General features: G+C 60.4%; 366 protein-coding genes, 2 tRNA genes and 1 pseudogene (2 of these 369 running past the window's edge). 209 read left to right on the forward strand and 160 right to left on the reverse strand.

All coding sequences use genetic code 11. The features are described from left to right. The 4 genes from MOP44_RS05890 to MOP44_RS05905 form a co-directional block, all read right to left on the reverse strand. Positions 1-305, reverse strand: partial view of an HD domain-containing phosphohydrolase gene (locus MOP44_RS05890; protein WP_260795004.1) — the beginning only. The gene continues 1270 nt to the left of window position 1, outside the view; only the first 305 of its 1575 coding nucleotides appear in the window; its start codon is at positions 303-305; the stop codon falls past the left edge of the window. A gap of 209 nt (positions 306-514) precedes the next feature. Further along, positions 515-1162, reverse strand: coding sequence for a TonB family protein (locus MOP44_RS05895; protein WP_260795005.1), 648 nt, complete (start codon positions 1160-1162; stop codon positions 515-517). Positions 1163-1366: 204 nt separating this feature from the next. Then, entirely contained in the window at positions 1367-2272 is a 906-nt protein-coding gene (locus MOP44_RS05900; RefSeq protein ID WP_260795006.1) for a pirin family protein, read from the reverse strand. 60 nt (positions 2273-2332) lie between these two features. Next, entirely contained in the window at positions 2333-3154 is an 822-nt protein-coding gene (locus MOP44_RS05905; RefSeq protein WP_260795007.1) for a DoxX family protein, read from the reverse strand. 145 nt (positions 3155-3299) lie between these two features. Between MOP44_RS05905 and MOP44_RS05910 the strand changes: the two genes are divergently transcribed. From MOP44_RS05910 to MOP44_RS05925, 4 genes are all read left to right on the forward strand, one after another. After that, on the forward strand, positions 3300-3836 hold the full coding sequence (locus MOP44_RS05910) for a DinB family protein (protein WP_260795009.1): 537 nt from the start codon (positions 3300-3302) through the stop codon (positions 3834-3836). 72 nt (positions 3837-3908) lie between these two features. Next, a complete protein-coding gene (locus MOP44_RS05915) occupies positions 3909-4031 on the forward strand; it encodes a hypothetical protein (protein ID WP_260795011.1) in 123 nt (40 codons plus the stop codon). Between the two features lie 197 nt (positions 4032-4228). Then, positions 4229-4663, forward strand: coding sequence for a DUF1801 domain-containing protein (locus MOP44_RS05920; RefSeq protein ID WP_260795012.1), 435 nt, complete (start codon positions 4229-4231; stop codon positions 4661-4663). A gap of 385 nt (positions 4664-5048) precedes the next feature. Beyond that, positions 5049-6488: an alkaline phosphatase family protein gene (locus MOP44_RS05925; protein ID WP_260795013.1), complete on the forward strand. Its 1440-nt coding sequence runs from the start codon at positions 5049-5051 to the stop codon at positions 6486-6488. A 123-nt stretch (positions 6489-6611) separates the two neighbouring features. Here the strand turns inward: MOP44_RS05925 and MOP44_RS05930 are convergent, their stop codons facing one another. The 3 genes from MOP44_RS05930 to MOP44_RS05940 form a co-directional block, all read right to left on the reverse strand. Then, positions 6612-7469 carry a PDZ domain-containing protein gene (locus MOP44_RS05930; RefSeq protein WP_260795014.1) on the reverse strand — a complete coding sequence of 286 codons (858 nt, stop codon included), beginning with the start codon at positions 7467-7469 and terminating at the stop codon, positions 6612-6614. 289 nt (positions 7470-7758) lie between these two features. Then, positions 7759-8739, reverse strand: a complete 981-nt coding sequence (locus MOP44_RS05935) for a HEAT repeat domain-containing protein (RefSeq protein WP_260795015.1) — start codon at positions 8737-8739, stop codon at positions 7759-7761. A gap of 83 nt (positions 8740-8822) precedes the next feature. Continuing rightward, on the reverse strand, positions 8823-9455 hold the full coding sequence (locus MOP44_RS05940) for an RNA polymerase sigma factor (protein ID WP_260795016.1): 633 nt from the start codon (positions 9453-9455) through the stop codon (positions 8823-8825). 368 nt (positions 9456-9823) lie between these two features. Between MOP44_RS05940 and MOP44_RS05945 the strand changes: the two genes are divergently transcribed. The 3 genes from MOP44_RS05945 to MOP44_RS05955 all read left to right on the forward strand — a co-directional run bounded on the left by MOP44_RS05945 (position 9824) and on the right by MOP44_RS05955 (position 12667). Further along, complete coding sequence (locus MOP44_RS05945; protein ID WP_260795017.1) at positions 9824-10528, forward strand: ribonuclease HI family protein; 705 nt, start codon at positions 9824-9826, stop codon at positions 10526-10528. Positions 10529-10743: 215 nt separating this feature from the next. After that, positions 10744-12177 carry a DUF4382 domain-containing protein gene (locus tag MOP44_RS05950; protein WP_260795018.1) on the forward strand — a complete coding sequence of 478 codons (1434 nt, stop codon included), beginning with the start codon at positions 10744-10746 and terminating at the stop codon, positions 12175-12177. 130 nt (positions 12178-12307) lie between these two features. Next, positions 12308-12667 (forward strand): hypothetical protein, encoded by a 360-nt coding sequence (locus tag MOP44_RS05955; RefSeq protein WP_260795019.1) that lies wholly within the window; start codon positions 12308-12310, stop codon positions 12665-12667. Positions 12668-12829: 162 nt separating this feature from the next. On the opposite strand, the gene MOP44_RS05960 is transcribed toward MOP44_RS05955, so the two are convergent. Beyond that, entirely contained in the window at positions 12830-13444 is a 615-nt protein-coding gene (locus MOP44_RS05960; protein ID WP_260795020.1) for a superoxide dismutase, read from the reverse strand. A 174-nt stretch (positions 13445-13618) separates the two neighbouring features. Further along, positions 13619-14575 (reverse strand): tetratricopeptide repeat protein, encoded by a 957-nt coding sequence (locus MOP44_RS05965; RefSeq protein WP_260795022.1) that lies wholly within the window; start codon positions 14573-14575, stop codon positions 13619-13621. 236 nt (positions 14576-14811) lie between these two features. Between MOP44_RS05965 and MOP44_RS05970 the strand changes: the two genes are divergently transcribed. The 7 genes from MOP44_RS05970 (at position 14812) to MOP44_RS06000 (ending at position 24151) form a co-directional block, all read left to right on the forward strand. After that, positions 14812-17316 (forward strand): glycoside hydrolase family 15 protein, encoded by a 2505-nt coding sequence (locus MOP44_RS05970; RefSeq protein WP_260795023.1) that lies wholly within the window; start codon positions 14812-14814, stop codon positions 17314-17316. Positions 17317-17363: 47 nt separating this feature from the next. After that, positions 17364-19373, forward strand: coding sequence for a transketolase (gene tkt / locus MOP44_RS05975; RefSeq protein WP_260795025.1), 2010 nt, complete (start codon positions 17364-17366; stop codon positions 19371-19373). Between the two features lie 93 nt (positions 19374-19466). Beyond that, positions 19467-19949, forward strand: a complete 483-nt coding sequence (gene rpiB / locus MOP44_RS05980; protein WP_260795027.1) for a ribose 5-phosphate isomerase B — start codon at positions 19467-19469, stop codon at positions 19947-19949. 104 nt (positions 19950-20053) lie between these two features. Further along, complete coding sequence (locus MOP44_RS05985; protein WP_260795028.1) at positions 20054-20665, forward strand: HAD family hydrolase; 612 nt, start codon at positions 20054-20056, stop codon at positions 20663-20665. Between the two features lie 21 nt (positions 20666-20686). Further along, complete coding sequence (gnd, locus tag MOP44_RS05990; protein ID WP_260795030.1) at positions 20687-21592, forward strand: phosphogluconate dehydrogenase (NAD(+)-dependent, decarboxylating); 906 nt, start codon at positions 20687-20689, stop codon at positions 21590-21592. Between the two features lie 108 nt (positions 21593-21700). Further along, positions 21701-23263, forward strand: a complete 1563-nt coding sequence (gene zwf, locus MOP44_RS05995) for a glucose-6-phosphate dehydrogenase (RefSeq protein WP_260795032.1) — start codon at positions 21701-21703, stop codon at positions 23261-23263. Between the two features lie 153 nt (positions 23264-23416). Beyond that, a complete protein-coding gene (locus tag MOP44_RS06000; RefSeq protein ID WP_260795034.1) occupies positions 23417-24151 on the forward strand; it encodes a hypothetical protein in 735 nt (244 codons plus the stop codon). Between the two features lie 7 nt (positions 24152-24158). On the opposite strand, the gene MOP44_RS06005 is transcribed toward MOP44_RS06000, so the two are convergent. Both MOP44_RS06005 and MOP44_RS06010 read right to left on the reverse strand, forming a co-directional pair. Next, a complete protein-coding gene (locus tag MOP44_RS06005) occupies positions 24159-25367 on the reverse strand; it encodes a BaiN/RdsA family NAD(P)/FAD-dependent oxidoreductase (RefSeq protein ID WP_260795036.1) in 1209 nt (402 codons plus the stop codon). A 201-nt stretch (positions 25368-25568) separates the two neighbouring features. Continuing rightward, complete coding sequence (locus tag MOP44_RS06010) at positions 25569-26294, reverse strand: tetratricopeptide repeat protein (RefSeq protein WP_260795037.1); 726 nt, start codon at positions 26292-26294, stop codon at positions 25569-25571. Positions 26295-26673: 379 nt separating this feature from the next. On the opposite strand from MOP44_RS06010, the gene MOP44_RS06015 reads away from it, so the two are divergent. Continuing rightward, the gene (locus MOP44_RS06015; protein ID WP_260795038.1) at positions 26674-28206 is read left to right on the forward strand and encodes a malectin; all 1533 of its coding nucleotides are present in this window, start codon (positions 26674-26676) and stop codon (positions 28204-28206) included. A gap of 91 nt (positions 28207-28297) precedes the next feature. On the opposite strand, the gene MOP44_RS06020 is transcribed toward MOP44_RS06015, so the two are convergent. From MOP44_RS06020 to MOP44_RS06035, 4 genes are all read right to left on the reverse strand, one after another. Beyond that, entirely contained in the window at positions 28298-28915 is a 618-nt protein-coding gene (locus tag MOP44_RS06020; RefSeq protein ID WP_260795039.1) for a hypothetical protein, read from the reverse strand. 17 nt (positions 28916-28932) lie between these two features. After that, entirely contained in the window at positions 28933-29478 is a 546-nt protein-coding gene (locus tag MOP44_RS06025) for a DUF4337 domain-containing protein (protein WP_260795040.1), read from the reverse strand. 171 nt (positions 29479-29649) lie between these two features. Then, positions 29650-31128 (reverse strand): cysteine--tRNA ligase, encoded by a 1479-nt coding sequence (gene cysS, locus MOP44_RS06030; protein ID WP_260795041.1) that lies wholly within the window; start codon positions 31126-31128, stop codon positions 29650-29652. A 92-nt stretch (positions 31129-31220) separates the two neighbouring features. Further along, positions 31221-32411: a tRNA (adenosine(37)-N6)-threonylcarbamoyltransferase complex transferase subunit TsaD gene (locus tag MOP44_RS06035; protein WP_260795042.1), complete on the reverse strand. Its 1191-nt coding sequence runs from the start codon at positions 32409-32411 to the stop codon at positions 31221-31223. Positions 32412-32469: 58 nt separating this feature from the next. Between MOP44_RS06035 and MOP44_RS06040 the strand changes: the two genes are divergently transcribed. The 4 genes from MOP44_RS06040 to MOP44_RS06055 all read left to right on the forward strand — a co-directional run bounded on the left by MOP44_RS06040 (position 32470) and on the right by MOP44_RS06055 (position 36746). Then, the gene (locus MOP44_RS06040) at positions 32470-33915 is read left to right on the forward strand and encodes a CCA tRNA nucleotidyltransferase (protein WP_260795043.1); all 1446 of its coding nucleotides are present in this window, start codon (positions 32470-32472) and stop codon (positions 33913-33915) included. Next, a complete protein-coding gene (locus MOP44_RS06045) occupies positions 33912-34445 on the forward strand; it encodes an SRPBCC family protein (protein WP_260795044.1) in 534 nt (177 codons plus the stop codon). The genes MOP44_RS06040 and MOP44_RS06045 overlap by 4 nt, the downstream gene beginning before the upstream one ends. A 346-nt stretch (positions 34446-34791) precedes the next feature. Next, the gene (locus MOP44_RS06050) at positions 34792-36186 is read left to right on the forward strand and encodes an acetyl ornithine aminotransferase family protein (protein ID WP_260795046.1); all 1395 of its coding nucleotides are present in this window, start codon (positions 34792-34794) and stop codon (positions 36184-36186) included. 98 nt (positions 36187-36284) lie between these two features. Further along, a complete protein-coding gene (locus tag MOP44_RS06055; RefSeq protein ID WP_260795047.1) occupies positions 36285-36746 on the forward strand; it encodes a YraN family protein in 462 nt (153 codons plus the stop codon). 7 nt (positions 36747-36753) lie between these two features. Here MOP44_RS06055 and iscX read toward each other — a convergent pair whose 3' ends face one another. The 9 genes from iscX to MOP44_RS06100 form a co-directional block, all read right to left on the reverse strand. Next, on the reverse strand, positions 36754-36972 hold the full coding sequence (gene iscX / locus MOP44_RS06060; RefSeq protein ID WP_260795049.1) for a Fe-S cluster assembly protein IscX: 219 nt from the start codon (positions 36970-36972) through the stop codon (positions 36754-36756). Positions 36973-36981: 9 nt separating this feature from the next. Further along, positions 36982-37395 carry a 2Fe-2S iron-sulfur cluster-binding protein gene (locus MOP44_RS06065; protein WP_260795050.1) on the reverse strand — a complete coding sequence of 138 codons (414 nt, stop codon included), beginning with the start codon at positions 37393-37395 and terminating at the stop codon, positions 36982-36984. A gap of 73 nt (positions 37396-37468) precedes the next feature. Then, complete coding sequence (hscA, locus tag MOP44_RS06070) at positions 37469-39409, reverse strand: Fe-S protein assembly chaperone HscA (protein ID WP_260795051.1); 1941 nt, start codon at positions 39407-39409, stop codon at positions 37469-37471. Between the two features lie 114 nt (positions 39410-39523). Then, positions 39524-40228 carry a Fe-S protein assembly co-chaperone HscB gene (gene hscB / locus MOP44_RS06075; RefSeq protein ID WP_260795052.1) on the reverse strand — a complete coding sequence of 235 codons (705 nt, stop codon included), beginning with the start codon at positions 40226-40228 and terminating at the stop codon, positions 39524-39526. 25 nt (positions 40229-40253) lie between these two features. Beyond that, positions 40254-40610, reverse strand: a complete 357-nt coding sequence (locus MOP44_RS06080) for a HesB/IscA family protein (protein WP_260796617.1) — start codon at positions 40608-40610, stop codon at positions 40254-40256. A 104-nt stretch (positions 40611-40714) separates the two neighbouring features. Continuing rightward, entirely contained in the window at positions 40715-41095 is a 381-nt protein-coding gene (locus MOP44_RS06085) for a carboxypeptidase-like regulatory domain-containing protein (protein WP_260795053.1), read from the reverse strand. A 33-nt stretch (positions 41096-41128) separates the two neighbouring features. Further along, positions 41129-41551 (reverse strand): Fe-S cluster assembly scaffold IscU, encoded by a 423-nt coding sequence (gene iscU, locus MOP44_RS06090; protein ID WP_260795054.1) that lies wholly within the window; start codon positions 41549-41551, stop codon positions 41129-41131. Positions 41552-41692: 141 nt separating this feature from the next. After that, complete coding sequence (locus MOP44_RS06095; protein ID WP_313901052.1) at positions 41693-42946, reverse strand: IscS subfamily cysteine desulfurase; 1254 nt, start codon at positions 42944-42946, stop codon at positions 41693-41695. Between the two features lie 73 nt (positions 42947-43019). Continuing rightward, on the reverse strand, positions 43020-43487 hold the full coding sequence (locus MOP44_RS06100) for an RrF2 family transcriptional regulator (protein WP_260795055.1): 468 nt from the start codon (positions 43485-43487) through the stop codon (positions 43020-43022). A gap of 254 nt (positions 43488-43741) precedes the next feature. On the opposite strand from MOP44_RS06100, the gene MOP44_RS06105 reads away from it, so the two are divergent. Further along, positions 43742-43906 (forward strand): hypothetical protein, encoded by a 165-nt coding sequence (locus MOP44_RS06105; RefSeq protein WP_260795056.1) that lies wholly within the window; start codon positions 43742-43744, stop codon positions 43904-43906. Positions 43907-43919: 13 nt separating this feature from the next. On the opposite strand, the gene MOP44_RS06110 is transcribed toward MOP44_RS06105, so the two are convergent. After that, positions 43920-44486 (reverse strand): CDP-alcohol phosphatidyltransferase family protein, encoded by a 567-nt coding sequence (locus MOP44_RS06110; RefSeq protein WP_260795057.1) that lies wholly within the window; start codon positions 44484-44486, stop codon positions 43920-43922. Between the two features lie 298 nt (positions 44487-44784). Between MOP44_RS06110 and MOP44_RS06115 the strand changes: the two genes are divergently transcribed. After that, positions 44785-44861: transfer RNA gene (locus MOP44_RS06115), tRNA-Val, on the forward strand. 7 nt (positions 44862-44868) lie between these two features. Here MOP44_RS06115 and MOP44_RS06120 read toward each other — a convergent pair. Next, positions 44869-45402 (reverse strand): hypothetical protein, encoded by a 534-nt coding sequence (locus tag MOP44_RS06120; RefSeq protein WP_260795058.1) that lies wholly within the window; start codon positions 45400-45402, stop codon positions 44869-44871. A 233-nt stretch (positions 45403-45635) separates the two neighbouring features. On the opposite strand from MOP44_RS06120, the gene MOP44_RS06125 reads away from it, so the two are divergent. After that, positions 45636-48356: a carboxylesterase family protein gene (locus tag MOP44_RS06125; protein ID WP_260795059.1), complete on the forward strand. Its 2721-nt coding sequence runs from the start codon at positions 45636-45638 to the stop codon at positions 48354-48356. Between the two features lie 129 nt (positions 48357-48485). Beyond that, positions 48486-52691 carry an MBG domain-containing protein gene (locus MOP44_RS06130; RefSeq protein WP_260795061.1) on the forward strand — a complete coding sequence of 1402 codons (4206 nt, stop codon included), beginning with the start codon at positions 48486-48488 and terminating at the stop codon, positions 52689-52691. 155 nt (positions 52692-52846) lie between these two features. Here the strand turns inward: MOP44_RS06130 and MOP44_RS06135 are convergent, their stop codons facing one another. The 4 genes from MOP44_RS06135 to MOP44_RS06150 form a co-directional block, all read right to left on the reverse strand. Then, positions 52847-55933 carry a serine/threonine-protein kinase gene (locus MOP44_RS06135; protein WP_260795062.1) on the reverse strand — a complete coding sequence of 1029 codons (3087 nt, stop codon included), beginning with the start codon at positions 55931-55933 and terminating at the stop codon, positions 52847-52849. Between the two features lie 485 nt (positions 55934-56418). After that, a complete protein-coding gene (locus MOP44_RS06140; protein WP_260795063.1) occupies positions 56419-57414 on the reverse strand; it encodes an NAD-dependent epimerase/dehydratase family protein in 996 nt (331 codons plus the stop codon). Then, positions 57411-58715 (reverse strand): flavin-containing monooxygenase, encoded by a 1305-nt coding sequence (locus tag MOP44_RS06145; protein WP_260795064.1) that lies wholly within the window; start codon positions 58713-58715, stop codon positions 57411-57413. The genes MOP44_RS06140 and MOP44_RS06145 overlap by 4 nt, the downstream gene beginning before the upstream one ends. Before the next feature lie 7 nt (positions 58716-58722). Further along, complete coding sequence (locus tag MOP44_RS06150; RefSeq protein WP_260795065.1) at positions 58723-59229, reverse strand: 3-hydroxyacyl-ACP dehydratase FabZ family protein; 507 nt, start codon at positions 59227-59229, stop codon at positions 58723-58725. 92 nt (positions 59230-59321) lie between these two features. Between MOP44_RS06150 and MOP44_RS06155 the strand changes: the two genes are divergently transcribed. After that, complete coding sequence (locus MOP44_RS06155) at positions 59322-60341, forward strand: DUF4185 domain-containing protein (protein WP_260795066.1); 1020 nt, start codon at positions 59322-59324, stop codon at positions 60339-60341. On the opposite strand, the gene MOP44_RS06160 is transcribed toward MOP44_RS06155, so the two are convergent. From MOP44_RS06160 to MOP44_RS06175, 4 genes are read right to left on the reverse strand one after another with little or no spacing between them, the layout of a single operon-like run. After that, on the reverse strand, positions 60338-61570 hold the full coding sequence (locus tag MOP44_RS06160) for a glycosyltransferase family 4 protein (protein WP_260795069.1): 1233 nt from the start codon (positions 61568-61570) through the stop codon (positions 60338-60340). The genes MOP44_RS06155 and MOP44_RS06160 overlap by 4 nt on opposite strands. A 13-nt stretch (positions 61571-61583) precedes the next feature. Next, the gene (locus MOP44_RS06165) at positions 61584-62501 is read right to left on the reverse strand and encodes a hypothetical protein (protein WP_260795071.1); all 918 of its coding nucleotides are present in this window, start codon (positions 62499-62501) and stop codon (positions 61584-61586) included. A 48-nt stretch (positions 62502-62549) separates the two neighbouring features. After that, a complete protein-coding gene (locus MOP44_RS06170) occupies positions 62550-65285 on the reverse strand; it encodes a hypothetical protein (RefSeq protein WP_260795072.1) in 2736 nt (911 codons plus the stop codon). Positions 65286-65325: 40 nt separating this feature from the next. Further along, on the reverse strand, positions 65326-66651 hold the full coding sequence (locus MOP44_RS06175; protein WP_260795073.1) for a hypothetical protein: 1326 nt from the start codon (positions 66649-66651) through the stop codon (positions 65326-65328). 316 nt (positions 66652-66967) lie between these two features. Here MOP44_RS06175 and MOP44_RS06180 point away from each other — a divergent pair, with 316 nt between their 5' ends. Continuing rightward, positions 66968-67984 (forward strand): polyprenyl synthetase family protein, encoded by a 1017-nt coding sequence (locus tag MOP44_RS06180; RefSeq protein ID WP_260795074.1) that lies wholly within the window; start codon positions 66968-66970, stop codon positions 67982-67984. Here MOP44_RS06180 and MOP44_RS06185 read toward each other — a convergent pair. From MOP44_RS06185 to MOP44_RS06200, 4 genes are all read right to left on the reverse strand, one after another. Further along, on the reverse strand, positions 67968-69851 hold the full coding sequence (locus MOP44_RS06185; RefSeq protein ID WP_260795075.1) for a class I SAM-dependent methyltransferase: 1884 nt from the start codon (positions 69849-69851) through the stop codon (positions 67968-67970). The genes MOP44_RS06180 and MOP44_RS06185 overlap by 17 nt on opposite strands. Then, positions 69845-70603 carry a prenyltransferase/squalene oxidase repeat-containing protein gene (locus MOP44_RS06190; RefSeq protein WP_260795076.1) on the reverse strand — a complete coding sequence of 253 codons (759 nt, stop codon included), beginning with the start codon at positions 70601-70603 and terminating at the stop codon, positions 69845-69847. The genes MOP44_RS06185 and MOP44_RS06190 overlap by 7 nt, the downstream gene beginning before the upstream one ends. A 173-nt stretch (positions 70604-70776) precedes the next feature. Then, positions 70777-72453: a glycosyltransferase family 9 protein gene (locus MOP44_RS06195; RefSeq protein WP_260795077.1), complete on the reverse strand. Its 1677-nt coding sequence runs from the start codon at positions 72451-72453 to the stop codon at positions 70777-70779. A gap of 132 nt (positions 72454-72585) precedes the next feature. Beyond that, a complete protein-coding gene (locus tag MOP44_RS06200; protein WP_260795078.1) occupies positions 72586-73245 on the reverse strand; it encodes a hypothetical protein in 660 nt (219 codons plus the stop codon). A 213-nt stretch (positions 73246-73458) separates the two neighbouring features. Here MOP44_RS06200 and MOP44_RS06205 point away from each other — a divergent pair, with 213 nt between their 5' ends. The 8 genes from MOP44_RS06205 to MOP44_RS28035 all read left to right on the forward strand — a co-directional run bounded on the left by MOP44_RS06205 (position 73459) and on the right by MOP44_RS28035 (position 83686). Continuing rightward, positions 73459-74550 carry a glycosyltransferase family 4 protein gene (locus tag MOP44_RS06205; RefSeq protein ID WP_260795080.1) on the forward strand — a complete coding sequence of 364 codons (1092 nt, stop codon included), beginning with the start codon at positions 73459-73461 and terminating at the stop codon, positions 74548-74550. Then, positions 74540-75292, forward strand: a complete 753-nt coding sequence (locus MOP44_RS06210) for an SDR family NAD(P)-dependent oxidoreductase (RefSeq protein WP_260795081.1) — start codon at positions 74540-74542, stop codon at positions 75290-75292. Before MOP44_RS06205 ends, MOP44_RS06210 begins: the two co-directional genes overlap by 11 nt. A 4-nt stretch (positions 75293-75296) precedes the next feature. Further along, positions 75297-76046: an SDR family oxidoreductase gene (locus tag MOP44_RS06215; RefSeq protein ID WP_260795082.1), complete on the forward strand. Its 750-nt coding sequence runs from the start codon at positions 75297-75299 to the stop codon at positions 76044-76046. A gap of 20 nt (positions 76047-76066) precedes the next feature. After that, positions 76067-76723, forward strand: coding sequence for an acyl carrier protein (locus MOP44_RS06220; protein ID WP_260795083.1), 657 nt, complete (start codon positions 76067-76069; stop codon positions 76721-76723). Beyond that, complete coding sequence (locus tag MOP44_RS06225) at positions 76713-79190, forward strand: beta-ketoacyl-[acyl-carrier-protein] synthase family protein (protein WP_260795084.1); 2478 nt, start codon at positions 76713-76715, stop codon at positions 79188-79190. Before MOP44_RS06220 ends, MOP44_RS06225 begins: the two co-directional genes overlap by 11 nt. Beyond that, on the forward strand, positions 79187-81028 hold the full coding sequence (locus MOP44_RS06230; RefSeq protein ID WP_260795085.1) for a long-chain fatty acid--CoA ligase: 1842 nt from the start codon (positions 79187-79189) through the stop codon (positions 81026-81028). Before MOP44_RS06225 ends, MOP44_RS06230 begins: the two co-directional genes overlap by 4 nt. Beyond that, a complete protein-coding gene (locus tag MOP44_RS06235) occupies positions 81025-82881 on the forward strand; it encodes a carbamoyltransferase family protein (protein ID WP_260795086.1) in 1857 nt (618 codons plus the stop codon). The genes MOP44_RS06230 and MOP44_RS06235 overlap by 4 nt, the downstream gene beginning before the upstream one ends. Before the next feature lie 400 nt (positions 82882-83281). After that, positions 83282-83686: a 4'-phosphopantetheinyl transferase family protein gene (locus MOP44_RS28035; protein WP_390905482.1), complete on the forward strand. Its 405-nt coding sequence runs from the start codon at positions 83282-83284 to the stop codon at positions 83684-83686. Here MOP44_RS28035 and MOP44_RS06245 read toward each other — a convergent pair. Further along, positions 83620-85014 carry a glycosyltransferase gene (locus tag MOP44_RS06245; protein ID WP_260796619.1) on the reverse strand — a complete coding sequence of 465 codons (1395 nt, stop codon included), beginning with the start codon at positions 85012-85014 and terminating at the stop codon, positions 83620-83622. The two genes, MOP44_RS28035 and MOP44_RS06245, sit on opposite strands and share 67 nt — an antisense overlap. Positions 85015-85115: 101 nt before the next feature. Then, complete coding sequence (gene rfaE1, locus MOP44_RS06250; RefSeq protein WP_260795089.1) at positions 85116-86606, reverse strand: D-glycero-beta-D-manno-heptose-7-phosphate kinase; 1491 nt, start codon at positions 86604-86606, stop codon at positions 85116-85118. Positions 86607-86690: 84 nt separating this feature from the next. Between rfaE1 and MOP44_RS06255 the strand changes: the two genes are divergently transcribed. Next, positions 86691-87278: a D-glycero-alpha-D-manno-heptose-1,7-bisphosphate 7-phosphatase gene (locus tag MOP44_RS06255; RefSeq protein WP_260795090.1), complete on the forward strand. Its 588-nt coding sequence runs from the start codon at positions 86691-86693 to the stop codon at positions 87276-87278. 7 nt (positions 87279-87285) lie between these two features. Here MOP44_RS06255 and rfaD read toward each other — a convergent pair whose 3' ends face one another. Both rfaD and MOP44_RS06265 read right to left on the reverse strand, forming a co-directional pair. Next, positions 87286-88428, reverse strand: coding sequence for an ADP-glyceromanno-heptose 6-epimerase (gene rfaD / locus MOP44_RS06260; protein ID WP_260795091.1), 1143 nt, complete (start codon positions 88426-88428; stop codon positions 87286-87288). Positions 88429-88533: 105 nt separating this feature from the next. Continuing rightward, a complete protein-coding gene (locus MOP44_RS06265) occupies positions 88534-89454 on the reverse strand; it encodes a class I SAM-dependent RNA methyltransferase (RefSeq protein ID WP_260795093.1) in 921 nt (306 codons plus the stop codon). Positions 89455-89518: 64 nt separating this feature from the next. On the opposite strand from MOP44_RS06265, the gene MOP44_RS06270 reads away from it, so the two are divergent. Next, complete coding sequence (locus MOP44_RS06270; protein WP_260795094.1) at positions 89519-89956, forward strand: MarR family winged helix-turn-helix transcriptional regulator; 438 nt, start codon at positions 89519-89521, stop codon at positions 89954-89956. Positions 89957-90031: 75 nt separating this feature from the next. Here MOP44_RS06270 and MOP44_RS06275 read toward each other — a convergent pair whose 3' ends face one another. Continuing rightward, on the reverse strand, positions 90032-90619 hold the full coding sequence (locus MOP44_RS06275; RefSeq protein ID WP_260795096.1) for a peroxiredoxin-like family protein: 588 nt from the start codon (positions 90617-90619) through the stop codon (positions 90032-90034). 127 nt (positions 90620-90746) lie between these two features. Here MOP44_RS06275 and MOP44_RS06280 point away from each other — a divergent pair, with 127 nt between their 5' ends. The 5 genes from MOP44_RS06280 (at position 90747) to MOP44_RS06300 (ending at position 95168) form a co-directional block, all read left to right on the forward strand. Further along, positions 90747-91403, forward strand: a complete 657-nt coding sequence (locus MOP44_RS06280; protein ID WP_260795097.1) for a TetR/AcrR family transcriptional regulator — start codon at positions 90747-90749, stop codon at positions 91401-91403. Between the two features lie 46 nt (positions 91404-91449). Continuing rightward, positions 91450-92250 carry a class I SAM-dependent methyltransferase gene (locus MOP44_RS06285; RefSeq protein WP_260795098.1) on the forward strand — a complete coding sequence of 267 codons (801 nt, stop codon included), beginning with the start codon at positions 91450-91452 and terminating at the stop codon, positions 92248-92250. A 203-nt stretch (positions 92251-92453) separates the two neighbouring features. Then, entirely contained in the window at positions 92454-93659 is a 1206-nt protein-coding gene (locus tag MOP44_RS06290) for a DUF1624 domain-containing protein (protein ID WP_260795099.1), read from the forward strand. 308 nt (positions 93660-93967) lie between these two features. Continuing rightward, entirely contained in the window at positions 93968-94396 is a 429-nt protein-coding gene (locus MOP44_RS06295) for a nuclear transport factor 2 family protein (protein ID WP_260795100.1), read from the forward strand. Between the two features lie 124 nt (positions 94397-94520). Next, positions 94521-95168 carry a dihydrofolate reductase family protein gene (locus MOP44_RS06300; protein WP_260795101.1) on the forward strand — a complete coding sequence of 216 codons (648 nt, stop codon included), beginning with the start codon at positions 94521-94523 and terminating at the stop codon, positions 95166-95168. 111 nt (positions 95169-95279) lie between these two features. Here the strand turns inward: MOP44_RS06300 and MOP44_RS06305 are convergent, their stop codons facing one another. Together MOP44_RS06305 and MOP44_RS06310 are read right to left on the reverse strand one after the other, a co-directional pair. Continuing rightward, a complete protein-coding gene (locus MOP44_RS06305) occupies positions 95280-95975 on the reverse strand; it encodes a DUF1109 domain-containing protein (RefSeq protein ID WP_260795102.1) in 696 nt (231 codons plus the stop codon). Next, entirely contained in the window at positions 95972-96526 is a 555-nt protein-coding gene (locus tag MOP44_RS06310) for an RNA polymerase sigma factor (RefSeq protein ID WP_260795103.1), read from the reverse strand. The genes MOP44_RS06305 and MOP44_RS06310 overlap by 4 nt, the downstream gene beginning before the upstream one ends. 284 nt (positions 96527-96810) lie before the next feature. Here MOP44_RS06310 and MOP44_RS06315 point away from each other — a divergent pair, with 284 nt between their 5' ends. From MOP44_RS06315 to MOP44_RS06340, 6 genes are all read left to right on the forward strand, one after another. Continuing rightward, a complete protein-coding gene (locus MOP44_RS06315; RefSeq protein WP_260795104.1) occupies positions 96811-97893 on the forward strand; it encodes a YncE family protein in 1083 nt (360 codons plus the stop codon). 67 nt (positions 97894-97960) lie between these two features. After that, positions 97961-98446, forward strand: a complete 486-nt coding sequence (locus MOP44_RS06320; RefSeq protein WP_260795105.1) for a DoxX family protein — start codon at positions 97961-97963, stop codon at positions 98444-98446. Positions 98447-98800: 354 nt separating this feature from the next. Continuing rightward, complete coding sequence (locus MOP44_RS06325; RefSeq protein ID WP_260795106.1) at positions 98801-101464, forward strand: ABC transporter permease; 2664 nt, start codon at positions 98801-98803, stop codon at positions 101462-101464. A 120-nt stretch (positions 101465-101584) separates the two neighbouring features. Continuing rightward, the gene (locus MOP44_RS06330; RefSeq protein ID WP_260795107.1) at positions 101585-102316 is read left to right on the forward strand and encodes an ABC transporter ATP-binding protein; all 732 of its coding nucleotides are present in this window, start codon (positions 101585-101587) and stop codon (positions 102314-102316) included. Continuing rightward, positions 102301-103341, forward strand: a complete 1041-nt coding sequence (locus MOP44_RS06335; RefSeq protein WP_260795109.1) for a hypothetical protein — start codon at positions 102301-102303, stop codon at positions 103339-103341. The genes MOP44_RS06330 and MOP44_RS06335 overlap by 16 nt, the downstream gene beginning before the upstream one ends. Positions 103342-104051: 710 nt before the next feature. After that, positions 104052-105860, forward strand: coding sequence for an AAA family ATPase (locus tag MOP44_RS06340; protein WP_260795110.1), 1809 nt, complete (start codon positions 104052-104054; stop codon positions 105858-105860). Here the strand turns inward: MOP44_RS06340 and MOP44_RS06345 are convergent, their stop codons facing one another. The 3 genes from MOP44_RS06345 to MOP44_RS06355 form a co-directional block, all read right to left on the reverse strand. Then, positions 105861-106652, reverse strand: coding sequence for a DeoR/GlpR family DNA-binding transcription regulator (locus MOP44_RS06345; protein WP_260795112.1), 792 nt, complete (start codon positions 106650-106652; stop codon positions 105861-105863). Positions 106653-106717: 65 nt separating this feature from the next. Further along, positions 106718-107455 (reverse strand): copper homeostasis protein CutC, encoded by a 738-nt coding sequence (locus MOP44_RS06350; RefSeq protein WP_260795114.1) that lies wholly within the window; start codon positions 107453-107455, stop codon positions 106718-106720. Positions 107456-107518: 63 nt separating this feature from the next. Beyond that, on the reverse strand, positions 107519-110917 hold the full coding sequence (locus MOP44_RS06355; RefSeq protein ID WP_260795115.1) for a TonB-dependent receptor: 3399 nt from the start codon (positions 110915-110917) through the stop codon (positions 107519-107521). 411 nt (positions 110918-111328) lie between these two features. Here MOP44_RS06355 and MOP44_RS06360 point away from each other — a divergent pair, with 411 nt between their 5' ends. The 5 genes from MOP44_RS06360 to MOP44_RS06380 all read left to right on the forward strand — a co-directional run bounded on the left by MOP44_RS06360 (position 111329) and on the right by MOP44_RS06380 (position 119024). Beyond that, complete coding sequence (locus tag MOP44_RS06360; RefSeq protein WP_260795117.1) at positions 111329-113047, forward strand: peptide-N4-asparagine amidase; 1719 nt, start codon at positions 111329-111331, stop codon at positions 113045-113047. Positions 113048-113666: 619 nt separating this feature from the next. Further along, positions 113667-114929, forward strand: coding sequence for a GumC family protein (locus tag MOP44_RS06365; protein WP_260795119.1), 1263 nt, complete (start codon positions 113667-113669; stop codon positions 114927-114929). 114 nt (positions 114930-115043) lie between these two features. Continuing rightward, positions 115044-116525 carry a lipopolysaccharide biosynthesis protein gene (locus tag MOP44_RS06370; protein ID WP_260795120.1) on the forward strand — a complete coding sequence of 494 codons (1482 nt, stop codon included), beginning with the start codon at positions 115044-115046 and terminating at the stop codon, positions 116523-116525. Then, complete coding sequence (gene wzy, locus MOP44_RS06375; protein ID WP_260795121.1) at positions 116522-117916, forward strand: O-antigen polysaccharide polymerase Wzy family protein; 1395 nt, start codon at positions 116522-116524, stop codon at positions 117914-117916. The genes MOP44_RS06370 and wzy overlap by 4 nt, the downstream gene beginning before the upstream one ends. After that, complete coding sequence (locus MOP44_RS06380; RefSeq protein WP_260795122.1) at positions 117909-119024, forward strand: glycosyltransferase family 4 protein; 1116 nt, start codon at positions 117909-117911, stop codon at positions 119022-119024. Before wzy ends, MOP44_RS06380 begins: the two co-directional genes overlap by 8 nt. A 32-nt stretch (positions 119025-119056) precedes the next feature. On the opposite strand, the gene MOP44_RS06385 is transcribed toward MOP44_RS06380, so the two are convergent. After that, on the reverse strand, positions 119057-119848 hold the full coding sequence (locus tag MOP44_RS06385; protein WP_260795123.1) for an FkbM family methyltransferase: 792 nt from the start codon (positions 119846-119848) through the stop codon (positions 119057-119059). Between the two features lie 184 nt (positions 119849-120032). Between MOP44_RS06385 and MOP44_RS06390 the strand changes: the two genes are divergently transcribed. The 5 genes from MOP44_RS06390 to MOP44_RS06410 all read left to right on the forward strand — a co-directional run bounded on the left by MOP44_RS06390 (position 120033) and on the right by MOP44_RS06410 (position 128616). After that, positions 120033-121145, forward strand: coding sequence for a glycosyltransferase family 4 protein (locus tag MOP44_RS06390; RefSeq protein ID WP_260795125.1), 1113 nt, complete (start codon positions 120033-120035; stop codon positions 121143-121145). Beyond that, the gene (locus tag MOP44_RS06395; protein WP_260795126.1) at positions 121132-122262 is read left to right on the forward strand and encodes a glycosyltransferase family 4 protein; all 1131 of its coding nucleotides are present in this window, start codon (positions 121132-121134) and stop codon (positions 122260-122262) included. Before MOP44_RS06390 ends, MOP44_RS06395 begins: the two co-directional genes overlap by 14 nt. Before the next feature lie 444 nt (positions 122263-122706). Then, positions 122707-123540: a glycosyltransferase family 4 protein gene (locus MOP44_RS06400; protein ID WP_260795127.1), complete on the forward strand. Its 834-nt coding sequence runs from the start codon at positions 122707-122709 to the stop codon at positions 123538-123540. Between the two features lie 384 nt (positions 123541-123924). Continuing rightward, positions 123925-127251, forward strand: a complete 3327-nt coding sequence (locus MOP44_RS06405; RefSeq protein ID WP_260795128.1) for a carboxypeptidase regulatory-like domain-containing protein — start codon at positions 123925-123927, stop codon at positions 127249-127251. 87 nt (positions 127252-127338) lie between these two features. Then, entirely contained in the window at positions 127339-128616 is a 1278-nt protein-coding gene (locus MOP44_RS06410; RefSeq protein ID WP_260795129.1) for an MFS transporter, read from the forward strand. Between the two features lie 47 nt (positions 128617-128663). Here MOP44_RS06410 and MOP44_RS06415 read toward each other — a convergent pair whose 3' ends face one another. Together MOP44_RS06415 and MOP44_RS06420 are read right to left on the reverse strand one after the other, a co-directional pair. Continuing rightward, entirely contained in the window at positions 128664-129761 is a 1098-nt protein-coding gene (locus MOP44_RS06415) for a cobalamin-independent methionine synthase II family protein (RefSeq protein ID WP_260795130.1), read from the reverse strand. 47 nt (positions 129762-129808) lie between these two features. Further along, on the reverse strand, positions 129809-130645 hold the full coding sequence (locus MOP44_RS06420; RefSeq protein WP_260795131.1) for an IclR family transcriptional regulator domain-containing protein: 837 nt from the start codon (positions 130643-130645) through the stop codon (positions 129809-129811). Between the two features lie 71 nt (positions 130646-130716). On the opposite strand from MOP44_RS06420, the gene MOP44_RS06425 reads away from it, so the two are divergent. The 21 genes from MOP44_RS06425 (at position 130717) to MOP44_RS06525 (ending at position 152346) form a co-directional block, all read left to right on the forward strand. Then, complete coding sequence (locus MOP44_RS06425) at positions 130717-131583, forward strand: CoA transferase subunit A (RefSeq protein WP_260795132.1); 867 nt, start codon at positions 130717-130719, stop codon at positions 131581-131583. Continuing rightward, complete coding sequence (locus MOP44_RS06430) at positions 131580-132365, forward strand: CoA-transferase subunit beta (protein ID WP_260795133.1); 786 nt, start codon at positions 131580-131582, stop codon at positions 132363-132365. Before MOP44_RS06425 ends, MOP44_RS06430 begins: the two co-directional genes overlap by 4 nt. Continuing rightward, a complete protein-coding gene (pcaF, locus tag MOP44_RS06435; protein WP_260795134.1) occupies positions 132362-133561 on the forward strand; it encodes a 3-oxoadipyl-CoA thiolase in 1200 nt (399 codons plus the stop codon). The genes MOP44_RS06430 and pcaF overlap by 4 nt, the downstream gene beginning before the upstream one ends. 9 nt (positions 133562-133570) lie before the next feature. Beyond that, positions 133571-134284, forward strand: coding sequence for a protocatechuate 3,4-dioxygenase subunit beta (gene pcaH, locus MOP44_RS06440; protein WP_260795135.1), 714 nt, complete (start codon positions 133571-133573; stop codon positions 134282-134284). Then, on the forward strand, positions 134281-134817 hold the full coding sequence (pcaG, locus tag MOP44_RS06445; RefSeq protein ID WP_260795136.1) for a protocatechuate 3,4-dioxygenase subunit alpha: 537 nt from the start codon (positions 134281-134283) through the stop codon (positions 134815-134817). Before pcaH ends, pcaG begins: the two co-directional genes overlap by 4 nt. Positions 134818-134828: 11 nt before the next feature. Next, positions 134829-136178 (forward strand): lyase family protein, encoded by a 1350-nt coding sequence (locus MOP44_RS06450; RefSeq protein WP_260795137.1) that lies wholly within the window; start codon positions 134829-134831, stop codon positions 136176-136178. Continuing rightward, positions 136165-136959 (forward strand): 3-oxoadipate enol-lactonase, encoded by a 795-nt coding sequence (gene pcaD / locus MOP44_RS06455; RefSeq protein ID WP_260795138.1) that lies wholly within the window; start codon positions 136165-136167, stop codon positions 136957-136959. Before MOP44_RS06450 ends, pcaD begins: the two co-directional genes overlap by 14 nt. After that, positions 136952-137341 (forward strand): 4-carboxymuconolactone decarboxylase, encoded by a 390-nt coding sequence (pcaC, locus tag MOP44_RS06460; protein WP_260795139.1) that lies wholly within the window; start codon positions 136952-136954, stop codon positions 137339-137341. Before pcaD ends, pcaC begins: the two co-directional genes overlap by 8 nt. A gap of 3 nt (positions 137342-137344) precedes the next feature. Continuing rightward, on the forward strand, positions 137345-138529 hold the full coding sequence (locus MOP44_RS06465) for a 4-hydroxybenzoate 3-monooxygenase (protein ID WP_260795140.1): 1185 nt from the start codon (positions 137345-137347) through the stop codon (positions 138527-138529). A 30-nt stretch (positions 138530-138559) separates the two neighbouring features. Further along, on the forward strand, positions 138560-139390 hold the full coding sequence (locus tag MOP44_RS06470; protein ID WP_260795142.1) for a p-hydroxycinnamoyl CoA hydratase/lyase: 831 nt from the start codon (positions 138560-138562) through the stop codon (positions 139388-139390). Then, positions 139387-141570, forward strand: coding sequence for an acetate--CoA ligase family protein (locus MOP44_RS06475; protein ID WP_260795143.1), 2184 nt, complete (start codon positions 139387-139389; stop codon positions 141568-141570). Before MOP44_RS06470 ends, MOP44_RS06475 begins: the two co-directional genes overlap by 4 nt. Beyond that, positions 141567-143018: an aldehyde dehydrogenase gene (locus tag MOP44_RS06480; protein ID WP_260795144.1), complete on the forward strand. Its 1452-nt coding sequence runs from the start codon at positions 141567-141569 to the stop codon at positions 143016-143018. Before MOP44_RS06475 ends, MOP44_RS06480 begins: the two co-directional genes overlap by 4 nt. 269 nt (positions 143019-143287) lie before the next feature. After that, positions 143288-143920: a L,D-transpeptidase gene (locus tag MOP44_RS06485; RefSeq protein ID WP_260795145.1), complete on the forward strand. Its 633-nt coding sequence runs from the start codon at positions 143288-143290 to the stop codon at positions 143918-143920. 11 nt (positions 143921-143931) lie between these two features. Next, positions 143932-144102, forward strand: a complete 171-nt coding sequence (locus MOP44_RS06490; protein WP_260795146.1) for a hypothetical protein — start codon at positions 143932-143934, stop codon at positions 144100-144102. Beyond that, positions 144090-145418 carry an SPFH domain-containing protein gene (locus MOP44_RS06495; protein ID WP_260795148.1) on the forward strand — a complete coding sequence of 443 codons (1329 nt, stop codon included), beginning with the start codon at positions 144090-144092 and terminating at the stop codon, positions 145416-145418. The genes MOP44_RS06490 and MOP44_RS06495 overlap by 13 nt, the downstream gene beginning before the upstream one ends. A 101-nt stretch (positions 145419-145519) precedes the next feature. Next, entirely contained in the window at positions 145520-146824 is a 1305-nt protein-coding gene (locus MOP44_RS06500; RefSeq protein ID WP_260795150.1) for a hypothetical protein, read from the forward strand. Next, positions 146802-148133 (forward strand): ABC transporter substrate-binding protein, encoded by a 1332-nt coding sequence (locus MOP44_RS06505; protein ID WP_260795152.1) that lies wholly within the window; start codon positions 146802-146804, stop codon positions 148131-148133. Before MOP44_RS06500 ends, MOP44_RS06505 begins: the two co-directional genes overlap by 23 nt. After that, positions 148130-149971: a sensor histidine kinase gene (locus MOP44_RS06510; protein ID WP_260795153.1), complete on the forward strand. Its 1842-nt coding sequence runs from the start codon at positions 148130-148132 to the stop codon at positions 149969-149971. The genes MOP44_RS06505 and MOP44_RS06510 overlap by 4 nt, the downstream gene beginning before the upstream one ends. 19 nt (positions 149972-149990) lie before the next feature. Beyond that, a complete protein-coding gene (locus tag MOP44_RS06515) occupies positions 149991-151379 on the forward strand; it encodes a sigma-54-dependent transcriptional regulator (RefSeq protein WP_260795154.1) in 1389 nt (462 codons plus the stop codon). An 89-nt stretch (positions 151380-151468) separates the two neighbouring features. Then, entirely contained in the window at positions 151469-151822 is a 354-nt protein-coding gene (locus MOP44_RS06520) for a hypothetical protein (protein WP_260795155.1), read from the forward strand. Positions 151823-151959: 137 nt separating this feature from the next. Next, entirely contained in the window at positions 151960-152346 is a 387-nt protein-coding gene (locus tag MOP44_RS06525) for a hypothetical protein (RefSeq protein WP_260795156.1), read from the forward strand. 74 nt (positions 152347-152420) lie between these two features. On the opposite strand, the gene MOP44_RS06530 is transcribed toward MOP44_RS06525, so the two are convergent. Next, complete coding sequence (locus MOP44_RS06530) at positions 152421-153578, reverse strand: SDR family NAD(P)-dependent oxidoreductase (RefSeq protein ID WP_260795157.1); 1158 nt, start codon at positions 153576-153578, stop codon at positions 152421-152423. A 187-nt stretch (positions 153579-153765) separates the two neighbouring features. On the opposite strand from MOP44_RS06530, the gene MOP44_RS06535 reads away from it, so the two are divergent. Further along, the gene (locus MOP44_RS06535) at positions 153766-155664 is read left to right on the forward strand and encodes a VWA domain-containing protein (protein WP_260795158.1); all 1899 of its coding nucleotides are present in this window, start codon (positions 153766-153768) and stop codon (positions 155662-155664) included. Positions 155665-155833: 169 nt separating this feature from the next. Here the strand turns inward: MOP44_RS06535 and MOP44_RS06540 are convergent, their stop codons facing one another. Together MOP44_RS06540 and MOP44_RS06545 are read right to left on the reverse strand one after the other, a co-directional pair. Further along, complete coding sequence (locus tag MOP44_RS06540; RefSeq protein WP_260795159.1) at positions 155834-156955, reverse strand: cytochrome c family protein; 1122 nt, start codon at positions 156953-156955, stop codon at positions 155834-155836. Then, positions 156921-158075 (reverse strand): tetratricopeptide repeat protein, encoded by a 1155-nt coding sequence (locus MOP44_RS06545; protein WP_260795160.1) that lies wholly within the window; start codon positions 158073-158075, stop codon positions 156921-156923. The genes MOP44_RS06540 and MOP44_RS06545 overlap by 35 nt, the downstream gene beginning before the upstream one ends. Positions 158076-158308: 233 nt before the next feature. Between MOP44_RS06545 and MOP44_RS06550 the strand changes: the two genes are divergently transcribed. The 3 genes from MOP44_RS06550 (at position 158309) to MOP44_RS06560 (ending at position 163908) form a co-directional block, all read left to right on the forward strand. After that, complete coding sequence (locus MOP44_RS06550; RefSeq protein ID WP_260795161.1) at positions 158309-161464, forward strand: VWA domain-containing protein; 3156 nt, start codon at positions 158309-158311, stop codon at positions 161462-161464. Positions 161465-161623: 159 nt separating this feature from the next. Beyond that, complete coding sequence (locus tag MOP44_RS06555) at positions 161624-162748, forward strand: tetratricopeptide repeat protein (protein WP_260795163.1); 1125 nt, start codon at positions 161624-161626, stop codon at positions 162746-162748. After that, positions 162748-163908, forward strand: a complete 1161-nt coding sequence (locus tag MOP44_RS06560) for a tetratricopeptide repeat protein (RefSeq protein ID WP_260795165.1) — start codon at positions 162748-162750, stop codon at positions 163906-163908. Before MOP44_RS06555 ends, MOP44_RS06560 begins: the two co-directional genes overlap by 1 nt. A 340-nt stretch (positions 163909-164248) precedes the next feature. Here the strand turns inward: MOP44_RS06560 and MOP44_RS06565 are convergent, their stop codons facing one another. The 3 genes from MOP44_RS06565 to MOP44_RS06575 all read right to left on the reverse strand — a co-directional run bounded on the left by MOP44_RS06565 (position 164249) and on the right by MOP44_RS06575 (position 172125). Continuing rightward, positions 164249-168028 carry a carboxypeptidase regulatory-like domain-containing protein gene (locus MOP44_RS06565; protein ID WP_260795166.1) on the reverse strand — a complete coding sequence of 1260 codons (3780 nt, stop codon included), beginning with the start codon at positions 168026-168028 and terminating at the stop codon, positions 164249-164251. A 454-nt stretch (positions 168029-168482) separates the two neighbouring features. Further along, the gene (locus MOP44_RS06570) at positions 168483-170273 is read right to left on the reverse strand and encodes a CRTAC1 family protein (RefSeq protein WP_260795168.1); all 1791 of its coding nucleotides are present in this window, start codon (positions 170271-170273) and stop codon (positions 168483-168485) included. Positions 170274-170511: 238 nt separating this feature from the next. Next, the gene (locus MOP44_RS06575) at positions 170512-172125 is read right to left on the reverse strand and encodes a tetratricopeptide repeat protein (RefSeq protein WP_260795170.1); all 1614 of its coding nucleotides are present in this window, start codon (positions 172123-172125) and stop codon (positions 170512-170514) included. A 418-nt stretch (positions 172126-172543) separates the two neighbouring features. Here MOP44_RS06575 and MOP44_RS06580 point away from each other — a divergent pair, with 418 nt between their 5' ends. Then, the gene (locus tag MOP44_RS06580) at positions 172544-174676 is read left to right on the forward strand and encodes a DUF3857 and transglutaminase domain-containing protein (protein ID WP_260795172.1); all 2133 of its coding nucleotides are present in this window, start codon (positions 172544-172546) and stop codon (positions 174674-174676) included. Positions 174677-175080: 404 nt separating this feature from the next. Continuing rightward, positions 175081-175737 carry a hypothetical protein gene (locus tag MOP44_RS06585; protein ID WP_260795174.1) on the forward strand — a complete coding sequence of 219 codons (657 nt, stop codon included), beginning with the start codon at positions 175081-175083 and terminating at the stop codon, positions 175735-175737. Between the two features lie 286 nt (positions 175738-176023). Here the strand turns inward: MOP44_RS06585 and MOP44_RS06590 are convergent, their stop codons facing one another. From MOP44_RS06590 to MOP44_RS06600, 3 genes are all read right to left on the reverse strand, one after another. Then, complete coding sequence (locus MOP44_RS06590; protein ID WP_260795175.1) at positions 176024-177706, reverse strand: CRTAC1 family protein; 1683 nt, start codon at positions 177704-177706, stop codon at positions 176024-176026. A gap of 155 nt (positions 177707-177861) precedes the next feature. Continuing rightward, a complete protein-coding gene (locus MOP44_RS06595; protein WP_260795176.1) occupies positions 177862-178674 on the reverse strand; it encodes an ankyrin repeat domain-containing protein in 813 nt (270 codons plus the stop codon). Between the two features lie 61 nt (positions 178675-178735). After that, complete coding sequence (locus MOP44_RS06600; RefSeq protein WP_260795177.1) at positions 178736-180271, reverse strand: glucuronyl esterase domain-containing protein; 1536 nt, start codon at positions 180269-180271, stop codon at positions 178736-178738. Between the two features lie 77 nt (positions 180272-180348). On the opposite strand from MOP44_RS06600, the gene MOP44_RS06605 reads away from it, so the two are divergent. Both MOP44_RS06605 and MOP44_RS06610 read left to right on the forward strand, forming a co-directional pair. Further along, complete coding sequence (locus MOP44_RS06605) at positions 180349-181602, forward strand: SGNH/GDSL hydrolase family protein (protein ID WP_260795178.1); 1254 nt, start codon at positions 180349-180351, stop codon at positions 181600-181602. A gap of 42 nt (positions 181603-181644) precedes the next feature. Beyond that, a complete protein-coding gene (locus tag MOP44_RS06610; protein WP_260795179.1) occupies positions 181645-182163 on the forward strand; it encodes a hypothetical protein in 519 nt (172 codons plus the stop codon). A gap of 77 nt (positions 182164-182240) precedes the next feature. Here MOP44_RS06610 and MOP44_RS06615 read toward each other — a convergent pair. Both MOP44_RS06615 and MOP44_RS06620 read right to left on the reverse strand, forming a co-directional pair. Beyond that, positions 182241-182327: transfer RNA gene (locus MOP44_RS06615), tRNA-Leu, on the reverse strand. 189 nt (positions 182328-182516) lie between these two features. Then, the gene (locus tag MOP44_RS06620) at positions 182517-182948 is read right to left on the reverse strand and encodes an OsmC family protein (protein ID WP_260795180.1); all 432 of its coding nucleotides are present in this window, start codon (positions 182946-182948) and stop codon (positions 182517-182519) included. 166 nt (positions 182949-183114) lie between these two features. Between MOP44_RS06620 and MOP44_RS06625 the strand changes: the two genes are divergently transcribed. Beyond that, positions 183115-183315, forward strand: a complete 201-nt coding sequence (locus MOP44_RS06625; RefSeq protein WP_260795181.1) for a hypothetical protein — start codon at positions 183115-183117, stop codon at positions 183313-183315. A 108-nt stretch (positions 183316-183423) separates the two neighbouring features. Then, positions 183424-184260 carry an SDR family NAD(P)-dependent oxidoreductase gene (locus MOP44_RS06630; protein ID WP_260795182.1) on the forward strand — a complete coding sequence of 279 codons (837 nt, stop codon included), beginning with the start codon at positions 183424-183426 and terminating at the stop codon, positions 184258-184260. Between the two features lie 55 nt (positions 184261-184315). Here MOP44_RS06630 and MOP44_RS06635 read toward each other — a convergent pair whose 3' ends face one another. Then, on the reverse strand, positions 184316-186001 hold the full coding sequence (locus MOP44_RS06635; RefSeq protein ID WP_260795184.1) for a M28 family peptidase: 1686 nt from the start codon (positions 185999-186001) through the stop codon (positions 184316-184318). A 55-nt stretch (positions 186002-186056) separates the two neighbouring features. After that, complete coding sequence (gene mutY, locus MOP44_RS06640; RefSeq protein ID WP_260795185.1) at positions 186057-187133, reverse strand: A/G-specific adenine glycosylase; 1077 nt, start codon at positions 187131-187133, stop codon at positions 186057-186059. 137 nt (positions 187134-187270) lie between these two features. On the opposite strand from mutY, the gene MOP44_RS06645 reads away from it, so the two are divergent. Next, positions 187271-188152, forward strand: coding sequence for a hypothetical protein (locus MOP44_RS06645; protein WP_260795186.1), 882 nt, complete (start codon positions 187271-187273; stop codon positions 188150-188152). A gap of 96 nt (positions 188153-188248) precedes the next feature. Here MOP44_RS06645 and alaS read toward each other — a convergent pair whose 3' ends face one another. From alaS to folP, 7 genes are all read right to left on the reverse strand, one after another. Next, on the reverse strand, positions 188249-191002 hold the full coding sequence (gene alaS, locus MOP44_RS06650; RefSeq protein WP_260795187.1) for an alanine--tRNA ligase: 2754 nt from the start codon (positions 191000-191002) through the stop codon (positions 188249-188251). A 54-nt stretch (positions 191003-191056) separates the two neighbouring features. Next, positions 191057-191623 (reverse strand): regulatory protein RecX, encoded by a 567-nt coding sequence (locus tag MOP44_RS06655; protein ID WP_260795188.1) that lies wholly within the window; start codon positions 191621-191623, stop codon positions 191057-191059. Positions 191624-191638: 15 nt separating this feature from the next. After that, positions 191639-192073: a hypothetical protein gene (locus MOP44_RS06660; protein ID WP_260795189.1), complete on the reverse strand. Its 435-nt coding sequence runs from the start codon at positions 192071-192073 to the stop codon at positions 191639-191641. Positions 192074-192147: 74 nt separating this feature from the next. After that, the gene (locus MOP44_RS06665; RefSeq protein WP_260795190.1) at positions 192148-194214 is read right to left on the reverse strand and encodes a S9 family peptidase; all 2067 of its coding nucleotides are present in this window, start codon (positions 194212-194214) and stop codon (positions 192148-192150) included. Positions 194215-194449: 235 nt separating this feature from the next. Further along, entirely contained in the window at positions 194450-195754 is a 1305-nt protein-coding gene (locus tag MOP44_RS06670; RefSeq protein WP_260795191.1) for an amidohydrolase family protein, read from the reverse strand. After that, positions 195751-197121 (reverse strand): amidohydrolase, encoded by a 1371-nt coding sequence (locus tag MOP44_RS06675; protein WP_260795192.1) that lies wholly within the window; start codon positions 197119-197121, stop codon positions 195751-195753. The genes MOP44_RS06670 and MOP44_RS06675 overlap by 4 nt, the downstream gene beginning before the upstream one ends. Positions 197122-197251: 130 nt before the next feature. Beyond that, positions 197252-198157: a dihydropteroate synthase gene (gene folP, locus MOP44_RS06680; RefSeq protein WP_260795194.1), complete on the reverse strand. Its 906-nt coding sequence runs from the start codon at positions 198155-198157 to the stop codon at positions 197252-197254. A 90-nt stretch (positions 198158-198247) separates the two neighbouring features. On the opposite strand from folP, the gene dacB reads away from it, so the two are divergent. The 6 genes from dacB to MOP44_RS06710 all read left to right on the forward strand — a co-directional run bounded on the left by dacB (position 198248) and on the right by MOP44_RS06710 (position 204168). After that, positions 198248-199885, forward strand: coding sequence for a D-alanyl-D-alanine carboxypeptidase/D-alanyl-D-alanine endopeptidase (dacB, locus tag MOP44_RS06685; RefSeq protein WP_260795195.1), 1638 nt, complete (start codon positions 198248-198250; stop codon positions 199883-199885). Positions 199886-199981: 96 nt separating this feature from the next. Continuing rightward, a complete protein-coding gene (locus tag MOP44_RS06690) occupies positions 199982-200278 on the forward strand; it encodes a hypothetical protein (RefSeq protein ID WP_260795196.1) in 297 nt (98 codons plus the stop codon). A gap of 498 nt (positions 200279-200776) precedes the next feature. After that, positions 200777-201136: a c-type cytochrome gene (locus MOP44_RS06695; protein ID WP_260795198.1), complete on the forward strand. Its 360-nt coding sequence runs from the start codon at positions 200777-200779 to the stop codon at positions 201134-201136. Further along, positions 201133-201504 carry a hypothetical protein gene (locus MOP44_RS06700; protein ID WP_260795200.1) on the forward strand — a complete coding sequence of 124 codons (372 nt, stop codon included), beginning with the start codon at positions 201133-201135 and terminating at the stop codon, positions 201502-201504. Before MOP44_RS06695 ends, MOP44_RS06700 begins: the two co-directional genes overlap by 4 nt. A gap of 46 nt (positions 201505-201550) precedes the next feature. Then, positions 201551-203590 (forward strand): S9 family peptidase, encoded by a 2040-nt coding sequence (locus tag MOP44_RS06705; RefSeq protein WP_260795201.1) that lies wholly within the window; start codon positions 201551-201553, stop codon positions 203588-203590. Between the two features lie 23 nt (positions 203591-203613). Next, positions 203614-204168 (forward strand): AAA family ATPase, encoded by a 555-nt coding sequence (locus MOP44_RS06710; protein ID WP_260795203.1) that lies wholly within the window; start codon positions 203614-203616, stop codon positions 204166-204168. Here MOP44_RS06710 and MOP44_RS06715 read toward each other — a convergent pair. Continuing rightward, on the reverse strand, positions 204158-204454 hold the full coding sequence (locus MOP44_RS06715; protein WP_260795205.1) for a hypothetical protein: 297 nt from the start codon (positions 204452-204454) through the stop codon (positions 204158-204160). The two genes, MOP44_RS06710 and MOP44_RS06715, sit on opposite strands and share 11 nt — an antisense overlap. A gap of 119 nt (positions 204455-204573) precedes the next feature. Here MOP44_RS06715 and MOP44_RS06720 point away from each other — a divergent pair, with 119 nt between their 5' ends. Next, positions 204574-207465 carry a glycoside hydrolase family 31 protein gene (locus MOP44_RS06720; protein ID WP_260795206.1) on the forward strand — a complete coding sequence of 964 codons (2892 nt, stop codon included), beginning with the start codon at positions 204574-204576 and terminating at the stop codon, positions 207463-207465. Between the two features lie 86 nt (positions 207466-207551). Here MOP44_RS06720 and MOP44_RS06725 read toward each other — a convergent pair whose 3' ends face one another. Next, a complete protein-coding gene (locus tag MOP44_RS06725; protein WP_260795207.1) occupies positions 207552-208811 on the reverse strand; it encodes a Glu/Leu/Phe/Val family dehydrogenase in 1260 nt (419 codons plus the stop codon). 120 nt (positions 208812-208931) lie between these two features. Continuing rightward, a complete protein-coding gene (locus MOP44_RS06730; RefSeq protein WP_260795208.1) occupies positions 208932-209915 on the reverse strand; it encodes a branched-chain amino acid transaminase in 984 nt (327 codons plus the stop codon). A gap of 245 nt (positions 209916-210160) precedes the next feature. Between MOP44_RS06730 and MOP44_RS06735 the strand changes: the two genes are divergently transcribed. From MOP44_RS06735 to MOP44_RS06780, 10 genes are all read left to right on the forward strand, one after another. Then, a complete protein-coding gene (locus MOP44_RS06735) occupies positions 210161-210418 on the forward strand; it encodes a hypothetical protein (protein ID WP_260795209.1) in 258 nt (85 codons plus the stop codon). Positions 210419-210594: 176 nt separating this feature from the next. Further along, positions 210595-211473 (forward strand): ATP-dependent sacrificial sulfur transferase LarE, encoded by an 879-nt coding sequence (gene larE / locus MOP44_RS06740; RefSeq protein WP_260795210.1) that lies wholly within the window; start codon positions 210595-210597, stop codon positions 211471-211473. A 51-nt stretch (positions 211474-211524) separates the two neighbouring features. Beyond that, positions 211525-212853 (forward strand): nickel pincer cofactor biosynthesis protein LarC, encoded by a 1329-nt coding sequence (gene larC, locus MOP44_RS06745; RefSeq protein WP_260795211.1) that lies wholly within the window; start codon positions 211525-211527, stop codon positions 212851-212853. Positions 212854-212855: 2 nt separating this feature from the next. Next, positions 212856-213215 carry a hypothetical protein gene (locus MOP44_RS06750; RefSeq protein WP_260795213.1) on the forward strand — a complete coding sequence of 120 codons (360 nt, stop codon included), beginning with the start codon at positions 212856-212858 and terminating at the stop codon, positions 213213-213215. A gap of 40 nt (positions 213216-213255) precedes the next feature. Further along, a complete protein-coding gene (larB, locus tag MOP44_RS06755; protein ID WP_260795214.1) occupies positions 213256-214002 on the forward strand; it encodes a nickel pincer cofactor biosynthesis protein LarB in 747 nt (248 codons plus the stop codon). A gap of 272 nt (positions 214003-214274) precedes the next feature. Beyond that, the gene (locus MOP44_RS06760) at positions 214275-214991 is read left to right on the forward strand and encodes a VTT domain-containing protein (RefSeq protein WP_260795216.1); all 717 of its coding nucleotides are present in this window, start codon (positions 214275-214277) and stop codon (positions 214989-214991) included. Continuing rightward, on the forward strand, positions 214988-215473 hold the full coding sequence (locus tag MOP44_RS06765; RefSeq protein WP_260795217.1) for a DUF4262 domain-containing protein: 486 nt from the start codon (positions 214988-214990) through the stop codon (positions 215471-215473). Before MOP44_RS06760 ends, MOP44_RS06765 begins: the two co-directional genes overlap by 4 nt. 218 nt (positions 215474-215691) lie before the next feature. After that, positions 215692-217308 (forward strand): DHA2 family efflux MFS transporter permease subunit, encoded by a 1617-nt coding sequence (locus MOP44_RS06770; RefSeq protein WP_260795218.1) that lies wholly within the window; start codon positions 215692-215694, stop codon positions 217306-217308. Positions 217309-217861: 553 nt separating this feature from the next. Next, positions 217862-218452 (forward strand): cysteine hydrolase family protein, encoded by a 591-nt coding sequence (locus MOP44_RS06775; protein ID WP_260795219.1) that lies wholly within the window; start codon positions 217862-217864, stop codon positions 218450-218452. A 1046-nt stretch (positions 218453-219498) separates the two neighbouring features. Beyond that, positions 219499-219984, forward strand: a complete 486-nt coding sequence (locus MOP44_RS06780) for a DinB family protein (RefSeq protein WP_260795220.1) — start codon at positions 219499-219501, stop codon at positions 219982-219984. Positions 219985-220014: 30 nt separating this feature from the next. On the opposite strand, the gene MOP44_RS06785 is transcribed toward MOP44_RS06780, so the two are convergent. Further along, a complete protein-coding gene (locus tag MOP44_RS06785) occupies positions 220015-221865 on the reverse strand; it encodes a glycoside hydrolase family 127 protein (protein WP_260795221.1) in 1851 nt (616 codons plus the stop codon). Positions 221866-222041: 176 nt separating this feature from the next. On the opposite strand from MOP44_RS06785, the gene MOP44_RS06790 reads away from it, so the two are divergent. The 5 genes from MOP44_RS06790 to MOP44_RS06810 all read left to right on the forward strand — a co-directional run bounded on the left by MOP44_RS06790 (position 222042) and on the right by MOP44_RS06810 (position 226721). Then, entirely contained in the window at positions 222042-222290 is a 249-nt protein-coding gene (locus MOP44_RS06790; RefSeq protein WP_260795222.1) for an FmdB family zinc ribbon protein, read from the forward strand. 99 nt (positions 222291-222389) lie between these two features. Continuing rightward, positions 222390-223637 (forward strand): aminopeptidase, encoded by a 1248-nt coding sequence (locus MOP44_RS06795; RefSeq protein ID WP_260796620.1) that lies wholly within the window; start codon positions 222390-222392, stop codon positions 223635-223637. 103 nt (positions 223638-223740) lie between these two features. After that, entirely contained in the window at positions 223741-224502 is a 762-nt protein-coding gene (locus tag MOP44_RS06800) for a hypothetical protein (RefSeq protein WP_260795223.1), read from the forward strand. 35 nt (positions 224503-224537) lie between these two features. Next, positions 224538-225887, forward strand: coding sequence for an MFS transporter (locus tag MOP44_RS06805; RefSeq protein ID WP_260795224.1), 1350 nt, complete (start codon positions 224538-224540; stop codon positions 225885-225887). A 114-nt stretch (positions 225888-226001) separates the two neighbouring features. Continuing rightward, positions 226002-226721, forward strand: coding sequence for a hypothetical protein (locus tag MOP44_RS06810; protein WP_260795226.1), 720 nt, complete (start codon positions 226002-226004; stop codon positions 226719-226721). A 52-nt stretch (positions 226722-226773) separates the two neighbouring features. Here MOP44_RS06810 and MOP44_RS06815 read toward each other — a convergent pair whose 3' ends face one another. Both MOP44_RS06815 and MOP44_RS06820 read right to left on the reverse strand, forming a co-directional pair. Then, positions 226774-227214: an REP-associated tyrosine transposase gene (locus tag MOP44_RS06815; RefSeq protein ID WP_260795228.1), complete on the reverse strand. Its 441-nt coding sequence runs from the start codon at positions 227212-227214 to the stop codon at positions 226774-226776. Positions 227215-227397: 183 nt separating this feature from the next. Beyond that, on the reverse strand, positions 227398-228975 hold the full coding sequence (locus MOP44_RS06820) for an FAD-dependent thymidylate synthase (RefSeq protein WP_260795229.1): 1578 nt from the start codon (positions 228973-228975) through the stop codon (positions 227398-227400). 186 nt (positions 228976-229161) lie between these two features. Here MOP44_RS06820 and MOP44_RS06825 point away from each other — a divergent pair, with 186 nt between their 5' ends. Then, complete coding sequence (locus tag MOP44_RS06825; RefSeq protein ID WP_260795230.1) at positions 229162-229908, forward strand: YqjF family protein; 747 nt, start codon at positions 229162-229164, stop codon at positions 229906-229908. A gap of 38 nt (positions 229909-229946) precedes the next feature. Here the strand turns inward: MOP44_RS06825 and MOP44_RS06830 are convergent, their stop codons facing one another. Further along, positions 229947-230855 carry a hypothetical protein gene (locus MOP44_RS06830; RefSeq protein WP_260795231.1) on the reverse strand — a complete coding sequence of 303 codons (909 nt, stop codon included), beginning with the start codon at positions 230853-230855 and terminating at the stop codon, positions 229947-229949. Positions 230856-231048: 193 nt separating this feature from the next. Here MOP44_RS06830 and MOP44_RS06835 point away from each other — a divergent pair, with 193 nt between their 5' ends. After that, complete coding sequence (locus tag MOP44_RS06835; RefSeq protein ID WP_260795233.1) at positions 231049-231234, forward strand: hypothetical protein; 186 nt, start codon at positions 231049-231051, stop codon at positions 231232-231234. 93 nt (positions 231235-231327) lie between these two features. Here the strand turns inward: MOP44_RS06835 and MOP44_RS06840 are convergent, their stop codons facing one another. After that, positions 231328-231567: a hypothetical protein gene (locus MOP44_RS06840; RefSeq protein WP_260795234.1), complete on the reverse strand. Its 240-nt coding sequence runs from the start codon at positions 231565-231567 to the stop codon at positions 231328-231330. A 437-nt stretch (positions 231568-232004) separates the two neighbouring features. Between MOP44_RS06840 and MOP44_RS06845 the strand changes: the two genes are divergently transcribed. Next, positions 232005-233996, forward strand: a complete 1992-nt coding sequence (locus tag MOP44_RS06845) for an ATP-binding protein (protein ID WP_260795235.1) — start codon at positions 232005-232007, stop codon at positions 233994-233996. A gap of 46 nt (positions 233997-234042) precedes the next feature. Here MOP44_RS06845 and MOP44_RS06850 read toward each other — a convergent pair whose 3' ends face one another. Together MOP44_RS06850 and MOP44_RS06855 are read right to left on the reverse strand one after the other, a co-directional pair. Beyond that, positions 234043-235380, reverse strand: a complete 1338-nt coding sequence (locus tag MOP44_RS06850) for an acetyl-CoA hydrolase/transferase family protein (RefSeq protein ID WP_260795236.1) — start codon at positions 235378-235380, stop codon at positions 234043-234045. A gap of 125 nt (positions 235381-235505) precedes the next feature. Continuing rightward, positions 235506-236300: a glycosyltransferase family 2 protein gene (locus MOP44_RS06855; protein ID WP_260795237.1), complete on the reverse strand. Its 795-nt coding sequence runs from the start codon at positions 236298-236300 to the stop codon at positions 235506-235508. A 69-nt stretch (positions 236301-236369) separates the two neighbouring features. Between MOP44_RS06855 and MOP44_RS06860 the strand changes: the two genes are divergently transcribed. The 12 genes and pseudogenes from MOP44_RS06860 to MOP44_RS06915 all read left to right on the forward strand — a co-directional run bounded on the left by MOP44_RS06860 (position 236370) and on the right by MOP44_RS06915 (position 244457). Beyond that, positions 236370-237542 carry a glycosyltransferase family 87 protein gene (locus tag MOP44_RS06860; protein ID WP_260795238.1) on the forward strand — a complete coding sequence of 391 codons (1173 nt, stop codon included), beginning with the start codon at positions 236370-236372 and terminating at the stop codon, positions 237540-237542. Between the two features lie 103 nt (positions 237543-237645). Then, the gene (locus MOP44_RS06865; RefSeq protein WP_260795239.1) at positions 237646-237909 is read left to right on the forward strand and encodes a carboxymuconolactone decarboxylase family protein; all 264 of its coding nucleotides are present in this window, start codon (positions 237646-237648) and stop codon (positions 237907-237909) included. A gap of 123 nt (positions 237910-238032) precedes the next feature. Then, positions 238033-238227 (forward strand): carboxymuconolactone decarboxylase family protein, encoded by a 195-nt coding sequence (locus MOP44_RS06870; protein ID WP_260795240.1) that lies wholly within the window; start codon positions 238033-238035, stop codon positions 238225-238227. 86 nt (positions 238228-238313) lie between these two features. Next, positions 238314-238676: a thioredoxin domain-containing protein gene (locus MOP44_RS06875; protein ID WP_260795241.1), complete on the forward strand. Its 363-nt coding sequence runs from the start codon at positions 238314-238316 to the stop codon at positions 238674-238676. Positions 238677-238688: 12 nt separating this feature from the next. Next, positions 238689-239066 (forward strand): annotated as a pseudogene (locus MOP44_RS06880) (deiodinase-like protein); the annotation flags it as partial. Positions 239067-239198: 132 nt separating this feature from the next. Continuing rightward, positions 239199-240362: a PP2C family protein-serine/threonine phosphatase gene (locus tag MOP44_RS06885; RefSeq protein WP_260795242.1), complete on the forward strand. Its 1164-nt coding sequence runs from the start codon at positions 239199-239201 to the stop codon at positions 240360-240362. Next, positions 240359-240811, forward strand: coding sequence for an ATP-binding protein (locus MOP44_RS06890; protein ID WP_260795243.1), 453 nt, complete (start codon positions 240359-240361; stop codon positions 240809-240811). Before MOP44_RS06885 ends, MOP44_RS06890 begins: the two co-directional genes overlap by 4 nt. Before the next feature lie 23 nt (positions 240812-240834). After that, complete coding sequence (locus MOP44_RS06895; protein ID WP_260795245.1) at positions 240835-241194, forward strand: STAS domain-containing protein; 360 nt, start codon at positions 240835-240837, stop codon at positions 241192-241194. Between the two features lie 105 nt (positions 241195-241299). Beyond that, positions 241300-242274, forward strand: a complete 975-nt coding sequence (locus tag MOP44_RS06900) for an NAD(P)-dependent alcohol dehydrogenase (RefSeq protein WP_260795246.1) — start codon at positions 241300-241302, stop codon at positions 242272-242274. 41 nt (positions 242275-242315) lie between these two features. Then, positions 242316-243497, forward strand: a complete 1182-nt coding sequence (locus tag MOP44_RS06905) for a M24 family metallopeptidase (protein ID WP_260795248.1) — start codon at positions 242316-242318, stop codon at positions 243495-243497. Positions 243498-243506: 9 nt separating this feature from the next. Then, the gene (locus MOP44_RS06910) at positions 243507-244046 is read left to right on the forward strand and encodes a hypothetical protein (protein ID WP_260795250.1); all 540 of its coding nucleotides are present in this window, start codon (positions 243507-243509) and stop codon (positions 244044-244046) included. A gap of 36 nt (positions 244047-244082) precedes the next feature. Then, on the forward strand, positions 244083-244457 hold the full coding sequence (locus tag MOP44_RS06915) for a cupin domain-containing protein (RefSeq protein ID WP_260795251.1): 375 nt from the start codon (positions 244083-244085) through the stop codon (positions 244455-244457). A gap of 69 nt (positions 244458-244526) precedes the next feature. Here MOP44_RS06915 and glgP read toward each other — a convergent pair whose 3' ends face one another. From glgP to MOP44_RS06935, 4 genes are all read right to left on the reverse strand, one after another. After that, the gene (glgP, locus tag MOP44_RS06920) at positions 244527-246296 is read right to left on the reverse strand and encodes an alpha-glucan family phosphorylase (RefSeq protein WP_260795252.1); all 1770 of its coding nucleotides are present in this window, start codon (positions 246294-246296) and stop codon (positions 244527-244529) included. 263 nt (positions 246297-246559) lie between these two features. Continuing rightward, positions 246560-247735 (reverse strand): galactokinase, encoded by a 1176-nt coding sequence (gene galK / locus MOP44_RS06925; protein WP_260795253.1) that lies wholly within the window; start codon positions 247733-247735, stop codon positions 246560-246562. Between the two features lie 14 nt (positions 247736-247749). Next, entirely contained in the window at positions 247750-248706 is a 957-nt protein-coding gene (locus MOP44_RS06930) for an aldose epimerase family protein (RefSeq protein ID WP_260795254.1), read from the reverse strand. 10 nt (positions 248707-248716) lie between these two features. Then, a complete protein-coding gene (locus MOP44_RS06935) occupies positions 248717-250108 on the reverse strand; it encodes a pyridoxal phosphate-dependent decarboxylase family protein (protein ID WP_260795255.1) in 1392 nt (463 codons plus the stop codon). A 245-nt stretch (positions 250109-250353) separates the two neighbouring features. Between MOP44_RS06935 and MOP44_RS06940 the strand changes: the two genes are divergently transcribed. Together MOP44_RS06940 and MOP44_RS06945 are read left to right on the forward strand one after the other, a co-directional pair. Then, positions 250354-250554: a cold-shock protein gene (locus tag MOP44_RS06940; protein ID WP_260795256.1), complete on the forward strand. Its 201-nt coding sequence runs from the start codon at positions 250354-250356 to the stop codon at positions 250552-250554. Between the two features lie 122 nt (positions 250555-250676). Beyond that, positions 250677-251747 (forward strand): isoaspartyl peptidase/L-asparaginase family protein, encoded by a 1071-nt coding sequence (locus MOP44_RS06945; protein ID WP_260795257.1) that lies wholly within the window; start codon positions 250677-250679, stop codon positions 251745-251747. 115 nt (positions 251748-251862) lie between these two features. On the opposite strand, the gene MOP44_RS06950 is transcribed toward MOP44_RS06945, so the two are convergent. Genes MOP44_RS06950 through MOP44_RS06980 form a run of 7 tightly spaced genes read right to left on the reverse strand, consistent with a single transcriptional unit; the run spans position 251863 to position 258867 of the window. Next, a complete protein-coding gene (locus tag MOP44_RS06950; protein WP_260795258.1) occupies positions 251863-252438 on the reverse strand; it encodes a YceI family protein in 576 nt (191 codons plus the stop codon). Beyond that, positions 252435-254330 carry a cbb3-type cytochrome c oxidase subunit II gene (locus tag MOP44_RS06955; protein ID WP_260795259.1) on the reverse strand — a complete coding sequence of 632 codons (1896 nt, stop codon included), beginning with the start codon at positions 254328-254330 and terminating at the stop codon, positions 252435-252437. The genes MOP44_RS06950 and MOP44_RS06955 overlap by 4 nt, the downstream gene beginning before the upstream one ends. Next, positions 254320-254727 (reverse strand): hypothetical protein, encoded by a 408-nt coding sequence (locus MOP44_RS06960; RefSeq protein WP_260795260.1) that lies wholly within the window; start codon positions 254725-254727, stop codon positions 254320-254322. The genes MOP44_RS06955 and MOP44_RS06960 overlap by 11 nt, the downstream gene beginning before the upstream one ends. Next, positions 254724-256049 (reverse strand): heme-copper oxidase family protein, encoded by a 1326-nt coding sequence (locus MOP44_RS06965; protein WP_260795261.1) that lies wholly within the window; start codon positions 256047-256049, stop codon positions 254724-254726. The genes MOP44_RS06960 and MOP44_RS06965 overlap by 4 nt, the downstream gene beginning before the upstream one ends. Further along, positions 256024-256734, reverse strand: coding sequence for an ABC transporter ATP-binding protein (locus MOP44_RS06970; protein ID WP_260795262.1), 711 nt, complete (start codon positions 256732-256734; stop codon positions 256024-256026). Before MOP44_RS06970 ends, MOP44_RS06965 begins: the two co-directional genes overlap by 26 nt. Further along, on the reverse strand, positions 256731-257837 hold the full coding sequence (locus tag MOP44_RS06975) for an ABC transporter permease (protein WP_260795263.1): 1107 nt from the start codon (positions 257835-257837) through the stop codon (positions 256731-256733). Before MOP44_RS06975 ends, MOP44_RS06970 begins: the two co-directional genes overlap by 4 nt. Before the next feature lie 7 nt (positions 257838-257844). After that, complete coding sequence (locus tag MOP44_RS06980) at positions 257845-258867, reverse strand: polyprenyl synthetase family protein (RefSeq protein ID WP_260795264.1); 1023 nt, start codon at positions 258865-258867, stop codon at positions 257845-257847. Positions 258868-259184: 317 nt separating this feature from the next. On the opposite strand from MOP44_RS06980, the gene MOP44_RS06985 reads away from it, so the two are divergent. The 3 genes from MOP44_RS06985 to MOP44_RS06995 are packed head-to-tail and all read left to right on the forward strand — an operon-like array spanning position 259185 to position 261788. Next, positions 259185-259862 (forward strand): response regulator transcription factor, encoded by a 678-nt coding sequence (locus MOP44_RS06985; RefSeq protein WP_260795266.1) that lies wholly within the window; start codon positions 259185-259187, stop codon positions 259860-259862. Next, a complete protein-coding gene (locus MOP44_RS06990; RefSeq protein ID WP_260795268.1) occupies positions 259843-261330 on the forward strand; it encodes a HAMP domain-containing histidine kinase in 1488 nt (495 codons plus the stop codon). The genes MOP44_RS06985 and MOP44_RS06990 overlap by 20 nt, the downstream gene beginning before the upstream one ends. Positions 261331-261359: 29 nt before the next feature. After that, positions 261360-261788 (forward strand): hypothetical protein, encoded by a 429-nt coding sequence (locus tag MOP44_RS06995; protein WP_260795269.1) that lies wholly within the window; start codon positions 261360-261362, stop codon positions 261786-261788. A 47-nt stretch (positions 261789-261835) separates the two neighbouring features. Here MOP44_RS06995 and MOP44_RS07000 read toward each other — a convergent pair whose 3' ends face one another. The 5 genes from MOP44_RS07000 to MOP44_RS07020 all read right to left on the reverse strand — a co-directional run bounded on the left by MOP44_RS07000 (position 261836) and on the right by MOP44_RS07020 (position 267290). Then, positions 261836-262132, reverse strand: a complete 297-nt coding sequence (locus tag MOP44_RS07000) for a DUF503 domain-containing protein (RefSeq protein ID WP_260795270.1) — start codon at positions 262130-262132, stop codon at positions 261836-261838. Positions 262133-262219: 87 nt separating this feature from the next. Then, entirely contained in the window at positions 262220-262705 is a 486-nt protein-coding gene (coaD, locus tag MOP44_RS07005) for a pantetheine-phosphate adenylyltransferase (RefSeq protein WP_260795271.1), read from the reverse strand. Positions 262706-262756: 51 nt separating this feature from the next. Further along, on the reverse strand, positions 262757-264811 hold the full coding sequence (locus tag MOP44_RS07010; protein WP_260795272.1) for a PP2C family protein-serine/threonine phosphatase: 2055 nt from the start codon (positions 264809-264811) through the stop codon (positions 262757-262759). 167 nt (positions 264812-264978) lie between these two features. After that, the gene (gene recA / locus MOP44_RS07015; protein ID WP_313901070.1) at positions 264979-266052 is read right to left on the reverse strand and encodes a recombinase RecA; all 1074 of its coding nucleotides are present in this window, start codon (positions 266050-266052) and stop codon (positions 264979-264981) included. 293 nt (positions 266053-266345) lie between these two features. Beyond that, positions 266346-267290, reverse strand: coding sequence for a glycosyltransferase family 87 protein (locus tag MOP44_RS07020; protein WP_260795274.1), 945 nt, complete (start codon positions 267288-267290; stop codon positions 266346-266348). 624 nt (positions 267291-267914) lie between these two features. On the opposite strand from MOP44_RS07020, the gene MOP44_RS07025 reads away from it, so the two are divergent. The 6 genes from MOP44_RS07025 (at position 267915) to MOP44_RS07050 (ending at position 275266) form a co-directional block, all read left to right on the forward strand. Further along, positions 267915-269114, forward strand: a complete 1200-nt coding sequence (locus MOP44_RS07025) for a pyridoxal phosphate-dependent aminotransferase (RefSeq protein WP_260795275.1) — start codon at positions 267915-267917, stop codon at positions 269112-269114. Positions 269115-269250: 136 nt separating this feature from the next. Continuing rightward, the gene (locus MOP44_RS07030) at positions 269251-270369 is read left to right on the forward strand and encodes a mannose-1-phosphate guanylyltransferase (protein WP_260795276.1); all 1119 of its coding nucleotides are present in this window, start codon (positions 269251-269253) and stop codon (positions 270367-270369) included. 279 nt (positions 270370-270648) lie between these two features. Further along, positions 270649-270969, forward strand: a complete 321-nt coding sequence (locus tag MOP44_RS07035) for an ASCH domain-containing protein (RefSeq protein WP_260795277.1) — start codon at positions 270649-270651, stop codon at positions 270967-270969. A 381-nt stretch (positions 270970-271350) separates the two neighbouring features. Next, positions 271351-272808 carry a phosphoglucomutase/phosphomannomutase family protein gene (locus MOP44_RS07040; protein WP_260795278.1) on the forward strand — a complete coding sequence of 486 codons (1458 nt, stop codon included), beginning with the start codon at positions 271351-271353 and terminating at the stop codon, positions 272806-272808. Positions 272809-272812: 4 nt separating this feature from the next. Beyond that, positions 272813-273100 carry a Dabb family protein gene (locus MOP44_RS07045; protein WP_260795279.1) on the forward strand — a complete coding sequence of 96 codons (288 nt, stop codon included), beginning with the start codon at positions 272813-272815 and terminating at the stop codon, positions 273098-273100. 78 nt (positions 273101-273178) lie between these two features. Beyond that, positions 273179-275266 carry a PP2C family protein-serine/threonine phosphatase gene (locus MOP44_RS07050; RefSeq protein WP_260795280.1) on the forward strand — a complete coding sequence of 696 codons (2088 nt, stop codon included), beginning with the start codon at positions 273179-273181 and terminating at the stop codon, positions 275264-275266. 16 nt (positions 275267-275282) lie between these two features. Here the strand turns inward: MOP44_RS07050 and MOP44_RS07055 are convergent, their stop codons facing one another. Continuing rightward, positions 275283-275837 carry a hypothetical protein gene (locus MOP44_RS07055; protein WP_260795281.1) on the reverse strand — a complete coding sequence of 185 codons (555 nt, stop codon included), beginning with the start codon at positions 275835-275837 and terminating at the stop codon, positions 275283-275285. 336 nt (positions 275838-276173) lie between these two features. On the opposite strand from MOP44_RS07055, the gene MOP44_RS07060 reads away from it, so the two are divergent. From MOP44_RS07060 to MOP44_RS07070, 3 genes are all read left to right on the forward strand, one after another. Continuing rightward, a complete protein-coding gene (locus MOP44_RS07060; RefSeq protein WP_260795282.1) occupies positions 276174-276626 on the forward strand; it encodes a CBS domain-containing protein in 453 nt (150 codons plus the stop codon). 140 nt (positions 276627-276766) lie between these two features. Next, on the forward strand, positions 276767-277534 hold the full coding sequence (locus tag MOP44_RS07065; RefSeq protein WP_260795283.1) for a VOC family protein: 768 nt from the start codon (positions 276767-276769) through the stop codon (positions 277532-277534). Positions 277535-278204: 670 nt separating this feature from the next. Next, positions 278205-281660, forward strand: coding sequence for a Plug and carboxypeptidase regulatory-like domain-containing protein (locus tag MOP44_RS07070; RefSeq protein ID WP_260795284.1), 3456 nt, complete (start codon positions 278205-278207; stop codon positions 281658-281660). A 67-nt stretch (positions 281661-281727) separates the two neighbouring features. Here the strand turns inward: MOP44_RS07070 and tyrS are convergent, their stop codons facing one another. Together tyrS and MOP44_RS07080 are read right to left on the reverse strand one after the other, a co-directional pair. Beyond that, positions 281728-282996 carry a tyrosine--tRNA ligase gene (tyrS, locus tag MOP44_RS07075; protein ID WP_260795285.1) on the reverse strand — a complete coding sequence of 423 codons (1269 nt, stop codon included), beginning with the start codon at positions 282994-282996 and terminating at the stop codon, positions 281728-281730. Between the two features lie 44 nt (positions 282997-283040). Beyond that, positions 283041-283661 (reverse strand): hypothetical protein, encoded by a 621-nt coding sequence (locus tag MOP44_RS07080; protein WP_260795286.1) that lies wholly within the window; start codon positions 283659-283661, stop codon positions 283041-283043. A 143-nt stretch (positions 283662-283804) separates the two neighbouring features. On the opposite strand from MOP44_RS07080, the gene MOP44_RS07085 reads away from it, so the two are divergent. Then, on the forward strand, positions 283805-284830 hold the full coding sequence (locus MOP44_RS07085; protein ID WP_260795287.1) for an alcohol dehydrogenase: 1026 nt from the start codon (positions 283805-283807) through the stop codon (positions 284828-284830). Between the two features lie 72 nt (positions 284831-284902). Here the strand turns inward: MOP44_RS07085 and MOP44_RS07090 are convergent, their stop codons facing one another. Further along, positions 284903-287782 (reverse strand): TonB-dependent receptor, encoded by a 2880-nt coding sequence (locus MOP44_RS07090; protein ID WP_260795288.1) that lies wholly within the window; start codon positions 287780-287782, stop codon positions 284903-284905. 178 nt (positions 287783-287960) lie between these two features. Then, positions 287961-290951 (reverse strand): TonB-dependent receptor, encoded by a 2991-nt coding sequence (locus MOP44_RS07095; protein ID WP_260795289.1) that lies wholly within the window; start codon positions 290949-290951, stop codon positions 287961-287963. 138 nt (positions 290952-291089) lie between these two features. Between MOP44_RS07095 and MOP44_RS07100 the strand changes: the two genes are divergently transcribed. Then, complete coding sequence (locus MOP44_RS07100; protein ID WP_260795291.1) at positions 291090-293246, forward strand: CocE/NonD family hydrolase; 2157 nt, start codon at positions 291090-291092, stop codon at positions 293244-293246. A 94-nt stretch (positions 293247-293340) separates the two neighbouring features. On the opposite strand, the gene MOP44_RS07105 is transcribed toward MOP44_RS07100, so the two are convergent. After that, positions 293341-295371, reverse strand: coding sequence for a M13 family metallopeptidase (locus MOP44_RS07105; RefSeq protein ID WP_260795292.1), 2031 nt, complete (start codon positions 295369-295371; stop codon positions 293341-293343). A 268-nt stretch (positions 295372-295639) separates the two neighbouring features. Between MOP44_RS07105 and prfA the strand changes: the two genes are divergently transcribed. From prfA to MOP44_RS07130, 5 genes are read left to right on the forward strand one after another with little or no spacing between them, the layout of a single operon-like run. Then, entirely contained in the window at positions 295640-296713 is a 1074-nt protein-coding gene (gene prfA / locus MOP44_RS07110; protein WP_260795293.1) for a peptide chain release factor 1, read from the forward strand. Continuing rightward, a complete protein-coding gene (gene prmC / locus MOP44_RS07115; RefSeq protein WP_260795294.1) occupies positions 296713-297561 on the forward strand; it encodes a peptide chain release factor N(5)-glutamine methyltransferase in 849 nt (282 codons plus the stop codon). The genes prfA and prmC overlap by 1 nt, the downstream gene beginning before the upstream one ends. A 59-nt stretch (positions 297562-297620) precedes the next feature. Continuing rightward, positions 297621-297725, forward strand: coding sequence for a translocated intimin receptor Tir (locus MOP44_RS07120; RefSeq protein WP_260795295.1), 105 nt, complete (start codon positions 297621-297623; stop codon positions 297723-297725). A gap of 40 nt (positions 297726-297765) precedes the next feature. Continuing rightward, positions 297766-299091 (forward strand): GRP family sugar transporter, encoded by a 1326-nt coding sequence (locus MOP44_RS07125; protein WP_260795296.1) that lies wholly within the window; start codon positions 297766-297768, stop codon positions 299089-299091. A gap of 10 nt (positions 299092-299101) precedes the next feature. Continuing rightward, entirely contained in the window at positions 299102-300037 is a 936-nt protein-coding gene (locus MOP44_RS07130; RefSeq protein WP_260795297.1) for a carbohydrate kinase family protein, read from the forward strand. Between the two features lie 9 nt (positions 300038-300046). Here MOP44_RS07130 and MOP44_RS07135 read toward each other — a convergent pair whose 3' ends face one another. Beyond that, a complete protein-coding gene (locus MOP44_RS07135; protein ID WP_260795298.1) occupies positions 300047-301903 on the reverse strand; it encodes an amidase in 1857 nt (618 codons plus the stop codon). 150 nt (positions 301904-302053) lie between these two features. On the opposite strand from MOP44_RS07135, the gene MOP44_RS07140 reads away from it, so the two are divergent. Both MOP44_RS07140 and MOP44_RS07145 read left to right on the forward strand, forming a co-directional pair. Further along, a complete protein-coding gene (locus tag MOP44_RS07140) occupies positions 302054-303292 on the forward strand; it encodes a glycoside hydrolase family 27 protein (protein WP_313901053.1) in 1239 nt (412 codons plus the stop codon). A 153-nt stretch (positions 303293-303445) separates the two neighbouring features. Next, positions 303446-303979: a superoxide dismutase family protein gene (locus tag MOP44_RS07145; RefSeq protein ID WP_260795300.1), complete on the forward strand. Its 534-nt coding sequence runs from the start codon at positions 303446-303448 to the stop codon at positions 303977-303979. 63 nt (positions 303980-304042) lie between these two features. Here MOP44_RS07145 and egtD read toward each other — a convergent pair whose 3' ends face one another. Both egtD and egtB read right to left on the reverse strand, forming a co-directional pair. Next, the gene (gene egtD, locus MOP44_RS07150) at positions 304043-305023 is read right to left on the reverse strand and encodes an L-histidine N(alpha)-methyltransferase (RefSeq protein WP_260795301.1); all 981 of its coding nucleotides are present in this window, start codon (positions 305021-305023) and stop codon (positions 304043-304045) included. A gap of 36 nt (positions 305024-305059) precedes the next feature. Continuing rightward, positions 305060-306391: an ergothioneine biosynthesis protein EgtB gene (egtB, locus tag MOP44_RS07155; RefSeq protein ID WP_260795303.1), complete on the reverse strand. Its 1332-nt coding sequence runs from the start codon at positions 306389-306391 to the stop codon at positions 305060-305062. Between the two features lie 316 nt (positions 306392-306707). Here egtB and MOP44_RS07160 point away from each other — a divergent pair, with 316 nt between their 5' ends. Both MOP44_RS07160 and MOP44_RS07165 read left to right on the forward strand, forming a co-directional pair. Further along, the gene (locus MOP44_RS07160; protein ID WP_260795304.1) at positions 306708-307544 is read left to right on the forward strand and encodes a tetratricopeptide repeat protein; all 837 of its coding nucleotides are present in this window, start codon (positions 306708-306710) and stop codon (positions 307542-307544) included. A gap of 99 nt (positions 307545-307643) precedes the next feature. After that, positions 307644-308447, forward strand: coding sequence for a DUF5666 domain-containing protein (locus MOP44_RS07165; RefSeq protein ID WP_260795305.1), 804 nt, complete (start codon positions 307644-307646; stop codon positions 308445-308447). A gap of 75 nt (positions 308448-308522) precedes the next feature. Here the strand turns inward: MOP44_RS07165 and fabG are convergent, their stop codons facing one another. Further along, the gene (gene fabG / locus MOP44_RS07170) at positions 308523-309269 is read right to left on the reverse strand and encodes a 3-oxoacyl-[acyl-carrier-protein] reductase (protein WP_260795306.1); all 747 of its coding nucleotides are present in this window, start codon (positions 309267-309269) and stop codon (positions 308523-308525) included. A 573-nt stretch (positions 309270-309842) separates the two neighbouring features. Between fabG and MOP44_RS07175 the strand changes: the two genes are divergently transcribed. Both MOP44_RS07175 and MOP44_RS07180 read left to right on the forward strand, forming a co-directional pair. Further along, complete coding sequence (locus MOP44_RS07175) at positions 309843-310490, forward strand: PadR family transcriptional regulator (protein ID WP_260795307.1); 648 nt, start codon at positions 309843-309845, stop codon at positions 310488-310490. After that, complete coding sequence (locus MOP44_RS07180) at positions 310487-311515, forward strand: hypothetical protein (protein WP_260795308.1); 1029 nt, start codon at positions 310487-310489, stop codon at positions 311513-311515. Before MOP44_RS07175 ends, MOP44_RS07180 begins: the two co-directional genes overlap by 4 nt. Positions 311516-311716: 201 nt before the next feature. Here the strand turns inward: MOP44_RS07180 and MOP44_RS07185 are convergent, their stop codons facing one another. The 7 genes from MOP44_RS07185 to MOP44_RS07215 all read right to left on the reverse strand — a co-directional run bounded on the left by MOP44_RS07185 (position 311717) and on the right by MOP44_RS07215 (position 317734). Next, positions 311717-314152 carry an ABC transporter permease gene (locus MOP44_RS07185; RefSeq protein ID WP_260795309.1) on the reverse strand — a complete coding sequence of 812 codons (2436 nt, stop codon included), beginning with the start codon at positions 314150-314152 and terminating at the stop codon, positions 311717-311719. 224 nt (positions 314153-314376) lie between these two features. Beyond that, positions 314377-314985 carry an HD domain-containing protein gene (locus MOP44_RS07190; RefSeq protein WP_260795310.1) on the reverse strand — a complete coding sequence of 203 codons (609 nt, stop codon included), beginning with the start codon at positions 314983-314985 and terminating at the stop codon, positions 314377-314379. A gap of 109 nt (positions 314986-315094) precedes the next feature. Further along, positions 315095-315712, reverse strand: a complete 618-nt coding sequence (locus MOP44_RS07195) for an HNH endonuclease (protein ID WP_260795312.1) — start codon at positions 315710-315712, stop codon at positions 315095-315097. A gap of 13 nt (positions 315713-315725) precedes the next feature. After that, positions 315726-316715: a ComF family protein gene (locus tag MOP44_RS07200; protein ID WP_260795313.1), complete on the reverse strand. Its 990-nt coding sequence runs from the start codon at positions 316713-316715 to the stop codon at positions 315726-315728. Between the two features lie 223 nt (positions 316716-316938). Continuing rightward, positions 316939-317148, reverse strand: coding sequence for a DUF3185 domain-containing protein (locus MOP44_RS07205; protein ID WP_260795314.1), 210 nt, complete (start codon positions 317146-317148; stop codon positions 316939-316941). Between the two features lie 110 nt (positions 317149-317258). Continuing rightward, a complete protein-coding gene (locus MOP44_RS07210; RefSeq protein WP_260795315.1) occupies positions 317259-317498 on the reverse strand; it encodes a CsbD family protein in 240 nt (79 codons plus the stop codon). An 83-nt stretch (positions 317499-317581) separates the two neighbouring features. Continuing rightward, on the reverse strand, positions 317582-317734 hold the full coding sequence (locus MOP44_RS07215) for a lmo0937 family membrane protein (protein WP_260795316.1): 153 nt from the start codon (positions 317732-317734) through the stop codon (positions 317582-317584). A 251-nt stretch (positions 317735-317985) separates the two neighbouring features. Between MOP44_RS07215 and MOP44_RS07220 the strand changes: the two genes are divergently transcribed. Beyond that, positions 317986-318135 carry a DUF3309 family protein gene (locus tag MOP44_RS07220; RefSeq protein ID WP_390905475.1) on the forward strand — a complete coding sequence of 50 codons (150 nt, stop codon included), beginning with the start codon at positions 317986-317988 and terminating at the stop codon, positions 318133-318135. 88 nt (positions 318136-318223) lie between these two features. Here the strand turns inward: MOP44_RS07220 and MOP44_RS07225 are convergent, their stop codons facing one another. Then, a complete protein-coding gene (locus tag MOP44_RS07225; protein WP_260795317.1) occupies positions 318224-318655 on the reverse strand; it encodes a low affinity iron permease family protein in 432 nt (143 codons plus the stop codon). A gap of 75 nt (positions 318656-318730) precedes the next feature. Here MOP44_RS07225 and MOP44_RS07230 point away from each other — a divergent pair, with 75 nt between their 5' ends. After that, positions 318731-320728, forward strand: a complete 1998-nt coding sequence (locus tag MOP44_RS07230) for a CRTAC1 family protein (protein WP_313901054.1) — start codon at positions 318731-318733, stop codon at positions 320726-320728. Between the two features lie 7 nt (positions 320729-320735). On the opposite strand, the gene MOP44_RS07235 is transcribed toward MOP44_RS07230, so the two are convergent. Then, positions 320736-321317 (reverse strand): Pycsar system effector family protein, encoded by a 582-nt coding sequence (locus MOP44_RS07235; protein ID WP_260795318.1) that lies wholly within the window; start codon positions 321315-321317, stop codon positions 320736-320738. A gap of 163 nt (positions 321318-321480) precedes the next feature. Beyond that, positions 321481-322503, reverse strand: a complete 1023-nt coding sequence (locus tag MOP44_RS07240; RefSeq protein ID WP_260795319.1) for an AI-2E family transporter — start codon at positions 322501-322503, stop codon at positions 321481-321483. Between the two features lie 124 nt (positions 322504-322627). Here MOP44_RS07240 and MOP44_RS07245 point away from each other — a divergent pair, with 124 nt between their 5' ends. Further along, entirely contained in the window at positions 322628-323683 is a 1056-nt protein-coding gene (locus MOP44_RS07245) for a PLP-dependent cysteine synthase family protein (RefSeq protein WP_260795320.1), read from the forward strand. Positions 323684-324162: 479 nt separating this feature from the next. Continuing rightward, the gene (locus tag MOP44_RS07250; RefSeq protein ID WP_260796624.1) at positions 324163-326022 is read left to right on the forward strand and encodes a CRTAC1 family protein; all 1860 of its coding nucleotides are present in this window, start codon (positions 324163-324165) and stop codon (positions 326020-326022) included. A gap of 114 nt (positions 326023-326136) precedes the next feature. Here the strand turns inward: MOP44_RS07250 and MOP44_RS07255 are convergent, their stop codons facing one another. Continuing rightward, the gene (locus tag MOP44_RS07255) at positions 326137-327096 is read right to left on the reverse strand and encodes a universal stress protein (protein ID WP_260795321.1); all 960 of its coding nucleotides are present in this window, start codon (positions 327094-327096) and stop codon (positions 326137-326139) included. Between the two features lie 386 nt (positions 327097-327482). On the opposite strand from MOP44_RS07255, the gene MOP44_RS07260 reads away from it, so the two are divergent. From MOP44_RS07260 to MOP44_RS07270, 3 genes are all read left to right on the forward strand, one after another. Next, entirely contained in the window at positions 327483-328694 is a 1212-nt protein-coding gene (locus MOP44_RS07260; protein ID WP_260795322.1) for a TIGR04053 family radical SAM/SPASM domain-containing protein, read from the forward strand. 144 nt (positions 328695-328838) lie between these two features. Next, positions 328839-329960 carry a VWA domain-containing protein gene (locus tag MOP44_RS07265; RefSeq protein ID WP_260795323.1) on the forward strand — a complete coding sequence of 374 codons (1122 nt, stop codon included), beginning with the start codon at positions 328839-328841 and terminating at the stop codon, positions 329958-329960. Positions 329961-330048: 88 nt separating this feature from the next. After that, entirely contained in the window at positions 330049-330495 is a 447-nt protein-coding gene (locus MOP44_RS07270) for a YybH family protein (RefSeq protein WP_260795324.1), read from the forward strand. Between the two features lie 56 nt (positions 330496-330551). On the opposite strand, the gene MOP44_RS07275 is transcribed toward MOP44_RS07270, so the two are convergent. Continuing rightward, a complete protein-coding gene (locus MOP44_RS07275; protein WP_260795325.1) occupies positions 330552-333980 on the reverse strand; it encodes a S41 family peptidase in 3429 nt (1142 codons plus the stop codon). Positions 333981-334441: 461 nt separating this feature from the next. On the opposite strand from MOP44_RS07275, the gene MOP44_RS07280 reads away from it, so the two are divergent. The 4 genes from MOP44_RS07280 (at position 334442) to MOP44_RS07295 (ending at position 339576) form a co-directional block, all read left to right on the forward strand. Next, the gene (locus MOP44_RS07280; RefSeq protein ID WP_260795326.1) at positions 334442-335668 is read left to right on the forward strand and encodes an ABC transporter permease; all 1227 of its coding nucleotides are present in this window, start codon (positions 334442-334444) and stop codon (positions 335666-335668) included. A 7-nt stretch (positions 335669-335675) separates the two neighbouring features. Continuing rightward, entirely contained in the window at positions 335676-336929 is a 1254-nt protein-coding gene (locus MOP44_RS07285; protein ID WP_260795327.1) for an ABC transporter permease, read from the forward strand. 161 nt (positions 336930-337090) lie between these two features. Further along, the gene (locus MOP44_RS07290) at positions 337091-338317 is read left to right on the forward strand and encodes an ABC transporter permease (protein WP_260795328.1); all 1227 of its coding nucleotides are present in this window, start codon (positions 337091-337093) and stop codon (positions 338315-338317) included. A 2-nt stretch (positions 338318-338319) separates the two neighbouring features. Next, a complete protein-coding gene (locus tag MOP44_RS07295; RefSeq protein WP_260795329.1) occupies positions 338320-339576 on the forward strand; it encodes an ABC transporter permease in 1257 nt (418 codons plus the stop codon). Positions 339577-339650: 74 nt separating this feature from the next. Here MOP44_RS07295 and MOP44_RS07300 read toward each other — a convergent pair whose 3' ends face one another. From MOP44_RS07300 to MOP44_RS07310, 3 genes are read right to left on the reverse strand one after another with little or no spacing between them, the layout of a single operon-like run. Further along, positions 339651-340157, reverse strand: coding sequence for a hypothetical protein (locus MOP44_RS07300; protein ID WP_260795330.1), 507 nt, complete (start codon positions 340155-340157; stop codon positions 339651-339653). 50 nt (positions 340158-340207) lie between these two features. Continuing rightward, positions 340208-340858, reverse strand: a complete 651-nt coding sequence (locus MOP44_RS07305; protein ID WP_260795331.1) for a response regulator — start codon at positions 340856-340858, stop codon at positions 340208-340210. After that, positions 340855-343893 (reverse strand): sensor histidine kinase, encoded by a 3039-nt coding sequence (locus MOP44_RS07310; protein ID WP_260795332.1) that lies wholly within the window; start codon positions 343891-343893, stop codon positions 340855-340857. The genes MOP44_RS07305 and MOP44_RS07310 overlap by 4 nt, the downstream gene beginning before the upstream one ends. Positions 343894-344220: 327 nt before the next feature. On the opposite strand from MOP44_RS07310, the gene MOP44_RS07315 reads away from it, so the two are divergent. Then, entirely contained in the window at positions 344221-345006 is a 786-nt protein-coding gene (locus MOP44_RS07315; RefSeq protein WP_260795333.1) for an enoyl-CoA hydratase/isomerase family protein, read from the forward strand. Positions 345007-345746: 740 nt separating this feature from the next. Further along, entirely contained in the window at positions 345747-349307 is a 3561-nt protein-coding gene (locus tag MOP44_RS07320) for a TonB-dependent receptor (protein ID WP_260795334.1), read from the forward strand. Between the two features lie 141 nt (positions 349308-349448). Here the strand turns inward: MOP44_RS07320 and MOP44_RS07325 are convergent, their stop codons facing one another. The 10 genes from MOP44_RS07325 to MOP44_RS07370 all read right to left on the reverse strand — a co-directional run bounded on the left by MOP44_RS07325 (position 349449) and on the right by MOP44_RS07370 (position 360049). Then, positions 349449-349880 carry a thioredoxin family protein gene (locus MOP44_RS07325; RefSeq protein WP_260795335.1) on the reverse strand — a complete coding sequence of 144 codons (432 nt, stop codon included), beginning with the start codon at positions 349878-349880 and terminating at the stop codon, positions 349449-349451. A 77-nt stretch (positions 349881-349957) separates the two neighbouring features. Beyond that, positions 349958-351856 (reverse strand): CRTAC1 family protein, encoded by a 1899-nt coding sequence (locus tag MOP44_RS07330; RefSeq protein ID WP_260795336.1) that lies wholly within the window; start codon positions 351854-351856, stop codon positions 349958-349960. A gap of 77 nt (positions 351857-351933) precedes the next feature. Further along, on the reverse strand, positions 351934-352758 hold the full coding sequence (locus MOP44_RS07335) for a VOC family protein (protein ID WP_260795338.1): 825 nt from the start codon (positions 352756-352758) through the stop codon (positions 351934-351936). Continuing rightward, positions 352755-353861: a glycoside hydrolase family 88/105 protein gene (locus tag MOP44_RS07340; RefSeq protein ID WP_260795339.1), complete on the reverse strand. Its 1107-nt coding sequence runs from the start codon at positions 353859-353861 to the stop codon at positions 352755-352757. The genes MOP44_RS07335 and MOP44_RS07340 overlap by 4 nt, the downstream gene beginning before the upstream one ends. 415 nt (positions 353862-354276) lie before the next feature. Beyond that, positions 354277-355191: a ParB/RepB/Spo0J family partition protein gene (locus tag MOP44_RS07345; protein ID WP_260795340.1), complete on the reverse strand. Its 915-nt coding sequence runs from the start codon at positions 355189-355191 to the stop codon at positions 354277-354279. Positions 355192-355270: 79 nt separating this feature from the next. Then, positions 355271-356116 (reverse strand): ParA family protein, encoded by an 846-nt coding sequence (locus MOP44_RS07350; protein WP_260795341.1) that lies wholly within the window; start codon positions 356114-356116, stop codon positions 355271-355273. A gap of 335 nt (positions 356117-356451) precedes the next feature. After that, on the reverse strand, positions 356452-357099 hold the full coding sequence (rsmG, locus tag MOP44_RS07355; RefSeq protein ID WP_260795342.1) for a 16S rRNA (guanine(527)-N(7))-methyltransferase RsmG: 648 nt from the start codon (positions 357097-357099) through the stop codon (positions 356452-356454). After that, complete coding sequence (locus MOP44_RS07360) at positions 357096-357851, reverse strand: gamma-glutamyl-gamma-aminobutyrate hydrolase family protein (RefSeq protein ID WP_260795343.1); 756 nt, start codon at positions 357849-357851, stop codon at positions 357096-357098. The genes rsmG and MOP44_RS07360 overlap by 4 nt, the downstream gene beginning before the upstream one ends. Before the next feature lie 72 nt (positions 357852-357923). Further along, entirely contained in the window at positions 357924-358700 is a 777-nt protein-coding gene (locus tag MOP44_RS07365) for a lysophospholipid acyltransferase family protein (protein WP_260795344.1), read from the reverse strand. After that, on the reverse strand, positions 358697-360049 hold the full coding sequence (locus MOP44_RS07370; protein ID WP_260795345.1) for a bifunctional folylpolyglutamate synthase/dihydrofolate synthase: 1353 nt from the start codon (positions 360047-360049) through the stop codon (positions 358697-358699). The genes MOP44_RS07365 and MOP44_RS07370 overlap by 4 nt, the downstream gene beginning before the upstream one ends. Positions 360050-360797: 748 nt before the next feature. Here MOP44_RS07370 and dnaN point away from each other — a divergent pair. Then, positions 360798-361970, forward strand: a complete 1173-nt coding sequence (gene dnaN, locus MOP44_RS07375) for a DNA polymerase III subunit beta (RefSeq protein ID WP_260795346.1) — start codon at positions 360798-360800, stop codon at positions 361968-361970. An 89-nt stretch (positions 361971-362059) separates the two neighbouring features. On the opposite strand, the gene MOP44_RS07380 is transcribed toward dnaN, so the two are convergent. Further along, on the reverse strand, positions 362060-362332 hold the full coding sequence (locus MOP44_RS07380; RefSeq protein WP_260795347.1) for a hypothetical protein: 273 nt from the start codon (positions 362330-362332) through the stop codon (positions 362060-362062). 219 nt (positions 362333-362551) lie between these two features. Then, entirely contained in the window at positions 362552-362902 is a 351-nt protein-coding gene (locus tag MOP44_RS07385; protein ID WP_260795349.1) for a DoxX family protein, read from the reverse strand. Positions 362903-362980: 78 nt separating this feature from the next. On the opposite strand from MOP44_RS07385, the gene MOP44_RS07390 reads away from it, so the two are divergent. Together MOP44_RS07390 and MOP44_RS07395 are read left to right on the forward strand one after the other, a co-directional pair. Beyond that, positions 362981-363865: a sigma-70 family RNA polymerase sigma factor gene (locus MOP44_RS07390; RefSeq protein ID WP_260795350.1), complete on the forward strand. Its 885-nt coding sequence runs from the start codon at positions 362981-362983 to the stop codon at positions 363863-363865. Positions 363866-364119: 254 nt separating this feature from the next. Further along, positions 364120-366156, forward strand: coding sequence for an autotransporter outer membrane beta-barrel domain-containing protein (locus MOP44_RS07395; RefSeq protein WP_260795352.1), 2037 nt, complete (start codon positions 364120-364122; stop codon positions 366154-366156). 84 nt (positions 366157-366240) lie between these two features. On the opposite strand, the gene MOP44_RS07400 is transcribed toward MOP44_RS07395, so the two are convergent. From MOP44_RS07400 to MOP44_RS07420, 5 genes are all read right to left on the reverse strand, one after another. Further along, positions 366241-367458 (reverse strand): ATP-binding cassette domain-containing protein, encoded by a 1218-nt coding sequence (locus tag MOP44_RS07400; RefSeq protein WP_260795354.1) that lies wholly within the window; start codon positions 367456-367458, stop codon positions 366241-366243. Next, positions 367415-367999: a hypothetical protein gene (locus MOP44_RS07405; protein ID WP_260795355.1), complete on the reverse strand. Its 585-nt coding sequence runs from the start codon at positions 367997-367999 to the stop codon at positions 367415-367417. Before MOP44_RS07405 ends, MOP44_RS07400 begins: the two co-directional genes overlap by 44 nt. Positions 368000-368372: 373 nt before the next feature. After that, on the reverse strand, positions 368373-371081 hold the full coding sequence (locus MOP44_RS07410) for an amylo-alpha-1,6-glucosidase (protein WP_260795357.1): 2709 nt from the start codon (positions 371079-371081) through the stop codon (positions 368373-368375). Between the two features lie 212 nt (positions 371082-371293). Continuing rightward, positions 371294-371818, reverse strand: a complete 525-nt coding sequence (locus tag MOP44_RS07415; protein ID WP_260795358.1) for a methylated-DNA--[protein]-cysteine S-methyltransferase — start codon at positions 371816-371818, stop codon at positions 371294-371296. A 10-nt stretch (positions 371819-371828) separates the two neighbouring features. Next, a complete protein-coding gene (locus tag MOP44_RS07420; RefSeq protein ID WP_260795359.1) occupies positions 371829-373148 on the reverse strand; it encodes a hypothetical protein in 1320 nt (439 codons plus the stop codon). A 180-nt stretch (positions 373149-373328) separates the two neighbouring features. Between MOP44_RS07420 and MOP44_RS07425 the strand changes: the two genes are divergently transcribed. From MOP44_RS07425 to MOP44_RS07460, 8 genes are all read left to right on the forward strand, one after another. Then, positions 373329-373676, forward strand: coding sequence for a hypothetical protein (locus tag MOP44_RS07425; RefSeq protein WP_260795360.1), 348 nt, complete (start codon positions 373329-373331; stop codon positions 373674-373676). A 458-nt stretch (positions 373677-374134) separates the two neighbouring features. Beyond that, positions 374135-377803, forward strand: coding sequence for a TonB-dependent receptor (locus MOP44_RS07430; protein WP_260795361.1), 3669 nt, complete (start codon positions 374135-374137; stop codon positions 377801-377803). Positions 377804-377934: 131 nt separating this feature from the next. Then, on the forward strand, positions 377935-378981 hold the full coding sequence (locus MOP44_RS07435) for a tetratricopeptide repeat protein (RefSeq protein WP_260795362.1): 1047 nt from the start codon (positions 377935-377937) through the stop codon (positions 378979-378981). Further along, positions 378982-380829: a tetratricopeptide repeat protein gene (locus tag MOP44_RS07440; RefSeq protein WP_260795363.1), complete on the forward strand. Its 1848-nt coding sequence runs from the start codon at positions 378982-378984 to the stop codon at positions 380827-380829. 209 nt (positions 380830-381038) lie between these two features. Then, positions 381039-381320, forward strand: coding sequence for a hypothetical protein (locus MOP44_RS07445; RefSeq protein WP_260795365.1), 282 nt, complete (start codon positions 381039-381041; stop codon positions 381318-381320). A 272-nt stretch (positions 381321-381592) separates the two neighbouring features. Further along, entirely contained in the window at positions 381593-383452 is a 1860-nt protein-coding gene (locus MOP44_RS07450; RefSeq protein ID WP_390905484.1) for a CRTAC1 family protein, read from the forward strand. Between the two features lie 70 nt (positions 383453-383522). Next, entirely contained in the window at positions 383523-383996 is a 474-nt protein-coding gene (locus MOP44_RS07455; RefSeq protein WP_260795367.1) for a (2Fe-2S)-binding protein, read from the forward strand. Beyond that, positions 383993-386098 carry a xanthine dehydrogenase family protein molybdopterin-binding subunit gene (locus MOP44_RS07460; RefSeq protein WP_260795368.1) on the forward strand — a complete coding sequence of 702 codons (2106 nt, stop codon included), beginning with the start codon at positions 383993-383995 and terminating at the stop codon, positions 386096-386098. The genes MOP44_RS07455 and MOP44_RS07460 overlap by 4 nt, the downstream gene beginning before the upstream one ends. On the opposite strand, the gene MOP44_RS07465 is transcribed toward MOP44_RS07460, so the two are convergent. Beyond that, positions 386095-387096, reverse strand: coding sequence for an SDR family oxidoreductase (locus tag MOP44_RS07465; protein ID WP_260795369.1), 1002 nt, complete (start codon positions 387094-387096; stop codon positions 386095-386097). The two genes, MOP44_RS07460 and MOP44_RS07465, sit on opposite strands and share 4 nt — an antisense overlap. Before the next feature lie 187 nt (positions 387097-387283). On the opposite strand from MOP44_RS07465, the gene MOP44_RS07470 reads away from it, so the two are divergent. From MOP44_RS07470 to MOP44_RS07500, 8 genes are all read left to right on the forward strand, one after another. Beyond that, complete coding sequence (locus tag MOP44_RS07470) at positions 387284-388807, forward strand: sensor histidine kinase (RefSeq protein ID WP_260795370.1); 1524 nt, start codon at positions 387284-387286, stop codon at positions 388805-388807. Further along, on the forward strand, positions 388804-389496 hold the full coding sequence (locus tag MOP44_RS07475; protein WP_260795371.1) for a response regulator transcription factor: 693 nt from the start codon (positions 388804-388806) through the stop codon (positions 389494-389496). Before MOP44_RS07470 ends, MOP44_RS07475 begins: the two co-directional genes overlap by 4 nt. A 301-nt stretch (positions 389497-389797) precedes the next feature. Further along, positions 389798-389881 carry a K(+)-transporting ATPase subunit F gene (kdpF, locus tag MOP44_RS28040; protein ID WP_390905485.1) on the forward strand — a complete coding sequence of 28 codons (84 nt, stop codon included), beginning with the start codon at positions 389798-389800 and terminating at the stop codon, positions 389879-389881. A gap of 9 nt (positions 389882-389890) precedes the next feature. Continuing rightward, positions 389891-391681, forward strand: coding sequence for a potassium-transporting ATPase subunit KdpA (gene kdpA, locus MOP44_RS07480; protein ID WP_260795372.1), 1791 nt, complete (start codon positions 389891-389893; stop codon positions 391679-391681). Between the two features lie 28 nt (positions 391682-391709). Beyond that, positions 391710-393839, forward strand: coding sequence for a potassium-transporting ATPase subunit KdpB (kdpB, locus tag MOP44_RS07485; RefSeq protein ID WP_260795374.1), 2130 nt, complete (start codon positions 391710-391712; stop codon positions 393837-393839). 24 nt (positions 393840-393863) lie between these two features. Then, entirely contained in the window at positions 393864-394604 is a 741-nt protein-coding gene (locus MOP44_RS07490; protein WP_260795375.1) for a potassium-transporting ATPase subunit C, read from the forward strand. Between the two features lie 81 nt (positions 394605-394685). Further along, on the forward strand, positions 394686-395786 hold the full coding sequence (locus MOP44_RS07495) for a histidine kinase (RefSeq protein WP_260795376.1): 1101 nt from the start codon (positions 394686-394688) through the stop codon (positions 395784-395786). Then, the gene (locus MOP44_RS07500) at positions 395761-396912 is read left to right on the forward strand and encodes a histidine kinase (protein ID WP_260795377.1); all 1152 of its coding nucleotides are present in this window, start codon (positions 395761-395763) and stop codon (positions 396910-396912) included. The genes MOP44_RS07495 and MOP44_RS07500 overlap by 26 nt, the downstream gene beginning before the upstream one ends. Positions 396913-396931: 19 nt before the next feature. Here MOP44_RS07500 and cydB read toward each other — a convergent pair whose 3' ends face one another. The 3 genes from cydB to MOP44_RS07515 all read right to left on the reverse strand — a co-directional run bounded on the left by cydB (position 396932) and on the right by MOP44_RS07515 (position 401757). Then, positions 396932-397972, reverse strand: coding sequence for a cytochrome d ubiquinol oxidase subunit II (cydB, locus tag MOP44_RS07505; RefSeq protein WP_260795378.1), 1041 nt, complete (start codon positions 397970-397972; stop codon positions 396932-396934). Between the two features lie 24 nt (positions 397973-397996). Then, positions 397997-399346, reverse strand: a complete 1350-nt coding sequence (locus MOP44_RS07510) for a cytochrome ubiquinol oxidase subunit I (RefSeq protein ID WP_260795379.1) — start codon at positions 399344-399346, stop codon at positions 397997-397999. A gap of 152 nt (positions 399347-399498) precedes the next feature. Beyond that, the gene (locus tag MOP44_RS07515; protein WP_260795380.1) at positions 399499-401757 is read right to left on the reverse strand and encodes a GH92 family glycosyl hydrolase; all 2259 of its coding nucleotides are present in this window, start codon (positions 401755-401757) and stop codon (positions 399499-399501) included. 63 nt (positions 401758-401820) lie between these two features. Between MOP44_RS07515 and MOP44_RS07520 the strand changes: the two genes are divergently transcribed. Next, the gene (locus MOP44_RS07520) at positions 401821-403161 is read left to right on the forward strand and encodes an alanyl-tRNA editing protein (protein ID WP_260795381.1); all 1341 of its coding nucleotides are present in this window, start codon (positions 401821-401823) and stop codon (positions 403159-403161) included. A 9-nt stretch (positions 403162-403170) separates the two neighbouring features. Here MOP44_RS07520 and MOP44_RS07525 read toward each other — a convergent pair whose 3' ends face one another. Further along, positions 403171-404286, reverse strand: coding sequence for an SIS domain-containing protein (locus MOP44_RS07525; protein WP_260795383.1), 1116 nt, complete (start codon positions 404284-404286; stop codon positions 403171-403173). Positions 404287-404419: 133 nt separating this feature from the next. On the opposite strand from MOP44_RS07525, the gene MOP44_RS07530 reads away from it, so the two are divergent. After that, positions 404420-405493, forward strand: coding sequence for a metallophosphoesterase family protein (locus tag MOP44_RS07530; RefSeq protein ID WP_260795384.1), 1074 nt, complete (start codon positions 404420-404422; stop codon positions 405491-405493). A gap of 634 nt (positions 405494-406127) precedes the next feature. Here MOP44_RS07530 and MOP44_RS07535 read toward each other — a convergent pair. The 3 genes from MOP44_RS07535 to treS all read right to left on the reverse strand — a co-directional run bounded on the left by MOP44_RS07535 (position 406128) and on the right by treS (position 412062). Next, positions 406128-406943: a hypothetical protein gene (locus MOP44_RS07535; RefSeq protein WP_260795385.1), complete on the reverse strand. Its 816-nt coding sequence runs from the start codon at positions 406941-406943 to the stop codon at positions 406128-406130. A 75-nt stretch (positions 406944-407018) separates the two neighbouring features. Beyond that, on the reverse strand, positions 407019-408212 hold the full coding sequence (locus MOP44_RS07540) for a hypothetical protein (RefSeq protein ID WP_260795386.1): 1194 nt from the start codon (positions 408210-408212) through the stop codon (positions 407019-407021). Between the two features lie 28 nt (positions 408213-408240). After that, positions 408241-412062, reverse strand: coding sequence for a maltose alpha-D-glucosyltransferase (treS, locus tag MOP44_RS07545; RefSeq protein ID WP_260795387.1), 3822 nt, complete (start codon positions 412060-412062; stop codon positions 408241-408243). Between the two features lie 394 nt (positions 412063-412456). On the opposite strand from treS, the gene MOP44_RS07550 reads away from it, so the two are divergent. Further along, on the forward strand, positions 412457-413500 hold the full coding sequence (locus MOP44_RS07550; RefSeq protein ID WP_260795388.1) for a glycosyltransferase family 4 protein: 1044 nt from the start codon (positions 412457-412459) through the stop codon (positions 413498-413500). A 92-nt stretch (positions 413501-413592) separates the two neighbouring features. Next, complete coding sequence (locus MOP44_RS07555; RefSeq protein WP_260795389.1) at positions 413593-415782, forward strand: amylo-alpha-1,6-glucosidase; 2190 nt, start codon at positions 413593-413595, stop codon at positions 415780-415782. On the opposite strand, the gene thpR is transcribed toward MOP44_RS07555, so the two are convergent. From thpR to MOP44_RS07570, 3 genes are all read right to left on the reverse strand, one after another. After that, positions 415766-416311, reverse strand: a complete 546-nt coding sequence (thpR, locus tag MOP44_RS07560; RefSeq protein WP_260795390.1) for an RNA 2',3'-cyclic phosphodiesterase — start codon at positions 416309-416311, stop codon at positions 415766-415768. The two genes, MOP44_RS07555 and thpR, sit on opposite strands and share 17 nt — an antisense overlap. Positions 416312-416315: 4 nt before the next feature. Next, complete coding sequence (locus MOP44_RS07565) at positions 416316-416786, reverse strand: NUDIX domain-containing protein (protein WP_260795392.1); 471 nt, start codon at positions 416784-416786, stop codon at positions 416316-416318. Positions 416787-416978: 192 nt separating this feature from the next. Further along, a complete protein-coding gene (locus MOP44_RS07570) occupies positions 416979-417500 on the reverse strand; it encodes a hypothetical protein (protein ID WP_260795393.1) in 522 nt (173 codons plus the stop codon). 236 nt (positions 417501-417736) lie between these two features. Here MOP44_RS07570 and MOP44_RS07575 point away from each other — a divergent pair, with 236 nt between their 5' ends. Beyond that, positions 417737-418009: a hypothetical protein gene (locus MOP44_RS07575; protein WP_260795394.1), complete on the forward strand. Its 273-nt coding sequence runs from the start codon at positions 417737-417739 to the stop codon at positions 418007-418009. 167 nt (positions 418010-418176) lie between these two features. Here MOP44_RS07575 and MOP44_RS07580 read toward each other — a convergent pair whose 3' ends face one another. Next, positions 418177-420273, reverse strand: coding sequence for a beta-N-acetylhexosaminidase (locus MOP44_RS07580; RefSeq protein WP_260795395.1), 2097 nt, complete (start codon positions 420271-420273; stop codon positions 418177-418179). 779 nt (positions 420274-421052) lie between these two features. Between MOP44_RS07580 and MOP44_RS07585 the strand changes: the two genes are divergently transcribed. Next, entirely contained in the window at positions 421053-424397 is a 3345-nt protein-coding gene (locus MOP44_RS07585) for a TonB-dependent receptor (RefSeq protein WP_260795396.1), read from the forward strand. 219 nt (positions 424398-424616) lie between these two features. On the opposite strand, the gene MOP44_RS07590 is transcribed toward MOP44_RS07585, so the two are convergent. Continuing rightward, positions 424617-425165, reverse strand: a complete 549-nt coding sequence (locus tag MOP44_RS07590; RefSeq protein WP_260795397.1) for a hypothetical protein — start codon at positions 425163-425165, stop codon at positions 424617-424619. 330 nt (positions 425166-425495) lie between these two features. Between MOP44_RS07590 and MOP44_RS07595 the strand changes: the two genes are divergently transcribed. The 3 genes from MOP44_RS07595 to MOP44_RS07605 all read left to right on the forward strand — a co-directional run bounded on the left by MOP44_RS07595 (position 425496) and on the right by MOP44_RS07605 (position 428280). Continuing rightward, the gene (locus tag MOP44_RS07595) at positions 425496-426713 is read left to right on the forward strand and encodes a beta-galactosidase (RefSeq protein WP_260795398.1); all 1218 of its coding nucleotides are present in this window, start codon (positions 425496-425498) and stop codon (positions 426711-426713) included. Then, the gene (locus MOP44_RS07600) at positions 426650-427024 is read left to right on the forward strand and encodes a DUF5597 domain-containing protein (protein WP_260795399.1); all 375 of its coding nucleotides are present in this window, start codon (positions 426650-426652) and stop codon (positions 427022-427024) included. Before MOP44_RS07595 ends, MOP44_RS07600 begins: the two co-directional genes overlap by 64 nt. Positions 427025-427320: 296 nt before the next feature. Continuing rightward, on the forward strand, positions 427321-428280 hold the full coding sequence (locus MOP44_RS07605) for an IS110 family RNA-guided transposase (protein ID WP_260794022.1): 960 nt from the start codon (positions 427321-427323) through the stop codon (positions 428278-428280). Between the two features lie 680 nt (positions 428281-428960). On the opposite strand, the gene MOP44_RS07610 is transcribed toward MOP44_RS07605, so the two are convergent. Further along, positions 428961-430136 (reverse strand): tetratricopeptide repeat protein, encoded by a 1176-nt coding sequence (locus MOP44_RS07610; protein WP_260795400.1) that lies wholly within the window; start codon positions 430134-430136, stop codon positions 428961-428963. 514 nt (positions 430137-430650) lie between these two features. On the opposite strand from MOP44_RS07610, the gene MOP44_RS07615 reads away from it, so the two are divergent. Both MOP44_RS07615 and MOP44_RS07620 read left to right on the forward strand, forming a co-directional pair. Then, positions 430651-432165 carry a sodium:solute symporter gene (locus MOP44_RS07615; RefSeq protein WP_260795401.1) on the forward strand — a complete coding sequence of 505 codons (1515 nt, stop codon included), beginning with the start codon at positions 430651-430653 and terminating at the stop codon, positions 432163-432165. Between the two features lie 66 nt (positions 432166-432231). Then, positions 432232-434580 (forward strand): exo-beta-N-acetylmuramidase NamZ domain-containing protein, encoded by a 2349-nt coding sequence (locus MOP44_RS07620; protein WP_260795402.1) that lies wholly within the window; start codon positions 432232-432234, stop codon positions 434578-434580. A 153-nt stretch (positions 434581-434733) separates the two neighbouring features. On the opposite strand, the gene MOP44_RS07625 is transcribed toward MOP44_RS07620, so the two are convergent. Beyond that, positions 434734-436011: an amino acid deaminase gene (locus tag MOP44_RS07625; protein ID WP_260795404.1), complete on the reverse strand. Its 1278-nt coding sequence runs from the start codon at positions 436009-436011 to the stop codon at positions 434734-434736. Positions 436012-436286: 275 nt separating this feature from the next. Here MOP44_RS07625 and MOP44_RS07630 point away from each other — a divergent pair, with 275 nt between their 5' ends. The 12 genes from MOP44_RS07630 to MOP44_RS07685 all read left to right on the forward strand — a co-directional run bounded on the left by MOP44_RS07630 (position 436287) and on the right by MOP44_RS07685 (position 453396). Then, positions 436287-437741, forward strand: coding sequence for an N-acyl-D-amino-acid deacylase family protein (locus MOP44_RS07630; protein WP_260795405.1), 1455 nt, complete (start codon positions 436287-436289; stop codon positions 437739-437741). Between the two features lie 24 nt (positions 437742-437765). Beyond that, entirely contained in the window at positions 437766-439115 is a 1350-nt protein-coding gene (locus MOP44_RS07635; protein WP_260795407.1) for a GntP family permease, read from the forward strand. Positions 439116-439687: 572 nt separating this feature from the next. After that, the gene (locus MOP44_RS07640) at positions 439688-441262 is read left to right on the forward strand and encodes an acyl-CoA carboxylase subunit beta (protein ID WP_260795408.1); all 1575 of its coding nucleotides are present in this window, start codon (positions 439688-439690) and stop codon (positions 441260-441262) included. Between the two features lie 14 nt (positions 441263-441276). Further along, the gene (locus tag MOP44_RS07645) at positions 441277-441723 is read left to right on the forward strand and encodes a hypothetical protein (protein ID WP_260795410.1); all 447 of its coding nucleotides are present in this window, start codon (positions 441277-441279) and stop codon (positions 441721-441723) included. Between the two features lie 59 nt (positions 441724-441782). After that, the gene (locus MOP44_RS07650) at positions 441783-442181 is read left to right on the forward strand and encodes an acetyl-CoA carboxylase biotin carboxyl carrier protein subunit (RefSeq protein WP_260795411.1); all 399 of its coding nucleotides are present in this window, start codon (positions 441783-441785) and stop codon (positions 442179-442181) included. Positions 442182-442210: 29 nt separating this feature from the next. After that, positions 442211-442726: a VOC family protein gene (locus tag MOP44_RS07655; RefSeq protein WP_260795413.1), complete on the forward strand. Its 516-nt coding sequence runs from the start codon at positions 442211-442213 to the stop codon at positions 442724-442726. Between the two features lie 6 nt (positions 442727-442732). Further along, positions 442733-445987 carry a methylmalonyl-CoA mutase gene (scpA, locus tag MOP44_RS07660; protein ID WP_260795414.1) on the forward strand — a complete coding sequence of 1085 codons (3255 nt, stop codon included), beginning with the start codon at positions 442733-442735 and terminating at the stop codon, positions 445985-445987. Positions 445988-446055: 68 nt separating this feature from the next. Beyond that, on the forward strand, positions 446056-447066 hold the full coding sequence (meaB, locus tag MOP44_RS07665) for a methylmalonyl Co-A mutase-associated GTPase MeaB (protein ID WP_260795415.1): 1011 nt from the start codon (positions 446056-446058) through the stop codon (positions 447064-447066). A gap of 54 nt (positions 447067-447120) precedes the next feature. Continuing rightward, positions 447121-449382 (forward strand): Tex family protein, encoded by a 2262-nt coding sequence (locus tag MOP44_RS07670; RefSeq protein WP_260795416.1) that lies wholly within the window; start codon positions 447121-447123, stop codon positions 449380-449382. A gap of 178 nt (positions 449383-449560) precedes the next feature. Next, on the forward strand, positions 449561-451303 hold the full coding sequence (locus MOP44_RS07675; RefSeq protein WP_260795417.1) for a GMC family oxidoreductase: 1743 nt from the start codon (positions 449561-449563) through the stop codon (positions 451301-451303). Next, positions 451303-451893, forward strand: a complete 591-nt coding sequence (locus MOP44_RS07680; RefSeq protein WP_260795418.1) for a gluconate 2-dehydrogenase subunit 3 family protein — start codon at positions 451303-451305, stop codon at positions 451891-451893. The genes MOP44_RS07675 and MOP44_RS07680 overlap by 1 nt, the downstream gene beginning before the upstream one ends. Positions 451894-452151: 258 nt before the next feature. Further along, positions 452152-453396: an alkaline phosphatase family protein gene (locus tag MOP44_RS07685; RefSeq protein WP_260795419.1), complete on the forward strand. Its 1245-nt coding sequence runs from the start codon at positions 452152-452154 to the stop codon at positions 453394-453396. A 422-nt stretch (positions 453397-453818) separates the two neighbouring features. On the opposite strand, the gene MOP44_RS07690 is transcribed toward MOP44_RS07685, so the two are convergent. Both MOP44_RS07690 and MOP44_RS07695 read right to left on the reverse strand, forming a co-directional pair. Beyond that, the gene (locus MOP44_RS07690) at positions 453819-454079 is read right to left on the reverse strand and encodes a hypothetical protein (protein ID WP_260795420.1); all 261 of its coding nucleotides are present in this window, start codon (positions 454077-454079) and stop codon (positions 453819-453821) included. Positions 454080-454281: 202 nt separating this feature from the next. Beyond that, positions 454282-454749 (reverse strand): TspO/MBR family protein, encoded by a 468-nt coding sequence (locus MOP44_RS07695; RefSeq protein WP_260795421.1) that lies wholly within the window; start codon positions 454747-454749, stop codon positions 454282-454284. 122 nt (positions 454750-454871) lie between these two features. On the opposite strand from MOP44_RS07695, the gene thrS reads away from it, so the two are divergent. Next, positions 454872-456926 (forward strand): threonine--tRNA ligase, encoded by a 2055-nt coding sequence (gene thrS / locus MOP44_RS07700; RefSeq protein WP_260795422.1) that lies wholly within the window; start codon positions 454872-454874, stop codon positions 456924-456926. 75 nt (positions 456927-457001) lie between these two features. Here the strand turns inward: thrS and ggt are convergent, their stop codons facing one another. Next, on the reverse strand, positions 457002-458768 hold the full coding sequence (gene ggt / locus MOP44_RS07705) for a gamma-glutamyltransferase (protein WP_260795423.1): 1767 nt from the start codon (positions 458766-458768) through the stop codon (positions 457002-457004). 84 nt (positions 458769-458852) lie between these two features. Between ggt and MOP44_RS07710 the strand changes: the two genes are divergently transcribed. Further along, positions 458853-459311, forward strand: coding sequence for a cupin domain-containing protein (locus MOP44_RS07710; RefSeq protein WP_260795424.1), 459 nt, complete (start codon positions 458853-458855; stop codon positions 459309-459311). Positions 459312-459579: 268 nt separating this feature from the next. Here MOP44_RS07710 and MOP44_RS07715 read toward each other — a convergent pair whose 3' ends face one another. The 3 genes in view from MOP44_RS07715 to MOP44_RS07725 are tightly spaced (at most 53 nt apart) and all read right to left on the reverse strand, a layout consistent with a single transcriptional unit that may run on beyond the window. Then, positions 459580-460665 carry a Nif3-like dinuclear metal center hexameric protein gene (locus MOP44_RS07715; RefSeq protein WP_260795425.1) on the reverse strand — a complete coding sequence of 362 codons (1086 nt, stop codon included), beginning with the start codon at positions 460663-460665 and terminating at the stop codon, positions 459580-459582. A 53-nt stretch (positions 460666-460718) separates the two neighbouring features. Beyond that, positions 460719-461141: a VOC family protein gene (locus MOP44_RS07720; RefSeq protein ID WP_260795426.1), complete on the reverse strand. Its 423-nt coding sequence runs from the start codon at positions 461139-461141 to the stop codon at positions 460719-460721. 50 nt (positions 461142-461191) lie between these two features. After that, positions 461192-461373 carry the end of a sodium:solute symporter family protein gene (locus MOP44_RS07725; protein ID WP_260795427.1) on the reverse strand. The gene runs 1291 nt beyond the window's last position, so the window shows 182 of its 1473 coding nt (coding positions 1292-1473); its start codon lies off the right edge, out of view; its stop codon occupies positions 461192-461194.

Below are 461373 nucleotides of genomic sequence, written 5' to 3' on the forward strand. Positions count from 1 at the left end.
TTCGGTCGCACCAGGCGGAAATCCCTGAGCCTCTCCGGCAGAGGAGACATCTCCCCCAGCAGTTCCAACACCCGCGGCTCATCTTCTGGCGATAACAGCTCTTCCACGCGTCGGCCCACGATCGCCGCACGCGGCAATCCTGCCATTCGTTCAGCTGCGGGATTACAGTCGAGAATGCGGCCGGAAGGAAGCTCGATGATCACCTTGCCATCAAGCGCAATCTTCCACGAGAGCTCATAGAGCCTCAAATTCGTCTCTGTCGGGTCGCGAGGGAAATCGGTCAACTCGCCTGCGGTCTCGGTCACGGGCCCTCCGCCGAATCCCAGCCAATCCAACCAGGCAAGAGGAGGAGTTGCACAGGCCAGTTAATCGATTCGTGCGTCCAATCATATCTAGATATCGGCTCCGCAGGCCATCAACTTTATTGCGGGCGCGGAATAGTGCCACAAGGCAGTCCCAACTCGAACCCAGAGATCCCGCTGAAGCGGCCCGTCAAAACTCCCAGCCCGCCCTCTCAAGCGACCGGATATTTCTGATTAAACGGGAAGATCAGTTCCGCCTCGCTGGCCACCGGATTCCCATTCACCGTCGCCGGACGGAACCGCCACGTCTTCACTGTATCCAGCACAATCTGGTCGAGCGCATTCCCCATCCCCTTCACCAGCGTTTCGCCCGTCACCTCGCCTGCCTCGCTCACATTCACGTCGACGACGATGTGCTGCTCGGCCGCCGGAAGCAGCGCACGATCGGCGACCGGGGGCTTTGGGCTGAACACCGGAAACGCCGGAGTTGCGTTCTGCGCATCGGCTCCGTCACCTGCCGCAGCCGTGCCGGTCCCTTTGCCGGTGCTCTCCTGCGGCAGCGCTGACGGAGTCTCCTTCTCCTTGTGCGCCGCTCGTGTCGGGTCCATCAGCTTCGGCTGCGGATCCTTCACGTGCTCCGCCTTCTCGGCCTTGCTCGTATTCGGCAATTCGAACGACGGAATGGAAACCCGATGCGCCCCGCCCGCAACCTGCAGCATCGCCAGGTAGTCGGCCTTCGCCGGCGGCACCGTCCGCACCCGCAGACGCGCTCCTCCCACCAGCAGCAGAGAAAGCGCCGCTGCGTGCAGACCCGCGGAAACAATCACGCCCGGCCGGCTTCGTAAGGTGCGGATTTCCATTCGGCATCCTCCCTGATGTGCCCGAATCGTAGCATGTATTACCATCTGCAAAACTCGGATGCATTGGCCTTGTATCAGGACATGACTTCAGCTAAAGCCATGCACTTTACATTGGCCGTCCCGCGAGTTTCGTGAGTAGTCTGAAAGGGCGGGTTTCCGGTGTCGGAAACCCGCCCTTTGGTATTCGTGCTTCAGCTCCGCGCCTCAGCGATGCTTGATGAACTTGCCGCTTTGGAGTTCGCTCATAGCTGTGTGCAGTTCGGCCTGTGTATTCATCACGATGGGACCGTACCAAGCCACTGGCTCCTCCAGCGGCTTGCCCGACACGAGGAGGAAGCGGATGCCGTCGGGCCCGGCCTGGACGACGATCTCGTCGCCGCGGTCGAACAGGACAAGCGAGTGGTTCTTCGCGTCGTAGACAGGTGCGGCGTTCGGGTCTGCGCCTGACTCGGTGAGGACCGCCTGCGGCTGGCTGGCGTCGCGGAAGACTCCTTCGCCGGCGAAGACGTAGGCGAAGGCATTGCGGGCGACGTCAACCTTGATCCGCTTCTTCTTGAAGGGCGGAACGGAGATGTCGACGTAGCTGGGGTCTGCAGCGACGCCTTCGACTGGGCCGCGCTGGCCCCAGAACTCGCCGCAGATGATGCGTGCCCTGGTGCCGTCATCCTCGGTGACTTCCGGGATCGCGGCAGACGGGATGTCCTGGTACCGCGGGTCGGTCATCTTCAAGGAAGCAGGCAGGTTAGCCCACAACTGGAAGCCGTGCATGCGACCCTTCTCGTCGCCTTTGGGCATCTCCTGGTGGAGGATGCCGCTGCCGGCCGTCATCCACTGGACGTCGCCGGCAGTCATGCTGCCCTTGTTGCCGAGGCTGTCGCCATGCTGGACTTCGCCCGCGAGAACGTAAGTGATGGTCTCGATGCCGCGGTGCGGGTGCCAGGGGAATCCGGCGAGATAGTCGCTCGGGTTCTCGTTCCGGAAATCGTCGAGCAAGAGGAACGGATCGAACTCCTTGGTCTTGCCGAAGCCGAAGGCGCGCTGGAGTTTGACGCCGGCACCCTCGAGGGTGGGCTTGGTGGAGAGGATTTCTTTGACGGGGCGAAGAGACATGGTGACCTCCAAATCAACGTACAGTAGATAGATTCACGAGGTCGATATTCGTTGCAACGACTATCTGGCGACCACCCTCACCTTCTGCCGGAGGTGGGTGGCTTCGGTTTCGGGGGTTTGGGCGGGCGTGGGCACGTTCTGGGCGACGGCCCAAGCGGCGGCTGCGATGATCCAGGAGATCAGGAGGCCGGTCCATTTCAAGCGAACGCTGGGCGCGATGATGACCGAGGGAACCCAGATGAGGAGGGTGTAGAGGCTGATCTGGATGGCTTCAGCCCAGGCGGATATGCGCGGGAATACACCGAAGAGGATGCCGAGACCGGAGGCCATCTGGCCGAGTCCGGTGAGGTAGGCCCAGAAGGTGCGGAAGGGGAGCCATGCGGGGACGAAGTCGTGGGTGGGCTGGATGTAGACGATGTGCGAGAGGCCGATGGGCAACAGGGAGAGGGCGAAGAGGATGCGGGCGGCTGTCAGAGATCGCTCACTGGTGAGCGGAGCCAGAGGGGAGGATTCGGGCAGGTCGGCGAGGCGGACGAAGAGGGTCCAGGCTCCGGAGAGGAGGACGGTGATTTCGCCGAAGCCGAGCCAGACGGCTTCCATGGAGGGGGCGACGATGAGGGCAGGGACTTTGAGCAGGGCCCAGAGAATGCAGTACGGAAAGAGAATGCGGGCGGACCAAGCGGCGGTGGGGCGGAACAGGAGGCCGGCGCCGCAGACGAACATCAGGAGGCCGGCGGCGTAGGCGAGTGCGGTGCGGGCCGGGAACCACGGGGCGACGGGCTGCCACTGCATGGCGAAGTCGCCGACGATGAGGGCGAGCGCGCCGAGGCCGATCATTCCTAGGGCGAAGAGTGTGATGGCGGGCTGCTGGGAACGAGACATGCGTGTGCCGGCCTCCTGAGCCATGTTGGCTGCGTGAGCGGCTGTTGGCGCGGCCAAAGTTCCGAACCGGCTCAATTGCGGAGTGTTACGGATTGCATGCGCGGGTATACTTCGGCAAGTCGATTCTGAATGCGAGGTCTGCTGCATGAAAAAGCTTGCGGTTGCATTGCTGCTGGTAGTTCCCTTCACCGCTTTTGGGCAAGACAAGAAGGCGCCGACGGATTTGCGCGGCGTTCTGCTGGAACAGTTGCGCACGACGAACAGTGCCGAGGACTGGTTTGTGCCGGTGTCGATCGCGGTGGACGGGATGACGGCCGAACAGGCGCAGTGGAAGCCGGCGGGGAAGGACGCGCATTCGGTGGGGCAGCTTGCGTATCACATCTGGTATTGGGATTCGCGTTCCCTGCAGAAGTTCAAGGGTGAGAAGACGGAGCCGTTCGACGGGAACAACAACGAGACTTTCGACAAGTTCACGGCCGCGCAGTGGGATGACCTGGTGAAGAAACTCCACCAGGAGATGGCCGACTGGGAAGCTGCGGTGCAGGGGGCGGACGACGCCAAGCTGGCCGCCAATGCATCGTTGATTGCGCATATCGGGGCGCATCGGGCGTATCATGTTGGACAGATCCTGTATGTGCGGAAGCTGCAGGGATCGTGGAATCCGGACAAAGGCGTGAAGTAGGCTCTGCTGTGCGCGGCGCAGGCTGCTCAAATCAAGTTGGGGCTGGCCGTGGGTCCGGAGGGTGGAGGTCATATGAGTCTTTTGGCGATACGGGCAGTAGAGACGCTGTTCTTTATCGGGCTGGGCGGGTGCGCAATCGTAGTCATGATCAGCTGGGTGTCGGTAGTGAAGGGCTGCATTACGGACGAGAAGTGAGCTGGAGCTTCAGCTGAGTTCTATTCGACTCTAGTTAAACGTTGATTGATGAAAAGGCGGAGATGCCGGTTGGCGTTTTCGCCTTTTCTTCTGTTCACCAACTCGGACAAGACATCAGTGGGTGGGAATTGGGAAGGTGGATGCACGCTGGTTGACCGAGCAGGCGACGAGTCGGGACGTACCGCGAAGGAGAGCGCATGAAAGTGCAGGAGGAAATCAGCGGGTACATTGCTGCTCAACCGGAACCTAAGCGCCACGAAATGCAGCAATTGCACCACATGGTTCTGGCGCTGATGCCAAGATGCAGGTTGTGGTTCCTCGACGGAAAAGACGAGAAAGGAAAGATCATTTCCAACCCAAATATCGGATACGGATCCCGGATCATCACATATGCCGATGGGAAGACAAAGGAGTTCTATCAAATTGGTCTAAGTGCGAATACGACAGGCATTTCCATCTACATTATGGGAATCGATGACAAGAAGTACATGGCCGAGACATTTGGGAAGAAACTAGGCAAGGCAAGCGTCACGGGGTATTGCATTAAATTCAAAACGCTCGCAGATATAAACATCGACGTGCTAAGCGAAGCAATACGACTCGGGATTGAGCGGAAAAGTGTTTCCCATTGATTCTCCGGTTGAGACCGAGCCAGGCTGCGGCAGTTAAGGATTTGGGGGGAGACGCCGCAACTTCTTCCTTCGCGGCGCAAGGGCTGTGGATGAATGTGGCCTGATCCCAGTTTTCCCCACCTCATGGCTACGAGGGGCGGCCAAACCCCTGAGACAAAGGCCGACGCTCCTCCGGTACAATGATCCGGAGCAGCTCACGGGCACTCCAGACGAGCTCGGTTGCCTGGTGCCTGCTCAGTTAAGGCCGGCAACGGTCAGTCCTCTGCTGACAACATGCGCCGAGATTCCCTGGAACTTAATTTAGATAGACAAGCTTGAACGCGCATCGCAGTTGCCCGGATCTGTAGCTCCAAAAACCTAAAACTTAATGGATGGCCTTCCCCCTATGCCTTCTAAGAGTCTTTGTATCTTCGCGTCGCTGCTCTTTGCCAGTGTCGCAAGCGCCCAGAGCGTGCCTCGCTCGTCGCACGTCTGGATGATTACGGAAGAAAACCACAGCTATGAGGAGGTGGTTGGCAATCCACAAATGCCCTACTACAACCAGCTCATTCAACAATATGGACTGGCTACGCAGTTCTATGCCGAGCAGCACAGCTCGCTTCCCGCGCTCATGTGGCTTGTGGCCGGTGCGCCCGTGGAGCGGAACAACGACACCAAATCCTGCCATCACCACGAGGACAACATTGTCCGCGAAGTGCTTCAGCAGGGCTACACATGGCGCGCCTATCAAGAGAACATGCCCTACGCTGGGTTTGATGGGCTGTTCAGCACGGATTACCTGTACTACCGCCGCCACAATCCGCTGATCGACTTCTCGGATGTGTGTCCCGGCTCGGGGCAGGAGATGAACAGCGTGCCTTTCTGGCAGATGGCCGCTGACTTCGCCGACAACAACACCCCGAACTACGCCTATATCACTCCCGGTCCGGACACGGACGCGCACAACGGCACCCTCCCCGCCGCCGACCAGTGGCTTCAGGACAATGTCCCAGCGATCCTCGCGCGTCCGGAGTTCAGCCCGGGCGGGGACGGCATCCTGTTCATCGTCTGGGATGAAGGCAATCTGTATACGGACGACCGCTGCTCCGCCACCAAGAAGAAGGGATGCGGCGGACGGACTGCCACGCTCGTCCTAGGGCCGCGCGTGAAGCCTGGCTACCAGTCCACCGTCACCTATCAAAATGCAAACGTGCTCAGTACGGTCTGCGCGGCGATGGGACTGGCGCACTGTCCGGGGGCAGCGAAGGATGCTGACCCGATGTCGGATTTCTTCACCACTGGCAGCGGGTCCGGCGATGCATCGAATAGCGTCGTGATCTCCAGCCCCGGCAACGGAGCCACGATCGACGGCTCTGTGCGCCTGCTGGCCACAGCTTCGGAGAGCGAGACTGTGAGCCAGACGCAGGTCTGGGACAATGGCGTGAAGCTCGGCGTTTACGGCACAAACATTGACACGATCTACAACCTCGCGCCGGGCCAGCACTCAACCACAGTGCTCGACCTCGACGCGTCCGGCAGCGTTCTTCATCAGGCGTCGGTCGCTTACACCGTGAGGGCGCAAGCGGATGGTGTGCAGGTGGTCTCGCCTGCGCCGGGCGAAACGGTCAACATGGCGACGGTTCACGTGGTCGGCCACGCCAGTGAATCCCAACCGGTCACCCAGGTGCAGGTGTGGGACAACGGAGTCAAACTCGGCTGGTACGCGGGTGCGGACGTTAACCAGTACTACAGTCTTTCCCCTGGCTCCCACGTCGTCACCGTTCTGGATCTCGACAGCAACTACAACATCATCCACCTGAGCAACGTTCCCTACTCAGTTCAGTAGTCCAATCAGCCGGATCGTGGCGCATGTTCGCAACGTGTCGCGGTCCGGAGACCACAATCCCAGACAGACGAAAGCCCGGCAGTACTGCCGGGCTTTTTCTTGATGACTCGGTCCGATCCCGATCTATTGGCTGCGGCGGCGCTTGGAGTCGACCTGGAGGGTGATGACCTGCTGGTGGCGTTCGCGGAGGAGAGTGATCTGGACGGATTTGCCCTCGTTGGAGCGGACGGCGCGGTCCCAGTCGGCGGACGTGGTGATGCTGTCGGCGCCGACTTTGATTATGACGTCGTAGCGCTTGAGGCCGGCGAATTCGGCTTCACTCTTGCGTGCAACCTGTTTGATCATGATGCCGGCGGGCACGCCCAAGTAATCGGCCATTTGTGCGGTGAGGGGCTCAACCATGGCGCCGACGTTCAGGGTGGAGGTGAAGAGCGGCATGTGCCCTGAGGTGGGATCGTTGCCGGCGCCCGCAAGGATGGCGTGACCCGGGGCCTCCTGGGGCAGGGTCCCGGTGGAAGAGTTGACCTTCTTCCAGACCTCCTGCTCCATCTCCTTGTGGTCGACGAGCTGGACGGTGAGGGACTGCGGCGCGCCGTCGCGCATGATGGCCAGGGTGATCTTCTTGCCGGCGGGTATTTCCTTGAGCATGCGGCTGAACTGCTCGGCGTTGTCGAGGTTTTCGCCGTTGATGGAGAGGATTACGTCGTTGTAGCGGAGAACGGCTCCGGCCGGGGCATCGTGGTCGATGACGGTGACGATGGCGCCCTTGTTGTCTTTAAGCCTGAGTTTCTGAACGGAATCGTTGTCGATGTTGTTGACCAGGACGCCGAGATAACCTGGCGCAGAGTGGCCGAGGAGCGGTTTGAGTTCCTGGATGAGATGTGTGATACCGGACTGCGCGGCGCCTGGAATGGGGGCGACCGCGGCAATGGTCAGCAGCCCGACTCCTGCGACGAGATATGGCCGTGAAAGGGACTTCATACTGGTCTCCGAAAAGCTGTGACGGCACCCGCTCTGGCGGCGAATTGGCCGGCTCTAATGTACGAGATTTTCAGGGAGTTTTCCACCGATTTCTAATTCCTCCCTCTGAATGCTTGGACGCAGCTGGAAATGTTTTGCCGAAAGAAATGTTGAAAAAACAGTCGTCAGTGACTAGTGGTCAGTGATCGGGGCCCTTAAGCGATCAGGTGATCGGGTGGACAGGTGATCAGGTGGTTGGGTGGACAGGTGTTCACCTGACCACCTGGTCACTTGACCACTCGTTATCGGGCTATTGGATTTCGCCGACGTGGCTGAGGACCTGGCGCGAGGCCAGGCGGATATGCGGGTTCTGGTCGGTGTTGGCGACCGAACGCAGGACCTGGCGGACACTGGTATCTGCGTCGACCGGCTCGAGCATATTGATGGCGGCAGTGCGAATGCGCGGCTCGGGGTCGTTCAGGAGAGCCTCGAGCACGGCATCACGAACGCCGAAATCTTCTGCGATATAGGGCTGGAGGCCTTCGAGAGCCTTCTGGCGCACGGCAGCGCTGCGGTCGTAGCGAAGGGCGACCAAGAGGGCATCGCGGATATTGGTGCACTGGTGGCCGGCGCGGCACTCGGCGGCGAGCAGGCCGATGGAGTCGTCGCGGATGCCGGGGTTAGCGGCATTGGCCGAGGCCAGCATGAGGAGCTGGCGAATGCGCTGATCGTCGAGGGTGCCGCGGATCTTCTGCGGGACGATCTGGTTGTAGTGAACCTCGACGAATTCGCTGTTGGGCTCGTGAACAATGCTGGCGATATTGGCGACTTCGCCGGGCACCTGCGGCCCCTGCAGTGCGGCCAACTGGCCTTCGGCCGCCGGCTGCACGGTGGCCTGGGTTGCATTCTCGGCGATTCTGACGGCGCGGACCTGGGCGATGTGGAATCCGGCGAGGGAGCCGGCGCCTCCGCCGATGATGAGAAGCAGGCAGGCGGCGATGGGAGCGGCCTGAAGACTGGCGGCGTTGTTGCGCAGACGCTGGAGCAGCCGCTCAAACCAGCGTTTGGGAGGGATAGCGTCGAGCGCCTCTTCAAGGCGCATGCGGGAGCGGGCGACGAGGTTGGGGTCGGGGTCGCAGACCGGGTAGGCCTCGGACAGCAGCTTCAGGGCCTGAAGCTGATCCTTCTCCTGGGCGCAGCCCTGGCAGGTGGCCAGGTGGCGATCGAGTTCGTGGGCGGCATCGTCGGCGAGTTCGCCGTAGGCAGCCATCACGATTCGTTCATGTGCCAATTCGCAATTCATTTTCTAACGTCCTCTTAGCCTCAAAAAAGTGTTTCGATGCCGCGGTGCAATCAGCGCTGACGCGCTTCTTGCTACCGCAGGCCCGCCAGTTGCGATCTCAATTTTTTGGTCGCGCGAAAGAGCGTATTTTTGGCGGTTTCCTCTGTGGTGTTCAACATCTCTCCGATGGTGCGCAGGCGGAGTCCCTGGTAGTGCTTGAGTTCGAAAACCATGCGCTCGCGGGGGGTGAGCTTCCCGAGCGCTTCCTGAATGCGGCCGGCGAGGACCTTGCGGTCGAGTTCTTTGGCCGGGTTGGAGAAGGCGCGGTCGTCGGAGACGGAAGCGAGGATGTCGATCTCGTCGCCGGAGTGATCGGTGATGACGGCCTGATCTTCGCGGCGAGTCTTGCGGCGGCGGAGCTGATCGAGGCAGAGGTTGGTGACGATGCGGTAGATCCAGGTGTAGAAAGAGCACTCAAAGCGGAAGTTGCCGATGTAGCGGTAGGCCTTGAGGAAGGCTTCCTGGTAGATGTCTTCCGCGTCCTGCTCGGAGCCGGTGAGGTGGAGAGCGAGGCGAAGGACCTGCTGCTCGTACTGCTTGACGAGGGCGTCAAAAGCGGCGCGGTTGCCGGCCTGAGCTTCGCGGATGAGCTCGGTTTCGGGCGCACGGGACTCAAGGCGGCTCTGCGCGCGATTGGGATTGTCGATAGCCCGGCTGGCGGTCAAACCATTCCCCGTCCTTGGGGTGGATTGTACCGCTCCTGCGGGTGCCATAGGCAGAGATGCAGCGGGAGCGAGGGGGTGAACCGGGTAAGTTACCGCATCAGAAGCCATCGGGTCTCCGTTTGGAGAGGTGGAAATCGTTCTTGGTGCGAAGGATTGGACGGGCGGGGTGGGGATTTGTGAGCGGTGAAGGGGCGGCGGGCGTCTGTACTCACTCCGGTAGTAGGTTATTTGTCGGTGTCAGCTGAAGGCCAGATGAGCTTCGGTGGTTTCCCACCCCTGTCGCCAGCAAAAAGGCGACAGGATGGGGCACGGGAGTACCCTGCCCCGTTGTGGAAACCGGTATGACCGCCGCGGCTACACTTGGAGCAATGACGGGAAATCTGTTTGAGAGCGGAGCGGCTGCGGCCGGTATGGGTGGCGCTGCAAAGGCGGGCGCGAGCGAGTGGTTGACGGCGCATTGCGACGGCGGGTCGAGGGGGAATCCCGGGCCGGCGGGGTACGGCGCGGTGATCACCGACGGGGGCGGCCAGGTGGTGGCGCGGCTGAGCGAGTTTCTGGGGATCCAGACGAATAACTATGCGGAGTACTCGGGGCTATTGGCGGTGCTGAAGTGGGCGCTGGAGCATGGGCGGCGGAAGGTTCGCGTCGTGTCGGATTCAGAGCTGATGGTGAAGCAGATGAAGGGGCAGTACAAGGTGGCGAGCCCCGGTCTGCGGCCGCTTTGGGAAGAGGCAAAGGGTCTGGCGCGGAAGCTGGACGGGTTCGAGATGAGCCATACGCTGCGCGGAGGGAATAAAGAAGCCGACCGGCTGGCGAATGAGGCCATGGACCGGGGGATGGGGAAGACGATGGAACAGGGACCAGGGAACAGGGCACAGAAAGGCAGCGGGGTTAGCGGAGCTGGCGAAGCCAGGGCCAATGCTTACGAGAGGCCACCGAGGGCGCCGCAGGCATCGCAAAATGCGCCGAAGCAGGCTCGGCAGGTGATCGAAGGGTATGTGAAAGATGGGGTGGTGCATCTGCTGGAGGGCGAACTGCCGGATGGGATTTTCGTGAAGGTGGTAAGGGAGTAGCTCCGGTTCGCAGTTCTTAGTTCGTAGTTCACAGTTCTCGCAGCTCACAGTCTTCGCAGTTCGCCTTGGCAATAGGGGGAGGTCCGTCAGTCGCCGGAATGATTCTTCCGCGAGCAGCAACTTATCTTTGGTCGAAGTGTTTGTGGAAGCGTAGTGTACGTGTGTATTGCCCTGGTTCTCCTCCTGTGAACGAGAGGCTCACCGGAGGAAAATAGATGAAAACAAGGAAGAACCTGAGGTACTTTTTCGGTTTTTGGCAAGCGGGAATTGCTCTTTTCTGCTTGCTCGTGGCTGCGCTGGTAATGGCGGCCTGTAGTAGCGGCAACTCCAGTTCAGGCGGCCCCACGTCGCAGATGGCGACGGTGAATACGCACCTGAGCGACCCGGCAACATGCGAGGCTCCAACCGGGCCGTTTTCGCATGTCTATGTGACGATTACGGATGTCAAGGCGCATACGAGCGCATCCGCCGGCGCGAATGACAGCGGATGGGCGGATCTGACGCCGAACATGAAGCCGACGCAGATCGATCTGCTGGGGCAAGCGAATAACAAGTGCTTCCTGGCGACGCTGGGCGATTCGCAGCAGTTGCAGGCGGGGAATTATCAGCAGATCCGATTGATTCTGGCGGGGGACGGAACGAGCGTTTCCGGGAACGTGTGCGGAAGCGCAGCGAACTGCGTGCAGCTGGGGTCGGATTCGAGCTTTCACCCGCTGCTGCTGTCGAGCGAGTCCAAGACGGGGCTCAAAATTTCTTCAGGACAGATTGGCGGCGGAGGGTTCAACATCGCCGCGGGCCAGACGAAGGATCTGGACATCGACTTCAGTACGTGCGAGTCGATTGTGAAGGAAGGAAACGGGCAGTATCGGCTGAAGCCGGTGTTGCATGCGGGCGAGGTCAGCACGACTTCGACATCGATTAACGGCAAGGTGCTGGACAAGGCGACCGGAAATCCTGTGGGCGGCACCGTGATGGTTGCGGTGGAGCAGAAGGATTCGACGGGCGTGGATCGGATCTTCCAGTCGACGCTGACGGGGGCGGATGGCGGATTCGTGTTCTGTCCGCTGCCGGCGGGGACCTACGACGTGGTGATTGTGGGAACGCGCACGGATGGCGTGCTGTATGCGCCTGCGATCATTACGGGGGTTTCGGTGGGCAGCACGGTGGGTTCGGTGGACCTTTATCTGCCGAGCGTGGTGACGTCCAGCTCCCTGACGCTGGCCGGGCTGGTGACATCACAGAACACAACCAATGCCGCGACGGTTGCGGATGTCTCGCTGAGCACGACGGAACAGGTGAACGCGACGACGTATACGATTCCGTTACCGCCTACGTCGACGCAGAGCTCGGTGACGATGTCTGTGGAGACGGCTGCATCGACTTCGGCGTTGACCTGCCCCGCGAATACGGACTGCGCGGCTTACTCGATCACGGTTCCGTCGAGCGCGGCGTATATCGCGGCGTGGTCCGCGAGCGGGGTCACGCTGGCGCTGAGCACTTCGCCGGCGAGCTACGTGGTGGATGGGATGGCGTTCGTGCCAGGATCGGGCGGATCGCCGAGCTGCAATCCGAGCGAGCTGCAGGCAGCGGCGTATGGTGCGACATCGATCGGGCCGGTGCAGACGCTGGCGTTTGTGCAGTGCCAGTGAGGGCAGTGGTCAGTGATCAGTGGCTAGTGGTCAGTAAGAAAGGCCGGGACTCTTGCGAGTCCCGGCTTCAATGGGCACGTTTGATTCCGGCTACCATGTCAGGCGAAGGCAATTAGCGGAGAGATGTGCAGTGAGAATAATCGCCATTGTGCTGCTTCTACTGACGGCGAACTGCAGGTGCCTTGCGGCGGAACCGTGCACCACCCTTCACGGCCGGGCGCATTACTACGGAGGGGATGGCCAATTGCGGATCTGGCACATCGGCACGCATCACGAGTTCACGCCGGGCCAGTCCTCATGGGATCGGGTCATGGGCTGGTTGCTGCAAGGTGTGCCGTTCGCTGAACGGAAAAATTACGCTTCACCTGAGTCTTCTGTTTACCTGTTCGGAGATTTTGAGGTTTGCCCGACCGAGCCTCTTCGTAAGGGAGCGGTGCAGGAGGCGAGGGTGATGTCAGTTGCGCATCGCGTTTACACCAAGAGCGACTAACTGTCCGCTATCCAGCACAAAAGGCCGGGACTCTTGCGAGTCCCGGCCTTTTGCTTTTGATCGGCAGGCGGATTTGGGTTCGTGCTTTCCCACCCTGTCGGCAGGAAAAAGCCGACAGGATGGGGCACGGGAAGTTAATGCCGACAACAGAAAACTGTCGTGCTACTTCTTCGCTTTTTCGAAGCGCTTGGCGACTTCTTGCCAGTTGACTACGTTCCACCAGGCGGCGAGGTACTCGGGGCGGCGGTTCTGGTACTTGAGGTAGTAGGCGTGCTCCCAGACGTCGTTGCCGAGGATGGGGTAGAGGCCCTGAGAGAGGGGCGAGTCCTGGTTGGGCGTGGTGATGATGGCGAGCTTGCCGCCCTTCCAGACGAGCCAGCCCCAGCCGGAGCCGAACTGCTTGGCGGTGGTTTCGTTGAAGGTCTTTTTGAAGGTCTCGAAGTCGCCGAAGTCGGCCTTGATCTGGTCGGCGAGGGCGCCGGTGGGGGCGTTATTCTGGCCGGCAGGTCCCATGATGGTCCAGAACATGGAGTGATTGGAGTGGCCGCCGGCGTTGTTGCGCAGCACGGTGCGGACATCCTCGGGGATCGCGTTCAGGTCGGCGAGCAGCTCATCCACGGATTTGGAAGCGAGCTCGGGGTGCTTCTCGAGGGCGCCGTTGGCGTTGGTGACGTAAGCCTGGTGATGCTTGTCGTGGTGGAGCTTCATGGTTTCGGCATCGATGGTGGGCTCGAGCGCCGCGTAGTCGTAAGGGAGCGGTGGAAGTTCGTATGCCATTGTGGGGAATCTCCTCCAAGAAGAAATTGTAGCGGGTTGAGGTAGGGCCGCGCGAGATGCGGGTCAGGCGGGAGGCTTATGAATCCAAGGACTTACAGTGCCGGTGGATTGGATGCCGGGGAGTGCGGCGAGGATGCGGCCGAATTGGGCTAGCTGGAAAAGGCGAAAAGCGAATTACGGTTGTTTCTCCTCGGGCCAGGGTTGGACCCTTGGGGGAACGCACTGCGCCGGGGCCATCAGATTGCGAAAGACCACGCACTCGCGCAGATTCTGAATGGCCGGACGCTTTGCGTTCGCCAGCTTGCGGCTGTTCGCGTTCCGAACCTCCATGGCCTTGCCGACCCACTGCTTGTAACCGGCGAGATCATTGTCGCGGAGTTCGCTCTCGTTCCGAGAACCGTATTCCAGATCGGCCTTGCGCCGATCGACGAGGGCCAGGTATCGCATGGCGTCCTCAAAGTTCTCGCGATTTTCAACTGCGATCTTCAGATACCGCTCTGCTTCGTCCAAAACGTCCGCATTTCTCACTCGGATTTCTTCAAGGATGTCGACCCGAACGTCTTCATTGCCTTTGCCGTCGTCGTAAGTTCCCGCACTACGAAGAACATCCAGCGCATTGTCTCTTGCCTTCATCCAGTCAACGACACCGATGATGTACGCCGCATCAGGATTGAGGGCGTCCAAGTCGAGCGTGTTCAGAGACCACTCCCTGGCTTCTTCCAGTTCGTTGATATCGAAGTATGCCCTCGCCAGCGCTTCCCGACAAATCAGATTGTCCGGCTCGATGGCCAGAACCTGTTGCAGGAGCCTGATCGCCCGCTTCCCTACCCGCAGATTGTCAGGAGTTTCCAGCGCTGGTGTGATTGTGCGTCCGACCGCAATGCCGAGGTATGCTCTGGCGGTAGTCATTCGCGGATCCAGACGCAGAGCTGCTTGAAAATGCTCGACGGCCATGTCGTAGTCCGCCTTGTTGTAGGCAGCAACGCCCAGATTCATCTCGCGCTGAATCTGCACAGTTGCAGAGGGGGTCTGGCTTGTGTTGTTCGCTGCGGTTTGTGCAGAAGCCACAAGGCTGGTCAGCAGGAGGCATGCTGCTCCCAAACTGGCCCGATGGAAGCGAATACGATTCATGATGGCTCCCGCGGTATGCGAGTCGTCCGCCTGACAAAAGATCATAGACCAATTCAGGGGGTGTGCTTGAACCGGAGCCATGAATGCAGTCGCGGGATGAAATCGGAGGTAACTTTCTTGCCTCCGGTTCATCAAGAGACATTAGGATCACGAGTGCAGGCTTCCCCCGGCGCGGGTGCGGACACCCACGCGACAGCCGGTCTGGAGACCGGCGCTACACCAGGTATGCAAACTGAATGAACGGACATTCTCTTTATCGCTGGCTGACGCAGGAGGGCGAGGCTTTTGGTGCGCCCGGGGTGGAACCACGCTGGACATCGGCTGTGAAAGATGCGGTGGGCACGGCCTACTCCGCTTCGAGCCGGGTGTGGTTCACGTGCTCGCACGGCATTGTGAACGAGGTGTATCACCCGACGATCGATCATCCGCAGGTGCGGGACATGGAGTTCCTGATTACGGATGGGGAGACGTTCGCGCACGAGGAGAAGCGCGATCTGGATTCGGAGTTTGAGTACATTCACGCGGAGACGCTGGGTGTGCGCTATGTGAATCGCGATCGCGAGGGTCGGTATGCACTGATCAAGGAGATCATTTGCGATCCGCACCACTCGGTGCTGCTGACGCGTGTACGGCTGGAGGGCGCGCCCGAGCTGGTGGACCGGCTAAAGGTATATGCGCTGCTGGCTCCGCACCTGGATGGCGGGGGCGAGGGGAACTCAGCACGCGCGGTGGATGTGGCGGGCTACAAGGTGCTGGCGGCGTGGAAGGATCCGTGGACGCTGGCGATGGGGGCGAGCTGCGGGTTCTCGCGGGTGAGCTGCGGGTTTGTGGGCGAGAGCGATGGCTGGCGCGACGTGATGGACGGCTACCGGATGGACTGGGAGTTCGGGTCGGCGACGAACGGCAACATTGCGCTGTTTGGGGAGCTGAACCTGGACTGCGCGCGCAACTGCGGAAAGGCCGAAGGGGCGCGGGAGTTCACGGTGGCGGTGGGGATTGGCGATACGCTGCACACCTCGCTGCAAAAGACGGTGAGCGCGCTGGTGATGCCGTTTGAGCAACACAAGTCACGGTTCATCGACCAGTGGCAGAGGGCAGCGAACCCGGAGTGGCTGGCGGAGAAGGCGCAAGACGGCGGGATGCTGATGCGGGCAAGCCACAACGTCCTGCTGGCGCATGAGGACAAGACGTACTCGGGCGCGTTTGTGGCGTCCGCGTCGATTCCGTGGGGACAAGCGAAGAGCGACGATGACCTGGGCGGCTATCACCTGGTGTGGACGCGCGACATGGTGCAGACGGCGACGGCGATGCTGGCGTGCGGACGGGTGGAGACGGCGCGAAGAGCGCTGGTTTATCTCGCGTGTACGCAGCAGCCAGATGGGGGATTCGCCCAGAACTTCTGGGTGGATGGAAGGCCTTACTGGAGCGGCGTGCAGCTGGACGAGGTGGCGTTTCCGATCATTCTGGCGTGGCGGCTTTGGAAGCAGAATGGGCTGGGCGAGATGGACGTGTTTCCGTTTGTGGAGCGCGCGGCGGGGTTCCTGGTGAAGAAGGCGCCGATTACGCACCAGGAACGCTGGGAAGAGAATGCGGGGTATTCGCCGTCGACGCTGGCGGCGGTGATTGCTGCGCTGATTTGCGCGGCGGAGATGGCACGGGCGCGCGGGGGCATGGAGCTGGCGGAGTTTCTGGAGGAGTTTGCCGACTGGATCGAGGGGCATCTCGAAGACTGGACGGTTACCAATGATGGCGTTCTGCTGCCGGAGGTGAGGCGGCACTATATGCGAGTGCGGCCGCCGGAGACGGGCGAGGCCTACTGGTGCGAGAGCTGCGGGACGGAGATGATCCGGCTGAATAACAGGCCGCCGAAGACGCGGTTCGAGTTTGAGGCGCGAGAGATCATCGACGGAGGGTTTCTGGAGCTGGTGCGGTATGGCGTGCGCAGAGCGGACGATCCTCTGGTGGTGGATACGCTGAAGGTGGTGGATGCGGTGTTGAAGCGCGAGCTGCCGCAAGGACCGGCGTGGCTGCGCTACAACTGGGACGGCTACGGAGACACTGCGGACGGCGGCGCGTTTCATGGATGGGGCCAAGGGCGGCCGTGGCCTCTGCTGACGGGCGAGAGGGCGCACTATGAGCTGGCAGCGGGAAAGGATATTTCGAACCTGATTGCGAGCTATGAGCGGTATGCAACGCCGGGGCAGATGTTGCCGGAGCAGGTCTGGGACGATGGGGATATTCCCGAGCGCGAGTTGTATGCGGGGATGCCGGCGGGATCGGCGACTCCGCTGGTGTGGGCGCATGCGGAGTATCTGAAGCTGCTGCGATCGGCGCTGGATGGGAAGGTGTTTGATCGCGTGGACCCGGTGTATGAGCGCTACTGCACCGAGAATGGGCGGCAGGCGGTGCGGAGAGGCATCGAGATCTACAGCCGGCGGAGGCCGGTGCAGAGAATCAACGCAGGCGAGACGCTGCGCATCCTAGACCCGGAGCACTTTGAACTGGTGTGGTCGACGGACGGCTGGAAGACCACCCAGAGCGCGTCGAGCCGCGGAATTGGAAGCACAGGATTCATGGTGGATGTACAGACAGACGCGGAGGGCGGGCGGCTATCATGGACTTTGCATTGGCCGGAAATGCACCCGGATTCCCACCCCGGCGACAAGGGCCCTCCGCTGGGATCATCCACCCCCGGGCGCTGGCTTGGATACAATGTAGAGGTCGAGATTGTATCCGGATAAATTGATTTACTAACGGCAAATCCGTGTCACAGCGAAAGGACGATGGAATGACCACGAGCCCTGCGACCCTCTCCCTTGATCAACTGTCAATTGATACTCTGCGGCTGCTTGCCGTAGATACCGTGCAGAAGGCCAACAGCGGCCATCCGGGCGCGCCGCTGGGTTGCGCTCCCATCGCATACCTGCTTTATCACAAGCTCATGAAGCACAATCCGACGCACTGGAAGTGGTCGGACCGCGACCGGTTTGTGCTGTCGAATGGGCATGCTTCGGCGCTGCTGTATTCGACGTTGTTCCTCACGGGATACCCGGACATGACGCTCGACCAACTCAAGTCCTTCCGCCAATGGCATTCCAAGACGCCAGGGCATCCGGAGAGCGGCGAGGCCACCGGCGTCGAAGTGACGACCGGACCTCTGGGACAGGGCTTTGGAATGGCAGTGGGCATGGCGATCGCCGAGAAGCACATGGCCGCCGTGTACAACAAGCCCGGTTTCAATATTGTCGATCACCACACGTATGTGCTGTGCGGCGACGGCGATTTGATGGAAGGGATTTCGCACGAAGCTGCATCGCTGGCCGGAACGCTGCAGCTGGGCAAGCTGATTGTGCTTTACGACGACAACTTGATCTCGCTGGATGGGCCGACGGAGTGGAGCTACACGGAAGATGTGCTGAAGCGCTTCGATGCGTATCACTGGCACACGTCGCGCGTGGCGGACGGCAACGATCTGGCGGGCATTGAGAAGGCGATTGAAGAAGCGAAGGCTGTGACGGACAAGCCGTCGCTGATCGCGGTGCGCACGATCATCGGTTACGGAAGCCCAAAGGCCGGCACGAATGCTGTGCATGGCGAGGCGCTGGGCGCGGCGAACGTGGCGGCGACGAAGAAGTTCTTCGGGTTCCCCGAGGACCAGAGCTTCTATGTTCCGGATGAGGCGTTGAAGAACTGGCGGCAGGCGGTGGATCGCGGCAAGCAGGCCGAGGCTGACTGGAACAAGCTGTTCGACGCGTATGCGAAGGAGAATCCCGAGCTGGCGGAGCAGTTCAAGCGCTCGGTGGTGAACAAGCGTAAGGCGGGCTGGGAGAAGGCTCTGCCGACATTCGGAACCGAGAAGAAGATTGCAACGCGCAATGCCGGCAACCAGGTGATGAACGCGATTGCGAACGAGGTGCCGGAGCTGTTTGGCGGCGCGGCGGACCTTACTGCTTCGACGAAGACGATTTTCAAGAACAGCCCGCATTTCGCGGCGGACCCGGCGGGACGAAATGTGTTCTTCGGCGTGCGCGAGTTTGGGATGTGCGCGGCGGTGAACGGCATGGCGGCGCATGAGGGTCTGGTGCCTTACGGGTCGACGTTCTTCTGCTTCAGCGACTACTGCAAGCCGGCGATCAGGCTGGCAGCGCTGTCGCGGGCGCACTCGATCTTTGTGTTCACGCACGACTCGATTGCGTTGGGCGAAGACGGGCCGACGCATCAGCCGATCGAGCACCTGATGATGCTGCGCGCGGTTCCGGATTTGACGGATTATCGGCCGGCGGATGCGAATGAGACGGCTGCATGCTGGCGGCTGGTTCTGGAGCGCAACGGAGCGGCCTTCATGGCGCTGAGCCGGCAGGATCTGCCGGTGATTGACGCGGCGAAGGTGGATGTCTACGGCGGCGTGAGCAAGGGCGCTTATGTGCTGGAGGATGCTGCGAATCCGCAGGTGATCCTGATTGGAACGGGCGCGGAAGTATGGCCATGCGTGGAAGCGAAGAAGCTGCTGGAACAGGAAGGCATTGCAGCGCGCGTGGTGAGCATGCCGAGCTGGGAGATTTACGACGAGCAGAGCGCCGAGTATAAGAGCAGCGTGCTGACGCGTGGGGTTCCGAAGCTGGCCGTGGAAGCGGGATCGCCGCTGGGCTGGTGGAAGTATGTCGGCGAGACCGGCGGCGTGGTGGGGCTGGATCGCTTTGGGGCTTCGGCTCCGGGGCCAATTGCGCTGGAGAAGCTTGGATTCAGCGCGGCGAATGTGGCTGAGCAGGCGAAGAAGGTGGTTAAAGGCAGGGGTTAGGGATTAGGGAGTAGAAAACTGCAGGCTGCGAGGCGCAGCGATTTTCTACTCCCGATTCCCTTCCCACTCTCCCTCCACTCTGAAGGAGTGCACGTGAAGTTAGTTATCAGTGCGGACCATGCGGGCTTTCCTCTCAAGGAGGATGTGCGCGCGTACCTGACCAAGGCTGGGCACGAGATTGTCGATCTGGGCGCTTTCAACGGGAATAATCCGGATGATTATCCCGATTTCGCGGAGCTGGTCGGCAATGCGATCAATGAAGGCGTTGCGAAGCGCGGCATCCTGATCTGCGGGTCGGGTGTGGGCGTGTGTGTTGCGGCGAATAAGATTCCGGGGATTCGAGCGGGCATGTGCCACGACACCTATTCGGCGCACCAGGGCGTGGAGCACGATGACATGAACGTCGTGGTGTTGGGCGCGCGCATCATCGGCGCGGCGCTGGCGTATGAAGTTGTGGACGCATTTATTGGGGCGAAATTCCAGGCAACGGAAGAGCGGTTCAAACGGCGCTTCAATAAGGTCATGGCGATTGAAGCGAAGTACCGCTGCGGCGACGGTTCAACGAGCAAAGCATAAGACGCGCGAGACGATGGGGAGGTCCATCGTTTCGCGATCCCAACTATGTCGTACTTCCGGCCCGCTCGCGCGGGGCCGCATCGCGTGGGCTGAAAGAGGCGCCGATGTTCCCCTTCGACGTGATCTTGTTTGACGTAGGCGGTGTGCTGCTTACGAATGGGTGGGATCATTGCGAGCGCAACGTGGTGCTGGACCAGTTTGGGCTGGACCGCGCGGAGTTTGAGGCGCGGCATCCTGAAGCCAATGACGCGTGGGAACGCGATGCCATCACCGCGAAGGAATACCTGGATGCGACCGTGTTCTACGAGCCGCGTGATTTCACCGCGGACGATTTCATGCAGGCGCTGTTTGCGCAGTCGGTGCCGTTGCCGCAGGGCGCATTAAGCATCCTTCAGGAATTGGCGGCATCTGGTAGGTGGATGCTTGGCTGCTTGAATAATGAGGCACGCGAGCCGAACGAGTACCGGTTTCAGAAATACAATTTGCGCGATGCGTTCGATGTGGCTCTAAGCTCTTGCTATGTGGGGCTGAGGAAGCCGCATAAGGAAATGTACAAGCGGGCTCTCGATATTCTAGGCAAGCCGGCGGAACGGATCCTGTTCATTGATGACCGCGCGGAGAATGCGAAGGGTGCGCGGGACGCGGGGATGAAGGCTATTCGATTTGAAGGCGCCGAGCAGTTGCGGCGTGATCTGGAGACTCTAGGCGTTTATTGACGTTGTTGAGAGGAGAACGAGATGCAACTCGGTTTGATCGGCCTGGGCAAGATGGGTGGCAACATGGCGGAGCGTCTGCGGCTCGGCGGACACCAGGTGATTGGTTTCGATTTCAACGCGGAAGCCGTGCAAAAGCTGACGGAATCAGGCAACGTGGGCGTGTCGTCGCTTGAGGACATGGCGAAGAAGTTCGACGGGCGGAAGGCGATCTGGATCATGGTGCCGCAGGGCAAGCCTGTGGACGACACGATCGCCAAGTTAGAGCCGCTACTGAACAAGGGCGACATACTTATCGATGGCGGTAACTCGAATTACAAGGATTCGCAGCGGCGCCATGCGGAAGTTACTGCGAAGGGCTTCCACTTCGTGGATGTCGGCACATCGGGCGGCGTGTGGGGATTGAAGGAAGGCTACTCGATGATGATCGGCGGCGATAAGGAGCCGGTCGGGTATCTGTCGCCTATCTTCGAAACGCTTGCTCCGGCGAAGGACAAGGGCTGGGGACACGTGGGACCAGCGGGCTCCGGGCATTTTGTGAAGATGGTGCACAACGGCATTGAGTACGGCATGATGCAGGCCTTCGCCGAAGGCTTCACCATCATGGAGAAGAAGGAAGAGCTGGATCTCAATCTCGCGCAGATTTCGGAGATATGGCGCTATGGCAGCGTGGTGCGGAGCTGGCTGCTGGATCTAACGGCAGATGCGCTCAGCAAGAATCCGACGCTAGATGGGCTGTCTGCGTATGTTGCGGATTCGGGTGAAGGACGCTGGACGGTGTTCGAGGCGATTGACCTGAATGTTTCGGCGCCGGTGATTACGGAGTCGCTGATACGACGTATTCGTTCGCGCGAAGAGAATAACTTCACCGATCGCATGCTGGCGATTATGCGCAATGCGTTCGGCGGACATGCGGTGAAGAAGGACTAATTACAGGGAATAGGGAGTAGGGAGTAGGAAGGCCGGCGCCGAGGTTGGCTTTGTGGTGTATTCGCAATTCCCTGCTGTCTATTCCCTATTTCGATCGGAGATCGAGTTATGGCTACCGTGCAGATGAGAGTTCGTCCCGAGGATCTATCGAATGTGCCCGCGGCGAGCGAGCGGATTCCCAATTCCACTATCCTGGTGATCTTCGGCGCGTCCGGTGACCTGACGAAGCGCAAGCTGCTGCCTTCGCTGTTTCACCTGCGGCAATCGGGACTGCTGCCGAAGCAGTTTGCGATTGTGGGCGTGGCACGGCGGCCATTGGGCAATGAATTTGCCGAGGATATGAAGGCGGGCATCCTTGAATTCGGTGGCGTGGATGCGAGCGACCCGAAGATCGATGAGTTCGTCCAGCACGTGAGCTACTATGCGCTGAGCTTTGATGATGCCGCCGGCTATGCGGGTCTCAAGGACGAGTTAGACAAGATTGCCAAAGAGAAAGGCATTGGCAACGATCGGCTGTTCTATCTCGCGACGGCGCCGGAGTATTTTGCTCCAATCATCGAGAACCTCGGCGCCCAGGGGATGAACCAGACGGAGAACGGGCGCGTCGGCGTGGTGATCGAGAAGCCGTTCGGGCACGATCTGGAAAGCGCGCGCGAGCTGAACCACCAGGTGAATGCCGTGTTTTCAGAAAGCCAGGTGTTCCGCATCGACCACTACCTGGGCAAGGAGACGGTGCAGAACATATTGGTGTTCCGGTTTGCGAACGGGATCTTTGAGCCGATTTGGAACCGGAACTTCATCGATCACGTGCAGATTACGGCGGCGGAATCGATTGGGATCGAGGGGCGCGGGCCGTTCTACGAAAAGGCCGGAGCGCTGCGCGATGTGCTGCAGAACCATGTGATGGAGTTGCTGAGCTTTGTGGGCATGGAGCCGCCTTCGAGCTTCGATGCGGACGCTGTGCGGCGCGAGAAGGTGAAGCTGTGGCAGTCAATTCCGAATATTCCGATTTTGAATGCGGTGCGAGGGCAGTATGGACCGGGCATTGTGGACGGCAAGCGGGTACTGGGATACCGCGAAGAAGATCGCGTGAGTCCGGAGTCGGGGACTGAGACCTACGCTGCGGTGCACCTTCAGATTGAGAACTGGCGGTGGGCGGGCGTTCCGTTTTATCTGCGGGCCGGCAAGCGGTTAAAGAAACGGGCGACAGAGATCACGATCCAGTTCAAGCAGCCTCCGCTGCTGATCTTTAACCGCATGCAGGCGGCGGGGCCGTGCACGGAGATTCAGCCGAACCTGTTGAGCATTCGCATTCAGCCGGACGAAGGTATCGCGCTGCGGTTTGGGGCGAAGGTACCGAGCGCGCCGGGAATGGCGGTGTGCCCGGTGAACATGGATTTCGATTATGCGCAGGCGTTTGGGAAATCGACGGCTACGGGGTACGAACGGCTGCTTATGGACGCGATGATGGGCGACCAGACGCTGTTTTCGCACCGCGATGGGGTGGAGATCAACTGGTCGCTGTATACGCCGATTTTGCAGGCGTGGGCGGCGAAGGATCCGGAGGTGTTTCCGAATTACTTTGCGGGATCTTGGGGTCCGGACTGCGCCGACCGGCTGCTGGAGCGCGGTGGGCATGCCTGGCGGAATAAGCTGGGCAAGCCGGAATAGGACAGGGAGTAGGAAATAGGGAACAGGGAGTAGAAAGACAGGCATTAGAAACCTTGGGCTCGCGCTTTTTGCGCGGGCCTTTGTGTTTAGTGGGGCTTGGTTGGCGTGGGTTGGGCACAACGGTTGGAGGGAGATGGTGTCTAACTAGACGAGATGAAGCAGTTGCGTGGGATCGGTGTGCTTGGGTGCGGGGTGACGCTGGGTCTGGTGGTGCTGGCAGTGGGCGTTGGGGCTGCGGCGGGGCAGGTGGGCACCTTTGTGGTGAGCCAGAATGGGCATGCGGTGGGGACTGCTTCGTATCAAATTGCGGCGCGGGAGGGCGGGTTTGCATCGAGCTCGACGGTGAAGGTGTCGATGCAGGGGCTGGAGTATTCGCTCTCGAAGACAGAGGAGCAGGATGCGAGTCACCACCTGCAGCACGTGGTGTTGAGCGGAATTGTGAACGGCTCGGTGGTGAGCGTGGTTGGGAAGCCGGATGGGGCGAATTTCCTGCTGAACATTTCGGCGAACGGGCGGAGTTCGACGGCGCGGCTGGCGGGGCATGCGAGGGCGGTGTTTCTGCCGGATTTTGATGCGGGGGCCCTGCAGACGCTGCTGACCTTGGCAGCGGCGCAGAAGGGGCGCGATCTGTGGGCGGTGATTCCCAAGCAGGCGGGGTCAGTGCAGGCGATTCAGTTGGCGACGTACGCGGACGAGCAAGGCACGCTGGACGGCAAGGCGATCACGGTGCATCACCTGGCGGCGACAATTGCGGGCGAGGAGACAGATTTGTTCGCGGGGTCGGACGATCAATTGCTGCAGGCGGAGCTGCCGCAGCCTGGGTTTGCGCTGGTGCGGAGGGGGTTTGTGTTGACGCCGCCGAAGAGAGCTCCGGCGCCGCAGCAGTGAGCGGCGATTAGAGTGCATTGCCGGCGGCGACGGCGGAGGCCCAGGCCCATTGGAAGTTGAATCCGCCGAGGTGGCCGGTAACGTCGACGGCTTCGCCGATGACGAAGATGCCGGGGACGGAGCGGGCCTCCATGGTGCGAGTATTGAGGTCGTCGGTGTTGATGCCGCCGGCGGTGACTTCGGCCTTCTCAAATCCTTCGGTGCCCACGGGATGGAACTGCCAGTCGCGCAGGTTGCACTCGGCGGTGTCGAGGGCGGCATTCGACCAGCCGGCGGGCGCGGCGATGTCGGCCAGGTGATTGGCGAGACGCTGGGGGAGTGCGGCGCGCAGTGCCTGTCGGAAGGACGTTTCGTCGCGGCGGGCGCGTGGACGGAGCAGGGGCTGGATCAGCTTTGTGCCTGGGGCGAGGGCGGGGGCGAGATCGACGTGGACGGGTTCGTCGGGACGCCAATAAGAGGATGCCTGGAGGATGGCAGGGCCGCTGAGGCCGCGGTGGGTGAGCAGCATCTTCTCGCGAAAGCGGGGAGCGGGACGACGGCCTTGAGCAGGGCCTGACCAAGCAACGACCTCCGTGGAGACGCCGGTGAGTTCGGTCCAGCGGGCTTCGTCGCCGCCGAGGACGAGCGGAACGAGCGCGGGGCGGGGTTCGATGATGCGCAGGCCGAACTGGCGGGCGAGATCATAGGCCAGGCCGGTGGCTCCGAGCTTGGGGATGGAAAGGCCGCCGGTGGCGATGACCAGGGCGTGAGCGGCAAAGTCGCCGGCTAACGAGGAGACGTGGTAACCGTCGGAAGAGCGGTCGACCTGGATGTTGCGGGCATTCAGGACGATGTCAGTGCGGCCTCGTTCGCATTCGGCGAGGAGCATGTCGAGGATGGCGCGCGAGGAGTGATCGCAGAAGAGCTGGCCGAGGGTCTTCTCATGCCAGGGGATGCGATAGCGGTTGACCAGTTCGAGGAAGTGCTGAGGGGTATAGAGAGCGAGCGCGGACTTGGCGAAGTGGGGGTTCGCGGAGAGAAATCGGTCTGGCGTGCAGTGGATGTTGGTGAAGTTGCAGCGGCCTCCGCCGGAGATGAGGATTTTGCGGCCCGGCTGGGCATTGTGGTCGAGGAGGACGACGCGACGGCCGCGCTGGGCGGCGACGGCTGCGCACATGAGCCCGGCTGCGCCCGCGCCGAGGATGACGACATCATAGACGCGAGGCGGTGAGGGCATGGGTCTATTGTCGCTGGTGTTAGCCAGTAGCTTCTAGCTGCTAGCTTCTAGCTCCTCGTGCGCTTTAGAGAAGCGAGTTCTTCGTCGCTGCGCTCCTCAGAATGGCGAAGTTGTCGGGGCTTCGGTGTAGAAACGGAAAGCGCTTCGTGGACCCCCATCCACGAAGCGCTTTCCGTTGCGTCCGGACTGCTCTGGAGGCAGTTACCGCTTGACGATCTTTTCGAGGCGCGGATCACCCCAGAGAGGAGCGAAGAGCTTTTCCTCGTAGACCTTGCTCAGGCCCGAGAAGTGCTCGGCGCGGGCCCGGCTGAGGTATTCGAGCGAGCCGTCGAAGTTACCGCGGCGGGCATAGGCCAGGGCAATCAGGTAATCGACGCGGCCGCGCTGCTCAGGAGTGCTGACGCGAACCTGCACGCCGTCAAGGCTGCCGCTGAGGATGTCCGCATCGAGTTCGAGAGCCCGAGCGTACTCGGTCATGGCGCGGTCCATCTGGCCCAGGCCGGCCCAGGCCTCGGCCATGTTGAGGTGGGCGGGCGCTCTGGTTTCGTCGAGTTCAAGGGCCCGCTTCAGGTGCTGGATCGCCGCTTTGTATCTCTTGTCGAGGACCTCGGTTGCACCCAGGTTGTTGTAGGCGTTGACGAAGCGCGGATCGTACTTCACGGACTGCGAGAAGGCCTTGCGGGCCGGTCCAAACTGATGCAGTTGCAGGTAGGAGATTCCCAACTTGTTGTAGAGCTTGGCCTCACCTGGTGTCGCGCGAATCGCCTGCTTGTAGAATGCCGCGGCGTCGCCGAAGTTCTCATGTATGCGGGCGAGGTCCCCTTTCAGTTCCGCTGTCTGGGCGATCTTTATCTTGTCGGCCCTGGCCACGTCAGCGGCGAACGGGTCGGCCTTCGCGAAAGCAGCGGTACTGAACGCCATTGCCATCCATCCGATCATCCACATAAGTCCCTTCATAGTTGCCCCCGTCGTTCCCCGGCGGGCTATCCAGTCCTTCCGTTGCCATCCGGATGCCTGCCGGCCTTTCTACGAGTCCAAGTAAACGGCGGGGGAAGCGCGGGCACAACGCTAGACCTGCTACCGCGGGGCTTCGCGGGCGTTACATCGGGGAGTATCGGACCTATGTGCTCTGAAATGAGATGGATCCGAATCGGGATAAATTGCGTAACAAGTATGCAGGAGGGCAGAAGTGCGGGGGCTACAGTTCCGTTACAGGAGGTTGCGCGCCGATCTGTATACCGTTAAAACCGCCTGAGCGCATGGAACTGGCGTTAACATGACTGCGGCTCGATGATGGAAGGTTGAGATGGCCTCTGGGAGCACCATTCCGGTGATGCATGTGGAAGAGCGGGAGGAACTTGCGGCCGTTCTGCGGTCGAAGGAGTTTGCCCGCGCGCCGCGGCTTGCCCAGTTCCTGGAATATCTGTGCGAAAAGCTGTTTGCCGGAGAGACGGGACAGATCAAGGAGTATTCGATCGGGGTGGAGCTGTTCGGCCGGGGGGTTGAGTTCGACCAGGAGTCCGACTCGATTGTGCGAGTGGAGGCGAACCGGTTGCGCAAACGGCTGGCGGAATATTACGCGACGGAGGGCGCGGATCACGCGATGCAGATTGCGATCCCGCTGGGGCAGTATGTGCCGGAGTTCGTGACGAAAGCGGGTCCGGTACCGGTTGTTGCTGAAGTGCATGTGCCGCCGGCGGAGACGCGGGCCGGCATTCGATGGATATGGATAGCGGGCATCGCAGGTGTGGTGGTTCTGGCGGCAGTCGTCTTCGCAGCCATCTGGTGGGGGCGACCGCGACAGCCGCGGGAGGCAGCAGCGCCGGTTGCGGCTGGGGAGAAGCCGGCGGCATTTCCGCCGGAGCTGGGAACCGGGCTTCCGTCGGGCGACGAGATCAGGATCTTGTGCGGAGGGCCGCGGAGTCTTGTGGATCACGCGGGCAAGCTGTGGGCGAGCGATGAGCGGTTCACCGGTGGTACAGCCATCAAGGGCACGGTGCAGCACATCTGGCGGACGCAGGATCCGGCGTTTTACCGGACCAGCCGGCAGGGAAATTTTCGCTACGATCTGCCGCTGCGGCCGGGCGTATATGAGCTGCGGCTGCATTTTGCGGAGACGGAATTCGGGCCGGAGTCGACGGGGACGGGCGGCGAAGGCGACCGCATCATGACGGTGCGGGCGAATGGGAAGACGCTGCTGTCGGACTTCGACGTGGCGGCGGACGCGGGGGCGAGCCGGACGGCGGATGTGAAGGTGTTTCCGGATATTTCGCCGGCGAAGGATGGGCAGTTGCACCTGGAGTTCAGTGGTGAGGCGGGCAAGCAGGCGGCGATTTCGGCGATCGAGATTGTGCCGGGGCAGAAGGGGCACATGCGGCCGGTGCGGATTCTGGCGCGGCAGACGCCTTACTACTCAAACGACAGCCAGTGGTGGAGCCCCGATGCCTACTTTGAAGGTGGACAACTGGCGGCGTATGCAACGCCGGTGAGCGGCACGGATGACCAGGAACTGTACGACTCAGAGCGGTGGGGGAATTTCTCGTATGCGGTGCCGGTGGCACCGGGAAGATACACCGTAACGCTGCATTTTGCGGCGCGGCACGGGGAGTGGCCTCCCTTCTCGACAGGCGGGAGCAAAGCGGAACACGTCTTCGATGTGTACTGCAACGGCAAGGTGCTGCTGAAGGATTTCGACCTGTCCCGTGAGGCGAGGCAGAGTGATGTGGTGGTTCGGCGCGCGGCGGGGCTGGAGCCGAATGCGCAGGGCAAGCTGATGCTGACGTTTGTGCCGGTGCAGGGGTATGCGACTGTGACTGGGATTGAGGTTGTCGCGCAGTAGGCGGTGCCCTGAAATGCGGGTCCTTTGTTTGGGCCAAAGCCGGCCACACTCCGCTCAGGATGAGGCTGATCTAATTTCTGAGACAGAAAGATCAGGAAGGCTTCTTCTCGAAAGCGTTCTGCGGAACCAGGGCAGCGGGTGCGTCTCCGTCGATGGAGACGGGCATCTGCTCAAAGGATGCGAGCGAGCTGTCATTTGCAGCCATGACCATCCAGCAGACGGCGGCTTTCTTCGACACGCTGCAGGCGATCTCGATGGTGTATGCGATGGCGCCCTGGCCCTTTACGGTGGCGTTGACGCGCTCGATCCAAAACTGGTGGGTACCGAGCTGGTAGAGGCCGTATACAGGCTGCCCAAGGTCGAAGTTTTGAGCGAGGCCTGCTGAGGCGCTGGAGGCGAATCCAGGCAGATCGGCTTCGGTCATCTGCTGTCCGTAGCACGCGAAGGGTAGAGCCACCTCAGTCATCACAGAGGGCGGGTTACCGTGGCGGGCGGTGAAGCCGATGTCAACGCAGCCAAGCCCTTTTTTGTCTTCCTCGCTGTTGGCGTTCTGGCGGGCCTGCTCTTTGGCGAAGGCGCTGGTGTCCATCACTTCCCAGTCAGCGGGCGCGGTGAAGCTGAAGCCGAGTTCATTGGAAGTGCGGGTTACGGCTTGCGCGCGTGCTGCGACGGTGGAGAGAACCAGAAGAAGACAGAGGAGGGCTTTCATCGCGGCCAGTCTACCACTCAGTGCACGAGGAACGCGGTGATCGCGGAGAGGATGCCGGCGGCGGCAAAGCCCATGCCGAAGTACCAGTAGAGGCGCGTGCGCGTAAGCAGCGTGACGGAGGTGACGACCAAGCCGATTTCAAGGAGAGCTTCCCCGAGATCGAAGCGGTCTGCGCGGCGTTCGGCGAGAGCGACTTCCTTTTCAAGGTCAGTGGCCTTTTCCTGCTCTTCCTTCAGATCATCATTCCATTTGGCCTGATGATCGGCGTAGGACTTGGCGAGCTTCGCGGCCTTGTCCTTGTCGGCGAGGTTGACTACTCCGAGGAGATCGGCCTCGAGACTGGTGTTGTAGGAGCGAATCTTCTTGGCCTGGTACTCGTTCCACTGGTCGGTGGCTTTGTTCTGCAGGAGGACGGCCTCGGTGTGTGTGCGGTGGCCAAGCACCGTCGCGATGGCTACGAGGACCGCGAGCACGCTCATGGTGAAGGCGACAGGGCGGAGGGAGGTGTCGTGGGCGCCGTGTTCGGCGTGTTCCTGTAATTCGTGCGCTTCGTTGGCTTCCATCTGGGGAATGAACCTCTGGCAATCGATGTTAATGGGTGACCGAGAGAGTAGGACAGGATGGGCTAAAAGCCCCGCTCAAAATTTAAGTAAGCATATCGGCGCGACTGAAGTCGTGCCCTTTCACATTGCATACAGCCATGCGCAAGGTTCTTGCCTGCCTCTGGATGGTGACTACTTCCGTTTCCAGCGAACGCCGTCTTTGGAGTCTTCGATGATGACGCCTTTTTCGGCGAGCTCGTTGCGGATCTGGTCGGCGCGAGCGAAGTTGCGCATCTTCTTGGCCTTGGTGCGCTCGGCTACGAGGTTGTCTATCTCCGCGTCGCTGAGGGCGAACCCGGCGAGCAGTTCAGGAGCGACGTCGGCGGTGCGGCCGGTTTGCTCGGCCCAGGCGAGGGCGCGCTTGGTGGCTTCGGTGTCGCGATCTTCGAGGACATCGAATACGGCGTCGAAATCGGCGAGAACCTTGAGCACGGCGTCATGATCGGCGGCGAAGAACTTGCCCTGGTCGATGGCGGTGTTGGACGCGCGCACGAGGTCGAAGATGGGGGCGCGGGCCTCGGCGGTGTTGAGGTCGTTGGCGAGGGCAGCGTAATACTCATCGCTTGCCTTTTTCGCTGCGGCCTGGATGTCGGGATTGTCGCCGGGGGCGAAGGTGCCCTGGGTCAGGCGCTGATGGAAGGTGCGGAGGCGGTCGATGGCGGCGGTGGCATCCGCGAGGCTCTCGAAGGTGAAGTTGAGCTGGTGGCGGTAGGGCACCGAGATGAGCGCGAGGCGGATGGCCGAAGCTTTGTAGCCCTTCAGCAACAGGTCGCGGAGGGTGTAGAAATTGCCTTCGCTCTTCGACATCTTGCGGCCGTCGACGAGCAGGAAGCGGACGTGCATCCAGTGGCGGGCCAGCGGTTTCTTCGTGACGGTTTCGCTCTGCGCGATTTCGTTCTCGTGGTGCGGAAACATGAGGTCTTCGCCGCCAGCGTGGAGGTCAAAGCTGTCGCCGAGGAACTCCATGGACATGGCGGAGCACTCGATGTGCCAGCCGGGGCGGCCGCGGCCGATGGGTGTGTCCCAGCTTGTTTCGCCGGGCTTGGTGGCCTTCCAGAGGGCGAAGTCGCGGGCTGAATCCTTCTCGTATTCGTCAACGTCGACGCGCGCGCCGTCTTCCATGCCGCTGAGATCTTTTTTGCTCAGCTTGCCGTATTCAGGGAACGAGCGGAGGCGGAAGTACCAGCTTCCATCATCGGTTTTGTAGGCGGCGCCGACAGATTCAAGCTGCTGGATCAGGCTGACCATCCGCGGTATGTGCTCAGTGGCGCGAGCGATGATTTCGGGGCGCTCAACGCGGAGCGAGTCGAGGTCTTCGAAGAAGGCGTCGACATACTTTGGGGTGTACTCGCCGATGGGGATGCCGGCGGCGGCCGCGTTGCGGATGATCTTGTCATCGACGTCGGTAATGTTCATGACGTGACGCAGGCGCGTGCCGGTGAGCTTGAGGGAGCGGCGCAGAACATCGACCTGGAGGAAGGTGCGGAAGTTGCCGATGTGGCCGTAGTCATAGACGGTGGGCCCGCAGGCGTACATGCGCAACTCGGTGCCGTCGGCCGGAACGAGCTCGTCGATTTGTCCGGAAAGAGTGTTGAACAGGCGCAGAGTCATTCGATCTAAAGGGTGCCCATCCGCTGGAAATAGGCCGTATTTCAAGCCTTTTTGATTGTAGCAGTGAGAAATAGAGGGCTGGGCGGCCGGGCTCACACGCCGAGGGCGAGTGAGGGTTCGGCGCTGAGGGCGCTGGCGGCGAACTCGCCGGAGACAAAGCGCGGCCAGGCGGCGGCGGCGATCATAGCGGCGTTGTCTGTGGAGAGGGCCGGCGTGGGGAACGAGACGCGCATGTGGCGGCGCGGGGCTTCTGCGGCGAAGCGCTCGCGGAGTTCGCGGTTGGCAGCGACGCCTCCGGTGACGAGGATGCGAGTGGCGCCGAGGGATTCGGCGGCGGCGAAGGTCTTCTTCATGAGGTCGCCGACGACCGCGTGCTGAAAGCTGGCGATCATGTCGAGGATGGGTTGGGGGGCGAGGGCGAGGGCTTCCTCTTTGGTTTTGGGAGGGCGATCGCCAGCGAGGATTTTGGCGATGCGCTCGTCGCCCCCGGCGCGCATGCCCTGGAGCTCAACGTGGCGCAGGACGGCTGTTTTGATCCCTGAGAACGAGAAGAGAAAGTGCGGGTCGAGATCGGCGATGGGAGCGGTTTTCGCGGCTTTGGTGCGCGGGGCTTTGCCGTGCAGATGCGCCTTGGCCTTGATCTGCGCGAAGGCGAATGGGACTGCTTTGGGATCGCCGAAGCGGGCAATGGCGTCGATCCAGGGACCTCCGGGGTAGCCCAGGCCGAGCAGCTTGGCGACTTTGTCATAGGCTTCGCCGGCGGCGTCATCGAGGGTGCGGCCGATGAGCTTGTAGTGCCACGCTTCGTGCGCGGGTTCGGCCAGATAGAGATGCGTGTGTCCACCGGAGACGACCAGGGCAAGGGCGGGCTCGTCCTGTTGCGTGGAGGCGGGGGCGTTCTGGCGCTCTTCGAGGAGAACCGCGTGGATGTGGCCCTCGAGGTGATTGATGGCGATGACGGGGAGATTGCGCGCGAAGGCAAGGGCCTTGGCGTAGCTGATTCCGACTAGCAGCGCGCCGGCGAGGCCAGGGCCGGAGGTGACGGCGATGGCATCGAGATCGTCGAAGCCCACGCCTGCCTCAGCGAGTGCCGCGCGGACCACGGGAACGATGGCACGGAGATGCTCGCGGCTAGCGAGCTCGGGGACCACGCCGCCGAAGCGGGCGTGGGTGGCGATCTGCGAGGCTACGACGGACGAGAGCGTGCGGGAGCCGCGCTCGACCACGGAGGCGGCTGTTTCGTCGCAGGAGCTTTCGATTCCGAGGATGAGGCCACGGGACATAACCTTCCAGTTTATCGGGCCTTGCATCAGAGCACTCCGGGAGAGTGACAATAGAGCGATGCCTGCGCTATCACGACAACTCGAAGCGGCCCTGCGGATTGTGGAGGCGCTGCGGACGGAAGGACACCAGGCCTACCTGGCGGGCGGATGCGTGCGCGATCTGCTGCTGGGGCGCGATCCGGTGGATTATGACGTGGCTACGTCTGCTACTCCGGATATCGTGATGGGAATGTTTCCGCGGACGTTTGCGGTGGGCGCGCATTTCGGCGTGGTGCTGGTTGCGGATGAGGCGCCGGATGAGATTCCACCGCTGGAAGATGCGGGCGACGCGGGGCCGCGCTATGCGACGACGGAGGTGGCGACGTTCCGCTGCGACGACTCCTACTCCGATGGCAGGCATCCGGACGCGGTGCGCTATACGACGAGTGCCGAAGAAGATGTGCAGCGGCGGGATTTCACGATCAATGGGCTACTGCTGGACCCACTGCGTGGGGGCGAAGCTTTGGAGGAGTTCCTTGGCGATGGGAGCGCGCTTCGAGCCGCGGTCCTCGATTATGTGGGTGGGCTGGCGGATCTGGATGCGGGGGTGATTCGGGCGATCGGCGATCCGCGGCGGCGTTTTGAAGAGGATCAACTACGGCTGTTGCGGGCGGTGCGGTTTGCGGCGCGGTTTGGGTACGCGATCGAGGCGGCGACGCATTCGGCGATTTGCTCGCTGGCAGCGCGCATTCACTCGGTGAGCCAAGAACGCGTGCGCGACGAGTTGACCAAGATGTTGACGGAGGGCAAAGCGCGGAGGGCGTTCGAGCTGCTGGATGAGACGGGGCTGCTGCAGCAGGTTCTGCCTGAGATCCCGAAGATGAAGGGCGTGGAGCAGCCGCCGCAGTACCATCCCGAGGGCGATGTCTTCATTCACACGCTCATGCTGCTGGAGCAGCTCGAGCCAGGTGTGCCGTGCACGCTGGCGTGGGGCGCGCTGCTGCATGACGTGGGCAAGCCGCCGACATTCCGGGTCGCGCCGGACCGCATCCGCTTCGATCGACATGTTGAAGTGGGCGTGGCAATGGGCGCGGAGATTTGCCGGCGGTTTCGGTTTTCTAACGAGGATACGCGGCAGATTCTTGCGCTAATTGAGCACCACATGCGCTTTGCAGATGCGCCGCATATGAAGGCATCGACGCTGAAACGGTTCTTCCGGCTGCCATGCTTCGAGGAGCACCTTGCGCTGCACAAGATGGACTGCATGGCGGCGCATCGCAACCTTGACACATACCGCTTCGTCGAGGAGCGTTACGAAGAGATGCCGCAGGAGGACGTCCGTCCAAGACCGCTGCTCACGGGCCGCGAGCTGATTGCGGCGGGCTATGCCCCGGGGCCGCGCTTCAAGGAGATGCTGCGGGCGGCAGAGGATGCGCAGCTCGAAGGCTCAATCGCGACGACGGAGCAGGCGGTGGCGCTGGTTCGGGAGCGATTCGGGAATGCGCAGCAGGATACCCCAGCATGAGCAGAGAGTTCGTTCTGCGGGATCAGGTCACGATTCACGCGCCGCTTGAGCGGTGCTTCCTTCTTTCGACAAGCGTGGAGATCGTGGAGCGCGAACTACGCATGCATCCTGAGCGGGGGCGCATGTCAGGGTTTGTGGAGGATGGCGATACGGTCCTGTGGAAGGGTTGGAAGTTCGGACTGCCGCAGTTTCACGAGAGCATCATTGAGGAGTTCCGGCCGTGCAGCTTCTTTCGCGACCGCATGATCTCAGGGCGCTTCAAGACGTTCGAGCACGACCACAGTTTCGATCTGCTAGCGGATGGATCCGTGCGACTGCGCGATGAGATCCGGTTCTCGATGCGCTGGGGATGGTTGGGCAAAATGCTGGGCGTGTTGCTGCTCAGGCCGCATATTCGCCGGCTGTTGCGGCGCAGGTTCGGGCTTCTGAAGAGAATCGCCGAATCAGAGGAGTGGCGGGATTATATTCCGGCGCGTGACGCGTCCGAAGCGTTACTGACGGGCAGAGGAAGATGGAAAGTCGGCAGTTGACGTGCTATGCTCCCGAAAAGCGGGGTATGCATGCACAAGCACGTGATGAATGGAGCCAATCTGCCGGCGAAATGGCGCTGGTCGGGCTCGCGTGCGCGCTGCATTTGCCCGCGGAAGCACCTGCGCGTGCTGCCCACCCGCACACGACCTAGTCTCTTCGGCGGCGACTAAAGAACAGACAACCGAAGTTCCTCGCCTGCAACGCGGGTCCGTCTGGGCCCGGAACGTTGAACGACCCCAAATCCCACGGGGTCCGTGGCCGCCCCCAGGGCAGGTGGCTGCCCGCCGGGCAGATGGCTGCTCTACTCCCACGGCCTGGCCACACAACCTATCGAGGAGGACGATCATGACCGACAAGTCTTTGCACGAACAGTACGGGCCCAAGCTGGTAACGGAACTTCCGGGGCCGAAGGCCAAGGCCGCCGTTGAGGCCGATGACCGCCTGATTTCGCCGAGCTATACGCGCTCGTATCCGCTGGTGGCGAAGAGCGGTAAAGGTGTCCGCGTCACGGATGTGGATGGGAATGAGTTCCTGGACTTTTCCGCAGGGATTGCCGTGACGTCAACCGGCCATTGCCATCCTGAAGTTGTGGCGGCGATCCAGAAACAGGCCGCGGAGTTGATTCACATTTCGGGTACGGACTTTTATAACGAGCCGCTGACGGATCTGGCTGCGAAGCTTTCTGCAGTCGCGCCGATGAAGGGACCGCATCGTTTCTTCTATGGCAATTCCGGCGCCGAAGCGGTGGAGTGCGCGATGAAGCTGGCGCGTTATCACACGGAGCGGCAGAACATCATTGCGTTCCTGGGCGCGTTTCACGGGCGCACGATGGGCGCGTTGTCGCTGACCGCGTCGAAGCCGCAGCAGAAGAGGCGCTTCGCTCCGCTTGTTCCAGGTGTAACGCATGTGCGCTATCCCTACGCGTATCGCGGGTGTACGGGCGGGCCGCAGGAAGAAGAGGCGTTCGCACTGGGTTGTGCGCGGTATATCGAGGAGAAGCTGTTCAAGACGATTCTACCTCCGGAGGAAGTGGCTGCGATCTTCGTCGAACCGATCCAGGGCGAGGGCGGATACGTGGTTGCGCCGGCCAACTTTATGCGCGAGCTGCGCGCGATCTGCGACAAGTACGGGATTCTGCTCGTAGTGGATGAGGTGCAGAGCGGCGCGGGACGCACGGGCAAGTGGTGGGCGGTGGAGCACACCGGCGTGGAGCCCGACATTGTCTGCATGGCCAAGGGCATCGCGAGCGGCATGCCGCTGGGCATCTGCATGAGCCGTGCCGAGATCATGGACTGGGTGCCGGGCTCGCATGCGTCGACGTTCGGCGGCAATCCGGTATCGCTGGCGGCGGCACTGGCAACCATCGACGTGCTGCAGCGCGAGGGTATCGCGAATGCTGCGCGCGTGGGCAGGTTGATGCTGGAACGTCTGAACGGGTGGAAGGAGACGCATCCGCTGGTGGGCGATGTGCGCGGACGCGGCCTGATGATCGGCATTGAACTGGTGAAGGACAGGGCGACGCGCGTGCCCGCGACTGCTTTGCGCAATCGGGTGGAGACGCTGGCGTTCGAACGCGGTCTGATGATCCTCGGCTGCGGTGAAACATCGATTCGGCTGTGCCCGCCGCTGATTGTGAGCGAAGAAGAGGCGACCGTGGCACTCGACATTCTGGAAGAGGCGCTGACGATTGTCGAGAAGGAACACTCGCGCGAAGCCGAGATGGAGATGGCGGGAGCTTGATTTGCGGGCAACGGAACAGGAAGGGCCGGGCAAGCGCTCGGCCCTTTCATTTTGGGTGCATTTGCAACTATGCGCTCGCAGCGTAACAATGGTCAGCCATGGGGACAAGGCAGCTTACTGGTGCGCTGCTGGAGCGTAGCCTGGCGGCGCTGGACAGGATTGCCCGATGGCGCAAGGCGCCGGAATTGCCTCTGCATCTGCAGACAGGATTAGCGGGCGAAGATGCTGCGTTTTTCGAACTGCGGCGAAAGGGCTACACGGTGGTGGCGCGGCGGTGGTCGGCGGGAAACATCTCCGGCGACATGGACCTGATTGCGTGGCAGGGGCCAATGCTAGTCTTCATCGAAGTGAAGACGCGAACCGCGCATGACATGTCACCGGCGGAGTCGGCCGTGGACCGGCACAAGCAGTATGTGCTGCGCAGGCTGGCGCGCGCTTACGTGCGGCAATTGCCGCAGGCAGAGGCGCCGCCCGTGCGGTTCGATGTAATGAGCGTGTACCTAGTGCCGGGCGAGAAGCGCGAGATCGTGCACTTCGAGAATGCGTTCGGGTGGAGCTAAGCGCCGCTTAGGCCTTGGCGTCTTCGTACTCTTCATGCCAGGCCATCTGGATGGCTTCGAGACGCGACTCGTTCGACTTGGCGGGATCGTCTGCGAAACCTTCGAGTTCGGTGACGTAGCGGTGCAGATCAGTGAATCGAACCGTAAGGGGATCGATGTCGGGGTGCTTCTCCTGAAGCTGAATGCCGATTTCTTCGGCGTCGGTCCAATGAATTTCGCGGGGCATCGGAGTCCTCTACTTATTCTCGGCCATCGTCAGCGGCTTGCCTTCGGACGTGTAGTTGCGGTTCCACTTGGGGATCTCGACGACGTAGTTGCCGGGCTTGGTGATGACGGCCTGGCAGCCGAGACGCGAATTGAGTTGCTGGTCGGCAGCCATGTCAAGGCGATCCAGTTCATCGTCGTCGGCTTCAGTGATACCGGTCTGATCCTTGATCCAGAGGTGACAGGTGGTGCAGGCGCAGACACCGCCACAGGCGTGGTCGAGGAAGATGCCGAAGTTCTCGGCGACATCGAGGAACGACATCGGCTTGCCGTGGTGATCGTAGGGCAGGGTGCCGTATTCGAATTCAACGGTCTTCCCTTCCGGCTCGAAGGTGACGCGCACGAGCTTCTCAGGAGGGATGTTGGTTGTATTTGCTCCACTCATAAACTTGCCTCTCGGGATCTTGCTTCAGGTCTTGGTTCGGGATGGCCGGCACGGCTCAAGCCGAGCCCTAGCCTTATTTGAATTCTGCCGGCGCCATGGGATGAGGCGCCGTGACGTTGTCGTCGAGCTCTTCGCCGGCGGCGTCCATGGTTTTGCCGCGAATGGCCGTGGTCACGGCGGATTCCATCATCAGTTCTGCGAAATGCCGCGTGGCCTGGTCGAGAGCGACTGTGGCTTCACGAATAGCGGCCATATCATCGCCCAGCTTCACGGATGCGAGATGATCGCGGGCGGCGGCGATGCGCGCCTGCTCTTCGCCGGTGAGTTGCTTCCAGACTGAATGCTCCGGAGCTCGCTCGACGGCGGAGAGAATTGTTTCGGCTTCGTTGCGCGCTTCGATCAGGAGGCGCTTGGCAAAGTCTTCTTCGGCGTGATCGAACGAGTCGAGGATCATGCTCTCGACCTGCTCGTCTGTGAGGCCGTATGTGGGTTTGACTTCGATCTGCGCTTCTTTGCCGCTGCGCTGCTCGCGTGCGGAGACGTGCAGAATGCCGTCGGCATCAATGAGGAACTTGACTTCGATGCGGGGCAGGCCGGCGCTCATGGGCGGAATGCCCTTGAGGTCGAAGCGCGCCAGCGAACGGCAATCGGATGCGAGTTCGCGCTCGCCCTGCACCACGTGAATGGCGACGTTGGTCTGGCCGTCGACACCGGTGGTGAAGTGCTCGGTGGCGGAAGCCGGAATGGTCGAGTTGCGTTGAATGATCTTGGCGACAGTGCCGCCGAGCGCTTCGATGCCGAGCGAGAGTGGCGTGACGTCGAGCAGCAGCAGTTCTTCGGTGGCCTTCGATGCGCCGGCGAGGATGTCCGCCTGGACGGCGGCTCCGAGAGCTACGACTTCATCGGGATTGAGCTCGGTGTGGGCCTTCTTGCCGCGCGCGCTGAGTTGGAAGAGTTCGTCCACCAGCTTGCGAACGGCGGGGATGCGCGTGGAGCCGCCGACTAGAACGACTTCGTCAATCTGATCGGACGTGAGGCCGGCGTCGAGTATGGCCTGCTTGCAGGGGCCGGCGGTGCGCTCGAGGATCGGCTCGATGAGCTGCTCATAAACTTCGCGAGGGATCTCACGCTGATAGCGGTCGCCGTTGGGGAGTTCGATCTCGAACTGCGCAATGAGATCGTGCGAGAGGCGGATCTTGGCATCGATTGCGGCTTTACGGATGGCCTGCACCGCGCCGGGTTGCGAACGGAGGTCAACGCCGTGCTCAGAGTAGACTTCATCGAGCGCGATGGAGACGAGGAGGTTGTCGATGTCGTCGCCGCCGAGGTGCGTGTCACCGTTGGTGGACTGCACTTCGAAGATGCCGTCGCGCAGCTTGAGGATCGAAATATCGAACGTGCCACCACCCAAGTCGTAGACGGCGATGGTGCCTTCCTTGGCACGATCAAGTCCGTAGGCAAGCGCGGCGGCTGTGGGCTCGTTTACGAGGCGCAGCACTTCGAGGCCGGCCATCCGACCTGCGTCTTTCGTGGCCTGTCGCTGGGCATCATTGAAGTATGCAGGCACGGTGATGACGGCCTGAGTGACAGGTGTGCCGAAGAAGCGCTCCGCATTGCGCTTGAGCTGGCGCAGCACGTAGGCGGAGATTTCGGGTGGCGTGAACTTCAGCTCGCCAAGCTGGATGCGTGGGACTTCGCCCTCTTCTGCATCTTCAGCGAGGCGGAAGGGGAAGAACCTCAGCTCCTTCTGGACTTCGCTTAGGCCGCGGCCCATGAGGCGCTTCACTGAGTAGATGACGCGCTCCGGCGTTTCAATGAGCGACTTGCGCGCACTATTGCCGACGGTGACCGTGGGGCGGCCGCCCTCCTTCGGCATGGGATCCAATGCAACCACAGACGGTACGAGATTCGAGCCGTCTACGCCGGGAATGACCACCGGCTTCTCGCCTTCCATGTATGCGACCAGGGAGTTAGTAGTTCCCAAGTCAATGCCGACTACGCGTCCTTCAGCCATTGTTATCCTCGAGGGCGCTGACCGCTCCGGGCGCTTCCCTCAGGGGCTAAAGCCCCATCGAATTTGAAACCGCGTTTGCGGCACGACTGAAGTCGTGCCCTTTCACAAAACTCTCTAACTCCCAAGGGTCTCGTTGACTTCGCGGACCAGGTTGCTGAGGTAGCGCCTGCGATCAAGCAGAGCCACCATCTTGTTTTGTGCGGTGTGCCGAGCCTCGTCGTCGCCGTTGTCCCAGGCAGTCCACTCGCCGCGCAGATCGTCGTCGACCGCGTTGAGCAGGCCTTCGAACTTCGTCTTAGCCTCGGTGAGGCTTTGCTTGAGGGCGGGATCCTCTTCGCCTGACGCCTTGGCCATGCGCATCTCTTCAAGCTGCATGTTGAGATCGAAGACCTCTTCGAGCAAGTCGGCGGGCGCGCGCGATGCGCCCATTTCATTGGGGCGGCGATTCTTGCCGGCGTGCTCTTCGCCGATCTCGGCGCCGTGCAACTTGAGCAGATACTCGGTGCGGCGGACGGAATCCTTCAACGTGCGATAGGCGTCGTTGAGCAATGCCGTATCGGCCAGGCTCCACTCCTTCTCGGGGTCCGTGGCCCGCGCGAAGCGGTCGGGGTGCAGGCGCCTGCTGAGGCGGTGGAAGCTGTCTTCGAGTGCGGTGAGATCGAGATTGAGGTGGGGCGCTACGCCGAAGATGGAGAAATAGGTGCCCTGCTGCGGCGGCTGGATCTTGCGGCAGTTGGGACAGAACAGTGTTACTTCGTTGTGCGCGACCGAACAGGACCAACACTCAACCGGAACTGCAGAATCGATAACCTTCAACATGTCTGAGCCTTGCTTGCACGGATTGCTACGACGAGAAGGACGAACCGCAGCCGCAAGAACGCGAGGAGTTCGGGTTGACGAAGTTGAACCCTTGCCGCATGAGTGTCTCTTCGTAGTCGAGCGTCATGCCGTGCAGATAGAGAAACGATTTGGGATCGACGAAAACACGCACTCCGTCGAACTCGTAGACGCGGTCGCGCTCGCGGGGGCGAGTGTCGAACTTGATCGAATACGAAAGCCCCGAGCAGCCACCGCCAAGCACGCCGAGGCGCAGGCCGCCTTCTTCCGGCGAAATGCCCTCCTTGGCCATGGCCGCGCGGATCTTCTTCACTGCCCGTTCCGTGACCTGGATGCCGGTAGCCGGACCGGTTGGCGCGGCCATCTTCGGCGGTGCAGCGGACGCGCCTTCGGCGGGCTTGCTTTCGATGCTTACGAAGTTCGACATAATGTTCTTCTTTCCCTGGTACAGTTCAGCCTATTGCACGGTCATTCGACCGACCTTAGCTTTGGGTCTACTTTCATCTTGATGGTGCGCATCGTCACTCCCTCTGTCTTGATCTCAATTCTGCTGCAAGAGGGCAAGAATATTGAGAACATCACGCAGACATCGTAGACCCCGGGGGCAAGTTGTGCTTCAAAGCTCCCCGCCCCATCCGTATCCACCCATTGGTTGGTTGCTATCGTGCGTTTATAAGAACCAGGACGCTCGGAATGAATCAGAACGTGTGCCTGTCCAACGACAGCTTCCGACGGATCGAGGACCTTGCCCCTGAGAATGCCCGGAGTTTGAGCCGCCATCGCCCCGGCACTAATCATCCATGCACAAATCCACAACGCGCCGATCCGCATGGACGTTACTGCCGGCATCTCTCTCCTCGATCCGTACGCCTGTCGCGCAGCCTACTGCGCCGCAGGAACCGTTGCGTGTTCGCCTTCCGGCACGCCGTTCTTCTTCTTCCAGTCGCCGATGGCGGCGCGGATAGCGTCTTCAGCGAGCACCGAGCAGTGAATCTTCACCGGAGGAAGCGAAAGCTCCTTCACGATGTCAGTGTTCTTGATGGCCAGGGCGTCTTCCACCGTGCGGCCCTTGATCCATTCGGTGGCGAGCGAAGAGCTGGCAATTGCCGAGCCGCAGCCGAAGGTCTTGAACTTGGCTTCTTCGATGACTTGCGTTTCGGGGTTCACCTTGATCTGCAGGCGCATGACATCGCCGCACTCAGGGGCGCCGACGAGGCCGGTGCCGACTTCCTGCGAGGCTTTGTCGAGCGTACCCACGTTGCGCGGATTGTTGTAGTGGTCGACCACCTTGTCGCTGTATGCCATTGGTCCCAATCTCCTTCTGCGGGGGAAGCCGCATGTCTTAAGTGATCAGTGAACAGTGTTCAGTGATCAGGGCCTTCTGTTGGATGCCCATGTTCAGCCCGGCGACGCAGGAACTGATCCACTGACAACTGATCACCTGGTTTAGTGCGCCTGCCACTCGATCTTGGTCAGGTCGATGCCGTCCTTCACCATCTCGTAGAGCGGTGAGAGTTCGCGAAGATGCTTCACGATATCGATCACCTTGGCCGCGACGTAGTCGACTTCTGCTTCTGTGTTGAAGCGGCCCAGGCCGAAACGGATGGAACTGTGCGCTACGTCGTCGCCAAGGCCAAGGGCCTTCAACACATAGCTGGGTTCGAGCGTCGCCGAGGTGCAGGCCGAGCCGCTCGAAACAGCCACGTCGTTGATGCCCATCAGCAGCGACTCGCCTTCCACATAGACGAAGCTCATGTTGAGGTTGCCGGGCAAGCGATGCTCCCACGAGCCGTTGATGTGGATGTAGTCAAGTTCTGACTCCAGCTTGTCCTTCAGGCGATCGCGCAGCTTTGTGAGATAGGCCGCTTCTGTTGCCATGTCCTCGCGCGCAATCTCGCAAGCCTTGCCGAGACCGACGATGCCGGGGACGTTGAGAGTGCCGGAGCGCATGCCACGCTCGTGGCCGCCACCGTCGATCTGGGCGGCAATCTGCACGCGGGGGTTGCGCCGGCGAACATAGAGGGCACCTACGCCCTTGGGCCCGTATACCTTGTGCGCCGAGATGGAGGCGACGTCGACGTTGTCCTCAATGACGTTGAAGGGGACCTTGCCGATGATCTGCACCGCGTCAGTATGGAAGATGATGCCCTTTTCATGGCAGATCTTGCCGATCTCGCGAATGGGCTGCAGGACGCCGATTTCGTTGTTGGCAGCCATGATGGTGACGAGGATGGTCTTGTCGTCGATGGCGCGCTTCAGATCTTCAAGGTCGATGAGGCCGTCTGCCTTCACCGGCAGGTAGGTGACGCGATAGCCGTACTTTTCGAGGCGCTTGCAGGTGTCCAGAACGGCTTTGTGCTCAGTGACCTGCGTGATGATGTGGTTGCCGCGCTCGCGGTACATCTCCGCGATGCCCTTGATGGCCAGGTTATTGCTCTCGGTGGCGCCGGAAGTAAAAATGATTTCCTTCGGCGTGGCTCCGATGAGCTTGGCGATCTGCTCGCGTGCGATTTCGACAGCCTGCTCGGCCTCCCATCCGAAGGAGTGGTTGCGGCTGGCGGCGTTGCCGAACTTGCTGGTGAAAAAGGGCATCATCGCTTCCAGCACCCGCGGATCGAGAGGGCTGGTGGCGTGGTTATCCATGTAGATGGGCAGGGTCACTCCCGCCGGCACTTCCACTTGGCTTGAAACTGTACTCATCGCGTGTCCGTCCTTCGTTGCTGCTGCCGTCTGCTGCGGCAGGGGAAGCTTCCTGTTGAACTACTTCAAGTCGCTAGGTAGTGATGGTGACCAGCGCCTGAGCCGGTGGACCGGCATGGGCCGGGGGAGTATTGGGCTCATGCTCCGCCAGGTCGTAAATGCTAATGCTCTTCAGCACGCCCGCAATGGTCTCGTTCACACGCGCGAGCGGTTCTTTGATGGTGCAACTGGGGGTGAGGTCGCAGCCGTGAGCCCCTTTGGTACACGAAGTAATAAAAAACGGTCCGTCGATAGCGTGAATCACTTCAAATGCTGAGATCTGGCGAGCATCTCGCGAAAGCGCATAGCCACCGTTCATGCCGGCATGGGACCGGAGCAGGCCTGTCTTGGTGAGCCGCTGCAGGATCTTCGCGAGCAGCTGCGCCGGAATCCCGTACGCATCGGCGATATCCTTGGCGCTCTGGGCAGGGGCCTCCGGGTGCTCGGCGAGATACTTCAGCGCCATCAGCCCGTAGTCCGCTTTTTTTGTGAGCTTCAGCATGAGAATATCCGACTGGAACGGTCCGTGTTTAGTATACGACCAAATCTGTCCGGCTTTCAACTCAGGCTGAGGTGGAATCTGTGAAATCGCCTGCTGCAAGCAGAATTCAACAAAAAGCCGTTTCCAAATCCGGCCGCAGATGGGTAAAATCTGGCCCAAAGAGCCGGAGGTTCGCGGTAGACGGAGGGATATTCCACTCACGACACCGCGTGTGCCCGGCCGCGGCAGCGCAAATTCAAACAGAACCTGGAACCATGGCGACCGTCTGCAAACACCCGCGAGTGCGCATTGTCTCCCGGCACGACGATATTGAATTCGTCGAATGCCTGGAGTGCGGCGAAATCTTTGATTCCGAAGAGTTTCGCGATATGGAGATCGAGGAAAACGTGGAACCCGAGCAGGCGGAAAGCGAACCCTGAGACTCTCGATCGTTTATGAGGTCGGGCCGTTGTTCGTGGTGTTGATGGCCCCATGCGGACTGATGCGCCGAGTGACCAGCCATGCGTAGTGGAGCCCCGAAGCAATCGTAAGGACTATTGTTGCATCGAGGGCGATGGTGCGGAGCCATCTGACCCAGGCGGAATGGTCCGTTTGAAAGAGCAGGACGGCGGCCACGGCTGTAATCTGGGCCAGAGTGTTGGCTTTTCCGAAGCCGCTGGGCTTGAAGTCGCGCCGGCCGACCGCCGTGTATAGGATGGCTGCGACCACCAGTATGCCGAGATCTCGGCCGAAGACCAGAACCGTGATCCGCACCGGCATCAGATTCATATGCGTCAGCACCAGAAACAGAGTACTAATCAGCAGCTTGTCCGCGACGGGATCGAGGTATTGGCCAAGCACTGTCCGCTGCTTCAAGATTCTGGCCAGGGCGCCGTCCAGTGCATCTGTAATGCCAGCCACCACAAACAACACGAAGCCGAACAGAAATTTGCCTTCGAGGACTGCCGAAACAAGAAACGGGGCAAGGCAAATGCGCCCGATGGTAAGCAGATTCGGCATTGTGCGGAGCGGGTTTCGAGGTGGGCTGGTTTCGTTCATTCGCAATTGACGGTGAATTCTGGAAACGAGCGAACCGCCACCGCATGACGCTCGATTAATAGGCATGCGTCAGCCGCGGTTCGGTTTTGTCAAAGGAATGGTACAGCACGAGGGGCTTACGTTTCAGGGCGGCTTCCCGCACACCTCTAAGTGCTGTTAGACTGGGTGAAGACCGAGAACTGCCCAGCCGAGTTGTATCCGGCGCGGTGCCGCACCAGACTCAGAGGCCCAGGCCGGGATAAAGCGGTTCCTCACCTATAGGCGCGTAGCTCAGTTGGTTAGAGCGCTTCCTTGACACGGAAGAGGTCGTTGGTTCGAATCCAATCGTGCCTACCATTGTTCTTCAAGAACTTAGAGCAGGAACCGTACCGCATGGCATGCTGGGTACAAGAGGTCCAAGACACCCTTTATCTTGGTCTTGACTGCATTGGATTTTCGCAATTCTTTCAGCCACGACTCGATGCGGAACGCCTTGAGATTTGCAATGCGTTCGTCGCCCCCATCTGGGCAAGATGTAGCTGTCCAAGTTGTTCGCGTAGACTTCGCGGGTGAGCTTTGTCTCTCCGCATCCCTCGCCCAGTTCCTTCTCCCGATAATGCTCGGCACGTTCGCTGAGCGTCATGGAAGACGGACTGATGGACTCGGCATTGATGTCCAGCCTCAAAGCATCGACAGCTTTTCGTGCTGCGGTTTCGGTCCTGTACTGCTGCACACTGCCGATGATCTTCTTGCGCTGAATGCTCTTTCCCCCGCCGATCGGTTCACGCCAGCGGTAGACCCATATGTCGGGTACGATGCTTCTCTTCTCCGCTGTCAAAGAACCTTGCTGATAGCGTTCACGCCTGAGCGTAAATTTAGGTGCGCTGTTATTGTGCATGTCGCCTTCCTGAAATGTCGCAGAGTCTCTAGGCCTGGCAGTGGCTCCGAGCCAAACACGCCCTTCGGAAAGCACTCCGAATAACTGTTCTCCCAGCGAGACCGGTCTCCCCCGTATCCCCTTCACTACCTCCTCACGCATTCCACGCTAAGTACGTGCAGCAGCGCACCGCTGCTAATCGCAGGAAGGCGCCATAGGACCTCGCTTTGAACCAGCTCAATTAAATCGATTTTTTGACCTTGCTGGGCGTTCAGCCGGGCATGTATGGTCAGGAGTTCCGTTCATCGAAAGGGACCTCCGACGTGAAAATGCTGCTTTCCGCAATTGTCCTCATGGCTGTTTCTTCGATGGGTGCGGCTGCTTCGACCACAACGAAAGTCGAACAGGGCCAATTGCAGGGCACGCACGAAGACTCGCTCACAGTGTTCAGAGGTGTCCCGTTCGCCGCGCCCCCTGTCGGCGATCTGCGCTGGCGCGCTCCGCAGCTGGCGGCCAAGTGGCAGGGCGTTCGCCCGGCGGACAAGTTCGCGCCGCAGTGTGTGCAGAACCTCGGCAACGGCCCGGACAAGCCTTCGGCTACGAGCGAAGACTGCCTTTATCTCAATGTGTGGACGCCGGCAAAGTCGGCTCATGAGCGCATTCCCGTGCTGGTCTGGATCTACGGCGGCGGTTTCAATGGCGGCGCGACGTGGATTCCGACGTATAGCGGCGAGGTCTTGGCGCGCAAAGGCGTCGTGCTGGTCAGTATTGCGTACCGCGTGGGACCGCTCGGCTTCCTCGCGCATCCGGAGCTGAGTGCGGAGTCGCCGCAGCATGTCTCCGGCAACTACGGATTGCTCGACATGATCGCAGCTCTCCAGTGGATCAAAACGAACATCGCCGCATTCGGGGGCGATCCCAAAAAGGTCACCATCTTCGGTGAATCTGCAGGTGGGATTGCTGTTAGCCAACTTTGCGCATCTCCGCTGGCCAAAGGATTATTCGAGGGCGCGATCTCGGAAAGCGGCGGCTCGTTCGGTCCTCCGCGCCGGGCTGGTGGCCCCGGCGAGAACATGCGTCTTCTTGCGGATGCAGAACGTGACGGGGCATCGCTAGCGCGGGATGCAGGCGCCCATTCGATCGCAGAGCTGCGCAGCCTGCCGCCGCAAAAAATCATGGCTGCCCAGCGCGGCCTCGCGTGGCCCATCGTCGACGGCTGGGTCATTCCGGCCGACCAGTACACGCTCTACCAGAAGAAGCAGTTCAACGATATTCCGGTGCTGATAGGTTACAACTCGGATGAAGGTGCATCGTTCTCTCGTGATCGCACCCCGCGCGAATACGTCGAAGGCGTGCATCAGCGTTACGACAGCTTCGCTGAGAGGCTACTGAAGGCGTACCCGGCAAGCGGGACGACTGTTCCCAAAACGGCGCGCGACCTCAGCCGCGATGCAGCCTTCGGATGGCATACGTGGATCTGGGCGCGCCTGCAATCGCAGTTGGGCTCCGGCAAGGTTTACTACTACTACTTCGACCAGCATCCGCAGGCACCGGCCGATTCGCCACGGCCTGATCTCGGCGCGCCGCATGGCCGCGAGGTCGCTTACGTGTTCGGCCATCTGAACGATCTTCAGCACGAGCAGCCTACGGCCGCCGACCACATCATCTCCGACGCCATGGCCACCTACTGGACGAACTTCGCCAAGTACGGCAATCCCAACGGAAAGGGCATGCCGCAGTGGCCCGCATTCAGCGATCAGAATCCCCATCTCATGTACTTTGCCGGCACGCCGCACACCGGTCCGGTACCCACGCCTGACGGCCTGAACGCGCTCGACGCATACTTCGCATGGCGCCGCTCACCGGAGGGCGTGCGCGATTCGGCAATCGAGGATGCAAAACCCGCCGCTACAAACGTGATGGGCGCGAAGTATCCGCGTGTTCTGCCGGACCACAGTGTTGTGTTCCAACTTAAAGCGCCGTCAGCGGCGTCTGTGGATGTAGACATCACGGGCAAGAAGTTCCCGATGACCAAGGACAGCGACGGCGTCTGGAGTGTGACCACAGAACCGTTGGTAGAAGGCTTCCATTACTACGCTCTCGACGTGGATGGCATCCGCGTCAACGATCCCGGCAGCCATGCGTTCTTCGGCACCGGCAAAGACGCGAGCGGAATCGAAGTGCCCGAAGATGGCGTGGATTACTACCTGTCCCAGCAAGTGCCGCACGGCGATGTCCGCATCCGCATGTACCACTCCAGCATCACCGGCCAGTGGCGCCGCTGCTTCATCTACACGCCACCGGATTATGACTCCAACGCCACGGCGCGTTACCCGGTTCTCTATCTCCAGCACGGGATGGGCGAGGACGAGACCGGATGGATCTTCCAAGGTCACGCTAACCTGATTCTCGATAACCTGATCGCCGCGAAAGAAGCCGTACCCATGATCATCGTCATGGACAACGGGTATGCATCGCGGCCGGCCGGTCCCTTCGCTCCTCCCAGCGCGAGACCGGACGTCACCAGCTTCCAGGACGTGATGATCAAGGAAGTCATTCCCATGATCGATTCCACCTTTCGGACCATTGCGGATCGCGATCACCGGGCGATGGCCGGACTTTCCATGGGCGCCAACCAGGCCCTCCACATTGCCACACAGAACCTCGACACATTCGCCTACATGGCCGGATTCAGCGGCACCATGAACGGACTCAGCACCGATGCGCTCGATCCTGAAACAGCATTTAGCGGCGTATTTAAAGACGGCGCCGCATTCAATCAGAAGGTGAAGCTACTCTGGATCGGCATGGGCACACAGGAGCCCAACCCATTCCCCGGAGCCATCGGCTCGTTCCGCGCGATGCTCGACAAAGCCGGGGTGAAATACGTGTACTTCTCCTCGCCCGGTACTGCGCACGAATGGGTCACCTGGCGGCGCGATCTCAACGATTTCGCGCCAAGGCTATTCCGCTGATCGACCCTCGATTCCGATATCGGGGAGATGCCACCCGACAAATCTCTCTTGTATTCAGTTTGCCCTTGACATGTGAGAAACGTATGTTGTTGGCTTGAGTAAGTTTTCTCCCCCGGGACCGGTCAAAACATGAAAATCAAGACTGTGTTGTCGCACTCAGCCCCCGTGCTGCGTTGGGCGGAGCTTTCCCTGATAGCGTTGGGCTTGTCACTATTCGCCGCTTCGCCGCTACCCGTGTGGGGACAAACCGGATCAAACGCGCTGACCTTGTTCCAGAACTACTTCGTGACTGGCGATTACGTGGTCGCTGGCTGGGTCAAGGGCTCTCCCGATGGGACTGGGTATGCCCCCGGAGCCATCAGCGTTCCCGATACTTTGCAGCCGGGTCAGAATGGTGTGCCCGCCAGTATTCCCAAAGGGGCAGATATCGTCGCCTCGTATCTCTATTGGGCGACGGTGGAAGGCAACCAGTCTACCTTTGCCGGCAAGGCCGCCTACTTCAATGGCTACCCTATCTCGGGAACGGTGCTCGGGAATCCCAACGCCCCGACATCCTGGAGTGCGGGAGGCTGTTCCGGATCTTCCAAAGGGTCAAAGACGATGCGGACCTACCGCGCCGACGTTCACCCGTTTCTTCCGGTAGATACAAATACGACGTCCCCAACTTTTGGCGCGACGATTGCCAGCGGCACTATTCCGGTACGGCTTGCGGATAGCGGAAGCAACGGCAACACCGCGCCGATCGCGCTTGGGGCGACCCTCGTGATCATTTATCGCGTTCTTTCACCAGCTGTTCCTTTGAATTCCATCGTGCTCTACGACGGAGCGTACGCTCCCAGCAATGCAGGCACGAGCATGAGCCAATCGTTGGTGGGCTTTTACGAGCCCGCAAGCAGCCCGGTTGCGAAGATCACGCATATCGTGGCCAACGGGCAGACCAATAAAGGCGAACTGGTGTATCTGAATACCGCTTCCCAGCCGTTGCCGTCGCTGTATGGAGGCACGTCGCCTTTTCCAGGCATATATGGATCGTGGGATAACCCAACCTGGACTCTCAACGGCTACGTGAAACCGACGGATACCTCTGAGACAACTTCAGTAGTTCCGACCGCGAGCAACAGCGGTTGCGTCTCGTGGGGAGCCATCGTCATGAGCACTTCCGTTCAGGATACGGATAGTGATGGCCTGCTGGACGTGTGGGAGACCAACCAGGGATATACGGATGCGACGAGCGGGCAGTGGGTGCCGCTGCCGGGAGCCGACCCGAATGCAAAGGACATCTTTATCGAGCTTGACTACCTGAACAATATGGGTGGTTCGGGCGGCCCTTACCTGCATTCTCACTTGCCCAAGAAGGCGGCTCTCGATGCCGTGGGAAATGCTTTCGCGAATCAAAATATCCAAGTACATTTCGATCTCGGCCCTGGCATCTACCAGGGGGATCCTTACGTGATCTCCTATCCAGTCTCCATCCCCAGTCCCCTTCCTGCTGGAACACTGGCGCCTCAGACCGGCGCAGGCGGCAACTCGATTCCAGAGGGGCAGGTTTTGTGCAACGATGGCGCAACGCTTTGCGCCTATCCGGGACAGCCGGCGATTGGTTGGAAGGGAGGGTTCGAGTACACCAAGAACTCGACCAACCTCGGCAACTTTCAGTCGGGCCGCGCACAGAGCTACCGCTACGTTCTGTTCGGCCACTCCCTGGGACAGCCGCGCGCCTATTGGAGCACAACAGCTTCAGCCCTCAAAATTCCGGTCCTTCCTCAGTTGATCTCAATTGTTAATTCAGGCAACACGGCGACTGTAACCATCCAGTCCCCGCCAGGCTTGATCAAGCCCGGTGATTGTCCGAACGCCGCCTTAGTTGCTTGCGGAGATGCGAGCAGCGCTCGTGTGAGCGTAATCGGAGCCTTGAATCAGACAGTGCTCAACGGCACTTACAGCTTTAGCAATGCTATTTCGACCCTCGCCAATAACGTATACAAAACGACGTTTACGATTCCGACGACGGGCGTCGCGAATGGAACCTACAATTTCGCGTCCGAGCCACAGCTTGCGGTCACCTATCTGGGACCGACGAGTTCGTCGGGGCAAGCCGAACTTGGCGGTGGCGGCGACTCCGCGGTGACTCTGGGGCTCTGGGGGGCCGACGATCCATCCGGCTGTGAGCCCGATCCATCGCAACCGCTTGCATCGGGTCAGGATTACTGCAGCAACGAAGAAGGGACTGTAGCTGAGCAGACCGGAACGCTGCTCCACGAACTGGGTCACTCTCTGGCGCTCACCCACGGAGGAAAGTATTTTCTCGATCCCAATAACCCCAGCTTGCCGACTTATGAATTGAACTGCAAGCCCAACTTCCTGAGCGTGATGAACTACATGTTCCAGGTTCGCGGCTTCGTCGATGGAGGGTTTGACTACTCCTCTCAGACGTTGCCGCCGCTCAATGAACTGTCTCCTTACCTGAGCGAGAGTAGCGGTCTTGGTAACGACATGATCACCGGGCAGCCCGCGGCTCACTTGACCCGCTGGTACGCACCTCCCAATTCGCTCGATATCCAATTGGGAAATCGAGTCGCCCGGAGCCACTGCGATGGCACGCCGCTCGGTCCCAATGACATTCAGGAGATTCGAGTGGATGGGTTCGAAGCATCCGGTGGCACCGACTCCGCACCGCTGGACTTCAACCATGACTTACTTGCGCCGGACGGGATTCTCCCTCCGGGTATCGATCTCAACTACAACGGCGTCACCGGTGATGCGTCATTCTCTGGCTTCAACGACTGGGAAGCTCTCAACCTGCAGCAGATCGGCGCGCGTGAAAATGCCTTTGGCTATTCCGGTAGCGGCGTGAAGTTCGAGGGCGGCGGTGTCAAGTTCGAAGGCGGTGGCGTGAAATTCGAGGGGGGCGGTGTCGACAACGACGGCGGAGGTGTCAAGTTTGAAGGCGGCGGCGTCAAGTTCGAAGGTGGTGGCGTGAAGTTCGAGGGCGGCGGCGTTAACTTCGAGGGGCTCGGCGAACAATCCGAGGATGTCGCCACCACAACAGCCGATCCGCCGACTGCGCTCACGTGCTCCGTTCAAGTTAACGGGGTCGCCGGTTGCACAGGTTCGTCGGCACCCTTCACACAGACTGGAACCAAGGTTCCTCTCTCCTGGACTGCACCGAGCTTCGGCCAGACTCGAAGCTATACGATCGCTCGCGCAATCGGATCGTATACCCCATCCCAACTCGCGACACTGAATCCGAGCCCATTCACAGTCATCGCAACCCTGACGGGCGCACCGCCGGCCCCGAGTTACATTGACACGGCTGTCACAACCAACACAACCTACACATATGCTGTGACGGATGCGAACAAGCAGGGGGCCACCAGCGGTCCATCCAATCTGCTGGTAGTCACCGTCACGAAAGCGATCGCTACCGTTACGCTGGGCGGGCTTAACCAGACCTATACCGGCTCGCCTCTTTCGGTTACGGCAACCACCGTCCCCGGCGGTCTCACTGTCAACGTCACTTACAACGGTAGCGCGACGCCACCGACGGCTCCCGGGACCTACGCTGTTGTGGGTACCGTAAATGATCCCAATTATCAGGGAACCACAACCGGGACTTTGACTATCGTCAAGGCGACGCCGATCGTCTCGACATGGCCGACGGCCAGCGCCATCATCTATGGACAGACGCTCGCTTCGTCGAAGTTGACGGGCGGGATAGCCTCTGTTGCAGGCAGCTTTGCTTTCACCTCGCCTACGACTGCGCCAAACGTGGGAACCGCGCCGCAGAGCGTCACGTTCACGCCAACGGATGCAACCGATTACGTCAGTGTGACGGGCACTGCAAACGTGACCGTCAACAAGGCAACGGCGAGTGTGACGCTGGGAAGTCTCAACCAGACCTACACCGGCTCACCTCTTTCGGCGACAGCAACGACCAGCCCCGCCGGCCTGATCGTGAGCTTCACCTACAACGGAAACGGGGCGTCGCCGACGGCAGCTGGGACGTACACCGTCGTCGGCACGATTAACGATTCCAACTATCAGGGCTCGGCAACCGGAACCTTGACGATTGCTAAGGCAACTCCGACGGTTTCTGCCTGGCCGAAGGCAAGCAACCTCATTTACGGACAGACGCTGAGCAAGTCGACCCTCACCGGCGGCACCGCATCTGTTCCAGGCAAGTTCGCCTGGACTACTCCTGGGCGGGTCCCTCGAATGGGGATTACGGCGCAGAGTGTCACGTTTACTCCCACGGATTCGATCGACTACAAATCTGTCGTCGGAACCGTGAACATCACCGTAACGGACCGTGATGGCGATTTCGATGACGATTAGATAAGCCAGCGTCCGATAGTCCCGACCTTCCCTAGGACTATCGAATAGGTTACCGCCGCAATGCAGACCGGATCAGTTCGCCGCTTTCGATCGACAATGCAACTCGGGATAGGGCGTTGCGTTTCCGGATTCTCTGCTGGTTTGTTTGCGCAAATCTAATGGGCTGCTTTGGACTTGACTTCTGACACGAGCGGGTCTTCAGTGCTCTGGCCGCGGATGCGCAGGTAGGCACGATACGAATCGGCGAAGTCCGGACTTTTGAGTCCTTCGCGCTCGCGTCCTTGAAGATAATAGACGGGCGGCAGGTAGCTATACGTGGGCGCGTCGTCCATAAAGAGTTCCAGCGCTTCCCCGCGCCGCTTGATGCACCGGTCGAAATCCGAATCGGCCTCAGTGAAAGCTCCCGCCTGTAAATACGCCTGTCCCAAATCGAACCGACCGATCCAGGTGTCGCTCAGATTCTTCGCTTCAGTGAAAGCCTGGATCGCCTGGTTTGCATTCTTCTGCTGCAAGGCGATTTCCCCAAGAATCAATTTGGCGTAGGCCTGATGCGATGCCTGGATATCGCCTCCAAGGCCATCCGCCAGTTTCTGGGCCTTCGCGATCTGCCCCGTTGCAATGTAGGTTCGTGCCGCCACGAACCGAACTTTGGCACTTTGACTGCTTGCCACCGCGCGATCCGCGGCCACCGCGGCGGCCGCATTCTTTCCGCTTGAAAGCTCCGCGTAGCCGAGCATCAGCAACTTGCTGGCCGCTGCGCCGGCATTCTTTCCGGCCAAGTCCTGAGCAGCGCCTTTTTCCAGAATCTGTTCGGCCTCGCTGAATTTGCCTTGATAAATCGAGAGGTCTCCAAGTCCGGCCATGCCAAGGGACGCTCCGTCAGCGCTAAGCTCTTCCAGCCTTTGATAGGTTTCAGCGGCCTCAGCCAATCGATTCTGGCCAAGCTGCGAATAGGCGAGTATTAGAAAAGCCTCTTCGTCCGAAGAATTGATTTGGAGAACGTTCTTCGCCCCCTGCTCGCAACTCTCGAAGTATGACGCGTAACAGGCATACAAAGCGAAATTCATTCGAGCGGTGAGGTCGTTGGGAGTAATCTGCAGGCCCTCGCGCGCCGCCTCCATTGCTTTCGGCATATCCAACAGGCGTGCGTAGCAGCCGGCAAGATTGGCGTGCCCGATATTATCGGCTGGGTATTGGCCAAGCAGCGTGCTGTATTCCTCAACGCACTTCTGCCAATTCTGCGACCATACGTAGTACATGCCCCGTATGCGATAGCGTTCGCGCTCGGTCATCCGGTCCACATGCTGCATCGCCTGCTTGGCGTAATTCTCCGCATCCTGCAGTTTCCCGAGGTTCCCAGAAGCTGCGGCCATCCCGGAGTATGCACGGGCAAAGTTGGGGTCGAGCTGGGCCGCTTTCGAGAAGGCCTGAAGCGCCGCATCCGGCTTGCCCTGAAATTGCAATTCCATACCTTGGCCGTACTGGTGCAGGGCCTCAAGGCTGCTGGTTGAGAGTGTGCCCTCTTCTTGCTGCAGCTGTGCGGATTTCGGCGTCTCGTCACCTAGCGCCTTGCGAATCGGTACCGCCAGCTTTGGCACCTGGAGCAAGAGATCATCTTTGCTTGCGGCATTCACGTTCGCACGGGCGAGGGTCTTCCCAGTCACAGCATCGATTGCTTGGACCGAGAGTGCGTAGCCGCTGCCTTCCTTGTTCAGAGTTCCGGTAACAATCGCGGAGATCCCTTGTTTGACCGCCACCAGCCGTGCAGTCTGTTCATCGAGTGTTTGGGATGGCTTGGGGAGTCCTGCCGCGGCTTCGCGCGCACTGCCGCGGTTGTAGGCGCTGATGAATCTTGCGCCTTCCAAGGCGACGTTAAACATGGGCTCGAGAGTGTTCTCGAAAAGGGTATCCCCGGTGTTGTTCTGGAAATCGCCTACCAGAACGGTGATCGGGTTGTGCGGCGCTTTGGCCGCTCGCTGCCGAGCGATGACATACCACGCAACTCCGGCGGCCGTGAGTACGATCAGGAGGCCTGTACCTGCGACTCGCGTCCATGGCAGTTCGCGAATTCGATTCATCCAGAAGGCCGCTGACGAAGCGGAAACTTTAGCGGCGCCGCTCTTCCCCTGCCAGACGCGAAGATCCGCAAGGAGTTCCTCCGCAGTTTGGTAACGGCGCGAAGGATCCTTCTCGAGACACTTGGAAACGATATTGCTCAGAACGCCCGGAATGCTCTTGTCAATTTCCGACAGGGGGATGGCGCGTTCGCGAGTACGCTTCAGGAGACTGGCAATCACGCTTTCGGCGTGGAAAGGCGTCTTTCCCGACAACAGTTCATAAAGGATCAAGCCGGTCGTGAAAATATCTGAGCTGGCCTTTAGTTCAGTGCTCTGTGCCTGCTCTGGAGACATGTATTCGATCGTCCCCAGCATGGCGCCGGTCTGCGTCAATCCATCGCCGCTCAATGTACGAGCCAATCCGAAGTCCATGACTACGACCCTGCCGTTTCGGTCGCGCATGATGTTGCCGGGTTTCAGATCGCGGTGGATGATCCCTTCACGATGGGCAACGGCGAGACCGCTGGCCACCTGCTCCATGACGTCTACGGCTTCCGCGACTTCAAGTTTGCCTCGCTGTCGCAGAATCTGGTGGAGGCTCTCGCCGTCCACATATTCCATCGTAATGAACTTGATCTTGCCCGCTTCCCCTAGATCGAAAATCCGGATCACGTTCCGGTCGGTGACCTGCCGCGCAAGGATCAATTCCTGCTTGAAACGATGCAGAATCTCGGGGTTGTTGGCCAACTCAGGGCGAATGACCTTGAGTGCGATTTCTCGTTCCAACTCCATGTCTCGCGCTTTGTAGACAGCGCCCATGCCGCCTTCGCCGAGGACCTTGATGATTTCGTAACGGTTCGCGAGAACGGTTCCCGGCTGCAGCAGCATTCCGTTCGGTAAACCGCTTCGAGGCTCGTGGTCGTTTGAAACCGTGGCGGTGAGCGCCGCAGGGGACACGAGATAGTCGAGAGTGGCCGGACCTGCGGGTGTTTTGGGCCACGGCGGCGCTGCAATTTCTAGAACGGTTTGAGCTTCGGAACCCCCACCGGAGTCCTTCGCCGTGGCCGGCACGGGGGTTTGTACACCGGCAGCAGTCTGTTCCGTTGGACGGCCACTCGGAACATGAGTATCCGGTATGGGCGTCAGGACTTCGTGCTCGCTGTTTCGGTGATTTGGATCTTTCATGCCGTAATCCACCCCAGGCTGAGGCCCGGGTCTGTGATTCGGTTGTGATGGCCCTTAAGCTACTCTCACCGAAATCTAGGGAAACGAGGGGGATAGTGTGAATATCCCCTATATAGTACATACGGCTGCATTCTGTGCATAGGAATTCGTGCGCAGCGAAGGGAAGCCACGTCGATTGGTTCCGCGAATGAGGCTCGCCTGCTCGACCAGTTCGTGGAGAGTCGAGGGGATCCGATTCAGTCGAGAACTGCTGCGCGGTCGTACTCGATTAGGGTGCTGAGGCTTCAAAATGACGCACTTTGTACGCTTTCCAGCGTCAGGCCGCAATTGAATCAATAAGTTACCCGATTCGATCAATTCAGCGAGACAAGGTCGTCTGTTCCAATTCAATCGTTTCCAAGAAGTCGAAGAGACTACGGAACCCCTTGAAAGAAACGGCGGCTTTTCATCTGTTCCGCTCGGCAGTGCCCTTCGTTGTGTGGGGCTCATTCGAGGGCGCCGAAGCGCCTATGGTAGCGAAGGCGCACACGCTCGCGAACCCAGGAATCGAAGGCCTTCTCGGTGTCGTATCGAAAGCTCAGACTCATTTGCCTCTCGAGCTTTTCACTACTGACCCACCAATATCCTTCCAGAGAGCTGATTGCGCTCGACGGCCAATTTGTAAGCCATCGTGCTCGCAAGGCCCAGCCGACATCGTTGCAAGCATGGAGGAGACGCTGCGGCAAGAGGATTGCCCTGCCATGGAGACGTTGAACCATCTGCAACGGACTCAAGGCACCAGGTGCTCCCAGGTTGTAATTCTCGTTCGGCCGGCGCTCAAGGACCCGAAGCACAGCGGCGCATAAATCGTCGATATGTGTGAGCTGCAGCGACGACATACGGGAGGGGAGAAATACAAACCGCCGTGACAGATGCTCATAAAGAGGATTGTCGCTTTCGCCTCCGATGATGAACGATGGCCGAAAGACGGTAATGGTCTCAATCGAGCTCTGGTTCCGCGTTTCCTGAACAAGACGGTCCCCCTCGGCCTTGTGCTCGGCGTAGGTGAAACCTGGCTCAGGATTCAGCGAATCGGTTTCTACAAAGGGCATAGTCTGGTGCGGGAGGAAACCGTAAACCGACGCTGAGCTGAGGTGAAGCAGATGCGATACACCGCAGGCCGAACATGCGCGCAGGATCTGACGCGTACCCTCGACGTTTGTGCGCCGCATGCGGCGCAGATCGTGCGACGGACGGAGCACAAAGGCCGCGTGAAGCACGGTATCGATCTTGTATTCCCGGAGCAGATGATCGATAGGGTCAGCAACATCTGCAACGATCAAGCGCAGCCGGGGATCGCCGAGTTGCGTAAGCGCGGCGGACGAACGAATGTCAACCCCGATAAGGACTTCCAAATCCGCCTGCGTGAGCAGCGTGCGAATGATCGCGCGGCCGAGATATCCAGATGAGCCTGTTATTAAAATGCGGCGGCCGCTTGTCACTGGAGGGCTCCGCCGCGTGCAGATACGAGCGCGAGCAATGCGCGCTCATAATCTTCCCCGTTGACTTCCAGGATGTGGCGCGGCGATGGAACAAAGCGATCGCGGCAGTCGCTCGCCGCCGGTTCAATCGTGGGCGGTTGCACCTCTCCGGTCAGGTGTGCGGCGACGAACTTCGCCTGAGCGTCTGCTACGGGCCAGAGAGATCCGGAGGGCTGAAGCAGCCCAACGAAATAGAGCCCTTTCATCGTCTTGTGCACCAGGCGCAGGTGCAGTCGCTCGACAAGGGCATCGGTGCTGCCTCCGGTGATGGAATCTTCAAGGAAGGGATGCGACACTTCGTACCCGGTGCAAGCGATGATCGTGTCAAATTCACTTTGAGCTGCACCGCACCGCCTTCGTTGATTCGGAAACGAGCCAAAGCAGATCTCGGCACCGCGAACGTTCCCGATAGGGCCGACAACCTGAACGCCAGCTTTCCGGATGCACGGCAGCAGCTCAGAGTTGACGAGCGGGTGTGTGGCAAAAAGAGGATGGTTTGGTTCGGGCAGTTTGTCTCCGACGACATAGTGGCGATACGCCGTCAAAAGGAGTTCGGCGAGCGGGCGAAGAACACGATCGGGAAGCACACGCCGCAGTCGCGAATAGAGCACATCGGAGGGCATACCGAAGAGGAATCTCGGCACAATGTGATAGCCACGCCGAAGGCTGAGGAATACCTGGCAGCCGTGACGAGCGAGGTCGACTGCAATATCTGCGCCTGAGTTTCCGCAGCCGATGACCAGAACACGCTGCCCAGCAAAGCGTGAACAATCTCTATATTCATGCGCATGGACGATGTTGCCGGAGAATTTGCCGGGAAGATCAGGATAGAGAGGCTTCCAGTGATGACCGCTGCAGATGCAAACGGCGTCGAAGTACTCTGGCGGGTTGCCTTCGGTTTCCACACGCCACCCCTTCTCAGGTGAAGGAACAATGGAGACGACGTGGGTGTTGAATCGGATCAGCCGTTCCAGATCAAAACGTGCGGGAAACCGCTGCAGGTAGAGCAGCATGTCGGTTCGCGTGGGATAAATACCGACCGTCGACGAGAATGGAACGCCCTCAAACGCGGTCATGTCGCGCGAACTGATCGATCGCACGGTGTCATAGATGCTGCTATGCCCGGAAGCATCTGCCCAGGTCCAGTTACCGCCGACAGTCGACTGGCGCTCGAGAATCACGACATCGCGAATGCCCGCCTCGAGCAGACGCCGTGCTGTCGCGAGGCCGGAGGGGCCAGCACCGATGATGCAGACTTTCACTGCCGCTCTACTTTGCGGCGACACGAACGTCTCCAGGAGGAAACCCTATGAGGCCGAGGCGCAAAAACTCCGCTTGCTCGTGAGCCACCAAAAGCGTCCGATCATACTGAGCGGCTTCTTCTTCCGGAAGGAATGTCATCATCAGAGTCATCGAGGCAACACGATCTTCCTCACTGAGAACGCGCGTTCGGCAGATCGCGGAGAATGCCTCGAGTTCTTCGATCTCGGTTTCAATGCGAAGCTGGACATTCGGACCGACGAACTTGCGAAATTTTGCTTCTCGCACCATAGATAGAAAGGGGAGACGCAAGATCTGATCCCGTTGCGAGGCTGTAACCGCAATCAGGCAGCCCGTGAGTTGGGCAGCCATCTCGATCAATAGAACACCCGGTGTGACTGGAATACCGGGAAAGTGGTCATTAAACAAAGCATCGGGGAAATTCGTGGACGCGAGAGCGATCGCATTCGTGCCGGGGTTCAACTCGACAATCTGATCCAGGAGCAGCCAGCGCATGGTGACACCTAGGTTAAACTATGTGCGAGTCAGCGCATAGAAACAACCGAAGGTGCGACTTCGATTCATAACATCGCTGATGGAGAGAGATATTGCAAGCCAGAGTCGCAGCCATTCGTTCCGTCCGCAGCCTCGGATATGCGGCGACAGGTAGGGGCAACGACTGGCGCCTGATAGGACAGGATGGCGGCCAGAGTATCGCTCTCAATGATGGCCGTTCGCTCTTCCTCTTCTCCGACACCTTGCTTGCGCCGCTCTCTCCTACAGGTGCTGAGTCAAAGGGATTCTTCCTTTCAAACTGTGCCGCATTCAGTCCGGCCTCAAGCGCCCCATTGAGGAACGCGATGGCATCGTTGAGCTATATCGTGGACGATTGGAACAAACCGCGCGAGCTTTTATGCGGTTCGAATGCGGAACAAGCCTTGAGCGTGCGCTTCTGGCCGGAGCATGGAATCCAAGTGGAGAACGAGGTCATCTTCTTCTATTTGGGGATACAGCAGGCAGAGCGGGGTACGTGGGGATTTGTCGAAACCGGCAATGGCCTCGCGAAGCTCGACCTACGGACGGGTGTTTGTTCACGATGGTCGCGTGATGGAGACTGGCGGCCATGGCCGCAACTGCCTGTAGATTGCCATTGCGGGGTTCAGTTGCTGTCAAAGGACGGTTACGTCTTCGTCTTTTCCACCCGTCCGGCGGGCTTGGAATACGAAGCCTTCCTGGCCAGGGTAACGCCGGAAGCTATCGAAGAACCGGAGAGCTACTCTTTCTTCACGGGGGAGCGAGGCTGGTCAGCAGTTATGACCTCTGCAGCGCCGATAGCGAGATGTGGCTCGGAATTCTCCGTGGCTTACAACGAATATCTCGGCTGCTTTGTGATGACCTACATCGAACCCCACGCTAAGCAGCTATGCCTGCGCACTGCACCTGAACCCTGGGGACCGTACAGCGATGCGATACGCGCCGGGATCGTCCCCCATCATCCCGAGGCGACCCTCGTCTCTCTTGGGTTTCAGCACCCGCAATTCGACGTGGATGGCGGTCGAACCATCTATATCTCCTACTCGCAACCACACTTCGCGCAGAATGCAATGATCGAGTTGTGTTTTCGCTAGCTTTCCAGCAGGGTGCAGAGCAGATTCGACCAGGTCTCCCCGATCGATTTCCATTGGAAGCGCTCGTCCGTAGCAAGCCTGTAGGCTGACAGGGACATTTCATATCGAGCAGATTTATTCTGATAGAGCATTTCCAGTGCTTCACTTACAGAGTCGATGCGTACATCACCCTCGAATTGCGGATCTTCCTTAGATTTATGCTGCTCCGTATCGAGCATCAGCGCGCTGCCAGGCCACAACTCGGCTCCAGCGGAGTGATTGGGAACCATCTGCGGCGCCCCTGTGGCAGCGTGCTCAAAGCTGACCAATCCCCAGCCTTCCCGCTGAGAGGTGTTCATTCCGATATCACACGCGTTATAGAGAAGGTTGAGCCAGCGGTCATCAGCATGTGGATGCTTTTCAGGGAGTTCTTTTGGCAAGATGCGGTCGCGGAGGCCCAATCGATCAACGAGTGTAACCTCGTCCGGTAGCGCAGGCCTTGTGGCCAGGTGCAGATACATCCGCACGTTCGGTGGCTTTCCCTGCGCGAAGCGAGCGAATCCCTCAAGTGCGAGATCGATCCTTTTGAACGGTTGGTTACGGTTGGCATTCAACACGATCAAGCCATCAGCAAGTTCGGGGCGATCCGCGAACAGGAGTTGGCGAGCGTGACGGACGCGGTCGGGCGACGGGTCGCCGTTCTGCCTTCTGATGAGGGGATAAAAGGCCTGCGTGTCGACGCCATGAGGGATTGTGGCGAATTGCGGGCTCTCGCCTCCGGCTTCCAGCGCGTCACGAAGCAATCGCTCTGCTTGAGGGGTGAAAGCGACAAGGCGGTCCGCTGCACCGAGTTGTGTGGCAATAGCCGGAGGGAGCGAATCTCGGCCGTGAATCGCAACGTATAGAACGGTGCGTATCTCCGGATGGAGGGTGAACGCAGTCATGAGCCGGGCGCACGCCCATGGCTCGTCCATCATTAGAACGACATCAGGATGAAGTGATTCGATAATTGCCGCTAATTCCGCGGCATTATGGAGGTCGCCGGGGGCCGGGTTGCAGATAACCGGGCAAGGCCAGTCAGGAATTGGCGAGTCAGGCACAAGATTGATAGCGAAGTGATGCAGCTCGAACCCGGCATCGCGCAGCGCTATAACGATCTGGCGCAAAACACGGCTGAAACCAGTTGGAATGCCGCAGTGGCCGACGACAACGATGACGGGCCGGATGCGATCCTCCCACTGGTTCAACAAGACTCAGGCAACGCTAAGCAATGGCCAGGTATGAACCGTCAAAAGGATACTGATGCGTAGACTTCAGATAGCCATCGATCACATTCGTCAGCGCGGTGCCCATAAAATTGAGCTGCGATGGATCGTTCAAGACCACGTTGATCTGCTGAACCAACTGTTTCAAACCATCCGCGCTGTTGAATGCCGCCATGGCCAGGTTATTGTAGGCGTCCTTCTTACTTCCTTTGGGGATGCTCTGGATGTCGATCGCAATGTCGATTTGGGCATCATTTGGCCAGGTTGAGCTAGGAACAAAGTTGATGCTGCTAACTGCGATGTTTAGCACGCCAGGGCTAAGAGCGGTGATGTTGAAACCGATCGTAATCGTAGGCGTCGAGTTGAAAGTGGCGGTAAATGTGCCTGTTCCCACCTCAGGAACGGGAGGCCCCGCACAAACCGTGTTGTCAGCGCTGCAACAGCAGTATTGAGTGAAGGTGAAATTACCGGTGACGATGAGATTCTTCTGGTAGTTGGGCAGTGTGGAAAGCAGCATGACGGCTTGCAACTTGAGCGCGTTATCCTGATTGGATGTCATCGACTGCATGTAAGCGTTCCGAGCTCCGGAAACCACCAGCCCGCCTGGTGTAGGGCTGCCCAAAGTGAGGCTTGGATAGGCATTCGGTACGCCAATGAACGATTGAATTCCAGGGCACGGTGAGCTCTGAATGTCGATAGTGGGGCAAATGGCGTTGGCCTGATTCACAATCGTCGGATCAGTTATCGAAAGGTTCCATTGCAATACCTGGCTCTGACCATAGGGGTCGTAGCCGTTCGCCTGGATCCAATCCGGGAAGTAATACGGGTTCGGGTTCCCCTGACCTCCCGGCGTATTAATCATGCCCATCACCTGCTGGAGCATCTTCTGGATGATTGGAGCTAAAGGATCCGCCATGAGCCTCCTGCTTTCCGGGAAACTGGATTGCTTACCGCGTTGTACTCGTTACTTAGCGTGGATAATCTCGAGCAGTTCATCGTAGGTCTTGTCCCGGTATGGTTCCAGTCCTTCGATGACTTCTTTGGCGGACGCCTGGAAGTCTGGACTGGCAGCCGCCGCGGTTGTCCGAATGATGTCTATCGCCAGGGGGAGATATTTACCTGCTGCAAACTCGGGTGTCCCCCTGTACATGCGAAGAATGTCATCGGATACAAGCCGCACATTGGTGTTGTAGCGAAGAATCCGCTCGGCCTCTTCGCGATGCGAATAGTAGTGGAACAGAAGCGCATCGCCCTTCGGAGTATTCATCAAATCGGAGAGTACCGCGGGGACGGTGTGCACAGCCGGATGTATGCCGGATGGGACAGCCGCCATGGCAGTCATGTGGCCGGTAGCCGTTACCATCGAAGACGAAGCACCCATTGCATCGTTGCCGGTGACCACTGCGCAAGCTTCCTGAAGACCATCCCAGATTTCGCCGGCTAGCTTGTATGCGTCTTCGAAGAGGATGCCCAGTTGCTGCGCCACCAGACCGGCGACGTAGGAAACCAGGTCGACAATGCCCTCGATGATCTGCAGCAGGAGCTTGGTCAGAAGCTCGGCGCTTTGCAGAATGAAATCGAGCACGAGCTTGGCATTGTTTGCCAGCCAATTAACGATGAATGATCCAAAGTCGCTTAGCGCATTCGTCACCTGGTTAACATCGAGCGAAACCGTAAGGTCGAAGTCGATTCCCACGAAGCTGAAATGCAGGTCGAAGTGGAAATACGGAGCCGACGTCGGCATGTACTGATCCTGGCAGATCGGCGACGATGGAACGATGGTGCCGAGGCCGAGGCAGACAGAGAGTTTTGGAGTCGGAATGGTGAACTGTGGGATAACACCCCAGGGTCCCAGTGTGATATCCGGCGGCGAGAAGTCCGCGTCGAGCGAGCCGGCAAAGCCGCCCGAACTGGGCTGGAAGAGGACGTGTATCTGCTCGGAGAAAATGCCGCCTGCGCCAAGGTCCATGTCGAACTCGAAGACATCCTTGGTGGCGAGAGCAACGATTGAGACGCCAACCAAGCCGAGGAGAGTCACCTTTGCGTTGATGGCGAAGTATGCGCCCGGCTGCGAGGCGATGGAGTTGCAGTATCCACTGCCGCTGGTATCAATGCAGGCCGAGGCTCCGGAAGTTCCATCCGCGCTTGAGATTGTGAGCCACGTGATGCCGCCGCCGCTGATGACAATGGGCCCGCCGTTATAGCTGATGATGCCCATGGCTTGGACGGCGGTTGTCGGACTGGTGATGAGATTAAATCCAAAGTCCAGCGTGTAGCCGAAGAAAGAAATCTCACCGGAACACCCGATGCCCGGATTGTATGTTTTCCCGAGAATCTTGACGGTATTGGCAATCGCCCAGAATTGAAGGTCCTTGAACGTGATGTCTTTGAGCAGCGGGAAGCTGTTAAAGTCCAGGACCGGCAGGAAGTCAGTGATGAGTTGTCCCAGGGTAACTGACTGGTCCTTCTGCTCGGCTGAGAGTTCTGCCGCAACGTAATCCGGCACCTCGAAATCCAGGAATCCCGCTCCGGCGGTGAGCAGGACCGGGTTCGTCTGCCCGGTGCCTATCTCGATGGTCCCAGCCATTGCAATCCCGATGCCCTCTTCATTCAGGGTGAAAGCAAAAGCAACGGTCTGGATGGTTAGGTTCGGTATTCCGAAGGGATGAAGCCAGCCGCCTTCGGCTGTGAGCTGGAGGGAAAGCTCGAGACTGGGCGTTGTTCCATAGATAAAGGTACCTGCCCCGGTGATAACGAAGCTTTCCTTGCTCGAAATGTTGACCGTACATGTCACGCTGAGCGAAATCGATCCGGAATCGGCAGAGGTCGATTGCCACTCGAGCGAGAAGTCATTGAACGCGAACGCGTTGGTCGAAGCACCCTCAGACAGGTCCGCTTTGACGCTGGCCTTGGACAGTCCGCCGTCCTTGGGGACGATAGCCGTAAGTTCGAGCTTCGTGTCGGGTAGGAAGTCCTTGATCGGCGATAGTGCGCCGTCCAATTCGAGCAGTCCGATTACGGTCAGGCCGGCGGAAACTTCCTCTGGCGGGAAAGGGAAGCCCGAGAAGGCGCTAAGATCAGTGGCATCGACGCTTGCGAAGAAGGCGCCAAACTCACCGGAAATCGTAAGGCCGCTAAGAACCGGAAAATCGGAGAACGGAGTCCACGACCCCGTAACCATGAACCCGCCGACAAAGCCGAGCGTCGCACCGTCGTAGCTGACTTCAAGCAGGCCGGTGCCGAGAGGGTTGTTTTCAAAGCTGATCGTCGGGGTGACGACCATGTCGATGGTTGTGGCGCCCGGATCAACATCGAGTTTGAGACCGCCACCGGTGAGCGCGAGCTGGTTGAACGGGAAGAAATTCAGTTGGGACGGCCATGCATCTGAGAGCAGGACCGTCGATTGAAGCGTCCCGGTAAAGTTCAGCGTCACATCGTTTTCGGTCGCAGTGAAGACGGCAACCACTTTGACTGACTGCACCAACGGGGCCTTGGATCCCTCGCCCGAGATCGTGGCCACTGCAGAGTCGCCGGTAAGACTGAAATTCGCCCCGTTGACATTAATCCCGCCGCTAAAGAGCTGCGTGACCGCATTCCCAATCGCTGGTCCGAAGACAGAGGAAATGTCCGGAGTGATACTGATCGATTTGCCATCACTGGCCAGGTACTTCTTGACTATCGCGAGGACATCCACAGCCATCGAAACGCCTCCTGCACTGCTCCGGGATAAGCGAAAGAGCCTAAACCTTCTTTGTACCGGCGTGCTCAGCCAGCGCCAGAGTCATGAGCCTGCTCATCAAAGTCAGCAGCCCCGAAGATTGGACAGTAGAGGCTACGCGCTTGCCCAGGAACGACTTCAGGAAGCGAGCCTTGTCGACCGCCGCAGTGAGTTCACCATGAAGCTTGCCCGGAAATGCGCCTAGCCGAACGGACACTTCGGGGAAAGTGCATTGCGCGGACGTAAACGTCACGGTGTGCGCGGATCCATCCGCCGACCGTGTAACCTTTCCGTGCAACGTGAGGGATGGCACTGCAAAGTAGGAGTTGAACTGTCCGTCGATCGGCGCCCCGGTCTCTTCCTTCAAAAGGATGCCGCGGGCCATATCATCCTTTGCCTTCTCAATTTCCTGGACATGGTCAGCAAGTTCGTTACGGAGCTGGGTCCGCCACAAGGGCTCAGCATGAACGAACTTAGCTGCGGACAAGGCCGAAGCCTGAGGAGGGGGCGACGTCTTAACAATATTCATGACGCTGTCGACAGTCTGCGAGTCCTGGGCAGGCCCCTTGGTCACGCCATCAAACTGAGTTGCCGCTGTGGCAGCCTCCACGTCGGTCACTGCGGCAACCAGAAACATCTGCATCGTGAGAGCGTGGCGGTTATACGCCGACGCTCCGCCGCCGCTGTTTACTGATACGCTCCCAGTATTTCCGGGCGTAGCTGCCGTGTGGGTCTGCTGTGCGTAATAGGAGGTTGTCTGACCATCGGTTGGGTAAGAAGCCCAGCGCTGAGCGAACTTAGGATTGTCGAACGCGTCGCTATAGGCGCTGTTATGGCGATAGTACGTGTTGAGCATCAAGTTGCCATTCGGCCCCGTGTCTGTAGCTAGCTGGTCTTGGTAACTCTTCGCGAGAGAAAGCGAATCGTTCGGGTCGGCAGCAGCAGCAAGCGGGCTGCCGCTCTTCATTTGCTTGCTCGCAACCTTGAGAGCCGATCCCGTCGCACGGGTACGGCGAGCCTCGTAATTCCCCGCGTACTTTAGCTCGTGAAACTTGACAGTGGCAGTAATATCGCCCGTGGCCGCATTGTGAGTGAAGCTGACAGGATGGATCGTGTCCAACTGCGAGACGGCTGCACCCTTTAGATTCAGGGTTACAGCGCCCCATGGCTCGCTATTTAAAACCACAACTGGACCTGTGTCCGGCAAAGTAAGTTTGCTCGGAGGACGTAGCCAGGCTAGGCCGATGCGGCGCCGGCCCTTGAGTGCGCGCTTCAACTCATATGTCCCGTAGGGTTTCCAAAGCTCGTGCCACGACGCATCTACTGCAGAACCGTTATGTTCAGACATAGCACCCTTCGACGGAGCGCGGTACCGCGCTCTCGGCTGGAAATCGAATAGCTGGGCAAGGCTTTTGACGAGCCGCTGTGGGCAGAAGCGGTCTAGTTAGTTGTCTGATGGAAATTCAGAGCAGTCGGGGATGGTTTTGTTCAGCGCCCGAATCATAGCACGGCTTCCACCTGAGATTGCAAATGGAAAAAGTGATTTTCACGTTTCTTTGTTATCCAGGAGAGACGTTGACTTTGCCGGGGCGGGAACGACACACTAAGTTCGTCCCCATGCAATCTCACAAAACTCATCCTCCTGCGCTAAAGGTCGTCTCCCTTTGAAAGATCCGATAAGTCGTGCCAGAGAGCTGATCCATGCCGACGTCATTCGTTTTCAAAACACTTTAGAGGAAACTCTCAAGCCGCAAGCCGATTACCTGACCGAGACCGAGTACGAGACGTATCGCCGCGGCAAAAAGCTACGCCCCATCATGCTTATGCTGGCGGCGAGAATGGTCCTGCCCGAAGGAGAGACAGATCTGCCCCAGAAAGTCATCCAGGCTGCTGTCTCGCTGGAGATGCTGCACGTAGCAACGCTCATCCACGATGACATCGTCGACTTTGCTCCCACGCGGCGCGGTCTGAAGACTGTGTACTCCGAACGGGGTACCGAAATGGCAGTCCTTGTCGGCGACATGCAGTTCATCCAGGCGATTCGATGCTTCGTTGAAGGCATCAACGTGCAGCAGGATATGTACCTGGTGAAGATGGTCCTGGATGTGGGCTTCGACATTTGCCGTGGCGAGATGGATGAAATCATGACAGATGCCCATTCCGACCCCGTGCATTTGCGCGAGCGCTACTACCGCACCATCGACCGAAAAACGGCAACACTCTTCGCGCTCGCCTGCGAATCTGGCTGCATGTTGGCGGGGGGCACCAGGCGCCAGGCCTTTTATCTGAGCCGGTACGGAAGGCGCTTTGGGATGGCCTTTCAGATCATGGACGATATCTTCGACCTCGTTCGCCCCGAACATCTCGCTGGCAAATCCCCCGGAATCGATATCGAACAGGGCCGGCTTTCGCTGCCGATCCTCTACGCGCTCGAAGAAGCTGGTGAAGATGACATGCTGCGGAAGATCCTCAGGAAAGAACCGCACACGGCCGAAGATCTGTCCCAAGCGATTGAGAGTGTCGGTCTTTCCTCGGCGACCATGAAGGCCTACTCGCAGGCACGGCAGTGTGCACTTGAGGCGGTGGACTTTCTTATGGAGTTCCCTGTCTCTGTTTACAGAGATGCCCTGCAGGAGATTGCGAGTTACGTTGTAGATCGCGATTTCATGGAGCCGGACTGAGTTCGCTTGCGCCTTTGCGGCGGGCCAGAATGGCTAATTCGCCCGATTCGTCGCCTCCAAGCGATCGGAACATTCGCATCCACCGTTCCACCCCCGGTCCCGTCAAAGTCGGAGATGGGATCCGCGCGACGAACTCCAGCCCGCAGCCCTCGATGAGATGGCGAAGCGAACGCTCGTTGAAGAATTGCGGATGCAGAATGGGGTGCACCGCATCCCAAAGCCGCCCGAAGATCCTGAACTGCAGCGCCTCGCTGTCCGGTACTGCTACGTACAGGAACGCACCCGGTTGTAGCGCCTCCGCAACTGCGGATATAGATACGGCCGGCTCCGCGAGATGCTCAAGTACATGGCTCATCACAATGTGATCGAAGCTTCCCCAAGGAAGACGGCGCGCCGGCAATCGGAGTTGCTGCACATGATCTCCAAACACCGGGCGAAGAGAGGCGCAATTGTTTTCATCGCTATCGATGCCGTGCACCTGAAAGCCATACGCGCGGGCAGCAAGCATAAGGTGTCCGCGGCCGTGGCCGATATCGAGCAGCCGCCGTCCGATACTCCTGGCGCTGAGCAGCCGGCAGATGTGGTCGACGTAGATGCTCTGGGACTCAAGAAAGGGATCGGGAGCCTCGCCGGATTGTTCCTGATTCATTTGCTGGATGATGTCATCGCGCAGACGCGGGCTGACAAATATGTGAGTGCAACCGCTACACCGGTTGTACTGGAAGCCCTGTTTGCGAAAGATTGCGGCTGAAGCATTGAGATGGCAGACAGGACAGCTAGTGGTTTCGATCGCGTCAATGCCGTATCGCTGGACAAATTCGTCCACAGTGGCGTGCCACGCCAGGCCACCCCGATGAACCCCCACCGCCAGATGCTCCGGCTGTTCTGGACCGAAAACGCCGAGCTTTTCCATCTCGCTTCGTGAGTGGCCGAGAAGTTTGAGGGCTGCCAACTTCTCCAACTCGGACAACTGACGCGCTTCGCCATACAACTGCAGAAGGTCCGCAGTCACTGAAGCAGCAACACTGGGAAGCACACGTGCAAGCGACCGCCCGGAATCCGCTTGGGACCGGAAAACTGAAACGATGTTGGGGCGGCCTTGTGACTCGTCGCGAGCCGCATCCTCCAGATCATTCAACTTTTGAGCTAGCGCGTAATAGCCGCAGAGTAATTGGTACAGTTTTGACGAACGCTTTGGATCCAACGCGTCGTACAGGATGCGCCAGTAATCGACGTTCTTAAGCTCAATGAGGTGCTCGTAGAATTCCTCGGACCAGTGTTGAGGTTCGCTGCAGTCCATCAGAATTCCGGTCACCAGACGACGAAGCGAAGTGATGACCTGTCTCATCACATCGTCCGCTCCACGTGGCAATTGCTCCAGGCCCTCCAGGGTAAGAAGCAACGCAAGGAGCACGGTGAGCGCTTCACTCTCCGCTCCTGTACCTCGCCGCTGGGCGAGCGAGCCCAGCAGAGTGACCCTGCGCCCCCGATAAAGATGATGGCGGTCAAGAAAATCGTCAAGAACACGGCCCGCAAAATAGACGAGGGCACAGGGACCAATGCGTTGTGAAACTAACTCCGGATTTGCCTCAATGGCGATGGCAAAAATCGGTATGTCACCGAGGGCCCACTGCATCCACTCGACATAGTCCGCGGTCAACTCAGCTAGGAGCTGACAAAGTGCGTTGCCGCGCGAGGTGCGGGAGACATTAGCCTGAAATTGTTCGATAGAGCGATGAAATGAATCCTGCACCACCGATTGCCACAACCGAAGCGCGGCAACATGGTCGTGATCGAGTTGCGCTGCCGCGTCTGCGGCGTCAAGCCGGAGGGCGTCGATTCCCTGGAACTGCTCGGCCGTCAACATGAAAATGCGCCTCCCTCGAGGCTCTTGGCGATGGCACTTACCAGAAGCACAACGTTGAACGAAGGACAACAGACATCGTCATGGAATGGCTCTAACTTCCATTCCCAGGGAGCGATCGGATCGAGAAGCAGTGGTGCGAAGAGGTCTTCGATTTCTTCACCACGGTAGTGCAGCGTGAGGAGTGTCTGGAGAGCAAGTGTTCGATCCAGCGGAGCGCAAGCCCAAGGTTCGGCAACCAGCTTCAGCACCTCCGCGATGAGGGCCTGGCGGACCTCCGCAGAGGCCGGACTGGCTATATGCTCATGGCAGAGCGAGAGCATCCAGCAGGCCGCAAGTCGTGCCACTGTTGGTTGTCCGCTTCGGTTCAGGATCTGCTGTACACGGTCTAGGACATCGATTCCTGAACATGCCCACAAATAGCAGACAGCGGCTTCGGATACCGGACCCGAACCAGGCAGTGCGTCAAGATGTGCCGCCATCGCCCGGGCAGCGTCGATACGCGCTCCTCGATCATCGAAGAGAGCGGCCGTGGCAAATGCTGTTGTTACTGAGTCGGTGGGACTGTCCCCCTCTCTTCCGTAAAGGCGCCATGTACCGTCGCTCGCCTGTTGCGAAACAATGTAGTTCCTGAGTCGCCAGCGCATTGTCAAAACAGTAGCCGTAAGATACTTGCGCTCGCCTGCCGGGATAGCGTCGTAAAGCTGCCGTGAGAAACCGCTCGTCTGCGGAGCCGCGCATCCCAGCAATTCCATTGCAAGAACGGAATACAAGGGGCACGGCCAGCACTGGCCTATTTCTTGAACTCTCTTGTACGCTGCAAGCTCCCCCGTGGGCAGCTGTTGGCTCGCAATCCAGCGCAATGCTGAGACCACAAGTCGGCTGGCATATAGGCGCACGCCGGTCGGAGCGATCAAGGCAGATCGAGTCATCCTGTCGTCTCAAAGCCTGGCCAACAGGCATATTTCAACAAATTGCTGTTTCGCCACTCTGCGGCTCGGCAGCGTAAGTGGAGGAGCGAAGCGGCCGACGCCAGATCTCCCGCAGGCAGTACCGGCAACAGGTTGAGATAGTCGTTATCGGCCAGCAAGACGGCATAACATCCCGGCCAATCTTTTGCTTGCATCACGACCTCCAACGTGGCCTCGCGACAATCTGTCCAACGTGTTCTCAGGGTCTGGCTATCGATTTCTGCATCAGCCCGGTTAAGAGCGCAATGAAGACTGTGGGCAGAACGCCGCAACGCTTGCATGGAAGGCGCGTAGGCAACGCTGGCTTCGACGACACACGTCTCTCCAAGGTCGCCGAGAAGCACACGGGTCTGGGCAATCAGTTCTGCGATGGGTGCACCGGCCCGCAGGTAGAAGTTCCCCGGCGCCGGAGCCCTCCAATTTTCAACTCCTTCGCGCGCCAGCACCAGTGTGAGTTTTCCATAGAGCTGACCGGCATGTGCCGGAAATGAGTCGGAGGTCACCACGATATCGGTCTTCGCGATGCGCTGCATGGCATCGGCAAGACTCAGCAGGCTTCCGGCAACTCCGATCGTTGACGCTGCTCGCGCACTCACGCCGGCGCGGCCTGCCTTGTCGATAGACTCGGCAAGCTCGCGGGAGAAGGCGCGCGTTGCATAGTTAGCGCCGGAGTCAATTGCAAATTGAACAGTCACGCCCGGCGGCAGTTCTTCAGGAAGCATTGACAGGAGCAACTCCGACCAGAACTGCTGCGAGGGATCCTCTTTTGAGGTGAACGGGCTGACATAGATAGCAATCTCCCGGCCAGCGGGGGTCTTTGGGGCCACTGCCTCCGGAAGATGACTCGGGCGTTCCTCTCCATCCCCAAGCCATTCCTTCATTCGATCCATGTGGTGATAAAAGTTGGCGTAGTAAGGATCGGGGTGTTCCAGCTTCCACACGCGGCCCCCGGTCTTGTCCAAAGCGGAGAGTTCGCGCAAACCCATGGCAAGCTCGATATAGCGAGTCACTCCCGGCTCTCTGCAGAGGGTACTCAGCAGTCCAGGTCGTTCAAAATCGACCATAGCCACGAGGTCGTAATCACCGCAGCGAATCCTCTCGACTAGCTCGCCGAGGCCGTCGTAGAGTCCCTGCGAGTCAACACCCTCAACGTCGCGCCACAGGTCCCGGTAGCTCGATAGAACGAATAGCGAGGCGCCGGCCGGCATGCGGCGGCGCAGCGAGCCCGCAAGCGGGAAGGTCAGAATCTCGTCTCCGATTCCGATTCCTTGCCCCAGAATGATCACCGCGCGCTTCACCCCGCTGAAAAATTCTGGCGGAGGCGGGCTATTGCAGACAACGATATTGCGAGGAAGTTCAGGCTCTTTATAGCGGTGAAGCCCGCGAAGAATCTGCGGCGCAAAGCGGGCCAGATTCGTCGTAGTCAAGGCGCGCAACATCCCCACGCAGTCCTCAATGGACTCGACTCCGCTTGACGAAAGAAACGGCGCGAGCGTCTGCAGGCTGGCGATGCGGCCCGTTTTGAAATGAAGATTGCTGCCGCTGATTGGTCGGCGGGAAAGGAAATGCAGATAGTTCTTGAGCAGCAGAATCGGAAGAAGTGGTGTCGGCTGCAACGATTCGGACTGGGTCATCTGTGCCTGTCGATACCACCTTGCGGATGGTGCTGAAAAACATTGTCGTGCCGGGGAAGAGATACTAGCACGGCGCCCCCGAGCTTGTGGAAAGACCACACTGAACTTGCCTAACTCATGCGGGCCGATAACTTAGTCCACCACGGAAAGAGAGCGAATCAGCCAGAGATTCTCCCGGTCTTCCGTGAACCATACAACGTAACTCAGGAGGCTCGTAAGGAGAGAACTACTGTTTTTGTCTCGATGATCCACCTGCAGTACAGCTCTGATGAGAATGCCGTTGAGATGAAATACAGGATCGGGAATCTCCGTGAGGGCGATGCGCAACTCTGGCCCGCGCCAGGAGTCTATCATGGCATCGAGTCGCAGACGGAGTGCGTCTCGGTCCACATCGATATCGTTCAGCATGGTGTGATAGTTCGCGGAGACGCATTCCATAGCCAGATCGACATCCATCGACTCGATCGCGCGGATAAAACGAAACAGCGTGTCGACCGCAATGGATGCCGCCGCAGTGCTCCATGGCTCCTTCGCGGGGGTCGCATGCTGCGAAGGAGTCGCAGCCCGTTGCACGGGCACACCTGCATGCTGGAAATACCGGTTCCAATCCGCGCTCTGTGGCGCGCCTACTGGGATGGCTACTTCGGGATGCCAGGCGATCAAGAGGTCTGTGGCGCTGGCCAGCCAAGGCTGCTCGGTGATATCGCCTTCCGCCTCATACCAGGGCTTGGGAGCCAGAGTTGGTGAGGTGTCTTCGGTAAGAACTGGCTGCTCGATTTCTTCCCTGCGCATTCCGAGTCTGCTCCGTAGTTTCTGACTTCGCTCTTCAGCACCGAGTTACATTCTGTTCAATTTCCGCGCGTAACGCCAGCATAATCGCTAAACAGTCTTTCTTGACTTGGGAGAGACCCGACTCTAGGATGGTTAAACCGAAACACCGGATTCCCCATGAAGGCTCCACTCAGCAGCCCACTGCATTACTCGTCCTCCGGGTTCGGCCACAGCTTGCGGCTTGCAGTATTTGTCTCCCGTCTTCCTCCTATCTCGCGTTCCGGCATTGGTGTGAGCGTCTCTGCAGAATGCCATTCGTTGGCAAAGGCGGGGTGCTCGGTTCATGTCTTTACGGCTTCAGAAGCTGCTTTGAGCGTCCCAGAGGTGGTTCTCAAACCGCTCGCGCGCGATGTTTTTCCCAAGGAGTTGCCTGATTGCGACATTCTTCATTTGCATTCGCTCGGGATGGCAACCGTAGCGCTCGAAGCAGCGCAACGGCTGCAATTACCACTGGTTTACACGGCTCACTCTTTAATTGAGCGCGAACTCCCGCAGGCACAGGAATGGATCCGGGTTCAACATCGTGTTATGGCAGCGGCGCACCACGTTTTCTTCTTGAACAGAATGGAACAAGCGTACTCTCAAATGCACATCGCTTCCCTGAGAGGGAAGAGTTCGGTGAGATCTCACGGCAGCGTGTCAGCCGCCTCTGAACCTGGCGCCCGTCAGCGCAAGCCTCTGATCGTCATAGCTGGACGACTGTGCAAAAACAAAGGAACGGATCTTGCGGTGGCGGCATTGAGGCTCGTGATGCGAGCCGAACCGTCTGTCTCCGCGCTCTTCGCGGGTCCCCAGGGTGACGAGGATTGCGAGGCCGCGGTCGCCGATCTCATCGCCGAATTTCCCCGACGTGTTGAGCGCAGCGGTTGGCTCGAGCGAGGCGATCTGATGAAGACGCTCCGCCACGCGCGAATGGCTCTTTGCCCATCGCGCTATGAGCCATTCGGTCTACTGCCGATCGAGGCGTTGCAACTTGGAACGCCGGTTCTCGCCGCTGCTTCCGAAGGCGCCTGCGAGACCCTGCCCGGCGCACCTGGAGTCGCCCTCCTTCAGTCCGACGATGCTCCTGCCTGGTCCAGGGCAATTCTTCACGAATGGCGGTCGGGCGCCCTCCTCGCGGACGCGCAACGATCGGGAGCCGCATGGATTGCTGAGCGATTTGATCCAGAGCGGCAAACGAACCTGCTCATTCGCACGCTGCAAAACGTCCAAAGCGGCTTCCACGTTGGGGCGCGCAAAGCGCAGGTGCCCTGTCATGTGGCTTGAAGGACGCGTCGCATTCGTCACAGGAGGATCTCGCGGAATCGGTCGCGCAACCGCGCTCCGGCTGGCCGCTCACCGGCCTGCGCACATCGCCGTCGGCTATGTGCTGGATCACGAGGCCGCTCGGAATACCGTAGCCGAAATTGAACAACTCGGCGTTCCGGCCTCGGCACACTGCGCCGATGTGAGCGACGAGTCCGCATTTCGCAATGTCTTTTCCAAGATTGAAAGCCGCCACGGCCGACTCGATCTCCTGGTATCAGCTGCGGCTCGCGCCTCCTTTGGTCCGCTTCTGGATGCCTCGCCGCGCAGTTGGCAGCGTGTTATGGACCTGAACGCGCGCGCCTTTCTGCTTGGCGCTCAACTCGCCGCGCCCCTAATGGTTGAAGGTGGGCGGATATTGGGCATCAGCAGCCTGGGAGGGCGCGCCTTTCTTCGGAATTATGGTTTGCTGGGTGCTGCAAAGGCGGCGATCGAGAACCTCACGCGATATCTTGCGGTTGAGCTCGCCGGGCGGTCTATCCGCGTGAATTCTGTTTGTGGTGGCTTCGTCGACACCGACAGCACGCGCATGTTGCCGGAGTTCGAGCAGGCCGCAAGTGCTGTTGCAAGCAAGACCCCGTTGGCTCGCGTTGGCAAGCCGGAGGACATTGCGGCCGTACTCGCATTCCTTTGCAGTTCAGATTCAGATTGGATCACCGGCCAGACAATCGTGGCCGACGGAGGGCTGTCGCTAGGACTCTGAGCCAATGAGCGAGCTTCTTAAAGGACAAATCGCCGTCGTAACCGGCGGATCGCGCGGCATTGGAGCGGCCATCGCAGCTCTGTTTGCTGCTGAGGGCGCCATCGTGGCGGTGAACTTTCGCGCCGACCAGGAAAGTGCCGGCAAGGTAGTCGAAGCGATCGTCGGGGCCGGCGGAACCGCAACAGCCCACCAGGCCAACATTGCGGATGAAGCAGAGGTTCACCGCATGGTCGATGAAGTCCTGCAAAAACACGGCAGGATCGATACAGTGGTTTGCAATGCCGGCATCGTGCGCGACAATCTCGCCGCATCAATGCCTCTCGAAGACTACGACCAGGTGCTGCAAGTGAATCTGCGCGGGCCTTTTCTGGTGATTCGAGAGGCCCTGCCCTCAATGATCCGCGCGCGCTCGGGCTCCATCGTGAATTTGAGTTCAGTGCGGGCAGACACGGGCGGACGCGGGCAATGTAATTATGCCGTCGCCAAGGCGGGCTTACAGGCCTTGACTCGTTCTCTCGCCCTCGAACTCGCGCCCAGAAATATTCGCGTGAATGCCATCGCTCCCGGCCTCATTGAGACTGATATGACTCGGGCCATTCGCGAGATGGGGTCGGAAGAACTGACTCGTGAAATTCCCATGCGGCGCTACGGTCAACCAATCGATGTGGCTCACGCAGCTGCATTCCTTTGCTCTCCGCGCGCAGCGTACATTACCGGTGCGGTTCTGAGCGTGGCTGGTGGACTTGGACTTTAGTACTCGACAGGAGAAGTGGCATGGAGATACCCCAACAGGAGTTGGCTTCCGCGTCGGACCCATTTCGCGCAGCGCTTGCCATGGACCTGTCGCAAGTGCAGGAGCGCGCAATTTCAGTCGTCGCCCGATGCCTGGATCGGAAGCCAGGCGAAGTAAAGCTTAAATCGACCCTGTGGGGAGACCTTGATGCTGAATCGCTCGACATGCTTGACATCGTCTACAGCCTGGAGCGCACATTCATCATTCGCATGCCTCGGCTGAATATTCTGCAGAGAGCGACAGACTTGTTTGGCGAGAGCGCCATCGTGCAGGGTGCAATCATCACTCCCACTGGCCTTGCGATTCTCAAGGCGTCGATGCCCGAGGTCCCTGCGTCCTTCTTTCAGCCGAACATGCGGCTTAATGAGTTTCGCAGGGGAATCTCAGTTGAATCGCTTGTGCGCGTGGTGCTCCGTTGTCTGGGCGCCAATGCGGCTTTGCGTTGCGCTGCTTGCCAGGGCGAGCCGCAGCAGGTGCCGAATTCTCCGATGGAGATTCGTTGCTCACAGTGCGGCGCGGAAATGGTGCTGCCCTCGGGCGACGAGTTGGTGATCGAGGATCTCTTGCGTGTGGGAGCCGAACTCGGAATTCCTAAAGTCGCAGATCCCACACCAGAGAATCGCGACCATGAGTCATAATGGCGCGCATCGTCGCGTTGTCGTAACAGGAATGGGCGCGGTAACCCCCTTGGGCCCCACGCTCGATTCAACGTGGACGGCTATCCTGCAAGGCATGAGCGGAATTCGTCTGATTCGCCAGTATGGCGAATTGACTCCGCCAACGCACATCGCCGGACAGGTCTCGATTGATGATCTGCCGCTGCTTGAGCCGCGCTTTAGCCATCGAGAGAACGAGATGGACTCTCTGCCTTTGGGCCGCGCCGCGATCTTCGCGCTCCACGCGGCCGAACAGGCATGGCGCGATGCGCGACTCGACGAACTCCCAGCCTTAGGCAGAAGCGCAGGCGTTTGCATTGGTGCCTCCACGTTTCCCATCATCGAAGACCGCCTGCCTTATATCGCCGAACTGATCGATGGCAACCGATGGAACCCCGTCCGATATGCGGACCTATGCAACAGGCAGCGCTGGTTGTTGACTCAAAGTGACGCGGCGAAGATCGCCTCTGACCTGTCGATTCGCTGCGGGTTCTCCGGACCTTCGATTACCGCGCAGGCAGCGTGCACCTCCGCCACACAGGCCCTCGGCCACGCCTTCCAAAGTATCCGAACCGGCGAAACGCAACTGATGCTCACCGGCGGAACAGACAGCATGGTATCCATGATGTGCGTTACGGGCTTCTCGCTTCTGGGCAGCCTCTCGCAGCGATGGACCGAACCTGAACGCGCTTCCAGACCCTTCGATCGCACCCGAGATGGCTTCGTCTTGTCCGAAGGTTCGGCCATGCTCATTCTTGAGGAACTGGACCATGCGCTCAACCGGGGTGCCACTATCTACGCGGAGTTGGTGGGATATGGATCATCGTGCGACGCCTATCGATTCACTGACATGATCCCGGAGGGCGCAGGCGGCACCATGGCCATGCGCTCTGCGCTCCACGATGCAGGCATCGCAATGGAGCGCGTTGGATACATCAATGCCCACGGCACTTCCACGCCGCTCAACGACAGCACCGAAACCACCGCCATTCGGCGCGCGTTCGGCCCCCATGCGGACAAGCTTGCGGTCAGTTCCACCAAGTCCCAGCTAGGACACCTGCTTTGCGCCGCTGGCGCTATTGAACTCGCCATCACAGCGTTGGCCTTGCAGAATGGCATCATGCCGCCGACCATCAATCTCGACTATCCCGACCCAGCGTGCGATCTCGACTACGTTCCATGGAAGCCGCGTCCGGCGGATCTCTCCGTGGCAATCTCTAACTCCTTCGGCTTCGGAGGCCAGAACGGATGCCTCGTGTTGCGGAGGTGGGATTCAGAATCCGCTGCAGATCGAACCACCGTTTACTTTCCGGAGGCGCCGCGGCGGGTAGTGATTACTGGCATCGGTGTTGTCTCTCCGCTTGGCCTGGATGCAGACAGTCATTTCGCCAACGCCCACGCCTCTGCGTATTCGCGAACCGCGTCGGAAGCTATGGCCGACCTCGGCATTCCCTACGCATGCCCAGTGACGGGATTCGATGCCCCCGGTCAGATTCGCAATCGAATGTTGCGCAAGATACTCACTCGCGCTGCAAGCTTTGCCGTCTCTGCAGCTGGACAGGCGCTTGATTTTGCCGCATTGGACCCAGAAGAAGTCGAGAGCGCCTCTGTATTTGTCGGCTCGCTCGGAGTCGATCAGGATCTCGATCTTTTCGTCGAAGCCTTGAAGGCATCGTGCGACTCCAGCATCAATTTTTCCTATGAACGATACAGCCGTTGCGGCACGGCCTTGATTGATCCCTTGTTCCTGGTCAGGTCGTTGCCGAACGCCGGACTGTGCGGCGCGGCAATTGAACATCAGATCAAGGGACCGAATCTGAACATCATGAGCGGCCCAGCTTCCGGCCTGCTGGCGTTAATCGCTGCTTGCCGGCACATTCAGTGCGGAGCGGCCCCTGTGGCGCTCGTCGGGGGATACGATTCGACGCTGCAATTGGAATCGGTGGTTGTTCACCTGTTGGAAGGGCGCGCCGCTAGAGAAACAGGAGCGGGCGCCGGCTACGTGCTCGGCGAAGGCGCGGCCTTCTTCGTCATTGAGGACGCGGCACATGCCGAAGCGCGAAAGGCGAAGGTTTACGCGGAAATTGTCGGCCTGGCTCATGTCCACTCCGCGCCCGAGGATGCAGCCAAGGGTCTTTATCAGGTCGCAATGGAGGCATCAGCCAGCGGCGCCACTGATGTAGTCTTTGGCGATGGTCTCAACCTGCCCGAAGAGGATGCGATCGAACAGCAAACGCTCCAGCGGCTTGGGCCGGAACTGACCCTCCGCACACAAACTCAGAGGACTGGCTTCTGCGGCGTTGCATCTCCCCTTTTTTCACTGCTCGAGGCAACGCGCGCGACCGCAGCGCGTGAGGTCGCACGCCCCTTGGTTTGGACCAGCGATCATGGACGCCATCACGTGGCGGTTGCGCTACAAGCCGCGTCATGCGGGGATCGCGCCGGATGACCGAATCACCCACCTTGCAGGATTGGCTTTCCTCCCTCACTCGCTTCGGAAACAAGCGTGCCGTTGGGCTCCGTTCGAATTTCGGGACACGATGGTGGGACTTCAGCCGGCTCTACCGCGGAATGCTCTACGCGGCCCACCTGCTCGCGGAATGCAAGTTGAAAGCAGGCGATCGCGTTCTGCTTTACGCGCCTCCCTCTCCGGAGTGGCTCGCGCTCCTGCTCGGTTGCACGTGGCGTGGCCTGGTTCCCGTCACGCTCGACTCCACTGCATCCCTCGAAGGGTTGGCGGACATGGTGCGCGGCCTATCCGTCAGACTCGTCGTCTTCACCGCAGGGCAGCCAATCGAAGCCGTGAATTGTCCCTTGCTGCGCATTCAGAATCTGGACCCTTCCGCAGATTGGAATCCAGACGCGGCGCAACTGCGCGTTCCTGCCAGCATAGACGATACAGGCATCGAGTTCGCTGAAGACAGCGCACCGCGGCCGGCTGCGACTTCGTCGCACAAAGATCTCCTGAAGCAGATCCTCACGTTGGAACGATCCACAGGAAGCACTTCCGCACTCACGTTCGTACCACCTTCCCCGCATCCAACGCCCTTCTGGGTTGCAGCTTTGCTGTGTTCACTGCAGGCCGGCGCGCCGGTGCTGTTTATTCGGTCAGACGCCCCGTATCATCTGCTGCGCGTCGCAAGGTCCGCGGCGAAATCGAAGCTACTTGCGTCAAACGCCCAGTTGCACTCGCTCGAACAATTCATAGTGAAACAAGCGTCAGGTTCGAGCCATGCAGTACGCAGACTTCCCGGATCGCTGCAAATGCTCCTCGTCTGTGGCCGCCCTCTTTCGGAATCGTCGATCCAATTCTGGGAACGCCTCGGTATGCGAATTGTGCAATGCGGAGATTTCTCCGCTCTCGTGGGGAAGGAGGTCGATACCAGACCTCCTTCACTCGACGAAATCCTTCAAAGCGGGGACTCCCCCGTCAAGGCAACGCAACTCGCTGCGTATATCGAATGCAATCTTTCTTTTGCTCCACTTGCAGATGTGCGTCAGTTCTTGCGATCGTTGCCGCTCGACTCCATCGAACAGGCAGAAGTCATGGCCCTGTTCCTCTCGTCGCCCGCGATTGATGCCGAAGCGGCCTTAAACGCGGAAGATGGCTTCGAAAGCCGCTCCCGATGGAAGCACAGGGCCCCCGCATGGCAAAGGTTACATGCAGCGGCCGTTCTGCGCGGAATCGTCTCTCCCATATTTCGCCGACTGATTCTCGGAGTGGTTGCTCGCGTGCGTGTCACCGGCCTCGATCGCCTCGATGGCCTGAAGGGGCCGATCTTCTTCGCATCGCGCCGCAGCGACCGACGCCATCCCGTGGAGTTCCTGGGAGTCGTCAGAGCTTTGCCGCCACGCTTAGCCCGCCGAGTCATGGTCGGGGTGAGCGACCGCCCCTTCCTTGAGAGTCACTTCTATCGGCGCCCCGGAGACTCCCTGCCTTATCGGCTTTTGATCAGTTGGGTGGCAATCTTCGGACTGCCCAGTGTGATGCCCTACGCGCTGCTTGAATCCGCTCTCTCCCATGGCTTCGCGGAGATATGCGACTGGGCCGCCCGCGGATATCATCCGCTCGTCACATGGTCGCCGGCGATGGCCCTCCTCGCTACCGAAGTCCAGGCCACAGTAATTCCGGTGCGCCTGCGCGGCCGCTCGCGAGGATGGTGGAACACCGAGGTATTCGTTCAGTTCGGCATTCCACGCCAGATTCTTCCTTTTGCCGATCCTGGATTCACTTACCTCGATGTTGAGACTGGACTGCGAGCGCCATTGCAGGAGGTGGCCTTATGACAACCTCAAGGTCGTGGGGATCGCTTCTCCTCCGCGGAGCCGGGATGTTCCAGCCGGATCGCAAGTTGCATAACTTCCTCCGACGGGTTCGCCACCGCCGCCGGCCCGATGGCTCTTACAACATCCTGGGAATCTGTTCGACCGGTCATGGCGCGAGCTTCGCTCTCATCTCGTCGCGTTACGGAGTTCGCGCTCTCAACTTTGAGCGATTCGTCGCCAAAAAGTATGCCCTGCTGATGGCGCGCGAAGAACTCCGCGAACTCCACGAATGCGATCGGGGCATCCCGGCTAACATCCGTTTTCTGCTCACCAACCGCGATGGTTCCCTTCCACCGATCTCTGTCTTTGAGGATTTCTGGGAGCCCTTTCTGGCCCACCTGTTGCGGGGCCTTCCACTTAGCGCCAGAGACATCGATGTCGTTGCAGGTAGCGAATCACATTTCGCGATTAATCGCGCATGGCTGGGGCGAGCCCTAGGGTCGTTCTTCCCCAACGCGGAAGTCCATACCGATCTTGAGCACCATCTCGTCCATCGAGCGCAGGCTTTCTACTCCAGCAGCTTCAATGACGCGGCCATCCTCACCGCCGACGCCTGCGGTGAGCCCCTCGCGCGCCTCGGAGGGAAATCGCTCGCCATGACGCTCGCGCACGGCAACGGCGATTCGATTCAAGTCTTCACCGAACATGCCGCGCCCGAGTCCAGCACCGGCGAACTCTACAGCTTCATCAACGACTACCTGGGCTTCGAGCACGGCGAGGAGGGCAAAACCATGGGTTTGTCTTCGTTCGGCAGAGATACGTGCTATCGAGCCCTGCGGCCTCATCTCTCTCTCCTTGGAGATGGCTCGTTTCGCTTTCTCGATCGGGGCGCTCTCACCACCGCAGTCCAGGCGCTCGAAATTCAGCGTCGAGAACCCAAAGAGCCCATCACTCCGGCGCATGAGGACCTCGCGTGCGCCATCCAGATGCTGCTCAACGAGATCATGGTGAACGCCGTCCATGTGCTCGCACGCAACTCTGCTTCCACCAACTTGTGCATCGCGGGAGGCACGGCCCTCAACAGTATCGCCAATGAGACTGCCTTTCGAGCCTCCCGCTTCAACGCCGTCCACATCATGCCCAACGCCGGCGACTGCGGTCACGCACTCGGATGCGCGCTGCACGCCGAACGAAACCTGCGCCCGCGGCGAACTTCGCCCCCCGCATCGCCGGGTCTGCACCTCACTGATGCGCTGGGTCCGCTCTACACCGATGACGAAATCGAGTTTGCACTCACGCGCTCCGGCCTGCCCTTTCGTCGAGTCGAAGCCATCCACGAATACGCAGCGGCCAGCATTGAGAAGGGACGAATCGTCGGCTGGTTCCAGGGCGGTTCGGAGTACGGACCGCGTTCCCTGGGGCAGCGCAGCATTCTCGCCGATCCGCGTTCGCCCACAATGAAGGATCATCTCAACCATCGCGTGAAGCATCGCGAGCCCTTTCGCCCCTTCGCTCCGGCAGTATTGGAAGAACGCGCCTCGGAATTCTTCGACCTCACCGGCCCCAGCCCCTTCATGCTGCGCGTCGTCAACGTGCTGCCCGACAAGAGATCGCTCATATCGGCCGTCACACATGTGGATGGAACCGCACGCGTGCAGACCGTTTCCGCTGCTACTCATCCGCGCTTCCATGCCCTCATTGAAGCCTTTGCACAGCGTACCGGTGTGCCCGTCATCCTCAACACTTCTTTCAACGTTGCCGGCAAACCGATCGTTGAGACTCCAGACGATGCTATAGACTGCTTCCGTTCCACCCACATCGATGTTGTGGTGCTGCACGACTACGTCCTGGAGAAAGAAGGCCTGGATGGCTAGCGACGACCGGTCACAGCCGCGTGCCTTCTCCGACCACATTCAGGTGATTCCTGTCCGGCTGCTGCCGGCTGGCGCAAATGAACTTGAAGACTGGCTGGCGAAGCTCCCATCTGATGAGATCTCGGATGCCCAGCGCATGCGCAACGCGGAGGCGAGACACCGCTTCATTCAATGCCGGTTGATACTCCGCTTGCTTCTCGGAAAACTTATGGGCGATAACTGGTACGCCCCTCCGTTTGAATATGGGGCAGGCGGCAAACCCACCCTCTCCGCGCCGAGCCCGGTTCAGTTCAACATCGCGCACTCCGGTGACCTCGCTCTATTCGCAGTTTCGCACTCCGCCGGTCTTCCAATCCAAATTGGCGTCGACATCGAATGTATCCGTTCGAGACCCAACAGCATGAAGCTCGCGCGACGCTTCTTTCATCCCAATGAAATCGCACACCTGGAATCCTTGCCCGATGATCGCCGAGGTCCGGAGTTCCTGCGAATATGGGTTTGCAAGGAAGCCTGCCTCAAGGCCATCGGCTCTGGAATTGCCGGAAACCTGGCAAGCTTCTCTGCAATCGGAGCCTCCGGCCATGTGATCCTCCCGAATAGCCAACCCGCTTGCTACCAGGAACTCAGTATCGCGATCCGCGGATACGCCGCCGTGGCCTCGACCAGGCCCCTGCCCCCGATATTCATAGACCCCCTGCGAAATGCACGGGACTTTTTTGACCGTCTCCGCGATCCGGATCATGGCTCAGGCGCATGCAATTCGTCTGGCTCCTCTTCCAGCCATAGCGTCGCATCCTGCGACTGAAACCATATGCTTCGCGACGGGTCTGCAACTGCCTTGGCTCGCTGCCCCGCCTCGGGGTTTGCAAAGCGTATACCCTGCAGAGCCACAATCTGCCTGCGAGCACCGCTGCGACAACCTGCGATCACCATGTCGATCTTCGCGTCTCTTGAGTCCCACATGGGAGACACCCGCACCCACTCCACCTCAGGGCGATGCTTTGGATGCCTCGCCTGCAGTGCATGCTGCAAACGCTCCGTTGTATAACCGAGTCCAGCTGAGTCCTCGGTGACTCCGTCGCGCAGTCTGCCGGCCGTCTTCTCAAGGAACTCACAGACCGTTACCAATCCATCGAAACTGGCGCTGTGCACGGGCTGCATGACGCGCTTTCCGATGTAAAGCAGGCGTATCAGTCTCAAGCAGACGGAAAGGGTGGCCTTCGTAGAGGACGTCTGCCCCACGTACCGAAGCGTATGGAAGGGAAGCGCCCAGACTGGACAACAGCCACGGTAGTAGATCCCCAGGAACGGAACCTGCAGGCATATGGATTCGCTTATCTGCATGAATCCCATTTTCCCCATCACCAGGTTTGAGCGGCGCATGGCTTCAAACAGGCTCTCTTCGTCGGGCAACGCCGTCACGATGAACTTCGCCCGAATCCTCTTTGGAAGTGTCTCCAGCCGCGCTTGCGTAGCGGGAATATTGTTGGAGATGACAACCACCCGGCATGGCACGAATGGCACGGCGCGCATAAGGGCGATCGCGAGTTCCTGTGCCTTCTGTTCATACCCGAGGACGGTGATCACTCGCCGTGATCGTGGCCACCAGTCGCCGAGCCTCTGCGCCACGCCCTCGCTCGCGCGCTTGATGAAAGGGGGAATGCCGCAATAGTGCGGGGGCGGGTCCTTCATTTGGAACGAGCTCGGCCCCATCAGCGCAATCCCATCCGCAATCGCCCCATGATCGTTCAAGAATTTGGCTGCAAGGCTGGGCTTGCTGGCGTTGTCAAGAATGACAGTCGGAATTCGTAACTCCACGGCCGACACGGCTGCATCCAGAAGAATCCCGCGCATGGGGACTTCGCCTACCACCACAACATCAGGAGCGAACGCGCGGACCGCCTTGCGTACGCAGCGCCGCTTGTAACGAGCCGACGAGTGAAAATACGCTCGAAGAGGCAGTTCGATAAATCGGATCCGCCCCTGGGCAGCACTCACCGTTTCGTCTCGCAATTCGCCGCGGCCCGGACAGATGATTGCAACCTCATGTCCCCGTCGGTGAAGCTCCAGACCGATCCGAAGACAGCGTTTATAGACTCCGATCAGCGAATCCCCACGCGCGTTGTTCACCATGCAATATGCCGCTAGAAGGAATCTCACCCTAGGTCCCCAATAAGCCGAATCATCTCGCACGCACTATCATTTAACCGCAACAGCCAGTGACCTCAAGCAACTTAATCAGTCGCAGCAAACAGCCTCTCGATCACTCCCGTGGTCGAATGTCCCTCGACAATAGGCACAATCACGACTTTTCCGCCCCACATTTCTGCCTCTCCCGCCCCCACCACGGAGCTCTCGTCGTAGTCGCCGCCCTTCACGATTACATCAGGCCGCGTAGCGAGGATCAGCTCCAGTGGCGTCGCATCATCAAAAACAATTACGGCATCCACAGACGTAAGAGCGGCTAGTATCCGTGCACGGCTTCTTTCGTCCACAACTGGCCGATTCGATCCCTTAAGCGCTGCGACGGAAGCATCGCTGTTGACCGCTACGATCAATCTTTCCCCGTGGTCGCGCGCTTCCTCCAGCAGGACGATATGTCCGACATGCAAAAGGTCGAAGCATCCGTTTGTGAATACGATTCGCTCTGCATTAGCCCGCCACCTATCGACGCGTCTAACCAGTTCGTCAAGCGCGGGCACCAGTTTGCTTTCCGCGTTCAACGCAACTGCAGGACCCAGCGAGTTCAGAAGTTCCTGCTTCTCGATCGGTGCTGTTCCCACCTTGCCGACTACAACTCCTGCTGCTGAATTGGCCAGTTGCATCGACTCTTCCGTTCCTACGTTGGAAGCCATGCACAATGCCAGCACAGAAATGACAGTGTCCCCTGCCCCGGAAACGTCGAATACCTGCTTCGCATTGGCCGCGGCGAATAGCTTCGCCCCGCGCTTCACCACAGCGATCCCTCGTTCGCCGAGAGTCACCGTCAGATGCGACAGTTCGAGTTCCTCGGCCATCCGTTCCGCGGCATCCAGTAGCGTGTCCAAATCACGAGACTCCTCGTGCAAGGCAGCAGCCAGCTCATTCAAATTGGGGCAGATCGTTGTCGCCCCCTTGTACCGCGCGAAGTCATCTGCCTTGGGATCCACCAGCACTGGAATGCTGAGCCGCTTCGCCTCCTGAATCACCGCCTGGCAGATGTTCGGTACCAGCACGCCTTTGGCATAGTCAGACAGCACCACCACGTCAACCGTCGGCAGCATTCCGATCGCCAACTCCAACAATCGCTCATAGTCACCTTCGGTCCTGCATGCCAGATTCTCTCGATCGAATCGGATCATCTGCTGTCGTCCACACACGACGCGCGTTTTGCTGATCGTCGGGAACCCGTAGCAGGAAACCAAATGAGGTTCGATATCGTTGGCTCGGAGAGACTGAAGCAACAACTCTTTGTCTTCATCGGTGCCCGTGAAGCCAACCAGTGTTACTGCAGCGCCCAGCTTGGCAATATTCATGGCCACATTGGCCGCGCCACCCGGCTGCACGGTCTCCTGCGTTGTCTGGACAACCGGAATCGGCGCCTCGGGCGAGATCCGGCTTACTTCACCCCAGATGTACCTGTCGAGCATCACATCGCCGACAACCAGGACTCGCTTCCTCGGCCAATCGTGCTCTATCTTTGCTGCAATCTCGCGCAGAGACGCGCGGCTCACGCTGATCGTCACACATCCTCCGCAGGGAGGGCTAAGTCGCCCGTTGCCACCGCATATTCAGAAGAGGGGAAGGAAGGCAGTTGTTACCATGATCGAGTGAGTCGACACATCTCTTCCGTGCTTGCCGTATTTATCGACCGCGACGGGGTGATCAATCGTAAGATGCCGGAGGGGCAGTACGTCAAGAGTTGGAGTGATTTTCATCTGCTGCCTGGAGCGGCTGAAGCCATCGTAAGACTCAAGCGTGCCGGCCTGTTTGTCATTGTGGTGACTAACCAGCGGGGAATTGCTCTGGGGCGTTATAACTCCGTGGATGTCGATCGGATACACGCCCAGTTACAAAGTGAGCTTGCAGCCCAAAACGCACAGGTCGACGGATTCTACATCTGCCCGCACGACCGCGACACTTGCAATTGCCGCAAACCGCTGACGGGGCTTTTCGACCAAGCTAAAGCCGCATTCCCGATTCTCCAACCCGGAACGAGCGTGCTGGTCGGCGATTCGCTCTCCGATATCGAATTCGGCCGCAGACTGGGCATGGCCACCATCTTTATCGAGGGCGATCTGATAGATGGCGAAGAAAGGATTCTCGATAATGAGAACGCGGCTCAACTCGCCGACTTTCGCTTTCCTTCCCTGGCGGAAGCGGTCGATGCTGTGCTGGATACCGGGACCGCTCGATGAAAACGCCTCAACTTGCTGCGGAGTTACATGTCTCGTGCATGTCTGCGAGTCCCTCTTCCAGAGTCATCATGGTTCCGTGATAACCGAGTTCGCGCAATGACGATAGGTCTGCTTCGGTGAAATGTTGGTATCTTCCCTCCAGATCCGGCGGGAAAGGCAGGTAGTCCACTGGGCAGTCACCATGCAGGTTCATCAGGGCGCGCGCAACATCGTTGAAGCTACGGCTGACCCCAGAGCCCGCATTGGCCAGACCGTGGTAGACCTTGGCTGGCTCATTTCTGCCTGGAGCATAAGGCCCTATCTGCGCGAAAAACATGTTCAGCCTGGCAAGATCGCGAACATAGACGAAATCACGCCGCTGTTGGCCGTCCCCATAGCCCCCAGATCCTTTGAAGATGCGGATGCGCCCATGCTCCGCCATCTGTTTGCGAAACTGGTGGACAACCGACGCCATTCTGCCCTTATGTCCCTCACGCGCGCCGTAAACATTGAAATAGCGCAGCCCCACGGCCGTGCACTGTAGTGCCCCCGATGCCAATAGGCCGCGAAAGTAATTGTCAAACATGAGCTTTGAGTGCCCATACATGTTCAGGGGATGCTCATTTTCCGCGCGGAGCGCGAACCGGCCCGGGCCGCCTGCTCCATAGACGGCGGCGGTTGAGGCAAACACGAATGGAGCACCCAAATCTGCTGCAAATCGGAGCACATCTTTGCTGTACTCGCAGTTGTTGTCCATCAGGTAGGCGTCGTCATCTTCGAGCGTATTGCTGCATGCGCCCTGGTGCAGAATAGCTTCTACGCGATCGGTACCCAGGGACCTTTCGCGGATCGCCCGACGAAACGCGCTCTTATCCATCAGTTCGACATACTGTGCGCCTTCAAGGTTCTCGAGCTTCCTCCGGTCGGCGACGCTGTCAACGATGAGAATGTCTCGCGTGCCATGCGAGTTGAGTTCATGCACCAGATTGCTGCCGATGAACCCCGCACCGCCAGTAACGATGTACAAGAGCCTCACTCCTCGATGGACTATTCTGCAGACCTTATCTGCTTCTGCCAGCTTCACGATATTAGCCGAAAATGATGCTCGCTCCATGCCGTTCAATACGATCACAAAACGCGCTTGGCTGATGATGCCCTGGTGGATCAGCACAGTAGGCCCTGCCTGCGGGCTCGCCCATAGTCGAGCTAACTCGACGCTTTCGCGAGTGGGATCACTCCTCACCGGGCGGCGACGCAACGCGAAAGCCCAAGAGCCTCAAAGCGATTCAAATACCGTCACTCGTTCAGAATGCACCGACGTGATCGCCCTGAGCCAAGTCCGATTTTGCAGAATGTGGGTACAGGGCCCGAGAGAGCAGATCCGAATGTGCCTATCTTTGCTCTCGGTGAGTAGCCGGTTCAATACATGGCTCAAGATGGAGCCATTGAACGGTGAAAACAGGTAGAACACAGTGCCAGTCGATATATCCGCCTGCCTGGCATCTCCGGCTGCAAATTGGACGTGCTCCAGATTGAGGAATTTGGCACATTCCTGCGCACTCGCAACATAGCCCAGCTGGACCTCGATCCCAAGAGCGCGACTCCCCGTCAGTATCGATGCCAGCAGCGGCACATGGCCTAAGCCCGATCCTAAATCGACTAGAGTGTCGTCGCCAGACAACCCGCTCCATGCGATGAGGTCGAGGATATGGCGCGTCGGTGTGGGCTGATAAGCAATCATCTCCGGAGAGTGCTGCGGGCCCACCCCGTCTGGCTCGTGGAGTTGGAGGACACCATTGACGATTTCATCGAGAGCATCGAAACCGAAACCTGCCCGTGACCATTTGTGATCGTTATCAACGAACGAATCTGTGAGAAGGCTTCGAAGCGCAAGTGCGTTGCCTCGGAGGACAATCTCGGAGCGAACAGCTGCATAGAGTTTCGCGTTGGCCGCTTCTAGCTCGGCCATGAGGTCCTGCACACGTTCCATGATCCGGGAATCTGAGCAGGTTCCGAGTTCCTCCGGAGTGAGACCCCCAAAGAGCAAATCGAGTTCATCCAACACAGCCAGACGCTGTGCCAGTTGCCTTGGCCGAAGCAAATGCGACAGATCGCCTAGACCATCGAATAGTCGCCACAGGTGAGCGCAGGAATTGGCCGAGGATACTGGAGCGAAACCGGAGGAAATAGTTGACACATCAACCACAGTAGAACGTCACGGTTGTCATGTCAACCCGAGGCCTGCTAGGCTCTACTCTAACATGATTCCAAAGCTGCTGTCCCCACGCGAACTTCGTATCTGGCATGCCTTCATGCTTATGAACCAGGATGTGCTGGGGCGGGTTGACCGCGATATCGCGCAAGCAACGGGTCTTTCAGGACCGGAATTTGGCGTGCTCTCGCGGCTCGCCGGATGTGGCAAAGGTGAAATGCGGCAGCAGGGTCTTGCCAGCCTGATGGGCTGGGAAAAAAGCCGCCTTTCTCATCAACTGACTCGTATGCAGGAACGTGGGCTCATCCAACGCAAGGTAGTTGAGCGCGCCACTCACGTGGTACTTACCCAGACAGGGCGCGAGAAGCTGGAATCCGCTCGTCCAATCCACGCTGAATCCGTCAGACGCAATCTCCTATCGCGACTCTCAGCAGAGCAAATCGATACGCTCGTGCGAGTGAGCAACATTCTTGGTGATGAGGAGTAGGCGGGTCGATTCCCTCTCGGGTGCTTCATAAGGCCATGCGATCGCGGGGGATGGGGTAATGATTCATCAGATTACTCACACCAGAGCAGAACGAGCCGTCTCACTCCGAGCCAAACGAGCGAGATCGAGAACCTCGTCCAGCGACCATTGGTCGTAGGCGTGTGAGCCATACTTGCATGCGAGGATCATGCCGCTCGGTGCAATCAGAAAATCAGCGGGTAATCCGAAGCGCCCTCCGCCTGGATTGAGACTTGGCATAGGCATTTGCTTGCGCAGGACTTGACCAAAGCTGCGGATCACTCCTTGAAGGATTCGAACCCAGACACCAGGATGGAACAGTGCGCGCAATTCTGATTGCACATCAAATTGAGCGTACAGCCGCTTCTCGGGGTCCGCGATTACCTCGAATGGCAACCCTGCACAAAACTTGAGAAGTTCGTCTTTGGAGGAGTGAAACACAATTACTTCCCGAACAGAGGCTGCTGCGAGTTCGCGGTGCCTCGCGGCAAAGGAATGCAAGTGCAGGTCGCAGATTGGGCAACCTGCAAATCTTCTGAACTGGAGATGGACGAGTGCTTCCGAATCCGGGATCGCGACTTCCGCGGAACGGATGGAATTCAATCGCCGCTCCTTGACGACGGAACCCGCTTCTAACCGAGTCATTGCACAGCCTCCGAATATCTACCGAACACGGTGTCCAGTTCTGGACATCTGTCCGGGCACTTCATAAGATCAATTCGGGAGCAAGATGCTTTAGACAAATGCGGGTAAGCTGTGCGCTATTGAACAAATGAAGGCAAATCGTCCAGGACTCGGTCGCAATGGCAGAAACGCGGATCGGCGCGTCGCGCGAACCCGCGAGCTTCTGGAACAAGCTCTTCTTTCCCTGATCAAAGAAAAGCCTTTCGAATCCATCTCGGTGCAGGACATCATCCAACGCGCAAATGTCGGCCGAGCTACGTTTTACCTTCATTACGACAATAAGGAAGACCTGTTGGGCAGCGGCTTTTCTGGCCTGCAGGCGGAGCTACGGGAACGCCAGAAAGCACTAAGAGAGCGCGGGGGCGAATTCGACGAAAGACTCTTCGCATTCAGCTACCATCTTCTCGAACACGCTCACAAGCATCGCGAAGTGATCCCCGCAATGGTCGGTAAGCGAGGAGGTGCGGCAATTCAGCACGTCCTGCGGAAACTCCTCGCCGACTTGATGCGCGAAGAAGTAAAGGCAATGATCCACGAAAAGGGACCCGGATCCGTACCTGCGGAAGCAACTGTTGAGTTTCTATCGAGCGGCCTGTTTGGACTTCTCGTCTGGTGGCTGAACGGCAGAATGCGTCTTTCTGTGGAGGAGATGAACGAGGCTTTTCGAAAACTCGCCATTCCCGCGTTGAAGGCGTCTGCCGATCGACGCAGCAGAATTGACCGGCAAGGAAATGCACGGCCATAATTCCGATTCAACCTGCAACCAGTTGCATCTTTTAAAGGACTGACAAATGGAAGAAGGGCTCAAGCAACGTCAGTTCGGGCGGCAGGCCTTCGGCCTCGATCCCGCTGGCTACGATACAGCGCGGCCTGCATATCCGGCTTGGGTATTCGATTTCCTGTGCGAGCATTGTGGCCTTGCGCCGCAGACGGCAACATTCGAAATCGGCGCGGGCACAGGGACGGCAACCCGCCAATTGTTGAAATTGGGCGCAAGCCCTCTAATCGCAATTGAGCCAGACATTCGTCTGGCGACTTTCCTGCGGCGCACAAATCCGGACGCAGGGCTGAGTATCGTCAACATGCCGTTTGAAGATGCGCCGCTGCCGGAGTGCAGCTTCGATCTCGGGCTGAGTGCCACGGCCTTCCATTGGCTCGACGAAGATCTCTCCCTTGCAAAGGTCGCAAGGCTGCTCCGTCCGACCGCCTGGTGGGCGATGCTTTGGAATGTATTTGGCGATCACGATTATCCCGATCCCTTTCACGAAGCAACGAAATCACTTCTGGGGCCGCCATTGGGCCCCTCCGGCGGCACAAACGGAATGCCATTCGCACTCGATGTTGAAGCGAGGCTGACCGCCATGAAGCGAATTGACGCGTTTGACAGTATCGAACATCGGACGAGCAAATGGACCCTTGATCTTGATACCGAGCAGACATTAGAGCTCTACGCCACATACTCCAACATCAATATCCGCCCTGACCGGAACGAAGTACTCGATCATTTGCGTCGTATTGTGGTCGACGAATTCCAGGGCCGCGTCACCAGACATATGATCACCAGTTTGTACGTCGCTCGGCGAAGCAGATAGAACCCGCAATCGGACGGATCTCCGATTTGAATGAGCGCCGCTGCCCCAGCATTCCCAAATGGTCCAAAGAAGACTCTACAAAATGGCTCTACAAAGCATGCCAATTGCGAAGGTACTCTGTCCCCTAATAAACTTCGGCGGAATCGGCATCGCCCAATTCCTGTGCCCGCCCTACAAACTGCAAAGGAAACCCTGGAAGGCTGATGGAATCGATCGCTTCGAAAAAGACGCAGAATGTCCGTCTGACTAGCATCGATATGCTGCGGGGTCTGGTTATGGTGGTCATGGCCCTGGACCACACACGAGACTTCTTTCACCGTGAAGCCGCGCTGTTCTCGCCCACAGACCTCACCAGAACCTCGCCCGGACTGTTCCTCACCCGGTGGGTAACACACTTCTGCCTGCCGGTTTTCATGTTCTGTGCCGGAATAGGAGTGTTCTTATGGAAGCAGCGTGGACATACCAGCGGTGAGCTCTCCCGATACCTTTGTACCCGTGGCGTCTGGTTCGTGCTGCTTGAGCTCACCGTCATGCAGTTCGCCTACGACTTCAACTTCTCGATTCCGCCTCTGATCCTCTTGCTGATTTTGTGGATTTTTGGCATTTGCATGCTCGCCATGGCCGCGCTGGTTCATCTCCCGCTTCGACCGCTGCTCATCTTGAGTCTTGCCATCATCTGCCTGCACAATCTGCTCGACTCGGTTAACCCTTCGAGATTCGCCTCCGCCGTCTGGATCTGGAATCTTCTCCACAGGCCGGGCGTGATCCCCTTCGCAGGGCATCAGGCACTAATCACATACACGGTTTTGCCATGGATCGGCGTCATGGCAGCAGGGTTCTGCTTCGGCCAGCTCTACACGCTTGAACCAGCAATGAGGCAGAAGATCATGACGAGGATCGGTCTTGGAGCCTCGGTTGCATTCTTGGTGCTCCGGATGTTCAATCACTACGGTGATCCAGCGCCGTGGTCGGCCCAAAAGACGATCGGGCTGACGATTCTCTCTTTCCTGAATTGCACAAAGTACCCAGCCTCACTCGATTTCGTGCTGATGACCCTGGGCCCTGCCATCATGCTCCTCGCGTGTCTTGAACGATTCACCCCATCCGCTGTGAGCCCACTCGTCATTTTCGGGCGCGTTCCCCTTTTCTACTTCGTTTTGCATTTCTACCTGATTCATGGTTTGCTGGCTCTGATGTCGTTTGTTCGTTATGGTTCGGCGGCATCCCGATTTGTATTCAATCGACCGCCGTCGATGGGTGGCCCGGCGGTGTTCCCCACCGGCTTCGGTTACAGCCTGTTGGTTGTCTATTCCGTCTGGCTGGGCTTGTTGCTCGTGCTGTATCCGCTGTGCCGATGGTTTGCAGGAGTACGGTCGCGACGGCAAGTGTGGTGGATGAGTTACCTCTAGATGCGGGCCAATGGGCTGCGGCCTGGCGCGAATCGGCAACATGGATATCCGCTTCAACGGCTGGAAATCCGGTTCACCACAGGATTGACGGAAGGTTCTGCCACTACGAAACAATCACGAATAGGATGGGTTTGTGAAGACTTGAATCGGAGGGAATGATTGAAAGCAGGTTGTCTCATGTGTTGATGGTTCGAGATCTCTGCACTGACGCATCCTGAGAAGAGATAAAGAATATGAATGAACTTCCAGCGGTCGCGACTCTTTTCATAGCGCTGGTCCTGGGCTTGCAGCTACCTGCTCAAAGCAACGTGAAGCTCAATCATCAGCAGGCTGAGGATGCGATTGCACAACTGCGGGCAGCCTATGCAGCGTTCAACAGAGGTGATATCGATTCGGCGGTGCGGTTCCTTGACCCCCGTATTGAATGGATAGAACCGGCCGAATTTCCAGGCGGCGGAACCTATCTCGGTTTGGAGGGCGCCAAGCAATATCTCACGCAATCAAGAGCAGGCGCCGCGCAAGTGATCAGCGAGCCAGAACAGTTCATCACCTCGAAAGATCGCATCGTTGTCTTTGTGCATGCCAGAGTGTTGCCGAAAGGGAGCTCTACCTGGAGCGAGGCACGGCTTGCCGATGTCTACACATTTCGCGACGGACGCGCAACAAATATGCGCGCGTTCGCAAAAAGAGAGGATGCCCTCCGCTGGGCCGGCGTGACAGCATCGTCGAAACCGTAGCTCCTCTGGCGAAACCTAAAGTCACCGCGAAAGAGCAGCACTCTGACGCGACAGAAGAGTCGCAACATAACCGCTGAGGAACAAAACTCGCCCCACAATACAACTCATCACCAGGGAGATAAGAATGTCGAAGGTTCGTGTCGCAGGGTTTGGCGTTACTTTGGATGGCTTCAGTGCGGGAGTTGACCAGAGCTTGGAGGATCCGTTGGGCAAGCGCGGACCCGAGATTTTCCAATGGTTCTTCCATACGAATACCTTCCGTTCTATGCATGGCGGAGATGGTGGATCAGTTGGCGACATCGATGATCAATTTGCCCATGCGGCGATGGACAATTTCGGAGCGTTCATCCTCGGCCGGAACATGTTTGGTCCGGTACGTGGTCAATGGCCCGACGAATCCTGGAGAGGATGGTGGGGTGATAATCCGCCATACCACGCACCAACTTTCGTTCTCACTCATCACGAGCGAGCCCCGTTGGTAATGGAGGGCGGAACGACATTCTATTTTGTGACTGGAGGAATCGAAGAAGCATTGCAGCGCGCGAAGGAAGCCGCAGGCAGCAAAGACGTGAAGATCGGTGGTGGCGTTTCTACCGTGCGTCAGTATCTTAAGGCTGGTTTGATCGATTCCCTGCACCTTGCGTCAGTTCCGGTTCTACTCGGCCAGGGCGAAGCCTTGTTCCAGGGCTTGGATCTGTGTGCGCTCGGATTCCGGGTTACCGCCTCCAAGGCTTCGGAGTACGCGACTCACCTCACGCTCGAGAAGGTTTGAGAATTCTACGTGGGCCGACGTCTTTTGCGGATCTCAAGAACTGAATGAGAACCTGTGAGAGCGTCGGCCGACTGGTCCCTGATCGCGCGACATTTCATCCGAGGCGCCTGCTCATTGTGTTGCATCGCTCTGAGAACGCCACCCAATCATGGCTCCCAGGCCAGAACTCAGCAGCAGCACTCCGACATGCCACACCAGCAGATGCGCAGTTTGAAAGTTCGGGCAATGCAATTCCAGCATGGTCACGCCAGCGAGCCCTGCTAGCGTGCCGCTGACCAGGCCCGTAGTGCGCGCGTCCGTTGCAAAACCACGCCGGAGTGCAACCCGGGCCAGTAACGCGGCGAAAATTCCAGTGCCGGTTCCAAGTGCGAGGCACACTATACCCGCACGCCAGAAATGGGTCGTATGAAAGTCGCGGAAAAACAGAAACAGCACCGCCGCAATTGCGACCGCCGCTATTCCCAGCAGCGTGCCGGACGAGAAACGCCGCCGGGCCCCCGGGATGATCGTGCGCACCAGTTCCGGAGCCGCAACCAGCACGAGGATCGCCAGCACGGAGAACACTCCTGCGCGCGCCGCAGTATCCATGTGCCTCACACCAGGGAAGCCCAGCGAAGCCGCTGCTGCCACCGCCACTACCGCGTAGACAAAAACCAGTCGCGCAGCGAGTAGCCACATAGGAGGCAGCGGGCGCACCGGCCGCATCGATCCAGCCACCGAGTGGGCAATCCGCGAGAGTGTCTCCGCTCCCGGACCTTCCGGGACCTTGGCGTCGTGCAGTAATCGATCGAGTTCGCGGTCGTTCAACGTGACGCCTCCGTTTTATTCCCACTGAAGCCGAATGCCTGCCTCAGCTTCTTGTAAGCCCGATGCGCCTTCTGTTTCACCGACCCGACCGTCGCGGATGTCGCTCTGGCCACTTCTTCCAGCGAGAGGCCTTCCACCTTTAACATCTGCACAACTTCGCGTTCACCCGTGGAGAGCGGCGCAAGAAGCGCCTCAAGCCCGAACTCCTCCACCCGTCCCCCTGAGGTGTTCGTCATTTCTACGCTCTCTTCCAACACATCCTCTTTGGCCGTTGTCCGTATCGCCTTCCTGTAATGATCTACCCGCACGTGGCGTGCAATCGCATAGAACCACGCGAGCGCGGGCTCACCCTGCCGATACGTGTGCCTCACCCGATGAATGCGCAGCCATGTCTCCTGCAAAAGATCATCGGCCTCAGCGCGACTGACCTCCTGCACAGCAAAGAACCGGTGAAGCCTCGGGCTGACTGCATGAATCAGCGTCGTTGCCGCACTCGTGTCGCCCTGCTGATAAAGGGCCATAAGCGTTTCGATGTTCTCTTGCGCGTCCATCTGCGGTGCCTTTGCAATCTCTACCAGTACCGGCGCCGCTGCCGCAAGGTGATACGCGTTTGATCCCTTCTATTGGGATTCGTTCCGGAGCGCGAAAAAGTTACGGTTACCACCTCCAGCCTCTCTCCGTGCGACTACCCGGAATCTTTTTGGCGACCCACCGTAACTTTTCTCCCGCAGCAATCGAATCCTCATGCAGCAGACGTGCTCCGGGTCTCTGGCGACCTCATCAGGCGCCGCTCGGAGCGTCCCCACCTCACCTGCACCCTCGGAAGGAGATCCTCATGTTTTCTGAAACACCCCGCAAGTTCCCGTGCTCTCGCAGCCGGAACGGCATCGTTGTCGCTGCGCTGGCGTTTGGCGCCGTTTCAATGGCTATGAGCCAGGAACGCAGTCCCCTGATCCTCACCAGCACAAACGATCCTGCAAACAACGCCGTCGTCGTCTTCAAACTCGACACGCACGGAACCCCTTCCCTCTCCGCATCGCAAATCGTTCCGACGGGCGCGAAGGGCGGCGCATCCGGCAACGCCGGAATTCTGCAGTTCCAGGGCGAGTTCGGCGCCGTGGCCAACTTCGGCTCCAATTCCGTCACCCAACTCGTGCGTCGCGGCGATTGGGTCGCCCCCGCCCGAACCATCCAACTCGCCTCCGACTGCACCGGACCCGATTCCGTTGCGCTCAACCACGACGAAATGTATGTGGTGGGCGCCACTTGCGCCGAGAGCCATTCCTGGCCATCCGGACATCTGGACGGCGCCGTCGTGCCCCTCACCGACAACTCCGCCGGGCAGATCGTCGCGGGTAAAACCTGGGCGGCCGTCACCATGAAATCAGGAACCGTTCTGCAACTCGGATTGTCCGGCCATGAGCGCGAACTCAACGGATCCAGCAATGCCATCGATCTGCCCGCCGACGCAAACGACACGCCCCTGGGCGCGGCGTTCTGGGGTGACGTGCTCGGCTTCACCCCGGCCCACAGCCCGGACAGCTTTGCCATCGTCGATCCGGACCGCAATGTGTATCCGATTGCGGGCCCCTCGCCCGCGTTTCCCACCAACGCTCCCTGCTGGGTGGCCAAAGGCCCGAAGAGCCTCTGGTACACCGCGAACTCGCCGGGACATGCCATTTCCATCTTCTTCAGCGACAACAAAGGCGGCGCGTTCTACAAGTCCGTGCCAGTGCCGGGTGTTCCTACCGATATCACAGTCTCTCCTGACCAGAACTGGCTTGCTGTCATCTACACGGCATCAGGAGCAGCGCACGTGGCCGTATTCTCCATCGACAATTACGGCAACCTTGATCTCGCAGCCATTTCGCCGGCCGTCGGCGCAGCGCAGTTCAACGGTGTCGCCTTCAGCCAATAGGAAGCGTGGCCGGTTTGCACGGTCTCAAGCAAACCGGCCCGCCCCTCGACTCCCACGAATGGATGGAATGGATCTGAACATCGCTCATCGCGCCACACTTCGCAATGGACTCTCCCGCTATGCCGTACTGCCGCTTCGATTGATGGTCGGTTACGGCTTTGTCGCCCACGGGCTGGCAAAACTGAACAAGGGCCCCGCGGGCTTCGCTGCTATTCTGCACGCCGCCGGCGTACCCGCTGCGCACCTGATGGCCTGGGTCACAATCGCGGTTGAAGTTATCGGCGGATTTGCTTTTTTGCTTGGAGCGTTTGTCCCGCTCGTAAGCATTCCGGCCATCATCCTGCTCGTGGTAGCCATCGGCACCGTTCACTGGCCCTACGGATTCAGCTCCATCAAGTTGCTCGGCTACACCTCGGGGAGAGCTCAGTTCGGTCCGCCGGGATACGAATGCGACCTGCTGTACATCGTCTGCATCCTCACGCTCGCGCTCAAAGGGCCTGGCCCGTTCTCAGTGGATCGGCTGCTTCATCGCAGGCAATCAGCACGTGCGTGAAGGCGGTGCGGAAGCGTAGGGGTTCTGGCCTGCCTGACACTGAAGCTGAGAACCCGACTCCGTTTTGAGACTCCGAAACAAACAACGCCGGAATATGTCACCGAGTGGCGAATGCAGAAGGCGATGCAGTTACTGGGAGACTCGGCTGGAGGCATCAGTTAGACCTGGCACGCTTCCGACTTGGGGAAGATTCGATCTCCCTCGCGCACTAAGCACTCTCAGTGTGACGCTTGCCCTGTCCAAATATGGACACATCGACTCGAAACCGGACGCAAGAAGCTGGCGCACCTCTGTTCTGGCAAGGAAAAATGCAGCTCCTAGTGGACCCTGATTTGCATGCTACTCGGGGTGGTCTTGTCTCGAAGCCTTCCCCGAATCGGCAGGTCAGCGCGAGCCCTTGCTCGGGCGCCGGGACTGTCGTTCGCCCTTCTCCTCACCATTGCCCTTGGTGTGGGCAGCAATGCCGCCGTCTACGGATTTCTGCAGGGACTCACTCACCCCGATTCTCCGGTTCGCGGGGACCGGATCGTGTCGATCTTCACGCAAGATCGTTTCCGTGCAGCCGGCCCCCTCTCCTCTGAGGAGTACCGGAATCTTCAGAGCACAAAGGGGCTGTTTGATTGGGTTGGCGCGGCGCGAATCGAGCCAGCCAGAGCTACAATCGATCACCGCTCGGGGATAAGGACTGTCGCCGCAGTTACCCCGAGTTTGGCCGCTGTGTTGGCCTTCCCGCTGAACAGCGGTGTGGTGATCAGTCACCGTATCTGGGAAAACGAGTTAGGCCGCAGACAAGATGCGGTTGGCTCAAGCATTCGTATCGACGATGCCGATCTCAGAATTGATGGAGTCGCTCCGGAACGCCTGGATGGTTTCTATAACGACGAGCGTGTCGACCTCTGGATCGAATCAAGATCAGAGGACCCGCGGAGCGTCGGTGTTGGGCGGCACGATTTATGGGTTGTTGCGCGTCTTCGCCCCGGCGTTTCCGTGGCTAAGGCACAAGCCTCGCTTCGGTCAGGTTCTACCGGCCTTGGTAACGTGAGCGTCACTCTCTTCACGGGTATCGCGCCTGGCATGGCCCTCGGATTGGCGCGCGTCGGCATGTTTCTGAACTTCTCTGCGGCCGCAGTGTTCTTCATCGCTTGTATCAACGTTGCTTCGTTCCTCCTGGGCCGAGCGCTGAAACGAACCCATGAGACTTCTCTTCGCATTGCACTGGGCGCCACTCGATCAGAGCTGTTGGGGGACTTGTTCGCGGATAGCGCCATCCTCTCCATTGCTGGCGGCGCGATAGGTTTATGGTTGGGAATTCTGACCACCCACGCTCTTCCCGCTCTTCTCTTCAAAGAGGACGCAGAACAGCTCACCTTCGCCACCCATCTGCTCCCGATCTTCGCAGCCTCGTTGGCTTGCATCGGCATCACGATGGTCTGCGGAATGCTACCGGTCGTGGGTACCGTAACCGATCGCCCCTGGACTGTGCTTCAGCGCGAAGCCGGTTCGCCCTCGAAAGCAATCCAGCGCTTGCGCTCGGCTCTGGTGGTTGGACAAATGACGGCCTGTTGCACGCTCGTCATCTGCACGGCGCTTCTTCTGGCCGGACTGCATGAAGCGTTCGAGACGAGCGCCGGACATCGCCTGGGCGATCCGATTCTCCTCACCGTGCAGGCGCCGACGCGGCCTGACGGCCCGGAGATTGACTTCGGCTATTTCGGCCGAGTTGAGCAGGGCGCAAAGTCTGTTCCTGGTTTGTCGCCACTGGCATGGGCTGCACGGGTTCCCGGCAATCGACCAACGTGGCGGACCTTCAGAATTCAGAAGTTCTCTCAAAAAGATCGCCATGTTGCGATGGATATTTCCTGGCTTACACCGAGCTCTCTCCAATTGCTGACTAGCCCGCCGGCAGCCGGAAGGATGTTTGACCCAGCCGATCAGCGCGGCAGGGTTGCGATCGTAAACGAGGAGGCAGCCACTGAACTGTTCGGGCGGCAATCGGTTGGCGTAGCGATACGAGATTCCTCCGGATCGCAGATCGAGATCATCGGTGTGGTCAAGAGAAAGTCAACGGAGACGAGACAGCAAAGACGCCCCACGATCTACTACGGATTCATCAATCAAACTGAGGAACCGAGCACGATCAGGAACGCGGATTTTCTCGTTGCGCTTGCGCCTCCTGTAACGGGTATCGAGCTAAGCGCGAATGTCGCTTCGGCCAATTATTTCCGTGCTCTGGACATGACCACGATCGCTGGGCGGATCTTCAGTGACGATCGGATTGCCGGGCAGCCACGCGTGGCTGTGGTCAATCAGGAAGCAGCCGATCTCTACTTCGACCACAAGCCACTCGGCGCCGGAGTCATCGATGAGAGTGGAGTGAGAACTGAAATCATCGGAGTTGTCCGTTCACAAGCGGTGGGAACTTTTGAGCGGCACGGGGAACCCGCAATCTACTTTCCCATGTGGCAAGACTATCCTCCGCGAATGACGCTGATGCTCAAACATTCGAAGTGGAACGACAGCATGGCGGCGGGTCTTCGCAGCAGGGTTGAAAATGTGCCCGGTAACACTTTCGCTCCCACCATCAAAACACTGGCCACGCAGTTGGCTCAATCTGGCCTGGCAGGGTTGCGCGTTGCCACTCTGATCGGAGGCGTATCGGCGGTGACAGGTCTGGTGCTCAGTCTGCTTGGTTTGCTGAGCGCCCAAAGCGATGCGGAACGTCAGCGACAACGCGACCGAGCGCTGTGCATGGCCCTTGGAGCTCAACGCTGGCGCATCGTTTTGATGGTTCTAAGCACTGCGGTCCGGCTCGCCATTTTCGGCACCGTGATCGGTACCGCACTGTCTTTCGCACTCTTGAAATTCTTGATTGCTGGGATCACCGGAGTCGCGTCGCCGCCTGTCCAGGTTTGGCTGATCGCTCCGCTGTTGCCTGCAGCGGCGACAATGATAGCGAGCATGCTTCCCGCGCGACGCGCTTCCGTCCTCTCTCCTTCGGTGATCTTACGCGACAGTTGACGACCGCCTCGGTAGCCCCACGCTCGCATTCCACTCGGTTCGCGAGTCCGGCGTCCAACCGCTCCAGATAGCCGAATGTGATGTTTTCGTATGGTTAACTGAGTAGTGGGGAGCAAGACAGTGATCGACTGCAGAGCCGCGTCGAAGAGTTATGCCTCTCAGCCTGTTCTCCGAGGCATAGACCTGGTCGTAGAACCTGGCATTTGCGCCTTGTTAGGGGCTAACGGTGCTGGCAAATCCACGCTGCTGCGCTTGCTCTCCGGGCTAGAAGAGCCAGACGACGGTTCCGTGTTCATCGATGGACTGGGTTTCCGAGATCATCCAGTTGAAATCCGGCGGAATTTAGGTGTATTGCCCGAGGGGCTCGGGCTGTTCGAGTCTTTAACCATCATCGAAAACCTGATGGCAATCGGACCTATTTATGGGCTCACGAAAAGCGAAACGGCAGCACGGGCAACGAACCTATTAGGACTATTCGAGCTTACCCAAGGACGCCACACGGTTGCGCGAAATTGTTCGTTCGGCATGCGGAAGAAGACCGCCTTGGCTATGGCCCTCCTGCACAGACCGAAGGTCCTTCTGCTTGACGAGCCGTTTGAAGGCATTGATCCCTCATCCTCCGCGGTCATTGAAATGCTGCTTGGCCAACTCTCCAGCGATGGCGCTACGATCTTGCTCACCTCTCACATTCTGTCAATCGTGCAAAAGATAGCCACCCGCGTAGTCATTCTTCGCCATGGTCGCATTGAATCGGATTTCAACCCACCCACGATAAACGAGGAAGTTGAGGAGGTATATTTCAACATCGTTGGCAAGCCGCAGCCGGAGGTCTTGGATTGGCTCGGTTCCTAGCCCTCGGGGTTCTGTTGAAAAAACTGATGTTGAAGGAGCTGAGCAGCTTCTCCTCAGTACGCTTCAACAATCTTCTGTTCTGCATCGTTTTCATTATGTTCGCGAAAGGCGGAACTCCGAAAGTAGCATTCTGGAGCACGCTTTTCTTTCAAATCGTCCTTCTTGCGCCTTTGCTTGTTACTTTTTCCGTAGACACACAGCATAGGTTGCCCCCGGAGCGAGTCGCTACTTGGCCGCTGACCGGTACACAAACGCTCCTGCTCAGCTCAGTAAGTTTTGCATTCAATCCATTATTTATCGTGCTGTTTCTTGGCTACTTGTTCTGGATGGGCTTAGCCGCGGGTCTCTTTTTTCTTCTACTGGGACTCATCGTTCATGGGGCGGTATACGCCGTTGGCCGTCTCCCATTCAAAATAAGGACCCCTGCACACCTCAGCATTTCAAGGACGCCCTTGAAGGTCAGCGGAATCGCGCAAGCGACATGGCGGGAGATGCTGGGGACCCTCGACTTCTGGGCCGCGCTGTTGATAGCGGTTAGTGGAACTTTGTATCGACTGTTTGGGAGTGCACCAGAGCCCGAAGCATTTCCGATGCTCTCGTTATTCGTCGGTATTGCAATGAGCACGATCGGGCAACGCATGCTCCGCCTGGATGAAGGGCGCGCGTTGTTGCGCTATCGTCTCCTGCCGATAGCAGGTTGGAAGCTGCTCGTTACGCAGGACATGACTTTCCTGATCCCGCTTGCCATCATGGTTTCACTCCTGAGTCTACGAACAGGCGTTGCATTTGGCTTGGTCGCGATCGCAGTCGGACGATATCCATCGCTGAGACAGCGGTCCGGCCAACGTAGATGGCGTTTCGTTGGAGGAGATCCACGTTTCGGCGTAGCACAGGTTTTCCTGGGCGGATTAGCTGGAATCGGAGCAGCAAGGGCGGGACTCTGGGTCGTGCTCGTCGCCTTCGCCATCTATGTGATTTCCATCTTCTGCGGCGAGCTGCTTTGGAAACGTACCCTGTCTCTATAGCCGAATAACACAATTCTGATAGAGCTGTTCCAGCAGCGCCGATGCGAGTGGAGCCCAAGGGGAGTATCTGTTCCCGGAGTGGCAGGCCAGGGCCCGGAACAAGCTCAAGAATTATCGAGCCCTTCAACCGAGTCCGTCCGCAGGTCCGCGCAGCGAGTGCCCACCACCCGTGATCACCATCACAGACTCAGCCCTCAAATTCGCTTAGCCTGCTTAGTGAGTCGTGGTGTGCCTGGCAGAAACGGGGAACCGAAGTGGAGTAACTAGTAAGTAAATGGGGTTACTAGAAAATTAGCTACCCCTCCCCCTGTTTTTACTTCTCCATATATTCGCCAATTTTGCCGCAAGATCCTATTAACAATAAGCTTAAGCAAATACAAGAAAGCATATCCTCAAAATCGCATGCTCCCTGAATATCACAGGGAGATTACGCATAAATAAACAGTCAACCCAGCCCGGAACCGGAACCCGGCCCGCTGAAGAGCAGTCTCGATGAATCGCCGGTCAGCCTTCGCTCGACTAAAACGAGCTTGCAAGTTGGCCGTCGAAGTGATGTGATATAAGTCACTCTGCAAACACCTTGAAAGACCTATAGTTTCACCCTGTGGGGGTCTGCACGCCTGCCCCGCAACAGCAACTTCAAACCCCGCTCAGGCAGCCGGGCCCTGGATTTCATCCGATATCCGCGTCCCCTCCCCTACGGAGACCAGATGGAAAAGCTCAATAGAAACAGGTATTTTGCTGGAATTATTCTCGCTTTCTTCTTGCTTGCTTCAGGCACATCGCTCTACCTCCGCAATCAGCTTGCCGCTTCCCAGGCCGCGCCCACCGTCGGCAAGGCCATCCAGCAAATGCGAGAGCATCCCTCGGACTGGAAGACCGAAAAGGACATCTCCGGCATGATGTCCGACCTCAAGACGGACAAGGTCGCTGCAATCGGTATCTCCTCGTCCGCAGTGCTGGTCACAACCCGCACCGGCGAGCGCTACTTCGTTCTGGATGAAGGCGGAAGGGTCTCCGGCCCGATTCTGTCTGCCTATGAGAACTCTGCCCACGCGAGCTTCCCGCTTGCCCTGCTCGCTTCCCAGTCGAAGTCGTTCGAGCCGAGCGCTCTCGAGGTCGCCGTGGACGCCGCGGCTGTTGGCCTCGGCCTGGCTCTGGTGTTCGGCACGTTCTTCAGGTTGCGACGGAAGAAGCGGCCCAATCTGACGTTCAACGACGTCATCGGCGCCGAAGAGGCGAAGCAGGCCTTTGATGATGTCGTCGATTACCTTCGCAATCCCCGACGGTATGCCGACTTCGGCGCCAAGCCTCCCAAAGGGATCCTTCTGGTCGGGCCTCCGGGAGTAGGCAAGACTCGCCTCGCGCAAGCTCTGGCCGGCGAATGCAACGCTTCCTTCATCGACATCACCGGCAGCGCGTTTTCATCGCCTCTCTACGGCATGGGCATCCGGCAGGTGAAAAGTGTCTTCCGGCAGGCAAGACGGAAGGCGCCCTGCATCCTGTTCATCGACGAAATCGACGGCATCGGCAAGCGCACCGCCGTCGAGCGAGCCAGCGATGCTGAGCCCAATCGGATCATCAATCAGCTGCTGACAGAGATGGATGGGTTCCACGCTGCCAACGGCGTCATCGTGATCGGCGCGACCAACAAACCCGACGCTCTCGATGAAGCCATGCTGCGCGAAGGACGCTTCGATCGCAAAATCCACGTCGATCTTCCCGATCTCGAAGATCGTAAGGCGCTGTTCGAGCATTACACCGGAAAGATCGCGGCCACCGATTACCTGGACGTGGAGCAGCTTGCCAGGCTGACCACGGGACTTAGTCCGGCTGCGATCGCGGCATCCGTCAACTCCGCCGCACTCGTCGCAGCCCGCACGGGATGCTCGTCGTTGGGCATGAAGCACCTCTGTGAAGCGATCGAGATCCAGAGCATGGGTGAAGCCTCTGGGAAGGTTCTTACCGAGGCGGAACGCCGGCGCATCGCCATTCACGAGGCGGGCCACGCCATTGTTTCCGCCCATACGAATACAGGTACTCTCGAAAAGGTCACGATCCTGCCACGGGGTCCGGCGCTCGGCGTCACCCTGGTCACTCCTAATAAGGAGACGGAACTCTATCTGCGTTCCGAGCTCGAAAACCGCATTCAGATGTACTTGGGCGGCCGCATCGCCGAGAGGCTTGTCCTCGGTGACGTCTCATCGGGAGCAGCAAGCGACCTGACCGAGGCTTCGATCCTGGCCTTCAGGATGGTGGCCGAGATGGGCATGAGCAAGGACGGGAAGTTGTTCAGCCTCGGTGCATGCCAGAAACTCGGCCTGCACACTGATCATCTGTTCTACCTCGATCAGACGCAGGAGCTTCTGAACGAGATGGAATCGCGGTGCACGCAGATGCTCGAAGAGCTCAGGCCCGCGCTCGACGAACTGGTAGAGATGCTTCTCGAACGCGAGACGGTTCCTGGCGAAGAGGTGAAGGCTCTCGTGCTTAACCTCAGTGAACCTGTTCTGGTTTGACTAAACTGCCAGGATCTTCACTCCACTGGCTGCAAACGTTCGTGCTGTCTCTTCACTGATGCCGTTATCGGTGATCAGCAGGTCGATCTCCACCGGAGCACACACCACCGCGGGGCTGACCAGGCCCATTTTGCTTGAGTCAGCCACTACGATCAGCTGTCGCGCCTGACGGGCCATGACCCGAAAGACCGCTGCCTCGTCCGGCTGGATGAGAGTAGCCCCGCGTTCAGCATCGACACCTGTTGCGCTGAGGAATAAGCGATCCATAACCACATGCGCAAGTGACTCGATGGCCGTTGGGCCTACGAGCGAGAATGCACCGGCCCAGCGCAGCGTTCCGCCTGTCAGGGTAGTGTGAAGCTTGTTGCTGGAACTCAGTTCCATGCCAATGTTCACGGCATTTGTAATGACGTTGATGTTCTTCCGGTGCAACAGCTGACGGGCTACCAATGTTGTGGTGGTTCCTGCGGAGAAGCCAATGGTTTCGTTTTCCTGCACCAGCGCCGCGGCCGCGCGCGCAATCCGCTGCTTCTCGGATGCAAACCGGTCTTCGCGCACTTGGAAGGAAGCATCGAAGCGGAACGGCTCATACACGGGATTTCCATTGCCGGCCAGCATCGCACCGCCAAGCGTGCGGTGCACCAGCCCCCGCGCCTCTAGGCGAACGAGGTCCCGGCGAATACTAGCCGGAGACGTACCAAGTGCGGATGTCAGTTCCTCGACTGAGGCTCTTCCGTGGCTCAGCAGCAGCCGCAGAATCTCCTTGGCGCGTTTGTCCGTATTGATAGACATAACCCTGAATGGCGCTCTCTATTTCGGGCTGTTTTTCAGAACATCCTACTATACGGCGCGCATGCTCAGCTTCGCACCGAGATTTCGCGGAGTGCAGATCGAAACGCTTCCACGTCACTCTGCTTCACCACGTAGTATCCGGCGTCGCGCACGGTATCGGGGCCGCCGCCGCCATCGAATCCCGAGTCCTGGCCCTTCGAATTAAGCGACGTATGCATCTCGGCAATCCCGGTTCGCAAAGCGATTTCGCGCACGTTTCCAATGCGAATACCGCCGCCCGCCATGATCCGAATGCGGCCGGCCGCCTGAGCTTGCAGCGCAGCGAGAGAATCCAGATTGTTCATCGCATCTGAGGGGCCGCCCGCGGTGAGCAGCCGATCGGCCCCGCATGCGATCACATCTTCAAGCGCGTCGGAGAGGTTTTGCGAGGCGTCGAATGCGCGATGAAATGTCACTTCCATCGGACGCGCCAGTTCGATGAGTTCGGTGGTATGCGGCCGGTCGATCGTGCCGTCTTCATTCAACAGCCCAAGAACCACGCCATTCACGCCCCGAGTCTTCGCTGCGGAGATATCGCTGCGCATGACTTCCAGTTCAGGTTCGGAATAGACGAACGAGCCGCCGCGAGGGCGAATGATTACGAAGACGTCGATATCCACGCATCTTCTTACGATGTCGATGAGACCTACACTCGGCGTGATCCCATCTTCACTCAATGCGCTGCAGAGTTCGATCCGCTCCGCGCCTCCTTTGGCAGCAGCGATCGATGACTCGACGGAATCCACACATACTTCGAGTTTCATGACCGCTGCGCCTCGGGGGTCTTGGATGACGACAGAGCGGACGAGCCACTCTGTCGATTCGGTTCAGAACGTGTAATGCGCCGAGAACTGCAGATGGCGTTCGTTAGAACGAATCGAATTCTGCTGCACGATCTGTCCAAAGGTCTTGTCGTCGATGCCGGTGGCAGGATTGCCGTAGCTCACGATGTTGAATGCGTTGAAAGCATCAAACCGGAAACCCAGATAGTGCTCATGCACAATGCGGAAGTCCTTCATCATCGACATGTCCACGTTGTGGAAGCCCGGGCCTCGCACCGACCCGTTGCGGGATGTACCGAAGGTGTTCTGCGCCGGGGCACCGAAGGCGCACACGCCGTTGTCAGAACCGGCGGTCCTGCAGGGCTGCGCCGAAGGATCGTCGCCGAACCAGTTACTCAGCGTGCGGTGGCGAATGTGCAGCGGACGATACTGATTCGCGCGCTCTTGACCGTAGCTCAGGGTGTTGTTGCTGATCCCGGTCGTGACGGTCTGCGGGAAGCCGCTGTAGGACATGACGGCCGTGGCGATTCTCCATCCTCCCGCAATCTCATCGATTACGCGGTTGGTGTTGGCGAGATAGCGTTTGCCGTGGCCGACCGGCAGGGCATATACAGCCGTGGCCGTGAGGTTATGCGTGAGGTCGTAGCCGGCCGGGCCGTAGTCCGCGCCGCTGTCGTAGTAATTCTGGAATGCACCGCTGTAGCCGTTGACGTTTAGCGCATAGTTGCCAAGGCTGTTCGTCATTGCCTTGCTGTAGGTGTAGTTGACCGTGTACTCAAGGCCGGTATCGGAGACGCGCTGGCGCAGGATGGCCTGGAGCGCGTTGTAGTTCATCATGGCGCGCGACTCAGTCACCAACAGAGGATTGGAGCAGATCTGCGTGGCAGCTGCCGTCTGGCATCCGATGTAGGCGTTGTTATAGTAGGGCGCCGAGGTCGCATCGCCCGGAATCCTGTACTGGTTAATGTTGCCGTAGTCTTCAATGTGCTGCCCGCTCTCACCCACATAGCCGGCCTGCAGCGACAGCAGATGCGTCAGTGCATATTCCAGCGTCAGGTTGTAGTTGTGGATGTAGGCCGGCTGCATGTTCTGCGGGTACACGTTGTAGGTACCGCCTGACTGTGCTGACTGCGCAAAGGCGTTCTGCGTGTTGAGCGGTTGCGTAATCGAGTCAGAAGTCGGCTGTATGATGCTCACGTTCATGGCCTGGATGAAGGGCGTGATCGACGTGAGGCGTTGGTTCGACGAGTTGCCTTCAAAGAAGCTGGTGGCGTTGTATCCGCCGCGCAAAACAGCTCGCGGATTAAATTGATACGCGAAGCCAAATCGCGGCATGAACTGATGGAAGTTCCAGTCGTAACAGCCGGGGTTCTTGCAGACTCCGGATCCTGCCGGCGCCCCCGCTGGAACTGCGTGCGCGTAGATGACCTGTCCGGTCGCCTCGTCTATGTTCCCGGTCTTGTTGTTCATTTCCACCCACGGCTGATCAAGTTCGTACCGGAAGCCGTAGTTAATGGTGAGCTCGGGAGTCAGCTTGAAGTCGTCGTTGAAGTAGATGCCGGTGCGCCACTGGCGCTGGCCTACGTTGACACTGGCGAAGGTAACGGCAGCTGCGCTGATGCGGTCGAGCACAAAATCGGCTCCGCCGTATCCGGACTCGGTGTTGGCGCCTGTCACGTCCTTGGTGAAGTTGCCGTTATAGGTGAGCTGCCCCAGGTAGCCGTTATTGTTGGCCGTCGGGTAGTTGTTCTGATAGCGAAGCATCGAGAGGCCGAAGGTGAAGTAGTGGCGGCTCTTCTGCCAGCTCAGTGCATCGATGTAGCTGTAGGTGTTGTCGATGAGGCCACCGCCATACACCGGATTGCCGCCGGCAAAGATACCGCCCGAGATGTTCTGGCCTGAGTAGCCAGGCAGCGTCTGATTCGGGAAGTTGATGCCGACCTTCTGATTGCCGCTGGTGCCAAACTGCCCCGTTGAATCGACTGAGAAGTTCTGCGCCCATTCCGTCCGCGTGAAGCCGATACGTAGCGAGTTGAGAAGATTGGGCGAGAAGGTGTGCACCCAGTTGGCGCCGCCGAGCTTCGTGGGATAGAGGTTCGGCCCACTGAAGCTGATGGGCAGCACGGGCGTCGTTCCGTCATAGGCGGTAGAAATGGCAAAGAAGCTCGACAGCTTATCGCGCTGGCTGATCTGGTAATCGACCTTGATGTCCCCCTGGTTGTTGGCCTTGAAGCTGCGGGTGTGCGCCTGGTAGTTGTTCGCCGCGATCCCATCAGTGGGAGTCGCGTTCGGCTCAGGATAGAGATCCTGGTGGGCAATCAGGTATTGCGCCACTGGGTTGACAATCGGAACACCCATGTTGCCGGCATACGGCTGGTTGTTGTTCAACGGGTCATAGAGCTGAATGGGCTTGGTCCCGGTGAGGAGCTCAGAAAAATCTCCACTGCGCATTCTCTGCGTCAACACGCTTACCGTGCCGATGCCACCCGTGTGATAGCGGGAGCCAAGATAATCCACGAAGAAGAAGAGCTTGTTGCGGAAGATGGGACCGCCGAAAGTGCCGCCAAACTGGTCCTGCGAGTAAGGATTGATAGGAACCACCGGCGTCTGGTTCCCGTTCTGCCAGCTGTTCGCATTCAATCGGTAGTCCTGCACATATCCATACGCCGAACCATGAAACTGGTTGGTGCCGCTCTTCAGTACGCTCACCACGCCCGCGCCATTCACGTTGCCAAACTCGGCCGGCGTGTTAGCTGTCAGCACTTTCACTTCGCCCAGAGCCGCTGGCGCCGGGCTATACGAGATCAGGTTGTTGAAGGTCTCGTTCATGTCGATGCCTTCAAGCGTGTAGTTATTGGCCTGCGCGCGGTTTCCGTTCATGTTCACGGAGTCGCTGTAATACGTGCTGCGCTCGATGGAGTTTGTGCCCGTGTTGCCAAAGGTGCTGGCGGCACCGGGCACGTAGAGCGTGAGTGCGCTGAAGTCCAGGCTCTTGAGCGGGAAATTCGAGATCGTGTTCTCAGTGAAAGTGCCGCTCAACGTGTAGTCGCTGGTGTTCAGGATCGGGGTCGCAGCCGTGACCTCCATGGTGGTCGATTCAGCTCCGACGGACAACTTGACGTTGAAGGTGGCCGTCTGCAGGGCCTCGAGCGTGAATGCCGGAATCGATGACTTGGCAAATCCCTGAGCCGTTATCGTCTCCACGTATTGCCCTATCGGGAGATACTCGATTCGATAGGAGCCCGCATCGTTGGTGGTGGCCGATGTTTCGACGCCGGTGCTGAGGTTACGCGCGACGACATGAGCCCCATTGATCACGGCGCCGCTGGGGTCGGTGACGGTGCCGGTGATCGAGGCAGTCACGGACTGCGCCATTGCAGCAGACAGGCTGAACAGAAGCGCCATGGCGGCTCCGATCATCCTGAGAAGTTGACCTGCCTTCATTCGTCTCATTTGCGTTTGCCTCACTGAAATTGGTTTGACATTGGGGTCCGGCTCTGGGAACAGCCGTTAAGGTCTACGCGAGGCAGATTACGCTGCCAAGATCTGAATAGTCCATGAAAAAGTGATCAAGATAATCAATTTTGTGAACAGAACAAACAATGAAACCACCCTCCTTGGGGCAATGTAAGCCTCAGGACCTGCATGCGTTTGCGCCCACAGATTGGATCGAAGTAGCCGCGCTGACAATGACTGGAGCCAATTCTTCGATCACGGTCAAGTGCGTTTAACTGCTAAGAATTTCGCGCACGGAATTCCAAAAACTGATTGAAATAATCATTTTTCTCGATACATCGAGCCTGCAAGTCATGTATATTGGGCGGCATCTTTGGAAGGCCCCGAAAGGAAATCGCCATGACAGCAACGTCTTCCCCCAGGACATGGCTGGCCGGATTGGCCACCCTGCTCTCGTTTGCGTGCGCAACAGCGGCCCTCGCTCAAGTGGTAGTAGTGCCGCCAACCCCGCAGATCGGCTCGTCAAACCCCATCACCGCCGAACCGCCGGTTTCCCGTCCGCACACCACTCCGTGCGTCGTGCCGCTGTTCAACAATCTCGCCTTTGCCGATTTCACGCTGAAAACGTTCAGCTACGCGCCGCCGTCCGCATGTCCCGGCCCCTGGGCCAAGGTCGTCTTCACGGCCGATTTCACCGTAACCGCAGGCCGTCAGTTCGATCGCACCGCCGCCTTCTATCTGGGCCACGCCAACATCTACTACGGCACCACCGCTGAACCGCGCAAAACCCTCAGCCCCTCATGGCATGTGGAAAGCGATGTGACCGACCTGTCCGCCATCTTCGCGTCTCCGCAGACCGGCGAAGCCAACATCGGCAACTTCGTAGGCGTTTCCGGTGGCGTGACCTACAACGGCATCATCTACGCCAACGCTGCGCTCGAGTTCTACCCGGCCGGCGGCGGTGCTGGGGCTCCCGTCACGCCCGACATCGTCGTCCCCGTCAATGGAGGCGGTGGAGATGCAGGCACGCTCAACACCACCTCCGATACCATCTCGCAGACGCTGAACCTGCCCACGAATGTGGAGCGCGTCTATCTCGACGTAATCGCACAGAGCCAGTCCAACGATGAGTTCTGGTATTTCTGCGTGCCCAACGACCAGACCTCCAACCTGGAGAGCTGCGGCAACACCGCATTCCGCGAGACAGAAATCTGGATCGATGGACAGCCCGCCGGCGTTGCGCCTGTTTACCCGTGGATCTACACCGGCGGCATCGATCCCTATCTATGGGAACCTATTCCCGGTGTGCAGACGCTTAACTTTAAGCCCTATCGAGTCGACCTTACGCCGTTCGCAGGTGTTCTCTCCGACGGCGGCACCCACACCGTCGCGGTCAGCGTGTATAACGCGAACAGCTACTTCCTCGCTACCGCCAACCTTCTCGCCTATTTGGATCACGGCATTGCGAAGGTCTCCGGCGGCTTGCTCAAGAACACTTTGAGCATGGCTCCTACGCCGACTGTAGATGAAGAGATCTCCACCGGCGCAGGCCCCACTTACACGGGCACCGTCACCGTCGGCTCAAAACGAAACTTCGAGATCAGTGGCTACATCAACACCTCGCACGGCCGCGTCGAAACCACAATCAACCAGACCGTCGGCTTCCTGAGCAAGCAGCAGTTCGACGTCAACGCGAACACCGACATCCAGAACGCGCAACAACTCACGACCGTAGACTCGCGAACCAACGTACGCGGCGGTATCAACTCGGGCGTTGTGGAGCAACATTTCTCCTATCCGCTCGCCATCAACTACTCATTCCTCGTCAACGCAGACGGCAGCTTCAGCCAGACCACAACCAGCGACCAGCAGGACCTCATTCGTGAGGTCAACAACACTGGCTGGGGTCCGGCATCCGTAAGGAACCTGAGCAACGAGGTTCACGCCACCGACACGCTCAAATGGGACTCAAGCGGGAGCTTCCTCGGACCGACAGGCAGCAAGACCACGCAGACCTACCGCCTTCAGACCTCGAAAGGCCAGTGCTGGGATCGCACAATCACTGCGGCTGCTCAGGTGCTGACCTCCGTCACCGACGGCCCCGGCTGCAAACACTAGAACGAAAGCTAAGACAAATCGAGCTGCTCGGTGCGGGACGCCTTGGCATAATGCCACGGACCGCACCGCGGCACGACCAGCCCGGAAAAGGATGCCAAGTTGTGCGAGAACGATGCGGGCGGTAAAACTCGCCCTTCTGTTTTGCCGCCTATCGCGAAGCCGGGCAACTGAGCGCTTACACGCCGATCAGGTGCTTAGAGGGTAAAGCGAGCTGTTAAATACCTGATAATAATGACCCCATGCAGAGGTTGGACATAGGAGAGGTCGTTGGTTCTAATCCAATCGGGCCCACCATTATTCAGAAGATGATTTGAGGGGCTAGGGTACCATTCGCTGCTCCCTAACCGTGAGAACCCCTCTATCTGATATCGACTCAACGGGGAGACCCACCAAACTCCTTGGCTGTCAGCGGGCTCATTCCTGGATTTGCTTACGAGGACTTTTCACCGTAACCTAAGGAAACTAAGACGCAGATTTTCGAATTTTGCGGCTACTCCAGGGCGCGTGTGCTTAGCCTTATGAATGTGGGCGCCTCGAACATGGCTAGGCGAGCAGAATCGGCCGGTAGGTCTTTATACTTAATCTGCACCACCCGGGTGCACAGCAGGTTTTTCAATCGATGGCAATTGACACATCTCGGTCTGACTTTGAAGCAAGTGTCAGCTATCCTCCTGCTGAGACCGTACTACAAAGCGAAAAGACTGATGGGCGGTTACTCGACCTGCTGGCGATTATCCTGGAGCGAAAGCGGATCATTCTGTGGATCATGGCAGGGTTCGCAATCGCGTCGATTGTCGTCTCTCTTCTCTTGCCCGCTCGGTACAGCGCTGAGGTCACGCTTCTTCCCCCTCAGCAGAATTCGTCCCTGGCTTCCCTACCCGCCGGATTGGCGAACCTGAGCGGCGTTGCCGCTATGGCAGGAAGCAGTCTGGGGTTAAAGAATCCGAACGATACATTCGTTGCGATGCTGAAGAGCCGTACCGTCGAAGATGGGATGGTGCAGCATTTCCGGCTGATGGACGAGTATCACGCCCGTTATGCATCCGACGCCCGAAAGAAGTTTGAAAAATACGCATCCGTAGACGGCAGCCGCAAGGATGGGCTGATCCACATCGTTGTGGAGGACCACGATCCGAAGCGCGCTGCGGAATTGGCTAATGGCTACGTTGAGCAGTTCCGCGGTCTTTCCAGCCATCTGGCCATCACCGAAGCGGCCCATCGGCGTGCGTTCTTCGAGCAGCAACTGGAGCAGGCCAAGAACAACCTTGCGAATGCCGAAGAAGCGATGAAGGTAACCGAACAGAAGACAGGCCTCATCGAGCTAAACAGCCAGGCCCGCGCCTTGATCGAGTCCGCAGCGGCGCTCCGAGCCCAAATCGCGGCGAAGGAAGTGCAAATTCGCGCATTGAGCACATTTGCCACCTCTGAAAATGCTCAGCTGAAACAGGCTCAGGAAGAACTGGCTGCTCTTCAGGCTCAGATGGCGCAGTTGGGCGGTTCAGCTGATGGAACGGATGGGGGCTTGCTGGTGCCGAAGGGAAAGGTGCCTGGGTCGAGCCTCGAATATGTTCGTAAACTGCGTGACGTCAAGTATTACGAGACTATCTTCGACATTCTGGCGCGTCAGTTCGAGATGGCGAAGCTGGATGAGGCGAAGGAAGGGCCACTGGTCCAGGTGGTCGATTCGGCCGTGCCGCCTGACAAGCGATCCTTCCCGCAGCGCAGCCTGATTGTAATTTCCGCTACCCTGGCAGGCTTGCTCATCGGCATATTGTTTGCGTTCTTCTCAGCGCTCTATCAGCACACTCAACTGGATCCGGTACTGTCGTCAAAGATGCGGAGAATCCGAGAATTGCTGTGGCTGCGGAAACTAGCGACGTAGCGCCGCTGAGATTCTTTTCGTTGGTCATGAGGGCATTTCGCGTTTCCGGACGCGAAGCAATCGCGCCCCAAATTTTGAGCGTAAGATCCTGCCGAATTGCCATAAGGACATTGAATGTTGCCGCACCTGGAAGCTGAACCGACTCCGAACGATCGCGCGGATGCGGGTCAGCTCGTTCCTGGTCGACCGCCGACCAAATCGCCGTTGCGGCGGCTGATTCATCTGATCGGCTTGGACCGCTCCATCGCCTATACAGTGCTCGCGCGGGTGATTCAGATTTTGGGGAGCACCGGTACAGTCCTGCTGATCGTCCGCTTCCTCACTCCGACGGAGCAAGGTTATTACTACACGCTTTACAGCCTCGTCAATTTAAACATCGTCTTCGAGCTTGGATTTTCATTCGTCATTCTGCAACTGGCCGCACATGAGACCGCATACCTCAAAATTCTCCCCAGCGGGCGAATTCGGGGGGGGCTGACTGCTTCCCGGCGTCTCGCCTCGATTCTGCAGAAAGTTCGCAGATGGTACAGCATCGCAGCAGTTTTGATGTTCTTCACCCTGACGCCAGTGGGCTGGCTGTTCTTCCAGCACCGGCATGCTGCGGGGGATTCGGTTCACTGGATGTTGCCATGCGTGTTGCTTGTCTTTATGGCCGCGCTCATGTTCCAGATTGATCCCTTCTTTTCCTTCCTGGAAGGATGCGGTGAAGTAGCGAACGTTGCTCGCCTGCGTGTTCGCCAGACCGGGACGGGCGTTATCCTCAGCTGGATTGCCCTCGTTTCAGGCCATGGACTGTATGCCCCCGCGGCTATGCTGACCGGCAATTTCCTCATGGGTGTGCTTTTCCTTTACCCGCGGCGCCGGTTCCTTCTTCTCCTGTTGCGCATGGATGCGTCAGGAGAGCGAATCCGCTGGCGCAGCGAGGTGTTGCCGTTTCAATCGAAGATCGCGGTTAGCTGGCTATGCAATTACTTCACCGCTCAGCAAATCCTCACACCCATTCTGTTCGCTTACTGTGGCGCCGTTGCTGCCGGCCAGATGGGAATGTCGATGAGCATTGTGGGGGCCCTCAGTCCGGTCGCTCTGGCATGGATGAGCACCAAATCCGCGCCATTCGGGGCAATGATCCAAAGAAGAGAATCGCAACAGCTCGACCGCGTATTCTTCAGGACGTTGTGGCAATCCACAATCCTTATTGCCGGTGGCGCCGCAGCACTGGTCGTTGGATTGAGCGTTCTGGGCATGGTCGCTCCAAGGCTCAGTACCAGGATGATCAGCCTCCCGTTATTTGCGCTTTTGGCGATCACTGCGATCTGTTCACACGTGGTGCAGAGCGAGGCCTTGTATCTGCGCGCGCATAAGAAGGAGCCGTTCCTCATTCAGTCCGTTATGCTCGCATTGCTGGTGACTGGCGGAGCCTTCCTTCTGGCGCCTCATTTCGGAATAGCGGGAGTGACTTGGACGTACTTTGTGTCCATGGGCCTCATTTCTCTCGCTTCGGGAACGTTGATTTTCCGCAGCAAGCGCCGTGAATGGTATGGTGAGCGCGAACTTGTGGACGCATCCAGCCTGCAGGAGACGCAAAATAATCCGTGAGCGGGAAAACTGAAATTTCGGTCGGTGAGAAACTGAGGCCGATCTCGGCAGCGATGGAGTGCTCGGCATGGTTGCTGCTGTTGGCCATTGGCTGCTTGCTGGTCGAGCTCGACATTCTCTCGCTGGTCTCAGCCTCGCTCGTCAGCATCGCTTTCATCGTCGGCCTGATTGCGGCCGCGTGGAAGAACTTCGATGGAGGACGGCACCCCTGCTTCCTGTTCCTTCTAATGCTGTTTGTATTTCAATGTGGCCGGCTGGTCGGTCTCTTCACTGGCTTTCCCACTGAACCCTTCGCCATCCAGGTGCAGACCGTCATCCCACTCTCTGTTCACCAGGAAACCGCGCAGATAACTCTGTTGCTGATCTGCTTTTCCGCCGCCTGCGTCTACATTCCTTGCCGCCTGGCCTACCGGCCGATCATCTTCACCGCTGGCAAAGAAAGAAACTGGCTCAGGGACCTTTACGGCGTTCTCGCCCTCTGCATCCCTTTTGCTGTGTACAAGAATCTCGTGTATTTCAGCTACATCCGCAGCCACGGCGGATACATGGCTGTTTACGTGGACAACGGCGAGATTCTTCAAAGTGCAGGCACCTTGGTGCGGCTCATGGCATTGGTCGGAACTACCGCTTGCCTTCTTCTGTATTTATTTGAACGAAGACGTCGTTATGTCCGTTTCATTTTGGTTGTCTATCTCTCGGTGTCGATCATGGATCTGATGATTGGTTTCCGGGGAAAATTCTTTGTTCAACTCATCGTGCTCTGGTTCATCCACAACCTGAAGAACGGCAAAAGGTTCAACTTCGCGCCACTGTTTATTACTGCCGCCATCATCATGCTTGTTGCTGCGCCGCTGGCCGGATTCCGCGAGGAACGAGACATTGCCGTAACAGGGCCCTTGGCCGTTCTCGCCACCCAGGGCATTTCAATGAACGTGACAGAAGTGGCGGTTGAGAACCGGCCCTTGTTCGAAAAGAATAAGGCGAGGTACCTGTGGGGCGATCTGCGAGGGATGGTGTCTTCCAATGATGACAATCTCGCCTCCGACATCAGCATCTACCTCAGTCCTGAAGCGTTCCGGGAGGGGTTTGCAACGGGCTCGACATACCTCGCCGAGGCTTACATACTCGGCGGCTTCGCACTTGTGATGATCGCTTCGCTTGCGATTGGCTGGGCGCTGTCGATGCTCCATCTTCACAGCCACTCATGGCCCGGCGCAGTACTGCTGCTGGCGTCCATTGGGCCTTTCATCTACATGCCTCGGGGCAGCCTGATGGACCCCCTCACGGGAACGTTCAAGTTCCTGACCGGAGCAGGGGTGGCGGCCTTGTTCGCCTTACTGGTCCGAGTCGCGCGCGGTTGCATCAGACTCGCATCGAGGACGCATGCGTAATCGGATCCTCCTCGTTAGCATCACTCCGTTTTTTGGTGGAGGCGAAGCCTACTATCTGAAGTTGGCTAAACTCCTCGGAGATCGCTATGAACTGGGGGCTGCCGTATCGAATGACCGTCTTCGCGAAGCGCTTTCTTCTATTGGAATCAGAACATGGCGGCTTGCATCCGAAGCTGGAACCATCTCTGGTTTACGGTACGCTAAGCTCTCTCTTCAGATAAGCCATGCTATTCGCAGCTTCAGCCCTGAGCTCGTTCACCTGAACGGTCAAGGCGAAAGCTATCTCGCCTCCGTGCCGCAGTGGTTCGGATTAAAGATCGTGAGCACCCGCCACACAGTCTTCGAGCCGAAAACCGCCTCCTTTCTGAAGCGGACCCTTGTCGCAAGGAACCTGGGGATCATCCACAAGACGGTCTGCGTATCTGATTATGTGAGGCAACAACTGTCGGAAGTGGTAGACGGCGGCCGTCTGGTCGTCATTCCAAACTGGCTCGAGTCCGTGCCCACTGCACCCATATCCCTTCCTCGTCAGATCCAAGGGCCCTTCCGGCTGCTCTATGTCGGCCGGCTTGTGCGAGACAAGGGAATACTCGATCTGATCCAGGCTGTGCGCCTGCTGCACAATGTATCTCTCACCGTTGTCGGAGAAGGAGAAGATGCAAACCGGGCTCGAGGACTGGCGCAAGGCCTTCCCGTTGAATTCTGCGGATTTCAATCGGATCCTCAGCGGTTCTATCGGCAAGCGGATTTGCTGGTTTTCCCCAGCCATCACGAGGGGCAAGGGTTCGTCCCCGTCGAAGCGATGGCCCACGGTCTGCCTTGCTTGCTGAGCGACATTCCCGCAAACCGCGAAACAGCAGATGATCGCAGAGCCGCCGAGTTGTTCCGCTGCGGAGCGCCCGAGGACCTCGCAGCCAAGGTCTCTGAACTCATGGATAGCACACAGCGCTTGTCCGGTCTTTCCGCATATGCGCGGGATTATGTACTTCGAAATTACACGCGATCCAGCGTCGAACAAGCCTATTTCAAATTGTTTGAAGACCCGCTTGCTGCCTCTTCCGACGCCCCAGCAGACCGGGTGAGCAACGACAAGTTGAAAGTCCGCTGAACCGAGCCTAGCGCTTTTCAGCGTCACTGGAATCAGCTTCGCGCCGGCCATAGCCGCTTCAACGAACTGACTATGTCCTCCCGCCCATTCGGAACAAAGATGAAGTTGTTCACATACGACGCTCTATCTTTCCGCAGATTCTCCACCTCAACATCTTCACGACGGATCAAGCTCAAGTCCGTCAGTACCCCATGCTTCACAAAGAAGCCGCAATAGCCAAATTCCGCAAGAACCTTCGCCAGACGGGCGGGCGCGCCCTGATTATGCCTATCTTCAGATTCTATGAGGAGAACTGGCATGTTACGCCGAAGCGTCTGGAGACCGCCGGCGACAACTGACTCTTCGTGACCTTCCACATCGATTTTGATGAAGGATATGTTGTTGAGGTCATAGCTATCCAGAGTACGTTTTTGAATGGTGCGCGAAGACACGTCTTGTCCGTTTTCTACCCATCCAAGTGGATTCTTCTCTTCAATGGTAGCCCCGCCGCTGTCGTGCGATTCGATCCTCAAACTGGCAGTTCCGCTTCCAGATGACAGAGCGATCGTTTCAATGCGGCAGTTCGAGCTCAGCAAGCGCTGCAGGTAGGGCTTGAGATCTGCATTGGGCTCAAAGGCAATTACCTGCCGCGCCGTTTTGGACATCAGGAACGAAAACTCGCCCATGTTCGCGCCAATGTCGATTGCGTCTTGCCGATTGGTGCAGACGAGGGGAATCATCCAGAACTCGGGTTCAAACCCGCTCCTTTCGAACCGCAGCTTGGTTTCCATCCACAATCGGGGGAATCGATGCTTGAGCGTTGAAAGGGCTTTGGAACCGATCATTCTGTAAAGATACTCCACTAGGTTTGAGCCGGAATCTTCCGCTAATGAGGACCATGAGGCCGTCGAGCTTGCGTTGCCCGAACCATCCGCCAAATGCAAGAATAAAATACGTTGCGGCCATGGCGGTTTCAGAGCAGGAGCGCGGTTCAATCACTCCATCGGATGCTGTGCCGGCGAGATAAGTATGAGGCGCAGAATTGCCATCGACGCACGATTGACGCTGCACCCAAGGACAGGCTTCGGAACGATCTGCCACAATGTCTTGCGGCACATAGCGTCGGTGGATAAAGCCAACGATTACTTCTTCTATTTCGATAGCGATCCTGGCTCAATCAAATCGCAATACCCCGCCGCTGGATATGCTTTCGGGGGATCAAAGGAGAAGACCCTTTGGTGCAACACCTTCTTGCCTCGCCAAATGCGGGGTGATCGAATCGACGTGTATGTGACGTTCCACGATAAAGAAATTCCTATCATTCCGTTTTCTGCCAAAGTCATCTCGATGGTTCACGATCTGAGCCTGATCAACTATCCAGTCAACGAATTCCGAAACATCTTTCATAAGGCTTATTACCACACGATGATCCGTGTCTCCGTTCGACGTTCCAACCTCATCCTGACGAACTCGGACTACTCGCGCGAAGAGATCATCCGTACCCTTTCGGTACCGGCTCGCAAGCTGCGAAAGATTACTCTGGGCGTAGAACCTGGACCGTTGGCGGACGAGACCCAGATGCGCACCACGCTGGAGAAGTACAACATCCGCCGCCCCTACGTATTCGGAATCGGCTCCTCTGCACCGAATCAGAACAACATCGCCTTGCTTAAGGCGTTCCGCGCGATCGAGAGCAGGTTTCCAGAGTTGAATCTTGTGATCGGGGGCGGCCGCGGCGGTGCGCCGTCGTTCCCGCCGGAACTCCTCGATGAGAAAGTGATTCAGACTGGTTTCATAGAAAACGACGACCTCCCACTGGTCTATCGTGCCGCGGATCTGTTCGTGTTCCCCTCTCTGCATGAGGGCTTCGGTCTCCCGGTCATCGAGGCAATGGCAGAAGGCGTGCCAGTGATTACATCGAATGTGACTGCGCTGCCGGAAATAGCCGCTGATGCGGCCCTCCTCGTCTGGCCGGAATCCGTCCAGGAAATCATCTCTGCCATGACACAGTTGCTGTCTGACCCGGTTTTGGCCGAGGAGATGAAGCAGAAGGGGCTGACTCGCGCTCGACACTTCAACTGGGACACGGCCTGTCGGGAAATCGCTTCAGCGTGCATGGAGTTGTGCGATGCACGAAGGTGACGCGCAACGGGCAGCTTTTCCATTCCGCGTTGCGTACGATGCGCGCCTGAGCCTCGGCAAGTTCCGCGGAATGGGCCGGTTCCTGCGACAGCTCATCGCTGGACGAGAACGGGAATTCCTGGGATTCTGCGCACCCGGTGACAGAGACGATGGCTTGAACCTGGCTTCCCTCGGGCCGCGTCCATATCCCGCCTGGGAACAGATCGCGGTCCCGCGGTTGCTGCGGCAGAACGATATCGACGTCTTCATCGCACCTTACAACACGTCTCCGCTCAGTATTCCGGACAAGACGCAGCTGATTCTCGTCGTGCATGACCTCATCTTTATGGAGGCGCTGCCATGGTCTCGGTCTGCGTATCAAAACCTCGGCAGGATCTATCGCAGGCTGGTAGCTCCGCACGCGGTGAAGCGCGCAGATCTGGTCGTCACCGTCTCGGAGTTTACCGCGCGTCAGCTCGTCGAGAAGTTCGCGGTTCAGCCAAACCGCCTTCGCGTGATTCCCAACACCATCTCGGCGGAGTGGTACGCTACAGACCGCACTGAGCAAATGGAAAGCCGCTACATTCTGGTTGTCGCGGGCGAGGCGCCGAGCAAGAATTTAGGGCGCGCGCTGATTGCGTTCGCAGCGTGCTCCGGGCTCCGAATTGACCAGAGGATTCGTATGAAGATCGCGGGTGTGAGTCAAACTGGACAGGCGGCCTTCCGTGCACAGGCAAGGCAGCTGGGCATCTCCGATAGAGTGGATTTCCTCCCTTATCTCACGGAAGATGGGATGCGCGAAACCTATCGGCAGTCCGAAATCTTACTGATGCCTTCCCTTTGCGAAGGCTTCGGCATCCCCGTACTGGAGGCAATGGCATCTGGGACACCCGTTGTCTGCAGTTCTTCAACCTGCCTTCCGGAGATTGGAGCCGACGCTCCTCGGTACTTCAATCCCTACAGCACTTCTTCAATGGCAGAAGCGATTCAGCAGGTACTTTCCAACGCACAAATAAGAGAGGAGATGTCTCAGCGAGGGCTCAAGCGCGCCCATGCTTTTCATCCGGACATCGTTCACCAGCGCATCCACTCTTTTTGGGAAGAAGTGCGAAATCTCCAGGAGAATCGACGCGCTTAAGGCCAGTTCGACAGAAATTTCCGTGCAGGAACCCTCAGATCGGTTCGACGAATGAAACCAAAGCTCCTTGTCCTTACACCCCGCCTGCCATTTCCGCCAATCGGTGGCGATCGGTTGCGGATCTATCAGTTATGCAAATACCTTTCCTCTGATTTCCATATCTCATTGCTGAGTCTTTGCGAATCCAGGGGAGAGATGTCGCTTGAAATTCCTCCGGACAGCCCCTTCTCCTCTGTGGAAAGAGTCTTCCACCCTTTCTCGAGGAAATTGTCAGGGCTCCTTAAAGCACTCCCATCGAACATCCCACTTCAGGTAGGTTTTTTCAGAAACTCGCAATTCGCCCGACGGGTGAAAGAGCTGGCTTCAAGTCACGACGCGGTTCTCGCGCATTTGGTCCGCACCGCCTCGTATCTTGAGGAGTGCAACCTGCCTCGAGTGCTGGAAATGACAGACGCAATTTCGCTGTCGTACGAGCGCACCGCCGCACACCTGGGATTACTTCGGGGAGCTTTGTACGGCATCGAGGCGCGACGACTCATTCGCTTCGAGCGCGAACTCATCGATCGATGCGATCTGACTGTCTTGGTCTCTGCCGTGGACCGCGATTTCCTCGTCCAGGGCGAGAAATCTAACAAGTCGATGGTCTGTTCAAACGGGGTCGATTCCGACAGGTTCAGATTCGACTACGCACCGGATGGGCAGACCCTCGTGTTCATCGGAAAGAATTTTGCCTTCTACAACGTAGATGCCATCTTGTACTTCGCGGAGGTAGTTCTTCCGCTGGTTCGATCGCAGTTCCCCAAAACCAAATTCAAGGTCATTGGCCAGATAGGCAACGGGCTTCGCCGGCGACTCGAAAAGCAGGATGTAGCAGTGACGGGTGCGGTGGACGATATCGGCTTTACGGCGCATGGAGCCACCATTGGCGTGTGTCCGCTAAGGGTTGGGGCTGGCGTACAGAACAAGATTTTGGAGTACATGTCGCTCGGCATCCCCGTAGTCACTTCGAAAGTTGGTCTTGAGGGTCTAGACGCTATCCCTGACAAGCACCTGCTGGTTGCGGAGCAACCAGCCGAATGGGCCGTTCAGATTTCCAGGCTCCTTAGTTCCCCTGAACTGCGGTCGGATCTGGCACATCATGGCCGCTCCTTCGTGGAAGAGAAGCATGCGTGGGCGGCCCTTGTTGCGCCATTGAGTGATCGCATCTTCAAACTCGTCGAAGCTAAGCGACGGGATCAGGCGGATGCGTCTGCGAATCAGGGCAGTTCATTGCCCTAATCACCTTCGGCAAATCTCACGTGAGGACGCGGAAGGAGCACTGCATCTTCACACCCAGCCATAACATGCATGAATAGGCTTCGCCGCCAAGCTTGAAGGGCTCCATCGAAGGATTGAGCAAGTCCCCCATCTACTGATGCAGGACAGCGCAAATGCACAACGTTTAATGTTCGTTGGAACACCCGCCACTTGATCGCTTTCCCCTGACGTGAGCGGATGCCTGTTTCTGCTATTCCGCGCCGGGCCCCCAAGACCGCGGAGCCCTGATGAACTGTGGCACTTCCTCTGGCGCACTCGTCGCAGCGATCCAGAAAACGAAGATGCCAAGCCATTACCCAGCCTCACTCTGTTTGGAGAGCCAAGTCTTCTGGGAGAGTCAAAAAGATGAAGTTCCTTCGCAATTTGCTTGCCCTTCTGGTGCTCACTTCCCTCAGTCTGTCTGCACAGCAGATCACTGGAATCATCCGCGGAACCGTTACCGACCCGAGCGGCGCTGTCGTTCAGGGCGCCTCGGTTACTGCTCGTCAGACGGAGACGGGCCTGTCGCGCACTACCACCACCGATCGCAATGGCAATTACGTCCTTCTGGAACTGCCGGTCGGGCACTACAGCCTGAAGGTCGCATCGGCAGGTTTTCAGGAATACGTGCAGGATGGCGTCACGCTCAACGTGAACGAGACGGCGTCGGTCTCGCCGCGTCTCGTGGTTGGATCAGAAAAGCAGCAGGTGCTGGTTAGCTCCGATGCTCCCTTGATTGAGCCAACCGTCACCAGTCTGGGCAAGGTAGTGGAACAGCAGGAGCTCGAAGATCTACCTCTGAACGGACGCAACTTCTCGCAACTCGGATTGCTGCAGCCCGGTGTCGTTCCTTTGACGCCTGGAGTGGCCGAAGCGGGCGGCTCGTTGCGCAATGGACAGGCCTACGCAGTCAATGGACAGCGTCCTGAATCAAACAACTTCCTCATCGACGGCGCGAACAACTTCAACGGTGTGGACGGAGGGTTCGTCCTTAAGCCGCCTGTGGACGCCATCAGCGAGTTCCGCATCATCACGCATGGTGCTAATGCCGAATTTGGAGGCGCGCTGGGATCGACGACGAACATCATCACCCGGTCGGGCACGAATCGTGTCCACGGAACAGTATGGGAGTTCCTGCGCAACGACGCAGTCGACGCCAACAACTATTTCGCGCAACAGAAAGAGCCGCTGAAGCAAAACCAGTTTGGCGCCGCCATCGGTGCCCCCATCAAAAAGGATAGGACCTTCGTCTTCGGCTTCTACGAGGGCTTCCGCAATCGGCAGGGCGAGTCAGAGCTGACCACGGTGCCGTCGGTTGCTCAACGCGGTGGCGACTTCTCCGAACTCTGCCCGGGTGGTAAAGACAGCGGCTTTACCCCCGAGGGCTTCTGCAAAGACCCGTCTGGCCAGCTTTTCAATGTATTCGCCCGCAAACCATACCCTTACAACCAGGTGCCGCCGGAGCAATTCAACTCCGTTTCGAAGAACCTGCTGAACTTCTTCCCGCTTCCGAACGCCGGCACAAACCTGCTCTCCACAACGCAAACCCTGAAAAACGACAGCGATCAGTTCGGCATCAAAGTTGACCACTATCTCGGTCAGCGCGACAACCTGAGCTTCCGTTACATGTTCTACCAGCTCTCTCAAATCGACCCCCTCTCGCCCGGCGGCGCAAGCGTGCCAGGCTTCCCCGTAGGCGAAGACCAGCGCGCGCAGAACTTCGTCGCACAGGAAACACACACCTTCTCGCCGGCCCTCATCGGAGTGTTTCGATTCTCGTTCCTCCGCAACAAGTTCCTATTCGGGGAGCGCGAAGACCATCAGCCGCCCTCGGATTTTGGCTTCCAATACGAACCGAGTCTTGACGTCGCAGCTGGACCGCCGTTCATCCAGGTGAACGGTTATGCCACGGTCGGCGATCCCATCACCGGCCCACGCAACACCTACGAAAATGTCTTCGATTACTCCGGATCGCTGACCTGGGTGCACGGCAAGCACGAGCTCAAGTTCGGCGGCGGATACCAGCATCAGCAGATCAACGTGCTGCAGGGCATCGCCACCAACGGTTTCTTCGTATTCGTGCCATTCCCCGTCACCGATGCATTCGCCAGCTTCCTTACTGGACAGCCGGTCGTCTTCCTGCAGGGCATTGGCGATTTCGCGCGCGGCATTCGCGGCAACAATGGCAATGCCTACGTGCAGGACACGTATAAGATCTCAAGACGGTTCACAATCAACGCGGGCGTGCGTTACGAGCTCCCCGCGCCGTATACCGAAATTCACAACAGGCTTTCGCTGTTCGAGCCAGGCAAGCAGTCCAAAATCCTGCCCGATGCCCCAGCGGGATTGTTGTATCCCGGCGACTCAGGCGTACCCGCAGGCCTGATACAAACAGAAAAGACGGCGTTTGCTCCGCGCGTTGGCATCGCGTGGGATCCCGCCGGCGACGGCAAGCTGCTGGTAACCTCGTCGTATGCGATGTTCTATGAACCGTACTACACCGGACAGGGCGGACCTCTGCAGTCGCCGATCAGCGCTCCTCCTTATCTCGGAACACCGCAGGTGAGCCTGCCGAATTTTGCGGATCCGTTCAATGGCCATCCTCCGGCTCCGGGGACTTTCTCCACCCCACTGACGAATCTGACTCTGGCGCCGAACCTGAAGCTTCCTTACACCCAGGATTGGGACCTGAACGTGGAGCGCTCGTTCGCGTCCGATTGGCTGGTCGAGCTTGGCTACGTCGGAACCAAGGGCACGCGTCTGCCGCGCTTTATCGAAGCCAACCCAGCAGTATTTGTGCCCGGATACGTGAACGGCCAGCCGATCTCGAATTCCAGCAACGCCGATCAGCGGCGGCTCTATTCCGGTTGCACGCTCGAAGACTCACCAAGTAGCTGCCAATTCTCATCCACGGGCGAGATCGCCGGAATCGCCGGCTCGTCCTACCACGCTCTGGAAGCGTCGCTGCGCAAGCGGTTCAGCCACGGTCTCTCCTTCCTCGCGTCGTACACGTGGTCGAAAGCGATCGACGATGTGTCGTCGTTCAACATCACCGGATCGGCCGCCAAGCCAGTCGCCGGTGAAAACGATCTGGCCCAGAATCCTTTCGATCTCGCCGCAGAGCGCGGGCTCTCGCTCTTCGACGCGCGCAACCGCTTCGTTGGCAGTTACGAATGGGCTCTCCCGTTCTGGAACCATCCGCAGAACTGGTATCAGTGGGCGCTCGGCGGATGGCAGTTGAATGGCATCGCCACGTTGATGAGCGGTACGCCCTTCACAGTTTTCGATTCGAACGACGTTTCGGCGCAGGGTAGCGCGCCGGAGATTACCGGCTTCTCGGCGCAGCGCCCCAACATCGTCGGAAATCCCAACAGCGGACCGCGCAAGGTTGGCTCGTGGCTCAATGCCGGCGCTTTCCAGCGGCTCGACACCGTAACCAACGCCGGTCAATTTGGCACGGAAGGCCGCAACGTGAACGTCGGCCCCGGCTACGCTGACTGGGACTTCGGCACTCTCAAGAACTTCAGAGTGACAGAATCCACACATGTGCAGTTCCGTGCGGAGTTGTTCAACATCCTCAACCGCACCAATTTCCGGTTGCCCGACTCCGACATCAGTTCGCCCACCTTCAACCATATCCTTGCGGCGCAGTCCCCGCGCCAGGTGCAGTTCGCATTGAAATTCATGTACTAACACAGCGGAAGTACACTCTGCGACATTCTTTGGCCGCGCCTACGGGCGCGGCCAAACTTCCTCAGACGATGCCTGACCAGGTAAATAATGACAACGAATCCCAGCCGCATAGACGAAGAGAAATCAAGTCACTATCCAGGGTGGGGTGTACTCGCCGCCGCTGCCACCGGGGTCATGGTTAGCTTTTCGCCCATCGTTCCCTATACCTTCAGCCTCTTCCTGGATCCTCTGCATGCGGCTTTCGGCTGGAAGCGCGAAGCAATGGGTGCCGCGTTCGCTCTCGCGGCCATTACTGTTGCGCTTGTCTCACCGCTCATCGGCGTTCTGCTCGATCGCTTTCCTCCCCGCCGCACCATCTTGCCTGCAATTCTGATCTTCGCGGTTGCGCTTGCTTCACTCTGTTGGTTGACACCGCATATTGTTCAGTACTATTTCACGTATTTCATCCTCGGACTCGTCGCCAACGCCACCGCGCAATTTGCGTACACACGCACCGTTCTTACTTGGTTCACAACTCACAGGGGAATGGCGATCGCACTGTTGCTCACCGGAAGCGGCATAGGATCCATTCTGATTCCGCCCCTAACGGAGTGGATGATCGAACATCACGGATGGCGCAGCGGGTACCTGCTGTTGGGGGGCATCGCGCTTCTCGGATTCCCTCTCACCGCAATGCTGGTGCGCAATCGTCCTGAGGCCGCCGTCGTTCGCGCTGAGCACCACGCAGATATAGGCATGACCGTCCCAGCTGCATTGAGGATGGCTGCATTCTGGATCATCGCCGTCATCACCATCCTCTCCGCATTCAGCGAGAACGCCCTCGTGACCAATCTCGCTTCCATCCTTACTCAACATGGCGTGCTTGCTGCCACGGCGGCTCTCGCTCTATCGATCCGCGGAGGAGCAGGAATCCTCGGCCGGCTCGGTGTTGGATTTGCCCTCGATCGCGTCTCGCCGGAACGTATTCAGAGCTTCGTTCTAGCACTCTCCGCCGCGGGCACGCTCATTCTCGCTTTCGCCGGCAGTTCATGGACAGTTCTTCTGGGCGCAACCGTCCTTGGCGTGGGGCTCGGCAGCGAAGCCGACGTGACACCCTATCTGCTCGCCCGCTACTTCGGCCGTCGTCATTTCTCAGCGCTCTACGGGCTGTCTTGGACCGCCTATGCCATTGGCGGCGCAACCGGCCCTCTCTGGATCGGGCATTTGTACGATGGCGCGGGAGCCTATCTGCCTCGATTCATCGTCTATCTCGCGGCAGTGGCATTTGCAGCAGTGATACTCAGCCTCTTCCTGCAATCCAACCCGAAGAGAGTCGCGTCCGAGCGAGAATTACCTTCAGACGCAGGCGTCTCGTTCGAAGCGTAAGCACGTCCAGCAGACGGCAACGTCTATCAGTGGCTCACGAAAATGTCTTAACCCCAGACTTCGCGCGCCACATCGGCCACTAGCTGCAACTTCGCCCACTGCTGATCCTCCGTCAGCAGGTTGCCTTCCATCGTCGACGCAAATCCGCATTGAGGACTGACAGCCAGTTGCTCCAGAGGAAGGTGCTTCGCAGCTTCGTCGATCCGCCGAAGAAGATCTCCCTTCCGCTCCAGCTCCGGCCGCTTCGAGCTCACAAGTCCAAGCACGACCGTCTTTCCCTGCGGCATCAGGCGCAATGGCTCGAAGTTACCGGATCGCTCATCGTCATATTCCAGCAGGAAGCGATCGACCGCAAGTTCATGAAAGAAGCGCTCGGCGATCGCATCATAGCCGCCTTCGGCATACCAGTGGCTGCGGTTGTTGCCGCGGCACAGGTGGATAGCCAACGTCACGTCCGGATGCCGCGCAGCCGCAAAGCATGCGTTGTCCGCCTTCAAGGACGCGGCAAGCATCTCCGCCGGATCGACACGCAGCTCCTTCTCCATCCATGCCGTCCACTTGGGATCGAGATAATAGCTGTAACGAGGCGCGTCGATCTGCAGATACGAGATGCCGCTCGTGGCGAGCCCTCGAATATCCTCCGCCATGATCGCTGTTACGGCCTCCAGCATCGCATAAGGATCGCGGTACACCTTGTCAGTGATACCGTACTTGAACGAGATAGCAGGAAACTGCGTCGCACTGGGCAGCGTGATTTTGATTGGGCCCGGCGCATGCTCGCGCATGAACGGAACTTCGCGGCCCGTCAACGGCTGTCGCTGCTTCAGAGCAGATGTCACGATCCCATTGATGCTGCTGACCGCCGCTCCGGCGCCCTCCTTCTTCTCCTCGTTCCACTTGCGCTGCACCGCGTCGCCAAAGTCAAAACCCTCCACCGCATCGGTGAAGTCGCTCATGAAGTTCGTGCGTCGGAACTCACCGTCAGTGAATGCGTCGAGCCCAATTTCCTTTTGCCGGTTGAGTACGCGCAGGATATGCCGATCCTCGATTTCACGGACATTCCCGGCTCCAGCTTTCCGCGTTTCCAGCAATTCAGTTGGCCGAAGAAAGCTCCCCACGTGATCGGCACGATAAACAGAACTCATTTGTGACTCCTTCTCCTCAGCGGTGAATCCGCTCCACTCGTGAATCCTCAGATCAAAACCTTGCGAAGCGCCCGCGCGCCGGCCTGGAGCGCCGGTAGGCAGCGCCGGATGAGAGCGGTTCGATCGACACGCGACACGTGAGTCCCCACATTGATCGCCGCCACAACTTGGTTGGTGCGGGTGTAAACCGGGACAGCTATGGATCGTAGCCCAGCCTCCAGCTCTTCGTCTACGATCGCGTAGCCGTCGTTACGGACCTGTAGAATCGCTTTCCTGATTTGCGGAACCCGCGTAATGGTCTTCGGCGTGTAAGACCGCGGGTCTAGCCTGCGCAGGTAGCCATCCAACTTGTCATCGGGCAGCGCAGCAAGCAGAACGCGCCCCATCGATGTGCAATACGCCGGCAGACGGCTCCCCACTGAAAGGCCAGCGGCCAAAATGCGGCTCGCAGCCGACCGGGCGACATACACAATTTCATCGCCCTCCAGCATGCTCATTGAAGACGACTCGTGCAGCTGCTCGGTGATGTGCTCCAGAACAGGGCGCGCAGCCTCGACTGCCGACGACGATGACAAAAACGAGAATCCCAGTCGCAGAATCTGCGTTCTGAGCCGGTATACCTGCCGCGACCGCTCCACGTAACCCAGCAACTCCAATGTCAGCAGAATCCTTCGGATGGCAGCCCGAGAGAGTCCTGCGCTGTGGCCGATCTCAACGATGCTGCGGCCCTCTGGATGGGCCTCGAAGCTTTCGATCACGCGCAGTCCGCGCGCCAGCGACAGCATGAAATCAGGATTTCCAGCCTGCCCGGATAAATCTTCCGGCACATCCGCCGAGGGCACCCCCTTTTTGCTCACCGCACGAGACTTGAGCAAAACGGGCATGGGCGATTATCGCACAGCTTGTACAAAACTGCTCGATCGCGTAATAATGCCGTTCATTCGATGGAGGTCGGATGGCAGAGTGGGTCAGCCTGGCGGAAGCCATTGCTGCCGGTGTCCGCGACGGCGACACCGTAGCCATGGAAGGGTTCACACACCTCATCCCCTTCGCTGCGGGCCACGAGATCATCCGTCAGAAACGCCGTGACCTCTCGCTGATTCGTATGACGCCCGACCTCATCTACGACCAGTTGATCGGTGCCGGCTGCGCCAAGAAACTAACCTTCTCCTGGGGCGGAAATCCGGGTGTGGGTTCGCTCCACCGCTTTCGCGACGCAGTGGAGAACGACTGGCCTGCTCCACTGGAAATCGAAGAGCGTAGTCACAGCGATCTCGCCAACGCATACGTGACCGGAGCGGCCAACCTGCCCTTCGCAGTATTGCGCGGCTACACTGGCTCTGACTTTGCGCGCGTCAACGATCGCATCCGGAGCATCACCTGTCCCTTCACAGGCGAAGTGCTCGCTGCCACCCCGTCTGTACGTCCCGACGTCGCCATCATTCACGCCCAGAAAGCAGACTGGAAAGGCAACGTCCTTCTTTGGGGCATCATTGGAGTGCAAAAGGAAGCGGTACTTGCTGCGAAAACAGCCATCATCACGGTGGAAGAACGTGTCCGCTCACTCGACGCGGCGCCGAACGCCTGCGTCCTGCCCAGTTGGGTCGTCACCGCCGTCTGCGAGGTGCCCAGAGGTGCCTCCCCCTCCTACGCGCACGGCTACTACGAGCGAGACAATCTCTTCTATCGCACATGGGACCAGATCTCGCGCGAACGTGATCGTTTTATGTGCTGGCTCAACCAGCACGTTCTCGAAACACGCGACTTCTCTGAATACCTCAAGCTGCAAGGCGATCCTCATGTGCAGGCGGTGTATCAATGAGCTCCAGCTTCACGGCCGACGAGATCATGACGATCGCAGCCTCGCGCATGCTGCGCAATGGCGCGGTGTGCTTCGTCGGCATCGGCCTGCCCTCGACAGCTGCGAATCTTGCGCGACTCACCCATGCGCCCGATGCCGTTCTCGTCTACGAGTCGGGCCCCATCGGCGCTAAGCCGCCTGTTCTGCCGCTTTCCATTGGCGATGGAAATCTCGCAGAGACCGCGGACACCGTCGTATCGACTCCGGAAATCTTTCGCTATTGGCTGCAGGGCGGCCGCATTGATGTCGGATTTCTCGGAGCCGCGCAACTCGATCGATTCGCGAATATCAACACCACCGTCGTCGGCACCTATGACAAACCAAAGGTGAGGCTGCCGGGAGCAGGCGGGGCTCCCGAAATAAGCTCTTCTGCCAAAGAAGTTGTGATCATCGTGAAGCAATCAAAGCGCACCTTCGTGGAGAAGCTCGATTTCGTCACGTCCGTCGGCTTCCTTCATGGAGGAGACTCGCGCGAATGCGCCGGCCTCACCGGCAAAGGCCCCGTCGCGATCATCACTGACCTGTGCATTCTTCACCCCGATCCCGTCACGCGCGAGATGAAAGTCGCCAGCATTCATCCACGTGTGAGCCGCGATACGATTTCCACCAATACTGGCTGGAGCATCCAATTTGCTGACAGCTGCACCGAAACCGAACCTCCAAGCCCCCAAGAACTGCAGGTCCTTCGCGATCTAAAAGCCCGCACAGCGGCCGCGCACGGCGCGCAAGGAGAAGCGGCGTGAGGCCGGTCTTCATCTGCGACGCGATGCGCACACCCATCGGCCGCTACGGAGGCGCGTTAGCATCCGTGCGTGCCGACGATCTCGCCGCCATTCCCCTCCGCTATCTCATGCGACGCAACCCGCAAGCCGACTGGGCCGCGGTCGATGACGTGATGCTCGGCTGCGCCAATCAGGCCGGTGAAGACAATCGCAACGTAGCGCGGATGGCGCTGCTGCTTGCAGGTCTGCCTGAAGCGGTCCCCGGCGTCACCATCAATCGTCTTTGCGGGTCCGGAATGGATGCCGTAGGAACAGCCGCACGCGCCATCGCCTGCGGTGAAGCCGACTTCATCATCGCCGGTGGAGTGGAGTCCATGTCTCGCGCCCCGTTTGTGATGGGCAAGGCCGAGTCCGCATACCAACGCTCGGCGGAAATCCATGACACGACATTGGGCTGGCGCTTCATCAATCCGCGCTTTCGCGACCTCTACGGGACTGACTCGATGCCCGAGACCGGCGAGAACGTCGCACGCGATTGCGCTGTCGAGCGGTCCGCACAGGATGCCTTCGCCTGGCGAAGCCAGATGCGCGCAGCCCGCGCCCAGCACGACGGATTCTTCGCTGAGGAGATCGTTCCGGTACAAATTGCAGGCAAGAAAGAAGTCACAACTGTCGCGCAAGACGAGCATCCTCGACCCGACACCACACCCGGGAAGCTCGCCGCTCTCAAGCCCCTCTTCGCCGACGGCACCGTGACCGCCGGCAACGCTTCGGGCATCAATGACGGAGCAGCCGCAATGGTCGTCGCGTCGGAAGATGCGATCTCGCGTCACGGATTGCGTCCGCGCGCTCGCGTGCTGGGCATGGCCACAGCCGGCGTGCCGCCTCGTGTCATGGGGATCGGCCCAGTGCCCGCGACGCGAAAGCTCCTGTCACTACTCAAAAAGCGTATCGCGGACTTCGACTGGATCCAACTCAACGAAGCATTCGCCAGCCAAGCGCTCGCCTGCCTCCGGCAACTGGGTTTGCCGGAAGATGCCGGCCACGTGAACGCCACGGGCGGAGCCATCGCGCTTGGTCATCCTCTCGGAATGAGCGGCGCGCGGCTGGTAATGACCGCGGCTCATCAAATAGAGAAATTCGGCGGGAAGCTTGCCCTCGCGACAATGTGCATCGGCGTCGGCCAGGGCATCGCACTCGCAGTCGAGCGGGTCTAGGAGATTCGTGTGATCGAAACGCCGAACGTAGAACTCGCTGCGCCGGGAACACAGCCCGACTACTACTACCCGCCCTACGTCTCATCGATGTCACGAGCCCCACTCATGCCGCTCGTGTCTCTGCCATCCACGACCACAGAGAACACCGGCCCTGTATTCGGCCACGAGTTGATTCGCAGAGGTGACAACGATCTCACCGCACAGCATGCAGGTGAACCCATCGGCGAGCGCATCTTCGTGCATGGCCGCATACGCGATGAAGACGGTCGTCCAGTTCGCAACGCTTTAGCCGAGATCTGGCAGGCCAACGCGGCCGGCCGCTATCGTCACAAAGTCGACACGTGGGACGCGCCGATCGACCCCAACTTCTCCGGCGCGGGCAAAACCCTCACAGACGAGCAAGGCCGCTACTCTTTCAAAACAATCAAGCCCGGGCCGTACCCCTGGAGGAATCACCACAATGCCTGGCGCCCATCGCACATCCATTTCTCCCTGTTCGGCGCCGGAATCCTGTCGCGGCTGGTAACCCAGATGTATTTCCCCGGCGACCCGCTGCAGCCTCTCGACCCCATCTTCAACAGCATCCCTGATGAAGCAGCGCGCATGCGTCTCGTCTCTTCGCTCGATATGCAGCGAGCCGAGCCAAACTACGCGCTCGCATACCAGTTCGACATTGTGCTGCGCGGCCGCAGCGAAACACCTTTCGAGGAGCGTCCCCGATGAGCGCGGAACCACAGTTGATTCCCGCCAGCTCGCAGACAGTTGGTCCGTACTTCCGGATCGGCCTCGAATACATGACCGATCCAACTGAAGCGGCCGAGAAGGACACAATCACGATCCGCGGCCGGGTGCTGGATCGCGATCGCGCCCCAGTGGCCGACGCCATGCTCGAATTCTGGAATCCCTCGGCCACGTTTGCCGAACCGACTGCGATCCCAACGGGCTTTGCAAGAGCCGCAACCGATGACGACGGCAACTTCTGCGTGCGCATGGCGAAGCCTGCTCAGATCACAGCGAATGATGGATTGATGCAGGCGCCGCACATGCTCGTGCTCGTCTTTGCGCGAGGCCTTTTGCGGCACCTCATCTCCCGTGTCTATTTCGACGGCGAATCAAGCAACAGCACTGACGCCGTTTTGAGCACGATCCCTGCCGATCGACGCCACACCCTCGTTGCCCACCGCGATGGCCAGAATTCCTTTTGCTGGAACGTCGTCCTTCAAGGTAAAGATGAAACAGTATTCTTCGCCTGGTGAGAGTCACTGAGATGACTGACAGCCTGAACTCGTTCCTCTTCACCACGCCTGCGATGGCACACGCCTTTTCGCCCGAAGCGCAATTGCGAGCCATGGCAAGGTTCGAGTGGGCGCTCACATGCGCGCTTGAGAAGGCCGGGCTTGCCGAGACAGGATCCTCGTCCATTCTGGAATCGCTCCTCGACATCGAATTCGTCAATTTCGAATCTCTGCAGCGCGAAGCCAGAGATGTCGGAAATATTGCGATTCCATTCGTGCGCCAGCTTACCTCTGCTGTGAAGCAGCGCGACGAGGCCGCATCAAGGGCGATACACCTCGGCGCTACCAGCCAGGATCTTCTTGATACCGCACTGATGCTGCAGATTCGTGTCGCGGGGTCACTGCTCAATTCTTCCCTGGACCGGCTCGAGATCGCGCTGACGAAGCAAATCAGAGATCATGCGCACACGATCCTGACCGGCAGAACGTGGCTGCAACCTGGACCACCCACCACATTGGGACTCAAACTAGCTGGAACACTTACCGCGTTGCGTCGCAGTTGCGAGCGCCTGCACGCAGCCCTCCACCAGGCAACTGTGCTACAGCTCGGGGGCGCAGTTGGCACGCTGTCGGTATTGCGCGAAGCTGGCCAGGAGGTCTCGGCGGAACTTGCGCGAATCCTGAACCTCCGTGAACCTGAACTTCCCTGGCACACCCAGCGCGATCGCATCGTCGAAATAGTTCAGGTGCTGGCGCTCCTCACAGGCTCACTCGCAAAGTTCGCACGCGATATCGCCTTACTGATGCAATCTGAAGTCGGCGAGGCTGGGGAAGCCACTGGGAGCGGACTCGGCGGTTCTTCAACCATGCCGCACAAGCACAACCCAGTCGCATGCGCGGCAGTTCTGGCCGCGCATGCAAGAATGCCCGCTCTCGTCTCGACGATGCTCTACGTGATGCCTCAGGAGCACGAGCGCGGAGTGGGCCTGTGGCAGGCAGAATGGGACACAGTCCCCGAAGCATTCCGCCTCACCGCTGCCGCACTTGAGTACTCCGTCCAGATCGCCGAAACAATGCAGGTCAACACCGCGCGTATGCAAGCGAACTTCGACGACCTTCTCGGGATCACGATGTCCGAAGCGGTGAGCGCAGCGCTCGCTCCAAAGATCGGCCGGTCCGCCGCACACGCACTCCTGCGTCGTGCAGCCGATCGCGCACTTCGTGAGAAGCGTCACCTTGGCGATATTCTGAAGGAGACTCCGGACCTGCTTCATCATCTATCGCCAGAGGACATCGACCGCCTGCTCGATCCACGCGCCTACCTCGGCAGTGCTCAGCGCTTCATCGACAACGTCAGTGGAGACCCTGATGCCCGCAGCTAAAAGGGATCAGGTGCAGCTGCACTACAAGCTGAGCGGCAGAGCCAGCGGCGATCTCCTGGTCCTGAGCAATTCGATCGGCTCCAGCACGCGCATGTGGGACAAAGTACTCCCTGCGTTTGAAGAACAATATCGCGTTCTTCGCTATGACACCCGCGGTCACGGCGCAAGCAGCGTCCCTGTCCCTCCTTACACGCTCGATCAGCTCGGGCACGACATCCTCTTTCTGCTCGATCAGGTCGGAGCAGCCCGTGCGCACTTCTGCGGCCTCTCTCTTGGCGGAATGGTTGGCCAGTGGCTCGCGATCAACGCTCCCGAACGACTGGGCCGAATGATCCTCGCCAACACTGCGGCGCGTATCGGCACACAGCAGCTTTGGGAACAAAGAATTGCAACCGTTCGAGAGTCAGGAATGGGCCCTCTTGCTGAGGCCACGCTCACACGATGGTTCACTGCGGAGTACCGTGCCCATCATCCCGATGAGATGGCAATCATGCGACAGATGATCGCGTCCACCGATCCAACTGGATACGCCGCCTGCTGCGGCGTGCTGCGCGACACCGACTTGGGTGATGCGATCGCCGCCTTCAACGAGCCTTGTCTCGTGATCGCTGGCAAGCATGATCCGGCGACTCCTCCGTGTGATGGACAAGCTCTTGCCGCTGCATTAACTCGTGCAGAATACCTCGAACTCGATGCCTCCCACATGTCTGCATGGGAGCAGGCCGATGCCTTTGCTCAAGCAACTCTTTCATTTCTCTCCGGAGGCCCGACCCATGGATGACCGCGAACGCTACGACTCCGGCATGCAGGTGCGAAGAGCTGTGCTCGGTCATGAACACGTCGATCGCGCCGAGCAGAACAAAAGCGGTTTTGACGCAGAATTTCAGGACTTGATCACTCGCTATGCCTGGGGCGAGATATGGACGCGTCCCGGCCTCCCGCGGCATACGCGTAGCCTGTTGACTATCGGATTGATGGTCGCTCTCAACCGCGGCGAAGAGCTCCGCCTCCATCTCAGGGCTGCCCGGAACAACGGTGTAACCGTAGATGAAATCCGCGAGGTACTTCTCCACTGCGCCATCTATTGCGGAGTCCCAGCGGCGAACGCTGCATTCCATGCTGCGCGCGAAATCTTCTCGCTCGATCAGGAGGCGCAGCCGTAACGCATGGCTCGTTCCGAGACACAGGTCGGAATTGTGGGAGCGGGTCCTGCGGGACTCATGCTCTCTCACCTGCTGCATCTCCACGGCATCAGCTCCATCGTCCTCGAAGCGCGATCTCGTGCCTACTGCGAAGAGCGCGTGCGCGCCGGGGTGCTGGAACATACGAGCGTTGAACTGCTCCGAAACGCAGGATTGAGCGAACGCCTGAATCGTGAAGGACTGCAACATCACGGCATCGATATCGGCGTTGACGGCATACGCCACAACATCTCTTTCTTGGAACTCACCGGCAAGTGTGTCACCGTTTACGGTCAGCAGGAAGTCGTCAATGATCTCATAGCCCGCCGCTTTGCCGACAATGGCGACCTGCGCTTCGAATGCGGAGACGTAACTCTGCACGACATCGAAGGGCCGCAGCCGCTCATCCGCACCAATAAGAACGGCAACTTCGACGAGATCCGTTGCGACTACATCGCGGGATGCGACGGCTTCCATGGCATTTCGCGGTTCGCGGTTCCTGCCGGCGCGCTTACCGTCTATGAACGCAACTATCCCTTCGCGTGGCTCGGCATTCTGGCAGAAGCCTCCCCTTCGCGCGACGAGTTGCTGTACATGCATCACGACCGTGGCTTCGCCCTTTACAGCATGCGTTCCACGCGCATCACGCGCCTCTACCTGCAATGCGCCCCCAACGAAAACATCGACAGCTGGAGCGACGATCGCATCTGGAATGAGCTGCGCATCCGCCTCGGCTGCACAGACGGATGGCTGCCCGCCGAAGGTCCGATCCTGCAAAAGAGCGTCACCGGCATGCGCAGCTTCGTGGTTGAACCGCTGCAGTACGGCTGCCTGTTTCTCGCCGGAGATGCAGCCCACATCGTCCCGCCCACCGGCGCCAAAGGTATGAACCTCGCTTTCGCCGATGTTTACTACCTCAGCGAAGCGCTTGACGCACACTATCGCCAAAATAGTGATGAACAGCTCCGGCAATATTCAAGCAAATGTCTGGCTCGCATCTGGAAGGCGCAGCGTTTCTCCTGGTGGATGACCTCGATGCTGCACCGATTTCACGATGAATCCGGATTCGACCACAAGAGGCAGCTCGCCGAGCTGTCTTACGTCACTACATCGCGGGCAGCCGCAACCAGCCTCGCCGAGAATTACGTCGGCCTTCCGCTGTACACATAATCGAATGCACCGCAAATCCGAGAGGAACTAATGTCGCAATACGAAGGAAAGTGGACCACCGTCCGGATCGAAATCGAAGAGAGCATCGCATTCGTCATCTTCAACCGGCCCGAGAAGCGTAACGCGATGAGCCCCACTCTCAACCGCGAAATGCGCGACGTGCTCGAGGCTCTCGAAATCGATGAGCAAGTTAAGGTGCTCGTCCTTACCGGCGCAGGCGAATCGTGGACCGCGGGTATGGACCTCAAAGAATATTTCCGCGAGGTAGACCAATCGCCTGAAATCGTCCAGGAGAAGATCCGTCGCGACGCTTCCACCTGGCAATGGAAGCTTCTGCGTATGTACGCAAAGCCGACGATTGCCATGGTCAACGGCTGGTGCTTCGGAGGCGGCTTTTCGCCGCTGGTCGCGTGCGATCTGGCCATCGCATCAGAGACCGCAGTATTCGGCCTCTCGGAAATCAATTGGGGCATCCCCCCCGGCAATCTCGTGAGCAAGGCGCTCGCCGATACCGTGGGCCACCGCAAGGCACTCGAGTACATCATGACCGGCGAAACCTTCACCGGGTTGCAAGCCGCCGAGATGGGCCTCGTCAACCGTGCCGTGCCGCTAGATAAGCTGCGCGAAGAGACCATCGCCCTCGCGCACAAGCTCGCAGCCAAGAACCCCGTAGTTCTCCGTGCCGCCAAGCACGGCTTCAAACGCTGCCGTGAACTCACCTGGGAGCAAAGCGAGGACTATCTCTACGCCAAGCTCGATCAGGCAACGCTTCGCGATCCCGAGCACGGCCGCGAGAAGGGCCTCAAGCAATTTCTCGATGAGAAGAGCATCAAGCCGGGACTCGAAAGCTATCGCCGATGAAAACCGACCTCATGGATGCGGAGACAAACCCCCTCACTGAACGCCGCAATCTCGATCGCCTGCTGCGGCCGCGGTCCGTCGCGCTCGTAGGCATCTCTGCCACTGCGGGGTCTCTCGGAGAGTGTGTTCTCACCAATCTGGAAAGTTCCGGTTATACCGGCGACATCTGCATCGTGAATCCCAAACGTCCGGTGATTCACGGCCGCCAGAGCATAGCATCCATCGATGAGTTGCCCGATGGTATCGACTGCGCGGTATTGGCCGTGCCCGGGACAGCCGCTCTTCCCTCCGTCCGCGCCTGCGCCGCCAAGCGGTTCGGAAGCGTGATCGTCTTCTCTGCCGGCTTTGGCGAAGCGGGTGACGACGGCCGTGCTGCACAGGAAGAACTCGCGCGCATCGCACGCGACCACAACATGATTATCGAGGGCCCGAACTGCCTTGGGATGGTCAACTATCTCGACGGCATCCCGCTCACCTTCGTAATGACGCCTCCGCAGCCATCGCCTGAAATAGCCGGCGCAGCAATTCTCTCGCAAAGCGGCGCGCTTGCTGCGGTCATCGCTGTCAACATGCGGCATCACCGGATCCCTCTCACATACTCCGTATCCACCGGCAATGAAGCCGCCAATGGAGTCGAAGACTTCCTGGAGCACCTCATCGGCGACGAGCGCACGCGCGTGTTTGCCCTTATAGTCGAGCAGTTCAGGCAGCCACAACGCTTCCTCGCACTCGCACGCCGCGCGCGTCGGTCCGGGCAGCTTATCGCCCTCCTCCATCCAGGACACAGCAAAGAGGCGCGTGCATCCGCAGCCACGCACACCGGCGCCATCGCCGGTGACTACCAGGTGATGCACACGCTCGTCACGCGCGCCGGCGTCATTCACGTCGAGAGCATGGAAGAGCTCGTAGACGTAACTCAGATCTTGGTCCGATGCCGTGAACTCCCCGCTGGCGGCACTGCTGTCTTCACCGAATCCGGCGCATTCAAAGCACTCACGCTCGACCTCTGCAATCGGATCGGCTTACACCTTCCCGCTCTTTCGCCGCGCGCTGAACAGGCGCTACGGCAAGCCCTGCCGCCGTTCATTCCTCCGTCGAACCCTCTGGACCTTACGGCACAAGGCCTCGTCGATCCCGACCTCTACCGTCGCACACTGCCTCCCGTACTGGATGACGATGGCTTCGGCAGTGTGATGCTGGGCATCATCCTCACTGATGCCGGAACCACCCGCCTCAAGCTTCCACCCATCGTCGATGCGCTCACTACGTTGAGGCCGGATAAGCCCGTAATCTTCGCGGCACTCGATGAGGGTGCGCCCTTCGACTTCCCTGAACTAGAACAATTGCGAGCTCTCGGCGTTCCGTGTTTCCCTTCGCCAGAGCGCGCTCTGCGCGCGATTGGCCGAATCTCAGCACGCAGAATCAGCATCGAGCAGAACCACGCTGAGGCCCTCGCGAACGCCCCAATTCACGCTGATCACGCTGGCGTTCTGTCCGAGTTCGAAAGCAAAAGGCTCCTCTCGCAACTCGGCATCCCTGTTCCCGCTGGCGATCTCGCGCGCACAGTTGATGACGCGCTTAGCATCGCCGCTGACACCGGCTATCCCATCGCTCTCAAGGCGCAATCACCCCACCTGCCGCACAAAAGCGACGCAGGCGGAGTGCTGCTCAACATTAATTCCGACGACGCTCTGCGTACAGCCTGGGACAAGCTGCACAACAACGTGCGAAGCGCAAATCCCGGCTTGGAGCTCGACGGCATACTCGTGGAACACATGGGCGACCAAGGCGTGGAACTCATCGTCGGCGCCCGCAATGATCCGCAGTGGGGACCGGTCCTGCTCGTCGGCTTCGGCGGAGTGCTCGCGGAAGCCGTGGACGATGTACGCCTACTCGCCCCCGATCTCTCCGTTGAGGAGATCGAATGCGAATTGCACAGGCTGCGTTGTAGCGCACTGCTTCGAGGCTTCCGCGGCGCGCCCGCGCTCGACGTCTCCGCGCTAGCAAACATCATTGCCACTCTCGGCCGATGGATGCGTTCCGAACCGCGCCTGCTCGAGATCGACATCAATCCAGTCGTTGTATACGCGCAAGGCAAAGGCGCTTCGGCCCTCGATGCGCTGATATCGCTTGCACCCGAGTCCGATTCAAGAATGGGAAAGGAAGGTCAAGCCCAGTGAACGAAGTCGCTCTGCTCATCAATGGAAAATCTACGTCTGCCAAGGACGGCCGCTCGTTCGATCGCATCGATCCCGTCAAGGGCACTCCCGCATCAAGCGCCGCAGCCGCTGGCATTGCCGATGTTCACGCGGCTGCAGAAGCCGCAGCCGCCGCCTTCTCGACCTGGTCCGCAACGGGCCCGGGACAGCGCCGCGAGCTCCTCCTCAAATCGGCCGAAGCACTATTGGCCCATCAGAGTGACTTCATCGATGCCATGATTCGCGAGACCGGCGCCACCGCAGCCTGGGCTGGATTCAACGTTGCGTTTGCCGCATCGATTCTCCGTGAAGCCGCCTCCATCACGACCCAAATCGCAGGCGAAGTCATCCCCAGCGACGTGCCCGGCAACGTGGCCATGGCTATCCGTCAGCCCATCGGTGTGTGCGCCGCCATCGCGCCCTGGAATGCCCCTGTCATCCTCGGAGTTCGGGCGATCGCAACGCCGCTGGCCTGCGGCAACACCGTCGTCTTCAAAGCTTCAGAGGCGTGCCCCGCGGTTCATCGCCTCATTGGAAGCGCGTTGCACGAGGCCGGCATTCCCGATGGCGTGCTCAACATAATCACCAACGCACCTGAAGATGCAGCCGACATCGTCGGTGCCCTCATCGATCACCCCGCCGTCCGCCACATCAACTTCACAGGATCCACGCGCGTCGGTCGCGTCATCGCCGAGCGCGCCGCGCGCCATCTCAAGCCCGTGCTGCTCGAACTCGGCGGCAAGGCCCCGCTCATCGTGCTCGACGATGCAGACCTCGACGCAGCTGTCGACGCCTCGATCTTCGGCGCCTTCATGAACCAGGGACAGATCTGCATGTCCACTGAGCGCATCGTCGTCGATCAGAGGATTGCCGACGATTTCGTTGAACGCCTCGCGCGGAGAGCGGCAAAGCTGCCCCTGCAGGATCCATCTCTCGGTCCCACGGTCCTCGGCTCCATGGTCGACGCCAAATCCGCCGCGCGCGTCGCCACCTTAATAGAAGATGCCGTTCAGAAAGGCGCACGCATCGCCGCCGGGGGCGCCGCCAACGGCACGCTCATGCCCGCCACCGTCATCGACGGCATCACCTCCTCGATGCGCATCTACGCCGAAGAATCGTTCGGCCCCGTGGTCACCATCGTTCGCGTCAGCGGAGAAGACGAGGCCCTTCGCATCGCGAACGACACCGAGTACGGCCTCTCTGCCGCCATCTTCAGCCGCGACATCGCGCGTGCCTGGAATCTCGCCCGCCAGGTCCAGACCGGCATCTGCCACATCAACGGCCCCACCGTGCACGACGAACCGCAGATGCCCTTCGGCGGAGTCAGGGCCTCCGGCTACGGCCGCTTCGGCGGCAAGCGCGGCATCGATGAATTCACCACGCTTCGCTGGATCACGATGCAAACCGCCCCGCGCCATTACCCCTTCTAGCCCTCCGTAGCCGCCGACCGTTCCAGCTCAAACGAGGGTGTCCCAGGTCCCCGTTTCTGGGACCTGGGAAAGCACGAACCCAGACCCCACCCTCCGTCTTCCTTTCCTGTCGAGTCCGCGCGTGTCTGCCCTTCCCCTCTGTGTCAGCACTGACACGCCTCAGCCCGCACCCACCCGTACATAAGTCCTTTCTTTCCAGCCAATCTACGCTGGCACACCCATTGCATTCCCTGATGACGCAGGCAGTTGAGCAACAGCGGAGGGAAGCAATGAAGCTTACGAGGTTGGCAGCGGCAGCAGTTCTGGTGATGGGAATGGCGGCAGCGGCAGCGCAGGACGCAACCAAGCGTGTGATCGTGGTCAGCCTCGAAGATCGCAAGCTGGCTCTGGTAGAAGACGGCAAGGTCACCAAGGTCTACCCCGTCGCGGTCGGCAAGCCCTCCACTCCCAGCCCGGTAGGCACCTTCACCATCGAGCGCCGCGTTGCCAATCCCGTTTACCAGCACGACGGCAAGACGGTTCAGCCCGGCCCGGGCAATCCGGTCGGCACGCGGTGGATGGGGCTCAGCGTTCGCGGCTACGGCATCCATGGAACCAACGCTCCCAAGTCCATCGGCAAGGCCGCCTCTCACGGATGCATCCGCATGGCGAAGGCCAACCTCGAAGAGCTCTTCGCTCTCGTCCAGGTGGGCGACACGGTTGAGCTGATCGGCGAACGCAACGACGAGACCGCGCAGCTCTTCGGTACCGATGAAGGTCCCTCACCTGCCCAGCAGCCCGTCCTGACTGCCCAAGCTCCGGTGGCTGCTCCCGCTATCGCTGCAACCACCGCGCCGGCCAGCGCTGACACCACGGTTCAGATCGCCAAGGCTATGACGGCCACGGCCGGCGGAACCCGGTAACGGAGGTCGCCATGCTGTCGGGCATTCACTTCAGTTCAGTTCTCCTCCCCATCGTAACGGCGCTGTTGTTCGAAGAGTTGACGTTCGGCGGGCTGGTCCGGCTGCTGCTTGCTCCGTGGCCGGGGCACAGGAAACAGGAAGAGCACACCAACCGAAAGAGAGGCGGAAAATGCTCGCGTTGAAGCTGTTGCTGATCGTGGCCGGGGCGCTGTTGTTCGCTGCCGCACTGGCAATCCCACTGTATTCGTTGTTCAAGCGCCTGCAAACGATGCGAAAGAACAACGCCAACCCTGAGTCGGCCGTCGCTCCCGAACCAATCGAATGGCGCCGATCGATTCCACTCGCATTGATCGGAATCGCTCCGCTGCTGCTCGCCATAAGCATCGTCGTTGTGCCCAGCGGAATGGGCGGCGTCCGTGTGAGCCAGCTGAGCGGAACTCTGCCCGGCACCCTCTACCCCGGCGCGCACTTCATCACGCCGCTCGTCGACAGCGTGCAAATGTTTGACCTCCGCGACCACATGTTCGCCGCAGGACTCGGCGCGCAACCTGCCGGAAAGGCTCCAGCCGAAAAGCCCGGCCTGGATGTGCAATCCCGCGAAGGCTTGAAGATCGGCCTGGGCGTCACGGTGCGATACCGTCTCGACCCCGCCAAGCTATCCAGCGTGCAGGCGCACCTTCCTCAGCCGGCTGACCAGCAACTTGTTCCGCCCATCGTTGCCAGCGCGTGGCGGGAATTAGCCCCGCAGTACACCGTGCGCGAAATCTTCTCGACCAAGCGCGAGGATATCCGCACGAAAGCAAGCGCGATCATCACCCGCAAACTCGCTTCCGACGGAATCGTCGTCGAGGAGGTCATGCTCTCTGAAATCCAGCTTCCCGATGAATACGCGAAAGGCCTCGAAGGTCTACTGCTGAAGGAGCAGGAGGACGACCAGCTCGGAATCCAAACCGAGATCCAGCAGAAGCAGGTTCGCATCGCCGAACTCCAGGCGGAAGCCGAAGCAAAGCAGAAGGTGAAGCAGGCCGAGGGCGACGCCCAATCCAAGGTAGTTGAAGCCAAAGGTGAAGCCGATGCCATGCAGTACACGCTGCCTCTGAAGGAGAAGCAGATTCAGCAAAGCAAGCTTGAGGCTGAGGCTCGTAAGGAAGCCACGATCCAGAACGCCCAGGCCGATGCCGAGGCCAAGGTCATCGACAGCAAAGCCGAGCTGCAGCGCCGCAATCTGCTTTCCGACGCGGAGGCGAGCCGGATCAAGCTGCTGGCCGCGGCCAACGCAGAACGCATGAAGAGCGAAGCGGATCTACTGAACCGCTCCCCGCTCCTCATCAACAAGATCATCGCTGAGCGCCTGTCCGACAAGATCCAGGTCGTGATGGTCCCGTCTGACGGCAAGTTCTTCTTCGCGAATGACGTCTTCAAGAACATGGCCACCAACCCGGCTATCCAAAAAGAGATGGACAACGACTCCACTCCCGACAAGAAGCCCGGACAGTGATGCAGCGAACCGGAAGCCCCATCCCTGAAGCCATCGGATGGGGCTTTCCCTCGAAACGATATAATCCGCCCAAACGAAATTTCATCAGAAAGACAGGGTCCATGAGGCTGCTCGATCGGTTGGTGGTGCGTGCAAAATCGGGCATAGTCGTGCTGGCAGGCGCTTTCATCTTTCTGTTTGCGATGACCGCCATCGCAGAAGACGCCGGGCGGTGGAACGGTCCCGCAACTGAGCTGGCCCACAAAATCGCCGACGTGCTCGGCCCCGCCTCAGCCCACCTCACCATTCAGAATCTCTCCAGCATTCCCAATGAGTCGCTCCCCGCAATTCGCCGGCTGCTTGAAGATGGTCTGAAAGCGGATGGCGTTGCCATTACCAGCGGCGACAGCGCAAACACTCTGCGCGTAACCCTCAGCGAAAATGCGCGCGGAGCGGTGTGGGTCGCCGAAATCGTTCAGGGCAACCAGACACGCGTGGTGATGGTCACGGCGAATGAACCCGCGCCGCCGAACTCGCCCCCAAAGCAGAAGATCACGCTGCATATCCAGCCAATCGCCAAAGCCTCAGAGCTGCAATCGAAGGCCGGCCAGCATGATCCTGCCACTTCCGCAATTCTCGCCGCAGCACAACTGAACAACGCGTTGGTGGTCCTCACATCCGCACGCGTCGAAATCTTCCAGCCGACGCCAACCGGATGGTCCCAACTAACGCACGCAGATTTCCCCACTACCCACATGGCCTCTCGCGACCCGCGTGGCATCGTGATTCCCGCAACAGACGGAAACGGATTCGAAGCCTATGCGCCAAACGTGGCCTGCATCGGAATATTCGAAGCGGCAGCCGGCCCCCCCACCGCAAGTTGGACCACTCACTGCCGCGCAAGCGATGATCCATGGCCTCTGCTTTCGTCTGCCGCGACCACAGGCACAAAGGCCTTCTACAATTCAGCGCGTAACTACTTCACAGGAGTCATCGCGCCCCCACTCGGCGTGGACCTGCCGCCGTTTTACACTGCGGCCCTAGTGCCCAACCGTGCCGCAGGCCCGGCTCTGTTAATCGGCGCAATCGACGGCAGAGTCCTCCTGCTTGAGAACAGCCAGCTCAAACCAGTGACAGGCACACGCGACTGGGGCAGCGATGTCGCCGCGGTCAATTCAACTTGCAGCGGAGGTGAGCAGGTCATCGTGTCCTCCTCGGGCGAAGGATCCGCCGACAGCCTGCGCTCCTACGAACTGCCCGCCCAGGATGCCGTGCCCATCAGCGAACCCCTCATGCTCGGCGGAACAGCAATGGCCTTGTGGCCCGCGCCGGATCAAAAATCTGTAATCGCCATCGTGCGCAAGCCTCTCGAACAGGGCCGCGGCTTCGACTACGAGGTGGACCGTGTTTCCCAAAGCTGCAATTAGCGCGCTGCTTGTCCTAGCCGCGCTCCCACTGGCGGCGCGAACCCGCCCGCATTACGGAGAAACGCTCCGCGTCGAAATCGCCGGCGATCCGTGGCAGCGTCCCAACGGAATCGCGCGCCGCCTCGTCCTCGACGGCCTCACGCAGATCGGCGATGACGGAGACATCCGCCCCGCCCTCGCAACTTCCTGGACATCGGAGAACGCGGATCATCGCTGGCAATTCCGCCTTCGTCCCGGTGTTCATTTTCACGACGGCTCGGCGCTCGCATCGACCACAATCGCCGCGTCCCTGATGGCCTCATGCATGGCGAGCTGTCCGTGGCAAGCAGTGCGCGCGCTCGGCACTTCCATCGTGTTCACAAGCGATACTCCGATGCCGCACCTTCCGCAGCTTCTGGCCGGAGACGAGTTCCTTGTTTCGAAGCCGCAGACGGCGGAGTCCGATGGCGGAACCGGACCCTTCCAGGTTTCCGGATTCACCAACGGCATCCTCACCCTGGCCGCGAGCGATTCCTACTGGGAGGGTCGCCCGTTCGTCGATGCAATCGAGATTCACACGCGCCGCCCAACCAGTGATCAGTGGCTCGATCTCAGCGGCGGCCGCGCCGACCTGGTGGAGGTCCCAGCCGAGAACATCCGTCAGGCACAGCAGCAACACTTCAACGTGCTTGCCTCGGCACCTGTTGAGGTTCTAGCGCTCGAGTTGAGCAACACAGGCGCGCTCGCAAACCCAAACCTCAGGGCCGCCATGGCTTACGCCGTCGACCGCAATGCCCTTGCCAACGTGATCTTCCAGAAGCAAGGCAAAGCCAGCGCAGCGCTCCTGCCGCAGAACATCTCAGGATTCGCCTTCCTGTTTCCAGCCGAGCGCGATCTGAATAAAGCGCACGAACTGCGCGGAGGCATTACCGCACCACTATTAACACTGCAGGCCGACAGCAGCGGAACCTTTCAACTCGCGGCCCAGCGCATTGCGCTTAACCTGCGTGAAGCCGGATTCAACGTGCAGGTTGTTGGACCCGGTACCAAAACCCCCGACATGCGCCTGCGCATCTTCCGCGTCGGAGGCGCAGATGCCGCAGCAGACCTTTCGCAGATTGCGTTCGCAACCGGGCAGCCCATCCAAGCCGGCGGCGCCGATCTGAGCGCAGCCTACGGCGCCGAGCGCGAACTCCTCGATCGCAAGACTCTGATCCCGCTCGTCCACCTGCCCTGTGCCTATGCCCTTAGCTCCCGCGTCCGCGATCTGCAACTGCACTACGATGGAACGCTCGCCCTCGACGGAGCTTCGGTGGAGGCTGCGAAGTGATTCTGCGCCAGAAGCTGCTCCTGCTCTTCGCCGCTACCATCACTGCCGCGGTAGCAGTGGTTGCGTGGACAGTGCTCCTGCGCATAAAGAACGTCTTCGAGCTGCGCGACCAGGAAGAGACCGCCCTGTTCGTCGCGCAGTTTCAGCGCGAATTCCAGAGCCGCTCCACCGAAGTAGCCTCAGCCATCGATCGATTAGCCGCCAGCGAGCGCGCCCGCTCCATTGCCGTCGAGATCGCACAGACCGGCGACTCCGCGCTCTACGTTACAGAAGCGCAGCACCTAGCCTCCGAGGCGCATCTCGATTTCCTCGAAATCGTCAGCCCAACAGGCGAGATCATCAGCTCAGCGCAATGGCCCGCACGCTTCGGCTACACCGATGCTGCCGCGGCGACGCAGAACTCCTCAGCCTTCCTCAAACGTGAAAGCCTCCCTGATGGAACCTCGCAGCTCGGCCTCTTCGCCGTGAGACCCGTTCTCGGCAGCGGGCCAACCATTCGCATCATCGGTGGACAAAAGCTGGATCAGGCATTTCTCGCAGATCTCCCCGTCGCCCCCGGCATGACCATAGCGCTCTACGCTGACGACGCCGCTCAAGCTCCAGATGCAGCCAGTGCCGTCAATCCCAAGCACCTCATCACATCCGACGGCGCACCCGCCAGCGTCCAGCCCTATCAAAGCATCATCATCGCCGCCCTGAAAACCGGCCAGCAGGTCAGTTCCATCGTCTACCTCACGAGACACCGTGAAGACAGCGCGAACGTCACGGCGATCCCGCTCAAGAACGACCAGGGCCAGACCCTCGCAGTCGTCACAGTCGCCATCTCGCGTAAAGGCATGGTTGAGGCCCAGCAGCACATTCGTGCCATTTCTTACGGCGTCGCCAGCGGCGGAATCCTCCTGGCGATCGTCTTCAGTCTCTGGATCGCCGCGCGCGTCTCACGTCCGATTGAAGAACTCGCGCGCGCCTCTGAAGGAGTTGCCGCCGGCAACTGGGACGTGTCTGTCCCTGAGAGAGGACGCGATGAGCTCAGCGTCTTGGCGCGCAGCTTCAATCACATGACCGCACAGCTCACCGCGCAGCGCGACAAGCTGGTGCAGACCGAGCGTGTAGCGGCGTGGCGCGAACTGGCGCGGCGCCTCGCGCACGAGCTTAAGAATCCGCTCTTCCCCCTGCAACTCACCGTCGAAAACCTCGCCCGCTCCCGCCACCTTCCCCCGGAAGAGTTCGACGAAGTCTTCGAGGAGAGCACCCGCACTCTCAGCATGGAGATCGCGAATCTCAAAGCCATCATTGGCCGCTTCGGGGACTTCAGCAAGATGCCGAAACCTGAGGTAGAGCGCATCGAAACCGCAGACGTGATCTGGAGAGTGGCGCTTCTGTACTTTCCATCCCTAGTTCGCGGAATGACTGTTGAAGATGCCGATGCCGCCGCGGAAATGGATAAGATCCGTTGCAGCGTCGAACTCGCTCTGGATCCGATGCCCCTCGACGCCGATCCCGAACTCCTGCACCGAGCCCTCTCCAACCTGGTCCTCAACGCCCGCGATGCTATGCCGGAAGGCGGAACTCTGCGCCTCGGCGCTCGCCCCTTGCCGGACTCCATCGAGATCACCGTCGCTGACTCCGGCCGGGGCCTCACCCCCGAAGAGTGCGACCGCCTCTTCACCCCCTACTACACCACCAAGGAGCACGGCACCGGCCTCGGACTGGCCATTGTCCAGTCCATCGTCGCCGATCACAACGGAACGATCCGAGTCGAAAGCCCTTCGGGCGGCGGCGCAACATTTATCATCACTCTGCCACGCGCGGTCGAATCACTGACAACCGACAACTGACCCACTGGCAACTGATCGCATGAGCATGAAGGCCAACATTCTTATAGTGGATGACGAGGCGAACACCCTGGCCTCTCTGTCGCGCGCCTTCCGGCTCGCCGGTCACGAAGCCACCGTTTGCGACAACGCCGCCCGCGCGCTCGAGCTCGCACGCACCCAGACATTCGACATGATTCTCAGCGACGTCGTCATGCCGCGCCGTGACGGCCTCGCTCTGCTTGCCGACTTGAAAGCCGCGGGCGTCACGGCTCCCGTCGTCATGATGAGCGGCCAGGCTCACATCGACATGGCCGTCCGCGCCACCCGGCTCGGCGCTCTCGATTTCCTCGAGAAGCCGCTCTCAACCGAAAAACTGCTCGTCACCCTCGAGAACGCGCTGAAGCTCACGCGGCTCGAATCGGAAAACCGCGAACTGCGCACGCGCGTCGGCAAGCACGAGCTGGTCTGGACCGGCGACACCATGCGCCGCATCATGGCTCAAATTGAGCGCGTAGCAGCCAGCGAGTCGCGCGTCTGCATCTACGGCGAGACCGGCACCGGCAAAGAGCTCGTAGCCCGCACGCTGCACGAAAAGAGCCATCGATCTGCCGGACCCTTCGTCACACTAAACTGCGCCGCGGTTCCCGCCGAACTCATCGAAAGCGAATTGTTCGGCCACGAAAAAGGCTCCTTCACTGGTGCCGCGCAGCGGCATATCGGCAAATTCGAGCAGGCACACCGCGGCACGCTGTTCCTCGACGAAATCGGCGACATGCCCGCCACCATGCAAGCCAAGATGTTGCGCGTCCTCGAGGAGAGCGTCGTAGAGCGCATCGGCAGCGACAAGCCAGTTCACGTAGATGTCCGCGTCATCGTCGCCACCCATCGCAATCTCGACCAGCAGGTGCAGACCGGTGCCTTCCGCCGCGACCTCTATCATCGCGTCATCGTATTTCCCATCGAGCTTCCTCCGTTGCGAAGCCGGTCGGAAGACATCCCTCTCCTGGTGGAACACTTCGCGCAACAGGTGTTTGCGCAGAACGGCTGGAAGCCAATCCCCTTCACTACCGACGCCATCGCGGCCCTTCAGAAGTACACATGGCCGGGAAACATTCGCGAGCTGCGCAATATGGTCGAACGCCTCCTGCTTCTCTCAGGCACTGAGGTCGATGCCGAAACCGTGCGCCTTGCGCTGCCTAGCATCAACGCGCACTCCGCAGCACCCGGCAACATCAACATGCCTGCACTAGACCAAGGCCCTCTTGCCGAGCGCGTAGCCTCATTCGAAAAAGCCACAGTCCTTGCGGAAATCCGACGCCAGCATCGCAACATTACTAAGGCCGCCGCAGCGCTCGGCCTCGAGCGTAGCCACCTCTACAAGAAATGCCAGCAGCTTGGCATCGACCTCCGCGATGTCCCCGCCGAATGAATTCACTCGCCACAATCCCGCAAAACTGACGGCAAAGCAACAGCGCTCCTGCGGCCCACCATCCCACGGGTGGAGGAGAACCGCCGCACATGCGCAGATCCCGCACCGCAGCAGCTTCCACCCTTGCACTCCTGATGATTCTCCTGGTGCTTCCAGCAACCACCTGGTCGCAGCCTCTGTTTGGCCAGGACGGAATCACCTCGCTCCCCTGGATGCAGCCGCCCCCCGAGTTCAAGGAGATGCAGAGGAAAGGCTTTCACGCCGGCGTCCAGGCAGCCATGAAGGACTACGACAAGCACCGCGACCCCGACCTCGAGCGGCACAAGGAATACGTGCATCCCAAGGTCGACCGCGGCTTCGTTCCCGACTATCGCGACGGCTACAAGCGAGGCTACAACGATGCCTACAAACACCTTGTAAAATCCCACGGGCAGGCGTCCTGAGCCAGACTTAAGCGCATTGTCTTCAGCGCCATCAACCGACTCCAGCATCAGCTTCGCGCACAGTCAAACATGACGGCAAAGCAACGCAATTTGATAGTCCGCCCATCTTTTGCGTCTGGAGCGCAAGGAGGACCTGAATGAACATGAAATGGTTTTCGATCGCCGCACTCACTGTTTCGCTGGCAGCACCCGCAGGCATGATTACGGCGAAGGCACATGCAGCGCCGGCGCCTGCTCAGTCCGGCTACTATCAGGATCGTCCCTGGGATCAGCCGCCCGAGGATTATCGCGATGTCCAACGGCAGGGATTCCACGACGGCATTGAAGCAGCACGCAATGACTGGGCACGCCATTCCCACAAGGACGCGGACGACCACGAGCGGTTCCGTCATCCACCCGTTGATCGACAGTACACCAGCGACTATCGTGAATCGTTCAAGCACGGCTACTCAGAAGCGATGCATCACATGCAAAACGAACGCCACGACATGGACCGCGACCACGATCACGACCGGCCCTACTAGCCCCTAACCGCAAGCACGCAAAAAAAGAAAACCCGGCGCAACTCGCCGGGCTTTCTTTTTACGCTCACAACTATTCACCGCGCCGGCGATTCTCCCATCTCGTTGTAACGCCGCGCTGCTCCTGATCCGAACACACGCACAGACGCCACTTCGCGCTGGCGAACCTCGGCCCCTCGCTTGGGCCGCTGCGCCCCCGGAGCCGGCAAGATCCTGTTGATTAGGCTCAACCCCGCCGCAGTAAACTCCGGCGCCACTTGCGCGAGCCGTCCCGCCACAGCAGCTTGCGGCGTGATAAACAGCTCGGTTTCGCGATCCAGCACACCACGCACAATCCTCCGCGCCGCGTGCCGCGCACTCGCAGCCACGCCCGGAGTCGTCGCGCCCACGCTGAACCACTGGTACTCCGCCTCGGAGTTCCCTGCAAACAGCGCATGCAGGTGCGACCCCGTGCGCATCAGCCCGGGACAAACCGTCATCACGTGCACTCCCTTGCTCCGCACCTCCGCATGCAGACCCTCTGAGAATCCCACCTCGGCAAACTTGCTGGCAGAGTAGGGAAGCAGGTGCGGTACTGAAACCTTTCCGCCGATCGACGTGATATTCACCACTGTGCCCGATCCGCGTTGCAGCATGGCGGGCAGCGCGGCCAGCGTGCAATGCACCGCGGAAAAGAAGTTCGTCTCCATCACCGTGCGGAAGTCTTCCACCGTCTGATTCTCGATCGGACCCACCGTGATAATTCCGGCATTGTTCACCAGCACATCGATCCGGCCCCACGTCTCCAGCGCGCGATGTACCAGGTACTCTGCCTCCTCGTGCTTGCTCACGTCCGCAGGCACCGCGAGTACGTCAGCCGATCCCACCCCTGCTCGTTCCAGCAGCATGTAGCGGGCACGTTCCAGCTCCTCGGCATCGCGGGCTGTAAGAACGATCCTGGCGCCAAGCCGGGCGAACTCCTCTGCCATGGCCAGCCCAAGCCCCCGCGACGATCCCGTGATGAGCACTGTCTTGCCGCGCATCTCTTTCCGACGGGTCTTGCGCCGGCCGGCCAGCACGGCAATGGCCGCCACTGCCCCAAGCACTGCCGCGCCCGCCATGGCAGCTCCGCCTATCACGGTTCCTTGGGCCAGAAGACGAGGTGCACGTGAAAGGAAGCGCGGCAGCGCCTGCCGGGTTTCGCGCGCGTGCGGATTATCCATTGGGCAATCAACGAATTGGGAATTTGCGCTCATATAGTCACTCTGAGACGGCCGAACTCCGGATGGTTGTCCATGGTATCGCTTCGCTCCCTCGCGTGCCACGTCCCCTCGGGCCAACCTCATCCCGGACCGGCCTGAACCCCCTCCCTCCGCCTCGTAACCCCCTGTGGCAGATCGCATTGCACGGTGGTAAGCTCTTGAGCACGTGGGAGGTGTACCCGTGAAAGGCCCCTTCATTACCCCAGCGCTCACCCTTGCCTTTGGACTCGCCTTGGTCGCCCCTGCATTTGCTCAAGAGGCACCCGCCGATTCCGGTACCACCCTCCGCCTCAATAGCCGTGCAGTCCTGGTAGACGTCATCGTCACTGACCGCGAAGGAAAGCCGGTCCACGGCCTCAGCAAAGATTCCTTCAAACTCACCGAGCAAGGGACGGCACAAAACATCTCCTACTTCGAGGAGCATCGCGGCCTCACCGCAGAGAAGCGTAAGAACGTCTCCATGCCCCAGCTGCCTGAAGACGTCTTCAGCAACTACTCCCCCATCGCCACACCTCCGGCCGTCAACATTCTCCTGATTGACGCGCTGAATACCCCCATGGGGGATCAAATGTATCTACGCCAGGCAGCCGAGCGCTACCTCAAATCCCTCAAGCCCGGCACCCGGCTGGCCATCGTAACGCTCTCCCTCAATCTCCGTTTCGTCTCAGGATTCTCCGATGATCCCGCCGTTCTGGCTACCGCCCTCGGCTACCACAAGAACGACAAGCCTGAGCCTTCCGTGCTGCTTCAGTCCAAGGAAGAGACCAACGCGCAGGACCTCACAGTCGGCCTGATGAACCAACTGGTCGGCGCGGGTCCCGGCGCTATGACCCCGGGCGCCGCAGCAGCCATGATTCAGTCTTTCCAGCAATTCATGGCTGAGACCAAGTACGCGCAGACCGCCGACCGCGAATACCGGACCACCCAGGCCCTTCAGCAACTCGCCATCTACCTCTCCGCGTTCCCCGGCCGCAAGAACCTCATCTGGATGTCCGGCGCATTCCCCCTCGACATCTTCGGCCTCACTGACATGCGCTTCGACGACACCGTGCCAAAAACCGTGAATCTGCTGGCCGCATCACGCGTCGCCGTCTACCCGGTTGACGTACGCGGCGCATGGACCCCCACCGTCCATACTGCTGAGTCGTCGCTGAATAGGACTGTTCAGAATCCGCAGCAGGTGATCGGACCCCCAGGCGGTTTCCCACCGGGGACAACGGATCCCTCGAGCATCAACAGCGGGCACGACGATGTCACCACCGCCAGTGGCTTGCTGGCGCACAATCTCCAGACCGAAAGTTCGGCGAACAATTCAAGCAATGCCACCATGGACATGGTCGCCGAGCAAACCGGCGGCAAAGCCTTCTACAACGGCAACGATCTCTCCGGAATCATCGACAAGGTCACCTCTTCCAGCTCGGATTTCTATACCCTCTCCTATACCCCCTCTGACACCAACATGAACGGTGCACTCCGCAAGATCAGCGTCAACGTGTCGGGCGGCAAGTACAGCCTGTCCTATCGCCATGGCTACTACGCCCGCGAAGACAGCGCTCCCGGCTCCGCACAGGGAGCACAGCAGCAAGCCGCGCAGCGTGCCGTGCAGACGGGCGACCCCCTCGCCCCGTTCATGGACTTCGGCTTGCCACTGACTGACCAGATCCTCTATACCGAGCGCATCGTTCCCGCCGCCCCCTCAACTCCCTCCGAAACCAGCGGCAAGAGTGACAAATACGCCGTCGACTTCGTAGTGCCTCTGACGGATCTCGACCTGAAGCTCAACCAGGACGGAAATCGCACCGGCACGATCAACCTGGGCCTCATCGTCTATGACAAATACGGACAGATCGTCAGTCGGCGCGAACACCTCGTTGCCCTGAACATCAAGCCGGATGCGTGGGAAATCTACCAGAAGAATGGCGGACTTCAACTGCACGCCGACGTCGAAGTACCCAAGGGCCAGTTCTGGCTCCGCACTGGAGTCTACGACGCCAGCACCCGCAAGGTTGGCACCATGGAGGTCCCCTTCAGCTCGGTGCACCCGCTCGAAGCGTCCACTGCAACAACGCAGAAACCATAAACTGCGCCAGACGAATGCGCGTCGTCGTTCTTCAAAAGGGTCCGCTGACTTGCTGAATGATGATTCGGTCGGCCTCGGCATTGGAGGCTGACCCGCTGACTTGCTAGGTCGCGAAGCGACGCTGACTTGCTGAAAGGGAAACCATTCCCAACCCAGCACGCATCACCCGCTAATTCGGATACGCATCCCCCGCATGCACCACGCGAATCTGGTGATCCGTGAACAGCGCATGCCCGCCCGGCAATTCAACCTTAGGCATGTGGCATGTCGAGCACTTGTCCTTCGCCACAGGACACGTCTTCGCCCCCGGCGCAGCCGCTGCACTCGCGACATGCGTCTCAGCGTGGCACGCCAGGCACTTCTTGTCATAGAACGCCTGGTCATGGTTCACCTGCTGATGCGGATTATGGCAAGCCAGGCAGCTGATGCGCGGATCGTCCGCCGCAAAACACTTGCTGTTCTGCAACCGGTACGGCTGGAATCGCACAAACGCCGGCCCCTTCCAGTGGTTCCGCACCACCGTCTCCCAACTCCGATGGCATTGCCCGCAGAAGTTCGAAATCTCCCCTGTGCTCATGCGCTTCAACGACTTCGGCACTGTCTTGAAGTTGTCGTTCTGCGCATCCAGCATGTGCTGTTGCGCGCCGGCATGGCAGCGCTCGCACTCCAATCCTGGCGTCAGCGTCTTCAGCGTCAGTTGGGTTCCCTTCGTCGCACCCGATGCATGGCAGTTGAAGCACGACAAGCTCTCCCACTGCGATAGCTCGCGCCCCATCGCCTCCGTCAGGTTCTTCGGCTTCAGAGACTCATCGCCCGGCGTAGTCCCCAATCCCTGCTCGCGCGGAAAATAGCTCACCAGGCTCTCATAAAGCTTGCCGTCTTTTTCGAGCACGAACGTCTGCGAGTGCTGCCCGAACACCCAGTGAATCGGCAAACTCAGCGTGCCCGTCGCGTCCGACACCGCATACGTGCTCACGCCGCCCTTCGTCTGCACGCTGTACGAATACCCATTCTGCTGCACCGCAAGATCCGGATGCGCCATCAGCGTGGGATTCGTCTCCGCCGGCTCCATCGCATGACGCATCGGTGCATTCGCATACGAGCTCACCACGCCGGCATGGCAGGTGCCGCACGTCACCGCCTGCTTCGTATCGGGCTTTGCCGCAGTCTGCGTCGACGCAAAGGCGCACAACACAACCACGCAAACCGCCAGCGCGCTCGCCGCCGCGATCCTGCGCACGCCCGCGCGCATCACCCTATTGCGCCAGCTTGAGGCAGACCATGCGCTCACGGTATGCGTCCCCTCGTTTTCCGGCGCGGGCAAACAGTGAAGCCAATCCCAGGTGCGCCTCCAGATTGTTAGGATCCTGCTCAAGCACTTTCTTCAGCAGCGCCGTCCCTTGCTCGATATCGCCAGTCTCTCCCAGCGAGCGCCCCAGCGCCAGTTGCGCCATCTGCAACCCAGGCTCGGCTGCGTACACCTTCTGCGCCTCCGGCAGTGCCTCTGCATACTTGCCTGACAACACCAGCGTGAATGCCAGCAGCGCCCGCGCATCCAGATTCGCCGGAGCTACCGCAACCTCGCTCGAAAACTGCTCTGCCGCTAGCTGTGGATCATGCGAATACAGCAGCATCCCGTAGAACTGGTGCAGATTCTGCGTTGTTGGATACTTCGCAAACATCTGCCGGAACAGTTCGTCTGCCTGGTTGCTCTCGCCCGTCAGAAACGCGTACCCCGCCCGTCCCGCAGCCGTATAGAGTTCCTGATCTTCCGCCCTTACCTCCGACGGAAACGACGTCACACGCATGCCCGCCAGTCCAATCCCCACCAGGATCTCCGGCGCATCGATCTGCTTCGCCGCCAATGCCCGGTACTGTTCCAGCGCATCCTGAAATCGGCCGGCGCGCGTCAGGTCGAGCGCTAGATGATAGCGCACAATCTGCTCGTTGTGCGGATCGTTCGCCGCTCCATGCTGCACAGCCATATCCAGATCGCGCAGCGAACCCTTATAGTCCGCAACCTCAAACTCTGAGAGCCCCCTCAACGCGATCGCCGGCACCGCATGCGGCTCAAGCTGTAGCAGATGGCTTGCCGCATCAATCGCTCCCGGATATTGATTCGTCGTGTATTGCAGCAACGTCAGATACCACCAGCCCTCCTGCCAGTCGGGCCTTGCCTCAACGGCTCGCTTGTAGAGATCGATAGCAGCGGGAATGTTCTGCTGATCGCGCGCAGCTGCCGCCTGCGCAGCCAGATCCTCGAACTGCTGCTGCGCCTGCATATGCGGCGTCAGCAACGCGGCCAGAACCATCAGCGCTGCGCAGCCGGCGGCCTTGCAGCCGGAGATCCTACCGCGATCCCTCTGCCAATTAGGACCGGAGATGTCCGTTGTGATCAATTCGAGATACACGCAAAAAATATCGCCGGCTGACCAGGTTCGGGAAAGCGCCAGTCCGACGTAAGGGAAGTTAGTTCTGTTCTTAATCGTAGCATCGAATGATTTCGCTTTAATGCGCCACACACTTCCATTAGCGATAGAATTCCGGCGTGTGATAATCCGCTTGGAATTCGTGCTGTAATTCGCTTTATCTCTGCTTCTCTAAGCTGATATTGCAGATAACTAAGGAAATCAGGGCCTTAAGCATGTTCGGAAAGACGAGCACGATTCTGTGCCGCCTGCATTCTGCTGGCGTCAAATCCCTTGTTGCACTCCTGTTGTTGACCTTGGGTGTTCGTTCCGCCGCCTCCCAGGCGCCTCCCCAACCCGCCACCCAGCCAACTCCGGCGTCCACCCCCGCGCCGAAGACCGGCGAGCAAGTCCCCGCCCAGCAGGACCTCACGCTGCACACCAACGTCGACGAAGTCTCGCTCGATATGGTCGTGCACGACAAGGGCAAGAAGCTCATCCTCGACCTGAAGCCCGAAGAGCTCACCGTCACTGACAACGGCACTCCCGTGACCCTCACCGGCCTTCGCCTCGTCCGCGGAGACTCGGTCCGTCACCATCTGATTTCTTTCGTCTTCGATCCCTTCGTCGGGCCCACCGCAAAGAACGCCCGCAACGCTGCCGAAAAGATCCTGAAAGTTCTTCCCAGCAAGAACACCTCCATTGCCGTGCTCGACGTGCGCGGCCGCCTGCGTGCCATCCAGCCGTTTACTGAAAATCGTCAGGCCGTGAGCGAGGCGATCTCCCTGGCTACGGAAAGCAATGCCCAGCACCTGGAAACCACCGGCAACCACGACGTCAACGTAACCATCGACCACGCCGAAGAAGCCCGCAAGAAGCACATCATCGATGAGGAAAAGGAACTCATCGCCATGGCGCGCAATGGCGCCGATTCGACTGGAAAGCATCTCAGCGCATCCGAACGCCTGTATGCACACACCCTTTTCGCCGCATTGCAGGAATCCCAGAAGAGTCTCCAGGACAAGACTGGATATCTCAACCTTGATGCTCTGCTCGCGCTGGTCCACGCGCAGCAGAAGCTCGGCGAGCGCAAGGCCATCATCTACTTCACGCACAACGTCGTCATGGATTCAGCCGCCAAGCAGCGCCTCAAGACCATCACCGCGGATTCAACCCGCGCCGGCGTCACCATCTACACCGTCGATCTCGACGCACTCAATCAGGCCGGTCAGTATCAGCTCGCCAACGCAACGCTCAACGCCGGCCCTGCGTTCAATCCCGCCCCCCGCACCGTGGACCCGCATGGCACCCAGGCCGTCCCCATGCAGCAGGCCAGCGGCTTCGGAATTCAGGGAGATCCTGGGCCAAACGGCCCGGTGTGGGGCCCCAAGCAAGACATCCAGATGATGATTGACTTCCATCGTCAGGGCCCTGCCTTCTCGCCATTCGGAGACACCAGAAGCCCCATGGCCCAGCTCTCCACGGAAACAGGCGGCATCTACATCGACGCCTCCGGCAATCTGAAGAAAGCCCTCGCTCAGTTGGAGGAAGACCTCTCCACTTACTACGAAGCCACCTACATTCCGCCCATCAAGGAATACGACGGCAGCTTCCGCACTATCTCTGTGAAACCGCTGCGCACAGGACTGCGCGTACAGTCGAAGACCGGATACTTCGCGGTCGCGCCCGGGACGGACGAGGGCATCCGCCCCTTCGAAGTGCCTCTGATCAAGTCTCTCTCTGAAGCCACTCTGCCTTCCGACGTAGCCTTCCACACCACCGTGCTCCGTTTCGGCGAGATGCCCGACGGCAACACCAGCTCGCTTGTCGTCGAGGTCCCCTACTCCGCATTGCAGGTGAAAGAAGACGCGCACACAAACCTCTTCTCGGCCCAGGTAGCGCTCTTTGCCCAGATCAAGGACGAGGCCGGCACAGTCATCGATCACTTCGGCGACGACATCACCCGGCGCGGCGCACTTGAAACGCTCGATCGCAATCCCTCTTCCTCATTCTCTTTCGAGCGCCACTTCGTCGCGGCCCCCGGCAAGTACACGCTTGAAGTAGCCATAACCGACCGCCTCAGCGGCAAGACGGGCGCGAAGCGCTCCACATTCGAAATCGCTGACCAGAGCAAGTCCCTCGCCGTAAGCGACATGGTCCTGGTCCGAAAGCTTAACAACGTTCCCGATATCGAAGAGGACGCAATCAACCCACTGCGCTATGAGCACAGCATCGTCACGCCAAACGTCACGGGCGAACTTCCCGAGGGCGCCAAGGGCATCTCCATGTTCTTCATGGTTCACCCTGACCCGGCATCGAGCGAATCCGGCACGCTCGAGATGCAGGTCATCCACGATGGCCGCGCAGGCCGCCGCATTCCGTTGCCGCTCAATATGAATGCGGGACAAATCGCCGTACCGTACCTGGCCAGCTTCGGCTCGGGCGCAGTCGCTCCCGGCCATTACGAGGTAAGGGCCTACTTCTCGCAGTCAGGTAAAACCGCCGAGCAGACCCTCGCTTTCTCTGTAGCAGGCACGGACTCCCCCGTCGCCGCGAAATCTAGCGAGTCTGAAGTAACCGCGATCGCCGCTCCGCCCGAGGTCAACATCCCGGGTCAACTCACCATTACCGCCACTAAGAATCCCGTCACGCCGCTCTCTCCGCATGATTCCGCGCTTCTCATTGAGGACGCTCGCGAGCGCGCTCTCAGCTACAACGAGTCGCTGCCCAACTTCATGTGTATCGAAGTCACCAACCGCTCGGTCGATGCAAGTGGCGTGGGCAACTGGAAATTAAAAGACTCCATCGTTGAGCTTCTGCGTTACCGCGACAAGCAGGAGTCCCGCACCACCATCGAAGTCAACGGCGAGACCAGCAACGTCAGCCACAACGCCATGAAGGGCTCGCTCTCCTCCGGTGAGTTCGGAGGCGTGCTCAAATCCGTATTCGCGCCCACCTCGAAGACCCGCTTCGAGTGGAAGGAGACCGACGAGTTGAAGGGCGCACCCGTACAGGTCTTCAACTACACCGTCGATCGCTCCAACTCAAAGTTCGGCGTAGTCGGCACCAACGGCCTCGAAGTCATCGCGGGTTTCCACGGCCAGGTGTTCATCGACAGTGCTACGCGCAGTGTCCGCCGCATCACCCTCATCGCCGACCTGCCGAAGGAACTGCCCAAAGGCTTCTACACCAGCGCCTCCAGCCTGCGTGTGGACTACGATTACGCCGTCATCAATGAGCACGATTACCTGCTGCCCGTCACCGCCGAAATGCGCATCACCAAGGGCAAGCACTCCATGGCCCTGAATACAATCGAGTTCCGCGACTACAAACGCTTCGGCTCCAACATGCGGATGGTCGACTTCAAGGAAATCGAACCCCAGAAGAACTAGCCTCGGGTGCCCCGTCCTAGCTTGCTAGGGCGGGGAGAATGCCTCGATCGCCAATAAAAGCTCCGTGCCCCATCCTTGCGGCGTCTTTCTGCCGCAAGGGTAGGAAAGCACAAACCCAACCCAGCCCGCCTTTGTCTCTTTTGCTTTAATCTGGAGTAAATGCTTTCCAGGTCTTCGCTGTCGTTGTCGCTGTGCCTTGTGGCCGCCGCCGGGGCTCCCCTGGCTCCATGTCAGGCCGCTGCAACTGCCGATGACCTCCTCCGCAAAGCGATCGCCGAGCAGCAGCGCGGCGACCTCAAATCCGCCATCGAAGACTATCGCAAAGCCCTCGCCATCAAGCCCGACATGGGCGAGGCCCGCGCTAACCTCGGCGCTGCCCTTTCTGCCGCAGGCGACCTTGACGGAGCCATCCGCGAAGACTCCCGCGCCCTCGAGAACGCGCCCGACAAAACCGGCGTGCGCATGAACCTTGGCCTCGCCTATTACAAAAAGGGCGACTGGCAGCACGCACAGCAGGAGTTCGCCAAGGTCGTCGCAGCACGCCCCAGCGACGTTAACGCCGCCATGCTGCTCGGCTACTCCAACGTCAAGCTTGGCCGCGCCGCCGAGGCCGTCGCCCTCCTGCTTCCTCTTGAGCCCGGGCAGGAAAGCAACATGGATTTCGAGTATGTCCTCGGCTACGCCCTCGTCGAAGCAGGGAAACCCGAAGGGCTCCCCCGCCTCGAGAAATCCGCTGCCGCAACCCACTCAGTCGATGCCTACGTAATCGCCGGCGCGGCCCGCTTGCATCGCCGCGAGTTTAAAGAAGCGCGCGCCGATCTGGACGAAGCCCTCAACATCGATCCCAACTTCCCCGGTGCCCAAACCCTCGCCGGACAAGCCCGCGATGCCCTGGGCGATACCGCCGCGGCCCTGCCCGCCTTCGAAGCCGCTCTGCGCCAGGATCCGCGCGATCTGATGGCCAACCTCTACCTCGGCACTATGCGCCTCAAGGATCGCGATCTCGACGGCGCGCGCCCGCTCCTTCAAACAGCGTATGAGCTCGCTCCGCAGTTGCCCCAGGCCCGCCTCCAGTGGGCCAAGCTCAACAGCATGACCGGCAAGTACGCCGAGGCTGCCGCCATGCTCGAGGAACTTGAGAAGGCCGACCCCAACTGGATCGACCCCCACATCGAGCTTGCCGCCCTCTACTACAAGCTCCACCGCCCCGACGACGGCAAGCGCGAGCGCGACATCGTGCAGCAGCTCGAAGCCAAGGAACAGAACCAGGGGCCGTCGCGCTGATGAAGCCCTCCGCCCTCCTCTGGGTCCTCACCCCCGTGTTCTGCGCCACCGCCGCCCAGAACGGCTCAGCACAGAACGCCTCCGCGCAAGCTTCACCGTCCCCAAAGGATTTGTTGCAGGCCGCAACCGCAGCCCAGCAGAAGGGCGACCTGAAGATCGCCATTCAGGATTTCCGTAGAGCTCTCGCCCTTCAGCCCGACCTCGTCGAAGCGCAGATCGGGCTAGGAACCGCGCTCACCGCCGCTGGCGATTTCGACGGCGCGATCGATGTCGATCGGCACGCCCTGCAATCGGCACCCAACAATCCCGAACTACGCACCGGCCTCGGCGTTGCCTATTACCGCAAGGGCGACCTCCCGCAGGCCCGGCGGGAGTTCGAAGCCGTTCACGCAGCACATCCAGACGACGTGAATGCCGCCGTCTTGCTCGCCTTCACCTTCAACAAACTCCACCGTGAAACTGACACTGTTGCGCTTCTCACTCCTCTGGAGAAGGGCCATGAAAGCAACCTCGACATTCAATACGCCCTCGGATACGCACTCATGATGTCTGGTCGCCCCGCCGATGGGCTGGCCCGCGTCGAGAAGGTTGCAGCCGCTCGCCACGCCGCCGACGTGTGGATGCTGGCCGCCTCCGCGCGCTTCGAACTAAAACAATTCAAGGAATCCCTTACCGATGCCCGTCACGCACTGGAGGCCAATCCGTCCTTTCCGGGTGTCCATACCCTGGTCGGACAGTCGTTCTATGCCAACGGCAATATCGAGGAGGCGGTCCGCGAATTCCAGGTAGCCCTGCGTCAGGACCCCTCCGACTTCACCGCTAACTTATATCTCGGCATCATTCGCTTCGACGATCACGACCTCGACAGCGCCCGTCCCTTGCTTGAACTCGCCCTCAGCATTCAGCCGCAGCACCCCCTCGCCCGCCTCGAAGTCGCGCGCCTTCGCAACATGCAGGGCGACACGACCCAGGCACTCTCCATCCTTGAGGACCTTGTAAAATCCGATCCCGATTGGCTTGACCCCCACGTCGATCTCGCGGCCCTGTACTACAAACTCCATCGCCCCGACGACGGTCAGCGCGAGCGCGACGTGGTTAAAAGGCTGCAGCAGGTCCAGCAGAGCCACGGCCCCCGCACCGCTCAGCCCCCTTCGCAATAGCTCAAGCACCGCGCTCCATCACCGCGCCAACATTAGATGAACGCAGCTCTCGCACCTCCTCATCCTGACCGCCTGAACTCACTCGCGATCAACAGACACCGTGGATCAATGACCCTGCGTGGGCCTCTGCTAGCGAAGTTCGGGAGCGTTAGAGTGTGATCCGCGCGACTCAGTGTAGACGCGTTCATGAAGAGAATCGGCCACGAAGACACCATTCGTCCCGTGAACCGGTCAACTCGCAGCGGCCCGCAATCGCGAATCATGCTCCGGCCCATGCCCCCGCACAAAGAAAAAGGGGATGGCCGAAGCCATCCCCTCGAAACGTACTTCTTCTCGTTGATTAGAAGTAGTACTTGGCTGCGAACTGCATCCAGCGGTAGCCCTGCTTGGCAGACGGGATACCAGTAGTGTCAGTGTTGTGGTTGTGTACCAGGCCGGACCCGCTGCTGACGCCCGTGAACTGGAGCTGGTTGTCAGCGCTTCCGTTGATACCGAAGGCCGCGTTCGGGTGGTTAAGCCAGTTGGTCGCCGAAATGCGGATTTCGATTCGCTGGGTGTCCGTCATGCGGAAAGCCTTGAACACAGCCAGGTCGCTGTTGAAGTAGTGCGGCGTCCGGATGTAAGGCCAGATAATCTGACCCATCTGTCCGGTTGTGTCTGCCGTCGGAGGCAGAGGCGCCACAAAGCAGTTCGGGTTGAAGTACTGGCCACTCTTGAGACCCTTGCGGGGGTCGCAAACCAGGACCGGCTGAACGCCCTGGACAGTCTGGTCAGTACCGAACCAGGTAGCCCAGCTCACGCTCTGCGTGGTGGCCGGGGCCGGGACCGGGTTATTGTTCGAGTCCTTACCCATGATCTTCGCGCCGGCCGGGAAGGGCAGCGTGTAATACTCGCCGGCCTTGGGCTGGTACTGAACGTTCATGTTCTGATTGGTCGCCTGGTAGGGCGAGCCATCCTGGTAAGAGGTGTAGGTGGTCAGCTGCCAACCGTTCACAACCATGCCGAGAAGCGCGTTATTGTGGACCGGCTTCGGCAGCTTGTAGCTGGCAGAGAAGTTGAAGATCTTCGTGTGGTCGTACTGCAGCGGGCCGTAGTTGCTGTCAATGTCGAATGGATTGACCACCGGTCCGTTGCCGTTTCCGTTGCTGGTGGAGCCGTCGCGGGTACCCAGCACCTTACCGAACGTGAAGTTCGTGAAGAGGTACAGGTTGCCCGACTGCTTCTGGGCCGAAACTTGCAGCGAGTTGTAGTTCGCATACCCGCCGTGAGTCTGGATCCAGATGTGGCCGTAGTTTGCCAGAGGCTGGTAATGCCGCGCATGCAGGTCGCCGCTGACGCCGGTCACGCCGGGAGCCGCGGGGCTCGGATTGTAGTAGAGGCCGTTGGTTGGATCCGGCCCGTAGTAGGAACCAAGGGCGATGGGGTTGGCATCAGAGATGTGTCCGTTGCCGCCGTTGAGAAGCTGATTACGGCTGGCGCTGCCAACGTACGAAACTTCCATCACCGTGTGCGAAGGCAGGGCCTGCGCGACACCGAAGCTATAGGTGTTCGCGAAGGGTTCCTTGTCGTCGCCCATCTTGAAGGCGCTGAGGCCGTCCACGCCGACCTGGTTCAGGCCCTGCGGAATGGTCAGCTGTTTCGTGGTCGCCGCAGATCCATGAGCCCAGCTATGCGGATCCTGCGTGTACACAAGACCACCCTGGATGTCATAGCTGTAAAGGCCGCCCACACCTGTGCTGCCGGTGGAGAAGCCGAACGAACCCATGGGTCCATTCATCGGGCCCGTGGCATCGTTGCTGGATACCTGGTAACGGTAGGTGCCGAAGCCGCCGCGGATAACCGTCTTGCCGGTTCCGAAGAAGTCATAGGCAAAGCCGAGACGCGGGTTGTAGAAGAACAACGGGCTCTTCCAGCCGGAACTCGGAATGCTGGAGAGGTTGGCGTGCCACGAGAGGCCGGTGTTCGGAGCCGGATTCGCGCCGTTATCATACGTGGCCGGATTCCAGACCTGAGCATCACCCAGCGTGTTGTACCACTGACCCATGTGATCGGCACGAAGTCCCAGGTTCAGCGTCAGCTTGCTGTTGAGCTTCCAGGAATCCTGTCCCCAAATTGACCACTGGTGGAACTTGAAGTCAGGAATCTTGTCGTTGTTCTGTTCGGTGTAGTCGCTGATGCGGCCCAGCAGGCGGTCCATCGTCTCGTTGCTCGTGGAGCTTCCGCCCCAGCGATCGACCGAGAATGTGCCCTGCGTGGGCGAGCCGTTTGCCTGAAGGTTCTCTTCCGTATCCCAGTAGAAGCCGGCCTTCAGCGAGTGGGTCTTCACGATCTTGGTGAAGGTGTCCGAGATAGCAGGAGCCTTCGCAGTCTTTCCGAACGTGCCCTTGCCATAGATGCCGCTGTTAAAGTCCTGCAGGTCGATCCACGGCGTACCTACATCCCAGCCGCCATGGAAGTTCGGTAGCTGATCGTTCTTCGGATCGCCGAACACGCTCTGCAGGGGGAATCCAGCGGTCGTACGGCTGGCGCCCTTCGGATTCTTGAAGGAGTTGTTGTTCACGAACTTCGAGTACGAGAAGACAACTTCGTTCGTGGTGGTCGGGCTGAACACGTGCGTGTAGTTGACCAGGTAGACGTCCGCCGTTTCCTTACCCGTCGGCTGGCCGGGGTACGGAACTGTCCAGGTGGGTGCCCACCAGATCGACAGCGGGTGATCGTCAGTTTCCTTCTGCAGAGCGTAGGAGCCCCACAGCTTGTTGTTGTCGTTGAACGCGTAGGTCACCTTGCCCGTCACTTCCCAGCGATTCTGAGGAGTGGCCGGAGAGAAGGCGTAGTTGTTCCAGCCGTTAGCCGAGTTCGGCGTCTGGTTCGCATGCGGAAGCAGATTCGTGATCGACGCGCCGCGCGGATCGAAGTACTTGTCGAGGTGCTGGAACGTCGCGGTGTCGCCGCCGACCCAGGGCGAGTTGCTCTTGTTGCAGCCTTGCCAGCCGTTGTCTGAGCCGCAGGGCAGCTCGTATTGGAACGGATAGCGGCCCGAACCGTCAGCCGCGTTGTACACGCCGGCCGGAATGCCCGGGTTGGTGAAGTCGCCAGCGCGCTGAGCATCCGTGGGCACGTTCATCTGTACCGCGTTGCTCCAGGGGTGCTGGATCATGTACTCGTAGCCGGCCCAGAAGAACAGCTTGTCCTTGTTCTTGTTGAAACCCAGGAACGAGATCGGACCACCGACGTTGCCGCCGATGTAGTAGAAGTCCTGCGGGTTGAGCTTGGGCTTGTTGCCGCCAGAGATGGCCTGGAACTTTGCGTTCCAGTCATTGGCATATCCGGCAGAGGTGTTGCGGGCATACAGATAGGCTTCGCCGTGATACTTCTGGCCGCCACTCTTCGAGAAGGCCTGCAGAACTGCAGGACCCTTCGCGTATTCCGCGCCATAGGAGGCCGACAGATACTTTACGCTGTCGGTCATGTCCTGGTTGATGTTCGCGATCTGCGTGCCGGCATTACCCGGATCGATCAGGTTCGCGCCGTCCAGAATCACAGCCGTCGAGCCATAAGGCTGCGTGCCGTTAGCGGAGAAGCTTCCCGCCGGTCCGTTGTTCGTGCCCGTGACCTGGGCGTTGTAACCGCCGACGCCGCCGCCGTTGCTGAATGCCACGCCGGGCATCATCTTGATCAGCTCGGCTGCATTGCGGCCCGTCAGGACGGCGGAATCCACCAGCTCGTTATTCAGAGTGGCGCTGACTTCCGCGGTATCTACCGGAACTTCCGCATCGGATCCGGAGATGACCGTCACTTCCGCGGTCTCCGAACCCACCTTCATGTGGATTTGAGGAACCGTACGGCTATCGCCCTGGTTCAGCGTGATCCCGTTCATCTCCCAGGAAGTGAATCCCTTGGCAGAGACCGTAACGGTGTAGGTGCCAGGAATCAGAGCCGTGACAGACCAGAATCCTGAGCTGTCTGCTTTCGTGGTACGAGTGTCGCCGGTGGCATCGTTCTTCACCACAACGGTTGCGCCCGGAACACGGGCATCCGTCTGATCGGCTGCGATACCGGTTAACGTACCGGTGAGTTGTTGCGCGTTAAGCAAGGTAAACGACGAAAGAACAACTGCCATAAGCAGCCATACGCTTCGCCGCAACCAGTTGGACATCGTGGATCTTGGTGATCCAACTGTGTCGGTTTGGTACATCTGGTAAGCCTCCTGAATGTCTCCGGTTACTGTGACAGGTCCTGCTAGCGGCAAACACAATCGTTCCGGGATTTTTGTTTTCACTACACCCGGAAGCCTTATTTTTGATCTCCGGTACCGATATCACGTTCCATACATCACCGGCAAGTTGTTTTTTCGCATTTCACCGTAACTAAAACGGTTTCGTGGCATTTCGGCACACGTCAGGAACCGACTCTGGTTACCTGTCAGCCAAACACTCCTGTAAGTTGCTGAAAAGGCAACGCAATTTTAGTTACCTTTATTTAGGACTAAACTGGTCTAATATGCACAAAAGAAAACGTTTGCGGGCACTCTCCGCAGCGTTTTTCAGCAATCACAAATCGATCTTTTGTGCAAGTTACGAAACGGTGAATGCCCGCCCCGGCACTATACCCTTCCCCTCGACGATCGTCACCAGCCGGTTTGCCCCCTGTTTCGGGTACTTCTCCACCGCCCCTGAAGGCCATTGAATCTCTATATCCGCCGCGGTTTCCGGTCCCAGTCCGAAATGCAACCGCGGGTCGTTGCTCGATGCGTAACTCGCCTGGCTCAGCACAGCCTGCGCCTGTACCTTGTTCCCATACCGCACCAGCACCCGCGCGCCAATCGCGCTCCGATTACTCTTTGTGCCTTCCAGCCGCACCTTGATCCAGTGATTCTCCTTGGGGCAGTCGTTGCGCAGCAGCGTCGGAGCCTCGTGCTGGTTCATGATCACCATGTCGACATCGCCATCGTTGTCGAAATCCCCGAACGCGCACCCGCGGCTTACATGCCGCGCGTTCACATCCTCCCCCGCTCCACTCGTGATCTGCTCGAACGTACCGTCGCCCCGGTTGCGGAATAGTATCCGTGGCCCGGCGTAGGCGAACTTCGGATTCATCCTCTCCACCTCTGCATACACGTTGCCCGTCACCCAGAACAGGTCCGGATATCCGTCATTGTCCAGGTCCTGCATCGCCACGCCCCAGCTCACATAACGGCGTTCGCCCGCGATCCCCGCCTCGTTGGCGGTCTCCTCCCATTCGCCCTTGCCAATATTGTGATAAAGCCCCGTCGCCTGCAGTTGGAAATGCGTCTTCACAATGTCGAGCCGGCCGTCCAAGTCGTAATCGCCGAGCGCGATGCCCATCCCCGCCTGCGCCGTCCCCTGCGGACTCACCGCAACCCCACGCAGCAAGCCATCCTCGCGGAATGTGCCATCGTGATTGTTCAGCAGCAGCAGGCTCGGCGTCGTGTCGCACGCTACGAAGATGTCCGGCCAACCATCGTCGTCCGCGTCGAACGTCACCGCCGTCAGACCGTACGAGCCGCGCAGCGACGCAATCCCCGACTCCTTCGACACATCCGTAAACGTCCCGTCCCCATTGTTCCTATACAACGCATGCAGCGGCGGCTTCAGCCCCTTCGGCCCGCACGCCACCGGAACCCCCTCGTAGTTGCAGTTGGGAACCTCGAGCGACGGCTTCGCCAGGTGCGCCAGATCCACATCAACGTAGTTCGAGACGAACAGGTCCAGCAGCCCGTCCTTGTTGTAATCCAGCCACGTGCAGCCGGTCCCGAAGCGCACTCCCTCGTGCTTCAGCCCCGCCTTCTCCGTGATGTCGGTGAACGTCCCGTTGCCGTTGTTCTTATACAGCTTGTTCTGCCCGTAATACGTGATGAACAGGTCTTCGTAGCCGTCGTTGTTGAAGTCGCCCACGCATACGCCCACGCCCCAGCCCGCGTCCCACAATCCCGCTTCCTTCGTAACGTCCTTAAACGTGCCGTCCCGATTGTTCTTCCAGAGCCGGTTCGATGCGCCCTCGGGAATCCCATCCAGCGTCCTCCCGCCCACCATGAAGATGTCCATCCACCCATCGTTGTCGTAGTCGAAGAACGCGCACCCGCCGCCCATCTCCTCCACGATGTAGGTCACGGCCTCGGGCACGCCGTAGTACATCGTGGCCGTCAGCCCCGCCTGCTTCGCAACATCGGTGAACGTGGAAAACGGCTTCGCCTTTGCCTTTGCCTCAGCGGCCGCTGCCGCAGGATGCTCCGGCGGCTTCGCTTGCTCCGCCAGCACCCGCCCAAAAGCCGCCGACCCGCACAATGCGGGTATGCTGCGGAGCACCTTACGACGAGACCAGGGAAGAACGGACGACTTCATCATGACGGCTTGGAATTGCGTTCAATTCTCCCATCCAAAACACAAAACCCGCAATCAAGCACGAAAATGGTGCCCCAGGTCCCCGCTGTTGGGACCTGGGAGACCACGAACCCAACCAGCAGCACGATTGGCAATCTTCCTCGGCACCTACCCTTCGCGACTTTTCCTGTCGTGAAGTAAAGCCCAAGCGCCAACCCGGCCGAGAATGGCGGCGAAGCCGCAGTGGCCCCACCGCAGGCGGCTACTGCGCCGCCGGATCCCGCGCCAGCTGGTCGCTCAGTTCCCGCGCCTGCTGGTTCTTCGGATCCAGTTCCAGAGCCTTAGCCACCGCCTGCTTCGCCTCGCGGAAACGCCGCGTTACCGCCAGCTCCGCCGCCAGGTTGATCCACGCCTCCGGCCAACCCGGAGCCCCCTGCACGGCCTGCTGGAAATGCTTCACAGCCTCGTCCGCATCCCCGGTCTGGCTCAATAGAACTCCTAGCGCATTCTGTGCCCCCGGCAGCCTCGCATCCAGAGCAATCGCCTTCTCCAGCTCCTGCCTCTCCCCGGCACCCTCTCCCGACTGGCTCAGCGCGATCGCCAGCTTGTAGTGGTAATTGGCATTGTCGGGCTGCTGCTCCAGCGCCTCTTTGTAGTGCGCAACGGCCTCGCTGGCCTTGCCGGCATCGAGCGCCGTATCTCCCTGCGCAACCGATTCCGCCGCCTCCAGCTGCGTCTCCTGGTCCTTCTTGATCTGCTGGAACTTCTTCGTCTCCTCCGTCGCGCGGTCCGTCTCCCCGACCCCGCGCAGCGCCTTCGCCAATGCGAAATGCACCTCCGGGTCCGACGCGCCCATCGCAATCGCCTTCTCCAGCTCCGTCTTGGCCTCCGCCCACTCCCTCAGAAGCACCAGCGTGTTTCCCAGCTCATAATGCGATTTCATCGAGTCCGGCTGCAGCGCCACCGCCTGCTCCAGATACGTCTTCGACTGCGCGTTGTCACCCGCGGCCCGACGCGCCAGCCCGTTCAGGAACAGCACCTCCGGGTCCTTCGGCCGCGCTGCCAACAGCTTCGGACCCAGCGCAACCGCCTCGTCCACGTGGTTCTGCAACACCAGCAACCGGAAGTATTCCAGCTCCGCGTCCACATCTTCCGGATGGCTGTCGCTCATTTGCTTCGCCAGCCGAATCGCTCCCTCATAGTTCCGCTGTCTCACCAGCACCACCAGCATTGCCTTCTGCAACGACAGCGACCCCGGATGCTCCTTCAGTGCCTCGTTCAGCACCTTCTCCGCCTGATCTGGATAGTTCAGCAGCCCAAACGCCCGCGCCAATGCAATCGACAGGTTCTCCGTCCGCGGCGCGCCCTGCAGCACCTGGATCACGCCCGCATAATCCTGCCGCTGCATCAGGATCCCCGTGATCCCCTCCAGCGCTTCCTCCGACTTCGGATCGATCGCAATGGCCTTCCGCCACTCACGCTCTGCATCTTCCGGCTTGCCAGCATCCTCATACAGCGACGCAAGCAGCAGATGCGGCTTCAACTGAGCCGGCGCAAGCTCCGCCGACTTCTCGAGCTCCGGCAGCGCCTGCCCCGGCTGCTTCGACGCCACCAGCGCGAGCCCCAGCAGATAATGCAACTGCCCAGAGCCCGCATCCGTCTTCAGGCCCGCTCGAAAGGTCTCGATTGCACAGGGAAACTGCTCATGGCTGGCATACCAGTTGCCCAGCGCGGCGGCGTTTGCAACATTCGGCTGCGCCCGCATCTTCGCCACCATCGCCTGGGGACCGTTACACACCGCGTGCGCCGTTCCCGCGAATCCCAGGCAGGCAGCCAATAGCAGGCATTTCATGCCGGGACTACACAGGCTACTCATGTACTTGAATCTCCGCCTGAAGAATACACGACCCCAACATCACTTTCTTTAGCCCAGCCGAGATGCCGGGTGCCCCATCCATGCGACGTCTTTGTTTTTGTCGCATGGGTGGGAGACCACACTCCTCACCCAGCCGGCCGCACGTTCCAGCACACCTCCCTCGCGACTTCTTTCTGTCGCGAGGCCCCATCCGCAGCCCCACCCCAGCGGAGACTGGCGCCGAAGGCGCAGTTGGCCCCACCGCCGAAGGCGCAGTTGGCCCCACCGCAGGTGGCGCAGTTGGCCCCACCGCAGGTGCCCGCAGGTGGCCGCACCGCAGGTGCCCGCAGGTGGAGGTAAAATTGCGTGAAACTCCTCCAGGCTGTTCCTACGTACCTATAACTAGAGCCTGCTCAGGATTACCTCGGGAGACTGCCTTATGCGCTTTCATCCAGCCGCATGTTTTTCGCTCGCCTTGTTGGGAACTTCGCTTACAGTTGCCGCCCACGCCCAGTTCGCGCCCCCCACCCCGGAAGAGCTGAAGATGACCTCCGATCCCAAAGCTCCCGGAGCCGACGCCGTCTACCTCGACCGCGTCGAAGTCACCGACGACCCGCACCACTTCTCTACCGTCTATGCCCGCATCAAGGTCCTCACGGAAAAAGGCACGGAAGCGGCCACCGTCCACATCCCCTATCTCAAGAACTTCGTCTTCCACGCATCTGGCGATAACTCCAGCCGCATGGGTTCCGGCACCGCCAATCACTGGGACGCCCCCAACGTGAACCACTCCGGCGAAGACCGCCCCAATGACATCGACTCCTTTGATGTCAAAACCGACATCGCCGCCATCGAAGGCCGCACCATCCACCCCGACGGCACCATCGTCCCCCTCACCGGAACCCCCTCCGACCTGCTCAAAATCAAGCGCGGCAAAAACCAGGTCAACGAAGTCACCTTCACCCTCCCCTCCGTCGAAGTCGGCAGCATCATCGAGTACCGCTACCAGGTCCGCTACGACCGCTTCGAAGGCGCCGTTGACTGGCAGATCCAGAAGCCCTTCTTCACCCATCACGCGCGCTTCACCTTCACCCCCGACGAGCAGTTCTCGCCCTTCCGCAACAAGCTCGGCGCCGCCGGCGTCCAGAACAGCAGCCTCCTCGACTACCACAGCGAGATCATGACCGATCTCGAAAACGCTGCCATTCTCCCCGCTCACGCTACCGTCAAATCCGAGGCTTCCGGCCTCTACTCGCTCGACCTCACTGACATCCCCGCCGCGCCCCTCGAGCCCTTTAGCCCTCCGCTTGAAGGACGCGCCTACCGCGTCGCCTTCTACTACGTCGCCACACCCGACGAGAAGGAGTTCTGGCGCAAAGACATGAGCTACTGGAACAAGAAGCTCAACCAGTACATCGAGCCCACCAACCTCCTCAAAAGCACCGTCAAAGAAGCCGTAACCGGCGTTGACAATGACCTCGACAAGGCCAAAAAGCTCTACGACATCACCGCCAAAATCGAAAACACAGACTTCAGCACCACCGGAGAGCCAGGCCTCGGCAGCGGCTGGATCCCCGCCGGCAGTGTCGAACGGGTCCTCATCGACAAGAAGGGCGCCAGCAACCAGATCGCCTACCTTTACCTCGCCCTCGCCCGCATCGCCGGCCTGAACCCCCGTCCCGAGCGCATCGCCAGCCGCAGCCAGCGCATCTTCTCGCCGCAGTTCCGCGATCCCAGCCAGCTCGACTCCGTCGTGATCACCATGAACCTGGGCGACAAAGAGGTCACCGTCGACCCCGGCGCCAAAATGGCCCCCTTCGCCACCCTCCACTGGGCCCACTCGGCCGCCGGTGGACTGGTCATGAACGGTTCCAAGATCGAAACCGTCATCACCCCCGAGCAGAGCATCACTGAAAACGCCGTGATCCACATCGGAAATCTCGCCGTTACCGCGCAGGGCTCCGTCTCCGGCTCGCTCAAGACCGCTTACATCGGCCAGCAGGCCCTCTACCTCCGCCAGATCGCTGTCAGCAACGGCCCTGATGCCGCCCGCGACGAAATCAACCGCCGCCTCGCCACCCAGGTCCCCGAGGGCGTTCAGGCCAAAGTCGACCACCTCGTCAACGTCGACGACCCCAACAAGCAGCTTCTCGCCATTGTCTCCGTCTCGGGCAAACCTGCCTCCCAGGCCGGCAGCCGCCTCGTCCTGCCGCGCAACTTCTTCCGTGCCCGCGAAGCCAACCCCTACCCCGCTGACGACTCCCGCATCAGCCCCGTCGACGTCCACTACCCCGAGCAGGAGCAGGACCAGATCACCTACGTCCTTCCCGCCGGATTCAGCCTTGAAGGCAAGCCCGAGGACGCCTCCGCCAAGCTCGAGCAGGACGCCGCCTATCAGTCCAAGGCCAAAATCGAAGGAAACTCCGTCACCAGCACCCGCGTCCTCGCCCGCGGCTTCACCTGGCTCGCCCCCGTTCAGTACACCCCCCTCCGCGACTTCTATCAGAAGGTAGTCACCGCCGACCGCCAGGACCTAGTCCTGGCCCCAGGCACCCAGGCCACCAACCAGTAACGCGCCACCCGCGCATTCCCGCTCGGAAATGGGTGCCCCATCCTAGCTCTGCTAGGGTGGGAGACCACCCAACCCTACCGAGCCCTGGCCTTTGCACTAGCCTTTCTTTCTGTCATTCCCGGAGGGAATCTGCTGTTGAGAGGTTCTTTGTCATTCTGAATGGGTTGAAGAAGCCGCTTTTGCTCCCCGGCAGAACCCGTCCCGAAATCGTTGTCAAGCCCCGCGCATGTGGAAAACATACCTAACCCCATGAATCCACTCACTCCAAAATGTGGAAAACTAATTGCCGATTACTCTTCCAATTTGCTAGCCTATTAATAGGAGCAAAAACAGTGCCCGCCGGACACCAATCCGGCGGGCATTTTATTTTGCCCAAAAAATTGTCATCTTAAAGGAATACTCCTGTGCCTCAGCCTGACGAAATTACCATCAATTCCGCCGTTCAACGCTGCGTCAATGCCTGGCGCGAAGCCCTCGCCCGCAAAAACTGCAAGGATCCCATCGATCCCGGCGTCTGGGAGCGCGACTACGCCGGAAAAGCCTACCGCAAGGCCCTCCCCTGGCTCTCCACCCCTGACAACGTCGACGCCTTCATCGCCTGTGTCGCCCAGGGACTCGCCATCGGCGCCATCGATCCCTCTCACGCCACCAAACTGCTGTATGCCGCCCAGATCGCCATCACCTCCCGCCGCGCCCGCCTCCACGCCGAAAAAGAAGCCCGCACTCAAAAACAGGACCGCGCGAAGAAGGAGGAAAGCACCCCCACCCCCTCCCCCCTGACCACGAATGGCGTCCTAGGCACGAAGGGCGGCGAAGCCGCAGTGGCCGCACCGCAGGTGCCCGCGCCGCAGGCACCCCCCTCCCCTGCGCCCTCTAGCGCACTCAACAACTTACAACCGCAAAAACCCAAACCAGCACCGAAGGCGCCCTCCCCAAAGGATGATTTGACGGAACACGTCCAGGTCATGCTCGAACGGATCCTCGCCGGCAAACCCATCGACCAGGTGCCCCTGACTCCCTGGAAGAAGACACCCCCTCCCCCCCAGGCACACACCCGCTGACTCGCTCGCGCGCAGCGCGCTGACTTGCTGCTTTTGTGAGAAAAGGTAGTACCCCACCCCTGGCAACGATGGCGCAAAGGCGCAGTGGCCGCACCGCAGGTGCCGGCAACTCGCGAAATGAGGACCACAACCAAGCAGATCGATCGCCGCTTCACCCCACGCCCAAACGCCACACAGGATATCCCTGCCCAAAACGCCCTTAGTCATATCTACATCTATTTACTAAGTAGTAAATAAAAGGGGCACACCTTCAGTCCCTCTGCCACTTTGCAACTATGCCACTCTGTCACTTCGTAGCCGGAACCGCCTCAACCACCTTCAGCGTCTGATCCGCCGGCACATTCTCCAGCTTCTGCGTGATCCCGCTCGGCCACGTGATCTCCACTGACGTCGCCTTCGCATCCGACCCCAGCCCGAAGTGCACCGGCCCCAGGCTCGACGACGCGTAGCACACGCTCGACGTCTGGTGGTTGTACTGCGTCACGCTTGGCGACACCACCTTGATCCGCGCCCCGATCCCATCGCGATTGCTCTTCACGCCTTGCAGAGCGATATCAAGCCAGTGCCCCGCGTTCGCGCTTCGGTTCATCCACAGCTCCGCCGGCAGATCCATCGAGGTCGCCACAAAGTCCATCTTCCCGTCGCCGTCGAAATCCCCCATCCCGCACCCGCGATGCCGCGACGCCGTCGCCTCCGTGAAACCCGCCTCTTCCGTCAGCGGCACCCACGTATTGCCCTTCACGTTGCGGAACACCGTATTTGGCTGCTTCACCTGCGCCCCCGGCGGCCGCGTCGCCGACACGTGCCCGCGAGTCACCAGCAAATCCTTCCAGCCGTCGTTGTCGAAGTCATACAGCGCCGGCCCAAAGCCCGCCATGCCCATGCTGATCTTGCCCATCCCGCTCGGCGACGTCACTTCCCTGAACTCACCCTTGCCCGTGTTCTGCAAGATCGGAAATGTCTGCCGGTTCAGCGCCACGTAAACAATGTCGGGATACTCATCGTTGTTGAAGTCGCGGAAATCCAGGCCCATCCCCGAAATGAACGCGCCCTCTTCCGGCAGCGCCGTATTGGTCTGGAACGAAACCTCGTCGAACTTGTTCCCCAGGTTGTGGAACAGGAAGTCGTACTCGCCGTCATTGGTCACGAACACGTCCGGCTTGCCGTCCAGGTCATAATCGGCAATGCCCACGCCCATGCCCTTGCCCACGTGCTCCCGCAGGCCCCACTCCTTCGACACATCCTTGAACGTGCCGTTCCCCTGGTTCAGGAAAAGCTGATCCGGCAAGCCCTTATAAAAGCGCGGATGGCAATACTCCGGCCCGCTGTCCACCACGCACAGCGGTTTCTTGTCGAACTTCCATTGCAGGTAGTTGGCGACGAACAAGTCCAGCTTGCCGTCGTTATTCATGTCCACCCACGCCGCGGCCACGGCCCACAGCGGCCCAAACTCCGGATCGTTGAACTGATCGAGCCCCGCTTGCTTCGTCACGTCCGAAAACGTTCCATTGCCGTTGTTGTGATACAGATGACTGCCGCGCACGCCCGTCACAAACAGGTCAGGATGCCCATCGTTGTCGTAGTCGCCCACCGCCGCGCCCACGTCGAACCCTGTTCCCGCCAGCCCCGCCTGCTCCGTCACATCGGTGAACGTCCCGTCGCCGTTGTTCCGGAACAGCCGGTCGGAATACTTCGCCGACGTCTTCTTCATCGTCTCCAGATCGGCGCCATTGGCGAAGAAAATGTCCGGCTTGCCATCGCCGTTATAGTCGAAAACCGCAACACCGCCGCCCATCGTCTCCGGCGCATTGCGTGATTGGCTCTCGTCCGTCTCCAGCTTGAACGGCAGCGGCTTCAACTCAAACTTGATAGGAGACGCGGTCTGCTTCTGCCCGCAAACGAGCGGCGCGAAGCTTGTAAGGATAACGAAGGCCAGGGCGATTGGATATTGACGGGTTCTACTCTGCATGGCACCACAGGTGGGAATGTCTCAATTGTACGGGCCGGGACGCGAACCAAGATAGCCCGGCGGCCCTCCCAGGAGTACTCAGTCCTAGAGACCCCGGCCAAAAGCAAAAGGCGAGCACCGCGGCTCGCCCTTCACTTTGACTCTGTTCGGCAACCTTACTGGTGCGCCCCGTGCTTCTTCAGATAATCCACGATCGAATCATCCTCCGGCTTTGACATGGCGTAACCCAGCGCACGCATCTGGCTCTGGTTCTGCGCATTCACATCGGCGCCCTTGTCCACCAGCGACGGCACCAGGCTCAGGTAGCCCAGTTGGATAGCGCAGATCAACGGCGTGTCCCCAAAGGCGTTGGGAATGTTCGGATCCGCACCGTGGTCCAGAAGCGTCTTCATGTCGTCCTTCTGGCCACGCATCACGGCCCAGAACAACGGCGTGGTCCCAGTGATGCCGCGCATGTTCACGTCGCCCCCGTGCGCGATCAGCAGTTGAATGATCTTGTTGTGATCTCTGCCGAACACGGCCAGCGCCATCGGCGTGTAGCCGTTATTCGCAAGGTCCTGCGACGAGACCTGGTGCGTGTTCACTGCGTCGGACCGCGACGGCTGCGTGTGCAGCAGTCTCACTGGATCCTGATGGTTGCTGCTCGAGAAGAACTGCCCCAGGTCTTCCGGCGTGATGTTGGGATAGCTGTTCTTCACATTCACTTCGGCCCCGGCGGCAATCAGCGCTTCGGCCACCTTGAGTTCCCCGTGAAGGGCGGCAACGTGAAGCGGCGTGTCGCCGTTACTGTCTTTCGCCTTCACCGCATTGGGATCGGAAGCCAGGATCGCCTGGACCTTCTTCAGGTCTCCCTTGCGGGCTGCATCGTGAATCGGATCGGCAAACGCCGAACCGGTAAAGGAAACAACGAGGGCCGCAACAAACAGGGCCCGATGAAAACGTCCACCTTCAAGCATGAAATTCATCATCTTCTCCGCGTGTCAGACAGTTTAATCCATCACTGGCCGGCCATCCGCCGACCGGCGTCACTCATTGTGGCGGTGCGTGTCCAATGAACTTATCTGCCCACTGGAGGAACCATTTCATGTTCGGCGCGTCCGTGTGCCCGCCATCATGCTGCCGCCAGGCAAGCTGCCCGTCCAGCAGCCCCTGATTCATCGGCGGCATCGGCGTCGTATGCGGATCGCCTTCAATCCCCGCCGCCGGCTTCGCGCCCAGCAGCGTCCATACCCGGCTCGCATCCACGGTGGCCATCCAGCTACCCTGGTGGTCGAGCCACTTCGCATCGCCCTTCGCTGGAATCCCGTAGCTGATGAACGTCAGCCGCGGCGCGCACAGCGCAATCAATTCATTCGAATCCACCGGCAGCTCTCCCGGCGTATGCGGTCCCGTTGTCGACTCAGACGCGCCGTACTTGATGAAGTTTCCGGCCATCCAGTAGTACTCGCCGCCCGTCAGGCTCTCCACCGCCTCGCCAAAATTCCGCCGCAGCAGCGTCGCTCCGCCCTTGCCCGACGAGCCAACCAGCACCATCGCAAACCGCTGATCGAACGCCATCGTTACCAGCGCCGCTTTGCCGTAGCGCGACACACCTTCAATCGCAACATGCTTGGCATCCACGCCCGGCTCTGTCTCGAGATAGTCGAGCCCGCGTCCAGCGCCCCATGCCCACGCCCGCAACGCACCCCAGTCCTCCGGCTTGCGCGGCTGCCCCTTGTTCACCAACCCGATGATTCCGCGCGTGATCCCCGCGCCATCGTCAGCCTGCACGCTTGCGGGATCGAACCGCACGAAGCCCCAACCCGCAGCAATGAGCTGCCACTCATTCGGCGGATCGCCGTCCTCGTTCATCTGCGGAAAAGCAAACGGCGTTGCCTTGATCGGCTGCCACGCCGGATACTTCGCAAACACATCCTTCAGCGATGGATCCTGCTGCGTCAGCATCGCCTTATACGCAGCATTGATCCGTTCGAACTCATCCGGCGAAGGTTCATGCGGATTCGGAAACCCCGCACGCGTGAACTCCATCATCACCGGCACCGGCCCCTTCGCCATCGCCGGTGTCACCAGCGTCATGTGGATCTTCACTGTGATCGACGGGCAATCCGCGTTGTCCACCTCGCCGATAAGATCTTTCGCCACAACCGGCGTAAACCCGATGAATTCGTGATCGACGGCGTTCACCTTCCACGTCACCTTCGGCGTGTGTTCCGGCACGCGCCCATAGACGTACTTTGACAGCATCTCCACCAGCTCAGGCCGGCGCTTGTTCCACCACTGATCAGCGGTTGTCACCTTCTGCCCGTCATTCATCGTCAACGGGTCTGGAATCTCCGGATACGGATTCGCCTTCGACTCGTCGTAGTTGGCATGATTCGGCGCTTTCTCATTGCCGCTCGGCCCCGGACGCAGCGCCTTCACCCCGAGCTGGTCCATCATGTTCTGATGATCCTGCTCTGCCGTGAAAGTGACAGGAGCAGGCGCAGTCTGCGCAAGGAGCGCCACCGGCGCCGCAGCCAACCCAACACACATCGCAAAGGCAAACCGCATCATGCAACCAGCCACGCGCTCGCTCCAGAATGATATGCTTGCATCGCTTTTGAAAACCGATTTACTTCGGTCCCCATGCTAAACCGTCCCCTATGACACAGCCAGCAAAAATCTTTGCCATTGCCGCTCTTGTACTTACAAGCGGATGGGTGTTTGCGCAAGCTCCAAAGAGCGCGCCAACACCGGAGAACTGGGTCGTAAGCTGGGGCGCCTCGCAGCAGATACCAGAGCCAAACAACGCGCTGCCCTCCGAAGACCTGCACGACGCCACGGTCCGCCAGATCTTCCACCTCTCCATTGGCGGCCCCGCAATCCGTGTCCATGTCTCCAACGCGTTCGGCACCGAGGCACTTCACTTAACGGCGGTTCACATCGCGCGGCCAGTGTCGACCTCCTCGCCTGCCATCGATCCAGCGACCGACAAGACCCTCACCTTCGCCGGGAAGACCGATGTATTGGTTCCTCCCGGCGCGGAGTTCCTCTCCGATCCGATCGACTTCGCAGTTGCGCCCTTATCCGACCTCGCGGTGACGTTCCACCTCGACGCTCCACCGTCCCGCGAAACAGGCCATCCTGGCTCGCGCGCCACGTCGTACTACGTCCACGGCGACTTCACCGGAGCCGCCAATCTCACCGAGCCCAAACACGTCGACCACTGGTACCAGGTCTCCGAAATTGACGTGCAGTCACCCCCCGGAGCAGCCGCCGTAGTTGCCTTCGGCGACTCCATCACGGACGGCCATGGCGCAACCACAAATGGCAACGACCGCTGGACCGACGTTCTCGCCGCGCGTCTCCAGGCCTCGCTGGCAACGCGCAACATCGGCGTCTCCAATCAGGGCATCGGCGGCAATCATCTTCTCACCGACGGCCTGGGCCCCAACGCGCTCTCGCGATTCGACCACGACGTGCTCGCACCCACCGGCGTGCGCTGGGTCATCATCTTTGAGGGGGTGAACGACCTCGGCGCTCTCGCGCGCGAACACGAAGTCTCACCCGCCGATCACGCCGCTCTCGTCGAACGCGTCATCGCCGCCTATCAGCAGATCATCGCCCGAGCTCACGCCCACGGACTCCGCGTTTACGGGGCCACCATCACTCCGTACGTTGGCTCCGGCTATTACCATCCCGGCCCGCTCAGCGGAGCCGACCGTCAGGCAGTGAACGCGTGGATTCGCGCCGCCGGCCACTTCGACGCCGTCATCGATTTCGACGCGATTGTGCGTGACCCGCAGCATCCTGAGCAACTCTCGCCCGCCTACGACTGCGGCGATCACTTGCATCCATCCCCGGCTGGCTACAAAGCCATGGGAGAAGCCATCCCAACCAGCCTTTTCGTTCCCTAGTTGAGAACCGCTTGCGCGGTGGGCTATGCTTGGCTTTCCCTTATGGCCCACGGATTCGATGACTACCGCATCTTCATCTCAGCTCCCGGCGATCTGGACCCGGATCGCCAGTCGTGCTACGACGCCATCTCCGCAGTCAATGAAAACTGCTCCATGCCGGCCAAGGTTCTGCTGGTTTCAGTAGGCCTGCGCGAGAACGTTCAGATCGAAGCCAACCGCAGCATCGTCTCCGACAACGTGCGCTGGAGCAGCTATTTCATCCAGCTCTTCCAGGACGACTGGGGTCCGCGCGATCTCTTCCGCAAGCTGCTCTTTGTTGCCCTCGAATGCAAAGACGATCCGGCCATGCCGATGCGTGATGTCCTGATCTGCCTGAAAGACGCGCCGCACGAAACCAACCCGCAGATCCTCGCATTTCGCGCCGAATTGGAAGCCCTCGAGAATGTGCGCCTGATTCGCTACAGCCGGCCGGAAGAGGCCAGGCAACAAATCGCAGAGGTATGCACCGCCTGGGCCGAATCCATCATCGCAGCGAAGGCCGCAATAAGCCCTCAAGCCTGACTCAGGCCAGCCTGTCTCTTACGCTCTTATTGGAAAAGGAAACGCGAACGGCAACGTTCGCTCTGACTATCTGATCTTGGTGCCGAAGAAGGGACTCGAACCCCCACACCCTTGCGAGTACATGGACCTGAACCATGCGCGTCTGCCAATTCCGCCACTTCGGCACGGGTAATCCAAGACAAGAATTGTCTGGACTGACAGTAACTTCAATGTTCGCAGATGCCGCGGAACGTGTCAAACCAGAGACGGCCCTGCAGGCACCGGGCCACAAGTGAACTCTTTAGCCAATACCGCAAAAATCAAAGGGCCGATCCGCATGAGCGAACCGGCCCCGTTTTTACGCAGGGAGGAAACTACACCAGCTTCGCGTCCAGCTCAATCTGCGTGTTGTTGGCGAACAGCTTCGAGATCGGGCAGCCTGTCTTGGCGTCCGCCGCGGCCTTGTCGAACTGCTCCTGGGTTGCGCCAGGAACGCTCGCCGTCGTGGTCAGCGCGATCTTCGTCACCGCAAATCCGCCGTCCGTCTTGGCCAGGGTCACTGCCGCCTGCGTCTCGATCTTCTCCGGCGTCAGGCCTGCTCCGCCCAGCTGCGCGCCAAGCGCCATCGAGAAGCAGCTTGCATGCGCCGCCGCAATCAGTTCTTCCGGAGTGGTGCCGGAAGCCGCGCCCTCAAAACGAGTCGCGAACGAGTAGTTGGCGTTCGAAAGCACGCCCGTTGCCGTCGAAATCGTTCCCTTGCCTTCCTTCAGTGACCCGGTCCAGACCGCACTTGCCTTGCTTGCCATTCCAATCCTCCTTGGTGGGGGTTTCGTTTCGTGGTTGCTGCCGGGTGAAGCGCGCCCTGCGGGGAAGCGGTGGACGGCGCCGGGATCAGCCCGGAGTTGATTTCTGGGGCACCTGCCGCATTGTTCGGCGCAGTCAGAGCCCTCTCCTCCATGCTAACCTCTCAAAATGCTCCCGCAGCGCCCCGCCGCTCTCGATCCCGACTTTGCCGCTGATTTTTCACAGAATGCGGCCGCGTGCGCCCTCGACGAGCCCATCGATCATCATTGCCAGATCTGCCCCACCTGCAGCGCCCGGCTCACCGGACATCGCTGCAAGCTGGTCTGCACCCAGTGCGGCTATTACCTGAGCTGCGCGGATTACTACTGAAGACAGCGCTTCCAGCGAGCCGCGTTTGGGGACAGCCTCCTCGACATCTCCCCTGACGCCGTATGCATCGGACTCACCGTGCGGCGGGACTGCCGCAGGAGGGAATCCATGCCGTCGTCCAAAGCTCACAACCGAGACAGTTCTAAGACGCCCCTGGCCATAGTCACCGGCGCATCCACCGGAATCGGCTTTCACCTGGCGCGGGTATTCGCCGACAACAACTTCGACGTGCTGATTACCGCCGATGAAGCCCGAGTCAAAGACGCCGCCGTAGAGATCGAAGCGCTGGGCGCGAAGGTCTACACCGTGCAGGCCGACTTGAGCCGGCCAGAAGAGGTCGAGCGCCTCTGGAAGGAAATCGAAGCGACCGGCCGTCCCGTCGACGCCATCGCCATCAACGCCGGCATTGGCACCTCCGGCGATTTCGCCACCGAGACCGACCTCGACCGCGAGCTCAAGATCATCGACTTGAACGTGCGCTCCACGGTGCATCTCGCCAAGTTGGCTGCGCGCCAGATGGTGAGCCGCGGTGAAGGTAAGATCCTAATCACCGCGTCGATCGCCGGCACCATGCCCACGCCGCTGATGGCCGTCTACGGCGCCTCGAAAGCATTCGACCTCGAGTTCGCGCAAAGCCTGCATCACGAACTCAAAGACAAGGGCGTGACCGTAACTGCCCTCAAGCCCGGCGCCACCGACACCGACTTTTTCAAGCGCGCCGACATGGAAGATACCAAGGTCGGCAGCGAGGGTAAGAGCACGAACGATCCCTCAGCAGTCGCAAAGCAGGGTTTCGACGCCCTCATGCGTGGCGACCAGGAAGTCTTTGCCGAAGCGTGGAGCACCAAGATTTCCGGCACCTTTGGCGGCATGGTGCCTAACACCGTGAAGGCCGCGCAGCACAAGAAGATGGCCGCGCACGGAACCGCGAAGAAGTCAGCCTAATCGGCATAAGAAAGGCCGGACGCTTCCAAGCGTCCGGCCTCTCGTTTTTGCGCCTCTATTTGCCCGCTTCGCTCTTCTTCCGCGCAGCCTCGAACTCGTCCCCAGCGTTCCACTCTACCGAGTGCGGCTGTTCGCTGGCCAGCCAGCCCAGCACCAATCCGAACCGCGCCAGCTTCGCATTCCCGCGGAAGTCCCAGTCCGCCCTGTATTCGTCCGACGGCTGATGATAGTGGTTCGCAACGAAATCCTTGAACTGCGCTTGTCCCCAGGCTTCGTCGTGCCCTTCGAACAGCTCGCCCTCGTCCACGCTGAACGCCGGAATCCCCACCCGCGCCAGAGAGAAGTGATCGCTGCGGTAGTAGTGCCCAGCCATCGGATTCGGATCCGGGAGCAGTTGAATATCGAACGCCTTCGCCACCGCTTGCACCGTCGGGTAGAAGTCGATTCGGTCCGCTCCGCCCAGGTCTGCAGAGCGCGGCACCCCAATCGGCAGAATCATGTCGTAATTGAGATCAAGCGTGATGTCCTTCGCCGGCACCGGAGGATGCATTCCCAGGTACTGCGATCCCAGCAGCCCCTGTTCCTCCGCCGTTACTGCGGCAATGTATATATCGTGCGGCGGCTTCTGTGTCGATTGCGCAACCGCCCGCGCCATCTCCAGCAAAATGCCGCATCCCGTGCCGTTGTCAGCCGCGCCGTTGTAGATGTTATCGCCCTTGGCGTCAGGATCGATCCCGAGATGATCGTAGTGCGCGCTGTAAAGCACGGCATTGCCGCTTGGAGCCGCTCCTGCAACCTTGCCCACAACGTTGGTCGAGTCATACTTCCGCACCCGGCTCTCGACGTGTCCCTTCAGCCGCACCGGCAGCTCCACAGCCTTGAATCCCGGCTTGCCGGCCTTTGCAATCTCGTCGTCCACGTTGCCCAGCCCGGCGGCCGTCAGCAGCTTCTGCGCCACGTCATGCTGAATCCACGCGGCAGCCCGCAGCGTCGCATCAGGATCGCCCTGCAGATAGCTCTTCTCAATCGCCTGCGAGTTGCGCACCACATCCCAGCCATAACTCGCCAGATCGGTGCGATGAATGATCAGCACTCCCGCCGCGCCCAGCCTCGCCGCCTGCTCGTACTTGTACGTCCAGCGACCGTAGTAGGTCAGCGCCTTACCCTTGAAGAACTTCTCATCTGTCGACGGCGGCTCGTTCACGATCACCAGCGCGATCTTGCCGTGCATATCCACGCCCGCGTAATCATTCCACTTGTACTCCGGCGAGACGATGCCGTATCCCACAAATACAATCGGCGCGTCGATTTCGGCCGCAGCCTGCCCCGTCTGATCCTTCGATACGATATCTGTCCCGTAAGCCAGATCAATTGCCTGCCCATTCTGCGGCGCAAACGAGAACTTCGTCTTGTCCTCGACGGTGTGCACCGCCATCAGCGGCACCCTCTGGAAGTATCTTCCGCCATCGCCTGCAGGCTGCAGACCACTCAGCGCATACTGTGTGGCGATATATTCAGCGGCGAGCTGGTCGCCGCGCGTGCCGGGTCCGCGCCCTTCCAGCAGATCGAGCGAGAGGAACCGCACATGGGCGCGAATCCGTTCGGCATCGATCGAATTCGCGGCAGAGCGCGCCGCCGGCGGCAGCCCCGGTACAGCCGGTACGGAATTCTGCTGCGCACGAAGAGAAGGCAACGAGATAAGAGCTAGAGCAAGGGTCAGAAAGTAACGTCTGGAATGCATGTCCGCTTGTCCTTTTGAACTACCTTGCGATGGTAATCAATCGCAGCGGTCCAGTTCAAAGCAGCATCGCAGCGGCCTTGCTCCCCGAAGCCGCCACAAGCAGGTGCGCGCGGGTAAGCACCTTGCGCGCCAGGCCCGTGAGCGGCAATCCGGCAAGCTCGTCCGCTCGCACCCAGCGCCGCTTCCCAGCAGCCGGGCCCGCGAGCTCCGTTACCTCATCTTCGTTCACATCGCGGATCCGCACGAAGTAGTTCACCTGCATAATCGCGTGGCGCACTGCCATCCGCAAATGTTCTTCAGGCACGTCCGCATTCCCCAGCGCCGGAAGCTCCCACATTCCCGGCATCACCGTGACGCTCGCAGGCCGCTGCTCCAGCAGCACCTCACGTTCGCCCCTGCGCGTCTGTACGCAAAGTGCATGCGCAATCTCGCGGCTCACCATGCGGGCCCGCGGAGCAGCCTTGTGTTCGCCACGGGTCACGCAATGTTCCGCGATCGGGCATACCAGGCACTGCGGATTGCGCGGCAGGCACACCGTCGCACCCAGCTCCATCATCCCCTGATTGAAGTCACCCGGACGCCGCGGATCCACAAGCTCACTCGCCAGCCCGTCAATCTTCTTGCGCAGCGCCGTCGCGCCACTACCCGAACTCGCTTCCCATCCCGCCAGCCTGCACAGCACGCGCTCCACGTTGCCATCCACCACCGCAACGCGCTCGTCGTGCGCAATGCTGGCAATAGCCGCCGCCGTATAGGCGCCAATCCCCGGTAGCTTGCGCAGCTCCGCCGACGTTGTCGGCATCCTTCCGTTCAGATTCTCCGCAACATAGATCGCCGCTTGGTGCAGCATGCGGGCGCGACGGTAGTACCCCAGCCCGCTCCACAACGCCAGAACATCCTCTTCCGCGGCGCAGGCGAGCGCATCAACTGTGGGAAACCGTTCAAGGAACACGCGGTGCCGGTCGATAACCACGGCAACGCGGGTCTGCTGCAGCATGATCTCCGACACCCAGATCGAGTAGGGATCCTTGTTCTGGCGCCACGGCAGCTCGCGCTGGTTCGCCTCATACCACTTCAACAAGCGGGCGCGCAGTGCCGGCGCGTTCCAATCGCGGGGATTCGATGGAGCCATACGCCCAGCTTACGCGATGCGCCTTTTCGCATGCGGGATGTTCGCAAGTTCGACCCTTCCACTCCGTGCGGAACTCCAAGCCAGAGCGAACCACGAGGCCAAAAGTCGCATCCACCTTTACGTGAAGGAGTGCGGAAGTGAAGTGCTCTTCAGTAACTCTCGCAGCAGCAGCATTGCTGGTCTTCGCCTGCCTCGCGAATGCCCAAGGCCCTAACGCCAGCGAAGCCTCGGCAGCGCTTCCGTCCGCGCCAACGCCCGCACTTACGTCCGTTAAGCCCACTCCCGCACCCATGCCGTCGCCCTATGCCCCGCCTCCGTTCGCGCGCATGTCGGTCGGCGTAGCGGGCTCGCTGCTGGGCATCGAGATGCAGCTCTCCACCAACGTCAGCCGCCACCTCACCCTCCGCGCTATCGGCAACACGTTCAACTACTCCAACAGCTTCACCATCAGCGGAGTCCCCACCAAGGCCAAGCTCAACCTCGCATCGGCGGGCGGCATGGTCGATTACTATCCGTTCAACTTCGCACTCCGCGTGAGCGGCGGTCTGCTCTTCATCAATCGCAACCACATCGACTCAACAACCGACATCCCGGGCGGCGACTCCATCACCCTCAACGGCCAGGACTACTACTCGGCCGGCACCAACCCGCTCACCGGCGCCACCCCACTGCATGGAAGCGGCCACATGGCCCTCAATACCACCACACCAAGTTGGGTGCTCTCCACCGGCTGGGGCAACCACGTCAAGCGCAGCGGACATTGGTCGTTCCCCGTCGAAATCGGCGTAGCCTTCGTCGGAACTCCTAAGGTCACCACCGGCATCAGCGGCTGGGCATGCACGGACGCGACACAAACCCATTGCACGGACATCGCCAACCCCAACGATCCCATCGCGGCTCAGTTCCAGAGCAACCTCAACGCACAGGTCGCCAAGTGGAACAGCAATGTCGAGTGGCTGAAGACCTACCCCATCTTCACCTCGGGCGTCACCTACACCTTCAACCTCCGCCGCTACTAAATCACCGACCAAAATCAGGGCCGCCCCATTCAGAAGCGGCCTTTGTTCCCATGCACTTGCTTTTCTTGTTGTCTTTCCCGGAGGGAATCTGCTGTTCTATCCCAGCAACTCAGCCAGCAACTTCGGCGCAGCCTCAAGCGCAGCGCCAATCTGGGCCTGGTCCTTGCCGCCGGCTTCGGCTATCTCAGGCTTTCCGCCGCCCGATCCGCCCACGAGCTTCGCCACCGCGCCCACCAGCTTCCCAGCCTGGACACGCTTCGTCAGTCCCGGCGTAACCCCGGCAATAATCGCAACCTTGCCCTCCGGCTGCGCCGACGCCAGCACCACCACGCCCTCGCCCGCCTTCTGCTTCAGGTTATCGACCAGCGTCCTAAGCTGCCCGCGATCGAGCTGATCGGCGCGGTGCCGCAGGAGCTTCACGCCCTTCACATCCACAGCCTGCGACACGACATCATCCAGCCCGCCGGCCGCCGACTTCATCCGCATCTCGTCCAGCTCGCGCCGCAGCTTCTTCAGCTCGTCTTCCTGTGAAGCGAGCCGCGCACGCAGGCCATCCGACAAACTGCCCCCCGCCGGCGCGCCCGCAACCTGCGCCGCAACCTGCGCCACCTCCGCATCCCGCCGGAACGAATCCAGCGATCCCATTCCGCTGATCGCCTCCACGCGCCGCACACCCGAGGACACAGACGTCTCGCCCACCAGCTTCAGCAGCCCAATCTCACCCGTCGCGCCCGTGTGCGTACCGCCGCAAAGCTCCGTCGAAAATCCATCCGACAGCTTCACCACCCGAACCTTGTCGCCGTACTTCTCACCGAACAGCGCCATGGCGTGATACTCGTTCACCGCCACGTCAATCGGCACATCCTCCAGCGTCTCCACCTTCGCGTTCGAAAGCACTTCGCGGTTCACGATGTTCTCGATCTCCGCAAGCTCCTCATCCGCCACCTGCGCAAAATGCGAAAAGTCGAAGCGCAGCCGCGTGGGATCAACCAGCGATCCCGCCTGCTTTACATGTGTCCCCAGCACCTGCCGCAGCGCCGCGTGAATCAGGTGCGTTCCCGTGTGGTTGCGCCGAATCGCATCGCGTCTGTCCCCGTCCACGACGGTGTTCACGTGATCGCCCACCGCCAGATCCTGCTTGAGCACAGCCTTGTGCGCGCGCACCCCCTGCACCGGCAGCACGCAGCCAATGATCTCGGCCACGGTAGAATTCCCGTCCAAAGCCAGGAAAAAACCGGTATCGCCCACCTGGCCGCCCGAGTCGCCGTAGAAGCTCGTATGATCGAGCACCACCTCGACCTGCTCGCCGGCCTTGGCCGCGGGCACGCCCACGCCGTCCTTCACAATCGCCAGCACTTCGGCGTCGGTGGAAGTAAGGGAGCGATACCCCTCGAACCCCGTCTTCGGCAGATCGCGGAACGCCGGGCTCGCCGTCTTCTGGCTCCCTCCCTTCCATGAGGCACGCGCCCGGGCTTTCTCTTCCTCTTTGGCAGCTTCAAACCCGGTTTTGTCGAAGGCTATTCCGGCATCGCGAGCGGCCATCATTATGAAATCTTCGGGTAAGCCGAAGGTCTCATAAAGGTGGAACGCGACCTCGCCTGAAAGCACAGGCGAGTCACCACTTTTGGCGGCAAGAACCAACTCTTGATCCAGCTTAGCTGCACCGACCTTTAGGACCCGATCAAACTGCCTCTCTTCCGCTTCGACGGCCCTCGCAACACGCTCCGCGGATTCGTTCAGTTCAGGGTAGGCCCCAGCCATCAAGTCTCGAACTGCATAGACCATCTGAAAGAGAAAGGGCTTCTCATGACCGAGTAGCCGGCCGTGACGAATGGCGCGGCGCATGATCTTACGAAGAACCGAGCCACGCTCGTTCGGACCCGGCAACACACCATCCGAAATCAGGAACGTAGCCGCGCGCGCATGGTCCGCAATAATGCGCAGGCTTGCCGCGTCCTCATCCGCCGTACGCGTCTCCCTGTCCAACTCGGCCTGCGAAACGCGCTTGCCCGTCAGCTCTTCCGCCCTCTCAATCAGCGGCGTAAACAAATCTGTATCGAAGTTCGAAATCTTCCCCTGCAGCACCGCCGACACGCGCTCCAGCCCCATGCCAGTATCCACGCACGGCTTGGGCAGCGGAGTCAGCTTGTAGCTCGTCGTCTTGCCCAGCGGATCGACCACGGCAGACCGGTCGAACTGCATAAACACCAGGTTCCAGATCTCCACGTAGCGCGCATCGTCCTGTCCGAATGGCAGGTCCTTCCCGTGCTCGCTGGCCTCCAGGCCCATGTCGTAGAACAGCTCCGAGCACGGACCGCAAGGTCCCGTCTCGCCCATCTGCCAGAAGTTGTCCTTGCGGCCATAGGTGAAAATGCGTTCCTTGGGAACGCCGGTCGCAATCCAGAACTGCTCGGCTTCGCTGTCGCGCGGCACCTCTTCATCGCCCTCGAAGATGGTCACGTAGAGCCGGTCTTTGGCAATGCCCATCCACTCCGGACTCGTCACCAGCTCCCATGCAAACGCAATCGCGTCCTTCTTGAAATAGTCGCCGAACGAGAAGTTCCCCAGCATCTCGAAGAACGTATGGTGCCGCCGCGTAAAGCCAACATTCTCCAGATCGTTGTGCTTGCCGCCCGCGCGCACGCACTTCTGCGATGTAGTCGCGCGGTTGTACTCGCGCTTCTCCGCGCCAAGGAAGACATCCTTGAACTGGTTCATTCCAGCATTGGTAAACAGCAGCGTCGGATCATTGGCCGGCACCAGCGAAGAAGAGTGCACCCTCCGGTGCCCCTTCGTCTCAAAAAAGCGCAGAAATAGCTCGCGTACTTCGTTCCCTGTGCGATATTGCATGGCTTTTTCAGTGTAAACTCGACGGCTCCGCCAGGAGTCCCCGCGTTGGCAGCCTCACTCAGATCCCGTGTCCTGCGCACTCTCGCCCAGATTGTCAAGCTGGCTCAGCGCCTCGTCCGGCACATCCCACTGCCGCAGAATCCGGTAGATTACGTCCGTCGCGAACCCCGCCGCCACCAGCCGCCGCATCACCCGCGCCGTCGCCTTCTCGTCCTCCGGCTTCCGGATCCGCTTGCGCTCCAGATACTGCCGCGCAAGAGCCTCCTCGTCCGTCCCGGCATAGCGCGCCTCGATCGTCTCCTCGACGATCCGAGCCGCCACGCCCTTCTGCTGCAGCTTCTGCCGCACCGTCCGCTGCCCCAGCTTCTCATTCTCCTGCCGCAGGCGCGTAAACGTTTCAGCGTAGGACTTGTCGTCGAGGTAACCGTACTCCTTGAGCCGCATCACCACCGCAGCAACCACGGCAGCGCCCGCCTCCCCCGGCTCCACGCGCCGATGCATCAGCCGGCGCAGCTCCACCTCCGTGCGCATCCGCCGACCCAGCGCCTTCACGGCATACTCATACAGCCCCGCCTCATTCAACGGAGCGCGCGCCTTCTTCGGCCTGGAACTGAATGACATAGCCGTCGCCTGGATTCAGACCGACGCCCGGGTGTGCTGCATCGCCTCAGGCTCGGCGAGCTGCTCAAGCGCGAGCGACTTGGCCTTCACCCGGATGGTCACAAAATCGCCGGAGCCCTCATGCAGCCCGGCGAGAACCAGCTCCACTCCCTGAGCGGAGCGCAGCGAAACGGGGAGGGTGTTTTCGTCGGGGCAGTCGGAGCAGTCGGCGTCGATCGTGTCCGCGGTGAAGGTGCCCTCCATCAGCCAGCTCGGCAGATTGGGGGAATCGACCGTGAGCGCCGCGCCGTCAAGCACCAGCCGGATCTCCTGGCGGTAGAGGATGGGGGGCAGCTCCTGGGCGGATCGTTCGGTTTCCACCCGGACAGCGCGCAGCTTGATGGAGACGCGCTCTGCATCCTGCTCGATGGACTCAAGAAGGCTGTCGTTGAACTCGTAGAACTTCAGCATGGGTGCGCTCCCGCCTTTCGAAAAGGTACCTCAAGCATACCCGCCGCTCAGACCAGCCTCAAACTGATCCCTGATCACTGACCACTGGCTTTGGTCCACTTGTCCACCCACGCATTCACCGTCTTGTACCAGAGCTGCGAGTTCTGCGGCTTCAGCACCCAGTGCCCCTCGTCCGGGAAGTACAGCATCTGGCTCGGCACATGCCTCAGTTGCAGCGTATCGAAGAGTTGCAGCCCCTCGCTCACATCCAGCCGGTAGTCGAGCTGCCCATGCACCACCAGCGTCGGCGTCTTGAAATTCTTCGCATAGAGCGACGGCGACCACTTTCGGAACGGGTTCTCCGAGTCTGGCTTCCCGTAGTAGTCCCACGGCGCGCCCTTGAACTCCCACGTATTGAACCAGTCCTCCTCGGTCGATCCAAACGCCGACTCGGCATTGAACATCCCATCGTGGCTCACGATGCACTTGAAGCGGTCCGTGTGCCCCAGCACCCAGTTCGCCATATACCCGCCGTAGCTCGCCCCCAGCGCGCACTCCCGCGTCTTGTCGATGAACGGATAGTGCTGCTCGGCATAGTCGAGCCCGGTCATCAGGTCGGTATACGGCTTGCCGCCCCAGTCGCCGTTCACGCCATCAACAACCGCCTGCCCGTACCCCGTCGACCCCCGCGGATTGATCATCACCACCACATACCCGTTGGCCGCAAACAGCTCCGCATTCCAGCGGTACGACCACGAGTCGCCCCAGGCTCCCTGCGGCCCGCCATGAATCAGAAACTTCACCGGATACTTCTTCTGCGGGTCGTACCCCGGCGGCGGAATCACAAAACCCTGCAGCTTCGTCCCATCCTTGGCCGTGAACCAGAAGTCCTGCATCTTGGGGAGGTCGAGTTGCGCGAGCAGCGCGTCGTTGAGGTGAGTGAGCGGATGATCAATTACATGGTGGGTTGCGATCCACGTGAAAGAAAGTCCCTCGAGCGAGCCAGCGCCTTGTTTTGTGCCGGGTCGGAATGTTGCGGCTTCCCCAGGGCTCGCCACGGTCATCTTTGTGGCGATGAGGAGGCCGTCTGTCGTGGGATGCAGGTCCGAAAATTCACCCTCAGTGGGTTCGCTTGCAAATGGAAACGAAGTGCCGTCCAACCTAACAGCCGACACCGGAGCCTTACCCAAGCTGCCGGAAACAAAGAGAACTGTCTGCGAATCCGGCGCCCAGGCAAACTCGTCCACCCAGTTATCGAACTTCGGCAGCAGATCTTTGCCCGACTTCGCGCTCCGGTCATACAGCCACAGCCGGAACTTATCGCTCTCATACCCCGCCCGCGCTTGGCTCCGCCATGCAATGTACTTCCCGTCCGCCGAGTAAGCCGGATTGAAGTTCCCGCCCGCGCTCGTCGAAATCTTCACCGGCTTCGCCGCCGGATTCGTCAGATCCAGCGTCCATATCTGGGCACTGGTCGAGATCGCCGGCACCGGATCGGGATTCTCGGTAAACGCCAGCTCCTTCGAGTCAGGCGAAATCGAGAATCCGCCGCCGCCACCCAGCGAGAACGGCGGCACATCGTGCGTATCCCCGGGGTTCAGGTCCCGTACCTTGCCCGAATCGACATCCACCACAAACAGGTGCGACCGCTTCGGCCCGGTGTAGTGGTTCCAGTGCCGGTAGAGCAGCTCCGTCCAGATCTGCGCCTTCACCTTGCTCGCAGCCGCGGCCTTGTCGCGATCCGCGTTGCACTTGTCGCCGCTCGCGTCGTCAAACGAAATGGCTGGACAGTCTGGATAAACAGAAGAAGTAAAAACCACGGAGTGGCCATCCGGCGACCACTTCGCGTTATCCGCCTCCGTCGCAATCGAAGTCAGCTTCTTCGCATTGCTCGTAGCCCCTGTGGCCGCATCGAAATCCGCCACCCACACCTGCTGCGAACCATCACGGCTAGAAGTAAACAGAATCCGCTTACGATCCGCAGCAAAATCCACTCCACCATCCCCCGCCTGCGCAACCGCCAGCTTCAACGGCTCGCCGCCCTCGATCTTCTGCAGCCACAACTCCGCCGTCTTCGAGTTCTTCTGGAGATCGACCGTAGTCACCGAATAGACCAGCCACTTCCCATCCGGCGAAACCGCCGTCTCGCCTAGCCGTTTCATGGCCATCATGTCCTCAAAGGTCAAGGGCCGCTTTGTCTGTGCGAATGTGGAGGGAAGGAGAGCTGCAAGAAGAGCGAAATAAAGGAGGGACCTGGATACGTTCATACGAGCCTGCCTGCGCGCGAAAAACACCTGGTTTGCGCGAAGGGAAAGTGTACACCGGCCAGTGGTCAGTGATCAGTGGCCAGTGATCAAACCGCTTCCGCAAATCTGACCACTGACCACTGTTCACTGATCACTGCTTCGCCTTGTACTCATCCCGCAGCCGCGTCTGCCGATCCACCATCGGAACCGCCACTCCCTGGATGTACACCTGCTTCACATCCGTCCGCACATCCAGAGGATCCCCGTTCGCGATCACCACGTTCGCCATCTTGCCCACATCCAGCGACCCCAGCTTGTCGCCGAATCCGAACATATCGGCAACATTTTGCGTGATCGCCTTCAGCCCCTCGTCATACGGCAGCCCATACGCGACCGCAAACCCTGCGGCATAGGGCAAATTGCGCACCGAGTGGCTGCTGACCGGCCCCTCGCCGTCCGCCGACGAAATCGCGACCTTCACTCCACGCTTCGCCAATTCCGCCGGCAGCGTGTAAACCGCGTCGAAGCGCTCATCCGCCCGCGGCGCATCATAGATCGACCCAATGATCACCGGCACCTTGTACGAGGCAATCTTGTCCAGCACCTCCTGCGACTGCGTAACGTGGTTCAGGATCACCTTCAGGTGAAACTCCTTCGCCATCCCCATGATCACCTCGACGTCGTACCCCTCGTACACGCCGATCACCACCGGCTTCTCGCCCTTGAGATACGGAATCAACGCCTCCAACTTCAGATCGCGCTTGAACCCCTTATCGTCCTTCTTATTGGCCGCGGCATCGCGCTTGGCCATGTAGTCCTGCGCATCGAAGAAGCTCTGCCGCAGCTGCGTCACCAGCCCCATGCGCGTCGAAGGATACGTCCCGAACCCGCCGCCGCGTCCCCCGCGCCGCCGCTGCTCCGCGCCGTAGTTCATCGCCAGCGCCACGTCACGGCCCATGATCATGTCATCGCGGTCCTTGCCGTAAAGCTGGATGAAGATATCCTGTCCGGAGATCGAGTCCTCGCTCGCAGGAGCCACCACCGCATTCGTCACGCCATTGAGCCGCGCCACCGGAATCAGTTCCGTCTCCGAGTGGAACGCGTCGTAAACATGCATGTGCGGCATGATCTCGTCCGAGCGCTCCACCAGATCATTCGTCATCTGGTCAGCCGAAATCTCCGTCAGCCCGAAGTTCGTCTCGGGATCGATCAGCCCCGGATACACTGTCATCCCCTTGGCGTCCACGATCTGCGCATCGCCCGGAACCTTCACCTCGCCGGCCTTGCCCACTGCCGCGATCTTGCCGTCAGCAATCACCAGCACTCCGTTCTCAATCGTGCCGTGAGATACAGTAAGCAGCTTCCCGCCTTCAATCGCTATGGTCTTAGAGGCGTCAGCGGCATGCAGCGCCAGCGAAGCCGTCAAAAGAGCTACAAATACAAAAGGCTTTCTCACCGGCCATCCTCCGCGCTTCCAATTTCATCGTCCGATCCGAACCCACCGCCATCATGCATCACGCCGCTGAAATGCGTTGTACCCCATCCCGGCAGCGCCGCGTCAAAGAACAGTTCGCCGTCGATATACACCTTCTGCGCGCGCGCATACGTCGACAGCGGATCGTGATTCCACAGAACCAGGTCAGCATCCTTGCCTACGTCGATGGAGCCCGTGCGGTCGTCCACGCCAATAATCCACGCAGGATTCAGCGTGATCATGCGGATGGCCTCATCTTCGGTCGCGCCCCCATAGTGCACCATCTTCCCCGCCTCCTGGTTCAGGCGCCGGATGTGATCGTCCGAGTCCGACTTGAGCGCGACCTTCACGCCCTCGCGCATCGACAACACCGCGTTCCACGGAATCGCATCGCGTGCCTCATCCTTGAAGCCCCACCAGTCCGCGAACGTCGCAATCGCAGTCCCATCCGCCGCAATCTTGTCGCCCACCTTATACATCTCCAGCGCATGATGGAACGCGCGGATTTTGTACCCGTACTCCTTCGCAATCGCCTCTTCTGTCAGAAACTCATCCGCGCGATAGCAATGAATCTGCACATATAACTTCCCGCGCAGCACGTCCGCCAGGGCTTCCAGCTTGAGATCGCGCTTAGGTGCAACGGCGTCCTTATCGCCCTTCTTCACCTTGGCGTCGTAGGCGTCCCACTCCGCCATGTAGTGCTTCGCATCCTCGAATGCCATGCGCATCACTTCGAAGTTCCCCATGCGCGTCGAAGGAAGCTGGTCGCGGCTGCCGTAAACGCGCTTGGGATTCTCGCCGCTCGCAAACTTGATCGAGCCCGGTGCATTCGGAAACAGCATTGCATCGCGGTCCAAGCCAAACTTGTTCTTGATCACCACGGCTTGCCCGCCGATCATGTTCGCCGACCCGTGCAGCAGCAACTCCGTCGTCACACCGCCGGCCAGAGCGCGATACAGATCGGCGCTGCGGTTATCGAACGCGTCGATCATGTGCATCGACGGCGTTACCGGGCTAGTGGCCTCGTTCACGTCGCCATCCAGGGCCGAATGCGAGTGCGGGTCGATGATGCCGGGCGTGAGCCACATGCCCGATGCATCCACCACCTGCGCAGAAGAGGGCGCATTCACGCTCTCGCCCACACCTGCAATCTTGCCTGTGTGCACCCACACCGAGCCATGCTCGATCGTGCCGTGGCTCGCGGTCATCACGGTTGCGTTCTTGAATACGAGATCCTGCGGCGGAGCTGACGAAGACGTCTGCGCACCGGCAATAACGGAGCACAGCAGCATGGGAATGGCACAGCCCGCGGTTCGCAGGGCGCGCCGGGGCGTAGGCAGAGAATCCAAGGGAGACCTCCGGAAAAAGAAAATGCAGTCAGTTTTCAGCGCTTATCGGGGAAGATCGCGCAGCATTGATCGGCTCAAATCCTTATGCGGGATGCTACAGCATCAACCGTGAGGTTGCCATGGAGTTTCCTTAGAACGCATAGAGCGCGGCGTCGGCAATCCGCGCAGCCTCAGCGGCAGCGCGCACGGAGTGCACTCGAACAATCGAGGCACCCTGCAGAATCGCCGCTACCATTGCGGCCAGCGACGCATTCTCGCGCTGATTCACCGGCGCAGGTTCACCGTCATGCAGCGGTGCGAGAGTGTGCCCCAGGAATGATTTGCGTGACACGCCGGCCAGCAGCGGACACCCCAGCGAAAGCAACTCTGCCTGTCGCGCCAGCAAGCTGTAGTTCTCTCCGAATCGCTTGCCGAAACCATATCCTGGATCAAGCACAATGGCATTGCGCCGAATACCCGCTCTCTCTGCCACGGAAAGGCTCTCGCTCAATCCGTCGCGAACCAGCCTCAGCACCGCATGGCCACCCAACCGCTCCTGTCCTCGCCACTGATCGGGCTTCCCGCGCGTGTGCATCAGGATCACGCCTGCACCAGTTTCAGCGCAGACGCGCGGCATATCTGCATCCCATGTGAATCCGCTGACGTCGTTGATAATCTCCGCACCCGCGGCGAGCGCCTCGCTCGCGGTCGCTGCCTTGTAGGTATCCACCGACAACACCGCGTCCGGCCGCGCTCTGCGAATCCCCTCAATCACCGGCAGCAACCGCGCCTGCTCCTCCTCCGCGCTTACTGCCGCATCCGCTCCGCCAGCTCGCGATCCCGGCCGCGTGCTCTCCGCGCCGAGATCGAGAAGATCCGCGCCCTCATCCATCAATTGCAGAGCCCGGCCCACCGCATCCGCATGCGAAAACGAAACACCGCCGTCGCTGAAAGAGTCCGGCGTAATATTCACCACGCCCATCACGAGCGTGCGCGCGCCCACCTCAAGGCTGCGCGTGCGCAGGTGCCATTCCGAAACTGTGCGGCGAACGTACATGTTCTCTACAGCGCAACGCGAGGCTGCGGCGACAACTCGATTCTATGTGCGCCGCCCAAGCCCGTCCTCGCCCCCTGCTACACTCGCGCCATGCATTCTTCTTCATGGCTGTTGGCGGCCGCTCTCGGTTGCGCTCTCACGCCGGTGCCGCCTCTCGGCGCGCAGCGCGCGCCACACCGGCCCGCACCGCGCGCCGTCGCCAAAACCAACACGCTCGCCGATAGCATCAACGCGATCCTCGCCGAGCCTTCGCTGAGCCATGCGCATTTCGGCATTAGCGTGACCACGCTCGATGGCCAACAGCTCTACGGCCTGAACGATGGCCGCCTCTTCGTGCCCGCCTCCAACGCCAAGCTGCTCACCACCGCCACCGCGTACGCTCTGCTCCCGGTGGACACACTGACCTGGACAACAAATATCGTCGCCGGCGGCGAAGTCGACGCATCCGGTGTTCTGCATGGCGACCTCATCATCCTCGGCTCAGGCGACCCAACACTGAACGTGCACAAGTACCCCTACCAACCGCCCGCGCCGCCCCCACCTCCCGGCACTCCACCGGCGCCGCCGGCCCCCCGCCCTCGCGCAATCGCCGTCCTCGAGCAACTCGCCGAGCAAATCGAGCAGTCCGGCATCCGGGAGATAACCGGCAACGTCGTCGGCGACGACTCCTTCTACCTCGATGACCCGTACGGCGCCTCTTGGGCCTGGGACGATCTACAGTGGCAATACGGCGCGCCGGTGTCCGCCCTCACGTTCAACGACAACACAACCGGCCTGATCATCGAAGCCGATCCCGATGCCTCGAAGCCCGGCCAGACCGCTGTCTCCTGGAACCCGCCCATCGACTACTACCAGGTCGACAACGCCATGACCATCGCCGCTCCCGGCGAGCAGCCGCATCCTGGGCTCGACCGCCGTCCGGGGAGCCGCCTCATCCGAGCCTTCGGCACCGTCGCTCAGAGCGGTCTTCACGATCCTGTTGCCATCGAGGATCCGGCCGAGTTCACCGCCCTCACCTTCAAGGAAGCTCTGCGCAGCCGCGGCATCAAGACTGACGGCGTTGCCACCGCCGCGCACCGGTATTCCATTGCCACGGGCGAGTTCTCTGCGGAGCGCTCGATGCCCCTCGCCTCCTTGGTGCCGTCGACCCAGAACGCCATCGCCGCTCCGCTCGAAGGCCGCAAGGTACTGGCCCACCGCACCTCGGTTCCGCTCGCGCAGGACATCATGCTGACCAACAAGGTCAGTCAGAACCTCCATGCTGAACTGCTCCTTCGCCTCCTCGGCAAGACCTTCGGCACGGACGGTAGCTTCGCTGAAGGCGCCCGCGTAGTGCGCCAGTTCATGCTTTCAGCGGGCGTGGACGACAACGACTTCTTCTTTTACGACGGCAGCGGCATGAGCATGGACGATCGCATCACGCCCCGTGCGATAACCCGGCTCCTCACCTATGCCGCGCGCCAGCCGTGGGGCGAGGCCTGGCGTCAGACGTTCCCCATCGCAGGCGTGGACGGTACCCTATCCGGTCGTTTCAAAACATCGCCGCTGAAAGGCCGTATGTTCGCCAAGACCGGCACCCTTGCGGAGAGCAACGCGCTCTCCGGGTACCTGACCACCGCATCCGGGAAAACTCTCGCCTTTTCCATCATGGTCAACGGCCACAAGCCCTCCTCCAACGACGAGTACAAGGCCATTGACCGCATCGCCGAAGCCATCGCCGCCGACTAAGGATGAATCTTTTGTACTTAGCCATCTCCGGCTCAAATGTCGTGCATCGAACCAAAACAGCGGTTGCTCGAGGACCCATCCCCAGGGGGCTCGAAGATGTTTTTTACGGAAGTGGTCGGCAAACTCCGCGGAAGAGGCTACGAAGTAGCGTGTGCCCTGCTCATCAGCCGCTGCGATAACGGCGCGCCGGCCATGCGATGCGCTGTGCAGGATGCGCCATATTGGCTGCCCGACGGATACTACGAAGTCCTGTTCGACGATCAGTCCGCCTTCCTCCGTCGCTGTAATGGCGCCTGGAGCACAGGCATCGCATGGGCAGCAATTCCGCGCAAAGTATCCAGGCCGGAGGGAGAGCGGTTCATCGCTGAATGGACCCGCAGCATCGCCGGCTGATAGCATCGCCGGCTGATCAGGTCCGTCTCTTACCTGAAATGATTCTCCTTTTGCAGGTTTGGCTTGCCCCATAGCCGCATCGGCGTCTCTGCTGATATTGTTTCCTCCTCGAACAAAATCAAACGGGGACCGAACATGGGGACCACGGAGATCGTCAGCGGCACTCTAAAGGGAATGAGCTTTTTGGTTGAGTGCCGGCTTATGGCGAAGCGAAGCGAAGTCAAAACCGACTCTGGACCGGCATACACCCGCTGTGCGGTCCTGGATGCACCACTCTCCTTGCCGGACGGATACTACGAAGCCTCCTTCTGTGGCCATACCGCCTTCCTGCACAAAACTGACGGCGGATGGACCATCGGCGTCCCGTGGCGCGAACTTCGTCAGCCAGGGGAGCCAGTGCACCCAAAACGGCTCGATTCCGACCCGAATGCCATAACGGAACTCCCCGAATTCCCCTGAGCCGCGTTTCAATAGCGCCGCCTAGTATCATCGAGCTAGATGCTCATCCGTACGTTTGCTGCCTTTATCGCCGTGATTTCCGCGGCCGGCCTTTTCCTGGCTCTCGGCTGCAAGTCCCTGCCCCCCTCCAAGCCCGAGTCGCAATGGACCCCGCAGGAGGCGCGCGGCGCCGCGGTTTATCACACTGCCTGCGCCCGCTGCCATTACCCCACCAACACGCGCGGACTCAACGGCCCCGGGCTTCAGGCCATCACCAAGGTGCCCGCCATGCCCTCCGGAGCGCCGCCGACTGACGAGCGCCTGACCAACGTGATCCTGCACGGCCGCAACATGATGCCCGGAACCTCCTTGGACGATCAGCAGCTTCAAGACCTGCTGGCGTATCTGCACACGCTATGACCAGCGAGCCAACGCGGCATCCCGAGCCAGGTAAGCAGCCAGCGCGACGCCTGCCACTGCCCGGCGTGGCGGCCATTGCCTTCTACCTGCTGCTCGTCTCGGGAACCATTGCAATCGGCGTGGTGGGAAGCCACTACCCTCCGCTCTACCTGCTCTTCTCCGTCGCCTTCTTCACGGCGAGCGCCGGCCTGATTGCCGGATTTCGCTGGGCATGGGCGCTGAGTCTGGGCGCGGTCTTCTCCCTCACGGCGTACAACGCGTGGGTATTCTCGCAGCAGCATTCCATTCCGCCGGCGGTGCAGGGGTTGCTGAATCTGGTCTTCTTCCTCTACCTGATCCGCCCTGAAGTCCGCGCCGGCCTCCGCTAGCGACTGCTCATACGGAGCTTATGACTCGTTTGATAAGCTTCCTGCCATGCCCCTTGCGTTCCGGAAAACCCTTGTTCCTCTGCTTCTTTCCTGTGCGTCCCTCAACTTCGCCTCTGCCGCAGATGCTCCCAAGAAACGCGCCATCACGCTCGACGATCTCGCCCGGCTGCAGCGTGTCGGATCGCCAGCCATCTCGCCCGACGGCGAGTGGGTCGTCTACTCCGTCTCGCAAATCGACACGAAGGAAGACAAGTCGCACACCCACCTCTGGATGGTGAAGTGGGACGGTTCGGCTGATTTGCAGCTCACCTATGACAAGGAAGGCGCCTCCTCGGCCAAGTTCTCGCCCGACAGCAAATACATCAGCTTCATGAGCTCGCGCCCCGGCCCCGCAAAGGGATCACAAATCTGGGTCATGGATCGCCGGGGCGGCGAGGCCCAGCAGCTCACGGGCATCACCGATCGGGACATCGAGGGCTATGCTTGGTCTCCCGACGGTAAGAAGCTCCTGCTCACCCTGCATCCCAAGTCAGAGCCCGAACCAGAGGAAGGCAAGAAACCCGAGCCTCCCAAGCCCATCGTCATCGATCGCTACCACTTCAAGCAGGATGTGCATGGCTACATCCGCAATGACGACTACGACGCGCTCTATCTCTACGATCTCGCCACCAAGAAGCCCGAGAAGCTCACGACCGACAAGAACGTGAGCGAAGAAAACCCCGTTTGGTCGCCTGATGGCCAGTGGATCGCGTTCGTCAGTAATCACGACCAGGACCCCGACCGCACCAACAACACCGACATCTTCCTCGCCCCAGCCAAGGCTGGCTCCGCAGCGAAGAAGCTCACCACATTTAACGGGGCCGACGGCGGCCGTCTAGCCTGGTCGCCCGATTCGAAGTCCATCGCCTTCACGCAGGGCCTCGACCTCAAGCTGTTCGAGTACGCGCAGTCCAAGCCCGCAGTCGTCACTCTCGACGGCAAGGTGACCTATCCCGCCGCCAAGCTCGATCGCGCGGTCAGCCAGCCCATCTTCACGCCCGACGGCAAGCTCGGCTACCTGGTCAATGACGACCGCAACGAGTACCCCGCGGAAGTTGATCTATCCGGCGACGGCGTGAAGCGCCTCGAAGATCAGCAGGGCGTGGTCCAGACATGGGAGTCCGAGAAGAAACACACCGTCGTCGTCTACAGCAACGACTCCGACCCGTCCGAGGTCTATGCGCTCGAAGGCGGCAAGCTGCGCAAGCTCACCACCCACAACGACGCGCTCATGGCAGAACTTGCTCTTGTCCCAACCGAGGACATCGCCGCCACGAGCAAGGACGGCACCGACGTTCACTCGCTGCTGACCAAGCCGGCTGACACCAAATCGCCCGTACCCATGATCCTCTTCATTCACGGCGGCCCCAACGGGCAGGACGCTCACAGCTTCGACTTCCTGCGCCAGTGGCTCGCCTCCAAAGGTTATGCCGAGCTCAATGTGAACTACCGTGGCGGCTCCGGCCGCGGCCAGGATTACGCCAAGGCCATTGCCGGGGACTGGGGCCACTACGAGGTGATCGACCTCCAGGCCAGCGTCGATAAAGCTGTCTCCATGGGCGTCGCCGATCCGAACAAAATGTGCGTCACCGGCTGGAGCTACGGCGGCATCCTGACCGACTACATGATCGCCTCCACCGATCGCTTCAAGTGCGCCATCAGCGGAGCCGGCACAGCCAACACCATGTCCTTCTACGGCGTCGACCAGTACATCCTGCAATACGACAACGAGCTCGGACCCCCATGGAAGGACCTGCAGACCTACATCAAGGTCGGCTATCCGTTCTTCGAGGTCGACAAGCGCGTTCACACCCCCACCATGTTCATGGGCGGCACCTCCGACATGAATGTCCCTCTCCTCGGCGGCGAGCAGATGTACGAGGCGCTCAAGTCTATCGGAGTGCCCACGGAACTCGTCGTCTACCCCGGCCAGTTCCACGGATTCACGCGTCCCAGCTACATCAAAGACCGCTATGAAAAATGGCTCGGTTGGTGGGACAAGTACCTGAAACCAGAGGCCGCCAAGCCGGCCGAGACAAAGAAATAAAGCTAACCCGCGGAGCGTGATCCATGCGGTTGATCTTCCTCTATGGTCTGCCGGCCACTGGCAAGCTTACCGTGGCGCAGGAGCTGAAAGCCCTCAGCGGGTTTCAGCTCTTTCACAATCACCTCGTCGTGGACCTCCTGTTGTCCACTTTTGCATTCGGCAGCGAGCCGTTCATCCTGCTGCGCGAGCAGATCTGGCTATCGGTCCTCGAACACGCCTGCCGCGCCGGCCTGCCGGGCCTCATCTTCACCTTCGCACCGGAAGCCACAGTTCGCGATTCCTTCATCCCCGAGACGCTAAAAACCGTGGAATCCGCGGGCGGCACAGTCGATTTCGCCGCGCTCACCTGTCCCATCGATGAAATACGCAAGCGGCTTGCGCATCCTTCGCGGGCTCGCTTCGGCAAACTCACTTCGGTTGAATTATTCGATCAGCTCCTCGCAGCAGACACATTCAACCGGCCTCGGATGCCCGAGCCCATCATCAGCGTCGATACCAGCATCAGCAGCCCGGCCCGTGCTGCCCTCGAAATCGCCCGCGCCCTTGGAATCATGCCCGGCGCACCGGCTACTCCATAGGAATCCTCAGCCGCGTCACGGAGTCTGGCTCCGCCTCATCCGGCCGGTGAAACTGCGCAATCACCGCAGTCACGAGGGCCGCTGCCATCAGAAGCACTCCCACGATCACCAGAGGCACTCCGGTGATTACGGGCCAGCCGGTCGTCGTTACGTTGATAGCCAGCTTTGTGCCTTCGGCGGGGAAAACAACATTCAATCCCGCATTGCCGTGACCCCACTCGAACGTGAGCCACAGCCCTCCCACTAAAAACAAAAGCGCTGCAATCAGCCAACGGTCGGTTCTCATTCATGATCTCCTTGCCGTCGTGCTCCATCTGGTCCTGACGGGCAGATTCTAACTCACAGCGAATGCTGCCGTTGCGGTGATAGCCTTCCCGATAGCACGAAAAACAAGGAGCAAATCCTGTGCGTACTTCCTTGCTTCACTTTGCCGCAGTCATCCTCCTCGCAGGAGGAACCGCAATCGAAGGCCAGGGCCCGGTGCAACATACGATGCCCGCCGCGCCTGTTCTGGCCGCTGCCGCCACCAAATCCGCAGGCCTGGCCGCCGAGCCAATAGCCGCTTCGAATCCTGAAAACGCCTCTGACCCGGTCGCTGAACCCAAAGCAGTCGTTACGCTTGGCCACGCTCGCTTCACCGTCCTCACCTCCCGTCTCATCCGCATGGAATGGGCCGCGGACGGCCATTTCGAAGACCATGCCAGCTTCGTGTTCCTCAACCGCAAGCTTCCAGTTCCCAAGTTCGACAGCATTCTCTCCGATACCAAAGACAAGCTCACCATCCGCACCAACGCCCTGACACTCGTCTACTCGCTCAATCCGGGTGACAAGGCAAACTCTGACGGCCGCTTCACGCCAGAGAACCTGACCGTGAATCTCTCTGTCGGCAACAAGCTTGTGGTCTGGCGTCCCGGCATGGTCGACGACCAGAACCTGATGGGGACCACCCGTACTCTCGACGGCGCTGTGGGCGAAAAGACCAAAGAGCCAATGGAGGAGGGCCTGATATCCCGGGCTGGATGGGCCGTCGTTGACGATTCATCTCGGCCCTTGTTCGATTCCTCCGATTTCAGCTTCCGCCAGAGCGAGAACAGCCCCTGGCCGTGGGTCATGCAGCGCCCCGCCGGCGATCGACAGGATTGGTATTTCTTCGGCTATGCCCACGACTATAAGGCGGCCCTCGGCGACTACGTCAAAGTAGCCGGTCGCATCCCGCTACCGCCGCGTTTTGCCTTTGGAACATGGTGGTCGCGCTACTGGGCCTACTCGGACCAGGAGATCGAGCAGATCATTCGCGGCTTCCATGAAAACGATGTCCCGCTTGATGTCTTCGTCATCGACATGGACTGGCACCCCACCTTCGGCATGCACTTCAACGTCATGGACGCCAGCAATCACTCCAAGGGCTGGACCGGCTATAGCTGGAACAAGCTGCTATTCCCCGATCCCGACCAGTTCCTCGCCAAGCTGCACGCCGACAGTCTCAAGACGAGCCTGAACCTGCATCCGGCTTCCGGCATTCAGCCCTGGGAGGACGCGTATCCCGCCATGGCCAAGGCCATGGGAATCGACCCAGCCACTAAGCAGTATGTCCCCTTCGACATTACGGACAAGAAGTTCACGACCAACTACTTCAACCTTGTCCTTCACCCGCTCGAGAAGCAGGGCATCGACTTCTGGTGGCTCGACTGGCAGCAAGAGAAGAACACCAAGATCCCCGGCGTGAACCCCACCTGGTGGCTCAACTACGTCCACTTCACCGATCAGCAGCGCGAAGGACGCCGCCCGCTGCTCTTCCATCGCTGGGGCGGCCTCGGCAATCACCGCTACCAGATCGGCTTCTCGGGCGACACCGTCTCCGTGTGGCCCTCGCTGGCGTTCCAGCCCTGGTTCACTGCCACCGCGGCCAACGTGGGCTACGCCTACTGGAGCCACGACATCGGGGGCCACATGCCAGGCGCGGTCGATCCCGAGTTGTTCACCCGCTGGGTCCAGTTCGGCGCATTCAGCCCAATCCTGCGCACTCACACCACCAAGAATCCGGACTCCGAGCGCCGCATATGGGCGTATCCCGAACCCTTCTCGTCCATCCTTCGCGACACCTTCCAGCTGCGCTACGCCATGCAGCCCTACATCTACACCGAGGCGCGCCGCACCTACGACACCGGCGTCGCGTTCCTGCGTCCTCTCTACTACGACTGGGCGGACCAGGATCAGGCTTACACAGCGAAAGGCGAATACCAGTTCGGCGACCAGCTCATCGTCGCGCCTGTGGTGACGCCCTCAGACAAAGCTACTGGCCTGGCAACCGAAGACGTCTGGCTGCCGAAAGGCGACTGGATGGAAATGGCCACGGGCAAGCATCTATCCGGCGGAGAAACGTACAAGCGCAGCTTCGCCATCAGCGAGATCCCGGTTTACGTGAAAGCAGGCGCCATCACTCCTATGCAGCCGCCCATGCAGTACACCGGCCAGAAGCCTGTCGATCCGCTCATCCTCAGCATCTGGCCCCTCACGCCGGGCGACAGCAGCAGCTACTCGGTTTATGAGGATTCAGGCGTCGCTACTGACTACCAGCGCGGCGCCTTCACTCGACTGCCCGTCAAGGCGTCGCAGAAAGAAGAAACACTCCGCGTCGAGATCGGACCCATCGAAGGAAGCTTCAGCGGCATGCTCCGTAACCGTGCCTACGAACTGCGCCTGCCCGCCGACTGGCCGCCCGAGAGTGTATCGGTCAACGGAGTTTCGATCCGTAAGGCTGGCCCCACCGGCAAAGGCGGCTGGAGCTACGAGGGCAACACCCTCGCCACCGTCATCCCTGTGCCGGCGTCCAGCGTGGAATCGCACGTCGTCATCGAAGTCCGCCGCGCGCAGGGTCTCACCGCTCGGCGGCTGGAGCTAGATGGCTACACCGGCGCCATGAACCGTCTGCGCGCAGCCTACGACTCAATGCAACAGACATGGCCCGCCTCCTATCCTCCCGATGCGCTAGTCGACGCCATGCAATCCGGAGACCGCATGGGCTACCACCCGGAGAAGGCAACCGACGAGATGATTCACTTCCGTGCCACGGTTCCGGCTGCCCAGGAAGCCGTGGATGCGGTGGCGAAGGACTTCGCGCAGCATCTCAACGAAGTCGCGCGCACCATGAACCCGAACAATAAGCCTGCCGATATAGACGTCCAGAAGCAGCGCAGAATGGATGCCGTGGCCAAAGCCCAGAAGCTTATCGGCGAAGCCGCGGATCAATCCGGAAAGCAGCCCGTCAAATCCGCTCCGGCTCAAGCCGGCAGATAAAACCTATTTCAATCCTGAAAGAAAAAGCGGGATGCGTACCAAGGTCCGCATCCCGCTTCTCTGTTACCTGGTGCCTGTTCCTGCCTTTACGGGTAGATCCCTCTCACCCGCACCGCGTCCGCCACGCGGCCAATGCCGAGCATGTTGGCGGCGATCCGCATGTCCACCTTGTGGTCCAGCCGGATCTTCAGCACGTCATTGAAGGCGATCTTCATTACCTTCTCCAGCCGGTCGTAGATGTCCTGCTCCTGCCAGAACAGGTGCTGCTCGTCCTGCACCCACTCGAAGTAGGAGACCGTGACGCCACCCGCGTTGCATAGGATGTCGGGAATGATAAACACTCCCTTGTCCTCGAGAACGCGATCAGCTGCCGGAGTCAGCGGACCGTTGGCAGCTTCAGCCACCACCTTCGCCTTCACCTTCGCAGCGTTATCCACGTGCACTGCATTTTCAAGCGCTGCCGGCACCAGGATGTCGCACTCCAACGCCAGCAGGTCCTCCGGCGTAATCGGCTCGGCTTCGGGGAATCCCTCCACCTTGCCGGTCAGCGACTTCAAATGCATCAGCTCGGGAATGTTCAGCCCGTTGCGGTTGTAAACGCCGCTGCTCGAGTCATTGACTGCGATGACCTTGGCTCCGGCCGCATGCAGAAGCTGGGCAGCAATTGAACCGGCATTGCCGAACCCCTGCACCACCACCGACGCGCCTTTGAGCGGCAGCCCGAGGTGCTGGCACGCGCATTCGATTGTGTAGAAAACGCCGCGACCAGTAGCCTCATTGCGTCCCAGCGATCCACCCAGATTCAGCGGCTTGCCCGTCACCACGCCCGGGACCGCATAGCCCTTCATCATGCTGAAGGTATCCATAATCCAGGCCATGGTTTGCGAGTTGGTATAGACATCGGGCGCCGGGATGTCCTTTTCCGGCCCGATCAGAGGAAGGATTGCGCTGGTGTAGCGCCGGGTCAGCCGCTCCAGCTCATGCGCCGACATGTGCTTCGGATCGCACGTCACGCCGCCCTTGGCGCCGCCGAACGGAATATTCACCACTGCGCACTTCCACGTCATCCACGTAGCCAGCGCCTTCACTTCGTCGAGGGTGACCTGGGGGTGATAGCGGATGCCGCCCTTGCCCGGCCCGCGCGCCGAGCTGTGCTGTACGCGATACGCTTCGAACCTTCGGATACGCCCGTCGTCCATGCGCACGGGAACGCTCACGGTGAGCACCCGCTCCGGGAACTTGATCATCTCCCGCGTATCGTTATCCAGGCCCAGAACATCCGCTGCCGCGTCAAAGTTCTGCAGCGCGAGTTCGTAGGCGTTTTCTGTTCTTGTAGTCGTCAGCATCGCCATTTTCCTCCTCGGCCCTGGCGGGCCGCACTGCCGCCGTTCCGTAGGAGATTCTCGAGCCGACTATTCCATCACGGCCCGAAACTGCGGAACCGCGTTCAAGCCCGGTACAGGATTCTACGCCTTCGAACCGGCCAGCGCAGGCTCCTGCTCCTGGGGTTGTTTCTGCACGTCATAGGCCGGCCTCAGCCAGTCGCGGTAGTCGCGCAGCCGGCCATGCACCGCATCTGCGTACAGGTGTTGAATGCCCCGCGTCACCGGCCCAATCGCACCATCTCCAACCCGCCGGTGATTGATGCGCACAACCGGCCCGATCCCCACCGCCGTTCCCGTGAAAAATGCTTCGTCGCATACAAACAATTCGCTGCGATCAATCGAGCGCTCAACAACGTCTAATCGCATCTCCCGCCGCGCCAGCTGCATGACACAGTTCCGCGTAATGCCTTCAAGGACGTTGTCGTGCACCGGCGGGGTGATCAGCCGGCGGTCGCGCACCATGAACAGGTTGCAGGTAGCGCCCTCCGCGACGTGTCCGTCCTGGTTCAGTAGAATCGCCTCATCAAAACCACTGCTCCGCGCCTCATCGCTAGCCAAAGCGCTATTCACATAGGCCCCGCAGATCTTGGCGCGCGCGGGGATGGCGTTATCGTCGATCCGCCTCCACGAACTGATGCCCGCATGCAAGCCGTTGGCGGCGTGCAAATACTCCCCGAACGGCAGCGCCACAATCGCGAACGCATCCTGATCATCAGGAACCACGCCCACACGCTCGGCGCACTTGTAAGCCAATGGCCTCACGTAGACATTGGTCTCCATGCGGTTGCGCCGCATCAGTTCCAGCGTGATCTCGGTCAACTGTTCCGGCGACAGCGGCACGCCGATTCGCATGATGCCGCAGTTGCGCTTCCATCGCTCGTAATGCTCCATCGGCCGGAGCACAAAGAGCTGCTTCTGCGCGTCGTTCCAGTGCGCGCGGATACCCTCGAAGACTCCCGTCCCATAGTGCAGAGCGTGCGTGAGGATCCCGACCTTGGCTTCGCCCAGCCGCATGTATTGCCCGTTGAAATAGACAATCAGGTTCTGATCTGCTTCCAGTTGCATCGCAATCTCCCTGGCACTCGCGGAAACGCGGAGAGAACCAGGGCCGTTCTCTCCGCGTACTGTTCTCCCGCGTATTGCCGCCGGCGTTCTTCTGCCTTGAGCCGGCTTACGCTCCGGAGGCGCTTCCGCAACGCGGCGGAGCCACTCTCCGGGCCCGCAGTATCCTCCGCCCGCGCCCCACGACCCGGCAGTGACCGCCATCACGAACCCTTGCGGGTAGAATGGTTGCGGAGCTCGAAGCCAAGATGAACCTTGACCTGCGCATCCCCATGGGACTGATGTTCTCCTTCGTTGGCATCATCCTCACGGCCTTTGGACTGGCCACCAACCACGATGCGACGCTGTATGCCAAAAGCCTCGGCATCAACGCCAATCTCTGGTGGGGAATCGTTCTGCTCATCTTTGGGCAGACCATGTTTCACATGGGCCGCCGCGGTCAGAAGCGCTTGGCATCCCAGCCTCCGGTGCCGATCGACGAGGGCCGGCCGCACGTGGGCCACTGAGGCCGGCGCCTGGTGCTGTACTGCCCAAATGTCGCGTGCCGGGCACCACATCTTGGCAACGAAGGCGGGAGACCTCAACCGCTGACCACAGCACGAATGGCGAGCTAAGCCCGCAGACGGCCGCACCGCAGGTGCCTCGCAGTTGGCCGCACCGCAAGTGCCGTATAATCGGACCCATGTCGGCGCCGGCAGCCAATCTCCCCGACGGTCTCCCCATCGGACCTGAAACTTGCGCCAGGCTGCGCGACCTTGAAGCCCGCTTGAGCGGGCTCGATCGCATAATGGTCGCCTATTCCGGTGGCGTCGATTCTGCGTTTCTTGCCGCCATCGCCCACCGCATCCTCGGCGACCGGATGCTCGCCGTTCTGGCTGATTCACCCTCCTTGGCCCGCCGAGACATGGAGCAGGCGATCGCTTTCGCTGAGTCGCAGAGCATCCCACTTCGTGTCATTCAGACCGAGGAGCTCGAAAAGGCCGAGTACCAGCGCAACGACGCCAACCGCTGCTTCCACTGCAAGACCGAACTCTTCACCGGCATGGAAGCCCTGCGCGCCGAGCTCGGCTATGTTCACCTCGCCTACGGCATGAACGCCGATGACACCCGAGACTACCGCCCCGGTCAGCGAGCCGCCAAGGAGCATGAGGTGCTGGCCCCGCTGGCTGATTCCGGCATGACCAAGGCGGACGTCCGCGTGCTCGCCCGCGCCGCCGGATACACCCTCTGGGATCGTCCCGCGGCCCCCTGCCTCTCATCGCGTGTGGAATATGGGCGGACCGTGACGCGCGAAGTGCTCACCCAAGTGGAGCGTGCCGAAGAGAGCATGCGGCAACTCGGCTTCCGCGAATTCCGGGTTCGCCACCACGGCGAGCTCGCTCGGGTTGAAATTGCGCGCTCCGAAATGCCCCGCGCTCTCACCATGGATACGCTCGATGCCATTACCGCGGCGCTACGCGAGGCTGGCTACCAGTACGTCACGCTGGATGCCGCCGGTTTCCGGTCGGGATCGCTCAATGCGCTGCTGCCGGCCGACGTGCTGCGGCGGCGTGGCGCTTAGATCGAGCGAGCCCTCAAACAGCTACGACGGCCGCGATTTAGAATCACACCGATGCGGATTGCATATCTCGATTGCTTCTCCGGAATCAGCGGCGACATGCTGCTCGGCGCAATGGTCGACTCCGGCCTTCCTCTCGAAGTTCTTGAGCGGACTGCGGCAACGCTGAATATCGGAGCGCGCCTTGAGGCCCGCAAAGTCATGCGCGGCGGCATCACGGGAACGAAGGTGGATGTCGTGACTGCGGATACGCCCAGTCACGCCGACGACCATACACACGCGCCTGCTCATGAGCATCCGCACGAGCATGGCCACCCACACGAACACGGCCATCACCATCATCACCACGATCAAGGCCACAGCCATACCCACGAACACCATGCGCACGAGCTCCATCGCTCACTCTCCACGATCCTCAGCATCATCGCTGCTGCGCCGCTCGCCGAGGCCGTAAAGACGCGCGCCTCAGCCGCATTCCGCCTGCTCGGTGAAGCCGAAGCTGCCATCCACTCCATTCCTGTCGAACAGGTCCATTTCCACGAGGTCGGCGCGGTCGATACGATTGTCGACATCGTTTGCGCTGCTGCGGGAGCGGCCCACCTGGAAATCGATCGCTGGATGGCATCGCCGTTGAACGTGGGCAGCGGCACAGTGGAGTGCGCGCATGGAACGCTTCCGATCCCCGCGCCGGCGACCCTGAAATTGCTGGGCGACGCCCCGGTGTATGCCGCAGGCCGGCCGATGGAGCGGGTCACGCCGACCGGCGCTACTATTCTGCGCATGCTCGGCATTAAATACGGCGCACTGCCGCAACTCCGCGTCCAGTCCTCGGGATACGGCGCGGGTGGGCGCGACACTCCGGGGCAGCCCAACCTGCTGCGCCTGATCGTCGGCGAAAGCGAAGCAGCCCATGCAGCAACAGAACCCGGGACCGAGCCAATCGCGATCCTGGAGACTGTTATCGACGATTCGACGCCGCAGCTACTCGCCTACGTGAGCGAACGGCTGCTCGAATCCGGAGCGTGGGACGTCTATCGCATCCCCCTGCAGATGAAGAAGGGTCGAACGGGCGTGCAGCTCACCGTTTTGTGCGCTCCGCATCGGCTCGCCCAGCTCCGTGAGATCCTCTTCCGCGAAACGACGACGATCGGCGCGCATTGGCGCATCGAAAGCAAGATGGCACTCGAGCGCGAGATTGTGGAGATCGACACGCAATGGGGCACGATACACATGAAGATCGCCCGCTCAGCAGCCGGTAGCGTGCTCAACGCTGCGCCTGAATACGAAGACTGCCGGCGAATTGCTGACGAGAATAAGGTTCCGCTCAAGCAGGTGATGCAGCAGGCGGCACAGGCCTGGGCTGCATCGCGCAAAGGAGAATGATCATGAAGTTCGTTCGATTCTCCGCCGTCTCCCTCTTGGCTATTGTTGTCGCTTCAGGCGCTCTCGCCCAGCAGCAGCCTGAAATCCCCAAACCCCAGCCCGAGCCGAAGAAGGTTCATGGCGAGGGCTGTGTCGAAGCCGGCGTGGAGCCGCGCTGTCTAGTGGTCCGCGATGTGCGCGCGGGGAAGCTGTACAACATCATCGTTGGCGACCCCAGGCCGACACCCGGCGAGGGCATCGAATTCACAGGCACATTGCGCCCGGGTGCAAACGTTTGCATGCAGGGCGCGGCTATCGAAGTGGAACGCTGGGCGCGCAAGGACACCATCAAATGCCGCCACACGCCCGCGCCGCGCAAATGAAAGCATTCCAAAACGAGTTACTTCTCAAGGAGACGCCTGGATGGAACGCGCCCAGCTTGAAGCGCTGCTCAACGAGGTTCGTGAAGGCCGCACCGATATCCCCGATGCGCTGGAGCGTTTGCGCGTGTTGCCGTTTGAGGACATGGGCTTCGCCAAGCTTGATCACCATCGCCCCCTGCGCACCGGCATGCCCGAGGTGATCTTCGCTTCCGGCAAGACCATCGAGCACGTCACCGCGATCTTCGTCCGCATGGCGCAGGCTGGGGGCAACGTGCTGGCCACACGTGTCTCTCCGGAGTGCGCCCAGGCCGTGCTGGCCGCCGAGCCCCGCGCTGTGCATCACGTAACCGCCCGCTGCATCACGCTGGAACAGGCTGTCCCGCCGCAGGGCAAAGGCACCGTGGCCGTAGTTTGCGCCGGAACCAGCGACCTTGCCGTGGCAGAAGAGGCTGCTGTGACCGCCCGGTTGATGGGCAATACTGTCGAGCTCATCGCAGACGTCGGCGTCGCCGGGATTCATCGACTCCTCGCTCAGCGCGGATCGCTGCAGTCGGCGCGCGTCCTCATCGTGTGCGCGGGCATGGAGGGCGCGCTGCCGACCGTCGTGGGAGGACTGGTCAACGCGCCGGTCATCGCCGTGCCCACCAGCATTGGCTACGGAGCCAGCTTTGGCGGGCTGGCTGCGCTCCTGGGAATGCTTAACACCTGCTCGCCCAATGTGTGCGTGGTCAATATCGACAATGGCTTCGGCGCAGCCTGCATCGCCACCCTGATCAACCGCATGTAGCTCTGCAGGTGTGCTCAAGCAAAAGGAAAGGGGCCGCGCGGCGTCCCACCGGCGCGCGGCCACGTTACGTGCACAGACCATTGCGGCCTGTGAAAGGGATATTACCCGGAGATGGACCGAGAAACACCTAGGATTGTTGCTAGGTTTCACGGCTCGTAGATTGTGATTTCTCCGATTTCGGCTCTTTTTGTTCCATGGGAAGGACTTGGGCAGCGATTCATGCCTTTCACAGCGGCCATTGCAGAGGCCCAACGACCAGCATCCAACTCGGAGTGAGCTTTTCCTTTCTGGAGTCTGGCGCCGCTGCAGCAGGCGGAAAGAAATCGTCTACTTTCCACTGGCTTGCCCGTCTGGGCGCGCCCGGGGTATTCGCCGTTTCGCTGGTGGATGCGACGATCATTCCGCTGGCGGTCCCAGGAAGTACCGATTTGCTCCTGCTTTGGCTGATCTCCAGGGGTAGCAATCCCTACCTGCTGGTGAGCTGCGGGGTCATAGGCAGCCTGATCGGTGGGTGGACCACGTGGCGGCTGGGCAAGAAAGGCGGAGAAGCGGCAATTGGCCGCTACGTGCCGCCCCGGCTCCAGAAACGCGTTCAGGGCTGGGCGCAGAAGCATCCTATGCTCGCCGTGTTCCTGCCGGCCATTCTGCCTCCGCCGATCCCGCTGTGGCCGTTCCTGCTGGCCGCGGGTGCTTTGGGAGCAACTGCCAGACGCTTTCTACTCGCATTTGGAGCGGGGCGGACGCTTCGCTACTCGCTGATGGGGTGGTTAGCGATACGGTATGGCAGGCACATCATCAAAGCCTGGTCCGCGACGCTTGAAAAGTGGTCTGCTCCGATTATGTGGACTTTCACCATTCTGACCGTCGCCGGGCTGGCCTTCAGTATCTGGAAATTGCGCCGCTCGGCCGCTCGCGAGGCCAACCGGCCGGGAAACGCGAACGATTCTGAGCAACCGCTACCCCGTAAAAACTACTCTCAACTGACATGACGCGCTCGATCGAAGACGCCAACGAACTCTCCTCGCTCGACGCCCAAGTCCTGCGGGAGATCCACACCGATGGCTGGCAGATCACCGGCGTGCTGGACCGCGAACCGGACACCGACTCCGGATTCGCTTATTCGATTGGCTTCTTCCATTCCCTGGGCCATCCTGAAGTGATTCTCTTTGGCCTGCCGCTCGATACATGCATGAGCGCGGTCAACGTCATCGGTATCGACGTCCAGAACGGCATGCACTTCGAGCAGGATCGCGCCTACGAGGGCATCCTGCGGCAGCCTCACCGGGTGTGCTTCAAGGAAATCGACCGCAAGCACTACCGCGACTATGTGGGCTACGCGCTCTGGTTCTATGAGGCCGATCCGTTCCCGCTTTACCAGTGCATCTGGAGCGATGAGATGGGCCGGTTTCCGTGGGAACCCGGCTGTAGCGCGTACTGCAGAGATGGCCAACCACTTTTGTTTCTGCGTTGAAAACGCCTCAAACAACGCTTCGACTTCGTCCCATCGGGTTCACGATGCAAAACGTGCAGCAGCAGATTGCATGAACCTCGCGGCGCACATCCTGAATCTAAAGCGGTGAAACGGTATCCGGTTCAAGGGGACTGGCCGGGCCAGAACGCTCCGCAGGCTTCCCTCTGACGAGTCCCTGACTCTCTTTGAGCTGCACGACCCATTATTGAGGAGACATTTTGGCTGCATCGCAAACTACGGCGGCACCTGCGCCCGCCGCGCTCCAGGCGGCCTGGAAGCCGCGATCGAACCCGTGGCTGATTGCCGCGACCGTCGCGCTGGCGGCCTTTATGGAGGTGCTGGATACCTCCATTGCCAACGTGGCCCTGCCTCACATTGCTGGGAGTCTCGGCGCCAGCATCGACCAGGGTACCTGGGTGCTGACCAGCTACCTGGTCTCGAACGCCATCGTGCTTCCCCTCGGCGCCTGGGCCTCGAACGTGATGGGGCGTAAGAACTTCTTTCTAACCTGTCTTGTCATCTTCACGATTTCGAGTTTTCTCTGCGGCATCGCGCCTACGCTTCCCCTGCTGATTGTCTTCCGCATTCTGCAGGGCGCCGGGGGCGGCGGCTTGCAGCCGATGGCGCAGGCCATCATGGCCGACTCCTTCGAACCGCATAAGCGCGGACAGGCATTCGCCCTTTACGGCTTGGTGGCCGTTCTCGCCCCGTCGATCGGTCCCACGCTGGGCGGCTGGATCACAGACAACTACTCGTGGCGCTGGATCTTCTTCATCAACATTCCGGTCGGTCTTCTGGCGTTCCTGCTGGTCACCCGCCTCATTGAGGATCCACCGTGGATCAAGCCGGACCGCAAGCTGCTGGGGCAGATGGACTACCTCGGTCTAAGCTTCCTTTCGATCGCCATGGGCGGTATGCAGATCATGCTGGACAAAGGCGAAGAGAACGACTGGTTCTCCTCGGGCTTCATTCAGTTCTTCGCGGTGCTGTTTGTGGGCGGCATGATTGCGCTGGTGCTGTGGGAACTGCATACAGACAAGCCGATCATCAACCTGCGCCTGTTCCGGTTCAAGAACTTTGCCATCTGCTGCTTCCTGATGGCCTTAGTCGGCGGCGTGCTGAACGCGAATACCGTGCTGCAGCCGCAGTTCATGCAGGAGCTGCTGGGCTATACGGCAACTTCGGCGGGCGAGGCGCTGACCGCGGGAGGCATCGCTCTGGTGGTGGTGATGCCGCTGGCGGGGTTTGCAACCGGAAAGATATCCGCGCGCACTCTGGCGGTTGTTGGCTTCATCATGTTCACCTTCACCTTCCGCTACGCGGCGCAGGTGACGAGCCTGCAGATGACGTTCAGCCAGGCGTCGTGGCTGCGCGTGATCCAGATGCTGCCGCTGCCGTTCTGCTTCATTTCGATCACGAATGCAGCGTACGTGGGCATGCCGAAGGAGGAGTCGAACCAGGTCTCGGGCCTAATCAACTTCGCCCGCAACATCGGCGGAAGCATCCTGATCGCCATCACTAGCGCGCAGGTGACCAGCCGGACGATGTGGCATGAGCAGCATTTGCAGAACTTCATGCAGCCCGGCCAGCCGGGATACGACGCACATCGAGGCGCGCTGCAGGGCTTCCTAAGTGGGCAGTTTGGAGGCCCGAACGGCGGCGGTCTCGCACTGGGATCGCTGTATCAGCAGCTCAACATGCAGGCCCGCATGCAGGGCTACCAGGATGTGTATATCGAGCTGTCATGGATGTCGGTGTGCCTCGTCCTTCTGGCCTTCCTGCTGAGCAAGAACCGTCCCGGTCAGAGCGCGGCTCCGGAGGGGGCAGTGCACTAACGCGACTTTCTGAGAAGGAAGTCCGCAGTCCGTAAACAGAGGGCGCTGCTGTTTACCAGGAACTAACTTTTGGCCTTGAGCCCCAAAAACTCAGGCCAAATAATTTATGGATTTTCATATACGAATAAGTTATGTGAAGTGAGATATTTATCGAAAAGCGATGCCGAAAAAGCGAAGGTAAGGAGAAGTAAAAACAGGGGGAGGGGTAGCTAATTTTCTAGTAACTCCCCGCTGATACTGGTGAAGGGCCGTGTTCCGTAGACGAAACACAGCCCTCAAGGGAAGAGTAGCGTTCTGAGAGGGCGAGGTCTGTGATGGCTATCACGGGCGTGCGGTGCGGCCATCGCGCCTTCGGCGCCAGACTGAAGCGGAGCGGGGATCGTGCCTTCCAGCCTTGCGGCAGAAAGAAGCCGCAATGGCGTTCCAGGCAGGTGTACCTGATCATCCTGGCGTTCTTTTGCTGAGCAAGAACCGTTCTGGACAGAGCTCTGCTCCGGAAGGGCCTGTCCCCTAACACGCAAGCCGTGCAAGTCTTGTCAGGAGGAGTCTCAGCATGGCGATACCACTCCCAGACTTGCAACGTGCCGCATTGCTCAGCATGGACTTGCACAGCTCCATCGTGTCCATCTACACGCAAAATGATCCCGAGTACATAACCAGAGTGGCGGCGGTTCTGCATACCGCAAGAAAACGCGGCATGCAGATCATCCACGTCCGGGTAGGATTTCGGCCGGGCATGCCTGAGATCAGCGAGCGCAACGTGCTGTTCGCGGCCGTGAAAGCAAACCCGCAGTGGCAACAGCTTTTCTCCGGACCCAACAGCGCCATTCATTCCGCGGCGGCGCCGGTCGGCGATGAGACCGTCATTACAAAGCACCGGGGAAGCGCGTTCACCGGCACCGATCTTGAGATGATTCTGCGCGCCAACGACATCGATACGCTGGTTCTTCTTGGCATCGCCACCAGCGGCGTGGTGCTGGCTACCCTTCTGCATGCAGCCGATGCGGACTACCAGCTGGCTGTAGTGGGGGACTGCTGCGCCGATCGCGACCCTGATTTGCATGCGGCGCTGATCGAAAGATACTTCCCGCGCATGGCCGCCGTAATAGACGCTGCCGGTTTCTGCGAAGCTGCCGCGCAATGATTTAGCTGCTCTGAAGGCGAAAACGCCAGGAGCCTTGCGGCCTCTGGCGTTTTCTGGGTGCCTCGTATCTCTTCGGTCCGAACACCATCCAGCAATGCCGGGCGATGAATCTTCAGTAGTACCGGTTGACCCGCCTCGCTGTGACTCACTGCCAGCTGCTTTTCCGCTTTCCGTCGAAGATCGTCTCCGGCGAACCGTTTACGATCCTCGCCTTCCCACGGACGCTACGCTCGCAACGAGCGGCGAGATAACCTGACCCTCTGCGCGAACCCTGCCCCGGCTACGGCCGTAGTCGCAGACTCTGGGTTCTGCTCAGTTCAAGTTACATCTCCTTGCTGAACCGTTGACTAACTTCCAATCTCCGCCGGTTATCTACCTTTCGGCAAACTGCCAGCATGCCTTGAATGCTACCCGTTCGGCCCAGTCGGATTCGCTCGCCTCAGCTCCCTACGCGGGCTCACCCTCGGCCGAGGATGACTCCTGCGTTGTCAACCGAGCTTCGCGTTTCCACTTCGGGCTGGCGTTCGCTTCCGGCTTTCCCAGAGTTCCCGCGCCTGCGGCAAGCCGCCTGTGCGTTCCCTCAAGTTCCGCTGGACCCTTGCGCTGCCCATGGAGACGAGTTCCAAATACTTCCGAACTTTGCATCGCTTGCCTTGCCAGGGATGAGTGCCCGACTTCCTTCGAATCTTTGCTTCGGCGGCTTGCGCGCACCGTTGCGAATTTCCGCTCTCGATCGAACTTTCATCTTCCTGCGCGGGCAGGAAATGCTCGTTTCCAATTCGCTACTTGGCTACCAACTGACGGGACTATGCGCCTGCTCAATCTGTGAATGCAAGTGCAAAACTTGATGAAATTTGTGGATATCACCAGAGTTGGTGCAATCAGGCAAACATTCTGCGGTGAGGGCGATTCTATCGAGTAAGCGGGATGGTTGTTTCGTGCTTTGTCGCCGTTATTGGCCAGGCATTAAGGAGTTTTTGCGATCTAGTCACAAGCCTTTGTTCGCGCGAAAGCGGCATCGCTCAGCCGGTGCTACTATGCTGCGCATGAACACGACAGCAGAACTCTACGACTATGCAGCGCAGGTACTCGCAGGTAAGGAGTTCTTCGAGCGCTCGACCCAGGTTCTGGACGAGAGCGACTCGCAGTTTCGGCCCTGCGAGGGGATGATGACAGTGGCGCAGCAGGTGGCGCACGCTGCGCAGACGATCGAGTGGTTCGTCGAGGGCGCAACTCGACCAGAGGGCTTCGACCTCGACTTCGCTGAACACGCGCGGGCGCTTGCCGAGGTGCGTTCGCTCACGGAAGCACGGCACCGGCTGGAGAATGCGTTTATCCATGCAGCGGATTTTTTGCGCGGGAAGACTCCGGAGGAGCTGGCGCGGCCACTGCCGGCAGGACCGGTGATGGGCGGCCGACCGACTTACGAGATTATCGGCGCGATGGTGGAGCATACCGCGCATCATCGCGGTGCGCTGACGGTCTACTCGCGGCTGCTGGGGAAGGTTCCGCCCATGCCGTACGGAGGCTGAACCTCGGGACTGGGGTATCCGCCGTGGCGGTTACGATGGCAGCGCCAGGTAAAGCCGGTAGTGTTCGTCGTTGATGGCGGTGAAGGGGCGGAGGGTTAGCGCGCCTGTTGCAGTTTTCGTCTGCCAGTCGGTAGAGCCCCGCGCGACCTGGGTCATGCGCAATAGATCCTCGCGGCGCAGATCGGTGGGAATGGGGCCGACGCTGAAGAGCGCCAGCGGGCCGTGCATGGGGGCGAGCAGGTTGGGGTGCTGCGGATCGACTGCCTCGAGGGTCGTGGGCATGTCGAACTCGATCTCGATGCGGTCGCCGTTCGACCAGGTGCGCTGCAGGGTTGCGAAGACGCCCGGCTCGGCGCCGGACAAGAAGCGCTTGCCGTTAACGGCGACGGTAGTCTTCGGCCCGGCCCACTCGGGAATTCGCACATAGATGGGGAAAGCTGTGGGCGCGTCGAGCGCAACGGCAATGCTGGTGGTGGGGTGGTGGGGATAGCGTGTCTGCTGGGTGAGAGTCACGCGGCCGGCGGCGCGTCGCCAGTAGACGCGTGAGGGGACGTAGAGGTTCACATAGACGCCGTTGCCGTCGTTGAAATAGGCGCTGATGCCGTAATCGGCGGTGATCTGCGAGAACGTGCCGGTGCAGCAGTGCCACTTGTAGGGGTGGTAGAACTTGGAGCCGTCGTTGCTGTAGTCGGAGTAGTAGAAGCCGTGGCCGTCGGCCTGGATGGGGCGGACGCCGAGAATGCAGTTGTAGAGCACGCGCTCCATGGAATCGCTGTAGCGGCTGTCCTTGGTGGCTCGAATCAGATAGCGCGTGATCTTGAAGTGCGCATACGAGCCGCAGGGCGTCTCAAAGCTGGAGTGGGTTTTGCCGAGGCTCTCGCCCACTTCGCCGCTGCCGGGCACGCGGAAGTTTTCGTCTGGACCCCAGCCGCCGGTGGCAAAGCTCTGCGTAGTGCGCAGGAATTCGAAGGCGTTCTGCGCGGCGCGGAGGTGCTTCTGGTTGCCGAGCACGAAGTATGCCTGCATGGCCGAGCTGAGGCAATTGACGTGGCTGTAGGCGTGTTTGCCGGATAGGACGTTTTCGCCGGCGGCGAGCGGATCGTAGTACCAGGAGTCGGCGAGGAAACGCATCGCCAGGCCGCGGTAGCGCTGGCCCGCGCCGCGCTGCCAGGCGATGAAGGCATTCTCCGGGAGAGTGTAGGGCTCGTCCCAGCAGAAGCTCTCGTCACGATGCGGGCGGGCATACTGCTCGGCGCGCGAGATGCCGCCGGGAGGCAGGTGCTTCTGGACGGAGTCGAGGGTCTTGTCGAGGATCTTGAGGGCGTCAGGCGCGCCGGTGAGGGTGTGCGCATCGAGCAGGCCGATGGAGATCTTGTCGTAGGTGTAGGCGGGGAAACGATTGTCACGCCAGAAGTCTTCAGAGATTGCCGGACCGAAGGCTTTCACGATGTTGTGGACCTTCTCGCGCGTGGAAGGCAGGCCGCTAGCGGCGTAGTCGCGCGAGAGGCCGGAAAGATACTGGCCGAAACTGTGGCCGGGAGCGAAGCCGTTGTTGGGGAGCTTATCGAGGTCGCCGAGGGGGGCCCAGCTGTACCAGCCGCCCATGTCGTCGCCGGGTGCGGGAAGGCCGGCGCGCTGCCGGAAAGGCTTGAGGAGACGGTCGACGTCGAGCGCGGCATAGAAGGCGTGGTTGCGCTCAAACTGGTCGCGCAGAGGACCGGCCAGCAGCTCCACTTCGCCATAACCGAATTGCTGAAGCGCAGGGGGCGCAGCCAGGGCGGATGGAGCGTCTGCGAAGGACAGCTTTCGCGACGCGGCGGCTCCCGCAACGGCAAGCGAGGTGCTCTTGAGAAACGACCGCCGTGATCGTGAACGGAACATGTTGCACTCCGACGAGCATTGTACGACCGGAGCGCACGCTCTCTATTCTGTCGTTTCTTTTCCGTCGACGTGGAGAAGACCTCGACGCTTGCCAAAGCAAGGATGGCGAGCGAAGCTCGCAGCCAGCCGCACCGCAGGTGCCGTTCGTATAATTGAAACAAGCGAGGAGATGGCCCATGCCCGCGTATGAGTACAGTTGCCGCGATTGCGGCGCACATTTCGAGCGGCGACAGAAGATGTCGGAGCCGGAGATCAGCTCGTGTCCTTCCTGCGGCGGAGCCGTCAAACGTCTCATCAGCGGCGGCGCGGGGGCGATCACGAAAGGCGCATCGGCCTCAGCGGCTCGCCCTTGCGGCATGGGCGGCGGCGCATGCGAGATGCCTACGCAAATGGGCTGCGGCGGGGGCTGCGCCTGCGCGCACTAGCAGCGTTTCAACCTGATCGACCTGCAACACTTCCGGTACGGCCAATTTCGTACGCTCCATGCCTTGAAAATTCAAATTCCCCTGAAGGTCGAAACCACTATGGCGACGGTAGCGCAGGAACTCTCGTTTGAACAGAAACTCGATCAGCTGGCACGCGTGGCCATTGAAGTGGGCCTGGGCCTTGCCCGCGGGCAGGAACTGGTGATGACCGCTCCGCTCGACGCGGTGCCGCTGGCGCGGAAGATCACCGAGCAGGCCTATCGCGCCGGCGCATCGCTGGTGACCACACTCTACGCCGACGACGAAGCCACGCTGCTTAGGTATCGGCATGCGCCCGACGACGCGTTCGACACGGCCGCGGGATGGCTCTACGACGGCATGGGAGCGGCCTACAAGCGCGGTGCGGCGCGCCTGGCGATTACGGGTGCCAGCCCGCTGCTGCTTTCGAATGAGGATCCGGGGAAAGTGGGACGCGCCAACCAGGCGGTCTCGAAGGCTTACCGGCCCGCGCTGGAGCTGATTACGCGCCACGAGATCAACTGGACGATTGTGGCTGCGGCAACTCCCGCGTGGGCGGCAACGATGTTTCCCGAGGATGCGCCGGAAGCGGCCTTGGCGAAGCTGTGGGATGCCATCTTCCGCACCTCGCGCGTGGATGGCGATGATCCCGTTGCCAACTGGAAGGCTCACGACGCCGGACTGCAGAGCCGCGCGGCTTACATGAACGAAAAGCGCTACTCGGCGCTGCAGTATCGCGGACCCGGCACCGACTTCCGTCTGGGATTATCCGACGACCACCTGTGGATGGGCGGCGGGACGCGGGCGGGCAACGGGCTCTACTGCATTCCCAACATGCCCACGGAGGAGATCTTCACCACTCCGCATAAAGACCGCGCGGACGGTATTGTGCGCGCTTCGAAGCCGCTGAGCTACCAGGGCACGATGATTGAGGGGATTGAAGTGCGCTTCGAGGCAGGGCGCATTGTGCAGGCGAACGCCAGCCGCGGGCTCGAGGTGCTGGAAAAGCTCATTTCCACGGACGACGGGGCGCGGCGGCTGGGTGAAGTGGCGCTGGTGCCGCATTCGTCGCCCATTGCGGCGAGCGGGCTGCTGTTCTACAACACGCTGTTCGACGAGAACGCCGCCAGCCACATTGCGCTGGGCCAGGCTTACACGTCGTGCCTGAAGGATGGCGACAAGCTGACACCCGAGGAACTTGCGGCTAAGGGCGCCAACGACAGCCTGATCCACGTTGACTGGATGATCGGCTCGGGCGAGCTCGACATCGACGGCATCACCTCAACCGGCGCGGCCGAGCCGGTGATGCGAAAAGGCGAGTGGGTTTAGGATCGGGAGCGGTTGCGCATCCAAAGAGGATGCAGGTGAACCCCAGGGCTTGTGCAGCGGGCGAGCTTTCGCGGCGCGCGCAGGCCCAATGAGAGTGAGTCCCATGCGAATCTTTCAGACCGTATTGCGTCTCTTCCTCGGAACCATCTTCATCGGAGCTTTCTCAATCGCCGGGAACGCGCAGCCAGCGGCGGCCCCGGCCTCTGCTGTGGGCCAGAACCCGGCGGCAGCTCCTGTGTCCGCGGAGGCCGCGCCAGCGACCGCTCCCGGCACTCCGGCCGCGGCCGCCATCACGGCATCTTCAGTGCTCCAGCCTGCGCTCACGCAGGCGCAGGCGACGCTTGCGACGATCAAGACCGACAAGTGGAAGAAGGGCAGCGTGCGCGATGAGGCGAGCCAGAATGTCGCCGCGCTGCTCCACGACCTGCAGAGCAACATTCCGACGCTGATGACCGCGGCCGATGCGGAGCCCACCGCGCTGAGCCGTTCCCTTCCGCTGATGAAGCATCTCGACGCGTTCTATGACGTGCTGCTGCGCGTGGAAGAGGCCGCGCGCGTCTCCGCGCCCAGCGAGCAGATCACCGCCCTGCAGCAAACAATGCTCGACGTGAACAAGGCTCGCAACACCTACGACGACCAGATGCAGGCCTACGCCGCCACCCACGAGAAGCAGATTTTCGAACTGCAGAAAGAGCTGAAGGCGCAGCAGGAAGCCGCTTCCAAGGCGAAGGAGACTGCCGCGGTCGCGCCAGCACCATGCAAGCCGGCGACTCCCGTACACAAGAAGAAAAGGACCACTACAGGCTCGAGTACGACGACCGCCAAGCCCAGCGCCGGGACTCCTGCTGCGACAAAGCCGCAATGACCATCCCGGGACCCATCCGTTAGGCTAGTTGTCAGATGTCTTCCCCTCCTCAACCGGCGTCGCGCCGCGGACTGGAAGCTTTTGACTCGCGCGACTTCCGCCGCTACCAACTGGCGCGCGTCATGGCGATCCTGGGCGCCGAGGCGCAGGCCGTCGCTGTGGCCTGGCAGGTGTATTCCATCACGCATCGCGCGCTCGACCTTGGATACACGGGGCTGGCGTTGTTTCTCCCGGGACTCCTTTTCCTGCTTCCGGCAGGGCACGTGGCCGACCGCTTCGACCGTCGGCAGGTCATCCTGGTCTGCTACTCGCTTCAGATGATTTGCACAGCCGCGCTGCTGGCCATCACGGTGGCGGGATATCACGGCGTGTTCGCCATTTACGCAATTCTGTTTCTGGTCGGATCGGGGCGGTCGTTCTCCGGGCCGGCCAGCTCCGCGCTGATTCCTCACCTCGTTCCGGAGAAGCACTTCGTCAACGCCGTGACATGGGGCGGCGCCATCTTCCAGTTCGCCAACACCACGGGGCCGGCGCTCGGCGGAATTCTCTTTACGTTGCCGCTGACCCAGCTATTCCCGCACGAGCCGCATCTGATGGACTTCACAGGAGCGGGGATCGTCTACTGCTTTACGCTGCTTTCGCTGGTGTGGTTCATCGTTCTGATCAGCACTCTCAAGGTGCGGCCGGGGCGCATGGAGCACCGGGCGGCATCGCTCAAGGTGGTGCTGGCGGGGTTCCAGTATGTGCGCAGCATGCCCATGCTGCTGGGCTCGTTCTCGCTGGACCTGTTCGTGGTGTTGCTGGGTGGCGCAGTGGCTCTCATGCCGATCTTCGCCAATGAGGTGTTGCAAACCGGGCCGCGGGGGCTGGGCATGCTGCGTGCGGCGCCGGCGGTCGGTGCGCTGTGCATGTCGCTGACGCTGGCGCGGTTTCCGCTGCAGCGCAAGGCGGGAATCAAGCTGTTTATTTCGGTCTTCATCTTCGGCGTGGCGACCATCGTGTTCGGGCTATCGCGGGATTTGTGGCTTTCGCTGGTGGCACTGGCGATCCTGGGCGCGGCCGACTGCATAAGCGTGATTATTCGCGGATCGCTGCTGCAACTGGCGACGCCTCCGGAGATGCGGGGGCGCGTGTCCGCGGTCAATTCGCTGTTCATCGGGGCATCGAATGAGTTGGGCGAGTTCGAGAGCGGGCTGACAGCGCAATGGCTGGGAGCAGTGCGAGCGACGGTGTTTGGCGGCATTGGAGCGCTGGTGGTGGCAGGGGTGTGGTCGGTGATGTTCCCGAGCCTGCGGCAGGCCGATGAGCTGACCTCGGCCGCACTGCGGAAGCAGGCGCCCACGCCCGAGCCGGAAGAGGCTGAAGCGGACGCTACGCTGCTCTAACAACAAGGGCAGGCGATTTGCCTTGGATGTGCATCAGATTCTCTGGCTCGCTATTTCGCTGGCGCGGCCCTGCTATCCTGACGCAGCAATCGCATCTACTCGGAGATCTCCGCTTTGAAAACGTGGAAGAAGATCCTCATCCCTACTGTCATCACGTTGCTGATCGGCGGCATTTATCTAGCATTCGTCTTCCATCAGCGTTCTCAGCAAGGTGTTCAGCATAACCAGCCGGAGCAGCAGTTGACCGCGGATCAGATCGCCGTGGACCGGCAGGAATTCCCGCAGCACTTCAACGATGTGAAGGACCTCGAAGGCAAGCCGGTTTGGATGCGCAACGGCTACTCGATGCCCTACTACCCTTACGCGAGCGGCAAGGTAGAGTGGATGAAGCCGGCTGGACTGATTCCGCCGGCGCAGCGGCTCGATATCAAGAAGGCGATCAAGGCAGTCGCGCCCGCTTCGGTGCGCAACAATATTTCGCACGGGTCGCAGCAGGCGCTGGTGGTGTTCACGCTGCCCAATGAGAAGACGCAATATGCTACTCCGGTGGGTGTGCTGGAGGGCCAAGAGGAGCAGTACTTCGACGACCTGCTGTTCTTCTACGACGATCCCCACACGATCTATGCGCACTGGCCCAAGGACGTGTGGGCGGCGATCGATGCGCACCAGGTGAAGCCCGGCTTCAGCGAGTTGCAGACGCGGATGGCGATCGGCTCAAAGGCCCAATACGACGGCCAAACCGAGGGCGAGCGCACGGCCGATTACGACGTGAACGGGAAGCACATCAAGGTCACGTTCAGCCACGATAAAGCGACGAAGATTGAGGGGCAATAGGGTAGGCCGGGCTTTTAAGCCCGGCAACTGCGCCGATCACAAGGACTGGGCTTTAGCCCCTGAGGTATTCGGGAGCCAGACCGGCCGGCATCGAATCAATCCTGTCGAGATGCCGTGTATGGACGAACTCGTATTCCCGAAGACCTCGCCGCTCCGGGTTCGCTGCGACATACGCGAGCTGATTCCTGAAGTCCTCTTCATCGCGAATTCGATGCTCATGAAATCCTGTTTGCCAGATCTCACCTTTGAATGATTGACGGACCTGAAATGAGAATCCACCTTTGATGCACTGTGCGCAGCGTTCGACGGTCTGATCGCGCGAAGGCGTGAGCAGCACGTGCAGATGATCGGGCATGATGGCAAAGCCGTGAAGCAAAAATCTACCTTGATCGCGATAGTGGAACAGGATCTGCATCAGGAGTTCGGCGTTAGCCCTTCGCATGAAGAGGGCTCTGCGTTGATGCGTGGCGGTGGTCAGAGCGTAGGTTGGCATGAGGCGAGAAGCATATCGCGAACGCAGATCGTACGCATGTGACGGCGGATGCAGCCGTCCGGCGTAGTTGCAAATACCTCAGGGGCTAAAGCCCGAAGAGTTTTGGGCATCCGAATTGCCGGGCCTGAAGGCCCGGCCTGCCCAGAAGCCGGCGGTTGTCCGGGCTAAAGCCCGGACCTACCCTCACCGCTGCAACAAGTCGATCGGCTTGTCGAAATCCGTCGCGCGGATGTGCTTGGCCAAACTCGGGTGTTGCCGCTCGATGGCCTTGTACATCTCCCAGGCGACTTTGCGATAGCTGAAGTGACCGGCGGGGGCGGAGCGGAGCTCGCTGATGTACTGCGCTTCGGCGAAATCCATTTTGAAGAGGCAGCGGACCTTTGTCGCCAGCGGATAGGCATAAATCGCGTTGAGAGCGGCCTCGGGCGCCGTGCCTTGGGCGATCCTGGCCGCGGCAGCGTGGGCGCCTTCGACCGTACGCTGGTAATCGGCAAGGATTCCGGCTTCAGCGAGGCCGGCGGCATCGCCGGACTCGGGCGTATCGTAGCCGTGGACGGCGGTGAATCCCTGCTGGATCTGGGTGACGCGGCGGTGGCGGTGCATGTCTCGGAAGCCGCCGATGTCCATGAGAATGTCGAAGCGGAGCGCGGCGCCGGCGTGGAAGGCGCGGAGCGCCTCATCGTGGCGGCCGCGCTGCCTCAGGCCCAATTCGATGATCTCGTTGACGCGCGCCTCGGGCAGCGTGGCTACGATATCGCGCACCTGCCGATAGGGGTAATCGCTGGCCCAGTAAAGGAGCGTGGCGGCGAGTTCAACTTCGAGTGTCTCGGTGCGCTCGACCAGGTCGACCACAGGCGCCGGCGCGATCTTGACTCCGGCGAAGAGCTCGGCAGCGGCCTGCTCGAGTGCTTTGCGGGTCTCGATTAGATATTGGTTCGGCTCGGCGTACTTCACCAGCGTGGGGGCGGTGCGGATTTCGCGGGTGAGCATGGCTCCGGCTTGCTCGCCGAGCGCGGGGTCGATTTTGGCGATATCCGTCACGAGGGCAGAGGCAGCCTGAGAGCCCGCGGCCCATGCGGGACCGGTGGCGGCGTCGCGCAGCTTGCGCCCGAGTTCGCGGATCTCCGCGGCCGGATGCGACAACAGGCGCGAGACCTGGGTCTCGAGCGTGCGGGCGTTGACGATCTGGCCGAGCGAAGTGTTGGTCGCGAGCGGCAGCAGGTAGCGAGCTACGTCGAAGGCGCGGGCGCGCAGCGTGCGGTCGTAGGCTTCCTGCTTCATCTCGTCAGGCCGTCTAACGCGCTGGCGCAGCGCATCGAGCACCGCCGCGGTGGTGTTCTGGTAGGCGGTGAAGAGGCCATCCACGGTTTCGATGTAGAGCTTGCGGGAGCCGGTGTCTTCGCCGAAATCCGGCAGATACCAGCCCGATTTCATGAAGTTCTGGTAGCGCGTGGAGCGTTCCTGGCCGTCCCAGCGCTGCTCGTCCACGAGGACGATGGCAGCCAGCAGGCTGAGCCGCTCAACTGCGAAGGCGATGTGCGCCAGATCGGCGATCGACCGGTGGCCATACTGGAAATAAAAGGTGTTCAGGAACTGCTCGGCGCGCTGGGCGCTGATCTCGGCAAGCGACTCGCGCATGGAGAGAGCGGAGCGCGAATACTTGGCCATGGCATAGGCCAGAACTTCGGGGTCGGCCCCGTGAACGGCATATACGTCTGTTTGATTGTGGGCACCGGCGGGCAACAAAGATTCACTGGACATGTCGAAGGACTCGCGACCAGAATACGGCATGAGACGGCGGCCTGGTTTGCAATGAGGCGGGCCGGGGCGTAGCCTCTTCTTTGTACGAATCCTGTTCTTGAACGACTGTGGGAACGGAAGGCCATGCGGGAATACCAGGTAAGAACGTCACACCGGCCGCGGCCATTACCTTCCGGCCGCTGGGTAATGACCCAGAGGTGGAACGACCTGCTGTTTGCGCATTGGCCGGTTCCGCCGGCGGCTATAGCTCCGCTGATTCCTGAGGGAGTGCAGGTCGACACGTTCCATGGGTCGGCATGGCTCGGCGTAGTTCCGTTCTGGATGGACCGCATCAAATTCCGCGGAGTTCCGCCGATTCCCTTTACCAGCGGTTTCCCCGAACTCAATTTGCGCACCTATGTGCGTGAGCCGCACAGCGGCGCTCCAGGCGTCTATTTTCTTTCTCTCGATGCTTCAAGCCTGCTGGGGGTGCTGTTCGGCCGCGCCATGTACCGGCTGCCCTACCACTGGGCGGACATGCGCATTGAACAGCGGCGGGAGCGCGAGTTCTGGTTTGCGAGCCGCCGCCGCATGACGGCGCCCCCGGTGCTCTTCTCGGCGCGTTATCGGGGCCTTGGACCGACGCGGCGGCTGGTGGAGAGCCGTCCCGGATCGCTCGAGTACTTCCTCACCGAGCGCTATTCCCTCTTCACACGCGATCGCGACGGCCACGCTATGCGCGCCAATATTCACCATGTTCCCTGGCCGCTTGAAGAGGCTGAAGCTGAGATCGAGCACAACGACCTGGCCGCGGCGATAGGGATCCGGCTGCCCGACATACCGCCGGTGCTGCACTATTCGCGGCGTCTGGCCGTCTACGTGTGGCAGCTCGATCGCGTGCGCGCCGCGCGAAGCCCTCGACCTATTCCGGCCGCAGCGGTGCCATCCACTTAAAGCGCGAACACATCGCCAGCGGAGATCCCCGTCTGTCGTTACTGCTTAGGCTGCTTGGGGGATGCTGGTTTCTGCCCCGGATTCGAGGGCTGCTCGGTCTTCACTTCCTGGCCGTCGTAGATGATCCTCGAACTTGAGCCGAACTGCTTGTAATCGCTGTACTTGATGACGTCGCGGATGTGGACGTCTTCTCCCATCGAACCCTTTTGGCCGGCGAAGTGAAGAATGCCCTCGCCCTTGGTGTAGACCGGGAACCAATAATGGCCGTCCACCTGGGCACGCCAGGTCATGAACGGGGGATGCAGGTCCTCACTGTTTCTGCGGGTGTCGTCCGGGACCATGCGGCCGTTGGTTACGACGATCTGGAGCGCGACGGTGTCGACCCAGACGCGCCCGAGCAGGTAGCGGTGGCCCTTCACAATCTGCTTGGGGCTGACATCGAAGACGTAGGTGTCGATCTCATCCACCTTTTGCTTGCCTACGTACTTGATGTTGTACGAGGGAAGCTCGGCTGTGGTGAGCACGAACGGGTAGCCGTGCTGGATATCCTGCAGGTCGGAGGGGCTCATCATGACGCGCTCCAGGGTGCTCTCCGGGGCGAAAACGGTTTTCTCCGTGCGGCGGCCGTCGGGCGTAAAGATCACGTCATCTACCTGGTACCATTCGCCGTCGACCTTCTTCGTGTCGTCGTCGATGGTCTGTACACGCGCCTGGCGGCGGTAGGTGTAGTGGTTCAGCGCCTCCTGGAATTCGCTTTCTTTCGCGGCAAACTGCTTGATGATGTCATCGGGCGGAGTGCTGGGCGGCGTTACGTCCATTTTCCCGAAGCCAGCGTCGAGCGGCATGGGCGTAAACGAGTCCTTCTCCTGCGCTGAGGCGGGGCGACTACCTGCGGCTAAGGCGGCAATGAGAAGAAGGCCGAGGGCCAGGCGGTGGTGGGGATACATACTTCTTTTACTCCAAGGTAACGAGCCAGCTCAGCGGCGCAGGACGCCGGTGAGGTCTTATGATACGCGCTCTGCTAAATCGTTAGACGGCGACCGCCTTGAAAGCGATACCCGGCCCGCCGCCTGCCAAACAGCATGGCTGCTTGCGTCAGAGCAACGACACTCGCAAAACTGACTGGTACGGTCGTGAGTGATGAATTCCCCAGCGCAACTGCCTAAGGTCGGAGGTCGCGTCCAAATCGAAGGGCGCGATGAAACGTTTGTCATCGTCGAGGTCGATGAAGAGACCCAGACCGTATCCGTCATCCCCGAGAGCGAAGTCTTCCGGAGATCACTGGACGAGCTCACCCCCGCGCATCCCCTGCGCTCCGACGACTGAAGTCTGCTGAATCCACAATGGAAACAGGCACAGCTGGAGGGAACTAAGACCGCCCTCTCGAGACGGTCGCAGCCCTGTTCGCAGCAGGGTGATCTAGTTCTCTTCGCTGTTGTCGACCAGATGCAGGCCGCTCTCGACGATCCTCCGCACGTTGGAAACTGGGATGTCGGCCTCGATCCGCCCCGGCTTGAGACGAAGGAGTTCCAGGCGTCCGGTTTCATGGTCTACATTGACCACCACAAACTCCGTTTCGGAGTCTCCGACCGTGACGCGCTGGCCCACGGACACCGAAAGAGCGGAGTTCGCCCTCTCTGCCTTCAACTCTGAAGCCATATCTTCGAATCCTTTATGTATGAATGCGGATCGTTCTCGCGTGCTTGCTTGGATGCCTCCGGAACCGCGCAAAGTTGCATGAGCGACATAGTGGCCGCTGAGGAAGCGAACACGGGCCCAAACGAGTAAATGGGGAAATGCGCAGCAAATTGATCGAACTTTCAGGAATCAGTGCTACGCTGTGGATATCCCACAATCGTTAACTCAACAAAATCATAGGCTTCCGCACAAGACTGTTCCGGGTATCCCTCGACTCCGCCTTGCGCGGCCCTCCTGATGCCGCCGAATACAACGTTCGTCGCATGGACAGGTCTGCCGGTCAGCACGAGAATCAGGCCGGAGGCGACTAGCTCCGGGTTTTCCTGGGCCCCCGCAATGTACTTTCCCACGAAGGATAGAAGGAAGGGATTCGCCCAGTGATGCCAGATTGGTATCAAATGCCGGCGCTTATCATGACGGCGCTGCTGCTTCCGGCGTTCGGACATCTCTATTGGCGCACGCGTGACACCCGCAACCTGCTCTGGTTCCTGGCTTTCTTCTTTGTCCTTTTGCGGATGGCGCTTCTATACCCCGGCTCAGTATGGGAGATGTGGGACAGCCGACAGCCGTGGATGGCAGCCTGGGCCCAGGCCTGCGCCATGTTGGCGTCGGGACTGTTTCTTGGGTCCCTCTCGCCGCTTTCCTTTCGGTTGGGCAAGGTGCGGATCTTGTATGCAGTTCCTTTCATCCTGCCGCTGATCGTCTACGCATTGCTGGGATACGGCGTGTATCACCAGGCCACGCCGCATGGAATTGCGTTCTGGACTTTTCCGGCGTTGGCTGTGATTTCCGTAGTCGTGGGCCTGTTCTGGGGGAACGCGAAGGGCTCACTGCCACCAATGGTTGGTATTGGGATGTGCGCCGTCTTCGGGGCGGCCGCGGTCTGGCTCTATTTCAAGCAGGGTGTGTTCTGGCCGCTGGTACTTGCCGAGAGCGGCAATCACATCATGACCGCGCTGCTGGTGGTGTCGGTGTTTCGCCGGCTCTCGCCGGGCGTGGCAATCAGCGTCCTGGGCTTCACAGTCTGGTCCTTCCCTTTCCTGCTCATGTTCCCGCTGTCGCAGATGCCGTTGTTGGCTCTCTGGCTGATGCGCGCAATCGTGATGGCCAAGGTGGCGGCTGCGCTGGGGCTCATCCTGCTGGCCCTGGAGACGGAATTGGCGACGAACCAGGCGGCAGGAGAACGCGAGCGGCGGGCGCGGCGCGAGATGGAGGCTTACAGCAGCCTGATGCTGTCGCGCCAACGCGTGGAGGACTTCGATCGGCAGGCCAGCCAGATCTGCGCGACGGTCGTGGAGAACAGCCGATTCAGCCAGGCCGCGCTTCTGCTGCTGCATCCGGTCGGCATGTACCGGGTCATGGGTTCGGCGGGCATGGACAGCGCCACCGAACGGGCGCTTGGGTCCCTGGCGCTGCGCATTCCTGTCGCGGAGTTTCTGACTTTCCCAAAGCCTGTGGCGGACGGCGTCACGGTCCACCTCGACCTCAGCCAGTGGTTGACGCCCGGTGATGACCTGACCCGACTGCATTTCACCTCGACTATGGCGACACCCATGCAGGGGAGGACGGCGACGGAGGGCGCGTTGCTGCTGGCGGGAATGCGCAGGCCCGAAGAACCGCTGCGGCAGGACGACCTTGCGCCCATCGAAATCTTGGCGGCGCGGCTACAATCGGTACGCAGCCAGACGCGCATGCTCGAGAAGCTGATTGATTCAGAGCGCTTTGCGGGCCTCGGCCAGTTGGCGGGAAACGTAACTACGCAGCTAAATAATCCGCTGACAGTGATCCTGGGCTATGCATCGCTGCTGGATGAGTCTTCGCAGCTCGAAGCGCATGAACACAAGGCAGTGGAGTCGATCCTGGCAGCGGCTCGCACCATGCGCTCGACACTGGAGAGCCTGCACCGCGTGGCGCGGGGCCCAAGCGCGCAGCTCGCCAAAGTTTCAGTATCAGAGATGCTGGTGGACATGGAGCGCCTGCACCGGTCTGAGTTTTTGCAGCGTTCGATCGAATTCCGCTTGAACGTCGATCCTGAACTGCCGCAGGTGCAGGCACACGCGCAACAGTTGCGGCAGGCTGTGCTGCATTGCCTGCAGTTTGCGATGGATGCCGTGGAGCATGTGGAAGAAGCAAGCGACCGCACCGTGACGCTGGAAGCGAAGAAGGAGGGGAATCGCGTTGAGATCACGATTTCACACAGCGGGCCGGCCTTTGAGCACCCCGATCGCGCGTTCGATCCCTTCGTGCCGCCGCAAGCGGGAAGCGGCGAAGCCGCGGGGCTGGGCCTGAGCCTGTGCGCCACCATTCTGCAGGACAACAACGGACGCGCGTCGGCCGCAAACCTCGTGCCGCGAGGGGCGGCGATCCTGCTGGAGCTGCAAGCAGCGTAAAGAAAGGGAACAGGCAATAGGGATTAGAAAGCGGCCCTCCCGACACTCAGAAAGTGACCGCGCGGGGTATGAGCCGAAGCCCATAGGCTTCCCGCTCCAGTTCCTCACGAAAATCAGGATGCGCAATGGAGATCAGCGCCCTTGCGCGTTCGCCCACCGATTTTCCCTTGAGATTGACCTTCCCGTATTCGGTCACTACATACATCACGTCGGATCGCGGCGTGGTGACAATGTTGCCGGGGGTAAGTTCGAGAACAATCCGGCTGCGGTGCTCGCCATGTTTTTCGTAGGTAGACGCCAGGCAGATGAACGACTTGCCGCAATGCGAACTATAGGCGCCGCGCACAAACTGCAGTTGCCCGCCCGTGCCGCTGAGGTGCCGGTGGCCATCGGACTCCGATGCGGCCTGGCCCTGCAGATCAATTTGGGTGGTGTTATTGATGGAAATCACATTGTCGTTCTGCATGATGACTTGCGGCGAGTTGGTGTAGTCGACCCCGCAGCAGAGGAAATCGGCGTTGCGGTGGGTGGCCGCATAGAGTTGGCGAGAACCGAGGGTGAACGAGTAGACAATCTTGCCGGTATCGATAGCTTTGCGGGAGCCGGTAACACAGCCTGCCCGATAAAGTTCGCCAAGGCCGTCCGTCAGCATTTCGGTATGCACGCCCAGATCGCGAATGCCGCTTTCGAGCAGCAGGGAACAGACCGCGTTGGGCATGCCGCCGATGCCGATCTGCAGGCAGGCGCCGTCGTCCACTTCACCGGCTATATGTCTAGCGACCGCCCGGTCAACTTCGTTGGGTGCCGGGTTGGGCAGTTCGGGAGCCTCCTGGTCATCGCCCTCGACCAGAAAGTCAATCTCCCCTGCATCCACCCAGTTCTCGGTACCGCAGGCACACGGCAGGGTGGAGGTGACCTCCACTATGACGGTCTTTGCCCTCTCGATGATTGCGCGGTGCCACATGCTGGTCGGACCAAAAATGAAGCGTCCGTTTTCGTCCATGGGGCGCGCCTTGAGGATGGCTATGTCCACCGGCGGGAGAAAGCGGCGATAGTAGCCCGGCACCTCGCCAAGGTTCAGCGGAATATAGTTGCAGCGGCCACAATCGTGCATCTTGCGGTCGTAGGAGGAGAAGTGCCAGCTGAACCAGCAGAAATGTTCCCCGGTTGGATCGGCTTCCACAACGGCACGCGGGCTCATGGTCAGGCAGGAGCGAATCTTAACGTTGCTGAGTGAATCCCGCCGGGCTGCCAGTGCCCTGTCGAAGACGTCGGGCTGGCAAAGGGCGGTGCCGTAATCGAGCCACATCCCGGACCTTACGAAGCTGGCAGCTTCATCGCCCGAGATCGTTCGTGCAGGAGCACGGGCTGTCCTTGTGAACATCGCTCGCCAATGTAGCACGGCTTGAGTCGTGCGAGAGGGAAAAAGCGGTTTCCACTTCCTAGCCCCGTTCCACTCGCCCGTCTAGCCAACGGTGCGAATCCACCGGATCGCCGCAAGACTGAACCCTACGAGCCCGGGACCTTATTCAAACCGCCGGTCCTGCCGATCCACCACGCCTTAATAAACTTCCAGTGGATGTAAACGGAGTGGTTGAGGTGCAGCAGCAGCCCTTCGCGGCCGTCGAGGAAACCGAGGCGGAAAACATAGTTGTAGACGAAGGTGGCCCAGGGGTTGAGCAGGCAATTCCAGAGGAATGCGGGGAGCGACTGGCTGGTTTTGCCTTTGGCCGCGAGCAGCTGCGCAATCTCTGAGCTGTAGCGGTTCATGTGCTCGAGATAGACGACGAGGTTGGGGTAGGCGTAGTGAAGCATGTCGTGCTTCAGCGTGCCTTTGGGTCCCTGGTGCTGCGGCGTGGAGTGCGGACCGACGCCCTCACTGAGCCGCGCTGAGCCGCGCTTGAACAAGCGCAGCTTGTGGTCGGGATAGAAGCCGCCATGACGCATCCAGCGGCCAATGATCAGGTTCAGGCGTGGAATCCAGTAGGCAGTGTACTTCGGCTCCGAGGCGAGCAGAGCCTGGATTTCCTTCTGGAGTTCGGGCGTCAGCGGCTCGTCGGCATCCTGCAACAGGATCCAGTCACTGGTGCAGAGGTCGAGAGCGACGTTCTTCTGCTCTCCGTGACCGCCGAAGGCGTGGTAGCTGGTCTTTGCGCCGTAGGATTGTGCGATCTCGAGGGTGCGATCTTTAGAGCCGGAATCGACCACGATGATCTCGTCGGCCCACTTCACGGTTTCGAGCGTGCGGGCCAGATTCGTCTCTTCGTTCATGGCGATCATCGCGACGGAGAGTGTTTGGCGCATTGTTGAAAGGATAACTGCTGGGCCAAAGCTATAATTGGCTGAACTTTCCAGAGACCTTCGTGATCAGCCATGCTTAAAGGCCCCTTGGTACGGCACGTCAGCCAGATTGTTTTCGCGTGCTTCGTCCTGCTCGGTTGTATTCACGCGGTCCTTAATGTATTCACAGCCGTTCGGCCGAAGGCAGCGGCGCAAGCTGACTTCATCCAATTCTGGGCCACCGGCCATCTGCTGGCTGCGCGCCAGAGCCCATACGATCTCGACAAACTGATGAAAATCGAGCAGGACGCCGGCATGGTGCACGCCTATCCCAGGCTGAGCAACAGTCCTCCGCTTTTGCTGCCGCTCTTTCTTCCACTGGGATTCGTGAGCGCCGGGTTGGGCTTCTTCGTATGGTTCGCTGCTCAGCTCGCCTGCCTGTACTGTTCCGCCCAGCTTCTCAACGCGATGTACGGCAAGCAGCTTGGATATTTGCGCTGGATCGTCTTCCTCTTCGGCCCGGTTCTATTGTGTGAACGCACCGGCCAGCTGGGCGTTTTCTTTCTGATGTGCCTGGTGCTGTTTCTCTATCTGCACCGCAGGCACCCGTTCCTCGCTGGCGTGTGCCTGGCTCCTCTGGCCCTGAAACCGCACCTCATTCTGCCGTTCGGCCTCGTGCTTCTGATGTGGATCATCCTCGATCGCCGTTGGAAGATTCTACTTGGCGCGGTTACGGTGCTGGCTTGCAGCGCCGGCCTGCTGTTCACGCTTGATCCCGGAGCCTGGCAGCAGTATTCCGCGCTAATGCGCAAAATGCACCTGATGGACTGGGCTGCTCCCTGCCTGAGCGTCTATCTGCGGCGGCTTACCGGAGCTCCAGCGGTAGTTCAGTTCATCCCCACCATGATGGCGGCAGGCGCCGCTGCGGTCTGGTACCTCAGGAAACGCAAGGAGTGGGAATGGCAGACCGACGGGGCGATGCTTCTCGCCCTCGGCCTGATCACGGCTCCCTATGCGTGGGTGATGGATGAAGCGATCGCGCTGCCCGCCATCCTGCTGGCGGTTACACGCTGCCGGAGCTCGTGGAACTGGCTAGCCTGTCTGGCTCTGCTCAACCTGGTTTTCATGATCGAGGAAATGCGTGGTGTCGGCGTGCTCACACCCGCGTATCTCTGGACGGCTCCGGCATGGTTTCTGTGGTGTTTTCTGGCAAGCCGTACGCCCTCTGAGATCCCGGACGCGAATCTGGTTCTGGCGGCTGAGTAACGCTCAAACCAGCCCTCAGCCCAGCCAGATCAGCCGAAGGGTGGAGATGATTCCCAGAGGCTGCATGCTATAGTGCGATCACTCAGAGATTCCCCTGCGAACAATGTCTGAAAACGAACTCAAAATTCCTGTCATAGAAGATCGCGACGCGGCTGGCGATGTGGCCGAGGTCTACGACGTTTGGCGCGCCAAGTCAGGGCGGCAGAACATGCCGGGAATCCTGAAGTGCTTCAGCCATCGTCCCGACTTCTTGCGCGACGTGATGAAGTTCGGAGACACCGTCCACTTCAGCGAAGGCCACCTGACCCGAAAGACCAAGGAAGCCATCGCGAGCTGGGTGTCGTACCTGAACCGGTGTCCATATTGACTGGACTCACATGCCTACTTCCTGCGTGTTCAGGGAGCCGAAGAGACAACAGTACAAGCGATCGCCAGAGGCGATCTGGATGGCGCGGGCCTGAGCCCGGCCGAGCGGGCGCTGCTCGATTACGTGACCAAGGTGACGCAGGCCGCCTACAAGACCACGCATGAGGATGTTCAGCAACTGCGCGAGCATGGCTGGACGGATCCGCAGATTGCCGAGGCCGTCTACATCACGGCGATGTTCGCCTTCTTTAATCGCGTAGCTGATGCATTCGGGATTGCGCCGCAGGGCTATCTGGAAATGAATGCGGTGACGAAGTGACGATGAGTTCTTAGTTCGTAGTTCACAGAATGGACACTGCGGACCGGGAGCTGTGAACTAAGAACTACGAACTGAGAACCAAAGATATGAGCACCACGACGGCAAACACGGTCCCCACACAGAAGCCGCGCAGGCGCTGGAAGCGCTGGCTGGGCACGATCGCCGCCGTCTGCTTCGTCGCGTGGGTCGGCTTCGTCGCCTACATCAACTGGGCCATGCACCAGCCGCCCGAGGCGTTTGCCGCCGTGATGGCAAAGATGCCGATGCCGGCGTATTTCGTGATTCCCTTCGAGACACTCTGGAATCCCGCCCGCGCCGGCCATCTCAACCCCGGCGATCAGGCCCCGTCTTTCACCGTTAAGCAGCTCCAGGGTGCTGAAGCCCCCGTCGAAATGGCGGGTCTGTGGAAGGACCGCCCCGTAGTTCTCGTCTTCGGGAGCTATACCTGACCGCCTTTTCGGCGGGAGGTTCCCGCCCTGAACAAGCTGGCAGCTCAGTACCAAGGCAAGATCGATTTCTACGCGATCTACATCCTTGAGGCGCACCCCACCGACGTCTGGCAGATGCAGTCCAACGTTCGCGACAACGTACTTTTCGCCACCCCCAAGAACGATCTTGAGCGGGTGAACGTGGCCAATGCCTGCTGGCGCAAGCTGGGAATCAAATTCCCGGCCCTGGTCGACAGCATGGATAACCGCGTCGAAGGCGCCTACACCGGCTGGCCCGACCGCCTCTATCTAATCGACCGTGGCGGCCGCGTGATCTTCAAGACCAAACCCGGCCCCTTCGGGTTCGATCCCGACGAGCTGGCCAAGGCGATGCAAGGCCTGCATCAGTAGAGAACTGACTCATTCGATTCGCTCAGGAAGTTGAACCCGGGGCGCACCGTCCACGGTGCGCCTACCGCGCTTGTGCTATTTCCTAGTCACACTTTGCGCGTGATAGATTGAACTTCCACAGGAGTCGAGTGCATGGGGACGGATATCCGGCTTCCGGATCATAACGACACCATCGACCTGCAGCAGCAGGTCTTCCGGTTGCAGGCACTGCTCGAGGCGTCACGCCAAGTGCACGCGACGATCCGGGAAGAGGAAGTCCTCGAATCGGTGCTGCGCATCGTGGTCCGCGAACTGGAGATGGCGGGAGCGGCGTTTCCCGGCACGAGTCTCGAGTCTGGCGAAGGTGTGGATGCCGGCCGGCCTGGGCTACGCAGTTTTCCGCTCAATGACCGCGACGGAAAGCAGATGGCCGAACTGGTGGTGTCATCGCCCGACGGCCGCGATCTCACCATCTACGAGACGGATTTTCTTGAGGGTTTAGCGCTGCAAGCTGCGGTTGCGCTAGAAAATGCGCGCAACCACAAGCGCAACGTGGAATACGCCCGCGTGCAGCAGGATCTGGATTCGGCCCGCGAGATTCAGCGGTCGCTGTTGCCGCAGCATCTGCCCGATATTCCGGGCTACTCGGTTGGTTTTAAATCAGCTACCTGCTACGAGGTAGGCGGCGATTACCTGGACATCCTCTCGCTGCCGGACGGAAGCGTTGTGATGGCAGTGGCCGACGTGGCCGGCAAGGGACTGGCGTCGGCCATGATGTCGACCAGCTTCCGCGCGGCTTTCCGAGCGATGGCGGTGAGCGGGGTTCCCCTGGACGAGTTGGCCACACGCATGAACCAGCATCAGTGGCTGGAGGGCGAAGAAGCCCGCCGCCGGTATGTGACGGCGATTTTTTTGCGGCTCTATCCGGAAAAGGGCGAGATGGAGTTCGTGAACGCCGGGCACAATCCGGGGTATGTGCTGCACCAGGATGGAAGCCGGTGCGAGATCGAGTCGAGCGGAACGCCACTGGGCCTTCTGCCGGGCATGCAATACACCATCGAACGCTGCAACTTTCCCGCCGGATCGCGGTTATTGTTCTATACAGACGGCTTAACGGAGGCCTTCTGCGGGGATGAGGAGTTTGGTCCGGAGCGGCTTTGGGAGAATTTTTCCCAATGCGACATGTTAAAAGCCGATGGTATCCTCGATGCATTGTGGACAGCCATACAATCCTTTGTTAAGGACGGCCCTCAGGGGGACGACATGACAGCACTGGTGTTGTGCCGCAAGGCCCCGGTCTTGGAGCCGGTGGCATGACGGTCACCACGCGGAAGTCGGCGAACGTTGAGGTCCGGCTGCCCTCGCGGCTAGGCTATGAGAAGGTAGCCATGAGCACGGCGGCATCGGTCGCCAAGCTGATGGGCTTTCGCGAAGACCGGATTGAGGACCTGAAGACTGCGGTGGCCGAGGCATGCATCAATGCGATTGAGCACGGCAACCGATTGAACGAAGGGCTGAGCGTCGGCGTAGTACTTTCAGCGGGAGAAGACGCGCTGGAAGTGAAGGTCATCGACGACGGGAAGGGCTTGAAGAGCCTCCCCCCCAAGCCTGATATTGATAAAAAGATCCACGGCGAAGAAGACCCCCGCGGCATGGGAATGTTTTTGATCCAGGCGCTTGTGGACGAAGCGGAGTGGGTCGCCGGAGGCAACGGCAAAAGCAGCTATGTCCGCCTGGTGATCCGGCTGGATCCCCCGACTGAATAACGTAATCTACGGAGACTTTGACAGTGCAAACCGAAACCAAAACGCGTGTCGACCAGATCACTTCCCCTGCCGGGCACCCGGTGTCTGTCCTTCGGTTCGAGGGCGATATCGCCAGCACGTCAAAGGAGGCGGTGCTGGGAAGTTACCAGGCGCTGCCCAAGGCGACGGTGAAGCTGATCCTTTTGGATTTCACCAAGGTGGACTACATCAACTCGAGCGGCATCGCGCTCGTCATCCAGATGCTGATCGAAGCTGCCAATTCGGGCCAGAAGGTATTCGCCTACGGCCTGTCGCAGCACTTCACCAAGGTGTTCACCATGGTGGGGATTACGAAGTATGCGGGCCTGTTCCCTGATCAGGCCTCGGCTATGGCCGCACTGTAAGCTCCAAACGAAGCACGAACAAAGAGGCGCGGGAAACCGCGTCTCTCGTCGTCTAAGTGAGGCTATACTGCTCTGTGCCCTGTCCAGCACTTCCGGAGGGGATCGATGAAAGCCATCGTCTACGAGCAGTACGGCCCGCCTGATGTTCTTTCCCTCAAAGAAATCGATAAGCCTTTACCCGGCAAAGGCGAAGTGCTGGTTCGCGTGCACGCCGCCTCAGTGAACCCTTACGACTGGCACTTCCTGCGCGGCAAACCTGCGCTCCTTCAGCTGTTCACCGGGATCGGGAAACCGCGCTACCCCCGGCTGGGGGCAGACTGTGCCGGCGTGGTGGAAGCCGTAGGCTCCGGAACCACCCGGTTCAAGCCCGGAGATGCGGTCTTCGGCGTCTGCAAAGGCTCGTTCGCAGAGTTTGCCTGCGGGAAGGAGACGCAGCTTGCCCTAAGGCCCGCGGGGGTCTCATTTGAGCAGGCGGCTTCGCTGCCGATCGCGGCGACCACTGCCCTGCAGGGGCTGCGCGACCGCGCGAAGATCAAGGCCGGCCAGCAGCTCCTGATCAACGGGGCAGCTGGCGGCGTGGGGACGTTCGCGGTGCAGATCGAGCGGGAGATGGGGGCACACGTGACCGCAGTTTGCAGTGGAAGAAACGCCGATCTGATGCGTTCTCTCGGCGCCGAGTGCGTGATCGACTACATGCAGGAAGACTTCACCCGATCGCCGCAGAAGTGGGATGCCATCTTCGATCTGGTGGGGAATCGCACCCTTGCCGAATTTCGCAGCGCCCTTCAGCCAAAGGGAGTTTTTGTGAGCTGCGGTGGAGGCGGTCCGGATAAGAAGGCGACCGAACTGGCCGGCGTGATGTTCGGAAAGATGCTGATTGCCCCTTTCGTGAGCCAGCGGCTCACCGGCGTGTTGGCGAAGATCAACGGAGCTGACCTGAGCACTCTGGCGGCGATGGTGGAGTCCGGCAAGATCAAGCCGGTTCTCGATCGGACGTACCCCCTCGCCGAAACGGCCGAAGCCGTGCGGTATGTGGAAGCATGCCACGCGCGCGGCAAGGTGATTATTGCCCTCGGCTAAGTTCGCGGAACAGGTCGTGCCTTCTCGTCTATGATGGCCGCATGAACCTTGAGGCGATGCAGACGGCGCTCAGCGACGCGGGCCTGGACGGCTGGCTTTTCTACGATCATCACCACCGGGACCCCATCGGCGAACGCATACTGGGCCTCGACCCGAAGGCGCACATCACACGGCGCTACTACTACTTCGTCCCCGCCGCGGGCGTCCCCCGGAAGCTGGTGCACCGCATCGAGCAGGGCCGCCTTGATAGCCTCCCCGGCTCGAAAGGCCTGTACTCGAGCTGGCAGGAGCTGCACTCGGGGCTCGAGGCCATGCTCAAGAATTCGCGCCGCATCGCCATGCAGTACTCGCCCAACAACGACATTATGTATGTCTCAATGGCGGACGCGGGAACGGTGGAGTTTCTGCGCGGCCTGGGCAAGGAGATCGTGACCTCGGCCGATCTCGTCAGCGAGTTCGAAGCCGTTCTCACAGCGGACCAGATCGCCAGTCACACGGTGGCGCAGAAGGCGATCGATGCCATTCTCGAAGAGGGCTGGAAGAAGATAGCGCGCTCTCTGCGCCCATCGAGTGGGACGCCGTCCCGATTCACCGAGTTCGATATGGTGGAATGGCTCTCGAATGCCATGCGGAACGAAGGCCTGGTGTGGGAAAACGGGCCCAACGTCAGCGTCGACCAGAACGCGTCCGACTCCCACTACGAGCCGACCGCCGATCACTGCTCCGAAATCAAGGAAGGCGACTTTGTCCTCATCGACATCTGGGGCAAGCCCGACAAGCCTGGCAGCGTCTTTTACGACATCACCTGGACCGGCGTAGTGGGCCGCGAACCCAGCGCGCGCGAGCAGACTGTCTTCGAAACAGTGCGCAATGCGCGCGATGCAGCCATTGAGAAGGTGACGGCCGCGTTTGCGGCTGGGCAGCCGATCCGCGGCTTCGAGGCCGATGACGCCGCGCGGGCAGTAATCCGCGAAGCAGGGTTCGGCGAGTGGTTCACGCATCGCACCGGGCACAACATCGCCGAGGAGATTCACGGCCCTGGCGCGCATCTCGACAATCTCGAGACGCATGATGAGCGGCTGCTCCTGCCGAATACCTGCTTCAGCGTGGAGCCCGGAATCTATCTGCCGGAGTTCGGCGTGCGCAGCGAAATCAACATGATGACATCAACCGGCAAGGCATGGGTTACGGGCAAAATTCAGCGAGAGCTCGTGAGAATCTAGCGGAGTTCCATGGCCACTTCGGTTGCCAGCGCGAAGCAGTTCCTGGTGGATCGCATTGCCGCGGAAGCGGAGCGAGAAGGTGCGCCGCTGAATGAGATCGAGAAAGCCATGCTCGCTTTTTCCGAAGTGGGTGCGAGCGAGAAGGAACTCGATCAGGCTCGCACATTCGAGCGTGATTTCGATGACAAAGAGTACGAGAGCCGCATCGCCAGGCTCGCTCGGTCCGTTTACGACCGTGACGTGGCAGCGGGCCGGAAAGCCGAGTGGGACCAGGCGCTGGATGAGCTGGCAAGCGAGGACTTCTACCTGATGGTGATGCTGGAGCAGGCCGGGATCGTAAAAACAACGTCGCACCTGCGGCTCCCGGACTGGCGTCTGCTGGTGGGCTTTGTACCGGCCCTGGTTTGCGTGGCTCTTGCCGCAGCCGTCGCTTTCACGCCGCTTGGCTCCAGGATCTTTCCCAATGACGTGCTGCGGCTAGCCGTCGCGGTGCTGCTCCTGCTGGCGCCTTTTGCGCTGGGCAGATTGCGCGGACGGCGCGCAGGTTGACGAGCGGCCCAACCGAGTTCCTGAGAGGAGAAACACGTGGCTGAAACTACCTTCCCCTACGAAACGCGGCTGAATGTGCTTTATAAGCCGCTCGAAGCTTTCGATGTACACGCGGTACCCGACGCGGACAAGTTCAAGTGGTTCAACCAGACGCTCTGCCAGGTGAACGGCTCGGTGGTGCGGATGGCGGCGATCGAGGGCGAATACCACTGGCACAAGCATGACGAGGACGACGAATTCTTCTATGTCGTAGATGGAAAGCTGCTGATCGATCTCGAAGACCGCGTGGTGGAGCTAGGACCGGGGCAGGGGTTGGTGGTGCCGAAGACGGTGGTGCACCGCACCCGCGCACCACAGCGCACCACGATCCTGATGGTCGAGAACGCGGGAATCATTCCGACGGGGAACTAACGATCGACGCGTCAAAAGAGGAAGGGCGAATCCGCAACCGGATTCGCCCTTTCGTTTTTAGAGGCCTTGCTAGACCTGATCGGCGTACGCAGCTTCTTCCACGCGGGCATGCTCGACCAGCTTGATGGGGTAGTACGCGTTGCGCGTGTACTGCTTCACCATGCGGTTGGTGTTGAAGTAGGAGCCGTTGAACGCGAGCGTGGTGCGCATCATCTGCCCCCACTTCTCGGGCGCCTGCAGGTAAAGCGGAACCACCGCCGACTCGAGTTTGTTGTAGAGGTTGTGTGCCTCCGCAGCATCGTCGGCCCCGTCCTCGATTGCCCAGCCCGTCACGCCTTCGATGCAGCCCTCAATCCACCAGCCGTCAAGGATGGAAAGCGAAGGCACGCCATTAAGTGCGGCCTTCATGCCGCTGGTGCCGGAAGCCTCGTAGGGCCGGCGAGGCGTATTGACCCAGACATCGACACCGGCAGTCAGCGCCGCGCCGAGATCCCAGGCATAGTTCTCGAGATAAACGACCTTCAGCAGATCGCTGCCTGTGGAGTGAGCCCTTTCCACGACCTCGCGAATGAGTGCCTTGCCGGGTTCGTCTTGGGGATGCGCCTTGCCGGCGTAGAGAATCTGCAACCCGCCGGCTTGCTCAGCGATCCGGACGAGCCGCTCGGGATCAGTGAACAGCAGGTTGGCTCGCTTGTAGGTGGCCACGCGCCGCGCGAAGCCCAGTGTGAGCACGCGGGGATTCAGCATCAGTCCCGTGCGGGCCGCGACTTCTGCCAGCAAAGCATCCTTGGCCCGGGCATGCGCAGCGAGCACCTCGCCGACAGGAATATCGATTGCGTTACGCAGGAAAAGATTGTCCCGCCGCCATGCAGGGATGTGCGCGTCGAGCATGTGCTGCACCGGATCTGACAGCCACGTGGGCGCGTGCACGCCGTTGGTGATGGCGTCGATGGGAAACTCCGGGAACATCTCGCGCGAAACCTTGCCATGCTGCATGGCCACGCCGTTCGCGTAGCGGCAGAAGCGCAGCGCGAGCATCGTCATGTTCAGCAGGCCTTCGTGGAAGGCGCCGAACTTCTGCAGGCGCGCCGTGCGTTCGCCGCCCAGAATGCGGTAAGCCTGCTCGGTCGAGAAGCGGTCGTGCCCTGCGGGAACCGGCGTGTGTGTGGTGAAGACGCACTTGTTGCGGACCACCTGAAGGTCGGAGTCAGTAGCCGCGCCCAGCGGGCCGCCGCCGAGCTGGCTTTCCAGCAGGGCAAGCGTAAGCAGCGCGGCATGCCCTTCGTTCATGTGGTACACGTTTACATGCCTGCCCAGGGCATTGGCCATGCGAAGCCCCCCCATGCCGAGGACGATCTCCTGCTGCAGGCGGTAGTTGGTATCTCCGCCGTAAAGATGGTCGGTCAATCCGCGGTCCCAGCCCGAGTTGCCGTCGAGATCGGTGTCGAGCAGGTAGATCGGGACGATGTGGCCGGAGCGGCCCTCGAGATCGTACCGCCAGGCACGTACCGTAACCGTGCGGTCCTCGACCGAGACGGTAATGCGCGCCGGTTCCTCGGTGCAGAAATCAGCCGGGTTCCAGGCCTGCACTTCCTCGGTCTGCTGACCAGCCTCATCGAGGTGCTGGCGGAAGTATCCCTTCCGATGCAAGAGGGTGAAGGCGATGAGAGGAACGCCAAGGTCGGCGGCCGAACGCAGAGTGTCTCCGGCGAGCACGCCAAGGCCGCCAGAGTAGGTGGGCATGCCTGGGTTGATCGCGATCTCCATGGAGAAGTACGCAACCAGGCCAGAAGGGGGGAAAGACTCGTAGGAGAAAGGCTTTGTCGTGTTGGTGGACATGTTTTACCTGAAGACCTCCGGCAGGTTGCCCGCATGCCGGACATCTGCCTTCTTCATCGAATAGGGGCCCGGCTCACCGGAGGGCGACTTGCGTCTGCAATCGGTTTTGAGTATTCCCCGATTTTAGCAAGCGCTCAGCGGCTGACGGCTATTCTGACTCAAATTAAGACGATACAACGGAGGACAATTCCCCAGCTATGCTCGAATGACGATTTCAGGCATGCAAGCACAAGCTCAGAGGACGCGGGACGCTGCCGTGCCTGTTACCTAACAGCTTGGATGCTCTCCTGGACTGGATGTGCCCCCCCTGATGCATGACAAATATGAATTTGGGGGGTGATTCCAGTGCGTTCGGCGTAACGTTGGCCCAGCGCAGCGGAGAATTCCCGGGCGTGCTGCCGCTCGACAAGATTAACGGTGCACCCGCCGAAGCCGCCCCCGGTGAGACGCGCCCCGATCAGGCCGGGAAGGTCCTGAGCTAGCTCCACCATAGCGTCGGCCTCTTCACAACTCGCCTCAAAGTCCTTGCTGTAGCTGACATGGGCTTCCGCCATGAGCCGGCCCAGTTCCTTGAGGTCGTGATTGATCAGAGCCTCTGCTGCTGCCACGGTGCGGGTGTTCTCAGTGATGACGTGGCGGGCGCGCTTCAGCGCAAGGGAGCTCATCTCGGACCCATACTTCGCTAAGTCGTCGAGGTTGGCATCGCGCAGGAAGTGAACCTCCGGGCGATGGCGGGCGATGACGGCGGCAGCCTCTTCCACCTGTGCGCGGCGGCTGGTGTATTCGCCACCGGTAACGGCGTGCTTCACCATGGTGTTGGCAATGACCAGCGCAACGTTTTCAGGGATGGGCGCCAGTTTGAAGCTGAGGTCGCGGCAATCGAGCAGCAACGCGTGGTCTTCCGCGGCGTTAGCGGAGATGAACTGGTCCATGATGCCGCAGCTCGAGCCGACGAATTCGTTCTCCGAGCGCTGGCAGAGGCGCGCGAGAACCGGCATCGGATACTCAGCGCCGATGAGAGACAGCACGGCGATTGCGGTCGAGACCTCGATGGCCGCGGAACTGGATAGTCCCGAAGCGACGGGGACGTCTCCCCACAAGGTGAGGCTGAGAGCAGGGATCTTGTGGCCCTCCCCAGCGAGGATGGCCATGACGCCAAGCGGGTAGTCCGACCAGTGGTCTCTTCGCTCTGCAGGCAGCGCTGCCGCATCGAACTCGCTCTGCTCGTCGAAGTTCTGCGAGTAGATGACGACCTTGCCATCCGTACGGGGTGAGATGGCTGCCAGGGTGGCGAAGTCGATTGCGGCAGGCATGACGAAGCCTTCGGCGTAATCGGTATGCTCCCCGATGATGTTGACGCGCCCGGGTGCGACGAAGATCGCGGGATCGACGCCGAAACGGGCCTGGTGCATAGAGCGAAGCTGAGCGGAATCGTACATAGAAGGCTCCAAGACTACAGGGTTTCAAGATCAACGTGCATGGGCCAATCGGACCATTCACCGGGGGCGAGGGTGCGACTCCAGGGGCCGGTGAAGGCCAGGGAATCGACCGGCGCAGTAGCAGGCTCAGGAGCGACGCAGACCTGTTTGGGTCCGGGGCGCTCAGGCCAGCCACCGTAGCAGATCCAAAGACCTAAATAAGGTGTTGCATTGGCGTCGAATGTGACTTTGATTCGTACGCCGGCCGATGGGCGCTCGAGAACGCACCATGCGGCATCGGGGTGCATGGGTCCGGCAAAGAGTTTGTCGCCGATGCCGGAGTCTGGAGCTTCTGCGCGGCTGAGATCGGCGTGAAAGCCGTCAGCGAGATCGGCAATGGGCCACTGAATCTCGTCGCCGGCTTTGCCGAGACGATTACCACCCGACCCTTCGAGGCGGAGTGTGTGAATGGAATCCGGCAAGATGATGCGGTCGCCCTCCGCAACCGTGAAGAGAGGATGCGCAGCCCAGGACCACGGGACCGGTGCAGTCCCGGTGTTGGTGAGTCGGTAGTCGAGGCTGATACGGGCACCCTTCTTGGTCTCGTCGATGGTGAGCCTGCGGCGAAGGGTAAGCGGCAGCGAAAAGCAGGCTGAGGAAAGCGTGACCGAGTGCGGAGCGGAATCAAGAACCGTCCACGGCACACGCCAGAGGTCCCCGTGATCCGGAACATCTGCGGAAGCGGCCTGGGTCTTGACGGTGCACGCGGCCACCGAGGGCAAGCATTCGTCCCAGCCGCTGGCGTCGGCAGCGTCGAACGGCATGGTGTGGGTGCGCGATGCAACCGGAGCGAGCGGCGCCTGGAGAAGTTCCTGGCCTCGGAAATGGATGGATGCGATCTTGCCGCCGAACTGAGGGAGAACCCGAATCGAGCAGCCACCCGCCTGAATGACAACGTTTTCTTTGCTTCCCACAGAGATGCCTGTCGTCATGCCGGGCTTCCTACTCTCCCAAAATTTGCTGGCTCGCTGCCTTGAACTCCTGCCAGATAAGGTCCAGCCACGATTCGTGCGCGGGCTTCATTAAGACGGAACGAAGGCAGGTAATGAGGTTCTTGCCGGAATTCGAATCGAAGGGGACATCCCCGGTCCGGAACCACTGTTGGGGCAATTGTACAAGCGCGAGGTGCAGATTGCGTCTGGCACATTCGTCAAAAACGCGCTGGGCGAGGTCGGAGGACTGCTGTAGGGTGTCCGCCTGGACCTTCCAGACGACGATGTCTAGCTCCGGCGAACCTGCCGCGAGTGGCTGGAACCATGGATCGGCCCGGAGGCGGCTGTCGAGTTCCAACGCAGCGCGGCGCCCTGCCGCCAGCCCCTGAGCGAACTCTCCCCCCGCAACATTGGGCAGAAGACGCTGCGTGGCCCAGAGGGCGACGGCAGCCGCTCCGGCACGCGAGCATTCCAGGCTGATCTCGCCAAGATGCAGGTCCTTTGAGGTGAAGTACGTATAGGGCGAGTCGTGCTTGTAAAAGCGGCCCACGCCAGGATCGCGGAACAGGACGCAGCCGCATCCATAGGGCTGGAGACCGTGCTTATGCGGGTCCACGACGATGGAGTCAACCTGATCGATAGCGGCAAACGCGCGGCGCGCCGGCTCATCCAGCGAATCCGGAATCAGCCGGAAGTAGCCGCCGTATGCAGCGTCTACGTGAACACGGAAGCCGTAGCGGTCGCGCAGGGCAAGAATCTCCGGCAGGGGATCGACGGCCCCGATCGCAGTTGTACCCAGGGTGGCGACCACGGTCCCAACATCGCCCTTCTTCAACTCGGACTCGAGAGCATCGAGGTCCATTCGGCCGCGGTTGTCGGCTGGCACCGCCCCAAAATCCAGCTTCAGCACGGCAGAGATGCGGCTATGTGTGTAGTGGGCCTGTTCCGAAGCCAGAATCCGGCGGCCGGGATTGGCTTGGCCGGCGACCCAGAGAGCCTCGAGATTGGCGATCGTTCCGCTTGAGGTCAGATGTCCCAGAAAGTCCGGGGCCTCCCAGCCGAACATCCGGGCAATATGGGCCACGGCTTCGATCTCCATCTCGGAGCTGGCACGGCCCCCATCCCGAGCGTGGTTATTCGGATTGATGACCATGGCCAGCGCGTAAGCGGCTCGCGCGACGGGGTGGGGCGGCTTGAGCATCTGACCGGCATAGAAAGGGTGGAAATAGGGGTAGTTGTCGCCGAGCCGGACGGCCGTCTCCTCAAGCACCGCGGCGATGGAACCGGCCTCGGCGGGAGTAATTTCAGGGGTAGCGGGAAGGTCGGAAAACTGGTTGGCGAGGCGGGCGGCGGCGGCGGCGAGCAGGCCTGGAACCGGGTCCTTAGCGGGGTCTTGAGGCATGACCCATCATAGCGGGAGGGGGCTTGGCAGGTTACTGATTTGCAGAGGCTTGGCGGAGGCCCGAATCGGGAAAAGGGACTGATGAACAACAATTTGTGCCTCGATTTCCACGAGGCGATGCTACAATCTGCTCAGCGTTAGAGTCGAACCGGGCGTGAGCAGTTCCTCGCCCAACCAAGCAAGATTCTGCCAGTGGTCGCTCCGATTCATCCAGCGCAAATCAATACTCAGGAAACAAGATCAAAATGGAACAAGGTACTGTGAAGTGGTTCAATGACGCGAAGGGCTTCGGCTTCATCTCGCGTCAGAACGGCGAAGACGTCTTCGTGCACTACTCGGCGATCAACTCCCAGGGCTTCAAGAGCCTGCAGGAAGGCCAAGCCGTGCAGTTCAATGTGGTGAAGGGGCCCAAGGGTTGGCAGGCAGCGGACGTTCAGCCTCTCTAATCTCTTGGCCGGATTCGGCAGAATCTTAGCAAACGGAACGGGCTGGGTGAAAACCCAGCCCGTTTTGTTTTGCCATGACCCACGAGAGTGGCACCGCGTGGCAGATAGAATTCAAATCACTCATGTTTGCTACTGAATGCTGGCGTCGCTGGATTGTATGCGTGATTGTTGGGATCACCGGTGCGTGCGCCTTTGCCCAAGCTCCGGCGCCGAAAGCGCCCGCCCCCTGGGCCATTGAGATTCACGGTGGCGCGGGCGAGGCCGAGTGGCTCAGCATGGACCAGGCGACCGCGGATGCCTACCGGGCCTCTCTGGCACGGGCCCTCGCAGCCGGATCAGCCGTGCTCGAAAAGCATGGCACCGCCATGGACGCCGTCCAGGCCGCCGTCGAGGTGCTTGAGGACGACCCGCTGTTCAACGCGGGCCGCGGCTCCGCGTTTGCCGCCGACGCAACCAACGAAATGGATGCATCCATCATGAACGGAATCGATACGACCGGAGCCGGAGTGGCGGGTGTCCACTTTACGCGGCATCCCATCCAGCTGGCGCGCGCCGTCATGGAACACACCCAGTACGTGCTCATGGCCGGCCCCGGCGCCGACGCATTTTCAAAGCAACAGGGCCTGGAGCAGGAGCCGACCAGCTACTTCTTCACCGAGATGCGCTGGAAGGAGTTCGAAGAGGTGATGCGCAAGAGCAACAGACCCGTCCCGGCGAGGCCCGCGGGCGCACCGCCGCCGCCGGCCCAAAGCTCAAAGTTGGCGCCCGGCATCTTCTCCCACCTCTTCGGAACCGTAGGCGCGGTGGCGCGCGATTCCTCGGGCCACCTCGCGGCCGCCACATCCACCGGCGGCATGCAGGGCAAGTTGCCAGGCCGCATCGGCGACTCGCCCATTCTCGGCGCCGGGACCTATGCCGATGACAAAGGCTGCGCGGTTTCCGGCACCGGCGTGGGCGAGTACTTCATTCGCTTGTCACTCGCGCACCAGGTGGGCGAGCTATGCCGCAAAGGCGAAGCGCCGCAGCACGCGGCCGACCAGCTCATCCACACCGATCTCCCCGCGCTCCCGGGCGGGGAAGGCGGCGTGATCGTGCTGGGCCGCACGGGCATGCCGGTGTGGAGCAACAACACATTGGGCATGTTCCATGCGCGACAGATTCAGGGCGGCCAGCCCGAGGTGTGGGTGAAGTAGGCACCTCCGGTGCGGCCACTGCGGCCCTGGCGCCATTCTCGGCTCGGTGGGCTTTGTGGTTTCCCACCCTGTCGATGGAAAGAAGCCGATAGGATGGGGCACCGACAGAACCCTTCTAGCTCGCCGGCGAAAGCGTTCCCGCCAGGTCGAGATCGATGTGCACTTCCTTCGCGACCTTCAGGATCATGATGCTCGGATCCTTCAGTCCCCACTTCACGTAGGGCACGATAAAGCTGCCCTTGGCGGTCACGTTCGTGCCGTCGATGTGCACCTGCATAGGCACCGTAAGATCGTGCGGCGTGCCATGTAGCGTAAAGGTGCCCGACACCTGGATGTTCGAATCGCCGCTTGGCGCGATCGTGCCCTGGTAAGACTTCGGCTCGAAAGTGACGTCAGCATAGTGCTCAACGTCCAGAACATCGGAGTGCATCTTCTTGTCACGGCTCTTGTCGTTACTATCGCCGCTCGAAGCGGAGACCACGATCGAGCCGGACATCGAAGGCACGCTACGGTCGAACTGGATGCTTCCCTTGCTCACGTGGAATGTGCCGTGCACTTCGTGACCTGTGCCGACAAGGCCGAAGTTCACCTTGCTGGCGTCAGGGCTTACGGTCATGGTCTGCTTTTGTGCATAGGCGAGAGCTGCGAATGAAAGCAGAAGAGTGATGCAGAACTTGCCGAACAACTTCATTGCTTCGTCTCCTGTGAAATAAGTGGTGCAGTCGATGTACGTGCCTGCATGAACCAGAGGCTCACGGACGCGATTTGCTGATCGCTGAGATATTCGTGACCAGGCATGTCTGTTGCGCGAATCCCGAATCGAGCGATGCGGGCGAAATGTGCCTGCCGCGCGCCGGCATCGGCGTCACGCACATAGCGAAGTGGGCCGCTACGCAGATCCAACGGAGGCGTGGTGAAACTTGCGCCCCACTTGCGCCGCGTCACGCCGTTTGGATCGTGGCAGGTAGCGCAGAAGACGTGATACACCTGCGCGCCTTCCGCAGCGCTTGCACGGTGCATGGCTGCATCAGAAGGACTCCATGCGTCTTGCTCCGCTGCGTGCTGCTGCAGGTCGCCGCTATGCAGGGAGGCGAGATACGCGACAAGATCATCGCCGCGCTCATCGTCGAATAGGAATCCGTATGACGGCATTATCGAACGTCCGCTGATTTCGGCCGGAGTGATGAGGTGAACCTTCAGCCATAGCGGCGAGCGGCGCGCGCCCACCTCCGCGAGATCGGGCCCCTGGCGGCGGTTCCCGATCAGAGGGGGTTTCTCGAGATGAATCTGCTCAAGGCTCTCCGTCGGTCCCCACATCAACACGTCGGCAGTATTCGGGCGAACGTAATGCGAGTGACAGTGAATGCAGCCCTCCGAGATGTAAACCTCGCGGCCGCGTTCAGCCTGCGATAACTCTGGAGCGGCATGCCGCCGGTCTGCTGCGCTTAGAACAAGCGCGGCGAGCCCCGCGCCTCCGAGGGCGATCACTTCCTTCCCTCGTTCGCGGAAAAGATAAAAGAGCGCAGGCCCCAGAACGACCACTCCGGCAGCGGCTACGAACGCGAGCGGCACGTGACCCAGGTTCTGTCCCATGCCGATGCCGAGCGCCGACCCGATCCATCCTGCAACCGCGTAGATGAGTCCCGCCTGGCGGCCACGCTGTACCGGCGATATCGCGCTAGTCAGGAACGACGGATACGCCACCAGTGCGACAGAGTAAAGCGACACTCCCGCCGGATAGAACAGCGAGGCCTGCAGTGCGTGTGCGGGATTCATCAGAAGAATGCAAGCAATTGCCAGCACAACGAACGCGCCCGCAAGTACGAATCCAAAACCTTTGCGCGTAAGTAGAAGTGCCGCCAGCAGAGCCACTCCAAGGTGGATGACAGCGTTCGTCCAGAGATGAGCCGCCCCCATCCAGGTTCCAGCCTTGAGCGCAGGCGCGTGCTGAATGATGTAGAACGCCGCGGAGTCAAGCCATACCAGCGCTGCAAAGCCGGCCAGCACCCGAGCGAAGCTGGTCCTCGGCAGCGTCACTGCCCGCTCAGGCGCTGGGACTGGATCGCCGGCAACCCATAGTCCGATGGCACAGAGAATTGCAGCAACAATCGCCTGGCGTTCCGGCGTGGCGGCGAACAGCCATGGCACGTTGCACGCGAAGTAGCCCAGGCCAGTGCCGAGCCCAACTTTCAGCAGCGCGTGTTCGGTGCCGGTCCAGTCGCGCAGATGGGTGACCAGCGTAACCGTGAGCAGTCCCACCCCAACTCCGATGAGGAAGGCAATGCACGCAGCCGCCGCGGTATTCAGGGCCAGCAGAGATAACAAGGCCGCCGCGCCGCACAATGCGAATCCAGCGCGCACCCCGGTTGCATGGACAGCGAAAAGCACCAGGCCGGGAGCAAGCAGGCTTGCAAGCACGCCTCCTACCGCCATTGCCGCCAAAACGATCTTGACGCCTACGCCGGCCACTCCAAGTTCCGCGAGTCGGGCCAGGAATGCGAACTGCGCGAAGATCAGGAAATAGACATAGGTGATCGCGATCAGCGTAACGCCGCGCCACCCGTCCATTGCCCTAGTACGCATTCGCGATCCAGTTCCTCTTCAGGCCCACGCCCTGCACCAGCACACAGAAGCCATCGAATGCGGCGACGCTGATCCATGCGGGGTCAAGCGCACCCACCAGCACCGACTTGGCAACATAGATGGCCACCGCAGCGCGCGAAAACGCCGTAAGCAGCCAGACCACCTCGAGACGTTCCGGCTGCAGGCGACATGCGACAACATACGCGCCGTAAAGTCCGGAGAGCCCAACGGCCAGCACGAACGCGCCGATGTACGAAACGTACGGAGTGGCATCCTCCACCGCGCGTACGCCCATCAACTGCAGCGTGAACAGCGGAGCCACGTAGAGCAGCGCGCCGGTGAGCGTGTCGCTGGCTCCGGTGAGCCATTGATATCCCAGCAGAACAGAGCGGTTCATGCCACTTTCACTCCTTGCTCCTGCATAACTGGCTGCGTGGCGAGTGCGGGACCGCGAGAAGCCGCTGCGAGCCACTCGATAGAAGCTGCCAGCATCATCAAGCCGGTGATCAATCGAACAATGTACAGCGTATTGCGGTAGGGACCCGGCACAATGGTGAAGGCCGGATCGCGCGCTTCCATCCAGCCCGCGACGCCCATCACTACGACGTACGCAAATACACCCCAGTTCCACAAATGGAAGGACCACGCGCGATTCAGGATCCAGGCATCGCGTTCGCCCAGCAACTCCACCATCATGAAGATCAGCAGAGCGCTCAAGAATCCCGCGACAGCCGCGAGGGAGTGCCCTACCAGCGCGTCTGTGAACTTTGCCCGATCCAGCACGCCAGGCAGAAACAGCACCCAGCCGCTGACCACCAGGCCGCCCCACCACCACAACATGGAAGTACGCCAGCGGCGCGTCTCCGAATTCCATGCGAAGGCACGATAGTAGGCCGGCATCACCGGCAGCCATGCCACGATGCTGCCCAGCGCGATCCATTGTGCGGGGTTGTGATGGCTGATGTCAGCGCGCGAGAGCGTCCCGCACAGCACCCCTTCCGCCGCAAGCAACAACCAGGACCACGCGATGACCCGGCCCCGGCCTGCGGTACGCCGCGCGATTCCGAGCGGCAGCACCAGCAGGATCAGAACAATGCCGAGCGACGATTCGAGCTGGCTCTCCCCGGTAGGTCCGCCGGTATCAGGATTGATGGGCGGATAGATACCCGGGCTGGATGCGATGTAAATAGCGAACGGCACCGCAAGCAGGATCAGCAGGCCTACAACCTTAGCGATGCGAGCGCCGCGCGTCGATCCGCTATCTCGCTCGCCGCGTATAAACGCGATCGCCAGCACGATCCACAATGCCAGCATCGCAAGCGGAAAGAACACGCCGGCGTAGCCCTGCCAGTCGAGAAACAGCTTGCCGCTCGAGTGGCCCTGCAGCCATGAAATCGATCCGATTACCAGCGCGCTCGACCACAGCCAGAGCACGGGCCGGCACCACGCAGCAACGGAACCGCGCTCCGCGCCGTAGACGCGAAAGAGGAAGGCCAACATTGGCAGGCTGCACCAGCCGTAAAGCGCGGTGTTCATGTGCACCATCATCCAGCGGCCATAGGTCCACTCGCCCAGCCACGCGTTCAGCGCGGGAAGCAGCAGCAGAATCGCAATCATCACGCCGATCGCATTGCCGAAGACCAGCCACGCCAGCGCATGCCAGACAGCGCCGGCAACTGGGGCTGCCGCGTGATCACGAGAGGACAGGCTGAGGCTCATGAATCCTCCCGTCGTGCATGGTGACCACGCGATCGCATGCGCGGGCCAGCGCGAGATCGTGCGTTGCCATCAGCAGCGTGACGCCCTCGCTGCGCGCAAGATCCAGCAGCAGATCGAAAACAGTCGCGGTCGTCCGCTCGTCGAGTGAACCCGTCGGCTCATCTGCGAGCAGAATCCGCGGTCGGTTCATCAACGCACGACACAGCGCGGTGCGCTGCCGCTCGCCGCCGGAGAGCTTCTGAATACGCTGGGTAAGTCGATGTTGCAGGCCCGTGCGTTCCGCTAGGTGCATCAAGCGTTCCCGCGCGGCCCGTCGGTCGACGCCCGCGGCCTGCGCTGGCAACAGACAGTTCTCTTCAAGTGTGAGATCGGGAATGAGGTTGTGCAGTTGAAATACGAATCCAACCTCGTGCCGCAGAAACTGCACCATGTCGCGGCGGCGATTCAGCTCTACCCCATTCACAACAACGCGCCCGCGATCCGGCTCGTCGAGCCCGCCAACGAGATGCAGCAGCGTGCTCTTGCCGCAGCCGGAAGGGCCGCAGAGCGCCACGGCCTGGCCTTGGCAAGCCTCGAAGTTGACGCCTCTGAGCACTGTGATCGCACCATCGTCGTAGCTCTTCCACACGTCTTCAGCGCGAATCACAATGCGCGTTCCAGCGGTTCTGTCAGCGATCGTGCTCATTCGAATCGTAACGCCTCCACCGCACGCACGCGCACCGCATAGCCTGCCGGATAGAGCGCACCGAGGATTCCAGTGATGAGCGCAAGGACAACAACGACGAGCATCAGGACCGGCCGCAGCGAGACATCCACGTAACCGTGCAGCGCGGGAACAGCCTTCAGGGCGTACAGCGCCGCGGTTCCAATAACAACGCCCAACGCGCCGCCCACGACCGCAATCACCGCGGACTCGCCGAGAATGGCGGCGGCAATCTGCGCGTTCGAGAAGCCATTCACGCGGAGTATTGCGATCTCGCGAATGCGCGTGAACACCGACATGATCATCGTATTCGCCACGCCGAGCCCGCCAAGCGCCAGCCCGCATCCACCGACGGCCCACGCAGTCGCTTTCAGGATTTTGAATTGCGAATACGAGCGCGAGAACTCCGCGTCTTCAAGCGCAATCAAACTCGGAAATGTGGACTGAACCTGTTTCTTGAACGCAGTGATCTCATCTTTGCTCTGGAGCTTGATGGTGATAACCGAAGAGCCTTCCTTGTGGAAGAAGTCCTGCGAGGCGGTGAGCGGCATAAACACGCCGCCATCCTCGAATCCGTTGGCCGTCTTGATAATTCCAACCACGCGAAACGTTCCGTGACCGATCGGCACCTGGCTGCCGAGCGAGACTTTCAGAAACTCCGCGGCCCTCTGCCCAAGCACTACACCATCTTTGTGATCCGCGAAGTCCTCCACTCGCCCTGAGAGCCACTCGGCATTGCGCAGACGCGCGTCCTCGGCAGTAATTCCGAAGCAGGTAATGATGGGATGATCCGCGCTGGACACGACCCCAAACAGCACGGGATCGGCGTGCGCCACCATAGGCCATGAGGAGATCTGCTGCGCAGCGGTCTTTGGAACATCGCTGAAGAAGAGGTCCGAGACGTTACGCTCGAAGACGATCAACTCAGCGCCGCTCGAGAGGATTCCGGAAAACATTCCGATCGCGCCCTGCAGAACCGTAACCACCGTCAACATGGCAGCTACGCTGAACGCAATGCCCGCCAGGCTGATGAAGGAACGGATCCGGTGGCGGCGCAAATTTGTGAAGATAAGCCGGAGATACATTGTTCCTCTAGGAAGCTGCCGCGGTGCACTCGCGCTGCGTGGCGGTGGGTTGCGGAGTTATGCGCTGTGAGGTGACGCGCCGCAACTCGTGCTGCAGGTCGGTTCGCAGGCGCCGCAGAAACTTGAGCGAGGGACGCCGGGCCATCAGCCCGTCGAGAGTGCGGTCGCCCACATCGATGAGCCTGGTGAGCCGCGCCAGCGCATCGGGCACGCCGATCGCCAGTGCAATATTCGGCCGGTCAAGATGCAGGTCGCGCGCAGCCGTCTTGCCGCTTGCCACAGAGCTCTGCATCACGTCCTTCAGGTCATCGACCATCTGGTACGCAAGGCCCCAGCAGGTGGCCATCCGCTCAAACAACTGCAGCTCACGGGCCGAGGCGCCGCCGAGCATCGCCGGCAGAACCAGCGTGAGCCTAATCAGCGATACCGTCTTTCCGCACGCTACGCGTTCCGTGGTTTCGCGATCATGCGGAAGCTCGGAGTAGTGCAGGTCGAGGCTCTGCCCGTTCAGCAAGCCATTCACGCCGAGCCGATCTTCGAGATAGCGCATCGCGTGAGCCTGCGCCGCATGAGGGCACTGAGAGATCGCGCGCCAGGTGAGTGCATAAGCGCGATTGATCAGCGCGAGAGCAGCGAGCATCGCGCTCGACTCGCCGTACTTTACATGCACGCAAGGAGCGCCCCGACGGGATGATGCGTTGTCCATCGCAGGCATGTCGTCGAAGATGAGCGAAGCGGTGTGGAAGTACTCGAGCGCGATGCCGAGATCCATCGCCGCGCGGTTTTCGATGCCGTACGCTCGCGCCATCTGGTAAACAACCCGTGGACGCACCAGGCTTCCCGGGTGCCGCAGTACGTGGCGCAGCGCAGAATCAAGCCGCGGCTCTGTGTCAGACGGCAGACACATAGCCTCCTGAAATTCAAGCTCGAGTTCCGCTATTGTGGGTTCGTCGCTTTCCGTCCGCATGGAATGCCTTCTAGCCTTATCCATCCAGTACTCATATTCGATAGATGTAGAGTCGTGCGTCATATGCCGTCTCCGCAGTCAAAATGCCCGGGGTTCTTTTGAGACGCCGCTAAGGGGAGATAGAGAGCAGCATCAGCGCGCCTTGCGCAATGACAATTCGTTCATGTTCAAATCACTGAAAGGGCAGGGCCTGAGCGTCAGCGAGAGGAGCGTGATTTCAGGATAATCCGCATCGGTGATTACTAGAGAATGACATTGATGACAATTCGTTCATCCTTTCCCATCACGTCATCAGAAGCGGACATTCTTTTCGTCTAACTAATGCCGGGGCTACGGATGAATAGACGCGATTCCTTGTTCGATGGACTAATATTCCTGACATGCGGCTTCTGTTAGTTGAAGACGAGCACGATATTCAATCCTTCCTGAAGCAGGCTCTTACAGACGCTGGCTACGAAGTTGACCTCGCGGCCGACGGCAAGAGCGCGGAAGACTTCACGCGCGCGCATTCCTACGACATTCTGATTGTCGATCTTGGGCTGCCGGACATCGATGGCATCAGCCTCATCCTGCGGCTGCGCGGGAGTGGCGTTAGCGCGCCGGTGCTGATTTTGTCTGCACGGCGGTCCGTGGACGATCGCGTGCGCGGGCTGGAGCAGGGCGGCGACGATTATCTGACCAAGCCCTTCGCGCTTGCGGAGCTCCTGGCGCGGTTAAGAAACCTGCTGCGCCGCAACGCGCCCGCTGCACAGGAGACGACGCGGCTGCGCGTAATGGATCTCGAGCTCGATCTGCTGCGTCGCGAAGCCACGCGTGGCGGGCAAGCGCTGCAGCTTACGCCTCAGGAGTTTGTGCTGCTCGAATATCTCTGCCGCAATGCAGGCCGCGTCGTAACGCGCTCCATGATCCTTGAGAAGGTCTGGGGCATGCGCATTCAGCCCGACACCAACGTGGTCGATGTTCATATCTACAGGCTGCGCGGCAAGGTAGACGGCAGTGGCCAGCAGCCCATCATCAAGACACTGCGCGGAGTCGGCTATGTCATCAAAGACCGCTAAGCCCGCGATGCGCAGCGCCGCCTGGCGCATCTCCTTATGGGCAACGCTCGCCTTCGCAGCGGGCACGATGGTGGTCTTCTTCGTGCTCGATCAGTTTGTTGCCACTGACATTCATCGTCGCGGTGACGCATGGCTCACCGGCGAGGTCGAGGTCCTGGCTGACGTGGCGGAGCGCACCCCCAACGATGCGCTCTACAACCGCGTTGTGGGCGAAGTCGCCGAGCTCGCTGCGCATGAAATTCCCAACCGCGTGGCCTCCGATGATGAATCCGAAAAGCAGTCAAGCGCGATTCCCAACAACTCCGTGTTCTTCCTGCAGGTCGGCGCCGACCGCTCGCTGAAGCTCTGGGTGGGCCCGGGTGACGGACGAGACTATCTTGAAGCGGTGCTGGCCAACCGCCTTCTGGTGGACAGGCCCACGGACATTCGAGTGCTGGGATCGCGCACCCCATTTCGAGTCGCATCCGTGCCAATGAAGGACGGCAGCCGCGTGTTCCTGGGGCTGTCGGAACGCGATCAGCTCCGCGTGGTGCGCAATCTGCGTACGCGCTTCTTTCTGCTCTGGCTTTCGCTGGTTCTCCTGGGGTTCGGTATCGTCTTCTTCACCACCAGACGCATGTTGAGCCATGTACGCAGCATCTCGGAGGCGGCCTCGCATATCGGTCATTCCGAGCTCGACACGCGCGTGCCCACTTCCAACCGCAATGATGAAATCGCGCAGCTCGCCATCACGCTGAATGGAATGCTCGATCGCATCGAGAGTTCGATGCATCAGCTGCATACGATTACTGACTCGCTGGCGCACGATCTGCGCAGCCCGCTCACTGCTATTCGCGGCAAGCTCGAGTCGTCGCTTTCCACCGCGCGCGACGGCGAACCTTCCGAGGCAATCGTCTCGGCGATCGATGAACTCGATCGCCTTACTGATTTTCTGAACAAGTCGCTCGATGTTGCCGAGGCTAGAGCCGATGCGCTGCGGCTGACGCGTGTCGAGATCGATCTCGATGAGCTGCTTCGCGCGATGGTCGATCTATACGAGCCGTCCATGTCTGAGCGTGACCTTACACTGTCGCTGGCGAGTGATGGCCCGCTGCGGATCACTGGGGACGCAGGTCTGCTTCATCGCATGATTGCGAACCTGTTCGACAATGAGCTGAAGCATTTACCCGCAGGATGCAGCGTCACTGTAGGCCTTCACGCCACCGAAAGCGAAGCGACGCTCATGGTCGAAGACAACGGGCCCGGCTTCGACTGGCAGACCCTCGCGAGCCTGTTTGTGCGGCGGGTGAAGGGAAAACAATCGAGCGGACATGGACTGGGGCTCGCTTTCATCGATGCCGTAGTGCGAGCGCATGGTGGCACTGTCAACGCATCCAATGGCGGGAAGGGCGGTGCTCGTATCGTCATTACGCTTCCGCTTGCGTCGACAGAACGCGGCTGGCCGCTCACGTCTTCGGCAGCAAGTTGAAGCTTCAGCTTGCAGAGGAGCCCATTCATTTGACTCATCCACAATTGGCACGCGATCTGCTCGGTATCTTCTGCGCTATGCAGGGGGCGGGCACCATCGCGGTGGATATGAATCGCACGCATGCGGCCAATCCTCTATGGCTGCACCATGCGCGCTTTCACGTGGTGTGGCAAGCGGCGACGACCGTGGGGCTCGCGATCATCGAGCTTGCCCTCCTGTTCGGTTCCGGTCCCATCACGCCGTTGCATTTCTACCTGGCGCTGGCATTGTCTGCTCTGCCTGCATTCGGCTTCTTTGTGGCTCTGGTCACGCGCGGCATTTACGGCGGCGCTCTGTCCGACCCGAACGGGATCCGGCCGCTGATGATCGGCAGGACTCTCCAAATCGACCTCAACCTGGTCGCCGAAATCGCAGTCTTGATTGTGCTCGGCGCGATTGTGTTGTTGTTCCGCTCCTGACGAATTCTGCGTTCCGTGCTGTCGAAGCGAAACAGGGTGCGGTCGCTTCAGCTTTCCACGTAATCCCAGAAGGCGTCGGTCAGCTCGGCGCCATGCTCATTCAGAATGCGGCGCGAAGCGCGTTCGACCTCTTCGACGAGTCCGTGCAGATACTCGCGCGATCGCGAGATGGCCACCACGCCTACGGTAGCCGATTGCCAGGTCACAGCTTCGTCCATCTCGGCAACGGAGATGTTGAATCCCTGCCGCAGCTGATCCTTGAGCGAGCGCACAACCTGACGCCGGTCCTTGAGGGACTGGGCGTGCTCGATCCGGATCTCCAATGTCAGCTGAGCGACCGGCATGGGTCAGGTGGACTTTTTCACCGACAGTGTAATGCGCGAACGTCTCACGATGGAACCTTTTTCTCCGCGGAGCGCCCCGGAAATCTTCTACGTCTTCGTCATCCGGTTCCGCAGCCGCTTCAGAACGTTAGGCGGCACCAGGCCGGTTACGTCGCCGCCGAAGCTGAAGACCTCCTTCACCATGCGCGAGCTCACAAAGGAGTAGCGTCCCGCCGGCTGCAGAAAGACAGTTTCGATATCGGGCGCGAGCCGCCGGTTCATCAAGGCCATCTGGAATTCGTATTCATAGTCGGAGATGGCGCGGATGCCCCGCAGCACCGCGTTCGCTTCCTGCTGACGCGCGAAATCGACCATGAGCCCGTTGAACCTGGCCACCGAGACATTGCCGAGGGTACGGGTGGCCTCCTCCAGCATTTCCACGCGCTCGGAGACTGTAAACAGCGGGTCTTTGCCGGGATTGTTCAAGACGGCAACAACGAGATGGTCAAACAGCTTTGACCCGCGCTGGATCAAATCGACATGCCCGTTGGTAGGCGGATCGAACGTGCCAGGGTAGATTGCTTTGACAGGCATGGCTGCTCCAAAGGGATTTTAGCAGCGTGACTGGAGACATCTCGCGCAAACTCAATAAGTAGGCGCGAGTTCTTCCTCCTCTGTCCGGCTGCTCTCCAGAGCCGCAATATAGATGGAGATGACCGTGATGTCGTCGTTCTGGCCAAAGCGCTTGGCAGTTTGCGCAATATAACGTGCCGACTCGTTGGAAACCTGCTGCGTCCGCTCGAAACCAAACAGCTCGCCGTCATCATTCTGGGCTTCAACCACGCCATCGGAGAGGAAGATAACGCGCATGCCCTGCTGCAGCTGGAACCGCACCTGCTCGTAAGTCATGCCGGGGATCACGCCCAGCGGCAGCCCCGGAGGCAGCTCGATCTCCCGTCCGTCGCGATACGGGCTAAGGTGGCCGGCATTGGCTACGTCCATGCTTCCATCGCGATAGATGCGCGCACAAACGCACGTGGAGAAGCTGACCACCGCGTCTTTGTCTTTGCTGCGCGCTGCCTGCGAACCCGCCGCGCCAATCAGAACGTTGTTCAGGTGCTGCAGGATGGTGGCCGGGTCGCGCGAGAGATCGTTGCGGAACGCCCCCACCAGAGTGCTGGCATTCATCGCGGCCTGCAGCCCTTTTCCGCTGACGTCACCGGCGACGATGAGCAGTGAGCCGTCCTCAACCGGCAGCACCTGGAAGAAGTCGCCGCCCACACCGTTCACGGGGACATACGCGCTCTCGAGCATGAAGTGCTTATTCGAGGGCAGCTCCGTGGGTATCAGCATGGCCTGCACGCTGCGCGCGGCGGCTATTTCGGCGTTCGACCGCTGCTCCTCCTGGCTGACGCGCACAAACCGATACAGAATGACTGCGATCAGGCTAGCCAGGAAGATGGCGAAGCTGAGGTTGCTGATGCCGAACTGGATAGGCCCCAGGCTGAACCGGTGGTTGGCCATTTTGTCCGAGATCCAGCGCTTGTCTGCCATGTACATCAGCACCGTGTCGATCGAGTCCGCGACAGCGGCCAGGGCGAACGGGAAAAGCATGACGCCCGCCTCGCGCTGGCCGCGCCGCCAGGCATGGAAGAGCATCCAGAGGACGAGGCCCAAGAAGGCGACCTCGGCGCTCACGGACAAAATCTCGTATATCTGCTCAAGACCCAGCAGCGCAAAGGCAGGGAAGACGAGGAATGCTATCTGAACGCCGCGAATGAATCGCCGGTTGGAGTCGGCGGTAAAACGGAGAATGAACTCCAGCGTAACGGCCATGAAGATCCGACCAATCCATAGATTCATGGGGAAGTACGCGGAATGCGAGATGATGGCTAGCTGCCACAGGAGCTGAATGATCCCGTTGACCGCAACCGTGACGCATAGCAGGGCGAGCCACAGGTACTCAGAGTGATGGCGCTGGGCAAAGAACAGGATCGCTCCGAAGGCTGCCACAAAGAGGAACAGAAGACTCAGCACAAGCTGAGCGATGATCTCGTGGTCCCAGCGCTGGGAAACTGCCACGGCGAGGCGGTCGGCGATGTCGTGATGGGCACCCAGTTCGACGCGATCGAGCAGCCCGTGCGAGATCTGGACACCAGGCGCAGCCCAGGTGCGCACAGCAATCAGAATGGTGCCGTCTGCCGCAGGCGCCGGCAGACTGAGATCGAGCGGCAGCGACATATACATGCTCGGGCTGCCGTCGAACCCGCGCGAATGGCCGACCTCGACGCCGTTGGCGAAGACGGAAAGCTGCCCGATCGAATGCGGGGTCAGCAGCAGGTCCAGCGGCTCACCGCCCGGCGGTTGAAGCTGTCGCGCGTTGATGCGAATGCGATACCAGGCATATCCGGCGTAAGACTCGAAGCCGAGCTCGCTCAGTGGCTTATCGAGCGTGACCGCAGACCAGCTGCTGTCGTCGAGCGCAGGATCCGCCCACTGCGGATTGTCGCCGATCTGGAACCGCCAGGGACCCTCAAGATGCGCCTCCGTGTGGCCGGCGGGGGTCACGGTATTACTGCCGGCGGGCTGGGCCGCCGCTGTGGGAGCCGGAGCGTCATGTGCCCACGCAAAACGGCCTGCGCAGACGACCAGAAGCAGGGTCGCGATCGGCCATAGCGCAGCTCGTCCGGCGAATCTCATGAGTGGTTCAAGTGTAGACGAGGTACGGAAAACCTGCCGCCTCCGCCCCCGCCGGGGATATGGGTGGATACGAGACCGCGAAGCGGCCAGTTCCTGATAACTGCTTGTAACAACAAACAAAACGGCCACCTTCCGGCAGCCGTTCTGTTCAGAGCTGGAGAGTGCCGTTATCCGCGCCGGCCGCGGACAGCCTCCTTGGCCTCCGCAGCGCCCCCCACGGGTGCTTCTGGCACCTCGGCCTTCGCCGCCGTTCCAATGTTCAGCTTCTTGCGCAGCTCCCCGTCCATCCTTGCGAACACATCCTTATTGTCTTTGAGGAAGGTGCGGGTATTCTCGCGGCCCTGGCCGATGCGCTCGCCGCCGTAGCTGTACCAGGCGCCGGACTTCTCCACGATATTGTTCGCCACAGCCAGGTCGAGCACGTCTCCCTCGCGGCTGATGCCTTCACCATAGAGAATGTCGAACTCAGCCTCGCGGAACGGCGCAGCTACCTTGTTCTTCACAATCTTGACCTTGGTGCGGTTGCCCGTTACCTGGTCGCCCTCCTTGATGGCGGCGATCCGGCGGATATCGATACGCACCGAGGAGTAGAACTTGAGGGCGCGGCCGCCGGTGGTCGTTTCCGGGTTCCCGAACATCACGCCGATCTTCTCGCGGATCTGGTTGATGAAGATCAGCGAGGTGCGGGACTTCGAGACCGTGCCGGTAAGTTTGCGCAGCGCCTGCGACATGAGGCGGGCCTGGAGACCCACGTGGCTATCGCCCATTTCGCCGTCCAGTTCGGCCTTCGGCACAAGCGCGGCGACCGAATCGACCACCAGCACGTCGATAGCGCCCGAGCGGACCAGAGCCTCGGTGATTTCCAGGGCCTGCTCGCCGCTATCAGGCTGCGAAACCAGCAGGTTATCGACATCTACGCCGAGCTTCTTGGCATAGCTGGGGTCGAGAGCGTGTTCAGCGTCGACGAATGCAGCCAGGCCGCCCAGGCGCTGGGCCTCGGCAATAATCTGCAGCGTGATGGTGGTTTTGCCCGAGGACTCAGGGCCATAAATCTCAATGACGCGGCCGCGCGGCACGCCGCCCACGCCCAGTGCTGCGTCGAAGCTGATAGAGCCCGTGGAAATCACCGAGATCGGGATGAGTGCCTCGCGCGATCCGAGGCGGACAATGGAGCCCTTTCCAAACTGCTTTTCAATCTGACTCAGGGCTAATTCAACGGCTTTGGCGCGATCGTCGGCAATGGCCATGCGGGTGGTTCTCCTTCTAAAAGCGCACTCTCAGTCTGCTTCCCAGTCGGGGGAGCAAGCAAGACTCCTGGAGTGCAGTTCGTACGAATTCTAGCACCACCTGCGGTGGGCCAACTGCGCCTGCGGTGCCATTCTCGCCTAGGTGCAAAGCCATGGAGGGCAAGTGAACTCGGGGGCTGGAATGCATCAAGCCGGCCAGCGTCACAAGTGATTTGCGAGTTTACTCCACCAGAGCGACCGGTGCGTGTATCCTTCTTGCTCTCTTTATCGCCAGAATGGCCAAAGATTTAACTTGCGGAACCTACCGTCCCGGCCGCAGGCCAGCGGGTGGCATACAGATACCAAGCGAGCCAGGCGAGGGGAGTCCACAGAAAATACCAGCGGTTCGCCGGAATACCCGCAAGCACCTCGGTCGCAGCGATGGCGCCTGCGGCAAAGACAGGTAGCAGCGGGCGCGAAGTCTTTCGAGCCGCATACATACCTAGTAGAACCGCGGGAAACAGGACTGACTCGTCCATGAACCACGCGTAGGGTGCGCAAACAAACGCAACCAGCAGCACAAGGAGGCCATTCTCCACCCAGTTCCAGCCGGCGCGATGTGTCCAGTAGTACCAGGCGGCCCAGGCGCAAGCAGCGGCTTCGGGGATGAATGCGATCCATCGCACCGAGGGTGCCATGGCAGATTGAAGCAGAACACTGAGCGTGGGAATAAAGCCGTTGACAAGGTCAGGATTCGTCGACATCGATTGCGTGTACTGTGCCCATGCCTGCGGACCGTAATGCAAAGAGAGAGCTGAACATGCGATGACGGCGATCGAAAATCCAACAAAAACACGCCAGGTGCGCTCTCGTGCGGACCAGAGGATGAGGATCACCGCAAGCGGCAGAATCAGGTGAGGTTTGAAGATGAAGGGAAGTAGGCTTGCTCCGGCGAGGATCGAGTACCTGCGATGCCAGACCAGGAAAAGCGTGAGGGAGAGAAGCAGGAAGATTCCGAGTTGGCCGTAGTATGCGCACTCGAGCACGGGGGCAAAGGCGAAGAGTAGCAGGTGGAGACGGTTGTCCGGGCGGTTAAAGAGGCCCCAGAGAAGCCAGGCACTGAGGGCAAGGGAGCCCAATCCCAGCATAGTCCAGAGCAGGAAGGCGCGACCGGGACGGAACTGTTCCAGTGGGGTGGTGAGCGCCAGGCCCACCGGAGGACTGAAGCTGAAATGAGGGGTTGAGCCACGCATCCCGGCCCCCTGTTCCAGCCGGAGGATCGCTCCTGCATCATAGGGGTTTTTGTGGTGCACGAGTTGTCGGGCCGCGGCCCAGTACTGAATAAAATCTCGATTTGAGGCGACCTCGTCAGTGAAACTGTTGAATCCCGCAATGGCTACGAGGAGGAAGCCGGCGGCGACGATGCAGGCTGCCCCGATCTTTCGGCCCAGGGAAGTTTGCGTCTTTATGGAGGACAGCTCGGTAACGCAGGAATCGTCTGCTCCCGTTGTGGAGACCATTGGCCTTGACCGGCGTCGCGCGCCTAATCCTTTCAGTACACGACCGAGACGCAATCGTGGGTCCATTCACCTGCACAAATGAAACCCTATGCAATGAAGGACATGGCCGCGAAATCTCGGCCGCTATGTATACGTGAGTGAACAACGGCCGAGGCCGTAAGTTTCGACCAGTACACACCTCGAGTTCCCGTTGGCGCCCTAGATTCTTCATACAGGCTCATGCGAAGCGAACGTGATCCGACGACGGCAGCCTGCCGGCAGAGACAAAGCAGTCGCGACGGTGGAGCACCCGATTCGATATGGCACGAAAGGCAGCGACGGCTTTGTCCAGCGGGGAAAATCTGTAAAAATGTTGGTATGACGACAGTAGCCGCTCCCTCCAAGGTGTTTGCCGACCGCATTGGCCGGATTGAAGTGTCCGCTACCATGGCCGTGGCCGCCGAGGCCGCCAAGCTCCGCGCCGGGGGCGCGAACCTGGTCGATTTCGGCGCAGGTGAGCCGCATTTCCCCACCCCTCGCCATATTAAGGACGCGGCAATCGCTGCCATCGAGGCCAACTTCACTCGCTACACCGTGGTCCCCGGCATCCCCGACGTGCGCAAGGCCATCGTGGACCGCCATGCCTGCGACTTCGGTTCGGACTACTCCATCGACGAGGCCATCTTCACTGTCGGCGAAAAGCACGCCCTGTTCAACGCCATCCAGATCCTTGTGGATCACGGCGACGAAGTCATCCTGCCTGTCCCCTACTGGGTCAGCTTCAAAGACATCATTCAATACGCGGGCGGCACCGTCGTCTACCTCGAGACCCAGGAAGCGGAGAACTTCCGCATTACGGCCGACGCTATCGAGAAGGCCATCACCCCCCGCACCAAGGCCATCATCCTGAATTCGCCGTCGAACCCGGCCGGCTCGGTCGTATCGGCCGAGGATCTCGAGCGGATCGTCCGCCTCGCCCACGAGCGCGGCATCTACCTTCTGCTCGATGAGTGCTACGTGTACCTGAATTACGAGGGAACGCCCGTCTCCGCCGGCTCCTTCACCTGGGCCAAGGAGCACATGGTTGTGCTCGGCTCCCTCTCCAAGACCTACGCCATGACCGGCTGGCGCGGCGGATACGCCCTCGCTCCCAAGTCGATCATTGCCAATCTCTCCAAGCTCCAGTCCCAGCAGACTTCCAATGCCACCAGCATCGTGCAGAAGGCGTCCATCGCCGCGCTGGCCGGATCGCAGGAGTGCGTCACCGAGTTCCGCGCCGAGTTCAAAGAACTCCGCGACTACATGCTCAAGAAGCTTGCCGAGATTCCCGGCGTCACCTGCACCAAGCCCGAGGGCGCCTTCTACGTATATCCGAATATCTCGACCTTCCTCGGAAAGGGCGGAATTCAGACGGCTACTCAACTCGCGACCAAACTGTTGCATGAAGCGCATGTGGTCACGGTCCCGGGCGAAGCCTTCGGAACCGCCCACCACATTCGTCTTTCCTACCCCGTCACTCGTCAGAACATCGACGAGGGTACGCGCCGCATGGGAGAATTTCTCAAACGTTTGGCCTGATCTTGCCACTTAGAGAAATTCCGGTCAGCGGATCACAAGATTGCTGCGTCCAGCGGTATTACGGTGCGGTGTATCGGGTCCGCTGTGAGCGCAGCACTATACCTTGACTACGGTCGTCCAGTAGGATGTGTCTCTCATGTCGAAGAGCATTGATTTTCTCCCTGTGATCCTTGCCGGCGGCAGCGGCACCCGCTTCTGGCCGCGCTCGCGCCGCGCCCGCGCCAAGCAGGTTCTGGCACTCGATGGCGAGCGCTCCATGATTCAGCAAACGGTTGAGCGCCTCAAGCCTCTCAGCGGACCGAATCACACCTGGGTCATTACGAATGAGTTTTTGGCGCAGGAGATTGCTGACCAGTTGAAGGGCGTACCCTCCAGCCAAATCATCCAGGAGCCCGTCGCTCGCAACACCGCCCCGGCCTGCGGACTTGCTGCATTCCTGGTCGAGCGTGAAAATCCCGATGCGGTGCTGGGTGTATTCCCGTCCGATCACGTGATCGCCGACGAGCCGCGGTTCCTGAAAGCGTTGCAGAAGGGCATTCAGCTCGCCGCGGCGGGCGACAACATGGTGGTGCTTGGCATCGAGCCCACCCGCCCTGAAACCGGCTACGGATACATCGAAACCGGCGATTTCGCCAAGGACGACTCCGCGCTGCACGTTCGCCGCTTTACCGAGAAGCCAAATCTCAACCGCGCCCAGGAGTTCGTCGCGGCCGGCAACTACTACTGGAACTCGGGCATGTTCATCTGGTCGGCGCGCACCCTGGCCAACGCCGTCCGCGAGCACCTGCCCGAAACCGCTCCGCTGCTCGAAAAGATTGCGGCGGCATACGGGACGCCCCAATTCGATCAGGTATTCCGCGAACTCTACCCCAAGTGCGAGAACATCTCAGTTGACTACGCGATCCTGGAGCCGCGCTCGGCCAAGGGCGAGCACTTGTCGAACCTCTACTGCCTGCCCGCCGAGTTCAGTTGGAACGACCTGGGCTCATGGGCCTCCCTCTACGAGTACCAGATGGAGACGCGCCTCCGCGGCGATGGCGACGGCAACGTCGCCGAAACCGAGGGTCACACCGCACTCGAAGCCGCGAACAACTACGTCTACAGCCCCAAGAAGTTCGTTGCCTTGGTCGGCGTCGAAGATCTGGTGATTGTGGATACCGAGGATGCTCTACTGATCGCTCGCCGCGACCACTCGCAGGACGTAGGCAAAATCGTGAAGGAACTCGGCCTGAGCGGCCGTACCGATCTGATCTAACCACTTGTTGCGGATACCGTGTCACCTACTATCCCGAAGCTTGTATGAGGGCACGCCTTCAAAACTTCGAAGACAGGTGCTTCGTATCAGGGGCTGCCTTCAGGCAGCCCGCATGGCGCTCCCCTTGGTTGACCTGGGGCTTTAGCCCCTGAAGGGCGCTGTTCGGCGCCCTTTCACCCAAAACAAGCTAGTTTTCACCAGCCTGTTTTGGCCTTGGTGGGATTTTCTGATCGCTGACGCTCGATCAAAGCCCCGTTCAGCGTAAATAAAGGTTGCGACATGCTCTTCACCAAACGATTGCGCGACGGCGTCCGTGATGGTCGCATCACCGTCAGTGTGCGCATCTGGCAGAGCCCCCGCGTCAAGGTCGGTAATCGCTACAAGATGGAAGAAGGCGAGATCGAGATCGATTCAATCGAGCCAATCGGCCTGCCCGACATCACACCGGAACTTGCCCGCGCATCCGGATTCCTCGGCGTCATCGATCTCCTGAAGGTCGCCAAGCACGGTCCCGGCGAGAAGATCTACCTGGTCCGCTTCCACTACATCCCGCCAAAGAAATCCCGCCCGGCGCGCCTCAAACCGCCTCAACGTAAGTGACCGCCATCACTTACACGTCAGGCCAGCTTTCCTAACATCGGAGCATGTGGAGTAGTGTTTGCCCACTCCGTAGCTCGATAAGAGCTCAGCCGATAGTAACTAGAAAAATAACAGTTAAAATCAAATACTGTATATACATGCATATTTTATTTGCCGCATAAATCGTTCATAATAAATGAATTAATCCCATAAATGCGCTGACCCTGTTTTCGCCCCTATCGCGAATGAAAGGCGAGTCTTAGGCGAAGATCGCGGCGATCGGTTTGAGTCATGAGGTAACAATGCGGTAAACAAGCCGCAGACAACGCACTGCTCGCAGGGCCTGGCTCACAACGCCCAACGTCCAGCTTTACACTGGTCTCTTGAGGAGCACGACCCCCCATGCCTCACCCCCAGATCAAGTTCGGCACAGACGGCTGGCGCGGCATCATCGCAGACGACTTCACCTTCGCCAATGTCCGCACCGCAGCCGAAGCCATCGCCACCTACATCCACGCCAAAGAAGATCCCAGCAAAGGCATCTGCATCGGCTACGACACGCGCTACGGCTCGAAAGCCTTTGCGCGCGCCTGCGCCGAGGTCGCCGCAGCCAGTGGCATTCCCGTACTGATGGCGAACGCCTTTACGCCCACTCCGGCCCTGAGCTTCGGAGTGCGTCAGCAGGGCGCAGCCGGCGGCATCATGATCACCTCGTCGCACAATCCGCCCCAGTGGAACGGCGTCAAGTACAAAGCCTCCTACGGGGGCGCCGGCAAGCCATCCATTATGACGGAGATCGAGAGCTACCTCGGCCAGGCTGCTCCGCGCGCCGCCCAGCCCGCGCCGGTCCGGGAGTTCGACTTCCTGCCCGACTACATCGCCGCCCTCGAGCGCTTCGTCGATCTCGACCTCATTGCGAAGTCAGGCATGAAGTTCGGCATCGACTCGATGTACGGAACCGGCGGAACGATCCTGTCCGACATCTTCACGCGCATCGGCGTCGAGCACGTGCTGATCCGCGCCAATGCCGATCCCCTCTTTCCGGGCATCAACCCCGAGCCCATCGAGCCGAACATCCGCGCCCTCGGCGAGGCCGTCGTAGCCCACGGCTGCCATTCTGGCCTATGCACCGATGGTGACGCCGACCGCATCGGTGCAGTCGACGAGCACGGCAACTTCGTCGACCCGCACAAGATCTTTGCGATCCTGCTGAGCTGGGTTCTTCGCCGCAAGGGCTGGCCGGGAGCAGTCACCCGAGCCGTCAACACCACCAAGATGCTCGATCGCATCGCCGCGAAATACGGCCGCGAGCTGATCGAACACGGCATCGGCTTCAAGTACGTGTGCGACCTGATGCTGGAGCGCGAAATACTAATGGGCGGCGAGGAAGCCGGCGGCATCGGTTTCCAGCGGCACCTGCCGGAGCGCGACGGCCTCCTCAATGCTTTGCTTCTCGCTAACGTCATGGCCGAAGAGCACAAGACGCTCGGTCAGCTCGTTGACGATCTGCAGCAGGAGTACGGCGAGCACCACTACGGCCGCATCGACCTGCACATCCCCAACGAGATCAAGCTGGCGGCCCTCGCGCGCGCCAAAGGGCTCCATGCCGGCGACGTTGCCTTTGACGGAATGACTATCCTCCGCCAGGAGACAAAGGATGGCATCAAGTTCTTCCTCGACAACCCGGAGGCCAAGACCAAGCCGAACGCGGCCGAGACCTGGATACTGCTGCGCGCGAGCGGAACCGAACCGCTGCTGCGGATCTACACTGAGTCGACGTCGAAGCAGACAGTAGCCCGCCTGCTGGAATCCGCCCGCGAGTTCGCTCTCTCCAGCCAGGCTGAAGTAAAGGTAAGCTAGGCGTATGTTCATCCACATCTTCGGGTTCAGGTGGAAACCGGCGGCGACAGACGAAGACAAGGCCCGGGCGCGGAAGGAGATCCTCGCATTCCGCAACGTGATCGCCGGACTGGCAGCGGTAAACGTCGGCCGAAACCTGTCAGAGCGAGCACAGGGATACGAATTCTGCGGACTGATGACCTTCACCAGCAAAGAGGCCTTCGACGCTTATTTCACCCATCCGGCGCACATGGCGCTCCTCGATTGGCTGGTCCCTCTAATCGATCCGGTAGAGCTGGATTTCGAGGCCTAAGAGGCGCGAATGTGATGGGCCTCACAGGGCGCTGATTTCTGCGTCCCCGCACGTGAACTCCGGCGTATGCTGGCGTACATGTTTCACCTCACTCCACGCCGGATGCAATGGGCGTGGGTGGCAATGTGGCTTGGGACGGTACTCGCACCCGCCCAGGATCACGGCATCCGCGACCCCTCTGCGGTTTCGGTGATCGGCTCGGAAGCCGTTGTCGTCAACCAACGTTGGCAATTCCACACGGGTGACGACGCGGTGTGGGCCGACCCGGCCTTTGATGACTCCGGATGGGCGGAGTTGGATGCCGACAGGCCCTGGGGTCCGCAGGGCTTTGCGGCGTACCACGGATTTGCCTGGTACCGAAAGCGGATCGAGCTGGGAGCGGCTCCGCACGACGGCACTCCTTACGCCCTGCTGCTGCCTGAGATCCGGCAAGCTTACGAAGTCTATTGGAACGGTACTCTCGTGGGCCGATGCGGGAGCTTGCCGCCCGATCCGGTCTGGTATCACGACCAGGCACCGCATGTCTTTCTGCTGCAACATGCAAATAGCGGCGTGGTCGCCATCAGGGTGTGGAATGCGCCCCCGCTTTCCGACGAGGATGCCGGACAACGGGGAGGATTTGCTGCCCCGCCTCTCGTTGGAACACTGCGCGCGGTCTCGAATGCGCGTGACGCCCTAAATTACGAGTGGCTGCGGCGCAGCGAGCTCCATCTGGCGAAAAGCCTCCTGTATGCACTCGTGGCGCTGCTGAGCCTGATGGCGTGGGTACGCAATCGCGAGCAGTGGGTCCTTTTCTGGATGGCCGGTTTCACGTTGCCTACGGTGCTAACCCTGCCGTTGCTGAACCTCCGGCTCGGAATCCCCTACACCGTGGCCATGGCCGCAGCGCAGCCAATCGAGTGCCTGCGCGATATCTCGCTGTGGTTCCTCCTGCTCTGGCTAATGAACCTGCATGGCGAGGCAAAGCTGGTACATGTAACACGCTCGCTCGCAGCGCTTGCCCTGACAATCAACGCGCTGGATGGTGTTTTGGTGGCGCTGGCGTGGCGTCCGGAAGTGTTACGCGCGGCCCAGGCGGGAGACGCGCTGATTACCGTCGTCAACACGCTTACGCAGCTCTTCCCCATCGTGCTGATAGCCGCTGCGATAGTCCGCCATCGGCGGATGGACGGACCAAGCCTGCTGGTTGCCGTAGCGGCGCTCCTCGTAGAGATGATGACCGTGGTGCGCGACGCGGCGGCGCAGGGACAACGTTTCACCCACTGGACTTTCAGAGAATTGATCGATGGGCCATTCCTCACGCTTGGAGGCAGCCCCGTTTCACCGATGAGTCTGGTCCATGCCCTGCTGTTCCTCTGCATTGTGTACGCCGTATTCGCGAGTTTCCTCGAGCATCGCCGGCACGAGGTCATGGTGGATCATGAGCTGCGCAATGCGCATGAACTGCAACGCGTGCTGGTACCGGATACGCCTCTCGATACCCCGGGATTGCGGATGACCAGCGCATACCGGCCCGCGCAGGAGGTGGGCGGCGATTTCTTCCAGGTGATTGCTACGCAAGATTTAGACGAGTCGATCACAGTCGTTATAGGCGACGTCAGCGGCCATGGCCTGGCCGCTGCCATGTCGGTATCTTTCCTGGTGGGTGCCATTCGGGCCGTGGATTACCCCGCTTGCGGTCCCGCAGAGCTGTTGAGCCGCGTAAACCAGTGCATCAGCGGCCGCCTGCACGGAGGATTCGCAACTTGCCTTGCACTTCGCGTTACCCGGGATGGGAGCTGCACAGCGTCGAGCGCGGGGCATCCGGGCCCCTACCTCGACGATCGGGAACTGGAGGTGCCAGGGGCGCTGCCGCTGGGCATCCTGGCCGACGCCGAATATCAGGAGATCCACTTTGAGCTCCGGCCAGGGCAGGTGTGCACGCTGTACACCGACGGCTTGCTCGAAGCCCGAAACCGCACCGGTGAATTGTACGGCTTTGAACGTCTGGAAAAGCTCTTTGCAGGTAGACCGACCGCAACGCAGGCGGCTGACGCTGCCGCCCAATTCGGCCAGAACGATGACATCACGGTCGTCATGATCGCCAAGTCATGCGCCGACGAACCCCTGAGAGCCACGCCGGCGCAAGAACTGGAGAGGACCGAGGAACCTGCCTTGTTCGGGTAGGCACAGGCGGGTTTGTTCACGCTACAGGCGCATCGACCGGCGGAACCTCTGGTTCGAGAACGACGTCTTTGATCATTTCTTTCAGGTCCGTCGTAAATGCGGTCTTCACGTGATCCTCAATTCCTCTAGAGACCATGGTCCAGGCGGGGTTGTACCTCGTGGGATCGAAGATGTTCTGCTCCTTCTGTGCTGCAATGAACTTCGCGTTGTCGAGCCCCTTCAGGTATTTGGCGTTGTATCGGGGATCGTTACGGATCAGTTCGAACGCAGCCTCGATCACTACGCCGACATCCGCCCTTTGGGCTTCGGTGAACCCCTCGAGGATTTCATCCTCGTGTTCCGATATCCATTGGAACGCAATCGGAATAACTCTTTGCGAGACCCAGTAGGCGTAGATGTTCAGGCAGTCAAAAGCCGTCTTGAGCGCAGGGTGGTCTTCCCAATTCTCGAGTGATGGCCCGGGATAGCTGTCGGGCTCACGACCGGTTTCTGTGAGGTCGTACATCAGGGTGGAGACTCCGGATCTGCCGGTATTAACGACCGGCGTGCAATCCCTTTTTGTGGTGGGCATAACGCTCTCCTGTCGTGTGATGGTGGCGGGCCCGGAGGACGCGCGGTCCTCTGCGACGGGCACAGGGCACAATCGAGCTTCAGGAGCGTATAGGCGGCGGATCTAGAGAGTACGGCTCGCGCGCCCCGGGAGGAGTGCTCTCATAAGAATCCAGAACCGTTGGGATGTCAAGGGTTGGCCCCTCGCGAGAGAACCGGATCGGACCAGGGCAAATTTCCGTCTCCCCTAGCGACAATTCTGTGACAATCGCGCTACACTGCATTCCCATATAGGCCGCTTTTTCCGCGGGACAGAAGGTGCCGGCGTCTTTGCGGGGCTGTAAATCAAGGAGGCTGGATGCAAATCACCGACACGATTGACAAAGTGCTCAAGGGCAAAAGCTTCAACAAGGTACTGGCGCTGGCTCCGGAGCAGACCGTCTTCGAGGCACTGCAGACCATGGCGGAGTACGACGTGGGCTGCCTGATCGTGTGCTCCGAAGGCCGGCTGGTGGGCATCTTCTCAGAGCGTGACTACGCGCGTAAGGGCATCCTGCGCGGGCACATGTCGAAAGAAACCCTGGTCAGCGACATCATGACCAGCCCCGTCATGTACGTGACCCCGGAGCATACCGTCGATGACTGCATGAACCTCATGACCGAGCGCCACTTCCGCCATCTCCCGGTGATCGAGAGGGACAAAGTCATCGGCATGGTCTCCATTGGAGACATGGTGAAGTGGATCATCAGCGGCCAGAAGCAGGCTATTGAGGCGCTCGAAGGCTACATCACTGGTGGCTATCCGGCCTGAGGCCACGCAATCTATCGATAAGAGCCGAATTTAACAGGGGAGCGGTTGACATCCGCTCGATCTAGTTGATATCAACGTGTCGATGTCGCCACGGACGACTGCCGCAGCAGCGCACGCTTCAAACAGGAGGGGCTTTCGCAATGTTCTCACCCAAAGGCAAATTCGGCTGGTACGAGCTAATGACCAGCGACACAAAAGCGGCCGGCAAGTTTTACGCGGATTTGGTCGGCTGGAGCACCCACGCAATGCCCGGCGGCGCCGGCGGCGAGTACACCACCTTCAACATCGGAAGCTCTGGCATCGCAGGCATGTTGAATCTTGCGGGCCACACCGGCTGGATCGGCTACATCAACGTTCCGGACCTGGACGCGCACATCGAAAGGGTCGTTGAGGCCGGTGGCAAGCTTTGGAAGCCGGCAACAGAAGTCCCCGGTATGCTCCGATTCGCCGTAATGTCCGATCCGCAGGGAGCCGGAATCGTCCTCTTCACTCCGAATCCCAGCATGCCAACGCCGGAGCGCCCCGCGCCCCCCACCCCGGGAACCATTGGCTGGCATGAGCTCTACACGACCGATGTGGATGCCGGTTTCGACTTTTACCAGCAGATGTTTGGCTGGACGAAAGTCAGCGATATGGACATGGGCGAAATGGGTACGTACCGCCTGTTCGACGAGGGCGACAACAACCCCATGGGTTCCGGCGGGATAATGACCAGGCCGCCGCACATTCCGGTATCTTGCTGGAACTTTTACTTCAATGTCGATTCGATCGGCGCCGCGATCGAGCGCGTCAAAGCGGGTGGCGGGCAGGTGTTGAATGGACCGATGCAGGTGCCGGGCGGCAGTTGGATCATCAACGGCCAGGATCCCCAAGGAGCCATGTTCTCACTGGTGAGCGCCAAGGAATAGCTTCGACCTTGAATCTTCGAAACGACTCACCACAGAGCGCCTTGGTGACTCGGCAAAGTGATTTGCTGAGGCCGGCACTCCTGTGAGTCACACACGACTCATTGGATCACCTAGGTACTCATGAGATACGCCTTAGGTTGGAGGCCGCAGTCAGATTGACGAGTTGTAGTCCAGACTGTTAGTTTTGCAACGTTCTGCTGAAAGTGCGCACGTCGCATTCCCCCGGCGAGCGAGCGGCAGTGGTGAGCGATCACGCATCCTTTCCCTGCGCCGCATGAACGACCTCGCTGAAAACTGAACCCTCAGCCGGCGGATGGCAAAGCCGGCACTCTATACGCGAACCAGCAGCGCGCACAATTCTGTGCGCGCTGCGCAAACTGCTCTCTTCCCCAAGCTGCCTGGCTTTGATTGTAGAAAAGTCGGTCGATGGCCGCTGCGTCGGTGACGGCGCTGCCGGGTACGTCGCACACGCGAGTTAAGGGATTCTACAACGAGACCTAGAACGTTGATTACGTCCCGCTAACTCATTCTTGCGTCACTGAAAGTGATTGCCCAGCTCAGGGCACCTGATGTGTTGAACGAAGGAAACGTTTCCACCCCAGATTCTGTTGGAGACTCAAACGTTCATCGAAAAACTGAAGATCCACAACTTTTTTGCGAGGTGATAGGGATGCCGCACCGTGGAATTTTGCTGCTCGCGCTCCTTCTAACTGTGTTTGCTTCACTGATTCCGCTTCACGCTCAATCTGACAACGCCGCTATATCGGGCACTGTCACTGATGCGTCCGGAGCGGTTGTGCCGCACGCGACCATTACCGTAACGAACGAAGCCACCAATCAGACACGCACGACCATCTCCGGCGACTCGGGAGCGTATACCGTAACCAACCTCCCTCCGGGAAGTTATACCGTCAGCGTAGAAGCGAAAGATTTCAAGAGTTTCCACCAGACGCACAATCGTCTGCAGCCCAGCATCGGCCTCCAGGTGGACTGCGTTCTTCAGGTGGGAAGCTCCGAGACCACCGTGAACGTAATCGCGGACGCCAATGTGATCCAGACGCAGACGGCAGCCGTCGGGCAGCTCGTGACCGAGGAACAGGTCAAGAACATTCAGCTCAACGGCCGCAATCCCATGTATCTCGCGCAGCTCGAGCCAGGTGTGCGCCGCGGGTCTTCAATATCGAACTTCAACTTCGGGCTCGATAACGGGATCAACATTAACGGCTCCAACAACCGCGAAAACGGCATGACCTTCGACGGCGCCCCGATGGTGCGCAGCCGAGGAAACGGGACGAGCATTGGAGTTGCCGACACAGACTCCACGTCGGAGATGCAAGTACTCACGGCTGCCTTCCCGGCCGAATATGGCCGCGCTTCCGGCGGCATAATTCGTATCGTGCCCAAGAGCGGTACAAGCGACTTCCACGGCGCCGTGTTCGAGTACTTGCGCAACTCGTTCTTCAATGCCAACACCTGGAGCCGCAAGTCCACGACCGACCCCAACATCTTTGGACATCCTCCCGCATTTCGTTTCAATCAGTTCGGCTGGAATCTGAATGGTCCGGTGTGGATTCCGGGCGTTCACTTCAATAGCGACAAGAGGAAGCTCTTCTTCCTGGCCGGGCAGGAATGGATTCGCTACCGCCACGTGGATACGGTACAGAGAAAGGTACCGACGGGGTTGATGCGGCAGGGCAATTTCAGCGAGCTGCTCGATCCGGGAAACATCCACAACTACTACGGAAAGTCAGTCCAGATCGTTAATCCCTACACGGGTGTGAAATACGATGGAAACATCATCCCTCCCGACCAGCTGAGCGCCAACGGACTGGCACTGCTGAACGCCTATCCCATGCCTAACGCAGCGAATCCCACCTATGACTGGGTCGATGCGGCGACCTATCCCGAGGACCAGCGCAAGGACACGCTTGTGCTCGACTACGCTCCAAAGGATAACCACCACATCCGATTCTCGCTGCTGAACTATAACTACGACAGCGTTTCTCCCCATTACGGCAACTTCAACCGCACGCCGCAGGTCTGGCATCGCCCCAATCAGGTTGGAGTACTTCACTACACGTGGACCATCAGTCCGACGATGGTCAATGAAGCTTACGTATCAGGAAGCGCGGATCACGTCAGGATTGGGATCGACACCAGCAGCGGCCTCTATGACCGCACCAAGTACGGAATCAACTACCCCTTCCTGTTCGCGCAGAGCGACAAGGAAATACAGAACAAGATTCCCACTATTCAGATTGCCAACTTCGACACGCTCGACGGCGGTCCTTATCCTTCACACTCCGGTGGTGTGATCTGGGACTTTGCCGACAGCCTTACTAAGATCATCGGGCGGCACACGTTGAAAGCAGGGGTTCTGTACGAACGTGAGAGCCAGAATGACTTCGACCAGATCAATGTGAGCTCCACTACTCCTGGCGCAACCAACAACCAGAACGGCTTCTTCACCTTCACTGACACGCGGGGATCGACCGCTGCACAACCGCGCCCCACATCAACTGCTGCAGTGGCCAATACCGCGTTGGGTCTGTTTGACACCTATGGCGAAATTGGCATCCGCTCGTACACGGTGTTCCTGAGCAACATGTACGAGTACTTCATTCAGGACACGTGGCACGCGCGGCCCAACCTGGTCATCGAGTACGGAATCCGGCACAGCATCATGCAACCCTACTATGCCAAGTGGGGCAACCTGTCGGTCTTCTCTCCCTCCACTTACGATCCCAAAACAGCGCCGACCGTCGATCCCGTCACCGGCTTTGTAAGTGGCACCAACCTGTACGATGGCATCGTCATTCCCGGAGACAAGTTCCCGAGCGAGGCGAAGGGTCACGTCCCCGACAACATCCTCAACGGCCAGTACGACAGCCTCTTCCACGGGTTCGATAAAGGCTACAATCCCACCGTTTGGACGAATATTCAACCTCGAGTGGGTGTGGCTTGGTCAGTGAGCCCCAAGACTGTGGTGCGTGTCGGCGGTGGGCGCTACTTTGACCGCTTGGGTGTGAGCGACAACGTTCACCTGGGAGGAAACCCGCCGTTCCAGCCTTCAGCGACAGTGAGCTACGGCGCCGTAGATACACCCGGTGGCAATGGCTCGAATAACTATCCCATCAACATGACCTCCTACGCCTATCACTTCCCGTCACCAGAGGCCTACTCGTGGACCGCTGCGGTGGAGCACGAGTTCGACCGCGTGGGCGTCTTCACTTTGGGTTATGTGGGACGCCGCGGCCTTCACCAACAGCATCTGGAAAACATCAACCAGTTACTGCCCGGCACGTTGACGGCGAACAAGGTTAACAAGCCCGATACATTGCGCCCATACCAGGGCTTCTCGGTAATTCAGCAGGAGACGAATATGGGCAGGTCGATCTATCACGGTCTGCAGGCGAATCTCACTCATCGCGTAAACCGTGGACTGACCTTCGGGGTGGCCTACACGTGGTCCAAGAGCCTCGATTCTGCTTCGGACGCCGGCACGAACATCCCCAATCACTATGACCCGATGGAGTTCTGGGGCCCGAGTGACTACGACACGCGGCACATGTTGGTGATCAACTATGTGTGGGATATCCGGTTCGCAGACGATTCGTCTAACTGGCTTATGCGGAATGTCTTTGGAAGATGGCAGATGTCAGGCACCACGCAATTCCAGAGCGGCAATCCGTTGAATGTATCAACTGGCGACGATTTCGCTGGAGTGGGACCCGGATCAGGCAACCAGTTATGGCCGCATAACGGGCCGGTACGCCTTCTCAAGGGCAGCTCGCCGAATAACACGACCGCTGACAAGTGGTTCGACTCAAGCGTCTTCCAGCAGCCCTCGCCGGGAACATTTGCCCCGCGGCAAAGCCGTAACCAGGTGTACGGGCCGGGGTTCCAGAGCTGGAACGTCGCCATGCAGAAGGCGTTTCGAATCATTCCCTCGAGGGAGACGAATCGGCTGCTTTTCAAAGCTGAGGCGTTCAACTTCATCAATCACCCCAACCTCGACAACCCCAACACAAATCCGAAAAGCAGCACATTCGGCAAGGTGACGGGCAAGGGCCAGACCTACGCTTCGGATCGACAGATGCAGTTCAGCCTGCGCTACGAGTTCTGAGGCTCCGGAAGCGAAAAGCCCGCGGCGAGCAATCGCCGCGGGCTTTTCTTTGGAGTGGAGGAAAAGTTCAGACGCCTTCACCCACATTGCCGATGATCGCGACTTTCGCGCGCTTGCCCAGGCGCACCGTCAGGCGTGCGGGCATATTGTCGAGAGTAAGCAGGTTCGACGTGACGACCTCGCCATTGACCTTGACCGCCTTCTCCGCGACCTTGCGGTTGGCCTCGGAAGCGCTAGCCGCCAGTCCTAGCGCGACAATCAGCTTAGGCACGCGCACGTGGAGCGCACCAGCTTCGTTCGCAGCGGTGACATCCGCAAACGCAATGTCCACTTCCTCGAGATCTTCCGATTCGCCCTTCTGCTGGAACATCCGCGCCCAATTCTCATCGGCGCTTCGGGCGGCATCCTCGCCGTGAAACCCCGCCGTGATGGTCCGTGCCAGGCGCTTCTTCACTTCCATCGGATGCAGCTTGCCCGCAGCAACATCGGCCTGCAGGTCGTCAATTTCCGACTGCTTGAGATCCGTGAGGAAGACCCAGTACTTCCACATCAGGTCGTCCGAAATCGACATGAGCTTGCCGTACATCTCCGACGGCGGCTCGTTGATGCCTACGGCATTACCCAGCGACTTCGACATCTTCTCGCCGCCGCCCAAGCCTTCAAGGATCGGCGTCATTAGCACGATCTGTGGCTTCTGGTCGTAGTGGCGTTGCAGCTCGCGTCCACACATCAGATTGAATTTCTGATCCGTGCCGCCCAGCTCCACATCACACTCCAGCATCACGGAGTCATAACCCTGCATCACGGGGTAAAGCATCTCGTGCAAGCTGATGGGCTGCTCATTCTGGAAGCGCCGGTGGAACTCATCCCGCTCCAGCATCTGCGACACGGTGAAGTGCGCCGTGAGGCGGATCGTGTCCTCATAGCCGAGCCTGCCAAGCCACTCGGAGTTGTAACGAACTTCCGTGAGCTGCTCGTCCAAAATCTTGAAGACTTGCTGCTTGTAGGTCTGGGCGTTCCGGTCAATCTGTTCGCGGGTAAGGGGCTTGCGGGTAACGTTGCGCCCCGTAGGATCGCCGATCAGCGAAGTGAAGTCTCCAATGAGAAAGATGACCTGGTGCCCGAGCTGCTGAAAGTGCCGCAGCTTGCGCATTAGAACGGTGTGGCCGAGGTGAAGATCGGGAGCCGTCGGGTCAAAGCCGGCCTTGATACGCAGGGGACGCCCCGTCTTGCGGCTCTCTTCCAGGCGCTCACGCAAATCGGAGACGCGGATAATCTCAGCCGCGCCCTTTTGAAGCAGGTCAAGTTGTTCGTCTACAGGCAGAAACGCGCTCATTCTATTTCGAGTATATAAAGGCGCCGGCAGAGATCCCGCGCGGTTTAAGGATGCTGGCTGGCCGCTCGCTGCTTCTCCGACTCCACCACCAGCTTGCGGAAGGCATAAAAAGCCGGCACATCTGGTGACCGGAGGCCGTCCTTCGCGATGTAGCGCCAGACCGGAGGAGCGTCGAGCGCATCGTCCCGCTTTCCGCGATATACCGCGAACGTGTCCTGCGACTCACCCACCTCCACCTGCGGCGCCGGGCTGGGAGTGCGCGGGCCGGTGGGATCGCCGGACAAGGGCGGAGTTCCCGCACTGCCACCCACGCGGCCTCCGGAGCCCGTAGGCTCGATGATCACTGGCCGATTGCTCGTGGGCAGCCCACCGATCGTGGGCTGAGCCATCTTCCCGTTCCCTTTGCGAACCACCACGACCAGGTCAGCGGTCGAGACGTCAGTGGCCAGACGGAAACGACCCCAGTTCATCAGCGCCTTCTCCACGGCTTCTTGCGCATTGCGGTTCGCGGTGGGAGCATCCAAAGCCATTCCCGCATCTGGATCGATGACCACCAGCACCGTCTCGGCCTGAAGCACATCGTCCGGCAGCAGAATCTTCTTTTTGTCCTTCGCGGCAGCGGCAATGCAGGACAGCAGCAGCAATAAACAGAGAGCGCGTTTCATGGGTGCCTCCCGACGACTTTCCTGCCGGATGCCAGTCTAGTCCACTTCCATGCTCTTGGACGGACTTGACGCCTGCCTCGTTATGCGTACTTTCATGCATCCAGCCGCCGTTCCGTCCATCCAAGTGCGCAAGGAGAGTACAAATGGCTTCAGTCAGAGGTCGTGCAGTTGAAGTACCTGCAGCTGGTGGAGAGTTCAGGCTGGTAGAACGTGAATTTCCCGATCCCCCGTCGGGACACGTTCGGATCCGCGTCCAGGCGTGCGGAGTTTGTCATAGCGATTCGCTTACTAAAGAGGGTCTCTGGCCCGGACTTCAGTACCCCCGCGTGCCGGGCCACGAGGTGGCTGGGGTTCTGGATGCCGTCGCGTCGGATGTGCCTCTGTTCAAGGTGGGGCAGCGGGTTGGCCTAGGGTGGCACGGCGGCCACTGCAATTACTGCGAGGCATGCCGGCGCGGCGACTTTATCCTCTGCGCGAACGGCCAGGTTTCGGGAATCAGCTTCGACGGCGGATATGCCGACTATGTGATTGCCCCGGCGAATGCGCTCGCTTTCATTCCTGAGGAATTGCAGGATGTGGACGCGGCCCCGCTGCTCTGCGCCGGGATCACGACCTTCAACAGCCTGCGGAACTCGGGCGCACGGCCCGGCGATACGGTGGCAATCCTCGGTATCGGCGGTCTCGGGCACCTGGCCGTGCAGTACGCGGCAAAGAGCGGCTATCGCACGGTGGCAATTGCGCGCGGTGAGGACAAGGCGCCGCTTGCCAAACAGCTCGGAGCGCACCTCTACATCGACAGCACGAAACAAGACCCCGCAGCTGAACTGCAGAAGCTCGGCGGTGCCACAGTGATCCTTTCGACGGTGACCAATGCCGATGCGCTCGCGTCCGCAATCGGCGGCTTGGCCAACGGCGGCAAAATCATCATCAATGGAGTGCCGGAGAAGGAGTGGGCGGTGAACGCGATCCCTCTCATCCTAGGCCGGCGTTCAATCGTCGGATGGCCCTCAGGAACCGGAATGGACTCCGAGGACACGCTGAATTTCAGCGCCCTGAGCGGAATCAAGCCGATGACCGAGACATATCCGCTGGAGAAGGCCGCAGAAGGCTACGAGCGGATGATGAGCGGCAAGGCACGGTTCCGGGTAGTGCTAACCACCGGGGCCTGACGCCACATCGCGACGCAAAAAAATCCGGTGGGCCACAGCGGGCCCACCGGAGCAATGAAACACTGAGTCACCCTACCTCTCGTGAACCAGGTTCCAGCGGACGCCGCCCGCAAAGGAGGGGTGATAGTACTCGCGCTGAACGACATACTGTCCGCTGCCGTAATAGAAGCCGAAGACCTCATTGTTCAGATTGAGGCCATAACCGTAAACCTCAAATCCCCACGGCATGCGATAGCTAGCCTGCGTGTCGAACTGATAGTGCGGATAGAGGTAGTTATCGCCATGCGGTCCCTTGGTCCCGCCGGGCTGCGGATTGGGCGCCGTTTCCTGCTTGCCGTCCACAATGACCGGATTGCCGTTGTCATCCGTGACGTATTGCAGGTCCTCATACTGGTAGGCGTAGATCATCCGATCGTCATAGGTCATGCCCACACGCATTGAGAACTTCTTCGTGTCGTAGGTCGGGCTGATATTCCAGGCGTTCGGCGCCTGGCGCAGCAGGGCCGGTGAATCGGTACGGAGCGGATCGACATCCTCTGCCTTTGACGTGGTGTAGCTGTAATTGGCGGAAAGCCCCAGCCCACCCAGGACGCTGGGCAGGTAAGACAGGCGTTGCTGATAAGCCAGTTCGATCCCCTGCACGTGCGCGCTGCCGGCGTTGGACGGCTGCGACACCAGGGTGTACGCGCCGGGATTACCTGGATAGTTTTTGGTCAGCGTCTGCAGCGTCACAATCGGATCGGAAAGCTGCTTGTAGAAGTAGCCGGCCTGGATCAAACCCACGTGGCTGAGGAACCGTTCATAGAGCAGGTCGTAGTTGTTGGCGTGCTCAGCCTTCAAGTTGGGGTTACCGATACCGACAGTCGCCGGGGTGGTGGAGATATCGATCTGGCTCGCGGCAGCGGTAATGTCCTGCGGATCCGGCCGCGCGAGGCCGCGCCCATAAACGAGCCGCAGGTCCGAGTCCTTATCGATCGCGAAGCGCAGAGACGCGCTGGGAAGCACGTCGAGATAATCGCCGCCTGCCTTGACCGTTAGAGTCGTGGGCGGTGTTGGAGCGTTCTGATCGAAGCTCAGCGTGCTCACGTGCGTGGCTTCAAAGCGCACGCCTGCAACCAGGCGGACGCGGTTATGAAGCTCGATGGTGTTCATCAAGTAGCCGGCCGGGATGCGCTCGATGAGGTCATAGTTATTGACGTTGACGCCCGGGCCGCCTGACATGTTGAACTGCGTCTGATTGGCATCGACATAGGCGCGCACCTTCGAGTAATCAGTGACTGTCCCGATGTGGTAGGTCTTGTCGTAGTAATCGGGGTCCTTGAAGTTCGAGTACCACTCGGGATGGTCTACAACGTTCATTGTGGTCTTCGGGGTGAAGGTCTCGTCGTACGTGTCGTCGAACTTGTGCGCGTTGCGGATCTTGCCGCCCAACTCCAATGTCCCGTAGTGTGTGCCGATGTGGTAGATGCGGGCATAATCGCCTGATGCCTGGAGGTTGAGCTGCACACTCTGGCCAAAGGTAGGGGGCGCCCAGCTCTTCAGCTTGTAGTTGTCGCGATCTTCCGAGTTCGCCGTTCCGGAGCCGAAGCAACCGGCGCTCCAGCCTGGGCGATAGACGCTGGCAGCCACCGACTGATCGTTGTAGCAGGAATCGCTGAGATCGTCGCCGATCCACTTGTATTTGGCGCTGCCGCTGCCGCTCAGTGACCGCGAACGCCCTACCGCGAAGTTCCATTGGAAAGTATTGGCGTTGATCGTGTGCTTGCCCTGTACCGAGAGGCTGCCCACGGCCATGTTCGGACGACGCCAGTCCTGGCTGTACTGGGGGTTGTCGTGGTCGTTGAGTGTATAGCTCCACTTGTTGCCCCAGTTGCGGAAAGTGGAGAAGAGACCGCGCACGCTGATATCAGAGCCATCGTTCAGCTTGTAATCAGCACTGCCTGTGAGCCCCCAGCGAGTGCGGTTATACACGTAATCGCGGAGATCCATCGTGTCGTAATAAGGGCTCAGCGTACCGTCGGGATTGGGCTGCGGATCGGGCTCAATGTCGTTGATGCCGCGGCCATTGAAATCGTAAGTCCCACCCATCAGCGCGCCGAACTTGTGGGTCGCGCCGAAACGCTTGCCAACCGTGCCGCCGGCCTGGTTCACGGTCCGGCCTCCCATGATGGGCGTGTATCCGCCCAGTCCATAGAGCGCGACCGTCGGCGTATCGGACGCAGTCTTGGTGACCAGGTTCACTGATCCGCCGATGCCGTCGGCATCGATGTTCGCCTGCAGCGTTTTGTTGATTTCGACGGACTCGACCAGGTCGGAAGCGATCGTGTCGAGCTTGATCTGGCGAACGCCGGATTCCGGCGACGGCACCGTCACGCCATCGACCATGGTATTGCTGAGGCGCGGCTCAGTGCCGCGGATCTGAACATACTTGCCTTCGCCCTCATCGCGCTCAATTGTGACGGAGGGCATGCGGCCCAGCGCATCGGCAATGTTGGCGTTGGGCAGCGAAGTGATGACCTCGGCGGGGAGCACTTGCAGGATATTCTCCGCAGCTAGCGTGCGGTTCAGAGCCTCCGCTTCGCCCAGCGGGCGATCCGCCACCACGAGCACCTGGTCGTTTGCCGAGGCGACACTCAGCACCGCGTTGATCTGCGCGTTCTGCCCGGCGGTGAGATCGACATCGCTCGTATAAGAGGTGAATCCGACGTAAGAGACAGTGACTTTATATTTCCCGGGCTCAAGATTGGAAAAGACGAATGCGCCCTGCGCATTGCTGACCTGAGGCTGAACGGCGGGCTCCAGCGTGATCCGCGCGCCCTGCAAAAGAGCGCCCGTCGAATCTTTCACGAAGCCAGCCAGAGTTGCTTTTTGATTTTGGCTGTAAACGACATTCCCCGCTAATAACACGAGGAGCAGAAAACCCGCAAAGCGAACGCGAAAGAACGGGTACATGGCCTGCCTCCCGAAGTGCAACAGATTTTGGCTATCGCTTCAGTTTGGGTGGGAGGCAATCAACAACTCTTGAATGGCCGGTTATCAGGGCATGAATTATCGAGAAATACAGAACAGGCTTAAGTAGACCTGAAGACAAGAAGAACATTGTGTGAAGTCAGGAATGAGAGCGCGTAGATCAGAAGCGGAAGAACGTCTCCACGTTGATGGATCGGTTCGCGGAGGAGTTCCCCCACATATTCGCGAGAGCCGTGGACGTGCCAAAGAGCGAAGACCCGAGAACCCCGACAGGAGGCGCATAGTTGGGGTGGTTCAGAATGTTCTGCGCCGACACGCCAAGGCCAAACGTGTACTTGCGCTCGATTTCCTTTTTCGCGGTCGACGGCGACGGAGTAGCAGGCGCAGCTGGCTTGCCATCCTTCGTGGCAGCTGCCGCGGCTCCGGGCGGCGCCGGCGGTTCAGGCAGCGCGGGCCCGAAGTTGAAAGTGCGGCTGAGGCGCAGGTTGGCGATGAACACGCCCGGCCCCGTCCCGTAGTTGATCGGGATGATCTTCTGACCCGGCTGCGGGTCGGTGTCGAAAGTGCCCCACTTGGTGTGAACCACGCTGGAGCGGCTGAGGTCGGTAGCAAATGTGGGGCGGTCGTTGAATTGCGTGTCTCCGTTGATATCTTCGCCCAGCGTGATGTTGAATGGCTGGCTCGACCGGATCATCAGAAACGGATTGACCGAGAAGTGCCACGGCAGTCGCGTATAGCCGCCAATAAATGCACGGTTGCGCACATCCCACGAAGCGCGGCCGTAATCCTGGTGAGGATCGTACTGGTTCGAAGGGAACGTGTTGAGCCCGTCCGTATTGGCCTCGATCTTGCCGATGCGATAGAAGCCGAAGATCCCGCTGTGCTTGGTGTGCAAGTTCCCATTGATATTTAGTCGCTGCCCAAACCACTCGCCCTGCGAGTTGTACTCATAGATATTTTGGTCGGTCCCCAGCGGGCGAGTGCCGCTGGTTGGATCGTCAGGATTGTAGGTCCCCGGCAGCGGTGCGTTGATATTGCGCGTCATGAACTGGTAGTTCCCGCGCGTGATCTGGTAGTTTGCGGAGACCGAAACGTACTTGCCGATTGGCTTGTCGACGCCCAAGTTCGTAGTGATCGAGTAAGGAGACCGTAGGCCTGGATTGATCTGGTAGATGGTCGGCGCCTTCTGCCGAACGGCGGCGCAATCCGCCGGATCGCTGGTGCAGGTGTTGGGATAGAAATCTGGATTGCTGATCACTATCTCGCGATTCGTGATGCCGTTCTGCCGCCGCGCCTGCAAGATGGCATTCGAGTCGAAGCGCTCGTAGAATATGCCTGCTCCACCGCGAATGACGGCCCTCGGCGGCTTGCCGTTCGCGCCTGGGATCGACCAGGCTAGGCCCAGCCGCGGCCCGAAATCGGCATGATCATTGATGTTGGTCTGCGTCTCGTAGCGCATCCCGTAGCTGAGCGTCAGGTCCTTATTCGCCTTCCAATTGTCCTCTGCGAAGATACCCAGGTCGAGCGTGGTGACGGTCACGCTCGGATTCCCCGCAGTCTGGCTGAACAGGGCTGCCCCCCCGCCGGCAGCGCGGATCTCCGCCCCAGTCATGCCGTTCGCCCGTCCCTTCTCCGTGATCTGGTAAGCCGTGAGCGATGCAAACGTGTACTGCCCGTTGAAATTGCCGGTCGAGTAGTTGGCGTCGCGCCCGATGCGCAGCCGGCCGCCAAACGTCACGTCGTGCGCGCCCTTGTTGATACGCAGCAGATCCTGGAACTCATAGTGGTCCTGATTATCGTGGTTCAAACCTGAGTTGCTGCCGCCACCGGTAAACGCCCCCTGCACGGCAATCGTCGGATCTTTGGAGTGTGGCGTCAGCGTATCGCGTTCGCGCGTGTACTGGAAACGTGTCTCATTCAGCAGGTGCGGATTGTAGGCCTGCGAATCAGAGAACTGGATAAGCTGCTGCACGTTATGCGTGTCATACGCCTGCGATTCGAGCGCAAACTGCCCCACCCCCGCTGCGTCGGTGGTGTTGCGGTTGTATTGATATCGCAGGCTCAGCGTCTGCACCTTGCCCCACTGCATGTCGTAGCGCGGCGACAGGTTCAGCGCGCCCGACGGGCTGTTGATCGCCGCGGTATAAAGAACCGGGTTGAACGCGGGATCGAGAGTCTCAGCATTGATCACCGACGAATTGATGCCGTTGTGCCCATAGACGCTTAGAAACCATGAAGCCACCTTCTTGATCGGTCCGTTCACATCTCCGTCGAATTGATACGAGTAATAAGGCGGCTGCGATTCCACAAATGGATTGGGCGCATTCCACGGCGAGTTGTTGCCCTGCATCCAGTAATCGCCGTGCAGGTTGTCCGTTCCTGGCTTGGTGAGAATCTCGATGCGTCCCCAACCCAGCGAGTCGTACTGCGCCGAGAACGGATTCTGGTTGATGTGAATCTCCCGGATGGATGACTTGGGCGGAAGCTTGCCCGCGGAGAAGCCATCCACATAAAACTGGGTTCCGCCGGTATCGGGGTCACCGCCCGCAATGGCTTGTAGCTGCTGGGAGAGTTCGTCCGGGTCATCCGAGAGCGAGCGCAGATCTTCGCCCTTCATCACAATCGCGCCACCGTTTTTGTCAGGACTTGTGTCGAGCGCATCGGCGTTGACCTCCACCTGCTGCTGCTCGGTCGCGATTGCCAGCGTCAGCGTGATCTGCGCGGTCGACCCCGCGCTCACACGAACATCGTGCGCGCTTCCGATCTGAAACCCCGGCGCTTGCGCCGTCACATCGTAAACACCGGGGGCGAGCCCACTGACGCGGAAGTGTCCAAGGCCGTCCGAGAAGGCAGTCACGGCCGGATCACCGGCATGCTCTACATGGATACTCGCATTGGGGATCACCGCGCTCGTGGGATCGGCGACCGTGCCCGAGATCGCGCCGGGAGTGGACGGGCCAACCATCTGCGCCAGCCCGCTCGCGCGCGCAAGTGAGAGAGAACCAAGGACCAGTGCCGCTCGCGCAGCAGCCCGAAAAAGAGAACCAGAACGCATAAGTGTGCCGACGACTCCAAGGAGCGGCTGAGTGGGTTGGAACATGTCGGTGCTGCGCAAATGGGGATAGGCGAATGGGGCACCCACTTCGGTCATCTTGCGGACCAGTTTCGGGTTGCTCGTTTATGAGACGAGGGAAAGAACGATTTCGCTCTGTAAAATAGGTGAGAAATTTCCCTGGCTGGCTTTCCATCAACTTCGCCGGCTGATTCGTTCCGTTCCACTGGAGGCCTCTTGCTGCGTTCACGGTTTGCAATCTTCGTTCTGGGTACGGCTCTCGTCGGCGCCGCGGCCTCAATGCCGTTACCTGCCGCGGCGGCCGCGCACCAACAATCTGAGTCACAACTCCAGAAGCTGAGCGGCGAGTATACGAGCGCCGAATTTCCCGATACGCCGGTGAGCTTTTATGTGCAGAACGGCAACTTGACGTTCGAATCGGAGCGCGACGTTCCGACGGAGCTGAAGACGATTTCGGCCACGGAGTTCGCGATTCCTGACTCGAAGGCGACGTACCGCTTTACTGTCGACGCGAGCGGCCGGGGTGCTTCGGTTATAAACTCGCGAGACGTCACGGAGGTCTTCAAGCGGACGGGCGAAGCGGTGAAGCACGTATTCCATGACTACGTGCGCACTGAGGCGATGATCCCCATGCGCGACGGCGTGAAGTTGCATGCCGTGATCCTCAAGCCGAGTGACATGAAGGACCCGCTGCCATTTCTAATCCAGCGCACGCCCTATGGAGTAGACGGTACCAGCCGCGGTTTCTTCTTTGCAGCCCGCCCCGAGCTGGCCCGTGACGGCTACATCTACGTCGGCGAGGACATTCGCGGGCGCTTCAAGAGTGAAGGCGAGTTCGTGATGAGCCGGCCCATGGCCGACCATAAAGACCCCAAGGCCGTGGATGAGAGCACCGATGCCTACGACACCGTTGAGTGGCTGCTCAAGAACGTGCCGGGCAACAACGGCCGCGCGGGATTTGTGGGCACCAGCTACCCGGGTTTCCTCGCCATGGCCGCGGGTATCGATCCACATCCGGCTACGAAATGCGTGTCGCCGCAGGCGCCGATGATCGATGTGTGGATGGGCGACGACTTCTTCCACAACGGGGCGTTCCGGCAGACATACGGATATGACTACGTGAAGGCCATGGAATCCAGCAAAGAGACCAGCGAGGTCGATTACGGGAAGAAGGACGGCAAGCCGGTGGATGGCTACGACTACTTCCTGTCGCGCGGCAGCTTCGAGGAAGACCTGAAGCAATCGGGCTCGAAAGAGCTGCCCACCTGGAAGCTCTTCCTGGAGCATCCTGCATACGACTCGACCTGGTCCTCGCGCGGCGTAGAGCATCACCTGAACGAGGTGCAGGTGCCGGTGCTCAGCGTCGGCGGCTACTACGACCAGGAAGACATGTGGGGTCCGCAGTCCGAGTACAACAGCCTCGAACCGCATGACGACAAGCACGAAAACTTCCTGGTGCTCGGCCCGTGGCGCCACGGATATTGGTCATCCTCATCGCGCCACCTCGGGAATGTGCAGTACGGCGAACCGATCGGCAAGGAGTTCCGGCGCGATATCGAAGCGAAGTTCTTCGGACATTACCTGAAAGACGAGTCGGGCTTTAATCTCGAGGACACCGCAAGCTTCCAAACCGGCTCGAACAAGTGGATGCGTTATGGGCACTTTCCGCCGGAAGGTTCGCAGCCCACCGCCCTCCACCTACGCGGCGATGGCAATCTGAGCTGGGGCGACGTCAAGACGCCGGCAAAGACCGCCTACACGAGTGATCCCGCCAATCCAGTCCCCTACCGCCATCGTCCCATCCAGCCCACCTACGGCGAAGGTTCTGAGTGGTTCAACTGGCTCACCGAGGATCAGCGCTTCGTCGCAGATCGTAAGGATGTGGCCACGTGGAAGATTCCCGTGAAGAAGGACCTCGTCGCCACGGGCGAGGTGATCGCCGATATCTTCGCCTCAACCACCGGCACCGACGGCGATTTAGTAGTGAAGCTCATCGACCAATATCCCGATGACGACTCCGACCCCAAGATGCGCGGCTACCAGCTCATGACGAATGAGGAGATCTTCCGCGGCCGCTACATCGACGGCTTCAATCGCCCCCGAGCCATCCGCGCCGGTGACATCCGCGAGTTCAAGTGGAGCCTGCATGACGTGGACCACGTCTTCAAAGCGGGACACACGATCGTCGTCCAGGTCCAGAGCACGTGGTTCCCGCTCTATGACCGCAATCCGCAGACCTACGTGCCGAACATCATGACCGCCAAACCCGCCGACTACAAGGCCGCCACCATCACCATCTACTCCGACAAGGATCACGACTCCAGCCTGCAGGTGCCGCTGATGAACCAGTGCGATGCGGTCGAGTGCTTCTGAGCAGCAGGGAGTGGTCAATCGTCAGGTGATCGGATTCAATAAGAAAGCGGGACGGCCAACCGTCCCGCTTCTGCTTCCGTGACTAAACCGCCGCTTACCAAACCACGCAGCGCTCCGCATCCGGTCGAACCATCGCGTCACCCGGCTTGCAGCTGAACGCCGCCCCAAACGGCGGGAAATTCGACATCGGCCCCAGCACGCGATACTTCGCCACTGGGTGCGGATCGCCCTGTACCATCAATTTCTGCGTCTCCGGCCTCGTCTCGTCGCCGCGAAACTGCCCCCACGCGATGAAGAACTGCTGGTCGGGCGTGAAGCCGTCTATTTTCTCGCTCGACTGCCCCTGCGCCGTCTTCTTGAACGCCAGGTAAGCGATCTTCAGCCCCGCTAGGTCGCCGATCGACTCGCCCAGCACCAGCTTGCCATTGATGTGGATGTTGTCCAGCCCGTCGATTGTGTAGCCGTTGAACTGCTTCACCACGCACGCGGTCTTCGCCTCGAACTTCTTCGAGTCGTCGGCGGTCCACCAATTGCTCAGGTGTCCGGTCGCGTCGAACTGCGCTCCTTCGTCATCGAACCCGTGCGAGATCTCGTGCCCGATCACAACCCCGATTGCGCCGTAGTTCACCGCGTCCGCGTACTTCACGCTGAAGGCCGGTGGCTGCAAAATGCCCGCGGGAAACACGATCTCATTCATCAATGGGTTGTAGTAGGCATTCGACGTCGGCGGCGTCATACCCCAGCGGCCGCGGTTCACGGGCTTGTTGATTGTCGACCAGTTATCCTTAACCCCGAATCGCGACCCGGCGATGAAATTGGCAAAGTGGTCATCGCGCGTGATCGTCACCGACGAGTAGTCCTTCCACTTGTCGGGATAGCCGCTCTTCACCGTGAAATGCGCCAGCTTGTCGATCGCCTTCTGCTTGGTCGCCGGCGTCATCCAGTCCAGCCCTTCGATCGTGTCCTGCATGGCCGACAGAATGTTCGACACCATCGTCTGCGCCCGCTGCTTCGCCTCAGGCGGGAAATACCGCTTCACATACTCCTGACCTAGCGCTTCGCCCAGCATCTGGTCCGTCATTTCAGCGCACCGCACATCGCGCGGCTTGAGTTCGCCTACGCCCGCAAGCTGTTTCTGGTAGAAGTCGAAATGCGCATCGACAAACGGATCGGAGAGCACGTCGGCCGCGCTATTGAGCACCTGCCACTTGAGATAGGTCTTCCACGCCGCAATTGGTGTCGAAGTAAGCTGACGCTCGAATTCCGCCATGAAGTTAGGCTCATTGATATTGATCACTCCCGGGGCAACGCCCGCTCCGGAGAAATACGTCGTCCAGTCAAAGTGCGGCGTCATCTTCTGCAGAGCGTCGAGGTTCGCTATGTGATCCGTCGAGTGCGGGTCGCGCAGCGCGACATTATCGAGAGTGGCCTTCGCCAGGGCTGTTTCAAAATCCATCACCGTCTGCGCTGCTACCTTCGCCTCTGCATCCGAAGAACCCGCGAGAGTGAAGATCTTTGCCACGTAGACCAGATACTTCGCGCGCGCGTCCACAAAGCGCTGCTCGGTCTTCACGTAGTAGTCGCGGTCCGGCAGCCCCAGCCCGCCCGAACCCACCTGCGCAATCACGTTTTCAGGATCATGCTGGTTCTGATTGCCGTAGAAAACAAACGGGACCATGGCGCCGATCGAGTGCAGCTCGCGAATCTCCTGCTGCAGCCCGGCATTGTCCTTGATCGCGTCAATCGCCGTCAGGTACGGCTTGAGCGGCGTAATACCGGCCGCGTTGATCGCCTTCACATTGGTGCACGCCGCGTAGAAGTCTCCCGTGAGCTGGGCCGTCGACCCCTTGGGCTGGCCCGGCTGGGCGGAGACTTCGTTGAGGATGTCACGGAGCTGGTACTTGTTCTCTTCGCCAGCCTTCCAGCGGCGGCTCCAGCGGTCCATCGAAGCCGGAATCGGGTTCTGCGCGCGCCAGGTGCCGTTCGAAAACTCGAAGAAGTCATTGCAGGGAGCGGCCTTGCGGTCCAGGTCGCTCATCTCCGGCCCCTGCAGGGATGATGTCTGCGCGAATGCGAGCCCGGTGGTGATAAAGGCGATGAAAATCATGAATTTGAAGCGGTTCATAAACCCTCCTGCTAGCTGCCAGCCATTCTCCACGATCAGGCCCCTCCTCGCGTGGGAAATGGGATCGAATTCAGCCACCGTGCCTCAAAACCGGTCCACGATCCAGATGCCTTGGAACCAGATTCGCGATAGAATAAAGAGGATGGCACTGCACCAGCCCGTCCCGGCGCTCCTCTAGCGGCCCCCGCCGCCACACACTCCTGCGCCCCTTTTCCTGAAACACTGTGATTTGCATCAGCCGCGCCGGTTCGCGCCGTGAGGACTCAAAATGATTGATCGCCTGGAACAGATGGAGCAGCGCTATACGGAACTGCAGGCGCAGTTCGCGCTGCCTGAAGTGCTCAACGACCACGAGAAATATCAAAAGATCGGCAAGTCGCTGCGCGAAATCGAGGCGCCCGTCGAGAAATACCGCGAGCTGAAGCAAGCCAAGCAGGGCCTGGCTGACGCCAAAACCATGCTGGCCGAGAGTGACCCCGACCTGCGCGCCATGGCCGAAGAGGAGATCGCCGCGCTCGACCCCAAGGTGATTGCACTCGAAGAAGAACTGAAGATCCTTCTGCTGCCCAAAGATCCGAACGACGAAAAGAACGTCATCGTCGAAATTCGCGCCGGCACCGGCGGTGATGAGGCCTCGCTCTTCGCAGCCGAAATCTTCCGCATGTACACCCGCTTCGCCGAGCAGCATCGCTGGAAGGTCGAAGTCATGTCGCTCTCCGAGTCCGGCGTGGGCGGCTACAAGGAAGTCATTGCCATCATCGAAGGCGACCGCGTCTACTCACAGCTCAAGTACGAGAGCGGCGTCCATCGCGTGCAGCGAGTGCCCGCCACTGAAACCCAAGGTCGCGTGCACACCTCCGCTATCACCGTCGCGGTACTGCCAGAGGCGGAAGACGTCGATATCAAAATTGAAGCCAAAGACCTGCGCATCGATACCTTCTGTTCCTCGGGCCCTGGGGGTCAGTCCGTCAATACGACCTACTCCGCCGTCCGCATCACGCACCTGCCTACCGGCACCGTGGTGAGCTGTCAGGACGAGAAGTCGCAGATCAAGAATCGCGAGAAGGGCATGCGCGTCCTGCGTTCGCGTCTCTATGAAGTGGAGCAGGAGCGCCAGAACGCCGAACTGGCCGCCGCTCGCAAATCGCAGGTCGGCTCCGGCGACCGGAGCGAGAAGATCCGCACCTACAACTTCCCGCAGAACCGCCTCACCGACCACCGCATCGGCCTCACGTTGCACCAGCTTGACCTCATCATGGAAGGCCGCCTGCAGTCCATCGTCGATGCGCTGATCGCGCACTACCAGGCCGAGCAGTTGAAGGCGGAGACGCAGGCGGCATAATGACTCTCGACGAGTGGCTGCGGCAGGGCACGGCGCAGCTTGCGGCGGGCCCTCACCCTGAGCGCGCCCGCCGTGATGCAGAGGCTCTGCTGCTGCACCACATCAGCCGCAATCGCGCATGGATGCTCGCCCACGGCAATGAGGAGTTCGGTAGCTGCAGCGCCCTTGGCTATGCCGCGCTGCTCGATCGCCGGCAGCGCGGCGAGCCCATTCAGTACATCATCGGCGAAACGGAATTCTACGGGCTGTCCTTCAAGGTCACGCCCGCCGTCCTCATTCCTCGCCCGGAGACCGAGCACTCCGTAGAGAAGATCATCGAGCTCTGCCGTGCCATCGAAAATCCGCGCATCGTTGACGTCGGCACCGGTTCCGGCGCAATCGCCGTTACGCTCGCGCATACACTCCAGCAGGCCCAGGTAACCGCAACCGACTTTTCTGCGGAAGCTCTAGTGATCGCTAAGCAGAACGCCGAAAAGAACAACGCTTCGGACCGTGTTCGCTTCCTCGAGGGCGACCTTCTCGCACCCGTCCGCGGGGAGCACTTCGAAATCGTCGTCTCGAACCCACCCTACATCTCGACCGACGACCGCGGCACCCTCGATGTAGAAGTCCGCAACCACGAACCCCACACCGCCCTCTTCGCCGGCCCCGACGGCCTCGCAATTTATCGCCGCCTGATCCCGCAGGCCCTCCAAGTCCTCGTCCCCGGTGGCCACATCGTCCTCGAAATCGGCTACGACCAGCGCGACGCGGTCCACGACCTTCTCGCCGCAAGCGGCTACACCAACGTCGAATTCGTGCCCGATCTGCAGGGCATCGCACGCGTGGCCGTCGGCCAGCACCCTTGACACTGCCCGCGCCCCGCCCGTACGCTGCGGCCAGAGGAGTTCCGGAGGCTGACGCGCGTATGACCCAACGATCCCAGGCACGGGCAGTCCTTACCGACAGCCACTTCCTCATTCCCGCCGCCGTTTTTCTCGCAGGCATCACCTTGCTCGTGCTGATGCATTAACGCCGCTCGCAGCGCAATCCAACCAAGGAGCCCTGAGCGCATGAGCGCGCAGCCGCAGGTACCGTCTCAAACTTCAAACACGATTCGCGTTCATTCACGGCACGCTCTCGGTGTGCTCTGCGGCATCGGCGCGGGCGTGTGGCTTGGAGCAGCCGAGGCGCCCACCAAGCTCGTCAACACGGGCCTCTCGCCTTACGCCATCTCGCTCTGCATGGTGGCCGGCGTTTTCACTGCGCGCTGGAGCCTCCCCACTCTGCTCAAAGGCACGCGCTCCGTCTTCCGCGATCTCGGCTGCAACCGTCAGCTCATCCCCTTCGCCATCCTCGCCGGAATGCTCTGGGCCGTAGCCAACACCCTCACGGTCTTCGCCATCCGCGACGTGGGTCTGGCCATCGCATTCCCCTTATGGAACACCAACTCCCTAATCGGCCTACTCTGGGGTCGCCTTCTCTTCGGCGAGCTCAAAGGGGCGAGCGCTGCCAACACCATCAAAGTTGTTCTGGGAACCGTCGCCATCGTGGCCGCGGCCATTATGCTCGGCTTCAGCACCATGCACGGCGGCAACGTTCACCCCACCCACGCATTCAACGGAATCCTCGCCGCTCTTGGCGCAAGTCTGCTGTGGGGGTCGATGTACATCCCCTATCGCAAGGCCTACCTGAGCGGAATGAATCCGCTCTCGTTTGTCACCATCTTCACCATAGGCGAGCTCATCACCATGTTCGCGCTGGTTCTCGCCTTTGACGGCGGTCTGCATGCTGCGGTATTCCATTCTTCCGTCGTCACGCCCATGCTGTTCTGGCTCTTCCTCGGCGGATTCGTCTGGGTCGTCGGCGACCTGTTTCAGCAATACGCCACCAAATATCTCGGCATCGGGCGCGGCATCCCACTCTCCAATACCAATCAGCTCTGGGGTCTCGCCTGGGGCGCGCTCGTTTTTGGCGAACTGGCGCACGCCGACGCGACGCATCGCCTGCTTGTTGTGGGCGGTTCTTTAGCAATGATCTTCGGCGCTATGGCCGTGAGCACAGCGGTAGCGACGGAACGCGAGTCGGCCTCCACCCACGAAGCCATCGAGCGCGAGTGCGCCCGCTACGGCCTCGCTCGCGAAGACGTGATCCATGCCTACAACGGCACGGGCAGTCAGGGACGTCGCGAGTGGTGGGACTGGCTCATCCTCGCCTGCGCCGCCGGCGTCTTCATCGCACTCGCAATGAAAGCCGGTGTGCCGGCCCTCGCCATGCATTACGGATGGACCGTAGCTCTCACGCTCACTCTAGTCGTCAGCGCCGTCGTGTGCGGTTTCGGCCTGAGCCGCAGGCACGGTACGCCGCGTTCCAGCGATCAAGACGTAAAGAACACGTAAAATTGTGAGCATGCCTGAACTTTCCGTGGTGGATCTCGTCGGTGTTGGACTCAACGCCACGGACACGCTCATTCCTCTCGACGAATTTCCTGCGCGCGGCTCGAAGGTGGAGTTCGCGCCGGTTCCCCTGATGCCGGGCGGCCAGACCGCCAGCGCAGTAATTGCGTGCCAGTCCTGGGGACTATCAACCCGCTATGTGGGCAAGTTGGGGGACGACGACGCCGCGCGGCTCCACGCACACGAATTCGCGCGCCTCGGCGTCGACGCGCGCCTCATCGAAGTCGCCAACGCTGCGAGCCCGCAATCAATCATCATCGTCGACGGCGGCGGTGAGCGCACCGTGATCATCCGGCGCGACGACAGGCTCCAGCTCACCGCCTCTGACATCCAGCGCGAATGGATCGTCAACGCGCGATCGCTGTTGGTGGACGGAATTGAAGCCGAAGCAGCAACGCAGGCAGCGCAGTGGGCGCATGATGCCGGAGTGCCGGTCATCGCCGATCTCGACGAAGAATACGACGGCGGCGACGAACTGCTTGCGTGCGTCGACTACCTGATCGTGAGCCGCGATTTCCCGGTGCACATGACCGGCGAGCACGACCTGGCACGCGCTCTACGAATCCTGCGTAACGAGTACAGCTGCAAGCTCACGGCAGCGACCCTGGGCCAAGACGGCGTGATCGCCTGGGACGGCGAGCGCTTGCTGCATCGCGCCGCGTATCGCGTGCCGGTTGTCGATACGACCGGCGCAGGCGACATCTTCCACGCCGGGTTTATCTACGGCCTGCTGCAGTCGTGGCCCCTCGAGCGCCAGCTCGACTTCGCCTGTGCCGCCGCCGCCCTCAACTGCACCTGCAGCGGCGCGCGCGGCGGCATCCGCACCGTTGCCGATGTGGAGAAGCTGATGGCACACACACCGCGGTACGAGACCGCCATCATCCCGTAGGAAGCCCCGTCAGAACCCCGCCGGCCGCTCTCCCGCCACATTGAACGCCGCCTCCAGCGCGATCCCAGCCTGGCACAGCGCGCCTTCATCGAACAGCCGCCCGATCAGCGTAATGCCATGCGGTACACGCCGCGGCGGCGAAAACTTCGGCAGCGGATGCGCAGGATCAGGAGCCCAGTCGCTGCGGGCCTCGCTGACTTCGACAAACCCCGCGCGCAGCGTCAGTGACGGATGCCCCGTGTTGTTCGAGATCACCAGCATCTCATCGCGCAAGGATGGCACCAGCAGCAGATCCACCTGTGCCATCACGCGCGCCATCTCCTCCGCGACCTTGCGGCGGAAGCGATCAGCCTGCACAAAGTCCACGGCCGACAAAAAGCGCGATTGCCGGAAGACGTTCGGCCACGCATCCGGCACCTGCGCCTTGAGCATGTCCAGCTTGTGCCCGAGCACCAGATCGTCGAATGCCGCAGCCGCCTCCGCAAACAGCATCAGGTTGAGCGAGTCGTAGGGCCAGTCCGGCAACGACACCTCCACCAGTTCCATGCCAAGCTTCTTCACGGTCTCAAGCGCGGCCCGGTCCACATAAGTCGCCGGAGCCTCCTTCATCCACTGCGGGAAGTAGCCCACGCGCAAGCCCTTCACCTCCGCGCCCACGTGAAAGCTGAGCGTGCTGGGCACTGCAGCAACATCGCTCCCATCCGGTCCGCTGATGGCGTTGAGAACCAGAATCGTGTCTTCCACGCTCCGCGCCATGGGGCCGAGCTTGTCGAGTGACCAGCACAGCGTCATCGCTCCCGTGCGCGCCACTCGCCCATACGTCGGCCTTAACCCCGTGACCCCGCAGCGCATCGAAGGTGAAACGATGCTGCCGCCGGTTTCGCTGCCGATCGCGAAGCCAACCAGCCCCGCAGCAGTCGCTGAGCCTGGCCCGGCGCTCGATCCCGACGAGCCTTCCTCCAGCAGCCACGGATTCATGGTCTGCCCACCGAACCAGATGTCGTTCAGCGCCAGCGCACCGAGGCTAAGCTTTGCCACCAGCACCGCGCCTGCAGCATTCAGCCGCGTAACCACCGCGCTGTCCTGCTTCGGCACGCGATCGCGATATGGTTCCGCGCCGTAGGTCGTTGCGATTCCCGCCGTGTCGAGCAGATCCTTTGCACCCCACGGAATCCCGTGCAGCGGCCCGCGATAGTTTCCAGCGGTAATCTCCTTGTCGGCTCGCCGAGCCTGCTCCAGAGCGTGGTCGCGCGTCAGTGTGATCACACAGCGCAGCTTGGGATCGAACCGCTGGATTCGGGCAAGATAAATTTCCGTCAGCCGCTCCGATGTGATGGCCTTCGACTCGATCCATCGCGAGAGCTGCGTCACTGGCGCAAACGCGATCTCCTCTTCGCTGGCCGGCAGCGGCTTGCCGGTGGCAAGACTTCGGGTGAAGCCTATCTCGCCCAAGGGCGCATCCGTTGCACGGCTATGTGAGAACGAGCCGTCGCCTTCAGCGTGAACGACTGGCATCACGCTCGCCGGATCCCAAACCGTCGCCGGCGCAACCGACTGCAGCATCTCCAGCTTGCGCGGCCCGGTGCGCAGCTCATAATTCGGCGCCATCTGCATCCGCCAGTTGCTCGCGGCCTGATTGCGCTCCCGCTCCGTCATTTCGAACTGCACAAGCTTCTCGGCATGGGCAAAATCGTCAGCCGAGACCTCCGGCCCCACCGCAGCAGCAGTGCCGAAGGCCGGCGGCGCGCCTGGCGTTGCAGGCTGCTGGCTGGGCGGCGCCTGCGCCTTCCCGGCGGCAGAGGTAAACGCCGCAGCAATCGCGGCTGCGGAACTCGAGGCGAGGAATTCTCTGCGGGAAGCGGGCATCTTCTTCCTTTCAATTCTGCTCGGGGTGCGGGGAACGGCTGATTCCGTGAGCCTGATTATAAGCAGCCACGGCCGGCTTCCCGCCCATTGCCCAAATCCAGTCCGGCGCAGTAGCATTGCGCTCTGAAATCGTTTTCAGGAGATAGCCTCATGCGAACTTCCCTTCTTGCCTGTCTTGCTGTGCTTGGCTTCAGTTCAGCCGCCGCAATGGCCCAAACGCCGGCTCCAACTCACGTCACCCACAAAACGCAGTCCATGCCCGCGCCCACCGTCGCATTGACACCGCCCATGGGCTGGAACAGCTGGAACTACTTCGCCGGCAAGGTGACCGACAAGGACATTCGCGACTCTGCCGACCAGATCGTCGCCAGCGGCATGAAAGACGCGGGCTACATCTACGTCAACATCGACGACACCTGGGAAGGGAAGCGCGATGAGAACGGCGTCCTGCACACCAATGAGAAGTTCCCAGACATGAAGGCACTCGCCGACTACGTTCACTCGAAGGGGCTGAAGATCGGCATCTACTCCGGTCCCGGAACCAAAACCTGTGCCGGCTACGAGGGCTCGCTCGGCCATGAAGAGCAGGACGCAAAGATGTACGCCGAGTGGGGCATCGATTACCTCAAGTACGATCTGTGCAGCTTCATCCCCGACGTGATGCACAAGCAGGCGCCCAACGATGAAGCAGCCCAGATGCGTCTCATGCACGCAGCTTACGAGAAGATGGGCAAAGCGCTCAAGGCTACCGGGCGACCTATCGTCTTCTCGCTCTGCCAGTATGGATGGGATTCGCCGTGGGAATGGGCTCCGGCCTTGGGCGGCAATTCCTGGCGCACCACCGGCGACATCGAGGCGAAGTGGGATTCGATGTACACGATCCTGAGCCAGCAGGCTGGTCTTGAGAAGTACGCCGGGCCCGGCCACTGGAACGATCCCGACATGCTCGAAGTAGGCAACGGCAAGCTATCTCTCGCCGAGAACCGCACCCACTTCACCATGTGGGCCATGCTCTCCGCGCCGTTGCTCGCCGGCAACGATCTGCCCCACATGAAGCCCGAGATCAAGGACATCCTCACCAACAAAGAGGTCATCGCGCTCGACCAGGACAAGCTTGGCCGTCAGGCTTCGCGCGTCTACTCCGACGGCGAAGTGGATGTGTGGCTCAAGCACCTCTCCGGGGGTGCCGGCGCGATTGCGATTCTGAATGCGGGCAGCGACCGCGTCTCGACGCATCCGTTCCATCTGAGTCTCACCAGGCTTGGCCTGCACGGGCCTATGCACGCCAAGAACCTCTGGACAGGCGAAGATGTGGAAATCCGTGACGACATGCCCATCGAGATCAAGAGCCACGACGTGTTGCTGCTGAAGGTGGCTGCGGCGAAGTAGCGCTTACACATAATGGATCAGGGGAGCGGCTAACTCGCTCCCCTTTCTCTTTTCAGCGCGACAGACACCAGACTGGTGCTTGGATACCTCTCGCCGCAGGTGGTACCATCCAGCCGTCTACCATCTGCGATACCCCACCAGGAGGCAATGCTCATGCATTCTCGCACCGCCCAACTGCTTTGCGGGTTGTTCTGCGTCTCTCTCGCCGTGTCGGTGGCGAACGCCGCCGCTCCCAAGTCTGCCCATGCCGACATCGTCAATGCCCAGGGCACCAAGGTCGGGACCGCCAAAATCAGCACTAGCGGAAGCGGCGTCAAAATTTTCGTGAAGGTCTCAAACCTGACGCCCGGCGATCACGGCATTCACATCCACAACGTCGGCAAGTGCGATGCCCCAGACTTCAAAACCGCCGGACCGCACTTCAACCCCACCAGCGCGCATCATGGCATCAACAACACGCAGGACCCCAAGCCCCACCTGGGCGACCTCGCCAACCTGACCGTGAAGCAGGACGGAAGCGGCAGTGCCAGCTTCACCGTCAACGGCATCACGCTGGCCGACGGCACCAACTCCCTCTTCCACGACGGCGGCACCGCACTCGTCATTCATGCCAAGGCCGATGACATGATGTCCGACCCTTCCGGCAACTCCGGCGACCGCATCGCCTGCGGCGTCATTATGAAGTAGGATCGCTGAAGATAGAAAGGCGTCTCCGCCACGAGACGCCTTTCTATTTATCGGTACGAGAAGCTACACCGCCGCTGCCAGGTGCACGCCGAACCAGCCGCGCTCGTCCGTCCAGGTGTGCTCAGCTCCAAATCCCGCGGACCGCAGCAGCGCCTCGGCCTGGCCCGGCCGATATTTGTAGCTGTTCTCGGTGTGAATGGTCTCACCGCGGCGGAAGCAAAGGTTCAGCTCCAGGTTCGGAATCTGCACCGCCTGTCCGATACGGCTCTCCAGGTGCATCTCAATCCGCGAGTGAGTGGGATTCCAAACGGCCCGGTGCGCAAAGGCGTCCAGATCGAAGTTCGCCCCGAATTCGCGGTTCAGTCGCACCAGAATATTCTTGTTGAAATCCGCCGTCACCCCCGCTGCATCGTCATATGCGTCCAGCAGCGTACTCTGGTCCTTCACCAGGTCAACACCCAATAGAATCGAATCTCCGGCGCGGAGCGCAGAACGCACGTTGCGCAGCAGCCCCGCCGCCTCATGCGGCTCAAAATTGCCGATGCTCGACCCGATGTAGATCACCATGCGGCGATGCCCGAACAGCGGCGGATCCAGTGTGAACGCGTGCGTGTAATCCTCCACGCGCGGACTCACCAGGACACCTGGAATCTCCGCCTCAATCCTCTGCTGGGCTTCCGCCAGAGCCGTAGCCGAGACGTCCACAGGCTCGTAGAGCACCGTATCCTGGCGTTCCACTGCCGCGCGCAATAGGATCCGCGTCTTGTCGCAGGAGCCCGCACCCAGTTCGACAAGCTGGAGCGCCTCGTTGCCGGCCGCCGCGGCAACAATCTCTTCCGCACGCTGGCTCAGGATGCCGCGTTCCGTGCGCGTCACGTAGTACTCAGGCAGCTCCGTGATCTGGTCGAACAGCCGCGAACCGGCCGCGTCGTAGAAAAGCCAGGAGGGCAGCCACTTCGGTTGTGACACCAGTCCTTCAGTCACAGCCGCCGCCATCCGCTTATCCGGTTGTAAGCTGTTCAGGGGAAGCGAGATTGTTGTCATGCCAACTTTCTTGGATGCAGCTTTGGTTGCAATACGTTAGCTTGCCAGCCGGATACCCGAAAACTGCCACCGGATATCCGGCGCGAAAAAGTTTCGATAGCTGGAACGAATATGTGCCGTTGGCGTTATGCACGACCCCCCGCGCAGCACCATCTGACCGCTCATGAATTTTCCGTTGTACTCGCCCAGCGAGCCCGGCAGCGGCCGGAACCCTGGATATCCAAGGTATGCCGAAGCTGTCCACTGCCAGCAGTCGCCAAACAGCTGCCAAGGACGCTGGAAAGGAACCGGCGCCTCCGGTACGAGCACCTTCCCACGCGGCGGCTTCCGCAGGACCTCCTGCTCGACGAGCTCGCTTGCCGGCATGGTCATAAGCGTGCCCGAATCGAGCAGATTTCCCGTAATCAACCGACCTTCCGCGGCGGCTTCCCATTCAAATTCGGTCGGCAGCCTGTATCCAGCCCACCGCGCGTAAGCCTCCGCCTCATAGAAGCTCACCTGGCTCACCGACGCATTCTTCATCTGTGTCAGCGGAATCTCCCCACGCAAGGTAAAGACAGTCCATTCGCCGCTGCCGCTCGACCAGTAAAGCGGCGCGTTCCATCCGTGCGCCTGGACTGCATTCCATCCATCGCTCAGCCAGAGCTCGGGCCGTCGATATCCGCCGTCTTCAATGAACTCCGCGTATTCGCCGCATGTCACCAGCCGCTCGGCCAGCCCATAGGGCTCCAGCCACACCCGGTGCCGCGGCAGCTCGTTGTCGAAGCAGAACGTCTCCCCAGCGTGCCCCGCCTCGAGAAGACCGCCTTCGAAGCGGAGAAACTGCAGAGGGGCCGCCGATCCGGCCGCACGCAACGGAGCCTCCAGCTTTCGATAAGCCGGGCGTAGCGGATTGGTAAAGAAGGCGTGCAGGATGTCGGTCAGCAGCAGCTCCTGGTGCTGCTCTTCGTGGTTCGCGCCCAGTTCGATCCGCTTCAGGACTTCCGGCTCGGGGCTCTGGTCCAGCAGTTGCTCCACTGCCTCATCCACGTGCGCTCTGAAGCGAAGGATCTCCTCCAGACCCGGCCGTGAGAACGAGGACCGCAAGCGCTTCTCAGGGAATGCCGCGAATGTCTGGTAGTAGCTGTTGAACAGCCACACAAAATCCGGATGGAACGGCTGGTAACCGGGCACGAACTCCCGCAGCACGAACGACTCGAAGAACCACGCGGTGTGGGCGAGGTGCCACTTGGCGGGCGAGGCCTCTGGACACGATTGCACCATCATGTCCTCGGGCGTCAGAGGCTCGCACAACGCCATAGTCCGGCGTCGAACCTCACGGAAACGCTCCGCCACCGTGGTCGACGGGGCGTTCGTTTGTGCACTCATAGGGGTAGTCGTGCTCATCGTGCGGTTCCCTCGTGCAGAAGAGTGTACCTCACACCTGTTACCGACGGGCTGCAAGTTGGTGCAGGCCGGTCGATTCCAGGCCGTTCAGGGAGCCGAAGCACCACGTCACCATCGAGCGACTGCAGGGATTTCGGGGGCCCATTCTGGCCGAAGTTTTGACCAGTTCAAAGCTCTTGGATGCCGCTTAACAGATTCGGTAGCAGAAGAAATCAATTTAGTGGTTTAATTGCCAATTAACCAAGACGCGCGCCGTAAACGACGAGCGCCCACGTTCCTTCGCCGTAAAGGAGGGAATATGAGTAGGCATCGTTTTTCTGGATGGCCATCAGTATGGCTGGCGGGGCTTGCATTTGTCTTGCAGCCGTCGATGGGTCCTGCCCAGGCCCCGGTCCAGCAGGCAGCTGTTCAACAGCCGGAGCAGACTGCGCCCAAGGCACAGGAGTTTCAGCCCACCCCCGAGCAGATGGGCGACTCCCTCATGGCGCATCAGCGCTATCAGGCCGCAATCGAGGAATACAAGAAAGCCGCGCCCACATCCATCTCAGCCCTGAACAAGATGGGAGTGGCCTACCAGCTCATGTTCAACACTAACGATGCCACCAAGTGCTACCAGGCCGCCCTTAAGCGCGATCCGAAAAATGCTATTGCCTGGAACAACATGGGCTCGGTCTACATGACCGAGAAGCTCTATGCCACAGCGGAAAAGACCTATAAGAAAGCGGTCAAGCTCGATCCCAAGACAGCCCTGTTCCGCAAAAACATGGGCACCGCCATGCTGGCCCAGCACAAATACAAGAAGGGTTGGGCGGAGTATCAGGCCGCCCTTGCCATGGACCCGAATATCTTCAGCCACAATGGCAATATCCGCGTCGAAAACCCCAGCACCATCCAGGACCGCGGAGCCATGAACTTCTACATGGCCAAGGGCTGCCTGAAGGCGGGCATGACTGAGAAGGCCATCTATTACCTCCGGCTGGCCCTCAACGAGGGATTCACCACGCCGAAGAAGATCCTGGCGGATGCTGAACTCGCCCAGCTCCAAGACAACCCGGAGTTCCAGCAGATGATGGCGGCACAGGGCGTCTATCTCAACGGCGACCCGTCTTCTGCACGGCCGCAGGTCCGGCAATAGCCGCCTAAAGCAACGACCTTAGGAGGGCAAGCTCCTCTCCGTCGTCTCTACTCCGCGAAACCGCGTCTATCCTAATGAAGCAGTCTCCTGGGGGTAGCCGTGCATCTTCGTCCTGTTGTCCTCTTCGCGCTCGCAGTTGTGCTCACTTCCACAGCATTTTCACAGGACGCTCCTTCACCCGGGCCGGGGCAGTTGCAGTCGGATCAGTCCGGTCCGCGCGGCCGCGGCTGGAGCGGTGGCGGCATGGGCATGGGTTCCGGCATCATGGGAACCGTCACCGAAGTGGCCTCCGACCACCTCACCATCAAGAATGAGGCCGGCGAGAGCTGGACCATCAACTACAGCGTCAACACGCGGATCATGAAACAGGCGCCGCGACCCGCTGGGCAGCCCGGCGTCTCCAACCAGGCCGGTTCGCCTCCCTCCGGTGATCGAACCTACGGCCACGCCATGGGCATGGGCGGAAATCCTCCCTCCGCCATCAAGGCCAGTGAGATCAAGGTGGGAGACACCGTAATGGCCGGTGGCGAAATGAACCGGGATGCCAGGTCTGTTGGCGCCGTGGGCATCATGGTCCTCGACCCCGAGCGCGCCCGGCAGATGCGCGAGATGCAGGCCAACTTCGGCAAAACCTGGCTACTCGGCCGTGTGACGGCCATCAATGAAACCACCGTAAGCATCCAGGGCGGCCCCGACAACGCGTCGCGGACATTCGTCGCCGACGAGAACACCACCTTCCGCCGCCGGCGCGAGCCGATCACCCTGGCGGACATTCAAGTGGGTGACACAGTGCGTGTCGACGGCGCGCTGAAGGCCGGTCAATTCGTAGCAACCGCGGTGAGCGTTATGACACCGCAGGGAATGGGCGGCCAGACACCGAGGCAGGGGCCGCCGCCACAATAAACCCCGTTTAATCGGCCCATGAAACTGAAGGGTGTGGGGAGTATCTTTCTATTCCCTAGTCCCTGTTCCCTGCCTTCACCCCATGTACATCCCGCCGTTCACGTCCAGCACGTGCCCGGTGATGTACGCAGCCGCGTCCGAAGCTAGAAATGCCACTGCTCCGGCAATATCCTGGTCGCTTCCCGCCCGGCCTAGTGGAATCGAAGCCAGCATCGAATTGCGGAGCTCTTCGCTCAACACGTGGGTCATCGCCGTCTCGATATATCCCGGCGCCACTGCGTTCACCGTGATGCCGCGCGAAGCCAGTTCCCGCGCCAGCGACTTGGTCATGCCGATCATCCCAGCCTTGGATGCAGCGTAGTTCGCCTGCCCCGCCTGCCCGGCGCGGCCCACCACGCTCGTGATGTTGATAATGCGCCCCCACCGGTTCTTGAGCAGCGGCCGCAGCAGCGCCTGCGTGAGCAGGAACGCGCCGGTCAGGTTCGTGGAAATCACATCGTCCCAGTCAGCGCGCTTCATCTTCATCGCCAGGTCGTCGCGCGTGATGCCCGCGTTGTTCACCAGGATTTCGACCTTGCCGAGTTTGTCGAGCACGGCCTTGGCTCCGTTCTTGATCGACTCCTCGCTTGCCACATCCAGTGCGAACGCGGCAGCCTGCCCACCGGCAGCTTCGATCTCCGCAGCTACCTCGGCGAGCTTGGCCTCGTTCCGGGCTGCCAGAGCGACGGTCGCCCCCTGGCGAGCTAGTTCGAGCGCGCATGCCCGCCCAATTCCCTGTGAAGCGCCGGTCACCAGCGCGATTCGTCCCTGCAGATTTGCCATCTCTCTTTCCGCTTTCCGGCGCATGCCACACAAGGACAGCGCACATTCAAAAGTCATTATAGGGAGTGCACCTGTGGCCGCTCGGTTTCTGCTTCGTAAGAAGCGTGGAGGGAGAAAGGGCTGCGGGGCAGGGGGCGGTACAAGCTGCAGAACGATGGACGGGGGTCCGCGCGGGCGAAGGGCTCCGGTGGCCTGAATTTGGACCGTATTAGTCTGATTATTATCAATGGGTTAGCGCGCCGGGGGGGGGGGGGGGGGGGGGTAGTGCCCGATGAGACTTCGAAGATGGGGGAGGGTGCCCCGGAGATCAGCCTGATCTCATGTCGAACGGGTGGAGCTGGCGAAATTACTCCAGAAGTCAAAGATAACGGGTCGATCATGAGAAATCGGTGACGGGAGTCACGTGGTGTTTGCCGCCCAGCGTTGTCAGTATTCCCATTCTCAATCGTTCGAGATCTTCGGGGAGGGGGTGGGTAGGGGTCGCAGTCGCTGCGCATGTCTCTCCTTCGAAGGGTTTTAAATCGAATATAGCTCGAGCGATATAGTGTTCATGATATAGTTCATATGAACTATATGACTATCGAGCTTGGGATTTGGGAAATCGCCGTCCTCGCCCTCCTCCGGGAGGCCCCCCTGCACCCCTACCAGATGCAGCGCCTGCTGCAAATCCGGCACAAGGCGGAGCTCCTTGCGCTCAAGCGCGGTTCGCTGTACCACGCCATCGCTCGCCTGGTGAAAGCTGAGTTGATCGCGGTGGAGGGCACGGGCCGAGAGGGACGCCGGCCGGAGCGGACCACCTATCGCGTCACCGAGAAGGGGGTAGAGGCGTTGGGGGAGGGGTTGCGGCGGATGGTGGCCGAGCCGCGCCGCGAGTCGTCAGAGTTCATGGCGTCGATGAGTTTCCTGGTTTATCTGCCGCCGGCTGAGGCGGCGGAGCGGCTGGAAGAACGCGCGCAGCGCCTGGAGGCCGAGATTGCGGCCCGCAAGGCCGGGCTGGTGGGGGCGTCTGCTTTTCTGCCGCGCATTCATCTCGTGGAGAGCGAATACCTGATTGCGATGCTCACGGCGGAGCTTGGGTGGGTGCGCGGCCTGGCGGATGACCTCTGGTCGGGCGATCTGGACTGGAATCTGGACCAGATTCTTGCTCACACCCAGGCGGAGCGCGCGCAAGCCGCCGAGCAGGCCGCCGCGAAATCCAACGCGGGAAGGAAAAAGTCATGATTGCTGAAGCCAATCCTCTGCCTGTTGCCCTGGTAGAAGCCAAGCCGCGCTTTCGGGGGCCGATCTGGACGCTGGTGTTCCTGGCCCCGGTGATCGCCGAGGTGCTGAGCGGATCGACGCGCACCAGCATTTTGTTCGTGCTGCTGCCGGAGATGATGGTGTGGGGCGTGGGCGCGCTAATGTGCCGGGAAATGGTTCGGCGCTGGAGGGCCGGTGGTCTGAGCCTCTTGCTACTGGGCCTGGCTCTCTCCATTGCTGAAGAATTCCTCATCCAGCAGACCTCGATCGCGCCGCTGCCGTTCCCGGGGATGCATGCGGACTACGGCAGGACGTGGGGGATCAACTTCATCTGGCTGCTGGCGATGCTGGGCTTTGAAAGCGTGTGGGTTGTGGTGGTGCCGGTGAAGGTGACGGAGCTCTTGTTCCGGAAGCGGCGGGAGCAGGCGTGGCTGCGGCAGCGCGGCTGGATGGTTTGCGGGGTGGTGTTCCTGCTGGGCTGCCGGATTGCGTGGTACGGGTGGGTAAAACAGGCGCGGCCACGGTTGGGAGCGGCTCCGTACGATCCGCCGCTGAGTTTGGTGGCGGGCGGTCTGGCGGCCATCGCCGCGCTGATCGCGCTGGCCTACCTGCTGCGCGGCGTGGGCGGGCCAAAGGCTGAGGGGAAGACTGCTCCGGCGTGGCTGGCAGGCATTGTGGCGCTGGTGATGGGCGCGGCGTGGTTCGAGCTGATTGGCATGAGCTTCCAGCCTCATCCGGTGGAGCCGTTCACGATGGCGATTGCGCTGGGAGTGGGATGGGCAGCGGCGGCGCTGGCGCTGTTTACCTGGTGGACGAGCCGCCGGGCGTGGGGCGATGTGCATACCTTCTGCGCCTGCTGGGGAGCGACGCTGGGCTGCCAGGCGGCGCCCTACCTGACCATAGCGACCTGGCCGAGGATCGATGTCATCGGGAAGGTGGTGTTCGATCTGGGAGCGCTGGTGTTATTTGTTTGGCTGGGGAGGAAGGTGCGGCTTGGATCGGATTAGTCTTCCCTGGCCGGAATGAGTGAAAAACAAGAACAAAAGCGGGTTCTTCGCTGCGCTGCTCCTCTATGGGGAAACGGACTGCCAACTGCAGTCATACATGGCGCACGGCGGCACCCAAGCCGATGACAATAGCCGGACATCCGGAAGCGCGGGTGTGGACACCCGCGCCATAGCCGGTCCGGAGACGGGCGCTATCGTACTTCACTCGTACCTTAGGGCCTTCATGGGGCTTACTTTGGTTGCGCGCCGTGCCGGAATCAGGATCGCCAGGAACGCCATCGCCACCAGCACGGCCGCGCCGCCCGCAATCGCCAGCGGATCAGCCGGATGCACTTCGAAAAGGAGTCCGCCCATCATCCGGGTAACCACGGGAGCCAAGGCGACTCCGATCGCCAAGCCGATAGCGATCGTCGTCATGCCGCCGGCGATCATCATGCGCAGCACCTTGCCGCGATCCGCGCCCAAGGCCATGCGCACGCCGATCTCCACCTGGCGCTGCGCCACTCCGTACGATGTCACGCCGTAGATTCCGACGCCGGCCAGCGCCAGCGCCAGACCCGCGAACACCTCCAGCAGAATGAGCGCCAGTTTCCGGCGCTGCACTGACTCGCCCATCACCTCGGTCATGGTGCGCACTCGATATACAGGCAGGTCCGGATCGATTGAGGCGACCTCCCGCTGAATGGTCGGAGCCAGGCTCATCGGATCCCCGCTCGTCTTCACCGCAAGCGTCATCCCGTTGAACGGAACTTGCGCCTCGGGGACGTACACCTCGACACGCGAGCGCGCCTCGAGCGTGCGGTTGCGTACGTGCCGCACTACGCCCACCACTGTCATCCATGGGCTCTTCGACTGGATGCCGCCAAAGTGCAGCCGCTTGCCAACCGCGTCCTGCCCGGGCCAGAAGGTCTGTGCCAGGCTCTCATCCACCACGGCTACACGTGGTGCGCCATCGGCATCGCGCGTTTCAAACATCCGACCGGCGACCAGCCCGACTCCCATGGCCTTGAAGTAATCCGGCGTTGCCGTGCGCGTGTCCGCTTCCGGCGTCTGCTGATCCAGCGGCACAGATTGCGTATCAATGGTTACGGTGCCCGAGCCGCCCGGATCTCCCAGCGGGAGGGCTGACACGGCGCCGGCAGCCTGAACGCCCGGCAGCCTCTGCACGCGATCCACCAGCGAGTTATAGAAGCCGCGCACCTGCTCCGGCTTGCCGTAAACCGCCCCCGGCAGCGAGACGCGCATAGTCAGCACGCCATCGGCTTTGAAGCCAGGATCGACCTTGAGCACCTCGGCAAAACTGCGCAGCAGCAGCCCGGCGCCAACCAGCAGCAGCAGCGAAATCGCCGTCTCGCAGACCACCAGCGCGTTCCGCATCCGCTTGGGATGTTTGCCTTCCGTGTTGCGGCCTGTACGAAGCGCATCGAAATTCCGCTTGCGAGCGGCCTGCAGCGCCGGCGCCAAGCCGAACAGGATTCCAGTGAGGACCGCCGCGCCCAGCGCAAGCGCAAGCGCACGCATGTCGATCGAGGCATGCACCGTGCGGGGAAGCGACTTGGCCGCAATCGCCACCAGCCCCTTCAACGCCAGCGGCGTAAGCGCAAGCCCGAGAGCGCCGCCCGCCAGCGCGAGCAGCACGCTTTCCGTCAACAACTGCCGAGCCACGCGCCGTCCGCTTGCCCCCAGCGCGATCCTTGTCTCCATCTCACGCTGCCGTTCCGTGGCGCGCGTCAGCAGCAGGTTGGCGATGTTTACGCACGCGATCAGAAGCACCAAAACTACTGCCGCCATCAGCACCAGCAGCGACGGCTTCACATCTCCCACGGTCTCCTCGAGCAGCGGGTGCAGAATGATTCCAAAGTTGAACTTCGTGTAGGGATACGAAGCGTGCTGTTCGATGATGGTTCTGCCGGCGCGGTCCATGTCAGCCTGCGCCTGGGCGAGCGACACACCGTTACGCAGGCGGCCGAGCACTTCCAGCCCATGATTGCCGCGGCTGTTCTCGCTCAGGTCGGCGGGCGCAAACGCCAGCGGAGCCCAGATCTCCGTCTCGCTGGGATAGCTGAAATCGGCGGGCATAATGCCCACCACGGTCATCGGCGTGCCGTCGATGTCGACCGTACTGCCCACCACGTTGGGATTGGCCCCGAACACGCGCCGCCACAAGCCGTAGCTCAGCAGGACTTCTTTCTCGCGCCCCGGCTGCGCCTCCTCGGGCAGGAACGTGCGCCCAATCGCTGCCTTGGCGCCCAGCATGCCGAACAGGTTCGGTGAAACTGCCGCGCCCAGCACACGCTGTGGGCTGCCCTTCACGCCGAGATTGATGGAGTCCGCCTCCATGGCCGCCAGGTCGCTGAAACTGTGATTCAGCTGCTGCAGGTCCTGGAACTCCGGCGCAGAGATCCAGTTCTGGTCATTGGGCGAGCCGATGCCGGTGAATCGCGTCCACACCTTGATGAGCTGCTCGGGCTTCTCATAGGGGAGGGGGCGCAGCAGCACTGTATCCAGAACGCTGAAGATCGCGGCATTGGCCCCGATGCCGAGCGCCATGGTGAGCATCACCAGCAGTGCAAAGCCAGGCTTCTGGAGCATCTGGCGAAACGCGAAACGCACATCCTGCAGCAGCACTCTCATCATCGACCTCCGGGGTAGTCTACGGCGCAACCGTGTTTCGCAGATGAGCCGCGACAAACGCCCCTCGTGGGGAATCCAGCTGATCCTGAGAGCAGCTACGCAGCCAAAGCTAACGAGGTTCCTTCTCTGAAAACAGGCTACTTAGGAAGGAGGCGGGTCGAGTCGGCTTGTCCGCGCGCGGAAAGAATGGCCGAAAACGGACACTTCGGCCCTGCCAGTCGATCGACCTAGAACAGCAGTTCACCGGCCTCGCTCTCGATCGCTTCCAGAAAAGCCCGCATCGCCGCGATCTTCGGCTCCGCGAGCTGACGAGCCCGCGGCAGCCGGATCTTCTCCGGCAACTTCTCCACCGCTCTCCGCAAAACCGGCACCACGTCGGAGTAGTTCCTATACCGCGAATCCCGGCCCACCTTCACGACGGCCCGCAGCACTCCCACTGCACCCAGTTGCTCCAGGATGTCAGCGTCCCGGAGCAGGATTGCCTCAATGGCTGCGGGAGCGTCTTGCGGCTGATGAGTCCGAATCGCCTCAGCCACTGCCTCCACCTTCTCCGCCGGGAAACCCCAAGCCGGCAGCAGCTCGCGACATTTCGCGATCGTGTAGGGCACGTGGTTCCAGCACGCCAGTTCTTCGGGATCAGCCGGCCGATGGCCGAGGAAGACGCCGAGATCATGCATCCAGGCCGCGGCAAACACGATGTCGTCGTCGAAGTCCGTACCCTGACCTATTTCGATCGCCAACTCGTACAGTCTCGGCTGATGCCCGAACTTGTCCTGCGGCGCAGCCTCTGCGCGAATGTATTCGATAACCGCCTGCCGCCAATCCTGAGCGCCCATGTACCTCCAGCATCGCACCCCATCCGGGGTCCTGCCCAAAACGAAAAGCCCTCAGGAACTGCGCGCATCCGGAGGGCTTTGCTTCTCTATTTGTTGTCCCCAGTCGCTCTCAATAGAACAGATACTTCCGCCACCGATCATCGCCGCGGCCCAGCATGCGCATGATCTGGCGGCTGGTATGGAGGCTGAACGGCTTCGGCTCGCGCAACAACATCATGTCGTCGAGTTCGTGGAGCATGCGGTTGCCCTTGCGGCGGTTGCAGGCGTGGCAGCAGGCGACGAGATTCTCCCAGGTCGAGTTGCCGCCGCGCGAACGCGGGATCACGTGATCGAGGGTCAGCTCGCTCGACGGCAGGACCACGCCGCAGTACTGGCAAGTATTACGATCGCGCAGCAGGATGTTCTTCCGCGACAGGGCCCTCGTCTGGTGAGGAATACGGCGATATTCAAGAAGACGGATCACCGAGGGCATGGCGACGCGGCTGCGCTGCGCATGAAGAGTCAGCCCGTGCTCCTCTTCGGTGCGCGCAATCCCTTTGAGCACCAGCACGAGTGCACGCCGCGCGCCGCAAATATTAATGGGCTCATACGACGCGTTCAGCACCAGCACAGGCATCTGCAGCATGTGATTGGAGTGCGATACAGCCGCTGCCTCTCCCACGTGGGCAGCGGCACGGGCAATTGCTTTCTGTTTCCTCGCATGAATCATGGCTTTTCCCAGCGACATAGCGATGGCCTCATCAAATGACTTCAGAAGATGAATGCTCGTTGGCGTTGGCCGGCGTGTCGAGCGTGCCGGGGCCTCCCGTTATCTCGACCGTACTGGTCCCGTGTGTACCTGTTTTGTCCGTGTCGTCGAACTTGCCGGCTTCAATATCTCGAGCCGCCGACATCGGAAATGCTCGTCCCGCGCGTGCCAGCGTCGCCACCCACACGCTCTTCGCTCCTGCGCGCTTCAAAGCTCTCGCGGCTGAGCGGGCTGTCGCACCCGTGGTCAGGATGTCGTCCACTAGCAGCACATCGCGGCCATTCACCGCTCCGGTATCCGCCACCTCGAACACAGCCCGCATGTTCAATCGCCGCTGCCGTGTGGTCAGGCCCGCCTGTGATTTCGTGAGCCGCGCGCGAAGCAGCGCCTTAGTCTCAAGCTTCAGCTTCCATTCAGGGCGCGTACTTTTCAGTGCCGCAATCGCGTATTCGGCCAGCGCGAGAGCCTGGTTAAACCCGCGCTCCTTCTTCTTGCTTCGATGCAGAGGCACAGGAATCACCAACAATTCCGCCGGGGCCACGCCATTCAGCTTGAGGATCGCCTGGGCCAGCATCCCGCCCAGCCGCCTGGCGGCCGGATGCAGCCTGTCGTACTTCAGCGCATGAATCGCCTCCCGCATGCGCTCCTCATAAACCCCATACGCCACTGCACGCTCAAAGTCCGGCGGCACGTTGAAGCACGCGCGGCACATGCCATCGCGAGGCCGCGCTTCCTCCGCGCTGGGGAGGGGGTCGCCGCAACGTACGCACGCAACGCCGCTCAAGGCGGGCATCTCAACCCAGCAAACATCGCAAATTGGCACGGATGAAAGACGCGGCAGAGGAGAGCCGCAAAGAGCACAGCAGGAAGGGAATAGCGCGGACCCGGCAGCGTCCAGCGGACTTCGCAAGACGCGAACCACAGCCCGCCATGCGGATGTCCGCGACGCGGACTCGGCCGCCGATGGAACGTCGAACGTCATGGAACCGGAGTCCCTGCGGAAGACGCACCTCTATTCGGAAGGCGCCAGGACGTGCCGCCTTCCCCTATATGATTACGCCGAACCAGATCAGGTGGCAAGCACGGAATCGCACGCTTCTTAGGGATTTATCCGGTTTTTCACCCTATTCATGCCGCATTCATCGAATTTAGGCGCACATGCCGCGCCGACCGCATTCGGGCTGGTCTGGGCATGCTGCGGTCCTTTATGCCCTTCTTCCGGCAAACACCAGCACGCCGCCGATCACGAGCGCGCCTATACCCACCAGCGGCGGCAACAGTACCGTATGTTCCTTGGTGCGTTCCACCTGGAGCGGGCCCATGTCCACGGCCTTCTTGTGCGTCGTCCACGAGAAGCCGCCATACGCAAGCGCCAGCACGCCGGCAACCATCAATACGATTCCCAGAGCTTTCATTGTGTCCCTGTTTGTAAGTGGATTTGAAACCTGCGAGGCCCTTGATAATGGGGGCGCGATGCGGAAGAGCAGCTTCCGCACCGCGTTCAGTGTTTCACGGGATGAGTTGTCTACGGACGGTCCGCGTCGTAGTCGCGGTCGGTCACCACGTCCCGGTCGTCGGTCCGGTTGCTGCGGTCTGCGTCGCGGGCTGCGTCCTTCATGTTGCCCCACGCCTTCTCCGCCTTGCCCTTCACCTGCTGCGCGGCGCCGTCGACTTGAGTACCGGTGTCGCCGGTCCACTCGCCAACCTGGCGCTTCGCACGGCCAGCTGCGTCGTCAATCGCGCCCTTCACTTTGTCCTTATCCATTTTTCTTACCTCCGTGGGTATTGCCTTCTATCTTCGAAACGCCTCGCCTGGCCTGCGTTCCGCCTTCCCGCATCGATTCCGACTTAGACTACTGTCCTGCGTCCGGATATCAACTGCAGAATCAGAACCACCACCGCCGCCAACAGCAGCAGGTGAATGAATCCTCCCAGCGTGTAGCTGCTTACCAGGCCCACTAACCAAAGAACCAGGAGGATCACAAAAATTGTCCAGAGCATCTATCTACCTCCCGAGGCCCGCCTTGACGCGCCTCATTTTCGACAACAGTGACATTGGATTCGTGTCTATCTAATTCAGGTTGGTTCGGTGCCTCAGGTTGATTCGGTGTGCGAGCCGTGCGCGCACACTGCGCGAAAAACAGCCCTACTCTCGCGAGACCGCATCCAAATCATTCAGAGATCTACGCTTGCGCCAGCGCGCAAGCTGTAAAGAACTGGGTCAACCGGTTCGCTACAGATAGGAGAGAAAAATGCTCTTGGCGATCATCCTCATCGTGCTGATCCTGGGATTCGGATACGGCGGATACCGCGTGGGACCGGGCTGGGGATACTACGGCGGAGGCGGCATCAGCCTGATCCTCACCATCGTCCTCATTCTGCTTCTGCTCCGGGTCTTTTGATCCGGCAACGCAGATACAACGAGAATCGGCCCGCAGTTATCACTGCTTAACTAACTCCCCACGGGCCGTTTCTCAATTTTCTTTTGAATCAATCCGCAGCAGCTTCCGTCTGATCCGGCTCATGTTGTTTGCGGATCCGCGTGAACTGCTCTTCCAGGACATCAAGGTCCGCGTCGCTCAGCTTCTCGATATTGATCATGTGATTACGCGCATGATCCAAAGCGCGAATCAGCTCATCAAGCTTCAGGTTGATTGCCCGCGCATCGCGGTTCTGCGTGTTCTGGATGAGGAACACCATCAGGAATGTAACGATGGTCGTGCCGGTATTGATGATGAGCTGCCATGTGTCGGAGAAGTGGAACACCGGCCCTGTCATTCCCCACACCACGATGACCCCGCCGGCAGTCACGAAGGCCCACTTGGAGCCCAGCCATGTGGAGGCCTCGCTGCAAAACCGCCCGAAGCGATCCGCATTCAACTTCGCCTCTACTACCTGCACTGTCTTCGGCTTCGCGCCCATGCGCACCTCCGCACTAGTGTTTGATGCGTCCTGCACGTTTCGCCGTTTATTTGACCGTGCGATAAACTGCAAACCGTGATTATCCCCTTGTCTTTTCCGGCGCGAATAGTATTGCGCGCCTCTGTTGTTTCGGTAATTGCAATACTCTTTGCGGTCCCGCGATTGGTGGCGCAGGCGCAACCGGCCGCACCGCAGGCGCCGCCGAAGGCGCAGCCAAGCGCATCGCAGGCGCCGACGCAGCCGGGCCAGTCCGGAATGTCAGCTCCGCAGTCCGGCATCGCCGGCGGCATCGGAGCTCCTGCGCAATACGACGAACAGAAGCGCCCCATCACCGCCGGCGGATTCGCCAAGCCCGGCGAGGCTCCCGTTGTCTTTCAGGACGTCACCAAGGCCGCGGGCCTCTCCACGTGGATTCACAAGATGGGCGTTCCCGAGAAGAAGTTCATCGTCGAGACCAATGGCTCGGGCGTCTGCCTCATCGACTACAACAACGACGGCTGGCTCGATATCTACCTCGTCAACGGCGCGAGCTTTGATTCTCTCGATGGAAAGGAACCCGCACCGCACGCCGCGCTTTTCCGCAACAATCATGACGGCACTTTCACTGACGTATCCAAAGAAGCCGGCGTTCAAAATGATCGCTGGGGTTACGGCTGCTCCGTAGCCGACTACGATAACGACGGATGGCCCGACCTCTACGTCGGCAACTACGGACTGGGTCGGCTCTACCACAACGATCATGACGGCAAGTTCACCGATGTGGCGCCGAAGCTGGGCGTGGCTCTGGACAACTGGCATCCCGGTTCAACCTGGGGCGACTACGACGGCGACGGCCGTCTCGATCTCTACGTCACTGGCTACGTGCATTTCGATCGCGACAATCTGCCCATCGCAGGCACCAAGGCAGTTGGCTATGCGCAGTGCCAATACCGCGGCGCGGCCGTGAACTGCGGCCCACGCGGATTGCAAGGCGAGGGCGACCATCTCTTTCATCAAAACGCTGACGGCACGTTCACTGACGTCACCGCCAAAGCCGGAGTAGAAGACAAGGACCGCTATTACGGTTTCGCCACCATCTTTGTCGACGTCAACAACGATGGCAAGCCTGACCTCGTCGTCGGCAACGACTCAGAGCCGAACTACCTTTACATCAACAAAGGCGATGGTACCTTCGACGATCAGAGCTACGTCTCCGGTTTCGCGCTGAATAAAGACGGCCGCGAGATCGCCTCCATGGGTATTGCCGCCGGCGACTACGAGAACAAGGGCCTGATCAGCTTCTACGTTACGGACTTCGGCGACGACTACAAGGTCCTGTTCCACAACGATGGCGATGCGAGCTTCACGGATGTGAGCTACAAGGTTGGAGTAGCCCAGCCAACTATCCCCTTCGTTGGCTGGGGTGACGGCTTCCTCGATTACGACAACGACGGCTGGCTTGATCTCTTCGAAGTAAACGGCCATGTCTACCCTGAAGTGGACCAGCACGACTGGGGCACCACTTTTGCCGAACGCCCGCTGCTCTTCCACAATATTCCCGATCCCAACGGAAAAGATCGCAAGTTCGAATACATCAAACCGGTCGAAGGAACCGGCCTGGCTGACGTAATTGCCGCCCGCGGCGCGGCGTTTGGCGACCTCTTCAATGACGGCAAGTTCGACGTAATCATCAATCCCATCGACGGCCCGCCGGCCCTTCTCCGCAACGTGAACGCCGACAAGCATCACTGGGTCGAGATGAAGCTGATCGGAAATGGGAAGAGCCCGAAGGACGCCACCACAGCCACCGTTTACTTGAAAGCCAACGGCCTGCGCATGCGTCAGGACGTGCTCTCCTCAGGCAGTTACATCTCCGCCAATGATCCGCGGCCGCACTTCGGCCTCGGCGACGCAACCGACGCCGGGACGGCCGAGATTCATTGGCCCTCCGGCAAAGTGGAATCCATCAAGCTCCCGGCTGTCGACCAGATCTACACCATCGAGGAAGGCGCCGGCATCACCGCCGCCATGTGCAGCGGCAAGCCCTGCCCCGACTTCAAGTCGGTTAAGCCCGAGGTCCCGGCCGCCAAATAGACTGCGGTTAACTCACGTGAGCCAGATAGCTTACTCCGCCGGTCAGAAACAGGATGAGGCTCGCACCTGCGAGCACAAATCCCGCGTTGACCAGCGCATGCTTGCGTAAGACCCGCTTTGAGAGAAGGTAGGCCTGACTACCCACGGCGCGAATGTGAAACTCCTCGTCTACGTGCTCGAGCTGTTCCTGGAAGCGGTCATGGTCAAGCCAGCAGATCGTCTTGAAGAAGAACATCACGTTCGGTGAATAGGCCTTTTCTTCATCGCCTATCTGCTCCCGTTCCTTCCGTAGCACGCTATCCCGTTTGGTTCCCAGGAACACGCGAGACCACAAACACGTCAGTGCACAAATGATCGATCCGGCAAGACACGTGCACATGGCCGCGAGCAGTGTCCACGTGAGGGGAGTGAAGCGCGCCGTTATCGCCGAAATATCCTCAGCTTTCTTGAAAAGGGAAGATGTGAGGAACGCGACCAGGGCTCCATCCATTGTGAGGATGATCTGTGCCTTGGTATCGGCATTCTTGTACCAGTCGATGGCATTCGCCAGGACCATGTTCGAGTAGGCCAACGCGACTGATCGTTCCACAGAACTGCACCTCCTTGCGTGGCGTCGTCGCCAGCCATTTCGGAGTACGCCGGTTCGCTCCTGACAGTATCACGGCGTTGCAGGAGCGATCCAGTTATCAAGTATTGAGGAGACGATCTCGAACCGGTGCAATACGAAGCGTTGGCAATTAACCCAATGGCGCTCATTCAATGGAGCGGGCTTCCGCCTCTGCCGCTTCAAGCCCTTCCGCATGCTCGTCCGCTGCTTTGGGGATTGGATACCGAGAAGCCTCGACCTTGATGTAATAGAGCACCACCGGGGCCAGAATCATCCCGGAGATGCCCATCAGCCGCTCTCCCACCACCAGCCCCACAAGCGTGAGCCACATAGGACTCTTGATCCGGTGCCCGACTATTTTGCTGTTCAGAAAGTATTCCAGCTTGTGAATTACCACTAGAAACACCAGCGCCGTCACGCCCATCCGCGGCGACATCGTAAATCCAACTCCCACAATCACTGTGTTACTCAACAAATTGCCAACCACCGGGAGCAGTCCGCACAAAAACACCAGGCACACCAGCAGCACCGCGTATGGGTACCCGGTTACCGCCAGAAACAGCGCGCTCAAAGCCGTGTTGATGGCCGAAATCACAATCTGAGCGCCCATCACTCGCGCAAAGCAGTCATACAACGTCCTGAACCGCTCGCTCAGCTCGCGCGTTACTGCTTCGTATGCGTTGGTAGGCTGCGGGGCCTGCTCCACTGCCCACAGCGGATTCAGAAACACTCCCAGCGCGACGACGAGGCCGGCCAGCGCCAGGACAGATTGGATGGACGCCAGACCGGCGTAACGTCCCACGATGGCAATGCCTTCCTGCGCCTCTGCCAACGCGGTGCTCTTCAGGCTCGCGTAATCGGTGAAGGGCAGATCGATACCGTTCTTCTCCGCGAACCCCACCATCGCAGGAATGGCTGTGTCCGCAATCTTCGGCAATGTCCTGTACGCCAGGCTCGCGAAATAGATCAAGCCGCCCAATATCACCACCACAGCCACTGCGTATGCGGCTACGCTTACCGCCTTGCTGCGGTTATACGCGCACAGTCTCAGGACCAGGTACCCGAAGAGAAAAGTAAGCAGAAACGTCCCCAGATGCAGGGCCGCCATAAGGATCAGGAAAAGAGCGATCAGTCCGAACGAGATTTGAGTTGTCCTGTTCATCTTCATCGCAGCAGCCTGTCTGAAAGCGTCAGTCGGAGAATGATAAATTGCCCGTGACGAACGTCACAGGTACAAGGTTCTAGAATTGAAAAGGCGCAGCGAAAACCTGGCTGCGCGCACTGGAAACGCAATGCCTTCACACCTCGAAGAGACCGTCACGGATCGGCTCACATCGCTGGGCCGCCTCGTCGGCAACACGCCTCTGCTTAGCATCCATTTCAGCTATCGTGGCCACCCGCGGGTCGTCTACGCCAAGTGCGAGCAGATGAACCTGACCGGCAGCATCAAAGACCGCATGGCCCTGCACATTCTCCGCAAGGCTTATGCCGCCGGAGAACTCCACGCGGGCGACACCATCGCCGAAGCTACCAGCGGCAATACCGGCATCGCCTTCGCCGCTCTTGGCCGCGCGCTCGGCCACCCGGTCACCATCTTCATGCCCGATTGGATGAGCCGCGAGCGCAAGGACCTCATCCGCAGTTACGGCGCCGAAGTGGTTCCTGTGAGCAAGGAGCAGGGCGGCTTCCTCGGCAGTATTCGCATGGCCGAGGAGATGGCCGAGTTGCGTGACGACGTCTTTCTTCCGCAGCAGTTCTCGAATAACGCTAACAGCGAGGCGCACGCCCTCGGCACCGGCCCGGAGATTTGGGCGCAGCTTGAGGCCGCGCGCCTGGTTCCCGATGCTTTTGTCGCCGGTGTCGGCACCGGCGGCACCGTCATGGGCGTCGGGCAATACCTGCGCACCCGCAATCCGAAGATCAGAGTGCACCCTGTCGAACCGGCCGAATCGCCGACCCTCTCTACGGGCTGCAAGGTAGGCAAGCATCGCATCCAGGGAATCTCCGATGAATTCATCCCCGCCCTCATGGATTTCAAATGCCTCGATGAAATCATCGGGATTCCCGATGGTGACTCCATCCTGATGGCGCAGAAACTCGCCTCCGCTCTCGGCCTCGCCGTCGGTATTTCGTCAGGCTGCAACTTCCTTGCCGCGCTCAAAGTGCAGGAGCAGCTCGGCCCGAGCGCTGTCGTCGTCACGGTTTTCCCGGATGACAACCGCAAATACCTCAGCACCGATCTCATGCGTGACGAGCCCGTTCAGGAGAGCTATCTCTCGCCGGAAGTGCAGCTTCTGGGCCTCACCACCGGGCCCCGGGTCTGTGCCTTCTGCGATCGGCCGATGTAAGCTCCACAGGGACTCGCTTGCTGTACTGATAAATGATTTTTCCAATGAACATTGCTGAGTGATGAGCGTCACAGATTGCCTCGCCGGAATGCGAGAAACTTCGATTCGTCAGCAAGGTTCGAGGGATTCGCAAGTCTCCCTCTTGAGCCGGTCGACACGAGCCAGCCGTGGAAAGGGGAAGCCGCTGCTGAACTCGTTACGTGCAGGGATCGCCAGTAGTCGCGCGCTACCGACCTCCAGCGCAGGCTACTGGCCCCCTCTTTTTTATGCCCTGAAACTCCACAACACACTCTCCGCCCTGTCTACCGCCGCTTGCCTTCCTGTGACTCCGCCGGGTGCACTCTGCGCCCTTTCACTGCGCTATGCTTTGATTCATCACGTTTGACTCGGGGATTTAGTTGTCCTGGTATCGTCGTACTCCGTCCAGTGCCCACACGCGCCTCGTGCTTGCGCTGACCATCACGCTCATCGGCCAGCCGATGATACCGGGACAACAACCCGAAACCGCTCCGAAACAAGAGCAGTCCGGCATGGGCGGCATCTCCTCCGCCGGATCTTTCGCCCCCGTCTACGACGCTCAGAAGCGCCCCATCACAGCCGGCGGCTTTGTTGACTCCGGACCAGTTGTGTTTGAGGATGCCAGCAAATCCTCCGGCCTCGCCTCCTGGCAGCACGTCATGGGCACGAAGCAAAAGAAATACATCCTCGAGACCGATGGCTCCGGCGTCGGCCTCGTCGATTACGACAACGACGGCTGGCTCGACATCTATCTCGTCAACGGCTCTACCTACGACGCCCTCAGCGGAAAATCCAAAGCGCCCCACGCCGCGCTGTTCCACAACAACCACGACGGCACATTCACCGACGTCGCCGCCAAAGCCGGTGTGACCAATGACCGCTGGGGCTTCGGCGTGGCCATCGCCGACTACGACAACGACGGGTGGCCTGACATCTTCGTCTGTAACTACGGCGCGAACCGCCTCTACCGCAACAACCACGACGGCACATTCATCGACATGGCGGTGAAAGCCGGCGTCACGCTCGGCAACTGGAGCGACGGCGCGACCTGGGGCGACTACGACGGCGACGGCCGCGTCGATCTTTTTGTCTCGGGCTACGTCCATTACGACCTGGACCGCCAGCCCACCGCTACCGATGGCTCCGTACCCTTCTCGTACTGCCAGCTCCACGGGATCCCGGTCATGTGCGGCCCACGCGGCCTCAAAGGCGAGACCGATCATCTCTTCCACCAGAACGCCGACGGCACGTTCACCGATGTCAGCGTCAAAGCCGGCGTCGCCGATCCCGGAGCCTACTACGGATTCAGCGCAACCTTCGTCGACGTGAACAACGACGGCCGTGTCGACCTGCTTGTCGCCAACGACTCCGAGCCCAACTATCTCTACATCAACAAGGGCGATGGCACGTTCGAAGACCAGAGCTACGTCTCCGGATTCGCGCTGAATAAAGACGGCCGCGAGATCGCCTCGATGGGCCTGGCCGTGGGCGACTACAACAACGACGGCTTCGTCGACATGCTCATCACCGACTTCTCCGACGACTTCAAAGCCCTCTTCCGCAGCGATGGAATGGACAACGGCGCTATCGGATTCTCAGACGTAGGCGACGAGGCGGGCATCACGCAGATGGCCGTCCCCTTCGTAGGTTGGGGCGCGGGCTTTCCTGACTACGACAACGATGGCTGGAAAGACATCATGATGGTGAACGGCCATGTCTATCCGCAGGTGGACGAGCACGATTGGGGCACCACCTTCGCCGAGCGCCCGCTCCTGTTCCGCAACAACGGAAACGGCAAGTTCACCTACATCCCCCCGGTGAAGGGGACGGGCCTCGCCACCGTCACCTCTGGCCGCGGCGCAGCCTTCGGTGATCTCTTCAACAACGGCAAAATCGACGCAGTCATCAACCCCATCGACGGCCCGCCGGTTCTGTTAAAGAATGTCAGCTCGGACAAGCACCACTGGGTTGAGTTCAAGCTTATCGGCAGCGCGAATCCCGCCAACAGCAAACCAAGCCCACGCGATGCCGTCGGCGCTACCGTCTACCTCACGGCCAACGGCCAGCGTCAGCGCGCGGATGTGATGAGCGGCGGCAGTTACATCTCGTCCAACGATTCGCGCCCGCACTTCGGCCTTGGCGACGCAACCGACGCCGGCACGGCCGAAATCCACTGGCCCTCAGGCCAGATCGAAAAGGTGAAGCTCCCCGCTCCCGATCGCATCTACACGATCCGCGAAGGCGCCGGCATTATCTCCGCCCTCTGCGCCGGCAAGCCCTGTAAAGCCGACCATCCCGCACCTGCGAAGCGACGCCCCTGATCATCGGCCCGGCATCCATCGCGGTACGCGGAAACCAAAACAAAAGGCGGATGGCTCTCAAGCCATCCGCCTCGTTCTTTCTGTTCCCCGATCCCTGTTGCCTGTTCCCTGCCTCTAGAACACTCCCGCAAGGAACGTCTCGACCGGCGACACCTTATCGCCCGTCGCGCCCGACGCCGCCAGCACAGCCGGCGACAGCGTCAGCACCGGGCACTGCGAATGCGCCAGCACCTTGTAGACCACGCCGTGCCGCGTGATGGCCGCAAAGGCCGTCGCGCCATGCGCGCCCAGTACGATCAGGTCCGCGTGCTGCGCCCGGCTCTGATACAGCAGCTCCTCTGTAGGATCGCCCGGCACCACGATCGCCTGCACTTCGATCCTCTCCTGAAGCTCATTCGGAACCAGCGCAATCAGATCGCCCTCGATCTGGTCGATGCTGCGTCCGGCCAGCACCTCATGCCGGTCCTGCGGACGGATCACGTGCTGCAGAATCAGCCGCGCCTTGTGCTCTGCCGCCAGGTTGGCAGCGAAAATTGCCGCAATAGCACTTGCCTCGCCCAGGCTCACCGCACACAGAACGGCCTTTGTCTCAAAATTGCGCAGTGCTCCGTCTTCCACCTCCGGGCCGACGATGAATACCGGCACGGTCGACGTCCGCAGCACCGCCTCGGCCACAGATCCTACCAGCAGCTTGCCTATTGGACCCGGCGAGTGCGTACCCATTACGATCCGGTCGATATCCCGCTCGCGTGCATAGGCCAGAATCTGGTCCGCCGCCAGACCCGGACGCACCACGACCTCGCATCGCAGGCCAGCCGCCCGCGCTCGTTCCGCCAGTGGCTCCAGGCGCTGCATCTCGGTTCGCGCCGCCGAAGCGTAGTCGTAATAGCGCACGCCCGACGTCTCCGAAGCGGAGATGACCAGCGTGTCGTAGGCATGAAACAGGATGAGGTCCGCGCCAAACTCCGAGGCTTGCGCCACGGCATATGCAAATGCTTTTTCGTTGGCTGGGATCTCCGAAGCAAAGAGAATGGTCGAGGGCTTGCTCCATCCCGGTTTCAACACGGCTGCCATAACCGCACCTCCCGGCTGCTCGGCTTTCCAAAAGGGTGACACGTTCTCTCGCTTCTGAACAGTGCTAACTGGCACACCTGAAGGTGAGCTATCTCACTCGGGCCCTCACCTGCAGGAAAGTCATGCACTTAAGATTCGCATTGTCGCGAAAATGTTGCTCTGGGGTTCCGTATTTTCCGGTCAGTCACCCTTGTGTTTTGGGCCTGGCAGCGCTCGCTTTGACTGCTAGACGACATTATGTTCCCGTTCCCGATTGCCTGACGTGATCCAAATCACAGATTTTGAATTCTTTCCCTGCTTTCCTTGAATTGGAAACTGTGGCGTATTCCCCGCGACCCCCTCGCTCGGCCTGCCCCTCTTTCCTGTAAGGAGGCCTCATGCAGCCCATGCAACCGATGCATAACATTCCCGCCCGCGGCGGACTGAACTACGACGAAACCCCATTCCTGGCTATCTGGGAGGTCACGCAATCCTGCGACCTGGCCTGCAAGCACTGCCGCGCGGCCGCCCAGCCCATCGCGCACCCTGATCAATTGACGACCGAAGAGGGCAAGCGCGTCATCGACCAGATTGCCGAGATGAATATCCCCATCTTTGTCTTCACCGGCGGCGATCCGCTCAAGCGTCCCGATCTTTACGAACTCATCCGATATTCCGCCGAAAAGGGCGTCAAAGTCGCCGTTACTCCCAGCGCCACCCCCCTGCTGACCCGTGAAGCCATCTTCAAGATGAAGGAAGCCGGCGTGGTCCGCCTGGGCATCTCGCTGGACGGCTCCACTCCTGAAATCCACGACAACTTCCGCGGCCTCCCGGGCGCATGGGCGCGCACCATCCAGGCAGTCGAATGGGCCGGTGAAGCCGGTCTCCCCATCCAGGTACACACCACCATCAGCCGCCACAACGCACACGACCTCGACGGCCTCTGCAATCTCTTTGAGAAGCTCAAGATCGTCATGTGGAACGTCTTCTTCCTCGTTCCCGTGGGCCGTGGCCAGCTGAACGATCTGCTCTCCGGGGACGAGTTTGAAGAGGTCTTCGGCAAGATCTACGAGCTCAGCCATCGCGTCAGCTTCCAGATCAAGACCACGGAAGCCATGCACTACCGCCGCTATCTCTTGCAGCACAACCTGGAAGAGCGCAAGATGGGCCACGGTCATCCTGGCAGCATTCCTCGCCCCACCGAGTACGAGCCCGGCGCACCCACCGCCGACGCGCAGAGCCGCAATCACGGCTGGGCCACCCGTCGCGTGAACGACGGCAAGGGCTTCATGTTCATCTCGCACGTGGGCAATGTCTACCCCTCGGGATTCCTGCCCATCCATGCCGGTAACATTCGCGAAACCCCGCTGGCCGACATCTACCGCAACGCGCCCATTTTCAAGGCGCTGCGCGACACCAGCCGGCTTGAAGGCAAGTGCGGCGCCTGCGAGTACAAGGAGATCTGCGGCGGCAGCCGCGCCCGTTCCTATGCGCTCACCGGTGACCCGCTGGCCCAGGAGCCCTGCTGCATCTACCAGCCGAAGAACTGGCACCCGGAGGCGACCACGGTCGCGGTGAAAGAGCAGTCGGAGTTCGCCAACCCATTTGTGACTATCTGACCTCGCCTATCCTCTTGGAATTTCTGCTTTCATCGAGGAGCCTTCGGGCTCCTCGTTCCTTTTATCCGCCACAGACCCTAACTCACGTCCCGGCTCTTCTGTCGAAGAACTGAGATCGATTCAATTCCACTGGCCCGGTAAACCATGTCGCTCCGTTGGCTCTCAGCCTTACTCCTCATCTCGGCTTTGGGCCACACGCTCGCCGGCCAGGAAGCATCGCCCACAAAGGCCGGTGCCGACGACCCACAACTCAAGTCCAGGCCCGCCCAACGCGCTCCAACCGCCCCAAAGGCCCGGCGCATGCAACTTGACGCGGTTGTTACCGACGCGTGGGGCAAGCCAGTCACCGGGCTGCAGCCGTGGGATTTCAAACTGCTCGACAACGATCACTCCAGCAAAATCCTCTACTTCCGTGCCTTCGACAACCAGGGAGTGAAGGCACAGCCGCCTGTCGAGGTGATCCTGCTCCTCGACGCGCTCAACCTCAACGTGCAGCAGCAGGGCTTTGTTCGTAACGAGCTGACACGCTACCTCCAACAGAACAAGGGACAGTTGGCTCATCCTACGACCCTCATGGTGCTTGGCGACAATGGAGTCGCTGTTCAGCCACAGCCATCACTCGATGGCAACGCGCTCGCCGCCTTGCTGAAGACCGTGAACCCGCACATCACAGCCTTTGCGCCCACCATGGGAATTCAGGGCGCCATCGAGCGCTTCAACCGCTCGGTGCAGCAGATGCGCTTGATCGCCGAGAACGAAACCCATAAGCCCGGTCGCAAGCTGCTCATCTGGATCAGCGCCGGCTGGCCGCTGCTCGAAAGGGAGCAGAACTTCCTTCCCGCCGAGAGCAACAACAAGAAGTATTTCGAAGACATCGTGGAGCTCTCCGGTTGGCTTCGCGAAGCCCGCATGGTGGTGTACAGCGCTGCTCCCATTGACCCTTCCATGGGCGCTGCCGCGCGGGCGCCTCTGCTCTACCAAGATTTCGTGAAGCCGGTCTCGGATGCCAGGCAGGCGCAGAGCGGCAACCTGGGCCTGCGGGTGCTCGCTCTCCACACCGGGGGCCAGATACTCGGGCCCTCCAACGACGTCGCCGGCCAGATCAACCAGTGCATTGCCGATGCGGACAGCTTCTATCAGCTCACCTTTGAGCCCGCGCCCGCCGAACACGCCGACGAATACCATTCGCTGAAGCTCAGCGTCGTTCAGCCCGGCCTGACCGTAAGAACGGATACGGGCTATTACGATCAACCCAATCCGCAATAACCGCACCACTTCTCTCTCGTTCGTGACTAACTTGCGCTCAGGGCGCGGCAGGCGCATCATGCAGGCGCACCCGGTTGGAGGTGACGCCATGATCCAAACCACGATCGCGGTCGGTCACGATCTCGAATCCGCCCCGGGCTACAGAGATGTCCTGCGTGTTGCGGCGGAAGAAGCCGCGGCCATCGAGTCGGGAGACGCGAACCGGTACATCGCCCTGCTCGCGCCCGATGCCGTCTTTCTGCCGCAGAACGAGATGATGAAGGCCGGCGAGGAACTACACACCTGGATTCGCACCTTCCTTGAAAGCACGCTGGTCCACTACCTTGATTTCCGCCATCTTGAAACCGAAGTTCGCGACGACGTGGCCTATCACGCCTACGTCTGCCGCTGGTCAGTATCGCCCCATGCCGGCGGCCCCGCGGAAGAGCGCTGCGTAAAAGGGCTCCAGATCCTCCGCCGCCAGGCTGACGGCAAATGGAAGATCTCCGTCAGCATCGCGAACGACAATCCGGCACCGCCTGGCCGCTGCGGCTAAACAGAAATCGCCCACCCCCGCGCCGGAGATGGGCGATTCAATCCTGCACGGAGGACCTACTGCCGTCCCAGCCCGTCGTTCGTGTGGTAGTTCGGCGGCGTCGGCGGCTTGAACTCCGGCACAGGGTTCGCCTTCAGCTCCTCGAGCGCCAGCCGAACTCCCTCTTCGAGCTGCTTGTCGTGACCGTCGGCGACATCCCTCGGCAGCAGTTCCACCTCCACATCCGGCGGAATACCGCGGTTCTCCACCTCCCAGTCGCCGTTGATCCCGTAAATGGCATAACGCGGCGCGGTCACGCCGCCGCCGTCAAGCAGCGTAGGATACCCGCCAATGCCGACCAGCCCACCCCACGTCCGCGTACCCACCAGCTTGCCCACGCCGGCCTTGCGGAAGTACCACGGATTGGCGTCGCCACCTGAACCGGACCCCTGGTTGATCAGCATCACCTTGGGCCCGAAGATGGCGCCCACAGGATCATGGATCGGCTTACCATCGCGTTCGACCGCCCCCGAAAGCGGGAAGCGCTTCAGCACGTCGACAATGTAATCGGCGATGAGCCCGCCCTCGTTCCACCGCTCGTCCAGCACGAGCGCCTGCTTGTCGAGTTGCGAATAGAAGTAGCGGTTGAAGTTGGAATAGCCCGCCCCGGCCGTGTTCGGCATATAGACGTACGCCACCTTGCCGCCCGAGAGCTCATCGACTTTCCTGCGGTTGCCTTCCACCCAGTCGATGTTGCGCAGCCCGTCTTCGTCGCCAACCGGCACCACCGTCACATCGCGCGCGTCCTTGCCATCGGCATTCGGTCCCACACGAATCGACGTCTGCTTGCCCGCCGTTCCATCGAAAGCTGCGTACAGGTTGTCCTTCGCATGCAGCTCGCGGCCGTTCACCGCCAGCAGGTACTCGCCCTGTTTCACATAGACGCCCGGCAGGGTCAGCGGCGATGCCAGTCCCGGCGTCCAGTTCTGCCCGCCCAGGATCTTCGCGATCTTGTAGCGATCATGATCCACCGTGTAATCGGCTCCCAGCAGTCCCGTCTTCGGCTCGTTCTCCGGATGGTAAGGCCCGCCCACGAACATGTGGCCGATGGTGATCTCGCCCAGCATCTCGTTCGAGAGATAGGTGTACTCCGACCGCGCCGCCATATTGTCGAGATAGGGCTTGTAGCGCGCCTCCACCTTGGGGATCGACAGCCCGTGCGTGTTCGGGTCGTAGAGAAAGTCGCGCTCAATCCGCCAGGTCTCGTGATACATCTGCTTCCACTCAGCGCGCGGATCGATCGTCGTCTGCATCTGCCCCAGGTTCAGCGGCTTCCCGGGATTGTTGTTGGTCGGATTCAGATCGTCCGCCGGCGTAATCACCCAGCCTGTCTTGCGGTTGTAGAGGATCTTCGACCCGTCCGCCGACACCGTGAACGAGTCCACATTGTTCAGCACCGTCTGCGGCTCCCGCTTCTCCAGCGTGAAGCGCCACACCGCCGTGATATTCGCGCTCGGACCTTCGCTGGTTGGCCGTCCCACCGGCGGCCCCTCGAACAGATACAGCACGCCTGTCTTCCCAGCCGCCACCCCTATATAGTTCCGCGGCGGAATCGGCAGCGACAAAATGCGGTTGCCAATGCCATCGAGATCAATCTTGGTCTCGACCGGCTTGTCGTCTTTCTTGTCCTTATCCTTGTCTTTCTCGTCGGAGCTGGCTTCGGCTTTCTTGTCTGAATCGCTCTTCTTCTTGTCTTTGTCGTTAGAACTAACCTCCGCTACCGGCTTCGGCGGCTCAGGCTTCTTCTCTTCCTTGATCTTCTCGTCGTCGCTCTCCGGCGGAATCGGCGATGCTCCGTCCTTCGCCAGCACCACTACGTAAGGCGCCGTCGTTTGCGCACGATCCAGCGAAGACAGATCGATCCCCGCATGCGATGGCCCGTCATTCGTCGACTCAATGAAATAGAGATACTTCCCGTTCAGATCGAAGGCGGGCGAGAATGCGTCACTCATGCCATCGGTCACCTGGGTCGACTTCTTCGTCTCCATCGAATAGAGGAAGACAGCCCGCAGCTGATTCACCAGGTCGCGGTGATACGTGATCCACTTCGAATCCGGCGACCAGTCCGCCGACCAGTCCGGCCCAAAGCTGCCGTATATCCCCTGATCGATCAGCACCGGCTTCGGCGCCGCAGCCTTGGGGTCTGCGGGTACATCGATGACCCAGAGCCGGTTGTGCTTATCCATATAGAGGATGTGCTTCGAATCCGGCGACCACGTCGGCCCATAGAAGAAGCTCGGATTCGGTCCCAGGTCGATCACCACCGGCGGCTTGAATCCGGTCTGCTCCTGCAGATAAAGCTGGTACTCGCCGCTCGCGTCCGAGAAGTACGCGATCGTCTTCCCATCCGGCGACCAAGCCGGATTCCGCTCCGCCACGCCCGGCGTCCGGGTCATGTTGCGCGTATCGCCTTTTTCGCCGGGAACCGTAAAGATCTCCCCGTGGGCCTCGAACACCGCGCGCGCCCCGCTCGGCGACAAATTCGCGTTCTGGATCTCATCCGGCGTAACGGTGGCGATATGCGGCGTCAGAGTCGGCAACTCACCGTCAATCTGGATCGGCACGACCTTGTCCTCGTTGCTGCTCGTATCCACCAGGTGAATGGCTCCGAACTGTTCGTAAACCAAGCCGCCCGGCCCACCCTGCATCGCCTTGATGTCGAGCCCCTTGTTCTGCCCGACCGGCGTGACCTGCCTGGAGCCGACATCGTATTTGTAGAGCGAAACCGGCCCCGCGTTCTTCCCGTCCTCGCTTCGATCCGACAGGAAGTACACCGCATCCCCCTGCCACACCGGGCCCGAATCGTTCGAGTTCTTCCGCGGCACCCGCACCAGGTCCAGCGTCTTCAGGTTCACGATCCAGATCGGCGTCGTCTGGCCGCCCACATAGCGCTTCCAGGCCTCCTGCCACTTCGTAACCGGCTGGTACGCGATTGACTGCCCATCCGGCGAGAACGACCCCTCCACCCCCATCGGTAGCGGCAGTGGCTCGGGAATGCCGGTCCCGTCCGCGTGCACCAGGAACAACCGCCCGAAATGCCGGTAGCTGAACCCGCCCGTAACGATCAGCACGTTCTTCCCGTCTCGACTCCACCCCGCCACGTAGCTGCCCGCCGGATGCCAGGTGACCCGCCGCGGCACTCCACCCATCGCAGGGATGATGTAGACGTCGTCGTTTCCGTGCAGGTGCGCCGTGTAGGCGATCTCGGAGCCATCGGGCGAAAAGTACGGCCCGGTATTGACGTTTCCGTTCGAGGTCAGCCGCTGCGCCGCGCCGCCCTGCCGGGCCACAGTCCAAACGTCGTCGGCATAACGGAAGGCAATCCGATCCTGCGAAAGCGAGGGGCTCCGCAGCAGCAAATGCTGGTCGGCCTGGGAACCCTGCCCAAACGCGGTGGGAATGAGAGCGGAAACTACGCACAAAACGAGGGCGAAGCGAAAACGCATCACTGGATCCTCCATGAAACCTCGGACGAGGTTAAGTGCAAGGCTTACTGACAGCGGGGTGCGCACCCTATCCTACGACGGAGGCCGCGAAATTGTTCATCAAAAACGGCTTCCCACTCCCGGGAACCGCCCGCCGCCGGCCTGCGTAAGAGTCAGCAGAGGAAAACTGAGGCTAAATTCCGCCGTTGCCCGTCATACGAATACCGGAGCGAACTCTATCTCATGTGACCTTCCGCACCGGCGGGGTGGCTTATGGCCTGTACCCCATCTTCTTTGATCGGTTGATGGGGCCCCGTTTTCATCGAACGACTGCAAAGACTGATGGGGAGGCACACGGCTGAAAGTAGTCTTCGTCACTCCAGATTCACTAGTTTGCGTAAACTGAAAGGGATCTCCCCGGAGCCGTCTTTGCATGCACCTAGGCGACTCTCACTGCCATCCCGGGCTTAGAAAGCAGAACCATGCAACTGATTGAGGCCTTCAAACTCGCGCTGCAGTCTCTCTGGGCCAACAAGATGCGGTCCATCCTCACGCTCATCGGCGTCATCATGGGCGTGGCCTCGGTCATCATGGTCATCACAATGGTGCAGGGCGCCAACCGCTACGTGAGCACCAAGCTTTCAGGCTACGGTGCCGACGTGTTCACCATCACTCGCATGTCGAGCGTGATCTTCACCCCGGAGGAGTACTTCAAGTTCCAGAAGCGCAAGATCGTGCGCATGGAGGATTACCAGGCCATCCGCGAGGGCTGCACCGAATGCAGCGAGGTCGGCGCCCTCCTGAACAAGTCCACCAACGTGGTCGCCAACGGGAAGTCCAGCAACAACACTGGCGTGCGCGGCTACACCTGGACCATGCTGTCGCTGAATAACGTCGACATCGCGCTGGGCCGCGGCTTTACGCCGGCCGACGACGAACACGCCACCAAAGACGTGATCGTCGGCTACGACATCGTCGACAACCTGCTGCCCGACGGCGATCCCATCGGCAAGGAGATCCGCGTAGACGGCATTCCCTACACCATCATCGGCGTGGGCGATCGCCAGGGCAAAACGCTAGGCCAGTCGCAGGACAACTGGGTTGCCATCCCCATCACCACCTATCAGCAGATCTACGGCTACAACGACTCCGTGGACATTTACGCGCGCGCCAACGGCGACGCCCAGGTGATGGAACGCGCCAAGGATCAGGCTCGCGTGATCATGCGTGCCCGCCGCCACAACGCGCCCGGCCAGCCCGACGACTTCGAAATCGAAACCAACGACACCTTCCTCGATATCTGGAAGCAGATCAGCTCGCTCTTCGCCGCGGTCGTGCTCGGCCTCGCGTCCATCGCGTTGGTGGTCGGTGGTGTCGTCATCATGAACATCATGCTGGTTAGCGTTACGGAGCGCACCCGCGAAATCGGCGTACGCAAAGCGCTCGGCGCCAAGCAGCGCGACGTGCTGCTGCAGTTCTTAATCGAAAGCGGATTCCTCGCCCTGATCGGCGGCGCATTCGGCGTCCTCGGCGGAATCCTGGTAGGCAAAATCATCACCGTCGTCATCGGATTCCCCACCGCCGTTCCCCTCTGGGCCATCTTCCTCGGACTGTTCCTGGCCACCAGCGTGGGAATCTTCTTCGGCGTTTACCCGGCAAGCAAAGCCGCAAAATTGGATCCGGTCGTCGCGCTTCGCGCGGAAATGTAGGAGGCATATGGCGAAGGGGCAGGCAGGCGAATCCGTCAAAATGGCGCTGGACACGCTGCGCGCAAACAAGCTGCGCTCGGGCTTGACGATCCTCGGCATTGTCATCGGCGTCTCCACCGTGATCACCATCTCCTCAGTGATCAGCGGTGTGAACAATCGTGTCAACGACTTCGTGAGCGCGCTCGGCTCCAACGTCATCTGGGTCTTCCACATGCCCGTCATCGGAGTGCGCCCCACCACCGAAATGCTGGCCCGCAAAAAGCTCAACATCGATGACGTTATGGCCATCCGCGAGCTGCCCCATGTCGTCGCTGCCGACGGCGCTTTCCAGCACACCGGCCAGTTCCGCGTGGGCGCTGTCAGCGTGAAATATAACGGCAAAAAGGTGGCCGGAACCATCCTCACCGGGTCCACCTCCGCCGTCAGCGTCATCAGCGAATTCACCATGATGCAGGGCCGCATGTATACCGACGAAGAAGATAAGCGCGCCGCGCATGTCTGCGTCCTCGGTCACGACACATGGGAAGAGCTCTTCGGCGATCAGAGCGCCCTCGGCAAACAGGTCAGCGTCGAGACCGGCCTCTACACCGTCATCGGCGTCCTCGACAAGCAGAAGCAGCCCTTCGGCGGCGGCAAGAACCGCAACGATAACCAGGTGTACTTCCCGCTGGGCACGTTCCACAACCTGCATCCTGAAGACAAGGACATGTGGGTCAGCCTCAAATACGACGCGCCGGAAAACAAGGCACTTGTGCAGGAAGAGGTCCGCGAGCTGCTCCGCATCCACCGCAAGGTGCGTGTAGACAAGCCGGATGATTTCGAGATCTTCGGACCCGACTCGATCACCAAGCTGTGGAACCAGATCACCGGCGGACTCGTGCTCTTCATGATCGCCGTCTCCAGCGTTGGCCTTATGGTGGGCGGCGTCGGCGTGATGAACATCATGCTCGTCAGCGTTACAGAGCGTACCCGCGAGATCGGCGTGCGCAAAGCTATCGGCGCAACCAAGCGCACCATCCTTACGCAATTCACCACAGAAGCCGTGACCTTATGTGCGGTCGGCGGCCTCGTGGGAGTTTTCGTCGGCGCCGTGATTACCTGGGTCATTTACTTCCTGCCCGTTGGTCTGCCCGCAACGCTTTCCAGCGTCTGGGTCGCGATCGCGTTCGGCGTCTCCTGTGCCATCGGGCTTATGTTCGGCATTTACCCGGCCTGGAAGGCGGCGAACCTCGATCCCATTGAAGCTCTGCGATACGAGTAGCGGCAGTCACATCGACAGGACGCAACCCGGGAGTAGAGTAGGCTCGGGTGTTCAGGATCAGAAACCGACGGGAGCTGGGTTAGCTCCGCTGCGGGCCCAGCTTGGACGCAGCACCGCAGGCAAGAGCATCACGGTAGCCTGCTGCGATAGAGAGCAGGATCATGCAACTGATTGAAGCGTTCCGACTCGCACTGCAGGCCCTCTGGGGAAACAAGCTGCGCTCCATCCTCACTCTGCTTGGGGTCATCATCGGCGTGGGCTCGGTGATCATGGTGGTCACCCTCACCAACGGCGCCAAGGAGTTTGTCACCTCAAAAATCAATCGCTATGGTGCGTCGGTCCTCACCATCAGCAAAATGCCCCAGACCTTCATCACCATTGAAGAGTACCTGTCCTTCCAGAAGCGCAGGGACATCACCTTCGATGATTATCGTGCCATCCTCTCCGAATGCCGGTCCTGCAAAGTCATCGGCGCGCAGCGCGCCACCATCGGCAAAATCGTACGCGGATCCAAGAGCACCACCGATTCAAACATTCGCGGCGTCACCTGGACCATGCTCTCCATCTCGAACCTCAACATCGAGCTGGGCCGCTCCCTCACCGCATCCGAGGATGAACACTCCGCCCATGTCGCGGTGGTCGGCGCCGACATCGTCGATAACCTCCTTGGTCCCGGCGATCCGCTCGGAAAAGAGATTCGCATCGACGGTGCTCCCTATACCGTGATCGGCGTGGCAGAGCGCCAGGGCAAAATGCTTGGCACAAGCATGGATAACTGGGCCGCCGTTCCCCTCACCACCTTTCTGCATACCTACGGGTCCCACCAGAGCTTGTCCATCTACGTCGATGCTGGCGCGGGCGCCGAAGTCATGGAGGTAGTCAGCGACGAACTCCGCGTCCTCATGCGAGCACGCCGTCACCTCGCCCCTGGCGCACCCGACACCTTCTCCATCGACTCCAGCTCCACCTTCCAGAACCTGCTCGGCAAAATCCTCAATAGCTTCGGAGCCGTCGTCGCCTCCATCGCGGCCATTTCCCTGGTCGTCGGCGGAATCGTCATCATGAATATCATGCTGGTCTCCGTCACCGAGCGCACCCGCGAGATCGGTGTGCGTAAGGCGCTCGGCGCGCGCCGGCAGGACATCCTCATCCAGTTCCTGATCGAGTCAGCCACCATCTCGCTCGTCGGCGGAGCCATCGGCGTGTTCTCCGGAATCCTCCTGGCCAAAGTCATTACATTGGCCATCGCATTTCCTTCCGCCATCGAGTACTGGTCCATCGTGCTCAGCCTCATTGTCTCTATCGGCGTGGGCCTCTTCTTCGGAATCTATCCGGCCCACAAGGCTTCTCAGCTCGATCCCATCGCGGCACTCCGCGCGGAGCTCTAATCATGCGCCTCAGCAGCTCGAAAGAATCGGTGAAGCTGGCGCTCGACACGCTGCGCAAGAACAAGCTGCGCTCCGGCCTCACCGTCCTCGGCATCTCCATCGGCATTTCTACGGTCATCCTCATCTCTTCCGCCATCAACGGCCTCAACACCAACATCGACCAGTTCGTGCGTTCGCTAGGCACCAACAACCTCTGGATCTTCCAATTCCAACCCTTCGGCAAGCGACCTACCATCGAAGAACTGAATCGCAAAAAGCTCACCTACGAAGATGCGATGGCCATGCGCAATCTACCGCATGTCGCCGCCGTCGATCCCGAGCTCACATATCAGAACTTCCAGACTGGCCTCGGCAGTGTGTCGGTCAAAGCCGGCACCCACAAGATCACCAACACCATCCTCAATGGAAGCACATCCGCGGTGAAGGAAGTTGCAGATATCCAGATGCTCGATGGCCGCATGTGGACCGAGTCCGAAGAGGAGCGCGCGGCCAATGTGGCTGTGCTCGGCCACGATGCGGCTGAAGATCTCTTTCCTGACGGCTCGCCCCTCGGTAAGGACATCGATTGCCAGGGCACCATCTTCACCGTAATCGGCGTGCTCGACGTGCAGCCCCAACCCTTCGGCAGCGGGCGCAACACGCAGGACAACTCCGTCTACTTCCCGCTCACGACCTTCCGCAAACTTCACCCCGAGATCAAGGACTTCTGGCTGGTGGTGAAGTACGACGACGCAGTGAACAAAGCTGAGGTCATCGAGGAGATCCGCGAACTCCTCCGCGTCCGGCGTCATGTGCGCGTCGACCAGGAAGACAACTTCGCCATCTTCGGCCCCGACTCGCTGTCACGCCTCTGGAATCAGCTCACCGGTGGCCTCTTCCTCTTCATGGTCGCCGTATCGAGCGTAGGCCTCATGGTGGGCGGCGTTGGTGTGATGAACATCATGCTGGTTTCCGTCACCGAGCGCACCCGCGAAATCGGCGTGCGCAAAGCCATCGGCGCCACAAAGAAGAACATCCTCATGCAGTTCACACTTGAAGCGGTCACGCTATGCGCGGTGGGAGGCCTTCTCGGCATTCTTGCCGGCTCGCTCTTCACCCTCATCCTGCACTACGCCGTATCGTTCCTGCACGCGGCATTGTCCGCCACGTGGGTGGGTATCGCCTTTGGCGTCGCCTGCACAATCGGCCTTGTCTTCGGTATCTATCCCGCCTGGAAAGCGGCAAACCTGGATCCCATCGAAGCGCTGAGGTATGAGTGAGGAAGCAGTGAAATAGAGAAGAAGCCAGGAAGAGAAACAGCGAAGTATGTTCTCCTCTTCACAGCTTGATTTCTTTACTCTTCCACTTCATACGGCAGTCCGAAGCGGCCGATCTGTACCATCGCCTTATCCGTCGGCGGCCAAATGCGGAGGATCTCCACGCGTGGCGATCCGGGCAGGCGATGCGCCTCCGCAGTGCCCACCAGCGCTCCTGTCGATGCCACGTTGAAATGCACGCTGAGCACGTCGCCATCATGTGTGTAACCGAAGACGTATTCGCCGGGCTTGAACGCGATCCCGCCGATCTTCACCGGCGACTGCACCACCAGAAAGTGCGAGTACTTGCCCTCCGCCGAGTACCCAGCCGTGATCAACACCACGCCGGCGATGTAGTGACCGTGACGATCGACGATGCCTGAAGCTGTGCGCATCTCCGTCTCAATGTGTTCCTTCTCCACGGGCGCGCGCGCCGGCAGCAGCGCCGCAAGCTCCGCATCCGTGGCCTGCCGCCACGCACCCTTCTGCGCAAATCCCGCCGTAGCCGCAATCACCAAAACAACAATGGCAAAAACACGCTTCATCTTTGTCCTCGTCCACCAACCACTAACCACTATTCACTACCCACTAATCACTAGCTCTTCGACTTCCTCAACGACTCCAGCGGCACAATGCCACGCTGGATCGCCGCCGTCGCGGCCTGCGTGCGATCGGTCACGCCTAGCTTGCCCAGCAGGCTGTTGATATGCGTCTTCACCGTTGCCTCTGAAATCTCCAACTCGGTGGCAATCTCTTTGTTGCTCTTGCCGTGCACAATCTGTTCCAGCACATCGAACTCGCGCGCGGTCAGCTCTTCGGTACCCATGCGCTCCGCCAGCCGCTGCGCAATCGCCGGCGGAATATGCGACTTGCCCGCGTGCACTGCATGAATCGTCGAGATCAATTCGTCCGTCGTCATGCCCTTCAGCAGATAAGCGCGCGCCCCCGCCTGCAGCGCGCGATAAATATCCTCATCGCCGTCATACGTCGTCAGCACGATGAATCGCGCACCGGGCGTCTCCATCCGGATGCGCTGGATCACGTCTACCCCCGACAATCGCGGCAGGCGCAGGTCGATCAGCGTTATCGCCGGCTGGTATTTGCGAAACTGCGCGATCGCTTCCACGCCATCCGCGGCTTCGCCCACCACTTCGATGCCATCCACCACGTTGAGCAGCGCCACCAGCCCTTGCCGCACCACGTGATGATCCTCTACCACCAGAACCCGTATTGAATCCTGTGTCACCGCTGCTCCTTTGTCTCCTGCGGGAGAGTTATTCGCTCCGGCGAAGTAGTTTCCTGCGGGAAAGTTGCTTCTTTTGTCGTTGCCGCTTCCCCAGCGGCCTCAGAATCCCGCGCATCTTTTGGCTCATGCGTCTTGCCCGGCGCCGGCGCTCGCATGCGCACTGTCGTGCCCGCGCCAGGTTCGCTCGTCACTTCGAGCGTGCCGCCAATCGATGCCGCACGTTCGCGCATTCCGGTCAATCCATAGTGGCCCGGCGGCGACTCAAGAGGTGCACCATCGTTCGCGGCCGAAAATCCTCTCCCATCGTCGCGAATCTCCAGCGCAATCTCGTTGCGCCTGTACTCCAGTTGCACCTTCACGCTCGCCGCGCCCGCATGTTTCTTCACATTGTGGAGCGCCTCCTGCGCAATGCGCAGAATCTCGTTCTCCGTCCCGGGCGGCAGCGGCCGATACGCTCCGAAAATACCGAACTTCGCATCCAGTCCGTGGCCGCCGCTCGTCTCCACCAGCCTGCGCATGCGCACTGGCAGCGTGGCCTCTTCGGTGTCCTGCGAGCGCAGCGCCCATATCGATTGACGCGCATCGGCCAGTCCCTCGCGCACATATCCGCGCACTTTGTCGAGATGCTTCGAGGCCTTCTCTGTTTTGTTGTGACGCAGCAGTTCGCTCAGCACTTCAAGCTGCACACTGATGCCTACATATCCTTGCGCCAGCGTATCGTGAATTTCGCGCGCAATGCGGTTGCGCTCGCCCAGCACCGCGCGGAACTCACGTTCAGCGCGCAGCAGGCGCAGCTTCAGCGCCAGCAGCACCAGTCCCACCGCCGCCAACGCCAGCAGCACATAGAACCACACTGTCTGATAGAAGTGCGGCAGCAGTTGAAACGCGAGCGCCGTGCCCTCCGTGTTCCACACACCGTCATTGTTCGCGGCCTGCACGCGGAAGGTGTAATGCCCCGGCGGAATGTTTGTGTAGTACGCCGTGCGCCGGGACGCCGCATCCGTCCAGTCGTGGTCGAAGCCCTCAAGCTTGTAGCGGTACCGCACCTTTTGCGGCGCCACAAAGCTCAACCCCGCATATTCGAACTGAAAATGATTGTGCCCCGCCGGAACCTTGAGTCCCGCTGCATGCAGCGCCTGCTCCGCATCATCCACGGCGAATCGCTCTACTACTACTGGAGGCGCGACTTCGTTCACCGGAAAATGCGCGGGATCTACTTCGACCAGCCCCTTCGGCGTCGCGAACCACATGTGCCCATCCTGCGCGCGCCACGCAGAAGGATGGCTGTTCACCGCCGTCTCGCGGCTGCGCAATCCATCGGCAGTTCCGAACTCCAGCCAGTGCGCGCAATCCGCGCTCTGCATGGGAGCCATGCTTTCGGTGCAATCGCAGCGCGCCAGTCCCGTTCCAGTAGCGAACCACAGATGATTGCGCCCATCGTCCAGAATCGCGTGAATAGTGGTGCTGCCCAGGTTGTGATCCGTGACCGGCTTGAAGCGGTTGCCATCCCACACGTTCCACCCGTGATCCTGCGTTCCCACCAGCAGCGAACCGTTCGCGCGTGCCAGAATCGCAGTGATGACGTTGCTCGACAACCCCTGCACTGCGGTGAAGTTGGTCAGCACGCCTTGATGCAAACGAGACAGCCCAGCAAACGTTGCGATCCACAGATCGCCGTGCGCATCGCGCGCCATCGCGCCCACCATGTTGCTGCCCAATCCGTTCGCCGTGGTGTAGGTCTTCATCAGCCCCGCGTCCAGCTCGCCGGGCTTGCTCCAGTGCGTCACGCCACGCCGCGTGCCGATCCACAAGGTCCCATCCGCATCGGCATGCAGCGAGCGAATGAAATCATCCGGCAGTCCATCTGCCGAAGTAAACGACGCGACCGCGCTGCGTCGTATCCTGCTCAATCCATCAGCCGTGCCCACCCACAGATCGCCATTCGGCGCAGAAGCGAGGGAAAGAATCACCTCGCTCAAGAGCCCATCACGAACGCCGTAGGTCTTCGCCTGCTGCGTCGTGCCCGGCTTGATCGCAGTCACGCCATTACCCGCAGTCCCCACCCACAAAGTGCCCGCGCCGTCCTGCACAACGGTGGTCACGTTGTCGCTCGGCAATCCATCGCGCGTGGTCAGCGTCTGGAATCGTTGATCGCGCAGAATCTGCAACCCATTCGACTCCGTGCCCACCCACAGATTGCCCTCGCGATCCTCAAGGATTGCCAGCACCGAGGCTGATGCCAGCGGATCCGTCACCGGCAGCTTGTCCAGCTTCCCTTCCGCATACCGCACCAGCCCGCTATTCGTCCCGATCCAAAGCGCTCCTTGCCGATCCCCGAACAGCGCCTGAATGCGCGAACCAGGCAAGTCCCGCCCGACGAACCACTGTTGCTCTATCAGGGTTCCGCGCATGATAGCGGCGGCGGTCTTGCTAGCCTCCGCGTACATCTCTCCTCCCAGCGCGACGTGAAGTTCCACACCCGGAAGCGAACCCGCCGGAGAGTCCGACGCCGCGGGTTGAATGGCCAGGTTCTGTTTGCCAAAGATCTGCGCGCGGCCCGCTGAGGTCCATGCGATGACCGAATCCTCTCGGCCCTGAGCGAGCCGATTAATTTGGTTGGCAGGCAGTCCATCGGCGGTCGTCAACACCGTAACCGCCCCATCCTTCAACCGCGCCAACCCGCTGCTGGTCCCCACCCACAGCGCCCCATCCTTCGCCGCCAGCAGACACTGCACATCGCTTCCCGGCAGCGCCGGTTTCGAGTGCTCATCGAACAGCACGAAACCGACCCCGTCGAACCGGACCAGCCCCACCTCGGTTCCCAGCCACAGATACCCATTCGCGGTCTGCGCCAGCGCCTGCACCGTGTTCTGCGGCAGCCCGTTCTCCATCGCCCAGCTCTGCCGGTTCAGGTTCGCCAGCGGCGTAGTTGGCTCCAGCGCCCGGACGCCAGCCACTCCCGCGAGCAGGCAAACGGCCAGCGAGCCGGCGGCAGCCACCCTCGTCCGGGCCGCACCGCCCGCTCCCTTGCCCATCGAATTGTCTCTGTATGCGCTCAAAGCTTGAAGAGCGCGCCCTTCAGCAATCCAGAAATGTAGCGGAAGTGCGCTCTTTTACAGTAATTGGACTCGTCTCCGCCTGCACAGCGATCTCGAACCTAAACCGCTCCCGCTCAACCTTTTGGTGGAGCCCAGTGTCCCTCCAATGACTCAAGACACCCAATCAGCCCACCGGTACTCTGTGTATGTCTCCTGAATAGCCTGTACTTCACTGGTTATGTGACAAATTAGGGGCGGCGCCAGACGGTAGCCGCCCTTTCCTTTTGCGCCCCCTTCCCCCCTCTTTGTTACCCTCTTTCTCGCATGGAATTCCACAATCTGCGCCTCGAACTCCGTCCCCCCATCGCCGTCGTCACCCTCGACCGCCCTAAAGTCCTCAATGCCCTGAACGCTGCCACGTTCTCCGAGCTGAGCGCTGCCTTCGAGACTCTCGCCGCAGATGCATCCATCGGAGTCATCCTGCTCACCGGCGCGGGCGGCCGCGCATTCGCCGCCGGAGCCGACATCAGCGAGCTCTCTTCGGCCTCAACTCCCGAAACCGGTCGCGCCTTCGCCCTCAAGGGGCAGCAGGTCTTTCGCCGCATTGAGACGCTCGGCAAACCCGTCATCGCCTGCATTCAGGGCTTCACTCTTGGCGGCGGCTGCGAGCTCGCCCTGGCCTGTACCTTCCGCATCGCCTCAGACGACGCGCGTCTCGGTCAGCCCGAAGTGAAACTTGGCGTCATCGCCGGTTATGGCGGAACCCAGCGGCTCCCCCGCCTCGTCGGCCGCGGCGCCGCACTCAAGCTCCTGCTCACCGGCGAAATCATCAACGCCCAGGAGGCGCTTCGGATCGGCCTCGTCGACGAAGTCGTTCCCGCCGCCGAGCTCATGACCCGCGCCGAGGCCCTCGCCCACTCCATCGCCGCTAATGCGCCTCTCGCCCTCGCCGAAACCCTCCAGATTGTCGACGAAGGCCTCAGCCTGCCCCTGGAGCTCGCCGTCCTGCGCGAAGCCGACAGCTTCGGCCGCCTTTGTGCCACCCGCGACAAAGCCGAAGGCACCGCCGCCTTCCTCGCCAAGCGCCCCGCCACCTGGAAAGGCGAATAAATCCCGCTCCACACAGACGTGCTCAGCTCGCTCAGGTCGCAAATCACATGCGAACCGAACAACAACACCCGGTTTCAATTGCGTGATCTCGATCACCATCAACAGCATGCCGAGCGTCTGATAGGTGATCCCACTCACACTCGACGAGGTCCTCTTGCGGCCATGACATTGCATTCACGGACCCCTCAGGCCCTTTCTCACCCCGAAACCGCCAAGTCTCCAGTCCCGCAATATGAATTTACGTAGATACCTGTGCGAAACTGGACGATATTCTTCCTGCACGATCGAAACCACCTGGGGGGGCGCCACACCCATCCCCCCCATCCCTCCCAACTTTGTCGCCCCACGCGAGCCACCGCCAGCTTCCAAAAGCCCAGAGACTGGAACCCTGTTCTCCATCAACAACCCCCAGTGCCAGCCTGGGAAAATGCGCTCGGCGCTGATCCTGAACCATTTGCGCGCACTCTCATCTCCTCTGTCCAAGCGGGACACTGCTAATCCGCATTCGCAGTTCCGCCCCTTCCGCACCCGAGTCCCCCGCCGGCCCCGATCCGGGAAATCGCCCCAGCGACCCCTCCCAGTTTGGAACTTAAATTGCTGTGATATGAGCACTGTTCTCATGCACCCACATAGCTCCTCCCTGAGCGATCAAGTGCACGTTCCGCATGTCCCTTCGGGTATTGAGGTCGTAACCGCGGGATATGTGATCTATCTCACCAAACCTCGAGAGAAGGAAGCTTATGCATCCCAGGGCAAACACTCTAAAAGCGATCGTTCTCGGCGCCGACTGGCGCAGCCGCCTCGCCTTGAATACCGGGAAACCACTTCGGGCCTTTCTGGCCATTTTCTGTGCCGCAATCGCTCTCGCCTTGTTCAGCCCCCAGGCTCTGCGGGCACAAGCTGATCTCGGCTCCATCGGCGGCACCGTCACTGACGTGACCGGCGCCGTCGTCGCCGGGGCTAAGGTCACGGTCACGAACAATGAAACCGGCGCGCAGCGCGTCAGCGTGACCAACAGCACTGGCGGATACTCCGTCAATCAGCTGAATCCTGGTTCCTACCAGGTATCGATCACCGCGAGCGGCTTCGCGACCGCCATTCAGAAGGTGCAGGTCACGGTGGGCTCGCAGAATACCGTGAGCGTGAAGCTGGCCGTCGCCTCGGAAAAGACTGAGATCACCGTGTCGGCCGATAACTTCGCCGGCGTGCAGCTTGAAAAGGCTGAAATTTCCACGGTCATTGACACGGACCAGATCCAGAGCCTGCCCACCCTGGACCGCAATCCTTACAACCTCGTCGCCTTCTCCGGAAACCTCTCCGCTGACCCCACCGCCCAATCGCGCGGCGTCGGCTTCAACATCTCGGGTGCTCGCTCCACTTCCGTCGACATCCTTCTCGACGGCGCGGAAAACACGGATGTCTTTGCTGTAGGCGTCGGACAGACCGTGCCCCTCGACGCTACTGCTGAAATCCGCATCGTCACTTCGAACTCCGGTGCTGAATACGGCCGCGGTTCCGGCGCGGTGAACGTCTCCACCAAGTCCGGCACCAATGGCTTCCACGGCTCCGCCTACGAGTTCAACCGCATCTCGACTCTGGCGTCCGCTGGCTATAACAACAACTACATCCACGCCATGGAGCCGGATGTGCCTGCCAAGCCGCGCTACACGCACAACCAGTTCGGCTACTCCATCGGCGGCCCGGTCAAGAAGGACCACATCTTCTTCTTCTCGTCCACCGAATGGACTCGCATTCGCAGCGCGCAGAACATCATCGCGGTCGTGCCCACGCAGGCCTTCATCAACATGGCAGCGAAGGAGACCCAGGACTTCTTCGGCGCTTACGGCAAGCTGGCTCATCCGATTAACGGTCAAACGTTTACCGGCAGCGATCCGGCCGTGCAGAACGTGTTCGCTTCGGACATCGCCAGCATCGCCGAGACCCATCCGGATGTTCTCACCACCCCGATCTTCGGCCAATCAATCTTCCAGGTCCCGCAGGATTCAGGCGGCGGCGCTCCGGTCAATCAGTGGATTACATTCAACCGTGGCGATTTTACCTTCAACCAGAACACCTCGATGTTCGTCCGCTATATCCAGCAGAGCAGCGTCTATCCGGACGGATACAACAATGCGAGCCCCTATGACGGCTACAACACCGGAGTGACGCAGTTCAACCGCAACCTCGAGCTCTCGCTGAGCCACGCCTTCTCGCCCAGCCTGGCCTCCGCCACCAAGCTCCTCGGCGCGCGCTTCAACCAACAGCAGCCCCTGGGCAAGGCCCCGGTGAGCCCCACTCTCTACATCAACGGCGGCTCTCCCGTAACCTTGGGCGGCGGTTTGATCAACTTCCCGGGCTACTCGCAGACCTCGCCCGGCAACGCCATTCCCTTCGGCGGCCCGCAGAACTTCATCCAGGCCGGTGAAGACCTCGCCTGGACCCATGGCAAGCACGGGTTCACCTTCGGTGGTAATTACCTCTACATCAAGGACAATCGTGTCTTCGGTGCTTACGAGAATGCCGTCGACGGTCTCGTGCAGACCGGCACCAAGCACGCCCTTGAGAACTTCATAGCGGGCGGCATGGGCTTCCTCAACGTCGCCGTCGATCCCAAGGGCGCCTATCCCTGCAAGAGGGATGAGACGGGCGCTTACCAGAACACCCCTGAGTGCCAGATCGAGCTCCCAGCGGTTTCGCCAAACTTCTCGCGCTCCAACCGTTATCACGATGGCGCCGTCTACTTCAACGATTCCTGGAAGGTCAATCCCAAGCTGACCCTGAACCTCGGCGTTCGCTGGGAAGGGTACGGACCGCAGCACTCGCAGCGGCCCGAGTACGACTCCAACTTCTTTATGGGCCCTGGCAACACCCCGTGGGATCAGATTCGCAATGGCGAGATCAAGACCCGCAAGACCTCGCCAGACGGTCGCCTGTGGAACTTCAACAAGAACCAGTATGGCCCCAAGGTCGGCTTTGCCTATGACCCGTTCGGAAACGGCAAGACCAGCATCCGTGGCGGCTACAGCATCAGCTATGAGCGCAATTTCAACAACGTCACCTTCAATGTGATCCAGAACCCGCCGAACTATGCGGTGGTGGCCTTCACCAGCGCCGATAACAACGGTGCGCTCATTCCCATCAGCACCAACAACTTCTCGACCTTCGGTTCGGGAACCGGCCTCAAACAGCTGCCCAACGTCACCTTGCGCGCCGTTGATCCCAAGATCAAGCCGGCTTACGCCAGTAACTGGAGCCTCTCGGTCGAGCGTCAGATCGCCAGCACTACCGGCAGCCTCTCTTATGTCGGCACCCGCGGCATCCACAATTACTCCATCGCCAACATCAACCGCACGGCGGATGGCCACGTTTACGAGGGCGATGCTCGCGCAGCCAACCGCACCAACTACCAGTACAGCAGCATCAACTGGCGCGGCGCCGATGGCGACAGCTACTACAACGGCCTGACTGCCGAGCTTCGCAGCCAGAATCTGTTCCAGTCCGGCCTCACCGCCCGCGTGGACTACACCTGGTCCCACTCCATCGATAACACCAGCTCGGCCTTCAGCGATTCCGGCAACGTAGGTGGTGGTGGCCTCGTCCTGGGTTATACCGACCCGTGGAACCACGCCCTCGATCGCGGCAGTTCTGACTTCGACCAGAAGCAGCGCGCTGCCGTCGCGCTGGTTTGGGCCCTCCCCTACGGAAAGACCATGTCCGGCGCGGCCAAGGCCCTCCTCGCGGACTGGACCCTTTCAGCCACCTTCGACGCTCAGACCGGCACGCCGTTCTCTGAATTCGATTGCGGCTTCGCTCTCACTGTCTGCGTGCGAGCGGGCTTCGCCAGCGAGCCTCTCCGCAAGAAGCGCGGCGGGATGACCGACATCAGCAGCACGCTCGGACCGAACACCTACTCCTACCTCCACCTGCCTGATTACTACAATCCCTCCGGGGACATAAACCTGGCCAACTACACTGAGCAGGTCAACCCCGATGTAGGTGCCAGCGATGTCCCGATCTGCGCTGGCATTCACGGCGCTGGCTGCCACCTCAACCCCGGCATGGATGGTCGCAACGCATTCCGTGGCCCCGGATCCTGGCACCAGAACCTCGGCGTCATCAAGGACTTCAAAATCCGCGAGCGCTACAACCTGCAGTTCAAGGGTGAGTTCATTAACCTCATGAACCACGCCAACACTGGACTGAACCTCAACGGCGCCAACGACGTCTCCAGTTACACCGACGTCCTGGCCTACAAGGACGGAAACCGCAACACCGAACTGTCTCTGCACTTCCAGTTCTAAACAACTGCACGCAGGACTCCACGAAGGCCGCGGCAACCGCCGCGGCCTTCGTGTTTTACGTCCTGCTCTCGCCCGATGGTTCAGGGAGTCCGAAGTCCATGCGGGGCTGAGTGACAGATCACGAGAGTTCGATAAGCAAGATCATCCGGCGCGGGCCAGCCAGGATTTCATGGTGTTGGAATCTACCAGGCCGGGCTGCTGCATCTGGAGTCCGCCACCGCTGAACACCGCGAAGTTCGGAATGCTCTGGACGCGATAACGCGCAGCCAGATCTGGATGACGTTCTGTATCGACTTTGAGGACAACGGCGCGGCCGGCGAGATCACGAGCTGTTTGCGCTACATGCGGAGCCGCCATGCGACATGGGCCGCACCACGAAGCCCAGAAATCGACCAACACTGGAACTTTGCAGTCGCGGACGATCTCATCGAACTCAGCCGCGCCGACTTCGATGGGCTCGGCGACGGCAGCGATCGGCGATTTGCATGCACCACATCGGCCAGTATCGCTAAGGTGCCGTGCCGGAATGCGGTTGGGTTTACCGCAGGCAGTGCAGTTGCGAATAAGGGGCATGACGGGTCCTTCTCCGGATAGCCTTGATGCGCGAAGAGTAGCAAAGGATTCGCTACGGAGTTAGTTGGGCTGCAAAGCTATCGCTTTTTCGCAGGCTTGAGCGCTTCGTTCTTCAGCAGCTTGCCGCCTTCCTGAATCACGTAGAGCCGATTCACATCCAGGTCCTTCAGCGTGTCTACTACGCCCGAAGGCCAGCGGATTTCGACCAGGTCCACTTTCTTCGCTTCGTTGAGTCCGAAGTGATAGCGCAGATCGCTCGAAGAGTAATAGCCATTCGAGGATCGAACCTCCTCAATCTGCGCAAGCGCGGCATCCGGCTTCCCGCTCAGCACAGGCGAACCCGTCTGCGCCACAACCCTGATCTTCGCGCCAATCCCCGTGCGGTTCGACTTCACGCCGACGAGCCGGATCTTGATCCACGAACGATTCAAGGAAGAGTCACAGCGCAGCAACTGTGGCACTGCGTTGACGCAGTTCACCACCGCATCCTGATCGCCGTCGTTGTCGAAGTCGCCCACCGCGAATCCGCGCGCCTTGGCGTCGGTAGTGATCCCGGCGCCGCCGCTCATCGACAGATCCTCAAACTGCCCGTTGCGCAGATTGCGGTAGAGATACTTCCGCTCGGCATAAGCGGCATCCACCTGCGTCCCATCCACTTCGGGATACACGTGACCGTTGGCCACAAGGATATCGAGCCAGCCGTCGTTGTCGATATCCATGAAACTGATGCCCCACCCCAGCAACCGTGTATTTACGCCCAAGCCAGCCTGATAGGTGCGATCGTCGAACGATCCGTCACCCAGGTTCATGTAGAGCGAATCGGTGTCTCCGGCAAAGTTCGTCTTCACAATATCGGGGAGCCCGTCGCGATTGAAATCGCCAATGCTGACGCCCATTCCGGCCTGCGGCTTGCCGTCCGGCGAATAGGCGACGCCCGCTTCGATCGCCTGGTCCTTGAACGTGCCGTCTTTCTGATTGATGTAGAGCGTGGCCGACGTTGAGTCATTCGCCACGTAAATGTCGGGCCACCCATCGCCGTCGAGATCCACCGCAGCGCAGCTCAGCGCATATGTCCCCAGCGTGCCCCACATGCCCGCTTTCTCGCTCACATCCCGGAACGTGCCGTCACCGTTGTTGTGATACAGAAGGTTCTTCCCGCCATCAAGCCCGGGCGGACCGCAAGCAACAATGATTCCCTTGTAAGTGCAGTTGGCTTCTTCAGGCTTGGGCGTGGTCTTCAGGTCGAGATCGATGTAGTTTCCGACGAACAGATCTAGGTTGCCGTCCTTGTCATAGTCCAGGAAAGAACATCCCGAGTTCCAGCGCAGCCGGTCCTGCAACAGGCCGGCTTCTTTCGTCACATCGGTGAACTTGCCATTACCGTTGTTGCGGAACAGTGCGTTCTGCCCGTAGTAGCTGACGAAGAGATCGTTCCACCCATCGTTGTTGTAGTCGCCCACGCAGCAGGCCTGGCCCCAGCCCGTCTTGTGCTCCAGCCCCGAGCCGATCGTCACATCGGTGAATGTGCCGTCACGATTGTTCTTGAATAGATGGCTATACGGCTCTTTCCCCTTAGAGAAGCCTTCGAGCCGCCAGCCGTTCACAAGGAAGATATCCAGCCAGTCATCCTGGTCGTAGTCGAAGAACGCCACGCCGCAGCCGGTGGTCTCGAGCAGATACTTGTTGCGGTGCTCGCCGCCGAAGATGGTCTCGACATTGAGGCCTGCATCCTTGGCCACATCCACAAACTGAACACCCAGCGGGGTGCCCGAAACCGGCGATGCTGACCCTTTCGGGGCGGGACGCGACTCGGCCGAATACGATTGGCGTGCACTGCCGCCGGGCTTCTGCTGCGCGGCAGGCTGCTGTGCTTGCTGGCCCAACGCTGGCCACGCCAGTGACAGCACATCTTCGAGCGACAGAACGAGTGCGGTCCGCGATAGCGACTTCAAAAATCCACGACGGGAAAAAGCCAAGACGTGATTCTCCGTGGCAATTCGCTGTTCTATAGACTGCGATTCTGCCTGAAGAGCGAGTATATCGGCCGAGGCACTCAGTTCGGCTGTGTCTGCTGCGCCGCGGCCTGTTTCAGCTCAATGCAATTGCCATCGGGATCGTAGATGAGCAGCGCATTGTGTTGGTGCTTCACTGGAATGCCAAGGTCGTGAAGATCGCGTGCAGCCTGTTTGAGACCCGGGACCTCCATCGTCAGGCGCAGCGGTTCGATCGCCGGAAGCACCTCGACAGCATCTGCTGGATCGAACGGAATGCTGAACTCGTTGTGGCCGCGGCGCACGAATGCCATTCCGCCCCCATAGAATCCGGCCGCGCCCTTGGGATCGTTAGAAGGAAACGCAATGCCAACAATGCGGGTCGAAATGCGGTGCTCGCCCAGGTGCTGGCCAACGTCGCTGCTATGGCGCGACCCAGGCATGTACTGCGTGAACTCGATGTTCCCCAGGCCTGGCCCGCTCATCGAAAAGAGCATGTTTCCTGCGCCACCCTTCGACACCGCGGTTGGAGAAAGCCCTCGTGCGCGATACGCCTCGTTCAGCGCTTTGATATCGTGCGAGAGGTAACAAACGTGGAGGAAGCCCAGCGCTTCGCCGGTCTGGCGCTGCGGATAGAGCTCAATGAACTGCGTGTCATTGACCTTAAGGAACGCCTCCGTTGGGCTGCCGCCCTGATCGAGTGCGAATGCCTCTTCAAAACCAAGCTTCTCGTAGAAGGCGCGCGACGACTTTAGGTTCGACACTCGCACTGCGACATGAGCGATGCCGCTCGGTGCGGCCTCTGAGTCAGATGGCGTGCGCTGCGCGCAAGCAATTGCCGCGGCAAGTGTCAGAGTCATCACGACAATCGAGAACCTGCCTTTCATTGCGCCGACTCCAGGAGTGCGCGCGCCGCCCACATCACCGGAGCTTGTCCATGAAAGTCACCGGTACTGCGCGGCCGGCCCAGGTAGTAGTCGTAGCTGTTCTGCTTGTTAGTGCCAACACAGATGTTAGTTACATCACCATGCTGATCCACAAAGCCTGCGAGCGCGATCCATGCGCGCCGCGCAACCGGGCCATACGTCTCCTCGGTAAGCCAGCCGTGCCGAACGCCTTCAATCATCGCGAAGGTGAACATGCCGGTCGACGAGCTCTCTTCCCATGACTCCGGCTTATCGATAAGCTGGCGCCACATGCCGTCGGCATTCTGATTGCGCGCCAGCTCCGCCATCATCTTGCGATAGCCCGCGAGAATCTCGGCGCGGTCAGGATGCGAAGCCGGCAACGTGAGCAGCATCTCGGTCATTCCGGCGGCGACCCAGCCATTGCCGCGTCCCCAGAAGAACGGCACATCTTCTGCGTGATAGAAGAGCCCGTTCGGCTGCTGCAGCTTGCGCAGATACGCGGTCATCTCATGGGCGGCGCGGTCCAGGTACTTCGCATCTTTGGTCGCGCGATATGCCTCCAATTGCAGAACGGTCAGCATATACATGTCGTCGATCCAGAAACGCGTCTGCCCGGAAAGACCGTCGCTCTGCGGATGCGCCCATTGGCGATCCGCGAAGCGTAGCCCCAGCTGCCGCGTTACGCTATCGCCTGTCTCCATCGATATCTGCAGCGGCACCACGCCGAAGATCTCGTAGTCGACGTGTTCCTTATCTGGCACGAGCTCATTCAGCGGGGGCCTGGTCAGCGGCTCAAATCGCGCCTGCAACTGCTGGAGCAGAGCGGCGTTGTGCGTGGCCTCGGCAAAGGTGAGGGCGCCGTACCAGGCGCATACCTCCGGATACACGACGACCGGGCGAAGATGCTCACTTGCCACGAAGCGTGCCGCGACTTTTGCGCCCACCGCCTTCGGATCGGCCTGATCAGGAAAGTTTGAGAAATACTTCTGCTGTGCCACAGTCGGCAACGCAGTTCCGGCGCAGAGGAATGCGCACACAACCATCTGGCTGAACAGAGACCTGATTCTCGCCCTTTTCGGCATGGCGGGAGTATATCGTTTCGAGCCGGCGAACTCGGGTCTTGTGCCGTTCCTTGGCGCGCGAAGGGACCGGGCGAACTGGACTATCGACGGACTGGCTATTTACTGTGGGGTAAACTTCTGGTTATGGTTCCCAAATTGGGACGAGATATTCTATGAATTTTTGTAAGGCTGATAAATCGCCTTGTATGAACGGTTTGTAGCTCTAATCATCCTCAAAAGGCGAAGATATGGAGAAGCAAAACCAGGGGGAGGGGTAGCTAATTTTCTAGTAAACTGTCGCTTACATGACAAAAGGTTGCGCTCTGCAACAGAGAACAACCCTTGGTTAGAACATTAGACCGTTGAGATGGCTGCGTCGGTGACGGCTGTCACGGTCCCGCGGTCAACGCGTTCGAGGACCTACAGGCTGGGGGTGTCAGGCGCGGACACCTGCAAGCTGCTCAAGCAGGGTATCGAAGTCCTCGAGCTTGCCGTATTCGATGATGACCTTGCCGCGGCCGTTCTTGTCCTCGATTGTCACCTTCAGGCCGAGCGCACGCTGAAGCCGGTCTTTGACTTCTCGCACGTTAGGATCGACAGGCGGCTCAGGCTTGGATTCCTTCTTCTCCGCTTTTTCCGGATTAAGCATGCCCTGAACCATCGTTTCTGTTTGGCGAACAGAAAGCGAAAGTGCCGCCACACGGGCTGCAGTCTTCTCGAGGTCGGGCCTATCTACAAGTGCCAGCAAAGCGCGGGCGTGCCCGAACGTCAGCTCGCCCGACTCAACGCGGTTCTGCACTGTTCCGGGCAATTTCAAGAGCCGCAGGAAATTTGCCACGGAGGTCCGATCCTTGCCGGTCCGGGTGGCCATCTGCTCCTGAGTCATGTGGAACTCGCGCGAGAGACGCTCGAAGGCGCGGGCCTGCTCCATCGGGTTCAGGTCAGCGCGCTGCAGGTTCTCGACGATGGTGATCTCCATCGCCTGCTCGTCGGAGACCTGACGCAAAATGGCCGGGATCGTCTTCTTACCCGCTTGCATCGACGCGCGCCAGCGGCGTTCCCCGGCAATCAACTGGAATCGGCCGTTTGCCTGCGGCCGTACCAAGACAGGCTGCACTACTCCGTTGGCGGTGATCGAAGCCGCCAACTCGCTGAGCTGGGCGTCGTCAAAGGTGGAGCGCGTCTGGAAAGGATTGCGGTCGATCAGGTCGACGGCGATTTCGCGGGGCTTCCCGCCTTCGTGCTCTGCGGAGGGGGTGGGGGTACTCGCCGCTGGGGTCTGCACGCGGGGCAACAGAGAATCAAGACCTTTGCCAAGAGCGCGACGCTTGTTATCGGTAATGGAAGCCATGGGCTAAATCCTTTTCAGTTGGGCTGGACCCATTTCTGGATCCATAGCAGCTTGTATCAGCGCGAGGTTGGCGGACAGCTTAGTGATAAGGCCAGAAGCGCACTGCGCGTTCGGGCTGTTTCGCCGCAGCCGCCTTCCGCGCCTTTGCGCGGGGACTCTCCATCTTGTTTCGCGCCAGAAACTCGTTCGCCAGCTCGAAATACGCCTCCGTCCCCCGCGAGCGGGAGTCATAGAGCGCAACGGGTTTTCCGTGGCTCGGAGCCTCTGCCAAGCGCACATTGCGTGGGATCACCGTCTTGAAGAGCCGCTCCTTGAAATATTCCCGCAGGGTATGCGTCACCTGCTGAGCCAGGTTAGTGCGGTCGTCATACATGGTCAGCAGGACGCCTTCGATACTTACATCGGCGTTGAAGGCGGCACGCACGCGCTCCAGAGTGGATATCAGCTCGGAAATGCCCTCAAGGGCGAAGTACTCAGCCTGCATTGTGACGATGAGCGTGTTAGCGGCAGCCAGGACATTCAGCGTCAGCAGGTCGAGGGCCGGAGGGCAGTCGAGGATGATTACGTCGTACTTTTCCTTAACCTCATCCAGGGCGTGCCGCAAGCGCAGCGCGCGATCCTCGGCATTCACAAGTTCGACGGTGGCTCCGGTCAGGTTCTTCGAACCGGGGAGCACACTAAGAGTCTCGATCTCGGTAGGCAGAATCACCTGCTCGGCAGGAGCCTGGCCGACCAGCACGTCATAAACGGAATGGCGGTCATCGTCGCGGGCAATCCCAAGCCCAGAAGAGGCATTTGCCTGGGGATCGCAATCAACGAGGAGGACGCGCAGGCCTTCCAGTGCGAGGCATGCGGACAGATTTATGGCTGTAGTGGTTTTCCCCACTCCGCCTTTTTGATTCACGATCCCGACGATTTTGCCCATGGGTCTCCAGACTAAAGGGCGCGGTGACGACGGGTCACTGTGGACGCTGTGGAGAAATTCGAAAACCTGTGGAAAGTTTTTGGCCTCCGGGGCCAGGCTGTGCTGTAAGTCACAAATTTGCCTGGAGTTAGTCTCGTTTGGATGCGCTAGCTCCCGCCGAACCTGAATGCTCGCGTAAGTGGAAAACTCGGGACACCTACGCTGAAGATGCGCTATCCGGCTCGTCCTCAGCACGGGCTTCATTGTTCCACGTGGAACAATCTGACGGCGTCTCGAGCTCAACTATGTTCCACGTGGAACACCATTTTTTGGCCGTCGATGTTCCACGTGGAACACTAACCCTCTCGCCGCCCGAGAAGAAGCACGCGGCGATCACCACCAGGGAGCGGCACCGGGCGATTCCACGTAAACGCGGGTCCCGCAAGCTCCCGTATCTGCCCGTATTCGCTCTCCACGGTCAGGGGTGCCAACCAACCCCCGACAATTACGAGTGCCGACGCCGCCCGGACCGCGTCTTCCATCCTGTCGACGGCCCGAAGGGCCACGCAGTCGAAAGTCCGGCCCAAAGTCTCCGCCCGCGACCCATGCACCAAAACGGGGATTTCGAGCCGTCGCACGGCCTCGCGCAGAAACGCCGCCTTTTTTCCCTGTGATTCAGCGAGGGTGACCTGCAGTTCTGGTCTGCATAATGAGATTGGAATCCCCGGAAATCCCGCGCCTGAGCCAAGGTCCAGTAAGCTTCTGATCTCGGTTGGCAGGGCGTGCGCGCACGCGATCGACTCAACGAAATGCCGGCGCAGAATGCCATCTTCATCCCGGATAGCCGTCAGATTGGTTCGCGCGTTCCATCGCACAAGCAGGTCGAGGTAGGCCTCAAATCGCGTCGCGATGTCAATGTCGAGTTCCGCCTGACCCGACTCGGCCAGTAGACGATTCAACCTGCGGGCAATATCTTCCCCTGCCCGTCCTTCTATCTCGCTCATGCGGGAACCGTAGCATCGGCGTGGCGCTTCGCCCAGGCCTGCGCCTCGCGCACAAATGCGGCGAAAATGGCCCTCGAAAGCGCGCTCGACGTGTAGGTCCGTTCGGGATGCCATTGCACCCCAATGACGAACTGGTCGTTCGACTTGAGTTCGATGGCTTCGATCACCCCGTCATCGGGGCAGGACGCGCTGATCCGCAGATTGTCGCCCGGAACTTTCACTGCCTGGTGATGGCTTGAATTGACGTGCACCGGGGCCGAGGTGGGCGGGGCGATCATGGCGAGGCGCGAAGAGTGCTCAAATCGAACTTCGTGAGCGTGATCGACTTCCCGACCGGCGGCGTGATTCACCGCCGATCTTCTCGAGGTCGGCAGGTCCTGAATGAGAGAACCATTACGCCAAACATTCAGAGCCTGCATCCCGCCGCAGATGCCAAGCAGCGGCTTGCGCAGGTTGAAAGCGTCCTGGAGCAGGAGTTCATCGACCGCGGCCCGGGCTGGGTCGGGCTCGTTGCATGCGGGATTGCGCGACTCGCCGTACACCTGCGGGTCGATGTCATACTTGCTCCCGGGAAGCAGCACCCCGTGAACCGTGGCCAGGAGGTGCGCCACCCTCGCCGGGCTCTCCTGGAGAGGAATCACGACTGGTTGGGCGCCGGCCGACTGAAGAGCCGAGGTGTACAGGGGTAAGGCCCGACCGTTGTAATCAGTGTCGAGGCTCGTGGGTTCAGGAAGTGCGATCCGGATCGTCATGGATGACTCCAGTGTAAAGGGCCTGCTGGCGCCTCAACCTACCCTCTTTCGGCGGAAGGGTCTTCCGGAAATTCACCGGCTCTCGGCAGAAACCGCGCAGACGGACGGTGCCGCGCTCAGCATTCGTGCGATCTCGCTCCGAAGCCGTTCTGTCAGTTCGTCGACTTGTCGAGGGGTCATCCCAGAGGTTTCGATGGGTTCTCCGGCCATCAACGCAACCTCGCAAGGATAGAAATGCGAAGTGTGAATTGGCAGTAGATCGTAGACACCGCTTAGGGCGATAGGAACTACCGGCACTTGAGCTCGGATCGCCAGGTAGGCAGCCCCGGCTAAGAATGTCTTTAGCTCGCCATCCGGCGTGCGTGAGCCCTCTGGGAATACGAACAATGGCATCCCAGCTCGGAGCGCCTTCACACCAGCGCTCAGGCTCGAAAGTGTCGCTCTGGGATTGTCGGTATCAATAGGAATCTGGCCTGACCGGTTCAGGTACCAGCCAATGAATGGCAGCGACCAGAGCTCCTTCTTAGCCAAAATTCGAAACTGGAATGGCAGCGTACTGAAAACCACCGGCGTATCCATATAGGAGGTGTGGTTAGCCGCGTACACTGCCACCGGATGCTTCCTCAGGTTCTCCGCCCCGATCACGTCGAGCCTCGCTCCTGAGAGAAACACGCACGTCCTGGCCCACACCTGCGCGATGCGGTGCTGTGTTCGCCCTGTCTTCGCCCACAAGGAAGCAATGAGCGCCGCCGTCCCAAACATTGCCGTTCCCCCAAAGAAGAAGGGCGCGCGGAAAATGTTGCTGCGCCAGCGCTGCCAGAAGGTAAGCGGATCGGGCCGGCGCGTCATGCCTGCGCGCTCCGATGACCTAACAGCAATGCCCGGGCATCTCCGACGAGATACACGGATCCGGACACGACGATCACGCCTTGGCTGTCATGCTCGGCATGCTGCAACGCAGCATAAATAGAGGACGCTGATTCAGCCGGCGTTCCCGTTGCTGCCGCGGCCTCGAGCAGGCTTTCAACCGCGGTGGCACGAGGGCTGGCGATCGGCGCGAAGATCACGAGGTCGAACAGTGGGAACAGGATTTGCGCCAATTCCGCGACAGGCTTGTCTTTCAAGCAGCTGAAGACCAGGGTACGGGTGCGGCCCGCCTGCGTTTCTCGATCCAAGATGGAGCGGAGACCGGAGCGAAGTGCCCAGGCGCCAGCGGGGTTATGCGCTACATCTAGTATCCACGTAGTATTGCCGCGATGCAGCATTTCGAACCGGCCGGGCCACTGGGTATTGCGGATGCCGCGTTCGATGGAATCGGCCGTAATGGGCAGCGAGTGGTTCTGCTGCAGCTCTATGGCGGCGGCAATCGCAAGTGCGATATTCCGATGCTGGTGCGCTCCGGCCAGCGGCGAAGCGACCTGAATCTGCCGACCGAGAACCTCGAGCGGATAACTCGTGCCTGGCTCCAGATCCCCTGCCGGCCCAAGTGCCGGGACGTACACAGCAGCATTCACTCCGCGGGCATTGAGCTCCGTCGCGATCTCGCCGATTGCCTGGTTCGCTTCCGGGTGCTGCGGCAAGGTCACGAGGACTCCGTTGCAGCGAAGGATGCCGGCCTTTTCGCGCGCAATCGCGGCAACCGTTGGCCCCAGCCACTCGGTGTGATCGAGGGAGATATCGGTAATCACGGAGATCAGCGGATCGACGATATTTGTCGCATCGAGCCGTCCCCCCATGCCGACCTCAAGCACCGCGATCTCCACGCCTGCTTCCGCGAAGTGCAGAAAGGCCATGGCTGTCAGGGTCTCAAAGAAACTGGGGCTCTGCGCCAGCTTGCCGGAACTTACCAGGGCATCAGCCGCCTCTGCCATGGCGAAGTAATGTCGCGAGAAATCCGCGTCGGAAATTTCAGCGCCGTCCACGCGAATTCGTTCGTTGGGGCGTTCAAGGTGCGGCGAGGTATAGAGGCCGGTACGCAGCCCCGTTTCCCGAAGAATCGAAGCAAGCGTTGCCGCGGTGGAGCCTTTGCCGTTAGTCCCCGCGATCAGAATGCTGCGAAAGCTGTGCTGCGGATTCCCCATCTCGTCGAGGAGAATACCGATCTCGGCAAGGGAGAACTTGCGCCGTGGGCGGCCGGGAGCGGTGTGGAGTTCCGGCGCCAACGCGTTCAGGGCATCAATGGCCGCCGCGTAGGACATGAAATTTCAGTATAGAAGGTTGGCAATCTGGCGAATCTGCACCCAGGATTCGGATTGTCTGGGAGCGCCAGGCCTGAGACAGTTTTGACCTCAATTTCCAGCATTCAGAAAGCGTGTGTGGAAGACGTGGAAACATCGTCCGCTGTGGGAGACCGGTGCATCTCATCCCCTTCGTTCATGAGGGTGCGGACGCGCTTCCCACAATGGGGCTTCGGTTTTCACAGGGGTGATTCGGTCTCCTGTTGAAGACGTGGGAAAAGCGGGGTGGGTGGGATTGCTTACGAGGCGGATTTCCATTTGTCCGGAATTGCACAGCCGCCTTTTAGAAATGTGGACAGGCACTCAAGGCAAGCCAGCAGAATGAGTTGAGCCATATTTCCACTTTTCCAGCGCGAACTACGGAGGGTACTGGGAAAGATTAGAGACTCACACACGGAAAACGCCTCGGCCGTCGCACCGCATTGGCTCAGCCTGATCCCTCCGCGGATCTCGCATCCGCGGCTTGCCGCTGCAGGCTGTGTCTCCAACCGCGTCTGACGGGATTCAGCCGCCGTTTCCACGCTTTCGTGCCTGTTTTCCACGCGCGCAATGTGCAGAAAGATGAATACAATCAGGAACAAGCAGGGACAGCCGTATCCGCGATGCGCTAGGGTGATGTACAGTGTGGCCAGCGTGAAGCCGCGTTGAAACTTGCTGTGGCTGCGAGGCAGCAGTGGCCGCGGAGAGCCGCGGAACGAGGGGTGGGTGTATGTCGATCGTGGAAACTGAAGTGGAGAAACCGGCCGCGCAGGGGGCAGCGATGGAGATTACCGTAAGCCGCCAGGAACTGGTGAAGGAACTCACCGCGACGCAGAGCGTGGTGGAGCGCAAAACCACCATTCCGATTCTCTCGAACTTTCTGATCGAAGCCGAAGGCGACCGGCTGAGCATCACGGCAACCGACCTGGACCAGGCGATCCGGACCAGCGCAGGCGTGAAGGTCAAGAAGGCTGGGTCGTGCACCATTCCGGCCCGCAAGCTGTACGACTACATCAAGCTCCTGCCCGACGGCGAGATATCCATCAAGCTGCTTGAGAACCATTGGGTGCAGATCCGCAGCGGCCGCTCGAACACCAAGATGGTCGGTATGGCGCGCGCGAACTACCCGCAAGTGCCTGAGTTTCCGACGATCGCCGTGACGAGTATTTCGGCTGCGGCATTGAAGACCCTCATCAGCCGCACGATCTTCGCGATCTCGAATGAGGAGTCGCGCTACACGCTGAACGGCGCGCTGATGGTGCTGAAGGCCGAGTCTATCGCCATGGTCGCCACGGATGGCCATCGCCTCTCGTTCGTTGAGAAGGCCGGCGAAGTGCTTGACGGAATCAGCGGCGAGAAGCGGGTCCTGGTTCCGCGCAAGGCGCTGCAGGAACTGCAGACGCTGCTCGCCAACTCGGACGCGGAGAAGGTCGAGTTCGCTGACGATGAGCACACACTGTTCTTCCGCGTCGGTCACCGCACGCTGAGCTCGCGCAAGCTCTCCGGTCAGTTCCCGAATTACGAAGCGGTGATGCCGCGCGACAATACGAAGTTCGCTATCGTGCGATCGAGCGAACTGTCCGGAGCTATCCAGCGTGTGGCGCAGTTTGCCGATGAGCGCTCGGGCGCCATCCGCCTGCGGCTTGAGTCGAACGAGCTGAAGATCAGCTCGCAATCGACGGAGTCCGGCGAGTCAGAGGACACGATTGATACGCCCTACTCCAGCGATCCGATCGTCGTCGGTTTTAACTCGACGTACATCCTTGATTTCCTGAAGGCCCTGGGCAATGAAGGCGAAGTGCGGCTCGAGTTCAAGGACTCGCAGTCGGCCGGGCAGATGCGGCCTGAGGATCCCGACGCGGAGTACAAGTCTCGCTACGTGTTGATGCCGATGCGGATCTGAACAGCGAATCAAGAACAGTAGCAGCAGCAACAGCGAAGCCCTTGCCGACCGGCAAGGGCTTCGTGTTTTCAGACATCGCGAAAAGCGACCTACTTGAACTGCCGCACCATATCCATCACGTAATAGCCGGCTACGTAGAGGGTCATCACGCCGAACAGCGCGAGGATCGCGCGTCCCACCGGCTTGGTCTTCTGCAGCCGGTCGATGATGACCTCCTGCTCTTGGCGAAGATGCGCTGACGAATCCTGCAGCACGAGCTGGTCGTCCTCGTTGCGGCTCATCCTGGCGACATAGACCCGGAAGCCGATGAACATCAAGAACACCAAACCCCACGCGACCCACATGAACGGAATAGAAGACATGACGGCGTTACCCCTGAAAGAGAGCTCGGCACCGGTGCATCGTCAGCTGCAGTTATCGCAACCCGATGCGCAGGCCTGCGCTCTGATTATCGGAACCGGCGCGAAGTCGCCTCCGTGACCCCAGTCACGAATTCCGCCAGGTCGTACCACTTTGGGATACGCCGCGGACCGAAATAGGAAGCGCAAGAACGTATCTTCGGCTGAGTTCGGACATGGCTGTCAGGCGGTGCGCATGCATAACACGAATGCGCATAGAGCCAGAGTGAACCACGCGATGGGAAAGGGAAGATTGGCATACCAGCGCACGCGCAGAACTGTCACGATAGCGCCAACAAAGTAGATAACCAGTCCGGCTGCGGCGGCAATGCCGATGGGCGGCACAACGATGCCCGCAAGCAGACCCAGGCCGCCGAGGATCTTTAAGACGCCGAGGGTCGGGAGCCACCGCAGCGGAAGCTCCAGCCGTTTGATGTTTGTGACGATCCACTTGGGAAGCGTGAAATCACATATGCCGGCATAGATGTTCGCTGAGGCGGTAAGAACGATCACGATGAGATAAGCGAGATGCATATTGGAAACTCCCTTTGTCACGAAGGCTGGCCTTCGGGTGTCATCCCAGTGACCCGGGGGAAGGAGAGAATGTGACCGATGAGCGGAAATGATTGGGTGGCGGAGAGATTCGAGGCGAATCGATCGCACTTGAGGGCTGTGGCTTTTCGCATGCTCGGATCTGCCGGAGAGGCGGACGATGCGGTCCAGGAATGCTGGATTCGCGTGAACCGGGCAGATGCGGCTGGTATCGACAATTTAGAAGGGTGGCTGACAACTGTCGTGGCGCGAATTTGTCTGAATATCCTGCGCTCGCGAACGGCGCGCCGCGAAGAAGCGCTGGAAGAGAGCACCGCGGGGCCGCGGATCGTGCATAGCGGGCGACGAAGTCCTCAAGATGAAGCCCTGCTGGCGGAATCTGTCGGCCTCGCATTTCTGGTTGTGCTGGAGAGGCTCACTCCTGCCGAACGGGTGGCGTTCGTGCTGCACGACGTATTCGGCGTCTCGTTTGAGGAGATTGCCTCAATCGTGGACCGGACGCCGACAGCAGCCCGGCAACTCGCCAGTCGCGCTCGCCGTCGCGTACGTGGAGGGCGAACGCGGCCAGCCGCGTCTCTGTCTGGGAAGCGGCAAACGGTTGAAGCGTTCCTTAGGGCGTTGCGTGCAGGTGATATCGAAAGCCTGCTCGCCGTTCTGGATTCGGACGTGGTGCGTCGGGCCGACCGGGTGGCGGTGGCGGCCGCGGAAGGCAGAGAGCTCCGCGGCGCACGGGACGTGGCTCAGGAGGCATTAACGTATAGTGGCGCTGCCCAGATCGCGCAGCCAGTGGTGGTGGATGGAGACGTGGGGTTCGTCATCGCTCCTGGTGGGCGGCTGAGGGTTGCGGTTCGTTGCACCGTGAGGAAGTCGAAAATTACCGCCATGGAGGTAATTGCCGACCCTGCTCGTCTCCGCACGCTGAACTTTGGCATTCCACCGGATTGAGGGGCACGCCTGGCTAGTCAAGAATCACTGGGTCATTTCACAGAGGGAAGATTGTTGGGCGGGAGTTCCGCGTACGTGGTCACGAGACGGCAAACGCGCGGGATGCACCCCGTCCCGCCGTAATTTCTGTTTCCGTATTGTCGTCTTCCTCCTCCTGTTTCGCGATATCTCGAACAGGAGCTTCTATTCGCGCCGCGCACTTGATGCGACGCGGCCTTGCTCGTATGGAGCAGCGAGGAGCAAGGAGGACTTTCGTGAAATTGCTTAGTGTGATTGCAGCTCTTCTGCTTTCTTCTTTTCTGAATGCACAACCAGGAGTGCCGAAGTCGAGCGGCGCCGTGCCACGGCTGGTGAACTTTTCCGGTAAGGCGCTGGATGAACAAGGCAAGCCCATGGCCGGCATCACGGGCGTTAGCTTCGCCATTTACAAGGACCAGTTTGAAGACGATCCGCTGTGGATGGAGACGCAGAATGCGATGGTCGACGCCGAGGGCAATTACACCGTGCAACTGGGCGCGACCAGCGTGTACGGTTTGCCGCTCGAGCTGTTCAGTTCAGCGGGCTCGCGATGGCTAGGCGTCCGCGTGAACGCGGGTAGAGAGCAGCCGCGAGTGCTGCTGCTCAGTGTGCCGTATGCGCTGAAAGCGGCCGATGCGCAGACGCTCGGCGGATACCCGGCCTCTGCGTTTCTGCTGGCAGGAACAAGAGCCGCGGCCAGCGCTCCGGGTTCCTCCGTTGCCATGCCTCAGCCTGTACCCGCGGCAGCCACTGCAGTGACGACCGCCGGAGGTGCACCGAATGCACTCGCAAAATTCGATGGACGCTCGGACATCATCGGCTCCCAGATCTTTGACAATGGAACCGGCGTAGGCATTGGCATCAGCAAACCCACAGTCAAGCTCGATGTGAACGGCGCCACCACTATCCACGGACCTTTGCTGCTGCCGTTTGCCAGCCCGGCAACGGCAACGGCAGGCAGGGTCTCACAACCGCAGGGCTTCAGTGCCTCGTCCTTCAATAGCAGCACGGCTTCAGCCGTAGCGCAGACTTTCCAATGGCAGGCGGAGCCCACCGGGAACAATACGGATGCGCCCTCCGCGAACTTATCCCTTTTGTTCAAATCCGTGGAACCGGCGCCGGTAGAGACCGGCCTTTCGATTTCCAGTCAGGGAATCATCCAATTTGCGCCGGGGCAGACCTTTCCCCAGGGAAGCGGAAGCGGCACGGTGACCAGCGTGGGCTTGAGTGCTCCGGCAGCTGACTTCACCGTAAGCGGAGGGCCGGTCACCGGCAGCGGTGTGCTGGGCCTGAATTGGGTGGTTGCACCTACTTACCAGAACATTCCGTATGCGATCGTTAAGCGGGACGCTTACGGTAACGCCACCTTGAATAACCTGCTTGCGGCGGGCGGCATCACGGGCATAGCAGATATGGATGCTGTCTCGGCTATCTCCGGGTTCAACAAGAACTCGGGCAGCAATGCTGTCGGTGTGGAAGGAGATGTGAACGGAGCCGGAACTGGCGTGGTTGGATTCAGCTTCAACGGCGGCCGTGGAGTGAAGGGCGAGGCAGACGGTTCCAGCGGCCAGGGAGTAAAAGGCGAGAGTTTCGGTTACACGACTACGGCAGATGGGTTCGGGCCCGATGGTGTCGACGGTATCGCGCACTCCGACGCAGGATCGGGTGTAGCGGCTCTCAACACCGCGGGAGGAGATGCCATTTTTGCCCAGAGTGCGTACGGCTTTGCAGGTTACTTTTTGGGTAATGTGGCGGTGCAGGGCAATCTTTCGAAGGCTGGCGGTTCCTTCAAAATCGATCACCCCCTGGACCCCGCCAACAAGTATCTGTCCCACTCCTTCGTGGAGTCGCCCGACATGAAGAACATTTATGACGGGGTCGTGACCACGAACGCGCAGGGCAAGGCCGTGGTCCAGATGCCGGAATGGTTCGAAGCGCTTAATCGTGACTTCCGCTATCAACTCACGGTCATGGGCCAGTTCGCGCAGGCCATCGTCGCCGGCGAAATGACAAGCCACAGTTTCATCATTCTGACCGACAAGCCGAACGTAAAAGTCTCGTGGCAGGTGACCGGCACGCGCCACGATGCCTGGGCGGATGCACACCGGATTCCTGTGGAACAGGCCAAGCCGGACAAGGAACGCGGGCTGTACCTGCATCCCGAGCTGTTCGGTGCACCGGTGGAGAAGTCCATCGGCGCCGCTCACCACCCCATCGCGATCCGCGTGCTGAAGCAAGACAAGATTCTGGTCGCGTCTCCCAAGGCGAAGTAACCGGCTCCAGCTTGTGCAAGGTTGCGCATCGGGATCAGCACAACATTGCATCAGTGCGATCCGGAAATCAAGCGCAGGCAAAGATCAGGTCGTATACGAACCTGCGAGCCGCGTGACCGGTTCCGCGTAGAGGTTGCCCGCGAAAAGGTCCAGGTTCCGGCCAGCAAAACGCCGCGCGACGCGACCTTCGGCGAACTCGATCACTTCGTCCACCAGTCCATCGATCGCCGATAGCCGGTGCGTCACCACGATGACCGTCTTTCCCTCGAGCAGCGGCCAGATGTTGTTCAGCACCTGGGCTTCGGTTTCGGCGTCGAGGTTACTTGTGCACTCATCCAGCAGCACGATCTTTTTGTCCGGATGGTCGAGGCTGAGGACGGCCTGCGCCAGAGCGACACGCCGGCGCTGCCCGCCGGAGAGGTTTTTGCCGTGTTCGCCGGCCTTGGCCTGGTAGCCATCCTGCATGCCCATGATCTCGTCGTGAATGCAGGCAAGCTTCGCCGCGCGCACGACTTCAGCAAACGAGGCATCGGGCTTCGCAAATCGAAGCGTATCGAGCAACCCGGCATCGGAGAAGAACACGCCGCCGTTCTGCGAAAGGCACGTGCACACGCGTTGAAGCTGTTTGAGCGGCCAGCGCCTCACGTCCTCGCCGCCCACGTAGACGGCGCCGGCTTGCGGATCATAGAGGCGATCCACCAGCTTAAGGAGCGTCGATTTCCCGCAGCCGGTGCGGCCGACGAAGCCCACCTTCTTTCCGGCGTCCACGTGCAGGTTGACCCGGTTCAGTACGGGCTCTTCCGCGCGATAGTTGAACTCTACGTCGCAAAACTCCAGGCTCACCTGCTGGGGAATGCGCATCGGCTCAACGGAATTGGAATCGCAGACCCTCGAAGTGGCCGAACTGATTCCGAGGAAGAGCTTGATCGGCTCCCAGGCCTCGCTGATCCGTCCCCACATGCCGGCGTATCCCCACAACGACCCGCAAAGCTGGTCCGACAGCATGAAGAGATACACCAGCATGGCTCCGTCGAGTCGATGTGCGGTCAGCATTCCGATCCAGACAAAGAGCAGGTAAAGCTGCATGCCGAGGATTACGACGCCTTTGCCCATACCGAAGAACGTCTGCACCTTCATTTCGGCCAGGCCGTACTGCTCGATTTCGTCGTGAATGCGGCGATAGTCAGCCTCAATGCGTTCTTCCTGGTTGTAGCGCACTACATCGGTATGCATCTCAAGGCACTCGATGCTCAGCGAATTATCGGCGGCGTAGCGCCGGTAGCGCGTCTCGCGGTATTTCACGCAGCGGCGGTTCTCCTCGATCGACAGCCAGAAGAATAGTGCGCAGGAGATTGGGAGTACGGCAATCCAGAACGAGACACCTACGTAGGCTCGCAGCAGGAACAAGCTCATCAACGCCGTCCCGAGCAGGGGGCACACCTCGCGCGCCAGGCTTTCGCTTGTCTGCGCGAATTTGCTGAGTCCGTTGGTGATTTCGCCGCGACGTGCGCCGCTCGATCCCGACTGGTGCCAAGCCTGATCGAGGCTGGAGCAATTTTGAGAACACGCCGACGCTGAGCTGCCGGAACATCGGATAACTCACGTGCTTGGCGAACTTCCAACCCATTGCCTGGTCGAGGCCGTCGAGCAGCAGCTTGTAGGCGGCGAGCACGGCAACGGCGATCAGCACCGATTGCGCGGAATTGTGTTCGTAGGTCCGGATGAGAAGGACGAGCCCGTAGCCGCCGCCCACCACCATCGCCTGTCGGATGAGAGTCAAGACGATATACCAGGCGAACCCGCGCCGGAAGGGAGAGAGCAAACGATTGAGTTCAGCAAACATAGAGGGCCCCGTCTGATCTCGCGTCAGGGAGAGTTTTTCTTTTGGGAATCTCAAGAGTACGTGGGTTCCGCCGAAACGACATCACCAAATTGAGCTAGATCCAGGCCGGGGGAAGCGTGCATTGCCGCGCGAGATCCTGCGGGCTCCTGCAGAGAGCGCGCCTGGGAAAGCACCGCATGCAAGTACGTATCCGCCGGGCCGGTGGGATCCCGGCGGATGCTGCGGGCCAATCCCCTCCGCGATCTGCTTGTGAGCTTTTGTGAGGTTATCTTCTCGCGGTTCGGGAAGCGGGGATGTGATTTAAATCACACCATGCGGGTGGGAGGCCGTGAATCGGGTTCACGGCCTGCGCTGGTGAGGGGCCTGGGTTTAATTACCAGGCGAGGGTGACGGTGATGGTCTTCCAGCCTTCGCCCTCAGGAAAATGGAAGGTCAGGGGATACCAGGCGCACCCGAGCGGATTTGCGTCACACGATCTAAACGAGACCGATGCCTTTTCCGCAGTAGATTCACTTTCGATCTTGGGAACAAACTGGCCGTTTCTGATCAAACGGAGCATTCCATCAGAGCCGGCGAGACCCTCGATCGTGAGCTTCAACTGGCGTTGGCCGTGCTCGGCGTGCACGATGCGGAACTTCCGAGTCCTCGATCCCGGCACTGTCGGTCGGTTTGGAGTCGAGAGTGCGACGGGCTCGATCAGGTTCATCTCCGCCGGCACGTCGTCTAGCTGGATCGCAGGCAATGGAATTCGCGGTCCCTGCTGCGAGGCAAGTCGGAACTGGCGAGCTGTCTCCTTATCCAGCGGCCCCACCGAGGCTCCTGGGATGTCGCTCCTCAAGTGCCATCGATTTCCCGCAGTCGGGCTCATGTAGATCTCGAGTTGGCCGCCATTCTTCTCTAAGTAAAGCGAAGTCTTTTCGCCGGGTAGTTGGAGGTCAAGCACTTCCGCGTGATCCCACGAGGCCGGCAATTGCGGATTCACCGTGATCGTCTTCGTCTGCGCGTCGATCGATATCCCGAACAGCCCGCGCAGGGTCGGCGTAATCACCATGGCGCTGGACCAGAGCTGATGGCTGGTGCTGCGGCCGAAAGGCACGAAGAAATCGCCACTAAGCAGTTCCGTATCGGCGCCGAGATCCTGGGCCCAGGTGAGGTTGGCATTCTCCTTGAGCATCTGGTAGCCGGCGAGCGGCTGGTTGCCACGGTACTCGGCCATTGCGGCCCAGCCTGTGAAGAGCGGCCAGACTGAGCCCTGGTGATAGCTCATGCCGTCGTAAATCTTCTCGTTGTTGGCGACGTCGCGGAGGCCCCAGTCGGTGTTGAGTGTGTGCGAAGCGATCTGCTGCAGGCAGGCATCGCCATGTGCGAGGGTCTGCGAACCGAAGCCGCTCCACCACGCAAGCGCCGGGTAGACGGTGCGCGTGCGATCGACGGGGCTGTTGGGCGTACCGGCGGGATTGGTCGCGAATGCATAGCATCCCGTCTGCGCGTCGTAGTACTCCTGCTCGATCTTCGCGGCGATATCAGTCGCGCGCTTCGCCGCCGCGCCCGCCTGCGCTTCATTTCCTAGGAGTTTCTGCAATTCGCCGTAGGCCTGGCTGGCCTGCTGATCCAGAAGCGCGAGATAAATCTCCTGGTGCGGCATTCCGCCGGGCCAGCTCTCGACCCAGCCCGTGCCCTGCGAGTTGTCGTAGATGCCGTCATGGTCCGTATCGTGCGCAGGATCGGTTTCGAAGGCCCACGCTTTTTCCACCGCATCCTTGTGGGCTTTGAGGAAATCTGTATCGCCACTGGCGCGGACGTAGTCGAGCATGGCGAGAAGGAACAGGGGCGTCGAGTCGGCGGCCGCGTACATGTAGGGGAATTGCAGCCAGTCGATCTCTGAGGCGGTCTGCGAGTACTCGTGCATGATCTTGCCGTCGGCACGCTGCCGCTTGATCAGAAACTCGAGTTCAGACTTCGATAGCGCGAAGTCGCCGTAGCCATTCACTGCGTAGAGCGTGTAGAGCGCATCGCGGCCGAAGAACCATCCGAAGCCCGGGCGGGCTGAGTCGCCCGACGCATAGTAGCCGGCGACGAGAGCGGTTTCATCCGTGCCGACGGGCTTGGCCTTGAGCTGCTCGATGGATACGACCGCCCATTGGAACGCGTCGTTCAGAGCTTTGTCGGGCGTGTCGATTGAGACTGAATTGGCAAGCAGCTTCTTGTAGCTCTCCGCGTGCGCGGCATAGGTTGTAGCGATCGACTGGTTCAGCTTCTCGAGTGTCTCGCCGAGCGCGCGCGTGTCCGCGGTTTCTTTCTTCGTACCGACGGCCATCAGCAGCGGATAGAGCTTGCCGCGATCATGCGCAGGGTCGATGTGCAGTTTCAGCTCGACGGGGTGCACCTGCGGCCGCTCCTGGTAGGGAGCCATGATCCCGGGCCGCGCGCCGGGAATGGTGATTGCGCCGGCGATCTCGGGATAGTCTGCATGCAACACGTAGTAGCCGCCGGCCTGCTCATAGGCATTCGGGCCGTGCGCCACCCATTCGGGTCCGGGGTGTCCGGCGTTGCGCTCGGGCCACATGTATTCGAGTGCCGGCGTAAAGCGGAAGGTGAAGTCGGTCGGATGCAGGCAATCGAACTCGAACAGCACCACGGGCCCTGTTCCTGAGGGACCCTGCTCCGGCGAGAACATGATCTGTCGCACGGTGAAGCCAAGATGCGAATAGGTGATGACGGTTCGCTCGGGCCTGACCTCGATCTCTGCCGACTGCTGATTCACATCGATGGGAACGGTGTAGCCCTCGATCTCCGCCTCAATGGTGAGGTGCGAGAGCAGCTTGACGGGGAGAATCCAGGATTCAAACGTGCCATCCTGCTGACCGAGGATGACGCCGCGCGGGCCGGCAACGGTGAAGGGCTTGAGCGTCTCAGTGTGAGCGCGGATGACCGGACTGGCGGCGTCAAATGCGATCGGAGCCACCGGAGTGAACTGCGGCGGCGGCGGGGCGGAAGCCTGGCCCATTGCGGAGGACTGGATTGCGGAAGAGAAGACCGGCAGCAGGGATGCCAGGCAAATCGAAGCAGTACGAACGCGCATACTCTGTTTCCTCTGAATACCTGCGCCATTCTAGAGCCTCTGGAGCGCCGTAAGCGCCTGGCTTCAGAGTGCCTGACTCTCCTCTGCCAACTCCTGCTCGGCGGTTGCCGCTCCGAGCGGCACGCTGCAGCAACGGCCTTTCGGTAACCGCTATAGAAGCTGGTCGCCTGGCTGTGAAATGCCGGTGCAGACTCTGCACCCCGTGGGAAGAATCACAAGCGGAAATGCGTCTCGTGATCGAGCAGCCAGCGCTTGCGGTCCATTCCGCCGCCGTAGCCGGTGAGCGAACCATTGGCGCCGATCACCCGGTGGCACGGAACCACCACCCCGATCGGGTTGGCCCCATTGGCCAGGCCCACCGCCCGCACTGCCTCTGGTCTGCCGATTTGGCGGCTCAGTTCGCCGTAGGAGATGGTGGTGCCGCACGGAATCCGCCGCAGAGTTCGCCATACCATGCGCTGAAAATCGGTGCCGGCCGTCTTTACAGGCAGGTCATCGATGGCATGCAGGTCGCCGTCGAAATAGCGAGCAATGGCAATTGTGGCAGCCAAAGGGCCCGGAACATAGGTGAATTCAACGCGGGCGGGTGCATAGTGGCGCGCCAGGAAAGGCTCGAGCACGCGGTCTTTTTCGGTCCAGAACGTCGCGCGCAGGTTCCCTTCGTTATCGGCGGCGATAAGCATCTCGCCAATAGGCGTGTCGAGCCGGTCCAACTGCAGGGGCAGGATCGTTTGCATGGTCCTGTACTCAAAGACGGGCGCGCTGCAACTTAGTTACATTCTGGAGAACTTTTCCGAGGGATCCCGTTCCGTTCTCCGGGATCGGCAAAGGTATGGCCTGATCGCCCTTGCTGTTCATCACAAGCTCAAAGAGTCTCTCGAAGAGGCCACGATCGCCCTGCAGCTTCTGTCGGCGTTTGCGCAGGAAGGCAAAGCGGAACGGCGACCAGGGCTCGATGTGCCCGAGAAATGCCGGGGTAAAGTACGCATGCGCATCGGCAACCGCGAACAGGATCAGCGACCGCCAACTCATCCGCAGGAGTCCTTTGTGGGTCGGGGAACCGCCGGGGAGCGCATTCATCCGGGCTGCGGCCATCCCGGCGAAGTTCAGCAACTGCTCCACAAGAGAATCGAGGGGCCGGCCATCGCGAATCGCCCGCGTGAACAGCGTGTCCGATCCACGCTCCAGATCCTCCCCGGCGTCCTGCAAGTCGTCGCCGAGCTGGAGCATGACGCCCCACAGGAAAGCGAACTCGCTCTGGGCCGCGTCGAGGGAGCCGCGTACCAGGCAGGCGTCGGCCAACACGGAGGTCCCGCCCTTCGCGCAGCTGATGCGCAGGAGTTCCCCCTCGTGCATAGCTCCGCAGTGCTCCAACTGCTTGAGGCTCTCCTCCTGCGCGGCATGGATCGCCAGCAGCGCATCGAAGACCTCCGGATGGCTCGAGCGGGGGAACTCGTCCTCGATCATGCGGATCATGGACACGATCTCAGTCTTCAGCGGCTCTCCTGGGGGCAACGCTCCCCGCAGACGTGCGCGGAAACACTCGCTGAAACGCACCTTGTCCCGGTGGGTGACGTTCTCGCGGTCGAGGTAGTTGTCGCTATAGGGATAGAGGAGGCTGTAAGCCAGGATTGCGGGGGTCAGCCGCAGGGGAGCGCCGAACATCGGCTGCATGCCGCAAGCGGTCCAGGCATTGCGAGCAGCCTGGGTGATGTCAGCCTGGCTCAGCGATGGATCGAACCGGTGCGCCCAGCGCGCCAGTTGCATGCCGATGGGCAGGAAGCCGTGGTTGAGCAGATCGATGGAGGCTGGACCCAGATCCAAAGCCTCGGCCGCAAACCGGCCGAAGCAGTTGGTCAGCCGGGTCTCGGCATCCGGTGTGCGCCGGCGGCAGGTACGCCGTACCTCATCGAGCGCCCGGTCGTAGGCCTTCTCTCTCACCTTCTGCTCGCGGGGGGAGTATCGGGGCCCCGAACCCGCCCACGGATCCGCTGCCCGCCGCCACTCATCCATGGCGAGAGCTGTCGCTCGCTCCACCCAGCCCGTGCTGGCCACCCGATCGGTCACAGTCCAAGGTACGGACGCGGGCCGAACGCGGTTCCGAAGCCGACGCTTACTTAATCACATACGAATGTGACAAGAGAAGGCGGGAGCCAAAGGCGGAGGAGAATCAGATCTTCGGCGCTGTTTGGATGGCCTTGCCGGGGGTAGAATTGTCCAGCGGTTAGGGCCAGGAGGTGTGCCTCGGTGCTGGAACTGGGGAAGGCGGCGTGCTTTTTCTTCTGCATCGCATCCCTGTACGAGGCGGCGATCCACGCCTTCTTTGTGCCCGGAACGCGGTGGGAACAGCGGCTTGTGCTGGCGACCTTGCGGCTGGCTTGGGCTGCGTATGTGTGCTTCATGAGCGGGCTGCTGTTCAAGTTACCGCTGCGCAGCAATCCCGACCGCGATCAGCGACTTACCTCAACCTTGCCGGTACGGCTCTTCTTCTGGTCCTCAGCCTGCATCGTGGTGCTGTTTGCGGCTTCCTGGTATCTTGCTGACCTTGGGCAGGAGGCGGCCCCGTTCATCTCCAGCCGGTACCATCCGCAGTGAGTCTGGGGACTGAACGTCGGGCCTGCGGCCATTTCGCATGAAAACGTCTCCAGAAGGGCAGCGTCGGACTGCTCTTCGGAGGGGTGTCACCAGGCGTTCACAGCGAGTAAATCGCTTTAGACAAATCACTCCATTCTGAGCGGGAAATCTGGCTGCAAACTCTAGGAAAGATTGGCGGTAGCGCATGTAACCGTTTTCAAAAATGAGGCCTGTTATCATCTGATTTCACTAGCAATTTGCTCGTTGACATGCCCTTCAGACATTGCTATTGTTTCGCTTTGCTTCGGGAATAGTAATTTTGGCCTCAGTCTACGCTTAACTGAGAGGCGCTTCGCCCGATTTTGCGCAAACCCGCCAATCACGGTGGGGTAGCCTTTGCACCACGGCAGGGAGACCACCCGGCCGGCAGAACCACACAAGTTCACACAAATAAAACGTAAGAAGCTTCAGGAGACCGCATGAACAAGATGATTCGCACAGCCCTTGCGCTGGCGCTATTTGCCTGCGCGAGTCTTGTGCTACTTGCACCTGCAAGAGCACAGTCGGTCTACGGATCGATCTTCGGCACAGTGACGGATAAGAGCGGCGCGGCGATACCTAATGCCACCGTTTCAGTCACAAGCGAGACGAAGAACACGGTTGTAACCGTGACCTCGAACGCATCCGGAGACTACAGCGTAGCCCACCTTATCCCCGACGTATACGACCTAAAGGTTGAGGCGCAGGGTTTCAAGACCTTCCAGGCGAAGAGCATTCAGGTGCTCGCCGACACGTCGCCCCGCATCGACCCCACGATGGACGTGGGTGGCGCTTCTGAGACCGTTCAGGTAAACGCCGACCAGGAACCGATTCTCAAGACCGACCGTGCCGACGTGGCCACGGTTTTCGATCAGCACGAAGTCGCGAACCTTCCGGTCGGCGACCAGAACTTCACGAATCTGCAGCTACTCGTTCCCGGCGCGCAGAAGCTGGGCTGGTCCCATGCCGCTTCGGAGAATCCGCAGGCATCGCAGCAGATCATGGTGAACGGCCAGGCCTTTGCAGGTACGGCGTTCGAGCTGGATGGAACTGACAATCAGGATCCGATTCTCGGAATCATCGTCATCAATCCGACCATGGACGCGGTGACGGAGACCAAGATCACTACGCAGAACTTCGACGCCGAATTGGGCAAGGCAGTTTCCGCGGTTGTGACCGCGCAGACGAAGTCGGGCACCAACAGTTTCCACGGCAGCGTATACGACTTCAGGACTTCGAACGCCAATCTGGCGCGCGATCCTTTTACGCAGCCTCCGGACTATATCAACAAGGCCCAGGGTGTGCCGCTATCGATTCCTCCAGGCCTGAAGAACCGCTTCGGTGCTTCCATCGGCGGTCCGATCGTGAAGAACAGGCTGTTCTTCTTCGGCAACTACGAAGGCCAGCGGCAGAAGGTGGGAACCGCCCAGACTGATACGCTTCCCACGAACCTGCTCACCGAGACCGCGCTCGGCAATATGGTTGGCCCGAGCGGAATTCCTGGTGCTGATTTCAGCGAATATGCTGCACAGCTGGGAGACAAGGGCATCATCTATCAGCAGTTCGGCTTCGACAAAAACGGCAAGCCAATCTCCAAGCCATACCAGGGCAACGTCATTCCGCGTGCGCAGCTCTCCCAGGAAGCGCTGAACTTCCTGAAATATCTGGAGCCATACACGAAGGGCGTCAACTATCAGCCGGGCGCTGGGAACGTGGGCAACCTCGATAAGAATTACAGCGGTTCGGGAACCGGCACTCTCAATAGCGATCAGTGGACGGTACGCGGCGATTACACCATCAACGACAAGATGCATGCGTTCGGACGGTTCTCACGCTTTACCGACACGCTCATCGGGAAGGTAATGTTCGGCACGGCGGGCGGCCCTGGCTTCGGCCTCGGAGGCTACGGCGGCACCTCGCAGGGCTCGAACGACAGCCTCGCATCCGGCATGGATATCGCCCTGAACCAGTCGTTGTTGACCGACTGGCGCTTTGGCTACTACCGCTACAACATCAAGACCCACAAGCCGGACCAGACGGCGGAATTCGCCAACACGATTGGTTGGGTTGGAATGAACACCGGCGACTACTACACGGGCGGCTCGCCGGCCATCAACTTCGATACCATCCCCAACGGCACCACGCAGCCCATTTTTGGCGACGGTTTGAATGTGAACCGTTGCAACTGCCCGCTGACAGAAAACGAGCACCAGTACCAGTTCGTCAACAACTGGACGAAGATTTTTGGCAACCACACGGCCAAGATCGGCGCTGATCTCCGCTTTGCGAACAATCTGCGCGTACCGTCGGATAACAACCGCACGGGCATCGTGAACTTCAACGCGGGACAGACCTCGAATCCTAACAATGCTGATCTGAAGAAGGCTCAGGGCGGCCTCGGTTTCGCCAGCTTCCTGCTGGGGCAGGTAGGCGGCTTCCAGCGTTACTACTCGGCATCGACCAACGCACAGGAGCACCAGAACCGGCTGTTCTTCTATGGCCAGGACACCTGGCGCCTTACGCATTCTCTGACGCTCAATTACGGACTGCGCTGGGAGCTGTACTTCCCTGAGACCGTGAACGGCAAGGGCCTCGGCTCATTGCTTAACCTGAACGATGGCTATCTGCACGTTGCCGGCTACGGAAACGTCGGAAAAGACATGGGCTGGGCGATCGAGAAGAAGAACATGTTCGCTCCCCGCGTCGGATTGAACTGGCAGATGAACGATCGGAGCGTGATTCGCGCCGGATACGGCCGCAGCTTCGACATCGGCATCTTTGGTTCGATCTTCGGCCACGCCGCAACGCAGAACCTTCCGGTGCTGACTAACCAGAACCAGAATGCTCCCTCGACCACCGAGCAGGCCTTTAACCTCGCCAAAGGCCCGGATGCCCCGACTACGCCAGCAGTTCCGTCGAGCGGCCTGCTGCCCAACCCGGGCGCGAAGGTCAACTCACGCGCACGTCCTGACCCGCTTCGGTTCCCGATGATCGACGCCTGGAACCTGGCTTACCAGCGTTCCATCACGCCGACGCTATCGGTGACCCTTGCCTACGTTGGAAACAAGGGAACCTACACACTCGGTGACGGCAGCGGCAACACGATCAATCCGAACGAAGCTGCTATCGTTCTTCCCGCTTCGCTCGGGAAGAACGGCCAGTCCCTTCACTGGGATCCCAGCGGCACGTCTGGCGCTGGCGCCACGGGCAACAACAACGAGCTGCGCCGCTACTACTGGTCGTCGCTTCCCGCCTGCCGCGATGCAAACTACGAGCAGCCAGATCCTACCCTCGGCCCTGGCGCCTGCGGGTGGACGAACGACATCACGTACTACAGCGACAACCTGAATACCAACTTCAACGCCGCACAGGTCACCCTGCAGCAAAACGCATGGCATGGGCTGAACTACACGGCAAACTACCAGTGGGCGAGCGCGTTTGCTGACAGCACGCAGTATGCGAGCTGGGATCGTCATGCCGCGCACGGCCGCGACAGCAATGTGCGCCGGCAGCAGTTGACCTGGTTCGGCACCTACGACCTGCCGTTTGGCAAGGGCAAGATGTTCGCATCCGGTGTCAACACCATGGCGGATGCGTTCATTGGTGGCTGGCAACTGGCGGGAACTGTCAATGTGGCGGGCGGTTTACCGTTCTCCTTGAGTTACGGCGAATCGAACAACAACATTCCCGGCAGCGCTCCGAACTATCCTAGTTACACGAGCGGCGCCAGGATGAAAACCTCCCTAACGGGCGCCCAGGCTGGCACCAACGGCAAAATTACCCGGACGTACTATACTGCCCAAACCAACAACGTTACTACCGATCCAGGCACGGGTGTCTTCAAAGATCCTGGACTGGATCGCATCGGCGACGTGAAGAAGAACACCTACTTCGGACCGGGCTTCTGGAGCTCCGACCTGGCGCTCGCCAAGACGGTCACTTTCCACGAGAGCATTGCAGCGAAGTTCCGCTTCGATGCTTACAACGCCTTTAACCACATCAGCCCCGGAAACCCGGGCGGCAGCATCGAGTCTGTCGGTTCGATTAACGGCGGCGCTCCAGGCTACTCGCCTCGTCAGCTCGAATTCTCGCTTCGTGTCCTGTTCTAAACCGCGAAGGAGCCGCAACCACAACGAAGGGGGAGCTACGGCTCCCCCTTTTCTATTGCGCAAGAACCTGCGCTGGCATGCGGCGCGGAACTACACTAGCAATAAGGCCACATCGAATGCACTCCGTAGTCATGAAGCAGCTAGTATTCGTCGCACTGGTATTGTTTGCAGCACGCTTGCCTCTGGTGGCGCAGTCTCCGGAACCGGGCATTTCGGTGGGGGACACTACCGCACAGCGTTGGACCTTTGAAGACGCGCAGGCGCTGGCCGGAAAAGGCCGGCTGGATCAGGCAATGAACATCCTGAACCAACTTGCAGCGCAGACGCCCGAGTCGGCTGGGGTAGAACGGCTGCGCGGAATGATCTTTTACCAGAGAGACCTGTTGCCACAGGCATCAGATGCTTTCTCGAAAGCCATCTCGCAGGATGCGAACGATCGCCAATCCACTGAGATGCAGGGCGTGACCCTCTTCAGGCTTGGGAAGCCGCAGGATGCGATTCCGTATTTGGAGAAGGCGCACGCATCGGTGCAGACCGCCAACGTCGACCCGCAGTACGTGCTGGGACTTGCTTATTCCGATGTTGGTCGCTATGACGACGCGCGACACGCCTTTGCCGTGCAGTACGGGTTTCAACCGGATTCGGCGGAGGCCTACCTGCTGGCCGCCAGATTATTCCTTCGCCGCGAGCTGAAGGAACAGGCTGCAACGCAGGCGCAGAAGGCGCTGGAGGTCAATCCGAAGCTACCGCTGGCGCACCAGCTTTTAGGGGAGGCTGCGCTGGCGCGCGGAGATCAGGAAAACGCGATTAAGGAATTGGAAGCGGAGCGCGCGATCAATCCGCTGAACGGCGAACTGTATGACCGTCTGGGCGACGCCTATCTTCGCAGCGGACAATATGAGAACGCGCAACAGGCGCTCAATCGAGCCGTGCTGCTGACGCCCACGTCAACGGGTCCGTACATTCTTTTGGGCGAGACGTTTCTCAAGCTGAAGGATCCGATCCAGGCCCTGCGCTATCTTACGCGGGCCGTGAAGATGGATCCATCCAATTACATCACCCACAATCTGCTGGGCCAGGCGTACAAGGCTACAGGACAAATTGCAGAGGCGAACCGGGAGTTCAAGACAGTCGTTGAGTTGCAGCATCGCGACGATCCGAAGCCGGCGGGGAAGTAAATGAGAGCTCTCTCCCGGATAGGCCGAGTCTTTGTGTTCGCGGTGGCAGCAATAGGGGTGGTGCTGACGTGGGCCCAATCCAGCAAGCCGGATGCCGAGGCCCTGCGCAAGGCTGATGCAGCGTTCCGCGCGGGCTATGCGGCTTCGCAGCAGGGGCACTACGAAGAGGCTCGCGCGCAGTTTGCCCAGGCGGTGAAGCTGGCGCCACAGATCGCCGAGGGGCACGAGGCGCTGGGTGTCGCCCTCATAGGTCTCAATCGGCCTGCGGAGGCAGTGCCAGAGCTCGAGAAGGCAGCGCATCTGAAGCCAGATGACGGCTCGATTGAAGGAAATCTTGGCATCGCGCTGTGGCGATCAAGCGACGGCTCCAAGGCGGTTCCGCATTTCGAGGCAGCGCTGCGTAAAGGGCCAACTCCGCAGGATCCCGCGTTTTTTGACGCCTACGCCCGTGCGTTGGCTGACGTGGGCAGGCGCGAGGAGGCACTGAAGCAGTTTGCAGCGGAAGAGCAGATCACCGGGCTACACGCGGAGATCGATGATGCAATTGGCACGGTGCAGGCACAGATGCAGCATTGGGACGAGGCGCGTGCTGCCTTCGAGCGAGCTCTGCAGGAGGACAGCGGTTACACGCAGGCGCGTATCCATCTCGCCGCTGTCTACAGGCAGCAGCATGACCCGAGTGCAGCAATCGCCGCGTTGGAGCCGACAGCCAAGGCGGACCCGCCGAACCCGGCGGCGCTGGCGGAATATGGGCGTGCGCTGGCCGATGGCGGCCAGGATGAGCCGGCTGCCGAGGCGTTCACCAAGGCTGTGCAATTGCAGCCAAATCTCGCCGGCGTAGCAGGCGATCTCGCTATGGCATTGCAACGTCTGGGACGTCAGCAGGAGGCGATTCCGTGGTTTGAGAAAGCGATTGCGGCTGAGCCGAAGAACGCTTCTCTTCTGTCGAATCTGGGACTCGCGATGACCATGACGGGCAAGGCGCAGGAGGCTTTGGCATATCTGGAACGAGCGCATGCCGCCGATCCGAAGGACGCCACCATCGTGAAGGACCAGGGCGTCGCGCATCTCCAGCTTGCGGCGTTCGATGAAGCAATCAAGGATTACACCGAGGCGCTGGCGCTGGATCCGAACGATCCGCAACTTCATTACGACCTTGGCCTGGCTTACAAGCTCAAGGACCGCATGGATGAGGCGGTGGTAGAGCTGAAGAAAGCGGGCGAGATGGATCCGCAGCTTGAGGATCCACCGTATACGCTCGGCATTCTCTACATGCAGTTAGGCAGGCTGGATGAGGCCGTTACGGAGCTGCGCAAGGCGGTCACGCTGCGTCCGGACAACGGGGGCGCGTGGGCCTTGCTGGGCAGCACGCTGAAGCAGGCCGAGCGGCTGCCCGAGGCGAAGGAAGCACTGGAGAAGGCGATCGAGCTGCAGCCTGGACAGCCAGGGTCGATGGTGAACATGGCAGGGGTTCTGGCGGAGATGGCGTCGAAGCTCGGCCCGGAAGCGGAAGCTGCACAGTCGGCCGGGGATGAGGCCAAGGCCGCACAACTGCGGGGGCAGGCGAAAGAGATGCGTGCGCAGGCCGCCGACTGGCGCAAACGTGGCGCGGCATTGAGCCAGGCGGCTGTGAATAGGCAGCGGGCGAGCTTCCTGCTGAACGCAGGAAACCAATTGCTGCTGAAGGGGCAGATTGCCGATGCGATCGGGCGCTATCAGGAATCGATTGCGGCGGATGGAACGTTTGCTGAACCGCACAGCCAGCTCGCCGTTGCCTATGAGCGGCAGGGGCGCGCAGCGGAGGCCGCGGCGGAACGGACCAAAGCTGCTGAGCTCGCACGTAAGTAGCTTTGCCGTTTGGCGAGGATGCGTAGAAATCCCCTGTTCACGAGGTCGTAGATTACTCCGGGCCGTGTTGGGTTCATCAAGCAGAGGCATCAGCCCGCACCGAAACAAGAGACTTAAACAGTGAGTTCTGTCTGCGTGCGCCTAGCCACCCAGGTTGCACGAGCGGCATCCCATCCCGGAGCGATCGAAATCGCTCAAGGAGAGGAATCATGGCGGATTTGCGCGTAGCGAGGGGAGATTCGAACGAAGACCAACTAACGGCCAGCATTGAGAAGGTGACCTCGAAAGCTCCTTCAACTTTGTACCTGGCGCTGGCGCTGGGCTCCATAGCAGCATCAATGGGCTTCATGGCAGCGGGGCGCAAGCACGAGAGCCTGTTCGTGGGGCAATGGGCGGCACCGTTCCTGCTGTTGGGGATCTACAACAAGATGGTGAAGCAGCACGGGTCCGATGCATCGCGGGAAGACACGCACTACTCGGCTGTGGCGTAAGAATAACGGAGCCTGCGCGGCCCGCGTTCGACGAGCGGGCCGTGTTATTCGAGGTAGACCAGCGGGAGACGCGCGGATCCATGGGCACGGTGAGCTCGATGCGATCGCAACTTTACAAGTCCGCTAGACCTGCGCGATCGAGCGAGCGGCGGGGACGCTAGAGCAATCGCCGTAAAGGTGTCCAGACCCATGACAGGTTGCCGCGTCATACGGGTATAGTCGGAAGTGACTCTCGTATGAATCCGGTCCTGACATTTCATTCTATGAAGGCAATGCTTCGGCGCAGCTCGGCGGCCCTGGGGCTGAGTTGCGTGATTACAGCCGGCACTGCAACGGCTCAGCAGAGTTCACAGCCGATGACCTCAGCCTCGCCGCAGAGCGGGCAATATGATGCGCAGCACCGGCCGATTACGGCGGGCGGGACTGTAAAATCGGGCCCCATTGTCTTTGAAAACTTCGCAGCGCAGGCGGGGCTGACGAGCTGGCGGAACGTGACGGGCGGGCCGGAAAAGAAGCTGATCATTGAGGCGAAAGGGTCGGGCGTATGCCTGATCGACTTCGACCGCGACGGCTGGCTCGATATCTACCTCGTGAATGGGTCGACTTTCGAAGCGCAGGCGGGGAAGGCTCCGGCGCCCCATGCAGCGTTGTTCCGCAATAACCACAATGGCACGTTCACAGATGTGACCGAGAAAGCCCACGTGACCAATGAGCGCTGGGGCCTGGGCTGCGCGGTGGGCGATTACGACAACGACGGCTGGGCTGATCTCTACGTGACAAACCTGGGAGCGAACCGGCTCTTCCGCAACAATCACGACGCCACGTTCACCGAAGTAGCCGAGAAGGCGGGCGTCGATCTCAAGGGCGACTCGGCCGACGTGGTGGCGGATCATACCGGCGCGACCTTCGGCGATTTTGATGGTGACGGCAAGCTTGATCTGTTCGTGTCTGGGTATGTGATGTACGACTTCAAGAATCCGCCGGTGACCGGATCGAAGAGCGTGAAGTCGACGACATGCCAATATCGCGCGGTGAACGTGATGTGTGGACCGCGCGGGCTGGAGGGGGCCGAGGATCATCTGTTCCACAACAACGGCGATGGCACATTCACAGACGTAAGCAAGAAGGCGGGAGTCAACGATCCGAACCGCTTCTACGGACTGGGTGCAGTGTTTGTGGATGTGAACGGCGACGGAAAACTGGACTTGGCGGTGGCGGATGACTCGACGCCGAATTACCTCTACATCAACAAGGGCGATGGGACGTTTGAGGACGCGAGTTACACGAGTGGGTTCGCCGTGAATGAGGCTGGGCGCGAAGTGAGCAACATGGGGTTGGCCGTGGGCGACTACGAGAACAACGGACACCTCGATATTGTGAGCACCACGTTCTCTGACGATTACTCTGTGGTCTTTCACAACGATGGCGCAGGCAGTTTCGAGGACGTGAGTTATCGCGTGGGAGTGGCGCAACCGACGATCCCCTTTGTTGAGTTTGGCGATGGATTTCTGGACTACGACAACGATGGTTGGAAGGACCTCTTGTTTGCGAACGGGCATGTGTACCCGAGCGTGGATAACGAGCCGGGATGGGGCATGAGCTACGCACAGCGTCCGCTGCTGTTCCACAACGATGGTAAAGGGAAGTTCGAAGTGGTTCCCGCGGTGGAAGGATCGGGGCTGGCTGTAACAGCCGTGCAACGCGGTGCGGCATTCGGCGATCTGTTCAATGACGGCAAGATCGACGTGGTGATCAACGCACTGGATGGTCCGCCGCTGCTGCTGCGCAACGTAGATATGGACCGCCATCACTGGATCGACTTGCAGCTTGTGGGCGGGGCCGATGCGAAGGCACACGGCGCGAGCCCGCGGGATGCGGTGGGCGCGACTGTATACGTGACGGCGAACGGAATGCGCCAGCGCGGGGACGTGATCAGCGGTGCGAGTTATCTGTCATCGAACGATATGCGGCTGCACTTCGGGCTGGGCGATGCGACCAAAGTGGATAAGGTCGAGATTCACTGGCCGAGCGGCGCGGAGGAGACGGTGAAGCTCGCCGGGGTGGATCGGATTTACACCATCGAAGAGGGTAAGGGCGTGACGGGCGAGTTATGCCGGGCATGCGCCAAGTAGCGGTCGAGACCTTGGCAGCGCTATGATGAAGCCCGAACCGAGTGCCGTTTGAAGCGCACGGGAGCGGGCCATGGGTGAAACGAAATTAAGCGTGAACGGCAAGAGCCTCCGCGTGAATGCGCCCGCGGAGGAGAGTCTTCTTTCAGTCCTGCGCAACCGCCTGGACTTGACCGGAACGAAATACGGCTGCGGCGAAGGCCAATGCGGCGCGTGCACCGTGCTGATGAATGGGCGTGCGACGCGCTCGTGTCTGACGCCGGTGAGCGCAGCCGTCGGTGCGAAGATCGTCACGATTGAAGGTCTGGAGCAGGACGGGAAGCTCTCACCAGTGCAGGAGGCGTTTGTCGAAGAGGGCGCATTCCAGTGCGGCTACTGCACGGCGGGCATGATCATGTCGGCCACCTCCCTGCTGAACGAGACGCACGATCCAAGCGAAGAGCAGATTGTAGCGGGCATGGATGGCAATGTGTGTCGATGCGGAACTTATCCGCGCATTGTGCAAGCGGTGAGGCTGGCGTCGCGGCTGGCGGGAGGCCGCTCATGAGCACTATCTCCGCGAGGATCGATCGGCGTGGTTTCCTCAAAGGATTGAGCGCGGGGCTGCTGGTGGCTTTGTGTGCGGATGCGACGTGGACACAGGAGTCGGGGCGAGGCTTCGGCGGCCATGAACTGCCGAATGATATCAGCGCATGGATTCACATCGCCGCGGATGGGCGCGTGACGGTGTTTACAGGCAAGGTCGAGGTCGGGCAGAACATCCGTACATCGCTGGCGCAGCTTGTTGCCGAAGAGCTGCGCTTGCCGTTCGACCGGATCACGATGATTATGGGGGACACCGATCTGGTTCCGTGGGACATGGGCACGTTCGGCAGCCGCAGCACGCCAACCATGGGACCGCAATTGCGGACCATGGCCGCGGCGACGCGGCAGATGCTTCTGGAGCAGGCGGCGAGCGTATGGAAGATCGATGCAGCTTCGCTCACGGCGACGGATGGGAAGATCAGTGACGGAAAGCGATCTATTGGCTACGGTGAGCTGACGCGCGGCAAGAAGCTGGTAAAGGTCGTGTCGGCTCAGGAGGCGTTGACGCCCGCGACAGATTGGAAGATCGCGGGAACTCCGGTGCGCAAGGTTGGCGGGCGCGATTTTGTGACGGGGAAGCACAAGTTCCCTTCTGATATTTCGCGGCCCGGGGTGCTGCACGGAGCGCTTCTACGGCCTGGCGGGTTCAACGCGACGCTCGTTTCAATGGACAGCAGTGCTGCTGAAGCCATGCCCGGTGTGAAGGTGCTGCGGGATGGCGATTTTATTGGGGTGGTAGCTGCAGATGATTTCGCGGCGAAGCGTGCGGTCGCGTCGATTCACGCAAAGTGGAATGTTCCATCGCAGCAGGGGAACGAGGGTCTTTTCGAGTACCTGAAGAACACTCCCGACCCGGAGGAGAGAAGCGGCCCAGGGCACAAGACTGGCTCTGTTGAGCAAGCGATGAGCGCGGCGGAAGTCAAGCTCGACGATCCCTATACAGTGCAGTACATCGCACATGCGCCGCTCGAGCCGCGCGCTGCAGTAGCGGAGTGGGAGAACGGGAAGCTGACGGTGTGGACAGGAACGCAGCGACCGTTCGGAGTGCAGGAAGAGCTGATGCAGTATTTCAAGCTGCCGGCAGAGCAGGTGCGTGTTATCCAGCCGGACATGGGCAGCGGATACGGCGGGAAGCATTCGGGAGAAGCGGCGCTGGAGGCGGCACGTCTTGCGAAAGCTGCCGGCAAGCCGGTGAAGTTGGTGTGGACGCGGGAGGAGGAATTCACGTGGGCGTATCTTCGTCCGGCGGGGCTCATTGAGATCAGGGCGGGAGCACGGCGCGATGGGACACTTGTTGCGTGGGAGCACCACAACTACAACTCGGGACCATCGGCGATCGAGACTCCCTACGAGGTGCCGAACCAGTTGATTCAGTATCATCCTGCTAAGTCGCCGCTGCGGCAGGGTTCGTATCGTGCGCTGGCCGCGACGGCGAATAACTTCGCGCGCGAGTCGCACATGGACGCGATGGCGCACGCCGTCGGCATGGATTCGCTGGAGTTTCGACTTAAGAATCTGAAAAACGAGCGGCTGCGCGCGGTTCTGCAAGCGGCGGCTGAGAAGTTCGGCTGGAAGGACGCAAAGTCTACGGCGGAGCGCGGATTCGGGATCGCGTGCGGTACGGACAAAGGCGGCTATATTTCTTCGTGTGCCGAAGTGGAGATCGATTCGAGCAAGACGATTCATGTGCGGCGCGTGGTGACAGCGTGGGAATCGGGGGCGGCCGTGAACCCAGATGGCTTGCGCAACCAGCAGATGGGCGCAATCGTGCAGGCGCTGGGTGGTGCGTTGTTCGAGCACATTGTGTTTGGCGATGGAAAGATTCGCAATCCGCTGTTTTCGCAATATCGGTTGCCGCGGTTCAGCGATACGCCAAAGATCGATATTGTGCTGCTCGATCGCAAAGATCTTCCGTCAGCGGGTGCGGGTGAGATCGGGCTTATTGCGCTGGCGCCGTCAGTTGGCAATGCGATCTTCGCAGCTACGGGCATACGCGTGCGCAATATGCCGCTGGCGCCGGGCGTCAAAGTACCGGGCATTGCGGAGTCACCGTTCCGCAGCTAAATTGCTCGCCTTTTGAGCAGTGCCCAAGCTGCGGCCGCGATGCCGATGCTCAACGCGGTGCCTAGGAGCCCGGAGTGTTCTTCGGCCCATGCTTCAGCGCTCCAGGTTTTTGCCCGCTCGTTGAAGGCACCATGCGCGCCGTGATCGCCGGGTAAAGGATCGTAGAGATTGTCGGGCTTATGGGGATCGGCGGCTCCGTCGTATTGCTGCGATTCATAGCCTTGCTTCGCCAGATAGTGATCCGCATAGGAAGGCACGAGCTTGTTTCCGAAGACAGCCTTCACGACGGACCACGCGCCGTACCACTCGCGACGCTGAGGATGATGGGCAGCGTGATAGATGAGCCGCGCCGCGACTTCGGGCTGATAGATGGGCGGAACGGGCTGCGCCTTGCGAGGAAGACGGCTGCGCACCCATCCGAATTGCGGTGTGTTCAGCGCCGGCATCTGAACCATCGTCGTTTGGACATTGCTGCCGTCGTGGAGCAGCTCGGTGCGGAGAGCGGCAAAGAAGCCAAGGATGGCGTGCTTTGAGGCGCAATAGGCCGCCTGCAGAGGGATGCTGCGGTATGCGAGTGCTGAGCCTACATGGACGATCGTGCCGCGATCGCGCGGCAGCATGTATTTCAGCGCGGCTAGCGATCCATACACGTAGCCGAGATAGGTCACTTCCGTTACTCGCTTGAACTCCTCCGGCGTCATTTCTCGGATGGGAGAGAATACCGATGCCATCGCGTTGTTCACCCAGATGTCAATGGGGCCGAGCTCGCGCTCGACGCGATCGGCTGCTGCCTGCAGCTGCTGGGCATCTGCAACGTCGGCCTGCAGCACAAGAGCTCTTCCGCCGAATGCTTCAACCTCCCGCGCTGCGGCTTCTAAGCCATCGCGTCCACGCGCGATAAGCCCCACGTGTGCTCCGTGCCGCGCGAACTCGCGAACGGCGGCGCGTCCTACTCCGGCGGAGGCTCCTGTGATGACGACTACCTCATGTTTTCTCACGTCATGCTCCCAGCCACGTTGGATGCGTCCTGTGAAGCACTGGGTGGGTGACCACGTTTATGTGCCGTTTAGGCGATTGCGAGTACCATGTCAATCAGCGATTCCGGTAATTGGATGAAACTGTCCCACCGCTGGAGAAGCCGGATCGCCAGGCTAGACCGCTATGACTGCTGTACGCTCCGTCAACATGCCTGAAAGTGCGCTCCGCGACGCTGTTGACACAAAGCAGATTCCGGAGCCGCCGAGGATCTCTCGCGCGGCACGGCAATCATTTCATTTGATTCTTCGCTCAGCAGTAGGCCTTGGTGTTGTCCTGGCGACGACGTTTATCTTCTCGCGGGTGGTGCCGCTGAATGCAACCACCGCAGGATTCTGCTTTCTGGTCTCCATTCTTCTGATTGCCACAAAGGGCGGACTGGTTGAAGCTACTGTCGCCTCAGTCGCGGCGATGCTCTGTTTCAACTTCTTCTTTCTGCCACCGGTCGGCACATTCACCATCGCCGATCCACAGAACTGGATTGCGCTGTTCGCGTTTCTGGCGACGTCGCTCACTGCGAGCCAATTATCGGCGCGGGCGAAGATGCGTACGCTGGAGTCGGAAGAGAGAAGGAATGAGATTGAGAGGCTCTACTCTCTCAGCCGGGCTCTGCTGCTGATCGACACGTCACTGCCGATAGCGAATCAGATTGTCCACCAGATATTCACCACCTGTGGATTCTTCGGAATCGCTCTTTATACCCGCTCCAGTGGAGAGATCTATTGCGTAGGGCTGGAGCAGGCAGAAGTGGAAGACAAGCTCCGCGAGTCCGCGGTGCGTTCCGCGGTGCTGAAGGGAGAGTCGTCTAATCTGGTTGTCACTCCGATTCGCCTCGGCGGAGAACCGATTGGCAGCATCGCGCTGAGCGGCGGGGAATTTTCTGACGCCGCTTTGCAGTCGCTGGTGAATCTGGTGGCCATTGGACTAGAGCGCGCCAACGCCCAAAAAGCCGTGACCCAGGCGGAGGTGGCGCGACAGGGTGAGGAACTCAAATCGACGATGCTGGACGCACTGGCGCACGAGTTCAAGACGCCGCTGACATCGATCAAGGCGGTCACCAGCGATCTGCTATCGGATTCACCGAACGTGCTTCAGCCGCATCAGCACGAACTAATTGAGATTGTGGACGAGTCTGCAGACAGGCTGTCGAAACTGGTGTCGGATGCCATTCAACTGGCGCGGATCGAAGGGGGAACATTTCGCCTCAACCTGGGCACGCATTTTCCACGATCACTGGTGAATGCCGCGCTGCGCCAGATGAAATCGCTAACTGAGGCACGCGAAATTCGCGTGGATGTTCCGGAAGAACTGCCGCCAGTGCGCGTGGATGCGGAGCTTATCCAAGTGGTGCTCACGCATTTACTCGACAACTCGCTCAAGTACTCTCCGTCTGGAAGCCCGATCCGGATCGGAGGGCATCTACAGGATGGCAAGGTCATCCTCTTCCTCGCCGACAAAGGTAAAGGTATTCGTGAAGAGGAGCGTGAAAGAGTCTTTGAGAAGTTCTATCGCGGCAAGAGTGAACGTCACCTGCAGGGGACCGGAATGGGACTTCCTATTGCGCGCGAGATACTGCGCGCGCATGGCGAAGACATTACGTTGACCAGCGGTCCGGAGCAGGGGACGGAGTTTTCATTCGGTCTTCCTGTAGCGCCGGGAGGATCCGCGGAATGAGTGCAAGGATTCTAGTCATCGATGACGATCCGCAGATTCGGCGCGTAATGCGTTCGACGCTCACCGCACACGGATACCAGGTGAACGATGCGCGCACAGGTGAAGAGGGGCTGGAAGAGCTCCGCAACAGCAACTACGATCTGGTGCTGCTCGACATGAACATGCCAGGAATGGGCGGCATGGAGACATGCCGGATGATCAGGTCGAGCTCCGAGATCGCCATCGTTATGCTCACGGTGAACAACGCAGAGCGGCAGAAGGTAGAAGCGCTCGACGCCGGGGCAGATGATTATGTGACCAAGCCGTTCAGCACGCCGGAACTGCTGGCGCGGATCCGCGCGACTCTTCGCCGATTACCGCAGGCGCCAGGCCAGGCGAATCTCCAGCCGCTTGTTGCAGAAGGCGTAAACCTGGATTTGTCGTCGCGCGAAGTGACCGTGCGCGGACAAACATCGCGCCTCACCGCGAGGGAGTTCGAACTGCTGTCCTATCTTCTGGCCAGGCCGAACAAAACGCTTGCGCATCGCGAGTTGCTGCAGGCTGTTTGGGGACCGGACTATGGTGATGAGCTCGAGTATCTGCGAGTGTTCATCAACCGGCTGCGAAAGAAGCTTGAGCCTGATCCATCGAAACCGCGCTTTCTGGTCACCGACGCCTGGGCAGGGTACCGGTTCCATCTTCCTCAATAGCTGCCATTCCAAGCACATAAACGAATGAAGAATGCTCCATCTCTGCTTGACGCGGAGGCGCGATGCTGCGTGCCTGCGAGCTGCTCGGCAGCGGCGAGTTTAGCCCGCTGTTACGGACCGTTTATGTGCCGTTTAGCTGCTCGCACCTACGATACGCAATGACAGCAGGCATGCACGAGCATGCTCTGTGATGCAGCCAGAGGTGATCATGCTGGATCTGTTCTACGTCGCGATCGTAATCGCGTTCTTTGTCTTGCTCTGGGGCTTTACCAAAGCCGCAGACCGGCTTTAGGAGAAATCGATGGAATACGCCATTGCGGGGATCATCACGGTTTTTCTGTTTGCTTACCTGGTGTACGCGCTTCTGCGGCCCGAGAAATTCTGAGGTCTTGTCATGACTTGGATTGGCATCGCACAGATTCTTACTTTCTTCGTCATCATTGTCGCCATCACGAAGCCAATTGGAACCTTCATGTTTCGTGTCTTCGAGGGCCAGCGCACATTTCTTCATCCAGTACTGGGGCCCGTGGAGCGCCTGGTCTATCGGGTTAGCGGCATTCGAGAAAACGAAGAGCAGACCTGGGTACGCTATGCGGCGTCGCTGCTCTCACTGAGCATATTCAGTTTTCTGTTCGTGTATTTTATCCAGCGGTTACAGGGCTTCTTGCCCCTGAATCCCATGCACTTCTCAACGCCGCAGGCCCCGGCGGGCGCCACGCCGATGACGCCCGACCTCGCCATGAATACGGCAGCCAGTTTCATGACCAACACCAACTGGCAGTCGTATTCGCCCGACACAACGATGAGCTATCTGACGCAGATGGCGGCGCTCGCCGTGCAGAACTTCGTGTCGGCGGCGGCGGGCATTGCGGTTGCGGTGGCACTGATCCGCGGATTCGCGCGGCACACCACGAAGACCATCGGCAACTTCTGGGCGGACGTGGTGCGCTGCACGGTTTACATCTTGCTGCCTGTTTGCATGCTGACCACGCTGTTCTTCGTTTCGCAGGGCTGCATTCAGAACTTCAAGGGACCGGTGACCGCACAGACCCTCGAAAACGGGGCGCAGCAGGTTATCGAACAGGGGCCGCTGGCGTCGCAGCTTTCCATCAAGATGCTGGGCACGAATGGCGGCGGATTCTTCAATGCCAACTCCGCGCACCCTTATGAGAATCCCAACCCGGCGTCGAACTTCCTGCAGCTGATCCTGATCTTCTCGTTGGGCGCTGGATTGACTTACATGTTTGGCAAGGCGGTGAAAGACACGAGACAGGGTTGGGCGATATTTACTGCCATGTCTGCGTTGTTCTTTGTCGGCGTCTTCGTCTGCTACTGGGCAGAGCAGCGCGGCAATCCATTGGTGACGAAGATGGGCGTGGCGCAGACGTACGACAAGAGCCAGCCCGGCGGCAACATGGAAGGCAAGGAACTCCGCTTCGGCATTGCGCAGTCGACGCTGTTCGCGACGGTCACTACGGACGCGAGCTGTGGCGCGATCAACAGCTGGCATGACAGCTTTACGCCGCTTGGGGGCCTGGTGCCGCTGTTCAACATCCAGACCGACGAGGTGATCTTCGGCGGTGTTGGCGCGGGGCTCTACAGCATGCTGCTCTATGTGATCATCGCGGTTTTCATCGGCGGATTGATGGTGGGGCGCACGCCGGAATATGTGGGCAAGAAGATTGAGCAGAAGGAAGTGAAGATGGCCATTATTGCCGTGCTGGCCACGTCCTTGTGCATTCTCCTCTTCACCGCGCTCAGCTCAGTCGCTCCGTTCGCAAAGGGCGGCTACTGGAATGCGCCGGGTGCAGCGGTAGCGAACACCAATAACAACGGCGCGCATGGACTCTCCGAGATCCTCTATGCGTACTCAAGCGGCGCCGGCAACAACGGCAGCGCGTTCGCGGGAATCAACGCAAACACGCCCTGGTACAACCTGACGCTTGCGCTCGATATGCTTGTGGGCCGCTTCCTCTTCATCATTCCGGCACTGGCTATCGCAGGCAGTCTCGCCTCAAAGAAGCTAATCCCTGTAACTAGCGGCACTTTGCCGACACACGGCACGCTGTTTGTGGTTCTGATTCTCGGCACAGTAGTGATTGTGGGCGCACTGACGTACTTTCCAGTGCTTTCGCTTGGCCCAATCGTTGAGCACTTCCAGATGCTCAACGGGAAGCTGTTTTGAGCTGGCTTAAAGAACAAGGAGCTGACAGATGCCGACTATGACGGTGCCGACGCAAGAACACAAGCCGGAACAGCGCGAGCATGATGGCGCAGCGCTCATCTCGAAAGGCGTGCGCGCGCGCCCTCTCTTCGATCCGGAGATCCTGAAACGCGCGATCAAGGAGTCGTTCGTAAAACTCAACCCGATGGTTGTGGCAAAGAATCCTGTGATGTTCGTGGTAGAAGTGGGTGCCGCGCTTACCACCGTTTTCGTTACCAAGGACGCATTCGCCAAGACCGCAGATACGTTCTTCGGCGTGCAGATTGCCTTGTGGCTGTGGTTCACGGTTCTCTTTGCGAACTTTGCTGAAGCCATGGCCGAGGCGCGCGGCAAAGCGCAGGCCGATGCGCTGCGCAAGACCAAGACGGATGCCATAGCGCACAAGATTCTGCCGAACAACAAGTTCGAAAAGGTGCCGGCATCCTCATTGCGCGCGGGCGATACAGTCTATTGCGAGGCGGGGCAGATCATCCCCGGCGATGGGGAGGTCATCGAAGGCATCGCCAGCGTGGATGAGTCGGTGATTACCGGCGAGAGCGCGCCTGTGATTCGCGAGTCTGGCGGTGATCGCAGCGCGGTTACGGGCGGCACGAAGGTTCTGTCCGATCACATCACCATTCGCATCACGTCGAACCCCGGCGAGACGTTCCTCGATCGCATGATCGCGCTGGTAGAAGGGGCGGTGCGGCAGAAGACACCCAACGAGATCGCGCTGAACATCCTGATCGCCGGACTCACGCTGATCTTCCTTATGGCGGTGGCGACGCTTCCGCCCTTTGCGAAGTATTCGATTGCGGCGGTCGGCGGAGGGGTCGCTCCCAGCGTTGCGGTCCTCGTATCGCTCTTGGTGTGCCTGATTCCGACAACGATTGGCGGACTTCTATCCGCGATCGGGATCGCCGGCATGGACCGCGTGATGCAGCACAATGTTCTGGCGATGAGCGGAAAGGCCGTTGAGGCCTCGGGCGACGTGAACACGCTGCTGCTCGACAAGACAGGCACTATCACGCTGGGTAACCGGCAGGCGGTTGAGTTCATTCCGGTGGACGGGGTGAGCGCGACGGATCTTGCCGATGCGGCGCAACTCTCAAGCCTCGCGGATGAAACTCCCGAAGGCCGCTCGGTTGTGGTGCTCGCGAAAGAGAAGTATGGCCTGCGCGGGCGCGAAGTTGCGGAGCACGAGGCGCACTTCATTCCCTTCTCCGCCTACACGCGGATGAGCGGCGTGGACATTGACGGGCGGCAGCTGCGCAAGGGTGCGACAGAGGCGATCGCGCAGTTCGTAGTGAAGGCCGGCGGTGTTGTGCCGAAGTCGCTTACAGAGGCGTCGGATCACATATCGCGGCACGGCGGTACTCCGCTGGCTGTGGCCGACGGCGCGAGGGTGCTGGGCGTAATCCACCTGAAGGACATCGTGAAGGGCGGCATGAAGGAGCGGCTTGCTTCGCTGCGGACGATGGGCATTCGCTCCGTCATGATCACTGGCGACAATCCGCTGACTGCAGCTGCGATTGCACAGGAAGCCGGTGTGGATGACTTTCTGGCACAGGCGACGCCGAAGGACAAGCTCGAGTACATCCGCAAAGAGCAGGCCGAGGGAAGGCTCGTCGCTATGACGGGCGACGGCACCAACGATGCTCCTGCGCTTGCCCAGGCCGATGTGGGTGTCGCGATGAATACGGGCACCATGGCGGCGAAGGAAGCCGGCAACATGGTGGATCTCGACAGCAATCCGACGAAGCTGATTGAGATCGTTGCCATCGGCAAGCAGTTGCTGATCACGCGCGGATCATTGACGACATTCTCGATTGCGAACGATGTGGCGAAATATTTCGCGATTATCCCGGCGATGTTCGCGGCAATTTATCCCGAGCTGAACAAGCTGAACATCATGGGACTGCATTCGCCTCAGAGCGCGGTGCTCTCGGCTGTGATCTTCAACGCGGTGATCATCATCGCGCTGGTGCCGCTCGCGCTGCGAGGTGTGCGGTACAAGCCCGTAAGCGCCGGCCAGATGCTGACGCGCAATCTGCTGATCTATGGGCTGGGCGGAATCATCGCGCCGTTCCCGGGAATATGGTTGATCGACAAGCTTTTGGCCGCTCTGCATCTGGCATAGCAAGGGCATAAGAGGAGAAGAGAGATGATTAAGGAACTTGGACCGGGATTGCGCTTGATGATCGCATTGACTATCCTGACGGGCCTTATCTACCCCGTGGCAATGACCGGCGTCTCGGCAGCGATCTTCCCGAAGCAGGCGAATGGAAGCCTGGTGACGCAGAACGGCAAGGTTGTAGGGTCGAGTCTGATTGGGCAGTCGTTCACAAGAGCCGACTACTTTCATCCGCGGCCTTCGTCGGCGGGCACAGGATACGATGCCACCAACAGCCTTGGCTCGAACCTTGGCCCCACGAACGCCAAGCTGCTGTACGGGACGACGAAGATGGACGACAAAGGCAAAGAGATCGTCGACTTTGACGGCCTGCAGGATCGTATCGTTCACTATTGCCTCGACAACAACATTGCGTTTACGTCCTCGGCACCTCTCGACGGATTCAAGGACGGGCAGGGAAATCTGGATGACGTCAGGCTGATCAAGGCCTTTAACGATGCGAAGAACCCCCTGGTAATTACGCCGAAGACTCCGATTCCTTCTGACGCGGTGACTGGTTCGGCATCGGGACTTGATCCGCACATCAGTCCGGCGAACGCGGAGCTGCAACTGGGGCGAGTGGCAGCGGCGCGCGGCGTGGAGGCGGGCCAGGTTAAAGCGCTGGTCGCGGAGGCGACCGACAAACCCGCGCTTGGCTTCATCGGAGAACCTGGAGTTAACGTTCTGATGCTCAACATCGCGCTCGATCAGAAGTTTCCTGCGCACAAGTAACCGCAGCGTCTCGAACCACGGGCCAGAATGCCATGCATTGAATGCTGTCAGCAACGGAAGGGCTGGATACAATACGGACACATGTTCGATGACTCACGCCGTCGTACTCCCGATGAGTTGCTGGCGGATATCGAATTGGAGGAACGCCGGAAGCAGCGCGGAAAGCTGAAGGTGTTTCTCGGATATGCCAGCGGCGTCGGGAAATCATTCCAGATGCTGGATGAGGGCCGTCGCCGAAGAGAGCGCGGCGAAGACGTCGTGGCATGCGCGCTACAGCCGGATTATCCGGAGGATGTTCGCCGTATCATCGAACACCTGGAGGCCATTCCCACCATTTCCAGCTGCGGAGCGGAGGCGATCGACGTTGCCTCAGTCGTAGAACGCCAGCCTGAGGTGGTACTCATCGATGGCCTTGCGTACGACAATCCTGCCGGATGCACGAATGCGCACCGTTGGCAGGATGTAGAGGTGCTGCTTAAGACGGGCATATCGGTATTGACGACCGTCAATGTGCAGTACCTCGAGAATCTGCAGGACGAGGTTGAACGGATCACCGGGAAGCGCGCTCGATACATCATTCCCCGCGAATTCCTGAACAATCTGGCCGACGAAATCACGGTGGTTGACGCGCCTTCAGAAGAGAGTGTCCTGGGCGGAATCGAAGATACTTCAGCGCGGCTTGCCGAAAAGCACAAGCTGTCGCGGCTGCGGGAACTGGCACTGCTGGCTGCGGCTTCAGTAGTCGATCGGCAGCTCGAGAGCTATTTGCGCTCGCAGGGCACTGAGCAGACGTGGGGCGTGCAGGAGCGGATTCTGGTCTGCGTCACAGATGAGTTCGACGCGGCTGAGATGCTGGAAAGTGGCCGCCGCAACGCGGATCGATTTCAGGGCGAGTTCTTCGTATTGCATTGCCGGTACAAGCCTGTTTCGAAGGAAGGGCGTGAGCAGCTAGAGAGGAATCTACAGCAGGCGCGCCTCCTCGGAGCCGAGGTATTCACGCTGGTAGATAGTGACGTGGTGACTGCGATCCTGGACTTCGCGATGCAGCGGGGAGTGACGCAGATTTTTGTTGGCCGCAGCGATGCGCCACGAGGCTTTTGGACGCGTGTGCGCGGTAACCTGGCGGTTCGGCTGATCAGGGCCGCGGAGGGGATCGATGTCATCGTTTACCCACACAGGTGATCCCAATCCTCGCGAACCGGCGCGCGCACGGCGCGGAAGGCTTCACTTGTACCTCGGCTATGCCGCAGGCGTAGGCAAGACCTACCGGATGCTTGAAGATGCGCAGGAGCTCTCCCGACAAGGGAAAGACATCGTGGTCGGTTACTTTGAGCCTCACGGACGCAAGGACACGATCGCGAGAACTGTAGGGCTGGAGATGATCCCAACGCGCTCCACGACCGTGGCCGGCGCGGTGTTTCAGGAGATGGACACCGATGCGATCCTGCAGCGCAATCCGGCCATCTGCATTGTGGATGAGCTGGCGCACACGAATGTGCCGGGATCGGCTCGCGCGAAGCGATGGGAAGACGAACAGGTGCTGCTCGATGCGGGGATCGATGTGATGTCGAACATGAATATCCAGCATCTCGAGAGCCTGAATGACCACATCTTCCGCATCACCGGCATCCGCGTGCGCGAGACCGTGCCCGACTGGTTCATCAAGAGCGCCTCTGAAGTCATCATGGTCGATGCGACGACGAACGCGTTGATGAACCGACTGCGTCGCGGAGTGATCTATGCGCCGGAAAAGGCGCAGCGTGCGCTGGAGAACTTCTTCAAGGAATCAACGCTCTCGGCGTTGCGCGAACTTGCGCTGCGACAGGCTGCGCACGAGCTCGAGTCGCGGGAAGCGGTCGAGTCACCTGGAGCGCGCGAGCACGGTCACGTTTCCGTTACAGCACATCCGCGCCGTGATCGTATCCTGATCTTCCTTACGCCCGGACCGTCTACGGCGATGCTGATCAGACGGGGGCGCCGCATGGCTGACTACCTGGAAGCTGATTGCTTCGCTGTATGGGTTTCATCCCAACGCCGCCGCGATGACACACGCGCGCGCGAAGAGATGGAAAAGCATCTGAACTTCGCGCGCAATCTTCACATCGAGACGCGCGTGCTCGAAGGGGCCGATGCTGCCGGAAAGATCATCGACTTTACGCATCGCAACCAGATCACGCACATTCTCGCCGCCCGGCCGCCCATCCGGCCATGGGACCACTTGGCTACCGCTGATCCCGTTCTGCAGCTAGTGGAGAAGGCGCGCGATGTTCGCATCATCGTGGTCGCCGATCGACGAAAGCGCTCCTGATCGAGCCCGAGAGGGCGGCTTAGTGGCCGCCCTCAGTTGCGTCGGCTTTGCCGCGGAAGCGGCTGTAGACAAAAACCACGTAGCCCACAGCCAGTGTCATGCCGAAAATCCACCACGCCAGTCCCACAGCCAGCGTATGTGGGCCGCTGATAGCGCGATCCAGCGTGATATCGGGGCCGGAGCCAGCGGTCGCGGGCAGCAGCGTTGGATAAAGTCCCCAGCAGGCCCCCGCGAGCATGAAGAACAGGTAGACGCTTGACGAAAGGAACGCTCGCACCGGTTGCGCTTTGCGGTTGAAGAAGAGGATTCCGACGAGCGAAGCAATCACGCCAACCGGCACAATGAACGTCACGGGGTAGCGGTAGTAGTTATCCAGCGTCTGCGGTCTCACCGCCATCGTTGCGATCAGGCTCACCACCGTCAACGCGGCCAGCACCATCCACAGCGGACGCACGATCCGCCGCGCCCGAGCTTCCAGTTCGCCTGACACCTTGATAGTCAGCCACAGCGCGCCGTGAAGCGTGAGCGCGACGAGCGCGACGAGTCCTCCGATGACCGTGTACCAGTCGAGAATGCCGGGATTCGCACCAGGCATCCAGTTGGTCCAGAGCGGGAGGAAGAAGAAGCCGTCGGCCTGCAGGGGCACGCCGCGAATGACGTTGGCCAGCGCCGCTCCATAGAAGATGGCGAGCAGCGCGCTGGCGATGCCGAACAGGCGATCGAGCAGTGTGTGCCACACGCCGATGTCGAGGTGATTGCTGAGCTCAAGGCTGATGCCGCGGCCGATCAGCAGCCAGAGAACGATCATGAGTGGCAGATAGAAGCCGCTGAACGCCGACGCGTAGAGCAGGGGAAACGCGAAGTAGAGCGTGCCGCCGCCGGCCAGCAGCCAGACTTCGTTGCCGTCCCACACGGGGCCGATGGAGCGCAGGGAGACTTGCCGCTCGGCCTCGTTTTGCGGCAGAAAAAGATGCAGAACGCCAACGCCGAGATCGAATCCATCGAGCACAACGTATCCAACGATCATCACCGCTACCAGCCAGAACCAGATGAAACCCATCGTTTCTCTCCTCGCGTCGTCCGCTTACATTCCCGCCGTGTGGACGGGCTCGGTAGTTGTGGCTGCGCCCAGACCGTGGCTGATTTCGCGATACACCAGCACCGTGAACAGCAATCCCAGCAGCGCGTAAAGCCCCATGAATCCCAGCAGCGTGAACAGGCCATTGCCGGCCGACACCATGTGCGAGAATCCTTCGCTGGTGCGCATCAGCCCATAGATGAGCCAGGGCTGACGGCCAAGTTCCGCGGTCATCCAGCCGGCGGTGTTCGCAATATACGGCAGCGGGAAGCTGAGCAGCACGGCCCATTGCACCCATCGAGCGCTGTAGAGTTTTCCTCTCCACAGCAGGAAGGCCGAGACGAACATCAGCAGCAGGAACCACGTCCCGAGGCCGGCCATGATGTGGTAGGCGTAATAGAGCAACGGCTGCGCGCCGGGCCATTGATCGCGCGGAAACTGATCGAGTCCCTGCACCTCCGCGCCGGTTGTTCCATAGATGAGGAAGCTGAGCACATTGCCGATGACGATGGGGTTGTCGATGCGGCCGGTTTCCGGATTGGGCTGCCCAATCAACACGATGGGCGCGCCCTTCTCCGTGTGGAAGAGTCCCTCCATCGCTGCCATCGCGACGGGCTGGTGCTTCGCGACATACTTGCCGTGCAAATCGCCTGTCGGGAAGATGATGACGATGGAGGCAATGAGACCGGCGACCACTCCCACTTTGAGGAAGATTTTGCCGAACTCCTGGTTGCGTCCTTCGAGCAGGTAAAACGCACCCACGGCCGCCACAACGAACGAGCCCGTAACCACGGCGCCCGTCATGTTGTGCATGTATTGGAGGAGCGCCCAGGGGTTCAGCAACAGTCCCCAGAAACTCGTCACCTCATAGTGGCCATTCACAACGTTATAGGCCACGGGGTGCTGCATCCACGCATCGGTGACGATGATGAAGAAGCCGGAGATCCACGAGCCGAGCCACACCATCACCGCGGAGAACCAGTGCATGCGCTTTGAAAGCTTGCTGCCACCGTAGAGGAACAGGCCAAGAAAAGCCGACTCGAGGAAGAAGCTGAACACGCCCTCCATGGCCAATGGTTGGCCGATCACTCCCCCAGACACGCGCGAGAACTGCGCCCAGTTGGTTCCGAACTCGAACTCCATGGGGATGCCGGTCACCACGCCGAAGACGAAGTTGATGCCGAAGATGCGTCCCCAGAAGTGCGCGGCGCGATCCCATGCAGGATTGCCCCTACGTAGCGCCACTGTTTTAAGCACCACGATCAGCAAGCCGAGGCCCATGGTGAGTTGCGGGAATAGATAGTGAAACGTAACGGTGAATGCGAAGTGCAGCCTGTGGATCAACTCAGCGGTCATTGGCGATTCCTGTTGTTGGGTCCTGCGGCAGCAGGCCGGGAAGACAAACGCCCTCGGCCGGCTTGGGAACTCCGGACGGCGTAGGGAAACCTCGGCTACTTTATATATGCAGCAGGCGGTGAGCAGCGGTGATTTAAGTCACTCGCAAGGCTTTATTTCGCGACAGGTGTATCGCTCATTTGAAAGCGAATCCGGGCGCCGTTCGCCAGCGCCGCATGGTCGATGGCAACAGAACGATGCTCAGAGCTATTCACCGTCACGGAGTTCACATAGGGAGTCTTCGCGCTATTCGATGGCGAGTCGATATCAAGTGTCTTGCCATTGGCAAGATGAATGGTCGCATGCGGGAAGAGCGGGCTGCCCAGCGTGTACTCGGGTTTGCCAGGGCACACCGGATAAAATCCAAGCGCGCTCAGGATGTACCACGCAGCCATCGACCCCGTGTCCTCGTCGCCGCTGAAGTTCGCAGGCGAGTAGGCTTCGTTCAGCACGCGCCGCACCCAGTACTGCGTGCGATCAGCGCGTCCAGCCGCGGCAAACAGATACAGCACGTGGTGCACCGGCTGATTGTTGTGCATGTACTGGCCGAAGGGCAGAGCGGCCATCTCTGACATCTCGTGAATCTCCTGCCCGTAGACGCCGACGTGAAACGTGGGAGGCAGCGCGAGCATCTTGTCCAGCTCCGCCGCGAACGCTTTGTCGCCACCCATTGCGGTAATCAGGCCGGGCACGTCGTGCGGCACATTCCAGCGGTGCTGCCAGGCGGCGCCCTCTTCGTAGGGACTGCCCCACTGGAAAGGATCGAACGGCGTAAGCCAACTTCCGTCCTGATTGCGGCCGCGGAAGAATTTCGTCTCGGCATCGAAGATGTTGCGCCAGTTTTGCGAGCGCTTGAGGAACATCGTCGCGTCATCCTGCTTCCCCAGCTTTGCCGCAATTTGCGCAATGCAGAAGTCGCCGTAGGCTGCGTCCGCGGTTTCGGCAACGGACTGCTCCACGTGATCCGCGGGCAGGTAGTTCATTTTGAGGTAGTACTCAATTCCCTGCCGGCCATAGCCCTTGTCCGGATTGCCGGGCTGGGTGGCGTGCTTGCGCAGGCCCTCGTAGGCCGCCGCGCGATCAAAGCCGGCGATATCTTTCATGACTGCATCGGCAAACAGCGAATCGATCAGGCTGCCAGACATGCAGGCGCGATATCCGGGCGCGGGGAACTGCGGCATCCATCCGCCTTCGTGATAGGCGTTGACCCAGCCTTGCAGGATTTCGCCGAGACGTTCGGGAAAGACGAGCGACATGAATGGATACCACGCGCGGTATACGTCCCAGTACCCGTGATCGGCGTACATCACGCCCGGTTCGACTTTGCCGTTGAATGCGCTGTAGTGATGCGGCTTTCCGTTCTCGTCAGGCTCGTGGAATGTGCGCGGGAATAGTAGCGCGCGGTACATGCAGGAGTAGAAGGTGCGCCGCTGCTCGTCGCTGGCTCCGCCGATCTCGATCCGGCCCAAGTGTTCGTTCCAGATGTCTGCGGCGCGGGCGCGTAGCTCTGCCGCCGGCCAGGCGCCGAGCTCGAGGTCGAGATTGCGGCGCGCCTGTTCGAAGGAGATGAAGGAGGTGGCTATGCGGGCTTCGATGGCCTGATGCGCGGCCTTGAAATGCACAATGACGACGCGTGCGCCGTGGATTTCTTTGACGTCGAAGGTATCCCAGGGGTCCTTGAAGTAGACGGTGTAATACGCGGCGAAGTTTTCGGGGACGCCTCCGGAGTTGGCGCGGGATTCGAAACGGAGGAAGCGCTTCGAAGGGTCGGGCACGATTGAGCCGGTGGCGCCCGGAATTTCGATCATGAGGCCAGGCGCGGATCCATCCGGAAGGTTCGCTCTGAGGAGGCAACAGCGAGTGGTGGGGACAAGCTCGACATCGGCCTCGCAGCGCAACAGCTTCAGCCGCAGCGAGTGCGGTGCGAGCATGGCCTCCTCAGGTCGATAGGACGATGAGCGCGCATCGGGCTCGGGCTTAGCCTCGCCGGAGAAGGGCATGAAGATCGCGTGACCGTAGTCCGACAGCCACGGGCTCAACTGGTGCGTGCACCGAAACCCCTGGATGCGCCGGTCGCCCGGTTGAAACATCCACGCCGAGTTGCTGCGCGACTGCAGTGTCCAGTGCGCCATGCCGAACGGCAGCGCCGCGATGGGCAGTGTGTTGCCGCGCGAGAAGTAGTAGTCGGAGTCCGTGCCCTGAAGAATGTTGACCAGGCCGGCCAGATCGGTCGGGCGCTTTGGATCGGAGCCCTGTGCCGCTGCCGTCCCCGTGTTCGCTTGCTCAGCCGTCGCCTCAGTGTCAACCAGCGCTGCACCCACCGCCGCAAGGCTCGAGGCCTTCAGGAAATTCCGCCTGCTCTGTTCAAACATCTCGCATCCCCTGGTAACTACCTCTCCAGTGAATCACACGGTACGTCGCGCGCAATAAACTGTATGCGGGCTGATCGCCTGCTTTCATCCGGCGCGCTGCAAGAATCAGCCGAGAAGTGCAGTTGGAGATTAAAGACTTTGCAACAAACAGAGCGGCTTTACTATTCCGATTCGTTTCTCAAGACGTTTGCCGCCGAGGTGACCGGCGTTCGTGAGCTCGCGGGCAACACCGGCGATACCGTCTGGCAAATCTCTCTGAATCACTCAGCGTTCTACCCCACCAGCGGCGGACAGCCTTTCGATACGGGCGTGCTGCGAACGCCCGATGGAGCAGAGACCCCAATAGAAGAGGTAGAAGAGGATGAGCAGGGCGCTGTCTGGCACTTTGCGCGCACACCGCTCGCAGCGGGTGCCCATGTCGAAGGTCAGATCGACTGGCAGCGCCGCTTTGACCACATGCAGCAGCACACAGGGCAGCATCTACTGTCTGCGGTCTTCGCGCGCGAACTCAAGGCCGGCACAGTCTCGTTCCATCTGGGAGAGAAGATCTCCACCATTGATCTGACCTGCGCCAATCTGCCTGAGCACAGTCTTGAACGGGTTGAGCAGATCGCGAACGAAATCATCGCGGAAGACCGGCCGGTCACAACAAAATACGTGTCCGCCGAAGAGGCTCAGGCCCTGCTCGCCGCGGGTGACCTCCGCAAATTGCCTGAAAGGGCGGGCTCCATCCGTCTCGTCGACATTGCCGACTGCGACCTGAACGCCTGCGGCGGAACCCATGTTCGTTCCACCGGGCAGATCGGCGGCCTGCAGATACGCGGAGTGGAGAAGGTCAGCCGCGGCGTGCGTGTCGAGTTCCTCTGCGGATTCCGCGCAATTCGCGCCGCTCGCGCCAACGCCGCCATCCTGGACGAAACCGGCGCCCTGCTTTCCACCGGCGCTCCAGAGCTGCCCGCAACCGTTGCCCGGCTGCTGGCGGAAGGAAAAGCCGGAGCGAAGGAGCGCCAGAAACTGCGCGAAGAGCTGGCAGTTTTTCACGCCGAAAAGCTGGTTGCAGAGGCGCCGCTCGCCGGCGGCATCAGGGTGATTGTGCGCGAGTTCAAAGATCGCGATCGCGATTCTGTGCGGTTGCTGGCGTCGCGCACCGCGGCAGCGGCGGTCTCAACGGCCGTGATTCTCTGCGCGAATGACGCCGATCCCGTGCGCGTGTTTCTGGCGCGCAGCCGTGACCTCAACTTCGACTGCGGCCGTATGCTACGGGAGGCTCTGGCCCAACTGGGCCTTCGCGGAGGAGGCTCGCCCGACATGGCCCAGGGTGACGTACCCCGGGCCATGTCCTCAACCTTCCTTGATTCGTTGTCCGCGTCGGTTCGCAACGCGGCCGTCGACAAATCGAAATAAAGCTGGAGGCTACAACTCGATGACGGCCTTTGAGAGGTTGCGCGGGCGGTCGACATCGACACCGTGCTCCAGCGCCATGTAGTAGCTGAAGAGCTGCAGCGGGATCACTTCCATGATGGGCAGGAGGTACTCGCCGGCTGCCTCGATCTCGATTGTGTCGGTAGCCAGCGCGCGCACCTGCTCATCGCCGGTGTTGGCCAGCGCGATGACACGCGCACCCTGCTTCTTCATGTCGTCAAGGAGCTGGAGTGTCTTCTCGTAGCGGAGCGTTGAGTCTTCGTTGCCGCGATCCACCGTGGCCAGCACTACAAGGGGGACATTCTCGCCCACCAGGGCATTGGGGCCGTGCTTGAGTTCGCCCACGGGATAGCCTTCGGCGTGCACATACGAGGACTCCTTCATCTTGAGCGCGCCCTCGCGGGCAATGGCGTAGTGAATGCCGCGACCCAGATAGAGGAATGTGCTGGCATCCGCGTAGGCGCTCGCCAGGCGCTGAGCCGTGGCGCGCCAATTCTCGAGCTGCCGCTCGATCTGCGCGGGCACAGCTTGCAGTTCGCGGAGCTGGCGATCGGCCTCGGCCGCATCCATTGCGCCGGTTTCACGGCCCATAAAGATCGCCAGCAGATAGAGCGCGGTCAACTGGCAGGTGAAGCTCTTCGTCGCGGGAATCGCCTTCTCCGGACCGGCCGCCAACACCATGGCTGCGCCGGCTTCGCGCAGCATGGAGCTGCCCGGCACATTGGCAATGGCCAGAGTGTGTTCGCGGCGGTCACGCGCCTGCCGAAGGGCCGCGAGGGTGTCAGAAGTTTCACCCGACTGCGAGATGACCAGCACCGAGGGGTGGCGAGGATTAGCGGTGCCGCGGCAGCCCCACTCGCTGGCGTACTCCACGTCCACGGCGAGCCCGCACAGGTCCTCGAACAAGATCTCTGCGGCGAGTCCCGCATGTCGGCTCGATCCGCTGGCGGCGATCAGCACTTCGCCGCGCGGGTTCAGCCATGAGGCCATGGGGGCGAAGGCGTCGCCCTTAAGCGCGTGTCCGCTGGTGTAGAGATCGAGGGTCCGGCGGATGGCGTCTGGCTGCTCGAAGATTTCGCGGAGCATCGCGTGCGGGAAGTCGGACATGGGATACACTCCTGCGGAGCTCTCGAAATTGGGCCTCAATTGCTCAGCAATCTGATTATATTCAGCTGAAGTGATCTCATGCAGCTCATCAGGATTTAACTCCGAAGCCAGCCGCGCAATTTATGCTGTGGGCATGTCGAAGCTCAAGCTTCCCCTCGTGCTTGCGATCTCCTGCCTCTTGATGACCCCGATTGCCTTCTCCCAGAGCTCCGCTTCCACGTGGACATTTGCCGTTTCCGGCGACAGCCGCAACTGCGGCGACTTCGTCATGCCGGCCATTGCCGCGAAAGTGAAGGCGGAGAAGGACTCCTTCTACTGGCACCTGGGCGACTTCCGCGTGATGGGCAAGGAGCCGGACCAAGATATGGCGTCTATGCAGCCTGCTGGGAAGAGGCTGACCGCGGACGAGTATTACAAGACAGCGTGGGATGACTTTCTTGAACATCAGATGGCGCCGTTTGCGCCCTTGCCGGTGTTTCTCGGACGTGGCAATCACGATACGCATCCGCCGATGACGCGCGACGGCTACACCATCAAGTTCTCGCGCTTCCTCGATCGGCCGGAAATCGCTGAGACGCGGAAGAAGGACGGAACGGATGCTGCACCGGTTGGGCCCTGGTATCACTGGGTGGAGAATGGCGTGGACTTCATCACGCTCGACAATTCCACCAAGGACGAGTTCACAGACGAGCAGTTGCGCTGGCTGCGCGCGGTGCTCGACCACGACCTCGCGCCGGGCTCCGGAGTGAATGCGATTGTTGCCGGGGCGCATGAGGCGCTGCCGCACTCCACAGGTGCAGAGCACGCGATGGACGACTGGGAGCTTGGCGAGCGCACGGGCGAAATGGTCTACCACTGGTTCTACGGGGCGCAGGCGGCGGGCAAGCACGTGTACCTGATCGCAAGCCACTCGCATTACTATTCGCCGAACATCTACGACACTGCTTACTGGAAGCAGCACACCACCAAGGTTGTGCCCGGGATGATCATCGGGTCGGCCGGGGCGCATCGTTATGCTCTGCCCAAGAGCGCCAAGAAGGGCGCGAAGACCATGATCTACGGCTTCGTGCAGGGGACCGTGCATCCGGATGGGACGATCGACTTTGCGCTGAAGGAACTGAGCGAACAGGATCTGATGAGTGCGAAGTGGCCGAATGCGCCGGCCGATGCGATTCACGAGTGCTACATCCACAACGGCGATGAGTAGGGCCTACTTGGGATTCCGGATCGATTCAGTCCGCAATCAGAGCAAGCAAGTTGTTGATTCTATTAGAACCGGCGGGGGAGGGGGGTGGGGGGTAAATGAGCCTACGCCAAAGCCCAATGTCCCTGTCGAAGCTAGTAGCCCAGTTCCCTCAGGGGGGGTGGGGGGTAGGGGGGTGCCCTTCAAGACCCGAATGCCGGACCGAGGCTGATCGCCTAAGTCCGGCAGGAGATGAGTATGCGTCAGTAACATCGGCGGATTCTGTGCGGACGATCACGGGGCAATGTTCATGAGCGAAGCCCAGGATCGCAAGGCCGCAAGTGATCTGCAGTTTGTTTCGCGACCTCGCCCCTTGACCAAGGCATCTCCATAGTCGCTGTGTCCGGACGGGGGCTGAAGCCCCAATTGAGTTTGAGGGGCGCGCATGCGGGCTGCCTAAAGGCAGCCCCTGATACAAGACCTGTTCCGAATAGGCCTTTTCAGCACCTGTGAAGCCGTGCCCTCTCAAAACATTGGCCTCGGTGAAGTTTTTCCGAGTCCTGTGAAGCCCGCTTTCCAATCCAGGCAGCATTCGGGCTGATCAGCCGCTAATGCGATGCAACGGGCAGGAGCGGGACACAGCTACCCGGAGATTTCTCTAGAAATGCCGGAACGTCTCGGTTGTTCCGGGGCCCGGCGGGATATTTGGAATGACCGGGTGCTCGGAGGCGCGCTCCACGCCGCGTTCGAGGGACCTTGTGACAAGATCGCGTGAACCGAGGCCCACTGCCAGGGCGAGCGTGAGCACGATGCCGCCGAAGAGAATTCCAAAGGCCAATTCAACAATGCGGTCGCCGATCTCGAGGTGGTCGAGCACCATGGCGGCGGTAAGCACCAGCACGAGCCACTTCACCCCCAGCGACAGGAAACGCGCGTAATGAAGCTGCGCGTTGACGGCGCTGATGAGTACGGAGCGGGCCAGGAATCGCGCAATCAACAGGCCAGCCAGCAGGACAATCAGTGCGCCGATGGCGTGGGTGACATAAGGAAGCAGCAGAATGGGCACGTTGGAGGCGCTTGAATAGGATGCGTCAAACGCCGATACGCCGATCAGCAGTCCAAGCAGAACACAGGTCCAGAACGAAGCGCGGGCGAACAGTTCGGTCGGTGAGCTGGAAGGTGTCCAGTCAGATCGATTGCGTGTCAGCCGTTCATCGAAGCGAACCCAGACCAGCAGCCTGCGCATTACTGCGGAGATGGCCATGCCGAGCAGAGTGAAGATAACGACGGCGAGAAAGAACGCGACAATTCCAGGTAGAACAGCGATGAGCAGCCCGAGTACGCGATAGACAGAGTTCTGGAGCGAGCCAGTGATGTGGTGCCAGACGGAGGCATTATCGGAGTAGAGCGGCGGGTTTGCCTCGGCTAGCCCGCGAAGAAAGGCAATCGGCAAATCAGTTGAGGGAGTCGGCACTTGAGCCTCCTTGAATCTGTGTTGCGATTAACCGGCTTGAAACGAAGTCGAGCATGGGCAGAGTACTCAGTCCGGTCACGGGTTAAAGCGGTCAGGCCAGCGCCAGCGTGAGACCAGATATGGTTTGTCGGCGTCGAAGGCGGCCGCGACAGCCTCGATATGGCGTTCCGGATTGCCGCCAGAGGCCGTGACATTGATGTGTCCGGCCACCCACGCAAGGTAGAGCGGAATGAGGGCTCCCATGAGGTGGCCGCGGTTGATGGTGCGCAGACGGAAGGCGATGAGGAAGTCGTAGACAATGCGTGCCCAGAGATTCTCCGGCATGCGGAAGCTGGCAGGATCCATGAGCGAAAGGCGTTTCAATCCCAGAAGGGAATGTGGCGGCAGCACTAGCGACCAGATCTCCTGGAGGTTGCTGTACGCCAGGCGGAAGCGGTCGACCATGGAGGCAACATCGGGCGGGTTTTCGGCGTTTCTGTTGGATGCCGGGGGAGCGACGCGGGCTGGCGGGAGGCGTCGCGGACGCTGCCAGAACGCGGCTTTCGCTTCGAGATCGGAAAACAGGGAGCCGGCAACGGCCGCCAGTATGCTGCGGATGTCAGGATCGGGCGGCTGCGGAGTGGCGCGAAAGCCTGCGTCGACCTCCAGGAGTGAATATCCGGCGATGACGGCCTCGGAAACCGGCCACAACATGGCGTCGTCCTGGCCGATTGCGTTATAGCGCTGGGCTGCGCTGGCCATGCGGTCGGCCATGCGCAGGCTGAATCCCAAGTCGATAGCTACAGGGAAGCGCGCGCGTGTGGCGAACAGAGCGCGCGTGAGCGGGTAGAGGATGGCCGAGTTCACCAGGCCGGAGTTCGCGGGCAGATCGTAGTGCGGCAGCACCAGATCGGCCGAGCCGTTCATGGCGGCTGAGGCCAGCCGCCCCAGGGCCGCCGACTCAAGCGACGCACACTCCGGTCCAAGCACGAGGACTGCGCGTGCTTCGTGCTTGCGCGCCAGTTCGGCTGCGTTCGCAAAGTCGGCGGCAGTCAGGGTCCAGGTGACACGCGTGGGCGGCGCCTCGACGATGCGCATGGTGGCCAGAGTCTCGCCACCGGCCCCGTTCTGGGCTGCAACCACCAGCTCTTCCGGCGGGACGACCGAAGCGAGGCGGCTGAGAGTGCTCTCCAGCTGGTCCTGCGGCAATGGCGGGAGAAGGGCCAGAAGCGCATAGCCAGCGGGCGTCTGCGGTCCGGACAGGTCGGGGATGGGATCTGCTGTCGCCATAAGTATCTAACGGATGCGCACAGGGCCTTTACAAATGTAGGATGCCGGTCAGCGGAATGCGCAACCATGCGGGCCGGTTATCGAGCTCGTAGAGGACCTCATACATGCCCTTCTCGAGAAGGTACGCCCGAAGAAGATCCTGCGCGCGCCCTTCCGGCGGTAGCAGCTCGGGACGAGTGGCCATGGTCTTGCGGTAGGCCTGGAGAAATGCAGCCACGGCGGCCGATTCCCAGGCACGTGACCACTGCATCAGGTTTTCTGCCGCGCCGTCACGGTCAGGATGAGCGCTGCGGAAACGATCCAAGGCTGAAAACGCTGCATACGAAAACGAGCGGACCATGCCCGCCACGTCTTTCAGGGGCGACTGCTTACGGCGGCGCTCGGCCAGTGGCCGGGCCGGCTCGCCTTCAAAATCAAGCATAACGAAGTCACCGCCTGGTTGCGAAGCATTCGGAGCAGTCCGCAGGGTTTGGCCGAGGTGGTAGTCGCCGTGAATGCGGAACTTCTGGCCGGCTGCCTCGCCCGTGAAGATGGAGCGCGCGCGAGACAACAACTCGCGGCGGCGCGAAAGGAGCTGTGCCGCATCGTCGGCGATGTCTTCCGGGAGGGAAGCGAGCTTGCCCTTCAGAGCATCGGAAGCCGACCTGATCTGCTCTTCGATACGGAGGGCGTCGCGGTTCAGGTCTTCGGGCGTGAACGGCTCTGCGATGAAGGCCGAGTCGTCTGCAGGGGTGGCGAGGGCCAGATGCATCTCGGCGGTGCGGCGACCGAGTAATGCTGCGGCTTCTAGGGTCGCACCAGTGTTTTCGCTCAATTCGGCCGCGGGCTCGGTATTCGCGGTGAATTGCGCTGGGGCGGAGGTTGGCGCGGGGATGGAGATAACTCGCGAGAAGAAGTCGGAGAACTGGTCGAGGAACCATTGCCAGCCATCTCCCTCGTTTTCGACGAGGCCTTGCATCATCGCCACGGTTGTTTTTTCGCCCGCTGAGGGGATGATGTTGATCTCGCCCAGAAACGGGGCGATGTGCTGGAAATGCGTCGCTTCGGTCAGGAAGCGGCCGATCTCGACATCGGGGTTTTCGCCCGCCTGGAGCCGGCGGAAGAGCTTGAGGATGATCTGCTTGCCGTAAAGGATGGACGTATTGGACTGCTCGGCCGAGCCTACGCGGGCGGGCAGGTGCTGATCGCCGCGCGCGGACTCGAAGGCCCTGGATGCTTGCGCGTGAAGGAATCCGGCACGCGGTTTGAAATTGCCGGCTGAGGGTGACTCGCGCGGCTGGTGGCGCTGCGTGTGTCCTGAGGGAGACGTCGTGGAATCGGACCGCGGCGGTGTGGCGGCTTCTCCGGGCTGCGTAGTGATGGGCAAGGGCTCAACCGGCACGCCGGCGAGGGGGTGCGGTGTAATGTTGTCGCCGTCGTGCTGAGGATGAGGCGAGGGCGGTGCGACTGCGGGGTTTGCCGGCTCGGGGAACACCTCATGGGGACGCAGGTGCACCATGCCGGGTCCGGGCGGGTTGTGTGTTGCGCGATCGGGGTGGGCAAGCAGCTCGTCGGCTTCGCCGGTGGCGGCTGCTTCGCGGGCGGAGTGGCCTGTGGATGCTGCGGCGAGCGAGGCCGCCACTTCAATAGCAGCGGAGTGGAGCGTGGACAGATCGAGTGAGCCGTTGCGTTCGATGAGCGAGAGAAGCAGCTGGCGGAAGTCTTCGCGCACGGTTGCGTCGTGCAGAATGCCCTGGCCTACCGGCGTGGCCATGGTGGTCACGACGCTCAGCGGGCGTTCGGCCGCGGTTTGTTCGGCGGCGGAGCCGGTGCTGAATGCCAGCGGGACCTGATAGACATCGCAAGAACCTTCGCCGTAATTCACTTCGACGTAAAAGAGCGCCGGAGGAATGGAGCTGTCGGCAGGCAGATCGCCTACGGGCAGCAACTCGGTATTGGCAGCGATGGCCGCGGGGAGTTCGGCCCAGTCGAGGACCTTCACGTTGACGATCTTGCGGGTCTTTGCGCCGAACCAGCGCTGCCGGGGAAGCCACGCCGGGATTGCGGTTTCGAGGAGCGGAAGGCCGTGGCCAGCGATGAATCCGGCCCAGCCCTTGGTCAGGATGTCGAGCGCGGCGGGCTCGTGTGCGGCCATCTCCTGGGGCGATTCAGAGAGCAACTCAGGCAGCGAGTCGATCTTGGAGGCGGCCGGCTGCAATTCCAGCCAAAGGAACGAGTAAGGGGCGAGCGACAAAGCATAGGGTTCGCTGGTCACAGTGGGGAACTGCACGTAGCCGATCATCTCAACCGGTTCCATGCCGACGTACTGGGACAGGTCGAGCGAGACCGGCTGCGCGAAACGGCTGAGGTTGGCGACGCAGAGGATCGTCTCATGCGTGCCATCGCCGAGATCGAGATCGCGGATATAGGCCAGCACCTTGCGGTTGGCGGGATTAAGGAATGTGAGCGTGCCCCGCCCGAAGACCTGGAAGAGCTTACGCAGCGCAATCATGTTGCGCGTCCAATGCAGAAGGCTCGACTGATCGCTGAGTTGCGCCTCGACGTTCACGACCTGGTAGCCGTAGATGGGGTCCATGATGACCGGGAAGTAGAGGCGCGCGGGATCGCACTTGGAGAAGCCCGCGTTGCGGTCACCGGTCCACTGCATGGGCGTGCGCACGCCGTTCCGGTCGCCGAGATAGATGTTGTCGCCCATCCCGATCTCGTCGCCGTAATAAATGATGGGCGTGCCAGGGAAGCTGAACAGGATGGAGTTCAGTAGCTCGATACGGCGGCGGTTGTTGTCGACCAGGGGCGCGAGCCGACGCCGGATGCCGACGTTCACGCGCATGCGCGGATCGGCCGAGTAGGCGAAGTACATGTAGTCGCGCTCGTCGTCGGTGACCATTTCGAGCGTGAGCTCGTCGTGATTGCGTAGGAAGAGGCCCCACTGGCAGTTGTCGGGAATGGGCGGCGTCTGCGCCATGATGTCGGTGATGGGCAGACGGTCTTCCTGACGGAGCGCCATGTAAATGCGCGGCATTAGCGGGAAGTGGAATGCCATGTGGCACTCGTCGCCATCGCCGAAGTAGGGGCGGACGTCGGCGGGCCACTGGTTGGCTTCCGCAAGGATCAGGCGATTCGCGTAACCCTCGTCGATGGCGGCCCTGATCTGCTTGATCATTACGTGCGTTTCGGCGAGGTTTTCGCAGTTGGTGCCGTCGCGCTCGACGAGGTAAGGGATCGCGTCGAGCCGCAGGGCGTCGACGCCCATGTCGAGCCAGAAGCGCATGGCCTTGAGCACTTCTTCCATTACTAGCGGATTGTCGAAGTTGAGGTCAGGCTGATGGGAGAAGAAGCGATGCCAGTAGTAGGACTTCGCGACATCGTCCCAGGTCCAGTTCGACTTCTCAGTATCAGTAAAGATGATGCGTGCGTCTTTGAATCTCTGGTCGGTGTCGGACCAGACGTACATGTTGCGCTCGGGGGAGCCCGGCGGCGCCTGGCGCGCGGCCTTGAACCAGGGGTGCTGGTCGCTGGTGTGGTTGATGACCAGCTCGATCATGACCTGCATGCCGCGCTGGTGGGCTGCGTCGAGAAAGGCTTTGAAGTCGGCGAGGGTTCCGTAAGACGGGTTTACGTCGACGTAGTTGGCGATATCGTAGCCGTCATCGCGCAGGGGCGAAGGGAAGAATGGAAGGAGCCAGAGGCAGGTTACGCCGAGTTCCTGCAGGTAGTCGAGGCGCGACATGAGGCCCGGAAAGTCGCCTATCCCGTCGTTGTTCGAGTCGGCAAAGGCGCGCACGTGAATCTCGTAAATGACGGCGTCTTTGTACCAGAGGGGATCGAGTGCGCTGGCGAGCTTTTTCACGTTCTCTTGCTTCTCCGGGCGGGGTTGAGTTGAGGAAGGGCTGCGAGCATCAGGCAGTGCAGGCCTGGCCGCGACGCGGGCGGATTGCGTGGCGCTTCAGCACAACAGGGCCCTGATCCTCATCATCTTAATGGGAAGGCTAACGGTGCCCAAAGGGGCGATGACGCAACTGCACGCAGATTCACCGGGAAGCCGGGCGTCGGTCCAAGCCATGTTGCTAGAGATGCAGCCAATGGACGCGGGGGTTACTTTACCAATCGCACGGTCAAGGCAGTTCCCTACCGCTCTGTGAAACAGCGTCGATGGCAAGCCGAGACTGAAAACCACATTTCCGAGGCCAACGCGCATCCATGCAATCGACCCCCCAAGCAATGGGGAAAAGGGAGAGCCCCCGGTGAAGATTGCCCAAATTGCGCCTCTACAGGAAAGCGTTCCTCCGCGTCTCTATGGTGGCACCGAGAGGGTGGTTTCGTATCTAACTGAAGAGCTGGTGCGTCAGGGGCATGATGTGACGCTGTTTGCCAGCGGGGACTCGAAGACAGCGGGCAAGTTGAAGGCGATTTGCCCGCAGGCGACGAGGCTCTCGAAGCAGGAGATTCCGCGGCCGCTGGCGTGGGATGTGTTGCAGGCTGAGATTGTGGCGCAGGAAGCGCACAAGTTCGACGTGATCCACTCGCATGCGGACTTTCTGATGTTCCCGCAGATACGAGACAGGCAAATTCCGGCGGTGACGACGATGCATGGCCGGCTAGACATTCCAGACCTGTTTCCCCTGTTCAAAGAATTTAATGACATGCGGCTGGTGTCGATTTCGGATGCGCAGAGGGCGCCGATGTCGTGGGCGAACTGGGTGGCTACCGTTCATCATGGGTTGCCGGAAAAGGCGTTCACAGCGCGTGAAAGCAAAGGAGAGTACCTGGCATTTCTGGGGCGCGTGTCGCCAGAGAAGGGTTTGCCGTCGGCGATACGCATTGCAAAGATGACGGGTCTGCCGCTGCGGATTGCGGCAAAAGTAGATCCGACGGACCGGAAGTATTTCGAGAAGAACGTGAAGCCGTTGCTGAACGATCCGCAGCTCGAATTCCTTGGTGAGATCGGGGACGACCAGAAGTGCTCCTTTCTTTCGAACGCGCACGCGGTGCTTTTTCCGATCAATTGGCCGGAGCCGTTCGGGCTGGTGATGATTGAATCGCTGGCATGCGGAACTCCGGTCATCGCGTTTCCAGGCGGAGCGGTGTCGGAGATTCTGGAAGACGGGGTGACCGGATTCATTGTCCGCAACGCGAAAGCAGCCGCGGAGGCCGTGAAGCGCATCCCCACGATCAGCCGCAACCGATGCCGTGAGGTTTTCGAGACGCGCTTCAGTACGCGCCGGATGTGCGAGGACTACGTGCAGGTTTACGAGCGGATTGCGGAGCAGGCGCGGGTTGCTGCTTAAGGGGCGGAACCTGCAGTTCGTGATGTCCCGGGCTTACGCTGAAAGTGAGCTAAAGCACCGGCGCACCCAGCTCAAATTGGGGAGCAAAGTTCATGCCATTGCTGAAGAATCCAGCTAGCAAGGATGTAATTGAAGTAGGGCAGCAGTTCTATATCAGCGCCAACTCTTCGCTGGCGGACGACCGCACGCGCGTGCTGCTGCATGGAGACACCTTCGCGGTGTTCGATCGCAGCGGAGATATTCAGCCTGTGGGCACCGGCCAGCAGGGCATCTTCCACCTGGAGATGCGGCACCTGTCGCGCCTGGAGCTGAAGCTTTGCGGGGTTCGTCCCCTGCTGCTCAGCTCCACGATTCGCGAGGACAACCTGCTGTTCGCGGTGGACCTGACGAATCCAGACCTTCAACTTGCTTCCGGCAAGAATTTGGCACGCGGCACGCTGCACATTTACAGGACCAAGTTTCTATCCGATGGCGTGTGCCACGATCGGCTGACGGTTCACAACTATAACGAGGAGTCGATCGAAGTGGAGCTGACGCTCGAGGTCGATGCGGACTTCGCCGACATTTTTGAGATTCGCGGCGAGAAGCGCAAGCACCGCGGGCAGATGCTGGGCGAGGAGTACGAACGCGGTTCTATTTCGCTCTCGTACGAAGGGCTCGATCGGATCCGGCGCACGACGCGGGTGGAATGCAACGCCCCGGAGTGCAAGGCGGAGGAAAGCGGAATCAGGATTCCGCTGCACCTGGAGGCGCAGGGCGAAACCGTGCTGACTATCCGCGCGGAGTGCCTGCGGGAAGACCTTGATGTTGCGGTGCAACCGTACGACCAGGCGCTGCAGGGGCTGGTGCAGGAACGCGCGGCTGGACCCCTGGCCGACGTGGGCGTGAACACGTCCAACGAGCGCTTCAATTCGTGGTTGCGGCGGTCGCAGTCGGATTTGGCGATGATGATTACGCGCACGCCGTATGGGCCTTATCCGTATGCGGGCGTGCCGTGGTACAGCACGATTTTCGGGCGCGATGGGATCATTACGGCGCTGGAGCTGTTGTGGCTGGCGCCGGAGGTCGCGCGCGGCGTGTTGTCGTATCTTGCGGCGACGCAGGCGACAAGCTTCGATCCGGAGCGCGACGCGGAGCCGGGCAAGATTCTGCACGAACTGCGCAAGGGTGAAATGGCGGAGCTGCGAGAGGTGCCGTTCGGGCGCTACTACGGAACCGTGGATGGCACACCGTTGTTTCTGGTGCTGGCCGCGGCGTACTACGAGCGAACCGCGGATGAGGAATTTCTGCGCAGCATCTGGGCCAACGTGCTGGCGGCGCTGGAGTGGGTCGACCGCTATGGCGATCGCGACGGCGACGGCTTTGTGGAGTACGCGCGCCAGAACGATAACGGGCTGGTGCAACAGGGCTGGAAGGATTCGAACGACTCGGTGTTTCACAGTGACGGCAAGCTAGCCGTGGGACCGATTGCGCTGTGTGAAGTGCAGTCGTATGTGTATGCAGCGAGGCTGGGCATTGCCGGTGTGGCTCGCGATTTGGGGCAGGCGCAGCTCGCGGAGACGCTGGAGAAGCAGGCGGCGGAGCTGCGGACGAAGTTCCAGCAGACGTTCTGGTCGCATGAGCTGCAGCTATTCGTGCTGGCGCTGGATGGAGAGAAGAATCCATGCAAGGTGCGCAGTTCGAATGCAGGACACTGCTTGTTTTCGGGCATTGCCAGTGATGCGCAGCAGAGGGCGTTGCGCGGTGCGATGCTGGAGCCGGCGTTCTACTCGGGCTGGGGCATTCGCACGATTGTGACGGGCGAGAAGCGGTTCAATCCGATGTCGTATCACAACGGATCGATGTGGCCTCACGATAACGCGGTGATTGCGTGGGGCGCACTGAAGTCGCCGGACAAGGAGCTCGCGCTCGGAGTGCTCTCGGGACTATTCGACCTTTCCGATAAGGTGAATCTGCACAGGCTGCCGGAACTGATCTGCGGGTTCGCGCGGCGGCCGGGTAAGGGGCCGACGCTGTATCCAGTAGCGTGCAGCCCGCAGGCGTGGGCGGCGGGCGCCGTCTTCATGGTGTTGCAGGCATGCCTGGGATTGGAGATTCGCGCGAAAGAGCAGAAGCTGTTTCTACATCACTCGAGGCTGCCAGAGTCGCTGAAGCAGGTGCGGATTGAGAATCTGCGGGTGGGCAATGCGTGCGTGGATTTGTCGTTCGAGCGCTATGAGGAGACCGTCGGCGTGAACATCGTGCGGCGCAGTGGGCACCTGGAGATTATTGCGTTGCGGTAGGCTCGAAGCGGGCGCGTACTTCATAGCGCGAGCCTTGCGAATTCGGGAAGCTTTCGTAGAGCAGGAACTCGTTCGCGGTGAAAGCGGCGAATTGTGGTGTGGGGCCGACACGGGGCTTGAGGACGCGTATGCCGTTTTCGCGGCCGCGGTTGCGGGCGAGGGTGATGTGCGGGCGATAGGGCCGGTCTTCCGGTGTGAAGCCGCATTGGCTGGTGGCAGCGACGACATTCTTCTGCAGTGCGATGAGTTCGGGCGAGAGGTGTACGCCGGCGAAGAAGACGCCGGAGCGCTCGAAGAAGCCCAGGCCTTCGAGGTTGACGGGCACCGGGGCAGAGTGAAGCGATCGCAGATGCGAGACTACGCAATCGTACTGACCGGGAGTGGTGGTGCCGAGGAACTGAAGCGTGATGTGCCAGGCTTCGGGGGCGGACCAGCGCAGGCCGTCGTTGAGGCGGGCGAGGCCGTCACGGACTGCGGCGAGTTGGGCCATGACTTCCGGCGCCATGGGGATTCCGATGAAGAGGCGCATGGGGTTAGTCCGGCTCCTGGCTCAGCTTCTCGATAAGGCGATCGAGGAAGGCGACCTGGGCCGTGAAGATCTTTTCGCGCGCCTCGGTGATGGAGTACCAGGCGCCGCGGTCGACTTCGGGAACGTCGATCAGGCGGCGGGAGCGGGGGGGCCACTCGACCTGGCAGGTGTTGCTGACGAGCTGGGCGGGGTCGCAGTCGCCTTCGACTGCCCAGGCGGCGACGATTTTGCCGGAACGCTGGGTGACTGCGCCGAGGTCGAGGAACTCGCCGTCGGGTTTGAATCCAGTCTCTTCTTCGAACTCGCGGCGGGCTGCGGCTAGCGGCTCTTCGTCAGGTTCGTATTCGCCTTTGGGGATGGTCCAGGAGCCCAGGTCTTTCTTGGTCCAGAAGGGGCCGCCGGGATGGGCGAGGAAGACCTCGAGATCGCCGTTACGGCGGCGGAAGAGGAGTAGGCCTGCGCTGCGTCTCGGCAAGATGAAGCCCTCGGATTGATCTTAATTGGAAGGCAGCGGAGCTAGCGGAGTTAGCGGTGCTGGCGGAGCTAGGGGATTTTGGGCAGGGATATCCTGTGTGGCTCGTTTGCGTGGGGTGGCTCGACAGAGGGATGGTGGGTCAGGGGGCTCCTTTTGGCTAGTTAGCGGGTCAGCCGGTTAGCTACTCAGCGGCTAGCTGGCGGTGGGGAGGGCGAAGCCGGACTTGGTGAGGGGAGAGGGGGTGGGGGGTGCCTTCCTCCAGGGAGCCAGGGGGGCTTCAGGGATGGTTTTGCCAGAGAGGATCTGCTCGAGCATGGCCTGGACGTGGGCTTTCTCCTTGTCGTTTGCCACCTGCGGTGGGGCCACTGCGCCTTCGGCGCCATTCGTGCCTAGGGGGGTAGGGGTGCCTGCCGGCTGGGTTTGGTGGGGTTTCGATTGTTGTTGAGCGGTGCGGCGGGAGCCTACGGCGACCTGGGTGGCGTAGAGGAGTTTGGCAGCTTCGGCGGTGGTGAAGATTTCGAGCACCAGGCCGTGGGTGACGCAGGCCAGGAAGGCGTCAATGGTGGCAGGGGTGAGGAAGGGCATGGCGCGACGGTAGGCGCGGTTGACCCGCCGAAGGGATTCAGGACTGTGGTCGTTGCGTGCGTCGTCTTCGGCGCAGGCTTTGTTGTAGGCGTCGAGGCAGCGCTGTACGGCTTGTTCCGGAGTGGTCATGATTTGTTCCTTCTGTGTTTTGTCGGTTGAGGTTTCTCACCGGGCGGTGAGGTTGGTGCGGCAGTGGGAATCCCTCCCCGGTCCCCAAAAGCTAGGGACCGGGGGCACCCGGCACCCGGCTGGGTGGGGTTCGTGGTTTCCCACCCTGTCGCCAGGAAAAGGCGACAGGATAGGGCACGGTAGTTCCTTCCCGCCCAAGCAGAGCTTGGACGGGGCATCCGGTCCCATGGCCCGGATTGGGTTTTGGGCAAAAGAAAAGCCCGCCGGTTTTGGCGCCGGCGGGCGGTGTTTTTCTGGTTAATTTAAGTGTGACATATCTCGAAGGTAAATCGGCAATTATTTTCGATTTGTATGTAGCTGATAATTCGGCTACTTACAAACTATTTTTCGAAAAGGGGCTTGACAAGCCACCTGCGGTGGGGCCACTGCGGCTTCGCCGCCATTCTCGGCTGGCCACCTGCGGTGGGGCCACTGCGGCTTCGCCGCCATTCTCGGTTGCGGTGGGGTGATCCCCCCGCATGCCTCGCGACAGAAAGAAGTCGCTTGGGGGCCTGTGCCGAAAGACGGTGACCGGCAGAGTCCCCTTCGGGAATGACAGAAAGAAAGCAAAGGCAGAAGCCAACAAAAAGCCTCTCGGGACCGGAGAGGGCTCGAGAGGCGCAGCAGGACCGACGAACTAACGAGTGGCTGCAGCTTTCACCAGCTTCTCGAGGTCGGGTAGGAATACATATTTGACGAGCGCGGAGGGCTTTTGGACGTCAGCGAGGAGGGACGTTTGCTGGTCGGCCCATCCGGCGGGTGGGGCGGTGTGGTTTTCGAGGTAGGCGAGCGACTCGAGGCCAGCGCGGGCGAGCTGGCCGAGCTGGTGGGCGCGGTCGGCGGCGTCGTTGAGGCGCGATGAGCGCTGGCAGAGGGCCTGGAGGGATGGGCTTGCTTCCTGCCAGGACTCGAAACGGTGGCGTAGGCGCATGGCAGCGAGCGCCGCTTCAGGCGAGTGAGGAGTGCTGAGCAGGGTGTTGACGTCGCGGGCGATCTGCTGGCGGGCGGGCGGATCGGCTACGACGGAGTCGACGAGGCGGTTGAGGGACTGGAAGGCGTCGGTGTGCTGGGTGTCTTCGCGGTCGCCGAAGCTGACCGGCTCAAGGACGGAGGCGAAGGTGTCTAGCGCTTCGGGATCGGTGGAGCCGGCGAGGCTGCGGCGAAGCGTTTTGGGTCCGATGATGTGCCGGATGCCGACTTCTTCAAGCTCGAGGGAAACGGCGCGCATGCGGCGGTACATGTCGGGAACGTCGCGGTCGGACTGCGGGGACCAGAAGCGTTCGGCGATAGCGAGGGAGCGTGGCCAGATACGGGAGTCGATGGTTGAGGGGTTGATCTGCTCGGCCCACATGCAGATTTCGCCGCCGAGGATGAGCTTCTGCTGATCGGGGGTGAGCTTGGTGTCGGACGGGACGACGTCGGCGAGGAACATCTGTTCGGCCGTGTCCTGGTGGTCGAGGTAATAAGGCGTGGAGAGCATGCCGGTGTAGCCTTGGACGGCAGCGGCGGAGAGGGATTCGAGGCCGCGCCAGCTCTGGATCATGATGTCCTTGGGGAGGCCGGGGGTGAGGATCTCGTCCCAGCCGACCATCTTTTTGTGGTGCTTGGCGAGGATGGGCAGAAGGCGCTGGTTGAAGTAGGTCTGCAGCTCAGCGGTGGTCTTGAAGCCCTTCTTGTCCATGAAGGCCTTGATGCGGGGGTTGGCAAGCCAGGCCTTGCCTTCGGTTTCGTCGCCACCGACGTGGTAGTAGTCGTCGGGGAAGATTTCACCCATTTCGCCGACGAAGGTGTCGATGAACTTGTAGGTCTTTTCGTTGGAGGGATCGAGTTCGGCGCGCGGATCTTCGTACGAGAGGTGCACGGTTTTGATGTCTTCGCCGGAGCCGTATTCGGGATAGGCAAGCACTTCAGAGGTGCTGTGGCCGGGCATGTCGAACTCAGGAATGACGCGGATGCCGCGGGCACGGGCGTAAGCGACGACTTCACGCATCTCGTCCTGGGTGTAGAAGAGGCCGCCGGAAGCGGTTTCAGTGAGCTTGGGGAATTTCTTGCTTTCGGCGCGGAAGCCTTCGTCATCGCTGAGGTGCCAGTGGAAGACGTTGAGCTTGGCGATGGCCATCGCGTCGAGGGTGCGCTCGACTTCATCAACGGGCTCGAAGTGGCGGACGACGTCGACGAGCATGCCGCGCCAGCGGAAGCGCGGGGTGTCGTCGATGGTGACGGCGGGGACCTGGCAGCCGCCGTTCTCCATATTGACGAGCTGGAGGAAGGTCTCGAGGCCGTGCATGGCGCCGAGGTCGTTGGCGGCGGTGAGGGTGGCGCCCTGGGGGGTGACGCTCAGCTTGTAGCTCTCGTCCTCGTCGAGGTTCTGGATGGCCGCGCCGGGGCCGGCGACCTGGAGCGTGAGCAGGTTGGAAGCGCCGGCTGCTGCGTCGTGCTGCATGCGGCGGATGCCGCCGCAACGGTAGTCGAGACGGGCGAGGAAGCGGTCGAGTGCGGCGTCGAGGCGTGGGTCGTGATTGCCGGTGAATCCAGCATGGAAGTGCGCATTAAGGCTCAACGAACCCTGGCCGGTCTGGACGGAGCTGGGCAGAGGCATCAGGCGGAGGGGCTGAGCGGAAGGTGCAGGCGGCTGTGCGTTTGCCGCGGCGGCAAAGGCGAGGAGGGCGAGGCTGGCGATGGTGGGCGCGACAAATGAAGGCCGGATGAGCAGGGATTTTTTCTTCGAATTCAATTCACACCTCGAGCAGCGGATGAGCGGGACTCAGCCACACCATTAAGGGGGTCCAGAGTTTGGCAAGGCAACTGCTCAGCAGATCATACTCTTGGAAAGTGATCAAATTGAAGGGACTTTTTGCTGGAAGGGCTGGCGGGGTGTAGCAGCTTCTCGAACGCGTTTGAAGAAGGTCCCCCCAATTATCGGGAGTCTTCATGGATATCACATTTGTCTTGTGATATATAGGCTTGTTTTGGCGTCTGGAGAGGCCAAAACTTGGTTAGAGAACGGTTCAAGTGTTATCCAAGGCCCAAAGTGGTTAAATCGAGCAAATACGGTGACATAGCTATCGTTTCGCGCCACTTGTATTCGATATTTTGTTCATTTGATCTACAAACGATCATTTTCACCCTTGCCAACTTATGACTTTCGTCCTATTGTTCCAAGACATGAGGCCGCGCGGCCTCAGTCCACGCAGGCGCAGATACGAATAGAGCGCCTGGGGGATGGATGTCAGGAAGAAGGCACGGCCTGGCTGAACACTTCTGGAGTCCCCTGATGCAGCAAGTTTTTTCCTCCCGGGTTCTGCGGCAGGCCTCTGAAGGCTGGATCGAGAACTCACCAGTTCCACAATCCTGGTGAACTTTGAGCGACGTTGGTTCGCTCGTGACCTATCCCTCAAGCGAAAAATTCTCTGAAAGATACAAGACGAGAGGAGAAGTGCGGTGGCAAATAATCAGTTCAAAAAATGCACTGATCATAGATGTAGTGAGGCTCCTGCCCGGTTGAGGCGCTGGGTGGTGATTGCGAGCGTATTGGCGATGGTGCTGGCGCTTGGCGCGCGATGGGGTGCGGCGCAGGAACTCTCCGCGACCCTGAGCGGAACGGTGACGGACGCGACGGGTGCGGTGATTCCGCACGCGACGGTGACGGTGACGGCGAACGGCGTGAACGGGGCGCAGCGCGTTGTGACGGCGGATGACTCGGGCAACTATGTGGTGACCACGCTGCCGGCCGGCACTTATACGGTGAGCGTGGCCTCAAATGGGTTCGCCAAATGGGAAGCCAAGAGCGTTGTGCTGAATGTGGCCGAGAAGCGCGGGCTGAACATCCAGTTGAAGCCGGGCGCAGAGAGCGCGACGGTGACGGTAGAAGCCAACTCGGTGTCGGTGGATACGGAGACTGCGGCGCAGGCCGGCACGATTACCGGCGAGCAGATTGAAGGGCTGGAGCTGGCGGGACGCAACTTCCAGCAGTTGGTGACGCTGCAGCCGGGCGTTGTGAACCAGATGGGCGATGAGACGGGCGCGGGCAACACTGCGATGTCAGTGAACGGCGCTCGCACTACGGCGAACAACTGGACGATTGACGGCGCGGACATCAACGACTCGGGTTCGAACGGCACGGTGATCAATGCGCCGAACGTGGACGCGATTCAGGAATTCACGCTGCAGCGCGGCAACTACGATGCAGGCTACGGGCGTTCGGGAGGCGGGCAGATCCTGGTGGCGACCAAGTCGGGCACCAGCACGTTCCACGGCAACGCCTACGAATTTGTGCGCAACACGGCGCTGGACGCGAATGAGTGGTTCAACAAGCGCGCGCAGGTTGCGAACGGGGAGCCGAATAAGAATCCGGTGAACCACCACAACGTTTACGGATTCACGATCGGCGGACCGGTCTTCATTCCGAAGCTTTACAACACGAACAAGACGAAGACGTTCTTCTTCTATTCAGAAGAGTGGCGGAAGCAGAGCACGCCGGGCGGCGACTCGATGCCGGCGGCAAGCCAGGACATGCTGGCCGGCAAGGTTGCGGGGAAATTTACGGGCGGCGCGCCGGGCTGCACGACGTATGATGCGGCGACGGACACGACGACGATTTCGCCGAGCTGCTACAGCGCGAACTCGAAGGTGTATCTGGATAACGTGTTCAGCAAGTATCCCGCGAACGACGGCGCGAACTACACGTTCGCCTACTCGGCGCAGAACAACTTCCGCGACGACATTGTGCGTGTGGATCACTACTTCAACGAGAAGATCCACTTTTATGCGCGCTATATGAATGACGACATGCCTGTGGACAATCCCGAAGGCCTTTGGGCGGGCAGCAACTATCCGGGGCTTGTGGACACGCTGGTGAACTCGCCGGGCAAGAACGTGGTGGGCAACCTGACGTGGGCGATCAATCCGAAGGTGGTGAACGAGTTCGAGTTTGTGTGGTCGCAGGGCACGTACTTCTCGGCGATCAAGAGCGGGCAGTTTGCTACTTCATCGACGGTGAACAGCGCGCTGACGAACCAGTGGGAGCCTGATCCCTATGGCAAGGTTCCAGCGATCAGCATTACGGGCGTGACGGGCTTCAACGCGGGCTCGGCTCCGTGGAATGAACGGAACCTTGATCGCACGTACTTCGACAACCTGGCGATCAATCTTGGCAAGCACACGGTGCGTTTCGGCTTCCAGATTCAGCAGATGGTGAAGACGGAAAACGCGGTGAACGGCGAGCCGAATTTCAGCTTCAACTCGTGGGGCGACTTCCTGGTGGGCAATGTGGCGTCGTTTACGCAGACGCTGCCTGATATTGTTCCCGACCTGCATTTCACCAACAGCGAGATCTATGCGCAGGACGACTGGAAGGTTACGCCGCGGCTGACGTTGAACCTGGGACTGCGGTGGAGCCGACTGCCTTCCGTCACGGATGTGAAGAACACGCTGTCGAACTTCGATCCGGATCTCTACAGCGCGAAGCTATCGCCGCAGATCAACACCAACTCGGCTTACACCGATCCGAATGCGGGCAACTTTGTTCCGGGGCAGAGCGTGAGCGGGATGGAGCTGCTGCCGGCGACTTACACGAACGGCATCATCTTCCCGAAGGGTGAAGCATGCAGCCACGCGCAGTCGATTGCACCGATGGTGTCGTGCTCGCCGTTCGGCGCTTATGTCAACCCGAACTATAACGCTAACTTTGCGCCGCGGCTTGGTTTCTCGTACAACCTCGACGGCAAAGGGACGACGGTGGTTCGCGGAGGCTTCGGCATCTTCTACGACCGCGTGCTGAACGGCATCTGGGAACAGAACGCCTTTGGCAACCCGCCGCTGGCGCAGCGCACGACGATTGTGAACGGCGCCTTCGACAACATCAAGGGCGGAGCGACGGCAGTGTCGTATGGACCGAATGGAATTACGGCGACGGGCGATCCGACGTTCAAGGTTCCCAACTATGCGAACTACAACCTGAGCGTGCAGCGGCAGCTAATTCCGAGCACGGTTCTGGAAGTGGCGTATGTGGGCAACCAGGCGCGGCACCTGCTGGGCCAGTTTGACAAGAACCAGCCGCGGGTAGCGGATCGATTGGCGGCGGGGCCGACGGTGAGCGTGAATGCGATTCGTCCGTACCTGGGCTACGCGGGGATCAACTCGCGCGCGCCGTTCTTCACCAACAACTACAACTCGCTGCAGGTGAGCTTGAATCACCGTTCGCACGGGCTGCAGGCGGGTGTGGCTTACACCTACTCGAAGGATTTGTCGACGCAGTCGACGGACCGCAGCGAGCAGGCGACCAACTCGTACGACTTCATGATGGACTACGGTCCGTCGACCTACAACACGCCGCACATCTTCACGGCGAACTATGTGTATGACCTGCCTTGGTTCAAGGGCCAGCAGGGCTTCACGGGCCGTGTGCTGGGCGGATGGCAGGTCTCGGGGATCACGCAGTTTGTCTCGGGATCGAACTTCTCGCTGAGCCAGCCGCGCGACCCGTGGGATCCGGATGGTGTGAACGTGGGCATCGGGTTGGGCGCGACGCGTCCGGACCAGATTGCCAAGGTGCACATGCCGAAGAAGGTGGATGCGTGGTTCACGAAGGAGTCGTTTGCGCCGGCGGTTTACCACTTCGGCAGCGAGAGCAAGGGCAGCCTGCTTGGCCCCGGCTACAACAACTGGGATCTGGCGGCAATCAAGAACATCAAGCTCGTGGAGCGGTTGAACTTCCAGCTTCGCGGCGAGTTCTTCAACGCGTTTAACCACGAGAGCTTCTCGTCCGTGGATACGTCAACGGCGGACGGCAGCTTTGGACAGGTGACTGCGGGCCACTCGCCGCGGCGCATTCAGCTGGGTGCGAAGCTGAATTTCTAACTGAGTCTCAGGTGTAGCGGTCTCATGTGGCCTGAGTTCCTGAAGGGCCGGAACGTTTGTTCCGGCCCGATTTTTTTGGGGACGTAGATGTTCAATTTGTGCGGTGTTGGTGGATTAACAATATTCATTCGCTCTTGCGATGCGTTCGTGAAATGGTGGTGCGTTTGCAGGTTTGGACAGAGGCACTTCCGCGTGGGCGGTGAGACATCTAATTGCGACCTAAGGACAGCCAGAAGGCTCATCGGCGTCCAGAAGAACTTGACCTCCAAACTCGCGAACATCTTTGATAACTCGATTGCCGTCTGCAACGAGTACACCGTCCACAGATCGTAACGTGTACCTTCCTTCATGGCCGAAGCTTGAGAAGACGTTGTACTCAACATTGACGAGGCTTCTACCCGATTCCTTTACGCGAGAAGACAGTACCGGCGACTGGAAGGCCGTATAGCAGTAGCTCCTTCCTATCTTGCGATAGAGGACAGTTGGAGCCGGATCGCCATCTAATTCTGCACCGACATCACCCCACGGTGCTTTTCCATTGAAGGCCACACTCATCTCATATTTTCGAACTGAGACCCGAAACCAATTCAATCGAAGAATCGAAATCGCGGCGATAAGAATTAACGATGCCGTGACAGCGAATATGAAAATATTCCTGCGGCGGGGCCGGGTTGATCCGTCTGCATTCATTTGTTGAATATCCTGATAAGAGTAAGCGTTACGGTTGAGCCGCACGAGTCTTGAGCATTCTGGTCGGATGGTCGCCAACTCGGAAGTGATGCTCGCTTGGAGATCGCCAGATGCAACCGCAGATCCCTCCGCTCCGGTCGGGATGACAGCTCTGTGGGGGAGCGAGCCGTTATTTTTAAAAGCGGAGTTCTGCTCTGACGAATGCCTACCTCGAACCCAGTGCGCGGAATGCAACCTGGAAAGGAGTTAAAGATCTGTGCAGCGAGCGGGGAATCGATGATTCTCAAACACGAGTGAAACGGCGTATCCTCGTCACAATCTTTTATGCGAATGCTAACGCACGCCCTTCCCGCGACGTTCCTGCTCTCTGTCCTCACTTTCGCGACCCCGCTTCTTTCTGGAGCGGAAATGCCCCGCGTTGAAAAGACCGCGGCCGGTTCTTATCAGTTACTGGTCGATGGTCATCCATATCTGATCCTCGGTGCGCAGGTCAGAAACTCATCCGGCTGGCCGGGCGAACTCGACCGCGCGTGGCCTCTCTACAAGCAACTTCACGCGAACACTGCCGAGATTCCCGTTTACTGGGAAGTCATCGAGCCACAGCCGGGCCACTTCGACTTCACCTCGGTAGACCGCATCCTCGCAGGTGCGCGCCAGAACAACCTGCACGTAATCCTTCTTTGGTTCGCCACGTGGAAGAACGGCGAAATGGACTACGCCCCGCAATGGGTGAAAGAAGACACCACGCGCTACCCTCGCATGCGCAACCGCGCCGGAGAACAGATCCGCGTTCTTGCCCCCATCGCGGAAGCCACCCGCAATGCCGACGCCAGGGCCTTCGCCGCCCTGATGCACCATCTCAAAGAAGTAGACTCCGATCAGCACACCGTCCTTATGATGCAGGTTGAAAACGAGCCGGGCTCGCTCGAAAGCGATCGCGACTACTCCGCCGAAGCCAACAAGCTCTTTGCCGCGCCGGTCCCAGAAAAGATTACCCAGGCTCTCAAGAAAAAATCCGGCAACTGGACCGAAGCCTTCGGTCCAGAAGAAGCTCCAGAAGCCTTTCAGGCCTACTACATCTCCGCCTACATCAATGCGGTGGCGGCCGCGGGCAAGGTTGAGTATCCGCTTCCGATGTACGTGAACACGTGGCTGCGCGAGCGCAAGAACTTTGAGCGGCCCGGTGAAGCCTACCCTAGCGGCGGAGCCACCTCCAATGTTCTCGACCTGTGGAAAGCCAACACCCCATCGCTCGATGCCATCGCCCCGGATAATTACGTCCTTGACTACTCTGGATATCGCGACATTCTCCACAAGTACGGCCGCCCTGACAACCCGCTCTTCGTTCCCGAAACCATCTTCGGGCCGATGGCCGCTCGCTACTTCTTCTACGCTCTTGAAGCGCACTCGCTCTCCTTCGCTCCGTTCGGCATCGATGCCCAAGTTCCCCCCGAGTACGGGATCAAGCAGGAGGAGCTCTTCTCGGGCCTCGCCGCCGACTTCCATCTCATCGCTGCCGCCGTCTCTGAAATTGCCGAACTTCAGCAGAAGAATGCGATCAAGTGGCCGTCGAAGAAGACCAGATCACCGACCTCCGACTCACTTTCAGTCAGTTTGAATCCGTAGTCACCTTCGGAACTCCCAGACCCAGCTACGGAGGTCTCTTCGGAAGCGGCAACAAGAACAGGACCGGTCGTGCCATGGTGGCCGAACTCGGTCCGGACGAGTTCCTCATCTGCGGCTTCGACGCGCTGATCAACTTCCGTCCCAACCGCGGCTCCGAACTTCGCAAGGCCCAGTTCCTCTCCGCTGAAGAAGGCGAGTTCGTCGACGGCAAGTGGCAGTCCAGGCGCCTCATCAACGGCGATGAGACTTTTTTCGGGATCTCATTCCCCTCCGAAGGCAAGTGGGTCAAAGTGAAGCTGAAAGCCTACTGAAGAGAGAGCCGACTTGAGGAGGCTGCTGGTTTGCGGCCGGGCGGCTTGGTCGCAGGCTTCTCTTGCGCATGAACAAAGAGGGTGGGCTTCGCGCCGCCCCTTGTATCTCTGAATGAGCGGCAGTTTCGGTGAGACTGTTGCAGTGGGGGAGCCGAGGCATCGGCTCCCCCGCGGGCGGGCGGCTCCCGTACGTCCCCAGGTGATCGCTCACCGTCCCGGAGCATAGGGACCGCTGCCCAAGTCACGTACGACCGAACAGTCGCACGATCTCATTCGAACATACAAGGCAGGTTATCGTGACACAGATGGTTTGTGGCGTAGATGTTGCTTCCGAGTCCCTGGAAGTTCGCATTGGCCAGCAGGGTGCGGCAGGGTCTTTCCCCAACACCCCCGAAGGGATTATGGCGCTGGGCGCCTTTTGCCAGGCACATCAGGTTGAAATGGTGGCCATGGAAGCCACCGGCGGGTACGAACAACTGGCGTTTGCGCAGCTATCGGAACAAGGCCTTGCGGTGGCCATCGTGAACCCGCGCGCGGTGCGCCAGTTCGCTCAGAGCATGGGCTCACTGGAGAAGACCGATCGCATCGACGCCGCCATGATCGCCTGGTACGCCGAAGTGAAGAAGCCGCAGCCAGCCTGCCTGACGCCGCCCGGCCAGCAGCAGTTGCGGGCGCTGGTCACGCGTCTTCGCCAGCTGACCGATGTGCGTACGGCGCAACGCAACCAGCAGCGGTTGGTTACCGATCGCGCCGTGCAGGTTTCCTTCGCCAAGTTGCTGGCCTTCGTTGCCCGCCAGATCCGCGATCTGGAGCAGCGCATCGCCAGGCTGATCGAGCAGGACCCGCTGTGGCGGGAACTCAACCAGGCATTTCGCACCATCAAAGGCGTGGCCGACCGCACCGTGGCGCGGTTGATGGCGGAGATGCCGGAGATCGGCCTGCTGTCCAACAAGACCGTCTCCAAACTGGCCGGGCTGGCTCCTTTGGCCAACGACTCGGGAAAGCAGCAGGGCAAACGCGCGGTGCGGGGAGGACGCGCCGCGGTGCGCGACATCCTCTACCTCGTGGCTGGTGTGGCGGGCCGCTTCGAGCCGGACTTCACCGCCTTTCAGCAGCGCCTCCGCGCGGCCGGCAAGCCGCCCAAGGTCGTCCGCATTGCGCTCGCCCACAAGCTGCTGGTGCGGCTCAACGCCAAGGCCCGCGAGGTGCGCTGTCGGCTGGCGCTTCAGACCACTTCCTCCCGGGCTTGCGCCTGAACATGCTAATCTCCCACTCGCCGTAGCCGCTCGGTTGTGGGAAAGCGGGAAACGCGCTCTCTGCGTTTTCCGAGGCGCAGCGCGCCGTCTTTTCCAGCAACCCCTCCATGAACCCTTGACAAATCAGACAGTCGCTCCGGGGCTTCGGAGGTTTGTTAGGACAGCCTACCAATCTGTACAGAACGGGAGCGTTTCCCATGAAGATTTCTGAGAAGGTGGTCATAACCCTACCGATGAAGGCAATTTGGCAAGAGGATGGCTCCCCGATCACCGAACGAGTCGCCGACCTTTCTGCGCAACAAATCACGGAGCATCTGCGCTCTGGCCCGGTGAGATTTGTTGTTGCAGATGTGGGTAGGCCACTCAGATGGATCCCAGCGGGGACTTGTTTCGCGTTTTGGAAGACGGAGGTCAAGCACAACCTGTGCAGCTTCGAACGCCGGATGCCATTGGGCGCTTACCCTGAGTCAAGATGCTTCGTTGCATCGTTGTGGAAGGACATCGCTGAGCCTGCATCCGCTCACCCCATCATCCTGCTAGAGGAGCACCATTGATTTAAGTAGATTCCATTGGTTCTCGAGTTCTCGGCAGCTCGGACGTAATGCTGGCTTGAAGTTCGTCGGACGCAACCGCAGATCCCTCCCTGCGGTCGGGATGACAGCTCTGTGGGGGAGCGGGCTTTATTTGGCGGGGGCGCTGGGTTGAGAAGGCTTCTGTTGTGCTGCGGGGATTGTTGACATCACTTTGAGGAGGTGCTCGTCGGCGGCTTTGTTGAGGGAGCGGGATTTCTCGAATTCGGCGTTGGCCTCGGCGGTGCGGCCCATGGTGCGATAGAGGCGCGCGAGGCGGTAGTGGGCGTTGACGTCGTTGGGCGCGAGACGGATGGCCTGCTGGAATTCCTTCACTGCTTCAGGATTGCGGTCGCGCGCGGCGTAGACGATGCCGAGATCGCGATGGGCCATAGCGTTATCGGCATGCTGGCTGACGAGCTTTTCGAGGAGCGGCAGGGCGTCGTCAATCTTATCGAGTTGGATGTTGCTGTCGGCGAGATAGAGCATGGCCTGGAGGTGGCCGGGATCGTTGTCGAGCTCGGATTGAAACTGCTGCGCGGCTTCAGCGCACTGGCCCTTGGTCCAGAGAAGATAGCCGAGGCCGAAGTGGACGTTGGGCTCCTTGGGGTTGACGGCGATGGCGGCGCGGAACTCGCGCTGCGCGCCGATGGGGTCTTTCATCTCGTCGAGGGCTTCGCCGACGAGCATGTCGGCTTCGGCGGATTCGGCATTGAGGGCGACGATCTTGTGGAAGGTGTCGAGGACGCACGGGTACTCGTGCGCGTAGAGGCAAGCGTGCGCGAGCGTGAGGAGAAGGGTGAGGTTCTGTGGGTCGCGCTCGGCGGACTTCTGCAGAAAGGGCGTGGCGGCCTGGTATTCGCCGAGACCGTAGTGGGACATGCCGGTGAGCAGGGTGAGACGGTCGTCGCCGGGATTGGCCTTGAGCAGGGGCGCGAAGGTGTCGATGGCCTGGCGGTAGTCGCCGTTCTTGAAGTAGGCGAGGCCGAGGTTGGGGCGAAGGCCCTGCATGGCGGGCGCGAGCTTCATGGCCTTGCGATAGTGCTCGATGGCGCCGGAGTAGTTTTCCTGGCGGGCTTCAAGAAGGCCGAGATGCGCGAAGGCTTCGGCGTCGGTGGGATGGGCTGTGGTCCACGCGCGCCAGGCGGCTTCTGCTTCTGCCGCTTTGCCCTGCTGTTCGAGTTGGATCGCATTCTGACGCTGATCGGATTGCGCGGAGAGGGGCGCGGCGCAGGCGAGAACGGCGGCGAGGTAAAGCGAGGAGATGGGCGGGAGAGTGCGATTCACGAGAGGCTCAGGTTGTATTTTCTCGCGAATGAGGATGCGTCGGCAATTGTGTCTTCTATAAGGGGAGTGCAGGAACGTATCTTGATCAGAAGCGTGAAACGATGAAGTGTTGGGCCATCAGGCAGCTTGTCGAAGGGACATCGATCAGGGATCGCGGTGTCAGAACCATCCCTCGGCGGCTAAAGCCGCTCTGCATATCGAGCATATGGACGGCACGGCTGAAGAGTGCTGCTGGTGAACTACTGCTGAATGCTCGAAATCATCCCTCAGGGGCTAAAGCCCCGTGCTTATCATTGGCTTTTTCGGCACGGCTGAAGCCGTGCCCCTTCAAGACAGCGGCCCTGCGGAGTCTTCAGCAAGCCATAAAGTGGTGCCCCTTCAAAACAGTGATTTCGTCGCAGTCTCATCAGCCAGGTGTGAAGCTGCGTCCCTTCAAAACTCGCCTCAAATTGGGAGTCCGGCTTGATGGCTCCGGAGGATCACGACACTTATATACCGCGGCGAGGGAGAGCGCATGGGCCTGAACAAGGCTGACCTTCTGGTGGTGCTCGGCTACCTGGTTGCGGTGACGCTGTTCGGGCTGCGATTTCGTGCGAAGGAACGTTCGCTGCGCGGATATTTTCTGGCGGACAACAGGATTCCGTGGTGGGCGATTGCGATTTCGATTGTGGCGGCGGAGACCAGCACGCTCACGATCATCAGCCTGCCGGGGCTGGCATACGCGCAGGACTTCAGGATTCTGCAACTGGCGATGGGCTACGTGGTGGGGCGCGTTGCGGTTGCCGTGTTGCTGATTCCGCATTATTTTCGCGGCGAGCTGGTGACGGCTTATGAGCTGATTGCGCGGCGGTTCGGCGAGCGGCTGCGCTGGATGACGGCGGGAGTGTTTCTGCTGACGAGGGCCGCGGCCGAAGGGGTGCGGGTGTTTGCGGTGGCCATGGTGGTGCGGATCGCGCTGGGGCCGGTGCTTGGGGGCACGAGCGATTTCGGGCGCGACGCGGCGGCGATTGGGATTGTGACGGTGCTGACGCTGGTGTACACGTTTGAAGGCGGGATGGCAGCGGTGATTTGGACGGACGTTGTGCAACTGTCGCTGTATGTGGCTGGGGCGGTTGTGACGATTGTGGTGATTGCGCACGCGGTGCCGGGAGGGTGGACGCACATTGCTGCGGTTGCGGGGGACGCGGGGCGGTTCAGGGTTTTCGACTGGTCGGCGAATCTGAAGGTGCCTTATACGATTTGGTCGGGCGTGATTGGCGGAGCGTTTTTGACCACGGCGAGCCATGGGACTGATCAGTTGATTGTGCAGCGCTTGCTGGCGGCGCGGAATGCGAGGCAATCGAAGACGGCGATTGTGGCGAGCGGCTTTGCGGTGCTTGTGCTGTTTGCGCTGTTTCTGACGATTGGCGCGATGCTGTTCGTGTTCTACAGAGATGTTTCGCCGGGGGTGGCGTTCGCGCGAACCGATGCGATTTTTCCGACGTTTATTGCGACGCGTATGCCGCACCTGGTGGCGGGGTTGATGATTGCGGCGATTCTGGCGGCGGCGATGTCGAACCTGAGCGCGGCGCTGAATTCCCTTTCTTCCACAAGCGTTGTGGATTTCTATGCGCGCTTTCTTCCGCAGTCGAGCGAGGAGAGGCGGGTGAGGTTTTCGCGGGCGGCTACGGGGTGCTGGGCGCTGGTTCTGTTCGCGCTGGCTCTGCTGGCGCGGCGTGGCGGGACGGTGATTGAGATGGGGCTTTCGATTGCGTCGGTGACGTATGGGTCGCTGCTGGGGGTGTTCCTGCTGGGGGTTTTGACGCGGAGAGCCACGGAGCGGGGCGCGATGGTGGGGATGCTGTGCGGTGTGGCGTTCAATGTGTATTGCTGGGTGTTCACGAAGATTCCGTTTACGTGGTGGGTGGTGTTCGGTTCGGCGGTTACGTTCGGAATTGGTTATGCGGCCAGCAGGCCGGCTGCGGCCAGCAGGCCGGCTGCGGCCAGCGGGCCGCCTGCAGCGAGTTGGATGGAGAAGGAAGCGCAGTGACGCGGGGGTAAGCGAGGGGTGATGAGACGGGTATCGATACATAGGCTGATTTGCATTGGGCTCGGATTGTTTTTGATTGCTGCGACGCTGCGTGCGCAGGAGGCGGGCTCCGGTGAGAAGGGCTCTGCGCGCTTGGCAGCGGTGCTCGATCCACTGATGGAGAAGGCGGTCGCGGATGGGAATATGCCGGGGGGCGTGCTGCTGGTGGGGCACAACGGGCGCGTGGTGTACCGGAAGGCGTTCGGAATGCGATCGCTGGAGCCGGCGCGCGAGCCGATGACGGTGGATACGATCTTCGACATGGCGTCGCTGACGAAGTGCGTGGCGACGACGATGTCCGTGATGAAGCTGATGGAGGAAGGGCGCGTGCGGCTGAATGATCCTGTGGCTGCGTATCTGCCGGAGTTTGGGCAGAACGGAAAGCAGGACATCACGATTCGTGAGTTGATGACGCACTATTCGGGGCTGGCTCCGGATCTCGATCTCACTGCGCCGTGGTCGGGGCGCGATACGGCGTTTGGGATGGCGATGAACCAGAGGCCGGTGAACCCGCCGGGCACGCGGTTTGTGTACAGCGATATCAATTTCGAGACGCTGGGATTTGTGGTGGAGAAGGTGAGCGGGATGCCGCTGAACGAGTTTGCGGCGAAGAACATCTTTGAGCCGCTGGGCATGAAGCATACGCGGTTTCTTCCGCCGGATGCGTGGCGGCCAATGATTGCGCCGACGCAGTATGACGAGCAGAACCGGATGCTGCGCGGAGTGGTGCACGATCCGACGGCGCGGCGGATGGGCGGGGTTGCGGGGCATGCGGGATTGTTCTCGACGGCGGACGATCTGGCGATCTTTGCGCAGGCTTTGCTGACGGGCGAGAAGGTGCTGAGCCGCGAGGCGGTGGAGAAGATGTCAACGCCGCAGACGGCAGCGAATGCGGCGAGCGTGCGCGGGCTGGGGTGGGATATTGATTCGCCGTTTGCGAGCAATCGCGGGGAGTTGCTGCCGGTGGGGTCGTTCGGGCACACGGGATTTACGGGCACGTCGCTGTGGATCGATCCGGTGACGGACACGTACGTGATTCTGTTGACGAACGCGGTGCATCCGCGCGGAGGGCGGTCGGTGGTATCGCTGCGTACCCGCATTGCGACGGCGGTGGTGGATGGGCTTGAGCTGACCGTGACGGAGCAGGAGAAGATGCGGCTGGCGCGGATCACGGGCTATAACGAGTCGCTGATGGCGGCGCACAGGATCGAGTCGCGCAATGGGCAGGTGAAGAACGGGATCGATGTGCTGGAGGAGCACGGGTTCGGCGAGTTGCATGCCGACGCGGCGCATCCGGTGAAGGTGGGGCTGATTACGAATCACACCGGTGTGGACGGGCGTGGGCTGCGCACGATTGATGTGCTGGCGAAAGCGCCGGGGATCAAGCTGGCGGCGATCTTCAGCCCGGAGCATGGGATCACGGGCACGGCGGATACGACGGATATTGCGAATGGGCGCGATGCCGCGACGGGCGTGCCTGTCTATAGCGTGTATGGTGACACGGATGCGAAGCGCAGGCCGGATGCGACGGTGGTGGCGGGGCTGGATGTGCTGGTGTTCGATATCCAGGACGTGGGCGTGCGGTTCTATACGTACGAGACGACGCTGGGGTATTTCCTGGAGGCTGCGGCAAAGGCGGGCAAGGAGCTGGTGGTGCTCGATCGCCCGAATCCGGTGAACGGGGCGTTTGTGCAGGGGCCGGTGGCCGATGGGGATCGCGAGTCGTTTGTGAGCTACTGGCGCACGCCGGTGCGGCACGGGATGACGATGGGCGAGCTGGCGCGGATGTTCAATGCGGAGCGCGCCATTGGCGCGAAGCTGACGGTGGTGCCGATGGAAGGGTGGATGCGCGGCGACTGGTTCGACTCGACGGGCGAGGTGTGGATCAATCCTTCACCGAATATGCGGAGTTTGAATGAGGCCATGCTCTATCCGGGGATTGGGATGATTGAGGGGACGAATGTTTCGGTGGGACGCGGGACGGATACGCCGTTTGAGGTTGTGGGAGCTCCGTGGATCAAGGCGGCGGAGTTTGCCGCTTATCTGAATGCGCGGGCGATCGCGGGGGTGCGGTTTGTTCCGGTCGAGTTTACGCCGGCGAGTTCGGTGTACAGCGGGCAGAAATGTGGCGGAGTGAATCTGGTGATCACGGATCGCAATGCGCTGGATGCGCCGGAGCTTGGGCTGGAGATTGCGTCGGCGCTCGGAAAGCTTTATCCGAAGCAGTATCAGGTGAAGGAACTTGATCGGCTGATGGTGAGCAAGGTGAGCATGGATGCGCTGGGGTTGGGTGAGGATCCGCGGCGGATTGCGGAAGGATGGCGCGAGGGGATCGAGAGGTTTGAGGCGGTGCGGGGGAAGTATTTGATTTATTAGATCAGTAGTCAGTAGTCAGTAGTCAGTAGTCAGTGGTCAGTGGTCGGGGGAGTTCGCGGGCTTGCAGCTCACGCCTGGCGGGGGAGCAGCAGATTCCCTTCGGGAATAATGGAAAGAAAAGCAAGAACAGCAACAACAAAAAGCAAAAGCGCCTTAGAAGAAGGTCTGGACGAGGTCTACGACGTTGTAGTTCGCGTCGAGTATGGGGAGGGTGCGCCACTTGTCGAAGGTGAGGCAGGGGTGGCAGATGTCGAAGGCGAGCATGTCGCCGATGTGGAGGTCGTCGCCGGGGGCGATCTCGAGGTAGGCGTGCTGGTCCATCAGCTTGGTGATGGTCCAGTGGGCAGGTGTGGCTGAGGGCGCGTTTGCGGCTGCGTTTGCGCTGGGGCGGTATTGGAGGGCGGGAACGGGGAGGCCGGAGTCGAAGGCGGCGTCGCGGCGGCCCATGCCGATGATGGCGCGGGTTGGCTCGGGAATGGATTGCACGTAGGCCCAGATGTGGAGCGCGGTTTCAAGGGTCGTGTTCATCTGGTGCGCGACAGGGTTGTTCTGCCGCATGCGCTGGTGGGCGCGGCGGTAAGAGCCGACGTCGTGGGTGAGATAGCAGCCGGGACGGAGGACGATTTCAACGGGCGCGCTGAAGCGGGCTGCGGTGAACTCCTCGGCGACGATGTCGAACCAAGCTGAGCCGGCGCCCGTGAGGATGGGTTTCTGTGCGAAACGCTTTTCGGCGATCAGTTGGTTGGTGACGGAGCAGGCGCGCTGAAGGAATTGGCGGATGGCGGGTTCGTTGTCAAGGACGCCCTCGTAGACTTCGATGCCACAGAGGCGGACGGCATCGGGCCAGCGATCAAGGGCGGTGAGGACGGACAGGAGTTGCTGCTCGTCGCGTACGCCGGCGCGGCCGTTGGGGACGCCGAGTTCGATGAGGACATTCAGTTGCTGCGACTGGGAGCGGAAGTATTCGCCTAGCTGATTGACCTGGTCTGCGGAATCGACGAGGCAGTAGAACTCGAATGCGGGGTCGCGCAGGAGGTTCGCGATGATGGCCATGTTGGGGCGGCCGATGAGCTGGTTGGCCATGAGGACGCGGCGCACGCCGTGCGCATGGGCGACGAGGGTTTGATGGGCGGTGGCCAGGGTGATGCCCCACGCGCCGCCGTCGAGCTGGAGCTGAAAGAGCTGCGGGGCCATTGTTGTTTTGCCGTGGGGGGCGAGCTTTACGCCATAGGCGTCGATGAAGTGGCGCATCCACTGCTGGTTGTGGAGCAGCTTGTCGCGGTAGAGGACCGCGGAAGGGAGGCTGAGATCTTCGCGGAGGAGGTTCCAGTTGAGGGAGGGGATGTCGGTGGCGCGTAGTGCGTGGTCCATGGGGCCGAGGCCCTTGTTGAGCGGGCTGATGGTGTCGAAGCGGGGGTCCTGGGGTGGCATGGTTTCTCCGTGGGATCATCTCGCGGGGGCTAAAGCCCAGGTGCTTATTGTGGCGGCTGGCGGGCTGATTAAAATCAGCCCCTGATACGAAGCCCGCTCAGTGAGAGTTTCAGCAAGCTGTAAAGCCGGCAAGCTTGATGAGCTTTTCTCGGCACGAATGAAGTCGTGCCTCGATACAAAGCCCGTCGATCAGAGTTTTCTGCACCAACTGAAGCTGTGGCCCTTCAAAGCAAGGTCCGAAACAGCTTTCAGTCTATATTCTGGAACGGATTGCTATGGCGAATTGCGGCATTGTGATTCGGAACGCGATGGTGGTGGATGGCACGGGAGCGGAGCCGCGCGTTGCGGATGTTGCGGTAGAAGGCGAGCGGATTGTCGGCGTCAGAGTGAGGCTTGAGTCCGATGCGCAGACGGAGATCGATGCTAAGGGGCTTACGCTGACGCCGGGGTTTATCGACACGCATACGCACGACGACACGAGCGTGATTGAGACGCCCGAGATGACGGCGAAGATTTCGCAGGGTGTGACGACGGTGATCGCGGGCAATTGCGGCATCAGCGCGGCGCCGGTGCGGCTGCGGGGCGAGCCGCCCGACCCGATGAATCTGCTGGGGCAGGCGGGGTTCTTCCGCTATCCGCGGTTCGCGGATTATGTATCGGCTGTTGGGGCGGCTGGTCCGGCGGTGAATGTGGCGGCGTTCGCGGGACACACGGCGTTGCGCAGCAACCATATGGATGGGCTGGACCGCGCGGCGACGGCAGAGGAAGTGGACGCGATGCGCGCGGACCTGGCCGAAGCGCTGGATGCGGGGGCGCTGGGGCTCAGTTCGGGGCTGGCTTATGCGAATGCTAATGCCGCTCCGACGACGGAGGTGGAGGCGCTGGCGGAGCTGCTGCGCGATCGCGATGCGATTTATGCGACGCACATGCGGACTGAGACGGAAGGCATTCTGGATGCGATCAAGGAAGCTTGCGCGATTGGGCGCGCGGGTGGATCGCGGGTGGTGATTTCGCACCTGAAGTGCGCGGGAATTGCGAACTGGGGCCGCAGCGGTGAGGTTCTGGAGGCGTTCGAGGCTGCGCGTCGGGATCAGGCGGTTGGGTGCGATTGCTATCCCTATGCGGCGGGTTCGAGCACGCTCGATCTGGGGCAGGTGGATGCGCGGGTGGAGATCACGATTACGTGGAGCCGGCCGCATCCTGAGGTTGCGGGGCGATCGATTGCGCAGATTGCGGAGGACTGGGGGATGCCGCAGATTGAGGCGGCGCGGAAGGTGCAGCCTGCGGGGGCGATTTATCACAGCATCTCGGAGAAGGACATGAGGCGGGTGCTGGCGCATCCCGCCACGATGATTGGGTCGGACGGGCTGCCGCACGATCCGCGGCCGCATCCGCGCCTGTGGGGGACGTTTCCGCGGGTGCTGGGGCGGTACAGCCGCGAGGAGAAGCTGTTTTCGCTGACCGAGGCGGTTCACAAGATGACGGGATTGCCGGCGGGAACGTTCGGGCTCAAGGATCGTGGGGTGATCCGGGAGGGTGCGTTCGCCGATCTCGTTCTGTTCGACGCGGAGCGGATTATTGATACGGCGACTTATGCCGATCCGGTGCAGAGGGCGGAGGGGATCTCGGGTGTCTGGGTGAACGGGGTGCTCACGTACACTGCGGATGGACCCACAGGACAACGCGCGGGTCGCTTCCTGCCGCGCATGGGCACGCACAGCAGCAAATAATTTGAGCCTGCACAGCGGAGATAGATGATCGATCCCCACAGCACATTTCTGCTTTTGTCGACGCTGGTCGCGGTCATCGCGCTGATTCTGCTGGTGGCTGTGTTCAAGCTGAATCCGTTTCTGAGCCTGCTTGTTGCGTCGCTGGGGCTGGGCATCGCGGCCGGCATGCCGATGGTGAACATCATTCATTCGTTTGAGACGGGCGTGGGCGGGACGCTGGGTCATATCGCGATTGTGGTGGCGCTGGGGACGATGCTAGGCAAGATGATGGCGGAGTCGGGCGCCTCGGACACGATTGCGCACACGCTGGTGCGGTGGTTCGGTGAGAGGCGGGTTCCGCTGGCGATGATGGTGAGCGGGCTGGTGGTGGGATTGCCGGCGTTCTTCGAAGTGGGCTTTGTGCTGCTGGTGCCGATTGCGTTCACGGTGGCGCGGCGTACGAGGACGAACATCATCCTGGTGTGCCTGCCGATGGCAGCGGGGTTATCGGTAGTGCACGGGCTGGTGCCGCCGCATCCTGCGGCGCTGATGGCGGCGATGATCTACAAGGCCGATGTGGGGCGGACGATTCTGTATGGGCTGCTGATCGGGATTCCGACGGCATACCTGGCAGGGCCGTTGTTCGCGAAGTTCATTGCTCCTTCGATCAAGCTGGCTGATGAGAATCCGCTGGCGGAGGAATTTGTCGATCACGGCAAGGAGCGCAGCCTGCCGAGCTTTGGGCTGTCGCTGATAACGATTCTGCTGCCGGTGTTCCTGATGCTGCTGGGGAGCTGGGCCGATACATTTGCGCCGGCGGGCAGCACAGCGAACAGCATCATCAAGCTGGCGGGCAATGATGACATGGCCCTGCTGGTGGGTGTGCTGGTGAGCTTTCTGACGCTGGGCAAGATGCGGGGATTCGACCGCGACACGATCCTGCGGTTTACCAATGAGTGCCTTGCGCCGACGGCGACGATTACGCTGCTGGTGGGCGCGGGCGGAGGCTTTGGACGCGTGCTGCAGGACAGCGGCGTGGCGCATGCGATCATCAGCATCGCGCTGCAGAGTCATGTGTCGCTGCTGCTGCTGGCGTGGCTGACCGCGGCGCTGGTGCGGCTGGCAACGGGATCGGCGACCGTGGCGATGACTACGGCTGCCGGGATTGTGGCGCCCATTGCGGCGCAATATACGGGGGTTCATCCGGAGCTGCTGGCGATTGCAACGGGGGCGGGTTCGCTGATTTTTTCGCACGTGAACGATGGCGGCTTCTGGCTGGTGAAGGAGTACTTCGGGCTGAGCGTGCCGCAGACGCTGAAGACGTGGTCGATTTGCGAGACGATTATTGCTGTGGCAGGGCTGGGATTTGCGTTTGCGCTTTCGTTTGCGCTGTAGAGCGTTTTCGGCAGGGCTGTATCCGCCGGGGGCTGAAGCCGTGCCCTTCGAGGGCTGTGCGGTTCAGCGCCGCTTCGGTGATCGGGAAGCATCCCTCGGGGCAAAAGCCCCGGTCCAACCAGTGGAGCGGCATGCGGGCTGCCTGGAGGCAGCCCCTGATACAAGGCTCGTTTCGAATGGCCTTTTCAGCAGGCTGTTGAAGCCCCAAAACTCCTGGTGGAGCTTCTTCGGCATCACCGAAGTCATGCCCTGATACGAAGCCCGATCGCTAAGAGATTCCAAGCGACCTGGGAATCAGGCGTTAGGCATTATAAGAACAGATTAGAGTCACTCCCTGATACGAAGAGTTGCTATCTGATGAAGGCAAAGAGAGCAGGCCTGAAAGTGCTCGAAATCACTACATTTTGGGCATCTTGGCGCGGTTAAGCCGATGTGAAGTGCGTCACATCGCGCGGCATTCTTCCGGGCTTAGAATCTCCAAGGTTGCGAACGCGTAGATAGGCTTGCCTGCAACGCGCGCCATTGGATGGCGCGACCTCAAGGCGCTGGCGCGTTCTGCCGCTGGAGAACGAATGTTCAAACAGCAGGAACGCGGGAAGCCCAAGACCATGCAGGACAAGGTTGCCGACCTGCGTGCGAGGCGGGAACTGCTCGAACTGGGCGGTGGCAAGGACCGCATTGAGAAGCAGCACGAGGCGGAGAAGCTTTCGGCGCGCGAGCGTATCCAGACGCTGGTGGATAAGGCGAGCTTTCAGGAGATCGGCGTCTTTGCGCGACATCGCGCGAGCTATTTCGGCATGTCAGGCAAGGACCTGCCCGCGGACGGCGTGGTTACCGGATGCGCCACGGTGGATGGCCGTCTGGTTCATTTAGCAAGCCAGGATTTCACGGTGGTGGGCGGCGCAGCGGGCGAGGTTCATTGCGGCAAGATTGCCGAGATGATGGTGATGTCGCTGAAGACAGGCAGCCCGTTTGTGTTCATCAACGACTCGGGTGGCGCGCGCGTGCAGGAGGGCATCGACTCGCTCGATGGTTATGCGCGGGTCTTCTATAGGAACGTGATGCTGTCGGGAACGGTGCCGCAGATCGCAGTGATCTGCGGTCCGTGCGCGGGCGGCGCGGCGTATAGCCCCGCGCTTACGGATTTCGTGATTCAGACATTGCCGGCGCGCATGTTCATCACGGGTCCGCAGGTGATCAAACAAGTGACGGGCGAAGAGGTGAGCGCGGAGGAGTTGGGTGGGCCGGTCTCGCAGATGAACAACGCCGGCGTGGTGCATCTGATTGCGAAGGACGATGCGGAGGCATTGCAGTTGTGCCGGAGACTGCTGAGCTTTCTGCCTTCGAATAATTTGGAGGATCCGCCGCGGGCTCCATTCAATTCGAAGCTTAAGTCTGACTCGGACCTGAACGAGATTGTTCCTGTCGATCCGAAGATTGCTTACGACGTGCGCGCGGTGGTTGTGCGGATTCTGGATAACCAGGATTTTCTGGAGATCCAGCCTGGGTTTGCTCCCAACCTGGTGATTGGTTTTGGGCGCGTGCAGGGGCGGCCGGTGGGAGTGGTTGCGAACCAGCCGAACGTGCTTGCCGGCGTGCTCGATATCAACGCGTCAGACAAGGCTGCGCGGTTTGTGCGGTTCTGCAACGCGTTCAACATTCCGCTGCTGACGTTTGTGGACGTGCCGGGCTTTTTGCCGGGAGTGGAGCAGGAGCGCGGCGGCATTATTCGGCACGGGGCCAAGTTGCTGTTTGCGTATTCGGCCGCGACGGTTCCGAAGATCACGGTGGTGCTGCGCAAAGCGTATGGCGGCGCTTACATTGCGATGTGCTCGAAGGGGCTGGGCGCGGATCGCGTGCTGGCATGGCCGACCTCGGAGATTGCGGTGATGGGGGCCGAGGGGGCAGCGGAGATCGTGTTCCGGCGCGAGATTGATGCGGCGCAGAATCAGGCGGAGAAACGCAAAGAGCTGGTCGAGGAGTATCGCGATACGTTCGCCAATCCGTTTGTGGCTGCAGGGCGACGGCTGGTGGACGACGTGATCGAGCCGGCTGAAACACGGAGGCAGGTAGCGCTTGCGCTGGAGTCGCTGCATGCAAAGCGCGAACTGCGGCCGCCGAAGAAGCACGGGCTTATTCCGCTCTAAGAAGGAAGTGTGACGTGACAAGCGAGTGGGCAGTGGCGGCAATCATCGTAAGCGCAGCGGCGCTGATCGCCGGTGCGCTGTGCATTGCGATGATGCGGCGATTGGAGCGCAGAGCGGATGAACGTCAGCGAGTGCTTGAAGAGCAGGTTGCCGCGATGGATGACGCGCTGGAATTGGTTGAGGCGCGGCTGACGGAGATCCATTCAGCGTGGGCTGCTGCTTCGCAACCGATTCAAACGGAATCGGAAGCTGCGGCTGCGGGCGACGTAGTGATTGGACAGGGCGAGGAACCGGCGATCGAGCCGGAGATACAGGCTGCCATTGTTGCGGCGGCGATTGCGGCTGCGGGACCCAATGCGCGCGTGCGCTCGGCAACGCTGGTGAAGGGGCGCGACAAGGCGAGCCCATGGTCGCAGCAGGGCCGGGTGCTGGTGCAGTCGTCGCACAATCTGCGCAAGTGAAGCTGCACGGCAGGATGCTGCGTTACTGGAACGCACGGCAGGCGGAAAGGAAAAAACAGTTGAAGCTTCGGATCACGATTGCCGGGAATGTCTACGAGGCCGAAGTCGAGGTGCTGGACGAAGAGGAAGTTGCTGCGCCGTACGTCGCGCCGCCAGCGCCGGTGTATGTGCCAGCGGTCAGCGTTCCGCCGACTTCCGGCAATGCGTTTGACAACGACCTGTCCAATGGAATTCGCCGCAGTCCAGTTACAGGGCTCGTGATTCGCGTGCCGGTAGCGCCGGGGCAGAGTGTTGAGGCGGGCGAGCTTTTGCTGGTTCTGGAAGCGATGAAGATGGAGACCCAGGTGACTGCTCCGAGAGCGGGGACGGTGCAGAAGGTTCATGTGGAGCCGGGCAATTCAGTGAAGGTGGGCCAGGTGCTTGTGGAGCTTGAAGCCAGAGACGGAGAGAAGGGATAGGCCTGCTGTAGCGCCGGAGAGGATTCGATATGGACTTAGTGATGATGACGGCGGTGATGGCGGGGGCCTTTGCGGACGCGGACGCCGAGGGGGTGAAGACGCCCGGCATCAAGTTTGTGGATCACGTGGCGATTGCGGTTCCGTGCGGCGAACTCGAAGCGCAGGTGGAAGCCTACAAGCTGTTGGGTTTTCGCGAGATTCACCGGGAAGAAGTGCTGGGGCGCGACCAGGTTCGCGAGGTTTTGCTGCAGATTGGCGAGGGGCCGAATTTGATTCAACTGCTGGAGCCGCTCTCGCCGGAATCGCCGGTAAATAAGACGATCGAGCGCAATGGTGGCAGGCCCGGGACGGCGCATGTTGCATTCCGCGTAGACAACGCGCAGCGTGCTTTTGATGCGATGCAAGCAGCGGGTTTTCAGATCATCGACAAGACGCCGCGGGCGGGATCGCGCGGGACCACGGTCTTCTTTGTTCATCCAAAATCGCGGGCTGATCATCCGTTCGGAATTCTTTTCGAGATGGTCGAAGATCCGCAGCAGAAGTGAGAGCCCATGTCACCAGATTCCTTCCTTTCCGAGTTCCCTGCCGTTACGACCGTTGAGTGGGAGACTGCGATTCGCCAGGCCCTCAACGGCGATGATCATGCAAAGCTGTTTTGGAACGCTGAGGAGGGATTCGAGCTCAAGCCGTTCTATCGAGCGGAGGATATTGCGGGCATGCCATTCGTGCAAACGGCGCCCGGCCAGTGCCCTTATGTGCGGGGTGCTTGCGCGGAGGCGGGTTGGCGCATTCGCGAAGAGATTGAGGCGGCAGATGCTGAAGAGGCCAATCGGCAGGCGCGCGGGGCCGTGGCATGTGGCACGGAGGAGATCGCATTTCGCGGCGTGAAGATTGCCGGTGCTTCTGACTTGGCGATTCTTTTTGCGCAGATCGAACAGATTCCGATCCACTTTGATTTGGTGGACGCTGCTAGCATGCGACTGCTTTGCGAGCGGTTGAGCAAGCGACCGCATGGAGCTGCGGTATCGACGAGTTTTGATCCGCTGGCGGATCTTGAGTTCTCGGCAGAAATGATGGGGGCTGCGTCGGAGTGCTTTGCCCCGTTCACGATTGAGGCTGGCGGGGCCGGTCAGAATTTCGTTGACCAGATCGTATCGAGTCTGCGAAGGGGTGCTGAATTCCTGGAGCACATGCAGCAGCGGGGCGTGAATGTTAGACGCGCTGCGCATTCGCTGACGTTCTCGTTGGGTATTGGCTCGCAGTTCCTTGTCGAGATTGCCAAGCTGCGCGGGTTCCGCATGCTGTGGGCGCGGGTGCTGGAGGGATTCGGAGTTGCGCGCGACGGTGCTGCAGCCCGTATTCACGCCCGCACTGAGCTGAGTGGAGCCAGCGAAGATGCTGCGCACATGAATATCCTGCGCGGGACGACGGAAGCGATGTCAGCCATTTTGGGCGGAGCGAATTCCCTTTCTGTCGTGCCATTCAATACGGACGAGGCTGAGGAGGCGCTGGCACGGCGGCTGGCGCGAAATACGCAACTCATTTTGAAGCACGAAGGGTTGTTCGATCGCGTGGCGGATCCTGCGGGCGGTTCTTACGCGGTGGAAGCGATCACGGATCGCCTCGCGGCGCTTGCATGGAAGAGATATCAGGAGCTTGCGCCTAAAGACAGCGAGCGGATCGTCGATGCGGCAGAGTCGTCGAATGATGGCGTCGGCGTTGCGGAGCCAAGGGAGTATCTCTCGCTGGAGCATATTCCGATCAAGTCGTTCTACATGCCGGATGATCTCGCAGGCGTGGAGCATCTTGAATACGCTGCCGGCCTGCCACCATTTCTGCGCGGTCCGTACAGCACGATGTACACGCTGCAGCCGTGGACGATTCGTCAGTATGCGGGCTTCTCGACGGCGGAGGAGTCGAATGCATTTTACCGACGCAATCTGGCAGCGGGACAGAAGGGGCTTTCGGTTGCGTTCGATCTCCCCACGCACCGGGGCTATGACTCCGACCATCAGCGAGTGGCTGGGGACGTGGGCAAGGCAGGCGTGGCGATCGATTCCGTGCTCGATATGCAGACGCTGTTCGAAGGCATTCCGCTGGATCGCATGTCGGTATCGATGACGATGAATGGCGCGGTTCTGCCGATCATGGCGTTTTATATCGTTGCCGCGGAAGAGCAGGGTGTGGCGCTGAACAAGCTGAGCGGCACGATCCAGAACGACATACTCAAAGAGTTTATGGTGCGCAACACGTACATCTATCCGCCGGAGCCGTCGCTTCGGATCATCGGCGATATCTTCCGCTATTGCGCAGCGAAGATGCCGAAGTTCAACTGCATCAGCGTGAGCGGATACCACATGGAGGAGGCCGGGGCCACTGCGGATATCGAGCTGGCTTATACGCTGGCGGATGGAGTGGAGTATCTGCGGACGGGCGTCAAGGCTGGCTTGAATGCGGATGAGTTTGCGCCTCGCATCTCCTTCTTCTGGGGAGTGGGCATGAACCACTTCATGGAGATTGCGAAGATGCGCGCGGCACGCGTGCTGTGGGCCAAGCTGGTGAAGAGCTTCGGCGCGAAGAATCCCAAGTCGCTTGCGTTGCGCGCGCACTCGCAGACTTCGGGCTGGAGCCTTGCTGCGCAGGATCCTTATAACAACGTGGTGCGCACGTGCGTGGAAGCGCTGGCGGCGGCGATGGGACATACACAGTCGCTGCATACCAATGCGCTGGACGAAGCTTTGGCGCTGCCGACAGATTTCTCCGCACGGATTGCTCGCGATACGCAGAAATATCTGCAACAGGAGACGGGAATTACTCGCGTCATCGATCCGTGGGGTGGATCGTATTATGTCGAACGGCTTACGCATGAGCTGATGCATTCGGCGTGGGAGCTGATTGAAGAAGTAGAGGGCCTGGGAGGAATGACGAAGGCGATCGAGACGGGCATTCCCAAGATGCGCATTGAAGAGGCTGCCGCGCGGCGGCAGGCGTGCATCGATTCCGGGAAGGATGTGCTGGTGGGCGTGAATGCCTATCGTACGCCGGAAGAGACACCGATTCCTGTTCTCGATATTGACGATGTGGCTGTGAGAGCAGCGCAGGTGCGGCGGCTGGAGCAACTGCGGCGGGACCGCGATGGCGAGGCGGTGCAGCAGGTGCTTGCACGGATCGAAGCGTGCGCGAGAGGCGGTGAGGGCAATCTGCTTGAGTGTGCAGTGGAGGCGGCTCGCAGTCGCGCTACGCTAGGCGAAATTTCATTCGCACTTGAAAAGGTGTGGGGCCGCTACCAGGCGGTGCCGCGCGCGGTGACGGGTGTTTATTCCGCGGAAGGAGCCGGCGAGGAGTTCCGGCGCGCGCAGCAGATGGTTGTTGAATTCGAGGAAGCGGAGGGACGCAGGCCGCGCATCCTGGTGGCGAAGATGGGACAGGACGGGCACGATCGCGGGGCGAAGGTGATTGCGAGCGCGTTCGCGGACCTGGGATTCGATGTCGATATTGGGCCGCTGTTTCAGACGCCGGCGGAGGTGGCGCGCTTCGCTGCTGAAAGCGATGTGCATGTAGTGGGGGTGTCGACGCTGGCCGCGGGCCACAAGACGCTGGTTCCTCAACTTATCGATGAACTGCGCAGGATTGAGCGCGAAGACATCCTGGTGGTGGCAGGCGGAGTGATTCCGCCGCAGGATTACGAGTTTCTCTACGCGGCCGGTGTTGCGGGAATTTATGGGCCGGGCACGCCGATCCCGAAGGCGGCGCAACAGATATTGCATTCGCTGGCGGCAAGCCCGGCGGGGGGCGTTGTTCGTTGACCGCTCGTTTCGAGAGCGCATTGCGCGTGAGCGTGGGCAGCCCTTCGGTGGAGCCCCCTACGCGAGCGGTGAAGCGTCGATCTGTTCTCTCGCGCGATGAGTATATTGAAGGCATTCTAAGGTGCGATCGCCGCATCTTGTCGCGCGCGATTACGTTGATTGAGAGCTCACGCGCTGCGGATCGCGAACTTGCAGAAGAGATTGTTGAGGCGTGCCTGCCGCATGCCGAGCGTTCTATTCGGATCGGGATCACCGGTGTGCCGGGGGCGGGCAAGAGCACGCTGATCGAAGCGCTCGGGCAATATGTGATCGGCGAATATGGGCAGTCGGTGGCGGTGCTGGCTGTCGATCCCAGCAGCCAGGTGACCGGGGGTAGCATACTGGGCGACAAGACGCGCATGGTTTCGCTTGCGGCGTGCGAGCAGGCCTTTATCCGCCCGTCGCCTTCGCGCGGATCGTATGGCGGAGTTGCGCAGCACACGCGGGAGGCGATGCTGTTGTGCGAGGCGGCGGGCTACGGGAATGTTTTTGTTGAGACCGTTGGCGTGGGGCAATCAGAGACGGCCGTACACGACATGGTGGATTTTTTTCTGCTGGTAATGCTTTCCGGAGCGGGCGATGAACTGCAGGGCATGAAGCGCGGGGTGATGGAACTCGCCGACCTGATTGCGGTGAACAAGGCTGACGGAGAGAATGTCGCTTGCGCGGAACGCACGCGGGCCGATGCTGAAACTGCGCTGCACTTCTTCCCTGCTCCGCCTTCCGGTTGGACTCCACGTGCCGTTGCATGTTCGGCGATTACGGGGCGCGGCATTCCCGCGTTATGGAACGCTGTGCGTGAATTCGCCGATCTCGCGCAGGGCAACGGTAGTTTCCGGCAGAACAGGCGCGAGCAGCGGCGGCGGTGGCTGCGTGATGCGCTGGAGCACGGCCTCGGCCAGCTTTTCCGCTCGCATCCCATGGTTCGCCAGCAGGTTGCGGCGTTTGAAAGCGAGGTTCTGGAAGGCCGCACGACTCCGTTTTGTGCGGCGCGCTCGCTGCTCGAACTGTATGCAGGAGCTTCGCGCCAGGGCATGTGAATTCCTCGCGCTCTTTTCCTCAGTCCGTGCATTTAGGATAGCGAAGGACTGCTCATGACGGAATTGAAAACTCTCTCCCCTGAAATCCTGCTTCACATCGCGACAACCCTGAACATTCCGATGCGCGGCGTTACGTCCGTGATCGAGTTGCTGGACGACGGCGGTACGGTGCCGTTCATTGCCCGCTATCGCAAAGAGGCTACAGGAAATCTGGACGAAGTGCAGATTCGCGCGATCGAGGAGAAGCTCGCGTATTTCCGCGAGCTGGTTGATCGGCGGAAGACGATTCTGGATTCTATCGCGGAGCAGGGTAAGCTCACGGACGAACTGAAGGCCCGCATCGAGGCGACGCTCGATAAGGCGGAGCTTGAGGATCTCTATTTGCCCTACAAACCGAAGCGCCGCACCAAGGCTACGATCGCGCGCGAGAAAGGGCTGGAGCCGCTGGCGAAGTATTTGTGGGAACAGCAGGTGGGCAGCGATCCGCTGGAGGCGTTGGTTACGACGTTCGTGAATGCGGAGCTTGGTGTTGCCAATGTGGATGAGGCGCTCGAAGGTGCGCGCCACATTGTTGCTGAGTGGATCAGCGAAGATGCGACTCTGCGTAAGGCGCTGCGGCAGCTGATGTTCGATGAAGGTACAGTTGTCAGCCGCAAGACCATCGACGCGGTGGATGCGCAGGAAAAGTTCAAGATGTACTACGAGTACTCGGAACCGGTGAAGACGATTCCTTCGCACCGCATGCTTGCGATTCGGCGCGGCGAAAGCGAGAACGTGCTCTACTTCCTGATCGAGCTGGATGCGGAGCGTTCGCTCGGGGTGATGCGCCGGCATGTTCTGCGCGCGCCGGGTGACTGGACGGCGCAGCTCGAACTGGCTATTGAGGATGCGTGGAAGCGCCTGCTGAATTCGTCAATCCAGGGAGAGATTCGACTGGAATTGAAACGGCGCTCCGATACGGAAGCCATTCAGGTGTTCAAGGACAATCTGTATAACGTGCTGCTAGCGCCGCCGGCAGGGCCGCTCTCCGTGTTGGGGATTGATCCAGGATTGCGAACCGGCTGCAAGGTTGCGGTGGTGGACGAGACGGGCAAGATGCTGGCGCACGATGTGCTGTATCTGCATACCAGCAAGCGGGGCGATGCTGAAGCGACGCCGAAGCTAGAAGCGTTGCTGCGCAAGTACAACGTGCGCGCAATTGCGATCGGTAACGGAACTGCGTCGCGCGAGACGGACGCGTTTGTGCGCGGCTTTCTACGCGACAAGGGGATTGCCGAGATCTTCTCCGTTACGGTGAGCGAGGCCGGCGCTAGTGTTTACTCGGCATCGGATATCGCGCGGCAGGAGTTTCCGGATCTGGACCTGACGGTGCGTGGGGCGATCTCAATTGCGCGAAGGCTGCAGGACCCGCTTTCCGAGCTGGTCAAGGTTGATCCCAAGTCGATTGGCGTGGGCCAGTATCAGCATGACGTAGATCAGCGGCAGCTTGCCGATTCGCTTGCGGCCGTGGTGGAGAGCTGCGTGAATCGCGTGGGCGTGGATCTGAATACGTCGTCGTGGACGCTGTTGCGGCACGTGGCGGGTATTAGCGAGCGCGCGGCGCTCAATATTGTCGCGTTCCGCAATGAGAAGGGCAGCTTCCGTTCGCGACAGCAGGTGCTGGAAGTGCCGGGCATTGGGCCGAAGACGTTCGAGCAGGCGGCGGGGTTTCTGCGCATTCGCAATGGCGATAATCCGCTGGACTCGACGGCGGTGCATCCGGAGTCGTATGCGGTGGTGGAGCAGATTGCGTCCATGCTGAGCACGCCGGTTGCCGAGATCATCAAGAAGCCTGAGTTGCTGGAGAAGGTGGACCGCAACAAGCTTTCTGCGGGAGCGTTCACGGTCAACGACATTCTTGCCGAGCTGCGCAAGCCGGGGCGTGATCCTCGCGACAAGTTCGTGGCGCCTAGCTTCCATGAGGATGTGAAGGAGATCAGCGACGTCAAGGTGGGGATGACTCTGGAAGGCGTGGTCACAAACGTGACGAAGTTCGGCGCGTTCGTTGACATCGGGGTGCACCAGGACGGGCTGGTTCATATCAGTGAGCTTTCGAACAAGTTCATCAAGGATCCTTCTGAGGCAGTGAAGACCGGGCAGCTGGTGAAGGTGAAGGTGCTCAGCGTGGACGAAAAGGCGAAGCGCATTGCGCTTTCGATCAAGGCGCTGACCGCGGGCGCTCCTCGCGCTGCGGCTCCCAAGCCTGCGCCCAAGCCGGAGTTGCTGATGCAGGATAAGCTGAATCTTCTGTCCTCGAAGTGGAAGACGCGCACTTAGCATCGCACGAGACGCACATGATGGGACGGTATCTGCGTCGCAACTCGCGCATCGGCCATTCAAGCGTCTATAGTGTTGGCTGCCGGAAACAGCACTTCCCTCAGGCGCTTGTTCGATTGGCTCACCGCGAACTGCGTTGTGTTGTCTTCGGCTGGACACACAGGTTCCGGGAGGACGCATGCTGGAAGTTTCCCCGCGCAAGAAGGTATACGACGTCTGCATCATCGGCTCTGGCGCAGGAGGCGGAACGGCGGCGAAGATTCTCACGGAGGGTGGCCTCAGTGTTGTCATGCTCGAGGCGGGCCCGCGGCTAAATCCCGATACGGATTTCAAAGAGCACGTGTGGCCTTATCAGCTTGAGCACCGGGGGGTGGGTGTTGGCGGAAGCCTGCGCGGGCTTCTAAGCGAGTTCATGGCGCCGAACGGATACTGGGAGGTTCCAGGCGAGCCGTACACGACCGCCCCGGGCTCATCGTTTCGCTGGTTCCGCTCGCGGATCGAGGGCGGGCGCACGAATCACTGGGGGCGTATCGCTCTTCGGTTCGGGCCTGCGGATTTCCGGCCGCACTCGACAGATGGGATGGGTGATGACTGGCCCATCACGTACGAAGAGCTTGCTCCTTACTACGACAGGGTCGAGTCGTACATTGGGGTGTTCGGGTCGAAGGAGAATGTGCCGAACGCGCCGGACGGCGTGTTTATGCCGCCGCCCAAGCCACGCTGCACGGAAACGCTGGTCAAGAAGGCGTGCGACAAGCTGCACATCACGTGCATTCCATCGCGGCTCGCGATTCTGACGAAGCCGCTGAACGATCGCGATGCATGCCACTATTGCGCGCAGTGCGGGCGTGGATGCAGGACGGCTTCGAATTTCAGCTCGAGCCAGGTGATGATTCCGCCGGCCGCCGCAACGGGCAGGTTGACGATGATCGCCAACGCGATGGCGCGGGAGATCGTGCTTGGTTCGAGTGGCAAGGCAGAGGGCGTCTCATATGTCGACAAGACGACGAAACAGGAGCAGCGCGTGTATGCCCGTGCGATTGTGGTTGCGGCGAGTGCGTGCGAATCGGCGCGGCTGCTGCTCAACTCGCGGTCGTCGAGTTTTCCGAATGGGCTGGGGAATTCATCGGGTGTGGTGGGCCGGTATTTGACGGACTCCGTTGGAAGCGATCTCGTTGGGCACTTTCCGCAGCTTGAGAGCATGCCTGCGCACAATCACGACGGCGTAGGCGGCATGCACATGTACATGCCGTGGTGGCTCTTCGGACAGAAGAACGGGTTCCTGCGTGGGTATCACATCGAGTTTGGCGGCGGGCGCGATATGCCCGGTGTGGGTGGATTTCAAGGCACGTGTGAAGCGCACGAGGGCTACGGTGTGAGCTTGAAGCAGGCGTGCCGCAAGGACTACGGAACGTACATCGGATTCAACGGGCGCGGCGAGATGATCCCGAATGAGAAGTCGTTCTGCGAGATTGATCCGAGTGTGAAGGACCAGTGGGGGATCCCGGTTCTTCGCTTCAACTTTGCGTGGGGCGAGAACGAGATCAAGATGTCGGAGCACATGCAGAAGACCTTCGCGGAGATTATTGAAGCGGCGGGCGGGACGGTCGTTTCGTTTCGCAGGCATGCTCCGCCGCCAGCCAGCGCGGGCGAGAGTCACGAGTTGCGGCAACAACCGGCGGGCAGGATCTCAGAGGGTGGCGAGATCATTCATGAGCTTGGCACGGTGCGCATGGGGAATGATCCGAAAACATCGGCACTGAACCGGTGGTGCCAGGCTCATGACGTGAAGAACGTCTTCGTTGCGGATGCGGCGCCGTTTGTGTCGAACCCCGATAAGAATCCGACGCTTTCGATCATGGCGCTCTCGTGGCGGACGTCGGAGTATGTGCTGGAGCAGGCGAAGAAAGGAGAGCTGTGATGACGCTCGATCCTGTTTCGCGCCGCGCGGTTCTGAAGTCGCTGACGATGAGTGTTGCCGCCGGGTCGGTGCTGCGGGTGATTCCTGCACAGGCGGCGGAGCACGCTCACCACGCCATTGAGGCGGAGAAGGCCGCGGGAGCTTACACGCCGAAGTTTTTCGACGCCCAGGGATACAAGACGCTGCAGGCTTTGTCGGATGCGATCCTTCCGCCGGATGCCGATTCAGGTGGCGCGGTGGAGGGCGGCGCGCCGGAGTTCATCGATCTGCTTGCGAGCGAGAATACCGAATATCAGGCAGAGCTTGGAGGGTTTCTGCGGTGGCTCGATGCTACTTGCACGAGCCGCTACGGCAAGCCGTGGATCGACTGCACCAAGGGCCAGCAGACGGAGATCCTTGACCAGGTGGCTTACCGCAAGAACGCAGAGCAAGACCCCAGCCTGGAGAAGCCAATTGCCGGGTTCGCGTTCCTGCGGAACTTTGTGGCGGATGGGTTCTTCACCAGCAAGATCGGTATTCGATACCTCGGGTACAAGGGGAATACCTACCTGACGGAGTTTCCGGGATGCCCGCCGGTGCCGGGGGTTTAGAAGCAGGGAACAGGCAACAGGGATCAGGGAACAGAAGACAGGGACAAGGGGACGCTTCGACTTCGCTCAACGCAGGCTTCGACAAGGGACAAAGAGGCCGGTGGATATCGAGGCGAGGATTAACCGTGGAGTCATCGTTTCGAAACATGCGGGGGCTATCAACGTCTGCAGGCGGCTGATGAGCTGAGTTACAGTTCGCTCCAAGTGTGTAGTGACTCGACTGGCCGTACTTCCCTTTGGAGACAATCGATGTCCCCCATGAAGTTTGTTAGCCCAATGGCAGGGCTTGCCCTCGGCGTGTGTCTCGCAGCTGTGTCGGCCGGCGCCCAGGAAGGTCCGCGCGAGATCAAGCACGTGTTTGTGATAGCCATGGAGAACCACAACTGGACGCAGCCCAACGGCAATGTGGGCGCCACCAGTGGCATTCAACAGATCTACGGCAACCCCGCATGCCCCTTCATCAACAGCCTGGTGAACGGAACGGCGCAGACCAATATCGATGGTCAGCTGGTGAACATCAGCCAGCATGTGGCTTATGCGAACGCGTACCATAACGTGCTGGCGACGCCGAGCGGAAACAATCCGCACATTCATCCTTCGGAACCCAACTACCTGTGGGCCGAGGCAGGAACGAACTTCGGCGTAGCGAACGATAACGATCCCTATTCGCCCAAAGGGCCGACGGTGCAGACCACACACCAGCATCTGGCAACGCTGCTGGCGAAGGCGGGGCATAGCTGGCGGTCGTACCAAGAGGATATCGACCTGCAGACGAATGCGGGCGGGAACCTGGTGAATGTGCCGCTGCCGCGCAACCAGTGGACGGTGCCGCTGAGCAGCCACTCAGGGAGCTTCGACCCGACGAGCCCGCTGAACGAGTACAACGACACACTGCAGTACAACTATGCAGCGAAGCACAACCCGATGGTGTTCTTCACGGACACGAACGGCAATGGCAACCCGGTGAGCCCGGACGCGCAGCAGTATGCTCCGATGCAGCAGTTGGCGTTCGATCTCGCGCATGATCGCGTGGCCGATTACAACTGGATTACGCCGGACCAGTACAACGACCAGCACAGCGGCTTGAAGACTGGTTTTGCTGGACTGACGGGTGACGCAGCGACGCTCAAGGCAGGCGACAACGCGCTGGCGCGGCTGGTTCCGATGATCATGGCGTCGAAGGCGTATAAGGATGGCGGCGCGATCGTCCTTTGGTGGGACGAGTCGGAGAACGATGGTGACCCTGGCGATAACGGCGATGACTTCAACCACACTGTTCCGGAGATCGTGATTTCGAACCTGGCGCGCGCGAACGAGGGCGGGATGCCCTATGCGAGCACGGTGGATCTGACGCATTCCTCGGATCTGAAGACGTGGCAGGAGGTGTTCCATGTGGGTCCGCTGCTGGGTGATGCGGCGACGCCGGGGACGAACGATCTGTCAGACCTGTTTGCGCCGGGAGTGATACCGACGCATGTGGGTGGGGATCACGGCGATCACTAAAGGCAGGCAATAGGGGATTAGGCATTAGCGATTAGGAAAAGCGACCGCCCGGTTCTCTGATCGGGCGGTCGTTTTGGTTTAGGGAGAATATAAAAGCGGGTTCTTCGCCTTCGGCTCAGAATGACAAATTCAGAAATAGCAATGCCGGTGGCGATGACCTCAAAGGGTGTAGTCGCCGACCGGCATCGGGAAACAACGCAGTTTAATGTAATGGTCTCATCGTGCTCATGAAGCTACGGAGAGAACCAGAATCTTTTACCAGAGTCGGGTGGCGGCCCCTGTTGTTGTTCTCGTCTGGCTCAGTGGCCGACGGTGGGGTCCTGCCAATCTTTCAAAATGTGCGGGCTTTGGGTGATTGCCTTCCAGCTCGCTTGCTCTGCCGCGCCTCGCAGAGCAAATCAAATTCTGCTAACTAAGATGCGCTAAAGTGCCCAACTGGGTGCATTGCCGGAAATTGCAGCGCCAGAAAAAGCTGAAGGGCCATCCCAGTCCGGGAGCTTGAAGCCGCGCTGAGGATGGGCCTGGGGGCCGGAAGCCTTCTGGTGATGGCTGCGAAGGGCGCGGGCGATTTCGCGGAGCGCGATGGTGCGCTCGGCGCGGGAATGGCGCTCCCAGATCAGCGTGAAGCCCTGGCCGCAAACCGGGCAGCAGAGCTCTGGGGAATCGGCGGTGCTCTTGCACAAAACCTGCATTTGATTTCTTACCTTTCGTCGAGCCGACCTCCAGCTGCAACGTAGAAACACTAGCTCGCGTGCAAATGAGCTGACCATGCCCAGGACCGGGACGTGCGCGGACCATGTGGGGTATAGGGAAGTTCCACTGTTGTGCTAGACGAAAATCGTTTTAGTCCTGCAGGGGCACGTTTGGCAAGGAGGAAATTTCGGACTATTTATTGAGGCGCCAGATAGCACCGTTCAGAAGGCTTGCGAACGCCGTCCACGCGAGATAAGGGGTGAGGAGCCAGGCGGCAATGGAGTCGATGCGGGCGAACAGGATCGCGCTGACGGCGATGGTCAGCCAGAGGCAGATGACCTCGACAAGGGCCGCCCCCAGTGCGTGATGACGGAAGAAGATCCAGGACCAGAGGAGATTGAGGGCGAGCTGAATTGCGAAGACCGCGAGCGCGGCTGTGCGGTCTGTGGACGCGGGCGTATGGACGATGCGCCAGGCTGCGATGGCCATCAGGAGGTAAAGGAGCGTCCAGACCGGGCCGAAGATCCACGACGGCGGGTTGAAGGAGGGCTTGGTTAGGGTACTGTACCAGGCCGGGATCTCGGGCGCGGTCCAACGGGCGCCGAGGATGCCAATGCCCTGGCAGAGGAGGATCAGGAAGACGAGACTGGCTGCGCGCATAACGTAGGTAGATGCCGAATTGATCTTATGATTCTCGACGGCGGGTGCGGACGGCAACTATCCTAGAAGGTCAGCCTTGCGCAATTTGCATCGCGCTACCAAACAGACGGGATTCTTTCATCATGAGCAAGTCGAACATCGCTATACATCTGCCGGACGGTTCGGTCCGGGAAGTGCCTGCGGGCACGACGCCTCTCGACGTCGCCAACTCGATCTCGCCGCGGCTCGCTGGTGCGAGCGTGGTGGCACGGATCACTCCGCTGGTGGCTGTGACTGCTTCCGGTGAGACGAAGAAAGAGGAATCGGCTGCGGCGAACGCGCCGGCGGAGGCCGCGATGTACGCGGCTGAGGACAAGTCGGCTCCGCGCCTGGTCGACCTGGCGACTCCGCTGAACGAGGATGTAAAGCTGGAACTCGTGACGGAGAAGGATCCGGAGGCGCTGAAGGTGGTGCGCCACTCGGCCGCGCACGTGCTGGCGACGGCGGTGCTGGAGCTGTTTCCGGAGACGAAGCTGGGGCACGGGCCGGCCACGGACTCGGGATTCTTCTACGATTTTTATCGCGAGAAGCCGTTCACGCCGGATGACCTTGCGGCCATAGAGAAAAAGATGGCCGAAGTGGTAGCGCGCGACGAGAAGTTCCAGCGCGAGTATGAGCCGCGTGAAGAGGCCCTGGCCGAATTCGAGCGGGATGGCGACTTCATGAAGACGCACTTTGTGACGCGGTTCACCGAGCCGGGGTCGCAGGTGAGCTTCTACCGCAATGGGAAGTTTGTGGACTTCTGCCGCGGGCCGCACGTGCCGTCGACCGGGCGCGTGAAGGCGGTGAAGGTGACGAACCTGGCCGGCGCTTACTGGCTGGGGGATGAGAAGAATCCGCAGTTGCAAAGGATCTACGGGACGGCGTTCTTTTCCAAGAAAGAGATGGACGAGCACTTCGCGCGGCTGGAAGAGGCTGCAAAGCGCGACCATCGCCTGCTGGGTAAGCAGTTGGATCTGTTTTCGATCCAGGAAGTAGCGGGCGCGGGGCTGATCTTCTGGCATCCCAAGGGCGGCATCATCCGCAAGGTAATGGAAGACTGGATGCGCGACGAATGCCTTAAGCGGGGCTACCAGATGGTATTCACGCCGCACGTGATGCGCCGGCATTTGTGGGAGATCAGCGGGCACGAGGGGTTCTACTCGGCCAACATGTACACGCCGATGGAACTGGATGATGCCGAGTATCGGCTGAAGCCGATGAATTGCCCGGGTCACATTCTGATCTACAAGAATTCGCCGAAGAGTTATCGCGACCTGCCGCAGAGGTATGCGGAATTGGGTAACGTGTATCGCTACGAGCGCTCGGGCACGATGCACGGGCTGCTGCGCGTGCGCGGCTTTACGCAGGACGATGCGCACATCTTCTGCACGCCGCAGCAGATTGAAGACGAGATGGACGGCTGTATCGACTTTGCTGAAGCTGTACTGAAGACCTTTGGCTTCGCCGAATATCGAGTGGAGCTCTCCGCGCATGATCCCAGCAAGCCCGGCGAGTTCGTGGGCAAGCAGGAAGACTGGATCCATGCGGAAGAGGCGCTCGATAGGGTGCTTACTCGCCGCGGCCTCACGTATAAGAAGATCCCCGGCGAAGGCGCATTCTACGGGCCGAAGATCGACTTCAAGCTGGTGGATGTGCTGGGGCGGTTGTGGCAGCTATCGACGGTGCAGTTCGATTTCAATTTGCCGGCGCGATTCGAGCTCGAATATGTGGGCGAAGACGGCGAGCGGCATCAGCCGGTGATGGTGCACAGGGCGCTGTTCGGCAGCGTGGAGCGGTTCTTCGGCGTGCTGATTGAGCACTACGCCGGGGCGTTTCCGCTTTGGCTGGCGCCGGTGCAGATCGGCCTGGTGCCGATCAGCGAGCGGCATTCTGAGTACGCTGCGAAGGTTGAGGCAGAGCTCAAGGCTGCGGGATTCCGGGTTGAAACGGATCTGCGCAACGAGAAGATGAATGCGAAGATTCGGGACTTCGCGAATCAGAAGGTGCCGTACATCCTGGTCTTCGGCGACAAGGAGCAGGAGGCGAACGCAGTCAGCGTGAGAACCAGGGGCAAGGGCGACCAGGGATCGATGCCGCTGAGTGATTTCCTGCTGAAGGCGAGAGCGATTGCGGAGACGAAGTCGATGGAGTTGTAGGGGGCATCAGGAACAACCGCAGATTCTTCGCTTCGCTCAGAATGACAAATTGAAAAAGATGCACATGGCCGCCGGTTAGTAGCCGGCGGCCTTTCCGTAGTGGCTGCGGTGGTCCTGGCCGCCGAGGAGTTCGCCGGTAGAGGGATCGATTGCGATGCATTCGCCGTTGGACCAGTGGCCGTCCTTTACGTTGACGGAGTATCCCATTTTCTTCAGTGCATCTAGTGTGTCGCGACTGAAGCCGGGCTCGAGGTAGAGCTCATCGGGCAGGTACTGGTGATGGAAGCGCGGCGCGTCGACTGCCTGCTGAATGTTGAGTCCCCCCTGGGCTACTGACAGCAGAATGTTTCCGACGGTGGTGATGATGCGCGGGCCGCCGGGCGAGCCGAGCACATACCGCAGCTTGCCATTTTCGAGAACAATCGTCGGTGTCATGGCGCTGAGAGGGCGCTTGCCGGGAGCGATGGCGTTGGCAGGACCCTGGATGAGTCCGTACATGTTGGGCACGCCCTGCTTGGCGGCGAAGTCATCCATCTCATCGTTGAGCAGAATGCCGAGCGTTCCCGAGGTCACAGCCGAGCCGAAGCTGTTGTTGAGCGTGGTGGTGACGGCTACGGCGTTGCCCTCGCTGTCGACGACGGAGTAGTGCGTGGTGTCGTTCGATTCGCGGTAATGACCGGCGGTGGTGGGCGGCTGAGGCAGGAAGCCAGGAGGGCGCTTGAGATCGGCGCTGGGTGTGGCGTGGATGGGTGATATGCCGGCGCGCCATGCCGCGGCGTATTTCTGCCCGATGAGCTGGGCGGTGGGAATCGTGTTGAAATCAGGGTCACCGAGATACTGAGCGCGATCCATGAAGGCGCGGCGCCAGGCTTCCGTGATGAGGTGCAGAGTTTGGGGCGTGCGATCGCCGAGTTTGGTTAGGTCGTAGCCCTCGAGGATGTTGAGCGCGCTGAGCACGACAATTCCGCCGGAGCTGGGAGGCGGGGCGCTGATGACGGTGAAGTTGTGGAAGTCACCGATGATGGGACGGCGCTCGACCACGTTGTATTGCGCGAGATCCTGGAGCGTGAGTAGTGCGCCGCCCTTCTTGAGATCGGCGACCAGTTCCTGCGCCATCTTGCCGCGGTAGAAGTCGTCAGGATTGGCGGCGATGCGCTGGAGGGTGCGGGCGAGTTCGGGTTGGCGGAAGGTCTCGCCGGCCTTGTAGTAGTTGCCGTTGCGCTGGAAGATGCGGCGTGAGTCGGGAAATTTGGTCAAGTCATCGTCGCGGAGCTCGCCGGCTTCTTCGTCGGTGAGGACGAACCCGTCGGAGGCAAGGCGAATGGCGGGCGCGATGACTTTGGCGAGGCCCAGCTTGCCGTACTTCCGCTCGGCGTAGACCATGCCGGCGACGGAGCCGGGTGTGCCGATGGCGTGATAACCCAGGACGCTGGACTGGAGACTGGTCTCGGGCAGGACATCGCCGTGGGCGTCCTGGTACATGGTTTCAGTGGCGGCGAGGGGAGCTTTTTCTCGGTAGTCGATGAAGGTGGTGCGGCCGTCGTGGGTGCGAAGGAGGAGGAATCCGCCGCCGCCGAGATTGCCTGCTGCGGGGTGAACGACCGCGAGCGCGAAGCCGGTGGCCACGGCCGCGTCGACAGCATTGCCACCAGCCCGGAGGATTTCGAGTCCGGCGTCTGACGCGGCATGGTGTACGCTGACCACCATGCCGTGCTTCGCGCGAACGGGCTGCTCGCCGCGCCACGCGAGAACGTTAGCGGGCTGCTGTGCGAAGCTGTTGAGGGATGACAGGCAGGCAAGAAAGCCTGCTGCTGCGGGGAAAAGCGCACGACGAGAGATCATCCTCGACAGGATAAACAACGGCGGCCAATCGTTAATGGTTAGTGATCAGGTGGTCAGGTGGTTCGAGCGATCAGGAGGGATTGGATGTTGACGCGTAGAGATGCATTGGTGGCGGTGATTGCGGCGGCGGTAACGGCCGGCGGTTTTGCTGTGGCGCAGAGCGGGACCGCAAAGGGCTCGTGGGTGATCAACTGGGATGATGTGCCGGCGAAGACGACGGAGTCTGGCTCGGTGCGCTCGCTCTACAACGGGCCCACGGCGACGCTGAAGAACCTGGATGTGCATATCACTACGTTGAATCCGGGTGGCGCGCCGCACCCGCCGCATAAGCATCCCAACGAGGAGATGCTGATCATCAAGTCAGGCACTGTGGAGGCGCTGATCAACGGCGAGTGGAAGAAGGTGGGCCCCGGCGGTGTGATCTTCCTGGCGTCGGATATCTTTCATGGCGTGCGCAATGTGGGGAAGGAGCCGGCGGTATATCACGTGATCGGGTTCAAGACGGCGGATACGCCAGCGGGGCAGGCGGTGACGATGAAGTAGGCGGCTGCGCTACAGCAAGAACGCGCCGCTACAACGCCGAGAGGAAAATCGCAGGCATGCGTGAGGGCTGGCTGGACGAAGATTACCTCATCTTGTTCGAAGAAGCCGAGGCCGACTTACTCAACGAGGGCTACTCGATTTCCCAGTTGATGCCGGGATACAGGGTGCTCGGCTTGAAGAACTGGGATGACTTCATCATCCAGAACGAGAGCGGGATGGCATTCACAATCCCGACGGTACCGCTCGATCCAATGCACCTAAGCTCGTTTCAATTGCCAGACGCAACGAAGCTCTGTCTCGACGAACGGTTGAGGGGGAAGATCAGGTGGTGGGTCAAACCTCTTGTTGTTGGAGGTACTCCTTCAGATGAGAACGAGACTTGGGTGAGCCCTGAAGCGCACGCGCGACTCGTGCGCTTTTGGAACCAGGCGTATCGGTCGATTCGCAGATGATGCTGTTGCCTTGGGGCACGGCTATCGGTCTTGAACCGTGCGAAACGGTTCTCCTGCTGGAAGGAACGCGACGGGATCTTCGGGAAGAGCGTCTGAATCCAGTGTGCGCACTCTTCCATGCCGGCCTCCTCTGAGACTTCATGGCCGAGCAAGATGAGAGCTTTTGGACGACCTTCGGCAGCTGCGTCCTGCACGTAGGGTACGGTCTCCCATTCCTGAGCTTCGCCGGCGACCAGCAATTGCACATTCTCCAATTCAAGAGCCTTGATCTGCTTGGCTGATCCTGAGGCGCCGGGATAGAGCGCGACACCAGTGACGCGCAGATGCGGGTCGCCGACGATGCGGAGGACGCGTGCGCGTGTGCGTGCCTGAAGATCAGCGGCGACGGCCTTTACAGTGGTCGGTTTCAACGTGAACAGGTGCGGATTCGCCGCGTCCTGATAGCGCTGCCATGCGAATTGGGTCACCATTCCGGTGAGAACGCCATCCGGCTGGCGCAGGTGCCACGTGTCATGGAAACGCCAAACGACCAGGTGGTGGTCGCGAATGTAGGCGAGTTTCTGCTGAAGCACAGGATCGCCGGCGAGAGGGGTTCGATCGTCGAGATGGTTATAGAAGGTAGGCTCGTGCGTGATGATGAGGTTCTTGCGTTGGGCCACGGCCTGCTGCAGGACCGCGTAGGTGTCCATGAAGGTGGTGGCGATGCCGGTTACCACTGTGTTGGGGTCCCCAGCCTTCAGCGTGTCGACTGTGTTGGCAGGCACTGTGGCGCCCGTCGCAGCGATCACGCGCTGCATGATCTCCTCGGCCGTCAGGCGGCCGAGAGTCTGCGCGCTAGAGGCGATGCAAAGCACGAGAAGCGCTATGAAGGAAGCAGCATACGTCAGCATTCTGCGATACACGTTGGCTCCGGCGGGCTCCTGAACTCAGTAGAGGCGAAAGCGGCGGTGACTCATCACATGCTGTGTGTGGCCCACGGATCGTAGGTGCCTATCGACCAGGAGTGGCCTTCGGGATCCTTGATGGTGAACTCGTGGCTGCCATAGTCGGTGGCCTGGAAAGGACGGACGATCTGGGCTCCGGCGGACTGGGCGCGATGCCATACGGCCTCGGCGTCTTTGACGACGATGTAGCTGCTGCGGGTCTCGATGTTTCCAAGTTCGCCCGGCGATTTGAAGCCCCTGCCGTAATCGTCTTCTCTGTGAGAACCGACCATGATCATGCCGCCGTTCAGGGTCAGCTCGGCATGGCCCACAGTGTTGTCGGGTCCGGGATAGACCGCGTGGCGCGTGAATCCGAGCACGTTGCAAAGCCAGTCGATGGCGGCGTGGGCATCTTGATAACGCAGGGCGGGAATGACAGTGGAATGGGTTTCCATGTGGCCCCCCTTTACGCGAAACAGATTAGCTGATTTGCGCGGCCGCCGGTTCAGTCGGCGAACTGGGCTAGCTGGTCGGGTGCGGGGCGTGGGGTGAAGGCGCTGACGACGACCAGAGCAACAAGGGCTACTGCGAGTGCCGGGAAGATGGCGTCGCGCTGGGCAATGATGGGCGGCAGATTCTCCTTCACCCAGTGGAGATCCCAGGTAAGGGTCACCACGGTTCCGCCGG

The sequence above is a fragment of the Occallatibacter riparius genome (assembly GCF_025264625.1).
In the GTDB taxonomy this organism is placed as follows: domain Bacteria; phylum Acidobacteriota; class Terriglobia; order Terriglobales; family Acidobacteriaceae; genus Telmatobacter; species Telmatobacter riparius.

Excerpts from the sequence above, each read along its gene's own strand:
- MOP44_RS07055 (WP_260795281.1), bottom strand. The coding sequence starts at position 275,837 with ATGCCCACCACAAAAAGGGATTGCACGCCGGTCGTTAATACCGGCAGA.
- MOP44_RS05960 (WP_260795020.1), bottom strand. The coding sequence starts at position 13,444 with ATGGCATACGAACTTCCACCGCTCCCTTACGACTACGCGGCGCTCGAG.
- MOP44_RS06320 (WP_260795105.1), top strand. The coding sequence starts at position 97,961 with ATGGATCTGAACATCGCTCATCGCGCCACACTTCGCAATGGACTCTCC.
- MOP44_RS06040 (WP_260795043.1), top strand. The coding sequence starts at position 32,470 with ATGCCTGCGCTATCACGACAACTCGAAGCGGCCCTGCGGATTGTGGAG.
- pcaC (WP_260795139.1), top strand. The coding sequence starts at position 136,952 with ATGGATGACCGCGAACGCTACGACTCCGGCATGCAGGTGCGAAGAGCT.
- larC (WP_260795211.1), top strand. The coding sequence starts at position 211,525 with ATGCGGATTGCATATCTCGATTGCTTCTCCGGAATCAGCGGCGACATG.
- MOP44_RS06655 (WP_260795188.1), bottom strand. The coding sequence starts at position 191,623 with ATGTCATTCAGTTCCAGGCCGAAGAAGGCGCGCGCTCCGTTGAATGAG.
- MOP44_RS07025 (WP_260795275.1), top strand. The coding sequence starts at position 267,915 with ATGACGACAGTAGCCGCTCCCTCCAAGGTGTTTGCCGACCGCATTGGC.
- MOP44_RS06485 (WP_260795145.1), top strand. The coding sequence starts at position 143,288 with ATGAAGCTTACGAGGTTGGCAGCGGCAGCAGTTCTGGTGATGGGAATG.
- MOP44_RS07180 (WP_260795308.1), top strand. The coding sequence starts at position 310,487 with ATGATTGCTGAAGCCAATCCTCTGCCTGTTGCCCTGGTAGAAGCCAAG.
- MOP44_RS07460 (WP_260795368.1), top strand. The coding sequence starts at position 383,993 with ATGAGCACTATCTCCGCGAGGATCGATCGGCGTGGTTTCCTCAAAGGA.
- MOP44_RS07710 (WP_260795424.1), top strand. The coding sequence starts at position 458,853 with ATGTTGACGCGTAGAGATGCATTGGTGGCGGTGATTGCGGCGGCGGTA.
- MOP44_RS06550 (WP_260795161.1), top strand. The coding sequence starts at position 158,309 with ATGTTCGGAAAGACGAGCACGATTCTGTGCCGCCTGCATTCTGCTGGC.
- MOP44_RS07120 (WP_260795295.1), top strand. The coding sequence starts at position 297,621 with ATGACCCAACGATCCCAGGCACGGGCAGTCCTTACCGACAGCCACTTC.
- zwf (WP_260795032.1), top strand. The coding sequence starts at position 21,701 with ATGGCTACCGTGCAGATGAGAGTTCGTCCCGAGGATCTATCGAATGTG.
- MOP44_RS06210 (WP_260795081.1), top strand. The coding sequence starts at position 74,540 with ATGTGGCTTGAAGGACGCGTCGCATTCGTCACAGGAGGATCTCGCGGA.
- fabG (WP_260795306.1), bottom strand. The coding sequence starts at position 309,269 with ATGGCAAATCTGCAGGGACGAATCGCGCTGGTGACCGGCGCTTCACAG.
- kdpF (WP_390905485.1), top strand. The coding sequence starts at position 389,798 with ATGGAATACGCCATTGCGGGGATCATCACGGTTTTTCTGTTTGCTTAC.
- MOP44_RS06525 (WP_260795156.1), top strand. The coding sequence starts at position 151,960 with ATGAACATGAAATGGTTTTCGATCGCCGCACTCACTGTTTCGCTGGCA.
- MOP44_RS07295 (WP_260795329.1), top strand. The coding sequence starts at position 338,320 with ATGCGCCTCAGCAGCTCGAAAGAATCGGTGAAGCTGGCGCTCGACACG.
- MOP44_RS06095 (WP_313901052.1), bottom strand. The coding sequence starts at position 42,946 with ATGAGTACAGTTTCAAGCCAAGTGGAAGTGCCGGCGGGAGTGACCCTG.
- MOP44_RS05930 (WP_260795014.1), bottom strand. The coding sequence starts at position 7,469 with ATGAAGTCCCTTTCACGGCCATATCTCGTCGCAGGAGTCGGGCTGCTG.
- MOP44_RS07135 (WP_260795298.1), bottom strand. The coding sequence starts at position 301,903 with ATGCCCGCTTCCCGCAGAGAATTCCTCGCCTCGAGTTCCGCAGCCGCG.
- MOP44_RS06420 (WP_260795131.1), bottom strand. The coding sequence starts at position 130,645 with ATGCCCGTTTTGCTCAAGTCTCGTGCGGTGAGCAAAAAGGGGGTGCCC.
- MOP44_RS06425 (WP_260795132.1), top strand. The coding sequence starts at position 130,717 with ATGGCAGAGTGGGTCAGCCTGGCGGAAGCCATTGCTGCCGGTGTCCGC.
- MOP44_RS07630 (WP_260795405.1), top strand. The coding sequence starts at position 436,287 with ATGGCGAATTGCGGCATTGTGATTCGGAACGCGATGGTGGTGGATGGC.
- MOP44_RS06220 (WP_260795083.1), top strand. The coding sequence starts at position 76,067 with ATGGAGATACCCCAACAGGAGTTGGCTTCCGCGTCGGACCCATTTCGC.
- MOP44_RS06700 (WP_260795200.1), top strand. The coding sequence starts at position 201,133 with ATGACCAGCGAGCCAACGCGGCATCCCGAGCCAGGTAAGCAGCCAGCG.
- MOP44_RS06300 (WP_260795101.1), top strand. The coding sequence starts at position 94,521 with ATGTCGAAGGTTCGTGTCGCAGGGTTTGGCGTTACTTTGGATGGCTTC.
- MOP44_RS07125 (WP_260795296.1), top strand. The coding sequence starts at position 297,766 with ATGAGCGCGCAGCCGCAGGTACCGTCTCAAACTTCAAACACGATTCGC.
- MOP44_RS07415 (WP_260795358.1), bottom strand. The coding sequence starts at position 371,818 with ATGCAAACGATCCTGCCCCTGCAGTTGGACCGGCTCGACACGCCTATT.
- coaD (WP_260795271.1), bottom strand. The coding sequence starts at position 262,705 with ATGCCTGTCAAAGCAATCTACCCTGGCACGTTCGATCCGCCTACCAAC.
- MOP44_RS28035 (WP_390905482.1), top strand. The coding sequence starts at position 83,282 with ATGAAGCTCGCGCGACGCTTCTTTCATCCCAATGAAATCGCACACCTG.
- MOP44_RS06085 (WP_260795053.1), bottom strand. The coding sequence starts at position 41,095 with ATGCCGGCAGTAACGTCCATGCGGATCGGCGCGTTGTGGATTTGTGCA.
- MOP44_RS07210 (WP_260795315.1), bottom strand. The coding sequence starts at position 317,498 with ATGGATAAGGACAAAGTGAAGGGCGCGATTGACGACGCAGCTGGCCGT.
- MOP44_RS06805 (WP_260795224.1), top strand. The coding sequence starts at position 224,538 with ATGTCTTCCCCTCCTCAACCGGCGTCGCGCCGCGGACTGGAAGCTTTT.
- MOP44_RS07105 (WP_260795292.1), bottom strand. The coding sequence starts at position 295,371 with ATGAACCGCTTCAAATTCATGATTTTCATCGCCTTTATCACCACCGGG.
- MOP44_RS06750 (WP_260795213.1), top strand. The coding sequence starts at position 212,856 with ATGAAGTTCGTTCGATTCTCCGCCGTCTCCCTCTTGGCTATTGTTGTC.
- MOP44_RS06165 (WP_260795071.1), bottom strand. The coding sequence starts at position 62,501 with ATGGCGGATCCTTTAGCTCCAATCATCCAGAAGATGCTCCAGCAGGTG.
- MOP44_RS06905 (WP_260795248.1), top strand. The coding sequence starts at position 242,316 with ATGAACCTTGAGGCGATGCAGACGGCGCTCAGCGACGCGGGCCTGGAC.
- MOP44_RS06130 (WP_260795061.1), top strand. The coding sequence starts at position 48,486 with ATGAAAATCAAGACTGTGTTGTCGCACTCAGCCCCCGTGCTGCGTTGG.
- MOP44_RS07365 (WP_260795344.1), bottom strand. The coding sequence starts at position 358,700 with ATGACGCGCCGGCCCGATCCGCTTACCTTCTGGCAGCGCTGGCGCAGC.
- MOP44_RS06315 (WP_260795104.1), top strand. The coding sequence starts at position 96,811 with ATGTTTTCTGAAACACCCCGCAAGTTCCCGTGCTCTCGCAGCCGGAAC.
- MOP44_RS06595 (WP_260795176.1), bottom strand. The coding sequence starts at position 178,674 with ATGATGAATTTCATGCTTGAAGGTGGACGTTTTCATCGGGCCCTGTTT.
- MOP44_RS07655 (WP_260795413.1), top strand. The coding sequence starts at position 442,211 with ATGGACTTAGTGATGATGACGGCGGTGATGGCGGGGGCCTTTGCGGAC.
- MOP44_RS06930 (WP_260795254.1), bottom strand. The coding sequence starts at position 248,706 with ATGACGACAGGCATCTCTGTGGGAAGCAAAGAAAACGTTGTCATTCAG.
- MOP44_RS07675 (WP_260795417.1), top strand. The coding sequence starts at position 449,561 with ATGCTGGAAGTTTCCCCGCGCAAGAAGGTATACGACGTCTGCATCATC.
- MOP44_RS05920 (WP_260795012.1), top strand. The coding sequence starts at position 4,229 with ATGAAAGTGCAGGAGGAAATCAGCGGGTACATTGCTGCTCAACCGGAA.
- MOP44_RS07205 (WP_260795314.1), bottom strand. The coding sequence starts at position 317,148 with ATGAAAGCTCTGGGAATCGTATTGATGGTTGCCGGCGTGCTGGCGCTT.
- MOP44_RS06710 (WP_260795203.1), top strand. The coding sequence starts at position 203,614 with ATGCGGTTGATCTTCCTCTATGGTCTGCCGGCCACTGGCAAGCTTACC.
- folP (WP_260795194.1), bottom strand. The coding sequence starts at position 198,157 with ATGTACGTTCGCCGCACAGTTTCGGAATGGCACCTGCGCACGCGCAGC.
- MOP44_RS06080 (WP_260796617.1), bottom strand. The coding sequence starts at position 40,610 with ATGGCCGCGCCAACCGGTCCGGCTACCGGCATCCAGGTCACGGAACGG.
- MOP44_RS07175 (WP_260795307.1), top strand. The coding sequence starts at position 309,843 with ATGACTATCGAGCTTGGGATTTGGGAAATCGCCGTCCTCGCCCTCCTC.
- MOP44_RS07195 (WP_260795312.1), bottom strand. The coding sequence starts at position 315,712 with ATGTCGCTGGGAAAAGCCATGATTCATGCGAGGAAACAGAAAGCAATT.
- MOP44_RS06345 (WP_260795112.1), bottom strand. The coding sequence starts at position 106,652 with ATGTCTATCAATACGGACAAACGCGCCAAGGAGATTCTGCGGCTGCTG.
- MOP44_RS07310 (WP_260795332.1), bottom strand. The coding sequence starts at position 343,893 with ATGGGCAAGGGAGCGGGCGGTGCGGCCCGGACGAGGGTGGCTGCCGCC.
- MOP44_RS06565 (WP_260795166.1), bottom strand. The coding sequence starts at position 168,028 with ATGGCAGTTGTTCTTTCGTCGTTTACCTTGCTTAACGCGCAACAACTC.
- MOP44_RS06360 (WP_260795117.1), top strand. The coding sequence starts at position 111,329 with ATGACAGCAACGTCTTCCCCCAGGACATGGCTGGCCGGATTGGCCACC.
- MOP44_RS07530 (WP_260795384.1), top strand. The coding sequence starts at position 404,420 with ATGTCGAAGCTCAAGCTTCCCCTCGTGCTTGCGATCTCCTGCCTCTTG.
- MOP44_RS06385 (WP_260795123.1), bottom strand. The coding sequence starts at position 119,848 with ATGATCGGTTCCAAAGCCCTTTCAACGCTCAAGCATCGATTCCCCCGA.
- MOP44_RS07270 (WP_260795324.1), top strand. The coding sequence starts at position 330,049 with ATGATCCAAACCACGATCGCGGTCGGTCACGATCTCGAATCCGCCCCG.
- larB (WP_260795214.1), top strand. The coding sequence starts at position 213,256 with ATGGAACGCGCCCAGCTTGAAGCGCTGCTCAACGAGGTTCGTGAAGGC.
- MOP44_RS06940 (WP_260795256.1), top strand. The coding sequence starts at position 250,354 with ATGGAACAAGGTACTGTGAAGTGGTTCAATGACGCGAAGGGCTTCGGC.
- MOP44_RS06355 (WP_260795115.1), bottom strand. The coding sequence starts at position 110,917 with ATGAAGGCAGGTCAACTTCTCAGGATGATCGGAGCCGCCATGGCGCTT.
- MOP44_RS07500 (WP_260795377.1), top strand. The coding sequence starts at position 395,761 with ATGTCATCGTTTACCCACACAGGTGATCCCAATCCTCGCGAACCGGCG.
- MOP44_RS07130 (WP_260795297.1), top strand. The coding sequence starts at position 299,102 with ATGCCTGAACTTTCCGTGGTGGATCTCGTCGGTGTTGGACTCAACGCC.
- MOP44_RS06200 (WP_260795078.1), bottom strand. The coding sequence starts at position 73,245 with ATGCGCAGGGAAGAAATCGAGCAGCCAGTTCTTACCGAAGACACCTCA.
- MOP44_RS07455 (WP_260795367.1), top strand. The coding sequence starts at position 383,523 with ATGGGTGAAACGAAATTAAGCGTGAACGGCAAGAGCCTCCGCGTGAAT.
- MOP44_RS07410 (WP_260795357.1), bottom strand. The coding sequence starts at position 371,081 with ATGCGCGTTCGTACTGCTTCGATTTGCCTGGCATCCCTGCTGCCGGTC.
- MOP44_RS05905 (WP_260795007.1), bottom strand. The coding sequence starts at position 3,154 with ATGTCTCGTTCCCAGCAGCCCGCCATCACACTCTTCGCCCTAGGAATG.
- gnd (WP_260795030.1), top strand. The coding sequence starts at position 20,687 with ATGCAACTCGGTTTGATCGGCCTGGGCAAGATGGGTGGCAACATGGCG.
- MOP44_RS07280 (WP_260795326.1), top strand. The coding sequence starts at position 334,442 with ATGCAACTGATTGAGGCCTTCAAACTCGCGCTGCAGTCTCTCTGGGCC.
- MOP44_RS06275 (WP_260795096.1), bottom strand. The coding sequence starts at position 90,619 with ATGACTCGGTTAGAAGCGGGTTCCGTCGTCAAGGAGCGGCGATTGAAT.
- MOP44_RS06025 (WP_260795040.1), bottom strand. The coding sequence starts at position 29,478 with ATGGAAGCCAACGAAGCGCACGAATTACAGGAACACGCCGAACACGGC.
- MOP44_RS07440 (WP_260795363.1), top strand. The coding sequence starts at position 378,982 with ATGAGAGCTCTCTCCCGGATAGGCCGAGTCTTTGTGTTCGCGGTGGCA.
- MOP44_RS07285 (WP_260795327.1), top strand. The coding sequence starts at position 335,676 with ATGGCGAAGGGGCAGGCAGGCGAATCCGTCAAAATGGCGCTGGACACG.
- MOP44_RS06055 (WP_260795047.1), top strand. The coding sequence starts at position 36,285 with ATGGGGACAAGGCAGCTTACTGGTGCGCTGCTGGAGCGTAGCCTGGCG.
- MOP44_RS06725 (WP_260795207.1), bottom strand. The coding sequence starts at position 208,811 with ATGCTGACGACTACAAGAACAGAAAACGCCTACGAACTCGCGCTGCAG.
- MOP44_RS06105 (WP_260795056.1), top strand. The coding sequence starts at position 43,742 with ATGGCGACCGTCTGCAAACACCCGCGAGTGCGCATTGTCTCCCGGCAC.
- MOP44_RS06785 (WP_260795221.1), bottom strand. The coding sequence starts at position 221,865 with ATGTTCCGTTCACGATCACGGCGGTCGTTTCTCAAGAGCACCTCGCTT.
- MOP44_RS07050 (WP_260795280.1), top strand. The coding sequence starts at position 273,179 with ATGTTTCACCTCACTCCACGCCGGATGCAATGGGCGTGGGTGGCAATG.
- MOP44_RS07200 (WP_260795313.1), bottom strand. The coding sequence starts at position 316,715 with ATGACGTTCGACGTTCCATCGGCGGCCGAGTCCGCGTCGCGGACATCC.
- MOP44_RS06560 (WP_260795165.1), top strand. The coding sequence starts at position 162,748 with ATGAAGCCCTCCGCCCTCCTCTGGGTCCTCACCCCCGTGTTCTGCGCC.
- MOP44_RS07315 (WP_260795333.1), top strand. The coding sequence starts at position 344,221 with ATGGAATTCCACAATCTGCGCCTCGAACTCCGTCCCCCCATCGCCGTC.
- MOP44_RS07405 (WP_260795355.1), bottom strand. The coding sequence starts at position 367,999 with ATGTTTGCTGAACTCAATCGTTTGCTCTCTCCCTTCCGGCGCGGGTTC.
- MOP44_RS06735 (WP_260795209.1), top strand. The coding sequence starts at position 210,161 with ATGAACCTTGACCTGCGCATCCCCATGGGACTGATGTTCTCCTTCGTT.
- MOP44_RS06350 (WP_260795114.1), bottom strand. The coding sequence starts at position 107,455 with ATGAAACTCGAAGTATGTGTGGATTCCGTCGAGTCATCGATCGCTGCT.
- MOP44_RS07300 (WP_260795330.1), bottom strand. The coding sequence starts at position 340,157 with ATGAAGCGTGTTTTTGCCATTGTTGTTTTGGTGATTGCGGCTACGGCG.
- MOP44_RS06575 (WP_260795170.1), bottom strand. The coding sequence starts at position 172,125 with ATGAGTAGCCTGTGTAGTCCCGGCATGAAATGCCTGCTATTGGCTGCC.
- hscA (WP_260795051.1), bottom strand. The coding sequence starts at position 39,409 with ATGGCTGAAGGACGCGTAGTCGGCATTGACTTGGGAACTACTAACTCC.
- MOP44_RS06370 (WP_260795120.1), top strand. The coding sequence starts at position 115,044 with ATGTTGCCGCACCTGGAAGCTGAACCGACTCCGAACGATCGCGCGGAT.
- MOP44_RS06015 (WP_260795038.1), top strand. The coding sequence starts at position 26,674 with ATGGCCTCTGGGAGCACCATTCCGGTGATGCATGTGGAAGAGCGGGAG.
- MOP44_RS06825 (WP_260795230.1), top strand. The coding sequence starts at position 229,162 with ATGACCCAGAGGTGGAACGACCTGCTGTTTGCGCATTGGCCGGTTCCG.
- MOP44_RS06280 (WP_260795097.1), top strand. The coding sequence starts at position 90,747 with ATGAAGGCAAATCGTCCAGGACTCGGTCGCAATGGCAGAAACGCGGAT.
- MOP44_RS07515 (WP_260795380.1), bottom strand. The coding sequence starts at position 401,757 with ATGTTTGAACAGAGCAGGCGGAATTTCCTGAAGGCCTCGAGCCTTGCG.
- MOP44_RS06705 (WP_260795201.1), top strand. The coding sequence starts at position 201,551 with ATGCCCCTTGCGTTCCGGAAAACCCTTGTTCCTCTGCTTCTTTCCTGT.
- MOP44_RS06935 (WP_260795255.1), bottom strand. The coding sequence starts at position 250,108 with ATGCCTCAAGACCCCGCTAAGGACCCGGTTCCAGGCCTGCTCGCCGCC.
- MOP44_RS07000 (WP_260795270.1), bottom strand. The coding sequence starts at position 262,132 with ATGCCGGTCGCTCAGCTGACATTGGAGATCCGGATCGAGCACGCCCAG.
- MOP44_RS06390 (WP_260795125.1), top strand. The coding sequence starts at position 120,033 with ATGAGGCGCAGAATTGCCATCGACGCACGATTGACGCTGCACCCAAGG.
- egtB (WP_260795303.1), bottom strand. The coding sequence starts at position 306,391 with ATGAGTGCACAAACGAACGCCCCGTCGACCACGGTGGCGGAGCGTTTC.
- MOP44_RS06415 (WP_260795130.1), bottom strand. The coding sequence starts at position 129,761 with ATGAGTTCTGTTTATCGTGCCGATCACGTGGGGAGCTTTCTTCGGCCA.
- MOP44_RS07245 (WP_260795320.1), top strand. The coding sequence starts at position 322,628 with ATGCCTTCACACCTCGAAGAGACCGTCACGGATCGGCTCACATCGCTG.
- MOP44_RS06690 (WP_260795196.1), top strand. The coding sequence starts at position 199,982 with ATGTTTTTTACGGAAGTGGTCGGCAAACTCCGCGGAAGAGGCTACGAA.
- MOP44_RS07060 (WP_260795282.1), top strand. The coding sequence starts at position 276,174 with ATGCAAATCACCGACACGATTGACAAAGTGCTCAAGGGCAAAAGCTTC.
- MOP44_RS07225 (WP_260795317.1), bottom strand. The coding sequence starts at position 318,655 with ATGGGCGCGAAGCCGAAGACAGTGCAGGTAGTAGAGGCGAAGTTGAAT.
- MOP44_RS07670 (WP_260795416.1), top strand. The coding sequence starts at position 447,121 with ATGACGGAATTGAAAACTCTCTCCCCTGAAATCCTGCTTCACATCGCG.
- MOP44_RS07040 (WP_260795278.1), top strand. The coding sequence starts at position 271,351 with ATGCCTCACCCCCAGATCAAGTTCGGCACAGACGGCTGGCGCGGCATC.
- MOP44_RS07340 (WP_260795339.1), bottom strand. The coding sequence starts at position 353,861 with ATGCCGAAAAGGGCGAGAATCAGGTCTCTGTTCAGCCAGATGGTTGTG.
- MOP44_RS07095 (WP_260795289.1), bottom strand. The coding sequence starts at position 290,951 with ATGACCGAAGTGGGTGCCCCATTCGCCTATCCCCATTTGCGCAGCACC.
- MOP44_RS06430 (WP_260795133.1), top strand. The coding sequence starts at position 131,580 with ATGAGCTCCAGCTTCACGGCCGACGAGATCATGACGATCGCAGCCTCG.
- scpA (WP_260795414.1), top strand. The coding sequence starts at position 442,733 with ATGTCACCAGATTCCTTCCTTTCCGAGTTCCCTGCCGTTACGACCGTT.
- MOP44_RS06150 (WP_260795065.1), bottom strand. The coding sequence starts at position 59,229 with ATGCGCTGGCTGCTCCTGGATCAGATTGTCGAGTTGAACCCCGGCACG.
- mutY (WP_260795185.1), bottom strand. The coding sequence starts at position 187,133 with ATGGCTCCATCGAATCCCCGCGATTGGAACGCGCCGGCACTGCGCGCC.
- MOP44_RS07030 (WP_260795276.1), top strand. The coding sequence starts at position 269,251 with ATGTCGAAGAGCATTGATTTTCTCCCTGTGATCCTTGCCGGCGGCAGC.
- MOP44_RS07615 (WP_260795401.1), top strand. The coding sequence starts at position 430,651 with ATGGGCCTGAACAAGGCTGACCTTCTGGTGGTGCTCGGCTACCTGGTT.
- MOP44_RS06170 (WP_260795072.1), bottom strand. The coding sequence starts at position 65,285 with ATGGCTGTGGATGTCCTCGCGATAGTCAAGAAGTACCTGGCCAGTGAT.
- MOP44_RS07185 (WP_260795309.1), bottom strand. The coding sequence starts at position 314,152 with ATGATGAGAGTGCTGCTGCAGGATGTGCGTTTCGCGTTTCGCCAGATG.
- MOP44_RS06830 (WP_260795231.1), bottom strand. The coding sequence starts at position 230,855 with ATGTATCCCCACCACCGCCTGGCCCTCGGCCTTCTTCTCATTGCCGCC.
- MOP44_RS06195 (WP_260795077.1), bottom strand. The coding sequence starts at position 72,453 with ATGACCCAGTCCGAATCGTTGCAGCCGACACCACTTCTTCCGATTCTG.
- MOP44_RS06310 (WP_260795103.1), bottom strand. The coding sequence starts at position 96,526 with ATGGACGCGCAAGAGAACATCGAAACGCTTATGGCCCTTTATCAGCAG.
- MOP44_RS07640 (WP_260795408.1), top strand. The coding sequence starts at position 439,688 with ATGTTCAAACAGCAGGAACGCGGGAAGCCCAAGACCATGCAGGACAAG.
- MOP44_RS07450 (WP_390905484.1), top strand. The coding sequence starts at position 381,593 with ATGCTTCGGCGCAGCTCGGCGGCCCTGGGGCTGAGTTGCGTGATTACA.
- MOP44_RS06045 (WP_260795044.1), top strand. The coding sequence starts at position 33,912 with ATGAGCAGAGAGTTCGTTCTGCGGGATCAGGTCACGATTCACGCGCCG.
- MOP44_RS06380 (WP_260795122.1), top strand. The coding sequence starts at position 117,909 with ATGCGTAATCGGATCCTCCTCGTTAGCATCACTCCGTTTTTTGGTGGA.
- MOP44_RS07540 (WP_260795386.1), bottom strand. The coding sequence starts at position 408,212 with ATGGCGACAGCAGATCCCATCCCCGACCTGTCCGGACCGCAGACGCCC.
- MOP44_RS07435 (WP_260795362.1), top strand. The coding sequence starts at position 377,935 with ATGAAGCAGCTAGTATTCGTCGCACTGGTATTGTTTGCAGCACGCTTG.
- MOP44_RS06450 (WP_260795137.1), top strand. The coding sequence starts at position 134,829 with ATGACTGACAGCCTGAACTCGTTCCTCTTCACCACGCCTGCGATGGCA.
- MOP44_RS06020 (WP_260795039.1), bottom strand. The coding sequence starts at position 28,915 with ATGAAAGCCCTCCTCTGTCTTCTTCTGGTTCTCTCCACCGTCGCAGCA.
- MOP44_RS07625 (WP_260795404.1), bottom strand. The coding sequence starts at position 436,011 with ATGCCACCCCAGGACCCCCGCTTCGACACCATCAGCCCGCTCAACAAG.
- ggt (WP_260795423.1), bottom strand. The coding sequence starts at position 458,768 with ATGATCTCTCGTCGTGCGCTTTTCCCCGCAGCAGCAGGCTTTCTTGCC.
- MOP44_RS07685 (WP_260795419.1), top strand. The coding sequence starts at position 452,152 with ATGAAGTTTGTTAGCCCAATGGCAGGGCTTGCCCTCGGCGTGTGTCTC.
- MOP44_RS07035 (WP_260795277.1), top strand. The coding sequence starts at position 270,649 with ATGCTCTTCACCAAACGATTGCGCGACGGCGTCCGTGATGGTCGCATC.
- MOP44_RS06945 (WP_260795257.1), top strand. The coding sequence starts at position 250,677 with ATGTTTGCTACTGAATGCTGGCGTCGCTGGATTGTATGCGTGATTGTT.
- thpR (WP_260795390.1), bottom strand. The coding sequence starts at position 416,311 with ATGCGCCTCTTCATCGGAATCCCCATGGCGCCGGAAGTCATGGCCCAA.
- MOP44_RS06465 (WP_260795140.1), top strand. The coding sequence starts at position 137,345 with ATGGCTCGTTCCGAGACACAGGTCGGAATTGTGGGAGCGGGTCCTGCG.
- MOP44_RS05915 (WP_260795011.1), top strand. The coding sequence starts at position 3,909 with ATGAGTCTTTTGGCGATACGGGCAGTAGAGACGCTGTTCTTTATCGGG.
- MOP44_RS07635 (WP_260795407.1), top strand. The coding sequence starts at position 437,766 with ATGATCGATCCCCACAGCACATTTCTGCTTTTGTCGACGCTGGTCGCG.
- prmC (WP_260795294.1), top strand. The coding sequence starts at position 296,713 with ATGACTCTCGACGAGTGGCTGCGGCAGGGCACGGCGCAGCTTGCGGCG.
- MOP44_RS06820 (WP_260795229.1), bottom strand. The coding sequence starts at position 228,975 with ATGTCCAGTGAATCTTTGTTGCCCGCCGGTGCCCACAATCAAACAGAC.
- MOP44_RS07360 (WP_260795343.1), bottom strand. The coding sequence starts at position 357,851 with ATGACGATCCGGATCGCACTTCCTGAACCCACGAGCCTCGACACTGAT.
- MOP44_RS06765 (WP_260795217.1), top strand. The coding sequence starts at position 214,988 with ATGACGCGCTCGATCGAAGACGCCAACGAACTCTCCTCGCTCGACGCC.
- larE (WP_260795210.1), top strand. The coding sequence starts at position 210,595 with ATGTCGGCGCCGGCAGCCAATCTCCCCGACGGTCTCCCCATCGGACCT.
- MOP44_RS05900 (WP_260795006.1), bottom strand. The coding sequence starts at position 2,272 with ATGTCTCTTCGCCCCGTCAAAGAAATCCTCTCCACCAAGCCCACCCTC.
- MOP44_RS06865 (WP_260795239.1), top strand. The coding sequence starts at position 237,646 with ATGTCTGAAAACGAACTCAAAATTCCTGTCATAGAAGATCGCGACGCG.
- MOP44_RS06590 (WP_260795175.1), bottom strand. The coding sequence starts at position 177,706 with ATGCAGAGTAGAACCCGTCAATATCCAATCGCCCTGGCCTTCGTTATC.
- MOP44_RS06120 (WP_260795058.1), bottom strand. The coding sequence starts at position 45,402 with ATGCACAATAACAGCGCACCTAAATTTACGCTCAGGCGTGAACGCTAT.
- tkt (WP_260795025.1), top strand. The coding sequence starts at position 17,364 with ATGACCACGAGCCCTGCGACCCTCTCCCTTGATCAACTGTCAATTGAT.
- MOP44_RS07085 (WP_260795287.1), top strand. The coding sequence starts at position 283,805 with ATGGCTTCAGTCAGAGGTCGTGCAGTTGAAGTACCTGCAGCTGGTGGA.
- MOP44_RS06570 (WP_260795168.1), bottom strand. The coding sequence starts at position 170,273 with ATGATGAAGTCGTCCGTTCTTCCCTGGTCTCGTCGTAAGGTGCTCCGC.
- egtD (WP_260795301.1), bottom strand. The coding sequence starts at position 305,023 with ATGACAACAATCTCGCTTCCCCTGAACAGCTTACAACCGGATAAGCGG.
- cysS (WP_260795041.1), bottom strand. The coding sequence starts at position 31,128 with ATGACTCTGCGCCTGTTCAACACTCTTTCCGGACAAATCGACGAGCTC.
- MOP44_RS06950 (WP_260795258.1), bottom strand. The coding sequence starts at position 252,438 with ATGAAGTTGTTCGGCAAGTTCTGCATCACTCTTCTGCTTTCATTCGCA.
- MOP44_RS06840 (WP_260795234.1), bottom strand. The coding sequence starts at position 231,567 with ATGGCTTCAGAGTTGAAGGCAGAGAGGGCGAACTCCGCTCTTTCGGTG.
- MOP44_RS06730 (WP_260795208.1), bottom strand. The coding sequence starts at position 209,915 with ATGCAACTGGAAGCAGATCAGAACCTGATTGTCTATTTCAACGGGCAA.
- MOP44_RS07290 (WP_260795328.1), top strand. The coding sequence starts at position 337,091 with ATGCAACTGATTGAAGCGTTCCGACTCGCACTGCAGGCCCTCTGGGGA.
- MOP44_RS06800 (WP_260795223.1), top strand. The coding sequence starts at position 223,741 with ATGCGAATCTTTCAGACCGTATTGCGTCTCTTCCTCGGAACCATCTTC.
- MOP44_RS07080 (WP_260795286.1), bottom strand. The coding sequence starts at position 283,661 with ATGAAACGCGCTCTCTGTTTATTGCTGCTGCTGTCCTGCATTGCCGCT.
- pcaD (WP_260795138.1), top strand. The coding sequence starts at position 136,165 with ATGCCCGCAGCTAAAAGGGATCAGGTGCAGCTGCACTACAAGCTGAGC.
- MOP44_RS06245 (WP_260796619.1), bottom strand. The coding sequence starts at position 85,014 with ATGGTGAACAACGCGCGTGGGGATTCGCTGATCGGAGTCTATAAACGC.
- MOP44_RS06900 (WP_260795246.1), top strand. The coding sequence starts at position 241,300 with ATGAAAGCCATCGTCTACGAGCAGTACGGCCCGCCTGATGTTCTTTCC.
- MOP44_RS06035 (WP_260795042.1), bottom strand. The coding sequence starts at position 32,411 with ATGTCCCGTGGCCTCATCCTCGGAATCGAAAGCTCCTGCGACGAAACA.
- thrS (WP_260795422.1), top strand. The coding sequence starts at position 454,872 with ATGAGCAAGTCGAACATCGCTATACATCTGCCGGACGGTTCGGTCCGG.
- MOP44_RS06855 (WP_260795237.1), bottom strand. The coding sequence starts at position 236,300 with ATGCGCCAAACACTCTCCGTCGCGATGATCGCCATGAACGAAGAGACG.
- MOP44_RS05985 (WP_260795028.1), top strand. The coding sequence starts at position 20,054 with ATGTTCCCCTTCGACGTGATCTTGTTTGACGTAGGCGGTGTGCTGCTT.
- MOP44_RS07520 (WP_260795381.1), top strand. The coding sequence starts at position 401,821 with ATGCGGGCTGATCGCCTGCTTTCATCCGGCGCGCTGCAAGAATCAGCC.
- MOP44_RS06135 (WP_260795062.1), bottom strand. The coding sequence starts at position 55,933 with ATGAAAGATCCAAATCACCGAAACAGCGAGCACGAAGTCCTGACGCCC.
- MOP44_RS06790 (WP_260795222.1), top strand. The coding sequence starts at position 222,042 with ATGCCCGCGTATGAGTACAGTTGCCGCGATTGCGGCGCACATTTCGAG.
- MOP44_RS06010 (WP_260795037.1), bottom strand. The coding sequence starts at position 26,294 with ATGGCAATGGCGTTCAGTACCGCTGCTTTCGCGAAGGCCGACCCGTTC.
- MOP44_RS07045 (WP_260795279.1), top strand. The coding sequence starts at position 272,813 with ATGTTCATCCACATCTTCGGGTTCAGGTGGAAACCGGCGGCGACAGAC.
- MOP44_RS06065 (WP_260795050.1), bottom strand. The coding sequence starts at position 37,395 with ATGAGTGGAGCAAATACAACCAACATCCCTCCTGAGAAGCTCGTGCGC.
- pcaG (WP_260795136.1), top strand. The coding sequence starts at position 134,281 with ATGAGCGCGGAACCACAGTTGATTCCCGCCAGCTCGCAGACAGTTGGT.
- MOP44_RS07510 (WP_260795379.1), bottom strand. The coding sequence starts at position 399,346 with ATGACCGCTGAGTTGATCCACAGGCTGCACTTCGCATTCACCGTTACG.
- MOP44_RS06515 (WP_260795154.1), top strand. The coding sequence starts at position 149,991 with ATGAGCATGAAGGCCAACATTCTTATAGTGGATGACGAGGCGAACACC.
- MOP44_RS07680 (WP_260795418.1), top strand. The coding sequence starts at position 451,303 with ATGACGCTCGATCCTGTTTCGCGCCGCGCGGTTCTGAAGTCGCTGACG.
- MOP44_RS06405 (WP_260795128.1), top strand. The coding sequence starts at position 123,925 with ATGAAGTTCCTTCGCAATTTGCTTGCCCTTCTGGTGCTCACTTCCCTC.
- MOP44_RS06110 (WP_260795057.1), bottom strand. The coding sequence starts at position 44,486 with ATGCCGAATCTGCTTACCATCGGGCGCATTTGCCTTGCCCCGTTTCTT.
- MOP44_RS05950 (WP_260795018.1), top strand. The coding sequence starts at position 10,744 with ATGAAAACAAGGAAGAACCTGAGGTACTTTTTCGGTTTTTGGCAAGCG.
- MOP44_RS06530 (WP_260795157.1), bottom strand. The coding sequence starts at position 153,578 with ATGAGCGCAAATTCCCAATTCGTTGATTGCCCAATGGATAATCCGCAC.
- MOP44_RS06860 (WP_260795238.1), top strand. The coding sequence starts at position 236,370 with ATGCTTAAAGGCCCCTTGGTACGGCACGTCAGCCAGATTGTTTTCGCG.
- MOP44_RS06975 (WP_260795263.1), bottom strand. The coding sequence starts at position 257,837 with ATGTATCTCCGGCTTATCTTCACAAATTTGCGCCGCCACCGGATCCGT.
- MOP44_RS07720 (WP_260795426.1), bottom strand. The coding sequence starts at position 461,141 with ATGGAAACCCATTCCACTGTCATTCCCGCCCTGCGTTATCAAGATGCC.
- MOP44_RS06270 (WP_260795094.1), top strand. The coding sequence starts at position 89,519 with ATGATTCCAAAGCTGCTGTCCCCACGCGAACTTCGTATCTGGCATGCC.
- MOP44_RS07010 (WP_260795272.1), bottom strand. The coding sequence starts at position 264,811 with ATGAGATTCGCCGGACGAGCTGCGCTATGGCCGATCGCGACCCTGCTT.
- kdpB (WP_260795374.1), top strand. The coding sequence starts at position 391,710 with ATGCCGACTATGACGGTGCCGACGCAAGAACACAAGCCGGAACAGCGC.
- MOP44_RS07145 (WP_260795300.1), top strand. The coding sequence starts at position 303,446 with ATGCATTCTCGCACCGCCCAACTGCTTTGCGGGTTGTTCTGCGTCTCT.
- hscB (WP_260795052.1), bottom strand. The coding sequence starts at position 40,228 with ATGTTGAAGGTTATCGATTCTGCAGTTCCGGTTGAGTGTTGGTCCTGT.
- MOP44_RS07065 (WP_260795283.1), top strand. The coding sequence starts at position 276,767 with ATGTTCTCACCCAAAGGCAAATTCGGCTGGTACGAGCTAATGACCAGC.
- MOP44_RS07445 (WP_260795365.1), top strand. The coding sequence starts at position 381,039 with ATGGCGGATTTGCGCGTAGCGAGGGGAGATTCGAACGAAGACCAACTA.
- MOP44_RS07490 (WP_260795375.1), top strand. The coding sequence starts at position 393,864 with ATGATTAAGGAACTTGGACCGGGATTGCGCTTGATGATCGCATTGACT.
- MOP44_RS06605 (WP_260795178.1), top strand. The coding sequence starts at position 180,349 with ATGACACAGCCAGCAAAAATCTTTGCCATTGCCGCTCTTGTACTTACA.
- MOP44_RS07190 (WP_260795310.1), bottom strand. The coding sequence starts at position 314,985 with ATGGGCGCTCAGGATTGGCGGCAGGCGGTTATCGAATACATTCGCGCA.
- MOP44_RS07470 (WP_260795370.1), top strand. The coding sequence starts at position 387,284 with ATGCCTGAAAGTGCGCTCCGCGACGCTGTTGACACAAAGCAGATTCCG.
- dnaN (WP_260795346.1), top strand. The coding sequence starts at position 360,798 with ATGTCGATCGTGGAAACTGAAGTGGAGAAACCGGCCGCGCAGGGGGCA.
- MOP44_RS06775 (WP_260795219.1), top strand. The coding sequence starts at position 217,862 with ATGGCGATACCACTCCCAGACTTGCAACGTGCCGCATTGCTCAGCATG.
- MOP44_RS07380 (WP_260795347.1), bottom strand. The coding sequence starts at position 362,332 with ATGTCTTCTATTCCGTTCATGTGGGTCGCGTGGGGTTTGGTGTTCTTG.
- MOP44_RS06215 (WP_260795082.1), top strand. The coding sequence starts at position 75,297 with ATGAGCGAGCTTCTTAAAGGACAAATCGCCGTCGTAACCGGCGGATCG.
- MOP44_RS05910 (WP_260795009.1), top strand. The coding sequence starts at position 3,300 with ATGAAAAAGCTTGCGGTTGCATTGCTGCTGGTAGTTCCCTTCACCGCT.
- MOP44_RS06470 (WP_260795142.1), top strand. The coding sequence starts at position 138,560 with ATGTCGCAATACGAAGGAAAGTGGACCACCGTCCGGATCGAAATCGAA.
- cydB (WP_260795378.1), bottom strand. The coding sequence starts at position 397,972 with ATGGGTTTCATCTGGTTCTGGCTGGTAGCGGTGATGATCGTTGGATAC.
- MOP44_RS07570 (WP_260795393.1), bottom strand. The coding sequence starts at position 417,500 with ATGACCACTCCGGAACAAGCCGTACAGCGCTGCCTCGACGCCTACAAC.
- MOP44_RS06290 (WP_260795099.1), top strand. The coding sequence starts at position 92,454 with ATGGAATCGATCGCTTCGAAAAAGACGCAGAATGTCCGTCTGACTAGC.
- MOP44_RS07250 (WP_260796624.1), top strand. The coding sequence starts at position 324,163 with ATGATACCGGGACAACAACCCGAAACCGCTCCGAAACAAGAGCAGTCC.
- MOP44_RS07220 (WP_390905475.1), top strand. The coding sequence starts at position 317,986 with ATGCTCTTGGCGATCATCCTCATCGTGCTGATCCTGGGATTCGGATAC.
- MOP44_RS06885 (WP_260795242.1), top strand. The coding sequence starts at position 239,199 with ATGGGGACGGATATCCGGCTTCCGGATCATAACGACACCATCGACCTG.
- MOP44_RS06050 (WP_260795046.1), top strand. The coding sequence starts at position 34,792 with ATGACCGACAAGTCTTTGCACGAACAGTACGGGCCCAAGCTGGTAACG.
- MOP44_RS06625 (WP_260795181.1), top strand. The coding sequence starts at position 183,115 with ATGCTCCCGCAGCGCCCCGCCGCTCTCGATCCCGACTTTGCCGCTGAT.
- MOP44_RS06630 (WP_260795182.1), top strand. The coding sequence starts at position 183,424 with ATGCCGTCGTCCAAAGCTCACAACCGAGACAGTTCTAAGACGCCCCTG.
- MOP44_RS06955 (WP_260795259.1), bottom strand. The coding sequence starts at position 254,330 with ATGCGTACTAGGGCAATGGACGGGTGGCGCGGCGTTACGCTGATCGCG.
- MOP44_RS06780 (WP_260795220.1), top strand. The coding sequence starts at position 219,499 with ATGAACACGACAGCAGAACTCTACGACTATGCAGCGCAGGTACTCGCA.
- galK (WP_260795253.1), bottom strand. The coding sequence starts at position 247,735 with ATGTACGATTCCGCTCAGCTTCGCTCTATGCACCAGGCCCGTTTCGGC.
- MOP44_RS05965 (WP_260795022.1), bottom strand. The coding sequence starts at position 14,575 with ATGAATCGTATTCGCTTCCATCGGGCCAGTTTGGGAGCAGCATGCCTC.
- MOP44_RS06520 (WP_260795155.1), top strand. The coding sequence starts at position 151,469 with ATGCGCAGATCCCGCACCGCAGCAGCTTCCACCCTTGCACTCCTGATG.
- MOP44_RS06980 (WP_260795264.1), bottom strand. The coding sequence starts at position 258,867 with ATGACGCACGACTCTACATCTATCGAATATGAGTACTGGATGGATAAG.
- MOP44_RS07160 (WP_260795304.1), top strand. The coding sequence starts at position 306,708 with ATGAGTAGGCATCGTTTTTCTGGATGGCCATCAGTATGGCTGGCGGGG.
- glgP (WP_260795252.1), bottom strand. The coding sequence starts at position 246,296 with ATGTCCACCAACACGACAAAGCCTTTCTCCTACGAGTCTTTCCCCCCT.
- MOP44_RS07090 (WP_260795288.1), bottom strand. The coding sequence starts at position 287,782 with ATGTACCCGTTCTTTCGCGTTCGCTTTGCGGGTTTTCTGCTCCTCGTG.
- MOP44_RS06475 (WP_260795143.1), top strand. The coding sequence starts at position 139,387 with ATGAAAACCGACCTCATGGATGCGGAGACAAACCCCCTCACTGAACGC.
- iscU (WP_260795054.1), bottom strand. The coding sequence starts at position 41,551 with ATGGCATACAGCGACAAGGTGGTCGACCACTACAACAATCCGCGCAAC.
- MOP44_RS07140 (WP_313901053.1), top strand. The coding sequence starts at position 302,054 with ATGCGAACTTCCCTTCTTGCCTGTCTTGCTGTGCTTGGCTTCAGTTCA.
- MOP44_RS06910 (WP_260795250.1), top strand. The coding sequence starts at position 243,507 with ATGGCCACTTCGGTTGCCAGCGCGAAGCAGTTCCTGGTGGATCGCATT.
- MOP44_RS06960 (WP_260795260.1), bottom strand. The coding sequence starts at position 254,727 with ATGAACCGCTCTGTTCTGCTGGGATATCAATGGCTCACCGGAGCCAGC.
- MOP44_RS05925 (WP_260795013.1), top strand. The coding sequence starts at position 5,049 with ATGCCTTCTAAGAGTCTTTGTATCTTCGCGTCGCTGCTCTTTGCCAGT.
- MOP44_RS06285 (WP_260795098.1), top strand. The coding sequence starts at position 91,450 with ATGGAAGAAGGGCTCAAGCAACGTCAGTTCGGGCGGCAGGCCTTCGGC.
- MOP44_RS06610 (WP_260795179.1), top strand. The coding sequence starts at position 181,645 with ATGGCCCACGGATTCGATGACTACCGCATCTTCATCTCAGCTCCCGGC.
- MOP44_RS06100 (WP_260795055.1), bottom strand. The coding sequence starts at position 43,487 with ATGCTGAAGCTCACAAAAAAAGCGGACTACGGGCTGATGGCGCTGAAG.
- MOP44_RS07320 (WP_260795334.1), top strand. The coding sequence starts at position 345,747 with ATGCATCCCAGGGCAAACACTCTAAAAGCGATCGTTCTCGGCGCCGAC.
- MOP44_RS07430 (WP_260795361.1), top strand. The coding sequence starts at position 374,135 with ATGAACAAGATGATTCGCACAGCCCTTGCGCTGGCGCTATTTGCCTGC.
- MOP44_RS06660 (WP_260795189.1), bottom strand. The coding sequence starts at position 192,073 with ATGCTGAAGTTCTACGAGTTCAACGACAGCCTTCTTGAGTCCATCGAG.
- MOP44_RS06400 (WP_260795127.1), top strand. The coding sequence starts at position 122,707 with ATGACAGACGCAATTTCGCTGTCGTACGAGCGCACCGCCGCACACCTG.
- MOP44_RS06395 (WP_260795126.1), top strand. The coding sequence starts at position 121,132 with ATGCACGAAGGTGACGCGCAACGGGCAGCTTTTCCATTCCGCGTTGCG.
- MOP44_RS06495 (WP_260795148.1), top strand. The coding sequence starts at position 144,090 with ATGCTCGCGTTGAAGCTGTTGCTGATCGTGGCCGGGGCGCTGTTGTTC.
- MOP44_RS06365 (WP_260795119.1), top strand. The coding sequence starts at position 113,667 with ATGGCAATTGACACATCTCGGTCTGACTTTGAAGCAAGTGTCAGCTAT.
- MOP44_RS06580 (WP_260795172.1), top strand. The coding sequence starts at position 172,544 with ATGCGCTTTCATCCAGCCGCATGTTTTTCGCTCGCCTTGTTGGGAACT.
- MOP44_RS05970 (WP_260795023.1), top strand. The coding sequence starts at position 14,812 with ATGAACGGACATTCTCTTTATCGCTGGCTGACGCAGGAGGGCGAGGCT.
- MOP44_RS06000 (WP_260795034.1), top strand. The coding sequence starts at position 23,417 with ATGAAGCAGTTGCGTGGGATCGGTGTGCTTGGGTGCGGGGTGACGCTG.
- MOP44_RS07390 (WP_260795350.1), top strand. The coding sequence starts at position 362,981 with ATGAGCGGAAATGATTGGGTGGCGGAGAGATTCGAGGCGAATCGATCG.
- MOP44_RS06970 (WP_260795262.1), bottom strand. The coding sequence starts at position 256,734 with ATGAGCACGATCGCTGACAGAACCGCTGGAACGCGCATTGTGATTCGC.
- MOP44_RS07370 (WP_260795345.1), bottom strand. The coding sequence starts at position 360,049 with ATGTCCTACGCGGCGGCCATTGATGCCCTGAACGCGTTGGCGCCGGAA.
- MOP44_RS06695 (WP_260795198.1), top strand. The coding sequence starts at position 200,777 with ATGCTCATCCGTACGTTTGCTGCCTTTATCGCCGTGATTTCCGCGGCC.
- alaS (WP_260795187.1), bottom strand. The coding sequence starts at position 191,002 with ATGCAATATCGCACAGGGAACGAAGTACGCGAGCTATTTCTGCGCTTT.
- MOP44_RS06665 (WP_260795190.1), bottom strand. The coding sequence starts at position 194,214 with ATGAAACGGCTAGGCGAGACGGCGGTTTCGCCGGATGGGAAGTGGCTG.
- MOP44_RS06890 (WP_260795243.1), top strand. The coding sequence starts at position 240,359 with ATGACGGTCACCACGCGGAAGTCGGCGAACGTTGAGGTCCGGCTGCCC.
- MOP44_RS06340 (WP_260795110.1), top strand. The coding sequence starts at position 104,052 with ATGGAAAAGCTCAATAGAAACAGGTATTTTGCTGGAATTATTCTCGCT.
- MOP44_RS07070 (WP_260795284.1), top strand. The coding sequence starts at position 278,205 with ATGCCGCACCGTGGAATTTTGCTGCTCGCGCTCCTTCTAACTGTGTTT.
- MOP44_RS06175 (WP_260795073.1), bottom strand. The coding sequence starts at position 66,651 with ATGTCTGAACATAACGGTTCTGCAGTAGATGCGTCGTGGCACGAGCTT.
- MOP44_RS07595 (WP_260795398.1), top strand. The coding sequence starts at position 425,496 with ATGCCCCGCGTTGAAAAGACCGCGGCCGGTTCTTATCAGTTACTGGTC.
- kdpA (WP_260795372.1), top strand. The coding sequence starts at position 389,891 with ATGACTTGGATTGGCATCGCACAGATTCTTACTTTCTTCGTCATCATT.
- MOP44_RS07215 (WP_260795316.1), bottom strand. The coding sequence starts at position 317,734 with ATGCTCTGGACAATTTTTGTGATCCTCCTGGTTCTTTGGTTAGTGGGC.
- MOP44_RS06715 (WP_260795205.1), bottom strand. The coding sequence starts at position 204,454 with ATGAGAACCGACCGTTGGCTGATTGCAGCGCTTTTGTTTTTAGTGGGA.
- MOP44_RS06620 (WP_260795180.1), bottom strand. The coding sequence starts at position 182,948 with ATGGCAAGCAAGGCAAGTGCGGTCTGGACCGGGTCACTGAAGGAAGGC.
- MOP44_RS07525 (WP_260795383.1), bottom strand. The coding sequence starts at position 404,286 with ATGTCCGACTTCCCGCACGCGATGCTCCGCGAAATCTTCGAGCAGCCA.
- MOP44_RS07345 (WP_260795340.1), bottom strand. The coding sequence starts at position 355,191 with ATGGCTTCCATTACCGATAACAAGCGTCGCGCTCTTGGCAAAGGTCTT.
- MOP44_RS07555 (WP_260795389.1), top strand. The coding sequence starts at position 413,593 with ATGCCATTGCTGAAGAATCCAGCTAGCAAGGATGTAATTGAAGTAGGG.
- MOP44_RS06500 (WP_260795150.1), top strand. The coding sequence starts at position 145,520 with ATGAGGCTGCTCGATCGGTTGGTGGTGCGTGCAAAATCGGGCATAGTC.
- MOP44_RS07475 (WP_260795371.1), top strand. The coding sequence starts at position 388,804 with ATGAGTGCAAGGATTCTAGTCATCGATGACGATCCGCAGATTCGGCGC.
- rsmG (WP_260795342.1), bottom strand. The coding sequence starts at position 357,099 with ATGAGCGAGATAGAAGGACGGGCAGGGGAAGATATTGCCCGCAGGTTG.
- MOP44_RS06875 (WP_260795241.1), top strand. The coding sequence starts at position 238,314 with ATGAGCACCACGACGGCAAACACGGTCCCCACACAGAAGCCGCGCAGG.
- MOP44_RS07385 (WP_260795349.1), bottom strand. The coding sequence starts at position 362,902 with ATGCATCTCGCTTATCTCATCGTGATCGTTCTTACCGCCTCAGCGAAC.
- MOP44_RS05945 (WP_260795017.1), top strand. The coding sequence starts at position 9,824 with ATGACGGGAAATCTGTTTGAGAGCGGAGCGGCTGCGGCCGGTATGGGT.
- MOP44_RS06410 (WP_260795129.1), top strand. The coding sequence starts at position 127,339 with ATGACAACGAATCCCAGCCGCATAGACGAAGAGAAATCAAGTCACTAT.
- MOP44_RS05895 (WP_260795005.1), bottom strand. The coding sequence starts at position 1,162 with ATGGAAATCCGCACCTTACGAAGCCGGCCGGGCGTGATTGTTTCCGCG.
- MOP44_RS06635 (WP_260795184.1), bottom strand. The coding sequence starts at position 186,001 with ATGCATTCCAGACGTTACTTTCTGACCCTTGCTCTAGCTCTTATCTCG.
- MOP44_RS06835 (WP_260795233.1), top strand. The coding sequence starts at position 231,049 with ATGAATTCCCCAGCGCAACTGCCTAAGGTCGGAGGTCGCGTCCAAATC.
- MOP44_RS06815 (WP_260795228.1), bottom strand. The coding sequence starts at position 227,214 with ATGCCAACCTACGCTCTGACCACCGCCACGCATCAACGCAGAGCCCTC.
- MOP44_RS06190 (WP_260795076.1), bottom strand. The coding sequence starts at position 70,603 with ATGGAATTGCTGGGATGCGCGGCTCCGCAGACGAGCGGTTTCTCACGG.
- MOP44_RS06965 (WP_260795261.1), bottom strand. The coding sequence starts at position 256,049 with ATGAGCCTCAGCCTGTCCTCTCGTGATCACGCGGCAGCCCCAGTTGCC.
- MOP44_RS07260 (WP_260795322.1), top strand. The coding sequence starts at position 327,483 with ATGCAACCGATGCATAACATTCCCGCCCGCGGCGGACTGAACTACGAC.
- dacB (WP_260795195.1), top strand. The coding sequence starts at position 198,248 with ATGCATTCTTCTTCATGGCTGTTGGCGGCCGCTCTCGGTTGCGCTCTC.
- MOP44_RS06005 (WP_260795036.1), bottom strand. The coding sequence starts at position 25,367 with ATGCCCTCACCGCCTCGCGTCTATGATGTCGTCATCCTCGGCGCGGGC.
- MOP44_RS06490 (WP_260795146.1), top strand. The coding sequence starts at position 143,932 with ATGCTGTCGGGCATTCACTTCAGTTCAGTTCTCCTCCCCATCGTAACG.
- MOP44_RS07695 (WP_260795421.1), bottom strand. The coding sequence starts at position 454,749 with ATGCGCGCAGCCAGTCTCGTCTTCCTGATCCTCCTCTGCCAGGGCATT.
- MOP44_RS06230 (WP_260795085.1), top strand. The coding sequence starts at position 79,187 with ATGACCGAATCACCCACCTTGCAGGATTGGCTTTCCTCCCTCACTCGC.
- MOP44_RS07255 (WP_260795321.1), bottom strand. The coding sequence starts at position 327,096 with ATGGCAGCCGTGTTGAAACCGGGATGGAGCAAGCCCTCGACCATTCTC.
- MOP44_RS06225 (WP_260795084.1), top strand. The coding sequence starts at position 76,713 with ATGAGTCATAATGGCGCGCATCGTCGCGTTGTCGTAACAGGAATGGGC.
- MOP44_RS07325 (WP_260795335.1), bottom strand. The coding sequence starts at position 349,880 with ATGCCCCTTATTCGCAACTGCACTGCCTGCGGTAAACCCAACCGCATT.
- MOP44_RS06185 (WP_260795075.1), bottom strand. The coding sequence starts at position 69,851 with ATGTTGACGGCCGAGCAGTTCCAGGGAATCGACGCCCTCCGGCTTGAC.
- MOP44_RS07020 (WP_260795274.1), bottom strand. The coding sequence starts at position 267,290 with ATGCGTGGCTCAACCCCTCATTTCAGCTTCAGTCCTCCGGTGGGCCTG.
- tyrS (WP_260795285.1), bottom strand. The coding sequence starts at position 282,996 with ATGAGCGCGTTTCTGCCTGTAGACGAACAACTTGACCTGCTTCAAAAG.
- prfA (WP_260795293.1), top strand. The coding sequence starts at position 295,640 with ATGATTGATCGCCTGGAACAGATGGAGCAGCGCTATACGGAACTGCAG.
- MOP44_RS07350 (WP_260795341.1), bottom strand. The coding sequence starts at position 356,116 with ATGGGCAAAATCGTCGGGATCGTGAATCAAAAAGGCGGAGTGGGGAAA.
- MOP44_RS06795 (WP_260796620.1), top strand. The coding sequence starts at position 222,390 with ATGGCGACGGTAGCGCAGGAACTCTCGTTTGAACAGAAACTCGATCAG.
- MOP44_RS07335 (WP_260795338.1), bottom strand. The coding sequence starts at position 352,758 with ATGAAAGGCAGGTTCTCGATTGTCGTGATGACTCTGACACTTGCCGCG.
- MOP44_RS07265 (WP_260795323.1), top strand. The coding sequence starts at position 328,839 with ATGTCGCTCCGTTGGCTCTCAGCCTTACTCCTCATCTCGGCTTTGGGC.
- MOP44_RS06235 (WP_260795086.1), top strand. The coding sequence starts at position 81,025 with ATGACAACCTCAAGGTCGTGGGGATCGCTTCTCCTCCGCGGAGCCGGG.
- MOP44_RS07495 (WP_260795376.1), top strand. The coding sequence starts at position 394,686 with ATGTTCGATGACTCACGCCGTCGTACTCCCGATGAGTTGCTGGCGGAT.
- iscX (WP_260795049.1), bottom strand. The coding sequence starts at position 36,972 with ATGCCCCGCGAAATTCATTGGACCGACGCCGAAGAAATCGGCATTCAG.
- MOP44_RS07275 (WP_260795325.1), bottom strand. The coding sequence starts at position 333,980 with ATGCGTTTTCGCTTCGCCCTCGTTTTGTGCGTAGTTTCCGCTCTCATT.
- MOP44_RS06985 (WP_260795266.1), top strand. The coding sequence starts at position 259,185 with ATGCGGCTTCTGTTAGTTGAAGACGAGCACGATATTCAATCCTTCCTG.
- MOP44_RS06555 (WP_260795163.1), top strand. The coding sequence starts at position 161,624 with ATGCTTTCCAGGTCTTCGCTGTCGTTGTCGCTGTGCCTTGTGGCCGCC.
- MOP44_RS06850 (WP_260795236.1), bottom strand. The coding sequence starts at position 235,380 with ATGTTCACAAGGACAGCCCGTGCTCCTGCACGAACGATCTCGGGCGAT.
- MOP44_RS07240 (WP_260795319.1), bottom strand. The coding sequence starts at position 322,503 with ATGAAGATGAACAGGACAACTCAAATCTCGTTCGGACTGATCGCTCTT.
- MOP44_RS06990 (WP_260795268.1), top strand. The coding sequence starts at position 259,843 with ATGTCATCAAAGACCGCTAAGCCCGCGATGCGCAGCGCCGCCTGGCGC.
- MOP44_RS06845 (WP_260795235.1), top strand. The coding sequence starts at position 232,005 with ATGCCGGCGCTTATCATGACGGCGCTGCTGCTTCCGGCGTTCGGACAT.